This window comes from Pararhodospirillum photometricum DSM 122 (assembly GCF_000284415.1).
GTDB lineage: Bacteria > Pseudomonadota > Alphaproteobacteria > Rhodospirillales > Rhodospirillaceae > Pararhodospirillum > Pararhodospirillum photometricum.
This window is the reverse complement of sequence record NC_017059.1, coordinates 2,251,151-2,701,180: the sequence shown is the minus strand read 5'-3', so window position 1 is coordinate 2,701,180 and position 450,030 is coordinate 2,251,151. Positions and strand designations below refer to the sequence as shown.

408 protein-coding genes, 12 tRNA genes, 2 rRNA genes, 18 pseudogenes, 1 CRISPR repeat array, 1 riboswitch and 2 other annotated features (1 of these 444 running past the window's edge) are annotated in these 450,030 nt (G+C 65.0%); of the genes and pseudogenes, 205 read left to right on the top strand and 235 right to left on the bottom strand.

Going from position 1 to position 450,030, the window contains the following annotated elements:
- The 8 genes from RSPPHO_RS12130 to RSPPHO_RS12100 all read left to right on the top strand — a co-directional run.
- A protein-coding gene (locus tag RSPPHO_RS12130) for a TRAP transporter substrate-binding protein (protein ID WP_014415525.1) crosses the window boundary here: on the top strand, positions 1-984 show its 3' portion. 33 nt of this gene lie to the left of the window's left edge; the window shows 984 of its 1,017 coding nt (coding positions 34-1,017); its start codon lies beyond the left edge, outside the window; the stop codon is at positions 982-984.
- 131 nt (positions 985-1,115) lie between these two features.
- Entirely contained in the window at positions 1,116-1,748 is a 633-nt protein-coding gene (locus RSPPHO_RS12125) for a TRAP transporter small permease (RefSeq protein ID WP_041795334.1), read from the top strand.
- On the top strand, positions 1,745-3,070 hold the full coding sequence (locus RSPPHO_RS12120; protein ID WP_014415523.1) for a TRAP transporter large permease: 1,326 nt from the start codon (positions 1,745-1,747) through the stop codon (positions 3,068-3,070). Before RSPPHO_RS12125 ends, RSPPHO_RS12120 begins: the two co-directional genes overlap by 4 nt.
- A gap of 227 nt (positions 3,071-3,297) precedes the next feature.
- Positions 3,298-4,218, top strand: coding sequence for an ABC transporter substrate-binding protein (locus tag RSPPHO_RS20555; RefSeq protein WP_197535605.1), 921 nt, complete (start codon positions 3,298-3,300; stop codon positions 4,216-4,218).
- Entirely contained in the window at positions 4,136-4,801 is a 666-nt protein-coding gene (locus tag RSPPHO_RS20550) for an ABC transporter substrate-binding protein (protein WP_014415521.1), read from the top strand. Before RSPPHO_RS20555 ends, RSPPHO_RS20550 begins: the two co-directional genes overlap by 83 nt.
- Positions 4,798-5,736, top strand: a complete 939-nt coding sequence (locus RSPPHO_RS12110) for an ABC transporter permease (RefSeq protein ID WP_014415520.1) — start codon at positions 4,798-4,800, stop codon at positions 5,734-5,736. Before RSPPHO_RS20550 ends, RSPPHO_RS12110 begins: the two co-directional genes overlap by 4 nt.
- Positions 5,737-6,399, top strand: coding sequence for an ABC transporter permease (locus RSPPHO_RS12105; protein WP_014415519.1), 663 nt, complete (start codon positions 5,737-5,739; stop codon positions 6,397-6,399).
- 112 nt (positions 6,400-6,511) lie between these two features.
- The gene (locus RSPPHO_RS12100; RefSeq protein WP_041795333.1) at positions 6,512-7,900 is read left to right on the top strand and encodes an ABC transporter ATP-binding protein; all 1,389 of its coding nucleotides are present in this window, start codon (positions 6,512-6,514) and stop codon (positions 7,898-7,900) included.
- Between the two features lie 116 nt (positions 7,901-8,016).
- Here RSPPHO_RS12100 and RSPPHO_RS12095 read toward each other — a convergent pair whose 3' ends face one another.
- Positions 8,017-8,214 carry a DUF1737 domain-containing protein gene (locus RSPPHO_RS12095; RefSeq protein ID WP_041797333.1) on the bottom strand — a complete coding sequence of 66 codons (198 nt, stop codon included), beginning with the start codon at positions 8,212-8,214 and terminating at the stop codon, positions 8,017-8,019.
- Between the two features lie 623 nt (positions 8,215-8,837).
- Here RSPPHO_RS12095 and RSPPHO_RS12090 point away from each other — a divergent pair.
- Positions 8,838-9,494: a protein-L-isoaspartate(D-aspartate) O-methyltransferase gene (locus RSPPHO_RS12090; RefSeq protein ID WP_014415516.1), complete on the top strand. Its 657-nt coding sequence runs from the start codon at positions 8,838-8,840 to the stop codon at positions 9,492-9,494.
- 118 nt (positions 9,495-9,612) lie between these two features.
- Here the strand turns inward: RSPPHO_RS12090 and RSPPHO_RS12085 are convergent, their stop codons facing one another.
- From RSPPHO_RS12085 to rph, 4 genes are read right to left on the bottom strand one after another with little or no spacing between them, the layout of a single operon-like run.
- The gene (locus RSPPHO_RS12085) at positions 9,613-10,377 is read right to left on the bottom strand and encodes an SDR family NAD(P)-dependent oxidoreductase (RefSeq protein WP_014415515.1); all 765 of its coding nucleotides are present in this window, start codon (positions 10,375-10,377) and stop codon (positions 9,613-9,615) included.
- Positions 10,374-11,579, bottom strand: coding sequence for a radical SAM family heme chaperone HemW (gene hemW / locus RSPPHO_RS12080; RefSeq protein ID WP_014415514.1), 1,206 nt, complete (start codon positions 11,577-11,579; stop codon positions 10,374-10,376). Before hemW ends, RSPPHO_RS12085 begins: the two co-directional genes overlap by 4 nt.
- Complete coding sequence (gene rdgB / locus RSPPHO_RS12075; protein WP_014415513.1) at positions 11,576-12,181, bottom strand: RdgB/HAM1 family non-canonical purine NTP pyrophosphatase; 606 nt, start codon at positions 12,179-12,181, stop codon at positions 11,576-11,578. Before rdgB ends, hemW begins: the two co-directional genes overlap by 4 nt.
- Positions 12,181-12,906, bottom strand: coding sequence for a ribonuclease PH (rph, locus tag RSPPHO_RS12070; protein ID WP_014415512.1), 726 nt, complete (start codon positions 12,904-12,906; stop codon positions 12,181-12,183). Before rph ends, rdgB begins: the two co-directional genes overlap by 1 nt.
- A gap of 427 nt (positions 12,907-13,333) precedes the next feature.
- Between rph and RSPPHO_RS12065 the strand changes: the two genes are divergently transcribed.
- Complete coding sequence (locus tag RSPPHO_RS12065; protein WP_014415511.1) at positions 13,334-13,885, top strand: helix-turn-helix domain-containing protein; 552 nt, start codon at positions 13,334-13,336, stop codon at positions 13,883-13,885.
- A 174-nt stretch (positions 13,886-14,059) separates the two neighbouring features.
- On the opposite strand, the gene RSPPHO_RS12060 is transcribed toward RSPPHO_RS12065, so the two are convergent.
- The 3 genes from RSPPHO_RS12060 to RSPPHO_RS12050 all read right to left on the bottom strand — a co-directional run bounded on the left by RSPPHO_RS12060 (position 14,060) and on the right by RSPPHO_RS12050 (position 15,868).
- Positions 14,060-14,311, bottom strand: a complete 252-nt coding sequence (locus RSPPHO_RS12060) for a hypothetical protein (RefSeq protein ID WP_041795331.1) — start codon at positions 14,309-14,311, stop codon at positions 14,060-14,062.
- Entirely contained in the window at positions 14,311-14,931 is a 621-nt protein-coding gene (locus RSPPHO_RS12055) for an acyl-homoserine-lactone synthase (RefSeq protein ID WP_014415509.1), read from the bottom strand. The genes RSPPHO_RS12060 and RSPPHO_RS12055 overlap by 1 nt, the downstream gene beginning before the upstream one ends.
- Positions 14,932-15,118: 187 nt before the next feature.
- Positions 15,119-15,868, bottom strand: a complete 750-nt coding sequence (locus RSPPHO_RS12050) for a helix-turn-helix transcriptional regulator (protein WP_041795329.1) — start codon at positions 15,866-15,868, stop codon at positions 15,119-15,121.
- Positions 15,869-16,043: 175 nt separating this feature from the next.
- Between RSPPHO_RS12050 and RSPPHO_RS20060 the strand changes: the two genes are divergently transcribed.
- Complete coding sequence (locus RSPPHO_RS20060; protein WP_157879211.1) at positions 16,044-16,193, top strand: hypothetical protein; 150 nt, start codon at positions 16,044-16,046, stop codon at positions 16,191-16,193.
- Positions 16,194-16,265: 72 nt separating this feature from the next.
- Here the strand turns inward: RSPPHO_RS20060 and RSPPHO_RS12045 are convergent, their stop codons facing one another.
- Entirely contained in the window at positions 16,266-16,463 is a 198-nt protein-coding gene (locus RSPPHO_RS12045; protein WP_014415507.1) for a hypothetical protein, read from the bottom strand.
- A gap of 7 nt (positions 16,464-16,470) precedes the next feature.
- Between RSPPHO_RS12045 and RSPPHO_RS19045 the strand changes: the two genes are divergently transcribed.
- Both RSPPHO_RS19045 and RSPPHO_RS19040 read left to right on the top strand, forming a co-directional pair.
- The gene (locus RSPPHO_RS19045; RefSeq protein ID WP_014415506.1) at positions 16,471-16,620 is read left to right on the top strand and encodes a ferredoxin--NADP(+) reductase; all 150 of its coding nucleotides are present in this window, start codon (positions 16,471-16,473) and stop codon (positions 16,618-16,620) included.
- 234 nt (positions 16,621-16,854) lie between these two features.
- Positions 16,855-17,160: pseudogene (locus tag RSPPHO_RS19040) on the top strand (3-methyl-2-oxobutanoate hydroxymethyltransferase); the annotation flags it as partial.
- Positions 17,161-17,480: 320 nt separating this feature from the next.
- Here RSPPHO_RS19040 and RSPPHO_RS12035 read toward each other — a convergent pair.
- Both RSPPHO_RS12035 and nth read right to left on the bottom strand, forming a co-directional pair.
- The gene (locus RSPPHO_RS12035) at positions 17,481-18,140 is read right to left on the bottom strand and encodes a class I SAM-dependent methyltransferase (RefSeq protein WP_014415505.1); all 660 of its coding nucleotides are present in this window, start codon (positions 18,138-18,140) and stop codon (positions 17,481-17,483) included.
- A gap of 10 nt (positions 18,141-18,150) precedes the next feature.
- Positions 18,151-18,861, bottom strand: a complete 711-nt coding sequence (gene nth, locus RSPPHO_RS12030; RefSeq protein ID WP_242390675.1) for an endonuclease III — start codon at positions 18,859-18,861, stop codon at positions 18,151-18,153.
- Positions 18,862-18,928: 67 nt separating this feature from the next.
- On the opposite strand from nth, the gene RSPPHO_RS12025 reads away from it, so the two are divergent.
- From RSPPHO_RS12025 to RSPPHO_RS17955, 3 genes are all read left to right on the top strand, one after another.
- A complete protein-coding gene (locus RSPPHO_RS12025; protein ID WP_041795321.1) occupies positions 18,929-19,546 on the top strand; it encodes a methylated-DNA--[protein]-cysteine S-methyltransferase in 618 nt (205 codons plus the stop codon).
- Between the two features lie 108 nt (positions 19,547-19,654).
- Entirely contained in the window at positions 19,655-19,942 is a 288-nt protein-coding gene (locus RSPPHO_RS12020) for a hypothetical protein (RefSeq protein ID WP_014415503.1), read from the top strand.
- Positions 19,939-20,280, top strand: a complete 342-nt coding sequence (locus RSPPHO_RS17955) for a cyclic nucleotide-binding domain-containing protein (protein WP_051013858.1) — start codon at positions 19,939-19,941, stop codon at positions 20,278-20,280. The genes RSPPHO_RS12020 and RSPPHO_RS17955 overlap by 4 nt, the downstream gene beginning before the upstream one ends.
- A gap of 59 nt (positions 20,281-20,339) precedes the next feature.
- Here RSPPHO_RS17955 and RSPPHO_RS12010 read toward each other — a convergent pair whose 3' ends face one another.
- The 3 genes from RSPPHO_RS12010 to RSPPHO_RS21100 form a co-directional block, all read right to left on the bottom strand.
- Positions 20,340-20,948: a TMEM165/GDT1 family protein gene (locus tag RSPPHO_RS12010; RefSeq protein WP_479687240.1), complete on the bottom strand. Its 609-nt coding sequence runs from the start codon at positions 20,946-20,948 to the stop codon at positions 20,340-20,342.
- Positions 20,936-21,108, bottom strand: a riboswitch (yybP-ykoY riboswitch). Its footprint overlaps the gene before it by 13 nt.
- Before the next feature lie 84 nt (positions 21,109-21,192).
- Positions 21,193-21,903 carry an N-acetylmuramoyl-L-alanine amidase gene (locus RSPPHO_RS12005; protein WP_197535604.1) on the bottom strand — a complete coding sequence of 237 codons (711 nt, stop codon included), beginning with the start codon at positions 21,901-21,903 and terminating at the stop codon, positions 21,193-21,195.
- On the bottom strand, positions 21,900-22,373 hold the full coding sequence (locus RSPPHO_RS21100) for a heavy-metal-associated domain-containing protein (RefSeq protein ID WP_242390483.1): 474 nt from the start codon (positions 22,371-22,373) through the stop codon (positions 21,900-21,902). Before RSPPHO_RS21100 ends, RSPPHO_RS12005 begins: the two co-directional genes overlap by 4 nt.
- A 338-nt stretch (positions 22,374-22,711) precedes the next feature.
- Here RSPPHO_RS21100 and RSPPHO_RS11995 point away from each other — a divergent pair, with 338 nt between their 5' ends.
- Positions 22,712-23,695, top strand: coding sequence for an aldo/keto reductase (locus RSPPHO_RS11995; RefSeq protein ID WP_014415499.1), 984 nt, complete (start codon positions 22,712-22,714; stop codon positions 23,693-23,695).
- A gap of 189 nt (positions 23,696-23,884) precedes the next feature.
- Here the strand turns inward: RSPPHO_RS11995 and RSPPHO_RS11990 are convergent, their stop codons facing one another.
- Complete coding sequence (locus RSPPHO_RS11990; protein WP_014415497.1) at positions 23,885-24,331, bottom strand: hypothetical protein; 447 nt, start codon at positions 24,329-24,331, stop codon at positions 23,885-23,887.
- A 9-nt stretch (positions 24,332-24,340) separates the two neighbouring features.
- A complete protein-coding gene (locus tag RSPPHO_RS17950) occupies positions 24,341-24,778 on the bottom strand; it encodes a rhodanese-like domain-containing protein (RefSeq protein WP_014415496.1) in 438 nt (145 codons plus the stop codon).
- A gap of 204 nt (positions 24,779-24,982) precedes the next feature.
- On the opposite strand from RSPPHO_RS17950, the pseudogene RSPPHO_RS21560 reads away from it, so the two are divergent.
- A pseudogene (locus RSPPHO_RS21560) lies at positions 24,983-25,093 on the top strand (FAD-dependent oxidoreductase); the annotation flags it as partial.
- Between the two features lie 5 nt (positions 25,094-25,098).
- Here the strand turns inward: RSPPHO_RS21560 and RSPPHO_RS21750 are convergent.
- The 4 genes and pseudogenes from RSPPHO_RS21750 to RSPPHO_RS20045 form a co-directional block, all read right to left on the bottom strand.
- Complete coding sequence (locus tag RSPPHO_RS21750) at positions 25,099-26,172, bottom strand: asparagine synthetase B family protein (RefSeq protein WP_339325384.1); 1,074 nt, start codon at positions 26,170-26,172, stop codon at positions 25,099-25,101.
- A gap of 259 nt (positions 26,173-26,431) precedes the next feature.
- Positions 26,432-26,839, bottom strand: a pseudogene (locus RSPPHO_RS21745) (asparagine synthase (glutamine-hydrolyzing)); the annotation flags it as partial.
- A 30-nt stretch (positions 26,840-26,869) separates the two neighbouring features.
- Positions 26,870-27,961, bottom strand: coding sequence for a glycosyltransferase (locus RSPPHO_RS11975; RefSeq protein WP_014415494.1), 1,092 nt, complete (start codon positions 27,959-27,961; stop codon positions 26,870-26,872).
- A gap of 498 nt (positions 27,962-28,459) precedes the next feature.
- Positions 28,460-28,822 (bottom strand): hypothetical protein, encoded by a 363-nt coding sequence (locus tag RSPPHO_RS20045; protein ID WP_157879210.1) that lies wholly within the window; start codon positions 28,820-28,822, stop codon positions 28,460-28,462.
- A gap of 491 nt (positions 28,823-29,313) precedes the next feature.
- Here RSPPHO_RS20045 and RSPPHO_RS20040 point away from each other — a divergent pair.
- Positions 29,314-29,492 (top strand): annotated as a pseudogene (locus RSPPHO_RS20040) (IS256 family transposase); the annotation flags it as partial.
- A 216-nt stretch (positions 29,493-29,708) separates the two neighbouring features.
- On the opposite strand, the gene RSPPHO_RS11965 reads toward RSPPHO_RS20040, so the two are convergent.
- The 8 genes from RSPPHO_RS11965 to RSPPHO_RS11935 all read right to left on the bottom strand — a co-directional run bounded on the left by RSPPHO_RS11965 (position 29,709) and on the right by RSPPHO_RS11935 (position 38,423).
- Positions 29,709-30,194: a universal stress protein gene (locus RSPPHO_RS11965; protein WP_014415492.1), complete on the bottom strand. Its 486-nt coding sequence runs from the start codon at positions 30,192-30,194 to the stop codon at positions 29,709-29,711.
- 9 nt (positions 30,195-30,203) lie between these two features.
- On the bottom strand, positions 30,204-30,983 hold the full coding sequence (locus tag RSPPHO_RS11960) for a TIGR02186 family protein (protein ID WP_014415491.1): 780 nt from the start codon (positions 30,981-30,983) through the stop codon (positions 30,204-30,206).
- Between the two features lie 3 nt (positions 30,984-30,986).
- Positions 30,987-31,115 (bottom strand): hypothetical protein, encoded by a 129-nt coding sequence (locus RSPPHO_RS21555; RefSeq protein ID WP_277905213.1) that lies wholly within the window; start codon positions 31,113-31,115, stop codon positions 30,987-30,989.
- Between the two features lie 57 nt (positions 31,116-31,172).
- A complete protein-coding gene (pgsA, locus tag RSPPHO_RS21740) occupies positions 31,173-33,500 on the bottom strand; it encodes a CDP-diacylglycerol--glycerol-3-phosphate 3-phosphatidyltransferase (RefSeq protein ID WP_014415489.1) in 2,328 nt (775 codons plus the stop codon).
- 60 nt (positions 33,501-33,560) lie between these two features.
- Positions 33,561-35,426 carry an excinuclease ABC subunit UvrC gene (uvrC, locus tag RSPPHO_RS11950; protein ID WP_041795314.1) on the bottom strand — a complete coding sequence of 622 codons (1,866 nt, stop codon included), beginning with the start codon at positions 35,424-35,426 and terminating at the stop codon, positions 33,561-33,563.
- 122 nt (positions 35,427-35,548) lie between these two features.
- The gene (gene folB / locus RSPPHO_RS11945) at positions 35,549-35,971 is read right to left on the bottom strand and encodes a dihydroneopterin aldolase (protein WP_014415487.1); all 423 of its coding nucleotides are present in this window, start codon (positions 35,969-35,971) and stop codon (positions 35,549-35,551) included.
- Positions 35,972-35,995: 24 nt separating this feature from the next.
- Complete coding sequence (locus tag RSPPHO_RS11940) at positions 35,996-36,796, bottom strand: SDR family oxidoreductase (RefSeq protein WP_041795312.1); 801 nt, start codon at positions 36,794-36,796, stop codon at positions 35,996-35,998.
- 94 nt (positions 36,797-36,890) lie between these two features.
- The gene (locus RSPPHO_RS11935) at positions 36,891-38,423 is read right to left on the bottom strand and encodes a DEAD/DEAH box helicase (RefSeq protein ID WP_014415485.1); all 1,533 of its coding nucleotides are present in this window, start codon (positions 38,421-38,423) and stop codon (positions 36,891-36,893) included.
- A 467-nt stretch (positions 38,424-38,890) separates the two neighbouring features.
- Here RSPPHO_RS11935 and RSPPHO_RS11930 point away from each other — a divergent pair, with 467 nt between their 5' ends.
- The 4 genes from RSPPHO_RS11930 (at position 38,891) to RSPPHO_RS11915 (ending at position 42,448) form a co-directional block, all read left to right on the top strand.
- The gene (locus tag RSPPHO_RS11930) at positions 38,891-40,078 is read left to right on the top strand and encodes an acyl-CoA dehydrogenase (RefSeq protein WP_041795306.1); all 1,188 of its coding nucleotides are present in this window, start codon (positions 38,891-38,893) and stop codon (positions 40,076-40,078) included.
- A gap of 78 nt (positions 40,079-40,156) precedes the next feature.
- The gene (locus RSPPHO_RS11925; RefSeq protein ID WP_014415483.1) at positions 40,157-40,750 is read left to right on the top strand and encodes a TetR/AcrR family transcriptional regulator; all 594 of its coding nucleotides are present in this window, start codon (positions 40,157-40,159) and stop codon (positions 40,748-40,750) included.
- 139 nt (positions 40,751-40,889) lie between these two features.
- On the top strand, positions 40,890-41,960 hold the full coding sequence (locus RSPPHO_RS11920; protein ID WP_041795305.1) for an alkene reductase: 1,071 nt from the start codon (positions 40,890-40,892) through the stop codon (positions 41,958-41,960).
- 140 nt (positions 41,961-42,100) lie between these two features.
- Positions 42,101-42,448: a hypothetical protein gene (locus RSPPHO_RS11915; RefSeq protein ID WP_242390482.1), complete on the top strand. Its 348-nt coding sequence runs from the start codon at positions 42,101-42,103 to the stop codon at positions 42,446-42,448.
- 49 nt (positions 42,449-42,497) lie between these two features.
- Here RSPPHO_RS11915 and RSPPHO_RS11910 read toward each other — a convergent pair whose 3' ends face one another.
- Positions 42,498-43,304, bottom strand: a complete 807-nt coding sequence (locus RSPPHO_RS11910) for an SDR family NAD(P)-dependent oxidoreductase (protein WP_014415480.1) — start codon at positions 43,302-43,304, stop codon at positions 42,498-42,500.
- Positions 43,305-43,506: 202 nt separating this feature from the next.
- Here RSPPHO_RS11910 and RSPPHO_RS11905 point away from each other — a divergent pair, with 202 nt between their 5' ends.
- From RSPPHO_RS11905 to RSPPHO_RS11890, 4 genes are all read left to right on the top strand, one after another.
- On the top strand, positions 43,507-44,292 hold the full coding sequence (locus RSPPHO_RS11905) for a MetQ/NlpA family ABC transporter substrate-binding protein (protein WP_041795303.1): 786 nt from the start codon (positions 43,507-43,509) through the stop codon (positions 44,290-44,292).
- A gap of 141 nt (positions 44,293-44,433) precedes the next feature.
- A tRNA-Glu gene (locus RSPPHO_RS11900) sits at positions 44,434-44,509 on the top strand.
- A gap of 182 nt (positions 44,510-44,691) precedes the next feature.
- Positions 44,692-45,309: a YitT family protein gene (locus RSPPHO_RS11895; protein WP_041795302.1), complete on the top strand. Its 618-nt coding sequence runs from the start codon at positions 44,692-44,694 to the stop codon at positions 45,307-45,309.
- A gap of 28 nt (positions 45,310-45,337) precedes the next feature.
- Complete coding sequence (locus RSPPHO_RS11890; RefSeq protein ID WP_041795299.1) at positions 45,338-46,534, top strand: amino acid aminotransferase; 1,197 nt, start codon at positions 45,338-45,340, stop codon at positions 46,532-46,534.
- 52 nt (positions 46,535-46,586) lie between these two features.
- Here the strand turns inward: RSPPHO_RS11890 and RSPPHO_RS11885 are convergent, their stop codons facing one another.
- The 3 genes from RSPPHO_RS11885 to RSPPHO_RS21080 form a co-directional block, all read right to left on the bottom strand.
- Complete coding sequence (locus tag RSPPHO_RS11885) at positions 46,587-47,000, bottom strand: heavy-metal-associated domain-containing protein (RefSeq protein ID WP_041795298.1); 414 nt, start codon at positions 46,998-47,000, stop codon at positions 46,587-46,589.
- Positions 47,001-47,203: 203 nt separating this feature from the next.
- Entirely contained in the window at positions 47,204-48,238 is a 1,035-nt protein-coding gene (locus RSPPHO_RS21735) for a hypothetical protein (protein WP_041795296.1), read from the bottom strand.
- Positions 48,156-49,523 (bottom strand): DEAD/DEAH box helicase, encoded by a 1,368-nt coding sequence (locus RSPPHO_RS21080; RefSeq protein WP_339325383.1) that lies wholly within the window; start codon positions 49,521-49,523, stop codon positions 48,156-48,158. Before RSPPHO_RS21080 ends, RSPPHO_RS21735 begins: the two co-directional genes overlap by 83 nt.
- A gap of 250 nt (positions 49,524-49,773) precedes the next feature.
- Between RSPPHO_RS21080 and RSPPHO_RS11870 the strand changes: the two genes are divergently transcribed.
- From RSPPHO_RS11870 to RSPPHO_RS11860, 3 genes are all read left to right on the top strand, one after another.
- Complete coding sequence (locus RSPPHO_RS11870; RefSeq protein WP_041795293.1) at positions 49,774-50,337, top strand: hydrolase; 564 nt, start codon at positions 49,774-49,776, stop codon at positions 50,335-50,337.
- 99 nt (positions 50,338-50,436) lie between these two features.
- Complete coding sequence (locus RSPPHO_RS11865; protein WP_041795291.1) at positions 50,437-51,009, top strand: cyclic nucleotide-binding domain-containing protein; 573 nt, start codon at positions 50,437-50,439, stop codon at positions 51,007-51,009.
- 119 nt (positions 51,010-51,128) lie between these two features.
- A complete protein-coding gene (locus RSPPHO_RS11860; protein ID WP_014415471.1) occupies positions 51,129-51,779 on the top strand; it encodes a TetR/AcrR family transcriptional regulator in 651 nt (216 codons plus the stop codon).
- A gap of 52 nt (positions 51,780-51,831) precedes the next feature.
- Here RSPPHO_RS11860 and RSPPHO_RS11855 read toward each other — a convergent pair whose 3' ends face one another.
- The 3 genes from RSPPHO_RS11855 to RSPPHO_RS17945 are packed head-to-tail and all read right to left on the bottom strand — an operon-like array spanning position 51,832 to position 53,461.
- Entirely contained in the window at positions 51,832-52,617 is a 786-nt protein-coding gene (locus tag RSPPHO_RS11855; RefSeq protein ID WP_014415470.1) for an EAL domain-containing protein, read from the bottom strand.
- Positions 52,614-52,925, bottom strand: a complete 312-nt coding sequence (locus RSPPHO_RS11850) for a hypothetical protein (protein ID WP_014415469.1) — start codon at positions 52,923-52,925, stop codon at positions 52,614-52,616. The genes RSPPHO_RS11855 and RSPPHO_RS11850 overlap by 4 nt, the downstream gene beginning before the upstream one ends.
- A complete protein-coding gene (locus RSPPHO_RS17945) occupies positions 52,922-53,461 on the bottom strand; it encodes a transposase (protein ID WP_051013857.1) in 540 nt (179 codons plus the stop codon). The genes RSPPHO_RS11850 and RSPPHO_RS17945 overlap by 4 nt, the downstream gene beginning before the upstream one ends.
- 356 nt (positions 53,462-53,817) lie before the next feature.
- Between RSPPHO_RS17945 and RSPPHO_RS11840 the strand changes: the two genes are divergently transcribed.
- Positions 53,818-54,171: a heavy-metal-associated domain-containing protein gene (locus RSPPHO_RS11840; protein ID WP_069187549.1), complete on the top strand. Its 354-nt coding sequence runs from the start codon at positions 53,818-53,820 to the stop codon at positions 54,169-54,171.
- 44 nt (positions 54,172-54,215) lie between these two features.
- Complete coding sequence (locus RSPPHO_RS11835) at positions 54,216-54,587, top strand: magnetosome protein MamC family protein (protein WP_051013856.1); 372 nt, start codon at positions 54,216-54,218, stop codon at positions 54,585-54,587.
- Between the two features lie 474 nt (positions 54,588-55,061).
- Here RSPPHO_RS11835 and RSPPHO_RS11830 read toward each other — a convergent pair whose 3' ends face one another.
- The gene (locus tag RSPPHO_RS11830) at positions 55,062-55,283 is read right to left on the bottom strand and encodes an ethanolamine ammonia-lyase light chain EutC (RefSeq protein ID WP_041795286.1); all 222 of its coding nucleotides are present in this window, start codon (positions 55,281-55,283) and stop codon (positions 55,062-55,064) included.
- A gap of 2 nt (positions 55,284-55,285) precedes the next feature.
- Positions 55,286-56,677, bottom strand: coding sequence for an ethanolamine ammonia-lyase subunit EutB (locus RSPPHO_RS11825; protein WP_014415465.1), 1,392 nt, complete (start codon positions 56,675-56,677; stop codon positions 55,286-55,288).
- Between the two features lie 320 nt (positions 56,678-56,997).
- On the opposite strand from RSPPHO_RS11825, the gene RSPPHO_RS11820 reads away from it, so the two are divergent.
- The gene (locus RSPPHO_RS11820; protein WP_014415464.1) at positions 56,998-58,692 is read left to right on the top strand and encodes a methyl-accepting chemotaxis protein; all 1,695 of its coding nucleotides are present in this window, start codon (positions 56,998-57,000) and stop codon (positions 58,690-58,692) included.
- A gap of 596 nt (positions 58,693-59,288) precedes the next feature.
- Here RSPPHO_RS11820 and RSPPHO_RS11815 read toward each other — a convergent pair.
- From RSPPHO_RS11815 to RSPPHO_RS18375, 4 genes are read right to left on the bottom strand one after another with little or no spacing between them, the layout of a single operon-like run.
- Complete coding sequence (locus tag RSPPHO_RS11815) at positions 59,289-60,428, bottom strand: ABC transporter permease (RefSeq protein ID WP_041795284.1); 1,140 nt, start codon at positions 60,426-60,428, stop codon at positions 59,289-59,291.
- The gene (locus RSPPHO_RS11810) at positions 60,425-61,366 is read right to left on the bottom strand and encodes an ABC transporter ATP-binding protein (protein ID WP_041795282.1); all 942 of its coding nucleotides are present in this window, start codon (positions 61,364-61,366) and stop codon (positions 60,425-60,427) included. Before RSPPHO_RS11810 ends, RSPPHO_RS11815 begins: the two co-directional genes overlap by 4 nt.
- Positions 61,363-62,331 carry an HlyD family secretion protein gene (locus RSPPHO_RS11805; RefSeq protein WP_041795280.1) on the bottom strand — a complete coding sequence of 323 codons (969 nt, stop codon included), beginning with the start codon at positions 62,329-62,331 and terminating at the stop codon, positions 61,363-61,365. Before RSPPHO_RS11805 ends, RSPPHO_RS11810 begins: the two co-directional genes overlap by 4 nt.
- Complete coding sequence (locus RSPPHO_RS18375) at positions 62,331-62,972, bottom strand: TetR/AcrR family transcriptional regulator (protein ID WP_041795278.1); 642 nt, start codon at positions 62,970-62,972, stop codon at positions 62,331-62,333. The genes RSPPHO_RS11805 and RSPPHO_RS18375 overlap by 1 nt, the downstream gene beginning before the upstream one ends.
- A 422-nt stretch (positions 62,973-63,394) precedes the next feature.
- Between RSPPHO_RS18375 and RSPPHO_RS11795 the strand changes: the two genes are divergently transcribed.
- A complete protein-coding gene (locus RSPPHO_RS11795) occupies positions 63,395-64,075 on the top strand; it encodes an AzlC family ABC transporter permease (protein WP_014415459.1) in 681 nt (226 codons plus the stop codon).
- The gene (locus RSPPHO_RS17940) at positions 64,072-64,416 is read left to right on the top strand and encodes an AzlD domain-containing protein (protein WP_014415458.1); all 345 of its coding nucleotides are present in this window, start codon (positions 64,072-64,074) and stop codon (positions 64,414-64,416) included. Before RSPPHO_RS11795 ends, RSPPHO_RS17940 begins: the two co-directional genes overlap by 4 nt.
- A gap of 57 nt (positions 64,417-64,473) precedes the next feature.
- Here RSPPHO_RS17940 and RSPPHO_RS11785 read toward each other — a convergent pair whose 3' ends face one another.
- Both RSPPHO_RS11785 and RSPPHO_RS11780 read right to left on the bottom strand, forming a co-directional pair.
- Positions 64,474-65,406 carry a ZIP family metal transporter gene (locus RSPPHO_RS11785; protein ID WP_041795277.1) on the bottom strand — a complete coding sequence of 311 codons (933 nt, stop codon included), beginning with the start codon at positions 65,404-65,406 and terminating at the stop codon, positions 64,474-64,476.
- Between the two features lie 32 nt (positions 65,407-65,438).
- Positions 65,439-66,464, bottom strand: a complete 1,026-nt coding sequence (locus tag RSPPHO_RS11780; RefSeq protein ID WP_069187548.1) for a mitochondrial fission ELM1 family protein — start codon at positions 66,462-66,464, stop codon at positions 65,439-65,441.
- Between the two features lie 155 nt (positions 66,465-66,619).
- Between RSPPHO_RS11780 and RSPPHO_RS11775 the strand changes: the two genes are divergently transcribed.
- The 3 genes from RSPPHO_RS11775 to RSPPHO_RS11765 all read left to right on the top strand — a co-directional run bounded on the left by RSPPHO_RS11775 (position 66,620) and on the right by RSPPHO_RS11765 (position 67,677).
- Positions 66,620-66,709 (top strand) — tRNA-Ser (locus RSPPHO_RS11775).
- A gap of 271 nt (positions 66,710-66,980) precedes the next feature.
- On the top strand, positions 66,981-67,508 hold the full coding sequence (locus tag RSPPHO_RS11770; RefSeq protein WP_041795271.1) for a GNAT family N-acetyltransferase: 528 nt from the start codon (positions 66,981-66,983) through the stop codon (positions 67,506-67,508).
- A gap of 93 nt (positions 67,509-67,601) precedes the next feature.
- Positions 67,602-67,677, top strand: a tRNA-Thr gene (locus RSPPHO_RS11765).
- 538 nt (positions 67,678-68,215) lie between these two features.
- Here the strand turns inward: RSPPHO_RS11765 and RSPPHO_RS11760 are convergent.
- The 6 genes and pseudogenes from RSPPHO_RS11760 to RSPPHO_RS11735 all read right to left on the bottom strand — a co-directional run.
- A pseudogene (locus RSPPHO_RS11760) lies at positions 68,216-68,768 on the bottom strand (transposase); the annotation flags it as partial.
- 166 nt (positions 68,769-68,934) lie between these two features.
- A tRNA-Ala gene (locus tag RSPPHO_RS11755) sits at positions 68,935-69,010 on the bottom strand.
- 57 nt (positions 69,011-69,067) lie between these two features.
- Positions 69,068-69,143: transfer RNA gene (locus RSPPHO_RS11750), tRNA-Ala, on the bottom strand.
- Between the two features lie 69 nt (positions 69,144-69,212).
- A tRNA-Ala gene (locus RSPPHO_RS11745) sits at positions 69,213-69,288 on the bottom strand.
- A 70-nt stretch (positions 69,289-69,358) separates the two neighbouring features.
- Positions 69,359-69,434, bottom strand: a tRNA-Ala gene (locus RSPPHO_RS11740).
- 192 nt (positions 69,435-69,626) lie between these two features.
- Entirely contained in the window at positions 69,627-69,980 is a 354-nt protein-coding gene (locus RSPPHO_RS11735; RefSeq protein WP_014415454.1) for an FYDLN acid domain-containing protein, read from the bottom strand.
- Between the two features lie 424 nt (positions 69,981-70,404).
- Here RSPPHO_RS11735 and aroA point away from each other — a divergent pair, with 424 nt between their 5' ends.
- From aroA to RSPPHO_RS11710, 5 genes are all read left to right on the top strand, one after another.
- Positions 70,405-71,760, top strand: coding sequence for a 3-phosphoshikimate 1-carboxyvinyltransferase (gene aroA, locus RSPPHO_RS11730; RefSeq protein ID WP_014415453.1), 1,356 nt, complete (start codon positions 70,405-70,407; stop codon positions 71,758-71,760).
- On the top strand, positions 71,757-72,377 hold the full coding sequence (cmk, locus tag RSPPHO_RS11725; protein ID WP_014415452.1) for a (d)CMP kinase: 621 nt from the start codon (positions 71,757-71,759) through the stop codon (positions 72,375-72,377). The genes aroA and cmk overlap by 4 nt, the downstream gene beginning before the upstream one ends.
- A 138-nt stretch (positions 72,378-72,515) precedes the next feature.
- Positions 72,516-74,234, top strand: a complete 1,719-nt coding sequence (gene rpsA / locus RSPPHO_RS11720; protein ID WP_014415451.1) for a 30S ribosomal protein S1 — start codon at positions 72,516-72,518, stop codon at positions 74,232-74,234.
- 214 nt (positions 74,235-74,448) lie between these two features.
- The gene (gene ihfB, locus RSPPHO_RS11715; RefSeq protein ID WP_041795268.1) at positions 74,449-74,766 is read left to right on the top strand and encodes an integration host factor subunit beta; all 318 of its coding nucleotides are present in this window, start codon (positions 74,449-74,451) and stop codon (positions 74,764-74,766) included.
- A 34-nt stretch (positions 74,767-74,800) separates the two neighbouring features.
- Entirely contained in the window at positions 74,801-75,136 is a 336-nt protein-coding gene (locus RSPPHO_RS11710; protein ID WP_014415449.1) for a lipopolysaccharide assembly protein LapA domain-containing protein, read from the top strand.
- Between the two features lie 51 nt (positions 75,137-75,187).
- Here the strand turns inward: RSPPHO_RS11710 and RSPPHO_RS11705 are convergent, their stop codons facing one another.
- Positions 75,188-76,003: a universal stress protein gene (locus RSPPHO_RS11705; protein ID WP_041795265.1), complete on the bottom strand. Its 816-nt coding sequence runs from the start codon at positions 76,001-76,003 to the stop codon at positions 75,188-75,190.
- Positions 76,004-76,280: 277 nt separating this feature from the next.
- On the opposite strand from RSPPHO_RS11705, the gene RSPPHO_RS11700 reads away from it, so the two are divergent.
- Both RSPPHO_RS11700 and modD read left to right on the top strand, forming a co-directional pair.
- The gene (locus RSPPHO_RS11700; protein ID WP_014415447.1) at positions 76,281-77,171 is read left to right on the top strand and encodes an ATP-binding protein; all 891 of its coding nucleotides are present in this window, start codon (positions 76,281-76,283) and stop codon (positions 77,169-77,171) included.
- A 76-nt stretch (positions 77,172-77,247) separates the two neighbouring features.
- Entirely contained in the window at positions 77,248-78,099 is an 852-nt protein-coding gene (gene modD, locus RSPPHO_RS11695) for a ModD protein (protein ID WP_041795262.1), read from the top strand.
- Here modD and lipB read toward each other — a convergent pair.
- Positions 78,074-78,724: a lipoyl(octanoyl) transferase LipB gene (gene lipB, locus RSPPHO_RS11690; RefSeq protein WP_041795260.1), complete on the bottom strand. Its 651-nt coding sequence runs from the start codon at positions 78,722-78,724 to the stop codon at positions 78,074-78,076. The two genes, modD and lipB, sit on opposite strands and share 26 nt — an antisense overlap.
- A gap of 205 nt (positions 78,725-78,929) precedes the next feature.
- Here lipB and RSPPHO_RS11685 point away from each other — a divergent pair.
- Both RSPPHO_RS11685 and RSPPHO_RS11680 read left to right on the top strand, forming a co-directional pair.
- Positions 78,930-79,016, top strand: a tRNA-Leu gene (locus tag RSPPHO_RS11685).
- A gap of 106 nt (positions 79,017-79,122) precedes the next feature.
- Complete coding sequence (locus tag RSPPHO_RS11680; protein WP_014415443.1) at positions 79,123-79,746, top strand: helix-turn-helix domain-containing protein; 624 nt, start codon at positions 79,123-79,125, stop codon at positions 79,744-79,746.
- Positions 79,747-79,802: 56 nt separating this feature from the next.
- Here the strand turns inward: RSPPHO_RS11680 and RSPPHO_RS11675 are convergent, their stop codons facing one another.
- From RSPPHO_RS11675 to RSPPHO_RS11655, 5 genes are all read right to left on the bottom strand, one after another.
- Positions 79,803-81,491, bottom strand: a complete 1,689-nt coding sequence (locus RSPPHO_RS11675) for a methyl-accepting chemotaxis protein (protein ID WP_014415442.1) — start codon at positions 81,489-81,491, stop codon at positions 79,803-79,805.
- 246 nt (positions 81,492-81,737) lie between these two features.
- Positions 81,738-83,993, bottom strand: coding sequence for a HAMP domain-containing methyl-accepting chemotaxis protein (locus RSPPHO_RS17935; protein WP_051013854.1), 2,256 nt, complete (start codon positions 83,991-83,993; stop codon positions 81,738-81,740).
- A gap of 576 nt (positions 83,994-84,569) precedes the next feature.
- On the bottom strand, positions 84,570-87,068 hold the full coding sequence (locus RSPPHO_RS11665) for an FAD-dependent oxidoreductase (RefSeq protein WP_014415439.1): 2,499 nt from the start codon (positions 87,066-87,068) through the stop codon (positions 84,570-84,572).
- Between the two features lie 129 nt (positions 87,069-87,197).
- Positions 87,198-89,147 carry a glutamate synthase-related protein gene (locus RSPPHO_RS17930; RefSeq protein ID WP_014415438.1) on the bottom strand — a complete coding sequence of 650 codons (1,950 nt, stop codon included), beginning with the start codon at positions 89,145-89,147 and terminating at the stop codon, positions 87,198-87,200.
- Complete coding sequence (locus RSPPHO_RS11655) at positions 89,129-90,031, bottom strand: class II glutamine amidotransferase (protein WP_014415437.1); 903 nt, start codon at positions 90,029-90,031, stop codon at positions 89,129-89,131. The genes RSPPHO_RS17930 and RSPPHO_RS11655 overlap by 19 nt, the downstream gene beginning before the upstream one ends.
- A gap of 331 nt (positions 90,032-90,362) precedes the next feature.
- Here RSPPHO_RS11655 and glnT point away from each other — a divergent pair, with 331 nt between their 5' ends.
- From glnT to RSPPHO_RS11640, 3 genes are all read left to right on the top strand, one after another.
- A complete protein-coding gene (gene glnT / locus RSPPHO_RS11650) occupies positions 90,363-91,664 on the top strand; it encodes a type III glutamate--ammonia ligase (RefSeq protein ID WP_041795257.1) in 1,302 nt (433 codons plus the stop codon).
- A 168-nt stretch (positions 91,665-91,832) separates the two neighbouring features.
- Positions 91,833-92,699, top strand: a complete 867-nt coding sequence (purU, locus tag RSPPHO_RS11645; RefSeq protein WP_014415435.1) for a formyltetrahydrofolate deformylase — start codon at positions 91,833-91,835, stop codon at positions 92,697-92,699.
- A gap of 105 nt (positions 92,700-92,804) precedes the next feature.
- Entirely contained in the window at positions 92,805-93,509 is a 705-nt protein-coding gene (locus RSPPHO_RS11640) for a GNAT family N-acetyltransferase (RefSeq protein WP_041795253.1), read from the top strand.
- A 322-nt stretch (positions 93,510-93,831) separates the two neighbouring features.
- Here RSPPHO_RS11640 and RSPPHO_RS20015 read toward each other — a convergent pair whose 3' ends face one another.
- Entirely contained in the window at positions 93,832-93,993 is a 162-nt protein-coding gene (locus tag RSPPHO_RS20015) for a hypothetical protein (RefSeq protein WP_014415433.1), read from the bottom strand.
- A gap of 98 nt (positions 93,994-94,091) precedes the next feature.
- Between RSPPHO_RS20015 and RSPPHO_RS11635 the strand changes: the two genes are divergently transcribed.
- Positions 94,092-95,147 carry an IS5 family transposase gene (locus RSPPHO_RS11635; protein ID WP_041795251.1) on the top strand — a complete coding sequence of 352 codons (1,056 nt, stop codon included), beginning with the start codon at positions 94,092-94,094 and terminating at the stop codon, positions 95,145-95,147.
- Positions 95,148-95,320: 173 nt separating this feature from the next.
- Here RSPPHO_RS11635 and RSPPHO_RS22020 read toward each other — a convergent pair.
- The 10 genes and pseudogenes from RSPPHO_RS22020 to RSPPHO_RS22010 form a co-directional block, all read right to left on the bottom strand.
- Positions 95,321-95,476 (bottom strand): annotated as a pseudogene (locus tag RSPPHO_RS22020) (IS66 family transposase); the annotation flags it as partial.
- Positions 95,477-95,566: 90 nt separating this feature from the next.
- Complete coding sequence (locus RSPPHO_RS11625) at positions 95,567-96,697, bottom strand: DNA adenine methylase (protein ID WP_041795248.1); 1,131 nt, start codon at positions 96,695-96,697, stop codon at positions 95,567-95,569.
- A 1-nt stretch (position 96,698) separates the two neighbouring features.
- Positions 96,699-97,529 carry a hypothetical protein gene (locus RSPPHO_RS20010; RefSeq protein WP_157879205.1) on the bottom strand — a complete coding sequence of 277 codons (831 nt, stop codon included), beginning with the start codon at positions 97,527-97,529 and terminating at the stop codon, positions 96,699-96,701.
- A 309-nt stretch (positions 97,530-97,838) separates the two neighbouring features.
- Positions 97,839-98,675, bottom strand: a pseudogene (locus RSPPHO_RS11615) (IS5 family transposase); the annotation flags it as partial.
- 135 nt (positions 98,676-98,810) lie between these two features.
- Positions 98,811-99,050: an aminotransferase class IV gene (locus tag RSPPHO_RS22015; RefSeq protein ID WP_081581743.1), complete on the bottom strand. Its 240-nt coding sequence runs from the start codon at positions 99,048-99,050 to the stop codon at positions 98,811-98,813.
- Positions 98,972-99,316 carry a hypothetical protein gene (locus tag RSPPHO_RS20005; protein WP_157879204.1) on the bottom strand — a complete coding sequence of 115 codons (345 nt, stop codon included), beginning with the start codon at positions 99,314-99,316 and terminating at the stop codon, positions 98,972-98,974. The genes RSPPHO_RS22015 and RSPPHO_RS20005 overlap by 79 nt, the downstream gene beginning before the upstream one ends.
- Positions 99,317-99,746: 430 nt before the next feature.
- Entirely contained in the window at positions 99,747-100,403 is a 657-nt protein-coding gene (locus RSPPHO_RS11605; protein ID WP_014415430.1) for a YfbR-like 5'-deoxynucleotidase, read from the bottom strand.
- Positions 100,400-101,674, bottom strand: coding sequence for an MFS transporter (locus tag RSPPHO_RS11600; protein ID WP_014415429.1), 1,275 nt, complete (start codon positions 101,672-101,674; stop codon positions 100,400-100,402). Before RSPPHO_RS11600 ends, RSPPHO_RS11605 begins: the two co-directional genes overlap by 4 nt.
- Positions 101,675-101,976: 302 nt before the next feature.
- On the bottom strand, positions 101,977-102,528 hold the full coding sequence (locus RSPPHO_RS21550) for a lytic murein transglycosylase (protein WP_277905329.1): 552 nt from the start codon (positions 102,526-102,528) through the stop codon (positions 101,977-101,979).
- Positions 102,529-102,589: 61 nt separating this feature from the next.
- A pseudogene (locus RSPPHO_RS22010) lies at positions 102,590-103,138 on the bottom strand (lytic murein transglycosylase); the annotation flags it as partial.
- A 227-nt stretch (positions 103,139-103,365) separates the two neighbouring features.
- Here RSPPHO_RS22010 and RSPPHO_RS11590 point away from each other — a divergent pair.
- The 12 genes from RSPPHO_RS11590 to RSPPHO_RS11545 all read left to right on the top strand — a co-directional run bounded on the left by RSPPHO_RS11590 (position 103,366) and on the right by RSPPHO_RS11545 (position 118,682).
- Positions 103,366-103,453: transfer RNA gene (locus RSPPHO_RS11590), tRNA-Ser, on the top strand.
- Positions 103,454-104,020: 567 nt separating this feature from the next.
- Positions 104,021-104,446 (top strand): FitA-like ribbon-helix-helix domain-containing protein, encoded by a 426-nt coding sequence (locus tag RSPPHO_RS22005; protein ID WP_422610574.1) that lies wholly within the window; start codon positions 104,021-104,023, stop codon positions 104,444-104,446.
- Positions 104,443-104,673: a PIN domain-containing protein gene (locus tag RSPPHO_RS11585; protein WP_014415427.1), complete on the top strand. Its 231-nt coding sequence runs from the start codon at positions 104,443-104,445 to the stop codon at positions 104,671-104,673. Before RSPPHO_RS22005 ends, RSPPHO_RS11585 begins: the two co-directional genes overlap by 4 nt.
- Positions 104,674-104,927: 254 nt before the next feature.
- Entirely contained in the window at positions 104,928-107,678 is a 2,751-nt protein-coding gene (locus RSPPHO_RS11580; protein WP_014415426.1) for a DEAD/DEAH box helicase family protein, read from the top strand.
- The gene (locus RSPPHO_RS11575; RefSeq protein ID WP_041795235.1) at positions 107,665-110,016 is read left to right on the top strand and encodes a DNA methyltransferase; all 2,352 of its coding nucleotides are present in this window, start codon (positions 107,665-107,667) and stop codon (positions 110,014-110,016) included. The genes RSPPHO_RS11580 and RSPPHO_RS11575 overlap by 14 nt, the downstream gene beginning before the upstream one ends.
- A 5-nt stretch (positions 110,017-110,021) precedes the next feature.
- Positions 110,022-110,960 (top strand): GIY-YIG nuclease family protein, encoded by a 939-nt coding sequence (locus tag RSPPHO_RS11570; protein ID WP_041795229.1) that lies wholly within the window; start codon positions 110,022-110,024, stop codon positions 110,958-110,960.
- Between the two features lie 74 nt (positions 110,961-111,034).
- A complete protein-coding gene (locus RSPPHO_RS20000; protein ID WP_014415423.1) occupies positions 111,035-111,196 on the top strand; it encodes a helix-turn-helix domain-containing protein in 162 nt (53 codons plus the stop codon).
- Between the two features lie 1,018 nt (positions 111,197-112,214).
- Positions 112,215-114,683, top strand: coding sequence for a protein translocase subunit SecD (gene secD / locus RSPPHO_RS11565; RefSeq protein WP_041795226.1), 2,469 nt, complete (start codon positions 112,215-112,217; stop codon positions 114,681-114,683).
- Between the two features lie 67 nt (positions 114,684-114,750).
- Positions 114,751-115,782 (top strand): lysine-2,3-aminomutase-like protein, encoded by a 1,032-nt coding sequence (locus tag RSPPHO_RS11560; protein WP_242390481.1) that lies wholly within the window; start codon positions 114,751-114,753, stop codon positions 115,780-115,782.
- Positions 115,783-116,010: 228 nt separating this feature from the next.
- Entirely contained in the window at positions 116,011-116,583 is a 573-nt protein-coding gene (locus RSPPHO_RS17925; protein ID WP_014415420.1) for a CCDC90 family protein, read from the top strand.
- 65 nt (positions 116,584-116,648) lie between these two features.
- Complete coding sequence (locus RSPPHO_RS11550; protein WP_014415419.1) at positions 116,649-117,134, top strand: MarR family winged helix-turn-helix transcriptional regulator; 486 nt, start codon at positions 116,649-116,651, stop codon at positions 117,132-117,134.
- Positions 117,135-117,146: 12 nt separating this feature from the next.
- A complete protein-coding gene (locus RSPPHO_RS11545) occupies positions 117,147-118,682 on the top strand; it encodes a DHA2 family efflux MFS transporter permease subunit (RefSeq protein WP_014415418.1) in 1,536 nt (511 codons plus the stop codon).
- Between the two features lie 52 nt (positions 118,683-118,734).
- Here RSPPHO_RS11545 and RSPPHO_RS11540 read toward each other — a convergent pair whose 3' ends face one another.
- From RSPPHO_RS11540 to RSPPHO_RS11520, 5 genes are all read right to left on the bottom strand, one after another.
- Complete coding sequence (locus tag RSPPHO_RS11540) at positions 118,735-120,780, bottom strand: putative bifunctional diguanylate cyclase/phosphodiesterase (protein WP_014415417.1); 2,046 nt, start codon at positions 120,778-120,780, stop codon at positions 118,735-118,737.
- Positions 120,781-120,794: 14 nt separating this feature from the next.
- Complete coding sequence (locus RSPPHO_RS11535; RefSeq protein WP_157879203.1) at positions 120,795-121,454, bottom strand: substrate-binding periplasmic protein; 660 nt, start codon at positions 121,452-121,454, stop codon at positions 120,795-120,797.
- A 454-nt stretch (positions 121,455-121,908) separates the two neighbouring features.
- Positions 121,909-122,136, bottom strand: coding sequence for an excalibur calcium-binding domain-containing protein (locus RSPPHO_RS22000; protein WP_081581860.1), 228 nt, complete (start codon positions 122,134-122,136; stop codon positions 121,909-121,911).
- Positions 122,137-122,409: 273 nt separating this feature from the next.
- Positions 122,410-122,703, bottom strand: a complete 294-nt coding sequence (locus RSPPHO_RS11525) for a hypothetical protein (protein WP_014415415.1) — start codon at positions 122,701-122,703, stop codon at positions 122,410-122,412.
- Positions 122,700-124,481: a PHA/PHB synthase family protein gene (locus RSPPHO_RS11520; RefSeq protein WP_014415413.1), complete on the bottom strand. Its 1,782-nt coding sequence runs from the start codon at positions 124,479-124,481 to the stop codon at positions 122,700-122,702. Before RSPPHO_RS11520 ends, RSPPHO_RS11525 begins: the two co-directional genes overlap by 4 nt.
- Positions 124,482-124,803: 322 nt before the next feature.
- Between RSPPHO_RS11520 and RSPPHO_RS17920 the strand changes: the two genes are divergently transcribed.
- Complete coding sequence (locus tag RSPPHO_RS17920; protein WP_157879202.1) at positions 124,804-125,643, top strand: hypothetical protein; 840 nt, start codon at positions 124,804-124,806, stop codon at positions 125,641-125,643.
- Between the two features lie 41 nt (positions 125,644-125,684).
- On the opposite strand, the gene RSPPHO_RS11510 is transcribed toward RSPPHO_RS17920, so the two are convergent.
- The 3 genes from RSPPHO_RS11510 to lpdA (RSPPHO_RS11500) are packed head-to-tail and all read right to left on the bottom strand — an operon-like array spanning position 125,685 to position 128,564.
- The gene (locus RSPPHO_RS11510) at positions 125,685-126,203 is read right to left on the bottom strand and encodes a type II toxin-antitoxin system RatA family toxin (RefSeq protein ID WP_014415412.1); all 519 of its coding nucleotides are present in this window, start codon (positions 126,201-126,203) and stop codon (positions 125,685-125,687) included.
- A 9-nt stretch (positions 126,204-126,212) separates the two neighbouring features.
- Complete coding sequence (lipA, locus tag RSPPHO_RS11505; protein ID WP_014415411.1) at positions 126,213-127,163, bottom strand: lipoyl synthase; 951 nt, start codon at positions 127,161-127,163, stop codon at positions 126,213-126,215.
- Between the two features lie 6 nt (positions 127,164-127,169).
- Positions 127,170-128,564: a dihydrolipoyl dehydrogenase gene (lpdA, locus tag RSPPHO_RS11500; protein WP_041795218.1), complete on the bottom strand. Its 1,395-nt coding sequence runs from the start codon at positions 128,562-128,564 to the stop codon at positions 127,170-127,172.
- A gap of 131 nt (positions 128,565-128,695) precedes the next feature.
- Here lpdA (RSPPHO_RS11500) and RSPPHO_RS11495 point away from each other — a divergent pair, with 131 nt between their 5' ends.
- The 10 genes from RSPPHO_RS11495 (at position 128,696) to argH (ending at position 139,881) form a co-directional block, all read left to right on the top strand.
- A complete protein-coding gene (locus RSPPHO_RS11495) occupies positions 128,696-129,538 on the top strand; it encodes an AraC family transcriptional regulator (RefSeq protein ID WP_041795216.1) in 843 nt (280 codons plus the stop codon).
- Positions 129,539-129,575: 37 nt separating this feature from the next.
- Positions 129,576-130,172, top strand: a complete 597-nt coding sequence (locus RSPPHO_RS11490; protein ID WP_242390668.1) for a LysE family translocator — start codon at positions 129,576-129,578, stop codon at positions 130,170-130,172.
- 125 nt (positions 130,173-130,297) lie between these two features.
- Positions 130,298-131,290, top strand: a complete 993-nt coding sequence (locus RSPPHO_RS17915; protein WP_051013850.1) for a helix-turn-helix transcriptional regulator — start codon at positions 130,298-130,300, stop codon at positions 131,288-131,290.
- A gap of 131 nt (positions 131,291-131,421) precedes the next feature.
- Positions 131,422-133,608: a TonB-dependent receptor gene (locus RSPPHO_RS11480; protein ID WP_014415406.1), complete on the top strand. Its 2,187-nt coding sequence runs from the start codon at positions 131,422-131,424 to the stop codon at positions 133,606-133,608.
- Positions 133,609-133,699: 91 nt separating this feature from the next.
- On the top strand, positions 133,700-134,521 hold the full coding sequence (locus RSPPHO_RS11475; RefSeq protein ID WP_041795212.1) for a class I SAM-dependent methyltransferase: 822 nt from the start codon (positions 133,700-133,702) through the stop codon (positions 134,519-134,521).
- On the top strand, positions 134,514-135,317 hold the full coding sequence (locus tag RSPPHO_RS21075) for an MFS transporter (RefSeq protein ID WP_051013849.1): 804 nt from the start codon (positions 134,514-134,516) through the stop codon (positions 135,315-135,317). Before RSPPHO_RS11475 ends, RSPPHO_RS21075 begins: the two co-directional genes overlap by 8 nt.
- 61 nt (positions 135,318-135,378) lie before the next feature.
- On the top strand, positions 135,379-137,685 hold the full coding sequence (locus RSPPHO_RS21070) for a B12-binding domain-containing radical SAM protein (RefSeq protein WP_339325412.1): 2,307 nt from the start codon (positions 135,379-135,381) through the stop codon (positions 137,683-137,685).
- Positions 137,682-137,972 carry a hypothetical protein gene (locus RSPPHO_RS19995; RefSeq protein ID WP_051013848.1) on the top strand — a complete coding sequence of 97 codons (291 nt, stop codon included), beginning with the start codon at positions 137,682-137,684 and terminating at the stop codon, positions 137,970-137,972. The genes RSPPHO_RS21070 and RSPPHO_RS19995 overlap by 4 nt, the downstream gene beginning before the upstream one ends.
- A 16-nt stretch (positions 137,973-137,988) precedes the next feature.
- Positions 137,989-138,387: a NifB/NifX family molybdenum-iron cluster-binding protein gene (locus tag RSPPHO_RS17905; RefSeq protein ID WP_051013847.1), complete on the top strand. Its 399-nt coding sequence runs from the start codon at positions 137,989-137,991 to the stop codon at positions 138,385-138,387.
- A gap of 150 nt (positions 138,388-138,537) precedes the next feature.
- Positions 138,538-139,881, top strand: coding sequence for an argininosuccinate lyase (gene argH / locus RSPPHO_RS11450; protein ID WP_242390480.1), 1,344 nt, complete (start codon positions 138,538-138,540; stop codon positions 139,879-139,881).
- A gap of 114 nt (positions 139,882-139,995) precedes the next feature.
- On the opposite strand, the gene mutY is transcribed toward argH, so the two are convergent.
- From mutY to RSPPHO_RS11440, 3 genes and pseudogenes are all read right to left on the bottom strand, one after another.
- Positions 139,996-141,087 (bottom strand): A/G-specific adenine glycosylase, encoded by a 1,092-nt coding sequence (gene mutY, locus RSPPHO_RS21995; protein ID WP_014415400.1) that lies wholly within the window; start codon positions 141,085-141,087, stop codon positions 139,996-139,998.
- A gap of 72 nt (positions 141,088-141,159) precedes the next feature.
- Positions 141,160-142,068: pseudogene (locus tag RSPPHO_RS21990) on the bottom strand (TAXI family TRAP transporter solute-binding subunit); the annotation flags it as partial.
- A gap of 187 nt (positions 142,069-142,255) precedes the next feature.
- Entirely contained in the window at positions 142,256-143,122 is an 867-nt protein-coding gene (locus tag RSPPHO_RS11440) for a DMT family transporter (RefSeq protein WP_041795208.1), read from the bottom strand.
- 24 nt (positions 143,123-143,146) lie between these two features.
- On the opposite strand from RSPPHO_RS11440, the gene addB reads away from it, so the two are divergent.
- Positions 143,147-145,228: a double-strand break repair protein AddB gene (gene addB, locus RSPPHO_RS11435; protein ID WP_051013846.1), complete on the top strand. Its 2,082-nt coding sequence runs from the start codon at positions 143,147-143,149 to the stop codon at positions 145,226-145,228.
- 50 nt (positions 145,229-145,278) lie between these two features.
- On the opposite strand, the gene RSPPHO_RS17900 is transcribed toward addB, so the two are convergent.
- Positions 145,279-146,568 (bottom strand): hypothetical protein, encoded by a 1,290-nt coding sequence (locus tag RSPPHO_RS17900; protein ID WP_051013845.1) that lies wholly within the window; start codon positions 146,566-146,568, stop codon positions 145,279-145,281.
- A 173-nt stretch (positions 146,569-146,741) separates the two neighbouring features.
- Here RSPPHO_RS17900 and argC point away from each other — a divergent pair, with 173 nt between their 5' ends.
- Entirely contained in the window at positions 146,742-147,803 is a 1,062-nt protein-coding gene (argC, locus tag RSPPHO_RS11425) for an N-acetyl-gamma-glutamyl-phosphate reductase (RefSeq protein ID WP_041795204.1), read from the top strand.
- Positions 147,804-147,862: 59 nt separating this feature from the next.
- Positions 147,863-148,393 carry a gamma carbonic anhydrase family protein gene (locus RSPPHO_RS11420; RefSeq protein ID WP_014415395.1) on the top strand — a complete coding sequence of 177 codons (531 nt, stop codon included), beginning with the start codon at positions 147,863-147,865 and terminating at the stop codon, positions 148,391-148,393.
- An 84-nt stretch (positions 148,394-148,477) separates the two neighbouring features.
- On the opposite strand, the gene RSPPHO_RS11415 is transcribed toward RSPPHO_RS11420, so the two are convergent.
- The gene (locus RSPPHO_RS11415; RefSeq protein ID WP_041795202.1) at positions 148,478-149,824 is read right to left on the bottom strand and encodes an MFS transporter; all 1,347 of its coding nucleotides are present in this window, start codon (positions 149,822-149,824) and stop codon (positions 148,478-148,480) included.
- Between the two features lie 314 nt (positions 149,825-150,138).
- Between RSPPHO_RS11415 and urtA the strand changes: the two genes are divergently transcribed.
- On the top strand, positions 150,139-151,431 hold the full coding sequence (gene urtA, locus RSPPHO_RS11410) for an urea ABC transporter substrate-binding protein (RefSeq protein ID WP_014415393.1): 1,293 nt from the start codon (positions 150,139-150,141) through the stop codon (positions 151,429-151,431).
- 85 nt (positions 151,432-151,516) lie between these two features.
- A complete protein-coding gene (locus tag RSPPHO_RS17895) occupies positions 151,517-154,189 on the top strand; it encodes a hybrid sensor histidine kinase/response regulator (RefSeq protein ID WP_051013844.1) in 2,673 nt (890 codons plus the stop codon).
- A gap of 55 nt (positions 154,190-154,244) precedes the next feature.
- On the opposite strand, the gene RSPPHO_RS11400 is transcribed toward RSPPHO_RS17895, so the two are convergent.
- Positions 154,245-154,934 (bottom strand): response regulator transcription factor, encoded by a 690-nt coding sequence (locus RSPPHO_RS11400; protein ID WP_041795196.1) that lies wholly within the window; start codon positions 154,932-154,934, stop codon positions 154,245-154,247.
- Positions 154,935-155,362: 428 nt separating this feature from the next.
- Here RSPPHO_RS11400 and modC point away from each other — a divergent pair, with 428 nt between their 5' ends.
- Together modC and modA are read left to right on the top strand one after the other, a co-directional pair.
- The gene (gene modC, locus RSPPHO_RS11395) at positions 155,363-156,331 is read left to right on the top strand and encodes a molybdenum ABC transporter ATP-binding protein (protein ID WP_197535603.1); all 969 of its coding nucleotides are present in this window, start codon (positions 155,363-155,365) and stop codon (positions 156,329-156,331) included.
- A gap of 61 nt (positions 156,332-156,392) precedes the next feature.
- Complete coding sequence (modA, locus tag RSPPHO_RS11390) at positions 156,393-157,145, top strand: molybdate ABC transporter substrate-binding protein (RefSeq protein WP_014415389.1); 753 nt, start codon at positions 156,393-156,395, stop codon at positions 157,143-157,145.
- A 244-nt stretch (positions 157,146-157,389) separates the two neighbouring features.
- Here modA and thiS read toward each other — a convergent pair whose 3' ends face one another.
- Complete coding sequence (thiS, locus tag RSPPHO_RS11385) at positions 157,390-158,373, bottom strand: sulfur carrier protein ThiS (RefSeq protein WP_014415388.1); 984 nt, start codon at positions 158,371-158,373, stop codon at positions 157,390-157,392.
- 290 nt (positions 158,374-158,663) lie between these two features.
- On the opposite strand from thiS, the gene efp reads away from it, so the two are divergent.
- On the top strand, positions 158,664-159,227 hold the full coding sequence (gene efp / locus RSPPHO_RS11380) for an elongation factor P (RefSeq protein WP_041795193.1): 564 nt from the start codon (positions 158,664-158,666) through the stop codon (positions 159,225-159,227).
- 104 nt (positions 159,228-159,331) lie between these two features.
- Complete coding sequence (locus tag RSPPHO_RS11375) at positions 159,332-160,177, top strand: inositol monophosphatase family protein (RefSeq protein ID WP_014415386.1); 846 nt, start codon at positions 159,332-159,334, stop codon at positions 160,175-160,177.
- 47 nt (positions 160,178-160,224) lie between these two features.
- Here the strand turns inward: RSPPHO_RS11375 and rnr are convergent, their stop codons facing one another.
- The 6 genes from rnr to rimO form a co-directional block, all read right to left on the bottom strand.
- Complete coding sequence (gene rnr, locus RSPPHO_RS11370) at positions 160,225-162,459, bottom strand: ribonuclease R (protein ID WP_242390479.1); 2,235 nt, start codon at positions 162,457-162,459, stop codon at positions 160,225-160,227.
- Positions 162,460-162,552: 93 nt separating this feature from the next.
- Positions 162,553-163,776: a glycosyltransferase gene (locus tag RSPPHO_RS11365; RefSeq protein ID WP_014415384.1), complete on the bottom strand. Its 1,224-nt coding sequence runs from the start codon at positions 163,774-163,776 to the stop codon at positions 162,553-162,555.
- A gap of 132 nt (positions 163,777-163,908) precedes the next feature.
- Positions 163,909-165,312, bottom strand: a complete 1,404-nt coding sequence (gene lpdA / locus RSPPHO_RS11360; protein ID WP_014415383.1) for a dihydrolipoyl dehydrogenase — start codon at positions 165,310-165,312, stop codon at positions 163,909-163,911.
- Between the two features lie 127 nt (positions 165,313-165,439).
- Positions 165,440-166,243 (bottom strand): 2-oxoglutarate dehydrogenase complex dihydrolipoyllysine-residue succinyltransferase, encoded by an 804-nt coding sequence (gene odhB / locus RSPPHO_RS21060; RefSeq protein ID WP_014415382.1) that lies wholly within the window; start codon positions 166,241-166,243, stop codon positions 165,440-165,442.
- 74 nt (positions 166,244-166,317) lie between these two features.
- The gene (locus RSPPHO_RS21050) at positions 166,318-166,701 is read right to left on the bottom strand and encodes a biotin/lipoyl-containing protein (RefSeq protein ID WP_014415381.1); all 384 of its coding nucleotides are present in this window, start codon (positions 166,699-166,701) and stop codon (positions 166,318-166,320) included.
- 113 nt (positions 166,702-166,814) lie between these two features.
- Entirely contained in the window at positions 166,815-168,191 is a 1,377-nt protein-coding gene (gene rimO, locus RSPPHO_RS11350) for a 30S ribosomal protein S12 methylthiotransferase RimO (RefSeq protein ID WP_014415380.1), read from the bottom strand.
- A 115-nt stretch (positions 168,192-168,306) separates the two neighbouring features.
- On the opposite strand from rimO, the gene RSPPHO_RS11345 reads away from it, so the two are divergent.
- From RSPPHO_RS11345 to RSPPHO_RS11275, 15 genes and pseudogenes are all read left to right on the top strand, one after another.
- A complete protein-coding gene (locus RSPPHO_RS11345) occupies positions 168,307-168,939 on the top strand; it encodes a hypothetical protein (RefSeq protein WP_041795191.1) in 633 nt (210 codons plus the stop codon).
- Between the two features lie 134 nt (positions 168,940-169,073).
- A complete protein-coding gene (locus RSPPHO_RS11340; RefSeq protein ID WP_014415378.1) occupies positions 169,074-169,403 on the top strand; it encodes a ferredoxin family 2Fe-2S iron-sulfur cluster binding protein in 330 nt (109 codons plus the stop codon).
- A gap of 95 nt (positions 169,404-169,498) precedes the next feature.
- A complete protein-coding gene (locus RSPPHO_RS11335; RefSeq protein WP_041795190.1) occupies positions 169,499-170,167 on the top strand; it encodes a TenA family protein in 669 nt (222 codons plus the stop codon).
- Between the two features lie 61 nt (positions 170,168-170,228).
- Positions 170,229-171,272 (top strand): annotated as a pseudogene (gene mnmA, locus RSPPHO_RS11330) (tRNA 2-thiouridine(34) synthase MnmA); the annotation flags it as partial.
- A gap of 696 nt (positions 171,273-171,968) precedes the next feature.
- A complete protein-coding gene (gene ffh / locus RSPPHO_RS11325; protein ID WP_041795188.1) occupies positions 171,969-173,444 on the top strand; it encodes a signal recognition particle protein in 1,476 nt (491 codons plus the stop codon).
- A gap of 121 nt (positions 173,445-173,565) precedes the next feature.
- A complete protein-coding gene (gene rpsP, locus RSPPHO_RS11320) occupies positions 173,566-173,934 on the top strand; it encodes a 30S ribosomal protein S16 (RefSeq protein ID WP_041795186.1) in 369 nt (122 codons plus the stop codon).
- Positions 173,935-173,958: 24 nt separating this feature from the next.
- Positions 173,959-174,507, top strand: a complete 549-nt coding sequence (rimM, locus tag RSPPHO_RS11315) for a ribosome maturation factor RimM (RefSeq protein WP_014415374.1) — start codon at positions 173,959-173,961, stop codon at positions 174,505-174,507.
- The gene (gene trmD / locus RSPPHO_RS11310) at positions 174,504-175,223 is read left to right on the top strand and encodes a tRNA (guanosine(37)-N1)-methyltransferase TrmD (protein WP_014415373.1); all 720 of its coding nucleotides are present in this window, start codon (positions 174,504-174,506) and stop codon (positions 175,221-175,223) included. The genes rimM and trmD overlap by 4 nt, the downstream gene beginning before the upstream one ends.
- Complete coding sequence (gene rplS, locus RSPPHO_RS11305) at positions 175,220-175,693, top strand: 50S ribosomal protein L19 (protein ID WP_041795184.1); 474 nt, start codon at positions 175,220-175,222, stop codon at positions 175,691-175,693. Before trmD ends, rplS begins: the two co-directional genes overlap by 4 nt.
- Positions 175,694-175,898: 205 nt before the next feature.
- Positions 175,899-177,302: a 3-isopropylmalate dehydratase large subunit gene (leuC, locus tag RSPPHO_RS11300; RefSeq protein ID WP_014415371.1), complete on the top strand. Its 1,404-nt coding sequence runs from the start codon at positions 175,899-175,901 to the stop codon at positions 177,300-177,302.
- A gap of 79 nt (positions 177,303-177,381) precedes the next feature.
- Positions 177,382-178,452, top strand: coding sequence for an AAA family ATPase (locus RSPPHO_RS11295; RefSeq protein WP_014415370.1), 1,071 nt, complete (start codon positions 177,382-177,384; stop codon positions 178,450-178,452).
- 2 nt (positions 178,453-178,454) lie between these two features.
- Complete coding sequence (locus tag RSPPHO_RS11290) at positions 178,455-179,024, top strand: DUF4276 family protein (protein WP_014415369.1); 570 nt, start codon at positions 178,455-178,457, stop codon at positions 179,022-179,024.
- A 4-nt stretch (positions 179,025-179,028) separates the two neighbouring features.
- A complete protein-coding gene (gene leuD, locus RSPPHO_RS11285; protein WP_014415368.1) occupies positions 179,029-179,652 on the top strand; it encodes a 3-isopropylmalate dehydratase small subunit in 624 nt (207 codons plus the stop codon).
- A gap of 173 nt (positions 179,653-179,825) precedes the next feature.
- Positions 179,826-179,926: a sequence feature (23S ribosomal RNA rRNA prediction is too short), on the top strand.
- Positions 179,927-179,946: 20 nt separating this feature from the next.
- Positions 179,947-180,195 (top strand) — a sequence feature (23S ribosomal RNA rRNA prediction is too short).
- 82 nt (positions 180,196-180,277) lie between these two features.
- Positions 180,278-180,392: ribosomal RNA gene (gene rrf / locus RSPPHO_RS11280) — 5S ribosomal RNA — on the top strand.
- A gap of 229 nt (positions 180,393-180,621) precedes the next feature.
- Complete coding sequence (locus RSPPHO_RS11275; RefSeq protein ID WP_041795182.1) at positions 180,622-183,336, top strand: phosphoenolpyruvate carboxylase; 2,715 nt, start codon at positions 180,622-180,624, stop codon at positions 183,334-183,336.
- Between the two features lie 37 nt (positions 183,337-183,373).
- Here RSPPHO_RS11275 and RSPPHO_RS19005 read toward each other — a convergent pair whose 3' ends face one another.
- Complete coding sequence (locus RSPPHO_RS19005) at positions 183,374-184,567, bottom strand: IS481 family transposase (RefSeq protein ID WP_081581738.1); 1,194 nt, start codon at positions 184,565-184,567, stop codon at positions 183,374-183,376.
- A gap of 372 nt (positions 184,568-184,939) precedes the next feature.
- Positions 184,940-185,209: pseudogene (locus RSPPHO_RS19000) on the bottom strand (ISAs1 family transposase); the annotation flags it as partial.
- A gap of 595 nt (positions 185,210-185,804) precedes the next feature.
- On the opposite strand from RSPPHO_RS19000, the gene RSPPHO_RS11265 reads away from it, so the two are divergent.
- The 15 genes and pseudogenes from RSPPHO_RS11265 to RSPPHO_RS21980 all read left to right on the top strand — a co-directional run bounded on the left by RSPPHO_RS11265 (position 185,805) and on the right by RSPPHO_RS21980 (position 209,257).
- Positions 185,805-187,985: a DEAD/DEAH box helicase family protein gene (locus tag RSPPHO_RS11265; protein ID WP_041795178.1), complete on the top strand. Its 2,181-nt coding sequence runs from the start codon at positions 185,805-185,807 to the stop codon at positions 187,983-187,985.
- 1 nt (position 187,986) lies between these two features.
- The gene (locus tag RSPPHO_RS11260; protein WP_014415364.1) at positions 187,987-188,214 is read left to right on the top strand and encodes a hypothetical protein; all 228 of its coding nucleotides are present in this window, start codon (positions 187,987-187,989) and stop codon (positions 188,212-188,214) included.
- Positions 188,215-188,216: 2 nt separating this feature from the next.
- Complete coding sequence (locus RSPPHO_RS11255) at positions 188,217-190,307, top strand: AAA family ATPase (protein ID WP_014415363.1); 2,091 nt, start codon at positions 188,217-188,219, stop codon at positions 190,305-190,307.
- Positions 190,300-190,782 carry a hypothetical protein gene (locus tag RSPPHO_RS11250; protein WP_041795176.1) on the top strand — a complete coding sequence of 161 codons (483 nt, stop codon included), beginning with the start codon at positions 190,300-190,302 and terminating at the stop codon, positions 190,780-190,782. The genes RSPPHO_RS11255 and RSPPHO_RS11250 overlap by 8 nt, the downstream gene beginning before the upstream one ends.
- 217 nt (positions 190,783-190,999) lie before the next feature.
- Positions 191,000-192,142 (top strand): cysteine desulfurase family protein, encoded by a 1,143-nt coding sequence (locus RSPPHO_RS11245; protein WP_041797246.1) that lies wholly within the window; start codon positions 191,000-191,002, stop codon positions 192,140-192,142.
- The gene (locus RSPPHO_RS11240; RefSeq protein WP_014415361.1) at positions 192,139-193,059 is read left to right on the top strand and encodes a DUF4007 family protein; all 921 of its coding nucleotides are present in this window, start codon (positions 192,139-192,141) and stop codon (positions 193,057-193,059) included. Before RSPPHO_RS11245 ends, RSPPHO_RS11240 begins: the two co-directional genes overlap by 4 nt.
- Complete coding sequence (locus tag RSPPHO_RS11235) at positions 193,056-196,265, top strand: hypothetical protein (RefSeq protein WP_014415360.1); 3,210 nt, start codon at positions 193,056-193,058, stop codon at positions 196,263-196,265. The genes RSPPHO_RS11240 and RSPPHO_RS11235 overlap by 4 nt, the downstream gene beginning before the upstream one ends.
- Positions 196,262-197,080 carry a phosphoadenosine phosphosulfate reductase domain-containing protein gene (locus RSPPHO_RS11230; protein WP_014415359.1) on the top strand — a complete coding sequence of 273 codons (819 nt, stop codon included), beginning with the start codon at positions 196,262-196,264 and terminating at the stop codon, positions 197,078-197,080. Before RSPPHO_RS11235 ends, RSPPHO_RS11230 begins: the two co-directional genes overlap by 4 nt.
- Before the next feature lie 86 nt (positions 197,081-197,166).
- Positions 197,167-198,891 (top strand): hypothetical protein, encoded by a 1,725-nt coding sequence (locus tag RSPPHO_RS11225; protein WP_041795174.1) that lies wholly within the window; start codon positions 197,167-197,169, stop codon positions 198,889-198,891.
- 2 nt (positions 198,892-198,893) lie between these two features.
- Positions 198,894-200,438: a methylation-associated defense system protein MAD7 family protein gene (locus RSPPHO_RS11220; RefSeq protein WP_014415357.1), complete on the top strand. Its 1,545-nt coding sequence runs from the start codon at positions 198,894-198,896 to the stop codon at positions 200,436-200,438.
- 10 nt (positions 200,439-200,448) lie between these two features.
- Complete coding sequence (locus RSPPHO_RS11215) at positions 200,449-204,435, top strand: hypothetical protein (protein ID WP_014415356.1); 3,987 nt, start codon at positions 200,449-200,451, stop codon at positions 204,433-204,435.
- Positions 204,428-205,810 carry an FtsK/SpoIIIE domain-containing protein gene (locus RSPPHO_RS11210; protein ID WP_081581737.1) on the top strand — a complete coding sequence of 461 codons (1,383 nt, stop codon included), beginning with the start codon at positions 204,428-204,430 and terminating at the stop codon, positions 205,808-205,810. Before RSPPHO_RS11215 ends, RSPPHO_RS11210 begins: the two co-directional genes overlap by 8 nt.
- Positions 205,811-205,876: 66 nt before the next feature.
- The gene (locus RSPPHO_RS11205; protein WP_041795168.1) at positions 205,877-208,483 is read left to right on the top strand and encodes a DNA phosphorothioation-associated putative methyltransferase; all 2,607 of its coding nucleotides are present in this window, start codon (positions 205,877-205,879) and stop codon (positions 208,481-208,483) included.
- Positions 208,484-208,758: 275 nt separating this feature from the next.
- A pseudogene (locus RSPPHO_RS21985) lies at positions 208,759-208,968 on the top strand (IS630 family transposase); the annotation flags it as partial.
- A complete protein-coding gene (locus RSPPHO_RS21980; protein WP_014415353.1) occupies positions 208,955-209,257 on the top strand; it encodes an IS630 family transposase in 303 nt (100 codons plus the stop codon). The pseudogene RSPPHO_RS21985 and the gene RSPPHO_RS21980, both read left to right, overlap by 14 nt.
- 189 nt (positions 209,258-209,446) lie before the next feature.
- Here RSPPHO_RS21980 and RSPPHO_RS11195 read toward each other — a convergent pair whose 3' ends face one another.
- A complete protein-coding gene (locus RSPPHO_RS11195; protein ID WP_041795166.1) occupies positions 209,447-209,794 on the bottom strand; it encodes a zinc ribbon domain-containing protein YjdM in 348 nt (115 codons plus the stop codon).
- A 306-nt stretch (positions 209,795-210,100) separates the two neighbouring features.
- Here RSPPHO_RS11195 and RSPPHO_RS19990 point away from each other — a divergent pair, with 306 nt between their 5' ends.
- Complete coding sequence (locus tag RSPPHO_RS19990) at positions 210,101-212,182, top strand: methyl-accepting chemotaxis protein (protein WP_014415351.1); 2,082 nt, start codon at positions 210,101-210,103, stop codon at positions 212,180-212,182.
- A gap of 44 nt (positions 212,183-212,226) precedes the next feature.
- Here RSPPHO_RS19990 and RSPPHO_RS11185 read toward each other — a convergent pair whose 3' ends face one another.
- The 3 genes from RSPPHO_RS11185 to RSPPHO_RS11175 are packed head-to-tail and all read right to left on the bottom strand — an operon-like array spanning position 212,227 to position 214,874.
- Positions 212,227-213,648 (bottom strand): ATP-binding protein, encoded by a 1,422-nt coding sequence (locus RSPPHO_RS11185; RefSeq protein WP_014415350.1) that lies wholly within the window; start codon positions 213,646-213,648, stop codon positions 212,227-212,229.
- A gap of 6 nt (positions 213,649-213,654) precedes the next feature.
- The gene (locus RSPPHO_RS11180) at positions 213,655-214,371 is read right to left on the bottom strand and encodes a response regulator (protein WP_014415349.1); all 717 of its coding nucleotides are present in this window, start codon (positions 214,369-214,371) and stop codon (positions 213,655-213,657) included.
- Positions 214,368-214,874 carry a MarR family winged helix-turn-helix transcriptional regulator gene (locus RSPPHO_RS11175; RefSeq protein WP_014415348.1) on the bottom strand — a complete coding sequence of 169 codons (507 nt, stop codon included), beginning with the start codon at positions 214,872-214,874 and terminating at the stop codon, positions 214,368-214,370. The genes RSPPHO_RS11180 and RSPPHO_RS11175 overlap by 4 nt, the downstream gene beginning before the upstream one ends.
- Positions 214,875-215,058: 184 nt before the next feature.
- On the opposite strand from RSPPHO_RS11175, the gene RSPPHO_RS11170 reads away from it, so the two are divergent.
- From RSPPHO_RS11170 to RSPPHO_RS11155, 4 genes are all read left to right on the top strand, one after another.
- Positions 215,059-215,931: a branched-chain amino acid aminotransferase gene (locus tag RSPPHO_RS11170; protein WP_014415347.1), complete on the top strand. Its 873-nt coding sequence runs from the start codon at positions 215,059-215,061 to the stop codon at positions 215,929-215,931.
- A gap of 222 nt (positions 215,932-216,153) precedes the next feature.
- Positions 216,154-217,083, top strand: coding sequence for a sulfate adenylyltransferase subunit CysD (cysD, locus tag RSPPHO_RS11165; protein WP_014415346.1), 930 nt, complete (start codon positions 216,154-216,156; stop codon positions 217,081-217,083).
- Positions 217,083-219,020 carry a sulfate adenylyltransferase subunit CysN gene (gene cysN, locus RSPPHO_RS11160; RefSeq protein WP_014415345.1) on the top strand — a complete coding sequence of 646 codons (1,938 nt, stop codon included), beginning with the start codon at positions 217,083-217,085 and terminating at the stop codon, positions 219,018-219,020. The genes cysD and cysN overlap by 1 nt, the downstream gene beginning before the upstream one ends.
- Positions 219,021-219,141: 121 nt before the next feature.
- Positions 219,142-219,603 carry a YbaK/EbsC family protein gene (locus tag RSPPHO_RS11155; RefSeq protein WP_041795165.1) on the top strand — a complete coding sequence of 154 codons (462 nt, stop codon included), beginning with the start codon at positions 219,142-219,144 and terminating at the stop codon, positions 219,601-219,603.
- A gap of 56 nt (positions 219,604-219,659) precedes the next feature.
- Here RSPPHO_RS11155 and RSPPHO_RS11150 read toward each other — a convergent pair whose 3' ends face one another.
- Genes RSPPHO_RS11150 through RSPPHO_RS11140 form a run of 3 tightly spaced genes read right to left on the bottom strand, consistent with a single transcriptional unit; the run spans position 219,660 to position 222,016 of the window.
- Positions 219,660-220,988 (bottom strand): ATP-binding protein, encoded by a 1,329-nt coding sequence (locus RSPPHO_RS11150; RefSeq protein ID WP_014415343.1) that lies wholly within the window; start codon positions 220,986-220,988, stop codon positions 219,660-219,662.
- Entirely contained in the window at positions 220,985-221,644 is a 660-nt protein-coding gene (locus tag RSPPHO_RS11145) for a response regulator transcription factor (RefSeq protein ID WP_014415342.1), read from the bottom strand. Before RSPPHO_RS11145 ends, RSPPHO_RS11150 begins: the two co-directional genes overlap by 4 nt.
- Positions 221,645-222,016, bottom strand: coding sequence for a PepSY domain-containing protein (locus RSPPHO_RS11140; protein WP_014415341.1), 372 nt, complete (start codon positions 222,014-222,016; stop codon positions 221,645-221,647). It lies immediately after the preceding gene.
- 188 nt (positions 222,017-222,204) lie between these two features.
- Here RSPPHO_RS11140 and RSPPHO_RS19985 point away from each other — a divergent pair, with 188 nt between their 5' ends.
- Both RSPPHO_RS19985 and RSPPHO_RS11135 read left to right on the top strand, forming a co-directional pair.
- On the top strand, positions 222,205-222,369 hold the full coding sequence (locus tag RSPPHO_RS19985) for a hypothetical protein (protein WP_157879199.1): 165 nt from the start codon (positions 222,205-222,207) through the stop codon (positions 222,367-222,369).
- Positions 222,348-224,522 (top strand): DNA translocase FtsK, encoded by a 2,175-nt coding sequence (locus RSPPHO_RS11135; RefSeq protein ID WP_014415340.1) that lies wholly within the window; start codon positions 222,348-222,350, stop codon positions 224,520-224,522. The genes RSPPHO_RS19985 and RSPPHO_RS11135 overlap by 22 nt, the downstream gene beginning before the upstream one ends.
- A gap of 190 nt (positions 224,523-224,712) precedes the next feature.
- On the opposite strand, the pseudogene RSPPHO_RS11130 reads toward RSPPHO_RS11135, so the two are convergent.
- Positions 224,713-225,111, bottom strand: a pseudogene (locus RSPPHO_RS11130) (transposase); the annotation flags it as partial.
- A gap of 28 nt (positions 225,112-225,139) precedes the next feature.
- Here RSPPHO_RS11130 and RSPPHO_RS11125 point away from each other — a divergent pair.
- From RSPPHO_RS11125 to RSPPHO_RS11100, 6 genes are all read left to right on the top strand, one after another.
- Complete coding sequence (locus RSPPHO_RS11125) at positions 225,140-226,567, top strand: putative nucleotidyltransferase substrate binding domain-containing protein (RefSeq protein ID WP_014415339.1); 1,428 nt, start codon at positions 225,140-225,142, stop codon at positions 226,565-226,567.
- Positions 226,567-227,397, top strand: coding sequence for an exonuclease domain-containing protein (locus RSPPHO_RS11120; protein ID WP_051013842.1), 831 nt, complete (start codon positions 226,567-226,569; stop codon positions 227,395-227,397). The genes RSPPHO_RS11125 and RSPPHO_RS11120 overlap by 1 nt, the downstream gene beginning before the upstream one ends.
- A gap of 148 nt (positions 227,398-227,545) precedes the next feature.
- Positions 227,546-228,070, top strand: a complete 525-nt coding sequence (locus RSPPHO_RS11115) for a hypothetical protein (protein ID WP_041795163.1) — start codon at positions 227,546-227,548, stop codon at positions 228,068-228,070.
- Between the two features lie 328 nt (positions 228,071-228,398).
- Entirely contained in the window at positions 228,399-228,644 is a 246-nt protein-coding gene (locus tag RSPPHO_RS21040; RefSeq protein WP_014415336.1) for a response regulator, read from the top strand.
- Positions 228,641-230,302, top strand: a complete 1,662-nt coding sequence (locus RSPPHO_RS11105; RefSeq protein WP_041795161.1) for a diguanylate cyclase — start codon at positions 228,641-228,643, stop codon at positions 230,300-230,302. Before RSPPHO_RS21040 ends, RSPPHO_RS11105 begins: the two co-directional genes overlap by 4 nt.
- A 168-nt stretch (positions 230,303-230,470) precedes the next feature.
- Positions 230,471-231,484 (top strand): TerC/Alx family metal homeostasis membrane protein, encoded by a 1,014-nt coding sequence (locus RSPPHO_RS11100; RefSeq protein WP_041795160.1) that lies wholly within the window; start codon positions 230,471-230,473, stop codon positions 231,482-231,484.
- Positions 231,485-231,527: 43 nt separating this feature from the next.
- On the opposite strand, the gene RSPPHO_RS11095 is transcribed toward RSPPHO_RS11100, so the two are convergent.
- Both RSPPHO_RS11095 and RSPPHO_RS11090 read right to left on the bottom strand, forming a co-directional pair.
- Entirely contained in the window at positions 231,528-233,051 is a 1,524-nt protein-coding gene (locus RSPPHO_RS11095) for a DHA2 family efflux MFS transporter permease subunit (protein ID WP_014415333.1), read from the bottom strand.
- Between the two features lie 4 nt (positions 233,052-233,055).
- Entirely contained in the window at positions 233,056-234,219 is a 1,164-nt protein-coding gene (locus RSPPHO_RS11090; protein WP_051013841.1) for an HlyD family secretion protein, read from the bottom strand.
- Between the two features lie 204 nt (positions 234,220-234,423).
- On the opposite strand from RSPPHO_RS11090, the gene RSPPHO_RS11085 reads away from it, so the two are divergent.
- The 4 genes from RSPPHO_RS11085 to RSPPHO_RS11070 all read left to right on the top strand — a co-directional run bounded on the left by RSPPHO_RS11085 (position 234,424) and on the right by RSPPHO_RS11070 (position 237,974).
- Positions 234,424-235,083, top strand: coding sequence for a TetR/AcrR family transcriptional regulator (locus tag RSPPHO_RS11085; RefSeq protein ID WP_014415331.1), 660 nt, complete (start codon positions 234,424-234,426; stop codon positions 235,081-235,083).
- Between the two features lie 236 nt (positions 235,084-235,319).
- Complete coding sequence (locus RSPPHO_RS11080; RefSeq protein ID WP_041795158.1) at positions 235,320-235,934, top strand: peroxiredoxin; 615 nt, start codon at positions 235,320-235,322, stop codon at positions 235,932-235,934.
- Positions 235,935-236,066: 132 nt separating this feature from the next.
- Positions 236,067-237,008: a thioredoxin-disulfide reductase gene (gene trxB, locus RSPPHO_RS11075; protein ID WP_041797233.1), complete on the top strand. Its 942-nt coding sequence runs from the start codon at positions 236,067-236,069 to the stop codon at positions 237,006-237,008.
- A gap of 69 nt (positions 237,009-237,077) precedes the next feature.
- Entirely contained in the window at positions 237,078-237,974 is an 897-nt protein-coding gene (locus RSPPHO_RS11070) for a LysR family transcriptional regulator (RefSeq protein WP_041795156.1), read from the top strand.
- A 596-nt stretch (positions 237,975-238,570) separates the two neighbouring features.
- Here the strand turns inward: RSPPHO_RS11070 and RSPPHO_RS11065 are convergent.
- From RSPPHO_RS11065 to RSPPHO_RS11015, 11 genes and pseudogenes are all read right to left on the bottom strand, one after another.
- Positions 238,571-239,149, bottom strand: a complete 579-nt coding sequence (locus tag RSPPHO_RS11065) for a nucleoside 2-deoxyribosyltransferase (RefSeq protein ID WP_014415327.1) — start codon at positions 239,147-239,149, stop codon at positions 238,571-238,573.
- 294 nt (positions 239,150-239,443) lie between these two features.
- On the bottom strand, positions 239,444-240,046 hold the full coding sequence (locus tag RSPPHO_RS19980; protein ID WP_041795155.1) for a hypothetical protein: 603 nt from the start codon (positions 240,044-240,046) through the stop codon (positions 239,444-239,446).
- Between the two features lie 34 nt (positions 240,047-240,080).
- Positions 240,081-241,406 (bottom strand): S41 family peptidase, encoded by a 1,326-nt coding sequence (locus tag RSPPHO_RS11055; protein ID WP_014415326.1) that lies wholly within the window; start codon positions 241,404-241,406, stop codon positions 240,081-240,083.
- On the bottom strand, positions 241,403-242,749 hold the full coding sequence (locus RSPPHO_RS11050; RefSeq protein ID WP_014415324.1) for a murein hydrolase activator EnvC family protein: 1,347 nt from the start codon (positions 242,747-242,749) through the stop codon (positions 241,403-241,405). Before RSPPHO_RS11050 ends, RSPPHO_RS11055 begins: the two co-directional genes overlap by 4 nt.
- Positions 242,739-243,665: pseudogene (gene gpmI / locus RSPPHO_RS11045) on the bottom strand (2,3-bisphosphoglycerate-independent phosphoglycerate mutase); the annotation flags it as partial. The gene RSPPHO_RS11050 and the pseudogene gpmI, both read right to left, overlap by 11 nt.
- Entirely contained in the window at positions 243,632-245,050 is a 1,419-nt protein-coding gene (locus tag RSPPHO_RS11040) for a polyketide synthase (RefSeq protein ID WP_051013840.1), read from the bottom strand. The gene RSPPHO_RS11040 and the pseudogene gpmI, both read right to left, overlap by 34 nt.
- A gap of 259 nt (positions 245,051-245,309) precedes the next feature.
- Positions 245,310-245,909, bottom strand: coding sequence for a PqiC family protein (locus RSPPHO_RS17890; RefSeq protein WP_014415322.1), 600 nt, complete (start codon positions 245,907-245,909; stop codon positions 245,310-245,312).
- Complete coding sequence (locus RSPPHO_RS11030) at positions 245,906-246,817, bottom strand: MlaD family protein (RefSeq protein WP_014415321.1); 912 nt, start codon at positions 246,815-246,817, stop codon at positions 245,906-245,908. The genes RSPPHO_RS17890 and RSPPHO_RS11030 overlap by 4 nt, the downstream gene beginning before the upstream one ends.
- A complete protein-coding gene (locus RSPPHO_RS11025) occupies positions 246,807-247,640 on the bottom strand; it encodes an ABC transporter ATP-binding protein (RefSeq protein ID WP_014415320.1) in 834 nt (277 codons plus the stop codon). The genes RSPPHO_RS11030 and RSPPHO_RS11025 overlap by 11 nt, the downstream gene beginning before the upstream one ends.
- 4 nt (positions 247,641-247,644) lie before the next feature.
- Positions 247,645-248,739 (bottom strand): MlaE family ABC transporter permease, encoded by a 1,095-nt coding sequence (locus tag RSPPHO_RS11020; protein WP_242390477.1) that lies wholly within the window; start codon positions 248,737-248,739, stop codon positions 247,645-247,647.
- Positions 248,740-248,974: 235 nt separating this feature from the next.
- Positions 248,975-249,145, bottom strand: coding sequence for a CsbD family protein (locus RSPPHO_RS11015; RefSeq protein WP_014415318.1), 171 nt, complete (start codon positions 249,143-249,145; stop codon positions 248,975-248,977).
- 613 nt (positions 249,146-249,758) lie between these two features.
- Between RSPPHO_RS11015 and RSPPHO_RS11010 the strand changes: the two genes are divergently transcribed.
- The 4 genes from RSPPHO_RS11010 to RSPPHO_RS11000 all read left to right on the top strand — a co-directional run bounded on the left by RSPPHO_RS11010 (position 249,759) and on the right by RSPPHO_RS11000 (position 253,708).
- Positions 249,759-252,353, top strand: a complete 2,595-nt coding sequence (locus RSPPHO_RS11010; protein WP_014415317.1) for a cation-translocating P-type ATPase — start codon at positions 249,759-249,761, stop codon at positions 252,351-252,353.
- Positions 252,354-252,738: 385 nt separating this feature from the next.
- Entirely contained in the window at positions 252,739-253,014 is a 276-nt protein-coding gene (locus tag RSPPHO_RS11005; protein ID WP_051013838.1) for a PepSY domain-containing protein, read from the top strand.
- A 229-nt stretch (positions 253,015-253,243) separates the two neighbouring features.
- Positions 253,244-253,393 (top strand): DUF3096 domain-containing protein, encoded by a 150-nt coding sequence (locus RSPPHO_RS18975; RefSeq protein ID WP_081581731.1) that lies wholly within the window; start codon positions 253,244-253,246, stop codon positions 253,391-253,393.
- A gap of 81 nt (positions 253,394-253,474) precedes the next feature.
- A complete protein-coding gene (locus RSPPHO_RS11000; protein ID WP_014415315.1) occupies positions 253,475-253,708 on the top strand; it encodes a hypothetical protein in 234 nt (77 codons plus the stop codon).
- 52 nt (positions 253,709-253,760) lie between these two features.
- On the opposite strand, the gene RSPPHO_RS17885 is transcribed toward RSPPHO_RS11000, so the two are convergent.
- The gene (locus RSPPHO_RS17885; RefSeq protein ID WP_051013837.1) at positions 253,761-258,824 is read right to left on the bottom strand and encodes a tape measure protein; all 5,064 of its coding nucleotides are present in this window, start codon (positions 258,822-258,824) and stop codon (positions 253,761-253,763) included.
- A 105-nt stretch (positions 258,825-258,929) separates the two neighbouring features.
- Here RSPPHO_RS17885 and RSPPHO_RS19975 point away from each other — a divergent pair, with 105 nt between their 5' ends.
- A complete protein-coding gene (locus RSPPHO_RS19975; RefSeq protein ID WP_157879197.1) occupies positions 258,930-259,229 on the top strand; it encodes a hypothetical protein in 300 nt (99 codons plus the stop codon).
- A 44-nt stretch (positions 259,230-259,273) separates the two neighbouring features.
- Here RSPPHO_RS19975 and RSPPHO_RS10990 read toward each other — a convergent pair whose 3' ends face one another.
- Complete coding sequence (locus tag RSPPHO_RS10990) at positions 259,274-259,672, bottom strand: hypothetical protein (protein ID WP_157879196.1); 399 nt, start codon at positions 259,670-259,672, stop codon at positions 259,274-259,276.
- A 5-nt stretch (positions 259,673-259,677) separates the two neighbouring features.
- Positions 259,678-260,481, bottom strand: a complete 804-nt coding sequence (locus RSPPHO_RS17880) for a Rha family transcriptional regulator (RefSeq protein WP_014415312.1) — start codon at positions 260,479-260,481, stop codon at positions 259,678-259,680.
- 149 nt (positions 260,482-260,630) lie between these two features.
- On the opposite strand from RSPPHO_RS17880, the gene RSPPHO_RS10980 reads away from it, so the two are divergent.
- Positions 260,631-260,876 carry a helix-turn-helix transcriptional regulator gene (locus tag RSPPHO_RS10980; RefSeq protein WP_173391149.1) on the top strand — a complete coding sequence of 82 codons (246 nt, stop codon included), beginning with the start codon at positions 260,631-260,633 and terminating at the stop codon, positions 260,874-260,876.
- Positions 260,877-260,970: 94 nt separating this feature from the next.
- On the opposite strand, the gene RSPPHO_RS19970 is transcribed toward RSPPHO_RS10980, so the two are convergent.
- Positions 260,971-261,591 (bottom strand): hypothetical protein, encoded by a 621-nt coding sequence (locus RSPPHO_RS19970; protein ID WP_157879195.1) that lies wholly within the window; start codon positions 261,589-261,591, stop codon positions 260,971-260,973.
- Positions 261,592-261,885: 294 nt separating this feature from the next.
- On the opposite strand from RSPPHO_RS19970, the gene RSPPHO_RS10975 reads away from it, so the two are divergent.
- Together RSPPHO_RS10975 and RSPPHO_RS10970 are read left to right on the top strand one after the other, a co-directional pair.
- A complete protein-coding gene (locus RSPPHO_RS10975; RefSeq protein WP_014415311.1) occupies positions 261,886-262,164 on the top strand; it encodes a BrnT family toxin in 279 nt (92 codons plus the stop codon).
- Positions 262,121-262,405 (top strand): helix-turn-helix domain-containing protein, encoded by a 285-nt coding sequence (locus RSPPHO_RS10970; protein WP_041795151.1) that lies wholly within the window; start codon positions 262,121-262,123, stop codon positions 262,403-262,405. Before RSPPHO_RS10975 ends, RSPPHO_RS10970 begins: the two co-directional genes overlap by 44 nt.
- A gap of 551 nt (positions 262,406-262,956) precedes the next feature.
- Here RSPPHO_RS10970 and RSPPHO_RS10960 read toward each other — a convergent pair.
- The 6 genes from RSPPHO_RS10960 to RSPPHO_RS10935 all read right to left on the bottom strand — a co-directional run bounded on the left by RSPPHO_RS10960 (position 262,957) and on the right by RSPPHO_RS10935 (position 266,372).
- Positions 262,957-263,268 (bottom strand): hypothetical protein, encoded by a 312-nt coding sequence (locus RSPPHO_RS10960; protein ID WP_014415310.1) that lies wholly within the window; start codon positions 263,266-263,268, stop codon positions 262,957-262,959.
- On the bottom strand, positions 263,265-263,552 hold the full coding sequence (locus tag RSPPHO_RS10955) for a phage tail assembly chaperone (RefSeq protein ID WP_014415309.1): 288 nt from the start codon (positions 263,550-263,552) through the stop codon (positions 263,265-263,267). The genes RSPPHO_RS10960 and RSPPHO_RS10955 overlap by 4 nt, the downstream gene beginning before the upstream one ends.
- A gap of 56 nt (positions 263,553-263,608) precedes the next feature.
- Positions 263,609-264,004 carry a hypothetical protein gene (locus RSPPHO_RS10950; protein WP_041795148.1) on the bottom strand — a complete coding sequence of 132 codons (396 nt, stop codon included), beginning with the start codon at positions 264,002-264,004 and terminating at the stop codon, positions 263,609-263,611.
- Positions 264,005-264,038: 34 nt separating this feature from the next.
- A complete protein-coding gene (locus tag RSPPHO_RS19965; protein WP_041795142.1) occupies positions 264,039-265,208 on the bottom strand; it encodes a phage tail tube protein in 1,170 nt (389 codons plus the stop codon).
- 67 nt (positions 265,209-265,275) lie between these two features.
- Positions 265,276-265,707 (bottom strand): phage tail terminator-like protein, encoded by a 432-nt coding sequence (locus tag RSPPHO_RS10940; RefSeq protein ID WP_041795140.1) that lies wholly within the window; start codon positions 265,705-265,707, stop codon positions 265,276-265,278.
- Positions 265,704-266,372: a hypothetical protein gene (locus tag RSPPHO_RS10935; protein WP_041795137.1), complete on the bottom strand. Its 669-nt coding sequence runs from the start codon at positions 266,370-266,372 to the stop codon at positions 265,704-265,706. Before RSPPHO_RS10935 ends, RSPPHO_RS10940 begins: the two co-directional genes overlap by 4 nt.
- A gap of 97 nt (positions 266,373-266,469) precedes the next feature.
- On the opposite strand from RSPPHO_RS10935, the gene RSPPHO_RS10930 reads away from it, so the two are divergent.
- Both RSPPHO_RS10930 and RSPPHO_RS10925 read left to right on the top strand, forming a co-directional pair.
- Positions 266,470-266,661 carry a hypothetical protein gene (locus RSPPHO_RS10930; protein ID WP_041795135.1) on the top strand — a complete coding sequence of 64 codons (192 nt, stop codon included), beginning with the start codon at positions 266,470-266,472 and terminating at the stop codon, positions 266,659-266,661.
- Positions 266,662-266,720: 59 nt separating this feature from the next.
- On the top strand, positions 266,721-267,146 hold the full coding sequence (locus RSPPHO_RS10925) for a type II toxin-antitoxin system HicB family antitoxin (protein WP_014415305.1): 426 nt from the start codon (positions 266,721-266,723) through the stop codon (positions 267,144-267,146).
- On the opposite strand, the gene RSPPHO_RS10920 is transcribed toward RSPPHO_RS10925, so the two are convergent.
- Together RSPPHO_RS10920 and RSPPHO_RS10915 are read right to left on the bottom strand one after the other, a co-directional pair.
- Complete coding sequence (locus RSPPHO_RS10920; protein ID WP_041795130.1) at positions 267,143-267,991, bottom strand: head-tail joining protein; 849 nt, start codon at positions 267,989-267,991, stop codon at positions 267,143-267,145. The two genes, RSPPHO_RS10925 and RSPPHO_RS10920, sit on opposite strands and share 4 nt — an antisense overlap.
- Before the next feature lie 2 nt (positions 267,992-267,993).
- On the bottom strand, positions 267,994-268,842 hold the full coding sequence (locus RSPPHO_RS10915; RefSeq protein WP_197535602.1) for a major capsid protein: 849 nt from the start codon (positions 268,840-268,842) through the stop codon (positions 267,994-267,996).
- Here RSPPHO_RS10915 and RSPPHO_RS10910 point away from each other — a divergent pair.
- The 3 genes from RSPPHO_RS10910 to RSPPHO_RS10900 all read left to right on the top strand — a co-directional run bounded on the left by RSPPHO_RS10910 (position 268,799) and on the right by RSPPHO_RS10900 (position 272,627).
- The gene (locus RSPPHO_RS10910) at positions 268,799-270,670 is read left to right on the top strand and encodes a cobaltochelatase CobT-related protein (RefSeq protein ID WP_041795127.1); all 1,872 of its coding nucleotides are present in this window, start codon (positions 268,799-268,801) and stop codon (positions 270,668-270,670) included. The two genes, RSPPHO_RS10915 and RSPPHO_RS10910, sit on opposite strands and share 44 nt — an antisense overlap.
- Before the next feature lie 68 nt (positions 270,671-270,738).
- Positions 270,739-271,737 carry a threonine-phosphate decarboxylase CobD gene (cobD, locus tag RSPPHO_RS10905; RefSeq protein ID WP_014415301.1) on the top strand — a complete coding sequence of 333 codons (999 nt, stop codon included), beginning with the start codon at positions 270,739-270,741 and terminating at the stop codon, positions 271,735-271,737.
- Between the two features lie 110 nt (positions 271,738-271,847).
- The gene (locus RSPPHO_RS10900) at positions 271,848-272,627 is read left to right on the top strand and encodes a M48 family metallopeptidase (RefSeq protein WP_041795125.1); all 780 of its coding nucleotides are present in this window, start codon (positions 271,848-271,850) and stop codon (positions 272,625-272,627) included.
- 62 nt (positions 272,628-272,689) lie between these two features.
- Here RSPPHO_RS10900 and nrdR read toward each other — a convergent pair whose 3' ends face one another.
- The 3 genes from nrdR to rpiB form a co-directional block, all read right to left on the bottom strand.
- The gene (gene nrdR / locus RSPPHO_RS10895; RefSeq protein ID WP_041795123.1) at positions 272,690-273,148 is read right to left on the bottom strand and encodes a transcriptional regulator NrdR; all 459 of its coding nucleotides are present in this window, start codon (positions 273,146-273,148) and stop codon (positions 272,690-272,692) included.
- 55 nt (positions 273,149-273,203) lie between these two features.
- A complete protein-coding gene (gene glyA / locus RSPPHO_RS10890; protein ID WP_014415298.1) occupies positions 273,204-274,496 on the bottom strand; it encodes a serine hydroxymethyltransferase in 1,293 nt (430 codons plus the stop codon).
- Positions 274,497-274,610: 114 nt separating this feature from the next.
- Entirely contained in the window at positions 274,611-275,060 is a 450-nt protein-coding gene (rpiB, locus tag RSPPHO_RS10885; protein ID WP_051013835.1) for a ribose 5-phosphate isomerase B, read from the bottom strand.
- Between the two features lie 542 nt (positions 275,061-275,602).
- On the opposite strand from rpiB, the gene RSPPHO_RS10880 reads away from it, so the two are divergent.
- On the top strand, positions 275,603-276,022 hold the full coding sequence (locus RSPPHO_RS10880) for a Ros/MucR family transcriptional regulator (protein ID WP_041795122.1): 420 nt from the start codon (positions 275,603-275,605) through the stop codon (positions 276,020-276,022).
- Between the two features lie 114 nt (positions 276,023-276,136).
- Here the strand turns inward: RSPPHO_RS10880 and RSPPHO_RS10875 are convergent, their stop codons facing one another.
- The 4 genes from RSPPHO_RS10875 to RSPPHO_RS10860 all read right to left on the bottom strand — a co-directional run bounded on the left by RSPPHO_RS10875 (position 276,137) and on the right by RSPPHO_RS10860 (position 279,609).
- Entirely contained in the window at positions 276,137-276,352 is a 216-nt protein-coding gene (locus RSPPHO_RS10875; protein ID WP_041795119.1) for a DUF6898 family protein, read from the bottom strand.
- 118 nt (positions 276,353-276,470) lie between these two features.
- Positions 276,471-277,340 (bottom strand): 3-hydroxyisobutyrate dehydrogenase, encoded by an 870-nt coding sequence (gene mmsB, locus RSPPHO_RS10870; protein ID WP_277905328.1) that lies wholly within the window; start codon positions 277,338-277,340, stop codon positions 276,471-276,473.
- Between the two features lie 79 nt (positions 277,341-277,419).
- Complete coding sequence (locus RSPPHO_RS10865) at positions 277,420-278,436, bottom strand: enoyl-CoA hydratase/isomerase family protein (RefSeq protein WP_014415293.1); 1,017 nt, start codon at positions 278,434-278,436, stop codon at positions 277,420-277,422.
- Positions 278,437-278,469: 33 nt separating this feature from the next.
- Positions 278,470-279,609 carry an acyl-CoA dehydrogenase family protein gene (locus RSPPHO_RS10860; RefSeq protein WP_014415292.1) on the bottom strand — a complete coding sequence of 380 codons (1,140 nt, stop codon included), beginning with the start codon at positions 279,607-279,609 and terminating at the stop codon, positions 278,470-278,472.
- Positions 279,610-279,832: 223 nt separating this feature from the next.
- Here RSPPHO_RS10860 and RSPPHO_RS10855 point away from each other — a divergent pair, with 223 nt between their 5' ends.
- The 3 genes from RSPPHO_RS10855 (at position 279,833) to RSPPHO_RS10845 (ending at position 282,647) form a co-directional block, all read left to right on the top strand.
- Positions 279,833-281,125, top strand: coding sequence for an O-acetylhomoserine aminocarboxypropyltransferase/cysteine synthase family protein (locus RSPPHO_RS10855; protein ID WP_041795118.1), 1,293 nt, complete (start codon positions 279,833-279,835; stop codon positions 281,123-281,125).
- Positions 281,122-282,135 carry a porphobilinogen synthase gene (hemB, locus tag RSPPHO_RS10850; protein ID WP_014415290.1) on the top strand — a complete coding sequence of 338 codons (1,014 nt, stop codon included), beginning with the start codon at positions 281,122-281,124 and terminating at the stop codon, positions 282,133-282,135. The genes RSPPHO_RS10855 and hemB overlap by 4 nt, the downstream gene beginning before the upstream one ends.
- Positions 282,136-282,443: 308 nt before the next feature.
- Positions 282,444-282,647 (top strand): TOBE domain-containing protein, encoded by a 204-nt coding sequence (locus RSPPHO_RS10845; protein WP_041795116.1) that lies wholly within the window; start codon positions 282,444-282,446, stop codon positions 282,645-282,647.
- A gap of 38 nt (positions 282,648-282,685) precedes the next feature.
- On the opposite strand, the gene RSPPHO_RS10840 is transcribed toward RSPPHO_RS10845, so the two are convergent.
- Both RSPPHO_RS10840 and trhA read right to left on the bottom strand, forming a co-directional pair.
- Entirely contained in the window at positions 282,686-283,891 is a 1,206-nt protein-coding gene (locus tag RSPPHO_RS10840) for a Rossmann-like domain-containing protein (RefSeq protein WP_157879193.1), read from the bottom strand.
- 181 nt (positions 283,892-284,072) lie between these two features.
- Positions 284,073-284,708, bottom strand: a complete 636-nt coding sequence (gene trhA, locus RSPPHO_RS10835) for a PAQR family membrane homeostasis protein TrhA (RefSeq protein WP_014415287.1) — start codon at positions 284,706-284,708, stop codon at positions 284,073-284,075.
- 163 nt (positions 284,709-284,871) lie between these two features.
- Here trhA and RSPPHO_RS10830 point away from each other — a divergent pair, with 163 nt between their 5' ends.
- Together RSPPHO_RS10830 and RSPPHO_RS17875 are read left to right on the top strand one after the other, a co-directional pair.
- Positions 284,872-286,122: a hypothetical protein gene (locus RSPPHO_RS10830; protein WP_051013834.1), complete on the top strand. Its 1,251-nt coding sequence runs from the start codon at positions 284,872-284,874 to the stop codon at positions 286,120-286,122.
- 81 nt (positions 286,123-286,203) lie between these two features.
- Positions 286,204-287,322: a lysozyme inhibitor LprI family protein gene (locus RSPPHO_RS17875; protein WP_051013833.1), complete on the top strand. Its 1,119-nt coding sequence runs from the start codon at positions 286,204-286,206 to the stop codon at positions 287,320-287,322.
- Between the two features lie 48 nt (positions 287,323-287,370).
- Here RSPPHO_RS17875 and RSPPHO_RS10820 read toward each other — a convergent pair whose 3' ends face one another.
- The 7 genes from RSPPHO_RS10820 to rpmI form a co-directional block, all read right to left on the bottom strand.
- A complete protein-coding gene (locus tag RSPPHO_RS10820) occupies positions 287,371-287,994 on the bottom strand; it encodes a LysE family translocator (RefSeq protein WP_051014033.1) in 624 nt (207 codons plus the stop codon).
- Between the two features lie 74 nt (positions 287,995-288,068).
- Positions 288,069-289,646, bottom strand: coding sequence for a phosphoglycerate dehydrogenase (gene serA, locus RSPPHO_RS10815; RefSeq protein ID WP_041795114.1), 1,578 nt, complete (start codon positions 289,644-289,646; stop codon positions 288,069-288,071).
- Between the two features lie 74 nt (positions 289,647-289,720).
- Positions 289,721-290,893 carry a phosphoserine transaminase gene (locus tag RSPPHO_RS10810; RefSeq protein ID WP_014415282.1) on the bottom strand — a complete coding sequence of 391 codons (1,173 nt, stop codon included), beginning with the start codon at positions 290,891-290,893 and terminating at the stop codon, positions 289,721-289,723.
- 142 nt (positions 290,894-291,035) lie between these two features.
- Entirely contained in the window at positions 291,036-293,636 is a 2,601-nt protein-coding gene (gene pheT / locus RSPPHO_RS10805) for a phenylalanine--tRNA ligase subunit beta (protein ID WP_081581730.1), read from the bottom strand.
- On the bottom strand, positions 293,633-294,712 hold the full coding sequence (gene pheS, locus RSPPHO_RS10800; RefSeq protein ID WP_041795111.1) for a phenylalanine--tRNA ligase subunit alpha: 1,080 nt from the start codon (positions 294,710-294,712) through the stop codon (positions 293,633-293,635). Before pheS ends, pheT begins: the two co-directional genes overlap by 4 nt.
- A 142-nt stretch (positions 294,713-294,854) precedes the next feature.
- Positions 294,855-295,220: a 50S ribosomal protein L20 gene (gene rplT / locus RSPPHO_RS10795; protein WP_014415279.1), complete on the bottom strand. Its 366-nt coding sequence runs from the start codon at positions 295,218-295,220 to the stop codon at positions 294,855-294,857.
- A 54-nt stretch (positions 295,221-295,274) separates the two neighbouring features.
- Entirely contained in the window at positions 295,275-295,472 is a 198-nt protein-coding gene (rpmI, locus tag RSPPHO_RS10790) for a 50S ribosomal protein L35 (protein WP_041795109.1), read from the bottom strand.
- A gap of 362 nt (positions 295,473-295,834) precedes the next feature.
- Between rpmI and RSPPHO_RS10785 the strand changes: the two genes are divergently transcribed.
- The 3 genes from RSPPHO_RS10785 to RSPPHO_RS10780 are packed head-to-tail and all read left to right on the top strand — an operon-like array spanning position 295,835 to position 297,592.
- Positions 295,835-296,203, top strand: a complete 369-nt coding sequence (locus tag RSPPHO_RS10785; RefSeq protein WP_041797201.1) for a DUF4326 domain-containing protein — start codon at positions 295,835-295,837, stop codon at positions 296,201-296,203.
- Positions 296,196-296,570 carry a helix-turn-helix domain-containing protein gene (locus RSPPHO_RS21975; RefSeq protein WP_081581729.1) on the top strand — a complete coding sequence of 125 codons (375 nt, stop codon included), beginning with the start codon at positions 296,196-296,198 and terminating at the stop codon, positions 296,568-296,570. Before RSPPHO_RS10785 ends, RSPPHO_RS21975 begins: the two co-directional genes overlap by 8 nt.
- Positions 296,456-297,592 carry a site-specific integrase gene (locus RSPPHO_RS10780; RefSeq protein WP_051013831.1) on the top strand — a complete coding sequence of 379 codons (1,137 nt, stop codon included), beginning with the start codon at positions 296,456-296,458 and terminating at the stop codon, positions 297,590-297,592. Before RSPPHO_RS21975 ends, RSPPHO_RS10780 begins: the two co-directional genes overlap by 115 nt.
- Before the next feature lie 196 nt (positions 297,593-297,788).
- Here the strand turns inward: RSPPHO_RS10780 and RSPPHO_RS10775 are convergent, their stop codons facing one another.
- The 3 genes from RSPPHO_RS10775 to RSPPHO_RS20545 form a co-directional block, all read right to left on the bottom strand.
- On the bottom strand, positions 297,789-299,861 hold the full coding sequence (locus tag RSPPHO_RS10775; protein WP_014415277.1) for a methyl-accepting chemotaxis protein: 2,073 nt from the start codon (positions 299,859-299,861) through the stop codon (positions 297,789-297,791).
- 431 nt (positions 299,862-300,292) lie between these two features.
- Complete coding sequence (locus tag RSPPHO_RS18960; RefSeq protein ID WP_197535601.1) at positions 300,293-303,121, bottom strand: beta strand repeat-containing protein; 2,829 nt, start codon at positions 303,119-303,121, stop codon at positions 300,293-300,295.
- Positions 303,119-304,145 (bottom strand): 16S ribosomal RNA (locus RSPPHO_RS20545). Before RSPPHO_RS20545 ends, RSPPHO_RS18960 begins: the two co-directional genes overlap by 3 nt.
- 1,026 nt (positions 304,146-305,171) lie before the next feature.
- Here RSPPHO_RS20545 and RSPPHO_RS10765 point away from each other — a divergent pair.
- The 9 genes from RSPPHO_RS10765 to RSPPHO_RS10725 all read left to right on the top strand — a co-directional run bounded on the left by RSPPHO_RS10765 (position 305,172) and on the right by RSPPHO_RS10725 (position 317,418).
- Positions 305,172-307,886 (top strand): CRISPR-associated helicase/endonuclease Cas3, encoded by a 2,715-nt coding sequence (locus RSPPHO_RS10765; protein WP_051013828.1) that lies wholly within the window; start codon positions 305,172-305,174, stop codon positions 307,884-307,886.
- A gap of 342 nt (positions 307,887-308,228) precedes the next feature.
- Positions 308,229-309,887 carry a type I-E CRISPR-associated protein Cse1/CasA gene (casA, locus tag RSPPHO_RS10760; RefSeq protein ID WP_014415274.1) on the top strand — a complete coding sequence of 553 codons (1,659 nt, stop codon included), beginning with the start codon at positions 308,229-308,231 and terminating at the stop codon, positions 309,885-309,887.
- Positions 309,884-310,420, top strand: coding sequence for a type I-E CRISPR-associated protein Cse2/CasB (gene casB / locus RSPPHO_RS10755; RefSeq protein WP_051013827.1), 537 nt, complete (start codon positions 309,884-309,886; stop codon positions 310,418-310,420). The genes casA and casB overlap by 4 nt, the downstream gene beginning before the upstream one ends.
- Positions 310,417-311,502 carry a type I-E CRISPR-associated protein Cas7/Cse4/CasC gene (cas7e, locus tag RSPPHO_RS10750; protein ID WP_014415273.1) on the top strand — a complete coding sequence of 362 codons (1,086 nt, stop codon included), beginning with the start codon at positions 310,417-310,419 and terminating at the stop codon, positions 311,500-311,502. The genes casB and cas7e overlap by 4 nt, the downstream gene beginning before the upstream one ends.
- A complete protein-coding gene (gene cas5e / locus RSPPHO_RS10745) occupies positions 311,499-312,254 on the top strand; it encodes a type I-E CRISPR-associated protein Cas5/CasD (RefSeq protein ID WP_014415272.1) in 756 nt (251 codons plus the stop codon). Before cas7e ends, cas5e begins: the two co-directional genes overlap by 4 nt.
- Positions 312,251-312,958 (top strand): type I-E CRISPR-associated protein Cas6/Cse3/CasE, encoded by a 708-nt coding sequence (gene cas6e / locus RSPPHO_RS10740; protein WP_014415271.1) that lies wholly within the window; start codon positions 312,251-312,253, stop codon positions 312,956-312,958. Before cas5e ends, cas6e begins: the two co-directional genes overlap by 4 nt.
- Positions 312,959-312,973: 15 nt before the next feature.
- On the top strand, positions 312,974-313,930 hold the full coding sequence (cas1e, locus tag RSPPHO_RS10735) for a type I-E CRISPR-associated endonuclease Cas1e (RefSeq protein WP_014415270.1): 957 nt from the start codon (positions 312,974-312,976) through the stop codon (positions 313,928-313,930).
- On the top strand, positions 313,911-314,222 hold the full coding sequence (gene cas2e, locus RSPPHO_RS10730; RefSeq protein ID WP_014415269.1) for a type I-E CRISPR-associated endoribonuclease Cas2e: 312 nt from the start codon (positions 313,911-313,913) through the stop codon (positions 314,220-314,222). Before cas1e ends, cas2e begins: the two co-directional genes overlap by 20 nt.
- A gap of 67 nt (positions 314,223-314,289) precedes the next feature.
- A CRISPR array of direct repeats spans positions 314,290-315,111; the repeat unit is 29 nt; unit sequence GTGTTCCCCGCCTGCGCGGGGATGAACCG.
- A gap of 216 nt (positions 315,112-315,327) precedes the next feature.
- On the top strand, positions 315,328-317,418 hold the full coding sequence (locus tag RSPPHO_RS10725; RefSeq protein ID WP_041795105.1) for a hypothetical protein: 2,091 nt from the start codon (positions 315,328-315,330) through the stop codon (positions 317,416-317,418).
- Here the strand turns inward: RSPPHO_RS10725 and RSPPHO_RS10720 are convergent.
- The 9 genes from RSPPHO_RS10720 to RSPPHO_RS10680 form a co-directional block, all read right to left on the bottom strand.
- Complete coding sequence (locus tag RSPPHO_RS10720) at positions 317,401-319,998, bottom strand: tetratricopeptide repeat protein (protein ID WP_014415267.1); 2,598 nt, start codon at positions 319,996-319,998, stop codon at positions 317,401-317,403. The two genes, RSPPHO_RS10725 and RSPPHO_RS10720, sit on opposite strands and share 18 nt — an antisense overlap.
- A 192-nt stretch (positions 319,999-320,190) precedes the next feature.
- Positions 320,191-321,333, bottom strand: a complete 1,143-nt coding sequence (locus tag RSPPHO_RS10715; RefSeq protein WP_014415266.1) for a bifunctional 2-methylcitrate synthase/citrate synthase — start codon at positions 321,331-321,333, stop codon at positions 320,191-320,193.
- A 152-nt stretch (positions 321,334-321,485) separates the two neighbouring features.
- Positions 321,486-322,379, bottom strand: coding sequence for a methylisocitrate lyase (gene prpB, locus RSPPHO_RS10710; RefSeq protein ID WP_041795103.1), 894 nt, complete (start codon positions 322,377-322,379; stop codon positions 321,486-321,488).
- On the bottom strand, positions 322,379-323,881 hold the full coding sequence (locus tag RSPPHO_RS10705) for an MmgE/PrpD family protein (RefSeq protein WP_014415264.1): 1,503 nt from the start codon (positions 323,879-323,881) through the stop codon (positions 322,379-322,381). The genes prpB and RSPPHO_RS10705 overlap by 1 nt, the downstream gene beginning before the upstream one ends.
- Before the next feature lie 44 nt (positions 323,882-323,925).
- Positions 323,926-324,291: an acyl-CoA thioesterase gene (locus RSPPHO_RS10700; protein ID WP_014415263.1), complete on the bottom strand. Its 366-nt coding sequence runs from the start codon at positions 324,289-324,291 to the stop codon at positions 323,926-323,928.
- A 218-nt stretch (positions 324,292-324,509) separates the two neighbouring features.
- Positions 324,510-325,307: an ABC transporter ATP-binding protein gene (locus tag RSPPHO_RS10695; RefSeq protein WP_051013826.1), complete on the bottom strand. Its 798-nt coding sequence runs from the start codon at positions 325,305-325,307 to the stop codon at positions 324,510-324,512.
- Between the two features lie 14 nt (positions 325,308-325,321).
- Positions 325,322-326,284 carry an ABC transporter permease gene (locus tag RSPPHO_RS10690; protein ID WP_197535600.1) on the bottom strand — a complete coding sequence of 321 codons (963 nt, stop codon included), beginning with the start codon at positions 326,282-326,284 and terminating at the stop codon, positions 325,322-325,324.
- 2 nt (positions 326,285-326,286) lie between these two features.
- On the bottom strand, positions 326,287-327,435 hold the full coding sequence (locus RSPPHO_RS10685) for an ABC transporter substrate-binding protein (RefSeq protein ID WP_014415260.1): 1,149 nt from the start codon (positions 327,433-327,435) through the stop codon (positions 326,287-326,289).
- A gap of 224 nt (positions 327,436-327,659) precedes the next feature.
- The gene (locus RSPPHO_RS10680) at positions 327,660-328,337 is read right to left on the bottom strand and encodes a DUF1847 domain-containing protein (protein WP_041795100.1); all 678 of its coding nucleotides are present in this window, start codon (positions 328,335-328,337) and stop codon (positions 327,660-327,662) included.
- Positions 328,338-328,483: 146 nt separating this feature from the next.
- Here RSPPHO_RS10680 and RSPPHO_RS10675 point away from each other — a divergent pair, with 146 nt between their 5' ends.
- Genes RSPPHO_RS10675 through RSPPHO_RS10665 form a run of 3 tightly spaced genes read left to right on the top strand, consistent with a single transcriptional unit; the run spans position 328,484 to position 331,293 of the window.
- Positions 328,484-329,461, top strand: a complete 978-nt coding sequence (locus tag RSPPHO_RS10675) for a class I SAM-dependent methyltransferase (RefSeq protein WP_014415258.1) — start codon at positions 328,484-328,486, stop codon at positions 329,459-329,461.
- Positions 329,458-330,081 carry a dimethylsulfonioproprionate lyase family protein gene (locus RSPPHO_RS10670; protein WP_014415257.1) on the top strand — a complete coding sequence of 208 codons (624 nt, stop codon included), beginning with the start codon at positions 329,458-329,460 and terminating at the stop codon, positions 330,079-330,081. Before RSPPHO_RS10675 ends, RSPPHO_RS10670 begins: the two co-directional genes overlap by 4 nt.
- Positions 330,082-330,114: 33 nt before the next feature.
- A complete protein-coding gene (locus RSPPHO_RS10665; RefSeq protein WP_041795094.1) occupies positions 330,115-331,293 on the top strand; it encodes a PLP-dependent transferase in 1,179 nt (392 codons plus the stop codon).
- Positions 331,294-331,344: 51 nt separating this feature from the next.
- On the opposite strand, the gene metC is transcribed toward RSPPHO_RS10665, so the two are convergent.
- From metC to RSPPHO_RS10625, 8 genes are all read right to left on the bottom strand, one after another.
- Positions 331,345-332,484 (bottom strand): cystathionine beta-lyase, encoded by a 1,140-nt coding sequence (gene metC / locus RSPPHO_RS10660; protein ID WP_014415255.1) that lies wholly within the window; start codon positions 332,482-332,484, stop codon positions 331,345-331,347.
- Positions 332,485-332,524: 40 nt separating this feature from the next.
- The gene (locus tag RSPPHO_RS10655; RefSeq protein WP_014415254.1) at positions 332,525-333,361 is read right to left on the bottom strand and encodes an amino acid ABC transporter ATP-binding protein; all 837 of its coding nucleotides are present in this window, start codon (positions 333,359-333,361) and stop codon (positions 332,525-332,527) included.
- Positions 333,348-334,154, bottom strand: a complete 807-nt coding sequence (locus RSPPHO_RS10650) for an amino acid ABC transporter permease (RefSeq protein WP_014415253.1) — start codon at positions 334,152-334,154, stop codon at positions 333,348-333,350. The genes RSPPHO_RS10655 and RSPPHO_RS10650 overlap by 14 nt, the downstream gene beginning before the upstream one ends.
- Positions 334,144-334,884: an amino acid ABC transporter permease gene (locus RSPPHO_RS10645; RefSeq protein WP_014415252.1), complete on the bottom strand. Its 741-nt coding sequence runs from the start codon at positions 334,882-334,884 to the stop codon at positions 334,144-334,146. The genes RSPPHO_RS10650 and RSPPHO_RS10645 overlap by 11 nt, the downstream gene beginning before the upstream one ends.
- Entirely contained in the window at positions 334,881-336,119 is a 1,239-nt protein-coding gene (locus RSPPHO_RS10640; protein WP_014415251.1) for an aminotransferase class I/II-fold pyridoxal phosphate-dependent enzyme, read from the bottom strand. Before RSPPHO_RS10640 ends, RSPPHO_RS10645 begins: the two co-directional genes overlap by 4 nt.
- Positions 336,116-337,528, bottom strand: a complete 1,413-nt coding sequence (locus RSPPHO_RS10635) for an FAD-binding oxidoreductase (RefSeq protein ID WP_041795091.1) — start codon at positions 337,526-337,528, stop codon at positions 336,116-336,118. Before RSPPHO_RS10635 ends, RSPPHO_RS10640 begins: the two co-directional genes overlap by 4 nt.
- A gap of 88 nt (positions 337,529-337,616) precedes the next feature.
- The gene (locus RSPPHO_RS10630) at positions 337,617-338,489 is read right to left on the bottom strand and encodes a transporter substrate-binding domain-containing protein (protein ID WP_081581727.1); all 873 of its coding nucleotides are present in this window, start codon (positions 338,487-338,489) and stop codon (positions 337,617-337,619) included.
- Positions 338,490-338,514: 25 nt separating this feature from the next.
- A complete protein-coding gene (locus RSPPHO_RS10625) occupies positions 338,515-339,378 on the bottom strand; it encodes a transporter substrate-binding domain-containing protein (protein ID WP_041797181.1) in 864 nt (287 codons plus the stop codon).
- A gap of 195 nt (positions 339,379-339,573) precedes the next feature.
- Between RSPPHO_RS10625 and RSPPHO_RS10620 the strand changes: the two genes are divergently transcribed.
- Positions 339,574-341,082 carry a rhodanese-like domain-containing protein gene (locus RSPPHO_RS10620; RefSeq protein WP_051013825.1) on the top strand — a complete coding sequence of 503 codons (1,509 nt, stop codon included), beginning with the start codon at positions 339,574-339,576 and terminating at the stop codon, positions 341,080-341,082.
- Between the two features lie 396 nt (positions 341,083-341,478).
- On the opposite strand, the gene RSPPHO_RS19960 is transcribed toward RSPPHO_RS10620, so the two are convergent.
- Positions 341,479-342,081, bottom strand: a complete 603-nt coding sequence (locus RSPPHO_RS19960; protein WP_157879191.1) for a class I SAM-dependent methyltransferase — start codon at positions 342,079-342,081, stop codon at positions 341,479-341,481.
- A 355-nt stretch (positions 342,082-342,436) separates the two neighbouring features.
- Here RSPPHO_RS19960 and RSPPHO_RS10615 point away from each other — a divergent pair.
- Both RSPPHO_RS10615 and RSPPHO_RS19955 read left to right on the top strand, forming a co-directional pair.
- Positions 342,437-343,371 (top strand): annotated as a pseudogene (locus tag RSPPHO_RS10615) (transposase).
- A gap of 576 nt (positions 343,372-343,947) precedes the next feature.
- The gene (locus RSPPHO_RS19955) at positions 343,948-344,679 is read left to right on the top strand and encodes a tyrosine-type recombinase/integrase (RefSeq protein ID WP_242390474.1); all 732 of its coding nucleotides are present in this window, start codon (positions 343,948-343,950) and stop codon (positions 344,677-344,679) included.
- Here RSPPHO_RS19955 and RSPPHO_RS19950 read toward each other — a convergent pair.
- From RSPPHO_RS19950 to RSPPHO_RS10570, 8 genes are all read right to left on the bottom strand, one after another.
- A complete protein-coding gene (locus RSPPHO_RS19950; protein ID WP_014415243.1) occupies positions 344,630-345,097 on the bottom strand; it encodes a type IV secretion system protein in 468 nt (155 codons plus the stop codon). The two genes, RSPPHO_RS19955 and RSPPHO_RS19950, sit on opposite strands and share 50 nt — an antisense overlap.
- Before the next feature lie 19 nt (positions 345,098-345,116).
- Positions 345,117-345,860 (bottom strand): P-type conjugative transfer protein TrbJ, encoded by a 744-nt coding sequence (trbJ, locus tag RSPPHO_RS10600; RefSeq protein WP_041795087.1) that lies wholly within the window; start codon positions 345,858-345,860, stop codon positions 345,117-345,119.
- 91 nt (positions 345,861-345,951) lie between these two features.
- A complete protein-coding gene (trbE, locus tag RSPPHO_RS10595; RefSeq protein WP_041795085.1) occupies positions 345,952-348,369 on the bottom strand; it encodes a conjugal transfer protein TrbE in 2,418 nt (805 codons plus the stop codon).
- Positions 348,363-348,620 (bottom strand): VirB3 family type IV secretion system protein, encoded by a 258-nt coding sequence (locus RSPPHO_RS10590; protein WP_041795083.1) that lies wholly within the window; start codon positions 348,618-348,620, stop codon positions 348,363-348,365. Before RSPPHO_RS10590 ends, trbE begins: the two co-directional genes overlap by 7 nt.
- Complete coding sequence (locus RSPPHO_RS10585; protein WP_014415239.1) at positions 348,620-348,913, bottom strand: TrbC/VirB2 family type IV secretion system protein; 294 nt, start codon at positions 348,911-348,913, stop codon at positions 348,620-348,622. The genes RSPPHO_RS10590 and RSPPHO_RS10585 overlap by 1 nt, the downstream gene beginning before the upstream one ends.
- Before the next feature lie 15 nt (positions 348,914-348,928).
- A complete protein-coding gene (gene trbB, locus RSPPHO_RS10580) occupies positions 348,929-349,984 on the bottom strand; it encodes a P-type conjugative transfer ATPase TrbB (protein ID WP_014415238.1) in 1,056 nt (351 codons plus the stop codon).
- The gene (locus RSPPHO_RS10575; protein ID WP_014415237.1) at positions 349,981-350,391 is read right to left on the bottom strand and encodes a CopG family transcriptional regulator; all 411 of its coding nucleotides are present in this window, start codon (positions 350,389-350,391) and stop codon (positions 349,981-349,983) included. Before RSPPHO_RS10575 ends, trbB begins: the two co-directional genes overlap by 4 nt.
- A gap of 11 nt (positions 350,392-350,402) precedes the next feature.
- Positions 350,403-352,442: a conjugal transfer protein TraG gene (locus RSPPHO_RS10570; RefSeq protein ID WP_014415236.1), complete on the bottom strand. Its 2,040-nt coding sequence runs from the start codon at positions 352,440-352,442 to the stop codon at positions 350,403-350,405.
- Between the two features lie 402 nt (positions 352,443-352,844).
- On the opposite strand from RSPPHO_RS10570, the gene RSPPHO_RS10565 reads away from it, so the two are divergent.
- Genes RSPPHO_RS10565 through RSPPHO_RS19945 form a run of 3 tightly spaced genes read left to right on the top strand, consistent with a single transcriptional unit; the run spans position 352,845 to position 356,929 of the window.
- A complete protein-coding gene (locus tag RSPPHO_RS10565; RefSeq protein WP_014415235.1) occupies positions 352,845-353,924 on the top strand; it encodes an SIR2 family protein in 1,080 nt (359 codons plus the stop codon).
- The gene (locus tag RSPPHO_RS10560; protein WP_157879190.1) at positions 353,924-355,675 is read left to right on the top strand and encodes an ATP-binding protein; all 1,752 of its coding nucleotides are present in this window, start codon (positions 353,924-353,926) and stop codon (positions 355,673-355,675) included. Before RSPPHO_RS10565 ends, RSPPHO_RS10560 begins: the two co-directional genes overlap by 1 nt.
- A 15-nt stretch (positions 355,676-355,690) precedes the next feature.
- Complete coding sequence (locus tag RSPPHO_RS19945; RefSeq protein ID WP_157879189.1) at positions 355,691-356,929, top strand: ComEC/Rec2 family competence protein; 1,239 nt, start codon at positions 355,691-355,693, stop codon at positions 356,927-356,929.
- 72 nt (positions 356,930-357,001) lie between these two features.
- Here RSPPHO_RS19945 and rlxS read toward each other — a convergent pair whose 3' ends face one another.
- From rlxS to RSPPHO_RS10530, 6 genes are all read right to left on the bottom strand, one after another.
- Positions 357,002-358,981, bottom strand: a complete 1,980-nt coding sequence (gene rlxS, locus RSPPHO_RS10555) for a relaxase/mobilization nuclease RlxS (RefSeq protein ID WP_014415233.1) — start codon at positions 358,979-358,981, stop codon at positions 357,002-357,004.
- Positions 358,982-359,219: 238 nt separating this feature from the next.
- Entirely contained in the window at positions 359,220-359,558 is a 339-nt protein-coding gene (locus RSPPHO_RS10550; RefSeq protein WP_041795081.1) for a hypothetical protein, read from the bottom strand.
- A 221-nt stretch (positions 359,559-359,779) separates the two neighbouring features.
- Entirely contained in the window at positions 359,780-360,346 is a 567-nt protein-coding gene (locus tag RSPPHO_RS10545) for a lytic transglycosylase domain-containing protein (protein WP_157879188.1), read from the bottom strand.
- Positions 360,343-360,894, bottom strand: coding sequence for a conjugative transfer signal peptidase TraF (gene traF / locus RSPPHO_RS10540; protein WP_041795079.1), 552 nt, complete (start codon positions 360,892-360,894; stop codon positions 360,343-360,345). Before traF ends, RSPPHO_RS10545 begins: the two co-directional genes overlap by 4 nt.
- Complete coding sequence (locus tag RSPPHO_RS10535; RefSeq protein ID WP_002729964.1) at positions 360,891-361,139, bottom strand: helix-turn-helix transcriptional regulator; 249 nt, start codon at positions 361,137-361,139, stop codon at positions 360,891-360,893. Before RSPPHO_RS10535 ends, traF begins: the two co-directional genes overlap by 4 nt.
- A 184-nt stretch (positions 361,140-361,323) precedes the next feature.
- Positions 361,324-361,656, bottom strand: coding sequence for a DUF736 domain-containing protein (locus tag RSPPHO_RS10530; protein ID WP_014415229.1), 333 nt, complete (start codon positions 361,654-361,656; stop codon positions 361,324-361,326).
- A gap of 1,021 nt (positions 361,657-362,677) precedes the next feature.
- On the opposite strand from RSPPHO_RS10530, the pseudogene RSPPHO_RS10525 reads away from it, so the two are divergent.
- Both RSPPHO_RS10525 and RSPPHO_RS10520 read left to right on the top strand, forming a co-directional pair.
- A pseudogene (locus tag RSPPHO_RS10525) lies at positions 362,678-363,877 on the top strand (IS256 family transposase).
- 276 nt (positions 363,878-364,153) lie between these two features.
- The gene (locus RSPPHO_RS10520) at positions 364,154-366,919 is read left to right on the top strand and encodes an nSTAND1 domain-containing NTPase (RefSeq protein ID WP_157879187.1); all 2,766 of its coding nucleotides are present in this window, start codon (positions 364,154-364,156) and stop codon (positions 366,917-366,919) included.
- Between the two features lie 214 nt (positions 366,920-367,133).
- On the opposite strand, the gene RSPPHO_RS10515 is transcribed toward RSPPHO_RS10520, so the two are convergent.
- The 8 genes from RSPPHO_RS10515 to RSPPHO_RS10480 all read right to left on the bottom strand — a co-directional run bounded on the left by RSPPHO_RS10515 (position 367,134) and on the right by RSPPHO_RS10480 (position 375,584).
- Positions 367,134-367,577 carry a transposase gene (locus RSPPHO_RS10515; protein ID WP_041795069.1) on the bottom strand — a complete coding sequence of 148 codons (444 nt, stop codon included), beginning with the start codon at positions 367,575-367,577 and terminating at the stop codon, positions 367,134-367,136.
- A gap of 94 nt (positions 367,578-367,671) precedes the next feature.
- Positions 367,672-368,886, bottom strand: a complete 1,215-nt coding sequence (locus tag RSPPHO_RS10510) for an ArsB/NhaD family transporter (protein ID WP_014415224.1) — start codon at positions 368,884-368,886, stop codon at positions 367,672-367,674.
- 90 nt (positions 368,887-368,976) lie between these two features.
- Positions 368,977-369,591, bottom strand: coding sequence for a 30S ribosomal protein S4 (rpsD, locus tag RSPPHO_RS10505; protein ID WP_014415223.1), 615 nt, complete (start codon positions 369,589-369,591; stop codon positions 368,977-368,979).
- Between the two features lie 352 nt (positions 369,592-369,943).
- The gene (locus RSPPHO_RS10500) at positions 369,944-370,909 is read right to left on the bottom strand and encodes an NADPH:quinone oxidoreductase family protein (protein ID WP_014415221.1); all 966 of its coding nucleotides are present in this window, start codon (positions 370,907-370,909) and stop codon (positions 369,944-369,946) included.
- A 115-nt stretch (positions 370,910-371,024) separates the two neighbouring features.
- Positions 371,025-372,467 carry a nitrogen regulation protein NR(I) gene (gene ntrC, locus RSPPHO_RS10495; RefSeq protein WP_041795067.1) on the bottom strand — a complete coding sequence of 481 codons (1,443 nt, stop codon included), beginning with the start codon at positions 372,465-372,467 and terminating at the stop codon, positions 371,025-371,027.
- 90 nt (positions 372,468-372,557) lie between these two features.
- Complete coding sequence (locus RSPPHO_RS10490; protein ID WP_014415219.1) at positions 372,558-373,670, bottom strand: two-component system sensor histidine kinase NtrB; 1,113 nt, start codon at positions 373,668-373,670, stop codon at positions 372,558-372,560.
- Positions 373,658-374,650, bottom strand: a complete 993-nt coding sequence (gene dusB, locus RSPPHO_RS10485) for a tRNA dihydrouridine synthase DusB (protein ID WP_081581725.1) — start codon at positions 374,648-374,650, stop codon at positions 373,658-373,660. Before dusB ends, RSPPHO_RS10490 begins: the two co-directional genes overlap by 13 nt.
- 124 nt (positions 374,651-374,774) lie before the next feature.
- Entirely contained in the window at positions 374,775-375,584 is an 810-nt protein-coding gene (locus RSPPHO_RS10480; protein ID WP_014415217.1) for a cytochrome C assembly family protein, read from the bottom strand.
- 161 nt (positions 375,585-375,745) lie between these two features.
- Here RSPPHO_RS10480 and RSPPHO_RS10475 point away from each other — a divergent pair, with 161 nt between their 5' ends.
- Complete coding sequence (locus RSPPHO_RS10475) at positions 375,746-376,900, top strand: bifunctional 2-C-methyl-D-erythritol 4-phosphate cytidylyltransferase/2-C-methyl-D-erythritol 2,4-cyclodiphosphate synthase (RefSeq protein ID WP_014415216.1); 1,155 nt, start codon at positions 375,746-375,748, stop codon at positions 376,898-376,900.
- 44 nt (positions 376,901-376,944) lie between these two features.
- Here RSPPHO_RS10475 and cutA read toward each other — a convergent pair whose 3' ends face one another.
- The gene (gene cutA / locus RSPPHO_RS10470; protein ID WP_041795064.1) at positions 376,945-377,259 is read right to left on the bottom strand and encodes a divalent-cation tolerance protein CutA; all 315 of its coding nucleotides are present in this window, start codon (positions 377,257-377,259) and stop codon (positions 376,945-376,947) included.
- Positions 377,260-377,327: 68 nt separating this feature from the next.
- Between cutA and RSPPHO_RS10465 the strand changes: the two genes are divergently transcribed.
- Entirely contained in the window at positions 377,328-377,606 is a 279-nt protein-coding gene (locus RSPPHO_RS10465; RefSeq protein ID WP_014415214.1) for a hypothetical protein, read from the top strand.
- Here RSPPHO_RS10465 and RSPPHO_RS10460 read toward each other — a convergent pair.
- From RSPPHO_RS10460 to RSPPHO_RS10445, 4 genes are all read right to left on the bottom strand, one after another.
- Positions 377,594-377,875: a (2Fe-2S) ferredoxin domain-containing protein gene (locus RSPPHO_RS10460; protein WP_157879186.1), complete on the bottom strand. Its 282-nt coding sequence runs from the start codon at positions 377,873-377,875 to the stop codon at positions 377,594-377,596. The genes RSPPHO_RS10465 and RSPPHO_RS10460 overlap by 13 nt on opposite strands.
- Positions 377,876-377,881: 6 nt before the next feature.
- Positions 377,882-378,091 (bottom strand): SH2 domain-containing protein, encoded by a 210-nt coding sequence (locus RSPPHO_RS10455; RefSeq protein ID WP_014415213.1) that lies wholly within the window; start codon positions 378,089-378,091, stop codon positions 377,882-377,884.
- A gap of 115 nt (positions 378,092-378,206) precedes the next feature.
- Positions 378,207-378,401: a hypothetical protein gene (locus tag RSPPHO_RS10450; protein WP_041795061.1), complete on the bottom strand. Its 195-nt coding sequence runs from the start codon at positions 378,399-378,401 to the stop codon at positions 378,207-378,209.
- A 225-nt stretch (positions 378,402-378,626) separates the two neighbouring features.
- Positions 378,627-378,703 (bottom strand) — tRNA-Pro (locus RSPPHO_RS10445).
- Between the two features lie 74 nt (positions 378,704-378,777).
- On the opposite strand from RSPPHO_RS10445, the gene RSPPHO_RS19940 reads away from it, so the two are divergent.
- The 3 genes from RSPPHO_RS19940 (at position 378,778) to hpnH (ending at position 381,781) form a co-directional block, all read left to right on the top strand.
- Positions 378,778-379,560, top strand: coding sequence for a response regulator (locus tag RSPPHO_RS19940; protein ID WP_014415212.1), 783 nt, complete (start codon positions 378,778-378,780; stop codon positions 379,558-379,560).
- Positions 379,561-379,721: 161 nt separating this feature from the next.
- Entirely contained in the window at positions 379,722-380,717 is a 996-nt protein-coding gene (gene ispH, locus RSPPHO_RS10435; protein WP_157879185.1) for a 4-hydroxy-3-methylbut-2-enyl diphosphate reductase, read from the top strand.
- Between the two features lie 5 nt (positions 380,718-380,722).
- Positions 380,723-381,781 carry an adenosyl-hopene transferase HpnH gene (hpnH, locus tag RSPPHO_RS10430; RefSeq protein ID WP_041797168.1) on the top strand — a complete coding sequence of 353 codons (1,059 nt, stop codon included), beginning with the start codon at positions 380,723-380,725 and terminating at the stop codon, positions 381,779-381,781.
- 46 nt (positions 381,782-381,827) lie between these two features.
- On the opposite strand, the gene RSPPHO_RS10425 is transcribed toward hpnH, so the two are convergent.
- On the bottom strand, positions 381,828-382,544 hold the full coding sequence (locus tag RSPPHO_RS10425) for an LrgB family protein (RefSeq protein ID WP_014415209.1): 717 nt from the start codon (positions 382,542-382,544) through the stop codon (positions 381,828-381,830).
- A complete protein-coding gene (locus RSPPHO_RS10420; RefSeq protein WP_014415208.1) occupies positions 382,528-382,908 on the bottom strand; it encodes a CidA/LrgA family protein in 381 nt (126 codons plus the stop codon). The genes RSPPHO_RS10425 and RSPPHO_RS10420 overlap by 17 nt, the downstream gene beginning before the upstream one ends.
- Before the next feature lie 193 nt (positions 382,909-383,101).
- On the opposite strand from RSPPHO_RS10420, the gene RSPPHO_RS21970 reads away from it, so the two are divergent.
- Together RSPPHO_RS21970 and RSPPHO_RS10410 are read left to right on the top strand one after the other, a co-directional pair.
- A complete protein-coding gene (locus RSPPHO_RS21970) occupies positions 383,102-383,386 on the top strand; it encodes a DUF4160 domain-containing protein (protein WP_157879184.1) in 285 nt (94 codons plus the stop codon).
- A 12-nt stretch (positions 383,387-383,398) separates the two neighbouring features.
- Complete coding sequence (locus RSPPHO_RS10410) at positions 383,399-383,641, top strand: hypothetical protein (protein WP_041795057.1); 243 nt, start codon at positions 383,399-383,401, stop codon at positions 383,639-383,641.
- Positions 383,642-383,666: 25 nt separating this feature from the next.
- On the opposite strand, the gene RSPPHO_RS10405 is transcribed toward RSPPHO_RS10410, so the two are convergent.
- A complete protein-coding gene (locus tag RSPPHO_RS10405) occupies positions 383,667-384,083 on the bottom strand; it encodes a phage pre-tape measure protein (RefSeq protein ID WP_041795056.1) in 417 nt (138 codons plus the stop codon).
- Positions 384,080-384,607, bottom strand: a complete 528-nt coding sequence (locus RSPPHO_RS10400) for a phage tail tube protein (RefSeq protein ID WP_041795053.1) — start codon at positions 384,605-384,607, stop codon at positions 384,080-384,082. Before RSPPHO_RS10400 ends, RSPPHO_RS10405 begins: the two co-directional genes overlap by 4 nt.
- A gap of 129 nt (positions 384,608-384,736) precedes the next feature.
- On the opposite strand from RSPPHO_RS10400, the gene RSPPHO_RS10395 reads away from it, so the two are divergent.
- Both RSPPHO_RS10395 and RSPPHO_RS10390 read left to right on the top strand, forming a co-directional pair.
- Complete coding sequence (locus RSPPHO_RS10395; RefSeq protein WP_014415206.1) at positions 384,737-385,006, top strand: BrnT family toxin; 270 nt, start codon at positions 384,737-384,739, stop codon at positions 385,004-385,006.
- Positions 384,966-385,268 carry a BrnA antitoxin family protein gene (locus tag RSPPHO_RS10390; RefSeq protein ID WP_041795051.1) on the top strand — a complete coding sequence of 101 codons (303 nt, stop codon included), beginning with the start codon at positions 384,966-384,968 and terminating at the stop codon, positions 385,266-385,268. The genes RSPPHO_RS10395 and RSPPHO_RS10390 overlap by 41 nt, the downstream gene beginning before the upstream one ends.
- 65 nt (positions 385,269-385,333) lie before the next feature.
- Here the strand turns inward: RSPPHO_RS10390 and RSPPHO_RS10385 are convergent, their stop codons facing one another.
- From RSPPHO_RS10385 to RSPPHO_RS10360, 6 genes are read right to left on the bottom strand one after another with little or no spacing between them, the layout of a single operon-like run.
- Positions 385,334-385,699 (bottom strand): hypothetical protein, encoded by a 366-nt coding sequence (locus RSPPHO_RS10385; RefSeq protein ID WP_014415205.1) that lies wholly within the window; start codon positions 385,697-385,699, stop codon positions 385,334-385,336.
- Positions 385,692-386,018, bottom strand: a complete 327-nt coding sequence (locus tag RSPPHO_RS10380) for a head-tail joining protein (RefSeq protein ID WP_014415204.1) — start codon at positions 386,016-386,018, stop codon at positions 385,692-385,694. Before RSPPHO_RS10380 ends, RSPPHO_RS10385 begins: the two co-directional genes overlap by 8 nt.
- A 3-nt stretch (positions 386,019-386,021) precedes the next feature.
- Positions 386,022-387,047 (bottom strand): major capsid protein, encoded by a 1,026-nt coding sequence (locus RSPPHO_RS10375; RefSeq protein WP_041795050.1) that lies wholly within the window; start codon positions 387,045-387,047, stop codon positions 386,022-386,024.
- A gap of 13 nt (positions 387,048-387,060) precedes the next feature.
- Positions 387,061-387,435 carry a head decoration protein gene (locus tag RSPPHO_RS10370; protein WP_014415202.1) on the bottom strand — a complete coding sequence of 125 codons (375 nt, stop codon included), beginning with the start codon at positions 387,433-387,435 and terminating at the stop codon, positions 387,061-387,063.
- 13 nt (positions 387,436-387,448) lie between these two features.
- Positions 387,449-387,766, bottom strand: a complete 318-nt coding sequence (locus RSPPHO_RS10365; protein WP_041795048.1) for a hypothetical protein — start codon at positions 387,764-387,766, stop codon at positions 387,449-387,451.
- Between the two features lie 58 nt (positions 387,767-387,824).
- The gene (locus tag RSPPHO_RS10360) at positions 387,825-388,598 is read right to left on the bottom strand and encodes an AraC family transcriptional regulator (RefSeq protein ID WP_051013824.1); all 774 of its coding nucleotides are present in this window, start codon (positions 388,596-388,598) and stop codon (positions 387,825-387,827) included.
- Positions 388,599-388,698: 100 nt separating this feature from the next.
- On the opposite strand from RSPPHO_RS10360, the gene leuA reads away from it, so the two are divergent.
- Entirely contained in the window at positions 388,699-390,369 is a 1,671-nt protein-coding gene (gene leuA, locus RSPPHO_RS10355; RefSeq protein ID WP_041795046.1) for a 2-isopropylmalate synthase, read from the top strand.
- A gap of 149 nt (positions 390,370-390,518) precedes the next feature.
- Here leuA and ykgO read toward each other — a convergent pair whose 3' ends face one another.
- Together ykgO and RSPPHO_RS10345 are read right to left on the bottom strand one after the other, a co-directional pair.
- Complete coding sequence (gene ykgO, locus RSPPHO_RS10350; protein WP_014415198.1) at positions 390,519-390,644, bottom strand: type B 50S ribosomal protein L36; 126 nt, start codon at positions 390,642-390,644, stop codon at positions 390,519-390,521.
- 144 nt (positions 390,645-390,788) lie between these two features.
- Positions 390,789-391,424: an acyloxyacyl hydrolase gene (locus tag RSPPHO_RS10345; RefSeq protein ID WP_041795044.1), complete on the bottom strand. Its 636-nt coding sequence runs from the start codon at positions 391,422-391,424 to the stop codon at positions 390,789-390,791.
- A gap of 346 nt (positions 391,425-391,770) precedes the next feature.
- Between RSPPHO_RS10345 and RSPPHO_RS10340 the strand changes: the two genes are divergently transcribed.
- Positions 391,771-393,333 (top strand): ABC transporter substrate-binding protein, encoded by a 1,563-nt coding sequence (locus RSPPHO_RS10340; protein WP_081581854.1) that lies wholly within the window; start codon positions 391,771-391,773, stop codon positions 393,331-393,333.
- A gap of 39 nt (positions 393,334-393,372) precedes the next feature.
- Here RSPPHO_RS10340 and RSPPHO_RS10335 read toward each other — a convergent pair whose 3' ends face one another.
- Positions 393,373-394,734: a TrpB-like pyridoxal phosphate-dependent enzyme gene (locus RSPPHO_RS10335; protein WP_041795042.1), complete on the bottom strand. Its 1,362-nt coding sequence runs from the start codon at positions 394,732-394,734 to the stop codon at positions 393,373-393,375.
- A 276-nt stretch (positions 394,735-395,010) separates the two neighbouring features.
- On the opposite strand from RSPPHO_RS10335, the gene RSPPHO_RS10330 reads away from it, so the two are divergent.
- The 3 genes from RSPPHO_RS10330 (at position 395,011) to RSPPHO_RS10320 (ending at position 397,460) form a co-directional block, all read left to right on the top strand.
- Positions 395,011-396,204 (top strand): Coenzyme F420 hydrogenase/dehydrogenase, beta subunit C-terminal domain, encoded by a 1,194-nt coding sequence (locus RSPPHO_RS10330; protein ID WP_014415195.1) that lies wholly within the window; start codon positions 395,011-395,013, stop codon positions 396,202-396,204.
- 74 nt (positions 396,205-396,278) lie between these two features.
- Positions 396,279-396,926 (top strand): leucyl/phenylalanyl-tRNA--protein transferase, encoded by a 648-nt coding sequence (gene aat / locus RSPPHO_RS10325; protein WP_014415193.1) that lies wholly within the window; start codon positions 396,279-396,281, stop codon positions 396,924-396,926.
- Between the two features lie 15 nt (positions 396,927-396,941).
- Positions 396,942-397,460 (top strand): disulfide bond formation protein B, encoded by a 519-nt coding sequence (locus RSPPHO_RS10320; RefSeq protein ID WP_041795040.1) that lies wholly within the window; start codon positions 396,942-396,944, stop codon positions 397,458-397,460.
- A gap of 46 nt (positions 397,461-397,506) precedes the next feature.
- Here the strand turns inward: RSPPHO_RS10320 and RSPPHO_RS17865 are convergent, their stop codons facing one another.
- Positions 397,507-398,202, bottom strand: coding sequence for a TVP38/TMEM64 family protein (locus RSPPHO_RS17865; protein ID WP_051013822.1), 696 nt, complete (start codon positions 398,200-398,202; stop codon positions 397,507-397,509).
- The gene (locus RSPPHO_RS10310) at positions 398,199-398,987 is read right to left on the bottom strand and encodes a glycosyltransferase family 2 protein (RefSeq protein WP_014415190.1); all 789 of its coding nucleotides are present in this window, start codon (positions 398,985-398,987) and stop codon (positions 398,199-398,201) included. The genes RSPPHO_RS17865 and RSPPHO_RS10310 overlap by 4 nt, the downstream gene beginning before the upstream one ends.
- Here RSPPHO_RS10310 and RSPPHO_RS10305 point away from each other — a divergent pair.
- Positions 398,948-400,678: a DUF2142 domain-containing protein gene (locus RSPPHO_RS10305; RefSeq protein ID WP_014415189.1), complete on the top strand. Its 1,731-nt coding sequence runs from the start codon at positions 398,948-398,950 to the stop codon at positions 400,676-400,678. The genes RSPPHO_RS10310 and RSPPHO_RS10305 overlap by 40 nt on opposite strands.
- Before the next feature lie 87 nt (positions 400,679-400,765).
- On the top strand, positions 400,766-401,335 hold the full coding sequence (locus RSPPHO_RS10300) for a demethoxyubiquinone hydroxylase family protein (protein WP_014415188.1): 570 nt from the start codon (positions 400,766-400,768) through the stop codon (positions 401,333-401,335).
- A 122-nt stretch (positions 401,336-401,457) separates the two neighbouring features.
- On the opposite strand, the gene RSPPHO_RS10295 is transcribed toward RSPPHO_RS10300, so the two are convergent.
- Positions 401,458-402,090, bottom strand: a complete 633-nt coding sequence (locus RSPPHO_RS10295; protein WP_051013821.1) for an indolepyruvate oxidoreductase subunit beta — start codon at positions 402,088-402,090, stop codon at positions 401,458-401,460.
- A 5-nt stretch (positions 402,091-402,095) separates the two neighbouring features.
- Positions 402,096-403,952, bottom strand: coding sequence for a thiamine pyrophosphate-dependent enzyme (locus RSPPHO_RS10290; RefSeq protein ID WP_014415186.1), 1,857 nt, complete (start codon positions 403,950-403,952; stop codon positions 402,096-402,098).
- 135 nt (positions 403,953-404,087) lie between these two features.
- Between RSPPHO_RS10290 and RSPPHO_RS10285 the strand changes: the two genes are divergently transcribed.
- From RSPPHO_RS10285 to RSPPHO_RS10270, 4 genes are all read left to right on the top strand, one after another.
- Complete coding sequence (locus RSPPHO_RS10285) at positions 404,088-404,513, top strand: ABC-type transport auxiliary lipoprotein family protein (protein WP_014415185.1); 426 nt, start codon at positions 404,088-404,090, stop codon at positions 404,511-404,513.
- 91 nt (positions 404,514-404,604) lie between these two features.
- Positions 404,605-405,372, top strand: coding sequence for a PepSY domain-containing protein (locus RSPPHO_RS10280; protein WP_051013820.1), 768 nt, complete (start codon positions 404,605-404,607; stop codon positions 405,370-405,372).
- 67 nt (positions 405,373-405,439) lie between these two features.
- Positions 405,440-406,123 (top strand): winged helix-turn-helix domain-containing protein, encoded by a 684-nt coding sequence (locus RSPPHO_RS10275; protein ID WP_041795036.1) that lies wholly within the window; start codon positions 405,440-405,442, stop codon positions 406,121-406,123.
- Complete coding sequence (locus tag RSPPHO_RS10270; RefSeq protein ID WP_041795031.1) at positions 406,098-407,507, top strand: hypothetical protein; 1,410 nt, start codon at positions 406,098-406,100, stop codon at positions 407,505-407,507. Before RSPPHO_RS10275 ends, RSPPHO_RS10270 begins: the two co-directional genes overlap by 26 nt.
- A 44-nt stretch (positions 407,508-407,551) precedes the next feature.
- Here the strand turns inward: RSPPHO_RS10270 and RSPPHO_RS10265 are convergent, their stop codons facing one another.
- The 10 genes and pseudogenes from RSPPHO_RS10265 to RSPPHO_RS10225 all read right to left on the bottom strand — a co-directional run bounded on the left by RSPPHO_RS10265 (position 407,552) and on the right by RSPPHO_RS10225 (position 416,957).
- Positions 407,552-409,258: a hypothetical protein gene (locus RSPPHO_RS10265; protein WP_014415180.1), complete on the bottom strand. Its 1,707-nt coding sequence runs from the start codon at positions 409,256-409,258 to the stop codon at positions 407,552-407,554.
- Between the two features lie 209 nt (positions 409,259-409,467).
- Positions 409,468-409,977 carry a DNA polymerase III subunit chi gene (locus tag RSPPHO_RS10260; protein ID WP_014415179.1) on the bottom strand — a complete coding sequence of 170 codons (510 nt, stop codon included), beginning with the start codon at positions 409,975-409,977 and terminating at the stop codon, positions 409,468-409,470.
- Positions 409,974-410,717, bottom strand: a complete 744-nt coding sequence (locus tag RSPPHO_RS10255; protein WP_051013819.1) for a Crp/Fnr family transcriptional regulator — start codon at positions 410,715-410,717, stop codon at positions 409,974-409,976. Before RSPPHO_RS10255 ends, RSPPHO_RS10260 begins: the two co-directional genes overlap by 4 nt.
- A gap of 59 nt (positions 410,718-410,776) precedes the next feature.
- Entirely contained in the window at positions 410,777-410,965 is a 189-nt protein-coding gene (gene ccoS, locus RSPPHO_RS10250) for a cbb3-type cytochrome oxidase assembly protein CcoS (protein WP_041795029.1), read from the bottom strand.
- Positions 410,966-410,981: 16 nt separating this feature from the next.
- Complete coding sequence (locus RSPPHO_RS10245) at positions 410,982-413,432, bottom strand: heavy metal translocating P-type ATPase metal-binding domain-containing protein (RefSeq protein WP_162138094.1); 2,451 nt, start codon at positions 413,430-413,432, stop codon at positions 410,982-410,984.
- A gap of 263 nt (positions 413,433-413,695) precedes the next feature.
- Positions 413,696-414,217, bottom strand: coding sequence for a FixH family protein (locus tag RSPPHO_RS10240; protein WP_014415175.1), 522 nt, complete (start codon positions 414,215-414,217; stop codon positions 413,696-413,698).
- Between the two features lie 12 nt (positions 414,218-414,229).
- Positions 414,230-414,751: a FixG Ig-like domain-containing protein gene (locus RSPPHO_RS21035; protein ID WP_242390473.1), complete on the bottom strand. Its 522-nt coding sequence runs from the start codon at positions 414,749-414,751 to the stop codon at positions 414,230-414,232.
- 91 nt (positions 414,752-414,842) lie between these two features.
- Positions 414,843-415,547, bottom strand: a pseudogene (locus RSPPHO_RS21030) (4Fe-4S binding protein); the annotation flags it as partial.
- A gap of 253 nt (positions 415,548-415,800) precedes the next feature.
- Positions 415,801-416,421 carry a UbiX family flavin prenyltransferase gene (locus tag RSPPHO_RS10230; RefSeq protein ID WP_014415173.1) on the bottom strand — a complete coding sequence of 207 codons (621 nt, stop codon included), beginning with the start codon at positions 416,419-416,421 and terminating at the stop codon, positions 415,801-415,803.
- Positions 416,391-416,957: a thioredoxin family protein gene (locus tag RSPPHO_RS10225; protein ID WP_041795028.1), complete on the bottom strand. Its 567-nt coding sequence runs from the start codon at positions 416,955-416,957 to the stop codon at positions 416,391-416,393. The genes RSPPHO_RS10230 and RSPPHO_RS10225 overlap by 31 nt, the downstream gene beginning before the upstream one ends.
- Before the next feature lie 301 nt (positions 416,958-417,258).
- Between RSPPHO_RS10225 and RSPPHO_RS10220 the strand changes: the two genes are divergently transcribed.
- The 4 genes from RSPPHO_RS10220 (at position 417,259) to RSPPHO_RS10215 (ending at position 420,156) form a co-directional block, all read left to right on the top strand.
- Positions 417,259-418,200: a hypothetical protein gene (locus tag RSPPHO_RS10220; RefSeq protein ID WP_014415171.1), complete on the top strand. Its 942-nt coding sequence runs from the start codon at positions 417,259-417,261 to the stop codon at positions 418,198-418,200.
- A 373-nt stretch (positions 418,201-418,573) separates the two neighbouring features.
- Entirely contained in the window at positions 418,574-418,738 is a 165-nt protein-coding gene (locus RSPPHO_RS19930) for a hypothetical protein (RefSeq protein ID WP_157879179.1), read from the top strand.
- A gap of 29 nt (positions 418,739-418,767) precedes the next feature.
- Positions 418,768-418,923 carry a hypothetical protein gene (locus RSPPHO_RS19925; protein WP_157879178.1) on the top strand — a complete coding sequence of 52 codons (156 nt, stop codon included), beginning with the start codon at positions 418,768-418,770 and terminating at the stop codon, positions 418,921-418,923.
- Positions 418,924-419,280: 357 nt separating this feature from the next.
- Positions 419,281-420,156 (top strand): EamA family transporter, encoded by an 876-nt coding sequence (locus tag RSPPHO_RS10215; RefSeq protein WP_041795027.1) that lies wholly within the window; start codon positions 419,281-419,283, stop codon positions 420,154-420,156.
- A 37-nt stretch (positions 420,157-420,193) separates the two neighbouring features.
- Here RSPPHO_RS10215 and RSPPHO_RS10210 read toward each other — a convergent pair whose 3' ends face one another.
- The 3 genes from RSPPHO_RS10210 to RSPPHO_RS10200 form a co-directional block, all read right to left on the bottom strand.
- The gene (locus tag RSPPHO_RS10210) at positions 420,194-421,933 is read right to left on the bottom strand and encodes an ABC transporter ATP-binding protein (RefSeq protein ID WP_014415168.1); all 1,740 of its coding nucleotides are present in this window, start codon (positions 421,931-421,933) and stop codon (positions 420,194-420,196) included.
- Complete coding sequence (locus RSPPHO_RS10205; protein WP_014415167.1) at positions 421,930-423,075, bottom strand: LptF/LptG family permease; 1,146 nt, start codon at positions 423,073-423,075, stop codon at positions 421,930-421,932. The genes RSPPHO_RS10210 and RSPPHO_RS10205 overlap by 4 nt, the downstream gene beginning before the upstream one ends.
- A 99-nt stretch (positions 423,076-423,174) precedes the next feature.
- Positions 423,175-423,930, bottom strand: a complete 756-nt coding sequence (locus RSPPHO_RS10200) for an ArgK/MeaB family GTPase (RefSeq protein WP_014415166.1) — start codon at positions 423,928-423,930, stop codon at positions 423,175-423,177.
- 16 nt (positions 423,931-423,946) lie between these two features.
- On the opposite strand from RSPPHO_RS10200, the gene RSPPHO_RS21725 reads away from it, so the two are divergent.
- Positions 423,947-424,150, top strand: a complete 204-nt coding sequence (locus tag RSPPHO_RS21725) for a hypothetical protein (protein ID WP_339325380.1) — start codon at positions 423,947-423,949, stop codon at positions 424,148-424,150.
- On the opposite strand, the pseudogene ppdK reads toward RSPPHO_RS21725, so the two are convergent.
- From ppdK to RSPPHO_RS10175, 5 genes and pseudogenes are all read right to left on the bottom strand, one after another.
- Positions 424,135-426,805: pseudogene (gene ppdK / locus RSPPHO_RS10195) on the bottom strand (pyruvate, phosphate dikinase). The gene RSPPHO_RS21725 and the pseudogene ppdK overlap by 16 nt on opposite strands.
- Before the next feature lie 2 nt (positions 426,806-426,807).
- Entirely contained in the window at positions 426,808-428,889 is a 2,082-nt protein-coding gene (gene glyS, locus RSPPHO_RS10190) for a glycine--tRNA ligase subunit beta (RefSeq protein WP_041795024.1), read from the bottom strand.
- A gap of 2 nt (positions 428,890-428,891) precedes the next feature.
- A complete protein-coding gene (locus tag RSPPHO_RS10185) occupies positions 428,892-429,782 on the bottom strand; it encodes a glycine--tRNA ligase subunit alpha (protein WP_014415161.1) in 891 nt (296 codons plus the stop codon).
- 236 nt (positions 429,783-430,018) lie between these two features.
- Positions 430,019-430,279, bottom strand: coding sequence for a hypothetical protein (locus RSPPHO_RS10180; protein WP_041797141.1), 261 nt, complete (start codon positions 430,277-430,279; stop codon positions 430,019-430,021).
- A 10-nt stretch (positions 430,280-430,289) separates the two neighbouring features.
- On the bottom strand, positions 430,290-431,093 hold the full coding sequence (locus RSPPHO_RS10175; RefSeq protein WP_041795022.1) for a tRNA1(Val) (adenine(37)-N6)-methyltransferase: 804 nt from the start codon (positions 431,091-431,093) through the stop codon (positions 430,290-430,292).
- 177 nt (positions 431,094-431,270) lie between these two features.
- Here RSPPHO_RS10175 and RSPPHO_RS10170 point away from each other — a divergent pair, with 177 nt between their 5' ends.
- From RSPPHO_RS10170 to RSPPHO_RS10160, 3 genes are all read left to right on the top strand, one after another.
- Complete coding sequence (locus RSPPHO_RS10170) at positions 431,271-432,257, top strand: polyprenyl synthetase family protein (protein WP_051013818.1); 987 nt, start codon at positions 431,271-431,273, stop codon at positions 432,255-432,257.
- A gap of 56 nt (positions 432,258-432,313) precedes the next feature.
- A tRNA-Pro gene (locus RSPPHO_RS10165) sits at positions 432,314-432,390 on the top strand.
- Between the two features lie 165 nt (positions 432,391-432,555).
- Positions 432,556-432,632 (top strand) — tRNA-Pro (locus tag RSPPHO_RS10160).
- Positions 432,633-432,719: 87 nt separating this feature from the next.
- Here the strand turns inward: RSPPHO_RS10160 and rlmH are convergent.
- The 8 genes from rlmH to rplU all read right to left on the bottom strand — a co-directional run bounded on the left by rlmH (position 432,720) and on the right by rplU (position 438,552).
- The gene (rlmH, locus tag RSPPHO_RS10155; protein WP_014415157.1) at positions 432,720-433,178 is read right to left on the bottom strand and encodes a 23S rRNA (pseudouridine(1915)-N(3))-methyltransferase RlmH; all 459 of its coding nucleotides are present in this window, start codon (positions 433,176-433,178) and stop codon (positions 432,720-432,722) included.
- Positions 433,179-433,185: 7 nt separating this feature from the next.
- Complete coding sequence (rsfS, locus tag RSPPHO_RS10150; RefSeq protein WP_422610595.1) at positions 433,186-433,515, bottom strand: ribosome silencing factor; 330 nt, start codon at positions 433,513-433,515, stop codon at positions 433,186-433,188.
- Between the two features lie 135 nt (positions 433,516-433,650).
- The gene (locus RSPPHO_RS10145) at positions 433,651-434,331 is read right to left on the bottom strand and encodes a nicotinate-nucleotide adenylyltransferase (RefSeq protein WP_014415155.1); all 681 of its coding nucleotides are present in this window, start codon (positions 434,329-434,331) and stop codon (positions 433,651-433,653) included.
- Positions 434,319-435,557 carry a glutamate-5-semialdehyde dehydrogenase gene (locus RSPPHO_RS10140; RefSeq protein WP_051014030.1) on the bottom strand — a complete coding sequence of 413 codons (1,239 nt, stop codon included), beginning with the start codon at positions 435,555-435,557 and terminating at the stop codon, positions 434,319-434,321. Before RSPPHO_RS10140 ends, RSPPHO_RS10145 begins: the two co-directional genes overlap by 13 nt.
- Positions 435,558-435,583: 26 nt before the next feature.
- Positions 435,584-436,750 carry a glutamate 5-kinase gene (gene proB / locus RSPPHO_RS10135; protein WP_041795019.1) on the bottom strand — a complete coding sequence of 389 codons (1,167 nt, stop codon included), beginning with the start codon at positions 436,748-436,750 and terminating at the stop codon, positions 435,584-435,586.
- Positions 436,738-437,817, bottom strand: a complete 1,080-nt coding sequence (gene obgE / locus RSPPHO_RS10130; protein ID WP_014415152.1) for a GTPase ObgE — start codon at positions 437,815-437,817, stop codon at positions 436,738-436,740. The genes proB and obgE overlap by 13 nt, the downstream gene beginning before the upstream one ends.
- Positions 437,818-437,929: 112 nt before the next feature.
- Positions 437,930-438,187 (bottom strand): 50S ribosomal protein L27, encoded by a 258-nt coding sequence (gene rpmA, locus RSPPHO_RS10125; protein ID WP_041795017.1) that lies wholly within the window; start codon positions 438,185-438,187, stop codon positions 437,930-437,932.
- Positions 438,188-438,249: 62 nt separating this feature from the next.
- A complete protein-coding gene (rplU, locus tag RSPPHO_RS10120; RefSeq protein ID WP_014415150.1) occupies positions 438,250-438,552 on the bottom strand; it encodes a 50S ribosomal protein L21 in 303 nt (100 codons plus the stop codon).
- A gap of 487 nt (positions 438,553-439,039) precedes the next feature.
- Here rplU and RSPPHO_RS10115 point away from each other — a divergent pair, with 487 nt between their 5' ends.
- The 3 genes from RSPPHO_RS10115 (at position 439,040) to RSPPHO_RS10105 (ending at position 443,385) form a co-directional block, all read left to right on the top strand.
- Positions 439,040-441,994 carry a 2-oxoglutarate dehydrogenase E1 component gene (locus RSPPHO_RS10115; RefSeq protein WP_041795016.1) on the top strand — a complete coding sequence of 985 codons (2,955 nt, stop codon included), beginning with the start codon at positions 439,040-439,042 and terminating at the stop codon, positions 441,992-441,994.
- Between the two features lie 61 nt (positions 441,995-442,055).
- Positions 442,056-442,781: an ABC transporter permease gene (locus RSPPHO_RS10110; RefSeq protein ID WP_157879176.1), complete on the top strand. Its 726-nt coding sequence runs from the start codon at positions 442,056-442,058 to the stop codon at positions 442,779-442,781.
- Positions 442,762-443,385: an ABC transporter ATP-binding protein gene (locus tag RSPPHO_RS10105; RefSeq protein ID WP_014415147.1), complete on the top strand. Its 624-nt coding sequence runs from the start codon at positions 442,762-442,764 to the stop codon at positions 443,383-443,385. The genes RSPPHO_RS10110 and RSPPHO_RS10105 overlap by 20 nt, the downstream gene beginning before the upstream one ends.
- Positions 443,386-443,516: 131 nt before the next feature.
- Here the strand turns inward: RSPPHO_RS10105 and rpsU are convergent, their stop codons facing one another.
- Complete coding sequence (rpsU, locus tag RSPPHO_RS10100) at positions 443,517-443,723, bottom strand: 30S ribosomal protein S21 (RefSeq protein ID WP_041797134.1); 207 nt, start codon at positions 443,721-443,723, stop codon at positions 443,517-443,519.
- Positions 443,724-444,094: 371 nt separating this feature from the next.
- On the opposite strand from rpsU, the gene def reads away from it, so the two are divergent.
- On the top strand, positions 444,095-444,628 hold the full coding sequence (gene def / locus RSPPHO_RS10095) for a peptide deformylase (RefSeq protein WP_051013815.1): 534 nt from the start codon (positions 444,095-444,097) through the stop codon (positions 444,626-444,628).
- A 39-nt stretch (positions 444,629-444,667) separates the two neighbouring features.
- Complete coding sequence (locus tag RSPPHO_RS10090) at positions 444,668-445,327, top strand: COQ9 family protein (protein WP_014415144.1); 660 nt, start codon at positions 444,668-444,670, stop codon at positions 445,325-445,327.
- 45 nt (positions 445,328-445,372) lie between these two features.
- On the opposite strand, the gene RSPPHO_RS10085 is transcribed toward RSPPHO_RS10090, so the two are convergent.
- From RSPPHO_RS10085 to RSPPHO_RS10070, 4 genes are all read right to left on the bottom strand, one after another.
- Positions 445,373-446,197 (bottom strand): ABC transporter permease, encoded by an 825-nt coding sequence (locus tag RSPPHO_RS10085; RefSeq protein ID WP_014415143.1) that lies wholly within the window; start codon positions 446,195-446,197, stop codon positions 445,373-445,375.
- Positions 446,198-446,214: 17 nt separating this feature from the next.
- Positions 446,215-447,429, bottom strand: a complete 1,215-nt coding sequence (locus RSPPHO_RS10080) for an ABC transporter permease (protein ID WP_014415142.1) — start codon at positions 447,427-447,429, stop codon at positions 446,215-446,217.
- A gap of 69 nt (positions 447,430-447,498) precedes the next feature.
- A complete protein-coding gene (locus tag RSPPHO_RS10075; RefSeq protein WP_014415141.1) occupies positions 447,499-448,551 on the bottom strand; it encodes an ABC transporter substrate-binding protein in 1,053 nt (350 codons plus the stop codon).
- Between the two features lie 45 nt (positions 448,552-448,596).
- Positions 448,597-449,685 carry an ABC transporter ATP-binding protein gene (locus RSPPHO_RS10070; protein WP_014415140.1) on the bottom strand — a complete coding sequence of 363 codons (1,089 nt, stop codon included), beginning with the start codon at positions 449,683-449,685 and terminating at the stop codon, positions 448,597-448,599.
- Between the last annotated feature and the right edge of the window lie 345 nt (positions 449,686-450,030).

The following is a 450,030-nucleotide window of genomic DNA, read 5'->3' as shown; positions in this document are numbered from 1 at the left end:
GGCATTGCCACTCTGGCCTTGTCGGCCTCGGTGCTGACCACGATGCCGGCCCTGGCCGAGCCGATTGTGATCAAGTTCAGCCACGTTGTGGCCCCCAATACCCCCAAGGGCAAGGGCGCCGAGAAGTTCAAGGAACTGGCGGAAAGCTACACCGCAGGGGCGGTCAAGGTTGAGATCTACCCCAACTCCCAGCTCTACAAGGACAAGGAGGAGATGGAAGCCCTCCAACTCGGCGCGGTGCAGATGCTGGCGCCCTCGCTGGCCAAGTTTGGGCCGCTCGGTGTTCAGCAGTTCGAGCTGTTTGACTTGCCCTACCTGATGAAAGACTACGACGACCTGCGCAAGATCACCGACGGCGAGGTCGGCAAGGGCCTCCTGGCCCGGCTGGAGCCCAAGGGCATCAAGGGCTTGGCCTACTGGGACAACGGCTTCAAGGTGATGTCCGCCAACTCCCCCCTGCATACCCCCGACGATTTCCTGGGCCTCAAGATGCGCATTCAGTCTTCCAAGATCCTGGAAGCGCAGATGCAGGCCCTGGGCGCGGTGCCCCAGGTGATGGCCTTCTCGGAAGTCTATCAGGCCTTGCAGACCGGCGTGGTGGACGGCACCGAAAACCCGCCCTCCAATATGTTCACCCAAAAGATGCACGAAGTGCAAAAGCACGCCACGGTCTCCAACCACGGCTACCTGGGCTATGCGGTGATCGTCAACAAGGCGTTCTGGGATGGCCTGGATCCGGCGATCCGGGGCAAGCTGGAGCAGGCCATGACCGAAGCCACGGTCTATGCCAACTCCATCGCCAAGGAAGAAAACGAAAGCTCGCTCGCGGCCATGAAGGCGGCCGGCAAGACCGAGTTTTACGAGCTGAACGCCGACGAGCGCGCCCAGTGGGTCAAGGCCCTGCGGCCCGTGCATGACCAGATGGCCGGTCGCATCGGCGCCGACCTGATCAAGGAAGCCTACGCCGCCCTCGGCACCCAGTAAGTCCTTCCCTTCCGCTTCTCATCGACGGTCCTTCGGACCTTGCCCGTTCGCCACGCCCTTCTCCCTTGGATCTTCAGGGGAGGGGGGATCGTGGTTGGACGCGACGAGGTTCGCATCTCGCGAGGTTGGCCATGATCCTGCGCATCCTCGATCGGCTCGAAGAAACTCTGATTTCCGTGCTCATGGCCGCCGCCGTGGTGCTCATCTTCGTGGCCGTTCTCCATCGGTATTCCCTCGGCGTGGCCTCCGATCTGGTGGGTTATGGCCGGTCCCACGATCTGCCCTGGCTGGCCAACGCGGCTCGCGAGGTGTTTCGGTCGATCAATAGCCTCAAACTCACCTGGGCTCAGGAGACCTGCATCTACCTGTTCATCTGGATGGCCAAGTTTGGCGCGGCCTATGGCGTGCGCCAGGGCATCCATGTGGGGGTCGATATTCTCGTTGAGCGCCTGCACGGCGCCGCGCGCCGCCGCCTCACCTTGCTGGCGATGTCGGGGGGCATTCTGTTCACCGCAGTGGTGCTGGTGATCAGCGCCGAGTTTGTCTGGAACGTGCGTCTGGGCGGCCAGCTCTCGCCCGATCTCGAAATGCCGATGTGGCTGATCTACCTCGCGGTACCGCTGGGGTCGGCCTTGATGTGCTTTCGCTTCATCCAGGCGTTCTGGCGTTACTTCACCACCGGCTACATCGCTCACCACGATCACAGCACGGTCGATGGCCTCGATGACGAGGCGAAGGATCTGGCCGAAGGAGGCCACGCGTGACGGTCTTCATCATCTTCGCCCTTCTGGCCCTGCTGCTCGTGACGGGCATGCCGGTTTCCATTGCGCTCGGGCTCACGGTTTTCACTTTCCTCTTCGGCTTCACCAACATTCCGTTGGAGTCGATCTCTCTTAAGTTGTTTACCGGCATTGAGAAGTTCGAGATCATGGCGATCCCGTTCTTCATTCTGGCCGGTAACTTCCTCACCCACGGCGGTGTTGCCCGGCGCATGATCCGCTTTGCCTCGGCGATGGTCGGCCACTGGTACGGCGGCATGGGCTTGGCCGCCGTGCTGGCCTGCGCCTTGTTCGCCGCCATCTCGGGCTCGTCGCCGGCCACCGTCATGGCCGTGGGCTCGATCCTGATCCCGGCCATGGTCCGCCATGGCTATCCCGCCCAGTTTGGCGTGGGCACCGTGGCCACCGCTGGGGGGCTGGGCATCTTGATCCCGCCCTCGATCGTCATGGTGATGTATGCTGTGGCGACTTCGGGCATGGTGGTGACCGGCCCCGAGGGCCAGCCGGTGATGTCGGCCTCCATCGGCACCTTGTTCATGGCCGGCGTCATCCCCGGCTTGATGCTGGCGACCTTGCTGGGCGCCACCACCACATGGCGCGCTTGGCGTCATGGCTACCCCCGACTGCCGCGCGCCTCGTGGCGGGAGCGTTGGAAGGCCTTCAAGGAGAGCGTGTGGGGGCTGCTGCTGATCGTCATCATCATGGGCGGGATTTATGGCGGCATCTTCACCCCGACCGAGGCTGCCGCCGTCAGTGCCGTCTATGCGTTCGTGATCGCCGTGTGGGTCTATAAGGATATCAGCCTGCGCGAGGTGCCCCGGGTCCTGCTGTCCTCGGCCGGTATGTCGGCCATGCTGCTCTACATCATCACCAACGCGGTGATGTTCGCCTTCATCCTGACCTCGGAGCAGATCCCCCAGGCGCTGTCGGACTGGATTGTCCATCTTGGCATGGGCAAGATCGGCTTCTTGTTGATGGTCAACGTCATGCTGTTGATGATCGGCATGGTGATGGAGCCCTCGGCCATCGTCTTGATCATGGCGCCTATTCTTTATCCGGTCGCGGTCAAGCTGGGCGTCGATCCTGTCCACTTCGGCATCATGCTGGTGGTTAACATGGAAATCGGCCTGTGCACCCCCCCGGTCGGCCTCAACCTCTATGTTGCCTCGGCCATCTCCCGCCTGGGCCTAACCAGCGTCACCAAAGCCGCCATGCCCTGGCTGGCCACCGCCTTGGTCTTCCTGGTGCTCATCACCTACATCCCGGAGATTTCCCTGCTCCTGCCCCGCCTGCTCGGCATGATCTGAGGTCGGCGCTTTTTCCCTCAGGATCCGAGGGGGCTGGGGAGGCCTCGCCTCCCCAGCCTTCCTTTTTTCCTCTGGCGGGCTTGCAAAGTTCTGCCAACAAGAACAGCAAACTTTGTGCAACAAAAAATAGACCTACCGCAACTATTGAGGTTGAGAAGGGCCTTCCTCCGCCGTACCGTCCCTCCTTTCCCATCCCCCTTGATGAAAAGATGGACTGGAGGTCGGCGTTGTTCAGGCGATTTTCCCTTTTTACCCTTTTGACGACCCTCGCCACCGGACCGGTTTTGGCCGATCAGGCGGTTTTTGACGTTGTGGGGCCCTTTGAGATCAAGGCCGCCGACCCCGTGCTTTCGGGCGATATTTTCCTGAAAATGGATGTAGCGGAAACGCTGGTCGGCGCCGATTCCTCGGGGCACCTGATCCCGGGGCTCGCCGATCGCTGGAGCGTGAGCGAGGACCGTCTGGTCTGGCGCTTCCACATCCGCCCGGGGGTTCTCTTCCACGACGGCACCCCCTTGAGCGCCGAGGCCGCCGTCAAGGCCCTGTCCCTGGCCCGCAGCAAGGGCGGGCTACTGGCCAAGGCCCCGATCACCGCGATCAAGGCAGAGGCCGAGGATGTTGTTGTCACCCTCTCCGCCCCCTTTTCCTCGCTGCCCGCCTTTCTCGCCGAATACCGCAGCTTGATCTATGCCCCGGCGGCCTATGCCCCGGAGGGGACGGTGAAGGCGGTGATCGGCACCGGGGCGTTCAAGGTCACGACCCTGGAGCCGCCGGGCAAGTTGGAGGCCGCGCGTTTCGACGCCTATTGGGGGGGCGCGGCCAAGCTGGCTCAGGTGCGCTATCAGGCGGCATCCCGGGCCGAGACCCGGGCCTTGATGGCCGAAAGTGGGGATGCGGATCTGGCGGTCGCCCTCGATCCGGCCTCGGTCTCGCGGCTGCGTCAGGTCGAGCGGGTCCGGGTGGAATCGGTCGCCCTGCCGCGCATCCTGATCTTGAAGATGAACGCCGCCTTGCCGTTTTTCGACACCGCCGAGGAGCGCCGCGCCCTGTCGCTGGCCATCGACCGTGCCGGTTTGGCGCAAGGTGTGTTGCGCTATCCGGCGGCGGCCACCCAGATCGTTTCCCCCCGCCCTGGCCGGCTGGCATGATCCAAGCCTCGCGCCCCTGAGCTACGACCCCGAGGCCGCCCGCGCCGCCTTTGCCGCCGCCGGCTGGACCCCGGGGCCCGATGGCATCTTGCAAAACAACGGGCAGCGCTTTGCCGTTGATCTGCTGACCTTCCCCGATCGCCCCGAGCTGCCCCTGGCCGCCGCTGTGCTGGAGCAGTTGTTGCGCGAGGTCGGCATCGACGTGACCATTAACGCGACCAACGCCTCGGAGATCCCGGCCCGGCACGCGGCGGGCACCCTCCAACTCGCCGTGTTTGCCCGCAATTTTGCCCTGGTCCCCGATCCGGTTGGCACCTTGATGCAAGATTACGCCCCGACCGGGGACTGGGGAGCGATGGGCTGGTCGTCCCCTGCGTTGACCGCGCTGGTGGGCAAGATGGCGGCGGAGGGCGGCTCCGATCACGACAAGGCGCAGGTGGCCGCGATCTTCCAAGCCGAGCTGCCGGTGCTGCCGATCGCTTGGTATCAATTGACCCTGGCCGTCTCCCGCTCGGCTACCGGGATCGTTGCCGATCCGTATGAGCGGACCTTTGGCCTTAAGACGGCGGATCTTGTCCGATGAAGAGCGTGCTCCACGCCATCGCCTTTCGCTTGGGGCAAGCGGCGGGCGTCGCCCTGGTGGTCGGGGTGTTGTCGTTTTTGATGATGCAGGCCATGCCCGGCGACGCGGCCTTCCGCATTGCGGCGGCTCGCCATGGGTACGATCTGGTTAGCGTCGAGGCCGCCGATGCCGTGCGCGCCGCCCTGGCCCTCGATGCGGGGCCGGTGATTCAGTTTCTGCGCTGGATCGGCGATCTGGTCCGTCTGGATCTGGGGCGCTCCTTGGTGTCGGGCGAAACGGTCTGGTCCGAGATTGCCCACCAGTTGGGCGCTAGCCTGGAACTGGCCGGGGTGGCCCTGGCCCTGTCCCTGGTCATCGGGCCGCCGCTTGGCCTGTGGGCCGGTCTGCATCCCGGGGGGATTTTTGATCGGGCCTTGCTGGTGGTCGCCGCTGGTTTTAGGGCCCTGCCGCAGTTCTTCCTCGGCCTTGTGCTGATCGTGCTGTTTGCCGTTCATCTCCAGGTGTTGCCGGCCGCCGGGCATGGGGCCCCCGCCCATTACGTGCTGCCGGCCCTGACCCTGGCCTTGGGCTTGGCAGCCGGCTCGGCGCGCCTGACTCGCGATGCCATGGCTCGGGTGGCGCAAAGCCCCTTCTATGCCTTCGCGCGGACCAAGGGTCTGAGCGAGGCCCAGGTGCTCTGGCGCCATGGGCTGCGCAACATCGGCGTGCCTGTGCTGACCTTCGTGGGCATGCAGTTCATTACCTTGGCGGAAGGCGTTGTGGTGGTCGAAACCATTTTCGGCTGGCCGGGCATCGGTCACGCCCTGATCCATGCCGTGTTCCATCGCGATGTGCCCATGGTGCAGGGAACCGCCCTGGTGATGGGGCTGGGGTTTGTTCTGCTCAACACGGGGGTCGATCTGATCGCCCGTCGCCTCGATCCCCGGGAGGTGTAAATGACCCTCTCTTCCTCCCGCCTGGGCTGGGCCCTGCTGCTGCTGCTCCTGGCCTTCGCCCTGGTCGCGCCGCTGGTCGATGCCCTGGGCCCGTTCAAGCAGAGCCTGATGAAGGCCTTGTCCGGTCCCGACGCCGCTGCCCCCTTCGGCTACGATCACCTGGGCCGCTCGTTGTTCGCCCGGCTGGCCCACGCCTTGCGCCTGTCCCTGGGCATCGCCTTGGGCGCCACGGCCAGTGCGGCGGTGCTGGGCATCGCCCTGGGCGTTCTTGCCAGTTGGCGCGGCGGCTGGGTGGACCGGGCCCTCTCCTTGGTGGCCGACAGCGTTCTGGCATTGCCGGCCCTGCTCATGGTCTTGATGATGGGGGTGATTCTACCCGCCACCGCCTTGTCCTTCTGGGCCGGTCTGGCGCTGGTGCAGTGGATTGAGTTCTTCCGCCTCACCCGCTCCGCCACCCGAAGCCTCGTTGCCAGCCCCGCCGTCGAGGCCGCTCGCCTTCAGGGCTTTGGCCTGGGCTGGATCTTCCGGCGCATCCTGTGGCCCGAAATTGGCCCCATGTTGCGAACCACCATGGCCTTCGGGTCGCCAACGCCATTGCCGCCATTGCCGCCCTCGGCTTTGTCAGTGTTGGCATGCGCGCCCCCACGCCGGAATTGGGCCTGATGATGGTCGAGCTTCTGCCCAGTTGGCGCGAGGCCCCGTTTGCCCTGCTGCAACCGGTGCTCGCCTGTTTCACCCTGCTGCTGTCCTTGAACCTCATCGCCGGAGGTCGGTCATGAGCGCGCTCATCGCCCAGGACATCACAGTGCACCACGGTGACCACACCTTGGTCGAGCCGGTATCCTTTACCTTGGCGGCGGGGCAGGCGGTCACGGTGTTGGGGGAGAGTGGGGCGGGCAAGACCCTTCTGACTCGGGCCCTGCTCGGCACCTTGCCCACCGGCCTGCGGGCCTCCGGTCGGCTGCACGTCGGGGCGGAGCCTTTCGATCCCGCCCAGCCCCGGGGCAGTCGCCGGCTGTGGGGGCGGCGCATTGCTGTCTTGCCCCAGGAGCCCTGGCTGGCCCTCAATCCCCTGATGCGCGCCGCACCGCAGGTGGCCGAGGTTCACGCCCTGGTGGCCGGTCGGCCCGACGCCGCCGCGCGGGCGGATGCCGACTTGCACACCATGGGACTCGCCGGGGCCGGGCACAAATGGCCCTGGCAGCTCTCGGGCGGCATGGCCCAGCGGCTCGCCTTCGCCGCCGCCCGGGCCGGCGGCGCCACCATCACCGTGGCCGACGAGCCAACCAAAGGCCTCGATGCCGACCGCTGCGATGATGTGCGGGCGCTCTTGCAGCAAGGCCTCACCAGCGGGGGCAGCCTGTTGACCGTGACCCATGACCTTGCCCTCGCCGAAGGCTTGGGCGGTGAGATCCTGGTCATGCACAAGGGCCAGATTGTCGAGCGTGGCCCCGCCGCAACGGTGCTSGAAACCCCCCAGCACCCCTACACCCAAGCCCTGATCGCCGCCGATCCGGCCCACTGGCCCCGGCGGGCCGCGCCGACCGATCCCGGGGAGCCCTTCCTGCGCGCTACGGGGCTTGGCGTGGCGCGTGGCGGCCGGGCACTGTTCCAACCCGTAGATCTCACTTTGGCGCGCGGCCAGATCATCGGTGTGGCCGGCCCCTCGGGCTGCGGCAAGTCCAGCCTGGGCAATGCCTTGCTGGGGCTTCTGCCGTTTACCGGGACCTTGTGGCGCGATCCGGCCGTGGCCCCCTTGCGCTTTCAAAAGATCTGGCAAGACCCGCCGGCGGCGTTTCCCGCGCGCTTGGTTTTGGGTCGGGGGCTGGCCGATCTCATCGCCCGCCATCGTCTGGATCCGGCCGCCGTGCCGCCGCTGATGGACCGCCTCCGGCTGCGTCCCGATCTGCTGGAGCGCCTGCCGGGGCAAATCTCGGGCGGCGAGCTTCAGCGGGTGGCGCTGCTGCGGGCCTTGTTGCTCGATCCGGTTTTCCTGTTCGCCGATGAGCCCACCTCACGCCTCGACCCGGTGACACAGGCCGAGACCTTGCGCCTGTTGTCGGAGTTGGTGGAGGAGCGGGGGATGGGGGTCTTGATCGTCAGTCACGACAGCGCGGTTCTTGCTGCGGTCTGCGATACGGTTTTGCGCCTTCAGGCGGTTTGAACAAGCCCCAAGGGATCGAGGGGTCTGGGGAGGCCGCGCCTCCCCGGCCTTAATCTTCGGGAAAGGCAAGGCTGGGGAGGCGCGGCCTCCCCAGACCCCTCGGTCTATTTGATGGGTCACGAGGGGTGGGCTTCATCTGGCCACAAGACGGCCTGGGCAACGATAACGTCCTGTCCGTTGAACGTTGCCGCAGGGGATCCGTAAAGGCGGTATCCGAGGGCCAGAGCTTCGGAGACACGACGGCAGAAGGTGGCGTCGTCTTTGCCAGTAAGAAGGCGATAGCGAGGGAGGTCGTTGGGGGGCTGGTCGGGCATGCCGATGCTTTCGTGGGAGGGAAAAGGGAAAGGCAAGACAGGGTGCGGCCTCTTTTTGGGCTTGCATGGTCGGCGTTGGATCTCTATAACCCGCCCTCCCGACGCGCTGGCAACGGCGCCGAGGGGTTTCGGGGGCAGGCTCCTCGGGTGGTGTAGCGGCTTTTTTCCTTTTGGAAACAACAGCTAAACGGATCCGGGAAAAAGGCCTTGACGCTGGAACGGGGCGGGGAGTAGTTTCCTTGCCTTCCGGGTTGACCGCCCGGGTCGCTTCGTTGGCTTCAGCCGGTGTGGCAGTCCTGAAAAAAAGCGGTTGACACGGTGGGGCGGTGCTAGTAAAAACCGCCGCCTTGGTGACGACGAACGAAGCATCGGACGATGTGACGGTAGTCGAAACTAAGTGGTTAGTCAATATTGCCGGTTCGCCGGTCTGCTGTTTGACATTGTAAAAGAAAACGCGATCGAAAGAGATGGGCGGGCGGCTCTCGGGGGACCGGGGCTGTCGGAAGAGAGATCTTCCTCAACCGCTCATCTTGAGTAAGACGAAAAGAATATCGACTCGTTCGATACCTTTGAAGTTCTTATGGCCAAGTATAAGTGATTGAGAAAAGGCTCGGCTTTCGAGGGTGTTCAACACCCATGTGCTCTCGGCTCTTGAGCGTGTCCCCCGCGAATTGTTCGTGCCACAGCCTTTTGCCAACCGCGCCTTTGAAAACGCGGCCCTGCCCATCGGCTGCGGTCAAACCATCAGCCAGCCCTTGGTGGTGGGCTTGATGACTCAGGCCCTGGCCTTGACCGATCGGCACAAGGTTTTGGAGATCGGCACCGGCTCGGGCTATCAGACGGCGGTGTTGGCGCGCCTGTGCCGGCGGGTCTACACGGTGGAGCGCCACGGTCCCTTGCTGGCCGAGGCCCAGGACCGACTCGCCCGCCTTGGTATTCGCAACGTCGTTGCGCGCGAGGGCGACGGGTATCGCGGCTGGCCGGAACAAGCGCCGTTCGAGCGCATCTTGGTCACGGCCGCCGCCCCCGACATCCCCCGCACCCTGGTCGAGCATCTGGCGGTGGGCGGCTTGATGGTGCTGCCCGTTGGCGAAGAAGACGGGCTGCAACACGTTGTGAGGGTGCGGCGCTACGCCACCCACATCCAGACCGAAACCCTCTTCCCTGTGCGCTTCGTGCCTATGGTGGAGGGGTTGCCGCCGCGGGTCGAGGGGGAGGTGGTCCACTACGATCTCGACGACGACGCCTTGGAGGTGCCGGTCCTTTCTTCCTTGTCTTGACGCAGGGCTCCCCAGACGCGTCGTTCTCTTCGCTGTCGGAGGGGGCGAAGCCGCAGGACCGGACCCGGCCTTCTCTTTCTCTTGGCCTTCCCCTTCTCCTGGCCTCCTCTCGCCCCCTTTAACGCCCCGGCTTGCGCGGGGCCTGGGCGGTGAGGCGTCCGGCCCAGGCGTCGGGCAGGGCGGCGATCAGGTGAGTGGCGAGGACCAGCGGTAGGGGGAAGCTGATGCGGCCTTGGTTGCGGGCCAAGCCGCGCACGATGCGTTGCGCGGCGACCTCGGGGGGCATGAGGAAGGGCATGGGGAAGGGGTTGACGTCGGTCATCGGGGTCCGAACGAACCCGGGGCAAATGACCGACACCCGAACGCCATGGGGGGCCATCAGGCCGCGTAAGCCTTCGCCCCACACTCGGACGGCGGCCTTGCTGGCGCAATAGGCTGGGGCGCCGGGAAAGCCGCGAAAGCCGGCGAGGGAGGCCATGAGGGCAATCTGGCCGGCGCGCCGGGCCTGGAAGCGCTCCAGCAGCGGGCACACGGTGTTGAGCACGCCGTCGAGATTGGTGGCGAACAGGGCCCGGGTCAGGTCCTGGGGTTCGCTGCCTGCGGCGGTGCCCCCGGAGATCCCGGCATTGGCAATGACCAGATCGAGGGGCTGGGACTGGTCGGCGGCGACGACCCAGGCGGCGGTGGCGGCTTGGTCGGTGACATCGACGCAGGTGGTTTCCACCTGGGCGCCCTGGGCGCGGCAGGCTTCGGCCACCGCGTCGAGGGGGCGGCGGGCCCCCAGCACCAACTGGCGGCCCGGGGCGGCGTAGGCCAGGGCCAGGGCGTGGCCCAGGCCGCTTGACGCCCCGGTGATGAGGATCCGGGTGGGGGCTGGGGTCATGGCGCCAAGATGGCGGCGGTAACGGGGTTGAGCAGGAGCAAGCCGGCTTCGGAGACGGCGAGGGCGTCGCCCACGGCGAGGATCAGGCCTTCGTCGGCGGCGAGAGCCAAGCCCTCGGGGTCGAGGACATCCTCGAAGCCCAGGCCGGTCAAGCGGCGTAGCCGGGATTCCGAGACGCCCTCGGCGAGCCGCAGGCCGGTCATGACGATTTCGCGGGCCCGCTCCTCGCGGGAGAGCACGGTGGTTTCGCCAAAGCCGCCGGCGCCGGCTTCGACGGCGGTGAGCCAAGTCTCGGGGTCGGCGTGGGCCACGGTGGCCAGGGGCCCTTCCAGGGTGCCAAGGCGGCCATGGGCCCCGGGTCCGATGCCCAGGTAATCGCCGCCGCGCCATGTGACCATGTTGTGGCGGCAGGCTTGGCCGGGGCGGGCGTGGTTTGAGACTTCGTAGGCGGGCAGGCCGGCGTCGGCGAGAACGCTGCGGGTGATGACGAACAGCTCGACGGCGGTATCTTCGTCGGGGAGGACCACGTCGCCTTGCATGATGCGGGTGAACAGCGGCGTGCCGGGTTCAACGGTGAGCTGGTAGAGCGAGACGTGGGTGGGGTCGAGGGCGACGACCTGCTCCAGTTCGTGGGCCCAGTCTTCGGGGGTCTGGCCGGGGCGGGCGTAGATCAGGTCCACGGAGACCCGGTCGAACAGGGCGCGGGCCTGGGCCAGGGCCTCCAGACTTTGCTCGACGCTGTGGCGCCGGCCGAGGGCTTTTAGGGCGTCGGCGTCGAGGGTCTGCACGCCCAGCGACAGGCGGGTGACGCCGGCGTCCTTGAGGGCGGCGAGCCGGGCGGCATCCACCGAGCCGGGATTGGCCTCCAGGGTGACTTCCAGGGGGCCTTCGGTGGGCCACAGGGCGCGGACACGGGCGATGACGGCGGCGACGGTGGCCGGATCCATCAGCGAGGGGGTGCCGCCGCCGAAAAACACGCTCGACAGCAGGCGGTCGCGATGATCCAGGCGGGCGGCCTGGGTTTCCAGGTCATGGAGCAGGGCTGCTTGCCAGCGCTGGTGATCGACCTCGCCCCCCGGGCGGCTGTTGAAGTCGCAATAGGGGCACTTGGCGCGGCAGAACGGCCAGTGAACATAAACCCCAAAGCCCTCATCCCCGGGCACGGAGAACGGGCTGGGCGAGGGAGGGGGGCAGGCGGTCATGGGCGATTCCCCAGACAGGCGTCAACGAACAGGCGGAAGGCGGCGGCGCGATGGCTCAGGGCATGCTTGGTCCCGGGGTCCATTTCGCCAAAGGTCAGTGTTTCGCCCTGGGCCACGAACAGGGGGTCGTAGCCGAAGCCCAGGGTTCCCCGGGGTGGCCACACGAGGGTTCCGTCCACGGTGCCCCTGAAGGTCTCCATATGGCCATCGGGCCATGCCAGGGCAAGGACGCAGACAAAAAAGGCCGAGCGGTCGGCGGCGTCGCCCAACTTGGCGTTGACCTCGGCCATGGCGTGGGCAAAGTCCCGCTCGGGGCCGGCCCAGCGCGCCGAATAAATGCCCGGGTCGCCCCCCAGGGCCGGGACGCACAGGCCCGAGTCGTCGGCCAGGGCGGGCAGACCGGCGCCAAGGGCGGCGGCCCGGGCCTTGAGCTGGGCGTTAGCCTCGAAGGTGTCGCCGGTTTCTTCGGGCTCGGGCAGGCCAAGGTCGCCGGCCGAGCGGACGTCCAGGCCGAAGGGCCGCACCAGATCCATGATCTCGCGGACCTTGCCGGCGTTGTGGCTGGCAACGACCAGCGGGCCCTGGGTCAAGCGCCGCGCCATTAGGAGGCCTCCGGCAGGCCCAGAGCCTGTTTTTGGGCGACGATCAGCTCGGCCACGCCCTGCTGGGCCAAGCCGAGCAGTTCCAGGAACTGGGGGGGGCTGAAGGGGGCCTGCTCGGCCGTGCCCTGGATCTCGACGATGCCGCCGCGGCCGGTGAGCACGAAATTCGCGTCGGCCTGGGCGGTGCTGTCTTCGGCGTAATCAAGATCCAAGACCGCCTGACCCTCCACCAGTCCGCACGACACCGCCGCCACGTGGTCGGGCAAGGCGGCCAGGGCGCGGGTCCGCCCCAGGGTTTTGTCGAGCGCCTGGAACAAGGCGACCCACGAGCCGGTGATGGCGGCGGTGCGGGTGCCGCCATCGGCCTGGATCACGTCGCAGTCCAGACGAATCTGCACCTCGCCCAGGGCCTTGAGGTCCACGACGGCGCGCAGCGAGCGGCCGATCAGGCGCTGGATTTCCTGGGTGCGGCCGCTCTGACGCCCGCGCGCTGCCTCGCGGTCGGTGCGTGAGTGGGTCGAGCGGGGCAGCATGCCGTATTCAGCGGTGATCCAGCCCTTGCCGCTGTTGCGCATCCAAGACGGCACCCGGTCCTCAAGGGAGGCGGTACACAGGACATGGGTATCGCCAAAACAGATGAAACAGGAGCCCTCGGCATGCTTGGCATAGCCGGGGTCGAGGCGAAGGGGGCGCAAGGACGCGGGCGCGCGGCCGGACGGTCTCATGAGGTTTTCCTTGACGGAGGGGGTCTTGACCCTTGCCTTTACCCTTCCCGGCCGCTCGGCTCAAGGTCTTCCGCCTAAAGAGGGGATGCCTCCTCCCCCGAGGGGGCCGGGAAAAGCAAGGCTGGGGGGACGCGCCCTCCCTCGATCGCTGCGGGACTCGGGGGCGTTGCCCTTCGGTCTTCGCGAGATGAGGAAGCGTTATGGTGTCGGGGCACCGGTCGTTTTGGCGCCCGCTCCCATGATTTCTGTCTCTGGTCCCCGTCGCTGCCCTGGATGCTGCACGCAATCGAAAGGAGCCAGGGCGGGAACTCAGCACTTGCTGGTAATACTTCTTGCTGTCCTCTGGACAAAGTGTTGCTCCGGTGTCATATGACCAGCGAGTGAGGCAGAGACCCCACCAAAAAATCAACGACGGGATATAGAGATCATGCGGAAGGGCAAACAGGCCGAGGTTCGGCCGTATACCAGTGACAACCCCGATCCCCTGGACAAGGAGGTCGGTCGCCGCCTGCGACTGCGACGCAAGCTTTTGGGCATGAGCCAGCAGCAGCTTGCCGATGCCGTGGGCATCACCTTTCAGCAGGTGCAGAAGTACGAACGTGGCGTCAACCGGTTGAGCGCGAGCCGGCTTTGGGATTTCGCGTCCATCCTGGGGGTTCCCGTCTCCTTCTTCTTCGAGGATCTTGAAGGGGCTGACGTGGACCGGACCATCCCGCGCGCCCGCAAGGACGCCCTGGAAGCCAGCGATGATCTTCCGGCCGCTCAGGACCCCCTGGTGCGGACCGAAACTCTCGAACTGTGCTACTCCTTCTGGGCGGCCACGCCCCGGGTGCGCAAAACGTATCTCGAGTTTCTCAAGATCTGTGCCACCTTGGAGGCTCCCGCCGCCCAGGCCCTGGCCCAGGCCCTGGAGGAACCGGGCGAGGCAGTTCTGACCCGCCCCCTGCCGGGTGGGGATGACCTCGTTCCGTCACATTAAGAAGAGGACGCTGTTGTAGCGCTTTTCTTCCTGGCGTTCCAAACCGCTCGCGTGCCGGTTCGGTCTCGGGGGCGTTCGACGAGAACAGGGAAGGGGTTGGGGAAGCCCCCCACCCTGTCCGTCTTGGCCAAGACCCGCCTTGCGTGACGAGACAAGCCCTCGTCTTGCCGGCCTTTAGTGCAGGCCCTGGACGCGGCCGGGTTCCGGGGGCGGTGAGCCCCCCCAACGGCGCTCCAGCGCCATGCGGGCACATCCCAGCAAAATGCCGACTTCGGCTCCTCCCACCCGTTGGGCCTCGGTCTCCAGATAGGAGAGCGCCTCCCATAACCCGCGAATACGATCGGGAATGTCGGAGAGTGGGGGGTCCAAGGCAAGGCTTCCTTCGTCCTCGCCGTCGAGGAGGATGGGGTCTTCGAGGCTGTCCATCACGCGGCCCTCCGCAGGGGTTCCCACGCCAGCATGCTGGTGTGAACCTGGGCCCGCGCCTGGGCGGCTGCCAGACGCTCGGGCGAAATTTCGACGGTGAGGGCAACAACGCCGGTGCCATCCATGGAGACTTCGCCGCCCAGGCGCTGGAAACGAAAACCGCCCCGGCGCAAGATGGGCTCCATGCGGACATCGGAGACGGAAACGTAGTGCTTGAGGCCAAGGGCGAGGCCGTATTCCTGCAACGCCACCAGGAGCTGGCCGCACAGGTTGCCGCAGCCTTCGACGCGCTCGGGCCGATGGTCCACCGCAAAGCGCGTCACATCGACGATCAGGTCGTCGCAGGGCAAGGGGCCATCCACAAGACCGGCAAAGGCCTCGTTGAGCAGGCTGCGCCGCGCCGTACTCAACAGCCGGGCGCCGGCCACCACCTGACCTCGGCGGTTGGTGCTGGTCAGGTAAACCGCGTCTTGGTCATCGAACTGGTCAACCTCGCGGCCGACCGGGCAGGCCAGCGGCCATTTCAGGCGATTGATAAAAATCTCGTAGCGCAGTTCGGAAAACGAATGGATCAGCCAAGCATTGGCAATGGCATTATATTGATCGGTAATCGTGAACATTGGCCTTCTCCCCAGATCTTGTGGAGAGAAGGAAAACAGAAAAAGAGCGAGTCGAAATCCTGGGTCGGTTTACAGGGGGTTTTTCCCCCGGGAGAATTCCCAGGGGGAAGAGAGAGGGGGGAGGACGGAGGAAGGGGAGGGAGGGGGGCCGCGCCTCCCCGGCCTTCCCAGACCCCAGGCGATCGCCTTACATGCGCACGAGGCCGAGGGTCAGGGCTTTGACGACGGCGTGGGTTTTGGAGTAGGTGCCCAGCTTTCTCTTGGCGTTCTCCAGGTGAAATTCCACGCTTTTGGCACTCACCCCCAGGATGTCGGCGGTCTCGGACGAGGTTTTGCCGTGGGCCGTCCAGCGCAGAACCTCGTGCTCCCGGGGGGAGAGCAGGGTTTTCTGGCGTGGCGATGACAGCTTGGCGTTGACCAGGGGGCTGCGGGCGTGGCGGTCAAAATAGATGGCCATGACGTGGATCAGGTGCTTTTGCGCCTCGATCAAGGCGTGTCCCTCGGGGCCGGTTGCGTCGGGGATGACCGTGACCGCCGCCAGATCCTGGTGGGGCCCGAGGATCGGGATGGAGTAGCCATCGTGGATGCCCGCGTCGTGGGCCTCATCAAACATGCGCCGCTGGTCGCGGTTCAAAGCCTCGGGGTCCAGCCGACTCGACCAGTGGAAGGGGAGGGTTTGCCCCGGGCTCGCCTTGAGGATTGGGTCGATATCCAGGTAGCCTTCTTTGAAATAATGATCGGCCCAGGCGTCCCCGTAGTTGTGAAGAACATAAGGTAAGCGAACAGTTCCTCCCTCCAGGCGCACCACGTGGTAGCAAGCATGGCGAAAGCCGAGGCGCTCCATGGTCGTGGTGAGGACGTGCGTCAATTCGGACGGTTTCGAGGCGCCATTCAGGGCCTCGCAAAAACTTGCCAACGCGTCGTCATGCTCCGGCATGGGATTGTCCTCTCTTTTTGGCTCCACGCATGGCGTAATGTCGGTATCATGCGCTGGCGAGAGGGCGAGGACTAGAGCCTGGTAATTTTCCCAGGGGCGATTTTTGTTTTCGGAGTGCTAATCTGACTGTCTCTAACAAGGGACACTTGTTCCCGGGATGTGGAGGCACTCCGTTATGGCACCCGATCCCACCCCTTCTGATCGTCTCAGCCTGCGTCTTGCCATCGACTACTTGCGGCGCCAAGCCGAAAGTCTTGGATTCCTCGATGTGGCAGCGCTTCTCGAGCAGGCACGCCGCTGTCTGGATCCCACCCTGCCGCGCTGATCTCCGCCCTGCCAAGCCCCGGGAGAAACCCGTCCCCCGGGTTGGCAGACGTCACCACTACCGAATCGCCCTTTACTCTCCCTCGTCCCGAAGGAGGGGTGTTGTGGTGAGGGATTCCTTTTTACGGGCGCGCCACACCGAGGCCCAGGCCACAACTCCCGTCAGCCCGATCATGTAGCCCAGGCCCCCAAGAATATCGCGCAGCCAGAGACGGTCCTCCAACTCGGCCAGTCGGCCTTCCAGGGGGCGCAACTTCCGTGACAGAAGCACGTCGCCCTTGGCCCCGGAGCGCGACCGGGTGATGCTGTGCGGCAGTCCGGCCATGCTGGCCGACACCACCCGTCTTCTCGAGGGGCGCGGCTTTGTCGAGGGCTCGGGCGGCCAGCCCGGACATTATGTCATCGAAAAAGCGTTCGTCGAACGCTGAGAAAAAACCCAATCGACCGAGGGGCTTGGGGAGGCCGCGCCTCCCCAACCTTGCCTTTTTTATCCCCGAGCCCTCCTCCTCTTCGCCCCCCGAGCGGTGAGCGCCCCTCGCGATACCCTCTTTCCCTGCCGGGCCCAGCACGTTAAAAGGTCGAAGAGGAGCGCGGCATCGTGTGAATGCCCATGGCGCACGGCGCCACGCCCCCTTTCCCTCCTAGAGACCAAGGGCACAGCCATGAGCGTCACTCCCGCGGCCGATCGGCGCCGCACCGTTCGTGATATTTTGGGGCGAAAAGGCGCAGAACCGATTGTCTGCCTGACCGCCTATACCACCCCCATCGCCCGCCTGCTCGATCCCCACGTTGATGTTTTGCTGGTTGGCGACTCCCTGGGCATGGTCCTCTATGGCCTGCCCACGACTTTGGGCGTCACGCTGGACATGATGATCGCGCACGGTCAGGCGGTTGTGCGCGGATCCCAGCGCCACCTGCCCATAGAGGGGGTAGCCGTCGGTGATCGCCTTGAGCTGGACCATCAGGCGGCGGGGCGGCTCGGTGGCCGTCCGCACCATGGTGCGCATCTCGGCGAGGCGCGTGGTCTGGCCGAGGCGCGCCAAGGTGGCTTGCTCGGCCTCGGTGGGCAGGCGATGCAGCAGGCGCACGGCGAGATCACCGCCTAACAAGGCCTGGGCATCGGCCTGGACTCCGGCTCGCACCGCCGAGTTGACCGAGCCGGCGGCGGCAATGGCGGCCACCCCGAGGAGCAGGCAGGCCAGAAACACCTTGACGCCGCTCACCCCCGCTCGCAGATCGCGCACCGCCCAGCGCAGCGACAGGGGCAAGCCCAACGCGTGGCCCGGGCTCATGGTGTGGTCTCCCGGTGGGTTAGCCAACCGTGGACATGCAAGGCCTGCATGACCCGCTGCGGCGGCCCGAAGCCCGTCTCGGCCAGCAGCGCGGCCAACCGGGCCGGCGTTACCGGGGCGATGGCGCGCTGGGCGTAGGCCAGACCGCGCTCGATGGCCTCCTCGCTCAGGTCCCGCTCGCGCTGCCAGTGGACCCAAGCCGTCTCCAGCAGGGCCGGGGCGGGCAGGCCGTCATAGGGGGCGGAAAAGTCGGCCAGGAGCAACGGGGCCTGGGGGCGTAGGCGCCGGGCGGTCTCGCGCAGCAAGGCGGCCTTGCCCTGCGGGGTGTCGGGGAGGAAATGCGTCACCAGCAGGCACAGCGCGGCATCGAAGAGGGGGGCATTCGGATCCAGGGCCGCTACCGAGCCCTCGACCAACTGAACCCGCTCGGCCAGCCCAGGATGGGCGGCAAAGCGCTCGGGGGCGACGGCCAGCATGTCGGCGGCCGGATCAACGCCGACAAAACGCCAGCCCGGGTGAACACCGCCCAGGCGCAGGATATCGGTGCCGGTGCCGGCGCCGACCACCAGCACCCGGGCCTTGGGGCCGAGCAGGCTGCCCAGCACGGTGGCGGCGATGTCATGGACCAGCCCATAGCCGGGCAGGGCGCGGGCCACGGTGTCGTCGTTAGCCCCGGGCGCGGGCTTGGTCGAAGCGGGCCGAACGAGAGTCTAGAACGGTCATGCGGTTTTCCCTGGGCAAGCGGGGAGGGAAAGGGAAGGCGTGGGGAGGGGGCCTCCCCGAGGCCCCTCGGTCACGGCGTGCCTTCGAAATCTTGCACACATAGCGGCCGTGCAAGATCAGCCAGTGATGGGCGTGGCGGCGACGCGCCGGCGGAACCACCGCGTCTAGGCCACGTTCCACCGCCAACGGCGTGCGGCCGGGCGCGAGGCCGGTGCGGTTACATACCCTAAGGACATGGGTATCGACCGCGATGGTCGGCTCGCCAAACGCGATGTTCAACACCACATTGGCGGTCTTGCGCCCGACGCCCGGCAGGGCCTCCAGGGCGGCGCGTTCGCGCGGCACTTCTCCGCCATACTCCTCGACCAGGGTGCGCGCCAAGGCGATGAGATTGCGAGCTTTGGTGTTAAAAAGGCCGATGGAGCGGATATACTCGCGCACGCCGTCCTCCCCCAGGGCCAGCAGGCGCTCCGGGGTGTCGGCCACGGCGAATAAAGGCTGAGTGGCCTTGTTGACGCTTTTGTCGGTCGCCTGGGCCGAGAGGACCACGGCGACCAGCAAGGTAAAAGGCGTCACCCACGTCAGTTCGCCCTGGGGCTCGGGGCGAGCTTCGGCCAACCGATCAAACAAGGCCTCAATGGCCTCGGCGGACAGGTGACTTGGACGCCCCTCGTCGCCCTGGGTGTACCCCCTGTTGTCCCCGCTGATCCTGGAGGTTGCCATGTCGTCTTCTCTCCCCCTGTTACCCGACGTTCCCGAGCGGCCCTTGCACGACGTGAGCGTGGAGCCGTCGCGCGACCTTGATCTCTACCACGGTTGCCACGAGACGCCGTTCGGCTTTGTCGTGGTCTGGCAAAGCGCGGCCGGTCTGCGCGGCCTGAGCTTTGTTCAAGCGGGCGGCCGCTTCCCCGATGAGGCCGCCGCCTTGGAGGACGCCCACCGGCAAAACCCGGGCGCCCGCTTTGTCGCCGCCCCCGAGGCGACCGCCGGCGTGGTCGAGACGTTGTTTGCCCGGCCGCCCGGCGATGGCACGGCGCGTTTTCGCGTCAGTCTGGCCGGCACTCCCTTTCAGCTCAAGGTGTGGCAGGCCCTGCTGTGCCTGCCGCCGGGGCGTTTGGTCTCGTATCAAACCTTGGCGCGGGCCATTGGCCACCCCAAGGCGAGTCGGGCGGTGGGCAGCGCCGTGGGCGCCAACCCGGTGAGCGTGCTGGTGCCTTGTCATCGCGTGGTGCGCGGGTCGGGAACGCTGGGTGGCTACGGCTGGGGCTTGCCCCTCAAGCGGGCCTTGCTGGCTTGGGAAGGGCTGGCCCCGTCGTTGTTCAAGGGGGAAGGCGGGTAAGTGAATGGCGGGGTCTGGGGAGGCCCCGCCTCCCCAGCCTTCCCTTGCCCGTCTTGCCATTCCCCCGGGGGAACGACATCATACTGAATCGGGAGTCTCCCGCTTTTCATGTCAGCCGCACCGGAATCAAGAACTCATGGTCACCCCCGCCCCCCCCTTTCCCCCCTTGAAGAGGTCAACACCCTGTTTGGCCTGCTCGCCAAGGCGTTTTCCCTGGAGGCCGAGGCCCTGGCCCGGGCGCTGGAGGACGGCCGCCTCACCTTGGTGCCCGCCACCGATGCAAAGGGTGAGCGCCACGTGGTCGCCAGTTTGACCGATCCCTCGGGGACCCATACCGTGCGGGTCTACCGCGACGCCCTCTACCACGAAACCCCGCCGGAGGCCGGGGCGGCATGAGCCTTGCGCCCCTCAGCCTGGAAAGCGGCTCGCTCCTGTTTCGTGAAGGGGAGGCAGCCGCCTCGGCCTTCCTGATCCTTGACGGCACGGTTGAGCTAACCCGCACCGGCCCGCACGGCCCCCTTCTGGTGGCCAGCCTCAGCAAGGGCGACATCGCGGGCGAGGCCGGCCTTCTCAAGAACGCCACCCACACCGTGAGCGCGGTCGCCGTCGGCGCGGTCACGGTGCAGGAACTGGACCGCGCCGCCTTGCGCGACCATCTGGCCGAGGATCCCGACACGATCCGCGTGAGTTCGGATTGCAGCTATCCGCCCGGTTTTAAGGGCGGAAGACGGTAAAAGAAAGAAAAGGCTGGGGAGGCGCGGCCTCCCAAACCCCTCGTTCCTTTAAGAGGGTGTTAAAAGGAAAAAAGACGTCTCCCAAGATTAACCAGCATCAAGATCCCCATGACGGCAAAAATGGCGGCGGCGATGCCGTGAACGATCTTGAGGGGGATCTTCTTGGCGGCCACGTCGCCCAACAAGACGGCCGGCACATTGGCCAGCATCATGCCTGCCGTGGTCCCCACCGTGACCCACAGCAGGTCATGGAAGCGGGCCGACAGGGCGATGGTCGCGATCTGGGTTTTATCGCCGATTTCCAGCAGAAAAAACGCAACCAAGGTGGCCAGGAACGGCCCCAGGCGGGATGAGGTGGTGGTGTCGTCGCTGTCCACAGCGTCGGGGATCAGGGTCCAGATCGCCATGGCCAAGAAGGAAAGCCCCAGGATCCAGCGCAAAAGATCGGGACTCAGCCAACTGGCGACCAGAACTCCCAGCGAGGCGGCCAGGGCATGGTTGGCCAAGGTGGCAACAAGAATGCCGAGGATGATGATCAGCGGTTTTCTGAACCGGGCGGCGAGCACCAGGGCCAGCAATTGGGTCTTGTCGCCGATTTCGGCAATGGCGACGACGGCAGACGACACAAGCACGGCTTCCATGAGAACCTTGGGGGGCTGGGCGGTCACGACGAATGACGACGACCCCCCGCCCAAGCCCCCTTGGTGAAGCGATCGACGTCAAAGGTCTGGCCAAGCAATCGCCGGATGCGCCATGGGTCCAGGACCCAAGGATGTTGACGCATCCCCCTTCTCTCTGGAAGGGAGGCTACTCCCCAATGCGTAAGGGGTTTATAGGCGGCCCACCGTCCCGGGGCAATCCCCAAAAAAGACAGGCTGGGGAGGCGCACCTCCCCAGGCCCCTCGCTTCGTTTTATCGGCACACGGTCGCCAAGGCATCAACCACCGCCTGGGCCAAACGCGCCCGGGTCTGCGGTTGCATCAACAGGAGTTCGTCGTCGCGGTTGACGATAATGCCGGCCTCTAGCAAGGCGGCTGGCATCGCGGCGGTGCGCAACACGGCCAGCCCGTCGTAGCGGTAAAGCCCCAGCGCGGGGTCAAGCAGCGGGCGGTTTTCGCCGTCGATGGGTTCAGCGTGGTGCAGGCTGGGGCGAAATCCCTGTTGGCGTAAGGCTTGTCCCAGAGCGCGGGCCCAGCGCTCGCTGGCCTCGGGGGCGCTGTTGCTCTGGGAGATGAAAACGGAAAAGCCGCTGAAGCGTTCGCTATGCTGGGCCACCCGCCCCTGCACCGTCCAGGGCTCCAGGTAATGGGGCTGGACCGAATCATGGTGGATCGACAAGAACACGGTCGCGCCAGCGGCGCGGGCGGCGGCGGGACGCTGAGGCAAGCCACCGATCGTGCCGTCGTCGTTGATCAAAACCACCCCAAACCGGCCGTCCTGACGCAGGGCGGCGGTAATGGTGCGGCCCAGGGCCTGATTGAACAGAAATTCCGGCGCCCCTCGGGCACTGGTCGCGCCGGGCCGGGCGGCGGTGTGGCCGACATCGACCCCCAGCACGCAGGCCTCCGCCGAGGGGGCCCCGGCCAGGGCCAGCATCAAGGCCAGCCCCAGCGCCGTCTTCACGCGGCCACCACGCAGCCGAACCCGGCTCCTTCCACGGCGCGGCAAATGACGGCGGCATCGCCGCCCGGCTCCACCGTGACCCGCCCGGAGTCCAGATCGGCGCGGATCCGTGCCCCCGGGTGAGCGCGCAAGATGGCCCGCTCGACACTGGCGAAGGGGCCGGCCAGCGCTTGGCCCCGGGCGCGCATACCGGCGTGACAGGTCAGAAGCAGGCTCTCCAAGTCGCGCTCGGCCTCGCACCCCACCGGGCAGCCCAGGGCCGCGCCATGGGCCTGGGTCAGCAAAAAAAACGCCGCGCTCAGGTCACCACGCGCCGCCATCCCCTGGGCCACGGCGGCCATGGACGTGAAGACACAGCCGCCCCCCCGGGGCGGACACACGTGCAGGGACAAGCGATCAAGCATGCCATCGGCATTTTCCGGGGTCACCCAGGGCGCCTCCACCATGGCCAGCCATCCTTCTCCGACCAAGCCTCTCCTCCCTCACAGTATGCGCCCAAGAGTTAAAGAACAGCTCTTCTTTTACGCGTCCTGCGCAGGGCTGGGCCGTAGAAAGAGAGGGCGCCATTGTCGGAAATTGTTGGAAATACCGGGGGATGGAAGGCGCAGGACAAGAAAAATAGAGAAGGGGGGAGGAAGAAGGGCATCAAGAGGGACGAGGGCCAAAAAGGAGCAGGCTGGGAGATGCGGCCTCGTTCTGTTCTGGCCGTGCCAAGCGTTCCGTTTTTGGAAAACGGCTTACGGATTTTGGCGGTTTTCTGGATCGTTGGAACCGGCACTCTTGGCCTGCATCGAACAAGGAGGACACCATGCAGCACCGCACCCTTGGTCCTGATCTAAGCGTTTGCGCTCTTGGTCTCGGATGTATGGGCATGAGCGAGTTCTACGGGCCGCACGATGATCAAGAGTCGTTGGCGGTCTTGCGCCGGGCGGTCGATCTGGGCATCGACTTCTTCGACACGGCCGATATGTATGGCCCGCACCACAACGAAGAGCTGATTGGACGGTTTCTTGCCGACAGCGGCGCGCCGATAAAAATCGCCACCAAGGCCGGTATCGTGCGCAAACCCGGGGAATACGCCCGCACCATCGATAACAGTCCCGCCTATTTGCGCCGGGCCTGCGAGGACTCGCTCAAGCGGCTCAGGATCGAGCGGATCGACCTTTATTACATCCATCGCGTCGAGCGTGAGCGGCCAATCGAAGAAACAATGGAGACCCTGGCCGGGCTCAAACGCGAGGGCAAGATCGCCCACATCGGCCTGTGCGAGGTCAGCGCCGAAACGCTGCGCCGCGCTCATGCCGTCCATCCGGTGACCGCCGTCCAGAGCGAATACTCGCTGTGGACCCGGGACGTGGAGGCCGAGATCCTGCCCACCTGCCGCGCGCTTGGCGTTGGCTTTGTTGCCTATTCGCCGCTCGGTCGAGGCTTCCTCACCGGCCGGTTCCAGGCCGGATCCTCGTTCGAAGAGGGTGACTTCCGCGCCAGCCTGCCGCGTTTCGCGCCGGACAATGCCGCGATCAACGAGGCTCTGGTCGAGGAGGTGCGCGCTCTTGCCGCAGCGAAAGGCTGTACCCCAGCCCAACTCGCGCTGGCTTGGCTGCTCGGCCAAGGGGACGACATCGTGCCGATCCCCGGCACCAAGCGTTGTCGCTATCTGGAGGAAAATGTTGCGGCCACATCCCTCACGGTAAGCGCCAGCGAATCCGCCGCCCTTGACCACGCCCTGTCCACCTTGCCGGTGTCGGGAGAGCGCTATACCGCCGAGGGCATGAAAGGTGTCAACGCCTGATGAGGGCCATCGGGTGACGGGGAGCGCACCGAGGACGAGAGAAGAAGAGAAGGCTGGGAAGGCGCGGTCGCCCGTCAGGACGGGGGACCACGTCGCAAGCGCTCCTGGAGAGCCGCGACCTCGTCGGACACGTCCTCCAGCTCCTTCAGGGTTTTTTCGAGATGCGCCCGGGTCCGCTTGATCCGGGCGTCATAGGAGCGGATCTGGCGCCAGCGGCGCTCGCGTACCGCCCGATGCCCCCGCCCCACCAAGCGGGCCAAGCCGCGCTCCATCGCCAAGATCCCCAAGACCAGGAGAAACACCCCAAGCAAAAACCGACGCCACGGAGCCATAGGCCTTGTCAGCCTGATAGACGGCGCCCCAAAAACCGACACTGACCACCGTCGCCACGCCAATCAGCAAACGCCGATGCCGCGCCACCACCCGGCGCGACAGCCGGGCTTCGCTGTCCATCAAGGTGGTGAGGACGGAGGCATAGGCGGCGGCCTTCCAATCGGCGACCCGCATGCCCGAGAGGGTGCGGCTGCGGTGGTCGCGGATCACGCTTTCGAGATCCAAGACCACCAGTTCGGCCTGTTCTTCCGGGGTGGGCGCGCCGTGAGCCCGCCGTCGGGATCCGTCGCCCGCCCCGGTCATGGCGCGGCCTCAGGTTTCGACGGGCAGGCCTTCGCGCTGCCAGCGCTTGAGCCCCCCGGCAATCACCGCCAGCCGCTGGAACCCGGCCTTCTTGAACATCCGCGCCCCGGCGGCGGCGCGGGCATCGCTGGCACAGATCAGGTACACCGGGGTGTTCCTGAGATCATCCAACTCGCCGCTGGCCCGCAGATGCAGCAAGCGGGTTTGCAAATCGACAATGGGCATCGACAAGGCGCCGGGCACATGGCCGCCGGCGTATTCGTCCGGGTTGCGCACATCAATGATGAGCAGATCGTCCCCGCCATTGCGCCAGGACTCGACCAGGGCCGGCTCGACAAAGGGCACGCCCCCCCCCATCATGCGGGGCAGGACCCGAATCACCAACAACGCCACCATGCCGACGGCGACGGGAATCAGCAGTTCCCAGGAAATATTCAGCTTGTCCATTGCAACGCGCTCTCCCTCCCCGAGGCTTCAACGCCGGATAAGTCTCCTACCCCGCTCGCCTTGTCAACCCAGGCCCCTGCGGTGGACAGCCTTTGGCCGGGGCCGTATACAGCGGGCATGAACGTCGGTGAATAAAAATGAGACGGCTGGGGAGGCGAGCCTCCCTAGACCCCTCCCTTCCTGGCCCCTTGACGGAGACAACATGTGTCCCTGACCATCCTTGGCGGCGGTCTCGCCGGGTGCGAGGCCGCTTGGCAAGCCGCCCGCGCTGGCCTCTCGGTCCGGCTCATCGAAATGCGCCCTCAGCGCACCACCCCCGTTCAGGGGGCCAGACAGTGGAACAGGTCGCCTTCGGCCGCGCCCGGTTTCTCTTCGATGAAATGGCGATGCCACACGGCATACGCCAGGAGCACCCAGGCGGCGAGGGCGGTTTCTTTCCCCAGCGTCTCGAACAAGCGCCGCACCCGATCGGGATGGCAGAGCGCCGCGACCCCCGGGGTGGCGGCCACCAACGGCCCCAGCCGGGCGCCGTGTTCGGCCAGCCAGTGCCCGACCGGCACGGTGAAGCCCCGTTTGGGCGCGAAGGCGTGGACGGCGGGCAAGGTGCGCTCCAGCCAGGCGCGCAACAGCCATTTACCGCGCCCGCCCCGGATTTTCAGGTCGTCGGCCAAGGGCAGGCAAAAGCGCGCCACTTCGGGATCGAGGAAGGGCACCCGCCCCTCCAGCCCGTGGGCCATCAGGCAGCGGTCGAGCTTGGTCAGCAGGTCATGGGGCAGCCAGTCGGCGCAATCGATGCGCTGGGCCTGCATCAGCCGGGTCCCGCCCTCGCGCCGGGCCGCCTGCTCGGCGGCGGCGAGGGCTTGGCGCCACGCGGGAGGCTCGGCGCGCAGCAGGCCAAGACCGGCCAGCAAGCTGGCGCGGCGCAAGGGCCGACGCAGGGGCCAGGGGCGGCAGTACTGGCGATAGCGGCCATAACCGGCCAACAGCTCGTCGCCCCCCTCGCCGGCCAGCACCACCTTGACCGAGCGCCGGGCCTCGCGGGCCAGCAGCCACGTGGGCACCACGGCATAGTCGGCCACGGGATCGTCGAGGCAGGCCAGGATGGCCGGCAGATGGGCGAAGAAGTCCTGGGAGGTGACCGGCACCACCACGGCCTCGGCCCCCACGGCGCGGGCGGCATCGCGCGCGGCCGCTGTTTCGTCGGCGCCGGCCTCGGGGAAGCCGGCGGTAAAAGCCAGCACCGGGCGTTCGTTGAGCCGGGCCATCAGGGCCAGAAGGGCCGAGGAATCCAGGCCGCCCGACAGAAACAAGCCGTAGGGCACGTCGGAGCGCTGGTGGACCCGCACGCTGTCCTCCAAGACCCGATCGAGGGCCTGGAGGGGATCGGCCGGCACCACGCCCCGGTCCGGGGTCGGGGGGCAGGGCGGGCAGGGCGTGGCGCTCGACGATCTCGCCGTCTTCGATCACCAGGGTTTCGCCCGGGGCCACCCGCTCGATGCCGGCAAAGGCGGTGGCGCGGCCGCAGGTGAATTGCAGAGCCAGCAACTCGTCGCGCGCCTGGGGCACGAGGGTGGGGCGCACCAACCCGGCGGCGATCAGGGCCTGGGCCTCGCTGGCAAAGGCCACCCCCTCGGGGGTCTGCGTGAGGTAGAGCGGCTTGATACCAAAGGGATCGCGGGTCAACACCAAGCGGCGGCGGGCCGGATCCCACAGGGCCAGGGCATACATGCCGCGCAGGAACGGCGCGAAGAAAGGACCGTGTGCGCCATAGAGCAAAAGTGGCGGCTCGCAGTCCGATCCTGTGCGAAAGCGCGCGGGCCCCAGGTCGGCCCGCAACACCGGATCGTTATAAATCTCGCCGTTGCCCACCAACACCAGCCCGTCCGGGCCGTGGAGCGGCTGATCGCCGGTCACGAGGTCGATGATGGCCAAGCGGGTTTGCACCAGCAAGACCCCGGGGGCTTCATGGGTGCCGCTGCCATCGGGACCGCGATGGGCCAAGGCGCGGGCGAACCGCGCGGCGAGACCGGCGGGCGGCTGCGCCCCCGGCCGGGTGACCATGCCGGCAATACCACACACCGGGGGAACTCCTCAGGGCGCGGGGGACGGGAGTTCGGCGACCGGAAGGGAGGCCGTCGATCGGGGAGGGGAGCGCTCTTCCACCACCCTTTGGAAAAAGGCGCGGTAGTCGCCCACCACTTTTTCCTCGGTATAGCGGGCCTGGAAGCTCTCCCAACCCTGGCGCGCCAAGCCCTCCAGCAGGCCCGGTTCCTCCAGGGCGTGGCGAATGGCCTGGGCCAGGGCCTTGGGGGTGTCGATGGGCACCAGAAGGCCATCGTGGCCCGGGGTGATCAGACGCGACGGGCCATGGGTGGCGGTCGAGATCAAAGGCCGCCCCTGGGCCCAGGCCTCCAGGACGACGTTGCCGAAGGGCTCATGGCGCGAGGGAAACACCACCAGATCGGCCGCCGCGTAAAGCGCCGGGGTATCGTCGCGCCAGCCCAGAAAGCGCACCCGGGGCTTGATCCCCAGCTCGCGCGACAGGGATTCCAGCTCGGTGCGCAAGGGGCCGTCGCCGGCCAGCCACAAGTACGCGTCGGGTACCTGGGCCAAGGCCCGCAGCAAGGTGTCGAAGCCCTTGTTCTCGTGCAGGCGGCCGAGCGCAAAAATCAAGGGCACGTTATCCGGGGTATAGAGCAGCTTACGGGCCAGGGGAGGCTGGTGGTCAATGGGCACAAAGTTGGGCAAATGAACCGTGCGCTCGCGCGCAAACCCCTGGGCGATGATGTGCTCGCAAATATCCTCGGTATTACACACCAAATAATCGCAATGGCGATAATACTTGATATCGTAAAACCCGCCCAGGCGGGCACACAACACATGCTCGCCCCGGGGGGTGAAGGAGGCGGCGCGGTTCATCCAGGCCAGGGCCACGGCGGGCTTGAAGCGCCGGATTTCCTGACGCACGCCCCAGGCCGTGCGCACGTCCAGCCGGCCGCCAAACGGCAACAGTACCGGACGCAGGCCGGCCGCCTGCAAGCGATCGATCCGCCCCCGCGCTGGCCGGGTCAGGATGTGCTGATGGACCCCGGCGTGATGCATGGCGATACACAGGCGCTCMAAAAACAGCTCCGCCCCGCCTTGTTCGGCACCGGCCATGACTTGAAGGATACGCAGGTCCATCGGGCACTCCAGGAAACAACGCCAGCGGCCGCCCCATCATACCGGGGGCATGCGCCGGACGCCAGACAAGGGAACGCAGGAAGATGTCTCTTAATGCATCGTTTACAATTGAGGCGATATTTCCTTCCCAGCGCTTCCCAATTTGTTCACTTAAATTCGCATAATTAGATGATGTTGCGATAAAAATCTCATCGCTACACTCTGATGCATCATAATTAAATCTAGAAATATCTGGAGTTGCCCTGCCTGGGCGAGTCCCAACAAGTAATTTTTGGGATGTCAAAGGCATAACAACGGTAGAAGCTGTCGATGCCATGATATAAGGAAGGAACAGGCCTTGTTCTTCATCGAAGCCAAGCGCGATGCAGTCCGGCATAATTGCGCCATTCTCTGGCGCAGGATGTATATTCCACTTAAATTCTTTCAGATTGTGCTTTCGGGGCGGCGCAAGACCCCCTGTGTGGAGGGCTTCATTATGGCTATCTCTTATAATATAATTCATATTTTCAGTGAGGTGATGAAGCATTTGCCTAAATTGACCGGGCAATAGATCATTATTAAATAGATAGTTTTCTTTAGTAAGCATAAAAAAACCCTATCCACAACACGCGCTGGAATTTTATTTTCTTCTAATATTGAAATAGTTTCATTTATTTTTTCGTTGTTATAAAATTGGCGTGAAGCGTGCTTGTCCCAAGTTTCATTTGGCGCAGCCTCCCCTAAACCAAGTTGTGATAAAAGCGCTTCTTGGTCGGCAAATATCTTGGATACGCCTTGCATGAAGGTCTTGGCGGCGCCACCGAACACACTGCGCACAAAATTTCCGCGACAGATCAAGTGTGAGATAACCTCCGCTGCCATGCTGGCATCTACCTCGGCGCCTATTTCAATAGCCCGTAACTTGCTCAGTAATTGACTTAATCCGTTTTCATAGTCCGTGATGATGTCATCAAGACTCTTTGTTCCATCGACAGATGGTTTGGAATAAAAATCACGTTGCGCAGCGACCCTGTCTATACCTGAAATGTAATTTTTGTTTTTTTGTATACGTGAGTTTTTTTACATCCATCAGAAACAAGGAAGCCCCGCAGGAAGGACTGCGGTATATAGTGCTGCATTCTACCAGACATATCTTTTCCTTTTGTTTTGCGTTTTTATAAAATAATATTGTTTCATGGACTTGCTCGGGATTGGATAAGAGCTATGGCTTCAAGAACATAGGGGAGAACTAAGCTCCAAACGGTATCAGATCGCTTGCACGGAAGGCGATCCAGCAAGTCCACGCCTTGTTGAGGTATATTCTATTTTTAACCATCTGAAAAAGTATTTTTTTAAGCAAACAATATCATTATGTGCTGGCTCATGCCGGCAAGCAGAGCCGCCGCGTCGTTTCCGCCTTCATCGGTACCGCTTTCGCCCGGAAACCGCCACCGCTGCTTATGCCCAATGGCGCCAAGTCGCCGACCAGCTTCGGCCCAGGGCACGCAAACTGGCCGAACCAATGGATGCCGAGATGGATGTCCTGGCCTACGAGGAAATAAAAGAAAGTGGAGGTCTGGAGGCGTCAGCCTCCAGGCGGGGACCGGGCGGCAGCCCCGCGTTTCTGGAACGCCGTCGCTGCGGGGTCAACACCGGCCAGCGAGTCGCGCCGCTTAAGTCAATCCCCTGATTTATCGCCTTTTTTCGAATCGTGGCCCTGTGGATAAGCTTGTTGAAAACCCGGGATTATGCCCCGGACTCAAGCCCTTCAGGCCAAGCGCTCAATGTCACGCTCGCTCATGCCAGCCGGGACAATCGTCACCGGGATGCGCAGGCGGGAGCCCAGGCCGTGGCCGCAGGCGGTGACCAGGGGGCCGGGGCCGTCCTTGCCGGCGCCGGCGGCAAGGACGAGGACGGAGATGCCGGGTTCGTCGCGCACCAGGGCCAGGAGTTCGTCCACCGGCTTGCCCTGGCGGACGTAAAGGGAGGGCAGGTGGCCGGAGCGGCGGTTGACCTCGGCGGCCATGCGCTGGAGGGTCTGCTCGGCGTCCTCGCGGGTTTCTTGCTCGATGATTTTGCCGATGAAGGCAAAGTGCTGGACCTCGGGCGGTTCGATGATGCGCACCAAGGCGACGCGGCCGTTGGTGGCGCGGGCGCGGCGGCAGGCAAAGGTCAGGGCGGCGCGCATTTCCTCGGTGTCGTCCACGACAACAAGGAAAGTCCGGTCGTGCAGGGGAGCGGGAGGAAGGGGCATGGCCTCGCCTTATTTGCGAAAGAGGACCCCGGCCAGCCAGCCGGCAGTCACAGCAACGATCACCCCGACAATGCCGTAGGTCCACGGCCAGTCCATGGCCACCCCGTACATGTCGGCGCCGACCCCGATTTTGCTGATAATCAGCGGGGTGATCTCGGCACTGACCACCTGTCCATCGCGAAACAGGTAGACCTCGACGCTGTAGGGGCCGACAGGCACGTTGGCGGGAAACTTGAGGGTGACGCGAAACAGGCGGTTGCTCAAGGTTTGGATACGCGGCTCCGTGTCCTCGTCGCCGATGTCGTCGCCGCCATAAAGGCCGGCCTCGCGCTTGAGCCGCAAGAAAGCCTCGCGGAATTGGGCCTGCTCCTCGGGGGACAGGGTGTCTTCCTGGGCGATGGGCAAGGTCAGGAACTTGGTGCCGATCTGATGGCGCGACAGCACCTCGGGCTTGGCGAACTGTTCCAGGGGCCGGTTGGCGGCCACGCGGTAAAAGCTGGGCACATCCTCGAAGATCACGCTCTCGCGGTTGGCCCAAACAATGCCCAGCTTGTCCTTTTTGCGCACCACGTGGGTCAGGATGGGGCCGCGCACGACCATCACGATGTCACCGGGGCCATCGGTGGCACCAAACAGCAACACCTCGGTGCCCGAGTAGGCCGTGGTGATGGCCACCAAGTGCTGCGACAGGTCGGCGACCAGCGGCTGGATGGGGGATTGAGCATCGGCCCGCCCCCCCACCGCCAGCCCCAAGGCCAAGGCCACCAGCCACGCCCGTGCCCGTCTCACCGCTTACGGGTCCTGCGGAGCCGGCGGCAACGCCCCCGGCACTTGGTGGACCAGACTACCGTCCTTCTTGAGGCCCTCGTCGCGCAGCCGCTCGCGGGCGGCGGCATCGGCTGGATAGGTCGGCGCATACAACCCCGGCGTCTCGTAAGGGTAACGCAGCGGATACGGCGCCCCGTCCACTGGCTTTTTTTACCCTTCCCCTTTCTTCAGCAACCGCAACGTCGCCCGCCCCGCCTCAAGGCTGAGGCTGCCCTGGTGGGCCGTGAGGATGTGGCGGGCCATGGCAAGTCCCAGGGGCAGATCGCCGGACACGCGGAGATCAGCGGAGGCGAAGGTGATCTCCCAGTCGCTTTCGCCCTCACGAGTGCGTAGCGTCACCCCGGTGAAGGGCGGGCGCAGGAAGGCCTCCAGGACGGCTTGAAAAACCAAAATCAGTTGGGTCTTGCGTCCGACCACCGAGGGCAGGGGCGTTTCGACGCGCAGGCGCTCGTTGACGCGCGGGTGGCGGGTGCACAACAGCGTCAGGCTTTCGGCCAGCACGGTGTCGAGCGCCACCACCGCCTCGGGCTCGTTTTGGCTTTGGGTATAGGCCAGCAGGGTTCCCACGTGGTCTTCCAGGCGCTGGGCGTTCTCCACGGCGAAGTCGATCACTTCCCGGGTTTCCTCGTCCATCACCGGTGCGAGGCGTCGGCGTAGCAGGGCGAGGAAACCCGCGATCATGCGCAAGGGATCGCTCAGGTCCTCCGCGGCTGTGGTCACGAAGCCTTCCAGGGCGGCGTTGGTTTGGGCCAGGGCGGTGGTGGTGGCGTGGTCTTGCTGTGCTTTTTGTTTGTCGCGGGTGATGTCGGTCATCACCCCCGCCCACACCACCGAGCCATCGGGATGGCGGCGGGGGCGGGCCTCGCAGCGCAGCCAGCGCGGGCCATCGTCTCCTGGGAGGGGGAGGTCGCTGGCCCACGGTGTCAGGGTTTGCGCCGAGTGCAGGATGCTGTCGAGCAAGGCGGCCCGGCGGTCACCGGTGGCGATGTTCATCAGCAAAGCGCGGGCGTCGGGCACCACGGGGCCGAGGGCGTGGCCGGTCAGGCGCCGGATGCCTTCGCTCAGGAAGGGGAGGCTCATGGTGCCGTCGCGCGTCAGGCGAAATTCATAGAGGGCCCCGGGGATGTCGGCCACGACGTGGAGGAGGCGTTGCTCGGTGATCTGCCGAGTCTGGTCGGCGGCGCAGAATTCCATGAAGATGGCCGTGAGGTCGGCGAACACCTTGATCTGTTCCAGCTCTTGCGCACTGGGGATATGGGGCTTGCGTCGGTAGAGGGCAAAGGTGCCCAGAATCCGCCCTTCGTGGGTGCGCACCGGCTCCGACCAACACGAGGCGACCCCCACCGCCGACATCAAGCCGCGGAAATTGGCCCAATAGGGATGGGAGTACAGGTTCTCGACAATGACCGTCTCGCCCCGGAAGGCGGCCGTGCCACAACTACCCACGCCCTCACCGATTTCCACCCCGTCCACCGCCTCGTGATAAAAATCGGGGAAGCTGGGGCCGGCGGCGAAAAACAAGCGGTTGTCCGAGAGACGCATGACCGTGCAGAGCACCCCGGGATTCAGGTCCTCGATCAGGTGGACCAGGGTTTCCAAGGTGGTTTGCAGGTCGCGGGTCCGCAGCAGCGAGGTCACGATTCGCTTTTGCCACGTCATGAAGTGGGTCAGGGCCAGGGGGGCACTGTGCAGTAACGACAGCGCCGTTTCTTCTCCTGTCTGGGAGGGAGCCGAGGCCTCTGGTCGTTCCGACATGGTTTCCCCTATTGCGCCGGCCCAAGGGCGTGAGAGCGACAGGGCCAGGATAACAAAAAACTGGGGAGGCGCGGCCTCCCCAGGCCCCTCGTTCACAGGGGGCGCGTCGGGGGCAGGAGGTGTTAGGGGAACGTGGGCACCGCTTTTTTTGGGGGGAGCGGGTTGGTCATGCTCCGGTCCCATGTAGCGCAGGCCAAGGCGCAGGTAATCGTAGCCGGTGATCAGGGTCATGGTGGCCGCGACCCACAACAAGAGTTCGCCCAGGAGGCTCACCGGCAGGCCAAGCCCCGGAAGGGGACCCAGGATCAGCACGGCGAGAGCCACGAGTTGGACGGTTGTCTTCCACTTGGCGAGTCGGGTCACCGGCATGATGACCTGGATTTCCGCCAGAAACTCGCGCAGGCCCGAAACCAGGATCTCGCGCATCAAAATGACCACGGCGGCGGGATAGCTCCACGGGCTGATATGGCCCACGCCCACCAGCATCATCAAGACAGCCGCTACCAGCAGCTTGTCGGCAATGGGATCAAGAAAACGCCCCAAGCGCGAGACCTGATTGCTCCGGCGGGCCAGCCAGCCATCGAAAAAGTCCGTGATGGCGGCGGCGATGAACAAGGTCCCGTTCACCCAGCGCGCGGCCGGGGCGTCGATATAGAACAGGGCCACCATCACCGGAATGACGACGATGCGCGCGAGGGTGAGGACATTGGGCAGGGTCAGCAAGGGTATCGTCCTTTTGCGGCGGTCCGGGGTCCTCGGAGACCGAAGGAGAGAGCCCCTCCTTCATCCTCCCCCATGAAAGTGATCATAGACCTTTTTGGCAAGAGCCGCGCTGATCCCTTCAACGACCTCCAGGTCGGCGAGCCCCGCCTGGGCCACCGCCCGCGCCGATCCAAAGTGGTGCAACAGCGCCTTTTTGCGGCTGGCCCCGATGCCGGGGATGGTATCGAGCGGCGAGCCGCTGAGGGCCCGCGAGCGCTTGGCCCGGTGGCTGCCAATGGCAAAGCGGTGCGCCTCGTCGCGCAGGCGCTGCAAATAGCACAGCACCGGGTCGTTGGGCGCAAAGCTGAGGGGCCCGCCGCCGGTTAGCGGGAAAAAGCGTTCGCGTCCGGCGTCACGATCCGGCCCCTTGGCCACGCCGACCACCACAAGGTCGTGAATCCCCAACTCGGCCAGCACCGCCCCCACCGCGCTGATCTGACCGGGGCCGCCGTCGATCAAGACCAGATCGGGCCACTGGCCCCGGGTGCGCTCCGGGTCTTCCGTGCGGGCCCGGCTAAAGCGGCGGCGCATGACCTCGCGCATCATGGCAAAATCGTCGCCCGGGGTGGTGCTGGGGTCGCGGATGGTGAAGGTCCGGTAGGCCGTCTTCACGAAACCCTCGGGACCCGCCACCACCATGGCGCCCACCGCGTGCGTCCCTTGAATGTGGCTGTTGTCGTAAATCTCGACCCGTTCGGGTGGGCGCTCCAGATGAAACGCTTGGGCCACCCCGGCCAGCAAGGTTCGGTGGGCCGTGGTCTCGGCCAGCCGCCGGCCCAAGGCCTCGCGGGCGTTGAGCGCGGCGTGGTCCACCAACTTGCGCCGGTTGCCGCGCCGGGGCACGACCACAGTGACGCGCGTTCCGGCCCGCAGGGTCAGGGCCTTTTCCACCAGCTCGCGGTTGGGCAGGTCCTCGGACAGCAAGATCAGGCGCGGCGGCGGCATGCGGGCGTAAAACTGTCCGATAAAGCTCTCCAGCACCTCGCCCCGGCTCTGGTCGGCCCCGTGTGTGGGAAAAAACGGTCGGTTGCCGTTGTTGCGGCCGCCCCGGAARAAAAACACCTGCACGCAGGTCTGCCCGCCCTCGGCGTGCAAGGCCACGATGTCGGCCTCGCCCAGAGTCGGCAGGTTGATGTCCTGGTGGCCCTGAACATTGGTCAGGGCCTTGATGCGGTCGCGAAACACCGCCGCCGCCTCGAACGCCAAGGCGGCGGCCGCCTCTTCCATGCGCCGGGCTAGTTCGCGTTGCAAGGCCGTGCTTTTGCCCGATAAAAAGGCCCGCGCCTCTTCTACCAGTGCCCCATACTCGGCCGCGCTGATGCGCTCAACGCAGGGGCCGGAGCAGCGCTTGATTTGATATAACAGACAGGCGCGGCTGCGGTTGGCGAACACGCTATCGGTGCAGGTGCGCAGCATGAACGCCCGTTGCAGCGCATACAGGGTATCGTTGACCGCACGGCCCGAGGCAAAGGGGCCGAAGTGGCTGCCACCTTGCGGTCGGCCGCCGCGCACCTTGACAATGCGCGGGAAGGGGTGGCCCGGTGTGATCTCGATGTAGGGAAAGCTTTTGTCGTCGCGCAGCAAAATATTGTAGCGCGGCTTGAGCTGCTTGATCAGGTTCGATTCCAGCAGCAAGGCTTCCGCCTCGGTGTGGGTGGTGATGATCTCCAGCGCCACCGTTTGCGCCACCATGCGCTGAAGCCGAATCGGCAGGCGATGGGTTTGGGTGTAGGACGTCACCCGGCGACGCAATTCCCGCGCTTTACCCACGTACAGAATATCGCCGCGGGTGTCGATCATGCGATAGACGCCGGGGCTCATGGGCAACAACCGCAACTGGGAGCGGATCAGGTCGGCGCCGATCAGGGGCGGGGAGAGGTCTTCCATGGCTTGAACCAAAAGGGAGGCAGGGCAAGAGAAGGCCGGGGAGGCGGGGCCTCCCCAGACCCCTCCGGTCCTGGGAAGGAGTGGGGGCTGTGCATCATGGTGGGGAAGGGAGCGGCTGTCTTCTAGCGGTCGAGGGGACTGAAGCGCTCGATCTCGACCCCCACGCTGTGGGCGTCCTCGAACACATCAAGCTTCTCCACCCGCACCCGTACCGAGAGCACACGCGGGTCCTGGAGACAGAGGGAGGCGACGCGCTCGGCCAGGGTCTCGACCAAGCAGACATGCCCATCGGCAACCACCGAGCGCACCCGAACGATGATCGCCTCGTAGCACACCACGTTGTCGAGATTGTCTTCCAGTGGCGTTCCCGTCTCGCGCACCCCGAGGTCGAGGTTGATGCGCACGCGCTGGGGGCTTTGGTGCTCGTGGGGATACACGCCGATGCTGGCGCTCAGGGTGAGGTCACGCACAAAGACGTGGCGGACCCCATGCCGGGCATCGGCAATGCGCAGGGGTTCAATCACGGAGGTCTTGCGCTTGGTCACGGCCGGGATCCTTGTGCTCGCAGCTCACTCGTCCAGGGCGCGCAACGTGCCTCCCTGGGCCCAGCCCAGGTGCTGGCCGCCATCAAGCGCGATCATCTGGCCGGTCATGGAAGGCGCTTCCAAGATGAAGCGCAGGGCCCGGGCGATCTCGTCCGGGGAGGTGCCGTGGCCAAGCGGTACCGCCGCCGCCTGGGCCGCAAATTGTTCCACCGTCTGGCGCACGCTGGGCAGGGCGGGACCGGGGCCAATGGCATTCACCCGGATGCGCGGGGCCAAGGCCAGCGCCAGGGTTTGGGTCAAGGTCCACAGGCCGGCCTTGGATAAGGTATAACTCGTGAAATAGGGGGTGAGGTTCCACACCCGCTGATCAATCAAATTAATAATCACCCCGGTGGCCTGGGGAGGCAGGGCTCGGGCCATGGCCTGACTGAGCACGAAGGGGGCTCGCAAATTGGTTTCCAGGTGCAGGTCCCACGAGGCCCGGGTGGCGCTGTCCCACAGGTCCAACTCAAACACCGAGGCGTTGTTGACCAGCACCCCGATCGGCCCCAGGGCGTCGTGCGCCGCGCTGGCCAAAGCCAGGACCTCGTCCTCGCGGGCCAGATCGCCCGTCAGCACCACGGCCCGCCGCCCGAGGGCGCGGATCGAGGCGGCCGTGGCCTCGGCCTCTTGCGGCGAATCACGGTGGTGGACAGCGACATCAAACCCCAGCGCGGCCAACTCCAAAGCACAAGCGCGTCCCAATCGCCGCGCCGCGCCCGTCACCAAAGCCGTGGCCGGCCGGGAGGCGACCGCCGGAGGGTGCGGAATCTCAACCGGCCTCATCCCCGTCACTCCCCCCCAAAATCCAGCACGTTAGTCTCTCTCGTCACAAAAGAGTCTGGGGAGGGCGTGCCTCCCCAGACTTTCTGGTCATTCATCAGGCCGCCGAGAACGAGCGACGCTTGCGGCCCTGCGAGCCCTCCCGGCTCTCACCGGCACTGCGCGGTCCCCGGGCGTCGCGTTGGCCTTCCGGCCGGGTCCGCGGTCCCCGGGCGTCGCGTTGGCCTTCCGGCCGTGTCCGCGGCCCGCGAGCGTCGCGCTGGCCCTCGGCGCGCGGTTCGCGCGGCATGCGAGGCTCCCGGTGTCCCTCGGCATGCGGTTCACGCGGCATGCGGGGGTCGCGGTTGCCCTCGGCGCGCGGCTCCCGCGGCATCCTGGGCTCCCGGTGTCCTTCGGTCCGGGCGTCCCGCGGTCCCCGGTGTCCCTCGGTGCCGTCGTCGGTCACGACCCGAGGGCGCTGCGGCCGGGCCGGTCCCGAGCGCCGCTGGCGCGCCGGCGGCGGCGGATCCGCCTCGCCACTCAGCGACTTGCCGATCAGGCGCTCGATATCGCGCAACAAGGGCCGCTCAGAAGGGTCGCACAGGGAAATGGCTACACCGCTGGCTCCGGCACGCGCGGTGCGACCGATGCGGTGCACGTAGGCTTCCGGGACATTGGGCAGCTCATAGTTGTACACAAACGAAATGCCATCCACATCAATGCCGCGCGCGGCAATGTCGGTGGCGACCAGGATGCGCACCATGGTGCCCTTGAAGGCGGCCAGGGCCCGGTCGCGCTGGACTTGGCTCTTGTTGCCATGGATCGATTCGGCCGGCAGGCCGCTCGCGCGCAGATGATCGGTGACCCGGTCGGCGCCGCGCTTGGTGCGGGTGAAAATGATGGAGCGGCCTTCGGCGTTCTGGCGCAGCAGATCGACCAGAACATCGCGCTTGGCGTGGCCTTCCACCATCATCACCGATTGCTCGATGCGCTCGATGGGCCGGGACTGCGGGGCAATCTGGACCTCGCAGGGGTCGCGCAAGAAGTCGTTGGCCAGGGCGCGGATGGGCGCGGGCATGGTGGCCGAGAGCAAGACGGTCTGCCGCTCGCCATGCAGCCGGGCCATGATCCGGCGAATCGCCGGCAGGAAGCCCAGGTCCAGCATGTGGTCGGCTTCGTCGAGGACCACCACCTCAGTGAAGTCCAGGCGCAAGATGCCGGTCCCCACGTGGTCAAGCAGACGGCCCGGGGTGGCCACCAGGATATCCACGCCGGTGCTCAGAGCCTTGACCTGCGGGCCGGGGCGCACCCCGCCCACGACCACCGCCGAGCTCAGGCGGGCGAAACGGCCATAGGCGCGCACGCATTCATTGATCTGGTAGGCCAACTCGCGGGTTGGCGCCAGGAACAGCGCCCGGCAGGTGCCGCGCGGGGCGCGCTCAGGGCGCCCCATCAAGCGGTGCAAGGTGGGCAGCACAAAGGCCGCCGTCTTGCCGGTGCCGGTTTGGGCGATGCCCAGCAAATCCCGGCCCTGGAGCAGGGCAGGGATGGCCTGAGCTTGAATGGGGGTCGGAGTCGTGTAGCCTTCCGCCGCAACGGCGCGAAGAAGGGGCTCGGCGAGGCCGAGGGTCGCGAAATCGGTCAACGTCACTCTTTCGGTTGGGGCCCGGCAACAACGGGCAGGCGCCGCCTGCGCGTGCGCCGGGGGCCGAGAAAGGAAGCCTGCATGGAAAAGCTGCCTGGAGGTGTGCCCCGCAATGGGGGCCTAGGAACGGGGCACATCCTCGTTCCCTCGGCGCCGCTCAAGCTGTTGTCACGCTGTCCACGCGCGGCTCCGATCCACCCAAACGATGCGCACAGTGCGATGCAAAAGGGAAGGGTTTTCTTTGCGGGGCAACCGGCTGAGCGGGATTTCTGGTCGGGAAAGACAAAAAAAGACAGGCTGGGGAGGCGGGGCCTCTCCAGCCCCCTCCCATCCTGGGATCTCCCTCTCACCTGGACCGTTGACCCCATCCAGGACCTCGGTCAACCATTGAGGGCCGCGCGAGGGGCCCGTGGGGGCCTTGGGTGTGGTCGGTTTTTTCTCCCCCTCGGTTTTTAGCCTCGGAGCGTGTTCAGATGGCCGCAGACAAGCATCCGTTCGTTTGGGAAGACCCGCTGTTGCTCGAAGACAGCCTCGGCGAGGAAGAGCGGATGATCCGCGACACGGCCCATGCCTATTGCCAGGACAAATTGGCGGCGCGCGTGGTCGAAGCCAACCGGAACGAGCACTTCGACCCCGAGATTCTGCGCGAAATGGGCGCTTTGGGCTTTCTCGGCCCCACCTTGCCCGAAGCGTATGGCGGTGCCGGGGTCAATTATGTTGCCTATGGTCTGATCGCCCGCGAGATCGAGCGCATCGATTCCGGCTATCGCTCGGCCATGAGCGTTCAGTCCTCGCTGGTCATGTATCCGATTTACACCTATGGCAGTGAGGCGCAGCGCCAAAAGTACCTGCCTCCCCTGGCCCGGGGCGAATGGATCGGCTGCTTTGGCCTGACCGAGCCAGACTCGGGCTCCGATCCGGGCAGCCTGCGCACCCGGGCCCGCGCCGTGGACGGCGGCTGGCTGGTTTCGGGCACCAAGATGTGGATCACCAACGCCCCCCTCGCCGATGTTTTCGTCGTGTGGGCGAAGACCGAGGACGGGGTGATTCGCGGCTTCATCCTGGAAAAGGGCATGAAGGGCCTCAGTGCCCCGCGCATTGAAGGCAAGTTCTCCCTGCGCGCCTCCACCACCGGCGAAATCGTCATGGAGGACGTCTTCGTTCCCGCTGATAACCTGTTGCCCGGTGTCAGCGGCCTCAAGGGGCCGTTTGGTTGCCTCAACCGCGCCCGTTTCGGCATCGCCTGGGGAGCGCTCGGCGCCGCCGAGTCCTGTTGGCACACAGCGCGTCAGTACACCTTGGAGCGCAAGCAGTTTGGGCGTCCGCTGGCCGCCAACCAGCTCATCCAGTGGAAGTTGGCCAACATGCAAACCGAGATCGCCCTTGGGTTGCAAGGCTGCCTGCGCGTCGGCCGCCTGATGGACGAAGGCCGTGAGGCCCCGGAAATGATTTCCCTCATCAAGCGCAATAGCTGCGGCAAGGCCCTGGAAATCGCCCGCACTGCCCGCGATATGTTGGGGGGGAATGGCATTGCCGATGCCTTCCCGGTCATTCGCCACGTCATGAATCTAGAGGCCGTGAATACTTACGAAGGCACCCACGACGTTCATGCCCTCATTCTCGGTCGGGCCATGACCGGATTGAATGCCTTTAGCGGGTAAGAGCGCCTGCCGGGAAGGCTGGGGAGGCTGGCCTCCCCAGGATCCCTCTTTCCCTCCCCGCCGCACAGGAGAGGACCGATGGCTCGCCCCCGTGCCTTCGATGAAACCGAAGTCTTGCTGCAAGCACTGCGGGTGTTCTGGGCCAAGGGCTTCGAGGCCACCACGCTGGCCGATCTGCTGGATGCCACTGGCCTGAGCAAAAGCAGCCTCTATGCGGCGTTTGGCGGCAAGCGGGAGTTGTTTCTCGCGGCCTTTGCTGCCTACCGCGACGAGCGTCGGCGTCGCCTGCACGCCGCCTTGACCCAAGCTCCCAGTGGCCGGGCCGCCCTGGAGGCTTATTTTGCCAAGGTGGTGGCCCATGCCCAAAGCGGGGAGAAAATCTTTGGGTGCATGACCTGCAACGAGGCCGTCGAGTTTGGCCCGCATGATGAGGCCGTGCAGCACCTGGTTCACGACGATTTCCGCAACATGGAGGCCGCCTTCGCCGAGGCCCTCGCCCGGGGCGTTGCCGATGGCTCCCTCGCCCCCTGTCCCCTGGGCGAACAAACCCGCGCCCGCTTGCTGGTGGTCCACCTTCTCGGCCTGCAAACCCTCGCTCGGGCCAAGGCCGACCCCGCCGTGCTCGATGACGCCGTGGCCCTCCTTTTCGCAACGGTTTTGCCCAGCCAGTGAGCCGCCGCACGGGAATCGAGGGGTTTGGGGAAGCCCCGCCTCGCCAGCCTTCCCGTTTATTTCTGCCTCTTGATTCCAGCACGATCGGCGCCCATGTCGGATTCAGGACCGCTTGGTCCATAACAAAAGGACACGCGCCATGCCCAACACTCCCCCGGCTCTGTTCACGCCCACGACGGTGGGCGATCTTGCCCTTCCCAACCGCGTGGTGATGGCTCCCCTGACACGCAGCCGTGCCGGCGCCGGTGACGTGCCGACGCCCTTGATGGCCGACTACTATCGGCAGCGAGCCACGGCGGGCCTGATCATCACCGAGGCCTCGCAGGTGCTGCCCCAGGGCAAGGGGTATCCCCGCACCCCCGGCATTTACAACGACGCCCAGGTCGCCGGGTGGTCGGCGGTGACCCAGGCCATTCACGACGCCGGCGGGCGGGTGTTCCTCCAGCTTTGGCACGTGGGGAGGTTGTCTCACCCGGTGGTGCAGCCGGATGGCGCGTTACCGGTGGCCCCCTCGGCGATCCGCCCGGATGGCGATATTTTCACCGAGACGGCGGGACTCCAGCCGTTCGTGACCCCCAGGGCGTTGGATATCGAGGAAATCCCCGGGCTGGTCGCGGCCTATCGAGCGGCGGCGGCCAACGCGATCAAGGCCGGCTTTGATGGCGTCGAGGTTCACGGCGCCAACGGCTACCTCATCGACCAGTTTTKGCGCGACGGGACCAACCAGCGCACTGATGCCTACGGCGGCTCGGTGGCGAATCGCCTGCGCTTTTTGCAGGAGGTGGTGGAAGCGGTCAGCGCCGAAGTCGGCCCTCGCCGGGTTGGGGTGCGGTTGTCGCCGGTGTTCGAGGTCTTTTCGATCCACGACAGCGACCCGGCCACGACCTTCGGCGCGGCCGCTGACCTGCTGTCACGCTATGGGCTGGCCTATTTGCATGGGGTGGAACTGGGCGAGCAGCCCTTTGACTTCGCGGGGTTCAAGCGGCGCTTTGGCGGACCTTATATCGCGGCCGGCCGCTACGACGCCGAACGCGCCGGCCAAGCCCTGGCCGGGCACGCCGACCTGATCGCCTTCGGCACCCCCTATATTGCCAATCCCGATCTGGTCGAGCGTCTGCGCCGCGGCGCTCCCCTCAATGCCCCCGACCCGAGCACCTTCTTTCAAGGCGAAGCCAAGGGCTACACGGACTACCCGTTCCTCGCCGCCTGAGCCCCTCCCCGAAACCCAGGAGGCTGGGGAGGCGGCGCCTCCCCAGCCTTCCTTTTTTGCCCTTTCAAAAAAGCATCTTGTCTCACCAAAGGACCCCACCCATCCTTTAGGACGATGCTTTTTTCAGGGGAGTGACACTCATGATGGCACGGACAAACCACTGGACAGCCCTTCTGGTCGGGGCGGCCGCCCTTTTGATCAGCACGGGGGCTGAGGCGGGGAGCTATCGCTTCAACCTTCACAACAGCACCAGTCAGTACGTCATCACGAGCTTTAAGACCAAGGAAAACGGGGTGTGGAGTTCCAACTGGCTGAACTCCTCGATCCAGCCGGGCGAGACCGCCGTGATGGAATGGAATAGCGATGAGGGCGATTGCGTCGTGCCGTTCCGCGTGGGCTGGAAGGGGTATGAAACCGAGCAATTCCAGGCCGACTGGTGCAAGGTCACGAATATCTATATGCAAGATGAAGGCTTCACCTGGGATTAGTCCTCTCAGGGACCGTGGGGTCTGGGGAGGCCGCGCCTCCCCAGCCTTGTCAACGCGGCTCCAGGCGCTGCGCCCCATCCAGGCGAATGATCTCACCATTGAGCATGGGGTTCTCCGCCAGCGCTAGAACCAGCCGGCCAAACTCCTCAGGCCGGCCCAGGCGCGGAGGAAACTGGCATTTGGCAATCAGGGCCTGGCGGACTTCTTCGGGCAGCCCGTCGGAGACCATGGGGGTCTCAAACACCCCGGGCGCGATGGCCATCACGCGAATGCCCAGCCTGACGAACTCGCGGGCCGCCGGCAAGGTCAGGGCCGCGACGCCGCCTTTGGACGCGGCATAAGCCGCCTGCCCGATCTGGCCCTCGAAGGCGGCGATGGAGGCGGTGTTGACGATCAGTCCACGCTCGCCATCGGGCCCCAGGGGGGCAAGTCCCGCCATGTGGTGGGCGGCCCGGCTCATCATGGTGGCGGTGCCGATCAGATTGACCTCGATGGTCCGGCGAAATCCGGCCATGTCAAGCGGCCCCTCGCGCCCCACCAACCGCCCGATAGAAACGATGCCGGCGCAGTTGACCACCAAACGCGCTGGGCCATGGGCCGCCGCCACGGCCGCCAGGGCGGCCTCGACCGAGGCCTCGTCGGTCACGTCGCAGGCCAACCCCAGGGCCTCGTCGGTCACGTCGCAGGCCAACCCCAGGGCCTCGCGGCCCAAGGCGTGGGCCTGGGCCACGACGCGGTCTTCGTCGCGATCGAGCAGGGCGACCCGGGCGCCGGCGGCCGCCAGAACGCCGGCGGTGGCCGCTCCCAAGCCCGAGGCCGCTCCCGTTACCAGAGCGGATACGCCCGTCACCTCCATGGTGTCCTCCCTGTGTTTTTTTTGAGAGGGCCACGCTAAGGATATTTTCCGTTTACGTCAACGTCAAGCTGGAGGGGTAGGGCGAGGGGATGGAAGGGAAGTGCATGAATGGAACTAATTTGACAGACTAACTGTGTTGTGGTGTCCTTGGTCCAGAAGCCCCCGGGGAGTGCTCCGGGGGGTGCCGTCAAGGAGAAGTTTCATGCGCTTTCTGAAGACCCTGGCGTCGGCTTTGGTGGCCGTGTCGGCCCTGGCGACCCCTGTTCTCGCCGAAACCATCAAGGTGGGGGTGACGGCTGGCGAGCATGAGCAGGTGATGGAGCAGGTCAAGGCCGTGGCCAAGACAAAGGGGCTCGACATTCAGATTGTGACCTTCAGCGATTACGTCCTGCCCAACCAGGCGCTCAACGATGGCGACCTCAACGCCAACAGCTTTCAGCACGAGCCCTACCTGCGCAATCAGATCAAGGACCGGGGCTACGACCTGACGGTGGTCGGCAAAAACTTTGTTACGCCGATGGGAATCTACTCTCAGAAGGTCAAGAGCCTGGAGTCTTTGCCAGACGGTGCGCGGTTTGGCCTGCCCAACGATCCCACCAACGGCGGCCGCGCTCTTTTGCTGCTCCAGTCCAAGGGGTTGGTGACGCTCAAGGAGGGGACGGGGCTGACGCCCGGTGTGCTTGATGTGGTGGCCAACCCCAAGAAGCTGAAGTTTGTCGAGATCGACGCGGCCCAACTTCCACGCTCCCTCCCCGATGTGGACGCGGCGGCCATCAACACCAACTATGCCTTGGAAGCCGGCTTGAACCCGACCCGCGATGCCATTGCGATCGAAAGCAAGGAGAGCCCCTACGCCAACATCATTGTCACCCGGACCAAGGACAAGGATGCCCCCTGGGTCAAGCTGCTGGTGGAGAGCTATAACTCGGATCCCATCCGCCAGTATATCCTGGACCAGTTCAAGGGTGCCGTGATTCCCGTCTTCTAAGGAAGGAGGGGGCTGGGGAGGCCCGCCTCCCCAGCGTTCTCTCTTCCCGCCCCCCCTAGTTAAAAAACGCTCCAAGGGAAGAAAAAGCCCTTGCCACCCCGGCAAACCCCGCGTATAAACCCACTCCTCGGCGGCACCGCTGTCCCCATCGTCTAGCGGTCCAGGACGTCAGCCTCTCACGCTGAAAACAGGGGTTCGATTCCCCTTGGGGACGCCACGCTGACTTCAAGAGGCCCGGTTTAGACCGGGCCTTTTTGCTTGGGGTATGGACCCCAGAGCTGAGTGGCGATCCCCTTTGATTTTTGTTCTGTTCGTCGCGACAGTGGGTGTGTGACGAAGGCCTCTCCAGGGGACTGGACGTGGGGCGCTGTCCTTCTGGAAAAAAGGGGAGAAGGGATCATGGATGCAGAGGGCTTGAAGGACACCCGGGTGCCTCATAGTCGCTTGGAAGATGCGGTGGCCCTGGTCGTGGGAACGCTCATGGTGTCCTTTGGGGTCACCTTGCTGCAAAAAGTGGGAGCCCTGACCGGAGGAATGGCCGGTCTCTCCATTCTTCTTCATCATATGACCGGCATACGCTTTGGTGTTTTGTTCTTTTTTCTTAATATGCCTTTTTACTATTTGGCATGGCGTACCTTGGGGAAGGTTTTTGTCCTTAAAACATTTTGTGCCATCGCCCTGGTCTCGGGCTTTGCCGAACTGCACCCCCAGTTTATCCAGATCGCGGGTCTGGAAACGTTTTATGCCACGGTGATCGGCAGCGTGATCATGGGGCTTGGCTTTATCGTCTTGTTTCGGCACCGGGCCAGCCTGGGGGGCTTCAATATGTTGGCCCTTTACCTGCAAGATCGCTACGGTATTCGCGCCGGCTCGGTCCAGCTGGTGCTGGATCTGGCTATTTTGCTGGCGTCCGTGGTCCTGGTGCCCGTGCCCGTTCTGATCGCCTCCGTTGTGGGGGCTGTGATCTTGAACATCATGATCGCCATGAACCATCGGCCCTATCGCTATCTCGCCTGAGGCCCCTCATCCCCACGTGGACGGAACGATGTTCGAGCATGTCGATGCGTATGCGGGAGATCCCATTCTCTCGCTCATGGAACGGTTCAAGGCTGACCCTCGGCCGGAAAAGGTCAATCTGAGCATCGGCCTTTATTATGACGAAGACGGCAAGGTGCCCTTGCTGCGGGCCCTGGCCGAGGCCAAAGCCCGTCTCGACGCCCGGCCACCCGAGGCCAAGTTGTATTTGCCCATGGAAGGCTTGGCCTCCTACCGCGATGCCATCCAGGCCCTTTTGTTCGGCGAAGACAGCGCTGTCCGGGCCGAGCGCCGCGTCGCCACCCTCCAAACGCTGGGCGGCTCCGGCGCCCTCAAGGTGGGCGCCGACTTCTTGCATCGCTATTTCCCCCAGTCCGAAGTGTGGGTCAGTGCGCCAACCTGGGACAATCACGTCGCGATTTTCGAGGGCGCCGGCTTTCGTACCCACACCTATCCCTATTTCGATCCCACGACCCGGGGCGTTGATTTCACAGGCATGTTGGCCTGCCTCGCCACCTTGCCCCCCCAGGCCATCGTGTTGTTGCATCCCTGTTGCCACAACCCGACCGGTTCCGACCTCACCAACGCCCAGTGGGACCAAGTGGTCGAGGTCGTGCGTGAGCGCCGGCTCATTGCCTTCCTCGACATCGCCTATCAAGGCTTTGCCGAAGGCATGGAGGAGGATGCCTACGCCCTGCGTGCCCTGGCGGCGGCCGGCTTGACCTTCCTGGTTTCCAACTCGTTTTCCAAGATCTTCTCCCTCTATGGGGAGCGCGTCGGCGGGCTGTCCGTGGTGTGCGATACGGAGGAAACGGCCCAGCGCGTGCTCGGCCAGCTCAAGGCCGCCGTGCGGCGCAACTATTCCAGCCCGCCGACCCGGGGCGCGACCCTGGTCGAGATCGTCTTGCACGACCCCGACCTCAAGGCCACCTGGATCGCCGAGGTCGCAGCCATGCGCGCGCGCATCGTGGCCATGCGGGAGAGCCTTGTTGTCGCGTTGAAGGAAGCCCTGCCGGCGGTCAATGTCGATCACTTGGTCCAGCAGCGCGGCATGTTCAGCTACACCGGTCTGAGTCCCGAGCAGGTGGATCGCCTGCGCGACGAGTTCGCCATTTATCTGGTGCGCAGTGGCCGGATTTGTGTGGCTGGCCTTAACCTGGGGAATGTTGATCGGGTGGCGCAGGCTTTTGCGCGTGTGGTGGCCTGAATGAAAAGGCTGGGGAGGCACGGCCTCCCCAGATCCCGCGACTTCCTGGGTTTTAGCGGATGGCGGCGCTCACCAAGCCGACCACGCCGCGTTCGATGGTGCTTTTGATCAAGGCGCCGGCGAGAGCCTTGCCCAAGGCGCCGCCAAAAGCCGCCGCCGCCGTACCCACCAGCGGGGATAGGGGGAGCTTGGCCGGCGGGGCCGGCACCGGGGCGGGCAGGTGAAGCAAGGAGGTGCCGGGGCGTAGCCGATGACCCTGGGCCCGGATCGCCGCCAGCAGATCGTCCTCGACCACCCGCGCGGGGTCATAGATCACGACGAGACTGTTGGAGCGCGGGTTAAAGGTGACTTCCTCCACCCCGTCCCAGGTCGCCAGGCTCCGGCACAGCTGCCGGGTCTCTTCCACCGCGCGAAATGAGCGGGTCTTGACGCGCAGGCGACCCGGCACACTGTGAATATAGGCCATTCCCTGTCTCCCGTCTGAGAGGCCGTGACGACTATGGATAATGATAGTCATTCTCGCTTGGAAGGCAAGCGAAACGCCGGCTTCATGGGAGGCTATTAACCCACGGGTGGGGATTGGGACAGGGATGGTTTGATGACACGCCCTGAGGGAGAGCAGGGGAGGCCAGAACGAGGGTCTGGGGAGGCCGCCGCCTCCCCAGTTTTTTACTCCTCGGGATCCTGAGGAGCCTCGACCGGCGCTTCCTCCGCGGCTTTGCGCTTGGTGGTGCGACGGCGCTTGGGTTTGGCCTCTTCCCCAGCCTCGCCTTCCGTTTGCGGGGCTTCGGCCGCAGGCTCCGCCGTCTTGCGCGCGCGTGTGGCCCGCTTCTTCGGCTTGGGCGCCTCTTCTCCCGGGGCGCTGGCCGGCGTGTCCTCGGCCGGCGTGTCCTCGGCGGCTTTGCGCTTAGGGGCGGCGCGGCGCCGCTTGGGCTTGGCCTCGGGCTCAACGGGCGCTTGCGCGACTTCTTCCGCCGCGGCTGGGGCTTCTTGCACGATCAGCGGGGGCAGGGCAGGGGGCTGGGGGGTGTCCAAGACCACGTCGGGCACCGGGGCGAGGGAGGTCTCCTCGGGCTCGGTCGGGGCGACGGGCGCCAGCTCTTCGCCTTGCCGTGGGGCAACCGCGATTTCGTCGGGCAGGGCTTCCCCGGCTTCCTCAGGGGTGTCGGGGAGGTCACCAAAGGGGGAGGCTCCCTTCTCTTCCTCGACGCTTACTTCCCCAACGACCCGCGTCTCTTCGACGGCCCTCTCTTCTTCGACGACCGGGACCTCCTCGACGGCCGGAGCCGCCGAGCGCCAAGCAGGGTCACCCCGTTCGCCCCGGTCCCGACGCCGGCGCGAGCGGGCAGGGGGGGCGTCCTCGATTCGGGGTTCACCGGCTAGATCCAGGGCGGTCTCGTCATCGTCGAGGGGCGTTTCCATCACCTCGGTGATTTCGGCCCGTGCGCTGGGGCCAAGGTCCAGATCAGCGTCGTCGTCCTCGATCGGGATCTCCGGGGGAAGGAGACACGGCGTCAGGATGAAGGCGGGCGGATAGGCGCCAAAGCCAATCACCCCATCCTCGATATCCAACTCCATGACCTCGGACTGGGGATCATCGCGCCAGCGCCCCTTACGCCCGTTACGGGCGTTGCGCTCGGCGCGGGGATCGGGCCGCCGAGTTTCCTCGCGCCGAGGCTCCTCGCGGGGAGGACGTGCTGCCACGGGGGCCGCCTCTTCTGCGGGGGCGACCGGTGCTGGAGCCGCAGGGCGGCTGCGCTCGCGTCCACGCCGCCCCAGCCGCTCGCGCCGTTCGGGCTTTTCGGCCTTCTCGGGCCGCTCGGTGGTCTCTTCGTTGTCGAGATCCAACACGGGCAGGTCCTCCAGAGGCAATCAGGGGCACGGGGCGCCCCAGCAGGCTTTCGATGGCCCGCACATATTTGGCATCGGCAGGGGTGGCAATGGTGTAAGCCTTGCCCAAGCGCCCGGCACGGCCGGTTCGGCCAATGCGATGGATATAATCCTCGGGGTGGGTTGGCACATCAAAGTTATAAACGTGGCTGACATCACTGATGTCGATGCCGCGTGCCGCGACATCGGAGCAGACAAGAAGGCGAGCCTCGCCTTTTTTAAACTGCTCCAGGCGCTCGGTGCGCACATACTGGGGCATGTCGCCATGGAGCGCCACGGCATCGAAGCCATGCTTGCTCAACGACCGGTGCAAGATATCGACATCGCGCTTGCGGTTGCAAAAAATGAAGGCATTGGCCACATCCTCGCGCCGAAGCAGGTGGCGCAGGGATTCCCGCTTGTCGTGATGCGACACCACGACCAATCCCTGTTCCACGGTGTCGGCGGCCTTTTGCGTCTGTTCGACGCGCACTTCCTTCGGGTTCATCAGGAAGGCATCGGCTAGGCGGCGGATTTCCTTGTCCATGGTGGCCGAGAAGAACAAGGTCTGGCGCATCTTGGGCAGGAGGCTGACGATACGCTCGACATCGGGAATGAAGCCCATGTCGAGCATGCGGTCGGCCTCGTCGATCACCAGCACCTTGACATCGCGCAGCAGGATCGACCCGCGCTCGAACAAGTCAATCAGCCGTCCCGGCGTGGCGATGAGGACATCAACCCCCCGGTCCAGGGCCTTTTGCTGCTCGCCCATCGACTCGCCCCCGATGAGCAGCGCCATCGACAGCTTCTGGTACTTGCCATACAGGGTAAAATTATCCGCAACCTGGCTGGCCAGCTCGCGGGTCGGGGCAAGAATCAAGGAGCGGGGCATGCGCGCCTTGGCCCGACCACTCGCCAAAATGTCGATCATGGGCAAGGTGAAAGACGCGGTCTTGCCCGTGCCCGTCTGAGCAATGCCCAGCACGTCGCGACCCTGCTGCACAACGGGAATGGCTTGGGCCTGGATGGGAGTGGGGGTGGTATACCCCACCTCCTCGATGGCCTTCAGGGTTTCGGGGCTGAGGCCGAGATCGGCGAAGCGCATGAACAATCGGTCCACGGGTTGGAGGGGCTCCTCTGCAAACGACGGCACCCTCACCTGGGGCATCCCCCGGGGGTGGTTTCCATAGTCGCGGGGCCTCGTCTCAAGGGAAGCCGGGCATGTGAAGTTCAGCACGACCGGGGCACGGGTTCCGCGTGCGAGCGAGGGCACTATATCCCCGGCACGTTTTCTGTCAACGACATGACTTGCGGGACGCGCGGGTTAAGGACACCATGTCTTTCGTCCCATGCCTTTCGGAGAGCTGCCCATGACCGCCCCCGTACCCTCGCTGATCAAAGCCGACGAGAGTGTGCTGGTGATCATCGACGTTCAGGAGAAACTGTGTCCGGTTATGGCGGACCCGCGCCGCGTTCTGCTGAACGGGTCGCGCCTTTTGCGTGCGGCCAATCGCCTGGGGGTTCCTGTTGTCGTGACCGAGCAGTATCCCAAAGGCCTCGGTCCCACCATGCATGATATCAGGGTTGACATGCCGCAGGGAGCGATGGTGGAAAAGAGATTCTTCTCGGCAGCCCTGGAGCCCGCCGTCCGGGAGCGCCTGGAGTCTCTGGGGCGCCGGCAGGCGGTTCTTTGTGGAATCGAGATGCACGTTTGCGTCACTCAGACCGCCCTGGGTCTCAAGGATCAGGGCTGGTCGGTGTTCGTTGTTGAAGATGCCTGTTCGTCGCGCTCGCCCGAGAGCGTCGCCCAGGCAAAACAGCGTCTCGCCACGCAGGGGATCCCTCTGGTTAACGTTGAGATGGCTCTGTTTGAATGGCTGGCAACCAAGGACCATCCGGCGTTCAAGGAAATTTCGACCACGTTGATTCGCTAGGCAGCGTCCGGGAAAAAGAGGCCTCTCTTTTTTCCCCGCCGTTTTCTTCGAATCGACAAGTGTGTCGTGGTCGTTGCCCCGGTCCAGGGAGCTCAGGCGGTGGAAAAGGTACCTTTCTTGGCAGGGGAGACCCTGTTCGTTCAGGGAGCGCCGGGGGATGCGGCTTATATCGTCGAAAGCGGAGCCATCGACCTGTACCACGTCAACGAGGTCGGCCAGCAAATCCACCTGGGCACCATGACCCGGGGCTGCCTCTTTGGCGAGATGTCGGTCATCGACGGCAGTCCGCGCATGGCGACCGCCATCGTTCGTGACCCCAGCGTGGTCTTGTGTATTCCGGCCGAAATGTTGCGGGCCAAGCTCCAGGGCATTGACCCCTTCGTGCGCGGCGTGATCAAAATTTTGATGGAAAACTTGCGCACCGTCCATCGGGTCTACCTTAAGGTGCCGCGCTCGTTTGACGACCACGCGACCCAGTTTCGCGAAACCTCGGAGTCCTTGGCCCGTTTTTGTCAGGACACCGGGCTGGGTCAGGACAACCCTGAGGTGGCACACGCTCTCGCCGCCGTGACACAGGCCGTCGCTGCCCTGGAGGCCTTGGCTGCCCAGGGGGTGGGCCGCGCCCTGGAGGGTCCTGATCCCCTGGCCGGAAGGCCCGGATTGCAAACCTGATCTTGCATTCAGTTCTTTTCCTTCGTGGCCTTCGGTTCCCTGGAGTCCGACTCTAGACCGCAGGGTGCCTTCTCGACCATTCTCGATCATTTTGTCACAGAAGTCTTAAGGAAAGCCTCATGGCTCGCAGCAATACCCGGCAGATCATCCTTGACGCGGCGCTGGAGTGTTTTTTGGCCCAGGGGTTCGCCGGCACGTCGATCGCGGATATCCGGGCGCGGTCGAAGGCCAGCACCGGGAGCATTTATCACTTCTTTGATGGCAAAGAGAGCCTCGCCCTCGCGTTGTGCGCCGAGGGCTTGAAGTCTTGGGCGGCGGCGGTCTGTGTCGTGCCCGCCAACGGTACCCCGGAACAGATTGTCCGCGCCATGGTCACCGGCATGGTGTGCTGGGCCCTCGACAACGAGCGCCTGCACCGTTTCATGATGCAAAGCGAATTCCTGGCCCCGACTGCGGCCCAGAACTCCGACTTGATCGACGTGATGATGGAGGCCCGTCTCGCCCAGGAACGCATTTTGCGTGGCCTTAATACGTCGGGCGAAACCCGCGTGCTGCCGGCCGACCTCATGCGCGCCTTGATCCTGGGCCCGGCTGAGGCCTATCTGCGCGAACGCGCCCACGGCCGCGCCGCCTCTTTGCCCGAGGAGGCGATTGAGACCCTGGGAGCCGCCGCTTGGCTCGCCGTGCGCCACCCCGATCCGGCGTTGGCCGGCCTTGCCCCGCCCCGCCCCTTGCGCGCGGTGCGCAGCCGGGCGTTTGATCTCGTTTAAAAGAAGACGTGAGGGGCCTGGGGAGGTCGCGCCTCCCCAGCCTTCCCTTCCTTCAGGCGACCGCCACCGAGCGCAGGCAAGAAGGGCCCTGGCTCAAGGCACTGAGCGGGCCCTCGAATCCCAAAAAGCGCTCGCGGAACAAAAATCCTTGAATCAGGTCAAACCCGCTGTCGCAGGCGATTTTTAGCTGTTCTTCGGTTTCCACGCCCTCCAAGACGGTACGCTTGCGGGTGGCCTGGGCATAGGCCAGCAAGCTGTCGAGCAAGGGACGATCCTTCCCCCAGTGCTGAAGCCACTGGCGGTCGAACTTCAAAAAGCCAGCCAGCGACATCTGATACAAGGACAGCAAAGTCCCCGGCGCCCCAATGTCGTCAAGGGCCAGGGGGATGCCCCGGGCATGAAGATCCCGGGTGGTCCGTTCCACGAGATCGACGTGGGCGGTGTGGGTGTTTTCGATCAGTTCCACCACCACGCGCGGCCGCAAGGCCAGCAGATCATCAAGAACCCGCTGGGCCCGGCCGGCCTCCAGACCGGCCAGGGCACAGGGGTCGAAGTTGACGAACAACAGGCCCTCGGCGGGAGCACAGCGGATCTGAAAGCGCTTGAGGGCCACCTCGGCGGCGAACAAAATCCCCGGCCCGGCCCCATGCAAGGCATCGAACACCCGATCCGGCGCGATGGCGCGGCCTTGCGTGTCGCGAAATCGGGCCAGCGCCTCGTGCCCCACCACCACGCCGGTGCGCGGATCGACCAGCGGCTGGTAGACAACGCCGATAGTCTTCACGGCAAAAAGATCGCGCACGGCGTCGATCCACGCCCAGGGCTGGAGCATGGTCATGGAATACTGTCCGGCCGCCGTTGGGCCCCCGGGCCATAGAGCGTGGTGTGCCAGTATGACGTTCCCAGCAAAGCCACCCCAGCCACAATGTGGGCGAGCCGCGTGCTCTTGTCGCGCCGCCCGCCGCCGGTGAGCATGAAGCCGGTCAGAACCAGGGCCCCCAGCGACCCGACCATGGCATTCTTGGCCCAGGTCCGTTCCTGCTTGATGCCGCCGGACTTGGCGGTCTTTGTCGGCTTGGCCACGGCGATGGGAGAGGCGGCCGCTGCGACGGGGGAGGCTACCGCCCGCAAGGGAGTTTGGCTCATGGCGTGCTCTCCAGCAAGGCGGCCTGCGCCAGCAGAACCCGGCGGCGGGGCAGCGCCGGTGATGCGGTCTCGGCGTCGCCGATCAGCAAGGCATCCATGACCAAAGCGCCGCGCTCCGTTTCCCGCCGCAACGCGGTGAAAACCGGATCCTCCGGGTGGTCACCAATGCGGTTGACGATGGCCCAGGCCGTCTTGTGACTGACGCCTGTCGCGCGTTGGATGCGCCCGGCCAGCCCCACCCCCGGCGCACTCAAGGCCAGCCACAGCGCCACGATCCAGCGACCCGTCGCCACATTGGAGCGCTCGAGAACCGTTCCGCGCCGCGCCGAGTACTGTTTGCGGCAGCGCGCGCATTTAAAGCGGATGGCACCGGTGCGTTCGTTGGTCAGGCGATAGCTGTGCCGGAACCCGCAATGGGGGCACAACGCGCGACCACGCGGCCAGCGCAGGGCGTGCAGCAGGCTTTCCGCCGCCTCGGTGTCATCGAACAGGCTCTCACGGGTTATCCGCAGCGGATCCTGGGAGGTTGGCAGCATCGGATCATCTTTCCTCGACCGGGGAACCGGGCCGATAACCGCTCTGGCCATCGACCGCCTGTTCCGCGTTTGGGACTCCAAAGGACCGGGGGAACGTTTCCCGGGGAGGCCCTTGGTTTCCTAGGGTATTGATAGCCGTTGTCATTCGCAACACTCAATGCGAGGACGCTCCTCATTCTCATGTCAATCCAAGGCGGCCGCTAACTAACGGTTTTATCTCTAGGAAATTGGCTCGCGCCCCCTTATTCCGACAGGACAAATGGGTTATTATGGGATCACGTTTCGGCGCCGTAAGGCTTGTCCCGAGACTCCCCCCCCTCTACCCTGGCAACTGCAACAGCACATTGAGGGTCTTGATGCCGTCGTCCGATACCGCCTCCCGACTTGAGGATCTTACATCCCTTATGGTATCCTTGCGGTCCCATGTAACCATTGCCCATCACATTTTGGGCCGGGTTCGCCTGAAAATCGGGCTGGGAGCCCTGGGCGTTGTGGCGGGGCGCGACCAGGGAAAAGCGCGTTTTTCCCTGACGGACCTGTCAACGTTCGTGGGGATCGAGTCGGTTCGCCTTAATTCTGCGGCTCAGTCCGCCATCGTGACCTATGACCCGGCGGTGATTCCCGAGGCCTTTTGGCGGGAATGTCTATCGGTCCCGGAGGACCAACTCGGCCCCTTGATCGCTGCCACCTTGCGCATGCGGGCCCCCTGAGTCGCGGGAGCACGCTACACCCCACCCTGAGAGGGAAGACCTCCATGTCTCATTTCCCGGTTCATGTTCCCGATGCTTATGTCCCGGGAACGTATGCCTTCGCCGAGACCCTGCTGCGCGCCGGGGCCCTGGGCGCCTTGGTCGGCGGCACGGCGGCCTTGGCCGAGCATGCCCGCGGCCTGAAAGACGGCACCTTGACCCGCGATCAGGCGGTGCGCGGCGTGCTCGGCACCGCGGCCAAGACCGGCCTCGCCACAGGTCTCGGCGCCGTGGTGGCCGCCACCTTGCGCGGTGGGCCCTTGCTGACCACGACCGCCGTGATCGCCACGGGGGCCGCTGCCCTTTATGTCATGGACTCTAAAGGAAAACCGGCTGCCAAGGCCGCTCCTGAGTCCGCGCCAACGCCGGCCGCGTAAGCAAGCTTCCGGCCTCCGATACCACGCCCAAAGGAGGGTGATCATGTCCCATTCCTCGGGGACGGCCGATACTTCGGCCCCGGAAAACACCGCGTCCGATCCCAACGCCCCCGCCGCCCCGCCGCAGCCGCCCCATCCGCCGCTCCATGCCTTTGCCCCGCATCCGGGGCCGTTTGGCATTCCGTATATGGCGCCGTGGGCCGGCATCCCGCCGCAGGCGCCCTATGGGGGCATGGCGCCGCAACCGCCACAGGCGCCCTATGGGGGCGCGGCGCCGCAACCGCCGCAGGCACCCTATGGGGGCATGGCACCGCAGCCGCCGCAGGCGCCCTATTGGGGCGCGGCGCCGCAACCGCCGCAGGCACCCTATGGGGGCATGGCACCGCAGCCGCCGCAGGCGCCCTATTGGGGCGCGGCGCCGCAACCGCCGCAGGCTCCTTATGGGGGCATGGCACCGCAGCCGCCGCAGGCGCCCTATTGGGGCGGCCCCTGGGGCAGGGCGGCTTCCAGGGCGTCCCAGTCTACCGCGCCGTGGACGGCGTCGCGGGCCAGGGCGTGGGCCATCTGGAAGTCGAGCAGGGCATCAAGCGGCAGGGCATCGCCGGCCCGGCCCAGGCCAATGCGCGCCCGGGTGGCCGGGCGAAAGCGGGCGAAGGGATCCGGGCGGGCGGCGGGCGGCGAGGGCGGGTGGGTCATCGTCAGGCTCCTTGGGCCAGCAGGCGCCGAACCGGGGCGGCATCGGGGGCCGGGGGAGGCAGGCGGCCCGAGGCATCGAGCAGGCCCATGCGGGCCAGCCAGTCCTCGAACTCGGGGGCGGGGCGCTTATCCAAGAGGTGACGCAGGGTCAAGACATCGTGATAGCTCAAGCTTTGGTAGTTGAGCATGATGTCGTCGGCCCCGGGGATGGCGATCAGGAAGGTGACACCGGCATTGCCGAGCGTCATCATCAGGATATCCATGTCATCCTGGTCGGCTTCGGCGTGGTTGGTGTAACAAACATCCACCCCCATCGGCACGCCCAGCAGCTTGCCGCAGAAATGATCTTCCAGGCCGGCGCGGATGATTTGCTTGGCGTCGAATAAGTATTCCGGCCCAATGAAGCCGACCACCGTGTTGACCAGCAGAGGCGAGAAGGCACGCGCCACGCCGTAGGCTCGGGCCTCCACCGTTTGCTGGTCGAGGCCGTGGTGCGCGTCGGCCGAGAGGGCGGCCCCCTGGCCGGTCTCGAAATACATGACGTTTTGGCCCACCGTGCCGCGCTTGAGCGCTTGGGCCGCCTCGTGGGCCTCGGCCAGTAAGGACAAGCTCACGCCAAAGCTCCGGTTGGCGGCCTCGGTGCCGGCAATGCTCTGAAACACCAGATCGACCGGAGCGCCGCGCTCGATGGCCTCCAGGCTGTTGGTGACGTGGGTCAGCACACAGGTCTGGGTCGGGATGGCGTAGCGCTCGCGCAACTCGTCGAGCATCGCCAACAAGGTGATGCAGGCGCCCACGTTGTCGGTGGCCGGGTTGATGCCGATCACCGCATCGCCGATGCCATAGAGCAGGCCGTCCAAGGTCGAGCCGGCAATGCCGATCGGGTCGTCGGTCGGGTGGTTGGGCTGCAAGCGCGAGCCCAGGCGCCCCGGCAGGCCCAAGGTGGTGCGAAAGGCTGTGACCACCCGCGTCTTGGCGGCCACGCTCACCAGATCGACGTTGCGCATCAGCTTAGAGGCGGCGGCGACCATTTCCGGGGTCAGGCCTGGGGCCAGGGCGCGCAAGGCCTCGGGCGTCGCGGCGTAGGACAGCAGCCAGTCGCGGAACTCGCCCACGGTCATCGAGGCGACCGGGGCGAAAGCGGCGCGGTCGTGGGTGTCGAGGATCAGCCGGGTGACCTCGTCGGTCTCGTAGGGAATCAGCGGCTGGTCGAGGAAAATCCGTAAGGGCAGGTCGGCCAGCACGCGGCGCGCCGCCACTCGCTGCGCATCCGAGGCAGCGGCGATGCCGGCCAGCTCATCGCCCGAGCGCCGGGGCGAGGCCGCCGCCATCACGGTGGTCAGATCGGAAAAAACGTGCCGCTCGCCGCCCGCGATCACCTTAAACCCCGTCATCGGCCCTTTCTCCCTCGGCTGAAGTGCTGGGCATCATGCCGGGGGGTGGGGGGAGGGCGTTTGACATTTCAGCACAAAGATTGGGCTGTCGTGATTTATGCCTAAATGGTAGGCTTTTTACAGGGGGAAGGCTGGGGAAGCGAGCCTCCCCAGACCCCTCCATTCCTGAAGAGAATAGGAAGGGGTATTACAGGAGAGAGTTGGGAAAATAATCCACGGGAAGATAGAGTTGACTTTCCAGGAGAAGGGTTCCACCCTGGCGTTCCTTCAGGAACATTTTTAGCAGCTTATTTCCTTTCTCTTGGTCGGGATTCAGCCCAATGTCGCGGGGTCGCCTCTCCTTTGTCGTGCGTCTGATGGCGGGCGTGCTTTTTTTATCGGTTATTGCTGTCGTTGGTCTGGAAATGGTCGGGCTCGGCGAGTTAAAAGTGCGGGGACCGTTGTATGAGCGCATTGTTTTAGGGAAAGATCTTCTGGCCGATATTTTACCGCCGCCGGCCTATGTCATCGAAACCTACCTTGAGGCGACCTTGGCCTTGCAAGATCCGTCCTCGGTCGAGGGACATGCTCAGGCCATCGCCCGGCTGAAAACAGACTTCGAAGCCCGCCATGCCTTCTGGGAAGGCGCCGCCCTCGAACAAGGGGTAAAGGATGGCATCACCCGTGACGCCTACGCCCCCGCCGCCGCCCTCTTCACCGAGGTGGAGCGGTCCTTCCTGCCCGCCCTGCGCCGGGGCGATCGCCAAGCCGCCGAAGCCGCCTACCAGCGCGTGAGCGCCCTCTACGGGCAGCACCGGCAAGAAGTCGATCGCCTTGTCGTCACCGCCAACGCCTGGAACAGCGCTACCGAAGCCGACGCCGCCCAGCGCGAATCCCTCTTCATGACCCTCATCTGGAGCGTCTCGGCGGCAATGCTGGCCGGCCTCGCCGTCGCCTTGTGGGGTCTCCTCGCTCGCGTCATCCGCCCCGTGGTCGGCATGACCGAAGCCATGACCCGTCTCGCCCGCGGCGACCTCAGTACCCCGGTCCTCGGTCGGGAACGAAACGATGAACTTGGCGACATGGCCCGAGCCCTCCACGTCTTCAAAGTCAATGCCCAAGAGCGCGAAGCCCTGCGCGCCGCCCAAGAAAAACACCGCCAGCAGGCCGAGCGCGAAAAACAAGGCGCCCTCACCGCCATGGCCCGCACCGTCGAAAGCGAAAGCGGCGCCGCCGTCGATCAGGTGGCCCGTCTCGCCGCCACCATGGCCGCCACCACCCACGATGTCGCCTCCTCCGCCGATACCGTCAGCGCCAACAGCCGCTCCGTCGCCCAAGCCGCCGCCAACGCCCTGGAAAGCTCCCACACCGTCGCCGCCGCCTCAGAACAACTCAACGCCTCCATCAACGAAATCGGCTCGCAAATGGTCGCCGCGCGCGAAGCGACCATCATCGCCGTCGGTGCTACCGAACGCGCCCGCGCCACCTTGGCCTCCCTCACCGACGCCGTCGCCCGCATCGACGCCTTCAGCAGTCTCATCCACCAAATCGCTACCCAAACCAACCTCCTCGCCCTCAACGCTACCATCGAAGCCGCACGGGCCGGCGAGGCCGGCAAGGGATTCTCCGTCGTCGCCGGCGAAGTCAAATCCCTCGCCCAGCAAACCGCCCAAGCCACCGAAAATATCGCCACCCAAATCGAAGCCGTCCGCGCCACCACCAACGACGCCGTGCGCGCCGTCCTCGGTATCACCGACGCCATCCAAGCCGTCGAAAACGTCTCCACCACCGTCGCCGCCGCCATCGAAGAACAAAGTGCCGCGACCGGCGAAATCGCCCGCACCGTCGGCGACGCCGCCCGAGCCGCCGAAGACATGGCCCACCGCATCGCCCAGGTCTCGGCCGAAGCCGGCCTCACCGGCGAACGCGCCCAGTCCATGCGCGACCTCATGACCCAGGTCTCCGTCAGCGTCGAAGCCCTGCGTGAGGTTCTGGTCGAAGTGGTGCGGACCTCCACCCAGGAACACGCCGCCTGACGGGTGGGGGGGGTGGAAGGGGAAGGGAAGAGGGAGAGAAGGGATAAAGGCAAGGCTGGGGAGGCGCGGCCTCCCCAGACCCCTCGGGCTCTTTGGTCTTGTGGATATGGGGGGGAGTATAGGAGCAGGGGCGGGTTGGTGGTTTTTTTTGCGTGTTTTTATAGGCTAATTAAGTCTTTGGTTGTTGTTTGGGAGGGGGACCCCGTGGAAAATCGGAAACTTATTGAAATTAAAGAGAAAAACCCCTGTGTTCGGTCGTTTTGCGGATCTCTAGGAAGAGCCATCACCCGGCCTGCGCGTCACCCCGTGGAAAAAGCCCCAAACTTCTCAATCTTGACAGCACGTTAAAAGGGGGTAAGGCTAAAGCCGTTCCGCGATTGGAAGCGGATTGAATTAATTCCTTCTCCTCGGCTGAAATTCACGCACAGCGTGCCGCTGAATCAGCTCTTGAAGAGACTTTTCTTCCTCTTATTCTCAAAGAACCAAACGCAACGAATCTCCCCCCCTTCTTAAAGGAAGGGAGGGGTCTGGGGAGGCCGCGCCTCCCCAGCCTTTCTTTCTTCCCTTACCTTCCCCTTCCTTCCCCTGTCCCCCCCCTAATCCAAAGTCCGGCGGTAGCGTTTGACCGCGAGGGTGGAGACGGCGAGGAGGAAGAGGAGGAGGGGCCAGAGGTCGGGCCAGGCTTCGGCGAGGCCGGTTCCTTTGAGCATGACGCCGCGCACGATGCGCAGGAAGTGGGTGAGGGGGAGGATTTCGCCGAGGGCTTGGGCCCAGATGGGCATGCCGCGAAAGGGGAACATGAAGCCGGACATGAGGATGGAGGGGAGGAAGAAGAAGAAGCTCATTTGCATGGCCTGGAGTTGGGTCCGGGCCAGGGTGGAGAACAGGAAGCCAACGGCGAGGTTGGCGGTAATGAAGATGAGGAGTCCGAGGGCGAGGACGGGGGCGGGGCCGAGCATGGGGACTTGGAATAGTAGGCGGGCGGCGAGAAGGATGACGATGACTTGGAGGGCGCCGACCAGGATGAACGGGGCGAGTTTGCCGAGCATGACTTCCAGGGGGTGAACGGGCATGGCCAGGAGGGTTTCCATGGTGCCGCGTTCTTGTTCGCGGGTGACGGCGAGGGAGGTCATGATGATCATGGTCATGGTGAGGATGGTGCCGACCAACCCGGGCACGACGTTGTAGTGGCTGAGGCCTTCCGGGTTATAGCGGCGCTGGAGGCGGACGTCGGCGGCGCTGGGGGTGGGGGCGAGGGGGGCGAGACTGCCTTGCAGGAGGGGGGCGAGGGCGCTGGTGGTGATACGGTCCATGGCGTTGAGGGCGTTGCCGGTGGCGGCGGGGTCGGTGGCGTCGGCCATCATGAGGAGGGCGGGCCGCTCGCCGCGCAGGAGCTTGCGGGAGAAGTCGGGGGGGATCTCCAGTCCGAATTGGACGGTGCCCTGGGCCAGGAGGCGATCGAGGGTGGCTGGGTCGCTGGGGTGGGCGGTGATGCGGAAATAGCCGCTGGTTTCGAGGCCGCTGACGATGGCCCGGGCGAAGGCGCTGTTATCGCGGACGAGGAGGGCGGTGGGCAGGTGCTTGGGGTCGGTGTTGATGGCGTAGCCGAACAGAAACAATTGCATGACCGGGATGCCGATCATCATGGCGAAGGTCAGGCGGTCGCGCTTCATCTGGATGAATTCTTTGAGCAGCACCGCCCACAGGCGACCGAACGATAGGGGGGCGTGGGTCATGACGGTCCTCCGGGGCCGAAGGGGTCGGGGGCGCCGTCCATGAGGTGGATGAAGGCGTCCTCCAAACTGGGCTGGTCGCGCCGTCCTGTGATGGGTCCCGAGGCCAGAAGGGGGCGGAGCAGGGCTTCGAGGGCGGCGGCATTGGGGCCGCTGACGTGCAAGGTGGCGCCGAACGGGGTAATCCTGGCGACGTTGGGCTGGGTTTCCAGGGTGCGGGCCAGGGCGTTGAGGGGCTCGGGCGGGCCTTCCAGGTGCCAGGTGGCGAGGCCGGCGCTCTTGATGACGGCGGCGACGGAGCCGTTCGCCAGCAGGCGGCCGTAGGCCATGTAGGCGATGCGATGGCAGCGCTCGGCTTCGTCCATGTAGTGGGTGCTGACCAAGACGGTCATGCCCTCGGCGGCGAGCCGGTGGATTTCGTCCCAAAAGGCGCGCCGGGCCTTGGGATCGACGCCGGCGGTGGGCTCGTCGAGCAGCAGCAGCTTGGGGGCGTGGAGGATGCAGGCGGCGAGGGCGAGGCGCTGTTTCCAGCCTCCTGATAGGGTCCCGGCCAGTTGGTTTCGCCGTTCGCCCAGGCCCAGGCGCTCCAGGGCGCTTTCGACCCGCGTGCGTCGGCGATCGAGGCCATACAGGCGGGCGACGAAGTCGAGGTTTTCTTTGATGGTCAGGTCTTCGTAGAGGCTGAAGCGCTGGGTCATGTAGCCGACCCGGCTTTTGATGGCCCAACTGTCGCGCACGATGTCGAAGCCGAGGCAGGAGCCGCGCCCACCATCCGGGCGCAGCAGGCCGCACAGCATGCGCAAGGTGGTGGTCTTGCCGCTGCCGTTGGGGCCGAGGAAGCCGTGGATCTCGCCCTCGGCCACCGTGAGACTGACGCTATCGACCACTGTGCGCCGGCCAAAGCGCTTGGTCAGGCCCTCGACCGCGACCGCCGCGCTCATGACACCGGCGCTCCGGTGGCGGGGGCGACGGTGACTGGCTGGCCGGGGGCGAGGGCTGGGGACTCTATGAAACGGGCCTCGACGCGAAACACCATCTTGGCTCGGGTTTCCTGGCTGTAGATGACGGGGGGCGTGTATTCGGCCTCGGCGGCGATCCGCGCTACCTGGGCCGGCACTGGGGCGGGGCAGCCGTCGCAGCGCACCGCGAGGGGGGTGCCTGGGGTGAAGCGGGCGCGCTCGGCCTCGGGCACGAAAAACACCACCCGCACCGCCTCGGGCGGCAGCAAGGCGATGACCGTGCCGCCGGCCGGCACCCATTCCCCGACCCGGCGCACCGTGTCGTCGATACGCCCGGCCACCGGGCTGGTGATCTGGCGTTGCGCTAAGGCCCAACGCGCCTGGGCGACCGCCGCTTCTGCGGCCCGCAGGGTGGCCTCGGCGGCTTGCAGGGCTTCGGGGCGGGCCGGCAGGCGGGCTTCGGCCAGCCGGGCGGTGAGGGTGGCGACCCGCGCTCGGGCGGCGTCGGCCTCGGCTCGGGCTTGATCAAGCCGGGTGCGCGAGGCGGCGCCGCTGCCCACCAGCCCTTGTTGGCGGGCCAATTCGCGCTGGGCTAGGGTCTGGCCGGCCTCGGCTTCGTCGCGCTGGGCGGCCAGCACCGCCAGGGCCTCGGGCCGCTCGCCGGTGCGCAGGTCGGCGAGGGTGTGGCGGGCCTGATCGGCCCGGGCCTCGGCCTCGGCCAGGGCGGCGCGCTCGCGGGTGGCATCGAGTTGGAACAGCAGGGCGCCCGGGGCCACCGTTTCGCCCTCGGCCACCGCCAACTGCTCCAGCCATCCCCCGGCCGGGGCCGCCAGATGGACCATGTCGCCTTCCACGTAGCCGTGGGCCGAGGATGGTGCGGGAGCGGGGTCGCAGCCGGCCAGCCCGAGCACCGCTAGGACAAACCAGAGTTGGGAGCGAGGGGTCATCACCGGTCTCCTTCCGGGGGGGACACGCACAGGCCGCGTAGGAACAAGTCGGCGTGTAGGGCCAACAGCGTTTCCGGCGGCATGGAGTGCTCTTCCACCGGGCTGAAGGTGATCTGCCAAAGGGCGGTGATCAGGATGGGCGAGACAAACAGCCGCACCGCCGCCTCGGGATCCACCGGCCGGAACTCCCCCGCTGCGATCCCAGCGCGCACGATGCCCGCCAGCAGCCCCAGGCCCCGCCCCACCACCTCGCGCCGATAAAAGCGCGCGATCTCGGGGAACATGCCGCCATCGGCCAGCACCAGCTTGGGCAGCGCGGCGCGCCGGGGGTCCAGGATCACCTGACCCATGATCCCCACCGCTCGGCGTAGCCGCTCGGCGTGAGTGGGGGCGGGGTGGGCCAGGGCAGCTTCGGCTCGGGCAATGTTCTCCACGAGGTATTCGCGCACCACGGCTTCGAACAGCGCCTCCTTCGAGGGGTAGTAGAGGTAGATGGTGCCCTTAGCGATCCCGGCCCGTGCCGCGACATCGTCCATGCGCGTGGCGCTGAACCCCTTGCGGGCGAAGGTCTCGAGGGCCGCTTCCAGGACCTCCGCCGGGCGGGCTTCCTTGCGGCGGCGCCGTGGGCTTGCCTCGGTCATTGTGGGTGTCCTTTTAGTGACTGACTGATCAGTCATTAATGTGCGCTTTCTACGCCCCGGGTGCAAGGGGGATGGTGGGAAGGGAGAAAAGAGAAGGCTGGGGAGGCGCGGCCTCCCCAGACCCCTCGGTTCCTTTGGTGGGTTTAAAAGGGGTCTGGGGAGGCTTTGCCTTCCCAGGCGGGGGGAAGGGGGCGGCAGCCCCCTCTATTTTTCGCAGAAAAATAATTTGTTATAAGGAAATATTTCGAAAAGTTACTATTACAGTGCTCAATCGATACAGAAAGATAACGAATATTTAGATGGTTTTTGTAGATCGTTTCGATTATTTAACGGATAAACTGCCCCAGCAGCTCATCCCAACGCCTTGCCTCACGCCCTGAAAACACCTTATCCTAGAACTTTCCCCTCTCAGGAGCCCTCTCATGGCCGCGTCCCTGGGAGCCGGCCTGCGCGCCGCCCTCCCTATCATGATTGGCTACTTCCCCGTCGCCGTCGCCTTCGGCACCGCCGGCCGCGCTCTCGGCCTCGACCCCTGGCTGGTCACTCTCCTTTCGGTCCTGGTCTATTCCGGTGCCAGCCAGTTCCTCATTCTCAGCACCCTGGGCGGCGGCACCCCGTTGCCCCTGGTCGTCGCCTTGTGCGCGGGCCTCAACCTACGCCACCTTCTCTATGGTCTCATCCTGATGAGCCGCCTGCCGCCGCTGGCCGCGTTGCGGTTCTTGTATGCCTTCACCCTGACCGACGAGGTTTTCGCCTCGACCCTGGCCCGCGCCCAAGATCGCGAGGAGCCCTTCGCCGCGCCATGGCTGCTGGGTCTCGGGCTCGGGGCCTATGGTGCCTGGGTGGCGGGAACGGCCACGGGGGCCTATCTCGGCGACGCGCTGGCCGCTCACGTGCCGCTGGCGGCCGAGGCCAGTCGGTTCGCTCTGCCGGCCCTGTTCCTGGCCATCGCTTGGGCCAACCTGTCGGCGGCGACGCTGCGGCCCATGCTGGCGGCACTGGTCGTGGCCTTGCCGCTCGGCCTGATGGGCCAGAGTGCTTGGGGGATTTTGGGCGGGGCCTTGGCCGGGGTGCTGGTGGCCGCCTGGGGAGGACGGCGATGAACGATGCGGGATCCTTGCTGTTGGCCATCGGGGTGATTGGTCTCACGACGTATGGCACCCGGGTGTTGCCGTTTTTGCTGGGGGCGCGGGGCGATGCCTTGTCGCGTTGGATTGAGGGCTCGCCGGTCCTGAAAGCCCTTGGCCCGTCTCTGATTGCCGCCTTGGCTGCGGTCACCGTGGGGCCAGATGCTGTGAAGGCGATCGAGGCCGGGCGGCTTTTGCCCTACGGGGTGGGGGCTGCGGTCACGGTGGGGGTGTTGATCTGGCGTAAGGATTTGGGCACGGCGGTATTGGCGGGGATTGTGGCGTATGGTGGGGTGTTTGCCGTCGTTGGAGGTTAATAAAGAAGGGAAGGTTGGGGAGGCGGGCCTCCCTAAGCCCCTCCGGTCCTGGAGGGGTTAGCCGAGGACGGTGTCGAGGACCATCATCAGGGCGAAGCCGGCCATCAGGCCCAGGGTGGCCGGGGTTTGGTGGCCGTTGCGGTGGGTTTCTGGGATGACTTCGTGCGAGACGACAAAGATCATGGCTCCGGCCGCCAAGCCAAGGCCAATGGGGTAAGCGAGGGCCAAGCCGCTCGAGAGGCCAATGCCCAGCAGGGCGCCCAGGGGTTCCATCAGTCCGGTAAGCGCCGCCAGAGCCGCCGCCCGGCCCGGGCGGATCCCCGCCGAGCGCAGAGCCATCGCTACCGCTAAGCCTTCCGGGATGTCTTGAAGGGCGATGGCTGTGGTCAGGGGGATGCCAACCTTGAGGTCGCCCCCGGCAAAGCTAACGCCAATCGCCATGCCCTCGGGCAGATTGTGCAGGGCAATTGCCAGCACAAACAGCCACACCCGGTTTAGGCGCTCGCAGTCTGGGCCACAGGGGCCGGTTTCGGGGTGTTCGTGCGGGGTCAGGGTGTCGAGCCCCAGCATGAGCGCCGCGCCCAGGCCCAGGCCCACCACCACCACCAAGGCCCCCAGCCAGCCATTGCCCGTCAGGCTCTCGCCCGCCGCCAGACCGGGCAGCAGCAGGGAAAAGGCGCTGGCCGCCAGCATCATCCCGGCAGCAAAGCCGAGCAGGCTATCCTCGACCCGGGTCGAGAGCCGGCGCAAGGCCATGCCGATCAAGGCCCCCACCGCCGTGGCGGCAAACCCGGCCCCGCCGCCGATCAGCCCCGCGATCGGCGCTGGCCCCGCCCGGCCCATCACGATCTCCCACAGGCTGCTCAGAAGCAAAATACCCACCGCCACCAGGGCCAGCCCCAGCCCGGCGGCGGTCACCGGGTGAGCCACAAGCTGCGGTCCCCACAGGGCCCGCAAGGAAAACGCGGAAGGGGAGGAAGGCGTCGTCATCCAGAATACCCTCGCCGAGACCAAGGAAACTCTCAGCGTAGCGCGTTGCCCGGGGGGAGGATAGGTGCTGGTGGGGGCGGCAGCCCCGCGTTGCCTCCCCCCGGAAACCGCCGGTTCAGTTCCTCGGCGAGGCGGCTCGGTTCATCGAGGGGGGCGGGAGGTGTCCAGAGCTCAAGGGTGCCGGTGAAACGGCGGACGTGGCCGCGCTCGATAAGGGCGTGGTGGAAGCGGGCGAAGCGGGCCGATCCGCCGGGCAGGGGAAGGGCCAGCACCGGTTTGCCCGTGAAGCACGCTTCGGACAGCATCGAGACGCTTTCCTCGGTCACCATGACGGCATCGGCCAGGGCGAGCATGCCGTCGTAGGGGTTGGGGCCGCTGCCGTCCCAAACATAGGCGCCCAGAGGGGCGAGGGCGGCGCGCAGCCGAGCGGCGTTGGCGGCGCCGGTGCGACGTGACAGCGTGACCATCAGGCCCACACCCTCGGCGGCTAAGGCGGCTAACTGGCTGGCCAGCCGGTCGGCGTCCTCGGGGCCAAAGCGGTAGGCGCCGCTGGCCCCGCCGATCAGGACGGCGACGCGCGGCGAGGGCAGGGCGGCAAACCGCTCGGCCCAGACCCGGGCGCCCTCGGCCAGCCGGGCCGGGGTCAGGCGGTGCAAAGCGCCCAAGGTGGTGAGCACATTGGGGCCGCGCAGCCCATCGTGCTCGGGGGCGATGACCAGATCGAAATGGCGGGGCGAGACCTGGGGGTCCAAAAGTTGGATCAGTACCGGCCGGTCTGGCCCAGCCGCCGCGCGCACCGCAAGGGACAAGGTGGCGGCGCGGCGGCCGCAGGCGATGATCATCGCGGGCCACGGTGGGGCCAGGGAATCCGAGCCCGGCCCCAGGACCCGCTTCAGGCCGGCCCGCGCGCCCCACGGCGAGGGCAGCCAGCGCCAGGGCGCCGGAATATGCCCCACCCGGGCAACCCAGGGGCGGCCCAAAGCGGCGGCCAAGCCATGGGCCTGACTGATATTGCCGGCTTCGCCGGTGGTAAGGGCCCAAACGGAGGGAGCGGTCATGGCGGGGCTCGGCAAGAGAACGGCGGGAGAGGGACGGTAGCCCCGGCCCGATCTTGGAGCAACGGCATCGCATGAAAAAAATGAGGTCTTGTGAAAAAAGGGCTTGCGGGCCCCCGGGGAATTCCGTAAATAGGCGCTCCCCGAGCCAAGCCAGCGGAGAGGTGCCGGAGTGGTCGATCGGGGCGGTCTCGAAAACCGTTGTGGCAGCGATGTCACCGTGGGTTCGAATCCCACCCTCTCCGCCACTTCCTTCGGGAGCCCTGGAAACAGGGTCCTCTGAGGAAGGAAGATACGTGGCTCGTGTGTTTGTCTCCTGACCCAAATGGGGATGAAATGGTCCAGATCAGCAACCGACGACGAACTGGCTTCCGCGCTGTGGCGCGGCTGCGCAGCGTCGCCTGAGGATCGGACCTGAGGATCAAGACCGGGATTTTTCATCCCTTTGTCTGTTTCTCCCGAGGGGTGGCGCGCCAGGAAAAAGGTGCCCCACATTGCCCTTTTGCCGGGAGAACGGCCATGATGACCCTTCAAGTCGAAACTGCTGCTGATGCGCTGGTGATTGAGGATCTGCTGGATCGGGCCTTTGGGCCGGATCGGTGGCTGAAAACTTCGTATCGGTATCGGGACGAGATCGCGCCCTTGCCCAGCCTGTGCTTCACGGCGGTCGAGGACGGCCGGGTGCTGGGCACTGTGCGGCACTGGCCCATCGCGCTTGCTGAGGGTGCGGCCCAAGGCATGACGGCGGTTTTGCTGGGGCCCATCGCCGTGGAGCCCAGCTTGAAAGCGACCGGCATTGGTGGGCGGCTGATGCATCTGGCGATCCAGGAGGCGACGCGGCAGGGTGTGGACATCATCGTGCTGGTCGGGGATCCGGTCTATTACCAGCGGTTTGGCTTCCGGCTGGCCGCCGAGTTCGGGATTACCATGCCCAACGAGTCGGCCCCCCGGGTCCAGGCTCTTCCCCTCAGCCCCCGGGCCCAGGCGCTGACCCATGGCGGCGTGGTGGCGCGGGCCTTCCCTTTGGCCTACCCGGTGGCCGCCTGACCCCCCAGGTCGCGCCGCCGCTGCTTTTTGCCTGACAGTCTTCTTGCCAGAGGCCTTCACACCTCGTATGAAGAAGCACCTGTCCCCCAGGGCGCCGGATTAGCTCAGCTGGTAGAGCAGCTGATTTGTAATCAGAAGGTCACGGGTTCGATTCCTGTATCCGGCACCAGATTTTTCAAGGGGTTATGAAGTGATTGGGTCAGCTTTCATGTCCTAATTTTCCAAAGTCCTTTAGAAAATTTTCCAAACCATCGGACGGTTTTACTCCTTTTCGCCTCCCGTCTTGGCTTCCAGCAAGTCCATGGTTCGGTCGTCGGCGCCGGCATCCGCAAGGCGGGTGGCGTAGGCCGTGGAAGATCAGGCCAGGGCCGATCTTTCCTTGTGCTTCCAGGGCGCGAACCAGCCGGAAGAATAAGGTCCGAAACCCATCCCCCGTATAGGGCTTGCCGTCGCGCGGGCCGATGACGATAGTCGGCGCGCGCCGCTCGATCGTGGACAAGATGGCGGCAAGGTCGCTGTGAATCGGGATCCAGACCGGCTCTTGCGTTTTGCCCTGGGTGTGCCGGATCCATCCGTCTTCAAGGGCTGACCACGGCAGGATCGGGACATCCCCCTGGCGCAGGCCGGTATAGCTTCCAGATCGTGTCCCCGGACGTAGTGTAACAGGGCGATCACTGTTTGCTCTCCGGGAGGTTGGGCCGGAGTGATCAGGCCGCCGTGACGGGCGGCAAGCATGAGAGGGGATCATCGCCTAAGGGGGCGACGGATTCCAGGGGCATATAGCGGGCACGCTGGACGGCCCATTCGCCATTTTGCTCCATCAAGATGGCCCCGATCAGACGGGTGATGGCGGCTTCGTTGGGAAAGATCCCCACGACGTCCGTGCGGCGCTTGATCTCCCCGTTGAGGCGTTCGATGGGATTGGTGCTGTGGATTTTGGCCCGATGCTCCTTGGGGAAGGTCATGTACGCCAAGACGTCGCTTGCGGCAAGCTTGGGGACCTTGGGGCGCAGTTGGTCAGCCACCTGACGCCACTGCGCCCGGGCCGAAGCGACATCGTTTTGGGCGAAAGCCGTTCCGATAAAGGCGGCCACGACGCGCCGAGCGTTTTTGCCGGCATAAAAGATGGTCCGCATGAAATGGACTCGACAGCGCTGCCAAGTGGCGCAAAATTTCCTTGGAAACGGCGGATTTGATGCCTTCATCGGCGTCTGAAATGACCAGTTTAACGCCTTTCAGGCCCCTTCGGTTCAGTTTGCGCGATCGTGTCCCGAGGAGTGGTGTCGTCCTCGAGACACCGCGAGAGGGGAAGGATGCAATGAGATGCCGCTGGGGCGATCGCGCGTCCAGGAGCTTCCAGCCGGCGAAAGGAAAAGGGGGACAGGCAAAGAAAAACCCCGGCGTTTCTGCCGGGGCTTTTTTCTTTTGGTGGAGCTGAGGGGAATCGAACCCCTGACCTCTTGAATGCCATTCAAGCGCTCTCCCAACTGAGCTACAGCCCCATCCGGGAATGGCTTGGTCTTACGACCAAACCGTTGGGAACAACGGTCCTAAAGATTTGGTGGAGCTGAGGGGAATCGAACCCCTGACCTCTTGAATGCCATTCAAGCGCTCTCCCAACTGAGCTACAGCCCCATCCGGGAATGGCTTGACCTTGCGGCCAAACCGTTGGGAACTTTACCAACGCACCTCTTCACGAACCCTTGGTGGAGCTGAGGGGAATCGAACCCCTGACCTCTTGAATGCCATTCAAGCGCTCTCCCAACTGAGCTACAGCCCCCATCCGGGAATGGCTTGACCTTGCGGCCAAGCCGTTGGGAACTTTACCAACGCACCTCTTCACGAACCCTTGGTGGAGCTGAGGGGAATCGAACCCCTGACCTCTTGAATGCCATTCAAGCGCTCTCCCAACTGAGCTACAGCCCCCCACCGGGGTAATGCGCCGACCTGCCAGGCCAACATCACGATGCTCTGGCGTGTCCGCCAGAACCTTGGGACCTCGTCGCCGCCTTCCGGGGGGCCGGTCATCAGCGCCGAGGCCCGGGTGTCTACAAGGTCCCGCCGGTCTCGACAAGAGGAAAATGCGAGAAGGCGGAAAAAATCCCAGGACGGGGAGGGTTACTCGGACTCGTCAAGCTCCAGGTGGTCCTTGACCTCGTGGAGGTCGGTATCGTCCTCGCCCAGGTCGGAGGTGTCCTCCATCAGATCAGCCACCTCGTCGTCGTCGTCGGCTTCCAGGGCGTCATCGACGTCCATGCCAGCCCCGAGATCCACATCCTCCTCATCAAGCGGCACCACGGGTACCACCTTGGGGGGCTCTTTCTTGCGCTCGGCGCGGCGCAATTTGACGGGGGAATCGAGTTCCAGGACCGCCTCACACTTGGGGCAGACGGCAGGCGATCGCCGCAGGTCATAAAACCGCGCCCCACAACTTGTGCAGGTCCGCTTGACGCCCCATTCGGGTTTGGACACGCTTCCACCTCCCTAACGAACACCGATGCCGCGGGACTGCCCCGGCCCATCCGGCCCATGACGACTCGGGTCCCCTGGCGTGTAGCGGGGCCCCATCGGAAAGGCCGCTATTGCCACTTTCCTCCGGCCCTTGTCAAAAGCAATCGAACATCCTTTTAACGCCTTTGGACAAGACGGTTTTTGCCGCCCTCTCGCACTCTTTTTCCAGCCGGTCCCTATCTTGGGGTATACCCCCGTTCGAAGGGCCTGAGAGACCAAGGGGTCTGGGGAGGCGGGGTCTCCTCAGCCTTCCCTTATTTCTTTCGCCGGATGTCCAGGCCTTCCTTCACCCGATGGCCCTTGAACGCTACCCTTGGGGCGGAGCCTGTGCTAAACGCCTTGCTCCTTTTGCGCTCCCGTTGACCTCTTTGCCGCCAGGAAGCCCATGGCCGACCGTCCCTTGCCCCTGCGCGCCCGGCGCGCCGACGCCCTTATTGGTTCCCTTCGGGTGCCAGGCGACAAGTCCGTGTCCCATCGCGCCTTGATGCTAGGGGGGCTGGCCGTGGGCCGCACCACCATCACCGGCTTGCTCGAAGGCGAGGACGTGTTGGCCACCGCCCACGCCATGACCGCCATGGGGGCTCGCGTCGAGCGCTTGGCCCCAGGCGAGGCCGGCGCGGTCTGGCAGGTGGACGGGGTGGGGGTTGGCGGTCTGGCCGAGCCGGCCGATGTGCTCGACATGGGCAACGCCGGCACCGGGGCGCGCCTGCTCATGGGGCTGGTCGCCACCCACCCGATCACCGCGATCTTCACCGGCGACGCGTCCTTGCGGCGGCGCCCCATGGCTCGGGTCATTGAGCCTCTGTCGCGCTTTGGCGCCACCTTCCTGGGGCGAGACGGCGGGCGGCTGCCGCTGGCTCTTGGCGGCGCCCGCGCGCCCTTGCCAGTGACCTACCGGGTGCCGGTGCCCAGCGCCCAGGTCAAATCGGCGGTGCTGCTGGCCGGTCTCAACACCCCGGGGACGACCACGGTCATCGAGCCCATTCCCACCCGCGACCACACCGAGCGTATGCTGGGCTATTTCGGGGCGACCCTGACCCGCACCCCGGCCGAGGACGGCGGCGTGGTTTTGGCCCTGACCGGACAGCCCGAGCTGACGGGCGCGGCGGTGCAAGTGCCGGCCGATCCCTCGTCGGCCGCCTTTCCGCTGGTGGCGGCCCTGCTGGTCGAGGGCTCGCGCGTGGTGCTGAACGGGGTGGGCCTCAACCCCTTGCGCACCGGCTTGTTCGACACCTTGCGCGAGATGGGCGCCGACATCCGGGTGCTTAATCCCCGCGAGGAAGCGGGCGAGCCGGTCGGGGACCTGGAGGTCCACGCCAGCCGGTTGCGTGGCGTGACCGTGCCGCCCGAGCGCGCACCGTCCATGATCGACGAGTACCCGATTCTCGCCATTGCCGCCGCCTGCGCCGAGGGCGAAACCCGCATGGAAGGCTTGGCCGAGCTGCGGGTCAAGGAAAGCGACCGTCTGGCGGCCATGGCCCGGGGGCTAGCGGCCTGCGGGGTCCGGGTGGCGGTCGAGGGCGATACCTTGATCGTTCAGGGCAGCGGGCGGCCCCCCCAAGGCGGGGCGCGGGTCACGGTGGATCTCGATCACCGCATTGGCATGTCGTTTCTGGTGCTGGGCCTGGTCAGCGCCGAGCCGGTCGCCATCGACGATGGCCGCGCCATTGATACCAGCTTCCCCGGATTCGTGGCCCTCATGGGCGCGCTCGGGGCCACGATCACGGAGGACGCCCCTTGATCATCGCCATCGACGGGCCGGCCGCCGCCGGCAAGGGAACGCTGTCGCGCCGTCTGGCCGCCGACCTGGGCTATGCCCACCTGGACACCGGCAAGCTCTATCGCGCCGTGGGGATGGCGGTGCTGCGGGCCGGGGGCGATCCCTCCGATCCTCGGCAGGCCGAGGCGGCGGCCCGTGCTCTTGATCTCACCACCTTGGGCGATCCGGTCCTGACCACCGACACCGCCGGACAGGCCGCCTCCAAGGTCGCGGCCCTGGAAGGCGTGCGCGCCGCGCTTCTCGACCTTCAGCGCCGCTTTGCCGCAACGCCGCCCGGCGCCGTGCTTGATGGTCGCGATATCGGCACCGTGGTCTGTCCCGACGCCGACGTGAAAGTCTTTGTCACCGCCAGTCTCGAAGTCCGCGCCCAACGGCGCTTTCTTGAGTTGCGACAAAACGGCCTCGATGTTAAGGAAGACGACGTGGTCAGGGACATGCGCGAGCGTGACGAACGGGATCGCTCCCGCTCGGTTGCGCCCTTGGTGCCCGCCGACGATGCCGTCGTGCTGGATACCTCAACCCTCACCGCCGATCAGGCGTTGGCCGCCGTCCACGCTCTTTTGGCCCTAAAAGGCTGAAAGGGCTGGTTGCCGCGTCCTGAGTTTCCAGGAGTGTGCCGTCCCGGGTGGGGCGGCGCCCGATGCGATGAAAAGACCGCCGGACCCAACCGGCTGGCCGGATAACAGTTTGCGACGAACGAAAGGAAGAACAACCCCATGGTTATGGCTCATGCTGGCCACGATGCTCCTGCCCACGAGGATTTCGAGGCGCTCCTGAACGAGCAGCTCGGCAACGCGGGCGGCCTTGAAGGCTCGGTGCTGACGGGCACCGTGATCGGCCGTTCCGGCGATTTCTACCTCATCAACGTTGGTTTGAAGTCCGAGGGCCGGGTCCCGGTCAAGGAATTCACCCGTCCCGGTGAGGAAGCCCAGGTGGTTCTGGGCGACAAGGTCGATGTCTTTGTCGAGCGCTACGAAGACAAGGACGGCCTGATCGTCCTGTCGCGCGACAAGGCGCGCCGCGAGGAAGCCTGGAACGAGCTGGAGAAGTCCTTCACCGACGGACAGCGCGTGCGCGGCACCATCCACAGCCGGGTCAAGGGCGGCTTCACCGTTGATCTCAACGGCGCCATCGCCTTCTTGCCGGGCAGCCAGGTGGACATCCGTCCCGTGCGCGACATCTCGCCGCTCCTGGGCCAGCCGCAGGTGTTCCAGATCCTCAAGATGGACCGCGCTCGCGGCAACATCGTCGTGTCTCGCCGCGCTGTGCTGGAAGAGACCCGCGCCGAGGAACGCAGCAAGCTGATGGAGACGCTGAAGGAGGGCCAGATCCTCGACGGCGTCGTCAAGAACATCACCGATTACGGCGCCTTCGTCGATCTGGGCGGCGTGGACGGCCTGTTGCACGTCACCGACATCTCCTGGAAGCGCATCAACCACCCGACCGAAGCCCTGGCCATCGGCCAGACCGTCAAGGTCCAGGTCATCCGCTTCAATCCCGAGACCCAGCGCATCAGCCTGGGCATGAAGCAGCTCGAAGCCGATCCTTGGGATGGCGTTGCCGCCAAGTATCCGGTCCAGACCCGCTTCCTGGGCCGCGTGACCAACATCACCGACTACGGCGCCTTCGTCGAGCTAGAGCCGGGCGTTGAGGGTCTGGTGCACGTCTCCGAAATGTCCTGGACTAAGAAGAACGTCCACCCGGGCAAGATCGTCTCCACCAGCCAGGAAGTCGAGGTCATGATCCTCGACGTTGATCCGGACAAGCGCCGCATCAGCCTGGGTCTGAAGCAGACCATGTCCAACCCCTGGGCGTCCTTCCTCGAGACCCATCCGATCGGCACCGAGGTCGAAGGCGAGATCAAGAACATCACCGAGTTCGGTCTGTTCATCGGTCTGACCGGCGACATCGACGGCATGATCCACCTCTCCGACCTCGACTGGAACCGGCCGGGCGACGAAGCCGTCAAGGATTACAAGAAGGGCGACGTGGTGCGCGCCAAGGTTCTCGATGTGGACATCGAGAAGGAGCGCATCAGCCTGGGCGTCAAGCAGTTGGGCGAAGACCCCTACCGCGAGGCGACCGCCGAGCTGCGCAAGAACCAGATTGTTTCGTGCGTTGTCACCCTGGTGCAGGAAAACGGCATCGAGGTGGACGTCAACGGCGCCATCGGTTTCATTCGCAAGTCCGATCTGGCCCGCGAGCGCGGCGACCAGCGTCCCGAGCGTTTCTCGGTGGGTGACACCTTGGACGCCAAGGTCACCAACATCGACAAGTCCAACCGTCGCATGACCTTGTCGATCAAGGCTCGCGAAATGGACGAAGAGAAGCAGGCCATGGCCGAGTACGGCTCTGCCGACTCGGGCGCCTCGCTCGGTGACATTCTGGGCGCTGCTCTCAAGCAGGCGCAGCAGAAGGCCGAATCCGAAGACTAAGCCACGTCTTCGTCGGCGTGACAGGGAAGGGCGTCCCTCCGGGGGCGCCCTTCTTTTTTCTGCCACAGACCGCGACGACGGGCCTTGCGGCGAGGCGGATGGAGAGCGCGAAAAAATGCTTGCAGATGAGCGGGTTGCTTGACGAACGGGACTCCCTCTGGCACGCTTTGCCCACACCCTGGGGAGGGGCGTGCCAGGCAAGGATGGCGGGACGATGACCAAATCGGAACTGATTGCGCGTCTTGCGGAACGCAATCCGCATCTTTATCAACGTGACGTTGAGCGGATTGTCTCGACCATTTTTGATGAAATCGCCGATGCGCTCGCCCGGGGGGACCGGGTTGAATTGCGCGGGTTCGGCGCGTTTTCTGTCAAAAAGCGCGACGCCCGTATCGGACGCAATCCGCGTACCGGCGAGACCGTTGACGTCGATGCCAAGGCTGCCCCTTACTTCAAGGCAGGGAAGCAGCTGCGAGAGCTGCTCAACGGCGGCGTCGATCAGGACGACGACGACGATGATGACGAGGAATAAGCCGACCCTGGTCTGTTGACCGCAGGAGGAACCGTTGAGGAAGCTTTCTTTCTGGCTGATCGGCCTGCCGCTGGCCGCCTTGGTCGCGGTGTTTGCCGTGAACAATCGGGCCGTGGCCGAAGTCAGCCTGTGGCCGACCCCTTTCACCGTGGACCTGCCCGTTTATCTGCTGGTCCTGGGCGCTCTGGCTGTTGGCCTCATCGCCGGCGCCTTCATGATGTGGACCAATGCGGTCGCGCTGCGCGTGCGGCTGCACAACCGCGATTTGGAGATCCGCAGCCTCAAGCGCGATCTCGACCGCACCACCACCAGTTCGCTCAAAAAACTGGAAAAGGCCGGCGCCAAGGCCGCCCTGCCGCCCGCCGCCTGACCGGCCCCYTTGACCGAGGGGTCTGGGGAGGCCGTGCCTCCCCAGCCTTCCCTAATGGCTTAACAAAACGGGCAACGTCATCTGCCGCAAAATATCGCGCGTGACCGAGCCCCGCAGCATGCGCGGTAACCCGAGCTTGCCATAGGCGCCCATCACCAACAGCTCGGCGCTCACATCCGCTGCCTTCGACAACAAGAAATCCGCCACGCCAATCGCGTTGAGGGTGGGGGTCTCGACGGTGGCCCGCACCCCGTGATCCTCCAGCCGGCGCAGCAGTTCGATCCAGCGCCAGTCGCTGGGATCGGCCTTGTCGGGAGCATGGCGCACCACCGACACCCAGGCTTCCGAGCCCCGGATGAAGGGCAGGGCGTCGCCCAGGGCCCGAGCAGACTCGCGGCTGTCGTTGTAGGCGACCAGGACGCGGGAGAAGCCGTACTCGAAGCTCCCGGTGTAGGGGATCAACAAAACGGGCCGCCCGCAGTTGAGTACCACCTGTTCGGCCAGATCAGCGGGCACGCGGTCGGCGGTTCGGGGATCGTTTTGTCCCAAAATCGTCAAATCCGCATACTGGGCGTTGGCCGTCAGTTCGCTGGCGATAAAGTCGGGATTGGCCGAGTGAATGGTGTGCCAGTCGGGGGAAATCCCCTCGATGCCCGACAGCATCTCGAAAAACTTCTGGCGCTGGGGCGCCGCTTCATCGCCGATGGCGGCTTTGTCGCCGTGATAGGCGTAGGCCGGGAGCACAGTGGCCATCTGCCCATACACTCCGAGAATCCGGCCGCCCCCGCGGAGGCTGACAAAGCGCAGCGCTGCTTCGGCGCGGCGCGGCCATGACTCTCCCGCATCGACGTGTACCACCACTTTCATGGTTAAAGTCCTCCTCCCGTTTGGGTGTTGGTGTTTTTGGTCTTGTGCCCAGAGGGTGACCGATGCCGTCGCCTGACGCAAGCGTCAACCATGCGATCTCGGGGAAACAGGGAAGGCAGGGGGACATCCGATCGCGCCGACCGGGCATTGCTCCCGGCCAAGGGGAAGCGTAAAGTTGTTCCAGTGAAGCAGCGTCCCGGTCTCGGGACGGTCCCCGATTCCGGGTGACGGTCCGGGACACGCATTCCCGACGTCCCGGCCCTTCGGAGGACAGGACATGCCCATGACCCCGGTGGATACCGCCTTGCGCGAGGCTGATCGTCATGTCGTCGCCGGCCAAATCCAGCAAGCCCGCGAGGCCCTGCGGCGGGCGCGCATGTTCTGTCGCCAGCAAAACCATTCCAACGAGGAAGCCGCCATCTTGGTCCGCCTGGGCGAACTGGCCTTGGCCGAGGGGCAGCCAACCGAGGCCCAGGGCGACCTGACCGAAGCTCTTGCTCTCTTCGGCGCCGAGGGCGACCCGGGGGAGCGGGCCGTGGCCTTGCATCTCCTGGGGATGGCCGCCGAGGCCCGGGGCGACTTCGCGGCCCGCGACACCGCCTGGAGCGCGGCCGCTGCCTTGTTCCATGGCGAAGGACACGGCGAAGGCGAGGCCCGCGTCTTGCGGGCCCAGGCCCGGGCGGCGCGCGAGGCCGGCGATCTTGAAACCGCGTTTGATTGTTACGCGCGCGCGTTGCGCTTCTATTCCGCTCGGGGGCACACCTATCACCGGGGTATGATCTTGCGCGAACTGGGCCAGCTTCAAGGGCGCAAGGGACGCGCCGACTTGGCCCATGCCGCCTTCGATCAGGCCGCCGAGTTGTTCCACATGAGCGGCGATGTGCTCGACGAAGCGTGGACCGCCCACGACCTCGGCACCTTGCTCGCCGGCCTGGGCGACGTGGAAGGCGCCCGGGCTGCGCTCGCCAAGGCCGCCCGGCTGTTCGCCACCGCCGGCCATCTCGGGGGCGAGGCCGAGGCTCTCCTCGATCTCGCCCGGCTCGACGCTTCGTCCCAGCCGCGCGCCGCCCTCAAACACGCCCGCCAAGCTGCCGAGTTGGCCCAACGCGCCGGTCTGGAGGACCTCAAAACCGCTGCCTTGCGCGAAGCCGACGCCCTGGTGTCCTAAAAAGGAACAGGGGTCTGGGGAGGTTCGCCTCCCCAGCCTTTTTTTGTCCGCCCTCCCGACGCAGGAATTGCTCTTCATGCTGTGCTGCCTCTCCGATGCCCGCTTGGCCGACCTGCTGGCCGAGGATGCCCCCCATGGTGATCTCACCACCGAGTCCCTAGGGATCGGCGACCGTCCGGGGATCATGACCTTTACCGCCCGGATGGATCTCACTGTGTGCGGGATCGAGGAGGCCTGCCGTCTCATGACCCTGGTCGGCGCCACTCCCCAGCCGCTGTTTGCCTCCGGCGCCGTGGTGCCGGCCGAGACCTTGCTGTTGCGGGCCCACGGTACGGCGGGCGCCTTGCATCAGGCCTGGAAAGTCGCCCAGACCCTGATGGAGCAGGCCTCGGGCATCGCCAGTGCCGCCCGCGCCCTCGTGGACGCTGCCACCGCGGCCCAGCCCGGCACCGTGGTGGCCACCACCCGCAAGACCTTTCCGGGCACCCGTGCCCTGGCTGCCAAGGCGGTCAAAGCCGGGGGGGCTAGCTTGCACCGTTTGGGACTCTCGGAAACCCTGCTGGTGTTCGCCGAGCACCGGGCGTTCTTGGAGCCCGCCGAGTTGGAGACGCATTTACGGGCCCTGCGGCGACGCTGCCCGGAAAAGCGCGTGGTGAGCGAAGTCACCACCGAGGCCGAGGCCCGGGCCGCCATTTTGGGCGGGGCCGAGGTCGTCCAACTCGAACGCTTCGCCCCGTCCCAGGTCGCTGCTCTGCGGCGCTTTCTCGACGAGCACGGCCTTGTCGATCAGGTGACCCTGGCCGCCGCCGGGGGGGTGACCTTGGCCAACGCGGCTGACTACGTCCACGCCGGTGCCCGGGTGCTTGTGACCAGCGCGCCCTACCTTGCCCCGCCGCGCGACATCAAGGTTCACCTGCGACCGGCGTAAGCGTTTCGCCGAACACCGCCGTGAACGCGCGGGCCAGCGCCGCGTCCGCGTCGGCCATGGGGATGTCCAGACCGAGCGCGCGCAGCGATGTGACGCCGTGCTCCTGGATGCCGCAGGGCACGATGCCCTGGAAGTGCTCCAGGTCCGGGGCGACGTTGAGGGCGATGCCGTGGAAACTGACCCAGCGGCGCACCCGGATGCCCAGGGCGGCGATCTTGTCCTCGCCGCCGTTCGGGTGGCGTACCCACAAGCCGACCCGATCCGCCCGCGGCTCGGCTGCCACCCCCAACCGGGCCAGGGCCTCCTGGAGCCAGGTTTCCAGGTCGTGGACAAAGCGCCGGACATCGCGTCCGCGCCGCTCCAGGTCCATCATCACATACACCACTCGTTGTCCCGGTCCGTGGTACGTGTATTGTCCGCCGCGGCCGGCCGCATACACCGGGAAGCGCTCGGGCCACAGCAGGTCCTCGGGCCGGGCGCTGGTGCCTTGGGTATAGAGGGGCGGATGCTCCAAAAACCACAGGGCTTGCGCCGCGCCGCTTTCGCGGATGGCCCAGGCGCGCGCTTCCATGCGCGCCAGCGCGTCGGGATAGGGGATCGGGGTCAGGCTCGTCAGCCAGTCCATCATGCCGTCCTGAAAAAAAAGAGGGCTCCCGGGGGGCACAGTGAAAAAACCCCTTGCTCCCCCCGGCCGCGTTTGATATTGCATCCGTCCTCGGCGGCGGCCAAGCAAAACGGAAGCCGACGGGGCCTGAAAGAAAAGACGGCAAGGCAAAAACAAAGCTCTTGACTTCCAATCTTGAATGTTTTACTGTAAAGAAGGTTACGATGCGGTCGTGGCGGAATTGGTAGACGCGCAGCGTTGAGGTCGCTGTGGCCGAAAGGCCGTGGAAGTTCGAGTCTTCTCGACCGCACCATCAAAAAAACCCGTCGGATTTCCGACGGGTTTTTTGTTATGGCGGGCGGGTTGCGGGCTTGGGGTGTGTTTCATATAATTCTTGATCCGTTGCCTCAGAGGAAACGATGAAGGATCAAGCACAGAATCCCCATGCTCTCGACGGGGCGCCGGAAAACAGTCTGGAAGTCGCGATTGGTCGGCAGGTCCGGGAATACCGCATGAAGCTCGGTATGACCGTTGCCGACCTCGGGCGTCAGGCCAAGCTGTCCCATGGCATGCTCTCTAAAATTGAAAACGGTGTGACATCACCGTCGCTGTCCACCCTTCAGGCCTTGTCGCGGGCTCTGAACGTGCCGGTCACGGCCTTTTTCCGCAAATTCGAGGAGCAGCGCGACGCGACGTTCGTGCGATCGGGCGAGGGGCTGCTGATTGAGCGGCGCGGCACTCGGGCCGGTCATCAATACCAGTTGTTGGGGCACACCATCGGCAAGACCTTGGTGGTTGAACCCTACATGGTGACCTTGACCGAGGAGTCCGACGTCTTCCCCCTGTTCCAGCATGCGGGGTTGGAGTTCATCTATCTTCTCGAGGGCGAGGTGGCCTATCGCCATAGCAACAAGCTCTATCTCATGGGGCCGGGGGATTCCCTGTTCTTCGATGCCGACGCGCCCCATGGGCCCGAGGAGTTGCGTAAGCTGCCGATTCGGTTGCTTTCGGTGATTGTTTACTCCCGGTCTGGTGAGGCTTAGGGGGGGGGCGCAAAAAAGGGCAGGGGGGAAGGCGGGCCTTCAGGTCCCTCGGCTCCTTATGCGGTTTGCTCCCAAAGGCGGCGCAGGTCGGCTTCGCCGGGGAGAGCGCCGTCCTCGTCGCGGTAGCTGAGGGAGGCGGTGTGGACTTGGCCCTGCCAGGTTCGTTCCAGGGTCGCCCGCTCGGGGGTTTTCAGGAAGTGGGCTAGGAAAGCGTTGATTTCGTGCAGCAAGGGGTAGGATCCGGCCTCGGCGGCGACCCCGACCGCGTAGTAGTAGGATCGTGGGGTCAAGGATCCTGGCAGGATTTCCAGTCGCGTGGCCCAGGGGCTTTCCGGGGCGGTGCAGGCCCAGTAAAAAATCGGCAAGTCCACGCAAAATGCATCGACTCCCCCGGTGGCCAGGGCGTCGTGAATCCGGGTTTGGTCCGAGAACGCCACCAGATTGGCGAGAGGGATCCGGCCCCCGGGGCGGTGGGCGTTGGCGGCCCAGCGCAGGCCTAGGCCTTCGAGAACCGCCAGGGCCGCCGGGTCGTTGATGACCCCGACCACCTTGCCCGCCAGACTCTCCAGGCCCTGGATCCGGGTGTCGCCCCGGCGCCGGGCCATGACAAAGGGCAGCCACGTGTAGGTTTCCGAATAGGCGACGCCCCCGAAGCTGGCGCTGGGCGGCAGGGCGYTCCACACCACGTCGGCCGGGGGCTCGCCGGGGCGCCGGCCGCAGACCAGGAGTTCGGTCAACTGGTCCCAGGGGTGTTCGACAAAGGTGCAGCGCACGCCCAACCAGCGGGCAAACGCTTCGGCATAGGCCACGTCCAGCCCCTCCAGCGGCGCGCCCAACCGCCGACGAAACGACAGGCCGACAAAGCCGGGCTCCACTGCCACTCGGATCTCGCCCCGCGCCTTGATCGCCGCAAGGCGGTCGGGGCGGGCCTCCAGGGGCAAGTGGTGGCGCTGTGCCAGGGCTTGAAGCTGCCGGGGATCATGCAGGGCATGCCCGACATCGCTTAAGGTGGCCGAAACCCGGTCCATCTTGTCCAGGGCCCGGGTCCGGGTGGCGTTGCCCAGGTCGATCATCTCTCGGATCACGCCATTATGCTCGGTGATCGCCGCCACATTGTTGGTGATGGTGCCCAGCAGGGCTTCCAGATCACCGAGGGAGGTCTCGCTCAGGGCGCGCAAGTCATCAAGAGACTGAGATACCGCCTCGACCGTGGTGGTGAGTAGGGAGAAAATATCTGTAAAATCAAGTGCTTGGCTGGCTTGGGCCACCTGATCTAGGGTGTGGGTGGCCAGGGTTCCCACCTCGCCCGCCACCACGGCAAACCCCCGGCCCTGGTCGCCCGCCCGCGCCGCCTCTATCCGGGCGTTGAAGGCCAGCATGCGCACGCTTTGCCCAATGGCGCCAATGGCCTCCAAGACCTGGCGGGCGTGTTCTCCCTTGGCTTCCAGGCGCCGCGCGCTGTCTTCCAGGCGCTGGCGGATCTCCTGGGCCAAATGGTCGATGCGTTGCTCGGTGGTGGTGCGAACCTGTTTGGCTTGATCGCTTGACGAGGACAAGGTGGCTTCGGTCGCCGTCAGGGCCTGAGTGAGGCATTGCGTGCGCCCGGCGATTTCCTCGAACGCCTGGGCCTGCCCCGTCGCCGCTGTCTGAGCGTGCCGTGCCAGATGGCGGGTCTGGCCGATCAAGGCGGCCAACGCCCCCTTGTCCTCCTCGGGGCGAAGAGAAACAGGGCCGGTCGTGCTCATGTCCAGATCTCCTTCCCGAAGGCAGGAGCCGCGGACGAAAAGGACAGGGGTCCCTCACGCCTCGTGCCTCCGCGTCGGAAAGGAGAATGCAAAAACAATGCCGCCTAAAAAACAAGCCCCCCAACGATCTCTCGATTCTCTCTGCACAAATCACGGGCACTCACAGAGCCGATGCCGCCTCCTCAAGCACCCCTCCAGCCCCGCGGGGTCTGGGGAGGCCGCGCCTCCCCAGCCTTCCTTTCTCCTCTAGTACCGCTCGTACAGCTCATCATCATCCCGGTCCGCCTCATCAAGAGCCAAGCGGATGCCCTTGTTGGCAGGGGCTTCTCCCAGCTTGCCCCGGGTCTTGGCCCGTGTAGCCGGGCGGCGGGGGGGCGTCGGTGCCGCCGTGCCGGTTTGCCCCGTCTTGAAGAACGACATGGTTTCGTCAAGCTGCTGGGCCTGGGCGGCCAGTTCTTCCGACGTCGCCGACATCTCCTCCGAGGCGCTGGCGTTTTGCTGGGTCACTTGGTCAAGCTGGCGAATGGCCGTGTTGATCTGTTCGGCGCCGACGTTTTGCTCGCGGGCTGCTGCGCTGATCTCTTCCACCAGTTCGGCGGTACGGCGGATGTCAGGCACCAGCTTGGTCAGCATGTCGCCGGCCTGGGTCGAGAGCCCCAGGGTTTCCGACGACAAGGTCATGATCTCCGAGGCCGCCGCTTGGCTGCGCTCGGCCAACTTGCGCACCTCCGAGGCCACCACGGCGAAGCCCTTGCCATGTTCGCCAGCCCGGGCTGCCTCGATGGCGGCGTTGAGGGCCAGCAGGTCGGTTTGGCGGGCGATTTCCTGCACGATGTTGATTTTTTCGGCGATGGTGTTCATGGCGTCCACCGCCTTGGTGACTGCCCGTCCGCTGGCCTCGGCGTCCTGAGCCGAGCGTTGGGCGATGCGGGCGGTTTCGGTGGCGTTGTCGGCGCTTTGGCGGATGGTTGAACTCATTTCCTCCATGGACGACGACGCTTCCTCGGCGGCCGAGGCCTGTTCGGTGGCGCCTTGGGCCAGTTGCTCCGACGTTGCCGAGAGTTGCTGGCTGCCCGACGACACCTGTTGAGCTGCCGCCAAGGCGTCGCTGACGACCGAGCGCAGGCGAGCGAGCATGGTCTCAAGGGCGATGCCCAGGGCGTCGTGCTCGGAGCGGCGCTTGGCTTCCACCGTCAGGTTGCCCGCGGCGATTTCGGCCGCCACGGCCGCCGCCGCGCGCAGGTTGGTGATCATTTCTTCCAAGGCGATGCCGAGGACATCCTTGTCCGACAGCCGCTTGACTTCCACCGTCAGATTGCCGCGCGCTACGTCCCCGGCGATTTGCGCCGTGGTGCGCAAGGTGGCGGTCATCTGGTTGAGGGCGGTCACCAGATCGCCGATCTCGTCCTTGCTGCTTTGCTCAATGGTCTGGCTGAGATCGCCCACCGCCACCGCGTTGGCCAAGCCGACCGCCCGCCCCAGGCCGCGCCCAATGCTAATCGCCATGAAGCTGGCAACACCGATGCTGACGAGAATCGTCACCAGCAAGATGCTCAGCAAAGTAGTGCGCATCTGCGTGTATTCTTCAAGGTTGTAGGTGACGTATTCGTTCATCTGGTTGCTGCTAAGCAGCGCAATGCGGTCCAAGGCCGCGGTCAACTCCGAGCGGATCTTGTTGCCTTCGGTTTGCAGCAAGAGGATGGCTTTTTCCTTGGACTGCTGCTGGGCGAGATCCCGAGCCTTGCGCGAAATATCCTCGTATGTGGATAAGCTCGACGCCAAGGTGTTCACGGCCCCTTTGTCCAGTCCCTCCAGGCGCCGGGCGAGAAGCGTGGCGTTTTCCTTGATTCCGAGGACGGCACTATCCGCTTCTTTTTGCAAAGCGGCAATTTCTTCCTGCTCCAGGGTCGTGAGCATCTGGCGGCTGACGAAGCGCAAGTGGTCAAACTGCCGTTGAACGGCGCTAACGGCGACCAACCCTTGGAAGTCGCCAGTGCCTTCAACTGTGTGGCGCATCTGCTCCAGGGTTGCGTAAATTTTTTCCACCTGGGCGTGGCCTTCCTGGTTGAGAAGGTGGAGTGCCTGGGCTGAAGTGTTCTGCAAAGCCAAATCATTGGAACGGTTGCTGTATTCGCGATAGCGCAAAATCAGGGCTTCCGTTGATTGCATCAGGCGCTGGCCTTCCTCAGAGGTGATCAGCGCCCGAATGCTAGCCAGCTTTTGCATCATCAAATCTTGATCTTCCTCGGCCTCCCTCATGTACGATTTTTGCTTTTCTGGATCGTCGTAGAGAATGACGTTGCGCACAAGGCGGGCGGTATCCGAAAAAAGCGCTTTCAGCTCAAGGGCGGCCACCAGCTTTTTATTGGAGTTCGAGGTCAGAAAGACCGTTCTGTCATTCATGGTTGACATGGCATTGAGGCCCATCAGGGCCGATGCCGCCGCAAGAAGGATCACAAGCAGGAAGGAAGCCGCCAGCTTGCTTTTAATGGACAGACGCATCACCCTCTCCTCTTAAGAGCGATTTATATTGCAGGCGCGGTATTTGTGTTGCATCTTTCCCGGCGCGACTTCCTTTTTGAGGGAAGTGGATGAAGGGCACATCCTTCAGACTAGTCGCTTGTGCCCTAAAGGAAACTCACCTTTCGATAGGTTGTCTCCCGGTCTGGAGACATAGGCTCCAGTTAAAAGAGTGTAGCTCTAGGGATACGTTGCGCTGGGGGATAGGGTGATCCTTCCTTGCCGATCCGGCAAGGGCTCGCGGCGGACGGGGATCTTTTTTTCTTTAGTTTTTAGGGAAGTAATTTTCTATATAGCTGATAATAAACAAAAAAATATTTTTCTTTCGCCAGAAGGGCGATCCAGGAGCGAGGATAACCGGCCTGTCTTCCGTGTCTTGGTTGAGGTCGCGCCGGTACGGCAACGAAAATTACCCTGGTGACGCGTATGATTGCCCCGACTCGAGAGAGCAAAGCTCTTTCCAGCGGCTTTATGGATGAAAGCCTCCCCGTTTAGGGGACCCCGTCTTATTTCCGAGGGGTCTGGGGAGGCCGCGCCTCCCCAGCCTTGCTCTTTCGGCTATCCAGCCTTCTTCACCCCCGCCATGACAATCCCCGTCGCGCTCTGGGCGGCCAGGGTCAAGGTGCGCAGGTCTTCGGGCTCCAGGTTGTGGATGTTGGTCTTGCCGGTGCAGCGCGCCATCATCGAGCCCTCCGACACGGCGGCCTGGAGGAACAGGCTCAAGGCCGCCGCCGAGGGCGCCGCCTCGGGGAAGACGAGTCCGGTCCTGTCGAGAACACCCCCCAGAGCAAACCCGGCCGCCGCCGCGACCATGCCGGCCGTGGCGCCAAGCGCGAGGGCCTTGGCCAGATCCGAGCCCGAGCGCAAGCCGCCAAACCACACGATCGGCACTAACTCCTCGGCCTTGCGGGCCCGCAGCAGGCGGATCGCCTCGGGGAGCAGGCCGATATCCGGCGGGCCGGCCAGATCGGCGCCATCGGCCGGCAGGGCCTCCGAGCCGTCCAGGACAAGGCAGGCTGCCCCGCGGTCCACCGCCACGGCGACGGCGGCCCCCAGCGTGGCCCGGGTCGCCAGCAGGCCCCAGGGCTGATCGGGCCGCGCCAGGGCGGGCGGTGCCGGCGGCGTTCCCGGGCGCGGCAGGGCGATCGCCAGGGCGGCCGCCGGGTCGGCGATGCCGTTGGCCCCAACCAGTTGGACCCAGGGGACCCCGGGCAAGGCCGCGCGCCCAACATAGGCCGTGCCGCTGTCGGCCAGCGACTGGGCCAGGGCGGCGCGCACGCCGTCCGGCGCGGTGTCGAAGCCGCCGACCAGCAGCGGATGGGCCAGACTCAACCCGGCCGCCAGGGGCGTGGTGGTCTTACAGGCCTCGCGGTAGGGGTCGATGACCAAGCGGGTCAGGTTGGCCGGCAGGAACACCAGATCGTCGAAGGTCGGGCGCCCCGGACGCGCCGGCGTGGGGCGGGCGTCGAGCCGGGCCAAGGTCAGGGCGCGGCGGGTCTCGGCGGTAGTGTCGGGGCGGGCCAGGGCGAACAGGGTTTCGCGCAGTTTGACCGAGTAGTCGGTCGAGCCGGTCTCGGTATCGCAGCGATAGCAGCGCGCCGCCTGGGCCTTGGCCGTCTCGGTATCGTAGTTGGCTTCCGTCTCGCCCCACGGATCAGCCCCTTGGCCGAGGAAGCGCGGCTCCTCGCGGCCCAGCTTTTCCCAGCGCGGGTCCTGGGCCAGGGGCGCTTGGCGCGTGCGGTACGGCGTGCGATAGGGCTGGGGATGGGTCTCGCCGTTGAGGGCGGCCAGCACATAATAGGCGGCGCGGTGCCCCTGTTCCATGGCCCGCACCAGGGTCGAGGAGCCGCTGGCCGCATCGCCGGCGGCAAACACCCCGGGCAGCGGCGTGGCCAGGGTTTGGGGATCGGCCAGGATCCGGCCTTGGGCCAGCAGGCCGTGGCGCTCCAGTTCCTCGACCGCCGTCTTTTGCCCGACCGCAGCGATCACCAGACCCACGTCGAGGGTAAACTCAGACTCAGGGATCGCCTGGAACCCGCGTCGCCCATCGGGGCCCGGCGCCCCCAAGGCGGTGCGCACGCACGACAGCGCCACCCGGTCGTCGGCGCCGGGGATCGGCTGTACGGCGGTGGGGGCAACCTGGGTCACAATCTCGATGCCCTCGGCCAAGGCGGCATGGCGCTCGTGGAGGCGGGCGGGCATCTCGTCCAGGCTGCGGCGGTAGAGCACCGTCACCTTCTTAACCCCGGGCAGGCGCTGGGCGGCGCGGCAGGCATCCATGGCCACGTCGCCGCCGCCAATCACCACCACGTGGGCCGGCAGGGTCGGGCGCTCGCCGCCGTTGATACGTTTGAGGAAACTGAGGCCGTCCACCACCTGGGGCAAGGTGTCACCCGGCACGCCCAAGGGGCGTCCGACATTGGCGCCCAGGGCCAGCAGCACGGCGGCATGGTCGCGCCGCAGGGCCTCCAGGCTCACGCCGCCGGCGCCCAGCGGGGTGGAGAGGTGCACGGTGATTCCCGAACATCGTTCTAGAACGCGGTTCACATCCTCGGCAACCACGGCCGGCGGCAGGCGGAAGTCGGGGATGCCCCAGGCCGCCGCGCCGCCTGCGCGATCTTGCGCCTCGTAGAGTGCGACCGGGTAGCCGGCCAGGGCCAAATCCTGGGCGGCGGTCAGGCCAGCCGGCCCGGCGCCGACAATGGCGATGGTCTGGCTTTGGGTCGGCTGGACCGGGGGCAGGCGGTAGCCCGGGCCCAGGGCCTCCATTACGCTGCGCTTGAGGGCGCGGATGGTCACGGCGCCATCGGCTTGGCTGCGGCGGCAGGCGCTCTCGCACGGGGCATCGCACACCCGCGAGCACACCCCGGAGAAGGGATTGGTGGCGGTGATGGCTTCCAGGGCGCCGGCCGCGTCGCCGTCCCAGATCAGGCCAACGTAGGAGCCCACATCGGTGCCGATCGGGCAGGCTACCTGACAGGGCGGCGGCTGATAGTGGGGCAGGCCGCTTTGGTCGGCGGCAAGATCCAGGGAAAACGGCTTGCACGCAGTCATCATCTACCTCGTCGTGAAAAAGGAAGGCTGGGGAGGCGGGGCCTCCCCAGACCCCACAGTCATGTAGGGGTCTTCGCGGGCGGCAGGTCCCAGGAAACGTGGGGTCTGGGGAGGCCTCGCCTCCCCAGCCTTTCACGCCGACAAAGCCAAGTCAGGCGGCCGATAAGAGGGGTCATAAGGCAGCCCAGTGATCGCTGCCGCCTCCGGGGTCAGGGCCACCAAGTCGGCCCGCGACACCTGCCGCACATCGCTGTAGCCCAGCGCTTGGGTCAGGGCCGCCATCTGCCAGCGCACCGCCTCCAAGAAGCGATGGATGGCCTGGGCTTGGCGCTCGGTCTGGTAACGCGCCTCGTGCTCGGGGTCTTGCGTGGCGATGCCGACCACGCAGTTGCCGACATGGCACTGCATGCAACTGATGCAGCCGCCGGCGATCAGAGCCGCCGTGCCCATGGCCACGGCGCTGGCGCCGAGAGCTAGGGCCTTGAGGGCGTCCACCCCGTCCTTGATGCCGCCCATGAGGACGATGGGCATGTCGCCCTTGTGCTCGATCTCGGCCAAACCATCCAAGGCCTCCTGCAAGGCGGCCAGGGTGGGGATGCCGACGTTTTCCAGCACCTCGGTCGAGGCGGCCCCGGTCGAGCCTTGGAGGCCGTCGAGCTGAACGAAATCGAAGCCGTCCTTGTAAGCGATCTTGATGTCGTCGCGCACCCGGCCGGCGCCCATCTTGATCGAGATCGGCTTGGTGTAGCCGGTGGCCTCGCGGAATTCCTCGACCTTAATCACCAAATCGTCGGCGCCCATGATATCGGGGTGGCGCGAGGGCGAGCGCAGGTCGATGCCCTCGGGGATCCCGCGAATGGTCGCCAGCTCCTTCGTCACCTTCTTGGCCATCAACTGGCCGCCCAGGCCGGGCTTGGCGCCTTGGCTGATGTAGATCTCCAGGCCATCGGCGCGCAGCATGTCGTGGATGTTCCAGCCCAGCCGGCCCGAGAGGCATTGATAGATCAGTTGGCTGGCCTCGGCTCGCTGCTCGGGCAGCATGCCGCCTTCGCCGGTGTTCTCGACGATGCCCGAGAGGCGCGATGCCCGGGCTAGGGCGATCTTGGTGGACTTGGACAAGGCGCCATAGCTCATGGGGGCGATCAACACCGGCATGGACAGGCGCAGCGGCGTGGCCCCGTGGCGATCGCCCAAGGTGGTGGCCAGCGACACAGCGGCCAGGGGGTCGCCCTGGGTGCCCACTTTGGTCGGATCCACCTTGAAAGCGATGTCCGAGAAGTGGGGCAGGGGCTTGGAGGCGCCGTAGCCCCGGATGCGGTAGCGGCCGATCAGGCTCTTGGCCTGGATATCGCTCACCACCTTGGCGTTCCAATAGCTGTCGGTCTCGGAAAACACCGGGTGAGGCAGGGGCCGCGCGATGGGTTCGCTCACGCCGTAGCGCAGCTTGGTGCCAGCGTTGACGATCTTGGTGAAGGGCCCCTCGAAGGAAAGGTCGTAGCGCGCGAGAAAGGCTCGAAGATCCGCATCCTCCTCCGGGCTCATCTCGGCGATCATGGCATCCGCGCCCAGGGACTGCACCCGGCCGCCGACATACACCGCGCCCGCCGACATGTCCTCGCCGACCCGCTCGCCGGAATCGCCCAGGATGATAATGCGTCCGCCGTACATCATGTAGCCGGCGAGAAAGCTCGCGTTGCCACAGCAGAGCAAGGTGCCGGCCTTCATGACCTGCCCGGCCCGGCTGCCGACATTGCCCTTAACCACCACCTCGCCGCCGCGCAGGGCAACGCCGGCAATGGCGCCCGCGTTGCCGCCGACCACCACCGAGCCCGCATATAAAGAGTCGCCGACCCCCCAGCCGACGTTGGAGTCCACCTCGAACCGGGCGCCATGCGACAAGCCGGCGCAGAAGTACCCGGCCGAGCCTCGCACCCGCACCCGCACGGGATGGATCAGGCCGACGCCGATGTGGTGGCGGGCGTCGGGGTTGAGGATCTCGATATCCTCTCCTCGGGCGGCGGCGGTGCGCAGGGCCTCGTTGGCCGCGCGCATGCCCAGCGTGCTCAGATCGATCGTGACCATGTGCGGAAGGTCCCCGGCGCTGGTTCGGTGGTGGACAGGGGCTGACCCGGAAACAGGCGGTTCAGCGACACTTCTTCCGAGGCGATGGCGATCAGGCTGTCGTCCTCGTACATGACCATCGGCTTGGCCGCGAGGCGGTCCTTGGCGTAGCCGATGCCCTCGCGGGTCGAGACCAGGAACGAGAAAGTGCCGTCCAGGTCATCCACCGACTGGGCCAGCGCCGCCTCCAGGGACTGGCCCTGGGCCATCTTGTCGGCGAGATAGACGGCGACCAGTTCCGAGTCATTGTCGGTGCGAAACTCGAAGCCGCGCGCTTCCAGGCGGCGGCGCATCTTCCAGTAGTTGGTGATCTGGCCGTTGTGGACGATGGCGACATCGGCAAAGCCGGTGGCCCAGAACGGGTGCGCCGCTTCCGGCTTCACCTCGGATTCCGTGGCCAGCCGGACGTGGCCAATGCCGTGGCTGCCGTCCACGTGATCCACGCCGTAAATCCGCTCCAGGTCGCGGGCGGTGCCCACGTCCTTGATGATGTCGAGCGCATGGCCCAGCGACACCAGCTTGGCCGCGTGCTCCATGGCATAGGCAAAGGGGCGGATCTCGCCCCGGTAGGCTACCTCGACCACCACGCTGGCTCCTTCGCGGCGTTCTTCCAGCAAGGTGGCGCTGGCGTCGGCGAGGGCGCTTCTGATCCGCGCTAGGCCCGGATCGTCGTCCACCAGAAAACGCAGGCGCAAGCGCTCGTCGTCGGCGCGCTCGGCATAGAGGGCAAGGCCGGTCGAATCCAGGCCCCGGTGCTGGCACCCGTCCAGCATGTCGGCCAGGGCGCGTCCCAAAACGTGGTTGGCTCCCGGCCGTTTAAACAGAAGTCCAGCGATTCCGCACATGCGCGTCTCTCCCTTGTGCGATGGCCTGAGCGTAGCGGCCGAGGGGGGAGGGGGTCAATGGGGTTGTGAAAAAAGTTTCCTGTCATGAACCGGGTGCGGCCGAGGGAAGAAGGGAAGGCTGGGGAGGCCAGCCTCCCCAGGCCCCTCGATTCCTTAGGAATTTATCCCAAGGAACGGAGGGGTCTGGGGAGGCGAGCCTCCCCAGCCTTCCCTTCTTCCCGGAAAAAAATGTTCTTGCCAGTCGAGGGGGCCGCGCCTACCGTGCCTCTGCCGCATTTGGTGGCATGGGCTAAAAATGCCTAAAGACGAGGCAAAGCGAGAGGGGGCTTTGATGGTTGAGGACCTCACCGAGATCGCCCGGGAGCGGGGGATCCGCTACTTTCTGATCTCATATGTGGATCTCTTTGGGGTTCTGCGCGCCAAGCTGGTGCCAACCTCAGCAATCGCCCACATGCAGAAAAACGGCGCCGGGTTCGCCGGGTTCGCCACCCATCTGGACCAAACCCCCGCCCATCCCGACACCCTGGCGGTGCCCGATCCCGACAGCCTGATTCAACTGCCCTGGAAGCCCGAGGTCGGCTGGCTCGCCTCCGATGTCTGGTGCGACGGCCAGCTCATCGCCGATGCTCCGCGCAACGTTCTCAAGCGCCAGATCGCCCGCGCCCGGGAAAAAGGCTGGCAAATGAAAGTCGGCGTCGAGTGTGAGTTCTTCCTGTTGAACAAGGAAGGCACCCACATCGCCGATACCCTCGACGAGTATCCCAAGCCCTGCTACGACCAACTTGCCTTGATGCGGCAATACGATCTCATCAAGGAACTCTGCGATGCCATGCAGGAACTAGGCTGGGGCCCCTACCAGAACGACCACGAAGACGCCAACGGCCAGTTCGAGATGAACTGGGAATACGACGATGTCCTCAAAACCGCCGACCGCCACGTCTTCTTCAAGTACATGACCAAGACCTTGGCCGAGGCGCGGGGGATGCGCGCCACCTTCATGCCCAAGCCGTTCAACCACCTGACCGGCAGCGGCTGCCACATGCACGTCAGCCTGTGGGACGGCGCGCGCAACCTGTTCGATGACCCCCAGGGCGAGTTGGGGATGAGCCCGCTGTCCTATCAGTTTCTGGGCGGCGTCATGCACTCGGCCGCCGACCTCTGCGCCCTGTTCAATCCCGCCGTTAACAGCTTCAAGCGCATCAACGCCCCGATCACCGCCTCCGGGGCCACGTGGTCGCCCAACTCCATCACCTACACCGGCAACAACCGCACCCACATGGTGCGCATCCCCGAGGCCGGGCGCTTCGAGTTCCGCTTGATGGACGGCGCGACCAACCCCTATCTCGCCCCCGCCGCCTTGTTGATGGCCGGTCTCGACGGCATCGCCAACAACCGCGATCCCGGCGAACGCCTTGATATTAATATGTATACCGACGGGCATACGCTCCAAAACGTGCGCAAGCTGCCGCTGAACCTGTTGGATGCCCTGCGCCTGCTGGAGTCCTCCGAGGTCGCCCGCGCCGGGTTCGGCGATGCCTTTGTCGAGAGCTACATCAAGCTCAAGCTCAAGGAGTGGAACGCATTCATGAGCCATGCGAGTGCGTGGGAGCGCTTGCATACTTTGGATTGTTAAGGGCGCAGGAAAAGGAAGAAGGCTGGGGAGGCGGGGCCTCCCCAGGCCCCACCTTCAATTGGCCCTGCCGCCGAAACGAAGCCTTAGGAAACGAGGGGTCTGGGGAAGCCCCGCCTCCCCAGCCTGTCCTTTCTCCTTCTTCTGTCAATCCTTCCTGGGAAGTGAGCGATGAGCGAAATCGCCAAGCATTTCGTGCTGACCATCAGCTGTCCCGATACCACCGGCATCGTTGCGGCGGTCGCCGGTTTTCTCTCGGGTCAGGATCTGTTCATCACCAAGTCCGAGCATTTCGGCGATAGCATCGGCGGTCGCTTCTTTATGCGCACGGTGTTCGAGGCCCGCCCCGGCATGCCGCCCCTGGCCGATCTCTGCGCCGCCTTCCAGCCCCTGGCCGAGCGCTTTGCCATGGACTGGCGCATCCATGACGGCAGCCGCAAGCCGCGTCTCTTGCTGCTGGTCTCCAAGTTCGATCACTGCTTGAATGATCTGCTCTACCGCTACCGCACCGGGACCTTGCCCGTCGAAATCCCGGCCGTCGTCTCCAACCATCCCGACTTTCAGCGCATCGTCGAGTGGCACGGCATTCCCTATCACTATCTGCCCGTGACCAAGGACAACAAGGCCGAGCAGGAAGCCGCCATTTTGGAAATGGTCGAGCGCCTGCACATCGACCTCGTGGTGCTCGCCCGCTACATGCAGGTTCTCAGCCCCACCTTGTGCGCCGCCCTGTCGTGGAAGTGCATCAACATCCACCATTCCTTCCTGCCCAGCTTCAAAGGCGCCAAGCCCTATCATCAGGCCTATGCCCGGGGCGTCAAAATCATCGGCGCCACCGCCCACTACGTCACCACCGACCTCGACGAGGGGCCGATCATCGAGCAAGCCGTTGAGCGCGTGGACCATGCCCACACCCCCGACGACCTCGTCGCCCTGGGCCGTGATATCGAAAGCGTTGTCCTCGCCCGCGCCGTCCTCGACCACGTCGAACACCGCGTCCTCCCCAATGGCAGCAAAACCGTCGTGTTCCGACGCTAAATCCAAGGGAGGGGTCTGGGGAGGCTCGCTTCCCCAGCCTTCCCCTTGATTTCATCCCCCTCCCCAGAAAACAATACGCCCCTCACCCCGTGGAAAAGGGCCAGAATGACCGAGATCCTGAACGCCTTGGGCCAGCCGGTGGGGGCTCTCGTGCCCGACTGGCAGCCCCGCCCCCGCCCCTCGCGCTCCCCCATGGTCGGGCGCTACGGTCGCCTGGAGCCCCTCGACCCGGCCCGCCACGCCGAAGCCCTCTACGCCGCCCACCAGCACGATCCCGAAGGCCGCAACTGGACCTACCTGTGGACCGAGCCCTTCCGCGATTTCGCGCCGTTTCTGGCATGGCTCGAAAGCATCAAGGCGAGCGAGGATCCCCTCTATCATGTGGTGATCGACGCCACCACCGAGCAGCCCGTCGGCATGGCCGCCTTCATGCGCATCGACCCCACCCACGGCGTCATCGAAGTGGGCCACGTCAGCTACACCCCCTTAATGCAGCGCACCCCGCTCGCCACCGAGGTGATCTATCTGATGGCCCGCCGCGTGTTCGACGAATTGGGCTATCGCCGCTTTGAATGGAAATGCGACAGCCTCAACGCCCGCTCCCGCCGCTCCGCCCTGCGCTTCGGCTTCACCTTCGAGGGCATCTTCCGCCAACACCTCGTCGTCAAAGGCCGCAACCGCGACACCGCCTGGTTCTCCATGCTCGACCACGACTGGGCCGAACGCCGCCACGCTTTCGAAGCATGGCTCGACCCCAGCAATTTTGACGCGGAGGGGCAGCAGAAGACGAAGCTGACGCCCGGGGTGTGAGGGAAAGTCCCTTGAGGAAAAAAGAAAGGCTGGGGAGGCTCGCCTCCCCAGACCCCTCGTTTGTTTGGGGTTTGATTTGGAGGTGAGGCTTAAAGAGAATGCGTTTTGTGATTTTTAATCTAGTTTGTTTTTGTAGATTTTTTGATGTTTTTGACGCACTTTGAAGGCTGGTTTACGGGAGAGAGTCGGTTCCAACCCCAAGTCCTGAACGATCGGGATTTTCCTGAAGTGAACAAATGGCGTGCGGTCGGGGCGGCTTCGGTACTGGAAAAGCAACAGAACCGGGAAAGAGAAGTATAAAAGTCGAGCGCCTCAATAAGCTTTACAGCCGGCAGATCGGACCAGCGGCCAGGAGTAGGGCGTTCAAAATCATCAATGCCGGCCAAGTCCCTTCGCCCGTGGTGTTGGCGTGGATGCCTCCAATCTCCTCGAACAGAGCGACGAATAGGCCGTCCAGTGAGCCCGCTATATGGTAACTGCTCACGGGGTTGGCTGTTTGGCGATCACGTGGACACCTCCGGAAACTGGCGTCCGGGTCTGGTTCGTGATTCCATAGGCGATCGGCTGTTGGGAGGGGCGGCAATGGCGGTTCAGATCGGGTTCTGGGATGTCGAGCGTCGTCTGGCGGAACTTTCGGCGGAGGGCGATCCGCTGGAGACGCTGTCGAAGACGGTGGATTTCGAACTGTTTCGGCCGGTTCTGGAGCGTGCGGTCCGGCGACGGAGTGCGCCCTCGAAGGGCGGTCGGCCCGGCTTTGACGCGGTTTTGAAATTCAAAATGCTGGTGTTGCAGTCGCTGCACGGTCTGGCGCTGGGTCGGACGACGTACCTGGTGCGCGACCGGCTGAGTTGGATGCGGTTCTGCGGCCTGGGGCCGGGCGATGCGGTGCCGGATGCCAACACTCTTTGGGATTTCCGCGAAGCGCTGATCGCGGCCGGTGCGTTTGACGATTTGTTCCAGCGGCTCGACCGGGCGATCAGCGAGGCGGGCTATCTGCCGATGTCGGGGCAGATCGTCGACGCGACGCTGATGTCGGCGCCGCGCCAACGCAATACCGAGGCCGAGAAACAGACGATCAAGGAGGGCAAGGTTCCCGAGGACTGGCGAGACAAGCCGGCCAAGCTGCGGCAGAAGGATCGCGATGCCCGCTGGACGGTGAAGTTTTCCAAGGGAAAGGTCAGAGAGGACGGCACACATCAAGGCGATATCGCCATCCCTCATTTTGGTTACAAGAACCACGTCTCGATCGACCGCAAGCACGGGATCATCCGCCGCGCGCTCGTCACCGACGCGGCCACAGCCGATGGCGCCCGACTGCGCGAGGGGCTGATCGATCCGGCCAATACCGCCTCCGACGTGTGGGCCGACAGCGCTTACCGCTCCGAGGCCAACGAGGCGTTCCTTGCCGAAGCCGGCAAGGTCAGCCGCATCCACCGCAAGAAGCCCAAGGGCAAACCGATGCCTCGGGCGACCGCCAGGGCCAACGCGGTGAAATCCAGGATCCGTTCCCGGGTCGAGCATGTCTTCGCCGAGATGAAGGGTCGGATGGGGCTGGTCATCCGGACCATCGGCCTCGCCCGCGCCAGGGCAGCGATCACGCTCGCCAACATGGCCTACAACATGAAGCGCTGGTCCTAGCTCGACCGTCAGGCCGAACTCGCCTGATCGGCGCCCGACCGGGCGCTCCCCAGGGGGGATGCCGCCGATCCTGGGGGCTCGTCACCCGCTTCATACCACTCGCCCCGGAAAATCAGTGATCGCAGCGCCGATCACAACCCGATCGAGCGGCCAGCGACATGCGCTGCCGTTCAAGGCCGGTTTCCGGAGGTGTCCAGGTGGGAGTTCGACGAGGTCTTCCTAGGCTTGCCGACCAGTGCCTCCAACTCCTCCACCCGCGCCGCCAAGCGCTCAATCAACGCCGCCTGATCGGTAATCAGGGCGTCCTTCTCGGCATCACTCAGGCGGATAACGTGGTGTCTCTCCCATCCCTGGAGTGACTCACATTTCCACCCCGACCGCAACTGTCTCCGACCAGCCCCGTGAGCAGTTACCTACGCTTACCCCTTCCGTAGCAAAAACAGATATTCAAGGTGATCTGTTTCAGCGTCGCGCAGCCAGTCATTCGTCCATTTCATATGAGCCATGACGTTCTTTTTATGTGATATTTTCATTAGATCGATAACATCGCCATTTGCCGCCAGAATGTCGGTCAACTCTTCTGCGGTCGCTCGGCCACCAGAGCTATACGACAAGACGATGTAAGGTGCTTTGGTGTTCTGAATTAGCCGCTCGATCGCTTCGACCACGATAAAGCGGCCGCTGCTGCCCTTTCTAAATTCTTCAAATTCAGATCCGCCAACGCTGTCGGATGAATCCTCTCGACGGCGAGCAGCACCAAACAATGGTGGTCTGTCATTAAGAATGACCGACTTCCAAATATGATAATAGGATTCGTAGCGGACGCGGGACGGCGGCATTTTTTCGTTGTTCGATCCATATGGTGGATCGAAATACGCCAAGTCTGCGTCAATGCTCCCTGTAAGCTCAACGGTATCTGCGTTATGGACCTCGTGCGTTTGTTCGCTCTGAATGATGCGGGGCACTTCAAGTCGAAGCAGCTTGTAGGAACGGGGCGACCATTCGTTCAGATATGAAACGTAGTGGCCTAACGTGCTATCGACGCGCTCAAGTCCCATTATCAGACTGGTGAGGGCGACATTCTTTTCGTCATCCTCCAGCCCTAAGCGATCTATCTCACTGCGGATTGCGTCCAGCTTGTTCGCATTGTGCATCTGGAAAGGCTTTTTAAGCCCGTCCAGCCCCCTCGACGCGCCGCCTTCGCCAACTTCGCCGCCATAATGCTCTGAAAACCAACCATGCTCAGGGGTGACTAAATTTAGGTAATCGATGATCCGCTTATAATGATCTAGGTCGCGCTTTGCGTTCAGATAACACTCTGCAAACGTCTTTGACCAAATAGCCTTGTCGTTAGCTATGACCTGATAGCCTGTTTGTGCGAGTGCCTGTGACACTCTCGTTGTTCCTGCAAAGCCGTCAAAGACCCTTTTCGGCTTCACCGATGAAACAATATCGATAATTGCACCGATTAGCTTTGTTTTAGCACCCGCATACTTTATGCCCTGTGTTTCTGGTTCTCTATCAAGAACATTGCCGAGAAGGTCGAGCATCTTAAAAACCTGCGTTTCTTTTAATTTGTTCAATATCGGCTTTGATCTCTTCCAATGCCTTTGTGTGCCCTCGCTCTGTCGAAACGAGTGCATGAGAAAATAGGGAAACCAAAGTCAGATTATGCGAGTATGAAACCCATCCTCCCGTCAAGGAGTCGAAGTATTTCAGGCCGTTGCGTGTATGCGTCCACAAACCTCGTTGCAGAGCATTAGTCGTTGCGCTTCCATATCGGACTTCGCATATGTAGCCGTCCAGGGCGTCATAAAAGCGGAATACTGGGTGCTTTCTGCCGCTTCCCGCATCTTCAAGAATAACATAGTCGACAGCTTGGCGAGCGCGCTCCGCGTCAAATACGAGGATATTGCATTTATTTTCTTTCTCGTCGTAGATCAGCGGAAGAATGTTAATGTTACCGAACCCTGCAAATTCAGGCATAAGCCAAAGAGATTGAAGCTCACTTCCTGAAATTCTAGTCCCCAGTTTTTGTAATGCTGGAAATAGCATCGAGTTCTTGTCAGTTGATAACTGCAAAGGCCCATCACCATAAGCCTTTAAGCTTACAGGAATCACCTCGTTTGTGATTTCATTGGTGACAGATATATCTTCTTCGTTCGATTTCGCTCGATATAAGTCTTTTCCTACATGTAGCGACTTAAAATCATACATAAATTGATTGATAAATTCTGAAATAGCTATCTCAGCCAAGTCACCATGAGTTTTGTTGCCAATAAGGCGCATAGTGAAAATGTTGCTTAGTGTAGTAACGATCAGGTCAGGATTCTTTGAAAACAGTAGCTTCAGCCTTTTTGTAAATTCTTTATATGCTGACATGGTTGTAATTCCCATCGTTATGTAGATTTATTGCAAAGAGCTTTTTTGCTCCTGCAAAATGCAGCGCTAAGCTTAGCGAAGTTCCGTTCCTGGGACAATGCGCTAATGGCTTATCCCCCTGCCTCCGGGGCCACGATATCTGGACACTTCCGGAAACCGGCCTTGAACGGCACCGCATGTCGCTGGCCGCTCGATCGGGTTGTGATCGGCGCTGCGATCACTGATTTTCCGGGGCGAGTGGTATGAAGCGGGTGACGAGCCCCCAGGATCGGCGGCATCCCCCCTGGGGAGCGCCCGGTCGGGCGCCGATCAGGCGAGTTCGGCCTGACGGTCGAGCCAGGACCAGCGCTTCATGTTGTAGGCCATGTTGGCGAGCGTGATCGCTGCCCTGGCGCGGGCGAGGTCGATGGTCCGGATGACCAGCCCCATCCGACCCTTCATCTCGGCGAAGACATGCTCGACCCGGGAGCAGATCCTGGATTTCACCGCGTTGGCCCTGGCGGTCGCCCGAGGCATCGGTTTGCCCTTGGGCTTCTTGCGGTGGATGCGGCTGACCTTGCCGGCTTCGGCAAGGAACGCCTCGTTGGCCTCGGAGCGGTAAGCGCTGTCGGCCCACACGTCGGAGGCGGTATTGGCCGGATCGATCAGCCCCTCGCGCAGTCGGGTGCCATCGGCTGCGGCCGCATCGGTGACGAGCGCGCGGCGGATGATCCCGTGCTTGCGGTCAATCGAGACGTGGTTCTTGTAACCGAAATGAGGGATGGCGATATCGCCTTGAGGTGTACCGTCCTCTCTGACCTTTCCCTTGGAAAACTTCACCGTCCAGCGGGCATCGCGATCCTTCTGCCGCAGCTTGGCCGGCTTGTCTCGCCAGTCCTCGGGAACCTTACCCTCCTTGATCGTCTGTTTCTCGGCCTCGGTATTGCGTTGGCGCGGCGCCGACACCAGCGTCGCGTCGACGATCTGCCCCGACATCGGCAGATAGCCCGCCTCGCTGATCGCCCGGTCGAGCCGCTGGAACAAATCGTCAAACGCACCGGCCGCGATCAGCGCTTCGCGGAAATCCCAAAGAGTGTTGGCATCCGGCACCGCATCGCCCGGCCCCAGGCCGCAGAACCGCATCCAGCTCAGCTGGTCTTGCACTAGATCTCTCAGCTTCAGGGGTCTGGGGAAGCTTGCTTCCCCAGGCCGGGGTCTGGGGGCGGCAGCCCCCAGAAGGCGAAGCCTTAAGAAGAGAAGCGCGAGAGAACCTCCCAACCGTCCGTCACCAACGCCCGGCCTTCAAACGTGGCAACCGGGCGCAAACCCAAGGTGTTGGCGAGAACCAGGGCGTCGGCTTGGGCGAGGGCGGAAGGGGAGAGGGGGGCGGGGTGGAGGAGGCCGGCGGCGAGGAGGCGGTGGCGGGTGATGCCGGGGGAGGGCGCCGTCGCGGAGGGGGGGAGTCACCCAGGTGCCGTCGAGGCGGGCCAGGAGGGTGGCGACGGTGGTCTCGGCGACGCGGCCTTGGGTGTTGAGCAACACGGCATCGTCGGCACCGCGATCGCTGGCTTCGAGGCGAGCCGGGGCGGGCGGCGTCGGGCTTGGGCGGCCAGGGCCTCGGCCAGGGCGGCGAAGGGATCGCCGTCACCGCTGGCTTGGAGCGTTTGGAAGGGCTCGACGGCGAGATAGGAATAGCGGGCGCGATTGCGGTCGGGGCCGCCGCTGTCGAGCAGCATGGCCCAGGGCTGAGGGGCCCACGGCGCGAAGGCGCGCAGGGGATCGCTATAGGGGATTTCCAGAAAGTTCATGCCCACGCCGGTGCTCGGGTCGAAGAAGAGGGAAGAAGCCTGAGGGGGCGGGTCTGCCCGGGTCCCTCTCTTCTTACGCAAAAAAAAACGGGGCGACCAAGATCTGGTCGCCCCGCCCGATGATCGTCCCGAAAGACCTAGTGCGCCGGACGGCGGCGGGGAAGTGCGGTTTGGAACCGCCGGACACCCCAGGCCCTTGAAACCAGGACGATCAGCGAAAGGGAACCACGGTTTCTTCCGTCGAGGACGGCGGATCGCGCGGCGTTCTGCCTTTCAATAAGCATCGAGCGTGCCAGTTGGGGTCGATGGGGGAAGGGTAGTCTTTTCAAAGGGTTAATGTTTTATGACGCGGGCGCGATAGCCTTGCAGTCTGCAAGGTCTTGCGCCGTGCATTGCAAGGTGACGCAAGAGGCCGGCTGCGCCCGAAGCGTCACGATCGCGCGGCTAGGCGCACGGCCTTTTCCAGGGTGTGGAAGCGCTCCAAAAACAGCCGTCTGGCGTCGGCCACGGGCAGCGGGGTCAGGGAAACGCTGGGGAGGGGAGGCTCGCGAATTTCCAAAACGGTGCGGACCTCGGCCTCCGTAAAGCCGGCCAGTTGCACGGCCTCGGTGGCGGCGGCAAGGCGGTCGGCTTTTTTGATCAGGGCATGGACCTCGGGAGAGGGACGGGCGGGCAAGCCGAAGCGGGTATAAACGGCGCACATCAGCCGATCTTCGAGTTCGCGAAACACATCGCCGACCGCGGCCTTGAGGGGCGTGATCAGGTCGTGGGTCACGTATTCGCTGGCATCGTGCAGCAAGGCGGTCAGCAAAAGCCGAGGATCGACCCGGTCGTGCAGGTCGCGCACAATCTCGGTGACCAGCAGCGAATGCTGGGCTACCGACCAGCCGTGATCCCCGAGGGTTTGCCCGTTCCAGCGGGTGTTGCGCGACAGGCCGAGCGCGATGTCCTCGATCTCGATATCCAGGGGCGAGGGCTCGATGAGGTTCAGGCGTCGGCCCGAGAGCATGCGCTGCCACGTGCGCGGCGCCTGGGCGCGCAGGCGGCGTTGCTGTGTGGGATCCAGGGGGGGCGGCTGCGGGCTCACGGGCGTGGCTCCTCGCGGGCGGGATCCTGACGCGGGTCCAGTTCACCGACCACCGGCGAGGTGCTGGGGGTGACGCGAAACGGCTGACGGTCGGGGCCGAGCGCCGGTTCGCGCGCCATCATGCGCCACAAGGTCGCTAGCCCCAGGCCGCCCCCCACCAGCGACAGGAACACGAAAAGCCCGGCCGGCCCCATGCCCTCCATCAGGCCGGCAGCGATCAGCGGACCAATGGCCGAGCCCACACTGTTGACGAACAGCAGTCCACCGCTCACCCCGACCATATCGGAAGACGTCACCCGGTCGTTGGCCAGCGCCACGCTGATGGGATAAATCAAGGTCAGCAGCGAGCCGAACAAGGCCGAGACCAGCAAGAATAGCGCAAAGGTCAGGCCGCCTGCCAGCGCCGCACCTCCGGCCAAGGTCAACAGGGCCAGCACGGCACAGCACACCGCCACGCCCGTGGTGGCCAGCAGCAAGATGCGTCGGCGGTCGGTGCGGTCCGACAGGCGCCCGAGGGGCCATTGCAAGACGAGGCCGCCGATGATGATGCTGCTCATGAACAGCGCGACCTGATCAATGGTGAAGCCCGCCATGCGCGCAAACAACGGTCCCAGGGCATAGAAGGCGCCAAGACCCAGGCCACTGCCAAAGCTGCCCAAAAAGCCCGAGGGCGAGACCTCGATCAGGCGCCGCGCCCCAAAGGACTTGGTGGCAGGCAGCGACGGCGAGGGCAGGCGGGTCAAGGTGATGGGCACCACGGCCAACGACAAAAGCATGGCGGCCACGGCGAACGGCGCCGTGCTTTTGGGGTCACCGGCCATCAGCAGCAAGGGGCCGAGGCCCTGGGCCAGATAGAGGGTGATCATGTAAATCGAGAGCACCGTGCCCCGGGTTTCGCGGGTGGCGCGCTCGTTGAGCCAGCTCTCCAGGCACATGAACAGGCCGGCCATGGCCACGCCCTCGACAAAGCGCAGGGCCGCCCAGGCCCAGGCGTTAACCATCAGGGCATGGGCCAGAACCGCAGTTGAGAACACGCAGGCCAGCAGGGCAAAGGCCCGGATGTGCCCAACCCGGCCAATCAGGGCTGGCAACCGCAACGAGCCCAGGATCAAGCCGCTGAAGTAGGCCCCCATGACCAGGGAGGACACGGCCGGACCTTGGCCCATGTCGGCGAGGCCCACCCCCAGGAGGGTGCCCAGTAACCCATTGCCCAGCAGGAGAAAAGCGGTCCCCCCCAGGAGGGAGGACAAAGAGGCGATCAAAGCGGTCATCGCTCACCCGAAGGCAGAAGATCAAACACAAGAAGCGGGGTCGTCGCCCTCGACGTCCCGCTATGGCCGGCCAGGGTGACGCCCCACCCCCAGGTCCGTCAATCCGGGGCAACACCGCGGGCCCCGATCCCAAACGATTTTTCCCTCCCCCTCCTCTCTCAGGAGACGAGGGGGCTCGGGAGGCCGCGCTTCCCCAGCCTTTGTTTTTTTCTTACGGCCGTATCGGTGCCCCCGTCTCTGTTGCGCCGATCTCCCTTCATCCCCATCATGGAAGGGCAATCCAGGAGGCCCGCGATGACCATTCATGCCTTTCGCCTTGAAGAGGCCGGGTTCACCCGCTCCCAAGTCGAAGCCCTGGCCGAGTTCATGGAAGGACAGGCGGCGACGAAGGCCGATCTGGAGGGCATGGAACACCGGCTGGAGACCAAGATCACCGGGGTCAGAGGAGATCTGGACGCCGTTGAACATCGTTTAGAGAGCAAGATCAACGGGGTCAGAGGGGATCTGGACGCCGTTGAACATCGTTTGGAAACCAAGATCAACGGGGTCAAAACTGACCTGGAAGCCAAGATCAACGGGGTCAAAACCGATCTGGAAACCAAGATCGCCGAGGCTAAGGCCGAACTGAAAGCCGAGATCGCCCCCTTGAAGACCGAGACCGTGGTGGTGCGCTGGATCCTCGGCGTGGTTTTGACCTTGCAGGTGGCCACCTTTATCAAGCTGATGGTCGCTTGAACGTGACAGCGGGGAGGCTGGCCTCTCCAGCTTTCCTTTCCTTCGGCGCTGCTTTGCCAGGGATCGCGCCGCCCGTCCCCATCCCCATCGACAGCATGGGCGACAAAGGTCGAGGGCATAAACTGGGTCTGCCCCATGGCCCCGGCCCAAGACCCGATCGAGGCGCTCGCGCGGCACATCGCCAGCCTCCAAGATGCGCAGGGCATCAAGTAACTGGGCCTTGAAGAAGGTCCCACGCCGGCCCTCGTAAGCCAAGGTCGCCAAGGTATCGATGACCGGGGTGCTGCCAATGATGGCCCCAAAGCTGGTCTCCAACCCCCACAACGCCACCAACACCGGGCCCGGCACCCCCGTCGCCTGCTCCAACCGCCCGAGCAAGGCGGCATGAACCTGAAGCAACTCTCGCCCTCGTGCCACCCGGCTCTCGGGAGCACTGGCGCGGAAATAATCGCCAAAGGAGCGGTTGAACTCGGGCTGACGCCGGTCCAACTCGATGGTTTTGGCCAAAAACCGGGCGCGCCCCAGGGCTCCCTCGACGGTCGCGGGCCGAAGCCCGGCCGCTAGGGCCTCGGCCTTCATGCCCTCCAGCCAGACGGCGAACCCCGCCCCCTCAGCCGCGACGGCGTCCGGCGCCCCCGCCGCGCCAACACCGACCGCGTCGGCCGTGGGAGCGGAAGACGGGGCCTGGGGACTCTGGGCACAGGCGCCAACCGCCCCGGCGCAGAGCATCACGACAATGGCGGCGAGGACACAGCGATCCATGAAGTCAAAAAATCCGTAAGGGCGTGTTGGAGTTCTCTTGGTGCCACAAACCGGCCCTCATGTCCACGCCGGGCGCACCCTTTTCCCCGAAGCCGAGAGCAAGGAGGGGTCGGGAAAGGCCGCGCCTCCCCTGCCTTCCCTTTCCCCACTGCCCTGTTGACACCCGCCGACAGGAATCGTACCACCACCTCGCGGGAAGAGTGGCCGAGTGGTTTATGGCACCGGTCTTGAAAACCGGCGATGGGCAACCATCCGTGAGTTCGAATCTCACCTCTTCCGCCACCTCCTGTCCAAGGGCGTCCAACCCCGTCCGAGGCAATGAATAAAATCAAGCGATTAGCCTCTCCGACTGTCCACCGAAGTCCACCCTTGACCACCGGAAGCCACCCCATGATGATGGGTAGGTTGGTGGTAGGGGCTCAAGAGAGGAAACGCACCCCCTCATTGGATGGGGAGCGTCGAGGATGCCACCAAGACCATCGCGACTGACGGCTCGTCAGGTTCAAACCGTTACGGCACCCGGCTACTACGGGCATGGGGACGGCTTGTATCTTCAGGTTGTTAAAACCGAAAAAAAACCTGAGTATATCACTTTTCCTTAAAGGGCCGGCACAGGGATATGGGGCTCGGGGGTTTTCCCGACATCACCTGTACCCCAAGCCCCCTCGGTGCTGGCATGGCCGCCCCCGATCATCCCGTCCTGGGCGGCGGTGCCATCTGGGCCAGGGCGCCAGCCGCCGGAGCCCCTGGTGAGGGCGCTCGTGCGCCTCCGGCTGTGCGTCCTTATGGGAATGAGATGGCTTCCAGCAGCAAGAGAATTGTTTGAAAAGCGGTCGTCTTTGAGGAACGATGGGGGCATGGTCGAGTGCGAAGCGACAGCGGTGGGCTGGGCGCCCTCTCTTTCCGTTTCGCGGGATCCCCCTTGGGGAAGGTTTTCGGTCGAGGAGGTGCTGTTTTTATTTATTTTTTGACGGGGCTGTGAGTGGGAAGCCCTGCCTCATCGTCCTGACGAGGGAGGAAAATCCGATGGGTAATTTAACCATTCTCAATATAGACGATTTCCTTCACGTCCGCTTGAAGGATCGGGCGCGTAAAAATGGCCGGTCGGTAGAAGACGAAGCACGGACCATTCTCAGCGCCGCCTTGGAGGCCGATCCAAAGGCACCGGGGGGACTGGGGAACGCGATCCATGCTTTGTTCGAACCTCTGGGGGGCGCAGACCTCGCCCTGCCCCCACGCGAGCCTGTGCGTGATCCACCGCGTTTTGACCCATGATTCTTCTGGATACCAACGTGATTTCAGAGGTCATGAAATCCACGCCCGACCCGTCGGTAATGGCGTGGCTCAACGCCTTTCCCGCAGACGCCCTTTTTGTGTCGAGCCTCACCCAGGCAGACGCCCAAATCGCGTCCGTGGCCCGCTCACATGGCGCCCTCCTTGCCACGCGCAATATCAAGGATTTCCTGGAGTGTGGGCTTGATCTTGTAAACCCGTGGGAGTGATGTCCTTATACCCTGATTCTGCTGAAAAGCCAAAAAAGGGCAATAACGGGTTGCCAAGCGATCAAAGCTCGACTCAAATACGAACCCTGTCAAAAAGAGCTTTTTGAACGCGGAACAGCAAGGGTTTCAAAAGCCGTTGCAGCCCACCCCTGGCAGTGCCATCCTTCAGCAGATCCGCCCTTCAGGATAGAGAAGCCGCATCGACTGTCCCAGAAGGCGCCCCCCCTGACCCGTAAAAAGCAAATCCTTTTCCCATGGCCCTGCACCCGGATTTTCCGCGTTCTCCTTACGAAATCCTTTCCCCTGCCGTGCGCTGGATTCCTGCGCCGGAAGAGGCCCGCACCACCGCCTATGAAAAGCTCCTCCCGCCTCTGGTCGCCCGGATCCGGGAAGAAGTGGCGACATGGCGTGACGACGGATATCCGGGAACCTCGCCGACGTCCCAGGCTCTCCTGTCCTGGTGGTTTAAAACGGATCATCTCCAAGAGCAGGCCGACGGCACCGCCCAGCCGTTTCGGTACTATTTTGCCCAGCGCGAAGCCGTCGAGACGATCATCTGGCTTTATGACGTGCGCGGTGTCCGCGACAAGTTCGACCTTCTGCGGTTTGATTCCTCCGGCGCGATTTCAGCCAACATGTTTGCCGAGGATTGGCCCCGATTTGTGGTCAAAATGGCGACGGGATCGGGCAAGACAAAGGTCTTATCCCTTTTGATGGCATGGAGTTATTTTCACAAACTCTATGAACCCGGCTCCGACCTTGCCAGGAACTTCCTTGTGGTCGCGCCAAACATCATCGTTCTTGATCGCCTGCGTACCGATTTTGACGGCCTGCGCATCTTTTTCAACGATCCGGTTTTGCCCGCCAACGGCCACGCCGGGCAAAACTGGCAGGATGATTTTCAGCTTGCCGTCCATATCCAAGACGAAGTGCGCATCATCCGCCCCACGGGAAACCTTTTCCTGACCAACATCCATCGCGTCTATCTGGGAGAGGTGCCGGAACCCTCGCTGGAGGATGACGACCTGACCGACTATTTCCTGTCGCCGTTTGGAAAACGCCCGGTGGGGAAAACCACCGATAGCAACACCGACCTGGGGCAAATCATTCGCGAGGTCGAGGAGCTGGCGGTTTTCAACGATGAAGCCCACCACGTTCACGACGCTCGACTGGCGTGGTTTAAAAGCATCCAGGACATCCACCACCGCCTTTTGCAGAAGGACCGCCGGCTGGCCCTTCAGGTGGACGTCACCGCCACGCCTCGCCACAATAACGGGGCAATTTTCGTCCAGACCGTCAGCGATTACCCCCTGGTGGAAGCCATCGCCCAGGACGTGGTGAAACACCCCGTTTTGCCCGACGCGGCCAGCCGCGAAAAACTTTCCGAGGCGCAAAGCCCTATTATTACCGAAAAATACGCCGACTATCTCCGCCTCGGGATTGAGGAATGGCGCAAAGCCTATGCCGAGCATGAAAAGCTGGGCAAAAAAGCCGTTCTTTTCGTCATGGTGGACGATACCAAAAACTGCGACGAGGTCGGGGCGTGGCTGGAACGCGCCAGCCCCGACCTGGAAGGCGCCGTTTTGGTGATTCACACCAAGGCCAACGGCGAGGTATCCGAGGCGACGTCGGCGAAAAACAAGGAAGAACTGGATCGCCTGCGGGAACAGTCCAACAAAATCGATACCTGGGAGTCCCCCTACAAGGCCATCGTCTCCGTTCTCATGCTCAAGGAGGGGTGGGACGTCCGCAACGTCACCACCATCGTCGGCCTGCGGGCGTATTCCGCGAAAAGTAATATTCTGCCCGAGCAAACCCTGGGCCGGGGGTTGCGGCGCATGTATTTCGGCTCCGACCAACGGGAAACCGTATCGGTGATGGGCACGCCGGCCTTCATGGCGTTTGTGGAATCCATCCAAAGCGAGGGCGTAACGTTCGAGCAGGTGCCCATGGGCGACCCCGGCACGGATCGCCCGGATTCCCTGATCGTGGAAGTGGACAGCGAAAACCCGGACAAGGACCTGGAAATCCTGGATATCGCCCTGCCCCGCCTGTCGCGCCGCTTCCACCGCGCCTTTACCGACCTGTCCGGCCTGGATCCCGCTACCTTTGGAAACCCGAAACTCCCGGTAAAACCCTTTGCTCCGGCGGAAACCCGGGACATCGTGTTCAAAACCATGTTGGATGGCACGGTGGACCACGTTGTTCACCTGACGGAAGACGATGCCTCGGATTTTCGATCCGCCGTCGCCTTTTTCGCCCGCCAGCTTTTGTCCGACCTGAAACTTGTTGGGGGGTATGATCACCTTTATCCAAAGGTCAAAACCTTCCTGGCCGAACACTTATTCAACCGGCCGGTGGACCTGGAAGATCCCGTGATCTTGCGGAATCTATCGGAACCCGACGTTACGAAAACGGTTTTCGATGTGTTTCGCACCGCCATTAACGCCTTGACCCTGTGCGAAACCGGGGAAACCCGCGTCGAAGGGTGGATCCGCCTGCGCGATACCCGCCCGTTTCGCACCGAGGCACGGGGATTTCTCATGCCCAGGCGGTCGATTTTCAACAAAATCGTCGGCGAGGCCAACGCGGATCGGCTGGAGCTGGACTTTGCCGCTTTCCTAGACGCCGCGCCCGACGTACAGGCGTTCGGCAAAAACTACATGGCCGTGGGATTCAAGGTGGATTATGTCCGGGCCGATGGGGAGCTTTCCACCTACACCCCGGATTTTCTTGTTCGCACCACCAACGGCGCTGTCTGGATCGTAGAAACCAAAGGGCGGGAAGATCTGGACGTGCCGCGAAAAATGGCCCGTTTGCGCCAATGGTGCGCCGATGCCTCGGCGGCGGTCATGACAACGGCGCCCGCCGAAGCCCCGTCCCCCCGCTTTGGGTTTGTGTACGTGGACCAGGACAGTTTCGAAAAGTACCGGCCCACCAACTTCGCCGGGTTGGTGGCCGCGTTCCGTGAATACCAAGAAGAGGACAGCCATGGCCCGGCCTGACAAAAAAACCTACGACCTGACCGAGGCCGAACAGCGCGACCTGATTACCCTGATCCAGCAGGGCCGCCCGTTGCCGGAAAAGTATCGCTTCATCCTGTTCGAGGATAAGCGCGAGGTGGAACTGGTCTGGAACGGAAAGACCCGCGACGTTTGCACCACCGTTTTGCCGTTTCAATCCCTGGAACACGTGGACGAACCGCGCCCCGAAACCCGGGTTCAGGGTGATTTGTTCGACACGCGCGGCCGCCAGTTGCGCGGCTGGACCAACAAGCTGATCTGGGGCGACAACAAGCTAATTCTCTCGTCCCTGAAGGCAGGCCCCTTGCGCCAGCAGATCGAGGACGCCGGCGGCCTGAAACTCATTTACATCGACCCGCCGTTTGATGTGGGGGCTGATTTCAGCCTGGATATCGAAATCGGCGGGGAAACCTTCCACAAGGAACCAAATATCCTCGAACAGATCGCCTACCGAGATACGTGGGGGAGAGGCGCAGATAGTTTTTTGTCTATGATTTATGAACGCCTCATTCTAATGCATGATTTACTACATGAAAACGGAAGCATTTACCTTCACATGGGCACAAACATTTCGTATTCCGTAGAATCTATTATGCGAGAAATATTTTCAAAATCATCTGCAAATGCCACAATAACGTGGAAGCGAGTCACTGCGCATGGAGATAGCCAACGCTGGGGCATAGTCAATGACAACATCATGTGGTTTACAAAGGGAACAAAATTCGTATGGAACAGTCAGTATCTACCATATTCCACAGAATACAGAGAAGAAAAATACAACAACGTAGATGATAACGGACGTCGTTATATGCTCGATAACTTAACGAGCCCGAATCCGCGCCCAAATATGACGTATGAATGGCGGGGTCACGCCCCCCCTGCCGCAGGATGGCGTTACGAACTAAAAACGATGGAACGGCTTTTCAGTGAGGGAAGAATAGAACTTCCCAAAAAAGAAGGTGGTAGACCGAGATTAAAACGATTTCTTGACGAAGGAAAAGGCGTTCCTATCGGCACCGTCTGGACCGATATTCATCCAGTGAATTCTCAGGCGTCAGAAGATACACGTTATGACACTCAGAAACCAGAAACGCTCCTTGAAAGGGTAATCAAAGCCAGCAGCAACGAAGGTGATCTTGTCGCGGACTTTTTCTGTGGCTCCGGCACCACGGCCGCCGTCGCGGAAAAGCTGGGTCGAAAGTGGATCGCGACCGATCTGGGCAAATTCGCCATTCACACCACGCGCAAACGGCTGATCGGTGTCCAGCGGGAATTGAAACAGGCCGAAAAACCCTTCCGCGCGTTCGAGGTCTTGAATCTCGGCCGCTACGAACGCCACGCTTACCTCAACGTCGGGGGGCGGCTGACGGTGGAGCAAAAAGCGGAGGCTTTGGCGCGCAAGGAAGCCGACTTTCACGAGCTGATTTTGAAAGCGTACAAGGCCACGGGGTTTGGCGGCACCGAGGGAGCGCCGGCCCAGGACGGCTTTTTTCATGGCGCCCGCAACGGCCGCCTTGTCGTCATCGGCCCCATCAACCTCCCCGTCGGCCGCCTGTTCGTGGAAGAGGTGATTACAGAATGCCGCAAGCGTGGCGCCACCCGGGCCGATATTCTGGCCTTCGAGTTTGAAATGGGACTTTTCCCCGCCGTTTTGGAAGAGGCGCGCGGCAAGGGGATCGACCTCGCCCCGAAATACATTCCGGCGGAGGTTTTCGATAAAAGGGCCGTCGAGCGCGGGCAGGTGGTGTTTCACGATATCAGCTTCGTGCAGGCCGAACCCCGCTACGACAGTAAGAACAAGAAAACCGTGCGGATCGAACTCACCGACTTTTCGGTTTACTACACCCAAGGCGCGGCCGAGGCGGCCCTGGCCGCTCTGAAGCCCGGCAAAAGCGGTGTGATCTGCGACAAGGGCCAGCTTTACAAAGTGACCAAGGACAAGGACGGTATCACCACGCGGGAGCGCCTGACCCGCCACTGGACCGACTGGGTGGACTACTGGGCCGTCGATTTCGACTACATGAGCCGCAAGGAAATCATCCGCGTCCCCGTGGGCACCGGCCTCGGTGGCGTCGCGACCTTGCCCGGGTTTGACCCCACGCAAGGCGAGGGGACCCTTCCCGTGTTCGAGGAACGCTGGACCGGCGGCTACATCTTCGAAAACGAATGGCAGAGTTTCCGCACCCGCAAAAACCGGGATCTGGAACTCACCACCGCCGTCCACACCTACGATCTACCGGGCCGCTACACCGTCGCCGTGAAGGTGATCGACATTTTCGGTAACGACACCATGACCCTGGTTCCCGTATCGGTCGGGTGAGCCCAATGCCCGACCCGTTCACCATCCGCATTTTCGTTCCCGACGGTGATCCAGAGGGCGTGCGCCTGATTGACCGCATGAACTGGACCGGTCTCGGGGTGGTGTTTCCGCGCGCCAAATGGTCCGACGTGCGCCAACGGGCGGAAATGCTCCGTACCGGGGTTTATATTCTTGTCGGCTACACCGAACAGGACGACGACCTCCCCACCGTGTATGTGGGGCAGACCGACGACCTCCGAAGCCGCATCGACAGCCATTGCGCCAAAAAGGACTTTTGGGATTGGGGCGTGGTGTTTGTGTCCAACAATAGTGGCGGACTGAACCGGGCGCATGTGACGTGGCTGGAATACGCGCTGGTCAAACGCGCCACGGAAGCCGCCCGTTGTCATCTGGATAATAACAACGCCCCCCAGGAACCGGGGCTCAGCGAGGCCGAAAAAGCCGATACCCGGGCCTTCCTGAAAGAAATCGTGCAGATCCTGCCCCTGGTGGGATTGCGCGTGTTCGAAACCCCGAAAGCGGTGGCGGTTCCCCGAGCGGCAGACCCTTCCATCGTGACGCCCCCCAGGACGAAGCGACCGGACACCATCATCGTTCCCGCGCAGAGGGAAGGGTTCGTGCAGGTTTTCCTGGGGCAGAATTGCTGGCACGCTATCCGTATCGCCGGCGGAATGCTGGACAAAATCAAGTACGTCGCCGGATACCAGACGCACCCCACCTCCGCCATCACCCACTATGCGCCCGTGGCAGCCATCGAACCCTATGGGGAAGAGGGAAAATACAAGCTGATCTTTTCGGAAAAGGCCAAGGCGATTGGCCCGATCCCTTATGGGGACGCCCCGCCTGGCGCCATGCAAGGCCCACGATACACCACCTTTGAAAAACTCCGTGGGGCAACCACCCTGAAAGATCTTCTCGTGAGAGATTGCCCCGAACATCATTAAGGAAGGAGAAATTAGGGCTTCTTGAGCGCGGAAGAACGACAAGGGGTCTGGCTCAGGGTTGGCGTCCGTCTGGGGTGCACGGGCCGGCACGGCGTGCCCATCTGATTTTGTTGCTCGACGACGGCCTGTCTGTGCTGGAAGTGGCGCGGCTCATGTATTTGGATGACGACACGGTCTACCAATGGCATCGACGTTGGATCGACGGGAGACCGGCGCGGTTGTCCGAGTTCGGCTGAAAGGGGTCGTCGCCTCGACTGTCCTCGGGACACGATCCCGAACAACAGGGTTGATTTCTGCTATCGCACAATAGCCCTCTCTGGTATAGGCTGGCGCACCGGTATAAAAATGAGAAGGGAGATCGGGCGTTTCGATGATGCCCGGGCTTTCTATGCGTTATAAGTTAGCTCAACCTCACCCCCTCCTTCACTCTGGTGAGGCCCCAGAACGCACCACGATTGGGGTCACAGCGAGGTTTTTGTGATCATCGGTCCGTGTCGCGACGTCCGGAAGCCCCCATTCTGGTCGTTCCCCATCTTGTTTAACCTCGGAGCCCCGCGCCTCTTTCTGCCTGAGAAAAGGCAGGGATCAAGGACTCGGAGGGAGTGAGCGTTGATGGGTATTTTGATGGGTAAAGACGCCTTGAGTTGGTAAAAATTGTTTAAGAACAATGGCGTTCTCCCCCCCCCTCTTCCGCCATATCCGCGAGCACACCGGCTCCCTCGGACCGCTTTACAAACGCACTGGCGCCCCAGGGTATTTCCTCTCCCTCGCCGGCCTCTTCCTCCCTGGCATGGTCATGCGGATGCATCCCTCCTGTCGCGGCGCCGGCCTTGCCCCCCTGCGATGGGCTTTTCTAGCCCTGGTGGCCTGGATCTCCTCGGGACCGGCCGCTGCGCTCGACACCACGGCGGCACGCCTTGCCGGCTGTGCCCTGGGAGGGGGGAGCCGGGCCGGTGCCTTGCTTTGGGGCCTGCTGGACGCCCGCGCCCCCCATCCGGCTCCGCCGCCCCCTGCCCTGCCCTGCGATAATACTCCGACCGGACTGCCCGCGCCGGTCGTGCGGAGCCTTTGGGAGGACTCCCCTGCCGGCCACCCCCGCCCCCCCGGACACCGCCCCCCCCGCCCTCCCCGGGCTTGGCGACGTCCTCCGATCCGCGCGCCCCCGCAAGGCCGTGACCGGGGCTTGCCCCCTGTCCGTCTCTTCCGTTTGGAAGACCTCGTCGGCCTTCGGGCCCGTGTGCAAGGACTTTGTTGATGTTATATTTTTCTCCCCTCAAGCGCTGGGCAATCATCTTGGTTTGCCTCCTTGGGGTTCTGTTTAGTGCCCCCAGCTTCCTGCCCCATGGATTCTTGCCCTCCTGGCTGCCGCAACACCGCGTCACCCTGGGCCTCGACCTTCAGGGCGGCTCCCATCTTATGCTGGCCGTAGACCGGACCACGGTAGCGCGCGAGCGCGTGAGCGTGCTGCAAGAGGACGTGCGCGGCACCCTGCGTGGCGCCAGCCAGCGCTACGCCGACCTCACGACCACCGACCGTGGCGTGACCTTCACCAGCCCGGCACCGACCGAAGCGGAAGCGGCCCTGCGCTCGCTGACCAAAGGCACGGATGCGGCGGCGGTACAACTCAAACGTGACGGCGAGCGCCTGACCCTCACCATCCCCGAGACGGCGCTTAATGCCTTGCTCGACGGGGCGGTCAAGCAGTCCATCGAAATCGTGCGCCGACGCATCGACGAAACCGGCGTCATGGAGCCGATCATTGCCCAGCAAGGGCCGGATCGCATTGTCGTCCAATTGCCCGGCCTGTCCGACCCCGGCCGCATCAAGCGCCTCTTGGGTCAGACCGCCAAGATGACCTTCCATCTGGTCTCGCCCGACTCCCAACCCGGCCCGGGCTCGCAAATGCTGCCCATGGTCGAGGGCGGCCAGATCGTGATCATGAAAAAGGTTGAGGTGGACGGCAGCCATCTGACCGACGCTCGCCCCGGCATGGACCAGCGCACCGGCCAGTGGGTGGTCAACTTCACTTTCGACAGCCAGGGCGGTCGGCGCTTCGCCGAGACCACCACAGCCGCCGTTGGCCGCCCCTTCGCCATCGTGCTCGACGGCAAGGTGATCAGCGCCCCGGTGATTCGCGAGCCGATTACCGGCGGGCGGGGCCAAATCTCGGGCAACTTCACCGCTACTTCAGCCAATGACCTCTCGGTCTTACTGCGAGCCGGCGCCCTGCCCGTGCCGCTCCAGGTGGTGGAAGAGCGCACCGTCGGCCCCGACTTGGGGGCGGACTCCATCCGCGCCGGCATCATGTCCATCCTCATCGGTCTGGTGCTGGTGGTGGGCTACATGGCCCTGACCTACGGGTTGTTTGGCCTGTTTGCCAACGTCGCCCTGATTTTCAATCTGGCGCTGACCATTGGCGCCTTATCCCTGCTCCAGGCCACCTTGACCTTGCCCGGTATCGCCGGCCTTCTGCTCTCGGTCGGCATGGCGGTGGACGCCAACATCCTGATCAACGAGCGCATCCGCGAGGAAATCCGTAAGGGTCAGGCGGTGGGACCGGCCATGGAAGCGGGCTTCCGCCGGGCCTTTACCACCATCACCGATGCCAACGTCACCACCTTGATCAAGATGGCCATCTTGTACGCCATCGGGACCGGGTCGGTACGGGGCTTTGCCGTGACCATTTCGCTCGGCATCCTGGCCAGCATGTTCACGGCCGTCACCGTCACCCGCTTGATGATGGTCACGTGGTATCGCCGGACCCGGCCCAAGACCCTGCCCATGGCCTTGCGCAAGCGCCTGATCCCCGACGAGCCCGCCGTGCCGTTCATGCGCGGGCGGGTGGTTGGCTTGGCGATGTCGGTGCTGCTGTCTACGGCCTCTTTGGTGCTGTTCTTCACGCCGGGCCTCAACTACGGCGTGGATTTCGCCGGCGGCACGGTGATGGAAATCCGCACCGAGCGCCCGGCCGAGTTCGGCCCCTTGCGCGAGTCCTTGGAAGGTCTGGGCATCGGCCCGGTGCAGATCCAGGAATTCGGCTCGCCCCAGGACGTGCTGATCCGCTTCCAGCGCCAACCCGGCTCCGACGCAGCCCAGGCCGAAGCGGTCCAGAAGGTCCAGGCGACCTTGCAGCAGATCCACCCCGACACCGTGGTGCGTAAGGTGGACAGCGTTGGCGCCTCGGTTTCCGACGAGTTGTTCCAAGGCGGCATGATCGCCCTGGGCCTCGCCGCCGTGGCCATGCTGTTTTACATCTGGGTGCGCTTCGAGTGGCAGTTTGGCGTGGGCGCCGTGGTCACCATGCTGCTCGACGTGACCAAGACGGTGGGCTTCTTTGCCATCACCGGCATGCAGTTCAACCTCACCGCCATCGCCGCGATCTTGACCATCATGGGCTATTCCATCAACGACAAGGTGGTGGTCTATGACCGGGTGCGCGAAAACCTGCGGCGCTACCGCAAGATGCCGCTGCGCGACTTGATCGACAAGTCCATCAACGAGACCATGAGCCGGACCATCGGCACCTCGCTCGCCCTGTTCCTGGCCACCGTGCCCTTGGCCCTGTTTGGCGGCGAGGCGCTGCGCGAGTTTGCCTTGGTGCTGCTGTTTGGCGTGGTGCTCGCCACCAGCTCGTCGATCTTCATCGCCGCGCCCATCTTGCTGTTCCTGGGCGAACACCGGCTGCGCGGCCGGCGCTCTGGTGAGGACGAGGACCCGAGCTAAGGAAAGGCTGGGGAGGCTTGCCTCCCCAGCCTTCTTTTTTTCTTCCCTTATGAAACACGAACAGACCATGCGCAGCCTCGACGACCTCGAACAGGCCGGCTTGATCCCGCCGCCCTCCCCCGAGCAACGGGCCGCCGCCGACGCCTTCGGCGTCCTCCTGCCCCCCGCCCTAGCCCGGCTGATCGACCCCAGCGATCCCAGCGACCCCATCGCCGCCCAGGTCATCCCCAGCGCCCACGAACGAACCGTCACCCCCGACGAAATCAGCGACCCGATCGGCGACGCGGCCCATAGCCCCCTGCCCGGCCTCGTCCACCGCTACCCCGACCGCGTGCTCCTCAAACTCACCGGCTTGTGTGCGGTAAACTGCCGCTTTTGCTTTCGCCGTGACCTGCTGACTCAAGACGTGCTGCGCGATGCCGATCTGGAAGCGGCATTGGCCTACATCGGCGCACACCCCGAGGTCTGGGAGGTCATCCTGTCGGGCGGCGACCCCTTGATCCTGTCGGACGCCCGGCTAAACCGCGTCGTACGCCGCCTAGAGGCGATCGAGACCGTAAGCGTGATCCGGGTACACACCCGCCTGCCAGTCGCCAATCCCGAGCGGGTGACGCCGGCTCTGGTCGGGGCCTTGAAAAGCCCCAAGGCCGTGTATGTCATGCTGCACTGCAATCACCCCCGCGAGCTGACCCCGGAGGCTCGCGCCGCCTGCGCCCGCCTGATCGACGCCGGCCTTCCCGTCCTCTCGCAAAGCGTTTTGCTGCGCGGCGTCAATGACCGGCCCGAGGTTCTGGAGGCCCTGATGCGCGCCTTCGTCGCCACGCGCATCACGCCGCATTACCTGCACCATGGGGACATGGCCCGGGGCACCAGCCACTTTCGCGTCCCCCTGGAGACCGCCCAAGCCTTGTTGCGGGGGCTCCGAGGTCGGCTATCGGGCCTGGGTCAGCCGACATACATCCTTGACCTCCCCGAAGGGCACGGGAAAGTCCCGGTGGGGCCGGTTTTTGCCACGCGCGACGGCGCCGGGTGGCGGGTCGAAGATCCGCAAGGAGAGGTCCACGCTTATGGGAATGCCGGGAGCAGGGCAATCGGATGAAGGGAAGTGGCAAGAGGGCGAGAGAAAAAGAGAAGGCTGGGGAGGCGCGGCCTCCCCAGACCCCTCGTTCACGCTAGCCCTTCGCATGGAGGGATTCCACAGGATGTGGCAGAGTCTCTCAGGAGTCCGCACGTCGAGCGAAAAACAGGAAGAGAGACGACCGGATCCCCGAAACCATTGAACCCCTCCCCGAAACATCCGATCATCGGTTGATCCCAGGAGGCGCCCATGTCCGTTCAAGGCATTGACACCCTCAAGCTCGCCCGGCGCCTGCGCGACGGTGCCGGTTTCACGCCAGAACACGCCGAGGCTGCGGCGGAGGCCTTCTCCGATGCCCTCACCGTGACCGACTTGGTCACCAAGGACCATCTGGAGCTGAAGCTTTCCGAGATGGAACACCGCCTTGATGACAAAATCGCCGGCGTCAAGGCCGAACTCAAAGGCGAGATCGGTGAGCTCAGAACCGAAATCGCCGGCGTCAAGGCCGGACTCAAAGGCGAGATCAGTGAGCTCAGAACCGAAATCTCCGGTGTTAAAGCCGAGCTCAAAGGCGAGATCACCGGCCTCAGAACCGAATTCAAGGCCGAGCTCAGAACTGAGATCGCCGGGCTCAAGGCGGATCTGACCGACGAGATTGCTCGTGCCCGGGTGGACATGATGCGCTGGGGAATCGGGACGGTTCTGACGGCGGTGTTGCTCAACGCGGTGGTTGTCGTTGGGTCAATGTGGGCCTTATCAAGCTCATGGGCGCCAACGGGCCGTAGCCTTTTCCCGGGGGTTGCGGGAGACCGAGACCGCTGAGGAGCTTTTGTTGACAGGTGCCTGCCTAGGCTGTTATTGTCTTTGACAGAGAGAAAGAGACCCCCATGACCAAGCCGCTCCCTTCGTTCACGTCACCGGAAAATGTTGGGCGGTATTTGAGCGATGCCTCAGGCCGCCTCACCGAGGCCCTGGACCGTCGCGCCCGTCCCCTGGGGATCACGGCGGCGCAGTGGCGGGTCTTGATCCGTATTTGCCTGAACCTGGAAACGACCGCCGCCGACCTGTGCCGCAGCCTGAGCTACGACAGCGGCTCGATGACCCGGATGATCGACCGGCTGGAAGGCCAAGGCCTGATCCGACGCGAACGCAGCGAGGAAGATCGACGGGTGGTGCGCTTGGCCTTGACCGAAGCGGGCGAGGCCCTGCGGCCCCGCTTGCAGGAGATCGGTCGGGAAATCTTGGAGCATTTCCTGCGGGACTTCACCCCGGACGACGTCATGCTCCTGATGGGTCTGTTGCAACGCCTTGCCAACGCCCCGCCCCTGCCTGACGAGCGCCACGGGGCAGGAGACTCCCCCCCCCATCCGTGAAAGAGCTCCCCTATGGCACCGCCCCCGCTGCATCCCCCGCTGTCTGGCCTGCCGCTGGTCCTGGCGACGGTCGGGTTGTCGCTGGCCACCTTCATGAACGTCTTGGACACGACCATTGCCAACGTGTCGCTGACGCCGATTGCCGGTGACCTGGGGGTAAGCCCCAGCCAGGGGACGTGGGTTATCACGTCGTTTGCCGTGTCGAATGCCGTTTCGGTCCCGCTCACGGGGTGGTTGGCGCAACGGCTGGGGGCGCTTCGGCTTTTCTTGGTGTCCACGAGCTTGTTTACCGGGGCCTCGATCCTGTGCGGCCTCTCAAGCACGCTGGAAGCGTTGTTGCTGTTCCGGGTCATGCAAGGGCTGGTCTCGGGGCCGATGATCCCGCTGTGCCAAACCCTGCTCTTGCAGGCCTATCCTAAGGAAAAGTCGGGGATGGCGCTGGCGTTTTGGGCCATGACCACCACCATCGCCCCGGTCTTGGGACCGATCCTCGGGGGCTGGCTGACCGACAACTGGTCTTGGCCGTGGATTTTTTACATCAACTTGCCGGTGGGATTGGCCTCGGTGTGGTTGAGCGCCGTGGTGCTTCGGGGGCGTGAAACGCCGACCCGGCGCCTCTCCATTGATTCCGTTGGCCTCGTCTTGTTGATTGTCTGGGTGGGGGCCACGCAAATTTTGTTGGATCGGGGCAAGGAGTTGGATTGGTTCAACTCCCAGGAAATTGTCGTTTTGGGGGTGATCGCGGCGCTTGGGTTTGTCGTCTTTTTGATTTGGGAACTGACCGAGACCCATCCTGTGGTCGATCTTTCCTTGTTTTTGCGGCGAAATTTCACCCTGGGCAGCTTGGTCTTGAGCCTTGGGTACGGCACCTTCTTCGGAATTCTGGTCCTGACACCGTTGTGGCTCCAGCGCTTCATGGGCTACACCGCCACCTGGGCCGGGCTGGTGACCGCCCCCATCGGGATCTTGGCCCTGGCTCTTTCCCCGATGGTCGGGCGCCTGCTGGGCAAGGTTGATCCCCGGTGGTTGACCACGGTCTCCTTTGCGGTATTCGCGCTGTGCATGCTCTGGCGCTCCACCTTCACGCCCGATGTGGAGGCCGGCACGATCGCCCTGTCCCACTTGCTGCAAGGGGTGGCCATGGCGACCTTCTTTATTCCTCTGACCGCCATCATCCTCTCGGGCCTGGAGCCGGCGCGCATCCCGGCGGCGTCGGGCTTGTTCAACTTTTTGCGTCTGATGGCCGGGGCCTTCGCCACCTCGCTGTGGACGACCCAGTGGGAAAACACGGCCACGCGCCACCATGCCGCGCTGGTGGATCTCACGGCCTCGGTGCCCGGCGTGGCAGCCGCCGGTGAGGAGGCCGTGGCCCGGCTGCAAGACCAGGGACTAAGCGCGATCCAGGCCTGGAGCCAGATCGAGCAGATGATCACGGCTCAGGCCACCCTTCTCTCCTTCCTCGATATGGTGAGAATGGCCGGCGTGGTGTTCCTGGGCTTGATTGCGTTGGTTTGGCTGACCCGGCCGGAACAGGGGCCCTCGCGTTAAGAAAGGGAGGGGTCTGGGAGGGAAGCCGCCTGTCGTCTTTCTGTCGCCCGATTTATTCGGCAGCGCTCGCGAAATGCCGGCCGTCCCAGGTGCGACAGAACGTGAGAAAAGCCTCTTCCTCCAGAGGAGGGCTGACCCAATGCCCCTGGATCTGATGACAGCCATTATCGCGCAGCCACGTGAACTGGGCCGGCGTCTCGATGCCCTCGGCCACGGTGCGCAGGCCCAGATGACCGGACAAGCCAATAATCATGCGAGGGATGGAGGTCTCTCCCGGGAGATCATTGACAAAACTTCGGTCTATCTTCAAAACATCCAGGGGTAAATTCTTGAGATACGCCAAGGAAGAATAGCCTGTTCCGAAGTCATCAACGGCGAGGCGCACGCCGCGTCCTTTAAGGTTAGCCAAGAGTTGGGCGGAAACCTCGAACTGGCTCATGATGTCGCTTTCGGTAATCTCCAGTTCGAGATGCTCAAGATCAATCCCGGTGGTGGCGACCACCCCAAGAAACGCCTCCAAAAAAGCCGGCTCGCGTAACTGGCGGGCCGAGACGTTGACCGCCATGGACAAGGCCCCAACGGTCTCGGCCCAGCGGACCTGACAGTGGCAGGCCTCGCGCAACACCCACAAGCCAATGTCGCAGATCAGGCCGGTTTCCTCCGCGATGGGAATGAAGCGGCCGGGGGCCACGAGATCACCGTTCAAACGCCAGCGGACCAAAGCCTCGCAGCCCGAGACGCGGCCGGTAGCCAGATCGACCTTGGGCTGGAAATGAAGCAGGAAATCGCCGTTTTCCACGGCCTTGCGTAAAGAAGACTCGGTGTGCAGCCGAGTGAGGGCGTTTTCGGTCATGGAGCGGTCGAAAAAGGCCCACTGACCAGGGCCGGCGGCCTTGGCGGCGTACAAGGCGGTGTCGGCGTTACGCAGCAGGGTTTCAGCATCGGGGCCATCGGCGGGATGGCAGGCAATGCCAATCGAGGTACTCGGGTGAATGAGGGTTCCGGCAAGGTCCACAGGGGCCTTGACCGCTTCGATGACCCGTCGCGCCACGCGGGCGAGGTCTTCAATCCGTTCGCAGGATTTGAGGACCAAAACAAACTCGTCGCCCCCCAACCGCCCGACCGCTCCTTGAAGCTCCATGGCCAGGGAAAGACGCCGGCCCACTTCCTTGAGCACCTCGTCGCCGGCTTCATGCCCCAGGCTATCGTTGATGTGCTTGAACAAGTCTAGGTCCAGCAGCATGACCGCGGCAAAGGCCCCCGGCCGCACCGGGTCGGTGATGGCCTGATCGAGAATCTCCAAGATCAGGCTGCGGTTGGGCAGGTCGGTGAGAGCATCGCGGGTGGCCAGCCGGCGCAAGGCCTGCTGGACCTCGGCCAACCGCAGCAACAAGGTATTGAAGCGGCGGGCCATCCGACCGAACTCGTTGCGCTGGTGAACTCGAGGCACGCGCAAGGGCCGAGCAGCGGGATCATCGGGAGCCACCTGCTCGACGGCGCGGACCACCGCCACAATGTGACGCACCAGGAAAACATGCATGACCAAACTGGTGGCGGCCGCCACGGTCAGGATAATAAACAGCAAGCTCAGGGTTTGATCGGCGAGCGGCCCGGAAATACTCCTCACGAACAAAGAGGTATCATAGCGCAGCAGCGCTTGGCCAATGAGCGGCGTTTCAACGCCAGGATCAGCCTTTGAGCGGGGCTGGCGCAAGGGCAAGGAGTGCTCGCTCACGGACCGCAGGCCGCCATCAAGCAGTCGCTCCCACCACGTCAGGTCTGGTTCCGGCTCGGATCGCATGCGGCTGACGAAAACGCGTCCCGTGGTATCCACGACCACGATGGAGCGCAGGGGCTTGGCGTGAAAGGCGTCCTCAACGATGGCCCCGCCCATGGCATCGTCAAGATTCCACAAGGCGGTGGACAGGCCAAGACGCATGGAAGACGCCGTGGCGTCGCGAAGGGAGGCGAAGGATCGCTCGGCGTCATGCTGGAGCCACCAGAACTGCCCCAATAGAAAAATAACGGCCGCCAGGACGCTCACGGTCACGACCCGGACCATTTGTTGCACCGCCAGAGAAGAGCCTCGACCCAGCACCCGCCGTTCTCCTTTTATCGGCTCAGAGGGGGGGCGTAGGGCTCGGCCTTGAGCGCCTGAGCCTCGAWTTTTTTAAGCCCGGCATTAAACAAACCCCGGGCTTGTTCGCCCGCATCGTTCTTTTGGAAGCAAACATAAAGCGGCTTGTTTTCCAAAAGGCGGGGATTTATCTGGAGATAGTCCTGAAGATCCGGGGTGTTCTTGAGCCAAAGGGCAAAAACATTGACATCAATCTCGGCCAAGGGCAGCCGGCCAGCGGCGACTTTGCGCAAATTGGTTAAATCATCGGGTGCGGGCTCCAAGGTCAAAAGCCCCTGGGCCGCCCGCTCGCTCACGCCGGCGGCATTCACGTAGCCGGCAACGGTCCCGATAGTTTTGCCCGTGAGATCGTCGAGCGTGGACCAGACCACAGGAGCGGCAACCGGCTCGGCCAACCCCAACGGGCTGCTCCCGGCCGGGTCGGAAAAAGCACACGGCCCCTCGGCGCGTTCCTGAGACCAATATCCCGGGAAAAAACCGACAAAGCCGGGCCCCAAACCGGTTTGCATCGCCCGACGCCAGGGGAAAAAAGACACCTCGAGAGACTGGCCCATGGCTGCAAAAGCAAGGCGCACCAACCGCACCATCGATCCTTGCTCCGGCAGGGTGGGACCGGCATAAGGCGGCCATTCCAAACTGCTCAATCTCCATGACTCAGCCAAAGCGTTCTCGCTCCCGCATGCCAGGAGAAGTGCCGTGCAAAACGTGAATCCCCTCCTCGTGATCATGCCCCAGCGCCCCCTGCCCCCCCGGCTCGCTTCTTCATCCCGTGATGAGTGAGTAAGTCTCCTCGGTCCAGGGATATTTTTATGTAAAAATACGCAATACGGTGATTTTTCTTGAAATCAGCCACTTTGTTTTGAAGAAGAAACAACTTCCCCCACGTGCCGGAGACAAACGTACCAGCATCTCCTGGCTTGACCCAGGACACAGGATGCAACGCGGGTTGCTATCCCTTGTTTTGCGACTTTTAAGCTAGCTTTCAGAAAATACGGACCGGCCCCTCGGGTCAAGCCCGCACGACGATTTCCCACAGGTGAGGGCGCTCTTTTTTTTAGGGGGAACGGCGGTCCCTTGCCTCCTGCCGGATCAGCGCAGGCCCTCGCAAGCAATACCGTCTTGATCCCGGTCCAGGCTTCGTGGACGACCATGACTGTCAAACCACGCCTGCGCCTCGCTCTGGGAGGTGAACGAGGGACAGCGAATCCGCTCCTTTCTTGTCTGGTCGGAGGGGGGCGCCTGTTGCCGCGAAACGGGAGGTTTTTTGTTGTCTTCCCTCTCCTGGGCGTTGGCCGGCAAGGCCCCCGCCACCAGCATCGCCATACTGATCCCCAAAACGCCTGGACTTTTCCGAAACATCCCCGGTTCCTCTAACGCACTGTCGGCTGTTTCTTGCCCAAGAAAGCTGGCTTGCCACTCTAATTTTAGAGAACGCATCAACTTCAAAACATCACTGAATAAAAAATAAAGGGGGTTTGGGGCATCGCCCCAAAAAAATCGGGCGCCAGCCCGATACCGGGAAAAGGCCCCCGGGCATCACCCAAGGGGCCTCTCTCTTCTCCTGCCCTGACGCCCGCTGGGGCAAGGGCCTTACGGCTTGTCTTCCGACCAAACGGTGGGATCGGGCCGGGCCAAGGGAGAGCCCGCGGCACCGGGCTGGATCTTGCCGGCCTCGGCCTGGATTTCGCGGGCAAGGGCGTCGCAGGTGTCGCCCCGAGTTTGGGCGGCGACCTTGCTTTCGCGGGCGGCCTGTTGATAGGCCTCCTGGGAACAAAGGCCGCGGTAGCGCTCCATCAGGGCCTCGGCGCCTTCCCCGGCGTGGACGACTGGGGACGCGAGAAGTGCAAGGCCGAGAGCGAGCCAAGCCGGAGCCCGGGGACTCATACCCGCACCGTCACGTAGGTGCCGGGGGCATCCACCTCGCCTTGGGGGACACGCGGGGCCACGGGATCGCCGGCATAGGCCTGGACCCAGGCGTTCCAGTCGGTCCACCAGGAGCCGTCATGACGCTCGGCGGCCTCCAGCCATGCCTCGGGCTTGGGCGGCAGGGCAGTGTTGGTCCAGAAGCCGTATTTGTTGGCGACGGGGGGATTGACGACCCCGGCGATGTGGCCCGAGGCGGCGAGCACGAAACGCACGGGGCCCTGGTAGAGGTGGGTACCGAAATAGGTGGTGCGCCAAGGCGCGATATGGTCTTCGCGGCAGCTCACGAAGTAGGCCGGGGTCTGAACCAAGCGCAGGTCGATGGGCTCGCCGGCCAGGGTGATCCCGCCGGGCTCGCGCAGGATGTTTTCCAGGTACATCTTGCGTAAATAGAAACTGTGCATGGCGGCGGGCATGCGGGTGTTATCGGCGTTCCAATAGAGAAGATCGAAGGGGAAGGGATCCTTGCCCAGCAGATAGTTATTGATGACAAACGACCAGATCAGATCGTTAGAGCGCAGCAAATTAAAGGTGCCGGCCATCTCGCTACCATCGAGATACCCGTTTTTATTCATCTGGCCTTCCAGGTACTGCAAGGTAGGCTCGTCGATGAACACGCCCAGTTCCCCCGGCTCGGTGAAGTCGAGCATGGTGGTGAAATGGGTGGCACTGGCCAGCCGGTGGGCCTCGCCGCGACGGGTGAGCCACGCCAGCAGGCATCCGGTGAGGGTCCCGCCCAGGCAGTAGCCAATGATGTTGGCATCGGGCTCGCCGGTGATCTCGCGAATGGCATCGAGGGCGGCCAGCGGGCCCTCCAGCATATAATCTTCGAATCCCTTATCGCGCAGGGACGCGTCAGGATTGACCCAAGAGATCATGAACACGGTGTGTCCCTGATCGACCGCCCACTTGACGAAGCTGTTCTTGGGCCGCAGGTCGAGGATATAATACTTGTTGATCCAGGGCGGCACGATGAGCAGGGGGCGCCGGTGCACGGTCTCGGTGGTCGGGGTATACTGGATCAGTTCCAAGAGCGCGTTCTTGAAGACGACCTTGCCCGGGGTGCCCGCCACGTTCTCGCCCACGGTGAAGGCCGACTCGTCGGTCATGGAGATGCGCAACTGACCTTTGCCGCGCTCCAGATCGTGGAGCAAATTTTCCATGCCGCGCACCAAGTTCTCGCCGCCGGACTCCAGGGTCTCGCGCAGGGCCTCGGGATTGGTCAGCAGGAAGTTGGAGGGCGCCAGGGCGTCGATCATCTGGCGGGTAAAGAAATCGACTTTTTCGGCGGTGTGGGGGTCGAGACCATCGACGTTGTGGACAACGGTTTGCATCCAGCGGGCCGAGAGCAAGTAGGCCTGCTTGATGAAGTCGAACACCGTATGCTCGGTCCAGGCTTCGTCCTTGAAGCGGCGGTCGCCCTTTTCCGGCTCGACCAGTGGCTTGACTTCGGCTCCCAGGACCTGAAGCGTGGCATTTTGCCACAACGACATGGTGTTTTGCCACAGATCGAGGTTGGCGCGGGCCAGACCCAGGGGATCGGCAGCCAAGCGGGCCGACATTTCGTAAAAGGCGCTGCCCAAACCGAGGGGATCGGTCATGGAGGCACCGGGATGGGCCGCCTGATTGGCCAGAAGCGCCCCCACCACCGCTTGGCCTCGGTCGGCAAGTTCCGTCATGGTGCGTCCCAGCACGGTGGGATCGAGGAGCTTGAGGTCACTACCTTGTTGGTCGGCCATGATGCCTGTATCCTTGGACCTGTTCCAGTCAACGCTTGCGCTCGAAACAAACCCCGTCTCCAGAAGGAGACCCTCTCAGAGGAGATGGGGGCGGCGCGACACGACGCAAGGCACGCAGCCCGACCCCGGGGAGGCCCGGGCCGGCCTGGGAGAAAGACGGTGGCGTCCCTCGCGTGCCCAAGGTTCTATCGTATGGCGGGGGGGCGTGTTAAGGGTCTAGGCGATGACAAAGGTTGTCCGGGCAAGGTTTTTTGTTCATACCCAAAACTGGACGGCCTACACTGCCGCGCCACGACGTCAATGGAAGGGACCTGCGTGAATCATGGCTGAGGGAATGCGGCACACGCGCAAGCGGGTCGGCTTGGTGGCCGCCGGGGTGGTTCTTGGAACGGCTCTGCTGGTGGGCTGCGCCGACAAGGATCCGGCCACGCTCAGGGCTGACAAGGCGCCGGGAGATTTTCCCGATGTCAACAAGGTCCCGAGCGACGGCCCCAAGCCCCCCAGCGTGGCCGAACTGGCAAGCGTCACCCAGGGACTCGTGGCCGACCGCGAGACCGCCCACCACGTGAGTGAGGGCGTCCGCCGCACGCCACAGGAGATCCACGACCCCGACAGCCCGCCCCCCGAGCCGCCGCCCCTGCCCCCGTCTGCCCTGGTGGCGCCGCCGCCGGTCCAACCGACGCGCCCCCAGCCCGTGCGACAGGCGCCGCCCCCCCGTCAGGCCGCCCCGGTCCAGGCGGCGCCCCTCATGGCCCCCATGCGGGTTCCCACGCCCGCCCCGGTGGTCGAGCCCGAGCGCGAGGCCCCCGACACGCGCCTGAGTGCCGGACGGTTGAGCCCGGCGCCGGCTCCCATTGCCCCCATTGTGGCTACGAATCCGGCCCCCCCGGCCGCCCCCCAGGCCCAGCCCCTGCGCCTGTCCGCCGGAATGGATCGCCCTGCGTCGGCCCCGCCCCCGGCCTTGACCACCCGTCTCAGCTCGGGCGCCGAGCGTCGGGGCCTGGAGGAGGCGCCGCCCGCCACCGCCACGCCCGCGCCCGCACCGGCCGCGACACCCTCGGAAGTCCCCGCCAAGGCAGAGGCCCCAGCCCCGGTTCAGGCTCCCGCCCCGGTTCAGGCCCCGGTCCAGGCGGCTGCGCTGAAGGCGAGAAACTCTCCTTAAATTATTTTAATTCTAAAACAACCCGCACAACAAGCCCCTCCCTAAAACGAACGGAGGRGGTCTGGGGAGGCGAGCCTCCCCGGCCTTCCTTTTTCTTGTCGTCCTACCCTCTCCCCCGCCGCACCGGCACCCCCATACAAGGCCTGAGCCCGACGCTCGAAGGAGGAGACCATGACGCGGACGGCTTCGCTGAACAGGGCGCCCATGATTTTTTGCAGGAGGGGGGAGCGGAATTCAAAATCGACAAAAAAATCAATGATGGTGGTGCCGTCGGCGGCGGGGACGAAGACCCAGTGGTTGGTGAGGTATTTGAAGGGTCCTTCGGAGTAGGCGACATCGACGCGCTGGCACGGGGTGAGCGTCACCTTGGAGGTGAAGCGTTCGCGGATCATTTTGAAGCCGACTGACATATCGGCGGTGACCACATTGCCCTCGCGCTTGCGGATGCGCGTGCCCAGACACCAGGGTAGAAACTGCGGATACTTTTCGATATCGGCCACGAGGGCATAGAGCTGCTCGGGGCTGTAGGGCAAGGCGCGCTTCTCGGCATGTGTCGGCATGGAAGGATCCTACTGTGCGGCCGTCGCCGCCTGCCGGGCCTTGCGCAGGGCGTCGAAGTCGCGATCCGCGTGATGGGACGATCGGGTTAGGGGGCTGGCCGCCACGAAGGCGAACCCCTTGGCCCGGGCGAGGGACGCAAAGGCCTCGAACTCCTCGGGAGGGACAAAGCGCTCCACGGCGGCATGCTTCAAGGTGGGTTGCAGGTACTGGCCGAGGGTCAGAAAGTCAACCCCGGCGCTCCGCAGGTCGTCCATCACTTGGGACAATTCGGCCGGGGTCTCGCCGAGGCCGACCATCATGCCTGATTTTGTGACCACATCGGGATCGAGACGGCGGGCGGTATCGAGCAAGCGCAGCGAATGATAATAGCGCGCCCCGGGACGGATGGTGGGGTACAGCCGGGGCACGGTTTCCAGGTTGTGGTTGAAAACATCGGGCTTGGCAGCCATGACCACCTCAAGCGCGCCCTGTTTGTCGCGAAAATCGGGGGTCAGAACTTCGATGGAACAGGAGGGGGCGACGGCGCGCACGGCGGCAATACAGCGGGCGAAGTGGGCGGCCCCCCCATCGGGGAGGTCGTCGCGATCGACCGAGGTGATGACCACATGGCGCAGGCCGAGCGAGGCGACCGACTCGGCCAGCCGATCGGGCTCGCCGTCATCGACGGGGCCGGGCTTGCCGGTGCGCACATTGCAAAAGGCACAAGCGCGGGTGCAGGTGTCGCCCAGGATCATGAAGCTGGCATGGCGGCGGGCCCAGCACTCGCCCATGTTGGGGCAGGCGGCCTCCTCGCACACCGTATGCAACCCGCCGTCGCGCACCAGGGAACGAACCTCGGCGGCGGCCGGACTGAGCGGGGCGCGCACGCGGATCCACGCGGGCTTACGCGGCGACGGGTTATCGGGACGCCGGGCCTTTTCAGGGTGGCGCGGGGGCGGGGGCGCGATTGGATCGGTCATGATCCCTCAGAAATGAAGAACCCGGCCGTAGGCGTCAAGGACGGACTCGGCCATGGCCTCCGACAAGGTGGGATGGGGGAAGATGGTGTGCATCAACTCGGCCTCGGTGGTCTCCAGGGTGCGGGCGACGACAAAGCCCTGGATCAGCTCGGTCACTTCGGGGCCGATGAGATGGGCACCAAGCAAGGCGCCGGTCTCGGCATCGAACACGGTCTTGACCAAGCCCTCGGGCTCGCCCAGGGCGATGGCCTTGCCGTTGGCCCGGAACGGGAAGCGCCCGACCCGGACCTTGTGCCCGCGCGCCTTGGCCGCTGTTTCGGTGAGGCCGACGCTGGCCACCTGGGGATGGCCGTAGGTGCAGGCCGGGACCTCCAGGGGATCGAGGGGCTTGGGCTGGTGGCCGGCGATGGCCTCGACGGCGATCAGGCCTTCGTGACTGGCCTTGTGGGCCAGCCAGGGCGGGCCGGTGAGATCGCCGATGGCATAAATGCCGGGCTCGTCGGTGCGGCACTGGGCATCGGTGCGCACCCGGCCGCGCTCGACTTTGACCCGGGTGGTCTCCAGCCCCAGGCCCTCGACATTGCCGACCGTGCCGACGCTGACCAAAACCCGGTCTACCGTGACCTCGCGGGCCCGACCGGCGACGTCCAAGGTCGCGGTCACGGTGTCGGCGTCGTGGCGCAGGCCGGTGACGCTGGCGCCCAGCATCACGCCGATGCCCTGTTTCTCGAAGGCGGCGCGGGCCAGGGCGCTGATTTCCTCGTCCTCCAGCGGCAAGATGCGGTCTTGCACCTCGACGACCGTCACCCGGCTGCCGCACGCCGCGTAGAAGCTGGCGAACTCGATGCCGATGGCGCCGGAGCCGACGATCAGCAAGCGCCCGGGCAGGCTGGGCGGCACCATGGCATCGCGGGCCGTCCATACCCGGTGCCCATCGGGCTCCAGGCCGGGCAACACGCGCGGCCGGGCGCCGGTGGCCAGGATGATGTTCTTGGCGCTGACCCGCTCGACGCCGGTTGCGGTTTGCACAACCAGCCGCCCCGGGCCCTCCAGGCGGCCCTCGCCCATGACCACGGTGATCTTGCTCTTCTTGAGCAGATGGGCGACGCCACCGTTGAGGGTGGCGGCCACGCTGCGCGAGCGCCGCACCGCCGCCTCAAGGTCCAGGGCTACTGGCCCAGTGCTCACCCCAAAACTGCCGGCCTCGCGGGCGAGGCGCAACACCTCGGCGCTGCGCAACAAGGCCTTGGTCGGGATGCAGCCCCAGTTGAGACACACGCCGCCCAGGTGCTCGCGCTCGATCACCACCACCGACAGCCCCAGTTGTGCCGCGCGCAACGCCGCCACATAGCCACCGGGCCCCGCCCCCAGCCCCCTCCTTTTGAAAAGCACGCTTTTCAAAAGGAGGGGGGCGGGAGGGCCAATTAATAAAAAGAAAGCGGAGGTCTGGAGGCGTCAGCCTCCAGGCGGGGCCGGGGCGGCAGCCCCGCGTTACTTATCCCAAAAGCCCCCTTTGATTGGGAGACATCCCCATGCCTCACGGTTCTGTTCTACGTCTTCCCACCTGGACCCCGGGGATTGTGGCGGTGAGCGCGGCGACGGCGCAGGTTTTTGCGCGGCATACGCATGACCAGCATGGCTTGGGGGCGGTTGTGCGAGGCGGGCACGGCTCGGCCAGTGGGCGGGGGCCGGTTGAGGCGGGGCCGGGGGAGATGATCACCGTCAATCCCGGCGAGGTCCATGATGGGCGGCCGCTGGGCGAGGGCGGGCGCGCCTGGAAGATGCTTTACCTTGATCCAACGGTGGTGACGGCGGCGCTGCTCGACCTGAGCGAGGGCCGATTTGCCACGGCCGAGTTTGCCCAGCCGGTGATTGCCCGCCCGGGCCTGGCCGCGGGCCTGCTGCGGGTGTTCGAGGCCCTGACCACCCCGGTTGAGGCCGTGGGGCGGTTGCGGGGCGAAGCGATGCTGCTGGCGCTGTTGGCCGGGGTGCTTCATCCCGGGGAGGGCCGGGGGGTGCCGGCGGCGCTGCGGCTGGCGGTGCAGCGGCTCGACGAGGCGCCGGAGGAGCCGGTGAGCCTGGACGATCTGGCCCGCCTGACCGGGCTGGGCCGCTTTCAGGTGGTGCGGGGCTTTGTGCGAGCGACCGGCTTGCCGCCCCATGCCTATTTGATGCAGCGCCGGCTCCAGCGGGCGCGTCGGCTGCTGCTGGCGGGTCTGCCGGTGGCCGAGGTGGCGCTGGCTTGTGGCTTTGCCGACCAAAGCCACCTGACCCGGCTATTCAAGCGAGGCTTTGGGCTGCCGCCGGGGGCGTATGCGACGGCGGGTCGGCTGCAAGAACCTTCAAGACGCTCCGGGCTGGGTCGGAAAGACTGAGGCCTCGTGTTTCTGACCGGGAGCCTTGATCGTGAGCATGGAATTTTGGCTGACTTCGTTGGTTGTCGTGGCGTCGCCGGGGCCGGGGGCGGTGTATACCGTGGCGGCTGGCCTGGGGGGCGGGCGGCGGGCCGCTTTGGTGGCGGCGCTGGGCTGCACGCTGGGCATTGTGCCCCACTTATTGGCGGCCCTCACCGGCTTGGCGGCGGTCTTCCAGACTTCGCCCCTGGCGTTTGCGGCGCTACGCATGGCGGGGGTTGTGGTGTTGCTGCTCATGGCGTGGCAAAGCCTGCGCAACGACACCTTGCTGGGCGGGGCGTCGGCACGTCGCTCGCCGGGGGCGGTGTTGCGGGAGGCGGTGGTGCTCAACTTGCCCAATCCCAAGCTCTCCTTGTTCTTTCTGGCCTTTCTCCCGTTGTTCGTGCCGGCGGGCACCGAGGCGCCGACCCGGCTGATGCTGGGCTTGGGGGGGATCTTTATGCTGCTAACCTTGGCGGTCTTTGCTGCTTACGGTCTGCTGGCCGCCGGTTTGCGCGACACCTTGGCCTCGACGCGGGCGCGGGCGTGGATCCGGCGCGGCTTTGCTCTGGCCTTCGTCGGGCTTGCCCTCAAACTGGCCCTCACCACGCCTTAATGTGGGGTCTGGGGAGGCCCGCCTCCCCAGCCTTCCTTATCTTATCTTTCTGCCCACAACCTTGCGACTGCGTCTCACTTCTGCCAAAACAGGAGGCGTTTTCCCTGGGCCGGAAAGGACCATCCATGACTGTCGCGCGCGCCGAACCGTCTGCGTCGGGTCAGGCGGGCCTGTTCCACGAGGTGCTGCGTCACTACGAGGCGGTGTGGCGAGGAGGCGAGGGGATTGCGCCGATGCGCGACGTGAGCGTGGATCTGGCGGCGCCGGTGGCCGAGGGACGGGTCCAGATGCGGACCTTGGGCAATGGCCTGACCGTGACGGTTTCCGACTACGCCCTGCACGCCGACTTGGAGGAAACCTATGCCCTGCACGGGCCGCCGTTTGGCTTTAGCATCCTGATTGACGGGTGTTTTGATGTGTCCGTGCCGGCGCTGGGCCTGGAGCGGCGGGTGGCGGCGGGGGAGATCTGGATGCGGGCGGGGGACCTGGGGGTCTTGCACGCCCGCTCGTCGCGGGGCCAGCACATGCGCGGGGTGTCGGTGGACGTGCCGGCGCCGTATTTGGCGCAATGGCGCGAGGAAGGACCGGGGGCGATCCACCCGGCGCTGGGCGCGGTGCTGGCGGGCGAGGGGCCGGCCTGTCGCCCGTGCCCGTGCCAGGATCCCAGGGTACTGATGGTGGCGCGGCGTCTGGCCGCCAGCGACACGAGCAGCGCATGCGGACGGCTGCACGCCGAGGCCTTGACCTTGGACCTGCTGGCCCTGCTGTTGGCCCCGCCCGGGGAGTGCGCCAAGCCGACCAAGCGCCGCGACAGCGCCCTTGACGCCGCTTACGAGATCCTGCGGGCCGAGTACTTGGCGCCGCCCACCATTGTTGAGCTGGCGCGGCGGGTGGGGCTCAACGAATGCTATCTCAAGGCCGGTTTTCGCGAGCGTTTCGGCACCTCGATCGCAACTTGGGTGCGCACCGTGCGCATGCAGGAAGCCCGGCGCCTGATTGAAACCCAGGGCTACGGCGTGCAGCAGGCGGCTTTGGCGGTGGGCTTGTCCAACCCTGGCCACTTTTCGGCGGCGTTTCGCAAGGTCCATGGCTGTCCGCCCTCCCGCCTGCTGCCCTGAGGCGGGGTGGGGCCTTCTTGCGGTTGGCTTTCTCCCGATGGGAGCATCTTTCTTCCCGATCCGAGTAGCAGGGGGGTGGATAAGATATTAAGACTCGCTCTCAATATCTCCTTGAGAACGAGGATCTTTCCATGTCCTTCCCCCGTTCCGGGCATCGTCTGCCCTGGCCGGTTCTGGCCTCCGGTGTCCTGGCGCTGGGCCCCTTGCCCGTCGCGTCGGCCTTGGCCGCCGACGAGAGCGCCGCCGCCGCTCCCATGGTTCTGGAAGAGGTGACGGTGACGGCGCGGCGGGCCGAGGAAAAGCTGCGCGATATCCCCTTCAGCCTCTCGGTGATCAGCGCCGACGAGATTACCGCCAAGGGGGGCGGGTCGCTGGAATCCTTGTTGAGCGGTACCCCGGGGTTGGGCATCAGCTCGTATGGCGACAGCGAAAMCGCCAACGTCAAGATCCGTGGCGTCGGCTCGCTCAACCGGATCGGCGGCGATGACAGCTCGGTGGTGCTCTACCAAGACGGCATGCCGGGCAGTGTGTCGGAAATGTCGTCGCGCACCTACGACATGGAACGGATCGAGGTGATGAAGGGGCCGCAGGGCACCTTGTACGGCCGAAACTCCGAGGCCGGGGCCATCAACATGACCTCGCGCCGTCCCGGCGACACCCTGGAGGGGTATCTTCGCGCCGAGGGTGGCACCGACTTTTATCGCATGACGGAAGGCGCGGTCGGCGGTCCCCTGGTGGACACCCTGAAAGGACGGCTGGCCTTTCGCTACAGCGGCCAGGACCATTGGGTGGACAATGCCCAAACCGGCGAGCCCCTGACCAAGCCGGCCGATTTTGGTGTGCGCGGGACCGTGGTCTGGGAGCCCGGCCCCGACACCCGCCTCACCGTGATGGGCCAGCGCGACAGCCTGTCGGGCCACGTGGGCCTGATGGCCGTGCGGCCCTATGGCGGCGATCCCACGGTGGATTTTGCCGATGGCAGCGTGGAGGAAAAGAAGGATTCCACCCGCTTTTCCGCCGAGTTGAGCCACACCTTTCCTTGGATGGTAGCCACCTTGTTCAGTGGCTACACCCGGACCGACTATATGACCGAGGGGTCGTGGTACGAAGGGACGCTGTACAAAAAGCTGATTGGCTTTGTGCCTGATTCCAACCGCCGCTATTTGCTGTCGCGCGATGCCTTTAATCAGGAGCTGCGCTTGTCGTCGCGGCCCGAGGACAAGGTGTTCTGGGTGGCGGGGGCCAACTACTATAAATCAAACCGGGGCGTGGATACCCGTCGGGCCTATGACTCGATGAACCCGACCAATCCGTTCAATGCCACCATCGACCGCTCGGTGGTGGTGGACAGCGGCGCCCTGTTCGGAGAGGTCACCTATCCCCTGACCGACGCCCTGAAAGTGACCGGCGGCGTGCGCCAGACCTGGGAGCACAAGACCTATGACAGCGTCTGGCAGGCCAACGACAGCAACCCCAATCCGCTGCGCCGCTACACCGACAAGCAATCCCTCTCCGATGCCTACACCACGGGTCGAGTGGCGCTGGGCTACGACCTGACGCGCGAGGTCACGCTCTATGGCGTTTATGCCCGGGGCTACAAGTCGGGGGACTGGGGGGATTTCGGCTCCAACGCGGCGATGGGGCTGCCTGATGATTCCTACAAGGCGGCCAAGGTCAACAGCTACGAGGTGGGGGTGAAGTCGTCGTTCCTGGACGGGCGGGCCACCTTGAACGTCGCGGCCTTCCTCAACAAAACCAAGGACGACCACCTCGTCTTGTTCGACACCGTGACGTACGCCACCCAGGCCAAGAACTTCGACACCGAGAGCAAGGGCGTCGAGATGGAGGGATCCTGGCGGGTGGGCCATGGCTTCACCCTGGGCGGCAGTCTGGCCTACACCCACGCCACCATCACCAAGGTCCCAAGCGCGACCACCAGCGTGGCCAAGGGCAACCGGGTGCCGGAGACCCCGGCCTGGGGCTGGACCCTGTCCCTGACCCACGAGCAGCCCTTGCCCGACTTCTGGATGTTCAAAAACCCAGCGCTGGTGACCAGCCTCCAGAACAAGCATGTAGGCCAACGCGAGGCCGATCCCGAGAACAACTTCGATCTCCACGCCTATAACAAGCTTGATATGCGGGTTGGGGTCAACAGTGACGCCGCCGAGTTCTATGTCCGGGCGGAGAATTTGCTCGATGAGCGCTATGATATGTATGGGTATTATTATCCAGCCATGATGGCGGGCGGGAGCGATGCCCAGATTGGGTGGCCGGCGCCGGGGCGGAGCTTCATTGTTGGGGCGGCCTATCATTTCTGAGGGAAGGCCGGGGAGGCAGCCCTCCCCAGACCCCTCGTTTCCGGGGGGCCATCGGCCGACCGGTCGAAAAGATCACACACGGGAGATCCCCATGACCACCACGAGCAGCCTCCTGAGCGGGGTTCCTGAAACCATGCTGTGGACCCTGCACAACCGGGCCACCGAAGCCGGGCGTCCCGATGGCATCTTGAGAGACGAGATGGCCCGGCAGATCTACCGCAGCCTCGATTACGACTTCGAGCGCTCGTTTGGCAAGGCCGAGCCGTCGCACGGGGTGCGCTCGGTGGTGTTCGATGCCGAGGTGCGGGCCTTCCTCGCCCATCATCCCGACGGCGTGATCGTCAACTTGGGCGAGGGCCTCGAGACCCAGCGCTTCCGGGTGGCCGGGGAGCGCGCTTTGTGGCTGTCGGTGGACGTGCCCGAGGCCATCGCCATTCGTGAGCGCTTCATCACCCCGGACGAGCAGCACCACCACGTCGCCCTCAGCGTCATGGACCGCCAATGGTTCGATGCGGTGCCCTCGGGGCGTGCCGTGTTCATCACCGCCCAGGGATTGCTGATGTACTTCACCCCCGAGGACGTGGCGGCGCTGCTGCGCGACATGGCGGCGCGCTTCCCCGGGGCGTGGTTCATGTTCGACCACATCCCGCGCTGGTTCTCCGAGCGCACCTTGCGCGGCTACCAGAAAACCCCTCACTACACCGCCCCGCCCATGCCCTGGGGCATTAACCGCGACGAGGTGACGCCGACCTTGCGCGCCTGGCTGCCTGATCTGGCCGACCTTGTCACCGTGCCCTTTCGCTGGCCCCGGGGGGGGATGCGCTGGTTTTTGGGCACCATGGAAGCGATCCCCCTGCTGCGACGCTACGGCGCCGGCATGACCAAGATCCGCTTTGGAGGGGGGGATGCCTGAGGCCCCCCTGTTTGCGCCGGCTGGTGCGTCGTGTGCCGAGGCGCGGCGCACGCCCTGGGCCTTGCTGGCCAGCCTGTACATGACCCAGGCCTTGAGCCTGGGCTTTTTCTTTGTGGCGCTGGCGGCGATCTTGCGGGCCGGGGGGSCCTCGTTGTCCCACCTGGGTCTGGTCAGTGCCTTGGGGCTGGTCTGGGCGCTTAAGGGGGGGTGGGCCCCTGTGGTGGACCGGCTCGCGCTCGGCCGGTTGGGTCATGAGCGCGGCTGGCTGATTGTCATGCAAGCCGCCATGGTCCTGACCTTGCTGGTTCTCATGCGCTTTGACCCCTTAAGCGAGTTCGGCTGGGTTTATGCCCTGAGTGTGCTGTTGTCGCTGCTGGCCGCCACCCAGGACGTGGCCGCCGACGCCTTGGCCTGTCGCCTGCTCGCCCCGGCCCAGCGCGGTCTGGGCAACGCGGTTCAGGTTGCGGGCGGGCTGGCCGGTCACATGCTGGGCGGCGGGGTGGTCTTGATGCTCTATCCCCGACCGAGGGGTCTGGGGAGGCCCCGCCTCCCCAGCCTTTCCTTCTCTCCTCTGCCCTGCGAGTCTCGCGCGCATGACCGCCTCCGCTCTCGACGACACCCTCGCGCGCATTGCCCGCCTCTGGCAGGCCGGCGCCCGGGCCAAGGCCGAGGATGCAGCCTGGGATCTCGTGCGCGGTCGCAATCCGGGCCTGGGCAAAAAACCGCGCACCGGCATCGAGCGGGCCGGCCGGGCCGCCTTCCTTGGCCATGCCCTGTGGCGGGCCCGGGCCTATGACGCGGCCATCTTGGTGTTGACCCAGGGCCGGGCCGAAGACCCCACCTCGGTCGATGTCGGCATGCTGCTCGCCGCCTCCTTGCGCGAGAACGACCAGTGGGAAGAGGCCGTCGAGATCGCGCGTGCGACCTTGGCCCTGCGGCCCACCCTGGCCGTCACCTTTTCCCTGCTGCTGCGCTGCCTGCTCGACCTTGGCCGCCCGCGCGAGGCCCTGGCCGAGGCCCGCGCCGCCCTAACCCGCTTTCCCCTCGACGCCCCCATGGGGCGGGCCGCCGCCCGCGCCCTGACCCGGCAAGGCCACGTGGACGAGGCGGTGCAAGCTCTCCAGCCCCTGGGCGCCCTGGCCGATCACGGAGCGGCGGCCTTGGCCCAAGCAGCTCACGCCCTGACCACGGCGGGCCGCCTGAGCGAGGCCCTGCCGCTCTATCGCAGCGCCACGGCGCGCGCGCCCACGCTGGCCGAGGCCCACGACGGCGTGATCGCCTGCCTGCACGGCCTGGGCCGCCTTGACGAAGCCCTGGACGCCCGCGAGCGGGCCGACCGCCTGATCCCGGGCTTTTCCAACCAACGCCTCGACTTCCCCGTGCCCTTGCGCTTTGTCCCCCTGGAGGACGCGGGCGAGGGCCCCTTGGATCCCAGCCGGGCCTTGCTGGTCAATGGCATTGGCGTGTTGCCGGCCCGGCCGCTGGGCGTGGCCCAGATCAAGGGCGCGGTTGAGGCCGGGGGCGCCTTCCGTTGCACCGTCGTGGACCTCAATGCCCAGGTCTACCATCAGATGATCCGCGCCGTGCGCCGGGGCGAGACGGCGCTCGACTTCGATGAGCGGGCGGCGCTGGACGATGCCTTTGCCCGCATGGAAGGGCTTGATCCCTTGTTCGTCGATCCCGAGGGCTACAAAACCCTGGCGCCCTCCTTGCTCCTGGGCCTGTCGCTGGCCGGGCGGACCTTGCAAGGCCAGTTCAGCCGCGCCGATGCGGGCGAGGGGCCGGTGTCGTGGATCGTCGAGGCTTGCGCCCGCCATCTGTTGAGCGTGCCGGCGGCGGTGATCGGCTTTTCGATCACCTTCACCGACCAGCTTGCCTTCACCCTCCAGTTGGCCCGGATCCTCAAGGCGCGTCGCCCCGAGGTCACGCTGGTGTTTGGCGGGGGCTTCTTCAAAGACAGCGACCTGGACGGCTTCGTGACCGAGCCCTGCGTCGATGCCGTGGTGCTGGGCGAGGGCGAGCGGGCCTTTCTGGCGGTGCTGGAGGCTCGGCGCGACGGCCGCCCCCTGGCCGAGGTGCCTGGGGTGGTCTGTTACGACCCCACGACCGACACCCTCTCGCGCCGGCCCAACACCTTGGCCGTGCGCCCGGCCGAGGCCCCCTTTGCCGATTTCAGCGACCTGCCGGCCGAGACCTACCTGACCCCGGCGCCGGTCGTGCCGATCCTGGGCTCGCGCGGCTGCTACTGGCGCCGCTGCACGTTTTGCAACCATCACGCTTCTTACGCCGCCTCCTACAAGGCCACGCCGATCGCCCGGCTGGTCGATGAACTAGCCCACCATATCGGCCAGGGCGTGCGGCACTTCACCTTTGTGGACGAAATGGTCCCGGCGGTGCGCTTGGCCAAACTCTCCCAGGCCATCCTCGAACGCGGCTTGGACTTGCGTTATTATGTGCTGGCCAAACCCACGGCCGACTTCACCCCGGACTGTCTCGAGCTGATGCACCGGGCCGGGTGTGTGTGCGTCTATTGGGGGCTGGAATCGGGATCGGACCGGGTGCTCGCGCGCATGGACAAGGGCAACGACAGCGCCACCGCCGCCGCCACCCTGGCCGCCGCCGCCCGGGCCGGGATCCGCAACCACGTGTTCTTGATGGTCGGCTTTCCCGGCGAGACCCGGACCGATCTCAAGGCCACCCTTGATTTTGTCCACGCCCAGCGCGACCACATCCACGCCGCCGTCGCCGGGCCCTTTGTCTTGGAGCGTGGCACCCCGGTCCACAACGAGCCGGCCCGCTTCGACATTCGCCACGTTTACCCCTCGCGCGCCCTGTGCGACAGCACGCTGGCCGACTACGAAATAGACGAGCGGATCAAGGGCATCATCACCCAGGCCCAGGCCCAGCGGTATGCCGAGGTGATCCGTGCTGGCTTCCTCGATCACCTTTCGGCCTATGGTCCTTGTCTTGGGACGCCGCGCGACCATGTGGTGGTGCTCTACGATCACGCGCCCTCGGCCGTGCCCGCGCCCCCCCTGCCCGACCCGGAGGCCCTGTGGGCCCGGATTGACACCGGCCAGCCCGTGCCGAAGGCCACCATGGATTTCACCCTGACGCCTCGCTGGCGCCGCGAGCGCGCCCCCGAGGTCGGAGGTTCGACATGACGCACGAGACGCACGAGCACGAACACAAGCATAGCCACGACCACCCCCATACCCATGTGCATCGCCACGAGCACGCCCACGCCGATGGTACGGTCCACAGCCACGAGCATGGCCATACCCACAGCCACGAACACGGCCACCAGCACAGCCATCCCCACGATCACGGCCCGGAAGGTCACGCGGCCGGCCACGACCACGACCACCTCCATCACGACCGCAAACCGCACGACCACCACCACGCGGCGGACGATCTGGACGGCCACGACCATCCCCATCCGCCGACTTGATCTTGGGAGACGCCTGATGCGCTTTGGCCTCAGCACCGGCAATTTCCGCACCCTTTGCGCCCACGCCGGCCGGGCGCGCCGCTATCTGGTCTATGAGGTGGACGAGGCCGGTACCCTGAGCGCGCTGGCGCCGTTGCAACTGGCCCCGGGCATGACGGTGCACGATTTCCATGGTCGGGGGCCTCATCCCCTCGACGATCTCGACGTGGTTCTGACCAACGGCTGCGGCCGGGGCTACATCGCCCGGATGCGCGCGCGCGGGGTGCGGGTGCTGCTTACTCCCGAGCGCGACCCGGAGGCGGCCATCCGCGCCGTGTTGGAGGGGCGTTTGACCGAGGAGACCATGGGCGAGCAGGGGATCATGTCGTGCCATGGCGAGGCGCAGCACGCCGGGGGCGGGGTGGGAAGCCCATAAAAAAGGAAGGCTGGGGAGGCGGGCCTCCCCAGACCCCTCGGTCCTTTTAGGATGTGAACTTAGGAAAGGCATCTTCATGCAGTCCGACGACGCGACCCAGCCCCGCAGCGACATTTGGGGGGGCGGTTTGCCAGTGGCCCAGCCGCCGTTATGGAAGCGATCAACGCGTCCATCGGTTTTGACAAGCGCCTCTACCGTCAGGACATCGCCGGGTCGCGCGCGCACGCGGCCATGTTGGTGGCGGTGGGCATCCTGAGCGAGGCCGATGGGAAGGCGATCGACGAGGGGCTGGTCCGCATCCAGGAGGAAATCGAGGCCGGCACTTTCGTCTTCAGCACCCGCCTTGAAGATATCCACATGAACGTGGAGACCCGCCTCAAGGAGCTGATCGGCGACGCCGCCGGCCGTCTGCACACCGCGCGCTCGCGCAACGATCAGGTGGCCACCGACTTCCGCCTGTGGATCCGCGACGCCATCGACCACCTCGACAGCCTGCTGTTGGACCTCCAGCGCACCTTGATCACCCAGGCCGAGGCCCACGCCGCGACCATCATGCCCGGCTTCACCCACCTGCAAGCGGCGCAGCCGGTCACGCTTGGTCATCACCTGCTGGCCTATGTCGAGATGCTGGKGCGCGACCGCGGCCGCTTTGCCGATGCTCGCCGCCGCCTCAACGAATCCCCCCTGGGCTCGGCCGCCCTGGCCGGCACCCCCTACCCCATCGACCGCGCGATGACCGCCCGGGCGCTGGGCTTCGACCGCCCGTGTGCCAACTCGCTCGACGGCGTGTCGGACCGCGACTTCGCCCTGGAGTATCTGGCGGCCGGCAGTGTGCTCGCCGTTCATCTCTCGCGCTTGGCCGAGGAACTGGTGATCTGGACCAGCGCCCAGTTCGCCTTCGTCCGCCTGCCCGATGCCTATTCCACCGGCAGTTCGATCATGCCGCAAAAGCGCAACCCCGACGCCGCCGAGCTGGTGCGGGCCAAGGCTGGGCGGGTGATCGGCGCCCTCAACAGCTTGCTCATCGTCATGAAGGGCCTGCCGCTGGCCTATTCCAAGGACATGCAAGACGACAAGGAGCCGGTGTTCGAGGCCACCGACACCTTGGAACTCTGCGTCACCGCCATGACCGGCATGATCGCCCACATGACCCCGAACGTCGAGCGCCTGCGCGCCGCCGCCGGTCAGGGCTTCACCACCGCCACCGACTTGGCCGACTGGCTGGTGCGCGAGTTGGGGACGCCCTTCCGTCAGGCCCATGGGGTGGCCGGCGCTCTGGTGCGCCTTGCCGAGACCAAGGGAGTGGGCCTGGAGGATCTGAGCTTGGCCGAGATGCAGACTGTTGAGCCGCGTCTGACTCCCGAGGCCGCCCAGGTTCTGACGGTGGAGGCCTCGGTTCAGGCGCGCGCCAGCTTTGGCGGCACCGCCCCGCAGCGGGTTCGCGAGGCCTGCGCCGCGGCTCGTCAGCGGTTTTTGGTGGGAGAAGGGGGGTGATCGGCTGCGCCGTTCTCCAGGGGCAAAAGGGAAGGCTGGGGAGGGGCCGCGCCTCCCCAGCCTTTCCTTGTTTTTTTTAAGGCTGGGGAGGCGCGGCCTCCCCAGACCCCTCGGCTACTCGCGCTCCTTGCGCGTCAGGGCGAGGTGGATAATCCGCTTCATTACGGTGGGCAGGGCGTGGTCCTTGAGGGCGCTGGGGGCGACCCAAACCCCGGCGACGTGGGCGTTGGCGCTCACCCGCGCGGCCATGACATCGAGTTCCAGGTGGAAATGGGTGAAGGTATGGCGTACCCGGCCGGGGATCAGGCGCCAGTCAGCCGCCAGCGGGGCATGCGGGATGGCGTCGGCCGGGGTCCAGGGCTCGGGCCGCCACTCGGTGGACGGGACTTCCATCATGCCGCCCAGCAGGCCCTGGGCCGGACGGCGGCGCAGCAGCAAGCTGCCGTCCGGCCGCTCGGCCCAAAAGGCGACGCCTCGGCGGGTGGGCTTTTCCGGCTTGGCGGCCTTGGCCGGCACGCTCTCCTCGATCCCCTGGCGGCGCCCAGCGCAGGGGTCGCGCCACGGGCACAGGCCGCAGGCCGGCGAGCGCGGGGTGCACAAGGTGGCCCCCAGATCCATGACCGCCTGGGCATAATCCCCGGCCAGCGCCGGGTCGGCCGGGGTCAGGTGGGCGGCCAGAGTGTCGAGGCAGGGCCGCGCCCCCGGCAAGGGCTCGGTGATGGCGAACAGGCGGGCCATGACCCGCTCCACATTGCCATCGACCACCACGGCCCGCTGGCCAAAGGCGATGGCCGCCACCGCCGCCGCCGTGTAGGCCCCAATGCCGGGCAGGCGGCGAAGCTCGGCCTCGGTTCCCGGGAAGGCGCCGCGCTCGGCCACCTTTTGCGCGCAGGCATGCAGGTTGCGGGCTCGGGCGTAGTAGCCCAGGCCGGCCCACTGGGTGAGAACGTCGTCGAGCGGGGCGGCGGCCAGGGCGGCGACCGTGGGCCAGCGCGCGAGAAAGGCCTCGTAATAGGGTTTGACCGTGGCCACCGTGGTTTGTTGCAGCATGACCTCCGACAGCCAGACCCGGTAAGGGTCCGCCTGCCCGCCTTTGACCCGCCATGGCAGGTCGCGGCCGTCGCGGGCATACCACGCGAGCAGGCGAGTCGTCAGAGTGTCCGGCGGCACGCCCAAATCGGGAACAAAACAAGTCTTTTTGGCCATTACCCCCTCATTTGACCAGAATATCGCTCTGCCGCGTTGGTAGAGGCTACGAATGCGCGGATGCCACAAGGCGGTGGTGATCGCCTCGACCAGATCGGCGGGCATGTCGGTGGTGGTCACCAGCACCGCCCCCACCTGAAGGGTCGGCACCGGGTCGGGATTGTCGTAGATGCCAGGGGCGATCTCGCCCAGCGTCAGGTAGGGCACCCGGGCCACCAGTTTGGCCAGCCCCGGGGCGGCGACGGGGACCACCTCCAAGGCGCAGCGCTCGCGCAGCGACGACACCAAGGTAACGGGCTCGCCACCAAAAAAGAAAAAGGCATCCAGCGCGCCCTCGGCCAGCCGGTCAGCGGCGGGGGTGGGAGGATCGTAGGAGGCCTGGAGATCGGTTTCCGCCAGCCCGGCCGCTTTCAAGACCAGACGCACGCTTACCAAGGTGCCCGAGCCAGGGTCGCCCAGCGACACCTTGCGCTTGCGCAGGTCGCTCAAGCCCTTGATGCCCGACCCGGCCCGCACCACCAAATGCAGGCTCTCGGTGTACAAGGTGCCGATGGCCCGCAGCCCCGGCAGCGACGGCACACCCTCGGCAACGCGGGTGCCGCGATAGGCATCGTAGGCGACATCGGCCTGGGAAATGGCAAGGTCGAGGAGGTGGGTGGCCAAGCCCGATAGGTTGTCCACCGAGCCCCCGGTCGATTGCGCCACGGCGATCAGCCCGGGCACCCCGCACGAGCCGCCGCGCTCGCACGGGCGCGACCCCGGGGGATTGGAAATGGCGCTGGCGATCTGGCCGCCCACGGGAAAATAGGCCCCGCCGGTGCGCCCGGTGCCAATGCGCACGAACCGGACATCGTCGGTCCGGTTGGGGCCGGTGGGAAACAGGCCGGCCGGCGCGGGGGTCTGGGCTTGGGCCGCCCGGGCCAACGGCAGCGCCGCAAGCAAAGGCAAGCAGGCCAGCAAGGCGCGGCGTGTCAATGGCATGCGGTCCTTCCCCCTCGGTCGCGTGTCCGGGCCACAGAACCCCACAACCATGGCGCTGGCATGGCAGGGTGGCGATAGGGCCCGGATCCTCTCTGGAGATCGGCCTGCCCTGGTGGTGGTGCAAGGTTTTTCCGGAAAGGGAAAAAGGAAGGTTGGGGAGGCGGGCCTCCCCAAGCCCCTCCATTCCTTAGCGGCGGGCGGCGAGGGCGACGCCGGTGCCGGCCACTGCCATGCCGGCCAGGGCCAGCGGGCCCAGGGGTTCGTCGTACAAGGCCCAGGCCATCAAGGCGGTGACGGGGGGCACCAGATAAAACAAGCTGGCGACCTGAGAGGCGCCGCCGCGCTTGATGAGCAGCAGCAGCAAGAACACGGCGCCCACCGACAAGCCCAGCACCAGCCACACCAGACCGGCAATGAACTCGCCCGTCCAGGCGATGGTCCGGGTTTCCAGCAAGAAGGCGAGGGGCAGCAGGGCCATCGTTGACACGGTGAACTGGAGGAAGGAGGCCATCCCTAGGTCCACGCCCTGACAAAAGCGCTTTTGATACAGCGTGCCCACGGTCAGGCCGACCAAAGCCAGCAGGCCGCCCCCCAGCGCCGGCAGGCCGAAGCCGCTAAATAGGGTGTCGCCCTGGGGGGCCAGCTTTTCCCCCAGCACCATGATCACGCCGATCAGGCCCAGCCCCAGCCCACCCCACTGGCGCCGGCTGGGACGCTCCCCCAGCAGCGGCAAGGCCAAAGCGGCGGTCAACAGGGGCTGCAAGCCGGCGATCAGGGCGATAAGCCCGGCCGGCATGCCGCGATCCACGGCAAAGAACACCCCGCCCAGGTACCACGCATGGACCATGAGCCCGGCGACCACCACGTGGAAAAAGCTGCCCCCGTGCGGGACCGGCGCCCGGCGCGCCAGCACCACCGGAAGCAACACCAAGGCCGTCAAGCCAAAGCGCAGCGCCAAAAAGGTAAACGGCTCGCTGTACGGCAAAACCGCCCGCGCCCCAACAAACCCACTACTCCACAACACCACAAACAACGCCGGCAACACACGAGACATTCCCCCCCCCCTCCTTCGTTTCACGTGAAACGCACCCCCCTCAGGGCCGGAGGGGTCTGGGGAGGCCCGCCTCCCCAGCCTTCCCTCTCGCTCGACGGCCTGACCTTGCTCAACGCCCCGGGCCAGCGCGAGGAGGCCATGGCCATCGCCGTGATGCTGCGCGAGGCCCTGGAAACCGAGGGGCGCACGGCCGCCCTGGTCACGCCAGACCGCACCTTGGCGCGCCGGGTGGCCGCCGCCCTTGACCGCTGGGAGATCGCAGTGGACGACAGCGCCGGGCGCCCGCTGTCCAACACCCCGGTGGGCGCCTTCTTGCGGCTGGCCGCCCATGCCTGTGCCGAACAGTTGGCGCCGGTGGCCCTGCTGGCCTTGCTGCAACATCCCCTGGCGGCGGCGGGCGAGGCGCCGGCGGTGTTTCGCGCCCGGGTGCGCCGCCTGGACCGCGAGGTCCTGCGCGGCCCCCGGCCGGCCCCGGGCTTTGCCGGCCTTTATGCCCTGCTGGCCGACCAGCCGCCCCGCATTGCCCTCTCGCTGCGCCGGGGCCTGGAGCGCCTGGAACAGTTGGCCCATCCCTTTCTCGACCAACTGGCGCGGGACGAAAGCACCTTAGCCGAACTGCTGGACGCCCATCTGCGCTTTGCCGAGGGCTTGGCGGCGGCGCGCATCGACGGCGTTGTGATGCCGGGACCGACGCGGCTGTGGGCCGGCGAGGCCGGCGAGGCGGCAGCCCTGGCGCTGGCCGACCTGATGGACGCCGCGCCCTCCCTGGGATCCCTGGCGCCCCGGCATTACCCGGCCCTGTTCGAGACCTTGCTCGCCCAAACGCCGGTGCGTCCGCGCTTTGACCGCCATCCCCGGCTGGCCATCTGGGGCCCGCTGGAAGCGCGCCTGCAACGCCCCGATCTGCTGATCCTGGCCGGCCTCAACGAAGGCACGTGGCCGGCTCAAAGCGACACCGGCCCGTGGATGAGCCGGCCCATGCTCCAGGCCCTGGGCCTGCCCCAGCCCGAGCGCGCCATTGGCTTGGCCGCCCACGACCTCTCCCAGGCCCTGCACGCGCCCGCGTTGGTGCTCTCGCGCGCGGCCCGGGTCGAGGGCTCGCCCACCGTTCCCTCGCGCTGGCTGACCCGCCTCGCCGCCGTGGCCCAAGCCGCCGGCTTGGGCGGAGCCTGGGCCGAGGCTGAAGCCCGAGGCGCCGAGCGCTTGGCCTGGGCCCGCCATCTGGAGCAACCGCCGGGCCCCCCGGCTCGCACCCGCCAGCCCGCGCCCTGCCCGCAGGTCAAGGACCGACCCCGTCGCTTGTCGGTGACGCGGGTGGAAACCTGGATGCGCGACCCTTATGCCCTGTATGCCGAGTTCGTCTTGCGGCTGCGCGAACTGGATCCCCTGGACGCCGACCCCAGCCGAGCCGATTACGGCACCTTGATCCATGGCGTCTTGGAGGACTTCGTGCGGGCGTGGCCGCGCGCCTTACCCCCCGATCCCGAAGCCGAACTGCTGCGCCTGGGCCGGGCGCGCTTTGGCGCCTTGATGACCCGGCCCGGGGTCAGGACCTTCTGGTGGCCGCGGTTTCAGCGGATCGCCGCCTGGGTGGCCCGGCGCGAACGCGAGCGCCGCCCCGCGTTGGCCGAGACCCTGGCCGAGGTCCAGGCCAGCTTGACCCTGGAGGGACCAGAGGGCCCCTTTGTCCTCACGGCCAAGGCCGACCGCCTGGAGCGCCGGCGCGACGGATCCTTGGACATCATCGACTACAAGACCGGCGCGCTGCCCACCCTGGCCGAGGTGGACGCCGGTCTCTCGCCCCAATTACCCCTGGAGGCGGCCTTGGCGCAAAGCGGCGCCTTCGCCGGCGTGGGGGCGGCGCCGGTGGCCGGGCTGAGTTTCTGGCGCCTGAGCGGCGATGCCCAGGGCGGCACGGCGCGACCGGCCAGCAAGGACCCGCAGGCAGCGGCCCAAACCGCCCTGGCGGGGCTCCAGGCCTTGATCCGCCTGTTTGACGACCCCGCCACGCCCTACATGGCCCGGCCCCACCCCGACCACGCGCCGCGCTTTAACCCCTACCAGCATCTGGCGCGGGTGCGGGAATGGGCGGGCGGCGAAGACTAGACCAAGGGGCCGGAGAGGCCCGCCCCGCTGGACCGGTCTTGCCTGCCGGCTCAACTGGCCATGGAATAGTCGTCTTCCAGATCGGCCTTGGGGACAGGGGCCTTGCCCTTGGGGCGGGGGGAGGCCTCCTCGTCTTTCTCGTCTTCGTCGTAATAGGCCACATAGGGATCATCCGGTTTGGCGGCGCGATGCACCTTGATCCGATGCAGCAAAATCGCAATCCCCAGGCCGACCCCCGCCACCGCCATCAGCCCCCCCAGCACGGTGGCCAAGCCCACCAGAAGACCGGTGAAAGAAAATTCCCCGCTGTCGTCTGCGGCGTCTCCCCCCTCGGCCTTGGCGCGCTCCGCTTGGCGGCGCTGGCGTTCTAGCTCGCGCTCCTTTTCGCGGGCCGCCTTGGCCTGGGCGATGGCTTCTTGCGCCCCTTCCGGCATCAAGGTGATGGTGCGGGCGGTCCGGGCCTCCTGTTCCGCCTTGTCGGCCGATACCCCTGGCGGCGGCAAGACGGCGGCGGCCGGAGAATTGGGGGCCGGGAGGCTGGTCGCCGGGGGCGGCACCGGCACGGGATCATCCGCCGGGGGCCAAGGGGCGCTGGCGGTCTGCGGGGGCGCCGACGACGCGGGACCATTGGGGCTCGGAGTGCCGGGGTCTGGGAATGCCTCCGCAACGGGCGCCGCGCCGCCCCCTTCCTGGGGCAGAGCCTCGGGCTCGATCAGATCAACCGGAGGGGGCTGGGTGTAATCAAGCGAGGTGTCCTGGGGCGGGGCCTTGGGAACGCGGTAGGCTTGAGCGGCCCCGTCCTTCATCAGACCTAAACGGGCGGCTATCACGCACACAGGCAAAGTGCGATAAGCCGGATGGGCGCCCACGCATTCCTGGGGGCGCTCGGGCGGCGGTTCTGAAGGGCGGTTGATCCACACCGCGGTCGCCCCCTTATCAACCGCCGCCGCTGGCTTGTCCTGGCTCGTTCCCTGGCCCGTGCCTTTTCCCTGGCTCGTGCCCTTTGAGGGAGCCGCCTCCTTGGCCGCCCCGGTTTCCTTGGGCATCGCACCGGCGCTGGCGGCAGGGGTCAAGGGCTGGGGCGTGGAATCGCTGGCGCAGCGATAGACGGTCTTGCCGGTTTTCAGATCAAGGGTCAGCTCGCCCACGGCATCGCCGGTGGCGCCTTCCTTGCCGATGCAGCGCCCGATGGCGTTTTCCAGGGCATCGGTGGGCAGGCCCTGGGCCAGGACACTCGGGGCGAGAGCCGGCCCGAACAGCAGCCCTCCGGCCACGATCCCGACCCACGACGCGCCCCATTCCCGACGCCCCTGAACCCGGCAAAAAGGAAAAGCGGTCATGACGGGTATCCCTCGCGCGCTCGGGCCATAATGCCTTCTTTTACAATAGGCGCCCGGCCGGAGATTGAAAAGGTTTGCCCGAAACAAAGGCACGGGCTATCCCAACCTAGGGGGAGAGGGTGCAAAGCAGGTCCCCCCACGTCATAAGCTTTCAGCATGAGGACACAGGACCAATGGTCGAGCGGGTGAGAGTCGCCATTTTGGGCGCCAGCGGATACACGGGGGCTGAACTGGTCCGCCTGTTGTCGCGCCATCCGCGCGTGACGCTGGCGGCGCTGACCGCCAATCGCAAAGCGGGGCAGGCCTTGGCCCAGGTCTTTCCCCACCTGGGGGGCCTGGACCTGCCCGTCCTGAGCTCGGTCGAGGCGGTGGACTGGGCCGGCATTGATTTCGTCTTCTGCGCCCTGCCCCACGGCACCACCCAAGCCCTGCTGCGCGACCTGCTGGACGGTCCCCACGGCGGGCGGCTGCGCATTGCCGATCTGTCGGCCGATTTCCGGCTGCGTGACCCCGAGGTGTATGCCCAGTGGTACGGCCATGCCCATCAGGCAGTGGACCTGCAAAAGGAAGCCGTCTACGGCTTGACCGAACGCAACCGTACCGCCCTCAAGACGGCGCGGTTGGTGGCCGTACCCGGCTGCTACCCCACCAGCGCCCAGTTACCGCTGTCTCCCTTGCTGGCGGCGGGCCTGATCGAGACCGATCCCCTGATCATTGATGCCAAGTCGGGGGCGTCGGGCGCCGGGCGCGAGGCCCGGGAGGGCTCGTTGCATTGCGAGGTCTCGGAAGGCGTGCACGCCTACGGCATCGGCGGCACCCACCGCCACACCCCCGAGATCGAGCAGGAACTGTCGCTGGCGGCGGGACGGCCGGTGCGGGTGACCTTCACCCCCCACCTGATGCCCATGAATCGGGGGATCCTCAGCACCATCTACGTCCGCCTGACCGAGGGCACCACGGTGGACGCCCTGCGCGACCATCTGGCCGCCACCTATGCCGGCGAGCCCTTCGTCCGGGTGGTGTCGGCCAGCGAGGCGGTCCACACCCGGCATGTGCGCGGCTCCAATCACGTGCTGATCGGCGTGCATGCCGATCGCTCCCCGGGCCGCGCCATCTTGGTGTGTGCCGAGGACAATCTGGTCAAGGGCGCCTCGGGACAGGCTATCCAGGACATGAATGTCATGCTGGGCTTCGAGGAAACCCTGGGCCTGGGGCAAGCCCCCCTGTTTCCCTGATCCTGCCCGTTCCCCGATCCTGCCCATTTCCCGATCCTGACTGAGCACGGAGAGAGACGATGAGCCCGCTGCCGCCTCCCCTGATCTTGCCCTTCAAGGGCGTCTGGCCGCGCGTCGCCGACGACGTGTTCCTGGCCCCCGGTGCCGTGATCGTCGGCGATGTCGAGATCGGCGCCGGCTCCAGCGTGTGGTTTGGCTGTGTGCTGCGCGGGGATGTCAACGCCATCCGGGTGGGGGAGCGGGTCAATCTCCAAGACGGCACCATCGTCCATGTCACCAGCGGCGGCTGGCCCACTACCATCGGCAACGACGTCACCGTGGGCCATCGCGCCATTTTGCACGCCTGCACCTTGGAGTCCGACAGCTTCGTCGGCATGGGGGCAACGGTGATGGACGAGGTGGTTGTGGAGTCCTGGGCCATGGTCGCCGCCGGGGCCCTGGTCACGCCGGGCAAGCGGGTCGGCGGCGGGACCTTGTGGGCCGGCAGCCCGGCCAAGGAGCGCCGCCTTCTTTCCCAGGAGGAGAAGGATGGGTTTCGCACCTCGGCGGCCCGGTATGCCGAGTTGGCGCAGGGGTATCGCGCCGGGTAGGGCTGGCGGAGGAACAAGGCTGGGGAGGCGGGGCTTCCCCAGGCCCCTCCTTTCCCTGGAAAAACAGAACATCGTTCTGGAATTTTATTTGGTGGCGCGGCGGGAGAGGCTGAGGAGGGCGGCCAGGGTGGCTAAGGCGGCGGCCAGTCCCAGGCAGGTTGGCGCGGCGCTGGACCCGCCGCGGGCCAACAGCACGGCCACCAAGGCCGACCCCAGGCACCAGCCGCTCACCCGGGCCACGGCCAGCATGCTTCCGGCAGCGGCGGCGCGCCGGGTGGGGCCAGCGGTCATGAGAGTGGCGTTGTTGGGGGTTTGGAAAAAGCCAAACCCCAGACCGCACAAGGCCATCCGCCAGACCACATCAAGGTCGGACGGCGCAGGTGGCAATAGGGCGAGCAGTGCTAGGCCGAGTGCCAGGATGCTCAAGCCCAGACTGCTGAGGATCCAGGCGGGCAACCGGGCACTAAGGCGGCCAGCCAAGGGCGCGGCCAGGATGACCATCACCGGCCACGGCGTGACCAAGGCACCGGTGGCCAGCGCCGAGCGCCCCAGTTCGCTCTGGAACAAGAAGGGCAGCGCCACATAGGCCAGGATCTGGGCCGCGTAGGTGGCGATCGAGGTCAGGACCGACAACGAAAACAGCGGCAGGGCCAGAAGATCGAGAGGCAGCAAGGGGTCGGGGCGGTGGCGTTGCTGCCAGACCAGGGCAACACCGGCTGCAAGCGCCAGTCCCAACAGCCCGAGAGAGAGCAGCAGCCCTTCGCGGCCCAGGGCATCGACTCCGGTGACGAGTCCGCCCAGGGCGAGAGCCGCCAGCCCGGCGCCAACCGCATCGAACGGCCGTTGACCGGCTTGGCTCGGCGGCGCCAGCCGCCAAAACACCAGGAAGGCGAGGCTGGCGATGGGCAGGTTGACCAAAAACAGCCAGGGCCAGTCGGCCACCGACAAGATCAACGCCCCCAGCGACGGCCCGGCCGCGCCACTGACCGCCACGACCATAGCGACCAGAGCCAGCCCCTGGGCGATGCGCTCGCGCGGGAAGAACGAGCGGATGAGGGCCGGGCCCAAGGTGGCGAGGCAAGCCGCGCCCATTCCCTGAACGGTGCGGGCCGCCACCAGAGCCGGCAGGCTGGGCGCCAGGGCACAGGCCAGCGAGGCCACGGTAAAAATCAGCAAGCCCAGGAGATACAGGCGCTTGGCGCCGATGCGCTCGGCCAGCCCGGCGGCGGGCAGCAGGCAAGCGGCGGTTCCCAGTTGATAGGCGTTGATCACCCACACCGTGGCCCCCTCGCTCACCGCGAAGTCGTGGCTTAAGGTGGGCAAGGCCAAGGTGGCAATGGCGCCGTCAAGGCTGATTAAGGTCGCACCGCCCAAAACGCAGGCGGTTAGCCAGCGGCGTGGACCGGGGGAGGAGGCGGAAGGTGTGGTCATGGAGGGGATCCAGTAAGAAAGCCAGGGCAAAAAAGGGAAGGCTGGGGAGGCTCGCCTCCCCAGGCCCCACATTCATGGTGACCCGCCGCAGTGAGGGACCCCCAGGATTGGAGGGGTCTGGGGAGGCGAGCCTCCCCAGCCTTCCCTTTTTGCACGTCAGGAAGAGCGGTCAGTCTAGACGCCAAGCGCCTGTCCTGCTTTCGTCGGTGAGGCCATGAGTTTGGCGACTGGGACAAAATGCGCAACGCCCCGTTTCGGCCTTTTCGACCAGCACGCCTTTATGCAGCCCTCCCCTCCCCTTCTGGAGACGAAGCGTGCCGGATCCGAGCGAACGCAGGCGCAATTTTGTGGGCGCGGTGGTGCTGGTGCTGGTGAGTTGGATCACCATCCTCGGGGCTCTCCCCTCCTGGCTGCCTCCCCAGCCCCGCCATCGCCCGATCAAGGTCGGAATCTTGCATTCGCTGACCGGCACCATGGCGGTTTCGGAGCGCTTGGTTGCCGATGCCACCTTATACGCCATCGAGGATCTCAACCAGCGCGGCGGCGTGCTCGGGCGCAAGGTGGAGGCGGTGGTGGTCGATGGCCGGTCGGACTGGGGCGTCTTTGCCACCAGCGCCGAGCGCCTGATCACTCAAGAAAAGGTCTCGGCGGTGTTCGGCTGCTGGACGTCAGCCTGTCGCAAGACGGTCAAGCCGATTTTTGAGCGGCGCGACGCGGTGTTGTTCTATCCGGTGCAGTACGAGGGCCTGGAGCAGTCGCCGAACATTATCTATACGGGAGCGGCTCCCAACCAGCAGATCATCCCGGCCGTCAAATGGACCCTTGACCACCTGGGCCGCCGCCTGTTCTTGGTGGGCTCGGACTATGTGTTTCCCCGCACCGCCAACAAGATCATCGCTGCCCAAACCGCCGCACTCCAAGGTGAGGTGGTGGGCGAGGCCTATGCGCCGCTAGGCAGCCAGGACTTTACGGCGATTGTCGCGGCCATCCAGGCGGCCCAGCCCGACGTGATCTTCAACACCATCAACGGGGATTCCAACCTAGGCTTCTTTCGCGCCTTGCGGGCCGCCGGCCTGACGCCCGAGCGCCTGCCGGTGATGAGCTTCTCCCTGGCCGAGTCCGAAGTCCGGGCCCTTGGTCCGGCCATGATGGCCGGCGACTATGCGGCGCGGAACTACTTTCAAAGCGTGGATACCCCGGAGAACCGCGCCTTCATCGCCGGGATTCAGCGACGCTTCGGCCCTGATACCGCGACCAGCGCGCCCATGGAGGCGGCCTATTTCGGGGTGATGCTGTGGGCGCGTGCCGTCGAGGAGGCGGGCTCGGCCGAGTTTCGCGACTTTCGCGCCACCATCAAGGGCCAGAGCATGGCCGCCCCGGGCGGCACGGTCACCATCGACCCCCAGACGCAACACACCTGGAAAACGGTGCGCATCGGCAAGATCCGCCCTGATGGCAATTTTGAGATTCTGTGGGATTCCCAGCGGCCGGTTCGGCCGGTGCCTTTTCCTTCCCTGCTGCCACGCCGCGAGGGGCTCGCCTTTCTGGAAGCGCTGTATCTGGGGTGGCGGGGCAACTGGCAAGCACCGCCGCCGCCCGGGCCTTAGGCGGTCACGATGAAGAAGAAGGCTGGGGAGGCGCGGCCTCCCCAGACCCCTCGGTTTGTCCTGTCCCTCCTGCGGAGCCTTTGTGATGCCCTCCAGACCCCGCCGCACCCGGCTTGCCACGGAAATCGCCGCCGGCTACCTGCTGCTGGGCGTTTTGCCGCTGGTCATGGTCGTCTGGGCCTATTTCAGTGCGTCCGAACAAGCCCTTGAGGAGGAAATCCGCCACAACGTCGCCGCGTTGGCCGACCAGAAGACGGCCCGCATCGAGGCCCTGGCCTTGGAGCATCTGCGCCGGGTGTCTTTGATGGCCCATCATCCGGCGGTTCAGGCGGCTCTGGGCGAAACCGGGCCGAGCTTGGCCCCCGAGGCCCTGGCCCACGCCGCCGAGACCTTTGGCGCCCATGACCTCCTGATCCTCGATCCCCGGGGCCGCTTGGTCTTTTCCCAGGCCCCGCCGCGTCACGAAGCCTTATTGCGCAGCGTGTTCGAGCGGGCACGCACCTTGCTGGAAAGCGACATCTCCGACTTCGCGCCCGGTCCCGAGGGGGCGCCCCCCTCGGCCTATGTCGCCGCCCCGGTCTTGAGCGCCGGCAGCTTGGTGGGCGTGGTGGCGATGGAGATCGACGCCTCGGCGGTGTTCGATGTGCTGGCCGATACCTTGAGCCTGGGCCGCACCGGCGAAACCCTGGCTGGAGGCCGGATCACCGAGGGAAGCATCGCCCTGTTTGGCCCCGTGCGCCACGAACGCGCCGCCCCGGTGCGCCTGGGCGAGGGGGATGCCCTGGCCCCCTTGTTCGAGCGGGCCTTGCGTGGCGAGCGCGGCGTGGGTGCGGCGGTGGACGACCGGGGCGAGCCGGTGCTCGCGGCGTGGCGCTACTTGCCCAGCTTTCGCTGGGGGCTGGTGGTCAAGATGGATGGGACCGAGGCCCTGGCCAGCGTCGAACGGCTGCGCGTCGTGGGTCTGTGGATCTCTGGCATGGCCGCCGTGTGCAGCCTGATCGCCGCGACCTTCCTGTCCCGGGCCATCACGGGACCGCTTAAGGAACTAGGCGAGGCGACCCGGGCCTTGTCACGCGGCCAGTTCGACACCCCGGTGACCCCGGCCGGCAGCCAGGAAATCGCCGACCTAGCCCACGCCTTCAACGACATGGCCCTGGAGCTGCACACCTACCACCGGGGTCTGGAGCGCAAGGTGGCCGAACGCACCCGCGACCTGCGCGACGCCAAGGACCGGGCGGAGGCCGCAACCCGGGCCAAGACCGAGTTCCTGGCCATGATGAGCCACGAACTGCGCACCCCGATGAATGGCATCCTCGGCATGGCCGAACTGGTGCGCGGCCGGGTCCTGGCCGATCCCCAGGCCCTGGCCTGGCTCAACACCATTCGCCAGTCGGGCGAGACCCTGACCGTGCTGTTGAGCGACCTGCTTGATATGTCGCGCGTCGATGTCGGCGAGGTGGCCTTTGACCAGCGCCCGTTCGCCCCCCGGGAGATGGCCGAGGCCCTGGTGGCGCTGATGCAGGTTCCAGCGGCGCAAAAAGGCCTCGCTCTGCGCCTCGACCTCCCCGCCTCCTTGCCCGAGGCCCTCTTGGGCGACCCCGCCCGCGTGCGCCAGATCTTGTTCAACCTGCTGGGCAACGCCATCAAGTTTACCGAAACCGGGGAGATCTGCCTTAGCGTCCACCAACATCCCGCCGCCCCGGGTCAGGTTGCCCTCGCCTTTGCCGTGAGCGATACCGGCCCCGGCATCGCCCCCGAAGCCCGGGCTACCTTGTTTCAGCCCTTCACCCAGGGCGACGCCTCAATCGCGCGGCGCCACGGCGGGGCCGGCCTGGGCCTCGCCATCGCCAAGCGGCTGGTCGATGGCATGGGCGGTCGCCTGGAGGTGGCCAGCCGCCCGGGCGAAGGCAGCACCTTCACCTTGGTCCTGAGCTTCGCCCAGACCGACGCCCGCGCCGGCCAGCCGGCCGATCCCGACACCGAGGTCCCGGACACCCCGCCCCTACGGGTGCTGATGGTCGAGGACGAGGAAGTCAATCGTCAGGTGTTGGCCGGCCTTCTAACCCGGGCCGGCCACACGGTGGTGGTGGCTCGTCACGGTCCCGAGGCCCTGACCCTGGCCGACGGCCTTCCCCTCGACGTAGCCCTGGTGGACATCCGCCTGCCCGGCATGGATGGCTTCGAGGTAGCCCGCCGCCTCAAGGAGTTGATGGCCCAGCATGGCCAGACCTATCCCCTGATCGCCGTCACCGCCAACCTGCTGCGCGAGGACCGCGAGGCCTATGCCGCGGCCGGCTTCCAAGGCGTGGTCGGCAAGCCCATCGACCCCCATCGGCTGTCCCAGGCCCTGTCCCGGGCGATCCAGGGCCAGCCCTTGCCCGAAACCCCGCTGCCCCCCGAAACCGAAGCCCTGCTCAATGAGCCCCTGCTGCGCGAACTGGAGGAAGCCCTGGGACTGGCCGAACTAGAGCGCTTGGCCCTGCTGGCCGAAGCCGCGCTGGATGCCGCGCGCCAACGCTTGGCCCGCGCCCTGGCCGAGCGCGATGCCGTGGCCGTGGCCGATGCCGCCCATCGCCTAGCCGGCAGTGCCGGCTCCAACGGCATGCGCGCCACCCGCGCCCTGGCCAAATCCCTGGAAAACACCGCCCGGGAAAACGACTGGTCCCGCCTGCGCCCCCTGGCCACCGCCTTGGACACCGCCTGCCCCGAGGGCTTGGCCGCCCTAAAGGCCTGGATCCTCACCCGCCAGCCAAAATGAGGGGTCTAGGGAGGCCCGCCTCCCCAGCCTTCCTTCTCTTTCTCCCACCGCTCGTTCACCCCCGAGTGACCGCCGCCGTGAACCGATACCCCTGCCCCCGACAGGTCTCGATCATCTCGGGAGCGTTGAGCTTTTTGCGCAAACGGCTGATGAGGATGTCGATGCTGCGCGGTCCGGCGTCGGTGTCGGCTGCGCCCAGGGCGTCTTGCAACTGGTCGCGGCTTTGCAAGCGACCGGCGCGGGTGACCAAAACGTTGAGCAGATCGAATTCAGCCGGAGTCAGGTCGAGGACCCGGCCCAAGGCATCGCTCACCCGGCGCTCGCGGGGATCAAGGCGCCAGGGGCCGAAAACGAGCAGGCTGCCGGTCCGTAAGGGGGCGCGGCGCTCCAGCACGTTGCGCACGCGGGCCAGGAGTTCACGCGGATAGACCGGCTTGGGCAGGTAGTCGTCGGCGCCGATTTCGAGGCCGAGAGCCCGGTCGTCGGGGGTGCCGCGCTCTGTCACCATGATGATGCCGATGCCGCCCCGCGCCCGCACCTCCCGGGCCAGAGCCATGCCGTCGCCGTCGGGGAGTTTCACATCAAGCACCACCAGATCGAGCCCACCCTGGGCCAGCCAGGCCTTAAGGCCGGCGGCATCCTCGGCTTCGTCCACCCGGTAGCCGGCGCGGCTCAAGCAGGCCGTGAGCACGGCGCGCACGACCGGATCGTCGTCCACGACCAGGACATGGGCTGTCGTCGTCATCAGGGGCACTCCCGCCGCAGGGGGGTGAAGCTGGGCAAGATGGGCCTGCGGTGCGCGACCGGGTCAACCTTTTTTTGGCGCGTTTCCTCGGGGCAGGAAGAAAGAAGGCTGGGGAGGCGGGCCTCCCCAGACCCCTCCGTCCCTTGTGGACGGAACGCCCGGGAAACGAGGGGTCTGGGGAGGCCCGCCTCCCCAGCCTTCTCTTCATCGGGAAAAACTCGAGAAACAGACGCCCTTTATCCTTGGAAGAATTATCCCCAAGGCATTTCTGGAGAGCCTCGGAAGTATTCCGCTTGCTCAATCCTTCCTATTCATGTATCCAGAAACAGTCTGGAAACACAAATTCTCGGTGCTGCCTAAAAAACACCAAGAGAGAGGCAACTTTAAGTTATTGTCTTCTTTAATTTTTAATGATAGGGAGGCTGCATTTGTTTAACCCAATGATTGTTTGGTGTAATTTTGCAGTGCGCACTCCCCACCTGAACATGGAAGTCATCGGCTACGTGTTCCAGGAAGCCAGCCTGTTTCCCCACCTCTCGGTTCAGGACAACCTGCGCTATGGCCTGAAGCGGGCGCCACGCCTGCGCACGAGCGGTCCCACCATCGCCTTCGACGACGTGGTGGAGCTGCTGGGCATCGGTCGCCTGTTCGACCGGCCGCCGTCGCTGCTCTCGGGGGGCGAGCGTCAACGGGTCGCCATCGGCCGCGCCTTGCTCTCGCAACCCCGGTTGCTGCTGATGGACGAGCCGCTCTCGGCCCTCGATCGCGCCAGCAAGGACGACATCCTCCCCTATCTGGAGCGACTGCACGATGCCCTGGCCTTGCCGGTGCTCTACGTCAGCCACGATCTGGCCGAGGTCGAGCGGCTGGCCGACACCTTGGTTCTGATGGCCGAGGGCCAAGTCCAGACCGTGGGGCCGCTGGCCACCGTGCTCGCCGATCCCCGCTTGCCCCTGGCCGGCCAGCCCCAAGCCGCCGTGGTGCTGGAGGGGAACATAGAGGCCTACGACAGCACCTACGACCTCTCCAGCGTGGCGGTGGATGACATCACGCTGTTGGTCCCGGGCGCCCTGGGAGCACCAGGCGAAAAACGGCGGGTGCGGGTGTTGGCGACCGACGTCAGTCTGGCTCACGAACCGCCCAGCCGCACCTCGATCCTCAATTCGTTTCCCGCCCGGGTGATCTCCCACGAGCCGGGCCAAGACCATGGTGTGACCGTGCTGCTGGGCCTGGGGGAAGACGGAACGGGAGCGCGGATCCTGGCCCGGATCTCCCGCAAATCCTGGGACCTGCTGGCCCTCGCCCCGGGGGATCGGGTGGTGGCCAGCTTGAAGAGCGTCGCCTTGACCCATGGGCGGGCTGGTCTGACGCTGACCCGCTCGCCGTCGCCGGCTTAAGAAACAAGGCTGGGGAGGCGGGCCTCCCCAGACCCCTCCTTTCCCTGATAAGGAAATCAGCATGTCAAAACTTCTTGCTTGCTTTGTGGCCCTCGGGGTGGTGCTCGGGGGGGCGGCGGCCCGAGCCGAGAGCCTGTTTGTCTATGCTGGGGCCGGTTTGCGACCCGCGCTGCAAAAATTAGCCGATCAGTTCCAGCAAGACACCGGGGTCGAGGTGCTAATCGAATATGGCGGCATGGGTCAGCTTCTGCCTCGGCTCGAAGCCAGCAAGCGTGGCGATGTCATGGTCTCGGGTGCCCGCTTCTACACCGACGATCTGGAAAAGAAGGGCCTGATCCGCGACGTGCGGTCCCTGGTCTACCACACCGCCGTGGTCGGCGTGGCCAAGGCCAAGGCCGGGGAGATCACCCGCTTCGAGGATCTGGCCCGTCCGGGGGTGCGTTTGGCGCTGGGCGATCCGCAAGCCATGGCGCTGGGCCGCTCGGCCGAAGAGATCTTGAAGGCTTCGGGTCTGGAAGAGGCCTTGCGCGCCAACGTCGTGACCCGCGCCACCACCGTTCAGCAGTTGGGCCTCTATGTCACCAAGGGCGACGTGGACGCCGCCATCCTGAGCCGACCGGTCGTCGTCCAGAGCAACGGCGACATCGTGCCCGTGGAGATTCCGCTGGCTTGGTACACCCCGGAGGAAGTGACCATCGGTGTGTTGACCACCACGGAAAACCCGACCCGTGCGCAAGCCTTTGTTGATTTCGTCACCTCAGTGCCCGGGTTGGCGGCGTTCACGGCGGCGGGGTTTGCGCCGGTGGGGCAGTAAACGCGGGGCGGCAGCCCCGGACCCGCCTGGAGGCTGACGCCTCCAGGCCAGACCCCCTTTTTTCTTCTGTTCATGGCCTCCCTTCCCCCTCCTTTTTTGAAAAGCGCGCTTTTTCAAAAAAGGAGGGGGAAGGGAGGCCAATAAATAAAAAGAGAGCGGAGGTCTGGAGGCGTCAGCCTCCAGGCGGGGTTCGGGGCGGCAGCCCCGAGTTCCCCGTCCCGTCCCTCCCCCTGGCGTTACCGGATCACCCCACCAACCCGATGAGGGGCGAGGACGGGTCGGCGACGGCGCGTCGCGGCATACGGCCGGCGAGGTAGGCTTGGCGGCCGGCTTCGACGGCGAGGCGCATGGCGCCGGCCATGCGGACGGGGTAGCGGGCCTGGGCGATGGCGGTATTCATCAAGACGCCATCGCAGCCCAGTTCCATGGCGACAGCGGCATCGGAGGCGGTACCGACGCCAGCATCGACCAGGACGGGGACGCGGACGTTTTCCTTGATGAGACGGATGGTGTGGGGGTTGACGATGCCAAGGCCCGAGCCGATCAGCGAGCCGAGCGGCATGATGGCGACGCAGCCCATGTCCTCAAGACGCCGGGCAGCGATGGGGTCGTCGGAGCAGTAAACCATGACCTCGAAACCGTCGCGGATTAGGGCCTCGGCGGCGACGAAAGTTTCGGCCATGTTGGGATAGAGGCTTTTCTGATCGCCCAGGACTTCGAGCTTGACCAGGGACCAGCCGCCGGCCTCGCGGGCCAAGCGCAAGGTGCGCACGGCTTCGTCGGCGGTGTAGCAACCGGCGGTGTTGGGCAGGTAGGTATAGCGCTTGGGATCGACGTAATCGACCAGCATGGGCTTGCTGGGGTCGCTGACGTTGACGCGGCGCACGGCCACGGTGACGATTTCGGCGCCGCTGGCCTCGATGGCGCGGGCGGTTTCCTCGAAGTCCTTATACTTGCCGGTACCGACCAGCAAGCGCGAGGTGAAGGTCCGCCCGGCGATGACGAAGGGGGTATCGTGAGGGCCGTCGTCGCCGCCGCCGATGAAGTGGACGACCTCCAAGCGGTCGCCATCGGCCACGGCGACGTCGTCCAGGCGCGAGCGGGGCACGATTTCGCGGTTATGTTCCACAGCCACTTTGCGGGAGTCGATGCCCAGGCTGTCCAGCAGCGCGGCGATGGACACAGAGGTGGCAAGGTCGCGGGCCTCGCCGTTGATGGTCACCTGCATGGATGGGAAATCCCTCGAAGAGCCGCCGGCTCGCCCCCGGGAGCCGCGCGCCCGGGCCTTCCGGCATCGGTTTGGTGTCGATACTATGGGGAACGGAAGGCGCGTTGAGAGTGGGAGGGGTCTGGGGGAGGCCCCGCCTCCCCAGCCTGCCTTTTTATTGTCTTTGCTGGCCAGAAGCTCCAGCCCCCCGATTGCTGAGACACAGTGCGCACGGCGGTTGCCTCGTCGCGGGAACCCTGATAGGGTCCCGCCCTCCCCGAAGGCAAGACCATTCCGGAAGAACCCCCACAATGAAAATGCAAGCCAACCAGATCCGCCCCGGCCACGTGCTGGAGCACCAGGGCAAACGCTGGACAGTGCTCAAGATCCAGCTCATTCAGCCCGGAAAGGGCGGCGCCTTCATCCAGGTGGAGATGCGCGACGTTGACGGCGGCAACAAGACCAATGAGCGCTGGCGCACCGCCGATACCGTTGAACGTCTGGAGGTTCGCGAGCGCGACTGCCAGTTCCTGTTCAAGGACGATGTCGGGTTCACCTTCATGGACACCGAGACCTTCGAGCAGTTCGTGATGAACCCGGGTCTGATCGGCGATCAGGCCGCGTTCTTGCAAGAGAGCATGCAGGTCACCGTGGACCTGATCGAAGGCCAGCCGGTGTCGGTCAACCTGCCGTCCCAGGTGGTGTTGACGGTGGTCGAGGCCGATGCGGTGGTCAAAGGCCAGACCGCGTCGTCGTCCTACAAGCCGGGCCTGCTGGAAAACGGCCTCAAGGTCATGATCCCGCCCTTCGTCGAGGCCGGGACCAAGATCGTCGTCAACACCACGGACTGCACCTACGTCGAACGCGCGAAGTAAGCCAACCGGCTTTTTTCGTGGTAATCTTTATTGGTCACCGTGGCGCCAGGGCCGCCTTGGGCGGTTCCTGGGCTTTTTTGCTTCCCCCTTGAAGGACCCGTCGCATGGCCCTGCGCTCCGCGATTCTCAATGTCATGGTCAATGCCGCCAAAAAAGCGGCCAAGGGCCTGGTCCGGGACTTCGGCGAGCTGGAACAGCTTCAGGTCTCGCGCAAGGGCCCGAGCGACTTCGTCTCTGCTGCCGATATGCGCGCCGAGGCCATTTTGCGCCAGGAACTCAAACGCGCTCGCCCCACCTTCTCCTTCCTGATGGAAGAAAGCGGGATCGAGGAAGGCAGCGACAAGTCCCGGCGCTGGATTGTCGATCCGCTGGATGGCACCACCAACTTCTTGCACGGCATCCCTAATTTCGCCATCTCCATCGCCTTGGAAGACGCGGGCGAAATCACGGCGGCCCTCGTCTATGCCCCGGTGCTTGATGAGATGTACACCGCCGAAAAGGGCGGTGGCGCCTTCCTCAACGACCGGCGTCTGCGTGTCTCGGGCCGCACCGACATCGGCGAGAGCTTGTTTGCCACCGGCATCCCCTTCCAGGGTCGGCCCGGGCATGTGCGGTTCCTCCATCGCTTGCAGCGGGTGATGGCCCGCAGCTCGGGGGTTCGTCGCTTTGGCGCGGCGTCTCTTGATCTGGCTGCCGTGGCGGCGGGGCGGTTCGATGGTTTTTGGGAAGAAGGCTTGCAGCCCTGGGATTGCGCCGCCGGTCTGCTGCTGGTCAAGGAAGCGGGCGGCTATATCAGCACGGTCGAGGGCGGCGGGAATCCGGTGTATGCCGGCTCTTTGCTGGCCGCGAATCCGGCTTTGCATCCCCAACTTCTGGCCTTGGTGACCTTGGAGCCGAAGGCTGAGGTCAAGGCCGAGGCGGGGGAGGTGGACGAGGCGTCCTCGTCCTAAAAAAAGGCAGGCTGGGGAGGCGCGGCCTCCCCAGACCCCTCGTTTTATTATCGGCGCACGCGTTGGACGAGGCGGGCCGAGCGCCGCAGTTTGGCGGCGCCGCGCGGTTTTTCTTTGCTGCCGCCTTCTAGCAGTTCGAACACGAGGCCGCCGCTCACCGGGTTGGCTTCGCGCAGGCGGACGGTAACCGGGTTTCCCAGGGCGAAGGTCAGGCCGCTGCGCTCGCCGCGCAGGCAGTGGGCGGTTTCGTCGTGGCGGTAGTAGTCGCCGGGCAGGGTGCTGATAGGCACCAAGCCATCGGCGCCGGTCTCCGCCAGGGTGACGAACAGGCCGGCCCGGCTCACGCCATTGACGCGTCCGGCAAAGGTGGCGCCCACCGACTCCATGAGGAATGAGGCGGTATAGCGCGATACGGCGTCGCGCTCGGCCTGGGCGGCGCGCCGTTCGGTGGCGGTGATGTGGCGGCCGATCTCGGCCAAGCCTTCGCCGGCGCCGTCGGGCAAGCCATCCTCGCCAAGACCCAGGGCGCGGATCAAGGAGCGGTGCACCACCAGATCGGCATAGCGCCGGATTGGCGAGGTGAAATGGGCATAGCGGCGCAGCGACAGGCCGAAATGCCCAATGTTGTCGGGGCTGTATTCGGCCTGGGCTTGTGAGCGCAGCACCACATCATTGACCATAGCCTCGTGGGCGGTGCCACGCACCCGCTCCAAAATGCCGTTGAACTGCCCGGCGCGCTGGACCGTGCCCTTGTGGAAGGGCAGGGACAAGGTGGCCAGGAAGTCGGCCAGGGCGATCAGCTTTTCCGGGGTGGGCTGGTCGTGGACCCGGTACAGGCACGGGCGGCCCTTGGCCTCCAGGGTTTCGGCGGCGGCCACGTTGGCGGCAATCATGAAATCCTCGATCAGGCGATGGCTGTCGAGGCGGGCCCGGGGCGCCACGGCGATTACCGTGCCGCTGTCGTCGAGGATCACCCGGCGTTCGGGCAGATCCAGCTCCAAACACCCCCGCTTGTGCCGGGCCCGGCTGAGGGCGGCGTGGGCCTCGTAGAGCGGCGTGATCACCGTCGCCAGCAAGGGCTCGGTCGTGGCGTCGGCTTGGCCATCGCGGGCGGCTTGCATCTGGGTGTAGGTCAGCCGCGCCGCCGAGCGCATCAGGCCGCGGGTGAAGCGGTGGCGCAGGAGGGTTCCCTCGGCATCGAAGGTCATGAACGCCGCCAGACAGCCCCGCTCTTCTTCCGGTCGCAGGGAGCACCAGCCGTTCGAGAGGGCCTCGGGCAGCATGGGCACCACCCGGTCGGGAAAGTAGACCGAGTTGCCGCGCTCGAAGGCCGTGCGGTCCAGGGCGCTGCCCGGTCGGACGTAGTGGGCCACATCGGCGATGGCCACCACCACCTGCCAGCCTCCGGGATTGGTCGGGTCGGGGTCGGCCTGGGCAAACACCGCGTCGTCGAAATCGCGGGCATCCTCACCGTCAATGGTGACCAACGGCAGGTCGCGCAGGTCGGTGCGCCCGGCCAGCCCCACCGCCTGGGCCGCCTCGGCCTCGGCCAGCGCTTCCTCGGGGAAGTCCACCGGGAGGTCGTGGGTGTGGATGGCGATCAGGCTGATGGAGCGCGGGCCGTCGCGCTCGCCCAGCCGGTCCACCACGCGGGCCCGGCGCAGGCCGAGGCTGCGCTGGGACAACAGCTCGACCTCGACCAGATCGCCCGGGCCGGCCCCGCCCGCGTCGCCCGGCTCCACGCGAAACTCGTCGCGCTCCTTGCGGTTGGTCGGGCGCAGGCGCAGACCGTCGCGCGCCTCAACCAGCACGCCCAACAGGCGTTGGGGCGCCTGGGCAAGGCAGCGGATGACGCGGGCCTCGTAGCGGGTCTCACTGGTGCGAGTCAGGCGAGCCAGCACGCGATCGCCCACTCCGGCCTCACGTTCGCCGGCCGGGTGATGACCCCGGCGCTTTTGCGCTTCCACAACGATGGTCGGCGGCGGCTCGTCCCCAGGCCAGATGAACGGACGGGCGTACAGGTCGCCCTCGGGCCCGCAGTGGGTCAGCACCACGACCGTGACCTCAGGCAAGGTCCCAGGCGGGCTCAAGCGCCGCCCCCGCCCCCGCTGAAGCTGGCCGTCCTTTTCCAACTCCTTGAGCAAAGCCCGCAGATCCGCCCGCTGAGCCCCACTGATCTGGAAGGCCCGGGCAATCTCGCGCCGTCCTACCGTCCCTTCGGCCTCGCGAATAAACGTGAGAACCTGCTCCCGCGTCGGGAAGGGGACATGCTTGCCACTCACCAAAGAAACCCTTTCATCACAAACATCGATGGTCCCGAGGGGTCTGGGGAGGCCCGCCTCCCCAGCCTTCTTTTTTCCGTTGGCCCCAGGCCCCTACGCCCCCATCACCCGGTCAATCAGCGCATGCCAGCGGGGCAAACAGTGGGCCTCCAGATCGTAGCGCCGCAAGACCGTCTCGCGGGCCGCTCGGCCCAACCGCCGACGTAAGGGCGCGTCGCCCAGACTCTCCAAGATCCGATCGGCCAGCGCCTGGGTGTCGCAAAACTCTACCAGCCGCCCGTTCAAGCCATCCTCGATCACCTCGGCCACCGGTGGCGTATTGGAGCCGATCACGCAGCACCCGCTGGCCATGGCCTCCAGCATGGACCACGAGAGCACAAAGGGATAGGTGAGATAAACGTGGGCGCTGCTGATTTGCAACAACCTGAGATAATCTTTGCGTTGAGCCCACGTCACGAAATGCAAACGCGAGAGGTCCAGGCGCTCGCCGACCTCCTCCATGTACCGCCGCCGATGGGACTGATCCTTGGGAACGTTCCAGTACCCCCMATCCTCGCGCCCGACCACCACGACAATGGCCCGGGGATTCTCGGCCATGACCCGGGGCAGGGCGCGCAAGAAGCTGTGAATGCCGCGCAGGGGCTCCAGGTAGCGGGTGGTAAACGTCACCACCGGATCGGCCCGCGTCAGGCGGCGCTGGCCCACCTGGACCCAGGCATCCTCGGCCGGTTTGACTTCCTGGGTGTCGATGCCGTCGTGGATGACCTCGATCTTGGCGCGCAAGGGATCGGGATAGCGCGAGGCCTGCCAAAAGGTCGGGGCCACGGCGGCGTCGGCCAGCCGCACGCCCACATCAAGGACCGCGTTCTTGAGAGTGCGGCGCAAGGCCGTCTCGCGCCAGTTGAGGGTAAACTCGGGATCGAAGTCGTGGTCGCTGCCATGATCTTGGAAATAAAACTCGGCGTAGCTGATGACCTTGGCCTCGGGAAACACCGTGGGCAGGCGCAGCATCTCGCCCCAGCCGGGATGGCCGATGATCAGATCGGGAATAAAGCCGCCGTCGCGTAATACCTGACAGGCCCGGGTACAGGCATCGCCACGCAAGATCTTGCTCTCGATCTCTTGCACGCCCGGATGCTGCGACGCCGTGCCGGGCGGCGGGGGGGGGACCTGATAGTGATTGACCCGTACCCCTTCCGGGGCTGGGCGCTTTTGAATCGCCAGGGCTCGCACATCATACCCTGGCCGTGCCGCCAAGGAGCGGGCGAGGCGACCGAATTGTCCGGGGAAATTCTGGTGGAGAAAGAGAATTCTCATGATTTTCCCAAGGGCAGGACAAAAAAAGAAGGCTGGGGAGGCGCGGCCTCCCCAGACCCCTCGTTTCCCGGGTCCTCGTCACAAAGGGAAGGAGGGGTCTGGGGAGGCGAGCCTCCCCAGCCTTCTCTTTATTTAGGAGTGCACCGCGCGCTTATGCACCGCCAAAGCGGCCTCCTTGATCGCCTCGCCCAACTGGGGATGGGCATGGCAGGTGCGGGCAATGTCCTCGGCCGAGGCGCCAAACACCATGGCCGCCACCACTTCCATGATCAGGTCGCCCGCCTGGGGGCCGACGATGTGGCAGCCCAGGACCCGGTCGGTGGTGGCGTCGGCAAGGATTTTGACAAAGCCGTCGGTGTCGCCGTTGGCCTTGGCCCGGCCGTTGGCCATGAAGGGGAACTTGCCGACCTTGTAGGCGATACCGCGTGCCTTCAAGCCTTCCTCGGTCTTGCCCACACTGGCCGCTTCGGGGCTGGTGTAGACGACTGCCGGGATGGTGTTGTGGTCGATGTCGCTGCTTTCACCGGCCAGCATCTCGGCCAGCGCCACGCCTTCTTCCTCGGCCTTGTGGGCGAGCATCATGCCGCCGATCACGTCGCCGATGGCAAACACGCCCTCGATATTGGTCTGGAAGTGCTCGTCCACCGCCACGAAGCCGCGCGGGGTCAGGGCCACCCCGGCCTCCTCCAGCCCCAGGCCCTGGGTGAACGGACGCCGGCCCACGGCAACCAGGACGGCCTCGGCCTCCAAGATCTCGGGCTCGCCGCCACCCGCCGGGGTCAGGGTCAGGCGCACGCCGCTCTCGGTGCGCTCGGCCGCCGTGACCGCTTGGCCCAGCCGGAAGGTGAGGCCCTGGCCGGTCAGCAGCTTTTGCATGGTCTGGCGGACTTCGCCATCCAGGGGCGGCAGGATGTGGTCCAGGTACTCGACCACCGTGACCTCGGCCCCCAGGCGGCGCCACACCGAGCCCAGTTCCAGGCCAATCACGCCCGCCCCGATCACCACCAAGGACTGGGGCACGCGCTTCAGGGCGAGGGCCCCGGTCGAGGAGAGGATGCGCTCCTCGTCCACCGTTACGCCCGGCAGCTCGGTCGGCTCCGAGCCGGTGGCCAGCACGAGGGAGGTCGCACTCAACGTCTGTTCGCCGGTCTCGGTGGTCACAACCACGTGGCCCGGCTGCGCCGTCAGACGCGCGGTGCCGACCACCCGCTTGATCTTGTGCTTGCGAAACAGGAAGTCGATGCCCTTGGTGTTGGAGGCGATGACCTCGTCCTTGCGCGCCATCATCTGCGCCAGATCCAAGGTCAGGCCACTGACCCCAATGCCGTGGCTGGCAAAGTGCAGGCGCGCTTCCTCGTAGAGGTGGGAGGAGTGGAGCAGGGCCTTGGAGGGAATGCAGCCCTCGTTCAGGCAGGTGCCGCCCAGCGTCGCGCGCTTTTCGACGCAGGCGACCTTCAAGCCCAACTGCGCCGCCCGGATGGCGCACACATAGCCGCCCGGTCCGCCGCCGATGACGATGACATCAAAGTCCGCCATGAAACACCCTTTTCAGTGGTTGCGAGGGGCGAAGCGCGTTGCTTGTCGGGCGGCCTTCGACCCTCTTATTTTTTTAGGAAGGCCGGGGAGGCTGGGCCTCCCCAGACCCGTCCTTCCCGGTTTTGTTTCAGACGTCCAGCAGCAGGCGGGCCGGATCCTCGATGGCTTCCTTGACCCGGACCAGGAAGGTCACGGCTTCCTTGCCGTCGATGATGCGGTGATCGTAGCTCAAGGCGAGGTACATCATCGGTCGGGCCTGGATGGAGCCATCGGGCATGACCATGGGCCGCATCTGGGTCTTGTGCATGCCGAGAATGCCGGACTGCGGCGGGTTCAAGATGGGGGTGGACATCAAGGAGCCGTAGACGCCGCCGTTCGAGATGGTGAACGTGCCGCCGCTCATTTCGTCCAGGGTCAGCGAGCCGTCGCGCGCCTTGCGGCCGTAGCCGGCAATGGCACCTTCGACCTCGGCAAACGACAGGGCGTCGCAGTCGCGCACCACCGGGACCACCAAGCCCTGCGGCCCGCCCACGGCCACGCCAATATCGTAGTAGTTCTTGTAAAGGATGGCATCGCCCGAAATCTCGGCGTTGACCGCCGGAATTTCCTTGAGTGCCGCCACGCAGGCCTTCACGAAAAACGACATGAAGCCCAGTTTAATGCCGTGCTTCTTTTCAAAGGTGTCCTTGTAGCGGTTGCGCAGGTCCATCAGGGCCGTCATGTCCACCTCGTTGAAGGTGGTCAGGATCGCCGCCGTGTTCTGGGCATCCTTCAAACGCTCGGCCACGCGGCGGCGCAGGCGGGTCATTTTTGACCTTTTCCTCGCGCGGGCCAGCCTCGCGGGCCGGGGCCGGGGCCGGGGTCGGGGCGGCGGCGGGGCTCTGCGGGGCTGCGGCGGGGGCTGCGCCGGCCTGGAGATAGCGCACCACATCGTCGCGGGTCAGGCGGCCGTCCTTGCCGCTGGCCGGAATGCGCGCCGGATCCAGGGCATTGTCGGCCACCAGCTTACGCACCGCCGGGGCCAGCGGATGAGCCGGATTGGCCGCGACCGGAGCAGGGGCGGCGGCCGGTGCTGGTGCGGCAACGGGCGTCGGGGCCGCGACGGGGGGCTGGCGCCGCGACGGGAGCCGGGGCCGAAGCCACCACCTCATCGGCGGCGCCCAGACGGCCAAGCAAGCCACCCACGGCCAACTCGGCTCCGACCGGGGCCAGGATTTCGGCCAGAACGCCGGCGGCGGGGGAGGGGACCTCGACGGTGACCTTGTCCGTTTCCAGCTCGACCAGGGGTTCGTCGGCGGCAACCACGTCACCCGGCGCCTTCAGCCACTTAGCAACGGTCGCCTCGGTCACGGACTCGCCCAACTGGGGAACGGTAATATCGGTGGCCATGGGGATCTCCCAAAAATGTTAGGGCTCGGTGGTCAACATCACTATTTTGGGGCGATAATGCGTCTTTTCTATCGGGCCGGGGAGGTGCTCGCCCCCCGGACCCTTCGGGTCTGTTAGCGTCGGCGTCCTTGGCGGGTTTGGAGGCGCTCGCGCACCGACGGACGGGCGGGCGGGGCGTCCAGGGTCGCGATCAGGTCGTAATCACGGGCATCCAGGACCTTGCAGCGCACCACGTCGCCCACCGTCAGCCCGGACACATCGGGCAAGAACACTTGCCCATCCACCTCCGGCGCATCGGCCGCCGAGCGGCCCACCGCCCCGGTCTCGTCCACCGCATCGATTAAGACGTCGATCTTGCGGCCAATCCGGGCCTTCATCTTGCGGCCGCTGATGGTTTTTTGCGCCGCCATGAAGCGGTGCCAACGCTCCTGGGCAACTTCGGCGGGCACGGCATCGGCAAAGGTGCTGGCCGGCACTCCCGCCACCGCCTCGAAGCGGAAGCAGCCCACCCGGTCCAGCTCGGCCGCCGCCAGCCAGTCGAGCAAGGCCTGGAAGTCGGCCTCGGTCTCGCCGGGGAAGCCGACAATGAAGGTGGAGCGCACCGTCAAGTCGGGGCACACGCTGCGCCAGCGGGCTAGGCGCTCCAAGGTCCGGTCCTGGGCGGCGGGGCGACGCATGGCCTTCAGCACCGACGGGCTGGCGTGCTGAAAGGGAATGTCGAGATACGGCAAAATCTTGCCCTCGGCCATCAAGGGCAGCACCTCGTCCACCGAGGGGTAGGGGTACACGTACATCAAGCGCACCCACACCCCAAGCTCGCCCAGGCCCTGGGCCAACTCGGTGAGGCGGGCCGGCACGCTGCGCTCGTGCCACAGGCTGGGGGCGTGCTGGAGGTCGCGGCCATAGGCGCTGGTGTCCTGGCTGATGACGATCAGCTCCTTGACCCCGGCCTGGGCCAGACGCTCGGCCTCGCGCAGAACCTCGGCCGCCGGCCGGCTCACCAGATCGCCGCGCAACTGCGGAATCAGGCAAAACGAACAGCGGTTGTCGCAGCCCTCGGAAATCTTGAGATAGGCATAGTGGCGCGGCGTCAGGTGCAGGCCCTGGGGCGGTACCAAGGAGGTATAGGGGTCGTGCGGCGGCGCCACCGCCGCGTGGACCGCCTGCACCACCTGCTCGTACTGGTGCGGCCCGGTGATGGCCAGCACCTTGGGGTGGGTGGCGCGGATCGCCTCGGGGTCGGCCCCCAGGCAGCCGGTCACGATCACCCGGCCGTTTTCGGCCAGCGCCTCGCCGATGGCCTCCAGGCTCTCGGCCCGGGCCGAATCGAGAAAGCCGCAGGTGTTGACGATCACCACCCCCGCCCCCTCATAGGTGGGCGAGACGGTGTAGCCCTCGGCAACCAAGCGTGTCAAAATGCGTTCGGAATCGACCAATGCCTTGGGACAGCCCAGGCTAACCAGGCCAACGGTAGGGGCGGAAGCGTTCATGAAGCCTCGTGGCGGGGATCATCAGGGGAGGGAGAGCCTGCTATACCGCGCCCGAGGGGGATCCGCCAAGAACCCACCCTGCCATCTTGTGAAGACGTTACGGGGAGAGGGTCGCATGAAAGGTATCGTGCGTCAGGGAAGGGGACTGGTCCTGGCCCTTGCTCTTGTGGGCTGTGCCAGCTCGGGCGTGCCCACCGTGCCGGTCAGCGTGACCAGCTACGTGCGGCCCGACGCCCCGGCCTCCTTGAAAGACCGCGCCGTCGTCGTCGAGGCCACGGCCGAGCAAAAAACCAGTTTGGAGCACGCCCACCTGCGCGACACCTTGGCCCAGGAAGCCCGGGCCCTGGGCGCGCGCGTGGTCGAGCGCCGCCAAGACGCCGCCTTCGTGCTCTCGCTTTATTATGACATGGACGAGGGCCGCACCACGGTATCCCAAGCCATGACCCCGGTCTCCCGTTCCTTCGGTTCCCCCTGGTCTCCCTTCCCCACGACCCGGTGGCGCACCGAGACGGTGAGCGAAACCCTGTTCACCGCCGCCCTCACCGTGGTGGTGCACGACGCCCGGGCTCTGGGCGACAAGGCCTTGGAGGCCCAGGCCCCGGCGGCCGAGTACCATGCCGTGCGGCGGGGCGATCGTCTGGCCTTACCCCGCATCATGCCGGCCCTGATCCGCGCCGTCTTGCAGGTGTGGCCTGGGCGCGATGGCGCGACTCGGACCCTTTCCGTTGTTTTGCCGTCGGGGGGGTAAGGAGGGCCGCGCCTCCCCAGCCTTCCCTTTGCCTTTGACCGCCGTCCTCTTGCCCCCGGGAAGCGGGGGGGGGTATAGCGTCCGGGAGTCATGTTCCCCCCGACGTCCCTCAAGCCCCCAGGAAAGGACCCGCCATGCCCAAGGTTATCTTCATCAGCCCCGATGGAACCCGCACCGAAACCGAGGTCGCGGTGGGCCTGACGGTCCTGGAAGCGGCGCATGGCAACGGCGTCCCCCTAGAGGGCGCCTGCGAGGGCTCGCTTGCCTGCTCGACCTGCCATGTGGTCGTCGATCCGGCGTGGTACGATCTGCTGCCCGACGCCCGCGAGGAAGAAGAGGACATGCTCGACCTCGCCTTCGGCCTGACCCGCACCTCGCGCTTGGGCTGCCAGTTGGTCATGACCGAGGAACTGGACGGCATCGTTTTGCGCCTGCCCGCCGAAACCCGGGACAGCCGGGGGTAGCAGGACCCAAGAGCAGGGGGGCCTCACACCAAGAGAAGGCTGGGGAGGCGGACCTCCCCAGATCCCTCATTCCTTGGCTTGGAAGGGTGTTCCCCATGACAGTGCCCCCTGGATCGTTGTTTGAGCGTCTGCGCACGGCCTGTACTGCCGATTGGCAGGCCTATGTTGATCACGCCTTTGTCCGCGCCATGGGGGCGGGCACGCTGCCCGAGGCCAGCTTTCGTCACTACCTCGGGCAGGACGCCCTGTTTTTGATTCATTTCGCCCGGGCCTACGCCCTGGCCGCCTTCAAGGCCGACACGCTCGACGATATCCGCGCGGCCGGGCGCGGCATGACCGCCATCCTCGACGAAATGGGCCTGCACGTGGCATTCTGTCGCCGCTGGGGCCTGAGCGAAAGCGCGTTGCAAGCCTTGCCCGAAGCCCGCGCCACGCTCGCCTATACCCGCTATGTTCTGGAGCGCGGTCTGGCCGGCGATGTCCTTGACCTGTTTGTGGCCCTGGCGCCGTGTGTGGTGGGCTATGCCGAGATCGGCCGCGCGCTGGCGCCCCTTAGCCATCCCGGGCACCCCTATGCCGAGTGGATCGACCAGTACGCCGGCGAGGCCTACCAGGGCGTGGCCGCCGATGCCATGGCGACCCTTGATGGCCTGTTTGCCCGGCGTGGGGGCGAAGGCCGGATGCCCGAGCTGATCCGCACCTTCCGCGATGCCACCCGGCTGGAGGCGGATTTCTGGGAGATGGGGTGGACCCTGGCGTCTTAAAAAAAGCTGGGGAGGCGCACCCTGTCCAGCCCCCTCGTTTCGTTGCTCAGGAGGCTCTGTCATGACCCCAGGCCAGACCGTCGCCGTTGCCCTTTCCGGGGGCGTGGACAGCGCCGTGACCGCCGCTTTGCTCAAAGCCGAGGGCCACACCGTCTTCGGCCTGACCATGCGCCTGGGGCCGACCAGCGCCCAGGCCGTCCGCGACGCGCGGCGCGTGGCCGACCATTTGGCTATCGCCCACCATGTGCTGGATCTGGAAGACGCCTTCCAGAGCGCTGTGGTGCAGCCCTTTGCCGACGCCTACGCCAGCGGCGAAACCCCGCTGCCCTGCGCCGTGTGCAACCGCACCATCAAGTTCGGCGCCCTCCTGGACCACGCTCGGGCCCTGGGCGCCAGCCTCCTCGCGACCGGTCATTACGTGCGCTGCCTGCCCGGCCCCCGGGGGCCGGAGGTCCATCGCGCCGTCGATCTCAGCCGCGACCAGAGCTATTTCCTGTTTGCCCTGCCTCGCGATGTTCTGGGAATCGTCCGTTTTCCCCTGGGCACCATGCCCAGCAAAACCGAGACCCGGGCTCGGGCCCGCGCCCTGGGCATTCCCGTGGACGAAAAACCCGATAGCCAGGATTTGTGCTTTGCCCCGGGCGGCGGTCACACCGACATCGTGCGCCGCTTGCGCCCCGAGGCCGATCAGTCCGGGCCTATCGTCGATCTCGAGGGCCGGGTGCTTGGCCAGCATCGGGGGCTGATCCACCACACCGTGGGCCAGCGCCGGGGGCTGGGGGTCGGCGGCACCGAGGAACCCTTGTACGTCGTGCGCCTGGAGGCCGAGGGCCAGCGCGTGGTTGTCGGCCCTCGCGCTGCCCTGGCGGTCACGACCTTCCCCGTGGACGGCCTCAACTGGCTGGGCGATGACCCGACGCTGCCCGCCGAGGGCCTGCCCGTGCGCGTCAAGATCCGCAACGCCGCCCCCCGGTCGGCGGCCCGTGTCACCCCCGGGCCGTCCCCCGCCACCGCTTGGGGGGGGAGGGTCACGCCCAGGGCGGGGGCGGCGTTTGGAAGGCGGGGGGAGGGGCTGGGCAACAGGGCACGCGAGGCCGGGGGCGGACCGTTTTGGGGGAGAAAGGTGCGCGAGACCGGGCTGCTCGGGCTGGCCGCCGGGGCGATGTCCTCAGCGCGGCGGGAGAGGGCCTCAAGGGCGGCGGGATTGACGGTGACCCCCGGCGTATTGCCCAGACCCACGAGGGCAGGGTCGGGACGCGCGGAGGGGCCGGCATAGGTATAGCTCTGGGCCAGGGCGCCCGAACTGCCCAGGGCGGCCAAGATCGCCGTGGTTCCCAGCAGGCGCGCGAGACGGGTGGTGATAAACGTCAAGGGTTCCCCTCCCCGGTGCCTTTATGATAGCGACGCGAGCGGCGCGGCCTGACCTTAGCGCATCGCCGGGCGGCGCGGCAACCCGTCACCCGGCGAAAGGATAAAGAGAGGGTCGGGAAGGCAGAGCCCTCCCTGCGCCCCCTCCCTGCCCCCTCCCGTCCTGGGGCTTGCCTCCCGTGCAGGTCCTTTTCCCTTGACTCTCGCTGGCCGGTGGATAACTCTCCCGCCTCCGGCTGTCCGCCCAGCGGCGCCGGAGGATCGTGTCGTCCCGTTGTCGGATGACCCTTCAAGCCTCCGAGGAGGTCCGCCAGTCCGCGAGGATCGCGCACTGGCGTTGGTGTCGTTTGTCTTGACGCCAAGGGTCTTGGCGGCAAGCACGAGCACGATCCAGTTTCCCACGGGTGAGTTAAAGCGGGATGGGCACGAGAGCATGTTTGAAGGACTGTCAGGCCGCCTGAGCGGCGTATTCGACAAGCTGACCCGTCGTTCCTCCCTGACGGAGGCCGATGTTGACGAGGCCATGCGCGAGGTGCGCGTGGCTTTGCTGGATGCCGACGTTGCCCTGCCCGTGGTCAAGCGCTTTATCGCCCAGGTCAAGGAAGAGGCCATCGGGCAGCAGGTGATCCGCTCGGTGACGCCGGGCCAGATGGTCGTTAAGATCGTTCACGACGCCTTGGTGGCGATGCTGGCCGGCGACGGCGATGCCGAGCCCGATCCGATGATGCTGGGCATCGACATTGCCCACACGCCCCCGGTGCCGATCTTGATGGTCGGTCTTCAGGGCTCGGGTAAGACCACCTCGTCGGCCAAGATTGGCCTGCGCATCAAGACCCGCGAGCGCAAGAAGGTCCTGCTGGCCTCGCTCGACGTCTACCGCCCGGCGGCGCAGCAGCAGTTGGCGATTTTGGGCGAGCAGACCGGGATCGATACCCTGCCCATCGTGGTCGGCCAGATGCCGGTGGCGATCGCCGAGCGCGCCATGAAGGAAGCGCGGGCCGGTGGCTACGACGTGGTGATCCTCGACACCGCCGGCCGCTTGCACATCGACGAAGTCCTGATGGCCGAGGTCGCCGCCGTGCGCGAGTTGGTGCGCCCGCACGAGACCTTGCTCGTGACCGACGCCATGACCGGCCAGGACGCGGTGACCATCGCCTCCGAATTCAATGAAAAGGTCGGCATCACCGGCATCGTCCTGACCCGTGTTGATGGCGACTCGCGCGGCGGCGCGGCCTTGTCCATGCGTGCCGTCACCGGCGTGCCCGTCAAGCTGATGGGCATCGGCGAGAAGATGGAGGACCTGGACGCCTTCCATCCGCAGCGCGTGGCCGGGCGTATCCTCGACATGGGCGACATCGTGTCGCTGGTCGAGAAGGCCGCCCAGACCATCGAGCTGGAAGACGCCGAGCGCATGGCCAAGCGCATGGCGGAAGGCAAGTTCGACCTGGAGGACCTGCTGGCCCAGTTGCGCCAGATCAAGCGCATGGGCGACGTCAAGGGCCTGCTCGGCATGATGCCCGGCATCAGCAAGATGCAGCGCCAGATGGCCGAGACCCAGATCGACGACAAGATGATCCCGCGCCAAGAAGCGATCATCTTGTCCATGACCCTCAAGGAACGGCGCACCCCGGAGATCATCAAGGCCAGCCGCAAGAAGCGCATCGCCGCTGGCTCGGGCACCACGATCCCCGAGGTCAACCGCCTGCTCAAGCAGCATGAGCAAATGGCCACCGTCATGAAGCGGCTGAAAAAGCTGGGCGGGCGTAAGGGCCTCATGAACATGCTGAAGGAAATGGAGACCGGCGACGCCCCCGACATGGGCGCGCTGGCCCGGGCGCTGGGCGCGCCGGGCGGTCCGGGCGGTCTGCCGCCGGGGCTGGCCATGCGTCCCGGCAAGCGCAAGCGCTAGCCTTTTTCCTGTTGTTCCCGTTGCCCTGCCCGCCCTCGGGATCCGGGGCGGCGGGGCCTCTTTTTCCGTTTTGACCGTTTGTTCGTACCAGACGACCACGACCCAAGGAGCACCGAAAACCATGTCCCTTCGCATCCGGCTCGCCCGTGGCGGCGCCAAGAAGCGCCCGTTCTACCGTATTGTGGTGGCGGACTCCCGCAGCCCGCGCGACGGCCGCTTCATCGAGAAGCTGGGGTCGTTCGATCCGATGCTGCCGCGCGATCACGAGCGCCGCGTCATTCTGAAGGAAGAGCGCCTGAAGTACTGGCTGGGCGTCGGCGCCCAGCCCTCCGACCGCGTGGCCCGCTTCTTGGGTCTGGCCGGTCTGGCCGAACCGCGCGCCGTGCCCGAGCAGACCCGCAAGAGCCAGCCCCGCGCCAAGGCGCAGGAGCGTCTGCGCGTTGCCGCCGAGAAGGCCAAGGCCGCCGCCGAAGCGGCCGCCGAAGGCTGAGCCTCTGGCATTTGACGGGTCATCATGTCAGATCGCCTGCTCGTGGGAGTGATCGTCGGCGCCCATGGCGTCCGGGGTCTTGTTCGGGTGAAAGCCTTCACCGAGGACGAGCACACCCTGGCCGCCCATGGGCCCCTGACCGACGAAAACGGCCAGCGGACCTTTACCCTTACCCCGCGCAACCGGGTGAAGGGCGCGGTTCTGTGCGCCGTCGCGGGCGTTGCTGACCGCACGGCCGCCGAAGGCCTGAAGGGAACCCGCCTCTACCTGGAGCGCGCCGCCTTGCCGCGCGACACCTTGGACGAGGACGAGTTCTTTCTGGCCGACCTCGTGGGCCTGCGCGTCGAGCGAACCGGGGGCGAGATCCTGGGCGTGGTGCGGGCCGTCGAAAACTTTGGAGCGGGCGACGTTCTCGACGTCCTACTCCCCGACCAGCGCCGGTCGGTCATGCTGCCGTTTACCCGTGCCGTTGTTCCCGTGGTCGATGTGGCCGGCGGCCGGCTGGTGGTCGATCCGCCGCTCGGCCTGCTCGACGACGAAACCGACGACGCCACCGGGGAGACGTCGTCATGAGCCTCAGGGCCGTGGTGCTTACCCTCTTTCCCGAGATGTTCCCGGGCCCGTTGGGCGCCTCGCTGACCGGCAAGGCCTTGACCAACGGTCTGTGGAGCCTCGACGCCGTGGACATCAGGAGCTTCGCCACCGACCGCCACCGCACCGTGGATGACAGTCCGTTTGGCGGCGGGGCCGGCATGGTGATGCGTCCCGACGTGGTCGATGCCGCCATCGAGGCGTCTTGGCCCGGCGACGGGCCGTTGATCTACCTGTCCCCGCGTGGGCGGCCGCTCGATCAGGCCCTGGCCCACACGCTGGCCCAGGTGCCCTCGCTCACCGTGTTGTGCGGGCGCTACGAGGGCGTGGACCAGCGCGTGCTAGAGGCCCGGGCCGTGCAGGAGGTCAGCATCGGCGACTATGTCCTTTCGGGGGGGGAGCTGGCGGCTTTTGTCCTGCTCGACGCCGTGGTGCGTCTCCTGCCCGGCGTGCTGGGCGGGGCCCAGTCGCTGGACGAGGAAAGTTTCGAAGGGGGATTGCTGGAATATCCCCACTACACCCGCCCCGCCGTCTGGCAGGAGCGGGCGGTCCCGGAGGTTTTGATTTCCGGGCACCATCAAAACGTTGCCGCCTGGCGCCGAGCCCAGGCGGAAGACCTAACACGGCAGCGGCGCCCCGACCTCTGGGCCCGCTACACCGCCCGGCGGGCGTCCCTGAACGGAGATTGCGGACCATGAACATCATTGAGCAACTGGAGCGGGAGCAGATTTCCAAGCTCCTGGAAAAGCGGGGCGTTCCCGAGTTCAGCCCCGGCGACACCCTGAAGATTCACGTGAAGGTGGTTGAAGGCAACCGCGAGCGCGTGCAGGCCTACGAAGGCGTGTGCATCGCCCGGCGCAACGCGGGGCTTAACAGCTCCTTCACCGTGCGCAAGATTTCCTTCGGCGAAGGCGTGGAGCGCGTGTTCCCGCTCTATGCCCCGACCATCGACCGCATCGAGGTCGTGCGTCGTGGTAAGGTCCGTCGCGCGAAGCTCTACTACCTGCGTGACCTGCGCGGCCGCGCCGCTCGTATCGTCGAGGACACCAACGCCACCCAGCGTGCCCTCGCCGCCGAGCGCGACATCACCCAGGTGCGCAAGCAGACCGCCAAGACCGACGCCCCCAAGGAGGCCCCCAAGAAGGACGCCCCCAAGAAGAAGAAGTAAGGCGTCCGGCTCGCCTCCGGGGTGGTCCGCGGCCCGGCCCGCTTCCGGTTTTCCTCTCAGGAAACCGGGCGCGGCGCGCGGGCCCCTGGGCGTGCCCGCGGGGCGGGGCCTCACGTGACCGCCTACCCCAGGCAGGGGGGACACCAGCCCGGTCCTCCCCCCGCCCGGAACCCGTCCCGTCATCGTTCGTTCAGGAGCGCCGCGCATGGGCAAGCCCACGACCCTGTTCAATAAGATCTGGCAATCCCACCTGGTCGCCACCCAGGAAGATGGCACCTGCCTGATCTACATCGACCGGCACATGGTCCACGAGGTCACCAGCCCGCAGGCGTTTGAAGGCCTTCGGATGGCCGGTCGTCCGGTGCGCCATCCCGAAGCCACCCTGGCCGTCGCCGACCACAACGTCCCCACCACCGACCGCAGCCTGGGCATCACCAACCCGGAAAGCCGCCTCCAGGTCGAAACCCTCGAGGCCAACGCCAAGGATTTTGGCGTCCCCTATTTCCCCATGGATGACATCCGCCAGGGCGTGGTCCACATCGTTGGGCCCGAGCAAGGCTTCACCCTGCCCGGCGCCACCATCGTGTGCGGCGACAGCCACACCTCGACCCACGGCGCCTTCGGTGCGCTGGCCTTTGGCATTGGCACCAGCGAGGTCGAGCACGTGCTCGCCACCCAAACCCTGGTCCAGCAGCCGGCCAAGGACATGTTGGTGCGCGTCAACGGCACCCTGCCCGCCGGCGTCACCGCCAAGGATATCGTGCTGGCCATCATCGGCACCATCGGCACCGCCGGCGGCACCGGCTATGTCATCGAGTTTGCCGGCGAGGCCATCCGAAGCCTGTCGATGGAAGGCCGCATGACGGTCTGTAACATGACCATCGAAGCGGGCGCCCGCGCCGGCCTCATCGCCCCCGACGAAGTGACCTTCGAGTACCTCAAGGGCCGACCCCTCGTTCCCAAGGGCGCCTTGTGGGAAGCGGCCGTGTCCTGGTGGCGCACCCTCAAGACCGACGACGGTGCGCACTTCGACCGCATCGTCGAGCTGGATGCCACCACCATCGTGCCGCAAGTCACCTGGGGGACCAGCCCGGAGAACGTCGTGCCGATCACCGGCACCGTCCCCGACCCCGCCGCCGAGGCTGATCCCGCCCGCCGCGCCGCCCTCCAGCGCTCCTTGGACTACATGGGCCTCACCGCCGGCATGCCCCTGACCGAGGTCAAGATCGACCGCGTGTTCATCGGCTCGTGCACCAACGGCCGTATCGAGGACCTGCGCGCGGCGGCCGCCGTCGCCCAGGGGCGTCGGGTTGCCGAGGGCGTCCAGGCCATGGTCGTGCCGGGCTCTGGTCTCGTGAAGGAACAGGCCGAGGCCGAAGGGCTTGATGCGATCTTCGTCGAGGCCGGCTTCGAGTGGCGCGAACCGGGCTGCTCCATGTGCTTGGCCATGAACGAGGACAAGCTGGCCCCGGGCGAGCGCTGCGCCTCGACCTCGAACCGCAACTTCGAGGGCCGTCAGGGCCGGGGCGGTCGCACCCACCTTGTGAGCCCTGCTATGGCTGCCGCCGCCGCTGTCACCGGCTTCCTCACCGACGTTCGGTCGCTGTAAGATCGTCGTCTGTCGCGGGGGCTGCCGCCCCCGCACCCCTACCCGGGGCCGGACCCCGGCGGTCCTTTAAGGGGGGTTCATGCGGCTGTCTCGTCTCCAGATCCAGAATTTCAAGAGCCTTCGGGACGTGGTTCTGGAGGATATTCCCGCGTTCAATGTGTTGATCGGGCCGAACGGCAGCGGGAAGTCTTCCGTTTTGGAGGCTTTGGCGTTCGTGCGGGCCATGGTGACGGGGCGGGGGCAGGATCTTGGGGACGCCGCAGCGTATTTTTCCCGAGGCGGGTCGGATCGGACGATTTCGGTTGATCTTGAGGTCGCCGAGGAAGGGGACGCGGCACAGCGGTGTGGCTATGCCTTCGAGGCGATGGAGGGGGCGCGAACGGGGTTTGTTTTTGCCTCAGACAAGGTCAAGCAGGGCGAGGGGAGGCCGTTGGCCGCTCATCTCAGCCCGACTGGGGATCTGTCCAGCTTGTTTTTGCTGAAGCACATCGCCAAGCATTCGTTTTTCTCCGCTGTTTACGACTTTATCGAAGGGTTTCGCTCCTTTGACCTTCGCCTTCGCCCCGGGAACTCCTTAGAGGGAACGGGCGCCGTCACCCACCGGATGACCGAGCGCGGGACCAACGCCCATGCGGTGGTGCGCTATCTGTCGGAAAAACACCCAGAGGTGTTCCGGCTGGTCGAGCGGCGGATGGCCCAGCGCATCCCGGGCGTCCAGGGGATCGAGCCGCTCAAGATGGAAGATGGCCGAATTGCCCTGCGCTTTCGCGATGGCGCCATCCCGACGCCGTTCCTGGAACGGGAGATGTCGGAGGGGACCCTGAACATGTTGGCCTGGTTGCTGATCCTCAACGATCCCGATCCTCCGACCCTCCTGTGCGCCGAGGAGCCGGAAGGGCGGATCAACCCGCATCATCTGGGCGAGCTGGCCGAGGATTTCGCGCTGTTCTCCGAACAAAAGGGCCAGGTGTTCGTCACCACCCATTCCCCCGATTTTCTCAACGCCGTGCCTCTTGAGAGCCTTTGGGTCCTGAGCAAGGAAAACGGCGAGACCCGGATCCACCGTGCGGCCGACAAGCCGAACGCGCGGGCCATGGCCGAGGCGGGAGATCTGCCCGGCCAGATCTGGATGAGCGGAGGTCTCGCCTGACCATGCCGCCCCTCGTCATCCTGGTCGAGGAAGAGTCCATGCAGATTTTTTTGCAGGAATTTCTTCTTCCCAAAGTGTTTGGCGAGGCCGCGCTGGGGATGACGGTGCTGCGTCATCGCGGTAAAACAGACCTTCGTCACCAAATTCCGTCGCGGCTCAAGGGGTGGCCGCCGGAAACCCGCTTTGTGATCGTCCACGACAAAGATCAGGCGGATTGCCGGGCGTTGAAAGCCAGCCTGCTTGACCTCTGCCGGGCGGCGGACCGACCGAACGTTTTGGTCCGCATCGTGTGTCATGAACTGGAGTCTTGGTATCTGGGAGATCTGGACGCCGTGGAACAGGCCACACAACGCAAAGGGCTGGCCGAGGCCTTGCGGCGACGGGAAAAATATCGGGACCCTGACGCACGGGCCAACGCCAAGCAAGAGTTGCAAGAGCTGATGCCCGGGTATAAAGCCCGCAGCGGGGCGCGCGATATCGGGCCGTACATGGATCCCCAGCGGAACCGATCGCATAGTTTTCAGGTTTTTTTACGCGGCGTCCAAGCGCTCGCGGCCGAGAGGAGAGTGTAAGTCGATGGAGAAATTCACCGTTCTGACCGGCGTCGCGGCGCCGCTGCCGATGATCAATGTGGATACCGACATGATCATCCCCAAGCAGTTCCTGAAGACGATCAAGCGCACCGGTCTGGGCAAGAACCTGTTCGATGAAATGCGCTACACGCCCGAGGGCGCCGAGAACCCGGACTTTGTCCTGAACAAGGCCGCGTGGCGTTCGGCAACTATTTTGGTGTCCGGCGCTAACTTCGGCTGCGGCTCCTCGCGCGAGCATGCGCCCTGGGCCCTGCTCGACTTCGGCATCCGCTGCATCATTGCCCCCAGCTTTGCCGACATCTTTTTCAATAACTGCTTCAAGAACGGCATCCTGCCCATCGTCCTGCCCCAGGCCGATGTGGACAAGCTGATGGACGACGCCGAGCGCGGCGCCAACGCCACCGTCACCGTGGACTTGGAAAACCAAGTCATCCGCGGCCCCGACGGTGGCGCCATCACCTTCGAGGTCGATGCCTTCCGCAAGCACTGCCTGCTCAACGGTCTCGATGACATCGGCCTGACCCTGCAAAAACAGGACAAGATCGATACCTTCGAACAAACCCGTACCCAGCAAATGCCCTGGATGGTCCTGTCGCCTGCGGCTTGAGGGCGTGGGGCTTGCTTCGGTGACGCGGGGCTGCCGCCCCGGGCCCCGCCTGGAGGCTGACGCCTCCAGACCTCCCCTTTCTTTTATTCATTGGCCCTCCCTTCCTCCCCCCTTTTTGAAAAGCGCGCTTTTCAAAAACGGGGGGAGGAAGGGAGGGCCATAGACAGAAGAAAAAGGGGGTCTGGGGCATGGGGCTGGAGCAGGTCCCAAGGGTTCGGCTGTTCGCCGATTAAAGTGGTACGTGAGCTGGGTTTAGAACGTCGTGAGACAGTTCGGTCCCTATCTACCGTGGGTGTAGGAAACTTGAGAGGAGCTGTCCCTAGTACGAGAGGACCGGGATGGACATCCCTCTGGTGTACCAGTTGTCACGCCCGTGGCATCGCTGGGTAGCTAAGGATGGACAGGATAACCGCTGAAAGCATCTAAGCGGGAAGCCTCCCTCGAAACCAGGTTTCCCTATCAGGACCGTGGTAGACCACCACGTTGATAGGCCGGGTGTGGAAGCGCAGTAATGCGTGAAGCTAACCGGTACTAATCGTCCGATCGGCTTGATAAACGCGCAGAGGCCAGGCCGGCCCCAGCGCTTGTAAATTCCCATAACGACATCATCAGACGGCTTCGATGGCTTGGTGGTCATGGCGAACAGGAAACACCCGATCCCATCCCGAACTCGGCCGTGAAACTGTTCAGCGCCAATGGTACTGCGTCTTAAGGCGTGGGAGAGTCGGTCGCCGCCAGGCCTTCAAAGCCGTCTGTCAAAGAAACCCTCTTTTAGAAAAGCCCGCTCCGGTGATTCCGGGGCGGGTTTTTCGCTTGCGCAAAGGGAAGGCCGGGGAGGCGAGCCTCCCCAGACCCCTCCAATCCATTGATCGTGGGGTCTGGGGAGGCCGTGCCTCCCCGGCCTTCCCTTACCCGGCAACTCTGCTACCCTTCTCCCTCACCACACGACCCGGAAGGGGAGGGAGAGTCATGGATCCTGGTGCCGTTGGGGAAAACGCCCTGGAAAAGGTCGAAGCCGATTTCGCCTTTCTCATCGAGTGTTTCGCCGAGGTTCTTGAAGAAAGCGGGGAGGGGGCCATCGCCCGGGCCGTGCGCCATCCTCCCTCTTCCCCCGATCCCGAGGGAGATCCCGAGCGTCTGATTCAAGCCCAGGGTATCGCCTTCCAGCTCCTGCGGCTCGCCGAGGAAAACGCCACAGCCCAAGCCCGGCGTCAGGCGCGACGGGACGGGCAGGGGCATCAGGAGTCCGGCTCCTGGGAACAGCACCTCCGCTCCCTGCTTGCCGACAAGAAAACGCCGGAAGCTGTGGCCCACTTTCTGGCATCGGTTCAGGTGGAATCCGTCCTGACCGCCCATCCCACCGAGGCCAAGCGTCAGACCGTTTTGGAGCATCATCGCGCCTTGTACCTGCTGCTGGTCGAGCGCGAAAACACGATGTTTACCGTCGAGGAGCAAGCCGACATTCGGGCCCGGCTCAAAACCAGCCTGGATGTCCTCTGGCGCACCGGCGAAATCTTCTTGGAGAAGCCTGACCTCGCCTCCGAGCGACGTCATGTTTTGTACTTTTTCCGCCATGTCTTTCCCGATGTCCTGCCTTTTGTCCGGGCTCGCTTACAGCAGGCGTGGCGGGCCGAGGGGTTGGATCCGGCGATTCTGGAGGCGGCGGGGGGCGGGCCCCGCGTGTCGTTTGGCTCATGGGTGGGGGGCGACCGGGACGGCCATCCCCTGGTCACCGCCGCGTTGACCGCCGACACCCTGGCCGAGTTGCGGGCCGCCGCTCTCGACCTGCACCGTCACCGCCTGCGGGCTGCGGCCGTGCGGCTCAGTGTCGCCGATCGTCTGGCGCCGCCGCCGCCCGCTCTGGCAGCGCATGTGGCGGACACCGCGCATCGGCTGGGAGCCGAGGGGGCGGCGGCGCTGGCGCGCAATCCGGGCGAGACGGTACGGCAGTTCCTTAACCTCATGATGGCCCGCCTGCCCGACATTCCCTCGCCCGCGCCCTATGAAGGGCCGCATGCCTTGGATGTCGACTTGGCCCGTCTTGAAGAGGCCCTGATTATCTTGGACGCCGGGCGGTTGGCGCGTGAGGTGGTGGCGCCCCTGCGCGATGGGGTGCGCACCTTTGGCTTCCACCTCGCCCGCCTCGATATTCGCCAGAACAGCCGGGTGCACGACGAGGCCTTGGCCGATCTGATGACCCGGGCCCACCTGGAGGGCGCCGCCTTTTTAGCCGCCGATGCCGCCGAGCGCCTGCCCCTTCTTGAGCGGGAACTGGCGTCGGCGCGCCCGTTTCTGCATGAGGCCGGGCGCGATGCCTTGGGGCCGGCGGCGCACGGCGTGCTGTCTTGCCTTCAGGTCGTCGCCCGCGCGGTGCGTACTCATGGTCCCGACGGCCTCGGCGCCCTCATCATCAGCATGACCCGGTCGGTGGGCGATATCTTTACCCTCTATCTGCTGGCCCGCGAGGCCGGGCTCTGGCACGAGGACGAGGGCGAAGCCGTGTGCCCGCTGCCGGTTGTCCCCTTGTTCGAGACCATTGAAGATCTGGAGAACGCCCCGCAAATCCTTGACGCTCTCTTACGCCATCCCCTGGTCCTGCGCTCGCTGAAGGTTCAGGCGCACCGGGCCGGTTTGGCGCAGCCGGTGCAGCAGGTGATGATCGGCTATAGCGATTCCAATAAGGATGGGGGCCTCTGGGCCAGCCGCTGGGGTCTCCATCGCGCCCAGGAGGCCTTGCAGCGCGTCGGCGAGGCCCACGGGGTGCGGGTGCGGTTCTTCCACGGACGCGGCGGGTCCATCAGTCGTGGCGCGGGTCCCACCCATCGCTTTTTGCGTGCCTTGCCCGCCGCCGCGCTGGCCGGGGATCTGCGTTTGACCGAGCAGGGCGAGGTGATCGCCCAAAAGTATGCCAACCGCGTGACCGCCGTTCATCACCTGGAACTCCTCATGGCCGGCACCGCCGCCGCCAGCCTTGCCGCCGCTGCGGCCCCGCCCTTGGCGCCCGTCATGGACCACGTGGCGGCCCGCAGTCGCGCGGCCTACCAAGCCCTGGTGCAGGAGCCCAACTTTTTGGCGTTTTTCCAGGGGGCCACGCCCCTGGATGCCATTGAACGCGCCCGCATCGGGTCGCGGCCGGTGCGGCGCAGCGGACAGCGCACCCTTGCCGACCTGCGGGCCATCCCCTGGGTGTTCGCCTGGAGCCAAGCCCGCTTCTTCCTGTCGGGCTGGTATGGCGTCGGCACCGCCCTCGACACCCTGTGCCACGACGATCCCGAGGCCCACACCCGCCTCGTTGCCGCCGTTTTCGACTGGGCGCCCCTGCACCATGTGATTTCCTCGGTAGCGACCAGCGTCGCCATGGCCGACCCTGGCCTCATGCGCCGCTACGCCGCCCTCGTCCCCGACGCGGCCATCCGGGGCCCGCTGCTGGAGCGGATCGAGGCCGAATATCAGCGCACCCAAGCCGCCCTCAAAGCGATCTATCAAGGCCCGCTCGCCCAGACCCGGCCCCGCGTGCAACGCGCCCTGTCCCTGCGCCAACCCGGCTTGGCCGCCTTGCACCACCGCCAAATCGACCTGCTCGCCCGCTGGCGCGAGGGCGAGGACCGTGACAAGGAAAGTCTGGAAGCCCAACTCCTGTTGACCATCAACGCCATCGCCGCCGGCCTCGGCGCCACGGGATAACCCCCCCTTCATCGACCGAGGGGTCTGGGGAGGCTGTTTAGACCGGAGACATGTCTGACACCTGTTCGGAGACATGTCTGACAGATTGAACGATGGGATCGCTGTCGCGGAGATCGGCATACGCGACAGCGATCCCGGCGAAATAGACATCCCACACACCTTCTGTTTGTGTCGGGCGGAAGGCAACGTTGTATCCAGCAAACGCCTGGGATATTTTCAATATATTCCCCTTAAAACAAATACATCCATCCTTTTTTACCCGACGGACGACATCGCTTTCATAGTACTCAGGCAGAGGAATAGCTTCAGGAAAGGATTTCAGGCTTGCTCTGTATCGCGAGCTTGGGGTTGAAAGCCCCAGAGCTTCATGAGGGCGCTCATCATTATAGACGTGAAGCCACCCATCGAATGCCTTCTGGCACTCCTGTATACTATCAAAACGACGGGATTGTAAAAGTTCTATTTTGAGAGTGCGGTGGAAACGTTCATCTTTCCCCTGCGTCTGGGGGTGGAGTGGACGCCCGTGGATCAATCGCACACCCAGGAGCATCAACCAGACTTCCAGGCTGGTATAGGTCTCCAATGGATTTCCGCAGCACCCCCAGGGCGACCCGTTGTCTGCTAAAATTCGTGCTGGCAGACCATAGCGCTGGAATATGCTAACAAGTTGATCCTGAACAGTTTCTTTCTTCTCATTCTCGCAGGCTCGAAGGCCCAAAGCATACCGGCTATGATCGTCGAGAACCGTTAGCGGATGGCATCGGCCCGCTGCCATAGGGAAATGCCCCTTGAAATCCATCTGCCAAAGATCGTTTGGATTCTCATATTGAAAGCGGATGAATTTCTGATGCTTCCTAGCTTCGACTGGATTAATCCGGCCATTCCGACGAAGAATTTCATTGATCGTTGAAGGAGATGGAACGTCCGTTAGCCCCATATCTGTTAGGCGTCGTGCAATCTTACGACCACCCCACGCCGGATGTCTATCGCGCACCTCAAGAACTTTTTCCTCTATAAGAGGATCTGTGCGCCGTGGACTTGTCGATGGCCGGCGGGACCGGTCCTCTAAACCGGCCTCACCGCTCTCTTCATACCTCTTGAGCAATCGGTGTCCTGTGTCTCGGCTAATTCCAAACCGGCGACACAACTCCTGAATGCTTATTCCCCCCTGACGAGCAAGGCGGACAAACTCTTTGCGCTGGTCCAGCACGGCTTGACACTTCCACAGCATCGCAATGCTCCCGCATCGGTTTGCCGAAAGTGTCAGACATGTCTCCGTACACCTGTCAGATATGTGTCCGGTCTATACAGGAGGCCGCACCTCCCCAGCCTTTCCTGACCGCATTACAAACCCTTTGCCGTCAGCCCGTTCGGCCCTTGTCCTGGAAAAAGTAAGGCTGGGGAGGCGCGGCCTCCCCAGATCCCTCGGTCACTTCGGCCCGTTGCGGTGGGCCGTTCCCTGCATCCCTCGCAGCCTTAACAGAGCAACGTGTCCAGGTTAACGCGGATCGAAATTGGGGCTGAGGATACGGGCGAGGGCGTCGGAATCTTATCCTGCGAGCTTCCTGGTTGACTTGATTGAGAGTTTGCCTTTGCCGAAGCGGACGGCGTCGATGGTGACGATGCCTCCATCGACGTTCACCCGATCGAGGATGTCCGGGATCACCGCGCACTCGTTGTCCTTCGCGTTCACCGCCTTCTGCGCCAGAACGAGACGTTCGCTCGTTGCTCAGGCGGATACCAGATGCAGGGCTCTGCGGCTAGCGGCCCGATCGTGGGTCCGCCGCGACGTCTGGCCATTGATAGCGATCAGCTTGGGAGCATCCGGCCGCAGCGACAGCGCCCAATCGGTAAAACATGCCTGAAAATGATCCAAAAGGCCGCGCAAACGCGACGGCCGGAATGCCTCTTCCATTTCATTCGACATCGGAAGTCTCGTCTCTTTGCATCCGAGATCCACCGAATCATACTCCGACGAACACGGGAAGCCCGACCGTCAATCGTTAAACCTGAAATCGTTGCCTTGACTATCATGTCAATCGGACTGCGCCAATGGGCTCATGGATGCTAATTAATGAGATTTATTATAGCCTATACTAGAAGCCCGATGCGACGCATCCGTGACAGTTTCCAGAGGTGTCCAGATTGCATGCTCCCGATATCATTGATGGATAAAGCCAATGGATGTAAAAAGAGGTTTGAGAACACTCCGTAGGGGGGCGTCTGCCGTCCGGAGCCACGCTAGCCTGGAGCGCCTGTATTTCTGCGGAAATCCGCCCGGTACACCTAGCTAGGCGGCAAGAAAAATATGTGTAATCTTACTTGCAGACATTCCGCCGAAACGGCACACTTGCCAACCAAAGGATGTTGTGGCTATTGATCATTCGCCTATTGACAGGGACGGACAAGGAACAGTGTTAACGCCAATTTTGATGTGACAGCAAATATTTCGGGTGGGCCGTGCGGGGATGTTGTCTGAGCAGGAACAGAAGAATGCCAATGACGGCATCAGCAAGCTTCGCCAGGCAATCAGTGGCTGCGAGCCGATATTGATCCTGCCGAAGGATGATGCAGCGAACAACGTAATCTCGCCAGCACTCGCGTCTTGCGGGAAGGTCGATATCATGATCGGCTTCTTCTCGAGCCAGGCGCTGTCCGAAATTGCCCCAGGCTTGGCCGCCTTTCTCCACAACAGCACCGACCCGATGAGGTTGGTGGTCAGCCCATATCTGACCAATGAGGACAGAGAAGCGTTGTCTGCCGGGACAATGTATGCCGACGCGCTAGTCGAGGGAATGTGGACCAAGAGGCTCCCCACGGCGGATGACTTGGCGCGGCACACCTTGTCTTGCCTTGGCTGGCTGACGTCGCAAGGGCGCCTGAGAATCCAGGTCGCCCTGATGCGGAACGCTTTGTTCCATCCGAAGGTCTGGCTGTTCCGCGATGCTGATGACGTCGCCGCCCTCCATGGCTCAGCGAACATGACTGGTGCCGGATTGGGCAAAAACAGGGAACAGCTCAGTCTAGCCCGCACCTGGATGGGAGAGGACGCCGCGAGAACCTGCCAAAAGCTCTCAGACGAATTTGAAAGCCTGTGGGGCGGTGGCGACGACGATTGCCTTGTGGTCGATATGCCGCAGGCGATCCAGGAAAAGCTGGTTCAGGAATACAGATCGGACCGCATGCCCGATGAAGAAGACTTCCAACGCCTGTGGCGGAAGGCTCAGGCGCTGTCGAAAACGACGGTCGTTGGCACGATAGATGTGTCAGCCTCATCCGAGCTGGAATTCTCGATTCCCGCTTGGCTCGATTACCGTTCGGGAGACTATGCCCATCAAGGGGAGGCGGTCGACAACTGGCGCAATGCCGGTTGGCATGGCGTCCTGGAGATGTGCACAGGCTCGGGCAAGACGCTGACGGCAATGGTTGGCGCCTATCACCTGTACCAGGAAGTCGGCTCCCTCCTGATCGTCATTGCGGCCCCCTATCGGGTCCTTGTTCAGCAATGGGCGAACGAAGTCGCGCTCTTCGGCATTCAGCCGGTCGACCTCACCGCAGAAAGCGGCCCCAAGAGACGCGAGCGCGCTATCGGCAGCGCTAGGCGGCGGCTGAGGCTGAAGATCAGCCCGACCGAGGCGATCCTGGTCACCAACGCCACCCTCTGCACCCAGGAGTTCATTGAACAGGTGGCCAAGCACAACGGCCCCAAGCTGCTCATCGCCGACGAGTGCCATAATCTCGGCGCCGAAGGCTTCATGAACGATCCGCCGGAGATTTTCGACTACCGCCTCGGCTTGTCCGCCACGCCCGTGCGTCAGTATGACGCCGAGGGCACCCAGCGGCTCTTCGACTACTTCGGTGAGCCCTGCTTCAGCTTCCTCCTCGAGCACGCCATCGGGCGTTGCCTTACCCCTTATGACTACTTCGCTCACTTCGTCCACCTCACCGAGGAGGAGATGGAGGAGTGGAGGCTGATAACCGAAAAAATATCGAAGCTGGCTTGGAAAATTGATGCCGGAATCAAAGACGAGCAGCTCGAAGGGCTGTTGCTGAAGCGCAGGCGGGTTCTTGAGGCTGCCCAGGAGAAGGTCAGGCTGCTGGCGGCCTTGCTGGACACCGAGGATGAGGCGGCCCTCAGATACACGCTGATTTATGCTACCGATAAGGACCCGCGTCAGCTTGACGCCGTGAATGCCATCCTCAACGAGCAGCATCTCCTGTTTCACCAATTGACCTCGGAAGAGACCGTCAGTCGCGATCTGACGAAACAAATCGTGTCTGGGTTCCAATCTGGAAGACTGCAGATCCTGACGGCGAAGCGGGTATTGGACGAAGGCGTCAATATTCCGGAGATCATGCAGGCTTTCATTCTGGCCAGCACGACCGTGCGGCGCCAATGGGTGCAGCGCCGCGGCCGGTTACTTCGAACCTGCAAGGCCATCGGGAAGACCCACGCAGTCATTCATGACTTCGTCGCTCTCCCGCCCATGGCCCGTGAGGCAGGCGAACTAGATCGCGACGCCAAGAGAATTGTGAACGCCGAACTTGACAGGGTGTGGGAATTCGCGCGCCTGAGCAGGAACGGAGCAACTCCCGAGGGGCCATTCACCAAGGTCGAAGAGCTTCGAGTGATGTTGAAGGGGGGATGAGATGGCATACAAGGACGAAAAGGTTGTCGGTATCATCATGGAAAATGTCCGCCACCTAGAGGAGCGCTGCCCCGGCTATCGCGAAGAAATTGGCAATGTTGTCGCCGAAATAATTCAGGCGGAGCGGCAGCATCAGTTCGCGAGAACCAACATTTCCCAGAAGTTCAGCGACCTGATCGGCAGGGTCGGCACCTTACTGCAGCTGGCTGAACAGAGCGGAGACGCCTAACCATGAAGCTCATCCGCGCGAAGTTTGACGGCTTTCGCCTGCTGAACGGCGTTGAACTGGTGTTCTCGACCGACCGAGAACGGAACATCACCGTGATCCGCGCCGCCAATGAGAGCGGCAAGACCACCATGCTGCATGCCCTCCAATGGTGTCTGTTTGGCGACGACGCCCTTCCCTCAAGCTACAACCTGTTTTCGATGGATCTGTCGTTGGGGGAGACTTCAAAGACCTGCGTCGAGATCGACTACGAAATCGAGGGGAAAAGAGGGATGCAGCGCTACAAGATAATACGTAGCCTGATCGAAAACGTCGGCACTCAGATGCACGGAAAGTCCGACGCGCAGCTTTACGAGATAACTCTGAATGGCACCAAGGAAATACCTAACGTCGAAGCCTATTTGGCCGCTCATATGCCGAGCGAGCTGCGCGAGGTCTTCTTTACGGACGGGGACAGGGCACTCAGCTTCATTGAGGGCAAGAAGACCGAACAGCAGAAGCGGGTGAAAAAAGCCATCGAGCAATTGATGGGCCTGCCGATGCTCGAGAAGGCCGTCAGCCACATCAAGGCGTCGGAAAGCGATTTGCGCAGCAAAGCCGACGAGGCGTCGGGGAACCAGGAGCTTCATGCCATCCGCGTCGAACTGGAGAAGCTCGACACCGAGATTCCGGCGATCAGCCAGCAGCTCGAGACGCTAAAGGACCAAATCACTCATCTAAACGAGCTCCATGCCAAGGCGAACAGCGATCTTGAGGAGGCCCTGAAGCGGGGCAATCGAGAGGAGATTGCCCGCGAGCTCGCCCGCGTCAGGAAGCACAAGGCCGCTGCGGAGGGACGGATCAAGACCGCGGAATCGTCTCAGGCAGGCCTATTGAGCAACAAGACCTTCGCCCGCGAGTTGCTGCGCGACAAGATGAAGGCTGCCGGTCAGATCCTTGATGTTTTGCGACAGAAAGGGCAGATTCCGAACAAGACTATCCCTATCCTCGAAGATAGACTGCGTCATAGCGATTGTATCTGCGGAGAGAGTCTGGATAAGAATACGCAGGACGGCATGCGCCGCCGAAAATACATCGAGAAATTGATCGAAGATAGCAAAGATGCCGACGCCTTGCGCTCTAAGGTATCCGATTTATACTTTGAAGGGCGGGATCTTTTCCAAGAAAATCCCGCTCAATGGCTGAAGGCCTACGCCGAAGCCTTTAAGACAAGGAACCTGGAGCAGAGAGTCTACGGCGATCTGTGCAGCGAGGAGGCTAACTTGGAGGTCCGCCTTGCGAAGGTCCAGGACGACGACGTTCAGCGCGCCCGCGAGATGCGAGACACCTATCAGAAGCAACTCCAGGAATGTATTTCAGAGGTATCCAAGTATGATGTGTCCCTGAAAGGCAAAATAGCACGCAAGGTTGAAAAGAGCAAGTTATTCGACGTTCTTTCCAAAAAGGAAAAAAAAGGCAGGAAGTACGCTCTCGAACTTCAGGTGGCTCGTGACATCAAGTCAGTGTTTGAGGGAACACTTGATCTTATGAAGACCCGTGAAGTTCAATCAGTATCTTCCCTTATGAACGAATATTTCTTGCAGATGATTGGTGCAGACCCGGAAAACGCTCTTATCCAGAAAGCGGCTATAGATTCAGATTTTCGCATTGTTGTTCACGGCCGCAATAACAGGGTCATGGACCCTTCCCTGGACCTGAATGGCGCCTCTCGTCGTGCACTGACCATCGCCTTCGTGCTCGCGCTTACCGAGGTGAGCGGCGTCGAAGCCCCGAACGTCATCGATACCCCCCTCGGAATGATGAGCGGCTTCGTCAAGACAGCTGTAGTTAAAGTTGCGTCAGAGGCCAGTGATCAACTTATACTTTTCCTCACGCACGATGAGATTAAGGGGTGCGAAGACATCCTTGATGAGAAGGCAGGTCGGGTGATGACCGTGACCAACCCGGTTCACTACCCGAAGATCCTGAAAAATGATCCAGGGACAAGCGAGGCCAAAGCCCTTCTGTGTCAATGCGACCACAGAAACTTCTGCAAACTTTGTGAACGCCGCGAGAGTGCTCGCCAGCCTGTTGTTGCGGAGGTCGGTAATGTCTAACCCGTTTGCTACCCACGACATCATGATTCCCGAGGAGTACCGGGAACATTTTGATAGATACGTGCAGAAGAAAGATGGAAAAGCCGCCCAGCCTATTCATCAGCCCTTCGCACGCAACATAGACATGTGGTTCTTCGCCCTCTGCCTTGCCGTAAAGAAGAAGCTTAAGCCTGTCGACCACACGGGTAAAAAGTACAAGGCGGCCGAGGGTGTGGTGCTCAGCTCTGACTCCTGGCATCCCACGGCCATTGTTTTATTAGCCCTTGCAGAAACCAAAGACATTAAAGTCGTCGAAGACCCAGGGAAAATGCTCGGTATCGCCTCGCGATACGCCTTGGCTGGGATGCCTGAGTTGTTGACGCTTTTGGGTGACCTCCAGGGGGAAACGCCCCTAGATACTCTTTGCGAGGAGATCGAAGGACTTCTAGCCAACGCAGATATGGCCGCGGTCCATGACAACGATTTTCGCTCGTAGGATTTTTGCGGTTTCATGGCTTTCGATCAACTATTGATCTGTCAGCCATATCAGTGAATGCAGCCTCGCCAACACAACCGTGTCCAAAACGGTCCCATCAATCAGGGGGCGGCCTTTCCGGAAAGCAGGCAAGGATGATAGCATCGCTGCTGTTGAAGTCCAGTGTTGAGCGACATGATGGGTACTAGGTGGATAGAGGGGCTCTTTGCATAAATTGATGTACCTTGACAACAATTCTACGACACGGCCCCTTCAGGTGGTCACGGACGCAGTCCTGCGGACGATGAAGGCAACATCGTGGAACCCTTCTAGTGCCCATTCATTGGGGGTCGAGGCACGGACGCTGCTAGAAGCAGCCCGGGACGGTGTGTGCGCCTTGCTTCCCGGCATTTTTCCTGAGGGTGTGATCTTCACATCGGGCGGCACCGAGGGAAACAACCTTGTCATCGGTCATCATGCTGAGGACGCCGGACAGTGGACCCTGATCACCACCAAGGTCGAGCACCCGTCCATCCTTCGGCCCGCTGAAGCACTTGCTCGCCGGGGAGCCCGGATCATCTTGCTTGACGTGTCGGCGTCAGGAACCGTGAACCCGGCAGACGCCGCCCGGGCGGCCAGGGAAACTATCGGCCCAGTTAAGGTCAGCATTCAGTGGGCTAACAGCGAAACCGGCGTGGTTCAGCCCGTTGCGAACGTAGGAAGAGCCGTTAAGGCCATACGTCCAGACGCCCTGGTTCATTCGGACATTGCTCAGGCAGTCGGCCGCGTACCAGTGGATCTGGTAGCCGCAGGGGTGGACGTGGCCACCTTCTCCGGCCACAAGCTGCACGGGCCTCAAGGGTCCGGCGTCCTGGTGCTGACCGACCCCGATGACCGGCGGGTCAGCCCCCTGATCCTTGGTGGCGGCCAGGAACAGGGAATGCGCTCAGGCACCCAGAATGTCGCAGCCGCGGTCGGGCTTGGGCGGGCGGCCGAGGTCCGGGCGGCGCACCTAGAGGTCATGATTGCCAAGATGGCCGCAATCCGCGACTGCTTTGAACGGGCGATATTGAAGCTCGTCCCAGAGGCGGTCGTGAACGGAAGCCGGGCCAGCCGGGTCCCCAACACTTCCAACATCCGCTTCCCGGGCATCGAGGGCATGGCACTTCTAGCCAAGCTGGACGAAAAGGGCGTGGCCGCCTCCCTGGGGTCGGCCTGCTCAAGCGGCAAGCCGTCGCCGTCCCATGTTTTAACCGCCATGCAGTTGTCTGAAGACGAGGCTTACGCCAGCCTCCGCTTCTCTTTTTCGATTTTCAACACACAGAAAGAGGTTCGTTTGGCTGCGCAAATCGTGGCCGACTGCCTTAGAGATTTGCAATGAGCAACGCTGCCGTGAAACAGGCCAAGTTTGAGTTTGGGCGTCATGAGACTTTTGCTGTCCGCCACGGCTGGCTTGGAAAAGGTATGGCCCGTATTGAATCCTCTGAGGGATTCAAGGCCGACCTTGCGACGGCTGATGCACTTGGCATCGGCAGCCGCATGGTCAAGTCCCTGCAGTTCTGGCTGGATGCCAGCGGCTTGGCCCAGTTCGAGAGGGATCTCGAAAACGGCCCGCGTTCGCGTCGGCTCGTCCTGTCGCCCCTAGGGTGGACCGTGATGAAACGCGATCCCTATCTGGAGTTCCCGGCCACTTGGTGGTTCATCCATCTTAGCTTGGCCAGCCGGGAAGGAAGCGTTTGGAGCTGGTTCTTCAACGATTTTCGTGAACGCACCTTTGAGCGCTCCGCATGCGTCGAAGCCTTCATCCGGCACCTCAAGGAGCATTCGTCAAATCAGACCACACCGGACGTGGCCAAACGTGACGTCAGCTGCCTGCTTCTCGCCTACGCCGCTGCCTCGGCGAATGACCGCATGGATCCCGAAGACGCGACCATTTGTCCGCTTCGCGACCTCGCCATGGTGCTGCGCCATTCCGACACAGGCCGCTATGAGAAGACCCGCCCTCTCGACCAAGTGCCGCTCGAGGCCGTCCTCGCTTGCGTATCCAGCCTTGCCATGGAGGTATCCACAGACTCGGTCCCTCTTGGGGAGGTGGTGCGGCGGCGGCGCGGTCCTGCCCGCGTCTTCGGGCTTGGCAGCGACATGATCGACGACATTGCCGCCACGGCGGAGCAGGTCTACGGCCACATTGGCGTTAAGGTGACTCTGCTTGGCGCCGAACGCCACCTCAGCGTTCCCGCCCTGCGCCCGGATGAGTGGCTTGAACGGCACTTCCAGCGGATCGGAGACCAAGCATGATCCGCCAGCCCTTCTTCCGCTCGGTCAACCTTCGCGACGACCTGTCCGTGCCTGAACGGTTGAGCCACTATCAGCCCACCCGGAAATCATCTCCGCTCATCCGAGCGGTGTTTGAGCCGGGTGCCACAATGGCTATTGCCACCTATGGCAGCGGTAAGTCCATAGCCGCAGGTGTGGGCGGCTTGCTGGTTGCCAACAGCGCCGCCGCCAAGGCAGCGCTCCGGCCGGTGCTTGAGCGCCTTGCCACAGTAACACCCGACCTGCACCAGATGGCCAGGGACCGGCTCAAGAGCGACGCTACGGGACGGATTGTCACGCTCAGCGGCTTTGTCCGCAACGTTCCTGACGCTTTGGCCAAGTTGCTCAACCTCCATGGCTGTTCCGACATCGAAGAGGTCCTCAAGGCCATTGAGAAGTTGAACGGGACGGACCGGGTGGCGATCATCTGGGACGAGTTCGGCCGACATCTCGAGGGCCTCATCAACGAAGGGCGCGCCCGCGACCTCGACGTCATCCAGCGGCTCGCTGAGTGGGCCGCCCGACCCAAGAAGCCCTCGATAAGCCTGACCCTGCTGTTGCACCAGAGCCTGCTGGCTTATGCGGGAGCGCTGAACCAAACCTCGCGCAACGAGTGGCGGAAAATCGAGGGCCGCTTCGAGCAGATCCGCTTTGTCGAGGACAGCCGCGAGCTCTACGAGATGATCGCCGCGATCATCCGTGACCGGCGACCTCGGAATATCGTTCTGCCTGCGGGCGAATGGGTGCGCGATATCGCCACCGGAGCTGTGGCCGCCCGCTGGTTTGACGGCTGCGAGGAAACCGAGCGCGTCGAAAGCCTGATCGCCTCGGCGTACCCTCTGTCTTCTGCGGCCTTGCAGGTTCTCCCCCGGCTTGTCGCACGGGTGGGGCAAAACGAGCGCAGCCTCTTTGCGTTCATCGAAACCCTGGATCTGTCCTCGGTCGTCGGCGTCGATGAGGTCTACACCGCCTTCTCGGATGCAATGCGGTCAGACGTTGGCATCGGCGGCTCGCACCGACGGTGGGTCGAAGCAGAAAGTGCCCGAAGCCGTGCCGTTGGAACGGTCGAACGGGAGGCCCTGGCCGCCGCCTGCATTCTGCAGTTGGGGGCGGATGGCGAGCGCCGCCATTTGCCCCGGTCGACGCTGGAAATGGCGATCCGCAGCCGTGGCCTCTCCGCTAAGGCTGCTTCAGAGGCTCTCGACGACCTAACCGGTCGCAAGTTGCTACTGCACCGGAGGCTAAACGACGATGTCTCCATCTGGCATGGAGCCGACTTCGATCTGGCTACCCGCATACGGGACGAGCGGGCCCGCCTGATTGATGGCTTTGAACTCGCCCAGTTCCTCGACAATCAACATCCGGCTCCGTTCATCCGTCCGACGCGCCACAACCTAGCTCGTGGGACAGCCCGCTACCTGAGCGGTCAATATTCCACCGCTGCCGCGCTGAAAACGCCAGAAACCCTCATCGGACTGGAGCCGCCCGCAACAGAATGGGGCCGGGTTGTCTACGTGCTGGCCGACACGGCCGAAGATATCGCCACGGCCCGGGCGGCCATTGGGAACGCGCTAGCCGGGCTAAAGCGGGTGCTGTTCGTGCTGCCTGCAGAACCGCTGCCGGTGTTCGAGGCGGCGCTGGAAGTGGATGCCCTGAGCGGGCTCAAGCGTGACCATGACCTTCTCAGCCAAGACCCCTTGGTCGGCGAGGAGCTGGACGAACTGCTGGCTGTTGCCCGTCGCCAGCTAGCTGTCGTGCTGCACCGTCTGACGACGGACCGGCCGACTGCAGCGACGTGGTTCTATCAAGGTGAAGCCTTGAAGGTCACGCCGGAGCGCCCGGCGGGCGTCATCGCGTCGGAATTGATGGACGGATGGTACGAGCGGACACCAACCATCGTTAATGACCAGATCATGCGCCGCTCGCTTTCCAGGCAGATGCAGACGGCCAGTATCCGCCTGCTGACGCGCCTGATGGAGCACTCCCAGAAACCGCATTCTGGCTATCAGGAAGACGACTCCTCGGCGGAAGCTTCGGTTTTCAGAACTGTCCTGGAGCGCACGGGTCTTCATCGCACCGAAGGCGATCGGGGCCGATTTGCCCAGCCTAACGAAATCAAAGACCCCGGGATGCAATACGTCTGGGCCGTCATCAAGGAGTTCTTCCACAAGCCAGCCACCCGGCCCATTGCAGATCTCGTCACCGAGCTTTCTCAGCCTCCAATTGGGATGCCTATGGGGGCTGTCCCTCTGATTGTTATGGCCGGGTTTCGTGCTTTCGCCCGCATGGCCAGTCTGCGCCGAGACGGGATCTACATGCCGGATTTGCTGGGCTTCGAGAGCACCCGCATTTTCCTGGAGCCCGAGCGCTATTGCGTGGAAGTCCACGCAGCCGATGACGACACCAAAAACTACCTGGCTGAGTTCGCCTATATCTTTAACAACCGCCGCCCCACGGATAGCGACGAGCACGTCCAATTCGCCGTCGATGCCTTGAACACCTGGAAATCGGCTCTGGCGGACGGTGCGCGGCGATCCAAGCGCCTGACCGACGACGCCCGCCGGTTCCTGAAGCTGATTTTCGACGACATTGATCCGCCCAAGCTTGTCCTGGTCGACTTGCCTGCAGCTTTTGGTCATGGCCAGAGCGGGCTGCGAACCAGAAACCTCAGCAAAACGATCAAGACACTTGAGAATGTCCGGAACGCCATCGACCGGCTGGTGGAAGGTTATTTGCGCGACGCTGTTGAGGTTGTGGGTTCAATCCTGGCCGTTGAGACGGGTGAAAAGCCCCCCGACCAAGTGATGGCTGGCATTCAAGCCTGGGTGCGGTGCTTCGACCCCTCTCTGCAGAAGCGGGAGGACGTCAAGCTGACCGACCGGACCGTTCTGCGCTTGGTCGGCGAGACATTGAACGGCCGCTCCTCACCGGAAACGCTGGCACGATCCCTCAGCTCCGTCCTTCTCCAGCGCGGTATCGAGCAGTGGCAGGACGGCACCGCCGATAACATGCGCATGCTGTTGCGTGAATGCCGTCAGCGGATCGAGGACGCGGCCCTGACGGTGGATAATCCGCCCCAGGAAATGGCCCCCATCATTGAAGCGCGTATCAGGAATCTGCAGGATCAGCTTGAGCGCATCAGGGCCGGAACAGCCAAGCAAGCCGTTGCAGCAGGAGGAAATCGATGACTGTCTGCAAATTGGACGACGCGCTCCAAGACCTGAGCGCACGCCATATCGTGCCCTTATCCGGGGGCAAGGACAGCACCGCGTTGGCGATTTACCTCTCCCAGAACTATGGCCATCTACCCCTGGAGTACGTGTTCTCGGACACCGGGGCGGAGCTGCCAGAGACCTATCAATATTTCGAACGCTTGGAGCATGTGCTGGGTACCAAGGTGACCCGCATCACCGCCTTGGAGATGCTCGACGTCCGCGAGATCGAGGGCAAGGATACCCGCACTCCCTTCGACGTCATCCTCTACCAGCACTTCTCCGGCTTCCTCCCGAGTCCGCGGTCGCGCTGGTGCACCCGCATGATGAAGATCCATCCCTTCGAGCGGTACGTCGGGGCGGACAAGGCATACTCGTACATTGCCATTCGTTCCGATGAAAWTCGCTCCGGCTACATGAATAGCGGCAAGCCTGTACTCCTCTCTGAGAAGCCTAACATCCTTCCAGTCTATCCATTCAAGGACGAGGGCATGAAGCTCATCGATATCCAACGGATATTGGAGGATAGTGGTCTTGGGTTGCCGGGATATTACGAGTGGCGCTCAAGGTCTGGGTGCTATTTCTGCTTCTACCAGCAAATCGCTGAATGGCAGGGACTCAAGGAGCGCCATCCCGACTTGTTCGAGAAGGCCAAAATCTACGAGACCGGCAAGAACGGCCGGAAATACACCTGGGTGGACGGCCGGTCGTTGTCTGATTTGGAAAAGATGCCACGACGAGTGCTGAAGGCGAAGTCTGACGAAGAAGGATGCGCGATATGCCACCTGTAAGTTCGGCAGCAAAACGCAATCATTTAGTGTGTTTTCTCCAAACCTATGGACCTAGCGCCGCGTCTCACTCGATCTGGGACGAGCATGTGGTCAAGGCCGCCGTCGAAAATCACGTCAAACCGCTGGAAGTCGAGAGCGACCTAGTGGGGCGGCTGGTCGACAATTTCCAGTCACCCCATGCCCTGAACGTCATCCTGACCGGCACAGCTGGTGACGGTAAGACCTGGCACTGCCGCCAAATATTCCAGAAACTCGGGGGCAGCCTCGCCGAGTGGGACCGCAGTGGCCCGCTCATCGAAACTACCGTCGGCGGTCGTAAGTTCATCATCGTCAAGGACCTCAGCGAGTTCTACGAGCACCCGCGTCAAAAGGAGATTTTGGACGGCCTGCTGAACGCCACCATGGGCCGGTCGCCCGACACTCTTTACTTGGTCGCCGCCAACGACGGTCAGCTCCTGCGATTCTGGCGCGGCTATGGTGCTGCCAATCCCGAAGCCAAGGACATCGAGCGGCGCACCAGCGTGTTGCTCAAGGAAGACCGGGACCGGGACGAGGAGCTTTCGTTGTGGCTCCTCAATCTGAGCCGCCAGCCTCACGATGCGCTGTTCAACCAGGTGGTCAAGGCGGTCATCGAACATCCCGACTGGGCCCAATGCGAAGGCTGTATTCTGCAGGAGAAGGGCAACTGCGCCATCCTGCGGAACCGGGCCTTGTTGGAGACCGGCGGGGATAATGGCATGCGGGCTAGGTTGCGAGAGCTGATCACCATCGCCTCGCACAACGACATGCACCTGCCGATGCGGCATGTCATCTTGCTCACCGTCAACGTCATCCTCGGCGTCTCCGGCAAAAAAGCGAGGATGATGAACTGCGATACCGCGCATGCCCTTCACGCCAATGATGAAGGCGCGTTGGCCAATCCTTTTGACAATGCCCTTGGTCTGAACCTTCCCGCAGGCGAGAACCGCCAGTATCGGGCGTTCACGGTGTTCGAAAATATCGGGCTGGGCCGCGAGACCAATAATGCCATCGACGGCGTTCTGGTGGAGGCGCAGCCGGAAGATGAGTACGACCGGCTGGTCAAGGCCGATCCGCTTTACGGCGACGGCCAGTTCTCTCATCTACGCTACCGTTATCAGCGCGGCACCCTTGAAGACTTCTCCTTGTTCCGGACTGCCGTCGAGGCCCAGCGCCGCCGCCTGTTCTTCTCGATGAAGCGGAACGGCAGCGACAGCGAGATGGACCCATGGAAGCTCACTGTCTTCACCTTCGGTGGCGATTACCTGGATTTCATCAAAGCGTTGAGCACCGGTGGGAATTACCAAAAGACCCGCAACCGATTGGTCAACGGCCTAAACCGCAGCTACACGGGCACCATGTGCGATGACGGCCAGCAGGTCTGGTTCGCCGCCCCTGCGGCGAACACCCAAAGCCGTGTGGGCCGGGTGCTAGACATCAATCTCGATGTAGGCCCTTCGAAGAAGCACCTTATGTACTTTGACTTCGATGCCAAAGGCCCGCATGGGCGGCCGCGGATGGTGGTGCATCAAAACCCTGGCGATGTTGAAATTGAAGAGAATTGCCTGTCGCCGCTGCTCTTCGAGTACCTGATGCGGGTACAGAACGGCAGCTTGCCGGGAAGCTTTTCTAGGCAATGCTTCGAGGAACTTCGGCATTTCCGGCTGCGTGTCATTGCCGCGTTGACGCGCGAAGGCATCATCGATCCGGACGCTGACCACTTGCAGCTCATTCGGCTTGGGAATGACGGGGTGCTTCGAGCTGAAGCCATCGAAGTCATCGGGGGGAACTGAACATGCACAAGACCCTAGTCGATGCGTTAGACATCCCTGACGAAGTCGATGCAAAGGTCGACATCTGGCTTGAACAGCAGATTTGGGGACACCGCTTCTACAATGACCAGACGCCGTGGCTCCTGTTGCTAGAAGCGCTTGGGGTTATGTCGTCGCGTCACCGTGACAAGAACTGGGACCGAATTTTCCCAGGTCCTAGCGACAAACATGAGACCATGTCGTACAGCATGCTTTCGCGTCGGCTGCTGCGGCAGATCCTGTTTTGTGACCGGCACATCGACGAGATCGCAGATCGGCAAGCGGCATCAGACGCTGCCATGTGGAACACCTGGTTTGAGCGCTTGGGTCCCGATAAGGACCGTTTCGTTCATCTCCGCGACCGTTTCACCAAGTTCGGCTCTTTCCGCAATGCCGTGGCCCTGCTGCGGAGCTGCGAAATCGAGCCGGAACGACACCGGCGGCCAACCTCCCGTCATCTCGCGCCGCGCGGCCAAGCCATGCTGTCTGCCGATTATGGCGAAGGCTCGTCGGGCGAAAGCATCAACAAGGATCGGCGCTTCTTTAGCCGCGGCGGCGAACTCCTCTACCTCATGCTGAACCGTAGCGGCCTGACCGATGAACTCGAGGGGCTCGTCGATGCCCGCCTGCTCTCAAGCGGCAGCCGCTGGAACAAGTTGGCTCAAGTGCTAGAGCCGGTGAACGATGCTGCGAAGGGCGTGACGTTCGAAAACATCGGTTATCTGCCGCCGCCTAGTCATCCATGCTACCGGACGTTGGCCGAAGATTGGGTCCATCTGCTCTCGCTGAAAGCGTTGCCAGACGACAACCTGCCTGAGCCCCTGATGCGGTTATCCGGCTTGGCCGTCGTGCGCTTCATCATCGACCGTGCAGCGGAGACCCTCGGTATCGACCGGCCGGCCATCCCCGTGGACATGGTGAACAGCGAAACCGTCGGTGTTCAGAAGCTATCGAAGGATGCTTTCGCTCGGCATCGCGACATGACCCGCAAGGCTATCGAGAAAGTGGTCGACGACTTGGTCGCCTCCGACGATTGGCAGGGTGCCGCTCGCGAGCAGAACCCGACCGCGGCCGCCATCAAGCTGTCTAGGCACCGGTTCGGCTTCCCATCGGACAGGGATTCCGGCGGTTTGATATTCCAAACCCTGCCGCAGGCGATCAAGAAAGAGGCCCTGGACAATCACGAAATGCACCTGGGCCGGGTGATTGGCTTCTACGCAGAGCAGATCGGCCTGGCGGTGTCCAGAAAGGGCTCCGGCCGGTGGTATGCCACCAGCGACGGCCTGCTTGAGGCCCTGGTGTTGGCGAATGTCACCACCCCGATGGAATTCGAGACCTTCCTTGAAACGCTCTTCGGGCGTTACGGGATGATCATCGGTTCCGAGGTGGGGCAGCGGGCCTACAAGAGCGTCAACTATGAGCACCTCAAGGCTAACCAAAAATGCCTGGAGGAGCGCCTGCGGGTGCTGGGTCTGCTGAAGCGGCTGTCCGACGACTGCGCTTTCGTGGTCAACCCGTTCTGGATTTGAGGGCTATCCGATGACTTCCCTGACGAACGCATTAGCTCCGGCAGCCATGATTGCGGTGACGATGACCCCGGAACTGGCCCTGGTTGCCGAAGTATCGGCTCAGAGGGTTGCTCGGGAAGTCGAGATTAACTCAAATAAGAAGTCGTTGTTCCAAATTTTTGGATTTGACGACAAGGAACTGATTTGCGCGCTCGCTAAGCAGATTGCGTTTCGTGTTCCGAATGCTCAGGTTTTTGTCCATGAAAGCATTTCCGATGGGACGATGCCATCGCACATGCTGACCACAGAAAACGTCGCCCACTTTCGCAATCAACAGCGTGAAGATGGCGGCGGGGCAATTGTCTGCGCAGTGCCAAATCATCAGCAGAACAACCTTTCGCCTACAGGCGGAGAAATTCCCCAGATTTCTGAGAAGAAGCTGCTGGACCTTCCGCACCTTTGGATTGATTGCTGCAAGGAGCTATCCAACGGTCTGGAGAACCGCGATAAGCAGAACCTAGCCAACGTGTTTCTGGGCATCGCCCAGACCGGCATTCTGGTTGGCGGCTTGAAGATGTTCGCGAAATTCGTGCATCTGCTTGACACCCACTTCAAGTCCATGCCGTTGCACCGAGCGCTGGACGAAGCGATCCCGGCTCTGCGCATTCCGAAAGGCGCAGGCCGGTTCAAGGAGTTCGGGGCCAAAGGGCGTCTGCGTTCTCCGGAGAAGTGGGCCGAAGTTTTCCGAGACCTCCACGCCAAGGCCGATGACGCGCTGCATCTTCGTAATAACCGGGGGACGGCGCTCGACCGCGTGAAGCTTCAGGCCCGCATCGTCGACATGAAGGACGACGCGATCATCGACGAGACCGAGGCCGACATCCTCGATAATCTGGTCCAGGACCTGGAGATCGAACCAGGCAACTGGACGAAAGCCCAGGAAGCGGCCATCGGCCTTAAATGGGACGTTGTCGAGAAGTTGCTAAAAGCATCCAAGAGCGAGAAGTTGCCGCCACTCGGAGAAGCCACGATTAGTTTCTTCGACAACAACATGCCAAAGGAACTAAACGCCAGCGATAGGAAGATTCTGGAGGCTGTGGTCGATGAGGGTGACGATGCCGACGATGAGGAGCGTGACTTCTTCTTCCGTCAGCGCGACAACCTGAAGGAAGACAAGCGCCTTCTGAAACGGTGGGAACGCTGCGTATTCCGGAAGACCGAGGAACAAGCTGACTTAGCCCTGGGCCTGTTCGTGGCAATCGCGGACTTGGTGGACGCCTCCAATAGCCTGCCGGCTTCCCCCAAAGTGGTCGTGCGCCTGCAGGGGGCCGACAAGAAGGCATTCTGGACGAAAGAGCATAACGCCGAACTGTGCCGGTTCCTGCGGGACCGATACCGTGGCCTGCCCAAGATCTTGGAGGCAAGCGGCGTCCTTTGCGATTTCGGAATGTGCTGGTCGGTCCAGTGGGATGGCGAGGATAACAACACCAAGAACTCGCTGACGGCGCGCCAGTTCAAGTTTGACATTACGATCATCGGCGAAGCCAACATTGTCGATGGTGTTCCCTCCGAGGAGGCGTTGCGTAAGGCGTCTCATTCGACCCAGATGATTTGGTCGATGCCGGGGAATTCGCTTGCGTCGGCGTACTCTGCGAACATGCAGGTCGTGGCCAATTTCGACGCTCCGAAAGCTCTCCTGGCTTCCGGTCGGTTTTCGCGGGCCCAAGGGTCCGACCGTTTTACCGACGGGCGTATTGACCTGAGCGAGCGCAGCTCCATTCAGGATGCTTTCGGCCGCCCCGATGGCGCGCTTGTCGATCCCAACGACAAGGCAATTGATGTCGGGCATGAATTCAAGAGCGCGCTAGTGGCCCAAACGGGATCGGTCCTTAAGGATTTCTGCGCCGAGAGCTTGCATGCCAATTTTGAAGTGTTCTGGGATAGCTATTCGACTGCGGTGCGAGCCATGGTCGACAAGACGGGCAAGGGCTTAGCTGACCCCGCCCTTTTCAAGCAGGCCAAAGCCTACGGCGAGCTGCTGAGGGAGCTGCGCGAAGTGGCGCGCAAGGATGATTGCCGCGTAACCCTGTGGCGCAGTCTGCTCTCCCTGGGCGTGGCACACGCCATCGACCGGCCCGCCGTCGCCATCTGCACGCCCTGGCACCCGTTCAAGCTGGTTGAAGCCGCCGCCAAGGTCATGCGCTTGGCCGATGCGCTTGGCCAGATTCTTGCGCAGGGAGCCGTCGAGAAAGACATCCGGACGTTCTCGAGGACCATTGCCCGCTCTGTTTCCAATGGCTGGCTGCCCGGCGTGGTGCTCTTTCCCGACCAGCCCAAGCCCCGCTTGCTCGTGGAAACCGAGACTTTCGCCGATTTCGGTCTGATGGAACCGCCAACCGTTGACCAAGGTGCCGAGAACGCCTTTGATGGATACTCCAAGCCCGCAACCCAGGAGCTGATCGGCGTTGTTGACGAGTTTCTGGAGTTGCAGCCCCATGAACGCGCCAACTTCTCCGTGGTCCTGTACAACGCCGATAACCGCGACCTGCCGTCCCAACTCGCCGACAAGCTGGCCCGCAAGATCGAGAACGAGAAGGATCTGCGCTGCGACCTGATCCTGACCCACACCGACCAGAACCGGCTCCGGAACATCTACACCGAACAGAACATGGCCATCAGCCGCGAACTAGACGGTGCTCTGTCCAATGAGGCTACTCAGGGCTTCTTGTCGAGGCTGCGGGTCGGGTTCTTGGACGTTGGCGACCTGGGCACCGGCGAAAGCGGCGTCCATGCATCAGACATCGTCTTCCTGCATGATGTCATCGCCCGGAGCGCGGGAACCGGATGGCGCCGGGTCGAAGCGCCGGAGTGCGGCTGGCCGACCATGGGGACCTATCTGCCCGGCGCCGAAACGCGGCGGCGGTACTTCGAGAAAGGCACCCGCAAAACCGAGGTGCTGCTGGTCTCCGCTGCGCGGCCGGAAGAGGTCCAGGACTACCTGAATCTCATTCGGGATTACCACCAGGATGCACCCGATGCGCCGGAAGGTCACTTCGTGCCAGTGCGCGAAATCAATTTCGATCAAGACGTCGTCGGCAGGGCCATCGACCACGCTCATTCCGTGGGCCGCTGGGTGGTTACCTACGATGCCATCGCCGACCTTCAGCTGTTCAAGAACAACAACGTCAGCATTATCCGGTTCCTGACGAAGCCCGGCGGTGAGCACAACCTGATTGTCTCGACCCGGCATCACGGCATGATGCTTCTGACCAAGCTAGCGGAAGAGATCGGCACCGTCTTGGGCATCGGCGACAAGACCACGGAGGCCACCGAACTGGCGAAGGTCTGCATCGACGAGGCCGCTAGGATTTCCGGCCGCGTCGTTCTCCGGGCCGCGCGCCTGGAAAATAACGCCCTTGAACTTCTCGGGCTGGTCCTTAGTAAGCAAGTGCTGGTTGATTCTCTTCCAGAGAGAATTGTTCCGGTGGCATGGCTCCTGTTGGACGATTACGCCGATTGGCTCGGCCACCGCGGCCAAAAAGCCGACATCCTCGTGATCTGCCTCAGTGAGGAGGATGGGGTTCCCACGCTAGATCTCGTCGTCATCGAGAGCAAATTCATCGGGATGAGCGCAGAGGCCGCGTCAATGGCGGAGTCCATGGCGCAGATGCGGGCATCGACCAACGACCTCCGTGACCGCATCGTCCAAGATAAGGATTTGCTCAACCGCCTCACTTGGCTCGGACGATTGGCGGACCTCCTCCTCGAACATGGTGTCTTCCCTGACGCCGTTTCTGGACGGCAGCCACCACAGTGGGCGCGCATCATCCGGTCGAATGAAGCCGTGCTGCGAATCCGTGGCCTCTCGCTGGTGTTCGTCCACGACCGTTTGGACCAAGTGCCCGCCCCCCTTGAGCCACATTCATCCGAGCAGCGGCAATTCGTCTTTAACCGCGCGGACGTCGCCATGGGTCTGAAGCGCGTCCAATCCCTGAGTGGGAGCCCGTCCCATGCTTAAGATCGACCTTCCTGCCCCGGCCACTGCAGCAAGCGCCGTGTCCCTTGAGGCTGCCGAGGTGCCGAGCCAGTCCGGGACGCAGAACGTTGCCGTTCCCGTTGTGGAGCTGGTTCCCGTCCCGGCGGCAGTGCTGCCGGTGGAACCGGAGCCTGCTCCTGTCACGGCTTCGGCAACCCCAGGTCTTTCCTTAGCCGTTAGTGATTTCCTCCAGGCGCACAGCTTGAAACAGGCCGACGACGGCACGATCTCGTGGCTTGAGCAGACCAAGACCAAGCTGCGTATCGCCCTGCGCCGCTACTCTCTGGATGCGGACATCGTCGGAGACCGTCTGACCCCCAATTCCGCCTTGGTTCGGTTCCGGGGAACCGATAAGATGACCGTTGCCGAGGTGGAGAAGCGCAAGGGCATCTTGCTCACCTCTCACGGCCTCGACGTCATCAGCGTCCGGCCTGAGAAGGGCGAAGTCGTGGTGATGGTGGCCCGTGAGAAACGCGCCATTCTGGACTTGCGCCAAGCATGGCTTAAACGCGAGCTGCCCCAAACGGCCCCACGCTCGAATACCAGCTTCCTGCTAGGCGAGCGCGAGAATGACGGTCGCCTCCTGTACCTCAATCTGAACGGCTCCTTCGCCGGACAGCCACAGCACGGCCCGCATACCCTGATTGCCGGTGAGACTGGTGGCGGCAAGGGCATCCTGACGCGCAACATCATCCTAGATATCTGCGCCACCAACAGTCCGCGGGAGGCCCGCATCCGAATGGTCGATCCCAAGAATGGCGGTGACTATCCCTGGATTGAGCAGATGCCGCACCTCGACTGCGGCCTGATCACTACGCAGTCAGGGGCCATCGACACTCTCAAGGAACTGGTGGAGACGATGGAGACCCGCTACACGGAAATCACTCCCGTCGCCGCCAACATCGATAAGTACAATGCCAAGGTGCTACCCGAGCAGCGCTTGCCACGGATCTACTTCTTCCACGACGAGCTTGGCGACTGGATGGCCGATAGGGATAACGCCGACTACCGCGATGCGGTAGAAAGCTATGTCGTCCGGCTCGCTTCCAAGGCCCGGGCGTCAGGCATACATTTGTTCCTGATAACCCAGCGGCCCGATAAGGACGCCTTGCCCGGCCAGATCAAGGCCAACATGAACAATAAAATCTGCCTGCGGGTCTCGTCTCAAACGAACTCCCGGATCGTCCTTGATGAGGGCGGGGCAGAAAATCTTCTTGGTCACGGGCATTTTGCTGCCAAGCTGGCCAACGAACGTCCCTCCAACCAGACGAGCCTTGTTTTCGCTCAAAGCCCTTACTTGGATGATGATGACGCAGATGAGTTGGCTCGCGCCATCAAGCAGCAATGGCGTAGTTGAATGCTTCGGTGAGGCTGATGGCTCCTTCGGGGGCCTAACCTCCCGGTCGCGCGGCGAGCGGTGGCCATGAGTGCGGGCAAGAACCAAATCGGCAAGACCGTCGGCCACCACCACTACATCCATGTCCTGGGCGTGGAGCAATCCGATCCTGCCGTTGGCCGCCTCGCCGAAGTAGCCGCCCGTCTTGCCCGGACCTCCTGCGCTGATTTTAATGTCATCCGTCTTGATCAGCACGGTGGCCGCATCGCACTCCTGGATTACCCGAACTTCTTTGACGTCGCGTTCCCTGCTCTTGCTCGGAGCTGGAATGTTGATCCGGCCACCGGCAAGGTCTCGTTCCGGGATTTCCGCGAATCGCCCAATCCACCCATCCTGCACCGCAAGGAACTGTTGCTGCCCCGGGACCACCCTGACGCCGCTACGTTTGTCAAACTGACGCGCGACCTGGAAGCGCTGGGGATGTTTGACGACCCCATCCGCGTCGGCTTCCGCATCCAATGGGAGGAACTACTGCGGGCTCGCGGCTACCGGGTGTCGGGACACGATCTGATCCCCATCGGGAATCAGGAAGACTTCGATGATACGGACGACGGCCTGTCGGGGACCAATGACGCCGCGCAGGTCTTCCGCCATCTGACGGCTCTGTCCCGACAGTCGCTCTCAGCACCGGTTGCCACTCTGACCAGGCTGGGGGTACTCCAGCAGACGACCACGTTCTTCGACTACGGGTGCGGGCGTGGCGACGATGTGGCGACCCTCCAGGCGGCCGGTATCAACGCCGCGGGCTGGGACCCGCATTATGCCTCCGATAAGCCTGTCCAACCTGCCCAAATTGTCAACCTGGGCTATGTTATCAACGTCATTGAGGACCCGGCCGAGCGTCGGGAGGTGCTGCGCCGGGCCTTTGCCCTGGCGGAGACGGCGCTCTGCGTATCGGCTATGCTGGCGTCCGAAGACGCTGTCAAAGGTAAGCCCTTCGCAGACGGTGTGATCACGAACCGGAAGACCTTCCAGAAATACTTCACCCAGGCAGAGCTGAGGGATTACATCGAATCTTCCCTGCAGGCGAACACCATCGCCCTCGCTCCCGGGACGTTCCTTGTGTTCAAGGACCAGGACGCAGAACAACGCTTCCAGATGTCCCGTTCCCGAAGCCGGTTCTTGTCCCCCCTCTCCATCCCCAGGCTTCCCAAGTCGCCAAAACTTCCTAAACCGGCTAAGCCCATCAAGCCACTCAAGGAACTACGGTCGCCTCTGCCGCCGAAAACCCCTCCATGGGAACTCTGTGCCGAGGCGTTCGAGGGGCTGTGCCGCCGATGGATGGAACTCGGCCGGAAACCGGCCCTTGATGAAATCGAGCAGACATCCGAGTTGGAAGCTGCTTTCGGAAGCCTGGGCAAGGCGTACCGCGCCGCGGCCGGTCGGCTGGATCAGACCGCCTTCGAGCTATCGCGGGCCCAACGAATCGACGACATGTTGGTCTATCTGGCCCTGCAGACCTTCCGACGCCGCAAGCCGTACCATCATCTGGAGATAGGGCTGCAGCGGGACGTCAAAGCCTTTTTCCAAGACTATGGCTCGGCAACCGATCAAGCCGGGCAATTGCTGAGGAAAGCCGCCAGCCCGGAATCATTGTCAGCTGCTTGTCAGACGGCGGCCGAGAAGATTGGAGGGTGGTTAATCGGTAGCAAATACTACAAGATACACAGCTCGCTGATTGGTCGCCTCCCTGCGGTATTGCGTGTCTATATCGGCTGTGCTGGGGTGCTTTATGGTGACATGTCGCTTGCTGATGTCATCAAGATCCACATTCACTCGGGCAAGGTGACGGTCATTCGGTGCGACGATTTCTCGTTACCGCTTCCCCGGGTCGTCGAGCGGGTTAAGGTCAATCTTCGTCACCAGGAAGTTCGCGTTTTCAGTTACGGCCAGGAGTCGGGGTACGAACCGCCGGTAATGTTCCTGAAGGCCCGGGTGATGAACGAAGAGATGCCCGGATATGCCGAACAGTTGGAGTTCGATGAGCGACTTGGCGAGATTATGCCTGTCGATGAGAACGGGCACGGGCCAAGCATGGAAGAGGTGTCGAGCAAGATCCGGCTGGGCGGACTGAAGGTGGATGGGAACATGTTGGTCGAGGACGACCAGCCCCCGGCGCTTGAGGACCCCTGCGGCGCGAACCTGAAGTACCGAGACCTCATTATTTGCGGCGAAACGGCGCTGCGAACCGGACTGCCGAACTTGCCGCAGCAGCTCGCCAGCTACCGGGCACTGCGAGACCTAGCTGAAAACATTCTGGACCCCGTCATAGACTGGTACGGCTCCATCCGGCTCACCTACGGGTTCTCTGGGCCGGAACTGGCCAAGCACATTCCCGGCCGCATCTCTCCGCCGTTGGATCAACATGCTGCCCATGAGGTCAACCGGGCCGGAAAGCACATCTGTCCGCGGCTGGGCGCCGCCTGCGATTTTATCGTTGCCGACGAGGACATGCTTGAAGTCGCCACGTGGGTTGCGGCCAACACCCCCTTCGACCGCCTTTATTTTTACGGTAGCGACCGGCCCATCCACGTCAGCTATGGCCCCGAGAACAAGCGCGAGGTCATCGAGATGGTTCTCAAAGATGATGGGCGCCGGATCCCCAGGAAGCTCCGGCTAAACGGAGCGAATTAGAGTGTCGCACTTGAATTCGGGATCAGGAAATTCCCTTTAACGGAGAAATGTGAGTCGTTCTCATTGTGGCTGTCTCGTGGGCAAGACGTATTCACGGGATCTTCGGGAACGGGTTGATGCGCGGATAAGGGCGGGTCATTCTCGCCGTGAGATCGTGTCCCGGATAGTGTCCCGAGGAGTGGTATTATACCATATCCTGCTAAAGGCGACTCACGAAGGGGCTTCCCAAGAGAGCGCTGATCTGATTGACCATGTCAAACGGAGGGAGGTTTGCCATGGCGGCTGCGGTTCGGCTTCGGGAAGACTTCACGGCGCAGGACCTGCGCGCCTTGGCCCGCACATCCCGTTGTGCGGACCAGACCCGTCGTCTTTTGGCCCTGGCGGAAGTCTACGATGGACGGTCCCGGACAGAAGCGGCTCGGGTCGCAGGCGTGGGAGTGCAGACCTTGCGGGACTGGGTTTTGGCCTTCAATGACCAAGGCCCCTTGCAATCCCTCCATCCTCAACGAAGCCCAACGCCAAGCCTTGGCCGAGAGGGTGGAGACTGGTCCAATCCCGGCCATCCATGCCGTCGTCCTTCTTGATCAGGCTGACTGGCCTCTCTCCGGCGATTTGCCAGTCCCCGCCAATATCACCTTGCTGTCGCTTCCACCCAAGTGCTCAGAGCTGACCCCCGTCGAAAACATCTTGCAGTTTATGCGGGAAAACTGGCTATCCAACCGCGTCTTCACCTCACACGAGGATATCATCAGCCACTGGCGGCCGAGGTTCTGATCTTTTGGGGGATCCTGTTCGGCCTTCTGCCCGTGCTCGGCCTCAACCTCTTGCACGTGGCGTCGTGGGTTGCCGATGCGGTGCCGGCGCTGTTTTCTCCCTGAGTCTCCCGCCTGGGGACGCGTGCGCTCCCAGGCAGCAGGGGGAGGGCGGCAGCCCTGGCAAGGGGGCCGCCTTTCCCGCGACGGGTTACGCCTTGCGCACAAACTCGGACTTGAGGCCCATGGCGCCGATGCCGTCGATCTTGCACGAGATGTTGTGACCATCGGTCGCCTCGACGAGGCGGATGTTCTTGACCTTGGTCCCGCCTTTGACGACCTGGGACGATCCCTTGATTTTCAGATCCTTGATGACCGTGACGGTATCGCCGTCGGCGAGCGGGGTGCCGTTGGCGTCGCGGATGACGTCGGTGGTGTCATCGGCGGCGGCGGCGGCGCCGGGGGTCCACTCGTGGCCGCAGTCGGGGCAGGTCCAGAGGCTGCCGTCGTGGTAGGCGTTGGCGGAATGGCACTGGGGGCACGGGGGATCGCTATCCATGACTGACCTCTGTTGTGGGAAGGAGGGTGCTATAGGGCACGGGGCGGGAAAAGACAAATGCTGGAGGGGCGGGGCAGGGGATTCTTTCCCTAGGGGAAGTTTGGTCGGAGTTGGTGGGGGAGGGAATGTTCATAAAGTTTACATCGATTTTTTGATGTAAGAACCCGGAGTAGAAGAAGGGGTAAAAATCAGCGAAAAGGAAGGGGGAAGACTCTCTTTTTCCGGCCTGGGAATGTTCATTGCCCTGGGGAGTGCCTATAGTAATCACGAGCCAGGGGGGATGAGCGTTTTATAGGAGTTGTTGCCATGAGTATCCGCCGCACTTTGATGTTGTTTATCCTGGTGATGGGGCTTGTCCCGTGCGTGATCGGGGGTTTTCTGGTGGCCCATGCCGTGTCGGACGTGGTGCGGATGAGCGAGGCCTTGAACCGACTGGCCTTGATCCGGGGGGCGGCGAGCTTGCATCAGGGGCTGTCGGTGATGCGCAGCGCGGCGGTCGCGGCGGTGTCGAGCGTGGCGCCGGGGCAGGCGGATGCATTGAACCTGGGCGCCAAGCGTCAGGCGGTGGCCGAGGCCATGACCGCACTCACCGGAGCGGTGGAGGGGGCAACGGCGGGCTTGGCCGATGGGGCCGAGTTGAAGACGGCGGTGGCCAAGCTGGCAACCCAGGTGGGCGGTCTTCAAGCCTTTCTTGACGCCCAGTTGCGTCTGGACCTGGGGCGGCGCGATCCGGGGGCGGTGGCACGGATTGTCGAGGCGGTGGGCGGTGCAAGTGGTGGGGCGGTGGATGTGATTCGCGCCCAGTCGTTTCAGGTGGCGCAGGTGGATGGGGTGGCCAGTCTGGCCGTGGATACGGCCTCGTCGTTGCTGGAGGCCCGCTTTGTGGGCGGGCGAGCGGTGCAGGCCCTGCAAATCCTGGTGATGGCCAAGGCGCCGGTGCCGTTGGACAAGCGCATCGAGATCGAGCGCCTGTATGGCAACGTGCTCGGCTTGTCCGCCTTGTTGAGCGAAACAGAAAAATCGGCGCAAACGCCCGAGACGCTGCGCCGGGCTCTGGCTGCGATGCGCACGGGATGGCTGGAGCCCACCTTGAAGGACATCGACGACCAGCGGGCGTTTTTTGACAGTGGAGCCTTTTCCCTGGAGGGCAGCGAGCTGATCAACCGCTTTGTGACGCGCCTTTCCTATTTTGTCGCGGCGCGCGATGCCGCGTATGAGGACGCCCGGATCCATCTGGAAGACCTGAAAATCGAGGGTCAACTCAGTCTGGCGTGGTCGCTGGCGGCGATCGCCCTGGCCTTGGGGGTGGCGGCATGGGTGCTGCGGGTGGTGCAGGGCCGGGTGAGCGCCCCCCTGGCGGCCTTGGCTGCGACGGTGGGGCGGATCGCCGAGGGAGCGCGGGGGCAGGCCATTCCCTATGCCGAGCGCAGCGACGAGATTGGGGTGTTGGCCCAGTCCTTGCGGGTGCTGCAAGACAAGTCAGCCGAGGCGGATCGCCTGGGGCGGGAGAAGGCGGTGCATCAGGGGCGCCAGGAGCAGCGCGCCCAGGCCCTGGACAAACTCACCGAGGGCTTTGAGACCACCGTGTCCGGGGTGCTGCGCCAAGTCTCGGTGGCGGCCGAGGCCCTGACCGGCACGGCCGGCAGCCTTCAAGTGTCGGTGGAGCAGACCAACCGGCAGGCCGGGCAGGTGAGCGAGGCGGCGGGCTCGGCCTCGGTGACGGTGGAGACGGTGGCCGAAGCGGCGGGAGAACTGGCAGCGTCGATCAGCGAGATCGGCCGGCAGGTGACGCAAGCCAGCGCCGTGTCGCGCACCGCGGCCGAGGAGGCGGGGCGGACCGATGAGATCGTGCGCAGTCTGGCCGAGGGCTCGACCCGCATTGGCGACGTGATCCGCCTGATCAACGACATCGCCTCGCAAACCAACCTGCTGGCGCTCAACGCCACCATTGAGGCGGCGCGGGCCGGCGAGGCGGGCAAGGGTTTTGCCGTGGTGGCCGGCGAGGTCAAGACCCTGGCCAACCAGACGGCGCGGGCCACCGACGAGATCACGGCCCAGATCAGCGCCCTGCAAGGCGCGACCACCGAGGCGACCGCCGCCATTGCCGGCATTGCCAGCCGGATCAACGAGATCCACCACATTGCCTCGGGGATCGCGGCGGCGGTGGAGGAACAGTCGGCGGCGACCGCCGCCATTGCCCACAGTGTCCAACAGACCTCGGCAGGCACGCGGGCCATCACAGCGAGTATTGGTGGGGTGACAGCCGCCTCGGCCCAGACCGGCCAAGCCTCGGGCCAAGTGCTGCGTGCCGCCCGCACGCTGGAAGACGAAGCCCGGCACCTCAAGGAAATCGTCGATCACTTCCTGATCGGCGTGCGCGCCGCCTAAAGATCGGAGGGGTCTGGGGAGGCCCGCCTCCCCAGCCTTCGCAGTCAGCGCGGCAACCGCACGCGCGCCCGCAGACCGCCGATCGGGCTGCTTTCCAAGGTGATATCACCCCCCATCGTCCGCACCAGATCGCGCGCGATCGTCAAGCCAAGCCCGGTGCCGCCGGTGCGAGCGTTGCGCGAGGTCTCCAGCCGGAAGAAAGCGCGGAACACGTCCTCGCGGCGGTCGGGCGGGATGCCGGGGCCGTCGTCATCCACCAGGACCTCCACCGTGCCCTCGCGCATGCCAACCCGCACCGCGATATGCTCGGCAAAGCGTTGGGCATTGCCGATCAGGTTGGTCAGGCAGCGCTCGGTGGCGTTCGGCTTCAGGGGGATGAGCAAGGGTTGCTCAATGTGAAGGTCGATCAAGGCCCCGTTGCGGCGCATGCGTTGCACCACGGCCTCGACCAGATCGGTGACGATCACCGGCCGGGTTTCCTCGCCGCTCTCGCCGCGCACGAAGGCGAGGTAGCCCTCGACGAGGCGCTCCATCTCGGCCACGTCCTCCTCCAGATCGGCAACCCCGTCTTGCCCGACCATCAGGGCCAGTTGCAGGCGCATGCGGGTGAGGGGGGTGCGCAGGTCGTGACTGACCCCGGCCAGCATCTCCGTGCGTTGGGCAATATGGCGGCGGATGCGCTCGCGCATGCGGATGAACGCCAACCCGGCTTGCCGTACCTCGGTCGCCCCCCGGTTATGGAACTCGGCGACATCGCGGCCCTTGCCCAGGGCATCGGCCGCTTCGGCCAGCCGGCGGATCGGCTTCACCTGATTGCGCATGAACAACACCGCCACGGCAAACAAGATCAGCGATGAGGCAATCATCCAGCCGATAAAGATATAGGTGGTGACACTGAACAGCCGTTTGCGCGGGACGTTGACCTCCAAAACCCCATCGCTGGTTTGCAGGCGCACGCTTAAGGTTCGCTCATCGACCACGTCCACATGGTTGGGCCGGCCGGTGTGGGTGATCAGGGTTTCGTGGAGCAGGCGCGCGACAAAATCCTCGTCCTGGGCCGGGGGGGGCGTGGCGGGCAAGGTGGCGCCGGGATGAAAGCGCATGCGGAGCTGCTGGCGCACGTGCACCAGGGCATACAGCCACTCGCGGCTTGAGGGGTCGGGGTGTTGCCCCATGAAATCGACCACCACCCCGACTTCGGAGGCCACCGCATCGTGCATGCGCCGGCTCATGGTGTCCCAGTGGCGGTCAAAAAAGATCGTGGCGGTGATGACCTGAAGGCCGATCAAGGGGGTGACGATGATCAGCAGCGATCGGCCCATCAGGCTCTTGGGCAACACCGCGCGCAAGCCCCGGGCCAGGGGGCGTAAGCCCGCGACATCAAGCCGCAGCAGGCGGTAGGGCCAGGACAGGCGGGGGCGACGCGGGCGGGGCTGTTCGTGAGGGGCGTAGGGCAGAGGATCCAAAACAGCTTATCCGGGGGTCAGTTGGTAGCCCTTGCCGCGCACGGTGCGCAGATACCGGGGGGCTCGGGGGTCGTCGTCGATCTTTTTGCGAAGCCGCGTCACTTGAACGTCAATCGCACGCGGGTTGCCCTCGGCCCCGGTCAGGGCAGCCAGATCCTCGCGGCTCAGGGCCTCGCCCCGCCGTTCGGCCAACACCCGCAGGAGCGCAAGCTCCCCCGTGGTCAGGTGCACCGGCGCCTCGCCCCGGCGCAGCTCCTGGCGCTCTAGGTCGAACACATAGGCGCCCAGCGGCAAGCCACCGGTCGGGGCCGCCGACGCCGGGGGCTCCGGGGTTTCCCGCATCCGGCGCAGCAACCCCCGCACCCGGAGCAACAGTTCGCGCGGGTCGAAGGGTTTGGCTAGGTAGTCGTCGGCCCCGGATTCCAGACCCAACACCCGGTCGTCGGTCTGGCCCCGGGCGGTGAGCATCAAGATGGGCACCGACGAGGTGGTCCGTACCGCGCGGGTCAGGGACAAACCGTCCTCGCCCGGCATCATGACGTCGATGATGAGGAGGTCAAAGCACATCAAGCCCAGGTGCTGGCGGGCCGCCTCGGCGTCGGCGGCCGTGCTTACCACAAAGCCGTTGCCGCTCAAAAAGCGGCCGAGCAAGCTGGCCAGCCGAGGGTCGTCATCCACCACAAGAACGTGAGGAGACGGCGCAACCGCGTCTGAAGCGGTCACGAGCGCTCTCCGGGGCCGGGCGGCGGTGGCGCGAAACGCTCGCGAGCCGGACCGTCGATCATGCCCATCATGACCTTGCGAAAGCCCTCCACCGCTTCGGCGCCGGCTTCGCGATAGGCGCGGGCAAAGCGTCGGCGCTGGGCTTCGGTGAGTTGGCGTTCCAGCTCCACGCCTTTTTCCGTCAGTTCGAGCAGGCGTTGGCGGCCGTCCCGCAACCCTCGATGTTGAACGATAAGTTCTTCCTCGATAAGCTGAGAAAGCACCCGCGACAGGCTCTGCTTGGTGATCCCGAGAATCCCCAGCAGATCGGTGACGCTGATGCGGGGGTGGCGCCCGACAAAGTAGATAGCCCGATGATGGGCTCTGCCAAACTTGTGCTTGACCAGCATGGCATCGGCCTCACTGGTAAAGTCCCGGTAGGCGAAAAACAGCATCTCGATCCCTTGGCGCAGTTCTTCCTCGCGCAAAAACAAGGGGTTGGGTCCACTTTTCACTTCACTCATCGGCGCGATCCTCGCCGGACCGGCGTTCTTGGCAACCCTGCCATATTGGTCAGCCTTGTTGACATAGTTCGGGGAAGGATGTTACGTTTCGTGGTGTCAGCAAGAAATAAAACCCCATTCCCCGGCCCTCCCGTGTGCGGACCGCCGGCAAATCTCCTCCTTACTGTAGGAAAGGTCGGTTCCCATGTCTCTGATCCCGTTCGACGACCGCGACGGTTTCATCTGGTTTAACGGCACCTTGATCCCGTGGCGCGAGGCGAAGGTGCATGTGCTGACCCACGCCCTGCACTACGCCAGCAGTGTCTTCGAAGGCGAGCGGGTTTACAATGGCAAGGTCTTTAAGCTGACCGAGCACAGCGAGCGGCTGCGCGAGTCCGGGGCCATCCTGGGCTTCGAGGTGCCGTATTCGACGCAAGAACTGAACGACGCCACCATGAAGGTGCTTGAAGCCAACACCATTGTCGATGGCTATGTGCGCCCCGTCGCGTGGCGTGGCTCCGAGATGATGGGCGTGGCGGCCCAGCAGACGCGGATCAACGTCGCCATTGCCTGTTGGGTGTGGCCCTCCTACTTCTCGCCAGAAGCACGCATGAAGGGCATCCGCCTCACCACGTCGCGTTGGCGCCGCCCGGCCCCCGATACCGCGCCGTCCCGCTCCAAGGCCGCCGGTCTCTACATGATCTGCACCTTGTCCAAGCATCAGGCGGAAAACGACGGTTTCCACGACGCCTTGATGCTTGACTATCGCGGCCGCATCGCCGAGGCGACCGGCGCCAACATCTTCCTGGTCATGAAGGGCGCCCTCCATACCCCCGTCCCCGATTGCTTCTTGGACGGCATCACCCGGCGCACCGTCATCGATCTCGCCCGTCGGCGCGGCCTGGAAGTCATCGAACGCCCGATCATGCCGAGCGAGTTGGCCAACGCCGATGAAGTCTTCCTCACCGGAACGGCGGCCGAGATCACTCCGGTCGGGTCCATCGATCAGTACACCTTTACCCCGGGCGACGTCACCAAAGCCCTGATCGCCGATTACGACGCTGAAGTTCGTGCCTAATCGGAGGGAGCATTAGACGCAGCCACGCGGGGCTGCCGCCCCGGGCCCCGCCTGGGGCGATGCCCCAGACCCCCTTTTTCTTCTGTTCATGGCCCTCCCTTCCCCCTCCCTTTTGAAAAGCGCGCTTTTAAGGGGGTTTGGGGCATCGCCCCAAAAAATCGGGCGTCAGCCCGACCTCTCCCCCGCCGCTCAGACAAGAAGAGACCGTCCGGAGGGACAAAAATGACCGTGGTTCCCTTTGTCACCAAATCGACCTCCCGCTCGCATCTCCAGCGCCTGGAAGCAGAGAGCATTTACATCCTGCGCGAAGTCGCCGCTCAGGCCCGCAAGCCCGTCATGCTCTATTCCATCGGCAAGGACAGCAGCGTCATGCTGCATCTGGCCATGAAGGCGTTTTACCCGGCGCGGCCGCCGTTTCCGCTGCTGCACGTGGACACGACCTGGAAGTTCCGCGAGATGATCGCCTTTCGCGATCAGCGGGCCAGCGACCTGGGTCTTAACCTGCTGGTCCACGTCAATCCCGAGGGCGCCGCCAAGGGCATCAATCCCTTCGTGCATGGTTCCGGCGTGCACACCGACATCATGAAAACCCAGGCCCTCAAGCAAGCCCTCGACCTTCACGGCTTCGATGCGGCCTTTGGCGGAGCGCGCCGCGATGAGGAAAAGTCGCGGGCCAAGGAACGTGTCTTCTCCTTCCGCTCGGCCAGCCACCGCTGGGATCCGCGCGCCCAGCGCCCCGAACTCTGGTCGCTCTACAATGGCCGGGTGGCGCCGGGAGAAAGCGTGCGCGTGTTCCCCTTGAGCAACTGGACCGAGTTTGACATCTGGCAATACATCTACCAGGAAAATATCCCCATCCCCGAACTGTATTTGGCCCGCCCCCGCCCGGTGGTCGAGCGCAACGGGACCTTGCTGATGGTGGACGATGACCGCTTCCCCCTTCAGGCCGGCGAAGTCCCCGAGGAGCGCTGGGTCCGCTTCCGCACCTTGGGCTGCTACCCCTTGACTGGCGCTGTAGAAAGCCGGGCCGATACGCTGGCCGGGGTCATTTCCGAGATGATGCGCACCACCACCAGCGAACGCCAGGGGCGATTGATTGATCGCGATAACGGCGCTTCGATGGAGATGAAAAAGCAGGAGGGGTACTTCTGATGCTCGACGCGAGCCTAAGCCCTTCGCAGCCGGAGACCGACAGCATGGCCGCCGATTTCGTCGCCGACGTGGAAGCCCGCCTGCGGGCCCGCGAGACGAAAACCCTTTTGCGCTTTCTGACCTGCGGCTCGGTCGATGACGGCAAGTCGAGCCTGATCGGCCGCTTGCTCTACGACAGCAAGGCCTTGTTCGACGATCAGATGTCGTCCCTGGCCGAGGAGTCGGCCCGTTTCGGCACGACGGGCACGGGCCATCTGGACCTCGCCTTGCTGGTCGATGGCTTGACCGCCGAACGCGAGCAGGGCATCACCATCGACGTGGCCTATCGCTACTTCGCGACCGAAAAGCGCAGCTTCATCGTCGCCGACACCCCGGGGCACGAACAGTATACGCGCAACATGGCCACCGGCGCCTCGACCGCCGAGGTGGCGGTGTTGCTGGCCGACGCCCGCAAGGGGGTTTTGACCCAAACCCGGCGCCACGCCACCATCGTGTCCCTGCTGGGCATCCGCCACGTGGTCCTGGCGGTCAACAAAATGGATCTGGTGGGCTGGGACGAAGCCACGTTCACGGCCATTGCCCGCGACTTCAAGGCCTTCGCCGCCCAACTGGGCATCTCCCATGTCACGTGCATTCCGGTCTCGGCCCTGCTGGGCGACAACGTGACCCGGCCCTCGCCCGCCCTGCCCTGGTACAGCGGCCCCACCTTGCTGGGCCACCTGGAAACGGTGGACGTGAGCGGCGACGAAACCAACCACCCCTGGCGCTTGCCGGTGCAATGGGTCAACCGCCCTGATGCCTCGTTTCGCGGTTTTTCCGGCACCTTGGTCAGCGGTGTGGTTCGCCCCGGCGACAAGGTGGTGGTCCTCCCCTCGGGCCGCACCACCAAGGTCGCCCGCCTCGTCACCCAAGACGGCGACTTGGAGCGCGCCCAGGCCGGCGACGCCGTGACCTTGGTGTTGGCCGACGAGATCGATGTGGCGCGCGGCGACGTGCTGGCCGCCGCCGAGGCCCGGCCGGTGGTGGCCGAGGACGTGGTCGCCCATGTGGTCTGGCTGGCCGAGCCCTCCCTGGCTCCGGGGCAGTCGTTCTTGTTACGTCTGGGCACGGCCACGGTAGGCGCCACGGTGAGCGTCTTGCATCACCGGGTGAACATCAACACCTTGGAGCACACCCCGGCCCGCCATCTGGAACTCAACGACGTGGCCGTGTGCACCTTGCACCTCGACCGGCCCCTGCCTTTCGAGCCCTATGCCGACAACCGGGCCTTGGGCGGGTTCATCTTGATCGATCGCCACAGCAACGCCACCTTGGCCTGCGGCATGATCGACTTTGCCCAGGCGCGCGCGACCGACTTGCACCGCCATCCGATGAAGGTGGACAAAACCGCGCGCGCCCGCGCCAATGGCCAGCAGCCCGTGGTGATCTGGTTCACCGGCCTGTCCGGGGCCGGCAAGTCCACGGTGGCCGATCTGGTCGAGCAACGCCTGCATGCCCTGGGGCGGCGGACCATGAGCCTGGACGGCGACGCGGTGCGCCACGGCCTCAACCGCGACCTGGGCTTCGATGATGCCGACCGCACCGAGAACATTCGTCGGGTGGCCGAGGTCGCCAAGCTGATGACTGAGGCGGGGTTGATTACCTTGGTCAGTTTCATCTCGCCGTTTCGCGAGGACCGGCGCTTGGCGCGGGGCCTGATGGGGCCGGGCGAGTTCATCGAGGTGTTTGTTGATGCCCCGCTGGCGGTGTGCGAGGCGCGCGATCCCAAGGGGCTCTATGCCAAGGCGCGGGCCGGCAAGCTGCCGGGCTTCACCGGGATCGACAGCACCTACGAGCCACCGGAGGCGCCCGAGTTGCACTTGGATGCCGGCTTGGAAGACGCGGCGGCGCTGGCCGAGCGGGTTATTGTGTATCTTCAGGAGCGTGGGATCGCTTGACGCAGAAGCAAGGCTGGGGAGGCGGCAGCCTCCCCAGACCCCTCCCTCCCTGCGGCTGGACCTGGGGCAAGGCGGGGGGTACAACAGCCCTTGCGGGAATTCACACGCAAGGAAACATGTCATGAGTCTGGAGTCGGTTCGCGCGTTCCTGGCAGAACACGCCCCTGACATCGCTATCTTGGAAATGGACACAAGCACGGCAACGGTGGCCCTGGCGGCGGCGGCCCATGGGGTGGAGCCCGGCCAGATCGCCAAAACCCTGTCGTTTCGCCAGGGCGAGACGGCTTTCTTGCTGGTGGCCCGGGGCGATGCCCGGATCGACAACAAAAAAGCCAAGGCCCAGTTTGGCGGCAAGATCCGCATGCTATCGCCGGAAGAAGCCCTTGACCTGACCGGGCATCCGGTCGGCGGCGTCTGTCCCTTCGGCCTAGCGACCCCCCTGCCGATCTACTGCGATATCAGCCTGAAGGATTTCACCGAGGTGGTCCCGGCCGCCGGCGACCTCCATGCCGCCCTGCGCATTTCCCCTGATCGCCTCGCCCAGATCACCACCGCCACCTGGGTCGATGTCTGCACCCTCTAACTCTGGAACAGAGGGGTCTGGGGAGGCCCCGCCTCTCCGGCCTTCCTTATTTTCCCTTAAAACCGCACCAAAACCGCCAGCCCCCCCAACTCCGAGCGCGCCAGGGTCAAGTGCCCGCCATAAAGCGCCACAAGATCGCTCACAATATCCAACCCCAAGCCATGCCCCGGCTTGGTGTCATCCAAGCGAGCCCCACGCCGCAACACCCCCTCATGCTCGGTTTCGGGCAGCCCGGGCCCATCGTCCTCGACCACAATCTCCAGCCCGGAGGCCGTCACCCGCCCCTGGACCCGCACGTGTGCCCGCGCCCACTTGCAGGCGTTGTCCAGCAGATTGCCGAGAATCTCTAAAAGGTCATCGGGGTCGCCGACAAAGCGCGCCGCCTCGTCCCCTTCGACCTCGACCTGAAGGTCGCGGCGATGCAGCGCCAACACGGTGGCCTTGAGACGGCGCGCGCTCTCCAGCACCGAAACCTGCAAGCCGCGCGCGCTTCCCGACCCGGTGACAGCGCGGGCACGGGTCAGATGACGCTCGACAAGGCGGTGCATGGTGGCAATTTCGCTCCGCACAACCTCGGCCGGCACGCTCTCGCCTTCCTCGGTCGCAGCCCGCAACACGGCAAGCGGGGTTTTCAGACCGTGGGCGAGGTTGCCGACGTGGGCGCGGGCGCGGGCGATCAGATCGGCGTCGTGGTCGAGAACGCTGTTGAGAGCCCGCACCAAGGGCGCCAGTTCGCCCGGTTGCTCTGAATCCAGGCGGGCGTCGGGCGCTTGACGCAAGCGTTCCAGATCCCGCCCGACCTTGCGCACAGGGGACAGGCCGAAGCGGACCTGAACCACGGTCCCCACGAGTACGCCGCCGGCCAACACCACCAGACAGCCGCCGAGCAAGACGCGCAGGCGCCGCACTTCGGCCTCCAGACTATCGCGCTCGGCAGCGATGAGGACATGAACCGGCCCCGGCAGATCGGGCAGGAAAATATCGCGCTCGACCACCTGGATGCGCTGGCCCTCGGGCCCGGCCTCGGTGTGGGTATGCAAGGCGCCGCTCTCGGGCGGCAGTTGGGTGGGCAGGACTGTATCCCACAACGAGCGGGAGCGCTGCACGGCTTCGCCGTGGGAAATCTGCCAGTACCAGCCGGAATAGGGGCGGGCGAACAAGGGATTGGGCGGCTCACGCGTCAAACGGATCTGCCCGGCGGTGGTCACCTCAGTGGCGGCAATCAGGCTTTCGAGATCAAGGGCCAGACGCCCCTGGAAGGTCCGCTCCAAGGTATCGGCAATCGCCCAATCAAGCAGGGCATAGGCGCCGGCCACGGCGGTGAGCAGCCACGCGGCGCCCGAGGTCAGCAGACGCCGGCGCAGCGAGGGAGGAGGCCGGCTCATCGGGCCTCCAGACAGTAGCCCAGACCGCGCACGGTGTGGATCAGGGGCGCCCCGAGCTTGCGGCGCAGGCGCCCGATCAGGACGTCGATCACGTTGGAATCACTATCGAAATCCCGATCGTAAACGTGTTCGATGATCTCGGTGCGGCTCACCGGCCGACCGGCGTGGTGCAATAGGTAAGAAAGGATGCGCCCCTCCTGGGCCGTCAGATCCAAGGGCACCCCGTCCACCCAGGCCTTGCCCGACAAGGTGTCGTAGCGCAGCGGACCCACGGTCAAGGTGGTGGCGCCATGGCCGCTGGCCCGCCGAATCAGGGCCTTCAGGCGATAGATCACCTCCTCCATCTCGAAGGGCTTGGCCAGAAAATCATCGGCGCCGGCCTCGAACCCCGCCACTTTCTCCGCCCAGCCGCCACGCGCCGTAAGGATCAGGACAGGCATGCTCCGCCCGTCGGCCCGCCAGCGCCGCAGCACGCCGACCCCGTCGAGGCGGGGCAGGCCAAGGTCGAGAACCACGGCGTCATAGGGCTCGGTATCGCCGAGAAAGTGCCCCTCTTCCCCATCGGGCGCGACATCGACCACAAAGCCGGCGCGTTCCAGCACCCGGGCCAGGGAAGCGGCCAGGGTCGGTTCATCCTCGACGACCAAAACCCGCATTCAGTCCCTCCCGTGCCGGCGCAGCAAGGCGCCTGTCGCGGCATCGTAGCGCAATTCGGTCACTTGGCCGCGAGGATCGAGCATTTTAAGCTCGTAGATCAAGCGGCCGTGGTGGTCTTCCAGGTCGGCTTCCAGCAGGCGGCCCAAGCCCTGGGCTTCGGCGTCGCGCAAAATCCGTGACAATGGCAAGGCGTTGCCGCGCATCACCGCGTCGCGGGCCCGTTCATGGTCCTCGCGATCGTCGTTGTCGTGATCGTCGTCGTCCTTCCTGCCATGGTCCCACGTCCCGGGGGTGCGATAGCCGGTATCTCCGGCCAAGGCTGGCGGTGGGGTCAGAAGGCTCAGGGCGGCGAGGAGAAGGAGGAGTTTCATGGGGGGACCTGAGAGCAGGGAGGCTGGGGAGGCGGGCCTCCCAGGCCCTCCGTCCTTAAGGAAAAAGGGGGGGGCCGCTTGAGAGGGAGACTAGGGCTCGGTCCATGAACCGAGAATGAACGGGGGGCTCACGACGGGTTCACGGGGAGGATGGCAGGATCCCTGACATCAAGAGACACCCCGGAGAGATGATGATGCTCACCAAGATCTTCCTGCAAGGCGTTGGAGCCACCGCCGTGATTGGCGCCGCCGCGCTGGCGTGGTCCAGCCTCGTGACCCCGGCCAACGCCCAGACGCCCAGCGCCCCCGCTCCTGTGGCCGCCCCCGCGCGGTGGCAGCGCCGGTTCTGGTGATCACCTTGTGGGGAATGCGCTTACTGACCGGTCGCACCGTGCCAGCCGTGTGGGGACGGCTTTTGGTGTTGATCGCCGCAACCTTGACCCTCACCCTGGCCCTGGCCGCCGCGCCGCCGCCCCGCGAGTGGCCGATTTTGGCCGGTCTTGGGGGCTTCGCTGGGCTGCTGCTGGGCGAGCGGATCGCGATTGGCTTGGCGCTGGCCGGAGTGCCCGACAATCTGGAGACCTGGGTCTCCCTGTGTGGTCTGATCCTGGGAGGCTTCGGCCTGTTGGGTCTGCAATGGGCGGCAGTGATCACGTGGCATGATTACGCGGCAACGGCCCGCTCCTTCGGTCGCATTGGCACCACCATGACCGAGGCCCTGCATGCCCTGGCCAACCGCCTCCACGGCCGCCCCCGGCCCCCGGCCTCGGACAAAACGCCCCCCCGCCCGGTCCCGGCACCCCGGCGCTGGCCCCGGCGCGAAACCGACCTGATGCCCGATGCGCCCTTGCAGCCAGGGGCCGACACCTTGCCCGGCACCGATCGCGAGGGGCCGGCGATCATTGCCCCACGCCCTCCAGCGCCCCCCCGACCGCCCCAACCACGGATCACACCCGAAGCCATTGTGCCGCGCGAGGAGACGGATACCCCGGTCACGCCACCGCCCCTGGATCTGCTGGCGCCCTCGGAGCCTTCGACCCTGCTGCCCTTGGACGAGGAAGCCCTGACACAAAACGCCCGCGTTTTGGAGAGCGTGTTGAGCGACTTTGGCGTGCGCGGGGGCATCGTCAAGGTCCGCCCCGGCCCGGTGGTGACCCTCTACGAACTGGCGCCGGCCCCGGGCACCAAGACAGCCCGCGTGGTCGGTCTGGCCGACGACATCGCCCGCTCGATGAGCGCCCTGTCGGCCCGCATCGCCGTGGTGCCCGGCCGCAACGTCATTGGCATCGAGCTGCCCAACAGCGAGCGCGACATGGTGCGCCTGCGCGGCGTGCTGGAAAGCCCCGAGTTCACCGCCCATCCGGGCTCGCTGCCCCTGGCGCTCGGCCGGGACATTAGCGGCGACGCTGTGGTGGTGGATCTGGCACGCATGCCCCACCTGCTCATCGCCGGCACCACCGGATCGGGCAAGTCGGTCGCGGTCAACACCATGATCTTGTCGCTCCTGTTCCGGCTGTCGCCGCAACGGGTGCGTTTGATCATGATCGACCCCAAGATGCTGGAGCTCTCCATCTACGACGGCATTCCCCACCTGCTGACCCCAGTGGTCACCGACCCCCACAAGGCCGTGGTCGCCCTCAAGTGGGCGGCACGCGAGATGGAAAACCGCTATCGCATCATGAGCACCCTCGGGGTGCGCAACATCGACGGCTATAATCGCAAGATCTTGGAGGCCCAGGCCAAGGGGGCCTCGCTGACCCGCACGGTCCAGGTCGGCTTCGATCCCGAAACCGGCAAGCCGCTCTACGAGGAACAGCCCATCGATCCCAACCCCCTGCCCTATATCGTCATCCTCGTGGACGAAATGGCCGACCTTATGCTGGTGGCGGGCAAGGAAGTGGAAGGCATCATCCAGCGCTTGGCCCAGATGGCCCGCGCCGGCGGCATCCACCTGATCATGGCCACCCAGCGCCCGAGCGTGGATGTAATCACCGGCACCATCAAGGCCAACTTCCCCACCCGCGTCTCGTTCCAGGTGACCAGCAAAATCGACAGCCGGACCATCCTCGGGGAATCCGGGGCGGAACAACTCCTGGGCCAGGGCGACATGCTCTATATGGCGGCCGGCGGACGCATCACCCGCGTGCACGGCCCCTTCGTCTGCGACCAGGAAGTCGAAAGCGTGTGCGCCCACCTGCGCGCCCAAGCCGAACCCGCCTACCTCGACGCCGTCTTGGAAGAAGACGAAGGCGACCCCGTCACCCTGGGCTCCGGGATCTCGGGAGAAGACGCCAGCCTCTACGATCAAGCCGTCGCCCTCGTCCTGCGCACCCGCCGCCCCTCCACCAGCGCCGTCCAACGCCACCTCAAAATCGGCTACAACCGCGCCGCCACCCTCATCGAACGCATGGAAACCGAAGGCGTCATCTCCAAACCCAACCACGCCGGCAAACGCGACGTCCTCGTCCCCGCGGGTGAGGACGACGTGGGCGGAGCGCTCGGGTAGAAAACGCGGCGCTTGGTGCTGGCTTCGGCAACGCGGGGCTGCCGCCCCGGGCCCCGCCTGGAGGCTGACGCCTCCAGACCTCCGCTTTCTTTTATTAATTGGCTCTCCCTTCCCCCTCCTTTTGAAAAGCATGCTTTTCAAAAGGAGGGGGAAGGGAGAGCCAATTAATAAAAGAAAGCGGAGGTCTGGAGTCCTTCAGCTTGGCGTCGAACACCGCGAACAGCTTCTCGATCGCGTTGGCCTCGGTCAGCGTCTCGCGGAACAGCCAGATCGTCTTGGCGTCCGGCGCCTTGTCCGCCAGCCCTAGGCCGAGAAAGCGTTTGAACGTCAGGCGGTCGTTGATCATGAACTCCGCCTGATCGTCGGACAGGTTGTACAGCGCCTGAAGCACCAGGATCTTAAACATCAAAACCGCGTCATGGGGCGGACGGCCGCCCCGGGCTCGGTCGCTGCGGTTCAACGCCTTGTCCAGCCGGTAGCGGAACGCCTCGAAGCTCACCACCCTCAGCAGCTTCTCCAGCGGGTCGCCCGCCTTCGACAACTCCGCATACCGCTCTTCAAGATCGAAGAACCCAGGCTGCCGACCCATCGTTCCCTCCAACACGGCCTGGGGCTTATTGAATCAGCAGACACCGCTCAGAGCCAGGGTTTTTCGAGGTGTCCGACCGCCTGTAACCTTGCCCCCCGACGCCAGCGTGCGCGAGGCGGCCCGGGTGATGCGTGACGAACGGGTGTCGTGTATCCTGGTGACGGCTGCCGGGACGTTGACGGGGATCTTTACCGACCGCGACCTGCGCAACCGGGTTGTTGCTGCCGATCTCGACGGCACGACCCCAATCGCCCAGGTGATGAGTCCGGGGCCGGTGTCCCTGGAGGCCCGGGCCAGTGCCTTTGACGCCATGCTCCTGATGTCGCGGCATAATATCAGGCATTTGCCGGTAACGCGCGATGGCGTTTTGGAAGGGTGTATCACAACCACCAATCTGGTGCGCTTACAGGCTCCCTCGGCCGTGTACTTGGTGGGGGACCTGCACAAACAAGAGACCGCCGAGGGCATGGCAGCGGTGCTGCGGCCCTTGCCGGAGTTGGTGTGGCGCTTGGCGGACGCGGGGTTGTCGGCCAGCAACATCGGCCATGTGGTCTCGGCGCTCACCGACGCGGCGACGGTGCGCTTGGTGCGTCTTGCGGAAAAAGCCCTGGGGCCGGCACCGGTGCCCTATGCCTGGGCGGCGGCGGGATCGCAGGGCCGGCAGGAGCAGACGGCCTTTTCCGACCAGGACAACTGCCTGATTTTGGACGATACCTATGACGAGGCCGTCCATGGGGCTTATTTCACGGCCTTCACCCGGTTTGTGTGTGATGGCTTGAATGTCTGCGGGTATGTCCATTGCCCCGGGGGCACCATGGCGATGACGCCGACGTGGCGTTTGCCGGTGCGGGAATGGAAAGCGTTGTTCCGCCGCTGGGTCGAGGAACCCGATCCCAAGGCCCTGATGCTGTCCTCGATTTTTTTTGATTTGCGGTTGGTTCGCGGCCCCAAGGCCTTGTTCGAGGCGGTCCAAGGCCCGGCGCTGGAGCGGGCTCGGCAAAATCGCGCCTTTTTGGCCCATTTGGCCCGCCACGCCCTGGGGCATCAGCCCCCCTTGGGGTTCTTTCGCCATCTGGTGCTGGAGCGGGGCGGGGAGAACGCCAACAAGCTCGACCTCAAGCACAAGGGGCTGATCCCCATCATCGACCTTGCCCGGGTGCATGCCTTGGCGGCCGGCGTGGCGGCGGTTAACACGCAGGAGCGCTTGGACTTGGTGCGCGAACGCGGCGGCCTTAGCCCCGAGGGAGCGGCCAACTTGCGTGATGCTTTGGAGTTCATCGCCCTGACCCGGGTTCGCCATCAGGCCCGGCGCTCGCGCGAGGGGCAGGCGCTTGATAATTTTCTGGCGCCCGCCGACCTGTCGCCGCTGGAGCGCTCCTACCTGAAGGACGCCTTTGGCGTGGTCAAAACCATGCAAAGCGCCTTGGCTCATGTGTTCCAGGTCGGGCGCTTGTGATGGCTGGGGGGCCGGAGCCTTGGGACGCCGAGCGCGAGGCGTGGGAACTGGCCCGAACCGAGGCGGCACTGGAGGCCTTGCGCTTAGGCGAGGGGGAACGGCGGCCCGGGCTGTTCGATGGTTTGGCGCACCGCACCGAACCCTGGTGGCGTCATGTCTTTGGCTTGTCCTTGCGCCGGTCGTGGCTGGGGTGGCGCAGTCCACCGGGGCCTTTGCGCACCTATTATCGGACGCCGATCGGAGATGGTGATCTGCCGTGGACGGCGGTGGAGTATCTGGCCCTGGATATCGAGGCGACCGGGCTGGACGCGGATACCGACGAGATTTTGTCCATCGGCTACGTCCCGATCGTCGAGGGCCGGATCCGGTTGGCCGGAGCCGGCTACCACTTGGTGCGCCCCCGTCGGCCGGTGCCCGAGGAGACCGCCGTGCTCCATGGGATCCTTGATGGCCACCTGGAGACGGCCCCCCGCTTGGGGAGCGTAATGCCCTTGGTGCTGCGGGCGCTGGCTGGTCGCGTGGTGGTGGCGCATCATGCGCGGCTGGAGCGCTTTTTTCTCAGTCGGGCCTGCCGTCGCCTGTACGGTCAACCCCTGGAGCTGTCGTTTGTGGACACCTTGGAGTTGGAGTATCAAGCCTTGATACGGGCCGGACACCCGGTGGAACGGGGGGCCTTGCGCTTGGCGGCGGCGCGGGCCCGTCGCGGCTTGCCCCGCTACAAGGCGCACAATGCCTTGACCGACGCCGTGGCCGCCGCCGAGTTGCTGTTAGCCCAGGCGGAGGGGCTGTCGGACGACGCTCCGGTGAGGGTGCGGGCCTTGCTGGGGTAGGGGGCTTTTGCGGGAGCGTCGCGGCAGAGGGGCAGGCTGGGGAAGCGGGACCTTCCCGGCCCCCTCGATCCAAAAAGAGCGTTTCCCCCGCCCAGACTCTTGCACTAGGCTACGCCCGGTCGGGATCAAGCGGGGCGCGCGAGGAGACATGCTTTTTTTTGATTTGCTCTCCATGGCGGTGTTTGGCGGGATGACCGCCGTCGTCATGATGGTGGCGTTTCGCTTGGCCGGGCGCCGGGTTCTGTGGGCTGTGGTGGGCGGCGGGGTGCTGATTGCCGTGATCGCCTTTGGCATCTGGAACCGCTACACCTGGGTAAACCGAGCCGTTGCCGCGCTACCCCGGGGCATGGTGGTGATTGAACGCGAGCGGGTTTCGTCGTTTTTGGAGCCCTGGACCTTGCTGGTGCCCCGCACCGAGTCCTTGATGGCCTTTGATCGTCATGCGGTCCGCCAGGACCCGGAGCAACCGGCGCATCGCTGGGTTTCAGTGTTGTGGCTGGGCCGCGAGGGGGCCGCCTTGCGCGAGCGGGTGGTGGAGTGTGAGGCGGCACGCTGGGCCGAGCTTGATGCGGCCAGCGGAACGCCGATGGAGCCTTGGACCAGCGGCGAGAGGGCGTCGGGGTTCGTCCGGGCTGTTTGCGGCGCCGTGGCCCGGGAGAGGTCGGACTTTTAAGAAGGAACAAGGCCGGGGAAGTGTGCCTCTCCCCCTATCTTTACCCTACCGTCCCGCAAGCTTGTATCCCTGGTGTCGCCTGACGGACGGGAATAAGCTATCCTTTCCTCTCTTGCTGCGGAGACCTAAGACCGTATGACGCGGAGCGTCACAAACGGTGGCCCGGGCTGGTTGAGGAAAGGAAGGCAAAGGGCATGGCGGCAGACGGGGATCTTGGCCATATCCTGGTCGTGGACGACGACCCGGCCATGCGCGCATTGGCGTGTGTGGCCCTGGGCGATGTGGGGGGCTTATCGGTGGGGGGGCCGGCGGCGAGCGTGAGGCGCGCTTGGCCATCGCCGAGCGTCAGCCGGACTTGGTGGTCATGGATCTTTTGCTCGACGACGGCCTTGATGGCCGTGATGTCTGGCGGGCTCTGGCGCTCTCGGTCCCGGTGGTGTTTCTGACAGCGGCCCACGGACCGGAGCGGTCGAGCTTGGCGGCGGTGCCTGGGTGTCTTGGGGTGTTGACCAAGCCCTTTGATCCGCTGTCGTTGGCCGATCAGGTGCGGGCGTTGTGGCGGGGGCGGCCATGAAATCCACCGACGTTTATTCCGATCCCGCCCGCGAGCGTCTTGACGCCACCGTGCGATCTTTTATTGAGACCGCCCAGGGCCAGGGCGAGGAACTGGTCAGCTTGGCGGCGGCCTTTGTGGACGGCGCAAGAGAAGAGGTCGAGGGGCGGCAGCGCTTGCGCTTTCTTGCCCACCGGTTGGCCGGATCGGCCGGGAGCCTTGGGTATTGCGCGTTGGGCCGTACCGCCGCCGCCTTGGAGCGCCTGATCTTGGTCTTGCCCGAAACTCAGGTGGACCGGGATACCCTTGATCAGCTTGAGTATTTGGCATACTTGGTGAACGAAGAGATCCGGGCGCTGGATCCTGAGGCCTCGCTTTTGCATGCCCCGCTGCTGCGGCGCAGTTTTCTCGCGCCGGGCAAATCAGGACCGGCCCCGGTGGTTTTAACCCTGGGGGTCGAGCGGGCCTTGTCTCTGGCCCTGGAAGAGGCCGGGTTTGAAGCCTTGGTGTGGGACGAGGAAAGGTCGCTCCAGGCCTTACCGTTGACCCCGCTTGCTGGGGGGGTTGTCGAGTTGGGCACGGCTCCTGATCGCGAGTTGGAACAGGCGCTGGGGGGGCTGCGCGCGGCGGGGATTCCCGTGGTGGCGATCGGTGGGGCCGGGACCTTTCTGTGGCGGGTCCGGGCTTATCGGCTGGGGGCCAACGCCTATTTGCCGCACGCCGAGGCCGGGGAATGCGTCGAGGCCCTGCTGCGTCTCATGGCCGAGGCCAGCCTGGAGCCCTGGCGGGTTCTCGTGATTGCCGACACTCCCTTGGTGGCGGGGTTTGTGGGGGGGGTACTCGACGAAGCCGGTATCCAGTGCGAGATCTTGGGCCACCCGGAGGAAGTGCTGGGCCGTCTTGTCGCCTTCGAACCCGATGTCCTGGTGGTGGATGTGGGGATGCGGTCCTACTCGGCGGCTGAGGTCGCGGCGGTGGTGCGCGACGCGGCACCGCAGGCTGTGCCGATCGTGGCGGTCTCCCACCGACGGGACGCATCGGCGCAGCAGGCGGCTCTGGCGGCGGGGGTGGACCTGTTGCTGTCCTGGCCCCTGCATCCCGAGGTGGTTGTGGCCGCCATTGAAGCGCAGGGGCGTCGGGGGCGGTTGGCCCGTGAGAACCAGCGCCACGAACCGCCCACCGGCCTTCTGACCAATGACGCCTTGCAAGAGCACCTTCAGCGCGAGGTGGCGCGGGCGCGGCGGGCTGGCACGCCGTTGTCGATGGCGGTGTTCGATCCCGACCGCTTGCGCTCGCTGTTGACCCAGCACGGGCACCAGGTGGGTGATCAGTTGGTCCGCTTTCTCGCTCAAACCCTGCGCCGACGCCTGCGCGGCAGCGATGCGGCGGGACGGTGTTGCGGCACGGCGGTCGCGGCCATCCTGCCCGGCGCAACGGTGGGCCAAGCGGCCAGTGTCATTGGCTCCTTGCTGGAGGAAATTCATGGCAAGAGCCTGTCCACCCCGGAGGGCCCGGTGAGCATCACGGTTTCGGCCGGGGTGGCCGAGCTTGCTGATCCGCGCGAGGGCGTGGTGGACCCGGCGGTGGCGATGCGGGATTTGCTGGAGCGGGTCGAGCAGGCCTTGGCCCAGGCCCGGGCCGAAGGGGGGGGGCGGATGATCGTCGCGCCGCCTCTTTAAGGGGAAGGCAGGGGAGGCTTGCCTCCCCAGACCCCTCGGTCGCTTTGGTCCTTCGGACGAGGACGACTTTGCAGTCGCGTCTTGAGGGCCAGGGCGCATCACCCTACCTCAAGGACGGGTACGGGTCGCGCGCGGCGTGATCCTGGCCCCTGGGATCAAGGAGTGACCATGACGTCGTTCGGCTTCCCGTTGGAAACCATCGTGCTGTTTTTTGCCGTCATCGTCTTTTCCGTGTTCATGGACCTGTTCGCCCACCGCCACCAAAAAGAGATCAGCCTGCGCGACGCCGGGATGTGGTCGATCTTCTGGGTGGCGGTGGCGCTGGCGTTTTACGGCTACCTGTGGGGCCGGTTCGACAAGACCTGGGCCGACCTCTATCTGGCCGGCTACGCCCTGGAGAAGGCGCTGGCCATCGATAATCTGATGGTCTTTATGGCGATCTTTGCCTCGTTCGGGATCAAGGGGGCCTTGCAGCACCGGATCTTGTATTGGGGCATTATCGGCGCCTTGGTGTTTCGTGCTGCCTTTGTGGCAATCGGCACCGGCTTGCTGGCGGTGGCGCCGTGGTTTGGCTTTTTGTTCGCGGCCATCGTGGCGTGGACCGGCTGGAAGATGTTGAGCGCCCGCGATAGCCAGGAGGACCTGCATGACTACTCCGACCATTGGTCGGTGCGTTTGGCCAGCAAGGTGATGCCGGTCTTTCCTCGTCTGCACGCCGAGCGTTTTTTCATCACCCGCGCCGTGGCTCGCGATCTGGAACGCGCCGAGCCCGGCTTGCGTCTGGAGGGCAACGCCGCCCTGTTCGCGACCCCGGCCTTTTTGTGCCTGATCGCCATTGAAACCTCGGACGTGATGTTTGCCTTCGACTCGGTGCCGGCGGTCATCGCCGTGACCCAGGAGCCTCTCCTGGTCTACGCCGCGATGATCTTTGCCGTTTTGGGCCTGCGCTCGCTGTATTTTGTGTTGGCGGCCCTGACGCGCTATCTGGTCCATCTGGAAAAGGCGGTCATCGCCTTGCTGTTCTTCATCGCCTTCAAGCTGACGATCCAGGCGGGTGAGCATGCCTTCGGCTGGGACTTCCTGCACATCAGCCCGATGGTGAGCCTGGGCATCGTGCTGGGCACCTTGGCCCTGGGCATTGGCGCCTCGTTCGTCTGGCCCACCAAGAAGCAAGACACCTAACGGACCGAGGGGTCTGGGGAGGCCGTGCCTCCCCAGCCTTTCCTTAGAGCTTCGGGCGCGGTGCCAGCCAAACCAAGCTTGCCCCCAGGGCGAAGAGCCCCGCCGTGACGGCAAAGACCTGGATCACCGCCTGGGTCGAGGCTTGCTTCTCCACCATATCGGCGAGGTATACGCTGGCCTGTCCTGCCGACAGCCCCACACTTTGCAACAACGACAACGACCGCTCGGAGTCGCTCAAGGCCCCCACCAGGGCCTCGCGGTTGGACTGAGTCTGGTCGGCCCAGGCGGTGATGGCCACCGAGGCGCCGATGGCCCCGGCCAGGGTGCGCATGAAGGCCATCACGCCGGCTGCCGACGCCGTTTCCTCGGGCCGCACCGCGCGCACCGACAACACGGTCAGCGGCACAAAGAAAAACGGCATGCCCACGCCTTGCAGAAACTGGGGCAAAAAGAACGTGAAAAAGCCGGCATCACTGGTCCATTGGGTGCGCAACAGCGCCATCACCCCCAGCCAGCCCACGCCCAGCGACACCAACAACCGGGGGTCCACCTTGGTGGCGAGGCGGGCGGCCAGGGGCGAGCACACCACAGCGAGCACACCATGGGCCGCCAAGACATAGCCGGCCCAGGTGGCGGGGTAGCTTTGCACGGTCTGCAACCACTGGGGAATAACCACCACGGTGGCAAAAAAAGCGCCAAAGGCAATCGACAAGGTCGCACTGCTCGCCGAAAACCCGCGATAGCGAAACACCCGCAGGTTCACGATGGGCTCGGTCTCGGTGATCTCCCAGATGAGAAAAGCCAGAAACCCCACCACGGCGACGCAGGCCAAGGTGATGATCATCGGTGATTCAAACCAGTTATGCTCCCGCCCGGTGTCGAGCATGATCTGTAAGGCCGCCACCCAGATCAGCATCAACAGCAAGCCGACCCGGTCGATGCGCTGCTTACGCAAGGGGGTCTCGCTTGAACGTAGCAGTTCCCAGGCGCCCAGCACGCACCCGATGACCACCGGCACGTTGATGAAAAAGATCCACGGCCAGGACATGTTGTCGCTGATGGCGCCGCCCAGGATCGGCCCAGCCACCGGGGCGGTCACCGTGGTCATGGCCCACAGGCCCATGGCCGAGGCGTGCTTTTCCTTGGGAAAGACGCGCAGCATCAGGGTTTGCGACAAGGGCATAATGGGCCCGCCGCACAGACCCTGGCCGATGCGAAACACGACCAAGCCCGTCAGCGAGTCCGACAGGCCACACAGCACGGAAAAAACCCCAAATCCCACCATGGCGCCGACAAAAATGCGCACCGCGCCAAAGCGCTGGGCGAGCCAGCCCGTGAGCGGCACGATAATCGCTTCGGCCACGGCATAGGAGGTGATCACCCAGGTGCCCTGGGTCATGGAAATGCCGAGGCTGCCTGCGATATGGGGTACCGAGACGTTGGCGATGGTCATGTCGAGCACGACCATGAAGTTGGCCAGCGAGAGCACCACTCCGGCGAGAACCAGCCGGTTGCCGTGAAGGAGCCCGCCGCTAACGGTGGGGGCGGTGAGGACAGCATCGGCCATGGCCTCACTCCCGGGCGCTGGTGTCGATTTCGGCGGTCATGGACAGCCCGACCCGTAAGGGATGAGCCTTCAACTCCTGGGGATCGAGTTGAACCCGGACCGGCAGGCGCTGCACGACCTTGATCCAGTTGCCTGTGGCGTTCTGGGCCGGGATGACCGCCATGGACGACCCCGTTCCGGCCGAGAACCCGGCGACCCGGCCGTGGAAGGTCACGTCCTTGCCGTAGAGGTCGGAGGTGAGCACAACCTTTTGCCCCTCGCGCACGTGGGTCAACTGGCCTTCCTTGAAATTGGCGTTGACGTAAACCGCCTGGAGCGGCACCACCCGCATGAGCGATTGGCCGGCTTGGACCTGCTGGCCCACCTCGACCTGCCGGCGCACCACCACCCCGTCTACCGGCGCGGGCATGACGGTGCGGGCCAGATCCAGGCGGGCCTTGTCGCGGTGCATGCGCGCGGCGCGCACGTCGGGGGCGGTCTCCACGGTGGTGCCCTCGATCAGCGCCAAGGTGGAGGCCAGATCGGCCTCAGCGGCGGCGCGGTTGGCCTGGGCCTGGGCAATGGCGGCTTCGGCTTCCGCCACGGCGGCGGCGGCTTCGTCGCGGGCGGTCTGGGCGGCGGTCAGGGCTTCAATGGAAATGGTCTGCGGCGCGCGCAAGGCTTGGCGCCGCTCGGCTTCGGCCGCTGTGCGCCGCAGCACCGCCCGTGCTGAGGTCAGCCGGGCCTGGGCCGAGGTGATGTCGGCGCCGCGCGCGGTAATCTGGGCGCGCAGGGCTTGCACCTTGGCTTCGGTCTGACGGAACGTCCGCTCGGCTAGGGCCAGGGCGGCCTCGCTGCGCTCGACTTCCAAGCGGGCGTCGGTGTCGTCGAGGGTGACGAGCACGTCGCCCTCCCTCACGCTCTGGGTGTCCACCACGTGGACCGAGCGCACCGGGCCGGCGACCAGTGGGGTCACGTCGGCCATGTCCGCCGCCACATAGGCGTTGTCGGTTTCGACGCGATGGGATCCGATCAGCTCTTCCCAGCCCCATACCCCCCCGCCGGCCGCCAAGACCCCTAGGGCCAGCCCCAGCAACAGGCGTCGCCGCACGGACGAACGCGGGGCAGGCGAAGGCGCGACGGCAGGCGCAACCGGGGCGTTGCCCGGCGAAGAGGGGGGCTGTGACACGGATGGACTCCTCACGGCCAGAGCGATGGAGCGAAAAGAGAAGGGATGGAGGGGACCGCTCCCCCCGCGCCGGAGGTCTCAGCCGGGGGGCGGCGTGCGGCACGACCCGCGCCGCGGCGGCGAAGTGTACCAAGCCGTACTGTGATATCCGCTTGTCCCGACCGCTTGTCAAGGCGCCATCGTACTGTATAGTACACTTCCACCATGACCCAGGACGACACCCCCCCGGATTGCCCCCCGACGGCACCGGCCTCTCCCGTTGGGAGCTGCCGAAAGGCCTCGCGCCGCGCCGCCATCCTTGAAACGGCTCGCGCCCTGTTTTTTGAACGCGGTTATGCCGATACCCCCATGTCCCTGGTCGCCTGTCAGGTGGGAGGATCCAAGAGCACGCTGTGGAACTACTTCCCCAGCAAACGCGACTTGTTCGCCGCGGTGCTTGATGAGGTTACCACCCGGCTTCAAGCCGAATCTTTTCAGGCGCTTAACCCGGATTTGGAAATGGCCGAGGCCTTGTATCGCTTTTGTCTCGGCTTTGTGTCCATGATTCTGAGCGAGGAAGCGATCTGCCTGCACCGCATGGTGACGGCCGAGGCGCGGCGGTTTCCCGAGTTGGGCACCATGTTTTACGAGCGCGGCCCCAAGATCACCCATCGCCGGCTGGCCGAGTACCTGAACCGCGCCATGGACGCCGGCCAATTGCGCGCCGGCGACCCCCTGTTGGCGGCACGGCATCTCACCTCGTTGTGCCAGGGTTGGACCTTGGCTTACCGCCTGTGGAACGTGGGCGCCCCGCCTTCGTCGCACGTCATCGCCGACGAGGTGCGCCAGGGTTTGGCGGTTTTCCTGCGGGCGTATGCTCCCTGACCGCCCCGGGGGCCCTTGGATGAAACGAGGGGCCTGGGACGGCTGCGTTTCTCCAGCCTTCCTTGTTTCTTTCCCCCGGACATCAGCCCCTGCACCCAATGGCCCCGGGGGCGAGGCGGGCGGTGCCGACTTCATGCAATTTACGCATATCCCCCTTGTTATTGGGGCGGCTCTCCCCGACATCTCATCCGTCCCCTCACGGATCAGGAGGGGACCGGATCAAGGAGAACAAGGTCATGAGTGATGCCGTGGGGAGTTTGATCGGCCGGCCTGCCCCGGATTTCACCGCTTCGGCGGTGCTGGCGGATGACCGGATCGACGACGGGTTTTCCCTGCATGCCCATCTGGCGGGCGGCTATGGGCTGGTCTTCTTTTACCCTCTGGATTTCACGTTCGTTTGTCCTTCGGAAATCCTGGCCCACGACAACCGGATGCCAGCCTTCGAGGAGCGCGGGTGCAAGGTGGTCGCGGTGTCGGTCGATTCTCAGTACACCCATCTGGCCTGGAAGCGGACCCCCGTGGAAGAAGGCGGTCTGGGGCCGGTGCGCTTCCCCTTGGTCGCCGACTTGACCAAAAATATCGCCCGGTCCTACGGGGTTCTCACCGGGGACGCGGTGGCGCTGCGCGGCAGTTTTCTCATCGACCGGGCGGGCGTTGTGCGCCAGCAGGTGATCAACGATCTGCCGCTGGGGCGCGATGTGGACGAAACCCTGCGCATGCTCGATGCCCTGATTTTCCACGATACCCACGGCGAGGTGTGCCCGGCGGGCTGGCGCAAGGGCAAGGCGGGAATGACCCCAACACCAGAGGGCGTGGCCGCCTTCCTGGCCGAAAACGCGAAGAGCTTGTAAACCCCCGTAAAAAGGCGCACGGATCCCGGGTGCTTTCTCTTTGCCCCGGGGACCGGGCCCTTCTATCCTCCTTTCCTGCCGTGCCGCGTGCGGAACGGGACTCACCTTGACCAGAGGGGAATGCGCCAGCTCATGGCCCACCATTCGTCACGTGTCTTGATTTTAGGCTCCGGTGCCGCCGGATGTACCGCCGCCATTTATGCCGCGCGTGCCGGCCTGTCGCCCTTGCTGGTCGCAGGGCTGCAACCGGGCGGACAGCTCACCATCACCACCGATGTCGAGAACTTTCCCGGGTTCGACGAAGTCATCCAGGGCCCCTGGCTGATGGAGCGCATGCAGCGTCAGGCCGAAGGCGTCGGCACGCGCTTCATGCACGACACCATTGTGAGCGTCGATCTGAGCCGCCGGCCCTTTGTGGCCGTGGGCGATAGTGGTGATGTCTATAGCGGCGACACCTTGATCGTTGCCACCGGGGCCTCGGCCCGCTGGCTCGGCCTGGAGAGCGAAACGCTCTATTCCGGGCGCGGAGTGTCGGCCTGCGCCACCTGCGACGGCTTCTTCTTTCGCGGCAAGCCGGTTGTCGTGGTCGGGGGCGGCAACACCGCCGTCGAGGAAGCTCTGTATCTCACCAACCACGCCAGCCATGTGACCTTGGTCCATCGCCGCGATGCCCTGCGGGCCGAGCGGGTGTTGCAAGAGCGGCTCTTGCGCCACCCCAAGGTCACCGTGCGGTGGAATGCGGTTGTTGATGAAATCTTGGGGGGAGGGGATCCTCCAGGCGTGTGTGGGGTTCGCCTTAAGGATAGCGTGAGCGGAGCCCTGGAAACCGTGGACTGCGAGGGCGTATTTATCGCCATCGGCCACACCCCCAACACCGGCTTGTTCCCTACCTTGGACAAAGACGACGCCGGATATTTGGTCACTGCGGCCAAGAGCACGGCGACCAACGTGCCTGGCGTGTTCGCGGCGGGGGATGTGCAAGATCCTGTGTTTCGTCAGGCCGTGACAGCGGCCGGCTCAGGATGTATGGCGGCGCTGGAGGCCGAGCGTTTCCTCGCCGCCCACGAAGACTAAAACGAGAAGGGGGGGGAGGACCCGGGTCTTTCCCCCCCGTTGTTGGCGATCTCGAACCGAGCGGAGACCATGGACTGGGACAAACTGCGGGTTTTTCATGCGGTGGCCGAAGCCGGCAGTTTTACGCATGCGGGCGACATCCTCAATTTGAGCCAATCAGCGGTGAGCCGCCAGATCAGCGCCCTCGAGGAGAGCCTGAAAGCCGCGTTGTTCCATCGTCACGCCCGCGGTCTGATTCTGACAGAGCAGGGCGAACTGCTGTACGAGACGGTGCATGAGGTCTTCGGCAAGCTCGCCTCGGTGGAAGCTCGCCTGGGCGAAAGCCGCGAGCGGCCCGAGGGGCCCTTGACCGTCACCACCACCTTAGCTTTCGGCTCCATTTGGCTGACGCCGCGCATTAAGCGCTTCATGGACCGCTATCCCGACATCGACGTGACCTTGGCGTTGAATGACACCGAACTGGATCTGGCCATGCGTCAGGCGGATGTCGCGGTGCGCTTCATGCCGCCGCGCCAGCCCGATCTGATTCAGCGCCAGTTGGTCAGTATGCCGTATTACGTGTTTGCTGCCCCGGAGTATCTGGAGACCCATGGCCTGCCCGAGCGGGCCGAGGATCTCGATCACCATCGGTTGATTATTTATGCCGACGAATTCAAGCCGCCGGTCGGCAATATTAATTGGTTGCTCACGGCAGGGCGTGACGACAATCGGCCTCGCAAACCTGTTTTGCGCTTGAATAATCTTTATGGGATGTTTCGGGCCGTCGAAAGCGGGTTGGGGATTGCTGCCTTGCCTGAATACTTTTCCTCCGAGTCCTCAAACTTGGTGCGAATTTTGCCCGATCGTCAGGGGCCCATGATCAGTATTTATTTTGTTTATGCCGAGGAGATGCGCCACAGCAAGCGCGTCGCGGTATTCAGGGACTTCCTGATCAATGAGTTGAATAATTCAGGGTTTAGTTGTTAGGCGGATCTGTCGCCCCGGGACCTCGCGTGGGGCGACACCCCAGATTTTTATCAGAAAAGGAAAAGGCGCAGCTCTGCTAAGAAACACGACGGTTTCTTGGCAGAGCTGCGACCATTGTCTTGCCTTCGGGGGAGCCGCCCTGCGGTTCGTCCTCTGCGACGTTTGTCAAGGAAAGGGTGAAGTGGTCATGAAATACCATTTTTTATCTGCCCTTGTGACAATCATGCGACAGGTGCATGGCTCAAATGTAGAAAAGAACGTGGTGAAGATCCGTCGCAGGCGCTACATACAGACATCGCATGTTGCTTTGCACATGCACCGAATTTGGCGGCCCTCCTCCCTTGTGCCGCCATTTGGCCGGGGTGACCCGGCTTCGGGGCGCCGCTTCGGTGGTGTCCTACGTCTCCCAGACGTGAAACCTCCCTGTTCCGACTTGGCCCCGCAAGCTTCGTGCTTTGCGGGGCTTTTTTTGTGCCCGCGGTGAGAAAGAGGGCAAAAAAATACCGGCCGATCGCGAGGGGGTATCCGCGATCGGCCGGGAGGCCTGGCACTCAGTCAGCTCGGAGGTAATATCTCGGGGCCCCCGGGCACAGGGGTCAGCCGACGCACGCCAGGGAATGGCCAAAGACACCCCGCATAGCGAGCAGGGCTTGGTCAAAATCTCGTGTAATCGCTAGGGCAGCGCCACACATCATAAGGTTGTCCACCTGGGAAAAGTCCTCAATGGTCAAGCCATCGGGATCGCGCCAAGCGCAGCCCTCTCGGGTGACGTGACCACGATAGAACGTTACCACACGGTCTACGTATTCGCCCAGATCGTCGGTGTAGCCGATGACGGGTTTGCCAAGGGCGGCGGCAAAGCCCATCTCAAACGCGGTGCCCACATCCATGGAGGGGCCGCGGAACGGAGTCATGTTGGCGATAACACCATCGCATCCGCGAATAAGATCGATATTCGCGTTGAAAATCGCCTGTGCCTGACCGGCAGCGGTGAGATCATTCAACGCAAGGCCGGCATCCAGGGGGAATACACCTTCCAGCCCGTGGGCGGCGCAGCGTTCCTTGAGCGCCCGTGCCACCCTGTCCGGATCGGGAAGGAACACCTCGGGGCCTGCAAGGTAGACCCTCTTCCGGCTCGTTCCCTGACCCGCATCGGTTTTGACCGAGAGTCGCATCGGACCAGCCTTTCTTTCGAGAGGAAGACCCTGTGTCCTCCCCCCCCCTTTTCACCCTCTTATCATACCGCAGGGGTTTGGGGGGCTTCAGCAAAAAAATACACAAGCACGTCGTAATACGGGCGCCGGCCGGCGCCACGGCAACCATTGCCCCTTATTGCAGCGCGGGGGAGCGGAGGAATGTCCTGGTCATCCGTAAGGGGATGCGCGTGGTCTTTGCACGGGACGGCGGCGCTTTGTCTCAAGGGTTGGAGGGGGGAGCACGACTCGAGATCAGGCTGTGTTGCCCTCTGGTCATTGGGCCGCCAGGCGGGCAGGATGGGGCTCCCGTGGTGTGATGTCGGATCGAGGCCCCCCATGAGCCTGTCGGTGAGTGTGCTCCCTGTGACGCCCTTTCAGCAGAATTGCACCCTTTTGGTGTGTCAACGCACGGGTCGCGCCGCGCTGGTCGATCCCGGCGGTGAGCCCGAGGTGCTTTTGGCCGCGGTCAGGGGGGAGACATAAGGTCAGCGCCGGCCCGGGCCAAGCCCCCCCCCCATAGGGGGCAGGGCCTGGGTCAAGCCGGTCATCCCGGTGGGGGGGGCGTTCGGGATCCGGGGCCGCCGAGGGATCTGCGGCAACCATGAACCACGCGCCCACCAAACCGGCCGCCATGGTGCCCGCCAATCCCGCCAGCACCAGATTGGAGGAGACGCCGGCCCGGCCGGGAGCAAAATCGTCGTCGTCATCGTCGAAAGCGGCCCGACGGCCCCGACCGGCGCGCGGTGGGGCGACCAGATCTTCATCCAGATCGCCACCGCGCCCGGAGGGCGTCGCCAGATCGAAGGCGAGGTCGTCGTCGTCATCCAGGGCAGCCGGGGCCGCCCCTCTCTTGGGTCGGGAGGGACTTTTTACCACGGCTTTGCTCCCCGCACGATGACCTCCCCTTTCCTTACTTCGGGGTGGCCGGATTGCCGGCGTCGCCGCCGCGCAGCAGTTCCAGGGCCCGGTTGAGCTGAACGTCGGTTGCCGGCGCGCCGTCCTTGCCCGCGGGCTGTTCCGGGGCGTTCTCCTGAGGGGCCTGGGGGTCACTGCTCTTGGGCTTGCTGGTCGGCGGCAGGCGGTCGAGGGTGTCGTTGTCGAGGGCGTGCGGCAAGGAGGCCTCGCCGCGCGCCGGCGCGCTGACCCCGGGCTGTTCCACCTGGAGGTCGGGCTGAATGCCCACCGCCTGGATCGAGCGTCCCGAGGGAGTGTAGTAGCGCGCCGTGGTCAGGCGCATGGCCCCGTGGCCGGGCAGCGGCATGATGGTCTGGACCGAGCCCTTGCCAAAGGACTGGGTGCCCAGCACTCGGGCGCGATGATGATCCTGGAGGGCGCCGGCGACGATTTCGCTCGCCGAGGCCGAGCCGCCGTTGATCAGCACGATCATGGGCAGGCCATCGGCCAGATCGCCGGAGCGGGCATTGAAGCGCTGGGTGTCCTTGGGGTCGCGCGAGCGGGTCGAGACGATCTCGCCAGCATCGAGGAAGGTGTCCGCCACCGCGATCGCCTGTTCGAGCAAGCCGCCCGGGTTGTTGCGCAGGTCAAGGACATAGCCCTTGAGGGAGCCCTTGGCTTCCTTCTTCAGGCTCTTCATGGCGTCGATCAGGCCGTCGTCGGTCTTTTCGCTGAACGTGGTGATGCGGATATAGCCGATATCCCCCTCCAGGCGGGAGCGCACCGACTTGATGGTGACGACAGCGCGGGTCAGGGTGACATCGAAGGGCTTCTGGTTGCCGCGACGGATCGACAGGCGGATGTCGGTGCCCACGCGGCCGCGCATCTTCTCCACGGCCTCGGGCAGGGCCATGCCCATGACGCTGGTGCCGTCGAGATGGGTGATCAGATCGCCGGGCTGGAGGCCGGCCCGGGCGGCCGGGGTTTCGTCGATCGGCGAGACGACCTTGACGAGCCCCTCTTCCATGGTCACTTCAATCCCAAGGCCGCCGAACTCGCCCTTGGTCTGGACCTGCATGTCCTCGAAGGATTGCGCGTTGAGGTAGCCCGAGTGAGGATCAAGGGAGGTCAGCATGCCGTTAAGGGCCGCCTCGATCAGTGGCTCGTCGGCCACTTCCTCGACGTAGTCGCGCTTGACTCGTTCAAAGACGTCAGCGAACAAGTCGAGGAGTTCATAAGTGCGTCCGCCACGCGCTTCGGCCCAGCTCCCCCCGGACATGAAACCCGCCGTGAACGCCGAGCCGGCGATGGTCCCGGCCATGATCCATTTCTTAAAGGTCATCCGCTTGCGTTACCTTTGCTTGCCGTAAGCCAGGGGAGAGGATTGATCGGCTGACCCTTGCGGCGCATCTCCACATACAGGGCCGGCGTGTCCCCGCTGCCGTCCGCGGCCGGCATGACCCCAACCGGCTCGCCTGCGGTCAGGCGTTGCCCCACCACTCCGTCGATCCGGCCAAGCCCCGCCAGCAGCGTATGATATCCTCCGCCGTGATCGATGATCAAGAGATTGCCATAGCCCTTAAAAGGCCCGGCGAAGGCGACGACGCCCTCATAGGGGGCCACCACCTGCGCGCCGGAGCGCGTGGCGATCCGAAGGCCCTTGGCAATGCCACCAAGCTCGGTGCGCTCCCCGTAGGCGCCCACCAAACGCCCCCGCGCCGGAAAGGGCATGCGGCCCCGGGCCCGCTCGAACCCGGTATCGGGCACTTCCTCGATGGTGGGGGCGGGCTCCAGGCGGGGAGCCGCCACGATCGGTGAGGGCGGCTTCTGGTGCTGGGCTATCAGGGCCCGGCGCTCGGCCTCCTCGCGCTCACGGCGCTGACGCTCCTCTTCTTCGCGCTTTCGTTGCAGGCGCGCTTCTTCCTCGCGGGCTTTTTTCTCGGCTTCCAGACGGGCCAGCAGGTCGCGCAGGTCCTGGGCATCCCGTGCCAGTCTCCCCATGCGCTCCTCGGCGGCCTGCCCCTTGGCTCGCAGGTCTTGGGCCAGGGTCCGCTTGGTTTCGCTCAACGTCAGGAGGGCGGCATGCTCGGCCCGCAAGGCGTCGCCCGTGGCGCGGATCTGGGCCCGCTGGGCGCGAATGGCCGTATCGATGTTGTGCAGCGCCACCAACTCTCCGGCCAGGGTGCGGGCGTTGTCCCGGATTCGGGGGATCGCCTGGCGCAGCATGATCGCGACCCGCACCGTGTCGGCCGGGGGGGCCGGTTGCACCAGGAGAGCCTCGGTTGGCCGCCATGCGAGACGCTGCACCGCCGTGAGCACCCGCACGACCTGATCGTCGCGGCGCGACAAGGCGGTGCTCAGGGCTTTTTCCTCGCGGCCCAGGGCGGCCAGCCGGCTTTCCAGGGCCGAGAGGGTTTCCTCCTGGTCCTGAATGCGCCGCGCCGCCGCCACCATACGCTCGGCCAGAGCCTTGGCCTCGCGCTCGGTGGCCTGGGCCTCGCGGTCGAGCCGGGCACGCTCCGCTTCCTCGCGTTTCAGCTCCTGCTCGACCGCCTGCAAATCGGTGGGCGACGGCTCCGCCGCCCGCGCGCCATTCCCGGCCGCTCCCGCCAGCGCAAGGCCGGCCAGCAAGGCCGGGGTCCGCCACCAGGATCCAGGCCGGGAAAAGGCGCGCTCACCCCCCAACAGGATGTCCTCCCAACAAGGACCGGCCCGTCATCTCGGCCGGCTGAGGCAGACCCAGAAGAGCCAGCAGGGTGGGGGCAATGTCGGCCAGCCGGCCCTCGGCCAAAGTGGCCCCGGCCGGACCGTTGACCAGCAGCAGGTCCACCTTGCCGACCGTGTGAGCGGTGTGGGGCTCGCCGGTCACTGGGTCGCGCATCATCTCGGCGTTGCCGTGGTCGGCGGTGACCAGCATGGTGCCGCCGGCCGCCTTCACCGCCTCGACCACCCGCCCCAGCCCGGCGTCCACCGTGCTCACCGCGCGCATGGCTGCCTCCAAGATGCCGGTGTGCCCCACCATGTCGCCGTTGGCGTAGTTGACGATGATCACGTCGAAGCGTCCGCTCTCGATGGCCGTCACCAGTTGGGTCGTCACCTCGGGCGCCGACATCTCGGGCTGGAGATCATAGGTCGCCACCCGGGGGCTGGGCACCAAGATCCGTTCCTCGCCCGGGAAGGCCCGCTCCTCGCCGCCGTTAAAGAAAAACGTGACGTGGGCATATTTCTCGGTCTCGGCCAGACGCAACTGGGTCAGCCCGGCCCGCGAGAGAACCTCGCCCAGGATGTTGGTCAGCGCCTCGGGCGGAAACATCACGTCCATGAAGGCGTTGTGCTCGCGGGAGTACTCGGTCAGGGCCAGACCCCGCACCAAGGCCGGGCTCTGCCGGGGAAAGGCGTCAAAGCCCGGCTCCAGCAAGGCCCGGGTCAACTCGCGGGCCCGGTCGGCGCGGAAGTTGGCAAACAGCACCCCGTCGCCGTCCTTCATGCCGGCGTAGTCGGCAATCACCGTGGGCAGCACGAACTCATCGCCCTTGTCGTGCGTGGCATAAAACCCGGTGATGGCCGCTACCGGATCGGCGGCGTGCTCGCCCTCGCCAGCCGCTCGCACCCCTCGGCCAAGGCTGGCGCGGAAGGCGCCCCCAGCGGCACCAGGACCTCCCCCGCCAGAACCTCTCCCAAGGGAGCCGCGCCGAGCGCCGTGCCGCTGTCCGGCGGCCCCGGCCCCAAGATCACATGGACCAGACTCCCGCCATAACCAAAGGCATTGACCGCCACCCGGCTCGCCCCCAGGGGCTCCCCGGCCCGGGCCAGCCGCAGGCCCAGGGCGGCAAAGGGAATGGCCGGGCTGGGCGCCCCTTCCAGCCGGTGAGGCGGCAGGCACCGGGCCTGAAGGATCCCCAGGGCCTTGATCACCCCGGCCACCCCCGCCGCCGCCTCCAGATGCCCAATGTTGGCTTTCACGGACCCTATGGGCAGGGCAGAAGCGCGCCCTCGGCCATAGACGGCGCCAATCGCCGCCGCCTCGACCGCATCACCGCGCTCGGTGCCGGTCCCATGGGCCTCGACATAGCCGATGTCGCTGGGATCCAGGCCGGTGGCGGCCAGAACCCGGGCCATGACCTCTTGCTGCGCCGCTCCGTGCGGCAAGGCAATCCCCGCCGTGCGCCCGCCGTGGCCCTGCCCCACCCCTTCGATCACCGCCCACACCCGATCCCCGTCGGCGCTTGCCTGGGCCACCGGCTTGAGCACCAGCACCGCCGCGCCCTCCCCCCGGCCATAGCCATCGGCGCGAACGGAAAACGGCTTGCAGCGACCGTCGCGGGCCAGCAGACCGGCAGCGGCCATCGCCAGAGGATACTCGGGGCGCAGCATCACCGAGGCCCCACCGACCAGCGCCAGGGAACACGCCCCGGCCTCCAGGTCACGCACCGCCAGGGCCAGGGCGCTCAAGCTAGAGGCACAGGCGGTATCGACGGTCAGGCTGGGGCCGCGCAGGTCAAACACATGGGACAGCCGGTTGGCCAGCATGGTCAGGGTCGAGCCCACGGCCGAAAACCGCCCCAGCCCCCCCCGGGCCGGGGCAGCGAACTGATTGAGCAAGTGATCGGTGGTGAACCCCCCGACATAAACCCCGACCGGCCGACCAGCCAGGGCGGCGGGATCCAGGGCGGCACGTTCCAGCGCCTCCCAGGCCACCTCCAGGAGAAGGCGCTGCTGCGGGTCAAGACAGGCGGTTTCCTCGGGGGCCAGCCCGAACACGTCTGGATCGAACCCCTGGACGTCGGGATCCAGGAAAGAGCCGCCCTCGACCACCATCTTGCCGGCCGCCTTCTCGGTCGCCTGAAAGCGCGCCGCCGACCAGCGCTCCGGGGGCACCGGCCCCGCCCAACACGCCCCGGCCATCAACTGTTGGAAAAAGGCCTCCGGCTCCGGCGCTCCGCCTGGGAACCTGCCTTGAGCCCCAATGATGGCAACACGAGACATCTTTTGCGGCGCCTATTTGTTTTTTTCTCCTTCCACGAGGGTGATCCCCGCTTGACAGGAAGGCAACCCTTCTTTTCGCACTCCTCAAGCTCTCTTGGGGAATCAAGGGGATCCAAGAAGGGGGGCCCTTCGGTCGTGTGAAACCGCTTGGCGGACCTCTCGCCCCCAAGGGAGGGGAACCCGCCGCTGGACGATCGCTGAACACCGTGCCCGAAGTTTCTGGGCTGCCTCTGTTAACCCACTGCCCCCAGGGGACACGTTATGGATCGCGGATGTCCGGGCTTTCAGTCTCGACCATCGACCGGGCGAGGCGTTCGATGATCAGACCCAAGGCGGCGGCCACGGCGGAATCATCACTCTGGGCTCCGGTGGACTCGACGAACACGCCGCGTCCCCGCCGGGTCGTCTCGCGTGACCCCAAGCGACGATCTTCCCACTGCGCGATCACCCAGCAACTGTCGCGCCCGATCTCCAGCGTTTCGATCACAAGGCTCAAGCGCCGGGCGGCCTGGGGGGCGGGCTGGGTGGTCAGAACCTGCCCCGGCAGGTGGGGCAACAGGGCCGAGGCCAGGGCGTCGGTCAGACCCGAGGACAAGCGTTCACCCCATCGACCGTCAGGGCTCGGGGTCAGTTCGTTGGGACCGGTACGGCGCAGAATATCGGTGGAATCCAGGTAATCGGGCACCCTCACAGGCATCAAAGAGACGAGCGGCGCTCCGTTTTGCGCCGAAATCACGCTGGCGGGGCCGAGGGTCGCCGGAGCGAGAATAAAAAGACGCGGGGCGGGCTGGCGCGTGCATCCACAAAGACTGGCCAGCGCCAGCGCCAGCACCAAGGCCCGTCCCCTCCCCCGCCTCATGGCCGCCCCCCGATCAACGCGCTGGGATCGCGTTCCAGCGTATGAGCAAAGCCGCGCAGGGCACTCGCGCTGGCGGCCAGATCGCGGACCGTGGCCTCTAACCCGGCCCGCATCGACGACTCGGCGTTGGTCATGGCGTTGATCGATCCCACCAGGGCACCAGCCTGGGTGAGCGTGCGCTCTGAGGTCTCCAGAACACGTCCGAGATGATCACCAACCCCCGCGAGCTGATGCTCGCTGGTGACCGCCAGATGGTCGATGGCGGCGAGAGTAACCCGGGCCGCATCGGAGGTTTGCTTGATGCTGTCGGCCAGGGGGCCGATCTCACGAGGCAAGATCTCGGCGATGCGCTGGAGAGCGATCAGGGTCTGGCGGGTGTTTTCCACCATTTCCTTCAAGGGCAGGTCGGTGATGGCACTTTCGATGGTCTGAAGCGTGGAAGGGATCGAGGGAATTTCCGGGCGGTCCTGCGCCTCGCCCAGCACGGTTCCCGTGACCCCGGGCTTGATGTCGAGATCGATACGCAGCCGTCCCGTGATCAGGCTTTGCATATTAAGCTGGGCATGCAACCCTGCCTTGAGCAGTTCGTCGAACCGGGCCTCGTCGGGCGCGCTCCCCTTGCGATCCAGGACGATCAACGAGGGATCGAGATCAAGAAACACCGGGATGCGTGCGACCAGGGTGTCGGTATTCAAGGTAATGCTGATGGCGGTGACCGTGCCCACCTGAACCCCGCGAAACGTAACCGGCGCCCCAACCCCCAGGTTGGCCACCGAGCCCTGGAAATGAACCACCGCGTGGACCACCGGGGTGAACCAGGTTGTGCCGCCGAACAGCACCAAGGCGCCGGCCCCCAGGCCCAGGGCGCCCAGGATAAAAACACCAACAACGGTGGGGTTAGACGCCACGGCGGGACTCCCCCGGTCCCGCCCCTGGCCCCCCAGGGGCGCCAGACGGTCGGGATCGGGTCATGAAGGCATGGACCGTTGGATGCGCGCAGGTATCGCGCAAGAGCGTCGGCGCTCCGTGAGCTAGGACCGTCTTGGTGTCGGCATCCAAAAACACGCCGTTGTCGCAAATGCCGAACAGACTGGGCAACTCATGGCTGACCAGCACAATGGTTGTGCCGAACCCGTCGCGCACCTCCAAAATCAGATCGTCCAAACGCCGCGCGGTGATCGGATCCAGTCCGGCCGAGGGTTCGTCGAAAAACAAAACCTCGGGATCAAGGGCCAGGGCGCGGGCCAGACCAGCCCGCTTGCGCATGCCGCCACTCAGGGCCGCGGGCAGAACATCGGCGGCGCCGGCCAACCCAACCAAGGAGAGTTTGACGTGAACCAGGGCGTTGATCGAGGCCGGATCCAGCGAGGTCAGTAAACTGAGAGGCAAGGCAACGTTCTGGGCCACGGTCATCGAGCTCCAAAGGGCGCCACTTTGGAACAAAACGCCAAAGCGACGCCCCAAAACGGCGCGGCGCGGAGCATCGGCGGCCCAATAATCTTCGTCGCCCACATGGATGGTGCCGGCCTGAGGGCGCAATAGCCCGATCATCGCCTTCAAGAGGGTGCTTTTGCCGCAGCCACTTCCCCCCATGATCGCAAAAATGGCCCCGGTCGGGACCTCGAACGACACATCGTGCTGAATGACCGTGGCCCCGAAGCCGATCGCGAGGTCCCTCACCGTAATTTTAGCGGCGGCGGGCACGGTGGGCGCGACGAACGAGGACATCATGACGCTAGATCCCTATCGCATTGGCACAAAGGGCAAAAACGGCATCCAGCGCGATCACACCAACGATGCCCGCAACAACGGCGGTGGTGGCGGCGCGGCCGACGTCGCTGGCGCTGCGCCCGGCGTGCAAGCCAACATGACAGCCAGCCAGAGCAATCAGGGMCCCAAAGCTCAGGCTTTTGCTCAGACCAAGGGCAAACTGAAGACCCGAGACCGCGAGGCGGGTTTCTTGCAGATAGGCGATCGCTGACACATTCAGGGTTGCCACCGCAACGAAAAACCCTCCCAAAATGCCCGTGGCGCATCCATACAGGTATAACAGCGGCATCATCACGGTGAGGGCGAGGACCCGCGGCACCACAAGAAAGTCCACCACCGGAATGCCCACGGCGGTCAGAGCGTCGATTTCCTCGTTGCCCTGCATGGTCGCCAACGTGGCGGCAAAGGCGCCGCCGGTGCGTCCGGCCAGAAGGATGGCCGTCATCAACGCCGCCATTTCGCGCACCACGGCAATCCCGACCATTCCCGCCACATACACATCGGCCCCGAAGCCGCGCAACTGAACCGCTCCGACAAACGCCAAAATGCCGCCAACCAAGGCGTTGACCGCCGCAACCAGCGGCAAGGCGGCGCCTCCCGCTTGGCGCATGGCGTCGAGTACGTCGGTTGCCCGCACAACGGAAGGACCGCGCAGCGCCGCACCGCTCTGAAGGGCCACCCGGCCCACCAAGCCGATGCCGGCCAGCGCCTCGGTTGCAACGCCCAGTCCCGCCCCTCCAACGCGTGCTAAAAACGATGGGGGCACACCCGCGCTTGGACCGAGCTCTCCCGATACGACGGTGAGGGCGAGCAAACGGCGCGCCGGCCCGGGCAATCCGCTATCCTCCACCCTCAAGCCCTGCGCGAGGGCGCCGTCGCGCAAAAGCCCCAGAAAAGCCAGCAAACCACTGTCCCAGCGCCCCAACGCCTCGGCCTGAAACACCAAAACAGAGGGCTTTTCGGCGAGAATCCGGGCCACCGCGCCGATGTCCACGCCCCTGTCGCCGCCGATCCAGTCGCCCGATACCGTCAAGACAGTGCGCTTGCTGTCGATCTCCACCGTCCACCCTCGTCCCCCCGCCCCGGGCCCCCTGGGAGGAATGGGTACCGAAACGGGGGAGGAGAGATCTGGGGCAACAACAACAGGAGTCACTGTCGGGTTCCTTATCGCACGCCAGCCCCCAGGCGGGTGCCCACCGGTCAGCCTTTTATAAGAGCGTCACGAACCCAGAAGAGGACGGGGCAAAGGAGGGGCCGGGGAGGAGGCCTCCCCCGCCTTCCCGCGCCGACGGGCCTCATTCCTTATCGGAATCCTTGAGCCCGCCGGCGATGTTCTGGGCCTTTCCCTCGGCCTGATCGGCGCGACCGTCCTCTTCCAACTTGGCGTCGCCCAAGACCTTGCCCAAGGCCTCCTCGATCGAGCCCTTGATCTGCTTGGCGGATCCGACGATGCGATCCTTGTCCATGGTGTCATGCCTTTATTTTAGGGGAGCGCCGGTTGGGCGCGGGGACCATCGATCCCACGGGGGATCCGACGTCGTCGCGAAAGAACCGTCCTGGCTGGCCCTTGTGGTCCGGGAGGAGAGCCCCCCGCGCCCTCTCAAGCCCTTGAGACGCTCTTTCCTTTGACGAAGATACGATCAAATCCTGTCGCGCCGGCAGTCTCGGAAAATACGCACATCAGAACATCCCCACAAAGATTTCAAAACCATAGAGACCTACTCCACAAGACCACTCGCATCTCTTAAACCATGATCTCATTTATGTTTTTTTACTAAAGACCCCTCCCCCTGGCCGGAACCCATATTTTTCTCCTCCCTGTGCGTAATTTCCGACCCTCTCCCCGCAGCCCCGGCCTGGATTATTTTCATGAAATCCTGCGGCCCCTCACAGCGGCTCCCCCCCTCGTTTCTTGGAACGCCGGTGGCGGGGACCTCGACGCCCAACGAGGGGGCTGGGGAGGCTCCGGCCTTTCTTGATTCCCTTCTTGCCTCTCAGCGCCCCCTTCATCGCCCAACCGCAATGCCCCGTTCCCCAAGGCCTTGAGCCGGGGAGCCTCTGCCAACAAAGGAGCAGGACATGCCCAGCGGCCAGGACGATCGCGCCATTCGACAGGGGCTTGAAACGTCGGAGGCCGACAGGCGGCACAGGGAAGAGGGGGACAACGTGCTTCCCAGACCTGGCCGTCGCCCTTTGCTGCGAATCTGGGGAGAGGTCCTCCAAGAACCGATGTTGGCCCTGTTGCTGGGAGGAGGCGCCGTCTACCTAGCCCTGGGAAACACGCGCGACGCTGTGATCTTGCTGACCTTCGCCAGCGTGTCCGTTCTTATTACCGTCGTCCAGGAAGCCCGCACCGAGCGGGTCTTGGAGGCGCTACGGGATTTGACAAGTCCCCGAGCCCTGGTAATCCGGGGGGGGAAGCGTCTTCGTGTTGCCGGGCGAGAGGTGGTGCGCGGTGACTCCGTGGTCCTGGCGGAGGGAGACCGCGTGCCCGCCGATGCGGTGCTGGTGGTCAGTGACGATCTCCAAGCCGACGAATCCCTGCTGACGGGCGAGTCCATGCCCGTGCGCAAACGAGCGCGGATCGACGGTGAAGCCTGTGACGCCCTGCGCCCCGGGGGAGATGATACGCCGGGGGTGTTTTCAGGGTCCCTGGTGGTGCGCGGAACAGGCATCGCGGTGGTCAGCGCCATCGGCCCCCGGAGCGAAATCGGCAAGATTGGCCAATCCCTCAATACCGTGGCCAGGGAACCGCCCCGGCTGCGTCGCCAGACCCGCCGGTTGGTCTTGCTGTTTGCCCTGGGCGGTGGTGCGGTGAGCCTCCTGGTGGTTGTTTTGTATGGCCTGTTGCGAGGAAGTTGGCTCGACGCGGTTCTCGCGGGGATCGCCATTGGCATGTCGATGCTTCCCGAAGAGTTTCCCGTGGTGCTCACGGTGTTCATGGCCATGGGGGCATGGCGGATCTCCCAGGCCCGCGTTCTGACCCGCCGGGCCGCCGCGATCGAAACCCTGGGCTCGGCCACTGTGCTGTGCACGGACAAGACGGGAACCTTGACCCAAAACCACATGTCGATCGTCGAGATGCGCCGAGGAGACGCCACGTTGCGCCCCTTCGCCGTGCCCTCCTCTCTTGAACACGCCCCGGCCCAGCCGATACCCGAAGCGTTTTGGGAGTTGGTCACGGTCGGCTGCCTGGCCAGCGCCCCGATTCCTGTCGATCCGATGGACAGGGCCTTTCACGATCTGGCCCGGGAACTCCTCCCTCCGACCGGCCTCCCTCCTGGCGCCGGCGAGGTGCTGGTCCGGCAATACGGTCTGCGCCCTTCGCTTCTGGCGGTGACCCATGTTTGGCAAGGTGCCGATCCCTCGGTTCCGGCCCGGATCGCGTCCAAGGGAGCCCCGGAGGCCATGGCCCTCTTGTGCCGCCTGGATCCGACCGCTCGCGCCGCTTTGGCCGAGGCTGCCGCCGCCCTGGCTCTGGGCGGGCGGCGGGTTTTGGGGGTGGCTCGCGCGACCATCGCCGGCCCTCCCTGGCCGGACTCGCCCCAAGACCTGACCTTCCAGTTTCTGGGATTGGTCGGACTGGCCGATCCGCTACGCCCCAGTGTGCCGAAGGCCCTCCAGGACTGCCGCTCGGCGGGCATTCGGGTTGTGATGATCACCGGAGATTCCCTCGCGACCGCCCGGGAAATCGCCCGCCAAGCGGGCATCAAGGCCGACGACGGCCTGACCGGCGACGACATTGCCGGGATGACCGAGGAGGCTCTCGCCGTTCGGGTGCGCACCGCCAGCGTGTTCGCACGCATCATGCCCGAACAAAAACTCCGCTTGGTGCTGGCGCTGAAAGCCGACGGCGAGATTGTCGCCATGACCGGGGATGGAGTGAATGACGCGCCGTCTCTCAAAGCGGCGCATATCGGGATTGCCATGGGCGGACGCGGCACCGATGTGGCGCGCGAGGCTTCCTCGATTGTTCTTTTGGATGATGACTTTGGGTCTATTGTAAAATCAATCCGACTAGGCCGGAGAATTTACGATAATATTCGAAAAGCAACAGGATTTATTTTTGCCGTTCACGTTCCGATTGCCGGAATGGCCCTGCTTCCTCTGGTGTTTGGCCTGCCCATCGTGTTCACCCCGATGCACATCGCGTTTCTGGAAATGGTGATCGATCCGGTTTGTTCTTTGGTCTTCGAGGCCGAAACCGAGGAAAACGACGTTATGAACCGCCCCCCTCGACCGCCCACAGAAGCTTTGTTTCCAGCGGCAATGATCTGGTGGAGCATCTTCCAGGGTGCTCTGGCCTTTGCCGTGGTGGCCGGGCTGTTTGTGATGGGCCTGCGCAGCGGAATGCCGGAAGCCGAGGGACGGACCCTCGCCTTTTTCTCGCTGGTCCTGTGCATTCTCGTCTTGATTCTTGTCAACCGGTCGTCGAGTGCATCGATCGTATCCGCGTTGCGGCGCCCCAATCCGATGTTGCTGGGGGTCATCGGAGTCGTTGTCGTCATGCTGGCTTTGACGGTCCTCTCGCCGTTTGTTCGCGAGGTGTTTCGCTTCCACCCCTTGAGCGGCGTGGATCTGCTGATTGTCCTGGGCGCGGGTGTCGGCCTTCTGGCCACCTTGGATCTCGCCAAGGTGGTGCGCCTCAGGATGACGAGGCGGTCAGTTCCATGACGATAAAGCTGCCCCCCATCAAAAACCCACGATGTCCTGGGGGCTTTTTCGGGCAACCCCACCCCCACTGATAAACACGCCTTATGATCAAAGCCAATAAAAACGGCAAAGCGTAGGTATATCCCGACCCTATCTTCATCAACACCAACGATCTATGGTGCAAAAGTTCTCTAGGGCTTTCTACTGGTCGATATCTGACGCGACTCATCCGGGTTTCTACTCAAAGAGAAGCCTAGGGTTCTGCCCCGTCCCAAGGGATTAAAGAAACAAGGGCTTCGGAGAATTTTCCCCCGGCCTTCTCGTCTCTGCCTTGGAGCAAAGCGGTCGTTCAGACGCCGACCGGCATGGAGAGTCTGACGTCGAAACAGACAAGGAGAGTGACCTCATGATCCGCTTTATGACAACAGCCGTGGTGACCCTTTCGGCGCTTGCTTTTGCCAGCCCGGGCTTTGCCGCTGATCTGTGCAAAAAGACAGACGGCCCGACGAAGTCTGAGGCCGAGATCCGCACCCTCCTGGAAGGCAAGGGCTACAAGGTGACCGAGATCGGAACGGAAGACGGGTGCGTCGAGGCCAAAGGCACCAACAAGGGGGGCAAGAAGGTCGAGGTCTACGTCGATCCGGTGTCGGGGGAGGTCGTCAAGGTCAAGGAGGTTAATTAACAGGGCAATCAGGGGAATGAGGGGGGGGGCCCCCGACAAAAGCAAGGCTGGGAAGGCGCGGCCTCCCCAGCCTCCTTCTGCCCGGCGCCTCACCGGAAGAGACCGAGGACAGACGCTGATTTTGGGTAGTTTCCGAGGCTTCCTCAGAGCCTCAAAAAACATCAWTTTTTTAAWTTTGAGGACATCCGACCAAGCCCCAGTCATTTTCCAAAAAAGAAAGGCGTCCCTCATGACGATTAATCCGGTCTCAATCCAGCCCATTGTCGCCTTGATCGCAGGAATACTTATTCTCATTCGTCCAGGACTTCTCAACTACGTCGTCGCCATTTACCTGATCATCGTTGGAGTGACCGGTCTGGTCCCTCTTTTTGCGACATAACCCTCTTCAGGCGACCGCATTCCCGACGGACAGGATGATCCTCCGCCGGGGCATCCCTCCCTTTGTGCGACGGAGCCCCCCATGACCACGCCACAAGCCCTGATCCTGTCAGGAACCCTCCTTTCCCTTTTGGGCATTGCCGGTTTGGCTGTCCCGGTGTTCACGACCGACCGCACCGAGAACATTGCTCAGGTCGGGGATCTAAAAATCCAAGCCGAAAAGCGCACGGCCTACGAGATCCCGTCGTTTGTTGCCGGAGGGGTCTTGGCCTTGGGGGTGATCTTGATCGGCGGAAGCTTGTTTCTCCGGCGGTGAGCCGCGTGCCGCCCGCCGTTGTGGCAAGCCCCCCCCTCAGCCTGGCGCGTCTTCATGATGACCCGCTTCCTCGTCCCGGGGTCTCGGCTGTCTTTGCCCTTGGGGATTTTGGTAGCCGGGTGTTCGCTCGCCCCCGCGCCCGAGCGGCCTGCGCTGCCAGTTCCCGCCCAGTGGGTTCGGTCGTCGTCGCGGTGGCTTGGTATTGCGTTTGGAGAGCGCGCAGGGCGTCGAGCCCTAAGCTGTCCACTTCATTACGGACCTGGTCGGCGATATTGCGAGTAGCCAACGCTCCATCGCCCCCAGCATCGACAATTTCGGCAATAGACCGATCTGCTGTTGCCGCGATGCTTTCGATTTCGTTCAGGTATCCTTTGTTATTAAGTTCACGAGACGTGGCTGTCAGCGTTTTGTTGACGTTTTCAGCAATTTTTGCTGTCGCAATCGCGACCTTATCTGCCGCCTGGGCGGCGCTCAGCCCAAAATCGGCGGCATTCTCGGCTAGTAAGGCAAAGGCGGCGCGCGCGTCTTTCACGGTCTTCGCAAGGTCCGACAACTCCGGCTCCGCATCAGTAATCCCGAGCAATACATCCACCTGCTTGGTCATCGCGGCCTGCGCGTCTCCCAGGGCAATGCCGTAGTCCGCCAAGAGCGGCCCGACATTTTCCATGGTGGCGACCAGTTTTTGCATTTGCTGGGTAACTTCTCCCGCAACTGGAGTTACGGCGCGAATTCCAACGAGCTGCTCAACGTAAGCCCGACTTGCCTCTGTTGCGGCGGCTGTGTCAAACCCAAGGCGCGCGGCCGTGGTGTTAAATTCGCCCAGGTATTGGCGCGCCTCTGACAAGCTTGTCTTGACCGTAGACGTGATTGTGCTTGCCACATCTGTGGTCCCGTTTCTCAGGGCGTAGAGTGTGTCCGTAAAGTTCATGGCATATTTGACGTCTTCGACGATGGTGCCGACACTTGCTTTTGTAGCGGCACTCAAGACTTTAGTGACGAGCGGGTCAACGTCTTGGAGGTTTTTCCCAAGATCTCGCATATAAAGCGCGACGGCGGTTTCGATATCCGCAACATTTTGACCGTTGTACCAGCCAGTGCCGACATTCTTTTTCCGACCATAGCCAATAGACGAAGCAAATTCAGTCAGCGTGCCTCCAGACATTTTGACAATAGAATCCGCCGCCGACACAATAGGGTCAAGCACACTTTTGTATTCGTCTTCTTTAAGGTGCTTCGCCCCATAGGCGTTAGTCGTGGCGCCTGCCTCTGATGTCGTGAAAAGGACCGAGGCGTTGGGGTTTGGCGTCTTGCTTTTGAACAGCCCAGAGAGGGCGGACCCCAAGAAGGCCCCGGCCACCGCCCCGATCGGGCCGGCCACCGCCCCTAAAGTCGAGCCCGCCGTGGCGCCGAGTGCGGTGCCGACAGCGGTGCCCGCCATGCCGCCGCCGACCGAGCCCAGGACCCCCAGCCCGGTGTCGATCAGCATATTCCCCGAGCCCTTGAACCCCAGGAGGGAGGCGCCAAGACCGCCCACGATGCCCCAGGGACTAGCGTTGATGCCGCCAGCCAGGGCGGAGCCGAGGCCTGTCACGCTCACCGCCGGCGTTCCGGCGGCGAGCCCGGGGCCGATCAAGTTGGTTGGGCCGCTAGCCCCACCAATTGCCGCACCAACAGGTGTGACACTGGACAAGCCTAAGGTCTGTCCAACCGAGCCCGTCACAAACTGCGTGCCCAAGCTGGTGGACATACCAGACGACAGCGACGACCCGACCCCGAGCATGTCGCCGATCCCAAAGCCGCCCGACGATGCCCCAGCAACAGACGCAGCCCCGGCCGCTGTGGTGGCTGCCGCGCCGGTGCCGGTTAGGGCAGTAACCATTCGCACCGCGATCGGGCGCAGCGCGGCCTCGGCGGCGGCGCGGACCAAGAAGGCGCCAAAGTCCCGCTGCATCCCCTTAAGCATGTCAGCCCAAGACTGACGAGTGTCACTAAACAAGCCGTCAACAAGACGATCAGCGCCATACTCGGTGACGTTATCAACCATGTCCTCGAACTGCTTTTGCTGCCGTTCGATGGCATTTTGCTGTTCCTTAAGCGCCGCTTGCTGGTTGTACGCCGCAAGCCACTGTTTATATTTGTCGCTGTTTTTGTCGATGGCGGTGCCCAACTTGTCGCGCAACGCCGCTTCAGCCTCCAAAAGGCCCGCTTCGCGAGTGCGGCCCTGGACTTCGAGGGCCAGGACTTCGTTCTGAAATTCAAGCGCCTTGGTGGTGTCGCCGATAGTGTCGGTTGCGGCGCCCCCCGCTTGCTCGACCCGACCCCATGCGTCCATGAGGTCCTGGCCATAGCGGCGGATCAGGTTATCGGCCATCTCGGAGTTCTTGAGGCCAGCCTTGGTGAGGACGGCGAGGTCTTCCTCGTACTTGCGGGTCGCGGCGCCGACAGGATCAAGCTCGTCTTTGAGGGCCTTTAGGTCGTTCGCATAGTCCTTAGCTGCTTTGCTCGCCGCAGAAGCTGCCTTTTTGCCGCTCCCAAACGCCGCATCGCCCTTCACCGCCCACTTGTCGATGCTGTCGGCCACAGCTTGGAACTGGGCTGCGTCCATCTCGTTGGCCTCGAAAGCCTTGATTGTCTTGACGCGCAGGCCCATTGCGGCAACGTCACGCATGGCGTCGGCAAGGGCGCGCAAGGGAGCGGCGGCGCCCTCGGCGGCGGCGGCTTTTTCGATGAAGGACCCCAAAGACATGCCCGCGTCGCCAAACAAAGTGGCGGCCCCCGACATCGCTTGCCCAGCCTCTTCGCCTGCTTTCCCGAACCACTTTGCCGCATATGCGGCTTCCGTCATGCGGCCAGACAAAAGGGCAATGGTGTCAACTTTTCGCTCAATAGACTTCTGGAGCGTTTCAACTTCTTTCGCGGTGTCCACGGTGGCAGTCACGAAAGACTTGAGGTTTTCACCGAGCCGCCCGCCGAGCCCTTCGGCGTAGTCCTGAAGGGTTGCCGTGTACGTCGCGGCAGATATGTTCCCGCTCTTGAGAATATTCGTGTAAGCAGAAACGACCTTTTCAAGCTCTTTAGCCTGATCGTAATTAGCACCAAGGCTAAATCCAGAAGTTAAAGAGTTGATATCAGAGTTTGTGATTTTTTTCGCTAGTTCCTCTCGGTCTATGAGAATATTTTTTTCAAGCGAAATAGATTCACTTTTTCTCTGCGCATCATTGAGAGCAGCATATTTTTTTATCAGTTCATCGACAGAAGAAGCCTGCCCCATCAGCGTTTTTGACAAGGCCTCTTGCGACTGGCGGTGTAGGTCGGCCGCCTGCTCTGCCTGGGTTTGCCGGGTGGCGAGCAAGAGGGTCGCTCCAGCCGCCACAGTGAGCGCCACACCCAGAGGCCCGCCAAAAAAGGCGGACGTTTTAGCCCAGGTCGCTTGGGCCGCAGCCGCAAGGCGGGATTTGACAACATTCACCATAAGAGCGTCGTTATGAGCCGCAGTTGCGGCCGTGACACGACCCTGGGCAACGGTGTTGGCATCCATCGCCGCGCTCAGGGTCCTAGTGTGTGCGGACAACGTCTGAAGCTGAACCGCCTCAATCCGCCGCAGGTCCATAATCTCTTTTTGACGGGCCAGCCGGCCGATGTTGTTGATCTGCGCCGCTTTTCTTACCTGCTCTGCCGCGATTTCAGCGCGGGTAACAGCCAATTGCGACTGCGTGAACGAAACGTTGGCGTTGATCCGCTCCAAGGTCGCAGCGGTGGCGACCTGATCGGCCTGAGCCTGGGCAAGCGCGGCGGCGGCTTGGCTTTTAGAGGCGATAACGTTGCTGATGGCAGCTTTGGCATACCCAGGCAGTGCGGCAGCAGCGGCCGCCGTGGACGCGCCCAACTTTCCGAGCGCCACCGCCACCAGACCAAGCCCGGCGACCTGGGCGGCCGAAAACCCATCGAAATTCGCTCCGAGGGCGTCCACCGTACGGTTCAGGATGGACATTTCATCCACCATTTGCCCGGTAAGCCCCTTAAAGGTCGATTTGATCGCTTCTGACAATCCAAGAATACGGTCGAGCTTCGGGCCAAAACCATCCCACGCCACCCCGGCAATGCTGGCGCTGAGGCGGGCGGTCATCCCCATTTTTTCAAACGCTGCGCGAGCGTCGTCCGTGGCGCCCAAAACAGCGTCGAACACAACCCTTGCCGTCAACTTACCTTGAGCGCCGAGGTCTCGCAGCATCCCCAGGGGCACCCCAAGTTGCTTCGCCAAGGCCTCGCCCAACGCAGTCATGTTTTCAAGAACAGACTTCAGCTCTTCGCCCTGGAACCGATCAGAACCCAGACCTTGTCCAAGCTGGATGGCAGCATTGTTTGCCTCTTGCACGGAAATTCCAGAAGCAATGCCTATTTTCTGCACTGTTTCGACAAATTGGACAACCTGTCCCCTCGTCGCGCCAATTGCGCGAGCCGCGATCGAGAACCGATTGAACTGGCCGGCGCTATCAGCCACGGCTTGACCTGTCTGGAGGCCAAGTTTGTAGAGGTCTTGATAGACAGCCCTAGCCCCCGCAAGGGACCCCGTGGCCACGGACAGCTTGCCCAAAGAACTGGTCATGTCATCGGCGGTGCGGACAATGCTACCCAAGCCAAGGCCGGTCGCCGCAACGGCCGCTATGGCCCCCATAGCCCCCTGTACGCGCCCAAAGGCTCCCACCACCTGCCCCAGCGGGCCGAGCATGCCGCTATGCGCCGCACTCAAGGAGCGCACGGACTCGGCTGTGCTGATATACCGCCCCCGCAACTGGGCAAGCATACGGTTTGCCTCGGCCTGCGAGACCAACCCTTGCTGAAATGCCCGGGTCAAGTCCTGCTGCGCGTTCCGTAGGCGCTGGTTGATAGCGTAAGTCTGGTCTGCCTCACGGCGCCAGCGCTCCAAAGAGGCCGCTGCCGACAGCGAAGTGCGAGAATTGGCCTCGATCACCCGATCGAACTGAGAGAGCGCCCCGGATCCACGCTGGGCCGCAGCGTTCAGGCGGTCGAAAGCGCTCTCAACCCGGCGCCCGCCGGCCACGGCACCGGCGTCGTCGATCACAATTTCGTGGACCAGACGGTTAATATCGACCATTGGGCGATCTCCAACAAAAAGCCGCCACGGTCTCCCGTGACGGCTTGTTTTCGGCTCTGCGTTGATTCAGGGTTGCCGCTCTAACCTTGAGCGGAGGATTTTGCCGTGAAGCTATTCGTTGCCGCTGCCATTATGGCCCTCATCCCCACATCAGCCTTTGCTGATGAGTGGAGTGACCTTGTGAGCAGCTCCGATGATTATGCCGTGTACTCTGGAGTATTTTCAGACGCGGCCCGCCACATGGTAACATCAGGAATATGTAGCAAATCAGACTTCAAAGAGTTTGGCGGATTTGTAAAGAGCATGAACATGAATAGCGCCCCTGTTTATTTTGTATACTGCGGCGGAATGACGATCAACAACCGCATTTACGTTGATGTTTCCACGGGACGAGTTTTTAAGTGACATCAGAATGGGAGGGCCGGTCTCCTCACCCGGCCCCCTCTCAATCAAGCCGTTGCGCCCATGCCCCGGACGGTCTGGATCACGCCCCAAAACAGCTTGGTGCGGTCGTCGCTGTCGCGTTGCGCCCCATAGCGGTGTTCGACACCGCTATTCGCATGCCAGCACCACACCAAACGCAACTGCACGGCCACGCCTTCCAAGGTCTTGGGCTCCAGGACGGAAATCCGGTCCTCGATCTCGTAAAAGCGCTCCCACATCTCTTCGGGCATGCCGTCTTCGCCGGGGTGGTCGTAGCTGGTGGCGAGCAGTGACTCATACTCGGCCCCCAGGGCGAGGAGTTCGGCGTCCGGGCTCTGGCTGTGGGCCAGGATGGGGATGCCGACCAGGGCGGCGGTTGTGGCAACAGCAGCCGTGGACGCGAGGAAACCCCGTCTGGTTTGCATGGCCATCACTCCGCCGCGTCCAGGTTCAAGCCGCCGTTCGTCGGCGCCTTGGCCCCTGGAACCGCCCGGGCCAACTTGGCGAGACCCTTTCCGGTCACGCGAACCGATTCCGCCACTTTCTCCGTCCCATCAGGCCGCGAAACCGTCGCGACCTTATGCTCCAGCAACCCGGCCTGGATCTTGTCCTGGTAGGCCAGCCACCCCGCCTTGCCCGGGCGGCGATACGTCCACCCATGCCCGCTCATCCAATCGAAGAGCGCCTTGGGCCGGATCTGAAGCGTCTTCGCTGCATCGGTGACGCACATGGAGTTGTCGGCCCCGGCGATCCGATCGAAGGCCGCAACGGTGGCTGAGGCCGCCTCAACCTTCCGCTCGGCCACGTCGGCCCGGCGCTCGGCCTCGATGCGCTTGGAGCACTGCTCCAGGATAAGGGTTTGCAGAACAACCGGGTCGGACAGGTCGGGGAGCGCAGGCTTGCGAAGGGACTCCTCCATGTCGTTGAACTGCTGGATATAGCGGACCTTGAACTCCATCGCCTTCGGGCCGGTGTAGCCCATGACCAACAGCGTGAAGCCGTCGCGGGTCATGTCGAAGGACCGGATTTCGCGGTTCGCACCTTCGTCAAAGGCCACGATCTGCCGAAACCACGGGGCCCCCAGATTTGGGGAGCTAATGTTTTCAATAACTTGGTCAACGTCCCGGAGGACGTGGTCGTGCCGCTTTCCGAAGAAGTCCGCAACGTCGCGGCTGTTGGCGAAAACGATTCCGTCCTTCACGTGGACGGTCGGTGCTGGTAGAATCTGCGTCATAACTGCCTCTCGTGTAGGCGGTTGTGGTGAAAGGCCCCGGCTCGCAACCGGGGCCGCTTTTTTGGTGGCGGGGATAGTTTCCTAGGCCAGCCCCGCCACCATCCGCTTGCGATGTTAGCAAAGATAGTGCAATATCGACACTAAGATATATGCACAAAAAGGGCAATAGGGGTCTTTACGTGACGATTAGCGCCGCGCAATGCAGGGCCGCCAGGGCAATGGTCGAGTGGTCACGTGACCAGCTTGCGGAAGCGGCTGCGGTGTCAAAGCGCACCATTGTCGATTTCGAGCGCGGAGCACGCGCCCCCCAGCGATCCACCCTCGCCGCCATCCAGCGCGCCCTTGAAGACGCGGGCGTGCGGTTCACCGAGGCTGGGGTGGAATTGACTGAATAAAAAAAGGCCCGTTTTGGCGGGCCTTTTAAAGGAAGAAAAAACAACATAGCCGTCAACCTAAATCGCCAAATTTGCTGGGAAGCAAAGGCGAAAACTACCTGTTTAAAGAAATTTCTCCGCCCATCGTCTTTGATCCCGATCTCCAAGAGCACTTGGCTACGTATTCCATCTCCACACCAAAAGAATTTTTTGCACTAAAGCCCATTTGCATGGTCAACTCTTCACCTATTTGTGAGCTTTTATAACCTTTATAGCTAACGCTATTTGGTATGCTCGCATTTAATCTAATGAAATTCATGCAATCTCCCATTCTATCGGTTTCTCTACCAAAATCCTTCTCAAACATCTCTTTCTTTTTTCGCGCCAACCATTCATCAAGATCCGCCTCCGTCATCGGCGTTATAGCTCGGGTCTCCACCCATCCTACCACTTTTTGTGAGTAGCCCTCCCCCAGAAGGGACCAGCCGTTTTTTACGCATAGCCTGTCGTAGACGTTAAAGGTCTCAATTTTTTCTAGAGTTGCAGCCCCTTCCTTAGCCGGATTCGTCCAAACCTCTAAGTCTTTCTGGGCTAAAGCGTGGTCATCGAACTGCCTGCCAGTCCCTTCGCAAAACGGCGCAAAGGTAAATGCTTGCCCAACCGTGTACATATTGAACCCGAGATATGCCGCGCTCAGCGAGCCAGCTACCCCCCAAAAAACCTTCCAGTTCCCCACGCCCCCCTCCTCCAAAATGTGGCAAAAGGATGCCACGATCTTAGATGGGTGTCCACATCTCTAGCTTTGCAGTGGATATACGCTCCCCAACGACGGGATTGAGCGGGCTGACTCGTTATGAAGCACCGCCTACCTCCTTCGTCACACAGCCTATTCAAAAAAACGGCCATCCCAGAAGGACGGCCGCCACAGTTTGGTTTTCTGATTTGCTGAAGATACTCTTAGCGCAGCCCAAAGCCGGAAGGACGTCTCGCGCCCTCTTGATCGACCTACGGCAATGCCGTATATTTTTCCATGCACATCGACTTCGACCCGGCCAAGGACGCCACCAATAAGGAAAAGCATGGGGTTTCCTTGGCTTTCGGGGCTGAGGTCCTATCCGATCCGTACCGCCTCGACATCCTCGATGTTCGCTTCGATTACGCCGAAGAGCGCTTCATTTCCTATGGCTCCGTCGATGGCCGGGTTTGGGTCTGCGTCTTTACCCTGCGGGGCGAGGCGCATCGAATGATCAGCGTGAGGAAGGCCAATGACCGAGAAACAAGCCGCTACCGCACCGTTCGATCCTCCTGACGACGACGCACCGCTCTCCGACGACGAGTTTGAACGCGGCCTAGGAGCGATGCTGGCCCGAAAGGCCCGAAATGCCACCGGCCTGACCCAGGCAGCCTTTGCCGAACGCTACGGGATCCCTGTTGCCTCTTTGCGGGACTGGGAGCAAGGCCGACGGGCTCCCGATGGCGCTGCGTCAAGTTATCTCCTGGTCATCTCTCGCATGCCCGATGCCGTGGCCCAGGCGTTGCGGGCGGCATGACCAATTTCACCCAATAAAAAGGCCGCCCCGAAGGGCGGCCACTTCTAGCAGGACCTCTTAGTCTTGTTTTGTAGTCTGAGGTGGCACAACGGCCGCCTGGGGTTGGTTTGGCTGGTCCTGCGCTGGCGCCTGCCCAGGCTCCACCAGAGGGACAACCATTTGACTCGGGTATTGGTAAGCGGCGCCACTCGACATATCAACAGCGGCCCCGATGATGCCGCCCACCAAAATGTTGCCAAAAGCGGCACCCGCCGTTGTTGAAGCGATGGAGGCGGTGCCGACCATGCCATCCTGCGTTTTACACGTTGCCGTCAAGTCAGACGCTGACTTGGAGACCGTGATCGACCCTGGCGTACTCGGCAGAGCCCACGCTCCCTTCTCGTTTCTAGCCTCACAAGAAGCCCCGGATTTCGGGGTCGTTGATATCGAAACAGACTGACTCGTTCCCGTCGTCATGGACGCACACGCAGAAATCGGCAGTACCGCAGCGATCGCGATCAAAGCCTTTGCTTTTGCCATATCCAACCTCCCTTAAAGATAGAAGCTGGATTTTAGTCAATTCCAACGTTAATTTGAAACGCGAAATGCGGTGGGCGCGCGGGCGGATATTGCCACCTGATCACCACCAACCCCACAAGGCCCGGCAATGTCGCTTCGACGGTATCATGAGCCATGTCTTCAAGGGCCAGCGCCTCGGTGATGTTGTTGGTGGGTGGGGTGGCGCAGATGATTGGCGTGGGATAATCCCAAAAATCCCAGTCGATGCCCGTTACGGGGATGCCCAGGGCCTTGAGGGCACGCAGGTAGGCCTTGAGTGATGCGCGCTCCTTGTAAGCGAGGAGGCGACGGAGCCAGATTTTCATCGCTTCTCCCGCTCCTTTTCCGCACTGGCCCGCCGCGCCCTGAGAAACTCGTCGTCGATCGCGCGCACCATCCGCAGGTACAGCAGCAACTCGCGCCGCCCCGCCACCCCGTCGATTTCGCGGGCGAAGGCGAGGATGGCGCTCGTCGGGATGGCGCCAACGTCCATCCCAACGGGTCGATCGGAAGAGAGGTAGTGGAAAGCCTCGACGTAACGGGTTAAGGCCGGGCTAAGCGGCGGGGCGATGCACACCTCGGGCGGCTCTTCGCCGTCTTCAATGTGCATCTTGGCGACACTCTCGGCGTCAGCCCCCCACCCGAACCGCCACTCGGCCCATTCCCTTAGTTTTTTTCCGCGCCAGCCTCGGCAGCGGCGCGGAAATTGTCCTCGCTGCTCGCGGCCAACAACAGCTTGGTGCGCAGAGGCTTGAACTTGGGGTGCTGGAGGGCCTGCGACACCGCCTTGGGATCGGAGGTGTCCAGCGGGGCGCCACCGATCGTCCAGGGGCCGATCCACTCGACCGCCAAGCCCTGGGCGATCCAGTCGCACGTCAGGCGCGCCTGGATGTCGTCGGGGATCTCGCGGAACGAGGCGTAGGGCTTATAGAGGCGCTCGCGCACCGCCTGGGCCTTATCGGAGCCAGCCGAGCGCAGGCGCACGCCGCTGTCGGCCGAGAGCATGAGCACGAAACCGCCCTCGAACAGGTCTTCGTTGACGGCGAAATCGTTCAAGTCCATCTGATTGTCCTCTTGAAAGAAAAGAAAGGCCGCGTCAAGCGGCCGGGAAGCGGTTGATGCCCATGGTCCAGCCAAGGGTCGGGTGGGGGTCGGCCATCCACTCGAAAGTGGCCATGACCGGTTGGTTGGGGCCACCACGCTCGCGCGTGACCTTGCCCAAGACGATCTCAGGCAGTTCCACAATGTAGCTGTTGCCTGCCTTGTCCGTGACTTGGTAGCTAGTGCGGATGGCCGCCTCAGACTTGTAAAGGTCGTAGGCCGAATAATCGGAAAAGTAGAGCTTGATTTGCCCGGAGACCGTAAAGGTTCCCAGGGTCACCCCAATAGCGCCCGGGTCCCCAAGGGCGAAGTTTGCCGCCGCGCCTTCACGGGCGATGGTCGTGGTCAGACTGTCCACCTTGGCGCCGGTGAGGCTGCCCAGCGCGATGGCGCGCATGTTGCCCACCGTGTTGAACACGCGGTTGGTCGGCGCGGCCCCCATGGTGCCGACCGCAGAAGCGGCCTTTTCCTCAGACTTGGCGATCAGGTCAATGGTGCCGGAAAAGAACTGCCCTCGGGCCGCGTTGATTTGACCTCCAGAAGCAATGCACCCCGAGTAAATAAAGCCGTGCGTGGTACTGTAGCGCTCCTGGATCGACAGCGTGTTGACCACGGTGCTGTTGACCAGCAGAGAGCCGGAGACCGTGACCGCCTCGCCCCCGGCATCGGTGGCGGGAGCCGGGTCTACGGTGATGGACGCGCCGTCCGAGGCCTTGGCCGTGACGCGGAAGTAGCCGTTGGCACCGGCCGCGCTGAACCCCGAAACCTTGACCCACTGCCCCAGGGCCACCGCGCTAAACGTGCCCGCCGCCCCGGAGAACGTCTTGGCCGTGGCATCGGCCGCAATGTCGGTGTCGCTGATCGCCAGATCGTTGGTCCAGTCGCCGGTAAACAGTGTCGGCCAGACCAAGTCTTGATTGCCGTAGCTGATCGCAAATTGAAGACCACCGGACGACTGGACATCCTGAGTCACGGCGGCGCTCGCCTGCATGTCGGGGCGAATTTCGTTCGGGCGGGTGCGGTTGGTGTTCTCCCCCAACCCGAACGACTGGACGCGCATGCCCTCGTAAGTGCCGGTCGGGGGCGTGCCCCAGGTCGTTTCTCGCGCAAGGCCAATGGTTAGGTTGTTCGTGTCTTGTGCGGCAAAATAGCCCGTGGTCGCCATGGGCTTTTCTCCTTCAAAAGAAAAAGCCCGCACGGTGGCGGGCCTTTGGGTGGGCTATGGGTCAGGGTCAGTCGATAGGGTCGAAAAACTGGTACACGTAAGACAGGCCAAAACTCACACCCCACCATCGCCCTTTAAGCTCGGGGTCGCCCTCGATGTCGCGAGGGCCGGCCTGACCCTGCATGCGCTCGGTGATAGTCACGCCCGCCGGAGGCGCCCACCGCAGGAAGTGCCGGGCCAGGGAATCGGCCAACGCGGAGGCAACTCGGTCCCCTGTTCCTGGGGGAACGAAGACGTGGATCATGACGGCCCCAACCTCTTCCCAGAGCGGCTCATCCGCCCCCATGTCGGCGCGCGCCACCTGGGCGCCGGGAAAGTCCACGTCAACCCAAGGCGCGCGCGGCGGCTGGAAGTCGGTATTTCGACCTGGGCGCACAACGGCGCCACTCCATGCGGCAAGGCGCTGCCGGACAATGTCCTGAAAGGCAGCGGTGCTCATGAGACCTTTCCAATGCGCGTGCCCTTAGGCGCGATGATCAGCGCCGGGTAGCGGATGCTCGGGGCATTCGCTTCCTTCCCCCGCACGATTTCGCCATCAAACAGGGCGATGTATTGGAAGGCCACAGTGACCACAGCCCCCCACCGCCGGCGAACGACAGCATAGGCAGCCTCCGAAGAGCCGGAAGGCGTCTTTCCGAAGTAAACCCCGTTGGGCGCCTTTTTTTTCGACAAACCCCACTCAATGCGACGTGTATAAGGTTCTGAATTAACAAAAATAACAATATCGTCAACGCCGACCTGGGAAGAGGGATCAACAGATTCTCCATTAACGAGCATCTGGTGCTCGCTTTTGTAATTTCCTGTTTCCACAGGAGATAATTTTTTTAAGGTCTCGTAGGCAAAGTCCACGGCCGCTTGGTGGACGGCAAACTGATGAAGAACCACCCCGCCAGAGCGAACGCTTTCAATAGGCGCCTGCACCCCGTTAACAAGCGTGCGCGCGGCAATGTCGTGCCCGATAGCGGTTCTATTGATCTTGTGCCCCTCGGTCAGAGCCCAGCGGCACAAAGCGACCAGTTCTTGCTGGCGGCCCGGGCCGAGGGTTAGCCGCTTGGCGGCATCAATTTGGGTGCTGAACGAGTGCAGACGTTGGGCGGCGCTCATGACACCTCCATAATTTGGCACAAGTGCCTCATTTTTCGCTTGACCATTTGGCACAAGTGCCGCATATTACCTTCATGAACAACGAAGGGTGGAGGTGATGAACACAGACCAGTTCGAGCGTTGGCTTAAAAACCAAGGGGTCTTGGTGGACACCAAGAAAGGAACCGGACACAAAGACCTCTTAAACCCCGCCAACGGAAAACGATCCATCCTCCCAACGCACGGCGGCAGAAAGCAACTGGGCACGGGGTTAGTGGAGCGGATCAAAAAGGACCTGGGGCTCAAGTAGCCCCAGTTTCCCTCGTCTCGAACCGTCACCTTCACCCCCTGCCTAGTAGGGATAAGGCCATGTACGCATACCCTGTCGAATTCACACCCGACGACAACGGCACCGTCCTCGCGTCTGTTCCAGACCTTCCAGGGTGCCACACCTTCGGCGACGACGAAGCCGACGCTCTGGGGCATGCCGTCGATGCTGTCCGGACCATGCTTGCCGCCTTGGTCCGGGATCGTGAAGACATCCCGTTGCCGTCGCCCACCGATGGGCGGCCCGTAGCGCGCCTGCCGGTCCTGGACAGCCTGAAAGTGCGCCTGTACCTGGAAATGAGGGCGCAGGGTGTTTCCCAGAGCGACTTGGCCCGCCGTCTCGGGAAGGGCCCGAAGGACGTCTGGCGCTTGTTGGATCTGACCCACGCCAGCAAGATGGACCAGATCGAGGCCGCCTTTGCCGCCCTCGGCCTGGTCGTCGAGGCCAGCGTGCGAGACGCGGCCTAACCCGCCACCGTCACGACCCATGCGGCCACATCGGCGCCCGTGTGGATCGTCCTTACCGACGTGACCGCCCGCCCGCGCGTCTCTCCAGGAAGGACAACCTCGTCGGATGTGGTCGGCGCTGCAAGCCCGGGCGCGGCGCGGATCACCAACCGCTGGTCGCTGGTGGCGATGCCGCCGGCGACTTCTTCCGCCGTCCACTCGGCCGGCGCCGCGAAGACCTGGCGCGCCCCGTCCGGCGCTGCCGGGGTGATCGTCACCACCTCACCCCCGGCCAAGGGGTCGGAAAGGGGCGGGTCGATCGCTACGCCCTCGAAGGCATAGCCACCACCGACAAACACAAGGGTGGTACCGGCCGTCACCTCGTATTCCTCCCCGCCCACGGCCAGGGTGTCGCCGGCTTGCAAGCCTCCCGCCGTCCAACCGCCGACTTGAATGGTCAGGCTGGTGGCGCCCGCGGGGGCCGGGGCGGCGGTGTAGGCCAGAGACCGGTCAAGCCCCGCCCCGTCCGCGCCGCCAGCCGCGCGGATCGTGACCAGCAGGCCCCAGGTCAGACGCAGCGCCCAGCGGGTAGCCTGTGGGTCGTCGGCCAAGGGCTCGACCGCACCCACCGTCCACGTCCCTGCGCCCAAGGCCAGCGTGTCGCCAGCGGCCGGAGTGGGCAAGTCGGCGCGCAGGACATGGGCCGTCAGGTCCTCGGCCACCAGCCGCACACTACCCACCGCCACCTCGCGACCGCCCCCGATGCGCTTGGCATAGAGCGTGACTGGGGCGCCAGTGGCCGGGGTGTAGGTGGCGGGCTCGCCAAGCTGGCGCATGAGGGTGGACCAGGGGAAGGGCGAGGGCATGGTTAGGTTCGCTTCGCCCGATGCAAAGCCTGCGGCATGGTGCAGACCGGCAAGGGGTAGGAATACATTTCCACGTCCGCCCAGGCGTTGCGGTCGCGATCGGGGATAACGGCAGAATAAAGCTCCTGACCAAGCTGGTTCACAAAGTCGAAGCTCTCTCCAGGCGAAAGCGCCCACTGAAAAATGCCCGCGCCAACCGGGAAGAACCGAGCCTTGTCGGTATTGATAACGACAGTCGAGCCATCATCAGTGCCGCGATAGTTCACGAATGTGATGCCACCGTAGCTGAAGGTCTCATAGGCGTTGCCCTGACGCAGATCGGCGGCCATCTGGGTGTTCAGGTAGGTCTCGCGAACTTCCTTGTGCGCGGTGAGGTCGTCCCAAAAAGCATCACCGCAGAGGGCAACAACCCGAACACTGGCGCCGCCAAGGCCTCGCAGGCCCTGAAGGATCGACCGGACCACGGCGTTGCACTTCTTGCGCACCGCCCCCGAAGCTGGGGTCGCATTGTCCAAGTCGAAGTCGATTTCGGCCGGGATCGTCTGGCCGAACTCCGTCGCCCAGTCGTACAAAGTCGAGCCATCGGCATCGACGGCTAAACCCTGGACCATTCCCAAGAACATGTTCTCGAAGGTCAATTCGAAGTCCCGGCGCATCAGCACTTGCCGGCGCGCCACTTCGACCTGGACCTGGGCCAACTCACTCTCGGAACCGAACGCGCGGATGTTCTGGAGTTCGCTGGCGTGGATGCGCGACGCCTGGGCCAGTCGAACCGTCTTGAAGCCGCGCACCTTGCGCTTCTCGCCAATGGCCCCCCCCGACGCCGCGACCGAGACGCTCAAAACCGCCACCTCGGCCACCTTACGCGCCATCGCCGGACGGCCAGGCCTGGGGGTCAGCTATGCCCCCGGCACGGCGGCCCTGGTGGGAGGACAGGCCCGCTTGCCCCTGCCGCCGCGCGCCGTCGATGCCGCGGCCCTGGTGCGCCTGCGCGGCACCGCCGACAGTCTGGCCCTCAAGCTGCGCCATCACGACACCGTGGTGCAGGCCCGTCTGGAGCCGCAAACCCTAGCGGCGCGCGAGGTGTTTGCCGGGCTGGAACAGGCCCGCTACGAAACCCTGGGGGCGCGGCGCATGGCCGGCGTCGCCCTCAACCTCGCCGGCACCATTGAGGGCCGCCTCTCGACCGAAGGCTTCGCCGACGCCACCGACGCCACCCAGGTTCCCATGGGCGACGCCGTGCGGCTGATGGCGCTCGCCCATTTCGGAGCCGTGACCCCGGGCCCGGTCATGGACCATGTGGTCGCCCTGGCCCGCGCCGCGCTGCCGCCGTCGCTGGTCCAGGCCTTGGACGTCATGGGCCGCCGGCTCGACGATCAGGAGCAGTTCGCCCGCGCCGCCCGCGGGCTGCTCGCCGACATGGGCCTGGAGGACTTCCAAGACGAGGCCGACGATACCCGCGAGCCCGCCTCCGACGAGGGCGACACCAGCGAAGACACCGAGGCTGACGAACCGGCCAGCCCCCAAGGCGTGACCAGCCCCGGCCCCCAAAGCGAACCGCAGGTGATGCCGGGCGAAGGCGAGGGGGCCGAGGGCGAGGACGAAACCGCCGCCGAGGCCGAGGGCATGATGCCCGGCGCCGATGGCGAGGATCCGGCCGGTTCCGGCGATCCCTCGCGCCGGCGCAACAGCCCCCTGCCCGAGGAGCCGCCCGAGCGCTACAAGGCCTACACCAAGGCCTTCGACGAGGTGGTGGACGCCTTGGATCTGTGCGACGCCGAGGAACTGACCCGGCTGCGGGCCCAGTTAGACCGCCAGCTCGTGCCCTTGCAAGGCGTGGTCTCGCGCATTGCCAACCGCCTCCAGCGCCGCTTGATGGCCCAGCAGACCCGGGCCTGGGAGTTCGATCTGGAGGAAGGGACCCTGGACGTCGGCCGCTTGGCCCGAGTCGTGGCCAACCCGTCGCACGCCCTGTCCTTCATGCGCGAGAAGGAAACGGCGTTCCGCGACACCGTGGTCACCTTGCTGATCGACAATTCAGGCTCGATGCGCGGCCGCCCCATTGCCGTGGCCGCCCTAAGCGCCGACATCCTGGCCCGCACCTTGGAGCGCTGCGGGGTCAAGGTCGAGGTGCTGGGCTTTACCACCACGGCCTGGAAGGGCGGGCGGGCCCGCGAGGCCTGGAAGGAGGCCGGGCAACCCGTGCATCCCGGCCGCCTCAATGACTTGCGCCATATCATCTACAAGCCCGCCGACCAGCCCTGGCGCCGCTCGCGCCGCGCCTTGGGTCTCATGCTCAAGGAAGGGATCCTCAAGGAAAACATCGACGGCGAGGCCTTGCTGTGGGCGCATGCCCGCTTGCTCGGACGGCCCGAGGCCCGGCGCATCCTCATGGTCATTTCCGATGGGGCGCCCGTCGATGACAGCACTTTGTCGGCCAACACCGGCAATTTCCTGGAGGCGCATTTGCGCGAGGTGATTGCTCAGATTGAGACAACCTCGCCGGTGCAACTGGTCGCCATTGGGATTGGCCACGATGTCACCCGATACTACCGCCGCGCCGTGACCTTGAACGACCCCGAGGATTTGGGGGGAACCATGATGCGGGCGTTGTTGTCCTTGTTTGCGGAAGAGGGGGAGGGCCGGCACGAGCGCCGACGCGGGCCGTTTGTGATGTGAAGGGAAGGAAAGGGAAGGCTGGGGAGGCGGGCCTCCCCAGACCCCTCGTTCTCTAGCGTGAGGGCCGGATGAGCTGTTCTTCTCTATTTTGGCATGGGGGCGCCGTGGATGTGGCGGCCCAGTTGTTTGGCCGGGAGGCGGACTGGCTGGATCTGTCCACCGGTATCGCGCCCGTTCCCTATCCCGTGCCGCCCCTGGCCCCCGAGGTGTGGACCCGGCTGCCGCTGGCCCGCTGGGGCGAGGCCTTTGTCGCGGTGGTGCGCGCGACCCATGGGGTGGATCCTCAGGCTGGCATCGTGCCGGTGGCCGGGGAACAGGCGGCCTTGCAAACGCTTCCCTTTTGTCAGGCGCCGCCCGGGCCGGTCGTGGTCCCGGCGCCGGGCTATGGTGGGCATGCCGAGGCCTGGGCCGGGGCCGGGCGCACCATTGAGGCCGTGGCCGATCCGGTGAGCCGGGCGGGGCAAGGCGGCGTGGTGGTGGTCATTAACCCCAACAACCCCACCGGCCAGACCTGGGATCCGGCGCGGATTTTGGCGGCGGCCGAGCGGCAGGCCAGGGCCGGCGGCTGGCTGGTGGTGGATGAGGCCTTTGCCGAGGTGACGCCCGAGGTCTCGGTGGTGTCGCACGCCGGCCGGCCCGGCCTGGTCGTCTTGCGCTCGTTTGGCAAGTTTTTCGGCCTGCCCGGGGCGCGGCTGGGCTGGGTGGCGGCCGATCCGGCGATCAGTGCCGCCTTGGGCCAGCGCCTGGGGCCCTGGGCCGTCTCGGGGCCGGCCCTGGCCGTGGGCACCCGGGCCGAGGCCGACCAACGCTGGCGTCAGCGTCAGCGGCTGCGGTTGCAGCGGCGGGCAGCGCGGCTCGACGCGATTTTGGCCGACGCGGGATTGACGGTGATCGGCGGGACCAGCCTATTTCGCACCGTGCGCCACCCCGACGCCGGGCAGGTGTTCGAGCGCCTGGGACGGGCCGGGATTTTGGTGCGGGCCTTTCGCGACCCGGCGGATCTCCTGCGCTTTGGCCTGCCGCCGACGCCGGCCGATGAGAAGCGCTTGCGTCGGGCCTTGTCTTGATCTCGACGCGTCCCCACCCTTGGGATGCGATATGATCCTATATAAGAGAAGGCTGGGGAGGCTTGCCTCCCCAGACCCCTCATACTTTTGATGCTGGGAGGCTTTTCGTCATGGCGTTGATCTCTCGCTGTTCCTTGGGGGTCAAGGGGGCGCTGGCGGCTCTGGTCCTGGGGGCTTGTGCTCAAAACCCGGTCACGGGACGCGACCAACTGATTTTGATCAGCCCGCAGCAAGGGGTACAGATGGGGGCGCAGGCCTATCAGCAGGCCAAGCAGGAAAAGCGGGTGCTGCCCGCCTCCGATCCCTACACCCAGCGGGTGCGGGCCATCACCGAGCGGCTGATCCGCGCCAACGATCTCCCCAAATATCAGTGGGAGGTGAACGCCTTCGACGACAAGACCGCCAACGCCTTCGCCCTGCCCGGCGGCAAGGTGGGGATCAATACCGGGTTGGCCACGGTGGCCCGCACCGATGCGCAGATTGCCGCCGTGGTCGGCCACGAAATCGCCCATGCGGTCTCCCGCCATGGCGAGGAGCGGATCTCGCAACAGCTTTTGGTACAAACCGGCGTGCAACTGACTGGGGCGGCGCTGGGCGTCGGGCAGCAGGGCGCCTCCCTCCTGGAACAGGCGGCCACCCTGGGCGTGATCTTGCCCTATAGCCGCACCCATGAATCCGAGGCCGACGAGATGGGCCTCTACTACATGGCCCGGGCCGGGTATGACCCGCGCGAAGCGGTCAAGCTGTGGGAAAACATGGCGGCACAAGGATCGGCGGGCGTGCCCGAATTCCTCTCGACCCACCCCAGCGAGGGCAACCGGATCCAGAAGCTGCAAAGCGTCATGCCCAAAGCCCTGGACCTCTACAATAAGTCTTCCTACAAATCTTAAGGAATGGGGGGCCGTCCCCACGACCCCTCCCGTTCGGGTCGAGGAGGGCGCGTCGGACGCGATCAGACCGACAGGGAACTCAGGGTCTCGACAAACTCCTCGAAGTCCTTGGCCTCGCGGAAATTCCGATACACCGACGCAAAGCGGACATAGGCCACGGGATCAAGGCCGGCCAGATGCTCCATGACCGCCTCGCCGATGGCCTTGGACTCAACCTCGGCGTCGCCCAGACTTTCCAGGTGGCGCTGAATGCCCGAGACGATACGCTCGATGCGCTCGTCATCCACGGGCCGCTTGCGACACGCGATGCGAATCGAGCGTGCAAGCTTTTCCCGGTCGAAGGGAGAGCGCTGGCCGTTGCGCTTGAGCACCACGAGATCGCGCAAGTGGACCCGCTCGAAGGTCGTGAAGCGCGACCCGCAAGCCTGACAGAACCGGCGCCGACGGATGGCACTGCTGTCTTCCGTCGGACGCGAGTCCTTCACCTGAGTATCGCCATGGCCGCAGAACGGACACCGCATGACCAAGTAACTCCCTGGCCCACGGCCTGCCGTCAGGCCATGGGGTCAAAGAGTTTTATAACCCACCATATATGGGAAAGCGATCGCAAAGCGCGCGCACGCGGGCCCGCACGGCGGTCTCGACGGCGCTATTGTCCTCGGGCGAGCGGGCCAGACCGTCCAGCACTTCCAAAATCATGGCGCCGATCTCGCGGAACTCCGCCTGACCGAAGCCGCGCGAGGTGGCGGCCGGCGATCCCAGACGAATGCCCGAGGTCACGGTGGCCTTTTCCGGGTCGAAGGGAATGCCGTTCTTGTTACAGGTCATGCCGGCGCGCTCCAGGCTCTTCTCGGCGACGGCGCCGGTCAGGTGCTTGGGTCGCAGATCGACCAAGATCAGGTGGGTATCGGTGCCGCCCGAGACGATGTCAAGGCCGCCGGCGATCAGGGTCTCACCCAACACGCGGGCATTGTCCTTGACGGCCTGGGCATAGGCCTTGAACTCGGGGCGCAGGGCCTCGCCCAAGGCCACCGCCTTGGCGGCCACGATGTGCATGAGCGGGCCGCCCTGAAGCCCCGGGAACACGGCCGAGGCCAGGGCCTTGGCGATATCGGGGTTGTTGGACAAAATCAGGCCGCCGCGCGGACCGCGCAGGGTCTTGTGGGTGGTGGTGGTGACCACATCGGCAAGGGGCACCGGGCTCGGGTGCAAGCCTGCGGCAACCAGTCCGGCGAAGTGGGCCATGTCCACCATCAACAGCGCGCCGACGGCGTCGGCAATGGCGCGGAAGCGGACAAAGTCGATCTCGCGGGGGTAGGCCGACCCGCCGGCGATGATCAAGCGGGGCTTGTGCTCGCGGGCCAGGGCCTCGACCTCGTCATAGTCGATGCGGGCGTCCTCGCGGCGCACACCGTACTGCACGGCATTGAACCACTTGCCCGACATCGCCGCCTTGGCGCCATGGGTCAGGTGGCCGCCCGCAGCAAGGCTCATGCCCAAAATGGTCTCGCCCGGCTTGACCAGAGCCAGCATGACCGCGCCGTTGGCCTGGGCGCCGGAGTGGGGCTGGACGTTGACGTAAGAGCAGCCAAACAACGCTTTGGCGCGCTCAATCGCCAAATCCTCGGCCACGTCCACTTCCTCGCAGCCGCCGTAATAGCGCTTACCGGGATAGCCTTCGGCATACTTGTTGGTCAGGACGCTGCCCGCCGTTTCCAAAACCGCGCGCGACACGATGTTTTCCGAGGCAATCAGCTCGATCTGCTCTTGCTGACGGCACAACTCGGCGCGCAGGACCTGATGGATCGCGGGGTCCGCCTCGGCCACGGGGGCAGAGAAAAAGCCGGACCAGGGAGTATAGTCGTTCATCCGTGCGATATTCCGTTGGTTGCGGAACCCTGGCCCCCTGGCGGGGCAGGAGACAAGAGCTCCGGGAGGGGCCGGGAACCGGCCGGAGGAGGCCGCAAAACGGCCGGGAAATCCTCAAGAGGGGAGCAAGCCCCCCAGTTTGGCGACGCGCCGGGCATGACGCCCTCCTTCGAACGGGGTCGCCAGAAAAATGTCAACGCATTCCTTGGCCACCTCGGACCCCGTGGTGCGCCCCCCCAGAACCAGGATGTTGGCGTCATTATGCTGGCGGCACAGCCGCGCGCCATAGGCATCGTGGACCAGGGCCCCGCGCATGTCGGGGTGACGGTTGATGGCGATGGAAATGCCGATCCCCGTGCCGCACAGCAAAATGCCCCGGCTGGCCCGGCCGGCGCGCAAGGTTTCGGCCAGCAGGTCGGCCATGTCGGGATAGTCCACGGCGTCGGGTCCGGGCGTGCCGAGATCCAGAACGTCCACCCCCCGCGCCCGTAAATGAGCCGCCAGCATGGCCCGCATCTCGAGTGCGCCATGGTCGGAGGCCAGGGCCACCACTTCCGCCTTCATGATCTGTTTTCCCCTACACACTGCGGCCTGCCCTCTCCTGCCCCGACTGCCCCCGCCGTGCCGCCTTTAGAAGACTCGCGCGAGACTCCGGGCCCCTTCATTCCCCGGGGCACGCCTCAAAGCGAGGATGCGAGAGGAGAGGGCTGAGAACTGTAGCACAACGATGGAGCGCCGCAAAGCCACGAGCCCTCCACCACCCGCCGGGCGTGCTCATCCCTAGGAGCCAGCACCAAAGAATCGCATCCCTGCCAACACCACACGCATCCCACCGCTCCTGGATAAAAAACACTCAGTAAGCCTCCCGACTTTACCAAAAGATTACACCTTTTGTCTGGATATGAGGGGGAGACGCCATAATACCCTCCCACTCCTTGTGGCCCACCCGCCTATAATCAGACGGAAAACGCCCCTGTTGATTGACAAGCCACAAAGACTGAGGCAAACAGAGAGAGACCGGTAAAAAAATAAGCGCCATTGAGCAAAGAGGCGCAAGCCGGGCACGCTGTCTTCAACACATGATACAGCCGAAAGTAAGAGGAAAGATGGACGAAAAACCGGAGGCCCTGAGCAAGGATGACCTGCTGAAGATGGCGGTAAACGTTGTTTCCGCTTACGTCAGCAAGAACCCAACGCCGGCAACCCAGATCCCCGACCTGATCCAGACCACCTTCCAGGCCCTGACCGGCCTGGATGCGCCGCCGCAAGAGGTCCGGTCCGAGGCCGCCAAGCCCGCTGTTCCTATTAAAAAGTCAATCCAGAACGATCATCTGGTGTGCCTCGAGGACGGCAAGAAACTCAAGATGCTCAAGCGGCATCTGCGCACCAACTACAACATGACGCCGGAAGAATATCGGGCGAAGTGGGGGTTACCGCCGGACTACCCCATGGTGGCGCCCAACTATGCGCAGCAGCGCTCCGAGTTCGCCAAAAAGATCGGGCTTGGCCGCAAAGCCGCCGATTAAGCGACCCGGACCAAACAACCGGCGAAGCGGAATAGTTTTGGAAACACACGAGGCCCCGGGCGCTTCGCCCAGGGCTATCGTTGGGTTTTTTGCCCAGGCGTTGGCGGGGAAGGCTTACCGCCCGGGCGTCTCGTTCCGCGAGAGAATAAAGGCGAGCTTGCGCGCCGCATTGTGCTGAAGGGTGGTCAGGCTGGCCGAGGCCGGCCCCACCATCACCGCCTCTATACCGGTTTCGGCGTCGATCGCTGCCACGCGCATGTAGGCGCCGGACTGGCGGATTTCATAGAGAACCTCCCGAGGGCGGGAGGGCATGGAGGACTTAGCGGTCATCGGGCGATTCCCCTGGTGTGTTCCCAATCAGGCGCCCCGCCCCTCTCCTTTTCCCTTAAAGGAATGAGGGGTCTGGGGAGGCCCGCCTCCCCAGCCTTGCCTCTTGCCAGCGACGCCCTCAAGCACCCTCCATCATGCGAATAATGGCCGAGAAATCCAGCCCACTGTTGCCTTGCGCACAAAACAGGCTGTAGAGCGCCTCGGCCGCCGCCCCCAAGGGTATGGGCGCATCGGCTGCCGCGGCCGCCTCGCGCGCCAGCCGCAAGTCCTTGAGCATCATGGCCGCGGCAAAGCCCGGGGCATAGTCGCGGTTGGCCGGGGACGTCGGCACCGGTCCGGGCACCGGACAATAGCTGGTCATCGACCAACACTGCCCCGACGCCTTGGAACTGATGTCGAAGAGCTTCTGGGCATCGAGCCCCAGGCGCTTGGCCAAAGCAAAGGCCTCGCAGGTGCCAATCATCGAAATGGCCAGGAGCATGTTATTGCAAATCTTGGCCGCCTGCCCGGTGCCGGCGTCCCCGGCATGGACAATGGTCTTGCCCATGAGCGCCAGAAGGGGCCGGGCCCGCTCGACCGCCGCCTCGGGGCCGCCAACCATGAAGGTCAAGGTGGCGTTGGTTGCCCCGGCGACCCCGCCCGACACCGGCGCATCGACCATGGCGACCCCCGCCGCCTCGGCCTGGGCGGCGAGCAGGCGGGCGGTGTCCACGTCGATGGTGGAACAGTCGATGAGCAGGGATCCGGGCCGGGCAGCACGGATCACCCCGCCCTCGCCTTCCAGAACCGCCCGCACGTGCTTGCCGGCCGGCAGCATGGTGACCACCACGTCGGCCTGGGCGGCGGCGGCGGCCGGGCTGGCGGCGACGTGGGCACCGGCGGCCTGGGCGGCCTGGACGGCCTCGGCACTGAGGTCAAAGACATGCACCGGAGCCCCGGCCTTCAGCAGATTGCGCGCCATCGGCCCGCCCATGTTGCCAAGGCCGATAAAGGCGAGTGGGGGTCATGGTCGTCCTCCCTGTTTTTTTGTGGTGGCTTGAAGAGCAGTCCTGCGCCTCTTCCGGGCGTCAGGGGGCGAAAACAGCCTCGACCGTCTGGGACGCCACGGCCTCCAAGGAGGCGGGCGACCAGCGCGGGGTATTATCCTTGTCAATCAACACAGCGCGCACGCCTTCGTAAAAGTCGGGCAACCGGGTGATGCGCGTGGCGATGCGGTATTCCAGGTCCATGGCCGCATCGAAGGTCAAGGTGGCGCCCAGGCGCATCTGGTGCAGCGTGATCTTGGAGGCGGTGGGCGATTTGGCGAGGATCGTCTCGCAAGCGTCCTGGGCCCAGGGGTCGTTTTGGGCCTCCAGAACCGCAACGATGGCCTCGACACTGTCGGAGGCGAAACAGCGGTCGATCAACACGCGCTGCTCGTTGGTCAGGACGCCCGGGCCGGGATCGACGTGGTAATGGTTCAGCACCTGGGCGGGATGGGGGCTGCTCATGAGCGCCTGCTTGAGTTCGTCCAAGCGCTCGGCGGGGATGTGGTGGGTGGCAAGGCCCAGCGCCAGCAGGTCGGGGGCCTTGAGCCGGGCCCCGGTCAGAGCGAGCCACGTCCCGACCCGGCCCGGCAGGCGGGGCAAAAAGAAGGTTCCGCCCACGTCGGGGAACATGCCAATGCCGGTCTCGGGCATGGCGAAAACGGTGCGCTCGGTCACCACCCGGAAGCGGCCGTGCACCGAGATGCCAACGCCGCCCCCCATGGTGATGCCGTCCATCAGGGCGATGAACGGCTTCTCGTAGGTCTTGATCAGGCGGTTGAGGCGGTATTCCTCGGCAAAAAAGGCCTCGTTGTCGGCGAAGCGCCCATCGTGGACCGCCTCGGCCATGGCGCGCACGTCGCCCCCGGCGCAGAACGCCCGCTCCCCCGTGCCCTCGATGACCACAAGGCGCACATCGGGATCATCGGCCCACACGCGCAAGGCCGGATCGAGATGGCGGATCTTGGACAGCGTCAGGGCATTGTGCGCCTTCGGCCGGTTGAGGGTGACGCGGGCAACACCCTTTTCAACCGTAAACAGGATTTCATCGTAGGTCATCGAGGAGCGATCCGTGCGGCAAGGAGGGGAGGGTCAGTCGGCCAACAAGCGCCGGGCAATGATAACCCGCATGATCTCGTTGGTGCCTTCCAGGATGCGATGCACCCGCAAATCGCGCAAGAGCCGCTCGGCGGGATAGTCCTTGGTGTAACCGTAGCCCCCGAAGAGTTGCAGGGCCTCGTCGGCGACCTTAAAGCCCACGTCGGTCGCAAAGCGCTTGGCCATGGCACACCAGCGGGTGGCCTCGGGATGCTTGGCATCAAGATACCCGGCCGCCTTGTGCAACAGGGCCCGGGCCGCCTCCAGTTCGGTGGCCATGTCGGCCAGACGAAACTGGGTAGCCTGAAAGTCGGTGATCGCCCGGCCAAACTGCTTGCGCTCGCGGGCATAGGCCAGGGCCGCCTCCATGGCGCCGCGCGCGCCGCCCAGCGAGCAGGCCCCAATGTTCAAGCGCCCGCCGTCAAGGCCCATCATGGCAAAGCGGAAGCCCTCGCCCTCCTCGCCCAGCCGGTTGGCGACCGGAACCCGCACGCCATCGAACATCACCGCCGCCGTGGGCTGGCTGTTCCAGCCCATTTTGGCTTCCGACTTGCCAAAGGACAGGCCGGGCGTGCCCTTTTCCACCACCAAGGCGCTGATGCCGTGGGCGCCCTCGCCGCCGGTGCGGGCCATGACCACATAGACATCCGAGTGGCCGCCCCCCGAGATGAAGGCCTTCTGCCCGTCAAGCACATACACGTCGCCCTCGCGCCGGGCCCGGGTGCGCAAGGAGGCGGCATCCGAGCCAGCGCCGGGCTCGGTCAGACAGTAGGAGCCGAAGGTCTCCATACTCAAAAGGGAGGGCAGCAAGCGCTGGCGCAGGGCCTCGGGGGCAAAGGAATCGATGAGCCACGCCACCATGTTATGGATGGTCAGGTAAGCGGCTGTGGAAGGACAGGCGGTGGCCAATTCCTCGAAGATCAGGGCGGCGTCCAAGCGGGTGAGCCCGGATCCGCCCAGGTCCTCGCGGCAGTAGATGCCGGCAAAGCCAAGTGCCGCCGCCTGACGCAGGGTCTCGACGGGAAAGATCTTCTCCGCGTCCCAGGTGGCAGCATGGGGGCGCAATTCGGTCTCGGCGAAGGCCCGCGCCACGTCTTGGAACTGGCGCTGGTCCTCGTTGAGGTGAAGGGTCATGGGCTTCCTCCCGGGGCCTTGATTTTTGGCCCGGACTATAATCGGCCCTCGAAGGCAGGAAAAGCCGAAACTAACGCTTACGTAAACACCGCCACATCACCCTATTCATGCCATCGAAAAAGTTCACATTTTCACCGGATGAGGCTTGATTTCCGCAAGGCAGGCTCGCACAGTCGGGACCTCGCAGGCCGCGTTGGCCCGGAACAACAAAGGAAAATGGCGCATGTCGATCTCCAGCACTCACCCCGAAACCCTTGTCCTGCATGCCGGATATCGCGCCGACCCGACCACGGGAGCCGTGGCGGTTCCCCTCTACCAGACCACCTCCTACCAGTTCCGCGACACCGAGCACGCGGCCAATTTGTTTGGCCTCAAGGAACTGGGCAACATCTACACCCGCATCATGAACCCGACCACCGACGTCTTGGAGCAGCGGGTCGCGGCCCTGGAAGGGGGGGTGGCGGCGCTGGCGGTGGCGTCGGGGCAGGCGGCTAGCACCTTTTCCCTTCTCAACCTGTGCCGGGCCGGGGACAATTTCGTGACCTCGACCGACCTCTACGGCGGAACCTGGAACCTGTTTGCCAACACCTTTGCCCAGATGGGCATCGAAGCGCGATTCGTTGATCCCGCCGACCCCGAGGCCTTCCGCACCGCCACCGACGAGCGCACCCGAGCCTATTATGCCGAGACCTTGCCCAACCCCAAACTGCGGGTGTTCCCGATCCAGGAAGTGGCGGCGATCGGTCGTGAGCTGGGCGTGCCCCTGATCGTCGATAACACGGCAGCCCCCATCATCGCCCGGCCGCTGGCCCTGGGCGCCGCCGTGGTCGTGTACTCGGCGACCAAGTACCTGGGCGGCCACGGCACCAGCATCGGTGGCTTGATCGTCGATGGCGGCAATTTTGATTGGGAGGCCCACGCCCAGCGCTTCCCGACCCTGACCCAGCCCGACCCCAGCTATCACGGCGCGGTGTGGACCGAGGCGGTCAAGCCGCTGGGTCCCATTGCCTATATCCTGCGCGCGCGCGTCATCTTGCTGCGCGACATCGGCGCGGCGCTTAGCCCCTTCAACGCCTTCCAGATCCTCCAGGGCCTGGAGACGCTGCCCTTGCGCCTGCGCGCCCACAACGAAAACGCCGACAAGGTAGCCGCCTTCCTGGCCCAACACCCCAAGGTGACCAAGGTCATTCACCCCAGCTTGCAAACCGGCGAAGAGGCCCGTCGGCGCGATGCCGTGCTCAAGGGCGGCAACGGCGCCTTGCTGGGATTTGAGTTGACCGGAGGCCTGGAGGCCGGGCGCCGGTTCATTGACGCCCTGAAGTTGTTTTATCACGTGGCCAACATTGGCGATGCCCGCAGCCTCGCCATCCACCCGGCCTCAACCACCCACAGCCAACTCTCGCCTGAGGACCAGCTTGCATCGGGCGTTTCCGAGGGGTATGTCCGGCTGTCGATCGGCTTTGAGCATATCGACGACATTCTCGGTGACCTGAAGCAAGCGCTGGAGTCCCTGTGAACACACCGCATCCAAGCTCCGTGGGGAGCTTTCCCCGCACCCGCCTGCGCCGTTCGCGCCGGGACGACTGGTCCCGGCGTCTGGTGGCCGAAAACGTCCTGACGGTGAACGACCTGATCTGGCCGGTTTTCGTCGTCGAGGGCGAAGGCGTCCGCGAGCCCGTGACCAGCATGCCGGGCGTGGATCGGCTCTCCATCGACCTTCTGGTTGAGGCCGCGCGCGAGGCGCGCGACCTTGGCATTCCGGCCCTGGCTCTGTTCCCGTGCATCGACGCGGCGCTCAAGACGTCCGATGGACGCGAATCGGCCAACCCGGACAACTTGGTATGCCGGGCGGTGCGCGCCCTCAAGGCGGCGGTGCCCGACATCGGCCTTTGGTGTGATGTGGCCCTCGATCCGTTCAACTCCGATGGCCATGACGGGATCGTGCACGACGGGCAGATCCTCAACGATGAAACGGTCGAGGCCCTGTGCCGCCAGTCGGTGGTCCAGGCCCAGGCCGGCTGCGATGTCATTGCTCCCTCGGACATGATGGACGGCCGCATCGGCGCCATTCGCGAAGCGCTCGATGCCGCAGGCTTGCAGCATGTGCAGATTTGTTCCTATGCCGCCAAGTATGCCAGCGCCTTCTACGGCCCCTTCCGCGATGCGCTGGGGACCAAGGGAGCGCTCAAGGGCGACAAGAAGACCTACCAGATGAACCCGGCCAATACCGATGAGTCCCTGCGCGAAGTGGGCATGGACCTCCAGGAAGGCGCCGACATGGTCATGGTCAAGCCGGGCCTGCCGTATCTGGACATCATCCAGCGGGTCAAAACCACCTTTGCCGTGCCCACCTTTGCCTATCAGGTGAGCGGCGAGTACGCGATGCTGAAGGCCGCCATCAACAATGGTTGGCTCGACAACGACAAGGCGGTGCTCGAAACCCTGATGTGCTTCAAGCGCGCCGGGGCCGATGGCATCCTCACCTACTGCGCGGTCGAGGCGGCTCGTCTGCTGCGTCGCGGGTAAAAAACAAGGCTGGGGAGGCGGGGCCTCCCCAGACCCCTACGTTCCTTAGGGGGCGGCTGGGCAGGGGCGACCGCTTTTCCTGTGGGGGAAGGGCGGTTTTTTTTATGGGGTTCGGCAAGAGGGCCTCCGAACGATAGAAGAAGTGCACAGCGAAAAACGCCAAATAATACCGCTCGAAACCTTGGGGTAATAACGGTTTTTTCTTTAATAAACTAGCACGACGATTGACACACGAAGAGATTGAGGCAATACTCCTCGCCACGGACCCCAAGATAGTCCGGCAAGATAGTTCATCCTGGAGACCTACCATGAAGATCAGTGCTCGCAACGCCCTCAAGGGAAAAGTCGTGGAAATCGCCAAGGGGCAGATTGTCGCCAAGGTGAAGATCGACATCGGGGGCCAGAGCGTCACCTCCGTCGTCTCCGTGGAAGCCATTGACGATCTGGGCTTGACCGTCGGCGACGAAGTCTCGGCCATCATCAAGTCCACCGAAGTCATGCTGGCCAAGTAAGACTGGTAGGGGAGGCTCGTCCTCCCCCGCCCCCTCGGTTACACGGCCCGAAAGCGGTAACTTCGTTCCTCGGCCGGCGGCTCGGCCTGGAGATGGCGATAGTCGCCAAAGCGCACGAACTCCCGGGGCAGCGCCCCCGCCCGCAAGGCCGCCGCCAAGCCATCGGCATCACGCACGATCAGCCCCCCCATCCGCTCCACCCCATAGGCATGCAGGCGCGGCGACAGCGGCGTTCCCGGCCCAATCAAGGCAACACGGGCGCCTTGGGCCAAGCGCAGGACGCGCGGCAGCGTGCGATTGAGAAGACTCGACGAGGCCACCACCGCCCGCGCACAGCCGGGCAAGAGGGACTCCATGGCTGAGGGGGGAAATTCGCCGGGCCGGGGATTGGCCTCAATCACTTGAGGATGGGGCACGGTATCGGCCAAGCCCGGGAAAGCCCCCACCACGACCACCCGCCCCGCCTCGCCGCGCAAGCTTTCAGTCCCGTTGCCGGGCAAGGTCTCCAGGTCAACGCGATTGACATGGGCGTTGAGAGCCGCCACCGCGACGGCCATGTCCAGCGGGTCCCAGGAGCGGTACAACTCGGCCAACTGACGCAAGGAACGCCGGCGCAACTCGTCGAGCCGCCCTTGCAGGTCGCGCGACGCTCCCGAAAGATGGGCCAAGCCCACCCCGGCCGGCCCCTCGATCATCAACCAGCGCGGCCCGCACACAATGCGCCGCACCTCGTCCTGGGCCACCCCCAAAGAAAGATCATCATACAGCCGCTCGGGCCCCCACCACTGCCACAAGGCGCGCGGCGTGGGCAGTAAAAGGGTCCCGCGTGAGCCGGCCACCTCCAACCAGCGCTGCACGTCACCCCCCGACAGGGTGGTCAGCACCGGCATCCCCTGCTGCCCCGCTCCCTCCTCCAAGGTAGCCATCATCTCGCGCACTGCGCTTTCAAAGGCATTGAAGGGACTAAGGACCACCAGATCCACGTCGTCGCGCAGGGCGCGGCGCAGACTGCCCCCGGCGAGGCGCAGGGCGTGGGAGGGTGTTTCGGCGACGGACACGGTCCCGCTGGCCAGATCGGCAACCTGGATCACCCCGTCGCGCTCACGCTGAACGGCGCCGGCCACCTTGAAGCCGCGCTCGCGCAACGCACCGACAAACGCCTCCAGAACGTCCTCAACGGGCATGCCCGGTTCATGGAGGAGCACCCCGGCCCGAATCCAGGGAGCCTTGATCGGCTCGAACATGGCAGCCCCTCCCTCACAGCCCTGCCCTCTCCTGGGCAGGCTGGGACACTCTGCCCCAACAAAAGGCAATCATGACGGCAGAGCGGCGGCGAATCAAGGACGCGCCTCCCCGGTCTTCTATCCCGGCAAGAAAAGGCCGGGGAGGCACGGCCTCCCCAGACCCTTCGATCCCATCCAGACTCTAAGGGAGGATCGACTCCAAGACAGCGGCATAGTGGCAAACCGCCGCTGTCAGAACAAACCCATGCCAAATGGCTTTATGAAAGCTAAGGCGAGTCCAGAGATGAAAAATCACCCCGGTGGTGTACATCAGGCCGCCAATCAACAGCAAGACCAGGGCCGCCACGGGCAACGCGGCAATAATGGATCCGGCAGCGGCCAGTCCAAGCCAGCCCAAGGCCAGATAAAGGACCAAGGACAACCGCTCGAAGCGATCAGGCCACGACAGTTTCAGCACCAAACCGATCAGGGCGATGGTCCACACCACGCTTAACAGGGCGTAGCCCACCACCCCTCCCACACTGATCATGGCAAGGGGCGTGTAGGTCCCGGCGATCATGAGATAAATCGCGGCGTGATCGAAGCGCCTCAGCAGGTCCTTCCACCGTGGCGACATGCTTATGTTATATGCGGCCGAGAATCCAAAGGTGGCCATCAGTCCCAAGGCATAAATACTAGCCGCGACAACTAAAAGGGAATTTCCTGTAGGAATCACCAGCGAGAGCAAAACCACAATCGCGACAAGAGCTAGAGAAACACCGACCACATGGACAATCCCGTCCATCCAGCGCTCGGCCGTTGTATACTGCGTTTCCATGACAGACCTCCTTTCGAGGACGTCGTTCAGATGATCCCGGCCTTACCCGTCCCTTTGAAGAACCGCGACCACGCCCGGGATCCCTTTTCCCAGTAATATAGTTTACCATAGACTCGATCCCAAACCATGGGGGAAAGGACCGCAAAAAAAAGTGAGGAAAACCATGCGCCTGCGACACGCCCTCGGGGGACTCTTCTTGGTGTCCGCCGGCCTTCTTGCCCAGGCGCCGGTTGCCGCCGCGGCCACGCCCGACCCCGTCCCCCTCCTGAAATCCCGGGGCTGCGACACCCTCACCGGCCGCGTCGCCGCTCTCGAGGGCCCGGCCGTGTTGCTGCCCAGCTACGATCCCCCTCCGGCCGACCCCGCCCTGGCCGGCGCGGCCTTCACCTACGATAACGCCCTGGCCGTCCTGGCCCTGCTCGCCTGCGATGCGGTGCCCGAGGCGCGCCGGGTGGGCGAAGCCTTGCGCCGGGCCACCGTAAGCGACCGCGTCGCCCCGCCCTTGGGACGCCTGCGCAATGCCTACCGCGCCGGCCCCCAGCCCGAGACCCCGCCACCGCATGGCTGGTGGGATGCCACCCGTCAGGCGTGGCTGGAGGACGACACCCAAGTGGGCACGGCCACCGGCAACGTTGCCTGGGCCGGCCTCGCCCTGGTCGCCCTGGGCGAGGCCACCCACGACCCCGGCTTCACCGCCGCCGCCGCCCAACTCGGCCAGTGGATCATGACCCACACCCAAGACACCAAAGGTCCCGGCGGCTTCACCGGCGGTGTGCACGGCAACGACCAGGGGGCCCAACGCCTCACCTGGAAATCGACCGAACACGCCATCGACGCCGAAGCCCTGTTCCGCCGCCTGCTGGCCGTCGGCGCGCCCGGCCCCTGGGCCAAGGGCCGCGATCACGCCCGGGCTTTCGTGCAAGCCCTGTGGGACGAGCCCTCGGGCCACTTCCTCACCGGCACCACCCCGGATGGCGTCACCCCCAACACCGGCAGTTCGGGCCTTGATGCCCAACTCTGGGCCCAACTCCTGCCCGAGGCCCCACCCGCCTGGGCGCGGGCTCTCGACTACGCCCGCACCGCCCACGGTGTCCCCGGCGGCTACGCCTTCAACAACGACCGTGCCGGCTTGTGGACCGAGGGTACCGCCCAGGCCGCCCTCGCCCTCGCCGTCCGCGGCCGGCCGGCGAACGCCGAGATGGCGAGCGTTGCCGCGCAGATCAGTCCCACCGGGTATCTGTGGGCCACCCCGGAGGAGCGCCTTTCCACCGGTCTGGCCTTGGGGCCGGCGAGCACGACGGCTGATTTTTTTTATTATAAGATTCCTCATCTGGGCGCGACGGCCTGGGCGGTTCTGGCCGCCACCCGCTGGAACCCGTTCACCGGGCAGGCTCTTACTGTGGGGAGCCGATGACCTGGGAAGGGAAGGCCGGGGAGGCGCGGCCTCCCCAGACCCCTCGGGTCCTTGGGGTTCGCTTCTCTTGTGAGGATAACCATGCGCAAAGCTCTCTTGGCCCTGGCTCTGGGCCTTCCCCTGGTCAGCCTGCCGGCCCTGGCGGCCACGCCCGGTTTTGACTGCCTGGAGGCCAAGACTCCCGCCGAAATGCTGGTCTGCGCCGATGGCGGCTTGGCGTCGCGCGATACGGCCCTGACCGAGGCCTACAAGGCCAAGCGCGCCACCGCCGCCCCGGAGCAGGCCAAGGCGCTCCAGGCGGAGCAACGGGCTTGGTTGAAAGCTCGCGATACGGCTTGCCCTCTTCCCAAGGCCGCGTCGCCCGCCGACATCCCTCTTGCCCAGCTCTGGCAGGCCGCGCCTTGCCTCGCCCGGGTTTACGACGCCCGCCTCGCCGCCCTGGGGGCCGAGGTTCCCCCCACGGCGGCCCCGCCCCATCCCTTGCATCCGCTGTGCGTGGCCGCCGCCCTGCCCGGTTTTGGCGATGGCAGCTCCGCCCCCCTTCCCCTCAAGGCCTGCGCCCAGGGGAATGTCCAGAACCCGGTGTTTGAGGAGAGCGATGTCGTCAGCAGCGAAGGCACGCCCTGGGGACCCACCTGGGCTTGGTTCAGCTACCTGCCCTTGGGCCGGCTGGCCGATGGCCGCGATCTGATCTTGGCCCAGTATGACGGCGGCGGCACCGGGTCCTTCAGCAGCGTGGCCGCCCTGCGGCAAACCCCAGGGGCCCAGGGCGAGGTGATGCTCCAAGCCGAAATCCTGCGCGGCGGCGGCGATCGCTGCAACGGCGGCATCGACACCGCCACCCGCGAGGGCGACAGCGTGCGCCTTGAGCTGGCCCTGACGCCGCTCTCCCTGCTCTCCTTGATGGGCGTGCGGGCCGCCCAGGACGATAACGCTGCTGCCCTTGAGTTGCCTGACTGTGCGGCGTGCTGCGCAGCGACCGCCACCGTGCGCCATCCCCTGAACGGCGGGGGTGAAACCTTGATCAGCGTGGAGATCGGCGAGGACGCCGCTAGCTTTATCACCCTGCCGGGGGCCACTCAGGCGGAGCGGTGTTATCTGAAGGTCATTGCCCAACCAGGGGCCAAGACGTTCCAGACCCTGGATCCGGGGCAGGCCCTGGCCACGGCGGCGGCGTTTGATGCGTGTTTGGGGAAGTAAAAGAAACAAGGCCGGGGAGGCGCGGCCTCCCCAGACCCCTCGGCTTTTTTAGGCGTCGGCGAGGAGTTTGAGGCCGAGGGCGCCGAGGAAAAGGCCGGTAACGCGGTCCACAGTAGTCTTGGCCTTGAGATAGAGGGTGCGCACCGGGCCCGAGCCGCAGCCCAGGGCGACCAGGGAGTACCACCAGAGTTCGTTGAAAGAAACGATGGCGACCAGGGCGACGCTCATCCACAGGGGCGGCGCGGCGGGCAGCAGGGCGATAAAGATCGAGCCGAAGAACACCGCGACCTTTGGGTTAGCGATCTGGGTGAGAAAGCCCTTCACGAAGGGATTCTCGACACCGCGCTCGGTCGAGGGCTCCAGATCCAGGGGCTGGGCGGCATGACGGAAGGTCTGGAAGGCGATCCACAGCAAGAACAAGGCGCCCAGCACCTTCATGATCGTAAACGCCACCGGCACGGCATGAAACAACGAGGTCAGCCCCACCAACGCTCCAGTGGACCACACCACGGTCCCCGCCGCCAACCCCACGGCAATCTTCGCTCCCTCAGTACGCGACCGCGCGACCGCCGTGCGCGCCACAATAAGAAAGCTCGGCCCCGGCGAAATCACCGCCAACAACTGCACCACCCCAATGGACCCCAAAGTCCAAACGGCCTCCATCACACTCATAATCGCCCCCGCCCCCTTCATGGAGGGGTCGTGGGGAGGCAAGCCTCCCCAGCCTTCCTCTTTGCTATAAAGGCTTAGAAGCTCAAAGCCTTGACCATCACAACATGCGGCAACGCCGAAACCGCCTCAAGAACGGCCGCCGGCACCGGCCCATCGACCTGCACCAAGCAAATGGCCCGCCCGCCAACCGTCTCCCGCCCCAAATGGAACGAGGCAATGTTGATGCCCGCGTCGCCCAGCACCGAGCCCAGACGACCAATAAAGCCGGGCTGATCCTCGTTGACGACGTAAAGCATGTTCGGCGCCAACTCGGCCTCGACCGGGATGTCGTTGATGCGCACCAGACGCGGCAGGGCGCCGCCGAACAGCGAGCCTTCGACGCTGCGCACCTGACGCTCGGTCGTGACCTGAACCCGGATCAAGCTATGATAGTTGTTGCAGCTTTCGCTCTTGGTCTCCTTGACCTCGATGTTACGCTCGCGCGCGATCACCGGGGCGTTGACCATGTTGACCGAGTCCAGCAAAGGCGACAGCACGCCCTGAAGCACCACGGCGGTCAGCGGCTTGGTGTTCAGGTCGGCCACATCGCCCAGGTACTCGATCTGTACCGACTTGAGGCTGCTCTCGGTAATCTGGCCGGTAAACCCGCCCAGGTGTTCGCACAACTTCATGTAGGGGCGCAGGCGCGGGGCTTCCTCGGCCGTGACGGCAGCCATGTTAAGGGCGTTGGTCACGGCGCCGGTCAGCAGGTAGTCGCTGATCTGCTCGGCCACCTGGAGGGCGACGTTTTCCTGGGCCTCGTTGGTGGAGGCGCCGAGGTGAGGGGTACACACGACATTGTCGAGGCCAAACAGCGGGTTTTCCTTGGCCGGCTCCTGGGTGAACACGTCCAGAGCCGCCCCGGCGACCTGACCGCTTTCCAGGGCCTCCTTGAGGGCCGCCTCATCGACCAGACCGCCGCGCGCACAGTTGATGATGCGCACGCCGCGCTTCATGCGGGCGATGGCATCGGCATTGAGGATGCCGCGGGTCTTGTCGGTCAGAGGGGTGTGCAGGGTAATAATGTCGGCGCGCGCGATCAGATCGTCGAGTTCGACCTTTTCCACGCCCAGGGCCAAGGCGCGCTCGGGCGACAGGTAGGGGTCGAAGGCGATGACGCGCATGCGCAGAGCCACGGCGCGCTCGGCAACGATGGAGCCGATGTTGCCGCAGCCGATCAGGCCCAGAACCTTGTTGAACAGCTCCACGCCCATGAAGCGGCTCTTTYCCCACTTGCCGGCGTGGGTGGAGGCATTGGCCTGGGGAATCTGGCGGGCGAGCGCAAACATCATGGCGATGGTGTGCTCGGCGGTGGTGATGGCGTTGCCGTAGGGCGTGTTCATCACCACGACGCCGCGCTGGGTGGCGGCGGGGATATCCACGTTGTCCACGCCGATGCCGGCGCGACCGACCACCTTCAAGTTGGTCGCGGCTTCGAGGACCTGGGCCGTGACCTTGGTCTCGGAGCGGATGGCGAGGCCATCGTAATTGCCAATAATCGAAATCAGTTCGTCGGGCTTCAGGCCAATCTTGACGTCAACGTCGATGCCGCGATCGGTAAAAATCCCCACCGCGGTCGGGCTCAGCTTGTCGCTGACCAGAACCTTGGGCATGCGCCCCTCCTCCTCGTGACGATTAGGCAAGCGAGGATCCGGCCGGGAAGTCCCGCCGGATCCCCCGGATGGCCTTAAGCCTTGGCGAACTCGGCGCGAACGGTGGCCTCGGCCCAGTCGAGCCAGGGCAGCAAGGCCGCCATGTCGCTGGTCTCAACGGTGGCGCCGCCCCACAGACGCAGACCGGCCGGCGCGTCGCGGTAAGCGCCGATGTCGTAGGCCACGCCCTCGGCATCAAGCAAGGAGACGATGCGCTTGGCCGCCTTGGCCTGATCGTCGGCCGACAACTGGGTGAACCAGTCGGCAACCACCGTCAGGCAGATGGAGGTGGAGGAGCGGAAGGCCGCGTCCTTGGCCAGGAAGTCCACCCACGGCGTGCGCGCCACCCACTCGGACACCACGGCCAAGTTGGCCTGGGTGCGTTCGATCAAGCCCTTGAGCCCGCCAACCTGCTCGGCCCACTTAAGGCCGTCGAGGGCGTCCTCAACCACCAGCATGGACGGCGTGTTGATGGTCTCGCCCTGGAAGATTCCTTCCACCAGCTTGCCGCCCTTGGTCATGCGGAACAGCTTGGGCATGGGCCACGCCGGGGTGTAGCTCTCCAGGCGCTCGACGGCGCGCGGCGACAGAATCAAAATGCCGTGCTGCGCCTCGCCGCCCAGGACCTTCTGCCAGGAGTAGGTCACCACGTCGAGCTTGTCCCAGGGCAGGTCCATGGCGAACGCGGCCGAGGTGGCGTCACAAATCGTGAGGCCGGCGCGATCGCTCTTGATCCAGTCGCCATTGGGCACGCACACGCCCGAGGTCGTGCCGTTCCAGGTAAAGACCACGTCGCGGTCGCAATCGACCTGGGAGAGGTCGGGCAACGCACCGTAGGGAGCCTCGAACTTGCGCACGTCCGGCAGCTTGAGTTGCTTGACCACATCGGTCACCCAGCCGGAGCCGAAGCTTTCCCAGGCCAGCATGTCCACGCCGCGCGGACCCAGCAGGGACCACAGGGCCATTTCGACCGCACCCGTATCGGAGGCGGCGACGATAGCGATGCGATAGTCAGCCGGCAGCCCCAGCAGGGTGCGGCTCAGGGTCAGCACCTCGGCCAGCCGGGCTTTGCCGGGCTTGGCGCGGTGCGAGCGGCCCACCAGGGCGTTGGCCAGCGCCGCCGGCGTCCAGCCGGGACGCTTGGCGCACGGGCCCGAGGAAAAGTTCGGATTGGCCGGCCGCTGGGCCGGCTTCTGCACGTCGGACATGGATAAGGACTCCCTTCCTCACAGAAGGGTCGCGACCCGTTGGGGGATCGTGGCCCGTCGCAGTGATAGGGCCGTCCTCTGGATCAGGTCAAGAAAAGAGACGTGAGGGGTCTGGGGAGGCCGCGCCTCCCCGGCCTTCGCTTCAAAAAAGCAAGACTGGGGAGGCGCGGCCTCCCCAGACCCCTCGTTCCTTTGGGAGTCTCAAAAAGCTGCCCAGCATGGCTACTTTTTGGCCGCGCAGGTAGGGCATGGGATCGACGGGCTTGCCATTTTTGCGCACTTCGAAATGCAACTGGGGTCGGGCCACTCCCCCCGTTGCCCCAACGCGGGCGATTTCCTGGCCCCGGCGCACGGCCTGCCCTCGGGTGACAAGCAAATTAGAGTTGTGAATCTTGGTCGAAACGGCCTCAATCTCGGCATCCGACAAGGTATGGTCCGTGGGCTGCAACGTCACAGCCAGAGCCAAGGACTTCTTGCCGGCTTCCAGACGGTCGCCCTGATACACGTCGAACAGGCGGGCATCGACGATCAGGGCCTTGTCGGCAGCGCGGGCGGCGCGGACAACGGCGTCGGCGGGGACGGTGGCGTCCACGACGAAGGCGAAGTCGCGGCCCAGGGGCTGGAACGGGGACAGAGTCAGGGCCGGGCGGGTCCGGGTGGGCCGGGCCTTGGGCAGGGGCAGGGCGTCTAGGTCGATTTCGGCGCCGACCACTGGGCCTTTGACATCCAAGATCTCAAGAACCTTGGGGTGGACCTCGCCGAAGGTGGCCAGAACCTTGGGGCCCAGGCGCAGTTGGCCGGAGCGGCCCGGGTGGAACCACACCGGGGCGTCGGTCGTGACCTGGAGGTTGCCCACCGGCACGCCGGCCGCGTCGAGGGCGGCCAGGACGTCGGCCTTGGCGTCGAAGGCGTCCACGGGACGGGCTGGGCCGCTCCAGTGGCGCCCGACGCGGTTGCCGCCGCGCACGACAGCCGCGACCAGGGTCTGCTCGCCCGGTTCCCCGCCATGGAAGCGCGGGCCGATCTCGAACAGGCCGAGGTCGGGGGTGCCGCGTGCGGCGTTGCGGCCGATGGCGGCGATCAGGTTGGGCAGGCCCGAGGGGCGCATGACATCAAGGTCGGCGCTGATCGGGTTGGCGAGGCGCAGGGCCTCTTGGCCGCCGCCAAAGGCCTCGGCCCAGGCGGCGGGCAGGAAGGACCACGTGACGGCTTCGTAGAGCCCCCGGGTGGCGAGGCGGCGCTTGACCGCCAGGGTGCGGCGCTGGGCGGCGGTGAGGACCGGGCGCGGCTGGACCGGGCGGGGCAACGGAACGGCCGGCACGGCGTCGAAGCCATGCAGGCGGATCACTTCTTCCACCAGATCGTGTTCGCCGTGGAGGTCGATGCGCCAGGACGGCGGCGACACGGCCAGTACCGGGGTGCCCTGGTCTTCGACGGTGCAGCCCAGGGCTTCGAGCATACGAACCATGGCCGAGCGGGCAATCTCGACGCCGCCCAGGCGGCCGACGCGTTCGGGACGCAGGGCGATGGTGCGGGTCCAGGCCGGGGGAGCGCCGGCGATGACGAGGTCGGAGGGCTCGCCGCCGCACAGATCGAGGATCAGGCGGGTGGCCAGCTCGGCGCCCATCACGGCGCTTTCGGGATCCACACCGCGCTCGAAGCGGTAGCGCGCATCCGAGTCCAGGCCCAGGGCGCGGCCGGTGGCGGCGATGCGCTCGGGGGCGAAATAGGCCGACTCGACGAAGACGTTGACGGTTTCGGCGGTGCAGCCGCTGCCTTCGCCGCCCATGACGCCGGCGATGCCGAGCGCGTGGGCGTCATCGGCGATGACCACCATGGAGGGCGACAGGCGGTAGGTCTCACCATCCAGAGCCAGAACCTCCTCGCCCTCGCGACCAAAGCGGGCGGTGATGCCGCCGTGGAGGCGGTCGGCGTCGAAGACGTGCAGCGGGCGGGCGCGGTCGAGCGAGATCAGGTTGGTGATGTCCACCAAGGCGCTGATCGGGCGCAGGCCAACGGCGGTGAGCCGGGCCTTGAGCCAGTCCGGGCTTTCGCCATTACGCACGCCGCGAATCAGGCGGCCAACGAACATCGAGCAGCCGCCGCTTTCTTGGGTGTCCGCGGCGATGGTGACGCCGATCGGGCAAGGAAAGCGCCCGGGGATCGGCTGGACCGGGTCGGGCTTGAGCCGGCCAAGGCCGCTGGCCGCCAGATCGCGGGCGATGCCGCGCACGCCCAGGGCATCGGCGCGGTTGGGGGTAACGGCGATCTCGATGACGGGATCGACGGCCAGCACCGAGAGCAACGGCGCGCCGGTGGGGGCGTCCAGGGGCAGTTCCAAAATGCCGCCGTGTTCGTCGCCAAGACCCAGCTCCCGGGTCGAGCACATCATGCCCTGGCTTTCGATGCCCCGGATCTTGCCGGTCTTGAGCTTGTCGCCGGTGGCCGGGATGACGGTGCCGGGCAAAGCGAGGGCGACCTTGAGGCCGGTGCGGGCGTTGGGGGCGCCGCAGACGATTTGCAGGAGCCCCGTGCCCGAGTCCACTTTGCAGAGCTTGAGGCGGTCGGCGTCGGGATGGGGGCCGGCCTCAAGAATATGGCCAACCACAAAGGGGGCGAGGGGCGCGGCGGGATCCTCGACGCCTTCCACCTCCAGGCCCAGGGCGGTCAGGCGCTCGGCCACCGCCTGGACCGGGGCGTCGGTCTCCAGGTGCTCGCGCAGCCAGCCAAGGGTGAACTTCATCGGGACAGCCCTCCTTGCACGGTGGGAACATCAAGCGAGGCGAAGCCGTAGTGGCGCAGCCAGCGCAGGTCGGACTCGAAGAAGGTGCGCAGGTCGGGGATGCCGTATTTCAGCATGGCGATGCGCTCCAGGCCCATGCCGAAGGCAAAGCCCTGGTATTCCTCGGGATCCAGGCCGCAGGCCCGCAGGACGTTGGGGTGGACCATGCCGCAGCCCAGGATTTCCAGCCAATCGTCGCCGGCACCGATGCGCAGCTCGCCGCCCTTGCGCGAGCAGCCGATGTCCACCTCGGCCGAGGGTTCGGTGAAGGGGAAGAAGCTGGGGCGAAAGCGCATGGGCACCGCCTCGACCTCGAAGTAGGCCTCGACGAACTCGGACAGGCAGCCCTTGAGGTGGCCGAAGTGGGTGGCCTTGTCGATCACCAGTCCTTCGAACTGGTGGAACATCGGCGTGTGCGTCATATCGGAGTCGCAGCGATAGGTGCGCCCCGGGGCCAGAATGCGGATCGGCGGCTTCTGGCCCAGCATGGTGCGGATCTGCACCGGCGAGGTATGGGTGCGCAGCAGATGCCGGGTGCCGTCGGCCCGCCGGGGCAGGAAGAAGGTATCGTGCATATCGCGCGCCGGGTGGCCGGGCGGGAAGTTGAGGGCGGTGAAGTTATGGAAATCGTCTTCGATCTCCGGGCCCTCGGCCACCGCGAAGCCCATCTGGGCGAAGATGGCCACCACTTCTTCCCAGGTCTGGCTGATGGGGTGCAAGGCGCCGTCGGGCTCGTCGCGCGGCGCCAAGGTCACATCGACGCGCTCGCGGGCGAGGCGTTCAGAGAGGGCGGCATCGGCCAAGGTGGCCTTGCGGGCGTCGAGGGCGGCGGCGATCTCGTCTTTCAAGGCGTTGAGGGCCTGACCGGCGGTCTTGCGGGTCTCGGGGTCCATGCCGCCCAGGGTCTTCATCAAGGAAGTGACCTGCCCCTTCTTGCCCAGGGCAGAGACGCGCAGCGCCTCCAGGGCCTCCAGGGAGTCGGCGGCCGCGATGGCCGCGAGCAGGGAAGCGCGCAGGTCGGTGTCGGGGGTGTCCATGTGTCTCGTCCCGGAGTGGTCGCGCGAAGAGGAAAACAAAAAAAATGCGGGGTCCCGCCCGGCCGGCGGCCCCCGCATTTTCACCTGTCGATATGCCGTCAGGGCCCGGATCCCCGACCGCTGGGTCGGGCGGGCCCGGGCATCAGGCCGCGTCCTGGAGCGCCGCTTGGGCTTGGCTGACCAGGGCGGCAAACGCCTCGGGCTCGCGCACGGCGAGATCGGCCAGGATCTTGCGGTCCAGCTCGATGCCGGCCTTGTTGAGGCCGTCCATGAAACGGCTGTAGGTCAGGCCGTGCAGGCGGGCGCCGGCGTTGATACGCTGGATCCACAGGGCGCGGAACTCGCGCTTCTTGTTGCGGCGGTCGCGGTAGGCGTATTGCAGACCCTTCTCGACCTTTTCAATCGCAATGCGGTAGTTGGTCGAGTTACGGCCACGATAGCCCTTGGCCAGATCAAGAATTTTCTTGTGGCGGGCGTGATTGGTTTTGGCGTTTGTCGCGCGGGACATGCGAGAACTTCCTTCTGTCGCGGGGTCGTCAGATCATCACAGCAAGCCAGCGGCTCAACCGTAAGGCATGTACTTCTTGATGATCTTTTCGTCGGCGTCGCACAGAATGAAGGTGCCGCGCGCCTGGCGCTTCATCTTCGTGCCCTTGTTGGACAGCAGGTGGCTCTTGTAGCCGACCTTGACGCGGACCTTGCCGGTACCGGTGAGGCTGAAGCGCTTCTTCACCGCGCTCTTGGTCTTCATTTTGGGCATTTCAGGTTCCTTCTCTGGAGCCGATCCTGTTGGGACCGCCGATCGACGGGCCGCGCAGGGTCTGGAGGGACGGCTAGGCATGCCCGGGGCTTTGGCAACCCAAAAGCCCACCGCCGTGCCGCCCGGATTTCCTTGGGGACGAGGGGTTATACAGGTCCGGCCCTTTCGGTGCAAGGCCTGTCCAGAACGCGTGGAACARAKCGTCGATATCGTCTTGCCCCATAGCGGCCCGTCTGGCGGCAAGAGCGGTTCATGGCGCCAGCAGAAAGCTCGTGAATGACGTGATCGAAGCCGTCTTGCGTATCTTTAAGAGCGATGAGGGGGGTTTTCAATGGTGGGAGCGCCATTGCCGAGGGCGAAAAATGACTGACCGCCCCGCCAGGATCCAGCGCCTCCGCGCCAAGGGCTGGCGCATGCCGCCGGACACGGTCTACGTTGGGCGACCGACGATATGGGGGAACCATTTTGTGGTCGATCCCAGCCGAGCGGTTGATCACCCAGATTGGCGCCGTAACGTTGATTTCTGGAGCGTGTGGCCCGTCTCAGATGCCGCCACCGCCGTCCAGGCCTACCGCGAAATGGTGCTTGCTCAATGGTGGTTCCAAGAGCTCATTCCCGGGCTTCGCGGCAGAAATCTTGCCTGTTGGTGCCCACTGGACCAACCGTGTCATGCCGACGTTCTGTTGGAGATCGCTAATTCTCCGATCGGGAAGGACGTGACGAATGACTGAGTCATGCGGTGAAAACGAGAGCGACACCCCCCGCACCGTGGCGGGGGAGCGTCTTTACTCCGTCGAGCAAATCGCCTCGATGTACCGAATAGATCGGAGCACGGTGACGCACCACATGGACAAGGGCGATCTGCCGTATATGCTTTTTGGGCGACGGACCCGCCGATGCTCAGAGGCCGACCTTCGGGCCTTCGAGCAGGCGCTTCGCGTGCTGGCGGAGCGAGAGCGTGAGCAGAAAAATGGAGGCGGCACATGTCGCTCTACAAGCCACAGGGCTCGAAATTCTGGCACTTCGACTTCGTCCTCAGGGGCCGTCGTTTTCACGGATCTACTAAGACAGAGAGCAAAACGGCCGCCAGGGAGGTAGAAGCGCGGGAAAGGGAGATCGCAAGACGATCTCTCCTGCTAGGCGAGAGACCGAAAATCACTATTGATCAGTGTTTTGCTCGTTATTACCAAGAAGTTTCAGAGCACAAGCCTGTCGCTGGTGACGATTTTAGGGATATGGCCCGACTAATAAAGCTGCTCGGCCCATCAACATTCATGTCTGACATTGACGATGCCAAGGTGGCCAGCCTTGTTGCTCAACGCCGGGGCGCCCTTAAAAGGGGGAGGGGCACCGAAACGGTCTCAGCCCGCCGAGTGAACGCCGATGTGGAATTGCTCCGGCGCATTTGGCGTCGAGCCGCGCGCGTCTGGAAGGCCGACGTCGGCGCGATGCCGGATTGGGCGAGCCATCTCCTCCCTGTTTCCGACGAAAGAGTGCGGGAGCTGTCGGAAGACGAAGAAAAGCGCCTATTCGCAGCACTCAGGAGCGACTACCACCCACTGGTCTACACAGCCATGCGGCTCGGCATTCGCTGCGCCGGCCTGCGGGGGCTAACATGGGCCGACGTTGACCTGCCGAATGCTCGCAWTTTTTTCGTCAATAAAGGATCGGCGGGCCGACCAGGGCGCAGGGTCGCAAAGCCGATCCCGACCGACGTTCTCGCGGTTATCGCGGGAGAACTGGGAAAGCACTCAACTTACGTCTTCACTTACGAGGCTAAAAAGCAGCGGGGAGACCGGTGCCGAGGGGACCGCGTGCCGTTTACTCGCGACGGGTGGCGCAAGGCCTGGGCAGCGGCGCTTGAGGCTGCGGGAATTGACGATTTCCGATTCCACGATTTAAGGCACACCGCCGCAAGCCGGATTGTGCGGGCGACGGGGAACCTTAAGCTCGCTCAAGAACTCTTGGATCACACCACAATCACAATGACCGCTCGCTATGCCCACATCACGGATGATGAGCTGCGCCGGGGGCTAGAGGCTGCCTTGTCCCGAAAAACTCCCGAAGCCATTCCCGGGCCAACAAACAACGCGTTGATTGATAAGAAGAAACTGGCTTAGGCAGCAAAGTCCCAAAGCTGGCGCTCTACCTGGCTGAGCTACGCCCCGGCGACGACGGCACCGGCGGACCGTAAGATGTTTCGAGGCAAAAGGCAAGGGCGAGACATCGAACGAACACCCCTGGAAAGGAGGGGGCTGGGGAGGCCCGCCTCCCCAGCCTGACCTTCTCTGGCCGGCGCCAATCGGCACGCCCGGTTCAAGCGGCGCGCAGCACCCCGAGAAAGTCGTCCACCCTCTTGTTGAGCCCCTCGGCCTCGCGCAACAAGGATTGAGCGGCGGCCAGAACCTCTTGCGAATCCTGGCCGGTCCGGCTGACCGACGTCCTGACCAGGGCGATGCCCTGGGTCAGGGTTTCGGTGCCGCAGGCGGCTTGCTGCACGCTGCGCGAAATCTCCTGGGTCGCGGCGCTTTGCTGCTGGACGGCCCCAGCGATCTGGGCGGCAATCTCGCGAATCACGCAGATCGTTTCGGTAATCGCGCCAATAGCGGCCACGGCCTCGCGGGTGGCCTCCTGGACACCCCCGACCTGCTGGGCGATTTCGCTGGTGGCGCGGGCGGTCTGGCCGGCCAGGGCCTTGACCTCGCCGGCGACGACGGCAAACCCCTTGCCCGCCTCACCGGCCCGGGCTGCCTCGATGGTGGCATTCAGGGCAAGCAGGTTGGTTTGGCCCGCGATCTGTTCAATCAGGCGCACCACCTCGTCGATCCGGGCCGTAGCGCCATCCAGGCGGCCCATGAGGGTCTGGTTGGCTTCGGCCTGGGCGGCGGCTTCCTCGGCGATACCGCGCGCCCGCTCGACCTGCCCGGCGATCTCGCCGATGGACGCGGTGAGTTGCTCGGTAGCCGAGGCCACGGTCTGGACATTGGCCGAGGTTTCCTGAGCCGAGTCCAGCACCTGCTCCGAGTCATCACTGACCGAGGAGGCGGTTTGAGCCAGTCCGCGGGCCACCCGATCCATGGCGCCGGCCGCCTCGCCCAGCGTTCGAATCAACCCGCCCACCCCTGTTTCAAAGGACTGGGCCATCTCCAAGGTCAGGTGGCGCTTTTCAGCATCGGCGCGCGCTTTGATCTCTTGCTCCCGGGCCCGCAGGGCGTCCATGGCAAGAGCGTTTTCCTTGAAGACCTGAACGGCCTGTCCCATCGCCCCCAGTTCGTCCCGACGCCCGACCAAGGGGATCTCCACCGTGGTATCGCCTTGGGCCAGCCGAGACATGGCGGTGGTCAGGGCGCGGATCGGACGCGACAAAGCCTGTCCGATCCCTAGGGCCAGGACACACACGACCAAAGTCAGCCCCGATGCGACTCCCAAAAGGGTGGTGCGGGTTGCGATGGCCTGGGCCAGAATGGTCTCCTGCGGCACACTGATGATGAACCCCCAGGTCTCGGGCGCCCGGCCGAAGCGTACCGGCACCATGACCGCTTGGCGGGCCTGCCCGGTGGCGGGATCGACATAAGCCGCTTCCCCCCCCTGCCCTGCCGCCAACCCCTGAAGCAAGGTCTGGACCCAGGGCTCGTCCACCGGCTTGCCCAAGCGCTGGGGGTCGGGATGGGCCACCCATTGGCCATCGGCCGACACCAAGCTGGCAAAGCCGGTCCCCAGAGGATGCAAGGCGGCCAGGGTGGCCTGAACTTCCCGAAGGTCAAGATCGCAGGTGGCCACCCCCACGGGACGGTCCTTCGCCACCACGGGCACCACCACGGTGGTCATGAGTTTGCTCACCCCCTCCACCTCGAAGAGATAGGGGGGGGTAATGGCCTCGCGGTTTTCGTGGATCGGCCGGTAATACCAAGCCTGCTCGGCGGGATCGCCGGTCAGCGGTGTGGTTTCCAACCCGATGCTGCTGCCGTTCCGAAAGGCATACAGCAGCAACCGGCCTTGCGCATCGCCCAAAGGGGTTCCGGCATAGCGCTCGTCCTGGCCATCGGCATTGGGTTCCAGGCCATAATAAACGCCGGTGATGCCTGGATTGGCCGCAAGAACGCTGCGCATGGCCTGGCCCAGGGCAGCGCGGTCAAGGGAACCCGCGGACAAGAAAGAGGCCATCCAGCGGGCATTGGTGCGCGCCGTGGTCACGGCTTGATCAATCTCGCGCGCCACGTTTTGCGCCTGGCCCTGCGCCTCACCGCGCATCAGGGCGAGAGCATGGCTTTCCTCGCTGTTAAACTGAACGTGACTGACCAGAGCGACCAGTCCGCCAAGACCCAGCAGCGTTACAGCGAGGAGAGGCAGGGCGATACGGGCGCGAATGGATATAAAGAGTCCAGTCACTTTCCTAGCCTCCTGTCTGTGGCGTATCTTTGGCTTTTTTCTGAGGCCAAGCCCACATCGGCAGGGTAACAGCCTCTCAAGTGGTCCGAAAAGCTAAATACTGATTAAATTTGATTAGCAGAACCCAACAAAAACTAACAAATTACCGCACCCCCTGATCGGAAAGACTCTAAAAACTCTGGAGTGCGCGATGCCAACCTGCGTCTTCAAACGCGCGCTTCTTTTCACTTTTTGGGGTTTTTTGACCCGCCGTCAACCAAGTTTTGCCGCTTGAAACCAAGCCCGCCGCCTCCCGGTGAGAGTGTGAGGGCGGCAGCGCTCCAGAGGCGGCTCCCTCAAAAAAAAGCGGCACCCCCGACGAGAGGTGCCGCTTTTTTGGCCTCAGCCCCCCGAGGGAAGAGCGTCTGCGCCCCTTCCCCCGAGGCTCCCCCTCAACTCAGCGCAGACAACCAAGCATTGAGCTGCGCCGTGGTCAACGCCGCCACTTGGCCCGACGTCAGGGCGTTGGCCTGCGCGGTGCTCAGGGCGGCCAGATGGGCCGTGGAAAGACCCGCGAGCTGGGCGGTGGCAAGGGCCGTGACCTGGGCGGTGGTCAGCTCACGGATATCGTTGGTGGACAGGCTGCTCAACTGATCGGTGCTCAGGGCCTGGATTTGGGCAGAGCCGAACGCCGCGACTTGGGTGCTGGAGAGCGCCGACAGGGCCCGGGTGGCCAGACCGGCGATTTGGGTCGTGGTCAAGGCTCCAACCTGGGTCTTGGACAACTCCGCCACGTCGGCCGTGGTCAGGCCGGCGAGTTGGGTGGTCGTCAAGGCCTGCACCTGGGCGGTGGACAGGGCCCCCACCTGGGCGCTGGAGAAGGCCGACAAAACGGTGGTCCCCAGCCCCGCCACCTGACTGGTGCTCAAGGCCGCAACCTGGGTTGCCGTCAGCGCCGCCACGGTGCTGGTGGCCAGAGCCCCCATCTGAGCCGTGGTCAACCCGCGGATCTGAAGCGTAGACAGGGCGCTGATCTGAGCGGTGCCCAAGCCCTGGACCTGATCCGTGCCCAACGCGCCAAGCTGGGCGGCGCTGAGGCCGGCAACCTGAGTCTTGGTCAAGGACGCAAGCGCCGCTGAGGTCAAACCGCTCACCTGGGCCGTGCTCAGGGCGCCCACCTGGGTCGCGCTCCATTCCCGAAGGTCGGTGCTTGACAGCGCCGACAGTTGGGCCGTGGTCAGGGCTCCCACCTGCCCGGTCGCGAGGCCCGCCATCTGGCTACTGGACAGCGCCGCAAGGTTGGTTGTGGACAAGCTCGAGAGCTGATCGGTGCTCAGGGCAGCAACCTGGGTCTTGGTCAGCTCGGCAATGTCCGCCGTGCTCAAGGCGTTGATCTGGTCGGACGCCAGGGCCCGGATCTGGGCCGTGGTCAGGCCGGCGCTCTGGGCCGAGGTCAGGGCCGAAAGGTTGGCCGTGGACAGGGCCGAGAGCTGGGCCGTGGTCAGAGCCGCAATCTGGGTCACGCTCAGTTCGCGAATATCTGCCGTGCTCAGGCTGTTGAGCTGGTCGGTGGTCAGACCCGCCATTTGCGCCGACCCCAGGCCGGCCACCTGGGCCGAAGTCAGGGCCGAGAGGGCGGCCGTCCCCAGGCTCCCCATCTGGGTGGCGGCCAGCGCGCCGACCTGGGTCTTGGACAACCCGGCCACCCCGACCGTGCCCAGGGCCGCCACTTGTGCGGTGGTCAAGGCCTTCACCTGGGTCTCGCTAAGGGCGGACATCTGCGCCGTCCCCAGGGACTGGATCTGGTCCGACCCCAAAGCCGCGATCTGAACCGTGCTCAAGCCTGCGACCTGGGTCTTGGTCAAGCCCGAGAGCGCGGTGGAACTCAACGCCGCTACCTGGGCCGTGGTCAGGCGTCCCAGTTGGGTGGCGCTCAGGTCGCGGATTTCCGCCGTCGTCAGGGCACTCACCTGCGCGGTGGACAGAGCCTGGATCTGGCCCGAGGTCAGCCCCCCCATCTGGGCGCTGGAGAGCGCCGAAAGGGTGGCCGTGCTCAGACCCGCCACCTGAGTGGTGCTCAGGGCGGCCACTTGGGTGGCCGTCAGAGCCGCGAGGGCACTGGTGGCCAAGGCGCCCAACTGGTCGGTGGACAAGGCCTGAACCTGGGTGGCTCCCAGGGCCGCAACCTGCGCCGAGCCGAGCCCCGCAACCTGCGCGGTGCCCAACGCGGCGATCTGCGCCGTGGTCAGGCCCCCCACCTGGGTCTTGGTCAGGCCGCCCAGTGCGGCCGAACTCAGGCTGGCTACCTGGGCCGTGCCCAGCGCCGCCATCTGGCTGGAGCCGAACTCCCTGGCATCAGCGGCCGACAGCGAGGCCAGTTGGGTGGTGGTCAGGGCGCCCAGTTGGGCCGTCCCCAGGCCAGAGACTTGGGAGCTGGTCAGGGCCGCCAGGGTCGCGGTGCCCAGCCCGGCGATCTGGGCCGTAGACAGGGCGCCGACCTGGGTCTTGCTCAACTCGGCCAGATCGGCCGTGCCGAGAGCGTTGATCTGATCGGTGGTCAGCGCCTGAACCTGGGCCGTGGTCAGGGCCGCCACCTGGGCACTGGACAGCGCCACCACGTTGGCCGTGGACAAAGCCGCCAGTTGGGCAGTGCCCAAGGCCGCCACCTGGGTGTTGGTCAGCTCGCGCACATCAAGGGTGGACAGGGCGTTCAACTGGTCGGTGGTCAGGGCCGCCACCTGGGTGGCGCCAAGGGCGGCGCTCTGGAGGCTCGTCAGCGCCCCCAGGTTGGTCGAGGACAAGGCGGTGATCTGGGCCGTGCTCAGGGCCTTAACCTGGGTTTCGGTCAGCTCGCGCATGTCCGTTGTGCTCAGGCTGTTCAACTGATCGGTGGTCAGGGCCGCCACCTGGGCGGAGCCCAAGCCGGCCACTTGAGCCGAGGACAAGGCGACCAGGGCGGTGGTCCCCAGGCTCGCGACTTGCGCCGTGGTCAGAGCCCCCACCAGGGTCTTGGACAGCCCGGCCACGGCAGTGGTGGTCAAGACGCCCATCTGAGCGGTGGTCAGCGCCGCCACCTGGGCGGTAGACAAGGCGCTGGTCTGGGTGGTGCCCAGCGCCTGGATCTGCGCGGTCCCCAAGGCCGCCACCTGGGCCGTGGTCAGGCCACTGATGTGGGTACTGGTCAAGCCGGCCAGCGCGGCGGTGCCCAGAGCGGCACTTTGGGCGGTGGTCAGGGCGCCCAGTTGGGTCCCGGTCAGTTCACGGGCATCGGCCGCCGACAACGAGGCGATCTGATCGGTAGCCAGGGCCTGGAGTTGGCTCGTGGTCAAGGCCCCCATCTGCTTGCTGGTGAGTGCCGCCAAGGCGTCGGTCTTGAGACCGGCCACTTGGCTGGTGGTCAGCGCCGCCACCTGCGACACCGACAGCTTGTGCGGGCCCCCGTCAATTCCTTTGAGTTTTAACCTTGCGGCCGTACTCCCCAGGCGGAGTGCTTCATGCGTTAGCTGCGACACCGAGGTACATGTACCCCGACATCTAGCACTCATCGTTTACGGCGTGGACTACCAGGGTATCTAATCCTGTTTGCTCCCCACGCTTTCGCGCCTCAGCGTCAATACCGCGCCAGGTGGCCGCCTTCGCCACTGGTGTTCCTCCCAATATCTACGAATTTCACCTCTACACTGGGAATTCCACCACCCTCTCACGGATTCAAGCTAGACAGTATCAAAGGCATTTCCAGGGTTGAGCCCTGGGCTTTCACCTCTGACTGATCTAACCGCCTACGCGCTCTTTACGCCCAGTGATTCCGAACAACGCTTGCCCCCTTCGTATTACCGCGGCTGCTGGCACGAAGTTAGCCGGGGCTTCTTCTGGTGTTACCGTCATCATCTTCACACCCGAAAGAGCTTTACAACCCGAAGGCCTTCTTCACTCACGCGGCATGGCTGCGTCAGGGTTTCCCCCATTGCGCAATATTCCCCACTGCTGCCTCCCGTAGGAGTCTGGGCCGTGTCTCAGTCCCAGTGTGGCTGATCATCCTCTCAGACCAGCTACCGATCGTCGCCTTGGTGGGCCATTACCCCGCCAACTAGCTAATCGGACGCGGGCCGATCTTGGAGCGAAATTCTTTCCCCCGAAGGGCGTATACGGTATTAGTCCTCGTTTCCAAGGATTATTCCGTACTCCAAGGTACGTTCCCACGTGTTACTCACCCGTGCGCCACTCATCCCGAAGGATGCGTTCGACTTGCATGTGTTAGGCCTGCCGCCAGCGTTCGTCCTGAGCCAGGATCAAACTCTCAAGTTAACCTCGAAAGCCGAGCCTTTTCTCAATCACTTATACTTGGCCATAAGAACTTCAAAGGTATCGAACGAGTCGATATTCTTTTCGTCTTACTCAAGATGAGCGGTTGAGGAAGATCTCTCTTCCGACAGCCCCGGTTCCCCGAGAGCCGCCCGCCCATCTCTTTCGATCGCGTTTTCTTTTACAATGTCAAACAGCAGACCGGCGAACCGGCAATATTGACTAAGCACTTAGTTTCGACTACCGTCACATCGTCCGATGCTTCGTTCGTCGTCACCAAGGCGGCGGTTTTTACTAGCACCGCCCCACCGTGTCAACCGCTTTTTTTAGGGCCGCCACACCGACCAAAACCAGCAAGGCGCCCCGGGCGGTCAACCCGGAAGGCAAGGAAACTACTCCCCGCCCCGTTCCAGCGTCAAGCCCTTTTCCCGGATCCGCTTGGCCGTTGTTCCCAAAGGGAAAAAAGCCGCTACAAAACCCGAGGAGCCTGCCCCCGAAACCCCTCGGCGCCGTTGTCGGTGCGTCGGGAGGGCGGGTTATACGGGGGTGACGCCGCCCACGCAAGCGAAAAACACCGATAAAATGAGGCTTATTCGGCTGCCGATGCTCCCCTGCTGGCGTCGGGCGCGTGGCACGCCACCCGACGCCATGCCCGCCTAGTTCGCCTACTCGCGACCTGGAAGTGGGTCGCCGTCACCAAGAACGCTGTTTAGTTTACCACCACGCGGCGGTTCGACAAGGTGCGAGCATCTTCGTGACGACCGAGGCTAGCGCAGCTCCTCGCCCAGACCAAACGAGGCGAGGCCTGTTCTTGACCTTCCTGCTCACTCATTATAGTGGCGGATCGACGGCACGACGCTACGGTTGCGACGGGTCACATCCTTCAGGGTGACAGGGGTGAACATAGCGGATATCTCGGCGCCCTTTCCTCACTTTGGCAGCCGCACGGGCGGATTACCGGAAAACGTACGATACTCAACGTCTTTAAGAGATACCTTTTCTTATTTTTTCTTCTGTTGGGGGTGGGGGATGGAGGATTGGAAAAAGTTTTGGGGGAAGGCCCGGCCCAAGGGAAAGATCGGGGCTCACCCGGCGCTTTATCATGCCCTAGATGTCGCCGCATGCGTCGAGGCCCTCCTGAAAGCCGACCCAGGCCGGGAAGCGCTGTGGGCCGCCACCCTGGGGGTGGAGCGCGAGACAGCAAGAGCCGTGGCGGTTTGTTGCGCGGCGGTTCATGATCTCGGCAAGCTCTCGGCCCCTTTTCAAATCAAGGTGCCGGCGCTGTGGCCGTCGTGCCTGGGGCAGCCTGCCAGTCCCCCGTCCCCGTCTCACGACACGGCCGGGTGGCTGTGGTGGCAGGCCAAGGCCCCGAGCGAGGCCACGTCCCTTGCCCCCTTGATGCGAGCGGCGTTCGGACACCATGGGGAGCCGCCGCACAAAAGCGATGATCTCAGCCCCTTACGCCTTGCCATGGCTTTCCCTCCGGCAGCCTCAGAGGTGGCGGCGGAGTTTGTCCGGTGGGTGTTCCAAACCCTGCCGCAAAGGCCGATCCCGGTGCTGCGTGAGGATCGAGCCACGGCGGCCTCGTTTCTGCTAGCCGGCTTGGTCACGCTGGGCGATTGGCTTGGATCCTCGCAAACGTGGTTTGAGTACACGGCCCCCGATCTGACATGGGGGGCCTATTGGGCCAAGGCGCAAGCTCAGGCCCAAAAGGCGGTGGCCGCCGCTGGGCTTCAGCCCGCCCTTTCGGCGGCGCGGCTGGGCTATACCGACCTGGGGATCGACAAACCGCCAACGCCGTTACAGGCTTGGGCCCAGGACGTCGCCCTCCCCGAGGGACCGCTCCTGGTGGTCTTGGAAGATCTGACGGGGAGCGGCAAAACCGAGGCCGCCTTGATGCTGGCCCATCGGTTGATCGCCAGCGGACGTGCCCAGGGGCTGTACTTCGCCCTGCCGACTCAGGCCACCGCCAATGCGTTGTTTGATCGCTTGGCCCGGGTGATACGCGCCTTCTTTGCCCCCGACACCACACCGTCGTTGGCCCTAACGCACGGCGATAGAGCTATGCACCCGGGCTTTCGCGCGGCTCTCAACCGGGGAGCGGCGCTTGGCTTTGAAGCAAGCCAGAAGAGGCAGGAAAAGCCAGAGGGAGACACGGTGGCGGACATCTCGGCGGAAGCCCAGTGTGCGGCTTGGGTCGGGGAAGACCGGCGCCTCAGCTTTCTTGCCGATATCGGCGCCGGCACCTTAGACCAAGCCTTGCTCGCCATTTTGCCGGCGCGCCACGCGGCCGTGCGGCGTTGGGGGCTGCTGGGCAAGGTGCTAATCCTTGATGAAATCCACGCCTACGACGCCTACATGGGCGAGGAAATCATCGCCCTGATTGAAGCGCACGCCGCCGAGGGCGGACACACCTTGCTGCTTTCCGCCACCCTCCCCCAGAACAGGCGCCGAGCCTTGGAGGAGGCGTTCCACCGGGGGACCAGCACACCACGTCCGGCCTCACGCGGCTTCGGCGCCGCAGGACAGGCGCTGGCCGCCAAGTTCGCCCACCCTCCCAAGCCCCCTCCCCCGCCCCCGGAAGGCTTCCCCCGGGCCGGCGTGGTCAGCGCAGACCACCAAACGGCGGATTTTCCGCCCCCTTGGCCGGCGCGGATACGACGGTTGCCCGTGAAGCGCGTGGACAGCATCGACCAAGCCCTCGCCCAGGTCGCCGCCGCCGCCCGGGCGGGCCAAGCCGTTTTACTGCTGCGCAACACCGTGGACGAGGCCCTGTCCAGCCATGCCGCCCTGCGCGCCCTTGGGCTTGAGCCCTGGCTCTTTCACGCCCGCTTTGCCTTGGGCGATCGCCAGAACATTGAGCGCCGGGTGATGGAGACCTTTGGCCGCGAGAGCACGCCCGAGCAACGCCGGGGACAGATCCTGGTCGCAACCCAAGTGGTTGAGCAATCGCTTGATCTTGATTTCGACGCCCTTTTCACCGACCTCGCCCCGATCGACCTGCTGATCCAGCGGGCCGGCCGCTTGTGGCGCCACCTCCGCGCCCTGCGGCACGGCGCGCCCGTGCTGCACGTCATCGCGCCCGAGCGGAGCGATCCCGCCGCCTGGGTCCGCCACCTGCCCCCGGGAACGGCAGCGGTCTACCAAGACCTGGGCGTCCTGTGGCGCACGGCGGAAACCCTCGAGGCCGAGGGAGCCTTGGACCTCCCCGAGCGCGCCCGGACCCTGATCGACGCTGTTTATGACGCAACCCGAGCCGCCCCCCTCCCCGATGCCGTGGCCCGGGCGGCCGAAGAAGCCCAAGGCAAGGCCTATGCCCATCAAAGTCTGGCACGGACCCAGGTTCTACCGCGCCACGAGGGCTACCGCCGGGTCTCGGCCTGGGAGGACGACCGGCGGGTGATGACCCGCTGGGGCGAGCCAACGGTTTCGGTCGTTCTGGCACGCCTGGAGGATGGCCATCCGGTCCCCTGGTGTCCCGCCCCTGCGGAGGCGCCGCAGGATATGGGCTGGCGCCTGTCGCGGGTTACCCTGCGGGCTCACCAGATTGCCGCCGATCCCGATCCGCTGCCGGCTCTGGCGGCCCTGCGGGCGTCGTGGCCGGCTTGGGAGCGGGACATGCCGATCGTGCTCCTGCACCCGGACGGCAACGACGTGTGGTCCGCCTCGGCGCGTGATGACCGGGGGCGGCCGGTGAGGCTTCGGTATAGTCGGGAAAGGGGAGCGTCTTTTGGGGAAGAGTGAAGGGGAAAAGGAAGGCTGGGGAGGCGCGGCCTCCCCAGCCTTCCTTTTTATTTCTTGCCAACGCTCCCTTCTCCCCTACCCTTTCCTCAAGCCCCTTTGTTCCCTGGACCGCCTCACGTTGCCCCCAGGGATGAACCGGTTTTAAGGGTTGGGAACAACCTTCCGAAAGGGGAGTTCCCTGCCGTTTGCAGGGATGAACACTAAAAATAAGATCGTCGAGAGTTGGGGAGGGGCGACGCCCCAGCTTTCGTTGATCGAGCTTCTTCAACAAAAACACCATTGACGATTACCTCCTCCTCCCCCATCCTTATGCCATAAGGTTTTAAGGGTAGGAGAAACCCGATGCCTTTTAGCCTGCTGGACAACCCGTGGATCCCCGTGCGTCGGGCGAGTGGGAAACATGAACTGATCCGCCCGGACCAGATCACCGAAGGCATCGAGAGCGACCCCGTGGTGGATGTGGCAGCGCCCCGGCCCGATGTGTCGGCGGCGCTGCGAGAGATGCTGGTCGGGCTGTTCACGACGACCCGTGCCCCCGAGACCGAGGCGGACTGGGAAGAGACGTACCGTCATCCGCCGTCGCCCGAGATGGTGCGCGAGGCCCTGGCGCCGTTGGCGCCGGTGATGCAGCTCGATGGGGAGGGGCCGCGCTTCTTCCAAGATCAGGAGGCCTTGGCGGGAGAAGCCCTGGGGGTGGAGGCGTTATTCATCGACGCCCCAGGGGAGGAAACCATCAAAAACAACAAAGATTTGTTCGTCAAGCGCGGCAAGATCACCGTGCTCTCGCGTCCAGCGGCGGCCTGGGCGCTGGTCACCTTGCAGACCTACGCCCCCTCGGGGGGGGCTGGACATATGACATCCCTGCGGGGCGGCGGGCCTCTGACCACAATGCTGCTGCCGCCCGCCACCCCAACCACCGACACCCTATGGCATCGCGTATGGCTTTCTGTCGAAAGCGCCGCGCAGCTTGAGGCCCGCCGGGTGGGACAGCCCGACGGAGGAATCGAGACCATCTTTCCCTGGGCCGGACCAACCCGGGTCTCGGGCAAGGGCGGGGGACGTACCACCCAGGCCCAGGTGGATCCCCTGCACGTTTATTGGGGAATGCCGCGCCGCCTGAGGCTCTTATTCCGCCCAGCGGTCCCCGGGGAGGTGTGTGACCTAACCGGGCTGGCCGATCCGGTGATGGTCGAGGGCTTTATCATGCGGCCCTACGGCTTTCAGTACGGCGAAGGGGGCTTTCAGCATCCACTCAGCCCCTATTACCGGCTAAAGCCCGGCGCCCCGTGGCTGCCGGTGCATGGCGGTCCCTCAGGGGTCGGCTATCGCGACTGGTTAGCCCTGGTGACGGGTGACACGGCCCTAGCGGAGAGGTCTTTGCGTCGTCCGGCTCAGGCTGTGAGCACCGCGCGCGACCGCCTGCGCCGCCTCGGTGTTCGCACAGGGGCTCGACTCTCGGCGGCAGGCTTCGACATGGACAACATGAAAGCGCGCGGCTGGGTGGACGCCCAAATGCCGCTGTTGGTGGGTGAAACCGAAGAGGCCCAGCAAAACCAGGACACCCAGGCCCGCCTTCTGGTGGCCGGGGCCGGGGTGGTCGCGGGAGCGGTCGGGTATGCGGTCAAAATGGCCTTGTTTGATGCACCCAAAGACGCCCGGGGTGACTTTTCGGCGCTTCAAGACCGCCTGTGGGCCGACACCGAGCCCGCCTTTTTGCAGGCGTTGGAAGTGATCAACCGCCCCTCCCCCAGCCCCGAGGTGGCACGCCAAGCGTTTTTACGGGTCCTGGAACGCGCAGCGCTGGCCATTTTTGATGCGAATGCGCCGGTGGAAGGGGTGGAGCACGGGGCCTTTCGGCGTGTTGTGCAGGCCCGAGGCTGGCTGACCGGCCATTTTGTCCCGGCGACCAAGACCGGCAAGACCCTGTATGCCGCCCTGGGGCTGGCGCTGCCACAAGCAGCGACCTCCAAGGGCAAAAGCAAAAGGAAACCCGCCGCATGACAAAAGTTTCTTTTGATCCCGGAGCCCTGGCTCTGGAGTGGTGGACAACGGCGCAAAGGGATCGCGGTGCCTTGGCGCGTCTGCGCCGTTGCACCAGCGTGACCGAAGCCTTGCTGGAGAGCCCCACCGTGCTCTTGTGGCGCTGCTTTGGCGCTCAAGACAAATCCTGGGCTCTGCTTCGGGCCGGAGTCATGGCCGCTGTTCTGGCCCATGTGCGCGACGACGCCCCCCTCCCGGTGGCCCGCGTCCTGGGCGAGGACAAGGGCGGGAGCCCCTTGCTCTCGGAGGGACGCCTGCGCCGCTTGCTGTTGGTGCCGGACATTGACAGCGCTCCCGATGAGGTATTGCAGGCCCACAGTCGGCTCGTGCGTTTTTTACGCGGAAAAGTCAATGTCTCTGATTTAGCGGCATCACTTTACTGGTGGAACGACCGAACACGTCAGAGATGGGCCTTCCAATACTACCACGTTGATCCCCCTAGGTCTGATGCTCCCGATCTTTCTCTTTTTCCCGCTGGTGGAGAAGCCCCATGACGACCTTTGTCCAAATTCACGCCCTGACCGCCTACCCGGCTGCCAACCTCAACCGCGATGACAGCGGGCGGCCCAAGACGGTCACTATGGGCGGCGTGCCCCGCTTGCGTGTGTCGAGCCAATCGTTGAAGCGGGCGTGGCGGACCTCGGACGCATTTCAGCAAGCCCTTGACGGTCACTTGGGCCAGCGCACCAAACGCTTGGGCGACGAGGTCGTCTTGCCGCACCTCCTCGACCGGGGCATGACGCGCGAACGGGCCGAGGCGGTGGCCAAGGCGATCGCCGATGTGTTCGGTAAGCTGGAGGGCGACGACAAAAATCCCCTGCATCTGCGGCAACTGGCCTTTATTAGTCCCGAGGAACGCGCCGCCGCCCTAGCCCTGGCCGATCGAGCCTTGGCCGGGGAGGCGGTCGAGAAGGAAAAAATCCCCGCAGACGCCGTGTTGCGCCGCGCCGACACCGCCGCCGACATTGCCATGTTTGGCCGGATGCTGGCCGACGATCCTCGCTACAACCGCGAAGCGGCCGTGCAGGTGGCCCATGCCATCACCACCCACCGCGTGGTGGTGGAAGACGATTACTTCACCGCCGTGGACGACCTGAAGGCCGAGGGCGATGCCGACGACACCGGGGCCGGCCATGTCGGGGTGCAGGAGTTCGGCTCGGGCCTGTTTTATCTGTATGCCTGCATTAACCGCGACCTACTACGCGCCAACCTGAAAGGAGACACGGGCCTGGCCGACACCGCCGAGCAAGCACTGGTGCGGGCCATGGCCACGGTGGTGCCCAAGGGCAAGATCAACGCCTTTGCCCACCACACCCGGGCCAGCCTTGTTCTGGTGGAACACGGTCACTTCCAGCCCCGCGGCTTGTCGACAGCGTTCCTCAAGCCGGTGCGGGGCGAGACTATCATGTCCGAGTCCATCCAAGCCCTAAAAGCGCAGCGTCACGCCTTTGATACGGCGTATGGCGAAACCCCGGCCCATGCCGTGCTTGATACCACCGGGGTGTGGGACGAGCGCTCGGCCACGGTGACGTCGCTGGAGGCCCTGCTGGCGTTTGTCAAGGAGGGGCGGAGATGACGCTGTTCTTGACCCTCACCTTGTATGCGCCCCTGGCGGCCTTTGGTGCAATCGCGGTGGGCGAAACCCGCCCAAGCTGGCCGCGACCGGGGCGCTCGGCGGTGCTGGGAGTGGTGGCGGCCGCCCTGGGCCTCGCGCGTGACGAGGAGGAGGCCCTGGCAAGCCTGGGGCGCGACCTAGGCCTTGCGGTGCGCGACGACGCCCCGGGTCAGCCCCTCAGCGACTACCACACGACCCAGGTTCCTGCGCAAAAACGCGGCCGGGTCCATCGCACGCGCCAGGAGGAACTGGCGGCACCGGACCTCAACACCATCTTGTCGCAGCGCGAGTATCGGACAGACGCTCTGCACAGCGTCGCCTTGTGGCGCCGGCCCACGGCCGATCCGGCGGGACCGTCGCTGGAGGCCGTGGCCCAAGCTCTACGGCGGCCGGGGTTTGCGCCTTATCTGGGACGGCGGAGTTGTCCCTTCGGCCTGCCCCTCGACCCCCAACTGATTGAAGCAGCAACGGCGGCCGAGGCCCTAGCGGCCCGGGTCGTGAAAGCACCGGAGCAAGCCCTGCGCACCCGGCTCAAGGCCACGGGGCAGCGTCTCGCCGTCGATCTTGATGCCCCCGATCGCGCCTTACGTCACCAACCGTCCGAGCGGATCGAAACCCGGCGCGACGAGCCCCTCTGCTGGGGCCGGCGACAGTTTCGCGAGCGCGCGGTGGCGGTCTTCACACCCAAAACGACAGAGGAGGCCCGGTCATGATCCCCTGGACCCTCAGCCGGGTGTCGATCCGCAAAACGGTCGCCACGCGAGCGCTGGTTGGGCTGCTTTTACCCGAGGGACCAGACAAGCCGGTCGCCCCGGCCACCGGACATCGCCTCATCTGGTCGTTGTTCGCCGATGCGCCGGACCGATCGCGCGATTTCCTGTGGCGGGCCCTGGACCCCGGCCGCTTCCTGGTCTTGTCGCATCGGCCGCCTTGCGATCCGCATGGCCTGTTCGACATCGACACCAAGCCCTTTGACGTGCGCTTTCGGGCGGGACAACGGCTGGATTTCTCGCTGCGGGCCAACCCGACCGTGGCCCGACGGCGCGAGGGGCGTCGCTCACAACGCTGCGATGTGGTTATGAACGCCCTGCACGCCCTCCCCCCCGACGAAGACCGCCGCACCGCCCGCCCCCGCCTGGAGCGCGAGCAGGGGGTGGCGTGGCTGGAGGCGCGGGCGGCCGCGTGCGGCTTTGCCCTCGCCCGTCACGACGACACCCCCCTGGTGCGTGTCACCGGCTATCGGCCGCATCGCCTCGCCCGCTCGGGGGCAGAGCCCCTCCGGTTCTCCAGCCTGGATCTTGATGGCACCCTGACCGTCATTGATCCCGAGCGGCTTTATGCCAGCATCCAGCGCGGGATCGGCAGCGGCAAAGCCTTCGGCTGCGGCCTGCTCCTGGTGCGCCCGGCGCTGTCGTGAGGGAGGCCCCCCAGAATGACCAACGGCCTGCCAGGATTGACACCCCCGCGTCCCCTGCCCCTCAAGGATCGGGCGGGCTTGGTGTTCATCGAAAAAGGTCAGCTTGATGTGATCGACGGTACCTTTGTGATCGTCGATGCCACGGGGGTGAGGACGGTCATCCCCGTGGGCGGCGTGACCTGCCTTATGCTGGAGCCGGGCACGCGGGTCAGCCATGCTGCCGTGGCTCTGGCGGCACGAGCAGGAACCTTGATGATTTGGGTGGGCGAGGCCGGGGTGCGCTTGTATGCCGCTGGTCAGCCCGGGGGAGCGCGCTCCGATCGCCTGCTCTATCAGGCCCGCTTGGCCCTGGAGGACGGGCCGCGTCTTGCCGTGGTGCGGCGGATGTATGAGATCCGCTTTGGCGAGCCGGCCCCGGAACGCCGCTCGATCGACCAACTCCGGGGGATCGAGGGAGCCCGGGTGCGCGCCCTCTACAAAGGACTGGCGCAGCAATACAACGCGACCTGGGATGGCCGCCTCTACGACCCCGACGACTTCGAAAGCGGCGACCTTGCCAATCGCTGCCTCTCCGCCGCCACAGCCTGCTTGCACGCGCTGGCCGAGGCGGCGATCTTGGCCGCAGGCTACGCTCCCGCCATCGGCTTTCTTCACACCGGTAAACCCCGCTCGTTTGCCTATGATATCGCAGATCTCTTCAAGTTCGACACCGTGGTCCCCGTCGCCTTCCGTGTGACGGGCGCGGTTCAGACCCATCGCCCCATCGAGGGACGGCCCGTTGGCGACCCGGTGCGCGCGGTGCGCCTTTTGTGCCGTGATGCGTTTCGTCGAACCCGCCTCTTGGAAAAAATCATTCCAACCATTGAGGACGTGCTGGCCGCCGGAGGGTTGACGGTCCCCGACCCTGCCCCGGAGGCCCAGCCGGTGGCGATCCAGGAAAGGCCTTCAGGAGATGTTGGTCATCGTGGTTGAAAATGCGCCGCCTCGTTTGCGAGGACGGCTTGCCGTATGGCTGCTCGAAGTTCGCGCTGGGGTCTATGTCGGGGACTACGGCGCCCGAATACGCGACATGATCTGGCGGCAGGTCCAGGAAAACATCGGCGACGGCAACGGCGTGATCGTGTGGAGTGCCCCCACCGATGCCGGATACGACCTGGACACCTGCGGAGCCCATCGCCGAATTCCCGTCGATTTCGATGGTCTACGTCTGGTTTCCTTCCTCCCTCCCCCCACCCAGGGAACACCGGACAAGCAAGAACAATAAGGGTACAAAATTCGGTGCGCTGATTGACATCAGAAAGAGCCTATGATTACAATCCTTTCCAGGAAGAGTGTTCCCCGCCTGCGCGGGGATGAACCGCCTTCTGGGATGTCGAGCTAACCCCCCGGCAAGTGTTCCCCGCCTGCGCGGGGATGAACCGCTCTGCCCTTGTCCTGGGACGCGGTTTCGGCCGTGTTCCCCGCCTGCGCGGGGATGAACCGGCGGTTGGCCTCGACCGCGTCCTTGTTGGGGGGTGTTCCCCGCCTGCGCGGGGATGAACCGGCCGGGCGCTCGAAAAAGTCCTCGCGGTACAGTGTTCCCCGCCTGCGCGGGGATGAACCGCCCCCCTCGTGCCCCAAAATGCTCTCCAAGAGGTGTTCCCCGCCTGCGCGGGGATGAACCGGAGGATATCTATAACGATCCTACGATTACCCAGTGTTCCCCGCCTGCGCGGGGATGAACCGGCATCAGCGTATTTTTCGACCCGATCTTGTCGGTGTTCCCCGCCTGCGCGGGGATGAACCGGTAGGCGTCGGCAAGCGCCTGGAGGTCGGACGGTGTTCCCCGCCTGCGCGGGGATGAACCGCGCATCCGGCGTCACTAGCAGGGATTTTTGCCGTGTTCCCCGCCTGCGCGGGGATGAACCGAATATCACTCTCGCCCGCTCGCTTTTTGGGCCAGTGTTCCCCGCCTGCGCGGGGATGAACCGGCGATGGACGGGCACTTTACTCGGCCGGAAGAGTGTTCCCCGCCTGCGCGGGGATGAACCGGCGCGGGAACCGAGTTTTAAGCGGCTCCAGATGTGTTCCCCGCCTGCGCGGGGATGAACCGTCTTGCAACATATACTGGGCACCGCCGCCCAGGTGTTCCCCGCCTGCGCGGGGATGAACCACCCCATAGGCGCCCCGGACCCCGCCTAGAGGCGATGCCTCTAGACCTCCCTTTTTCTTGTTGATTGATAAAAGAAAAAGAGGGTTTGGGGGGGCATCGCCCCAAAAAAAAATCGGGCGCCAGCCCGATATCCGCCAAGCGCATCGCCCAAAACCCCTTGATAGCGTCTCCACCAAGCAATACTCTCTCAGGGAGAACCCTTCCCCGGAGCCCCGTCATGCTGCCACCGGTCCTGGAACTCTATGCCCTCTGGCACCCCCGAGACGACCGGCAGGCGCGGCCGCTGGCCGAAGCCTTGGTGGACCACTACCATGGCGACCTGTTCTCCGGGCTGATCGGCGGCGCGATTGAGGTTTGCTTTCGCTCGGAAGGCTGGGGAAACGAGGCCGACAGCGCACCGCGTCCCCTGGTCCTGCCCGGCGACGCGGGACCGCTCCCCCCGGCGGCGTATGGGGCAGTGTTGTGCTTCCTGGGGCCGGGCCTGGCTCGGGCCGTCGCCCAGCCGGGGCCGTGGCGCGATGTTCTCCAAGCCCTCATAACCCGGGCGCACCACGACCCCAATCGGGTCATTCTGCGGGCCGTGGCGCTGGAAGGCGATCCGCTGGCGCGGGAGCCCTTGCGCGGCTGGTTTGGCGCCACCCAACTTCTCGCCAGCCCCGATCCACTGGCGCCGAAAGAGGACAGGGCCGATACCCTGTGCCGCGACCTATCCCAATCCTTGGCGCAGGCCCTGACCTGGAACGCGCAAGCGCCAGGGCGCATCCAGATTTTTCTTAGCCACACCAAACACGCGGCCCCGGGGGAACGTGAGAGCTTGGCGGCGTTTGTCGCTGGGGTGCGGCGGATCATCGGCAATACCCGCCTGGGGCTGTTCTTCGATGCCAACGTGTTGCAGCCGGGCGACGACTGGGCGCAGGTGTTGGAGAGGCACGCGGCGACCAGCGCCCTCCTGGTGTTGCGCACCGACCATTATGCCGAACGCCTGTGGTGCCAGCAGGAGGTGGCGACGGCAAAAACCCTGGGCATGCCGGTGGTAGTGCTCGATGCCTTGGAGCGGAGCGAAAGCCGGGGCTCGTTTTTGCTCGACCACGCCCCGCGCCTGCGGGCCACCAAAACGGGTCCCCGTTGGGACGAAGCCCCGGTGCGCCGCGCCCTCGGCGTCCTGGTGGACGAGTGCCTCAAGCGGGCCCTGTGGCACCACCAAGCGGCGTTGGCCGGACCCGAGGCTGGAGTGGACTGGTGGGCTCCCCACGCTCCCGAACCTTTGACCCTCACCCACTGGCTGAACAAGCATCCCTCGTCCCGAGGCCAGAGGGTGATCTTGCACCCCGATCCGCCGTTGACCCAACGCGAGACCGAGGCGCTGGAAGCGGTGGCGGGCCTGGCCAAGCCCCCTCTTACCCTCACCATCCTGACCCCACGCACCCTGGCCGCCCGCCCCTCCTCCCTGGACCGCCTGCCCCTGGAGGGCAAGCGCCTGGGCCTGTCCGCCTCGGATCAGGTGCCGGACCTGGGCCGGCGGGGCCTGGATCGGCGACACCTCCGGCTCGCCCTGGCCGAGATGGCCCGCTTGGTGCTTCTCGACGGCGGCACATTGGCCTGGGGGGGCCACCTGGAGCCCGAAGGCTTAACCCCACTGCTGTTGGAGGAAGTGCGCCGCTATGGGCACAGCGGCAGCGGCCAAAACACCCCGGCGTCCGACCTCCCCTTGCTGGTGGTGCTGGCATGGTCGGTACACCGCGCCACCCCCTTGAGCGTCTTGGAAGCGACCGACGCCCAGTTGGGCAGCTTTGGCCGGCTGATCTGCCTCAACCGAACCGGCGAGGAGATCCCGTTTTGGAGCGAGCGCGACGAGGCGCCCCAGCCCGTCTCCGATCCCCAGAGTATCGCCGAAAGCCTGTCGGCACTGCGCACCACCTTGACCACCCTGACCTGTGCCCGCTTGATGATCGGCGGGCGCTGCCAGGGCTTTACCGGCCGAGCTCCTGGCTTAGTGGAAGAGGCGATTCTCAGCCTGAAGGCCGGCCAGCCCCTCTATCTGGCGGCAGGCTTCGGCGGCGCTACCGCCGAAATCGCCCGCACTCTGGGCCTCCCGGTGGACGCCCTCCCCCAGACGGCCCCACGCAACCCCAGGCTGGACGCAAGCTTGGCCGCCCTCGCAGACCAAGCCCGCCTCACCCCCCCACGTCCCCAACGGCCTGTCCCCCGACGATCAAGCCCTCCTGGCCCGCACCCCCGCCCCAGCCACCTCGCCACCCTGGTCAGCCAAGGTTTGGGCCGCTGGGCTTCCTCATTGAAGACGCGCTAGAACCGCCTCGGCGGCTTGAGTCTTAGGATGCTGAGGGCCAAGAACTTTGCGCAACCCCGAAACCGCTTCGGCCAGCATAGCGCGGGCAAGGTCAAGCTCTTTCATCTGGGCCACGATGAGCGCCAGAATACCCTGGCTATTCAAGGTGTCCGGATGCTCAGGACCAAGAACGCGACGACGAACAGAAAGAACCTCCTCCTGCAACGCCCGCGCCCCGGCATGGTCGCCCTGGGCTTTCAGGGTTGACGCCAGATTGTTCTGGCTGGTCAAGGTGTCCGGATGCTCAGGACCAAGAACGCGACGACGAACAGAAAGAACCTCCTCCTGCAACGCCCGCGCCCCGGCATGGTCGCCCTGCGCCCAAAGGGTTGACGCCAGATTGTTCTGGCTTCTCAAGGTGTCCGGATGCTCAGGACCAAGAACGCGACGAMGAACAGAAAGAACCTCCTCCTGCAACRCCCGCGCCCCGGCATGGTCGCCCTGGGCAGAAAGGGTTRACGCCAGATTGTTCTGGCTGCTCAAGGTGTCCGGATGCTCAGGACCAAGAACGCGACGACGAACAGAAAGAACCTCCTCCTCCAACGCCCGCGCCCCGGCAGGATCGCCCTGGGCTTTCAGGGTTCCCGCCAGATTGTTCTGGCTGGTCAAGGTGGCCGGATGCTCAGGACCAAGAACGCGACGACGAACAGAAAGAACCTCCTCCTGCAACGCCCGCGCCCCGGCAAGGTCGCCCTGGGCGCGCAGGGTTTCCGCCAGATTGTTCTGGCTGCTCAAGGTGGCCGGATGCTCAGGACCCAAAAGCCGGCGGTGCGTTTCGACCACGGTATGGTATGCGTCCCGAGCCGGACCGGCGAGGCCGGCCTCCGAGTAAAACCAGCCAACCCACCCCAACACACCAGCCTCCGCTTCTGTCTTTGGGGCAGCGGTCAGGGCTTGAGCGTGGGGAATGAGGGGGGCGAGGTCGCTGTGGGATCGGATATCTGCCACGGCGGGTAGAATCTTCTGGAGTGCCGTGACCATGGCCTCTCGCAGTTGGCTTTGCCGGGCATCGGTATAGGCGTGCAGGACGGTGCGGCAGACCAGAGGGTGGACCTGATACATCCCGTCGGCGACCTCACACAGGGAGTGAGAGGCGGCGCCGTCTGCTGCGACAAAGGCATCGTCCTCGTTGGGTTTGTGCCCGTCCGTCTGCGCGATCACCTTTGCCAAAAAATCAAGCGGCAGGGGAAGAGAGGGGGCGCCGCAGGCGGCGAGGCGCAAGGCATCCCGTTCCTCATCCGATAAAAGGGTCAGGCTGGACAGTAAGGTGTTGGCAATGCTGACATCATGACCGTTGGGCAGTTCCAGGCGCAGCCGCTCCGCCAAGTGGAGGGCCGCGACATCCCGCTTTTGTATCCCCTCCCAGACCGTCCGATAGCCCCGTTTCTCGACCAAATGCCGCGCCACATCGACCGCCAGGGCATGCCCGGCCAACTCTTTGACAATCGACCGCGCCCAGGCCTCTTCCTGATCGTTTTTCGGCGGGGCATTGAGGGTCAGCAGGGTATAGGCTTCGGTGTCGGACAAGGCGCCGAGGTCGATTGGGGTGGCAATTTCGCCGAGGCCGCGATCGCGGGTGGTCATCAAGGTGCGTCCCGCCCTTGTCGGGGCGAACCATGCCTTGGCTTGATCGGCCGTCAGGCCATAGGGCAGATCATCCACCACCCAGAGATAGGGCTGTGCTTGGTGGTCGAGCGCCGAAACGACTGCCTGATGCAGGGCATCGGGATCGCCTTTGGGAACCGCAAGCCTGAGGGCCGTGGCCACGGTGCGGTAGGCGTCGTCCAGCCGGGCCTCTCCCGCGCCATGTTGGGAATCTTCAGCGCGACCGCCGCCGGCTCGCAGCCAAAACACACCGCCCGGCCACGCGGCGGCGAAGCGCCGGGCGTATTCTTCGGCCAACAAGGACTTGCCGATGCCGCCCATTCCCTGAACCACGGCCTCGCCGTTGCGCGGGGCCAAACCATGGGTGGTGGGAGCCAGCAGCACCGAGCCTTCGGCCAACCCGTCGTGCACCGCCCAAATCTCGCGATGCCGCCCGATAAAATGCTGAGGCCCACCGTTGCAGGGTAAGCCAACCCACCGTTTAGGGGGCGCCGCCCCCCTGCCCAACGGCGCCTCGATTGCGCAAACCGAGTCCTTGATCTTCTGGACCAAAACGCCGAGCGCATCGGGATCGTCCGATAAAGGCGACCACCGTGCACCAGTCAACCGACGCGGCACCAAATGGTCGGCCGAGGCCTCGGGATTAAGGATCAGCACCCGCTGCTGCCACTCGCGACCCGCCGCAATCAAAGCGGCGGCTAACTCCCAATCGCAGGCACGGCGGGTGCCATAGGTCTTGGAATAAAGGGCGACCAAGACCTTGCTGTAAGCGAGCCCCGTCTTGATCCGATCCGGGATGTCCGCAAAGGTGGGGATACTGCCATCATCGAACCACACCCGCAGCCCTTCGCCGCGCAGAGCCGCCACCACCACTTCCGCCCTCGCCCGGTCGGCGCTCGCGTAGCTGAAAAACACTTCATACCTTGCCTCAGCCATAGCCCCTCCGTGCCCTTACCCCTGCGAAGGGTATCGACATCGCAAAAGGAGGGCAACGGACTTCTCTCCCCCATACGGGGCAAAAAGCAAGGCTGGGGAGGCTCGCCTCCCCAGACCCCTCGTCCCCTCGGGGCCCCAGGATTGGAGGGGTCTGGGGAGGCGAGCCTCCCCAGCCTTCCCTCTTCCCCTTCCCTACCCCGCCAACCGCAAAGCCGGCGCCGGAACCGCCCGCTGCGCGGCGCCGGAATAGGCGCTCAAGGGCCGGATCAAGGCGTTGGCCTCGGCCTGCTCGATGATGTGGGCCGTCCACCCGGTGATGCGGCTCATGACGAAAATGGGCGTGAACAGGGGAATATCGAAGCCCATCAGGTAGTAGGCGGGGCCGGTGGGGAAATCGAGGTTGGGGTGGATGCCCTTTTCCTCCAGCATAGCGCGCTCTAGGGCCTCGCTGATTTCCACCCACTTCTGGCCGTGGCGGCGCTCGGCCATGGCGAGGAAGGCCTGCTTCATGGTCGGAACACGGGAATCGCCGTGCTTGTAGACCCGATGACCGAAGCCCATGATCTTGCGCTTTTCGGCCAGGGCTTGGCGCAGCCAGCCGTCGGCGCGGCCGGGGTCGCCGACTTCGAGCATCATGTGCATGACCGCCTCGTTGGCCCCGCCGTGGAGCGAGCCCTTGAGGGCGCCGATGGCGGCGGTAACGGCGCTGTACATATCCGACAAGGTGGAGGTGACAACCCGGGCGGTGAAGGTCGAGGCGTTGAAGCTGTGCTCGGCGTAGAGGATCAGCGAGATCTCAAAGCACCGCAGCACCTCGGGCTCGGGGACCACGCCGAAGCACATATGAAAGAAGTTGGCGGCGAAGCCGAGACGGGGGTTGGGGGGGATGGGATCTTCGCCCCGACGCCGGCGCAGATCGAGCGCGACCACCGTGGGCAGCTTGGCGAGGAGGTCGAGGGCCTTGGTGTGGGCCAGGGTTGGGTCGGGGTTTTCGGCCTCGGGGTCCTCGGCGCCGAGCAGGCTGACCGCCGTGCGCAGGGTGTCCATGGGGTGGCAGGTGTCGGGCAGGCGCGACAGCAGGGCGATTTGGCTGCGGCTGAGGCTGCGGCGGGCCCGCTCGCGCTCCATAAAGCGCCGCAGTTCATCGGCATTGGGCAGTTCGCCGTGCCAGATGAGGAAGGCGACTTCCTCGAACGAGCAACTGGCGGCCAGATCCTGAACCGGGTAGCCCCGGTAGGTCAGGGAATTGGTCTCCTCCATCACTTTCGAGATCGCGGTGGTGTCCACCACCACGCCGGCCAGTCCTTTTCGGATCTCGGGAAGGTGTGCCGTCATTGTATTCTCCCTGTTTTTTTACTGGGAAGAGGAAGGCTGGGGAGGCTCGCCTCCCCAGACCCCTCCTTTCCTTTGGGGTCATGGAACCAACGAAACGAGGGGTCTGGGGAGGCCGCGCCTCCCCAGCCTTGCCTTATCCAAAAAACGGCTCTCTACACCTTGAAATTGAAAACATTCTCGTCAAAGACGCCATATTCCTCGTAGGCCAGGAGCCGGTAGAGGTCCTTGCGGTGCTGCATGGCGTCGAGCAAGCTCTCTTGGGTTCCCGCCGCCTTCACGGTGGCGAGACCAGCGGTGACGGCGCCCATGGCGAGGCGCAAAGTGGTGACCGGGTAGATCACCACATTGACCCCGAGGTTGCGCAGGGTGTCGGCCGGCAGCAGCCGGGACTTGCCGAACTCGGTCATGTTGATGAGCAACGGCGCCGACACGGCACGACGGAACGCCTCGATCTCGCGTTCGTCGGCGAGAGCCTCGGCAAAAATCAGGTCGGCGCCGGCATCCACGTAGGCCTGGGCGCGGGCGATGGCGCCGTCTAGCCCCTCCAGCGCGCGGGCATCGGTGCGGGCGCACAGCACGAAGTCGGGATCGCGCCGGGCCGAGACGGCGGCCTTGAGGCGGCGCACCATCTCGCTGGTCGGGACCACGGCCTTGTTATCAAGATGGCCGCAGCGCTTGGGGTTGACCTGATCTTCCAGGTGGCAGCCGGCCAGCCCCAGGTCCTCTAGCACCTGAACGCAGCGCGCCGCGTTCATCGGCTCGCCGAAGCCGGTGTCGGCGTCGATCAGGGCCGGGAGGTTGGTCACCCGGGCGATCTGGTGGCCGCGCTGGGCGACTTCGGTCAAGGTGGTGAGGCCGATGTCGGGGAGACCAAGGTCAGCGGCCAACACCGCCCCCGAGATGTACACTCCCTCGAACCCCTGGGCCTCGATCTCTCGGGCCACCAGGGGCGAGAAGGCCCCGGGCAGGCGCAGCAGGTTTCCGGAGGCAAGGCCGGCCCGCAGACGCCGGCGCCGGTCTTGAACAGACGTGCGCGCGTGCAGCATCAGAACAGCCCCCGCCCCGGCGCCGCGCCCAACTGGGCGGGATCGACGCATACGGTGAGGCCGCCGAGGTCGCCGGGCTCCAGCGCGGTGATCTGCTGCGCCGCCGCCAGGAAGCGCTCTTGCTCGGAAGGCGCCACAATGCCCTCGGCCAGGGTGCGGAACTTGGCGATGTACTGCGCACGGGCAAAGGGACGAGCGCCCAGGGGATGGGCATCGGCCACCGCGATTTCGTCTTCCAGCACCCGGCCATCGGCCAACGTCACCACGACCCGCCCGCCGAAGGCCTTTTCCGCCGGATCGGTGGCGTGGTAGCGCCGGGTCCACGCGGGATCCTCGAGGGTGGTGATCTTGTGCCACAGGCGCACGGTGTCGGGCCGGGCGGCGCGCTCGGGGGCATAGGAGCGCTCGTGATGCCAGCCGCCGTCCTGCAAAGCCACGGCAAAGATGTACATGATCGAGTGGTCCAGGGTCTCGCGGCTGGCCCGAGGGTCCAGCTTTTGCGGGTCGTTGGCTCCGGTGCCGATCACGTAATGGGTGTGGTGACTGGTGTGGATGACGATGGACTGGACCTGCTCGAAATCGCCGACCCGGGGCCCCAGGCGCCGCGCCAGATCAATCAGGGCTTGGCTCTGGTACTCGGCCGAGTGCTCCTTGGTGTAGGTTTCCAAGATAGCGCGCTTGGGCTCGCCCGGCGCCGGCAGCGGCACGGTGTAGACAGCGCCGGGGCCATCAAGCATCCAGGCCAGCACGCCGTCTTCGCCTTCGTAAATCGGGTTGGGGGAGCCTTCGCCACGCAGGGCCCGGTCCACGGCCTCGATGGCCATTTTGCCGGCAAACGCCGGGGCATAGGCCTTCCAGCTTGAGATCTCGCCCTTGCGCGACTGGCGCGTGGTGGTGGTCACGTGCAGGGCCTGACCGATGGCCTGGAAGGTCACAGCCGGATCCAGCCCCAGCAGGCTGCCAATCCCCGCCGCCGCCGAGGGGCCAAGGTGGGCGATGTGGTCGATCTTGTGCTTATGCAGGCAAATGCCCTTCACCAGATTGACCTGGATCTCGTAGGCCGTGGCCAACCCGCGCACGAGGTCGTTGCCCGAGCGGCCGCAATGCTGGGCCACCGCGAGCACCGGCGGGATGTTATCACCGGGGTGGGAGTAGTCGGCGGCCAAAAAGGTATCGTGGTAGTCCAGTTCACGCACCGCCACCCCATTGGCCCAGGCGGCCCAGGCCGGCGTCACCCGGGTGGACGAAGGCAAACCGAAGACCGTAGCCCCCGGCGCGGTACGATGCGCAACCGCCTGCGCCCGGGCGTTGATCACCGGGCGGCGGGCCAGCGACGCCACGGCGACGGCGGCATTGTCGATCACCCGATTGATGATCATTTCCACCACCTCGGGCTCCACCGGGGTGGGATCGGCGGCGACCTCGGCCATCTTCCAAGCCAGTTGCTGGTCGCGCGGCAGGCCTTCCTCCGAGCGAACGGGGCGAACAGTGTGCAAAATCATGAGGCTTCCCTGAAGCGAGGGGACAAAAAGGGAGACGGGGCGGCTCAGGCCACCGGGACCGGATGGCCCTCGGCATCCACCGCGACCATGATGAAGCGCCCCTGGATGGCCAGGATCCGCTCGCCGGTTGTCAGGGTTTCCGCCAGCATCTCGACCGAGACGGTCAGGGAACTGCGGCCGATCCGCTCGACCCGGGCCACCAGTTCAATGAGCTGGCCCACCTTGACCGGAACGCGGAAATCCACCCGCTCCGAAGCGGCCATAACCACCGGTTGGCGCGCCACCCGGGTGGCGGCGATAAAGGCCGCTCGCCCCATGAGGTTGAGGGCGGTTCCGCCAAACAAGGTTCCGTAATGATTGGCCTGTTCGGGGAAGACCATTTCCACAAAGCGGCTTTCCGATGCGCTCATCGCCTGTCCTTCCTGTTGTGTAAGGACACGATACGCTTTCGGCGAACTGCTAAAAGGACTGAAAAGGCAAAGGGATGGTTGTGAATTAAGGGGAATTTGCGAAGGATGCGAAGGGACAAACCAAAAAATAAGGCTGGGGAGGCGAGCCTCCCCAGACCGCTGGGCTATTTTAGCCGCCGGCTATCCAAATCTTCCACCGGTGCCAAGCCCCAAAGGGGTCAGGCGGCCCGGTCCGCGTCGAGCGGCAAGCCCTGGTGCAGAAGATCGACCAACGCTTGACGCTGGGTCTGGAAGGTCACGGTGGGATACAAGGACCGGCGCACGCGCGGACGCGGCAAGTCGATGGCGAACACCCCCTTGATGGTCCCCGGGCGGGTCCCCATCACCACCACCGTGGTCGCCAGCAGCAAGGCTTCCTCAACATCGTGGGTCACGAAGAACACCGTCTTGCGCTGGGGCTCTTCCTGGCCTTCGCCTTGCCACAGCTCCAGCAACTGATCTTGCAACACGGTGCGGGTCACCGCGTCCAGGGCGCCGAAGGGCTCGTCCATCAGCAGGACCGGGGCATCTTGCGCCAGGGCGCGGGCGATGGCGGCCCGTTGGCGCATGCCGCCCGACAACTGGGCCGGCATTTTGTCGAACGCGTCCTCCAAATGAACCCGCGCCAGATGGGCGCGGGCCGTTTCGTGGTGGAAGGCGCGCGAGCGGTCGGGAAAGGCCTGACGCACGGCCATCAAGACGTTCTCCCCGGCACTCAGCCAAGGGAACAGCGAATAGTCCTGAAAGACCACCGCCCGATCGAGGCCCGGCCCCTTGATCGGACGACCATCGACCAAGATACGGCCGCGATCCGGGCGCTCCAGACCGGCCAGCAAGCGCAACAAGGTGCTTTTGCCGCAGCCCGAGGGGCCGAGCAGACACACGAACTCGCCCGGACGCGCCGCGAGATGAATGTCGCGCAGCACCGTTTGGGCCCCGTGGGCAAAGCTGACCCCCTCAACGCGCACACTGAGCATGACCGCCTCCTCTCTCACCGGTGCCAGCGCAGCAAGCGACGTTCCAGGCGCTCGGTGCCCCAGGTCACGACACTCACCACCAGGGCAATGAACAAGATGCCAACGATCACCCGGTGATAGTCGGCGAAATCCGCAAAGTTGTTGACGTACCAGCCAATCCCTGAACTGCCGCCAATCACCTCGGCCGCCGTCAGCATCAGGAACGAAAAGCACAAGGCCAAGGTGGCGCCGGTGCAGATCGACGGTAAGGTGGCCGGGAGGATGACCCGCAGCAGCAAGGGAACCGGCCGCAAGGTCAATACACGCGCGGCATCAATCACCGGGCCGGGAATATGAGCAACACCGCGTAGGGTATTGATAAACAGCGGCCAGAACGCGCCAACGAATACCACCAAAATAGCCGCCAGCTTGAACGATGGCAGGAAATGGATGGCGTAGGGGATGTACACCACCGGGGGAATGGTCCCCAGGACCTTGGTGAAAGGGTGCACAGCGCGAAACAAGCGGCGGTTCCAGCCGACGATCAGGCCCAAGGGGATGGCGGTGACCAGGGCGAGGCCAACCCCCAGGCCCAGGCGGGCCAAGGATCCCCATAAGCCGGCCGTCATGTCGGGCAGTTCGGCGACGAAGAGGGCCAAGATGACCTCGGGCGCCGGGATGAGCAGCGGATCGACCAGCCCGGCCCACGCCGTGACGCCGTGCCAAGCCAGCAGCAGCACGAATAACACCACCCCAACATCGCCGGCCGCCACCCGGATCTCGGGACGCCGCGCCGTCAGCCCGGCCGCCAGCACACCCGCGTCGATAAGGGTGATGAGGGTCAAAACCCGCCAAGGCGGCGCCTCCGCCGTGGGCCACATCAACGCGGCCACTCCGGCCAGGAACACCGCATGCGGAAAGGTCGGGAGGGTTTTCCCCTCCCGCACCACCCAGCGCCAGCCGCGCCAAGTCAGACCTTGCTCCAAGACTCCGCTCATCGCTATCCCCGTTCCGTGTTGTTGGCGCTGAAGTAGGCCTGCATCTCGGCCCACACGGGGTCTTGCGGCGCTGTGGCGGTAACGGCATCCAAGGCGGTCTTGTAGACGCTGGTATTGATGTGGTCGCCGACCGGATAACCCTTGTTGGCCACGAAATCAGCATCGACCATGGCCTGCCAGAACTCCAGCGTGCCCTTGCGCAAGGGGTCGGGGTTGGAATCGAAGACTTTGCGCGTGTAGGTGTCCTTGCGAATCACGTCTTCGTCAATTTTAAGGGCGTCGGTGAAGATGCGCACCGTCTCGTCCGGGTTGGTGCGATAGAAGCGGTAGGCCTGGATCAGGGCGGTGAGGAAACGGCCGTACTCGTCCGGGCGCTGCTGGAAATCGGCGGTGTTAGCGGTCAGGCGGCAGCAGGTGTAATTCGGGTGGAAGTCGGCAATGAAGTGGGCTACCGCCAGCCCCCGCTTTTCGGCCAGCGAGAAGTGGGGGGAGAACACGATGCCCGCGTCCACCTCCCCTTTCAAAACCGCCTCGACCACCGTGCCGGGCGAGGGAAACTCCAGGCGGGTGAAGTCCTGGCGGGGGTCGAGGCCGGCCTTTTTCAGGGCGAGGCGGAACACCACGTCGCCCGTGGACAAGCGCACCAGCGCCACCTTTTTCCCCCGGTAGTTCTCCAGGGATTTCAGTTCTTCCAGCCGCTCGGGGCGGGTGATGATGGCTTGGCCGCCGATCATCATGCCGCCGAAGATGGTGAAGGGCACCCCTTGCGAGATGTAAAGGAGCGGCGCGGCCGAGCCAAAGGTGCCGATGTCGAGTTGCCCGGCCTTGAGGGCGATCACCCCCTCGCCCGCCGACTTGAACTGGGAAAGCTCGACGTCCAGCCCTTGGTCGCGAAAGTAGCCCTTCTCCTTGGCCAGGAAGTGCAGGCCGTGCGCCGGCTCGGCAATGAAGCCGACGCGAAAGCGGCCAGACTCCGCCGCCCGGGCCGGGGTGGCCAGGGCGCTGGGCAAGGAGGCGGCGAGCAGGCCGGCGGCAACTCCCTTGAGCAGGCTGCGCCGGTCCAAGCTGAGATCGCAGCCGATGCCCCGCAGGCCTTTCGCCCGGGTTTCTTCAAGATGGTGAAGGGCAAAGTCAACGCCGCAATCGCACATGACACACCTCTTGCGCTGGGAAGCTACCGGGGCCGAATTAAATTAATCAGTCCATGGATTTTGTGGATATTACGCTTTAAGCCCGAGGTCAAGGGCGTGGTGCCTTAGAAAAATTAATGCGTGGGCAGAGGGTGGCTTAAACGAGGAGCGGGGGGTAAGGGGACAAAAAAAGAAGGCTGGGGAGGCAGGCCTCCCCAGGCCCCTCATCGCAAGAAGGGAGGGGGTTAAAGGGTGCGCAGGCGGGATTCATCAAGCAGGCGGGCGCTGTAGGTGCCCACGGTGTAAAGACAAGCCACGGGATTGTGGCCCAGCACCCGGTCCTTGACGACCAAGGTGGTGGTGGGCGCCTCGGCGTGGCGGCAAAACAGGGCATCATGGCCGACGCACAGGCCCATGATGATGTTTAGCCCCGTGTTTTCCCGATTGAGCAGGCGTGCTTGCAAGACCGGATTGCAACAGGCCTCGAAGCCCCCCTGCTTGATCTTAAGCGTCTCGGGGATCCCGATCTCGGTCTTGTCAACCGAGCCCACCTTGCACAGGGCGGCCACAGTTTCAAAGCCCGCCAACTTGATGATACGCACCAAAACCCGGGTTTCCTCGATCAACCCCAAGCAACTGGCGATGCCGATGCGCGTCACGCCCAAGCGCCGGGCAAAGGCCACGGTTTCTTCGACCCGGGTGAGCTTACCATAATACGCCCCTTCCACTTCCGCCGCCGCGCGGGCCAGCCGTCCATCGGGTCCATCACTACTGTACAGATCCACCAAGTCTTCACGCTCGTGTGGATCCAAGCTCTCGGTCGGACAAAAGCCGGGATAGCGTTTGTCGTGGCGATGGCAGTGCAATTGGCGGCAATCGGCGCAACTGAGCCCCTGACCCGCCCCCTCATCGTCATACGTCATCGTGTTCTCCTTGTCGTCGGTGGTCCATGCCCCAGGGACCAAGCGCATGCTTGGCACAGCCGCCCCGCTCGTTCCATTAAAAATTTTTAGCCCATAGCTTTTATAGGATGATATAACGGCCAAGACACTTCCGAGACGAGGACACCATGAACTCTTCCCCCTTCCCCCTCCTCACGGTGGAGAGCCGGAACACCTTCGGTGACACGACCCCGGTCCGTGTGCGAGCCCCCCTCCACCTGGAACTGGCCGCACGCGCCTTCCTGCCGGCCCTCGACGACCCCCGGCGCGATTGGGTGGCCAGCATCGCGGTCCCGGCGTTTCGCCTGCTGCGCGCGCGCCGGGGTGCGGAGCACTGCCGCTCTTTCTGCGCGCTGGGCACCGGCGCGGGTCTCGATGCCTTGGCGGCGATCGAGATCCTGGGGGCCGAAACGCTTGGCCTCACCGATCTGTTCGACGATGTGGTCCGCGCCGCCGTCGGCAACGTTGAGCGCAACACCCGGCCCGAGCATCCGCTGCGGGTGGTGGCGGGGGCGGGGGATCTCCTGGCGCCGCTGCGCGACCGGCCGGAGCGCTACGACATTATTTTTGAAAACCTCCCCAACCTTCCCCTGGTCGAGGGGATGCGCCTGGAGGACGGCCGCAACAGCGCCGCCTTCGTGCCGCCCCGCCCCGAACCGGTCCCGGGGTTTGTGCAAAACGCCCTGCTCGTCTTGCACTTTCTCGCCCTGATCCAGGCGGGCCCGCTGCTCAGTCCCTCGGGCGCGTTTGTCGCCACCTTGGGGGCCCGCATGCCCTTGTCCACCGTTTTGGCGATGGCGGAGGCGGCCGGGTACACGGCGGATTTCCTGACTTACGGCTGGAAGCTCCAAACCGACCCCGAGGATCTGGTCGGTGCCTACGCCGCGTGGGAGCGCCAGGGCCTGGGCCCCTTCCACTTCTACCCAGCCCGGGTTTTGGAGACGATCTTTGACGGCGTGGATCCGGCCGATGCCGGAACCAACGCCTTGGCCTTCGAACGCAAGCTTCAGCCCCACCGCCTCAGCGCGGCGGCAGCCCGTGACCTCGTGCGCCACGGCGAGCCCCTCGGCCACACCGTGGCGGTCCTGCACGCGAGGCGGCCATGACCCCGCGCGACGCCGTCTTGCTGCGCCAGCTTCTGGCCCTGCTGTGGCGCCATCTGCGGGCCGGCCGGGGGCGGGGCGACGCGGTGGCGGCGGAGATCCAGCGGATCGAGGCCGGACTGGACCATGTCGGGAACTCTCCCCGGCCGTGGCCCCAGTCCCCCTCCCCTCTCGGTCCGATCCTGGATGCCGCCTTGGCCGACGTCGGCGATCCCGATCTGGCGGGGGTGCTTCGGATTATCGGCCCGCACCTGCCCTGGCGCTACGGCTATGCCCCGCGTTCCGATGCGCCGGGCCTGGAAAACCGCATGGGCTGGGCCGAACTGGTCGGCCCCGAGGCCCCGTTCCTCAGTTCGTCCATCTGCCTGGGCCTGACCGTGATCGGGCCCAACACCCACTACCTGCCCCATCGTCACCCGGCGGTCGAGGTGTACCTGGTGCTGGCTGGGCACGCGCTCTGGTGGGGGGAGGGCCTCACCACCGAGCCCCCACCAGGCGCCTTTATCCTTCATCCGTCCCAGGCGGTGCACGCCATGCGCACAGGGACCGAGCCCTTGCTGGCTCTGTACACCTGGAGCGGGGACATCCAATCCCCCTCGGTTTGGGCCGAGTCCCCGGCCTGATCCCCTTTGGTCCTCTCTGGCCTGGAGCGTGCCATGTCCCGCCCTCACCTTGAAACCCTGGCCCTGCACGGCGGCGTCTTTCGTGCTGACCCGGCCACCCTGGCGGTCACGCCGCCGGTCTACCAGACCACCTCCTACCAGTTTCGCGACACCGACCACGCCACCCGGCTGTTTGCCCTCAAGGAGGTGGGCTATACCTACACCCGCACCATCAATCCCACCCGAGAGTTCCTGGAACGGCGGGTAAGCGCCGTCGAGGGCGCTAAGGCGGCCCTGGCTGTCGCCACCGGGGCGGCCGCCCTCCTCAACGCCGTCCTCACCCTGGCCGGTCGAGGGGACTCGGTGGTGGTGTCGCGCGATCTCGGCACCGGACCTCATGCCTGCCTGCCCGGCACCTTAGAGCGCTTCGGCCTGCATGTGCGCTGGGCGGACCCAAGTGATCCCGCCAGTTTCGCCCGCCTAAGCGACGCCTCCACCCGGGCCTGGGTGGCCGAAAGCCTGAGCCTGCCCCGGCTTGAGCTCTTTCCCGTGCGCGCTGTGGCCGCCCAGGCCGAGGGCATCCCGGTGATCATCGACAACACCTTTCTGCCGCTCACCGTCAGGCCGGGTGACGACGGGGCCGCCGTGGTGGTCTATTCGGCCGCTGAGGTCCTGAGCGGCTCGGACACCACAGCCGGAGGGCTGTTACTCGACACCGGCGCCCTCGCCTGGGAAGCCCGGCCCGAGCGCGTGCCGGCGCTCAACACCCCCGACCCGTCCTACCACGGCGCGGTGTGGACCGATGTGGTGCGCCCCTGGCAGGCCTCGCCCTACACCGCCCGGGCGCGGGGCAATCCCTTGCGCGATCTTGGGGCGGCGATCAGCCCCCTGGCCGCCTTCCAGCTTTTGCAAGGGGTGGAAACCCTACCGCTACGGGTTCCGGCCCAGGCAGCGACCGCCGCATACCTCGCCGAGGCCCTGGAGGGCCACCCGGCCTTGACCGGAGTTCGACGCACTCCGGGCGCTTTGGTGGGCCTGGATTTTGCCACGAAAACGCAGGCTCAGGCTTTTCTCGCAGCGCTGACCCTGATCCAGGCTCGCCCCACCCTAGGCGGCGCCCGCAGCGCGGCATGTCTCTTTGCCCTGCCGGCGCCGCGGGTGGTGGTTCTGGTCGGCCTGGAGCATGCCGACGACGTGGCCGGCGATCTTCTTCAGGCGTTGAAGACCGTGTGATCAAGGCTGGGGAGGCGCGGCCTCCCCAGGCCCCTCGGTCCTTCTTGGTGGTCAAAGGCGGCGCAATGCCTGTTCCACGTCGGCGATTAGATCTTGAGGATGTTCCAGGCCGACATGCAGGCGGATCACGGCGCCCGGGGCCCGGTCCCAACAGCCATGCTCCGCCAGCCGTTCGGGCGCGGCTTCCAAGGCAAGGCTTTCATAGCCGCCCCACGAGGCCCCCAGCCCAAACAACGCCAAGGCATCAATCACCCGCGCCCCGGCCGAGGGATCGGGGGAACGCAGCGCAAAAGACACCAACCCGGACGCTCCCGTGAAATCACGGCGCCACACGGCATGGCCCGGGTCGGACGGCAAGGCCGGATAATAAACCCGGGCGACCGCCGGATGACCGGCCAGGGCCTCGGCGACCTGGAGGGCATTGGCGAAATGGCGGGTTAGGCGCACCTCCAAGGTCCGCACCCCCCGCAGCACCAAATAGGCATCGTCGGCGCCGACCGACAGCCCCAGGGCATCATAGGCCGCCTGGATCCGCTGCCCCAACGCCGGGGAGTCTACGGTGACCACCCCTTGCATGACATCCGAGTGTCCGGCCAAGTATTTGGTCGCGGCCTGCACGCTCAGATGGGCACCCAGGGACAAGGGACGATAAAACAGTCCCCCGCTCCAGGTATTGTCCACAGCCACGATCAGGCCAAGGGCCCGGGCTTCCTGGGCCAGGGCCGGCAGATCAATCACCTCAAACAACAAGGAACTCGGGGATTCCAGATAAACCAGCCGCGTGTTGGGCCGCACAAGCTGGGCCAGGGGCTCACGGCCCGGGCGAAAGTAGTCCACCGTGATGCCAAAGCGCTGCAACAGGGCCTTGTCCGTGCGCCGAACCGGAGCATAGACGTTATCGGCGACCAGCGCGTGGTCTCCCGCCGACAAGAGCCCGAGAAACACCATGACGATCGCCGAAAGGCCGGACGGCGCGAGAAAGCTCTCGTGCCCCCCTTCCAGCGCGCAGACTGCCGCCTCCAGGGCGCGGTGGGTCTCGGTGCCATGACGGCCGTAGGTGGCGACCCGCTCTCCGGCCGCCCGGCGATGATGCTGGGCGGCATAGGTCTCGGTATCGGGAAAGCGTACCGTGCTGGTGCGCACGACCGGAACATTGACCGGACCGACAGCCGGGGCACCAGTATGGATCAAGGTGGTCTGAAGATGGGGGAGTCAAAACGCGAAGAGTCCGTCATGCCAAGCGCTCCCCCTCCCCGGTGGGGGCAAAGACAAGCGGCGGCCGGGGCGCCGCCTGCCCCACCCCCCGGCGTAAAAAGACCCGGGTTCGTTCGCACCGAGGATCGGTGAACAACCGCTCCGGAGGACCAGATTCCACGATGCGGCCGCCCTCGGTGAAATAGACCTGATCGCTGACTTCGCGGGCAAACGCCATTTCATGGGTGACGAGGACACAGGTCATGCCGTCCTCCACCAGTTCCCGGATCACCCCCAGGACCTCGCCCACCGTCTCGGGATCCAGGGCCGAGGTCACCTCGTCGAACAAGATCAGGTCCGGGCGCATGGCCAAGGCGCGGGCAATAGCGACGCGTTGTTGCTGGCCGCCGGACAACTGGCCGGGATAGGCATTTTCCTTGTCTTCCAGATGCACCTTGGCCAGCAGAGCGCGCGCCCGGGCCCGCGCCTCCTGCCGGCTGATCCCCACCGCATGGACAGGGGCCAAAATCAGGTTCTCCAAAACACTGAGGTGGGGAAACAGGTTGTACTGCTGAAACACGAACCCAACCCGCTTGCGCAGGGCGATCAGGTCGGCCTCGGCCTTCAGGGACTGGACGTCAAAACCGTCAACCAGGATCTCGCCGCGTTGGGGCCGCAACAGCCCCGTGATGCAGCGCAAGATTGATGACTTACCCGATCCCGACGGACCAATCACCGACACCGCCTGTCCACGAAAGACCTCCATCGTGATGCCGCGCAGCACCTCGGTGTCGCCAAAGGACAAATGGACATTGTGCAAGGAAACCAGGGGGGTTTCAGGAGACAGCGCCTCCACCGGCTCAGGCATGCTCATGGCGGCGCTCCAGGTATCGTGTCACTCGTGAGAGGGGGTAGCAGTAGACAAAAAAGATCAGCAGCAAGACGACGTAAGACATGATGATGCAATCGACGCGCTGCACCGTGTGGCTAGCCTGGGTTGCGACCTGGACCACATCGTGCACCCCCACCAGCGACGCCAGAGACGTGCCCATGGTGATGCTGGCATAGAGGTTCATCCACGAGGGCAGCATGCGTCCCACGCACTGCGGCAAGATGACCAGACGGAACACCTGGGCACGACTGAGGGCCAGGGAACGAGCCGCCTCGCCCTGCGCGCTGGGAATGGACTGGATGGCGCCGCGAAAGATCTCGGCAACGTTGGCACTGGCCGGCAAGGCCAAGCCCAAGGCTGCCTTGACCCAGTCGGGAAAGGGAAAGCGCCAAGCCCCCAGCACGATCTCGAACGGGAACACATAGGTGGTAAAAAAGATCAGCACCAACAAAGGCGCGTTGCGAAAGCTCAACACATACCACCGGGCAAGCAGGCGGACACCACGCCCCGGAGAAAGGGACAAGACCCCGATCACCAACCCCAAAACGGTGCCCAGGGCCATGGCGACCACACTGATTTGAATGTTGGTCCCCATGCCCAGGGCCAGGGCCGGAGCCCATTTCCAAACAAAGGCCACCGCCACCGGGGTGGTGTCGGTCACCCACCACCCCAGGGACAGCAGTCCCAGGCCCAGGAACAGGGCCAGCCAGGGATCGCGTAGCGACACCGGCGGCCCCCCGGAGCGCCAGCCCCGGATCGCCAGATCAATGGCCATAACCGTGCATCCTCAAACGGGTTTCCAACCAGCGGCCCGCCATGCTGACCATCCAGGTCAGGAGGCCGAAATAGAGAAGAAGAAGGATCATCAACTCCAAAACCGTGTCGCGGTGGGACCAGATCATGATGGCCTCATAGGTCACGTCCCCCACCGCAATGGCCGAGGCCAGCGCGGTCATCTTGACGAGATCGACGGTGTTGTTGACCAAGGCCGGCAAGGCAAAGCGCAGCGCCAGGGGAAAGCGCACACGGGTCAGAACCTGAAACCGGGAAAGCCCCAGGGAGCGCGCCGCCTCCAGGGTAACGGTGGGCACGGCCTGCAAGCCGGCCCGCAGGGCCTCGGCGTGAAAGACCCCCTTGTGCAGAGAGATCACGATCACCACCCACGAAAACGGTCCAATCAGATGGCTGAACGCCGGGGCCGTCTCGCGGATCAGCATGTTGACCACAAAAAAAGCGATGTAGATCTGCACCAAGGTGGGCGTATTGCGGGTGAGTTCGACCAACGCCCGCGCCGCCCCCGCCAGCGCCGGGTGGCCACTGACAAGAAAGGCGGCCAAGATCCCTCCCACCCCCAAACTGAGCGGCAAGGAGGCAAGGCAGAGCTGCACGGTGACCCCCAGGCCGCGCACGAAAGCGGCCCGGTCGTTGACATCAAGCACAAAGGCGTAATTGAGGCCCACGGTCTTGAGCAGGGCCACGAGATCGCTCAACACAGCGTCGCTCATGCAAGATCCTCCTCGGGCAATAGGGACGCCACGGCTGCGGCGATCCGCGCCAGGGCCTCGTCCAAGGTGGCGTCGTCGGTGGCAAACGACAGACGCAACGCCGGAGACTGGCCATGGGCGGCGCCCGCCACCACCGCCACCCCGTGGCCTTCCAGCAGCCAGTCGGCGACGTCCTGGTCGGTGTCCAGCCTCCGGCCTTCAGGGGTACGCCGGCCCAACAGCCCCGTCACATCGACCCACGAGAAAAAGCCGCCCTGCGGAGCGACGGCCACGAGGCCGGCCTGCCCCGCCAGCCCTGCGGCCACCCGAGCGGCGCGGCGGGCATAGACGGCCCGGGCCTCGTCCACGAAGACGTCGGCGGCCGGATCAAGGGCGGCCAGCGCCGCCGCCTGGCCCACGGCGCTGGGACCGGACGACACCTGGGATTGGACGGCTTCCATCGCGGCGATCAAGGGGGCTGGCCCCACGCCCCAGCCAATGCGCCACCCGGTCATGGCATGGCTTTTCGAGACGCCGTCGATGATCAAGGTGCGGGGCCGGAGATCCGGGGCTTGGCGCAGCCAGGGACAGGACGGGCCCGGCTGGAAGCGGATCCGGCCATAGATCTGATCCCAAAGCACCAAAACCCCGGGATGGGCGCGCAGCACCCGGGCCAGGGCGTCGATCTCCTCGTCGTCGTAGAGCGCCCCGGTCGGATTGCCTGGGGAATTGAGCACCAGCCATTTCGTGCGGGGCGAGAGGGCCGCCGCCAGGAGGTCCGGGGTCAGCTTGAAGCCCGTGGCCCGAGTGGTTTCAACGATCACCGGCGTGGCACCGTTGATCCGGGCGCTGGCCGGAAAGGTCGGCCAGTACGGCGCCGGGATCACCACCGCGTCCCCCTCGTCCACGGTCGCAGCAAACGCGGTGTAGATCGCCTGCTTGGCGCCGTTGGAGATCAGGACCTCGTCGTGACCGACGGCAAGACCGGTATCCTCTGCCACTCTCGCCGCCACCGCGTGGCGGAGGGCCAGGGTGCCGGCTGTTGGGGTATATTTGGTCGCCCCGGCGGCCAGGGCGCGCCGCGCCGCCTCCTTGATCGGCTCGGGCGTATCAAAATCGGGCTCGCCGGTGGTCAGGCTCAGGATGCGGCGGCCGCTCTGGGCCAAGTGCGCGGCCTTTTGGCTGGCCTGGGCAATGGGCGACAAGGTCGCACCGCGCGCGCGTCGCGCCAGCCGCTCGGGAAACAAGGCGGTCATGGCAGGACCTTTCCGGGATTCATGAGGGACAGAGGGTCGAGCGCCTGCTTGAGGCGGCTCATGAGGCTCAGTTCCAGCGCGCTCTTGTAGCGGGGCAACTGATCACGCTTGCGCTGGCCGATGCCATGCTCGGCGCTGATCGAGCCTTGGTGGGCGTGAACCATGTCGTGGATCAGCTGATGGATCGCCTCGGCCTGCGCCACCAACCGGTCGATCGACTGGGCTGGATCGTGGGCGACGTTGTAGTGCAGGTTGCCGTCCCCGAGATGACCAAACACCAAGGGCCGTACCGCCCCGAACTGGGCACGCAACGCTGCGGCGCTCGCGCTCATGAACGCCGGGATCCGCGACAGCGGCAGGGAAACGTCGTGCTTGAGGGTGCGCCCCTGACGCGCCATGGCCGCTCCCAGCCCGTGCTCGCGCAGACGCCACAAGGCCTGTTCCTGGGCCAGATCCTGGGCCACGACCGCGTCCACCACCAAGCCGGCGTCGAGAGCCGCCGCTGTCACCTCCTCCAGCACCGCCCGCGCCCCCTCTTTGGGGGTGGTGCTGGAAACCTCCAACAGAGCGAACCAGGGAACGCCACCCCCCAGGGGCGGCAGGCGCTCCTCGGGGGCGTGGCGGCTCACCAGATCAAGCAGCGGGCGGCTGATGATCTCAAAGGCGCTGGGCCCCCCGTCCACATGAAGACGGGCCTGAGCAAGAAAGGCGACGGCCGCTTCCAAGGAGGGCAGGCTGACAAAGGCCAGGGCACGCGACGCCGGACGCGGAAACAGCTTCAAGGTCGCGGCGGTAATCACACCCAAGGTGCCCTCGCTGCCGATGTAAAGATCGCGCAGGCGATAGCCGGTATTGTCCTTGCGCAACCCCCGCAAGCCATCCCAGATCTCGCCTTCGGCCGTCACCACCTCCAGGCCCAAGGCAAGATCGCGCGCCGTGCCATAACGCAGGACCTGGAGTCCTCCGGCGTTGGTGGCCAAGGTCCCGCCGATGGTGCAACTCCCCTCCGACCCCAAGCTGAGGGGAAAGAGGCGTCCGGCCGCCTCGGCCGCCGCCTGAACCTGGGCGACAACGCAGCCGGCCTCGACGGTCAGGGTATCGTTGTCGGGATCAATGGCCCGGATCCGGTTGAGTCTCCCCAACGACAGCACCACCGCCCGACCGCTCGCATCGGGAGTGGCGGCGCCCACCAACCCGGTGTTACCGCCCTGGGGCACGATGGGAACACGAGCGTCTCGGCACAGCCTGACCACGGCCGCGACCTCCCCGGAATCGGCCGGCCGCACCACCGCCAGGGCGCGTCCCTGAAACAGACCCAACGGATCAATCAACGCGGGCGCCGCCTCGGCTCCGGTCAGAACGTGCGACGGCCCCAGCGTTTCTTGCAGAGCCTCTAACAACTCGGTCATCTCAAAACCTCCCAGGACCTCTCCCCCAAGGAACGGCGGGGCCTGGGGAGGGCTCCCGCCTCCCCAGACTTCCCCCTGCTCCCGTCCCCTAGCTGGCCCCCGGCTCGGCCGGCGCCTGATCAAAGGCCCCGGCGCGGGCGGCACGCGTGGCGCTCGGGATGTAGTCCCCTGGAATGCGGGCCTCTTGGGCCAACCGCTCCAGCACGCCGCTTTGCAACCACTCCCGCACGGCGGCATCGGCAAACGCCCTGGTGTCGGTTTGTCCTTTCCGGGTCCAAACCACACTGAAGGCCGACAGAAGCTGCTCTTGGGTGGGCAAGTGGAAGGCCGTCCACTCTCCGGTAGGATCGTTGGCCACGGTGTCATAAAGGGTGGGGAAGTTGTGCACCGAGGCATCGCAACTCCCGCCTTTTAGGGCCAACAGGGAGTCCGGCACGGTGCGCAGGCCCTTGACGACGGCGCCGTAGGTCTCGGCCAAGGGCTTGGCGAAGTTGCTGCCCTGGGAGATGCAGGCCACCTTGCCCTTGAGATCAGCCCAGGTGGTAATGCCGTTGCCCTTGGCCGTCAGCAGCCCGCCGCCCACCTTGTCGTAGGGCGTGGGCGCGTAGCTCAGGGCTTCGCTACGCTCCTGGGTCCACTGCATGTTGGCGATCAGCAGGTCCACCTTGCCGCTTTGCAAGAACTGCACGCGKGTTGGCGCGATGACCTGAACGATTTCGAGATCAACGCCCAGGCGGTTGGCGAGATCCTGGGCCAGGGCCACTTGGAACCCACCGATGGCCCCGGTCTTCGGATCGAGAGAGCCGTAAGGCGGCTTGGCCTCGTCCACGCCGATCGCGATCTTGCCCCGTTCCTTGATCTTGTCCAACGTTGCGTCCGCCCGAGCGGGCGCGACGGCCATAGCCATCCCACCCACGGCCACCATCGCGGCCGCGACCCTGGCAAGCCTGCTTCTCTTCATGGGAATTTCCTTGCTGGGGGGCGCATTACTTGCCGTCGGCGGGTTCGGCCGGGGCCTGATCAAAGGTGCCGGCGCGAGCCTGGGCCGAGGCCTTGCGGATATAGTCGGCCGGAACCTGGGCAGTCTCGGCGAGGCGCTCCAGCACCCCGGTTTGTAGCCAGTCGCGGATCGCCCCATCGACGAACGCCCGGGTGTCGCTCTGCCCTTTGCGCGTCCAGATCACCGTCGGCGAGGGGATCAATTGCTCCTGGGTGGCGAGATGGTAGTCTCTCCACTCCCCGGTAGTGTCATTGGTTACGGTGTCGTAAAGGGCGGGGAAGATATGGACGGAGGCATCGCAGTTCCCGCCCTTGAGAGCCAGCAGGGACTCCGGCACGTTGCGCAGGCCCTTGACGATGGCCCCATGGGTTTCGGCAAGCGGCTTGGCGAAGTTGCTGCCCTGGGAGACGCAGGCGACCTTGCCCTTGAGATCGGCCCAGGTGGTGATGCCATTGCCCTTGGCCGTCAGCAGCCCCCCGCCGACTTCATTGTAAGGGGTCGGAGCGTAGCTCAGGCTTTCGCTGCGCTCCTGGGTCCACTGCATGTTGGCGATCAGCAGATCCACCTTGCCGCTTTGCAAAAACTGCACGCGGGTCGGGGCGATCACCTGGACGATCTCCAGGCCGACCCCTAGGCGCTTGGCCAGATCCCGGGCCAGCTCGACTTGAAACCCACCGACCTCTCCGGTTTTGGGATCCAAAAACCCGAAGGGCGGCTTGGCCTCGTCCACGCCCACCGCCAGTTTGCCCCGCTCTTTGATCTTGTCCAAAGTCGCGTCCGCCTGAGCGCTCGACGCGCCGAGGGCGCCGGCCAGCAGGGCCAGGACGCCCGTCACTAAAATTTTTCTCATGTCATCCCCACAAAACAGAACCTTTTTTCGGCTCTTGGCGTGCATCACGCATCTGATCTCTTGGGGGACAGTAGGGGGAACGGCCGGAGAAGGAAAGAAACCATTGCTAAACTATGGATTAAGTTATTTTTGAGAGAAACCAAGCCCTCCCTTGGCTATCCTCCCCCCCACCCCCTTCCACCAGAGAGAAGCATCATGACAGTGAGCGTCGCGGGCTTGCGATCCTGGCTCGCCGCAGACGAGGAACTGGCCTTGTTCGATGTTCGCGAGGCCGGACAAATTGGCGAGGGACATCTGCTGTGGTCGGTGCCCCTGCCCTACAGCCGGCTGGAAGCTCGCCTCCCCCTAGTGGCGCCGCGCCGGTCCGTGCGCGTCGTCTTGGTGGACGACGGCGACGGTCTTGCCGAGCGGGCCGCCCGCCGGGCCCGGGCCTTGGGATATGACGCGGTTTCCGTCTTGGACGGCGGGGTCACAGCGTGGCAGGCAGCGGGCGAGCCCCTGGTCAAAGGGGTCCACGTGGCCAGCAAGGCGTTTGGGGAACTGGTCGAGCGTACCTTGCACACCCCCTCGATCACGGCCGAAGCCCTGGCCCGCCGCCAGGCGCGAGGGGAGCCCCTGGTGATCCTGGATGGTCGGCCCGAGGACGAATATCGCCAAGGCACCCTTCCCGGAAGCGTGTGCTGCCCCAACGGGGAACTGGCGCTGCGTCTTCCCGCCTTGGCCCCGGATCCCAACACCTTGGTGGTCATCCACTGTGCCGGGCGAACCCGTAGCCTGTTGGGGACCGAGCTGCTGCGCACTGCCGGCGTCAAAAATCCCGTGGTCGCCTTGGAGAACGGCACAATGGGCTGGCAATTGGCCGGATTTCAGGTGGAACGCGACGCCAAGCGGTTTTTTCCGCCGGATATCGAGGTTCCCTCAGGCCTGCGGGATCGGGCCGCCGCCTTTGCCCAGCGTCAAGGGGTGCATCGCCTGGATGCGACCACGGCCCGACACTGGCTCGCCGACTCCACCCGAACCACCTTTGTGCTCGATGTGCGCACGACCCAGGAGGTCAGGGCCGACCCGGCTCCCGGCGCTGTTCACGTCCCGGGAGGCCAGCTTCTTCAGGCCACCGACCAGTGGGTGGGCGTGCGGCGGTCTCGCCTCCTCCTGCTGGATCACGACGGGGAACGGGCTCCCCTCATCGCCGGGTGGCTGGCCTTGGCCGGATGGACCTGTGGCGTGCTGGCCGAAGGACGGGCGGCCTGGGCTGCCCTCACGCCACGCCTGCCCGCTCCTGATCCGTTGCCTGTTTTACGCCTCGTGCCCCCGGACGACCCTCTCCTTCGCCAAGCCGAAACCTTGATGCTGGACCTACGGCCCAGCGCCATCCATCAGGCCGGCCATCCGCCGGGGGCGCGCTGGGCGATTCGGCCCCGCTTGGCCGCGGCCTTAGCATCCCACCCCCGGGGGGCTCCCGTGGTCCTGCTGACCCCCTGCCAGGATACGGCCCGAGCGGCCGCCCTCGACATCCTGGAAGCCGGCCATGTCCTGCCGGTCCTCCTGGAAACACCGGGCCTCCACAACAACGTCGCCCCCCCCAAGACCCCCCGGATCACGAGCGGATCGACACCTTGTTTTTTCTGCATGACCGCCACCAGGGCAACCTCGACGCGGCACGGCGCTACCTTGCCTGGGAAACCTCTCTGTTGGATCATCTGAGCCCCCCTGATCAGGCGATTTTCGCCCGCCTCGAAGCCAGGCTGATCCGGGAACGCGATGACAGTCACCCCCACACGCACAGGGACTTAAGGACAAACAGCCCGCCAAACCCCAAGAGGTTGTGAGGTACAAAACCTCAAAAAGCGCTTGCGACTGACGTACCGATCCTTGCTCCCCTAGAAATCTTTGTAAAATGCCAAGAACTTGGCCTGTTGACAACAAAGCCCAAGCCCCATGAAAGTTCTTGACTCAACTCTCCATTCCAGTCTCTTCGTTACAAAGAGGATGTCCGCTGCATACGCAGGGATGAACCCGAATGACACACAGTAGGAGGCCGCCACAGGGTATGTCCCCTGACTCATTCCCTCGGGCTGGTCTGGGGCTAATCTGGTTGCGTTATTGGCGAGGCCCCTGGCTCAAGGGAAAGGCGGTGTTTCTTTGTTCTGTCTCGGCAAAATAGGATCGCCGGTAATAAACAGAATGGGGTGCGTCACTTCTATCAACGCGCAAAAAAACACCCATCTCTTTTATAACATCACGGAAGTAGCTGATCGCAAAATCCATACTCACCTTAGCAACTTCCATATCTTTAATCACTTGCGGTTCGATGCCATAGCGAATTTCTTCAAGGATCCATCGACCATTCAGGAAATTTCTCCAAAGATCTCGACTGGGCCCGCCAAAATGGGAATAAATTTCTTCGCTTAAGCATGTTATGTGACCAATCAAGACGGCGTCACGATGAGACATGTGAGGATGCCATATTTCAATAACGGCGCCATCTGCGGCAACGCGACCAATTTCCGAAAAGACATGACCAAGACGATCCCGCGGTATATGCTCAAGACAATGTGAGCAATAAATATAAGATACACTAAAATCATCAAAAGGGAGGCGCTCTACTGATATATCGCACACGATATCAGGCGCACCACCCACGTCCAAGCCAATAAAATCTTTCTTCTTATTCGCGCCACAACCAATGTCAATTCTGAGCATGCCTATCACCCTCACTGAGACCACAGCAAATTGACGTGAACACATGCGACTACAGGCACAATCTGATGGACATGATAGTCCAGGACTGATCGGCCAGCCTATATCGAGTGTAGCAGCTCTGATCGACGCCGTCCCTTAGAAGGTGAAAAAGTAATTGAACCGCTGCGAGAACCGATGGTGAAAGCTGGTTCCTAGGGTCAAAAATCGGCTCCTCGACGTTTCAAGTGGATTTGATGATGCCGCCGAGGGGTGCGGCGATGAGGTAGATCATGGTGATGAAGGTGGACACCTCCGGAAACTGGCATCCGGGTCCGGTTCGTGATTCTATGGGCCATCGGCGGTTGGAGAGCTGGTGATGGCGGTTCAGATCGGGTTCTGGGATGTCGAGCGTCGTCTGGCCGAGCTTTCGGCGGAGGGCGATCCGCTGGAGAGGTTGTCGAAGACGGTGGATTTCGAGGTGTTCCGGCCGATCCTGGAGCGTGCATTGCGGCGGCGGAGCGCCCCTCAAAGGGCGTTCGACCCGGTTTCGACGTGGTTTTGAAATTCAAAATGCTGGTGTTGCAGTCGCTGCACGGTCTGGCGCTGGGTCGGACGGCATACTTGGTGCGCGACCGGCTGAGCTGGATGCGGTTTTGCGGCCTGGGGCCGGGCGATGCGGTGCCGGACGCCAACACTCTGTGGGATTTCCGTGAGGCGCTGATCAAAGAGGGCAAAGTTCCCGAGGAGTGGCGGGACAAGCCTGCCAAACTGAGGCAGAAGGACCGCGATGCCCGCTGGACAGTGGAGTTTTCCAAGGGAAAGGTCAGGGAGGGCGGCACGCCCCAAGGCGACATCACCATTCCCCATTTCGGCTACAAAAACCACGTCTCGATCGACCGCAAGCACGGGATCATCCGCCGCGCGCTCGTCACCGACGCGGCCGCCGCCGATGGCGCCCGGCTGCGCGAGGGGCTGATCGATCCGGCCAATACCGCCTCCGACGTGTGGGCCGACAGCGCTTACCGCTCCAAGGCCAACGAGGCGTTCCTTGCCGAAGCCGGCAAGGTCAGCCGCATCCACCGCAAGAAGCCCAAGGGCAAACCGATGCCTCGGGCGACCGCCAGGGCCAACGCGGTGAAATCCAGGATCCGTTCCCGGGTCGAGCATGTCTTCGCCGAGATGAAGGGTCGGATGGGGCTGGTCATCCGGACCATCGGCCTCGCCCGCGCCAGGGCAGCGATCACGCTCGCCAACATGGCCTACRACATGAAGCGCTGGTCCTGGCTCGACCGTCAGGCCGAACTCGCCTGATCGGCGCCCGACCGGATATCCCTCCCAGGGGGGGATGCCGCCGATCCTGGGGGCTCGTCACCCGTTTCATACCACCCAACCCGGAAAATCAGTGATCGCCGCGCCGATCACAACCCGATCGAGCGGCCAGCGATATGCGGTGCCGTTCAAGGCCGGTTTCCGGAGGTGTCCACTTCAAAGAGCATTCCGCATTTTTCCGGACCGGTCAAATCCTCCGGCGGAGGAAACGGGGGGAGCTTTCCGATGAGGTCGGGACGACCATGACCAGATCGTGTGGCAGACAATATAAAAAAGGCGTCCGCTTTTCAGCGAACGCCTTTTTTTTTGAAACTTGGTTGCAGGGGCCAGATTTGAACTGACGACCTTCAGGTTATGAGTTTGATAAAACCTCACCGAGCGACCTTCGCTCTCCTACGCAGACATGCGACAATATACTGTTATAAAACATTATTATTCCATACATTCTACGACCATGATACCCTTCCCCGTCATCAATTCAGCTCTCTACTGTTACCTATGCGTTACCTGCACCCGACCTTCAGGTTGAGGATGGGCGACGCCGGAGGGAGGGGTTCAATGGCGAAATTGACCAAACGGGTGGTGGACCAGATCGCTCCCGGCAGCACCGAATCGGTGCACTGGGACGATGAGCTCAAAGGGTTCGGCCTACGGGTCTGGCCCAGCGGGCGCAAAGTCTACATGGTGATGAGCCGAGTGAAAGGGCGTCTACGCCGGATCACCATCGGCCCCCACGGCGCCATCACGCCAGAGCAGGCCCGGATCCGGGCGCACGAGATTCTCGCCGAGGCTAAGACTGGCCGCGATCCCGCCCAGGAACTCGATCAGGCGCGGAAGGCTCCGACCGTCAAGGGATTGGGTGAGCGCTTCCTCAAAGAGCATGTCGCAGTGCGCTGCAAACCGAGCACCCAGGCCGAATACAAGCGGTCGGTCGAGCTGTTCATCAATCCGAAGCTCGGGACCCGCAAGGTCACCGACATTGAGCGGCGCGACATCGCGGAACTGCACCAATCGCTCAGCCACATCCCTTACCAGGCCAACCGGACCCTCGGCGTCCTGTCGAAAATGTTCAATCTGGCCGAGGTGTGGGGATTACGACCGGACGGCAGCAATCCCTGCCTGCACGTCAAGAAATACGTCGAGCGCAAGCGTGAGCGTTTTCTCAGCCCCGCCGAATTCGCCGCTCTCGGCACGGCGTTGTGCGAGGCCGAGGCGGATGGATCGGAAACCCGATCGGCGATCACCGCGATCCAGCTGCTGATGCTGACCGGCTGCCGTCTAAGATGGTGAGGAAATTGTCGAAGAAGCTGGTGAAGCCCATCAGGGCGCTGACCTGCTTCAACAGCGGCCACGCCGCCTGATAGCCGATCCCGGCCAGCTTGCCCGGTTTCAGCAGATCGTCGGCGGTCAGCGCGTTGGCGCTGGCATGCAGACCCAGTTCGGCGAAGGAGCGATAGACGATGTCGGCAAGACTGCTGAAATTGTTGAGGAAGAAGGCAAACAGCCCGACATAGAGGATCTTGCGGATCAGCCGCGACAGAATGTTGGCCTCGCCGTCCATCGACCAGAACAGCCCGGCCAGGGCGATATCGATGCCGATCAGGATCGTGGTCAACGAGGCGACATCGCCCGACAGCAAGCCGAAGCCGCTGTCGATCGCGTGGCTGAACGCCGCCATGAAGCTGTCGATGACCGAAAGGTCGTCCATCGCCCTGCCCTCCGCCGCCTCAGCGGCCCGAATAGGCGGTCCCCGAGCCCAGAAACCGCGCCGTCGCCGCCTGCCCGGACGCTTCCGACTGGGCCTTGCGGGCCTGCTCGAGCGCCTCGGCGCGGTACTGCGCCGCCATCAGGGTCTGGATCTGCATCTGCTGCTTGGCGGTCAGCGCGATCAGCTGATTGGCGGCCTGCTGGGCCTGCAGGCTGCCGGCCGCGCCCTGGCTGGCATTGACCAGATCGGCCAGGGTATTGGTGTCGACCTGGACGTTCTGATTAACCTGGGACTGGATCAGCATGGTCTGGCGATAGGCACTCATCGCGCTCTGCCAACGAGTCCTCGCCGCCGCCAGCGACTGATCGCTGGTCAGCGCCGCACCGTATTGCGACGGGAATTGCTGCTGGAACGCGGTATCGGTGGCGTCGAGAGTGAAGGTGATCCCGTCGGCCTGATTCATCAGCCCGTTGATCCGCGCCAGGGCCGTCGTCATCTGCCCCAGCGACGAGTTGTCGAGCGATCGCAGGTTGCGGTTCATCGTCTCGAGCATCGCCGCCTCGTTCTGCAGCGAGCGGATCTGGTTGTTGATCTGCTCCATCGCCCGCGCCGCCTGCAGCACGTTCTCGGCAAAGTTGGAGGCGTCGAACACCGCCCATTGCGCTTGCGCCGGTGGAACAGAAAGACCGATCAGCAAAATAGAAATGAGGAGAAGCTTCGCTGCGGGCTGCCGCCCGCGCCCGCCTGGGAGCGCCGCTCCCAGACCCGCAGTGATTTTATTGGAGGGTGGGTCCGGGAAGCCCGGCTTCCCGGTCGGGGCGGTGGGGCGGAAGCCCCACCATATATAATGAGTCTCATGGTGTGTTCTCCCGGATCAGATCGACCGCCCAAGGCAGCCCCTTGGCGACGAGCCAGTATTCGAGGAACGAGTCCGGCGCGGCCGAGAGACGGTCGATCAATTTCTGGTCGTCGGGGGACGAGGCGCCGCACAGCGCCAGCGCGACCGGGCCGAGGGCGAGGTCGAACAGCCGGTTGCCGCGCCGGGATTGCAGGTAATAGTGCCGCTTGGGCGTGGCCTGAGCGATCAACTCGATCTGGCGGTCGTTGAGGCCGAAGCGGGCATAGGCGGCGCGGCTCTGCGGTTCGATCGCCCGGTCGTTGGGCAGGAACAGCCGCTGCGGGCAGGATTCGATGATCGCCGGGGCGATCGTGCTGTCGGCGATGTCGGCCAGCGACTGGGTGGCGAAGATCACCGCGACGTTCTTCTTGCGCAACACCTTCAGCCATTCGCGGATCCGCGCCGCGAACAGCGGGTGGTCGAGGAACACCCAGGCTTCGTCGAGGATCAGCAGACTGGGCTTTCCGTCGAACCGTTCCTCGAGCCGGTGGAACAGATAGGTCAGCACCGGCAGCACCAGCCCGGGCTGGTGCATCATCTCCTCGGTCTCGAAGCACTGCACCTCGGCCAATTCCAGCCGATCGTCAGCGGCGTCGAGCAGACGGCCAAACGGGCCGTCGAGGGTGTAAGGCAGCAGCGCCGCCTTCAGCGCGTTCGACTGCACCAGCATCGAGAAGCCGGTGAGGGTCCGTTCCTCGGGCGGAGCCGAGGCAAGGCTGCCGAGCGCCGACCACAGCGTCTCCTTGATCTCGGGGGTGACCGTCACCCGCTCATGGGCCAGCAGGCCGGTGACCCATTCGACCGCCCATGACCGCTCCGCCTCGAGGTCGATCCGCCGCAACGGCTGGAACGCCAGCCCGCCACCGGCGCCGAGGGCGTGATGGGCCCCGCCCATGGCGAGGGTCGCGGCGCGGGCCGAATTGCCCTTGTCGAACAGGGTCACCCGCGCCCCCGGATAGCGGCGGAACTGCAGCGCCAGCAGGGCCAGCAGCACCGACTTGCCCGCCCCGGTCGGGCCGACGATCAGCAGATGGCCGACATCGCCGACATGGGTGGACAGGCGGAACGGAGTGGCCCCCGAGGTCTCGGCGATCAGCAGCGGCGGGCCGTCGAGATGGGCGTTGCGCGCCGGCCCGGCCCACACCGAGGACAGCGGAATAAGATGGGCGAGGTTGAGGGTATGGACCAGCGGCTGGCGGACATTGGCGTAGACGTGGCCGGGCAGCGAGCCGAGCCAAGCCTCGACCGCGTTGACGCTCTCGCGGATCACGCTGAAGCCGAGTCCGGTGACGATCCGTTCGATGGCGCGGACCTTGTCGTCAGCACGCTGGCGGTCGGGGTCCATCACCGTCAGGGTGGTGGTAAGATGGCCGAAGGCGACATGGTCGCCGCCCAGCGCCTGCAGCGCCAGATCGGCGTCGGCGACCTTGTTGTCGGCGTCGGAATCGAGCAACTGGGCTGGCTCGTTATAGAGCACCTCGCGCAACAGCGCGGCGATCGACTTGCGCTTGGCGAACCAGTGGCGCCGCAGCCGGGTCAGATCCTTGGTCGCCCGCGTTTTGTCCAAGGCGATGAAACGGGTGACCCAGCGATAGGGGAAATCGAGATGGTTGAGGGCGTCGAGCAGCCCCGGCCGGGTCATATTGGGGAAGCCCAGGATGGTGAGCGTGCGCAAATGGGCCTCGCCCAGCATCGGCTCCAGCCCGCCGGTCAGGGGCGTATCGACCAGAATCCCGTCGAGATAGAGCGGGGTTTCCGGCACCCGGACCGGATGGCGCCGGGTCGAAATGGTGGCGTGCAGGTAGGTCAGGGTCTCGCCATCGTCGAGCCCGCGCGCCTCCGGCATGAACCCGGCCAGCAGATCGAGCACCCGATCGGTCTCGGCCCGGAACGCCGCCAGTTCCTGGCGCCAGTCGCGACCGCCGCCTCCTTTCCCTTCCCGGCCCTGATCCAGCAGGGCGGATTCGGCCTGGGCGACCGAATCCGGCGGCGGGAGATAGAGCAGGGTCAAATGGTAGACGCTTTCGAAATGGCTGCCGATGCGCCCCAGGAAGGCGGCGCGGCGTTCCTGCTCGACCAGCCAGGAGGCGGGATCGGGGAAAACGGATTCGGGATAATCCTGGGCCGGGATCCGCTCCGCCTCGAAGAACAGCGCCCAGCCTGAGCCGAACCGGCGCAACACATTGTTGGCGCGGGCGCAGGTGGCGACCAGTTCAGCCTCGGTGGCGCTATCGAGATCGGGACCGCGGAAGCGGAGGGTGCGCTGAAAGCTGCCGTCCTTGTTGAGCACGATGCCGGGGGCGACCAGCGCCGCCCAGGGCAGATGGTCGGCCAGCCGGTCGGCGTGGCGGCGGTATTCGGCGAGGTTCAGCATGACAGCTCCCCCTTCTGCCGCAGATGCCGGGCCAGCACCGAGGCAAAGTCTGGATCGCGCTTGGCGGCGAACACCGCGACGGAATGGCCGACCAGCCACAGCACGATCCCGGCGCTCCACATCTGCAGGCCGAGACCGAGAGCGGCGGCGACGGTGCCGTTGACGATCGCCAGGGTGCGCGGCGCGCCGCCGAGCAGGATCGGCTCGGTCAGCGCCCGGTGCAGCGGCACCTCGAAGCCGTCGATGCTCATCACACCAGCGCTCCGCCGCCGAAGCTGAAGAAGGACAGGAAGAAGCTCGAGGCGGCGAAAGCGATCGACAGGCCGAACACGATCTGGATCAGCCGGCGGAACCCGCCCGAGGTCTCACCGAAGGCCAGGGTCAGGCCGGTGGTGATAATGATGATCACCGCGATGATCTTGGCGACCGGCCCCTGGACGGATTCGAGCACCTGCTGCAGCGGCTGCTCCCACGGCATCCCCGCCCCGGCGGCAAAGGCCGAGGTGGAAACCAGCAGGGTGGTGGCGAAGGCGAGATAGCGCATGATGGTTCTCCTCGGTTAGACCGTCGATGGGCGGGTGTCCGCCCCAGACCCGGTTTCGGAAAAAGGAAGGGGTTCGGGGAACACTTCCCCGAGCGGGACCGGGCGGCAGCCCGGCCTCTCCCTGACCGCGTAATCGCCGTTGCCGTCGAGCCCGGTGACCTCGGCGATGGTCTCGATCCGGCGCCCGGTGCCGCGCCCGGCGATGAACACCAGCAGATCGACCGCCTCGGCGATCAGCCGGCGCGGCACGGTGACGACGCCTTCCTGAACCAGTTGTTCGAGGCGGTAGAGGGCGGCGCGGGCGGAATTGGCGTGGATCGTGGCGATGCCGCCGGGATGGCCAGTGTTCCAGGCCTTGAGCAGGTCGAGCGCCTCGGCGCCGCGCACCTCGCCGACGATGATCCGGTCGGGCCGCAGCCGCAGCGTCGAGCGGACCAGATCGGCCAGGGTCACCACCCCGGCCCGGGTGCGCAGCGCGACGCAATCGGGCGCGGCGCATTGCAGTTCGCGGGTGTCCTCGATCAGGATCACCCGCTCGTCGAGTCCGGCTATCTCGGCCAGCAGGGCGTTGGCCAGGGTGGTCTTGCCCGACGAGGTGCCGCCGACCACCAGGATATTGCGCCGCTCGCGCACGGCGCGGCGCAGCGTCTCGGCCTGAAGCGGCAGCATGATCCGATCCGTGACATAGTCGCTCAGGGTGTGGATCCGCACTGCCGGCTTGCGGATCGCGAAGCACGGCCCGAGCGACACCGGCGGCAGCAGGCCTTCAAAGCGTTCGCCGCTGATCCCGTCATCGCGGGCGGGCAGTTCGGCGCTGACCACCGGATTGCCGGGATGGATTTCGGCCCGGACATGGCTGGCGACGAGGCGGATGATCCGCTCCACCTCGGCCGGGGCAAGGCGCACGCCGGTATCGACCCGCCCCTCGCCCAGCCGGTCGAGGCGCAGCGCGCCGTCGGGATTGACCATCACCTCGATCACCAGCGGGTCGGCCAGGGCGGCGGCAATCGCCGGTCCCATCGCGGTGCGCAGCATGGCGCGGCGGCGGTCGCGGGATTCCGGATTGGTCATGACGGGTCTCCCTCCTGATCGCCGGACAGGGTGCGGCGGCGGGCGGCGATCTGCCGGCCGACCTGATCGATGAATTTCTGGAAGCGTTCCTGGCCGACGGCGCGGGCCGCCTTGTCCGGCTCGGGCAGCGGGGCGGTGACGGTCAGTTGGTAGCGGACGAACAGCGCCAGGCTCTCCAGCAGCACCTGACCGTCACGCTCGATGCGGTCGAGTTGATCGCTGATCCGGTGGAGACGCAGGCCGAAGCGCTCGTCGAGTTCCTGGCTGCCGCGGCGATTGAGCCAGGCGGTCACCGCATCGGCGAGAATGGTCGATTTCGACACCCCCGGTTTGGCGGCGAGCGCTTCCAACCGGGCGCTGAGGTCCGGATCGAGAAACAATTGATGGCGGATCTTGGTGCGGTTCATCCTCGCCTCCCTCAGAAGCTCGGCAGCAGATCGTCGCCCGGCCCGGCGCCATCGCGGCCTTCGTTGATGGCGTGGGCGCGAACCACCGTGCCGAGACCGCGCAGCCGGTCCATCGCCCGCTGATCGGCCAGCAGATCGGACTCGTCGTCGATGGGATCGGGCTCGGGATCAGACCGCGCAGCCACCACCAAGCCCTCCTCGGGCAGACCGGGATGGCGCTGCCGCTGGACGCCGCCTTCATCCTCGAAACCGAGCGTGGACTCCTCGGCGGTGGCGAGGCGGACATGCGGGCCGCGCACCAATCCGCTCCAATCGTCGGGACGGGCCGCCGGGCGGTCGGGATAGCCGTGCTCGGCCAACTCCGGCGCGGGCAGCACCCGCGCCGAGAAATTGCGATCCTGGTAATAGCGCAGCTTCCTGGCCCGGATCGGAGCAAGGCCGGAGACCAGCACCAGTTCGTCGGCAGGCGGCAATTGCATCACCTCGCCCGGGGTCAGCAGCGGCCGCGCCGTCTCCTGGCGGCTGACCATGACGTGACTGAGCCACGGCGCCAACCGATGGCCGGCGTAATTGCGCTGGGCGCGCAGTTCGGTGGCGGTGCCGAGCGCGTCGGAAATCCGCTTGGCGGTGCGCTCGTCATTGCTGGAGAAGGCGATCCGGACATGGCAATTGTCGAGGATCGCGTTGTTCTCGCCGTAGGCCTTGGAGATCTGGTTGAGGCTCTGGGCGATCAGATAGGCGCGGATGCCGTAGCCGGCCATGAAAGCCAGCGCGGTCTCGAAGAAATCGAGCCGCCCCAGCGCCGGGAACTCGTCGAGCATCATCAGCAGGGCGTGCTTGCGCCGCTTGGCCGGATCGCCCTCCAGCCGCTCGGTGAGGCGGCGGCCGATCTGATTGAGCACGAGGCGGACCAGCGGCTTGGTCCGCGAGATGTCCGAGGGCGGGATCACCAGATAGAGCGACACCGGGCGTTCAGCATCGACCAGATCGGCGATCCGCCAGTCGCAGGCGACGGTGGTCGCGGCAACCACCGGATCGCGGTAGAGGCCGAGGAACGACATCGCGGTCGACAGCACGCCGGAGCGCTCGTTCTCGGATTTGTTCAAGACTTCCCGCGCCGCCGAAGCGACCACCGGGTGGACCTGGGGCGCGTCGGGGGTGCCGAGATGGTTGGTCGCCATCATCCGGCTCAGGGTCTGAACGAAGCTGCGGCGGGGATCGGACAGGAAGGTGGCGACCCGGGCCAGGGTCTTCTCCTCCTCGGCATACAGCACATGGAGGATCGCGCCGACCAGCAGGGAATGGCTGGTCTTTTCCCAGTGGCTGCGCCGCTCGAGCGCGCCTTCGGGATCAACCAGGATGTCGGCGATGTTCTGGACGTCGCGGACCTCGTCGGGACCCTTGCGGACTTCCAGCAACGGGTTGTAACGGGCCGAGCGCGGATCGGTCGGGTTGAACAGCAAGCAATGCGAGAACCGCCCCCGCCAGCCAGCGGTAAGCTGCCAGTTCTCGCCCTTGATGTCGTGGATCACCGCCGAGCCGGTCCAGGACAGCAGGGTCGGCACCACCAGCCCGACGCCCTTGCCCGACCGGGTCGGCGCGAAGGCCATCACATGCTCGGGGCCATCATGGCGCAGATAGCGATTGCCCAGCCGGCCAAGAAACACCCCGGCCGAGCGGAACAGCCCGGCCCGCTCCACTTCCCGGGCGGTCGCCCAGCGCGACGAGCCGTAGGTGGTGACCAACCGGCTCTGCCGCGCCCGCCACAGCGAACCGACGATCGCGGCGGCGCAGCCCATGAAGCCGCTGGCCCCGGCCAACATCCCCGCCTTGTCGAAGATGTGCGGCGCATAGGCCTCATAGGCATACCACCAGGGGAACAACTGCCAGGGGCGATAGACCGGAACATCGAACAGCACCAGCCAGGGCGGACCGAGCTGGGGCTGATAGCCGAGCATCGCCGCCGCCCATTGGGTCGCCGACCACACCCCGAACAGGGTGATGGCGAAAACGACCAGGATCTGGCCGATCAGCAGCTTGGTGGGGGTCATGGCGGCCTGTCCCGAACCGGCCCGGCACTGTTGCCGGGCGCTTGGGACAAGGGTCAGACAGAACCCCGGAATCGAAAATCGCCTTTAGCTACGATGATTTACGCCCAAGCCCCTAGGGCGAAGGAGGGGCAGATTGAGCGAGAATGAGGGATGGCAGATCGCTGGATAGGTCAATTACGTCGAGGTCCTGCTATGGCAAAACGGGGCCAGGAACGGACTGTCGGGTTTCGTTGAACGGCCACGAAAAAGCGACTTTCTCGTTATTTCGTGCGGCTCCATTCTTGACATCTTTACCCTGACTTAACGTAATCGATCGCGTGTGGTGACTAATGGCACAACACTTAGTTTCCTGTTTCTACTGGTGTGTTATCCTGACGATATATTCACAAAGGTGGCGGATCTATGTCAGATGATATCCAGAACAAAGTGCGCGACGACGCCGAGCAGCAAGTTCGCGAATGCCTTGCCGCCAATCCCGTCGTGATCCTGGGCAGTGGTGCTTCCGTTGGATTGGGGTTGCCGACCATGGGGCAGTTGGCTGAACGCATCGTCGATGATGTTGGCAAGCTCGGCCTGGACACGGAAAAGTGGGGAATTCTATTCGACGCTTGGCAAGCGGGTGAAGGTCTCGAAGCGGCGCTGAACAAGGCGCAATTGAATGATGCCTCTCCTCTCTATACAGCCATTGTAGATTCTGTTTGGAAGAAGGTCGCTTGGCACGACGTTCTGGCCTTCGAACAAGTGCGGGCAAGTCATCCCCTTCCTCACACCAAGCTCTTCGACTATCTTTTCGGCGGATCCGCGCGCAACATTACCGTCATAACCACCAATTACGACCGCCTAGCAGAATATGGCGCCGATCAAGGCGGTTTCTGCCATAGGAGCGGCTTTGTAGGTAGCTACCTCCGTACTTGGCAGGGTCCAGTCCATGCCCCCCGATATCTGCGAGGGGATGTCCGGCAAGAGAATAGGACTGTCGATCTGCTGAAGGTCCATGGATCGCTGGACTGGTTCCGGGAAGAGGGGGATCGGGACCCGGTCGGCCTGCCGGTTCATGCTCCCGCGGAGGATGATCTCAAGCAGCCCACGGGTATGCGGCCTGTCATCGTTCCCCCAGCCAGCTCCAAATACGCTCAGACCCATTTCGAGCCCTACCGGTCGCTGCTGGCGGAAGCCGATCGGGTGATAAAGGGAGCCGAGGCGTTTCTCACCATTGGCTTCGGCTTCAACGATGATCATGTGCAGGTCAACCTGACGCGGGCGATGCGTGATCGGCCAAAGCCGTTCGTGATGGTCACGAAATCCTTGACCGACAAGGCCAAGCAGGCGCTGGAGCAGGCGTCGAAGTCTTTACGATATTGCGTTCTGACGGAGGGGCAGCCGGGCACCACCGTGGTCTACACCGACGAGCACCGTGATGGCGTGGAGATCGAGGGGATCGACGCTTGGTCATTCGACGGCTTTGCCAACGAGTATCTGTGATGTCGACGGTGAGCCTGTTCCATCTGCGCGACGGCGATGCTTTTGGCAGTGTCCTGACCGTCGATACCGGGTCGGTGGTCGTCCAGGTCTTCGATAACGAGACCCTGCGCCGGCTGCATGTGCATCGTCCGGTCCTGCTGCAAGGGCGCCCCGGCCGCAGTCTGATCGGCATCATCACCCGCATCACCCGCAAGATTCAGACGACGGAGACGGAAGACGGAACGGAGGCGGTCCCCGAGGTCGTCTCCGTCGATGCGGTCGAGGTCGGCCTGATCGGAACCCTTCACAATATGGGCGGAGAGCGTCCACCGCGATTCCGGCGCGCCATCGAAACCGTGCCCGAGATCGATGCGCTGTGCTTTTCGCTTGAAGGGGATCGCCTGTCCACCTTCATGCGGGCGGTGTCCGAGGTCAGCGAGAAGGATGGCCATCCACTGCTGCTTGGCCGTTATGCCCTCGACACCTCGGCCGATGCCTTCCTCAACGGCGACCGCCTGTTCCAGCGCCACGCCGCCATCGTGGGCAGCACCGGCTCTGGCAAGTCCTGGACCACCGCCCGCCTGCTGGAACAGGTCGCCGAACTCCCCAACGCCAACGGCATCGTCTTCGACATCCACGGCGAATACAGCCCCCTGAAAGGCGATGGCTTCCGCCATCTGCGGATCGCCGGCCCCGGCGACCTGGATGCCCCCGGTGACGACGTCCTGTTCCTGCCCTATTGGCTGCTGGGGTACGACGCGCTGAGGTCGCTGCTCGTGGACCGTAGCGATCAGAACGCGCCGAATCAGGCGATGCTGCTGGGACGTTGCGTTCGAGATGCCAAAGAAGGGTTCCTGAACGCGGCTGGGAGAGCCGATCTTTTGGCCGCTTTCACCGTAGACAGCCCCATTCCGTTCGCCATTGGTGATGTGCTGACCAAGCTGGATAATTTGAACAAGGAGATGGTGCCCGGCGCGGCTGGCAAGGAAAAGCAAGGTGACTTCCACGCCAAACTTAGCCGCATGATTGCCCGGTTGGAGGCGAAGGTGGAGGACCGCCGCCTGGGCTTCCTGTTCCGGGGCGGTGACGAGACCAAGAAACTCGCCTATCTCGACACCCTTGTCACTCGCCTGCTGGCCGGGCGCAAGGATCAGGATGACGGCAAGGGCGGGGTGAAGATCATCGACTTCTCCGAGGTCCCGTCCGACATACTGCCGCTGATCGTCAGCATGGTCGCCGGGCTGGCCTTCTCCGTGCAGCAATGGACGCCATCGGCGCGCCGCCACCCGGTCGCCCTGTTCTGCGACGAGGCCCACAACTACATCCCCGACCAAGCGAACGAGGACTCCGAGGGCCGCGTGGCGGTGCGCCTGTTCGAGCGCATCGCCAAGGAAGGCCGCAAATACGGCATCGGCTTGGCGGTGATCAGCCAGCGTCCGGCCGAGGTCAGCCGCACCGTCATCAGCCAGTGCAACAATGTCATCGCCATGCGCCTGACCAATCCCGAGGATCAGGCACGGGTCAAGGCCCTACTACCCGACACCCTGACGGGCTTCACCGATATGCTGCCGGTCCTGGATACCGGTGAGGCCGTGGTGGTCGGCGACGCCAGTCTGCTGCCAAGTCGGATTCGTATTGCCGAGCCTGGCAGCAAGCCCGACAGCCGTACCATCGATTTCTGGAAGCGCTGGTCGGAGGACATGCCTGTCGGCGGCCTGGATGACGCTGTCGAGGCGTGGCGGCGACAGAGTTTCGGGAAGGCTGAAGAATAAATAAAGGGGGTGGAGATGTTTTTCAATCCGAAGGACGGCGAAAGGGGCGAGCGGCCCCGCAAGGTTTATGTCCGGGCTGATACCGTGCAGTACGAGGACGGACGTGTGTGGCTTGAGGCTGCTGACGGCCGATGGCTTGATCGTGAGCGACGTTCCCAATTTGGCGGCGTTGAAGAATGGGCTCTATCCATTGTCGAGGCTCGCCTCTCGCCGCAGGAATGGAATGCGATGCGCGAGAATGCGCGCTGGCTGGCCTTGGAACTGGGGGACACGCCGAGCCCAACAACGAGAATGGTCAAACACTACGACAATCTGTTCGGCGATGGGGGCGTGCGTTACCTTGAGACCGTCCAGCGGGTTTACGGACCCACGGCCGACGAACTCGACAGGGTGGTCGATACCAGCGGCATCCCGGACGGTGATCCTTCTTTGATCGAGAGTCTTATTTCAATTAAAGCGGGTGCAGTTGCCGTGTACGACGTGGGTCAAGGCAATTGCAACTCTGTATTGATGGAGGACATTCCTCATATTTATTTTGATTTTGGCGGCGGCGTACTTGATCACGCATCGACGTTTCCGGCCGTTCTCCAAAGATTTTGCTTTACGGACCGCCCAGCCATCGTCCTTTCCCACTGGGACTGGGACCACTGGTCTTCCGCTTATCGTGACCCAAGAGCGTTCGACCACTATTGGATAGCGCCCCGGCAGGAATTTGGTGTGATCCACGCGGCCTGCGCATCTAGGGTCGGCGCGAACCTTCTGTTTTGGCCGAGCACCGCGACCGCCCTCGGCGTTGGGAGCATTCGGATTGAAAAWTGCACATCCAGGGGCAAGAACCGGAACCATACAGGACTGGCATTGATCGTTTCTGACGGTAGCCATACGATCCTGTTGCCCGGTGATGCCCGCTATACCGCATTTCCAAGCGGTAGGCCTGGTGCGGGGGCGGTTCTTTCCGTGGTGGCGCCCCATCATGGTGCGAACATGCACAGTGCCCATGTACCGACGACAACCGGACATGCGGAAAGCCGGGTCGCTTATTCCTGCGGCGATCCTAACCGTTATGATCATCCGCGTTGGAGGGCAATGGAACTCCACGCAAATGCAGGATGGAACCGAATGCTCCGAACCGATAATCGTCGTTCCGGCAGACCCGCACACATAAGGCTGGAATTCCCGGGTCAATCGCTCGGCGCACCGCGCCAAGTCCCCTGCGGTGGGAGTATGTGCCAACTGTCCATCGAGCAGGTTTGACGTGCCGCTTGATGGCTGCAGAACTGCCGTCCTTCCCAGACCCAGTCGAGGTCGGCTTTTCAAAATTTGCCATTACGACACGCTTGGCCCGCCGCGCTGGCGGCCGATGGTCCAGGAAATGTCGTCGCCGCGCAGGATGCCGGAGACCTGCTTGCCGATATGGTGGTCGAGCACCGGGCGCCACGGCACTAGGGTGAACTCGCGGCTGTTCTCAATCAGCGCCGCCTTGCCGCCAACGAGATCGACGGCGCGACGATAGACGCCCTCGACTGGCTGGCCGGGCTTGGTCTCGACGAAGGCGAGGCCGAGTTCGTCGGAAAGCTGGCCGGCGACGCGGAGCAATTCGCGCCGGCGCAGCACGTCGAGCAGGTCGGCGCGGAACAGGACACGGTTCGGCTCCTGGCGGGCCAGTCCCTGCTCGATCAACCATTGCCGCCGCTGGACCAGGGCGGCGCGAACGTCGCGGCCGAAGCCGGCATCGCGCAACGGCTCGGGAGTCGCGGCGACCAGTTCGCGGTCGAGCCAAGTTGCCCCATCGGCGGCAATCTGACGGTCCAACGGCAGCGCCGATAGGGTTCGCACCACCACCGGAGCATCCTGGGCTTGTCTTCGCTCGAATGCTGTTGCGCGCTCGAGATGATCGGGAGCGATGATCCAGGCGCCGTCGGCCTCGCGTTCGACAGCCCCGGTCAACCGCCGCATCGCCTCCAGCCGCCGGACATGGGTCTCGACAAACGCCTCGCTGGCGGTTGGGTCATGACGCAGATGGATATCGACGCCGTACCGCCCACCATGCGCCGCCGCGATCTCGGCGATGGTGTGATCGACGGCACGGGGCTCGACCGATCTGGGATCGAGCCGCAGGATTGCACCGTCGGGAATGGGAGCGATGGCATCGCCCTTGCCGATTTCGACGTAATGGGTGCGACCATCGACCGCATCGACGATCAGGTAATGGCGGTCCTTGATCTCGTCGGACAGACCGCGCGCGACGAGGCGGCCGACAATCGGTCGCGTCGGTGGTGCCGCCGGATCGTGCAGGACGAGATCGGCACCGGAGCGAACCAGCCCCTTGGCCGTCATCTCGCGGCTCATCGTCTTGAGAATATCGCCACGCTCGCCCATCCGGCGCAGGGTGTTCTCGATATCATCGGCCAGCCGCCATCGCCCCGGCGCGACCTCGTCGGCCAGACCGAGCCGCTTCAACTTTTGCAGACGACCGGCGCGCAGACTCTGCTGGAAGACATCCTTGTCTGTGGACCAGACCAGCCGGTCGGGATCGACATCGCGCAGCAGTCGGTGATCGATGGAGGTCAGGCGCTCCTGCTCGATGTCGTGCCGCAGCCGGTTCTCGATCTCCAGATCGGTACGGGGACCAAGGTCGAGGGTCACCAGGTCGGTGGCCCGCTCGCGCAGGCCGGTGGTGATATACTCCCGGGCGATCACCAGATCCTGGTCCCGGTCGTCGCGCCCCCGGACGATGATATGGCTGTGCGGATGGCCGGTGTTGTAATGGTCGACCGCGACCCAATCGAGCCGGGTACCGAGATCCTGCTCCATCTGCGCCATCAACCGACGGGTCAGCGGCTTCAGATCGTCGTACTGGTCGCCGTCCTCGGGAGCGACAATGAAACGGAACTGGTGGCGGTCGCCCTCGGCGCGGTCGAGGAAGGGCTTGCCGTCAACCCGGTCCTGCTCGGCGCTATAGAGCTGCCCCGGGGAGCCATCGCGGGTCACGCAGTCCCGCTGGATATAGCGCAGATGGGCCTTCGCCCCGGCGACGCCCTTCCCCGCCAGTTTGACGATGCGGGATTTGACGACGACGCGGCGGCTGCGAAAAGCGGCATGGCGATCGCGCGACGACAGCATCCGGCCGATGCCGGCACCGCGTCCAATCTGGCCGCCGTGGAATTTTGACGGCCGAGCGCCCGGACTCTGCCCACCGGCACGGTTGGCCGCCACCAGGACCTGATGCAGAAATTTGCGGCCGCGCGGTCCGCCCCCAGCCCGGATCTTGCCGAGCTTCGGCTTGAAGTCGTCATCCTGATTCATGGTCGGCTCTCCTGCGACTATATAAGAATCAAGGCGTTGGCGGGGTGCCGTCTCGTGACCGTCCGGATCTATCTCGCGAAATAACGATGTGCAGACAATGACTTGGCGTCTCGACGAGACAGCCCTTTAATCTTGCTTTCCATCAAACCCTGGTTCCCCCTGTCCCATCTGCGCTGTCCTACGCTGTCTTCTCCGGGCCGAGACTCGGACAAAGGGCCGAATACCGGCCCGGCGAGGGTCACCCCCCGCCGTCCAGGAACGCCTGTTCGGCATCCTCGAAGCTGTCGAAATGACGCTGAGTCAGCATCGCCCGGACGCGCCGGTTGGCATCGACGAGGCAGGTCGCGACGATGTAACGGCTGCGGAAATAGCCGATGATGCGGACGATATCTGCGTCGAAATCCTCGTCCTCGAAGCCGTCCCAGGCCCCGAGATTGCGTTCGGCGAAGCGACTGTCCCAGGCGAAATCGGCGACTTCCGCGGCGATGATGTCCGCGATGACATCGGCGCCGAATTCCTCGGCCAGCGCCGGAAAACGATCGAATTCGGCGTGCGGATGAACGAAGGTCTGCGACATGGCACCCTCCTGAAATGATGTCCTCCTGAGCGAGGACACCTCCCGGGAGCAGCCGGGGACGCGTCGGTCAGGGACGCCGCAGGCGCCGCGCAGCGGGGCGTGGGGGAGCCAAAATGCGCCCGCATTTTGGGGGGACCGCGCATCCTTGACCGGTGCGTCGCCCTGGCTGGTAGAATCAAAAGGCCGAGACGAGGCCCCGCCTCCGCAGGAGGCTCCGCTGGTCACTTCCCGCCCCCGGCCGCCTGACCGAGCGGCACGAACAGATCGCCCGGCGACGGCCACAGCGTCCCCGATGACCGCGTCAGCCGGATCGATGGCGCGGGCTGGGACGAGGCGGACACGGACATCCCGGTCAGGTAATGCCGGGTCTCGGCCGGCAAGGGTCGACCGCGCAGACTCTGCTCGTAGCGCCCCGGCCCGGCATTGTAGGCGGCGAACACCCCGGTTGGACCGAAGCGGTCGAGCATCGCCCGCAGATAGGCGGTCCCGGCCAGGATGTTGTCGCGCGGATCGGCCGGATCGGAGCCCAAACCGTGGGCCTCGCGCATCTCGCGATAGGTGTCGGGCATCAGTTGCATCAGCCCGATCGCCCCGGCCGGCGAGGTGATCGGACGTCCAGCGCGCTCGGCATGACCGCCGCTTTCTGCCCGGATCACCGAGCGAATCCACCCTTCCGGGATGGCGAAGCGGCGCGACGCCTCAGCGATGTCAGCGTTCCAGCGATCCAGATCGGACGCGGTCGAAACTGTCGGCACCAGCACCAGGGTGACGAGAAGAGCGAGGGTCATTCGGTCCATAGCGGCACCAGGAGTCCGAGAACGTTGGAACGCGGAATCGGCCCGAAATAGCGACCGTCGAAGGATGTGGCGACATCGCCGGTCAGCAGGAAAACCTTGTCCGCATCGAGACGACGGCACCCGGTCCAGGTGGGCATAGGACGATCCCAGCGATCCTGGCGCAGACGAAGGACGACCGGTTGGCCGTTGATGAGAATGGTGTCACCCTCGGCGCAGATCAGGTCGCCACTGACCCCGCCGACCGTCTTCACCAGCGGCACGGTTTCCGGCAGATAGCCTCGTTCCGCCGCCAGTCGGCGCATCGGATCGGGCAGGCGGGCCAGCACCCTGTCGCCACGATGAATCGGCGCGGACGGCATCAGCCGATACAAGCCGATCGGGGCACTGGCGGTATTGTTCCACACCAGCCCGGGCGCCGCTCGGCCGAGCTCGGCGAGGCCGAGGTAGACGAGCCCGGCCAGGGCCAGGGCGAGGATGCGTTGCGGGCGGGACCGCCCGCGCCGGCGCCCCCCGATCCGAAACAGCCGGGGGCCGATCATCGCCGTGTCCCCCGGATTCCGGCGTCGGAGGTCGAGGCCTTGCCATGGCCGCGCGACCAATCGTCAAGGTCGTCGATGTGGTAACGGACATAGCGACCATGCTTGCGAAAGCGCGGTCCGTCCCCGGTGGTGCGCATCTTTTCCAGCGTCCGCCGCGACAGGCCGATGTAATGGGCGGCTTGGTCGGTGTTGAGAAACGGGCTGCCTTTGCGGGCGTTGGCGGCTCGAAGAATCTCGTCATCCATCGCGTTTCCTCCTTGAATCTGGGTCCCGGCGGCGACGGCGCAGGTCGCCTGATCCGGGGCAAGGATGGACGTGATGGGACGGCGGGCGGGACGCTCGAAAACCGGCCCCCCTGGTTTTCGATCCCCCGCAGCACCACAGGAAAAGCCTCGCCACGGCGATCCGCAGCGGGGCTGTTTGGGGGGATTACCGGTCGCGCGGCTCCCACAGGGCAATGTGGGTGATGCCCTCGTCGGTGGGGCGTTCGAGCTTGACCAGCCGGGCCCGGACCCAGTTCGGACCGAATTCCGGCGCACCGATCTTGAGGTTCAGAGTGGTCTCGCCGCTGGACTTGGCGACCTGGCTCCAGGCGGCGCCGACCTCGGTGCGCTGGCCGGCATAGACCCGGTGGTCGGGGGCGTGCTCGGAGACTTTTTCGGTCGGAACGATGGTCAGCGCGGCGGTGATGTTGAGGGTCTTGAGGGTGCCGGTGAAGCTGCCGTCGTCGAGCTTGGTGAAGGTGCCCAGCGTGATCTCCATGATCGTTCTCCTTGCCGGTGTGTCGCAGGACCGTCCTTGCGATGGCTCGCGCCAGGAGCCCGCCAGCCGCCCCCGCCCACCGCGCCATGGCGCGGCCAGACCGCAGGGGAGGACCGGGGAGACGGGAGAATTTGCAGCGCAGCGGCCGCGAGGAGGCCGGCGTGCCGGCCGGGGAAATTCTTCCGGCGGACCGCTTGGACGGGGGCGGCGCGGGATCCAGCGCTGGGAGAGACATGCAAGGGACGGCCTCGCGCAGACCGGAGCCGAGGAGACAATGGCCCGTCACCACCGCCTTCATCCCAGGCTTGATGGAGGGAAACCGGCATCCGGGACCCGGGGCAACCGCCCGTCTCCCCTTTCCGGCCGAGGGTCACAGCGACCGCCCGAGCCCCCCTGTCGTCATGGGCAGTGCGGGGACAAAGACGCAGGGACAGGATGATCATGAACCTGGCGAGCCGTCTGATCCGTGCGGTTGGCGCGCCGAGAATCGAACCGTGGGGACGGTCTGGGCATCAGAAACAAACGCCAGATGAGGGAGGAAATCCTTGGCCGCTGGGAGCGAAACCCGCGCCGATAGGCCCCCCCATCATCCCCTGGAAATCGGCATGGCGGACCGGTCTGGACTCGATATGCGCGATCGAAATCACGGCCGGGTTCGGAGCCGGAAATACCGTCCAGCTTGGCCGCCAGCGGGCTGTTATTGCGTCAGGGATTGAAGCCCGAAGGGCCGAGACGCCGCAGGGCGGCTCGGTTTACGAAAGCCCGGCGCGGGGGTTTTTCCACGCGGACGCCATCATTAATATGGACGCATCTCCATGATTTTCCCCCATGGAGACCCTTCTTCTACAGCCGGATTGGGTCACGTCCCGTTGAGTGGTGTAGCAGCGTTTGCCTTGGGATGATGGTGCAGGGGGCGGAGCGCCCGGAGGCATCATTCCCAGGCGGCCCCGAAACCGGGGTGGTCATCGTCGATCTTCGGTAGGGTTTGCTTGCGACGTCAACCGAACCAAGGACCAGAACGATGATCAACGAGATGATGAGCCTTCGTGGCCTGCTGGAAAAGAGCGCCGATGCCGATCTTCTGCGCGAGATGATCGGCTTTGCCGCCGAGCGGCTGATGGAACTGGAGGTGGCCGCGCTGACCGGCGCCGGGCATGGCGAGCGCAATCCCGCCGACCGCCTAACCCACCGCAACGGCTACCGTGATCGCGACTGGGAGACCCGGGCGGGAACGGTGGAACTGCGCATCCCCAGGCTGCGCAAGGGCAGCTACCTGCCGTGCTTCCTGGAGCCGCGCCGCATGGCGGAAAAGGCGCTGACCGCCGTCATTCAGGAAGCCTATGTCCAGGGCATCTCGACGCGGGCGGTGGATGACCTAGTCAAGGCCATGGGCATAACCGGCATCTCCAAGAGCCAAGTCTCGCGCCTGTGCGCCGAGATCGACGGCAAGGTCGCCACCTTCCTGGAGCGGCCCATCGAGGGCGATTGGCCCTATGTCTGGCTCGACGCCACCTATGTGAAGGTGCGCCAGGATGGCCGCATCGTCAGCGTGGCGGTGACCATCGCGGTGGGTGCCAACACCGCCGGACGGCGCGAAGTGCTGGGCATGGCCGTCGGCCCGTCGGAAGCCGAAACTTTCTGGATCGACTTCCTGCGCAAGCTGGCCCGCCGTGGCCTGCGCGGCGTCAAGCTGGTGGTGTCCGATGCCCACGAGGGCCTGAAGGCGGCCATCGCCAAAGTGCTGAACGCCACCTGGCAGCGCTGCCGCGTCCACTTCATGCGCAACGTGCTGGCCCATGCCGGAAAGCAGGGGCGCCGCGTCGTCTCCGCCTTCATCGGCACCGCCTTCGCCCAGTAAACCGCCACGGCAGCTCACGCCCAATGGCGCCAGGTTGCCGATCAGTTGCGCCCCAGGGCGCACAAACTGGCTGATCTGATGGACCGGGCCGAGATGGACGTCCTGGCATACATGGACTTCCCGCAGGCTCATCGCGCCAAGCTGCACTCGACCAATCCCATCGAGCGCCTTAACGGCGAGATCAAACGCCGCACCGAGGTGGTCGGCATCTTCCCCAACGAAGCCGCCATAACCCGCCTGATCGGCGCCATCCTGCTGGAGCAGAACGACGAATGGGCGAGAGCCCGATACATGACCCTGGAAACCATCGCAACCATGGGTGATGATCCTCTCACCAGCCTGCCGCCCGTCGCGGCAGCCTGATCAATCCGGCCAACCCTGCCGGAGATCAAACGGCGACACCGCTGTTACACCAATCCCAGGGACGCGATCCCGGATTGCGCCTCATGGTGGTCGTTCCGCCACCCGAACACGGCGCTCGAAAGCGGCCATTTGGAGCGAAAAGCGAATTAAGTGGACTGACACAGCCCCCCATAGCAGCCCCTCAATTTTCGCTTAAAACGAAGCCTAGACTGGCCTTGCCCCAAAGTCTGAGTTATCACGTTAGGCGTTCTTCAAGGCTGATTCACGGTGATAGGCATGGGGCGATTGATCGTTCTTGGAAGCGGAGACACCTCTTCAGCGAGAGCAAATCAGCGTGGCCATTTGTTCGAGCGCCTTGTGGATGCGATCATCGAGCAACAAGGCTACCGAGTGCTCCAGCGGAATGCCAATCACGGCGGCATGGAGATCGATATCGAAGGCGAGCACAAGCTCACCAAACGAGCGCTTTACGCTGAGTGCAAGTTCTGTAGCACCCCACTTGATTCACCAAAAATTCAGTCGTTTACTGGGAAGTACTTCGCTTTTTCAAGGAAAAATAGTGATTGCAATGGCCTGTTTGTGGCTGTTCCGGAGCTAAATGGATCCGCTTATACCTTCTACAAAGATAATTTTGGAGATGGCAACGAGATAGGATATATGAATGAGGGCGATGTCATTAATATGCTCTCAGAGAGCAAATTGATGATCGACCCGCAGCAGCTGTCTACGTCTGTGCGCATTGATAATTTCTCTTGTGGCGAGTACAGGGTGATTTACTCGAATGAGGGCGCATTTACTGTATTCTTTCTTATACAGCATGGTAGCACCACCCCAAGCCATTACATACTGTATGATAACAGGGGCAACGTCGTTACGGATCAGGCGTTTCACGCAAAAATCCGTGAGTTGAGCGACGAACTTGCCAGCTTTTCCGCTCACATCCCGCAGGGCCAGATTGCCCCAGCACTTCATGGTGTGTCCGAAGAAATCGTGGAGGTAAGGGGGAGTTCGTCATATTTTGAGTACCAGTTTCCCGCCTCCCCACAGTTTTTTGTTGGCAGAGAAGAGGAGCTTGGCCGAGTTGTCGATTTCGTTAAAAGCGTCGCGGAAAACAAGGCCTCTTCCAGGGGTATTCTTTTCGAGGCCGACTCCGGTTGGGGAAAAAGTTCGTTGGTGCTTCGGTGCGTAGACGCATTAAAGAAAGAAGGGCATCTCTGCTTTGCAATCGACACCCGAACAGCTTCAAGTTCTCAGTTCGTCCTGAAGGCCGCTGATCACGTCCTCCACTCTCTCGTGGCAGAAGGTGCTATCTCCGGCACCCATACAATCAGCGGGTTCGAGACCGTCAAGTCCTGCCTCGCAGCAGCTGGAGAACAACTGAAGGCCCGCGAAAAATCCCTGATAATATTCTTCGATCAGTTTGAAAACCTATTTTATGCTCCGCCAGCACTGAAGCCCATCCATGATTTGTTGCTTGGCCTCTCTGACGCAGGAGCTAACGTCATCCTCGGCTTTTCGTGGAAGACGGATATGTATGGGGCGCATTCCACGTTCCCCTACCATCTCCGCGACACGATTGCAAACCTCTCGCAGCGTTTGCAGCTGAAAAAGTTTGGCGAGCGAGAAATACAGCTCACGTTAGATGAACTCAGTCGAGAGATTAAAGCGCCTCTGCGGAAAGACCTTGCCTTCCTTCTGACAGAGTTTTCTCAGGGATATCCTTGGCTTCTGAAGAAACTTTGCGCCCATGTGAAGATGCAGCGAGATGCTGGCGTTACTCAGGTGCGCATTGCGTCAAGCCTCCTGAACATCGAGGAGTTGTTTCGAACGGATCTCCAGTCGCTTGCCCCTGAGCAGGAAGCGGCTCTCCGGCGCATCGCTCGAGTGGCCCCCGTGGACAGTGAGGACCTCCAAGATTCTTTCTCTCGCGAACTAATCCAGAGCCTGATCCACAAGCGCCTGATTGTGCGCGTAGGCCACAAATACGACATATACTGGGACATATTCAGAGATTACCTAAATACAGGCTTGCTGCCAGCTCAGGAGAACTATGTTCTCAGGATGCAGGTCGGATCGGTTAGCAATGCACTCAATGTCATAGCGGCGAAGCAGGGGCCTATTTCTGCCTCTGAGTTCATTGCCGATAGCGACATTACAGGAAAAACATTTTACAATGTATTGCGAGACATGCGCCTTCTTGGCCTTGTTGACTTCACTAACGAAGTGATCACCCCGCGCATCGCCCTCCCGGTCGATGCCGTTAGACGCGATATAGCGGTGGCTGCGCACGTCAAGCAGAAACTTAGTCAAAACCGCGTGACCAACCTTATCAAAGAGATCGTTGACGCCGAGGGCGAGGTTGGCACTGTGCGTCTGATTGAGGTCATGAGGGAAGCGTGCCCATATATTCAAGCGAACGACAAGACGTGGAACACATATGTCGTCTGCTTTCTCGGATGGATGGATTTCGCTGACTTGGTCAGCTTTGACGCCAGACGCAATGTTGCAAAGCTCGCTAAGGACGACGGGACAGCGCCCGAAAGGCCTCGTCGTTCGGCAGGACGTCGCCTTTCTGGCACACTTCCCACCGTCCAAGTGGCACCAATCGAGGAGGTGCTGTCGCGCTTCATCGTTGCGGCCAAGAGCAGACAAAAGCCGAGTTTCGAGGGCATGGCATCTTCAACTACAGCCAAAGCAATAAACATGGCATTCGCCTTGTCGTTCCTCTCCGGCCCAACAAAGGATGCAAAGCTCACAGCGGCTGGCGAGGAGTTCATGAGGGAGGAGACGCGGCGGCCTGAGCTGTTCCGAGCAGCTGCATCAAAACTGTCCAGCTTCTCCGAGTTCGTGGCGATGCTCTCAGAGTTGCCTAAGGACCAACGCTATTCACACAACGACCTCGGGGCTGCGTTGAACGAGAGGCTCGCGGCTAATTGGACTGAAGGAACGGCAAAGCTTGTAGCCAAAATCCTTGTTGACTGGGCGAAGAAGGCTGGAGTTGAGATGGCTCACGTCCGCAGCCGCACGCTGAAGGCGGCCTAGGTTCCTGGTTCCGGCGGGTTCCCGTGCCACTGCACTTAATTCGAAGGTTGCGTTATCGCTCCCCACCTCCAAACCCGACCGGACACCTCGAAGAACCGAGTTTTTGGACGGTTTGGATAGGAAAACGGGGCGCCCGAGCTGAGACTGGGGGCTATTTCGGTCTGAATTCCGTGGTATTTGGGCCGTTACGGCCCCCTCTTCGGCCTTTCGGCCGTCATGCGGGCGCAGTTCTCCCGTCCCACCAGACTAGGCGGCGCATGTTGTAGACGAGATTGGCCATGCCGATCTTGGTTTTGGCCCTGGCGATGCCGATGGTGCGGACGAAGAGGGCCATCGGCCCTTTCTGGCACGCGAAGACATGCTCGACGGCCGAGCGCACCTTGGAGCGGGCGGCGTTGGCCTTAGCTTGGGCCTGTGACAGTGGCTTGCCCGGTGCCCGGCGGAAATGGACCTTCGAGCGCAGGCCCCGTTTCGCCATGAACTCCTCGTTCTTGCGCGAGCGATAGGCGGTATCTGCCCAGACGTCGGCACCAGTGTTGCCGCTGTCGAGCACCTCGCGGAAGCGGCGGCTGTCGTGCTCGGCGGCCGAGGACACCGCCCAGCGCCGGATGAAGCCGTGGCGCCGGTCGGTCGAGATGTGGTTCTTGTAACCGAATATCGGGATGGCGATCTCGACGCCCTTGGCGCCTTCCGCCTTCTTGGAAGAAAGAGAGAAGGCGGGGAGGCTCGCCTCCCCAGGCCCCTCCCTTCCCTTACCTCAAGGCAAACCACAGCCACGCCAACACCAAGGAGCCCAAGGTCATGGGAATGCCGCAACGCGCATGCTCCCAAAACCCCAGCCGCACCCCGACCCGAGCCGCCTGATCAGCCACAATCAAATTGGCAAGGCTGCCGATCAACAGAAGGTTTCCGGCCAACGTCGCATAAACTGAAAGCTGGTGCAAAACCTCGGGCGTCCGCTCGGGCACCACGGCCAGCCACAACGTGATAAGCGGCACGTTGCCAATGGTGTTGGACCCCAGCACGGTCAGGCCCAGCACGGCAGCCGGCGCTTGAGGATCAAGGCCGTGCGCCACGCCCCAGGCCAGGGCCTGAGCCGGCAAGCCGGTCGCGGCCAGGGCATCGACCACAACGAACAAGCCGGTGAACAGCACCAGCAAGGGCCAGTCCACGTGCCCCAGGACCTCGCGGGTATGCAAAGAGCGGCTGGTCAGCACCAAGCCGGCCGCCACCAAGGCCGCCGTGGCGCGGTCCAGCGGGGTCAGGAACAGGGCCAGCATCACCGCGATGGCCAACAGTCCCTTGGTCAGGCCCCAGGGGTGCACCAAGGGCGCGGCCACGGCCGGCGGCGGGGTGTCGCTGGGGCGCAGCGACCGGCGCCAGACCACGGCCACCACGGCCCACACGACGACCAGGGCCATCAGGGCCGGAGGGGCGCAGGCTGCCAGGAAAGGGCCGAGGGCCAGGGCGCCTTTTTGGGCGATGAGAATGTTCTGCGGGTTGCCGATCACCGTGGCGGCCGAGCCGGCATTGGCGGCCCCGGCCAGGGCCAGGAGATAGGGGCGAGGATCCAAGCCGCGTTCGCGCAGGCCCTGGGCCAGAATGGGGGTCAGGGCGAGCACGATCACGTCGTTGGTCAACAGGGCCGACAGCCCGCCGGTCACGCCAACGATGAGGGCCAGCAAGGCGAGCGGCCGCAGGCGGGCATGGGCCAAGCGGTAAGCGCACCAGTCATGAAACCCCGAGCCGGAGAACTGGAGCGACACCACCATGAGGCCGAACAGGATGCCCAGGGTCTCGAAGTCGATGGCGGCGACCAGGGCCGAGGCCGGCCGGGGCGCCACGACCTCAAGGGCGATGGCGGCGAGAAGGGCGATGCCGACCCGGTCCACGCCCAAGCCCGGGATCCGGCCCAGAGCCATGCCGAGATAGGTGACGATGAAGACCCCGACGACGAAGACGCTCATGCCTTGCTCCCCCTTCCCCCCAAAACAAAACCGCCGCTTCCCCCCGGAAGACCCGGAGCGAAGCGGCGGTGAAGGCGGCGGCGCGCTCGATTAACGCGAGTAGAATTCGACCACCAGGTTCGGTTCCATCTGGACCGGGTAGGGCACGTCTTCCAGCTTGGGCAGACGCAAGAAGGTGCCCTTCATGCCCGAGTGATCGACCTCGAAGTAGCTGGCCACGTCACGCTCGGGCGACTGGATGGCTTCGATGATCAGGGGCATCTGGCGGGACTTTTCCTTGACCTCGATCACGTCCCCTTCGCGCACGCGGAAGGACGGAATGGTCACGCGCCGGCCGTTGACCAGAACGTGGCCATGGTTCACCACCTGACGGGCGGCGAACACGGTGGGCACGAACTTCAAGCGGTAGACCACGGCGTCCAGGCGGGTTTCCAGGATCGCAATGAGGTTTTCCGAGGTGTCGCCACGACGACGCACGGCTTCCTCGTAGTACTTGCGGAAGGCCTTCTCGCTGATGTTGCCGTAGTAGCCCTTGAGCTTCTGCTTGGCCATCAGCTGGGTGCCGAAATCGGAGGGCTTGCGGCGGCGCTGGCCATGCTGCCCCGGGCCGTACTCGCGGCGGTTCAGCGGGCTCTTGGGGCGGCCCCACAGGTTAACGCCAAGACGGCGGTCAATCTTATGCTTCGAGTTAAGGCGCTTGCCCATGGCTGGGTCATCCTCGTTGGGATTGTTGTTTTTTGGCCCGGTAGTCCCTGTCGGCGTTCAGCCACAGGGCGGGGTCCCGTGGACCCGCGTTCCCGGAAGTCAAGGGGCGGGAGTATGGCCCGTTCTTTCCGGCTGTCAACAAGGATCTCTCGGCCCCAGGACCCGAGGGGTCTGGGGAGGCCGCGCCTCCCCCAGCCTTGCTCTTGCTGCCAAGCCCCTGTTTAGCCGTGGAAGGGCACCGCCTGAAAGATCGGCAACGCCTCGGCGCGCTCGGCCAGGGTCGGGAAGCTAACGGCAACGCGCCGGACAAACGGCGCGTCGAACAGTCCGATGAGTTTCATGCGTCCTCGCCTCAAACAGTCAGGATCAGTTTCCCCGTGTGGGTCCGGGCCTTGAGAGCCGCGAGCGCCTCCATGGCGTCGCCCAGCGGAAAGGTCGCGCCGACATGAACCTCAAGGCGCCCCCCGGCCCACGCGTCCAGCGCCTGGGTCAAGGAGGCCATGACGCGATCGGGAAAACGCCGACGGTACCCGCCCCAGTCATAGCCGATGACCGATAAATTTTTGACCAGCAGCAAATTGGCCGGCGGGGCCGGCACCGTGCCGCTGGCAAAGCCCACCACCAGGAGGCGGCCATCGGGGGCGGTGCAGCGCAGCGAGGTTTCGAACAAGGCGCCGCCCACCGGGTCATAGACCACATCGACCCCTTCGCCGCCGGTCAGGGCCTTAACCTGCTCGCGCAGATCCGAGGCCCCGGCGTCGATCAGGGCATCGGCCCCGGCGGCGGCGGCAATGGCCAAGCGGTCGGGACCGTTGGCGGTGGCGATGACCCGGGCGCCCAGGGCCTTGGCGCAGGCCACGGCGGCCAGCCCGGCCCCGCCCGCCGCGCCATGGACCAGCACGACCTCCCCTGGGGCCAAACGGGCGCGATCCACCAGCCCGAAATGGGCGGTGCCAAAGGTGACGGGGAAGCCGGCCGCGGCGACGGGGTCGAGCGTTGGGGGGAGGGGGACGACATAGCGGGCGGGCAGGACCAGGTCCTCGGCCCAGGCGCCGCGATCGGGCACGGCCAGGACTCGGGTACCAAGGGCCAGGGGAACGTCGGTTCCGGCCTCGACCACCTCGCCCACGCCTTCGAGGCCCGGGGTGAACGGGGGCGCGGCCTTGAATTGGTAGCGCCCTTCCAGCATCAGGCCGTCGGCGAAGTTGACGCCAGCGGCGATCAGGCGCAGGCGGACGTCGTTCGGGCCGAGGGGGGGGCTTTCGACCTCCCGAAGGCGCAGGTCTTCCCCCAGGGCTTCGCAGACCATTGCACGCATCTGATGCCTCCTCGCTGGATCGGGGGGGGCAAGGGTAAAAAGGAAGGTTGGGGCCTCCCCAGCCTTCCCTTTTTGTCTTTCCTCGCCAGAACCTCAGCCCCAGGGTCTCCCCCCGTCAGACCTTGACCCCCCGGATCACCTGGATGTCCAGATCCCGAATCTTTTTACGCAAGGTATTGCGATTCAAACCCAACAAGTGAGCAGCGCGGATCTGGTTGCCGCGCGTCGCCTCCAAGCACAAGGTAATCATAGGGCGCTCCACCTCGCGGCTGATGCGCTCATGCAAGCCAGGGGGCGGCAAGGCATCGCCGTGGGCCGCGAAGTAGTGGCGCAAATGGCGATCGACCATGGCCGAGAGGCTCTCGGTCCCCCCCTCCCCTTCGGGCGTGGGCAGCGGCGCCGCTTGCGACAACTCGGCCTCGATCACATCGACGCCAATCACTTCCTGGGAGTACAAGGCGGCCAAGCGCCGGGCCAGATTCTCCAACTCGCGGACGTTGCCCGGCCAGCGATGACGCTTCAAACGCTCCAGGGCGGCCGGCTCCAAGGACTTGAGCGGCAGGCCATCGGTCTCGGCTGCCTGGGTAAAGAAATGGCGGATCAGCTCCGGGATATCCTCGCTCCGCTCGCGCAAGGGCGGCAACCGCAAGGGCACCACGTTCAGCCGATAATACAGGTCCTCGCGGAACAGGCCCTGGTGCACCAACTGACGCAGATCCCGATGGGTGGCCGCCACGATACGCAGATTGACCCGGATCGCCCGTTGGCCGCCCACCGCCGTGTATTCGCTTTCCTGGAGCACCCGCAACAGCCGGGTCTGGGCTTCCAGGGGCATGTCGCCGATTTCGTCGAGGAACAAGGTGCCGCCGTTGGCCTGCTCGAACCGCCCGGCCACCCGGGTGTGGGCTCCGGTAAAGGCGCCGCGTTCGTGCCCGAACAGCTCGCTTTCAATCAGGTCGCGGGGGATGGCCGCCATGTTGACCGCCACAAACGGCCCGTTGCGGCGCTTGCCGTAGTCGTGCAGGGCCCGGGCCACCAGTTCCTTGCCCGTGCCCGACTCGCCGTTGATCATCACCGTCAAGTCGGTGTTCATCAGGCGGGCCAAGGTCCGGTAGGTGTCTTGCATGGCCGGCGAGCGGCCAATCAGGGGCAGGCGCTCGCCCTCCTCGGGATCGGGCGCCTCCGGCAGCGGGCCGCGCGGCAAGGATAGGGCCCGGCGCACCACGTTGACCACTTCGTTGAGGTCAAAGGGCTTGGGCAAATACTCAAACGCCCCGCGCTCGGTCGCCTTGACCGCCGTCAGCAAGGTATTTTGGGCGCTCATGACCACGATGCGCAGGTCGGGGCGAATTTTCTTGATGCGGGGAATCAGGTCGAGCCCGTTTTCGTCGGGCATGATCACATCGGTAATCACCAGATCGCCCTGGCCGTCCGCGACCCACGTCCACAGCGTCGAGGCCGTCCCCGTGCTGCGTACTTCGTGGCCCGCGCGGGTTAGGGCCTGACTTAAAACCGTGCGGATCCCGCGATCATCATCGGCAACGAGGATAACAGACATGCTACTGTTCATCCCAACAGCAGGGGGGGGAAATAAAAGGATGGAGATAAGAAGGAGCGAGGGGGCTGACCAGCCTTCCCTCTTTGCCTTCTAGCGGGCCATGGGCAAGATCACGGTAAACACCGTGCGCCCGGGCAGGCTGTCAAACTCGATGATCCCGCCGTGATCGTTGACGATCTTCGCGACCAAGGGCAGGCCAAGCCCGCTTCCTTTGGGCTTGGTGGTCACAAAAGGATCGAACAGATTGTTGCGCAAGTCATCGGGAATGCCTTCAGTCCCGTTATCGCGCACACTGATCACCAGGGGCAAATCGGTGACTTCGCCCCCCGGCACCCTCAGGCGCAAACCGTGCTGATAGGCGGTGGAAAGCACGATCTCGCCGCCCACCGCCGGCACCGCCTCGGCCGCGTTCTTCACCAAATTCAAAAACACCTGAATCAACTGATCGCGGTTGCCAAGGACCGCCGGCAAAGAGGGGTCATAGGCCTCGACAAAGCGCACATGCCGGGCGAAGCCGTTCTCCGCCACCATGCGGACATGTTCCAACACCCGGTGGATGTTGACAGCCTCGCGGTCCAGGGGGTGGCCCTCGGAGAACACCTCCATGCGGTCCACCAGGGCGACGATGCGGTCGGTCTCATCCAAGATCAGGCGCAGCAAGGGACCGTCTTCGGGCGGCAGGCTGCTTTCCAGCAACTGGGCCGCGCCCCGGATGCCCGAGAGCGGGTTTTTGACCTCATGGGCCAGCAAGGCGGCCATGGCCGTGACCGAGCGCGCCGCGTTGCGGTGGCTCATCTGCTGGCCAATCTTGAGGGCCATGGACAGTTCGTTAAGCGAGATCGTCACCCAGTTTTCATGCTCGACCAGGGGGGACACCTGGACCGTCAGGGTCCGGGGGCCGGTGCGCGGGGTGTCCAGGGGGACCCCGTACTCGGAAAAGGTCGAGTGATTGCGCCGCACCTTATCGATGAGGCCAAACAAGGGGTTGTCGCCGGGAATGAGATCAACGAGCGCACTGCCCAGCAAATGGGGAGCGGTCGCCTCGAACATCTGCTCGCCGGCGGCGTTGATGTGAACCACCGTGTCCGTCTCATCAATGACGATGATGACGGCGGCAACGGCGTTCAGGACCAAGGCCGGATCCAAGGGAGCCGGCCGGGAGGCAAGGCGGCGGCGCAACAGGGTGGTCTTCACGGCAAGCACCTTCCGGGACCCGAAGAAACGAAGGAGGCCAGGGTGCGGATCAGCCGCCTGGCCTCGTCGGGGGTGTCGGCGGCCATGTACCGCCGGCTCCAGGCCGCCCCCTCGGGCAGACCGGCGCCATACCAGACCATGTGCTTGCGCGAAACCCGCAGCCCTCGATGGGGGCCATGGGCATCAAGCAAGCCCTCCAGATGCTCCTCCATGATCATGCACCGCTCATCCAGGGTCGGTTCGGCCGGGGAAGCGTCAGGCTGGGCGAGAGCGCGGGCGATGTTCCCCGCCACCCAGGGCGCGCCCAAGCTGGCCCGACCGATCATCACGCCATCGGCGCCCGAGCGGGCCAAGGCTTCCTGGGCATCCGCCGTCGTTTTGATATCGCCGTTGGCGATGACAGGCACACGCACCGCCGCCTTGACCGCCTCAATTGCCGCCCAATCGGCCCGCCCCTCGTACTGCTGCGCCCGGGTGCGGCCATGCACGGTGATCAGACGCACCCCGGCCGCCTCGGCCAAACGGGCCAGGGCGGGCGCATTGCGGGTGGTGTCATCCCAGCCCAGGCGCATTTTGACCGAGACCGGCACCGAGACCGCGCTCACCACCCGCTCCATGAGGCGCTGGGCCAGGGATTCGTCACGCATCAAGGCGGCGCCGCCCAAGCCGCCCACCACCTTGCGCACGGGGCAGCCCATGTTGAGATCAATCAAAGCCGCCCCCCGGTCCTGGGCCAGACGGGCCGCGTCGGCCAGCACCTCGGGATCGCGCCCCGCGAGTTGCACCGCGAGGATACCGTCTTCCTCTGGGGCATCGAACACGCCCCGGCCCCGACCGCGCAGCAGCTCGGCGCTGGCCACCATTTCGGTCCAGGTCACGGGACAGCCAAACCGTCGGGCCAAGCGCCGGAAGGGGCGATCGGTCACACCGGCCATGGGAGCCAGCATCACCGGAAAACACGAAGAGAGGACGTCGAGCTGGGGGAGCATGCGCACGCGAATCCTCGAATCACACCTGATCATTCGTTAGGCAATTGCACAAAAGAAGGCGCGCGTCCAGGCCCGCCGATGGCGAAGGCGTCTTCCCCCGCCTCGCCGGCGCCACGACGCCCTTTTACAGTAGGAAATCGGTGATGAATTTGATGCCGGGAAAGGCCAGGGTCAAAAGCAGATAGGCCAGCATCAACAGCCGAGCCGCCAGCCGCCCGCGCACCCCCCAGCGATAGCGGGCATACAACAGACCACCAATCACCAAAAAGGCGAGAAGAGACAGGGTTGTCTTGTGATCCAGAACCAGAAAGGTCCCGGATTCCACATACTGCAAGCCCATGCCCGAAATCAGGCCTAACGCCAGAACCCCTTCGCTACCAAACAGCAACAAGGTGGTCAGGTCATCGGCCTCGGCGGCAGCGGGCAACCGGCGGGTGAGATCGGTGGGCCGCTTGGCCTTGAGGGCCCGCTCCTGGATCAGCCCGGCGACGGCGGCCATGGCCGCATTGGTCAGCAAGCCATAGGTCAGAAGGGCGATGGCGATGTGCAGCATAGTCCAAAACGGGGGGGTTCCCGAAGCCACCAGAACCCGCGTGGTCTCGAACCCGGCCCAGACATTGGCCATGAGCCCCAGGCCCATGAGGTAAGGCAGCAAGATGGGCACCAAGCGCCACGCCGCCGGCTTGACCACACACATCACGCCATAAAGGCACAGCGCCGTGGCAATACTCGCCCACAACGCATTGGAAAAACTTGTGTTCCACCCGCCTTCCAGGGTGGCTGGCACCAAGGCCACGGCCATGGCCCCCATCGCCGCCAACATCAGGGAAAGCCAAAAAACCCCATCGCGCCGAGGCGGGTGGCGCAGGGGCATCAAGGCGGCGGGCAACAGGCTGGCGAGACCAACCACGTGCAAGGCGAGAAATCCGATCATGGCTCCAGTATATAGATGGGCCTAAGGCAGGGCAATCGGGTGAAGCATGCCCCAGGAAGGGAGGGGGCTGCCTTCCCAGCCTGTCTTTTTTTTGCCTTCGCCGACCGGAAGGCTGCTAGGCTCCCGTCCCCCAAGGACGCTTTGAGAAGGAAAGGGATCCCATGGTCAAGGTTGCGGCGCTGATCGTGGCCGCCGGGCGTGGCAAGCGCTTTGGCGGTGAACTGCCCAAACAGTATCTGCCCCTTGGCGGGCGGCCGGTTTTGCGCCATTCCCTCGCCCGCTTTGCTGCCCATCCCGACGTGGCCCTGGTGCGCGCGGTCATTCATCCCGACGATCGGGATCTGTATGACGCGGCCGCCCATGGCCTGACCACCTTGCTGGAGCCGGTCCCGGGCGGTGCCGAACGGCAAGATTCCGTGCGCCTGGGCCTGGAAAGCCTGGTTGAGGCCGCCCCGGACGTGGTTCTGATCCACGACGGCGCCCGCCCGCTGATTGACGGCGCCCTGATCGATCGGGTGATCGCTGCCCTGGGTGAGCAGCCCGGCGCCATTCCCGCCCTCCCCGTCGCCGACACCCTCAAGCGCGGCAACGGCCGCCTGATCGGCGAGACCGTGGAGCGGGCCAACCTCTGGCGCGCCCAGACCCCCCAGGGTTTCCGCTTCCCCGACCTGCTGGCCGCCCACCGCGCCGCCGCCGGCCGTACCCTGACCGACGACGCCGCCGTTTTGGAAGCCGCCGGCGCCAGCGTGGCTTTGGTCGAAGGGGCGGAGGACAACGTCAAGATCACCACGCCCATCGACCTTGCCCGCGCCGAGTCCTTGTTCCGGGGGCCGGGGGAGCCGCGCATTGGGTCGGGCTTCGATGTGCATCGCCTGGGCCCGGGGTCCTCGGTGACGCTGTGCGGGATCGAGCTGCCCCACGACCAGGGCCTGATCGGTCACTCGGACGCCGACGTGCCCATGCACGCCCTCACCGACGCACTCCTCGGCACCATCAATGCCGGCGACATCGGCCGCCATTTCCCGCCCTCGGACATGCGCTGGAAGGGGGCGCCCTCGTCGATCTTCCTGGCCCACGCCGGGGCTCTGATCGATGCCCTCGGCGGACGCATCCTCAATGTGGATATCACCATGATGTGCGAGCGCCCCAAGATTGGCCCGCACCGCGCCCGCATGGCCAACAAGCTCGCGGAGATCCTGCGCATCCCCGCCAGCCGGATTTCCATCAAGGCGACCACCACGGAGACCTTGGGGTTCACCGGGCGGGAAGAAGGGATTGCGGCTCAGGCCACGGCGCTGGTTGCGCTGCCCTTCTAAAAGGCAAGGCTGGGGAGGCGGGCCTCCCCAGACCCCTCGCTTTTTTAAACGCTGGCCGCGACCCAATCGAGGAAGGCGGGCGCGCCATCCACAATCGGCAGCACCACGACACACGGGCAGTCATACGAATGCAGCTCAAGGATCCGGGCCTGCAAGGCCGGGACCTTCGCCTCGGTCGTTTTGGCGAGAAAGGCCACCTCGGGCTCGTCACGCACCACACCGTCCCAGGTATAAATGGAGCGCATGGGGCCCAGCACGTTGACGCAGGCGGCCAGCCGTTCGCCGACCAGCACGGCCCCCAGCCGCCGGGCTTCTTCCTCGCTGGCGGCGGTCATGTACACAAGCCGGCATTGGGTCATGGACACATCTCCCTGTGCTTCGTACCATCGGCGTCCAGTGTCGGCGAACCCGGGGCAAAGGAGCAACCATGGGCGAGGCAAGGGAACCGGCGGCGTCGGAGGCGACGTGCTCCGTCCGCCCAACACCATCCCAACGGCGCTGGTTGCGGCGGGGGCTCGATCAACCGGGCGGCAAGCTCCCCCTCTTCGATGAAAACGGCCGCAAGGTCGATGGCCGGGTTGTGCGCGCCTGCCTCGACCGGGGCTGGGCCGAGCCCTGGTTTACCAATAGCCTGAAGCCGGACTGGCTGGTGTGCAAGCTGACCGCCGCCGGTCGCTCCGTGGCCCAGGATCCTCAAGACGTCTGATCGTTGACCACCGCGTCCAGATACGCGTCTACGTCGGCGGCATGCAGCGGCGCTTGAAACGCTCCTGCGCGCACCCGCACCACCGGTCCCGTCATGCACCGGCCAAAGCACGTCACCGTGCCTACCCGAACCTGCCCCGCCAGCACACGGGGGTGACGGGTTAAGGCGTCCAGGGTCTGCCGGGCCCCGCGCCCCACACAAGACGATCCTCCCTCGCCGCGATCGCGCACACACACGAGAATTTCGGGAAGCGTCCTGTCGTCGGTCATGGGGGGTCAAACCCGGGGCAGGAACACGCCGTCGTGATCGCCGCGTAACAGCGCCTCCGCCTGACGCCGACTCAGATCGGGGCGCAGGGCGCGCATCACGCTCACCTCCCGTTCGTGCCGGGCGGTGGTCCCTTCAGGGGCCCGCTCGGCACCATGCCCCAACAGGGCCAAAGCACGTCGAATCACGGCGGCGGAGTCGACTCTGTCAAAGACCATGGGTCGGTTCCTCCTGACCAGTCGATGGTGGAGACCCATCCTGGGGGAAGAAGGGTGAACAAACCCTGAAGCACCTCCAAATTCCTTAGTTTTCACAGCGGGAGCAACGATGACGTCAAGAAGAGAGGCCCTGCCCGCGCTCCATCGCAATTCGGCGCGATACATCCCGCCAGAGACGGGCCGCCCCTTGGTCTCCTTGGCGATCCATACTGTCGGCAACCTGCGATGCTTGGTCGGGCGCTTCTTCCCCGTACAGATCAACAAAAAGGGCCGCCAACCGGCCCATCGTTCCTTCGGTGGGCTCTGCCATGGCCTGATCTCCCCGCCAGTGAGTCTCCCCGCTTTTTTTCGGTCCACGGTCACGTGTCCATTTTGGAGGGAGTCTTGCCTAAAAACTTAGAACGCACCCTAGAATTAATCAATATCAAGAGCAGCTAAGTTACAATGCCCGAGGTTCCCTCAAGAATCCTTAAAAAAATTGGAAGATTCCATGAAAAAAGGCAGGCCCCCAGAGGGATCTGCCTTTTCATAAAAATGGTCGGAGCGACTGGATTCGAACCAGCGACCCCTTGACCCCCAGTCAAGTGCGCTACCAGGCTGCGCCACGCTCCGATCAAAACTCTCTCGGACAAACCGAAAGAGGGGGATGCCTTCCGAGACATCGGCTTATACAAAAAAAGCCACAGGTGATCGAGACTCGGCCTTTGCGAATTCTGCTGGCCGAAGACAACGTGACAAACCAACAAGTTGCCGCCGGACGCCTGCGCAAAATGGGCCACCGCGTGGATATTGTCGCCAACGGCGCCGAAGCCGTGGCGGCGGTCCAAGCTTTCCCGTACGATCTGGTGTTCATGGATATCCAGATGCCGGAGATGGACGGCTACGAGGCCACCGCCTTGATCCGTGCCTTGCCGGGACCACAAGGGCGCCTGCCGATCGTTGCCATGACTGCAAACGCCCAAGCCTCGGATCGAGAACGCTGCTTGGCGACAGGGATGAACGACTACATCGCCAAGCCCTTCCAGCAACATACCTTGCAGACCATGCTGGATCTGTGGGGCCTCCCCCCGGAGGCCGCCGAACCAGCCCTTCCCGCGCCCCCTCCCGATCCCTCTCCCCCGGAGACTGGCTTGATTGACCCCGACATCGTAGCCGACTTGCTTGATGTGCTGGGCGACGAAGAAATCCAGCGCTTGGCCGCCTTGTTCTTCGAGCGGGAGATGCCCATCTCGGCGAGCTTGCAGCCCCCGACCACAGAGGAAGAGGCGGCCGTGACCAGCCGCGTGGCCCATCGCTTGAAGGGGGCGTCGGGCAACCTCGGCTTTTGCGCCATCGCCGCCGCCGCCACCCAGATTGAACTCGCCTGCCGCGAGGGACGCTTGGGCGATTGCCCCCCCTTGATCGCCGACTTGCGCCGGGTGTTCGAGGCGAGCCGCGTCGCCTGGACTGAAAACGCGTGGCGTCGTTGACCGAGCCACGGCAGGCAGCGGCCGGCCATATCCCCGAAGAGGCGAGGGACTTGGGACCATTGCACGCGCCCGCCGAAACCCCGTATGGTGCGGCCCCAGATCATGCCCCGGCCCCGCGCCGCGCGGGCATCCCCACGCCCCCCGACAAGGAACGTCCCGCCGTGAGCGATGAAAGGACTCTTCGCGTCATCCTGGCCAACCCACGCGGCTTTTGCGCCGGTGTCACCCGGGCCATCGAGATTGTGGAAAAGTGCCTCGACCTTTACGAGCACCCCGTCTATGTCCGCCATGAAATCGTGCACAACAAGCACGTCGTGGAGAGCTTGCGCAGCAAGGGCGCCCTGTTTGTCGATGAACTCGACGAAATCCCCGATGGCGCCTTGACCGTGTTTAGCGCCCACGGTGTGCCCAAGGCCGTGGTGGACGAAGCCGCCCGGCGCACCCTCCCCGTGGTGGATGCCACCTGCCCCCTGGTCTCGCGCGTCCACAAGGAAGGCCAAAACCATGTGGCCAAGGGCCGCGAGGTCGTCCTCATCGGCCACGAAGGCCACCCCGAGGTCGAGGGCACCCAGGGCCAGATCCCGGGCGGCGTCCATCTGGTCAGCCGCCCCGAGGACGTGGAACGGCTGTCCATCAGCGATCCCAATGAGATCGCCTACGTGACCCAGACCACCCTCTCGGTAGATGACACCCGCGAGGTCATTGAGGCGCTCAAGCGTCGCTTCCCCAACATCCAGGGGCCCGACGTCAAGGACATCTGCTACGCGACCCAAAACCGGCAATCGGCGGTGCGCGAGATCGCCCGCGAGGCCGACTTGCTGCTGGTGGTGGGGGCGCGCAACTCGTCGAACTCCAACCGCCTGCGGGAAATCGGCACCCAGATGGGTAAGCCGTCCTACCTGATCGATGACGCCTCGGGCCTTGACCCGGCGTGGCTCGACGGCGTGGCCACCGTCGCCGTCACCGCCGGCGCCTCCGCTCCCGAAGGCTTGGTGCGCGACCTTGTCAATCGCCTGCGCGACTTTGGCCGCGTCGAGGTGGTCGAGCAAAAGGGAGTGGACGAGCACATGCAGTTCAAGCTGCCCCGCCTGCCCCAGATTGGCGATCGCCAGCGCCCCGCCGATCCGGCACACCGCGAAGAAACCCTGAAGGATTAAGTGCCGTGGGAGTTCCCCTGATTCAGCAGGTCCGCCTTGGGGCCTATCTCGTCAAGCAACGCCTGCTCGGCCGGACCCGCTACCCCTTGGTTCTCATGCTGGAACCCTTGTTCCGCTGCAATCTCGCCTGCGCCGGCTGCGGCAAGATCGCCTACCCCGCCGAGATCCTCAACCGCCGTCTCTCGGTCGAGGAGTGCCTGAACGCCGCGCGCGAGTGCGATGCCCCCATCGTCTCGATCGCCGGCGGCGAACCGCTGATCCATCACGACATCGTGCCCATCGTCGAGGGCCTGATGGCGCAAAAGCGCTTTGTCTACCTGTGCACCAACGCCTTGTTGCTGGAAAAGCGCCTCAACGACTTCACGCCCTCGCCCTACCTAACCTTCTCCATCCACCTCGATGGCGATCGCGAGCACCACGACGCCGCCGTGTGCCAAGAAGGCGTGTTTGATAAGGCGGTGGCGGCCATTCGCGCCGCCCGGGCCCGGGGCTTTCGTGTCACCTGCAACACCACCTTGTTCGACGGCGCGCCGCCCGAGCGCGTGGCCCAGTTCATTGCCTTTGCCTGCGACGACCTGGGCGTCGAGGGCGTGACCGTGGCCCCGGGCTTTGCCTACGAGCATGCTCCGCTGCAAGATGTCTTCTTGGGGCGCGAGCGCACCAAGGAGCTGTTCCGGTCGTTGTTCCGGTTGCGTCAGCCCTCGTGGCGGTTCAACCAGTCGAGTTTGTATCTCGATTTCCTGGCCGGTAATCAGACCTACGCCTGTACGCCCTGGGGCAACCCAACACGCAACGTCTTTGGCTGGCAGCGGCCTTGCTACCTGCTCAACGAAGGCACGGTCGGCTCGTTCAAGGAATTGATGGAGACCACGGACTGGGACGCCTACGGCACCGGCCGCTACGAAAAGTGCGCCAACTGCATGATGCACTGCGGCTATGAAGCCACCGCCGTTGCCGACACCATCGCCCATCCGCTGAAGGCCTGGAAGGTGACCCGCGAGGGCATTCGCACCGAGGGGCCGTTGGCGCCCGAAGTGTCTTTCGATAACCAGCGACCGGCTTGATTTTTAAGGCTGGGGAGGCGCGGCCTCCCCAGACCCCTCGGCTTTTTTAAAGAAAGCGGGCCAGGAGGGGGAGGACGAGTGCGGTCAGGAGGCCATTGAGGCCGATGCCCAGCGCGCCAAAGGCGGCGGCCAGTTCGTGGCGCGAAGCGACCTGGGCGGCGCCGAGGCCACTGCCCGCCACTCCGGCCGCCAAGCCCTGGGCCCGCCAGTCGCGGATCTTGAGGCGGTGCAGCATCTGCGGCCCGGTGATCGCCGCGACCACGCCCCCCAAAATGGCCAAGGACGCGCTGAGGGCGGGGACGCCGCCAATCTCCTGGGCCACCGCCATGGCGATCGGCGTTGTCGCCGCCTTGGGCGCCATCGACAAGGCCACGTCACGCGAGCCGCCCAGCAGGATCACGATGGCCACCCCACTGGCAATCGACGCCAGGGACCCCGCCAGCAGCGCCAGAAAAATCCCGCGAAAGTTCTTTCGGATCGCCTCGACATGCCGCGCCAGAGGGATGGCCAGGGCAATGGTGGTCGGACCCAACAAGAACGTGATGAACTGCGCCCCAGAGGCGTAGGTATCATAAGAGGTCCCGGTCAGGACCAACACCAAGGCCACCGCCGCCATGGCCAGCGGGGCCGGTGTGGCCAGCGGATGGTTGCCGGCCCAGGTTTGAACCCGGCGCCCCAAAACAAAGGCCGCCAGCGTCACCACCAGCCAGACCAGGGGAGTCGCCGCCAAGGGCGCCCACAGGCTCTCAAGAACGGCTTGCATCGGCGTCCTCCTCGACAGCCGGCAAGGTCCAGTGCATGACCGCCCCGGTCACCACCACCCCAATCACCGTCGATCCCACCACCCCGGCCACCAGCGGCAACCACTCCCGCGCCAGCAACGGTCCTTGAGCCACCAAGCCCACGCCGGCCGGCACGAACATTAAGCCCATCTGCCCAATCAAGGTTTCCGAGGTGTGGGACAGGGAGGCCGACACGGTCTTGCTCGTGAGGGTTTGCCGGGCAATCAAGAACAATGCGAGCCCGAACATCCCCAGCACCGGCCCCGGAATCGGCACCCCCAATACTTCGCGGGCCACCTCCCCCACCAGTTGAACCGCCAACAACAAGAAAAAGGAAGACACCATCGCCTTAACCCGTCCCTAAAACGTCTTAGATCCCTCAAGGGTAAGAAGCCCCGCCCAGATCGGGAAGAGCGAAGCCGGGAAAGGTCTGTTGCCAAAAAGGGACGGGCAGATTTTTTGGGGCTTTGAGGATAAGGCCGGGGAGGCACGGCCTCCCCAGACCCCTCGGTCTCTTTTTGCCCACCGTTCCCTTGTCGTGCGGGCATTTTGTCCGCATAGCCCTGTCATCAAGAGCGGAGAAGGCGGATGGTCAAACTGGGGATCGTCGGCGGCGTGGCCTTCAAGGTCTTCTCCGGGGATCATCCCCCCTCCCCATATTCATGTCATCGCCGCTGGGGAAAAAGCCCTGGTTTGCCTTGAGACAGGGGCCATTCTGGCGGGAGATCTGTCGCCGGCCACCCGTCGCGTGGTTGCCGACTGGCTCACCGATCAGGGGGCCGCCGCCCTCGATACCTTCAACGCCCTCACCCCCAAGCGATAGGAGGCGCACGCTATGACCATTGCCACGGTCTTCAATGCCCTTCCTGGTCCCGGCCCGACCAATCCCGAAGACTGGCATCCCACCGTTACGGCAGCGCGAGGCCTGCCCGGGGCAGTCCTGGAAATCACTACGCTAGGAGGCGAGATCTTGCGCGCCGACCTATCCGGCTTACTGGCCGAAACCCCGGCGGCCCGCTCCCGGGCTTCGCGCCGCTCCAGCAGCGCGGCAAAGGCCACCACTTGGCGCGGGGTGTAGCCCAGGGCGGGGTGGCCCGCCGCGATCAGGCGTTCGACGGCAACGGCGAGGAGGGCACCTGCGCCATCACCGGGCCGGCCTTTTTGAGCAGGCCGGCGAGGTGCTCGACCACGCCGGCCGGGTCTTCCCCCGGAAACGTCATCTCCACCACCGCCGCCAGAAGCTCGACTTCGTGCCCGGCCGGCAAGCGGGCGCCGATCGCTTCGGCCTGGGGGTTGCCCGGGGTGCCGGTGGCGCAGGCCAGTACGGCCCCCACCACCGCCGGCCCCTGGGCCAGCAGGGCCTCGGCATCTATCTCCCCACCGTCGAAGGCCGAGGCCAGGCCGTGAAAAGGCCGGACCAAGCCGGCAATGTCGGTGACGGTCAGCCCGCCCACGGTGAGGGAGGTGTCGCCCACGGCCACCGACCGAGTGGCGGGCGCGATGTCCAGAAGCGTGGTCATCCCGCACCTCCTTCGGTCGGCAGACCGTCGGTGATATCGGTGATCTTGCCCCAGGGAAACGCGCCGTCTGCGCGCTGAACCTCGCCTTCGATCTCGATTTCCGCCCATTCGTCCGTGATAAACCCCACCGACGACCCCGCCTTGAGCTTGACGCTGGGCACGTCCAGTTGCAGACGCCGTCCCACGTCGTTGGTTCCCACCACCTTCAGCGCCCCTTCGACCCCATCGGTTCCCAGGATGGTCAGCACCTTCTTGCTCGCATCCAAGATCCCGCCCAGACCCAGCGCCAAGTTTTCCAAGGTGAACTCGTCCAGCGTGAAGGCGACGGTGGCCCCGACCTGCGACGCCACGGACTTGTCCTTGGCCTTGACCCCGCTCCGGCTGCTGTAGTGGTCCAGGTATTCGACGCTCGGCTGGTAGGTCAGTGCGGTGCAGTTGCCCAGGTCGCGGGCGGTGGCCCCGGTTCCGGCCGGGGTGAAGGACACGATGCCCTTCAGGATCGAGTAATTGTCAGTCCCTGCCACGGCATGCTCTCCATAAAAGTGAGGCCTTCCCCCCAAGCGTGGGAAAGGCCGTGAGCTTGGTTATCCCCCGCTCCTTCAGTCTGGCGAAGGCCTTGACTCCCCCTTGTTTTTGTATCTACAAAAACCCATATGATCAGCTGGGACGAAGCCAAGCGCGCCAAGACGCTTGAAGAACGCGGCCTTGATTTCGCCGATGCGGCTCAGGTGTTCGCCGGGCCGAACGACACGCGGCTTGACGATCGCTTTGCCTATGGTGAGACACGCTTCATCACGGCGGGATGGCTGCGCGGTCGTTTTGTGATTGTCGTCTGGACAGAGCGCGACGGCGGGCAACGCATCATTTCCATGAGGTACGGCCATGACAAAGAACGGAAGCGATTCGAAGGCCGCCTGGATTGACCCCGACGATGCTCCCGAATTGACCGAGGCGTGGTTTGCCGACGCCGTCCGGTTCAAGGGCGGCGAAAGCGTGGAAGAAATCGTCGCTCGGGTGCAGGGCACGGCCAGCAAGGGAGGACGGCCGCGATCCCCGACCCCCAAGAAAACCGTGAACTTGCGCCTGGACCCCGACGTCCTCGACCATTTCCGCGCCCAGGGACCGGGATGGCAGACGCGCATCAATCTCATTTTGCGTGACGCAGCAGGATTGGGGCCTCGGTAGGAAGCATCCCCCTCCCGTCCCGCCTGGAGCGAAAAGAGTGAATCAGGGATCGGTACGGGTCTCGCTCACATCTCCATCAGGGTATCGGGAAAGGTCAGGGCGAAGCGGAACTCGGCAGCGGCCTCGACCCGCTCGCCCCGTACCGCCGACACCACAAGCCGGCGCCAATGAGCGACCCGATCCGACACCGCCGCTTGCGTGGCAGCCACGTACAGCCAGACGGACGGCCGCGCGGTGATCACCACCACCCGGCCCCCCGGCCGCCCCTCGTCGGCGTCTTCGGCTCCGTCCATCAGCACCAGGGCAACGCGGGTGCCCTCGGGGATCGGGGTAGCCCGATTGCGGTCGGTCAGGTCCACGCCCGGCAGGCGGTTGAGCACCGCGAACAGGGCATCCAGCACCGCCTCGCGGCGGTCGAGTTGGTCAGTCATCCAGACGCTCCAGGATCAGGCGGCGCTGTCCCCCGGCCCGCCCCGAGCGGGTCAACACAGCACCATGGGAGGCGATACGGTAGGCCACCCCGCCCACCACCAGAGTGCCCCCGGTGGGCGAGCCGTCGAGGTCGGTGGCGCGCGCGTGGACGGTGGGCCGCACGACAAACGCGCCCACCCCGTCGTCCACGCTCTCGCCCTGGGAATGATCCATGACCCGCAAGGCGCGAGACGAGCTTCCCTCCCCCGGCGGGGTATAAGCGGCATCCACCCCCAGGAGGGTGTAAACCGGGTCAAACAACAAGGCGTCCCGGATCATGGATCATCCCGCCTTGGCCCGCTGAAGCACCTCGGGTTTCAGGCACATGAACAAGGGATAGGAGCGCAAATCCAACGACAGCTTCTCGTCGTCTTCGTCGCGCTTGACCACGGGGTACAGGGGCACGGCCTGCTGCCCCAGGTGGGCGAACTTCTCGCCCGGGGCAAACACCACCTTGAAGACCTCCACCGCCCCCATGGGGAAGAAGTGCGCCTTCTCCGACGCCACGGCCACCGACGTGGCATCGTCCGAGCCCCGGTAGTTGTGGAAAGTGATGCCGGCATAGGAAAAGCTCTCGAACGCCGCGCCGCCCCGCAGGTCGGCCGCCGCGCTCCATCCCTCGTAGGTGCGGCGCACCTGGGGGTGATTGATCAAGGCATCATAGAAGCCATCGCCGGCCAGGGCGTGAACCGTGGTGTTGGCGACAAAAGCCCCCTTGGCGGCGCGGATCATGGCCCGGCGAACATCGCTGCACTTCTTGCGCACGTCCGTGGCCTCGGTCCCCAGGGCGAAGTTAATCTCGGCCGGCTTGGCGATCGCCCATTCCTGGTACCAGTCGCGGATCACGCTGGCGTCCTTGTCCAGCACCACGCCTTGGAGCGCCCCCAGCCGCATGTTCTCCCAGGTGTATTCGATGTTGCGCCGGCGACGCAGCAAGCGGGTCTGCACCTCGGCTTCCAGGGTCTGGCTTCCCGCCGCCACGCCCATGGCGCGCATGCGGAACAATTCCGCCGCCGTGACCTCGTCGGTTTCGTGCAGCCGGGGACAACTGAACGAGCGGATGTCCCGCCGGGATGACGGCGCGTCGGCGCGCTGGACCGGCGCCCCGCGTTCCGAGGTCTGAACCAGGGACAACACCGAGTCCTGACGCTCGATCACCGCCTGATCGGTGCCGACCAGATAGACCGCCTCGAACAAGCCCATGTCGCCCAGGGTGGTGGGCAGGTAAGGCACCTTCTCCAGGCCCAGGATCAACTGGGAGAGGGAAAAGGCGTCCTCGTTGAAGATATCCAAAACCAGCTCAGGCATGGCCTTCTCCTGTTTAAAGAACCCGAAGGCCCAGCGTGGCGAGCGAGGCCAGGACGGCCGCCCGCTGCCCATTGGTTTCGGGGGGAAAGATCAGGTCGGCGCCGTCCACCAGGGCGGGACCGCGCGCAATCAGCACACCCGGACGCGCTCCGTCGGAGGCATCCACCGCCGTGACCACGATCCCGGCCACGGGCGTGACCAGGGCGCCTTGCTCGTCCAACACGCCATCGGCCGCGATCACGGTGTCGCCCGCCGCCTTCTGGACGATCTCCCCGGCGGCCAGGGTTTGTCCGGCAGCGACGGTCACGGTCTCGCGGCAGAAATCGGGGTGAACCTCCCAAACGAGAAAAGCCCCCGCGCGGGGGGCTTCGGTCAGAACTCGGGACATGAGGGGGACCCTTTCAGAAGCGCTCCCGCCGGGGAAGCGCGGTGGCCACGGGGGAAGACAGGGAAGCCGCCAGAGGCGGCGAGGACGCGGTGGCCCGGGCGGTGATCAGGGCATGGCGGACCTGCTCCACGCTCTGATCCGAGGCAATCAGGGCCGCCGCCTCGGCCGCGCTTTGGCCGGCCAGGGCGCACAGCTCGGTGATCTCCCGCGCCCGATCGGTCGGCGAAGACGAGGCGCTGGCGTCGTCGGCCGCTGGCGCCTTGGGGGGCGCCTTTTCGGGCGAGGGCGCGGGGGGCGGGTTGGCGTAAAGGGACCAGCCGGGGAAGGCCACGGGTTCGACGGGCGCCGGGGGGGATCCGGGGGGGCCGCGCCTCCCCAGCCTTCCTTTTTTACGGCACAAAATACTCTCGCGGCGCGACGCCTAGAACACGACGAAACATAGCGCTAAAAGCACTGGGGCTCTGGTAGCCGAGATCAAGCGCCACCCCCAACACCGACTCGCCCGCCGCCAAGCGCGACAGGCTGGCCAGGACCAAGGCCTGCTGGCGCCATTGACCAAAACTGAGACCGGTCTCGCCCTGAAACTGGCGCAAGAACGTCCGGCGCGACAGGCCAACCCGGGCGGCGGCGGTGTCGATGTCCAAGGACAGCGTGGGGGTTTCCAAAAAACTCTCGGCCAAGCGCAACAGGCGCGGGCTCACGGGCATGCCCAGGCACAACGGAGGGATCGCGGGCAACACCCGAAACTCCTCGAACAACAGCCCCAGCACGCGCACCGCGAAGCCCTCGGTCGGGGCCGTGGTGGCAAAGCTCACGCAGCGCAGGATCAAGGCGCGCATCAGCTCGGAGACCTCGACCACCGCGCAGGCTTCCGGCAGCAGGGGCGGCAGGCTATGGGGCGGGAAGTAGAGGGTGCGAAAGCGCACGGCGGCCCGGCTGCTGGTGTGGTGCTCGACCCCGGGCGGCACCCAGACGGCGCGCTGCGGGGGGACCACATAGGTGCCGGCCGCCACCGAGACCCGCACCACGCCCTGGCAGGCATACACCAACTGAGCCTCGGCGTGCTGATGCGGCACGCCCCGAAAGGCCTGGGGCACGTCGAGGGCCACCGGGATCACCGGCAGCCAGGGACAGCCCGGGGGGCGGGCGGGAAGCTCCAGCATGATGGCATGATCTCGATTGTCTTTGTCATAACGTCGGGAGAAGACGACTCGCCCGGAGCGTACCTTGGGTGTCTTCCCCACTGACATCCTGAGATGTGCCATGCTGAAGACCCCCGCCGTCAAGTATCCTCCCTTCCTCCCCCCGACCTATCCCGACCGCACGTGGCCCGACCGCCGCCTGGAACGGGCGCCGCGCTGGTGCAGCACCGACCTGCGCGACGGCAACCAGGCCCTGGTCGAGCCCATGGACCTCGCGCGCAAGAATCGCCTCTACGACCTCCTGGTCCGGCTGGGCTTCAAGGAGATCGAGGTGGCGTTTCCAGCCGCGTCGGCGGTCGAACAGGCTTTTGTCCGGTCCTTGATCGACGACAACCGGATTCCGGCCGACGTCACCCTCCAAGTGATGACCCCGGCCCGGCCGCCGCTGATCGCCACGACCATCGCCGCTCTGGCCGGAGCGCCCCGGGCCATTGTGCATCTGTATAACGCGACGGCGCCTTTGTTCCGCCGCGTGGTCTTTGGCCTTGATCAGACGCAGACGGTAGCGCTGGCGGTGGAGGGCACGCGCCTGATCCGGGAGTTGACCGAGGCGCGGCCAGAGACCCGCTGGACCTATCAGTATTCGCCGGAGACCTTCTGCTTTACCGAGTGGGAGTTTGCCCTGGAGATCTGCGAGCGGGTCCGGGAAACCTGGGGCCCCACGGCGGAGCGGCCCTTGATCCTTAACCTGCCCACCACGGTCGAGGTGGCAATGCCCAACGCCTTTGCCGACCAGATCGAGTGGTTTCACCGCCACCTGTCCTCGCGCGAGCACGTCACCCTCTCGGTCCACCCCCACAACGACCGGGGCACGGCGGTCGCCACGGCGGAGCAGGCCTTGCTGGCCGGGGCCGAGCGGATCGAGGGCTGTTTGTTTGGCAATGGCGAGCGCACCGGCAACGTCGATCTGCTGACCCTGGCCCTCAACCTTTATACCCAGGGGATTGACCCGGGCCTTGATTTCTCGGCGCTCGACGAGGTCAAGGAGGTGCTGGAGTGGTGTACCGGCCTGCCGGTGCCGGCCCGCCATCCTTACGCCGGCGCGCTGGTCTACACGGCCTTTTCCGGCTCGCACCAAGACGCCATTCGCAAGGGCTTTGCGGCACGCGAGGCGCGGGGCGAGGCGCGATGGGAGATCCCCTACCTCCCCCTTGATCCCGCTGACGTCGGGCGCTCCTACGAAGCGGTGATCCGGGTCAACAGCCAGTCGGGCAAGGGGGGCGCCGCCTGGGTGGTCGAGCGCGCCTTGGGGGTCAGCTTGCCCAAGGGGCTGCAAGCCGACTTTGGCCGGCGGGTGCAGGCCTTGGCCGACGCCCAGGGCGGCGAGTTGGACGCCGAGGCGGTCTGTGCCTTGTTTGCCCGCGCTTATTTCGTCGAGGACAGCCCGGCTTTGCGCCTGATCGACCACCACCTGAGCCGGGATGGGGAGACCTGTGTGTTTCGCGGGACGGTGAGCCGCGGTCAGGAGCCGCCGTACGCGGTGGAGGGTCGGGGCAATGGCTCGCTGTCCAGTGCGCTGGCGGCCTTGGCGTCGGTGGGTGTGTGCCTGTCGGTGCGGGCGTTTAGTGAGCAGAGTCTGGAGCGTGGGGCCGAGGCGCGGGCGATCGCCTTTTTAGAGGCCGAGGCGGCCGGGGGCCGGAGCGTGTTTGGCGTGGGCCTCGATACCGACACCACGCTTGCCGCCTTGCGGGCGGTGGTCAGTGCCGCGAATGCGGTGTTGGGCGACGCGTAAAAAAAGGAAGGCTGGGGAGGCGCGGCCTGCCCAGACCCCTCGGTCGCGAAAACACACGGCCCCCAACCGGAGTCAACCGGTCGGGGGCCGTGTGAGCTTGGCAAGTCAAAAGCCGCCGGGACCCAAACAAAGTCCCGACGGAAACGGCCTTAGCCCTGGCGGGTCTTCAGCCGGGGGTTCTTCTTGTTGATCACAAGAACGCGGCCTTTACGGCGCACGATGCGGCAGTTCTTGTCGCGCACCTTGGCCGACTTCAAGGAATTCCGAACACGCATAGGTCAGCCCTTTAACGGATCTGGCCGAGGCGCGCGACGGAACCCGAAAGCCCCGACCGGCACGCCGGCCCTTTTTCAGGAAAGGAAGGCCGGGACCTTATGAGCCCCCTGGCCGAGAGTCAAAGCCTTTTTGCCCTAATTCGGTCAACGTCCGACGAAATACTGGATCGGCAGGGAAACATTGAGAGTCGCTTCCTCGACGCCGGGGTTGGACTCCCCAAGATCGGCATTGGACAGATGGTGAAAGGCCGCGCCGACGCGCAAGCCGTCGTCAAAGCGCCACGCGGCTTCAAGACCGGTGCGAAACTCCAAGGGAGAGCCCATCTCGCGGTCGTCGCCCTGGTTATACCAGCCCACGGCAGCACTCGGCGACACGATGAAGTGTTTGCCAAAGCGCACATCGGCCATGAAGCCGCCATAGAGATAGGTGGCGCCCTTCGACGTTACCTCAATGCCGGCGATGGGATGGGTAATCCACAGATAGTAGCTGGGGCGGTACTCGAAGCGCGCCAGGGCGGAACGCAGCTTGCCGTCGTCCTCGTTGTCCGACCAGACATTGTGCATGCCGGCGCCAAAGGTCAGCAGGTCCACCTCGCGCGGCATGGTGTTGGACGAGATGTCGTTGCCGCGCACCAGATCGCCGACTGCACCGGCCGCCAGCAGGGCCGCGCTCGACATCCAGATCAGATTGAAGGCCTGATCGGCATGGGCGGGTCGGGCCACCGGGGCCGCCGCCAGGGCCGCCGCCAGACTGACCCCTATCAGAGCACGAAAACGCATGGTCTCTCCCTCGCTTGCCGCATCCGCCGCCGGTTGGTTTGGTGTACTGGCGTTCGTGGGCACGATAGCGACAGCCCGAGGGCTTTTCCAGGGTCCCGCGACAAAACTCCAGACCAAGGGAGGAAAGGGCTTGAGCGGGCTTAAAGAAAGGCTGGGGAGGCTGGCCTCCCCAGACCCCTCGTTCCTGAGGGCGTGCCGCCTGCGAAGGGGCCTGCATGGCTGTGGGGTCTGGGGAGGCCAGCCTCCCCAGCCTTATCTTTCCGGCTCCCCCGCATCCCAAGGATTGAGCCCCAGGAAAAAGATGCGCTATTCTTGTCAAGGGCTGGGCAAACCGGGAGAGAGCATCATGGCTCGCGCCATCCGTCGTCCCATCAGCGTTTTTCTTGCCGCTAGCCTGGGCCTCGCCGCGCTTCTGGGCGCTGGTCCGGCCTTTGCCGCCGAACTGCGCTGGACAGCGCCCACCGGCCTGCCCACCCTCGCCCCCCACGCCCTGCCCGGCCAAGACCAGCAAGGGCTCTTGGCCACCGTGTACGAGGGCCTGACCCGACGCACCCCCGCCCTGACCCTGGAACCCGGACTGGCGACCAGTTGGCGCTCCCTGACGGACACCCGCTGGCGCTTCAGCGTGCGCCGAGGGGTGCGTTTTCATAACGGGGCGCCGTTCGAGGTCGAGGACGTGGTGGCCTCCCTCGATCACGCCCGGGGCCCCGGCTCGGCCCTGGCCGACCTGCTGGCCGGGGTGCGCCGGGTCAAACCCGTTGACAGCCAAACCGTAGACCTGTTCACCACCCATCCGATCCCCGACCTGCCCGAGCGCTTGGCCCTGGTCCCCATCGCCCCGCGCGACCAGATGGGGCCCGACGCCAAGCCCGAGAGCACCAAGGCCAATGGCACCGGGCCCTTCGTGGTGACGTCTTTCACCCCCAACGGCCCCATTACCTTTGATGTCAATCCCCTGTGGTGGGATCGCCTTGACCCGGCCCTGACCTCGGCGGCGTTTTATCCCGCCGCCAGCCCTGCCGAGCGCCTGCGCTTCTTGATGGAAGACCGGGTGGACATCGCCCTTGACCTTGATCCCGAGGCCCTCCCGGCCTTGCGCAACGCCGCCGGGGTCGAGCCTCTCACCAGCGGCGGCGCCCGAACCTTGATCCTGGGCATGGATGTGGTATCGGCGGGCTCGCCGTTTCGCGACCAAAAAATACGGGAAGCGGTGTTGCGGGCGGTCGATGTCGAGGCCCTGAACCGACGCTTCTACAATGGCATGGCCACCCCGGCGGCGATCATCGCCAGCCCGGCCATCGCCGGCTTCCCCCGGGCGGTGGGAATGCGCCCGGCCCCGGATCCGGCCCGGGCCCGCAGCCTCGCCGGGCCGGCGGGCCGTCCCTCTCCCCTGACCCTTGACTGCCCCAGCGGCCACTATGCCCACGATGCCAGCCTGTGCGGCGCGGTCGCTGATATGCTGACCCAGGCCGGCTTGCCCATCCGTGTGGCGACCCAGCCGGCCGAGGGGTATTTTGACAAGATCTTGCGACGGGAAAGCCGGTTTTATCTGCTGGGCTGGCAGCCGGCCACCTTGGAGATCGGGGCCAGTTTGTCGTCGCTTGCCGCCTGTCCCCAGGCGACCCGTCCGGGGGAGGCCGCCGAGCCGGGACCGGGCGCGCTCAATCTTGGCGGCTATTGCAACGAAGAAGCGGACCGCCTGATCCGCCGTCTCAACGTGACCACCGACCCGGTGCAGCGCCAAGCCTTCGCCGCGCGGGCCATGCTGATGGTGCGCGACGACCTTGCCTATGTTCCCTTGCTCAATCCCCCGGTGGTCTGGGGCAAGCGCGACCGGATCCGGCTGCCGATCCGGGCCGATGGTGTGCTCGATGTGCGGGCCGTTACCTATGTGCGGGCGGGAACATAAAAGGAAGGCTGGGGAGGCGGGCCTCCCCAGACCCCTCGTTTAGTCGGGGATTTGCGGCAGGTAGGCCAGGGCCTCTTCCAGCAGGCTTTCCTCGAACTGCGGGTCGATCAGGCGACCGCCGAAATAGTCGGTGTAGGCCTGCATGTCGAAGTGACCGTGACCCGAGAGGTTGAACAAAATCGTCTCGGCCCGGCCTTCGGCCTTGCAGCGCAGGGCTTCCTCGATGGCGCCCTTGACGGCGTGCGAGGATTCCGGGGCGGGAACAATGCCCTCGGCCCGGGCGAACTGCACGGCGGCGGCGAAGCATTCGGTCTGGTGGAAGGAGCGCGCCTCCATCAGGCCCAGTTCCTTCACATGACTGACCATCGGCGCCATGCCGTGGTAGCGCAGGCCGCCGGCGTGGGAGCCGGGGGGCATGAAGGTCGCGCCCAGGGTGTGCATCTTGACGAGCGGCGTCAGTTTGCCGGTGTCGCCGAAGTCATAGGCATAGCGGCCCCGGGTGAGAGTCGGACACGAGGCCGGCTCGACGCCCAGGATTCGCACCTTGCTGCCCTTCAGCTTCTCGCGCACATAAGGGAAAGCCAGACCAGCGAAGTTGGAGCCGCCGCCGGTGCAGGCGATGACCACATCGGGCTCGGCATCGGCCATGGCGAGCTGGAGCATCGCCTCTTCGCCGATGATGGTCTGATGCAAGCACACGTGGTTGAGCACGCTGCCCAGGGCATACTTGGTGTCATCGCGGCTGGCCGCGACCTCGACCGCCTCGGAAATGGCGATGCCGAGCGAGCCGTTGGAGTCGGGGTCCTGGGCCAAGATGGCGCGCCCGGCGTTGGTCAGCGGCGAGGGGCTGGGCACACAGCTCGCGCCATAGGTTTCCATCAAGGCGCGGCGGTAGGGCTTCTGGTGATAGGAGACCTTCACCATGTACACCGACACTTCCAGCCCGAACAGCGAGCCGGCAAACGCCAGCGAGCTGCCCCACTGACCGGCGCCGGTCTCGGTCGAGAGGTGCTTGACGCCTTCTTGCTTGTTGTAGAAGGCCTGGGGCACCGCCGTGTTCGGCTTGTGGCTGCCCGCCGGGCTCACCCCTTCATACTTGAAGAAGATCTTGGCGGGGGTATCGAGGGCCTTCTCCAGGCGCCGGGCCCGGATCAGGGGCGAGGGACGCCACAAACGGTAGATTTCACGCACAGGCTCCGGGATGTCGATCCAGCGCTCCAGACTCATCTCCTGCTCGATCACCGCGTTGGGGAAGATCGGAGCGAGATCGTCGGGCGTCACCGGCTTCATCGTGCCGGGGTGAAGAGGCGGCGGCACCGGCTGGGGGAAGTCCGCAGCGAGGTTGTACCAAGCCTTGGGCATCTGCTCTTCCGGCAGAAGGTATTTGGTGCTGTCACTCATCAACGAAAGCCCTCGCTTTCTGGGGGGAAAACACCGCCCTTCTACGCCTTTGCCGTGGCCTCTGCCAACCCTCCTGCCACAGGATTGCCATGAAGTGGCGCAACCCGTCGGAAAAAGGGAAGGGAAGGCTGGGCAGGCGGGCCTCCCCAGACCCCTCCACTCCTGGGGAGGCCCGCCTGCCCAGCCTTCCCTTTCTTCCCCCCCCCGAGGGGACTGGCGTCCCAGCCAGTCATGCCCTAAGGTCGCGCCGCTGGCTCCACCCCAGGGACCCTTTCCATGACGGCAGAAACGACCGCCCCCGCCCGCGCCTTGTGCACCGACTGCGGCGTCTCGCGCAGCAGCGATCCCCGCCGCTGTGGCCGGGCGTGCCAGTTCATCCACCCCGATTACGCCCGCCTGGAAGCGCGGATCCACGGCCGCGCCCGCGACCCCGAGCGCGCCGACGAGCTGTTTTTCGGCCCCTATACGGCCATGGTTCAAGCCGCTCTCAAGGAGCCGCGCGAGGGTGCCCAGTGGACCGGCATCACCACCCGTCTGGCCGAGCGCCTTCTGGAGAGCGGACAGGTGGAGGCCGTGCTGGCCATGGCCGCCGACCCCGCCGACCGCTGGCGGCCGGTGCCCACCTTGGTGACTGATCCCGCCGACATGAAGCGCTGTCGCGGCATGCGCATGGGCTATGCCCCCTTGCTGGCCGAACTGGAACCCGCCCGGGCCCGGGGGATCCGTCGGCTGGCGGTCATCGGCGTGCCCTGCCAGATCTACCCCTTGCGGGAACTGGAAGAGAGCCTGGGCTTCGACGAGATCACGGTGATCGGCATTCCGTGCTCGGACAACACCACCACCGAGAATTTCCACCGCTTCCTGGGCGTCCTGACCCCGGCCCCCGAGACGGTGACGTATCTGGAGTTCCTGGCCAACTACCACGTGGAAATGCGCTTCACCGATGGTCGGGTCCGCCACATCCCCTTCCTCAAGCTGCCGTTGTCCACCCTGCCCGCCGACTTCTTCCCCCTGACCTGCCGGGCCTGCGTGGACTACACCAATGCCTTGGCCGACCTGACGGTGGGCTATATGGGCGGCCGGGGCGAACAGTGGGTCTTGGTGCGCAACGCCCGGGGCCAAGCGGTGCTCGACCTGTTGGGCGACGAGGTCCGGCTGTCCGCCCCCACCTCGGCGGGCAAGCGCTTTAGCGCGGTCAAGGGCTTCCTGGCCAACGTCGAGCGCGCGGCCGGCGGCCTGCCGCTGCGTTCCATGCCCGATTGGGCCCGGCCCATTGTCGCGTGGTTGATGCCGCGCACCGGCCCACGCGGTCTGGAATTCGCCCGCACCCGCGTCGAGATGAAGGCCCTGGAGGCGATTGTCCACCTGCGCCAGCATTACCCCAAGCGCCTCAAAGCCATGATCCCTCCCCACCTGTGGACGCTGGTTGCGCCCTATGGCCTGACCCCGGGACCGGATGAACGGGCCTGAACCCCGGCGTCGCCGTCTTTTTTCTCTCTCCTCCCCGAGGACCACCGCCCCGTCACCCAGCAAGGACCTCCGCCATGTTCACCCTGACTCCCGAGGTTGTTGTGCGGGCCTACGCCAGTGGCGTTTTCCCCATGGCCCGGGCCCATGACGATCCCCGCTTGTATTGGGTTGACCCCGAAAAACGCGGCATCTTGCCCCTCGACGGGCTCAAGGTGTCGCGCTCGTTGCGCAAGGTCCTGCGCAAGGGCGCCTTTAGCGTCACCGTCGATAGCGCCTTTTCCGCCGTGCTCAAGGGCTGCGCCTCCCTCACTCCGGTACGGCGCGAAACCTGGATCAATGACCGCATTACCCGGGTTTTCAGCGACCTTCACCGCTTAGGGATGGCCCACAGCGTCGAGTGCTGGTCGTCGGGCTCGCTGGTTGGCGGCCTCTATGGCTTGGCCCTGGGCGGGGCCTTTTTTGGCGAGAGCATGTTCTCGCGCATGGCCGATGCGTCCAAGGTAGCCCTGTGCCATCTGGTGGCCCGCCTCAAGCGCGGCGGCTTCCACCTTCTGGATACCCAGTTCACCACCGACCACCTGTGCTCGCTGGGGGCTGTCGAGATCCCCCGTCAGGACTACCACCAGCGCCTGGAGGCCGCCTTGGCCCAGCGCGGCGAATTCCACGTTCCGGTGCCGGACGAGGAGGTCCTGGGGATCTTGGAACGGCCCTGCGGCTTTTAACCGGAGCATGTATTGATGACCTCCCGCGTCTCCTTGGCCCCGTTCGATCGGGTCCGTGCCCTGGCTCTTGCGCTGCTTCTGGTCGCGGGCGGCGTGCTGCTCGGGGTCGTGTATGCCCAGGTCGGTCTGGGGATTGAGCCGTGCATCCTTTGTTTGGTTCAGCGGGGCCCCTGGGTTGCCGTGGCCGTTTTGGCCGCCCTCGCCTTCCAGCCCACGCTTTCGGACCTCTGGCGGCGGCGCCTGCTGGGCGCGATCGCCGTGGTTCTGGGCGTGAACATGGTGGTGGCGGGCTACCATGTCGGGGTCGAGGCGCATTGGTGGGCTGGCACGGCCGCCTGTGGGGCGGGCCCCAAACCGCCGGCGGCGACCTCGCTATCCGATCTTCGGGCGGCCTTGGCGCAGGCCAAGCCGGAAACGCCGCGCTGCGACGAGCCCGGGTGGACGCTGGGGGGGATCAGTTTTGCTGGGTATAATTTTGGGCTGTGTTTGATTCTGGCGGCGGTGAGCGCGGGGGTCGCTCGGCGCACGGCCTAAAAAAGGACGGCTGGGGAGGCGCGGCCTCCCCAGACCCCTCGGTCTCTTAAGAGGCTTCGGCCCCGCGCAGGGCCCGCGCCAGAAGGTGGCCGCCATAGGCGACAAGGCCCACGGTGGCCACGGCGCCAACCCCGGCACTGAGCCATCCCAAGGTTTCCTGCTGGTCCTGCCAAGCGCCCAGGCCCTCGGTCAACAAGGTGCCAGCCGCCACATAGCCGGCCATGGCGGGCAGGCAAGCCAGCGTGCCCAGGGCATACTCGCGAAACCGCACGGAAGAAAGCCCCAACGACAAACTGGTCAGGGCAAAGGGCATGACCGGGGAGAGGCGGGCCAAACACACGAGGCGCCAGCCGCCAGCGGCGAAGGCGGTATCAACCCGACGAAAGCGGCGCAGACGTTCCAGACGGGCAACCAGAGCAGGCCGCAAAAAGGAGCGCGTCAGGGCAAAGCTCAGGAATGCCCCCAAGAAGGTGCCCACGGACGACAGACCAAACCCGGCCCAAAACCCAAAGAGGGTGCCGGACAACAAGCACAGAAGCGAGGCCGGAAGAATCCCGGCGGCGGCGATCAGAACCTGGGCGAGCAGGAGCAGCACCCAGGCATGGCCGCTGGTTTGTGCGAGGGATTGGGCCCACACGGCGAGAGCCGTGGGATCGAGCCCCCCCCCGGCTTGGTAGAGCGCACCGCCGAGGGCGAGCAGAAGGACCGTCGCCGCGAGGGCGATCCGCAAGGCCTGCATCATGGGGTGACCGGAGCCTTTGAGGCGCTGGGGAGCCGACCCTCGTCGCCGGGGGCGAAGAGGGGGTCCTGGCGCAGGGAGAGGCGGTGCGCCCACAGCCGCAGCGAGGTCGCGACCACGCCCAGACCATAGACCACACTGCGGCGGAAGTTGATGGACGAAGCCTCGGCAAAATAGCGGGTCGGACAGGAAATTTCGCCGATTCTGTAGTCTCGCAAGATCGCCTGAGCCAACATCTCGTTGTCGAAGACAAAATCGTCTGAACAACGAAGAAGAGGCAACTCTTCCAGAACGTTGCGACTAAAAGCTCGATAGCCCGTGTGGTATTCTGAAAGCTTTTGCTTAACCATAATATTTTGAAAGAAAGTCAATGCGCGGTTAGCAATATATTTGTAAAGGGGCATCCCCCCTTTGAGGGCCCCCGTTCCGAGAATCCGGCTCCCCAACACCACATCGTAATGCCCGGACGCGATCATGGCGACCATCGCCGGGATCAGACGTGGGGAGTACTGGTAATCAGGGTGGAGCATGACGACAACATCGGCTCCCGCCGCAAGGGCCGCCTGATAACAGGTCTTTTGATTGCCGCCATAGCCCCGGTTTTGGTCATGGCGCACGGTGGTGATTCCCAGCGCCTTGGCAACGGCGAGGGTATCATCCGTACTGGCGTCGTCGGTCAGGATGATGTCATCGACGAGGTCGCGGGGAATTTCCTGAACGGTTTGCGCCAGGGTTCGCGCCGCGTTGTATGCCGGGAGAACGACGGCAACGCGCTTGCCTTCGACCATGCGGAGTTTTATCCTTCCTCGTTCATTTTCAAGAGGTTCGTCCTGCCGGGCTTATCATGGCCAGGGCGCCGTCTTTGATAGCATTGACAAAACACGAAATCAAGCAAATCCAGACTTCAGACAAAGACCTGGAGATGCTTGCTTTATGTCTGCGTGATGATCCGAAAAAGAGGAACTGTGAGATGCCCGGAAGGGAGAGCGCTTCGGGAGCGAAGGGCGTTGCTTTGTTAAAAAATATTTTTACTCGACTGATCAGCCTCTCTGACCGCTTCGAGAGGCGTCGAGGCCCTTTTCTCGCCATCCTTTTTCTAGGAGTTGCCGTCCCGGCCTGCCTTTTCTACACCTACATCGTCCCCCCGGGCCAAGTGGCTGACGAAACGGCGCATGCCCTGCGGGTCCACGCGCTCTCGCACGGCGTTGTCTTTGGCCACCGGGCCTCAACCGTTCACATCAGCGGACAAGAATTCATCGGATCGGGCATCAAGGGTGATCCTGCGCTCTATCACATGGGATTTATCATCCTGCGAGGAGAGGTCATCAGCCGAAATCAGCTCCTCTCCTTGCCGCTCACGCCCTGGACAGGGGAAAAAAAGTTTTACGAAATCGGCCCGATTGCCACCTATCTCCCTCATTTTTACCTGCCCTCGGCGGCTCTGGTGGCGCTGGCCCGGCCAGTTGTTGATTCCCCTTATGGCGTGTTCATCATCGGACGCTTGGGCTCCTTGCTGGCGTTTGTGACCCTCGGCGCGGCGGCTCTAACCGTGGCCCGGCGGGGGCATCTTGTGCTGCTTTGCACACTGTGCGTCCCCATGACCTTGTCGCTGGCCGGATCCTTGAACCAAGACGGGGTGATCATCGCCACCAGTGTTCTCGGAGCCGCTCTCCTCACCCGCCAAGACCCCAGCCGCCCAGCCCTGCACCAGGGGGCCTGGTGGGGGGCGGGAGCGGCATTTTTGGCCGTGGCCTTGGCCAAGCCCCCCTACTTTCCCCTCCTCGCTCTCCTGCTGCTGCCGTGGCCGGGCCTCGTGCGCCAGGAACTGACGCGCCGCCTTCTGGTCATCGCCGGCGGGTGCGCCTTGGCCATCGGGTGGGCCATCCTCGCCCAGGGAACGATGGGAGGACAGATTATCCACCCGCCGGCGGTGCTGCCCAATCCGGCCGGAGGCCCCGATCTCGTCTATCCAGGCCCCAACCCCAAGGAACAGGCCCGCTACCTCCTGGCCCACCCCGCGTTGATCCTCACCCTTCCCTGGAAAACCTTGCTGGCAGATGCCACCATCCCCTTGACCATGATCGGGGTGCTGGGATGGCTCCAGGTCCTCATGCCCACGTGGTATTACGGGTTTTGCTATGGCGCCCTGGCCGTGGCCATGGTGGGGGATAGCTGCCGTGAGGCGGTAAAGCGCATCGCGTGGGCCGAGGCTGCCCTGGCTTTGCTCGTGCTGTTTGCCTGTATTGAGGGAATCTATCTCTCTCAGTATCTTGTGTGGACCCACCTTCACTATCCCAGTGTTCAGGGGCCACAGGGCCGATACCTTCTCCCTCTGCTTCCCCTGACCCTGTTTCTCCTGCCCGCGCTGCGCGAGGGGCGTCGGGGGTGGCCTTTCCTCGCCCTGGCACCGGTCGCGGCCGCGGTTTTGGGATTGGTCGCAGCGCCCCTTGCCGTGGTCACGGCCTTTTACGCCCGTTAGCGCCTCTTCCCTTGATCCGGTCCTGGTGGGGCGCTGTGTGGCGCCCCATATCGGGCAGAGCGTTGGACCGTCAAGGAGCCTCCCCCCATGCCTTCCGTCTCGCGTTCCCACCCCCGCCGGCGCCGCCCCGGCGACCCCTCCCAAGCCCAGCACATCGACCGCGTGCTGCGAGTCGATCACGCCGGGGAATACGGAGCCGTTCGGATCTACCAAGGCCAGCAGGCTGTCTTGGCGTGGCGCGGCTCGCCCCATGCCCGCGTCGTTGCCGAAATGCAGGCCGCCGAGGAACACCACCTCGCCACCTTCACCACCCTCATGGTCGAACGCCGGGCCCGCCCCACGCTCTTAGCCCCCTTGTGGCATGTCGCCGGCTTTGCCCTGGGCGCCGGCACCGCCCTTCTCGGCGATCGCGCCGCCATGGCCTGCACCGCCGCCGTCGAGGAAGTCATCGACGGCCACTATCTGGACCAAGTTCACAGCCTGGACGACGACGAGGCCCCGCTGCGCGATACCTTGGAAACCTTCCGCGCCGAGGAAGCTCACCACCGCGCCACAGCCCTCGCCCACGGCGCCGAACAAGCCCCCGCCTATCCCCTCCTGCGCGGCGCCATCAAATCCGGCACCCGCCTCGCGATCTGGCTCTCTGAGCGGGTGTAGCGCTTCGGGAGCGTCGGGCTGCCGCCCGAACCCGCCTGGAGGCTGACGCCTCCAGACCTCCGCTTTCTTTCATTAATTTTTCCTTCTTCCCCTTCCCTTCCCCTTCCCCTCTGCCCTTCCCCTTACCCCCGCTCCGCCGCCGCACGCCCTTCGTCGAAGGCTTGGCCGTTGAGGTCGGCGAGGGCGGGTTTGCGTTTGCGGAAGTTGTCCACGACCTGGGCGCGCAGGACGGTGGCGGGGACGGGGAGGAGGTCGCCGATGGCGCCGAGCATGACGGTGTTCATCAGGCGGAGGCTGCCCAGGCGCTCGGCGATATCGCGGGCCGGGATGGCGCGGACGGTCCAGCCCTGGGCGCGCAGGGCGCTGATGGGGTCGTCGGGGTAGGCGAACAGGCCTTGGTGGACGACTGGGGGTTTGACCTGGAGGTCACTGACGACGATGACGGCGCCGGGGCGCAGGTGGGCGGCGCCGCGCAGGGCCTCGGCGGCCTCGAAGCCGATCAGGATATCGGCTTCGCCGGGGGCGATGGCGGGGGCGAGGACGCGCGGGCCCATGCGGACATGGGAGGTGACGACGCCGCCGCGCTGGGCCATGCCGGCGACTTCGGTTTTTTTGACATCGAAGCCTTCGCGGACGGCGGCGGCGGCCAGAACTTCGGCGGCGGTGAGGACGCCTTGGCCGCCGATGCCGCAGAGCATGACGTTGGTGACGGTGTCGGCCAGGGTCGCTGGGGGAACGCTTACACAGGTGTTCATGCTTCTTAGGCCTCCGCCGTCACGGGAACGATGCACTTGGCGCCGCAGGGGCCGAGGCAGGCGCCGCAGCCGGTACAGAACGCGCTGTCGATACGCACGAAGGCGAGATCCTTGACCGCGCCGCTGGCGGTGGTGCGCTGGTCGCGGCGAACCACTTGGATGGCTGGGCAGCCGACGTGCAGGCAGTTGCCGCAGCCGGTGCACTGGTCTTCTTCGACTTTGAGGGCGGGGCGGGCCTTGTGGCGATGGGTGAGGACGCAGGGTTGGTTGGTGAGGATGACCGAGACGTCGTCCACCTGGATTTCGCTGCGGATCAGCTTGAACAGCTCGGGGAGCTGGTAGGGATCCACGGTGTGCAGGCGCTCTTCTTTGACGCCGAGGGCTTTGACCAGGGCGGCGAAGTCTACGCGGGGCGCGTCTTTGCCGTAGAGGTCGAGGCCGGTGCCGGGGTGCTCTTGGCCGCCGGTCATGCCGACGGCGCGGTTATCGAGGAGGAGCACGGTGACGTTGGCGCGGTTGTAGACGAGGTTGAGCAGGCCTTGCATGCCCATGTGCAAGAAGGTGGAATCGCCGATGACGGCGACCACGGCTTTGTTGGCATCGGGGCCGCTTTTGCCGACGGCGAGACCGTTGGCCAGGGTCAGCGAGGCGCCCATGCAGGTGCAGGTATCCATGGCGTCCCAGGGCTGGCCGGCGCCCAGGGTGTAGCAGCCGATATCGCCGCTGATGAGGATGGAGTTGCGCAGGCGCGATAGGCAGTAGAACGGCGAGAGGTGGGGGCAGCCGGGGCACATGGTGGGTGGGCGGGGGAAGACCTGGGCGGCGGCGGCGACGGCGGTTTGGGTCTCGGCCGGGGGCGTTGGGGCGGGTTCGCCGCGCAAGGTCCGCACGCCGGCGCGCAGCACGGTGACCGAGAGTTCGCCGAAGCGGGGCAGCACGTCTTTGCCGTGGACGCTGAGGCCGGCGGCGCGCAGTTCCTGCTCGATGAGGGGCTCGGTTTCCTCGATGACCAGCACCTTTTCGACCCCGGCGGCGAAGGCTCGGATGCGCTCCAGGGGCAGGGGGTAGCCGAGGCCCAGCTTGAGGAGCGGCACGTCGGGGAGGGCCTCGCGGGCCGAGAGGGCGGCGGGGCCGCTGGTGATCACGCCCAGGGAGGTATCGCTCCCTTCCCAGACCTGGGTCAGGTCGGTGGTTTCGGCGAACTCGGCGAGGGCGGCTTCGCGCTTGAACTGGGCGGGGATCATGGCCCGGGCGTTGCCGGGCAGCATGACCCAGCGCCGGGACTCCCGGATGAAGTGCCGCTCAGGCGCGGGACGGCGCGGGCCGACGGTGACCAGGGTCTTGACGTGGCAGACCCGGGTGGTCAGGCGCAGCAGCACCGGGCAGGAGTATTCTTCGGAGAGGACGAAGGCGGCCAGGGTAAAGGCGTGGGCTTCCTGGGCGTCGGCGGGCTCCAGCACCGGCAGGTGGGCGAAGCGGCCCCAGTAGCGGCTGTCTTGCTCGTTTTGGCTCGACGACAGGCCGACGTCGTCGGCGACGGCGATGACCAGACCGCCGTTGACGCCGGCTAGGGTCTGGCTCATCAGGGCGTCGGCTGCGACATTGAGGCCCACGTGCTTCATGGCGCAGAACGACCGCGCCCCGGCCAGCGAGGCGCCGATGGCCACTTCGAGGGCGACTTTTTCGTTGACGCCCCACTGGGCTTCCAGGTCGGGGTAGCCGCCCAGGACTTCCAGGATTTCCGTGGACGGCGTGCCGGGATAGGCGCTGGCCAAGGCCGCTCCTGCTTCCCATACCGCATGCGCCACGGCTTCGTTGCCGGACAGGAGGCGCTTGGCCCCGGTCTCGGTCACTGCGTTCATTGGCTGCTCTCCCCTGGTCCTTGGGTCCCTTGGCCCCCCAAAGCTTCATGACCGTTTTGGGGCGGCAGGATCCCTTAGCTCAATCGCCTTGGGGCCGCAATCCTTCTGCGGCGGGGAGGGGGAGCCGAAGGCGCCTTGACCGGTACCGCCTTGCTCTCCTCCCCCGGCGGCGAAAGCGTGTGGTCCACGCCCTACGCTTTTTGGGACGAACCCCTGGCGCCGCGTCTGACCCGCGATCTCGTGGGCTTCCTGCGCGCTGTCGGGCCGTTTGCCGGGGTTTTGGTCGGCGAGGCCGCCAGCGCACCGGCCGAGACCCTGGTGCTGACCCCGAGGCTGCTGCGCTTCCAGCATTACGTCTCGCCCAGTGCCCCCGGGATCACCGTGAGCCTCGAACTTTCGTTGTACGAGCCGGCCACCGACACCGTGCGCGTGCGTGCCACCTACACCGAGACCGTGCCTTTGGCCGATCCGGGACTGGAGGCCGCCGTCGAGGCCCAGGGCGAGGCCGTGCGGCGCATTTTCCTGCGCTTCATCCGCGATGTCGGGGCGCCAGCGGCATGACAAAGGTTTAAGGAAACGGCCACCGCCCGGTCAGGGGCCGGGCGTCATGATCCTTCTTGTCAGCGATCTTGCGGACAAGAGGAGACCCGCCATGAAACGCAACGCTTTTCTCATCTCGGCCCTGACCGCTTCGGCCGTTTCGTTTCCCGCGCTTGCCTTTGCTTTTGGCGGCCCCGGCAATTGCCCCGGCCCCATGGGCGGCCCCGGCGGCCTTGGTGGGCCCGGTGGCGATCCTGGCCTGATGCGCGAGGCCGTGGCCGCGACCAAGATTGATCTTGTGCGTGCCTTGGCCGCGGCTCGCGAGGTCGCCCCCGGCCCCGTCATCGCCGCCCACCTCGTGCCGTTCGCCGTGCCGGCCGCCCCGCGTGGCAACAGCTTCGCCCAGCCGCCGCTGGCTCCCACCTTTATGGTCACCATTCTCGACAAAGGCGTGCGGAGCGTGGTGAGCGTCGATGGGGCCACCGGCAAGGCCAGCGTGGCCGGCACCGCCACCGGAATTCTGGCCCAGCCCGGCCATCCGGGGATGGGCATGGGGATGGGCATGCCGGGCGGGCGTCAGGGCCGCGGGCCGTTCGGGCCGCCCGTCGATCTGACCGGCACCAAGATTGATGCGCTTCAGGCCGTCGAGGCCGCTACCAAGGCCGTCAAGGGAGGCAAGGTGGCGATGGTCAAGGGGGTCGAGCGCGACGGCGACAAGGCGTGGCTGGTGGGCATCGCCACGCAGGCCGACACGGCTCCGGCCGAGGGGGCGGGCCCGGGGGCAGCGTTTACCCTGGTCTTTGTTGACCCCGAGAGTGGCGCGATCTTGAATACCCAGGAACGTCAGCCCGGCATGGGGCCGGGGCGCGGCTGGAACTGAGCCCCAGAAGGGAAGGCTGGGGAGGCTTGCCTCCCCAGACCCCTCCTTTCTTTAAGGAAGCATGGCGATGCGTATTCTGGTGATCGAGGACGACCCCGAGGTTTCGGCCCACCTTCTCAAAGGTCTGCGCGAGGCCGGGCATGTGGTCGATGGCGTGACCCAGGGGCGCGACGGCTTGTTTCAGGCGGCCACCGAGGCTTATGACCTGCTCATCGTCGATCGCATGCTGCCGGGGGTGGATGGTCTCACCATCATTCGCACGTTGCGGGCCTCCGACAACACGGTGCCGGTTCTCATCCTCTCGGCTTTGGGCGAGGTGGATGATCGGGTCAAGGGTTTGCGGGCCGGGGGCGACGACTATCTGGTCAAGCCCTTTGCCTTTTCCGAATTGCTGGCCCGCCTCGATGCCCTGGCGCGCCGCGCCCAAAACACCGAGGGCGAGCCCACCCGTTTGCGGGCCGGCGAGTTGGAGATGGACCTGTTGTCGCGGCGCGTCACCCGGGCGGCTAAGGTCATCGACCTGCAACCCCGCGAATTCCGCTTGCTGGAATACCTGATGCGCCACGCCGGGCAGGTGGTGACGCGTACCATGTTGCTGGAAAACGTGTGGGATTATCACTTCGATCCCCAGACCAACGTGGTGGATGTGCATATCAGTCGGCTACGGCGCAAAATTGATGAGGGCTTCGACAAGCCCTTCTTGGAAACCGTGCGGGGTGCCGGCTATGTCCTCCTTACCGGCGAAGCCTGACCGTTGGCGCTGGCGCCTGATGCCGCGCAGCACCACGCTGCGCATTGCCCTGAGCTTCATCTTGCTGTTCGGCGGCGGCTCGGCCTTGCTGCTGGGCGGCGTGTTTTTTGCCACCTCGCGGTTTTTGCTGGCCCAGGTCGATCAGGCCATCGAGGAAGACGTGGCGCTCCTGCTCAATGCCGCACGCGAGCGGGGGCCGCGGGCGGTGGCCGGGCTGGTGGTGCGCCGCGCCCGGCTGGCCGGCGAGGCCCGCTCGGTGTTCTTGCTGGCTGACGCCGCCGAGACCGAGACCCTTTCCCCTTCGTTCTCCGGGGCCGGAGACAAACCTGTGACCGCATTCCCGGTGGGCACCCGTCTGACCGTGCGCTTGCTCCAGGTGGGGGAGGCTCCCGCTGCCGCTCCCCTGTCGTCCGCCCTGCCGCTCGTGTCCGGTGCGGGGCCGGCCCTGGCCTCGGCTTCCCTTGCGCCTGGGGGGACGGCTGATTTGGGAGGGGACAGCGGGGTCGAGGAAGCGCCGGCGCTGACTGGGGCGGTGCGCGCGACCGGGGGCGGCGCTTTGCCGCTGGTGGAGACACCCCTTGGCGTCCTCGCCTTGCGCGGGACCCTGAGTGCGGCGCCCGGGACGCCGGTTGTGCTTCAGGTTGTGGCGGTCCAGCCTCCGGTGGTTTCCGCGCCTCCCCCCCCGGCCGGCGCGACCGGGCCGTTTCAAACGCCCTCCGCCGGCTGGCCAGCCTTGCAGGAAAGTTTGGCGCTGTTGGAGGGCGAGGCCTCGGTCCTGCTCGACAAGGTGCCGCGCCTGGGGCCAGCCTTGACCGCCGCCGTGACCAGCTTTGTGGCAGCCCAGCGTCCGGGCGCCGAGGGGGGGCGCTGGCCGGGGGAGGAGGCCGTGCGGGCGTTGGAGCGTACCGGCCGGCGCGGCGCCGACCTCGCTCGGGCGCTGGTCCGGGAGGCCGAAGACCTGGGGCCGCAGCCTTTGGAGCGCGACGGGGCATCCTGGGTTGTCCACACCGTGCCGCTTTGGCACGCGGGCGAGATCACGCCCATTCGCCTGATCACCCGGCGCGGCGGTGCCGAGGCCGACGAGGAGGGGACAGGCGGTGCGGGGCGAGAGGGGGAGCGCTTTTGGGTCGAGGTGAGCTTGTCGCGCCTGGGGCCCTTGCAAATTGATGGGCTTTATCGGCGGACGGGCCGTCAGCTTGACTTGGTGATCCGCACGGCCCGGCCGTTTCCCACCGCCGACCGTCAGCGGCTCACGGCCTTGACGCATGAGGCGGTGACAGCCTTGGGACTAAGCGGCAGTCTGCGCTTTGAGACCACCCGGCCCCCGGCCCCGCCGGTTCCTGTCGCTCCCTTGGGGGGAGAGGGGCGCGGGCTGATTGCTTGAAAGGCTGGGCAGGCCGCGGCGCCGCCTTCCCAGCCTCCTTGGCCTCAGGTGCTAAAGCCGGCTTCGGCGAGCAGGCGATAGAAGTCGCGCACGGCCGCGTCGCGGTCGGGCTCGGCAATATCCAGGGTAAAGTTTTCGACAAAGCTGGGCTGGCGCAAGTGGTGCAGCACGCGCATGCGCGCGATGGACAGGGCCTTGCCCTCCATGAGCACGCCCGAGCCGCAGAACTTGACCAGCCGCAGGGCGCGCATGCGCAAGGGATCGCCCGGGGCATCGAGGCGCTCGACGACTTCGTTGTCGATAAGGTAGCGGGCCAGCAGGTCGTCGAGACGACCAATCACGCGGGTGCGCAGGACCTCGGGCAGGCACGAGGCGTCGAGGGCGCGCTGGATGCTGGTGACGATGCGCAGTTTTTCCGTGGTGGAGAGGCGGGCGTCCACGAAGTGGTGGATATCGGCGGCCAGTTTGACGACCTGCACGATTTCCTCGGACACCGCCGTCATGTGCTGATCCCCGTCGCCGGCCTGGGCCACCGCGATCAGGTAGTGCATGCGCCGGGCATTGTCGCGCAGCAGGTTGGAAACGCCCTCAATGGACATGCGCCAGCCGACCTGACCACCTTGCTCAAGGCGCAGGGCATAGCGTCGGGTCAGGGCGCCGGCCACCGCCGCGCCGCCCACCACGCCCTCGCGGCCCACCAGACGCAGCACCAGGGCGCAGAACGCCTCGTGTTCCTTGGTTGGGTCGTTGCGGGACAGGGGTTGGCGGCCGCCCAACTCGCGGGTGACGCGGTCGAGCAAGACGGTGAGGCCGGCGGGCAGACGGCCTTCTTGGAACAACCGGCGCAGGACCTTGATGGTGTCGGGCTCGGCTTGGACCCCGGTGCTGTCTGGTTTGCCGTCGATCAGGTCGAGCAGGCCGATCAGGGCCGAGGAGAGGTTGGGGCGCGAGCCCAGGAGTTCCTGCACGACTTGGCTCACCGCCAGCACGTCGGCGATGAAGCCGTCGAGGATCAGCAGCACGTCGCGCGACAAGTCGTCCGTCAGGCAGTTGAGGAGGATCTCAAGCTTGCCCAGGAAGTTGCGTTCCTTGTAGCACTCGCGGGCGATGACATGGCGTAGCAGCGCTTCTTGTTCGTCGTGGACAAAGGCGCACTTACCAACCGCGGCGAGCACCTTGCGAAACTCGGAGAGTTCCAGGCGCCACAGGAGTTTTTCGCCCTCGTTGCGGCGCGAGCGACGGCCGATTTCGTCGATCCAGCGATAGATGTCGTCACGGCGCTGCTTGGGGTCGAGGTCGGGGGTCATGCGGCAATGCAAGGTGACCACCCGGTCCACGGCGGCGGGCAGGAGCATGGCGTCCATGTCCTGGAACCGCGACAATGGCGAATAGCAATACAACAGTTCGGAGGGGATCACGAACTGTTGCTCCAGGTATTTCTTGATCAGGCGCCCCATCGCCATCCGGCTTTCGAGGCGATAAAGATCCTCGGCGGCCTGACACAAGGGAACATCGTCAATGGGCGTGATGCGCAAGGGCTGCTGCGAGACTTCGCGAACCATTTCCTCAAACACAACCTTTTCACGATGCAGGCCATCGGGACCCACACGATCATTCACAACGCGAGCGCCGTCAACCTGTCCGCTCTTGGCATGGCGGCGGGCGGCGGTGGTCGCGCCGGATTCATCGTCGTAGATTTCCTCGGTGATCCAGCGTTTGTCTTTGTAGATCTGGACTTCGTATTTAGACACCGCTTTGTCCCCCGCGTTGGCCTCAATGCCTTCTGCCCGGTCCAGCCCCTGCCCAGGGCTGCTCCGTTTGCTGCCTCGTGCCGTGCTCGACCTAAGGATAAACGGAGGTGGGCAAAAGAGACAATCGTCCCGATGACTTCTCGGTCAGGCTTTGAATGGTCCCGGCGTGTTTAACCGGAGTTTACGCGCTGTTCGTGCACAAGAATCGGTCAAGACCCCTCCGGGGTGAAGTCTTTGGGGGGACTCGCCTGTTTTCCTGGGGAATGAGCCTTCTCTTCCCAGCCTCCCGTTGGGGTCTGTTGCCAATAGTGCAAGGCCAGCCCCAGGTCGCGGGCCTCACGCCATTGGCTGCGGGCCCGGGCCACGGCGTCGTCATCCCGGCCATCAAACAACACCAAAGAGCGCTCAAAGCCCTCAAAGGTGCGGGGCCACACTCCGTCGAGCAAAAACAAAAAACAAGCACCGTTGGGGACGTCCTCATCGCAGGTGAGCCAAATCGGCTGGCGCGCGGCCTGACCATCGCGTGCTGCACCATGGGGCAGCCACGACGCCGGGTCAAACGTCCACAGCAGGCCATCCAGGGCTTCCACGCGCTCCAGCGATCCGGCCCGCACCACCGCCCGGCGTCCCCCTTGTGTTGCCTTCAGAAGAAGACGTGGCAGCGCTTCTTCCAGCGGCAAGGTTCGCAGGTGATAAAAATCCATCCGGCAACCGGTCATCGTGGGATCTCGGCACCCTCGGCCAAGCGCCGCAGGCGGGCCGCGTCAAGCACCACCACCGTGCCCGAGCGGGGCAGCCCAATCAGGCCGTCCTGGCGAAACCGGGTCAAGGTCCGGCTGACGGTTTCGATGGTCAGGCCCAGGTAGTCGGCCACGTCGGCCCGGCCCATGGGGACCAGCACCGGGCTTGCCGGTTCCCCGCGCTCCTGGGCCCGCTCCGCAAGGCTCACCAAAAACGACGCCAGCTTTTCCGGGGCGCTCTTGCGTCCCAGCAACAGGACTTGGTCCTCATAGCGCGCCAGACGCGCAAGCGCCCGGCGCAACACGAGGCGCTCCAAGGTGGGCGCCTGCGGCAACAGGGCTTCCAGGCGGGCCAAGGGAAACCGGCACAACTCCACCGGCGTCACCGCTTCCGCCGTTGCGCCGTGTACGCTCCCCGCCGCAAAGCCGAACAGGTCGCCGCGAAAGAAAAAGCCCGTAATCTGACGCCGGCCGTCTTGCATCATTTTGTAGAGTTTTATGGCGCCGGCCACCGGGGTGTACAGGTAAAGGGCCCGGTCGCCTTCGGTGAACAAGGTTTCATGGGCATCCAGGCGCACGGTGGTTTGCAGGGCGATCAAGGCAAGGCGTTCGCGCTCGGGCAGGTCGCGACATAGGGCCAAGCCTCCCAGGCCGCAGGGCTGGCAGGGATCAAAGGGGGCGTTGTCCGGCGGGCCGGCGGGGGGAGGCGCTGACGCCATGGCCGCTCCTCCTGGGTCTGGGGGGGGAGAGAGGGGGATCATGATCCGGTTGATCCAGGTCAATTTGGCGCGCCCGGGTCCGGGGTGCAAGGGGGTTTGGGCGGCGGCGGCGGATCGTCGAACAAGATGCGCTCGGCGGCCCCGTCCAGATCGTCGAACTGACCGTTGCCCAGGGCCCACAAAAAGGCCAAAAGTCCCAGGGCGCCCATGCCCAGGGCCAAGGGAATCAAAAACAGCAAGACATCCATGCGGGGCCTCCCCGGCTCATGCCAAGCGTCGCCCCACCCGCAGGGCGTTGAGGGTGACGACAAGACTCGACCCACTCATCAACGCGGCCGCGATCAACGGCGTGACCTCGCCTAGCATCGCAAGCGGGACCAGGGCGAGGTTATAAACCAGAGAGAACGCGAGGTTCTGTCGGATCACCGCTTCGCTCTGGCGTGCCACCTGCCACGCCTCCATCACCGAGATCAACCGTTCGCCCTGGAAAACGATGTCGGCCACGGTGCGGGCCAGATCAAGGGCCGTGGTCGGCGACATCGACACCGAGGCCCCCGCCAGGGCCGGCGCATCGTTAAGCCCATCGCCCACCATCAGCACCCGGTGTCCATCGGCGGCCAGATCGGCCAGCCGGGCCGCCTTGTCGGCCGGCGAGCGCCCCGCCCACCACACCCCCAAGCCCACTTGCTGGGCGATGGTGGCCACCACCGCCGGGCGATCGCCCGAGAGCACCTCAACGCCCATACCCTGGCGGCGCAAGGCACGGATGGTTTCGCGGGCATCGGCGCGCGGCCGGTCCTCGAACACAAAGCGCACCAAGGGGCGGCCCGGTCGGGCGAACCACAGTTCGGGTCCAGGCGGTCCGGCCTCCTCGGGATCGAGAAGATCCTGGGCCGGCAACACCACGCTGTCCCCGGCCTCCAGGCAAAAGGCCCGGGCCCCCAGGTGGGTTTGGCCCAGCGGCCCGGCCCAGGACAGCCCCTCCCCCGGATGCTCGCGCACCCCGGCCAGGGGGGCCACCGGACCCGCGGCGCGCACCAGGGCGCGGGCCAGGGGATGGCGGCTGTTGGCGGCCACCGCCGCCGCCGCCAGCAGGTCGGCCGCGTCCCAGCCCAGGGGCAAGGAGGGGGTCGCCGGATGCAGGTCTGGGGTGCCGGTGGTCAAGGTGCCCGTCTTGTCGAACACCACATGGTCAATGCGCGCCAGACGCTCTAGCGCGGTCGGGGATTTCACCAAGATGCCCCGGCGCAGCAGGCGGCCACAGGCCACCACCCCCACGGCGGGCGCCGCCAGGGCCAGGGCGCAGGGGCAGGTGACAATCAAAACCGCGGTGGCGATCATCACCGCCTCGGAGAGCGCCGCCCCCGCTCCTTGCCACCAGCCAAAAAAGGTGGCCAGCGCCAGCAGGTGCACCCCCGGGCCATACAGGCGGGCCACCCGGTCGGCCAGCGCCACATAACGCGCCTTGCCCTGGGTCGCGGTTTCCATCAGGCGAACGATATCGGCCAGCACCGTGTCGGGCCCCAAGGCCTCGGTCCGCAGGCGCAAGGGGCCCTCGCGGTTAACGGTGCCGGCGAACACCGGGCTTCCTGGTCCCACCGGCTGGGGCAGGCTTTCGCCGGTCAGCATGCTGGCATCAATCGAGGACAGGCCCTCCAGCACCGTGCCATCCACCCCGATGCGCTCGCCCGTGGCCACCAGCACGATATCGCCGCGCCGGACCTTCCCCGGTGGGCGCTGCACCGGACGACCCTCGGCATCCAGCACGGTCAGGGCCGCCGCCTCCAGGCCCAGCCACTGCCCCGCCATGCGCCGCGCCCGGCTGCGCGCCCGGTTTTCCAGCACCCGTCCCACCAGCAAGAAGAACAACAGCATGGTGGCGGCATCAAAGTAGGCGTGTTCGCCGCCCTGGGCCGTTTCGGCCAGACTGACCGCCGTGGCCAGCACCACGGCCAGGGTGATGGGCACGTCCATGGTCACGTGGCCAGCCCGCAAGGCCTGGAGGGCGGGTCGGGCAAAGGGTCCCACGGCATATAGCACCGCCGGCACCGCGATCAGGGCCGAGAGCCAGTGCATCAGGTCGCGGGTCAGCGGCCCCATGCCGGCCCCCGACCACACCCCGGCCGAAAGCATCATGATGTTGCCCGCCGCAAACCCGGCCACGGCCAGGGCTCGCATCAGGCGCCGCGACTGGGTGATCTCGGCCCGGTCGAGGCGTTCGGGGTCAAAAGGGATCAGGCGATAGCCGATGCGCCACACCGGCTCTAAAATCCGTCCCACCCCCAGGTCGGCGCCGGCCTCCAAGGCGGCGGTCGCGGTCAGGGGATCACTGGGGGTGGGGATGAAGCGCAAGGTCAGGCGGCGCGTCGTCATGTTAAGCCGGGCCCACAGCACCTCGGGCTGGCGCGCTAGGAGATGCTCGATCAACCAGACGCAGGCGGCGCACTGGAGGCCCTCGATCATCAGGGCCAGCGACGCCTCGGCGGTGCCATCAGGGCGGGGCTCCAGGCGCAGGTGACCCTCAAAGCCCGGGATCTCCAGGGGATCGGGGGTGAGGGGGCGCGCCGTGGGGTCCAGGCAGCGGCGCTCGTAATACCCCCCAAGGCCGCTCCCCTCAATCAGGGCACGCGCGGCTTGGCAGCCGGCACAGCAGTAGTCGGGGCCGCCCGCCGACCCCGGGGGGACCGGCTGACCGCAATGAAGACAGGCGCGCAAGAGCGTTGCTCCCAGGGTGCAGGGGACTGCCGTCAATAGCGCTATCCGAGGGGCTTGCTCAAGGCCCCCTTGGGGTCACGGTAGGACATCAGGTGTAAGAAAAAGGGAAGGCTGGGGAGGCGGGCCTCCCCAGACCCCTCGTTCATGGTCGCCCTTCACGGTGAGGGATGCCCCAGGAATGGAGGGGTCTGGGGAGGCCCGCCTCCCCAGCCTTCCTTTTTTGTCGTTTCTGGTCAGCCCCCTCCTCACCCGATGGCCCAAGGTCACGGGGCCGGCACCACGACCCGCTGGCGCAGGCGGGCCACGCTGCCGTCGTCGCGTCCCGCCGCGAAGCGGATCTCCCACAGTCCCGGCGCCGGCAGGTTGACCGTGCCTTGCCAGCGTCCCGGCGTGGTCTCGGCCAGCAGCAAGGCGCGGTCTAAGCGGGCGTCGGCCGGGCGGCGCAGATCCGCCGTCGCCTGTAAGCCGGTGATGGGCGTGCCGTGCGGGTCATCAACCTCTGCCGTGACGTGGACCGGCCAACCGCCGTTTGTCGGCTGGCCCGGAACGACGCGCACCTGTGGTGTCCACCCCAGGCGCTCCTGGGCCTCGGCGCGGGCGATTTCGCGGTTATAGGTCAGGCCCTCGGTGTAGGCCGAGGTCGTGCTGAAGCCGCCGAAGGTGGCGTTGGCCAGGAAGAGCAAGGTGGCGTTGACCGCCAACACCACCGCGAAGCCGCCCCCCAGGACCCAAGGAATCCAGCGCCCCCGGGCCAGGGGGGAGACCGAGGAAGAAGATGCGCTCATCAGAACCTCCCATCACGGGCGCGCAAACAAACTAGGCGCTTCCAGGCGTTGGCCGGTCGCGGTGTCGGTCAAGATCAAGGTCACCTCCGTGTCCCCCGTGCCCCGGGGTAGGGAGACGAACACACGAAACTGGCCGACCCGTGCCGGGCCCACCGCGATCTCAAGAGGTCCCTGGGCCGGCTGGGGGTGGTCGGGGGTTTCGAGCCGCGCTCCCAGCGGGCCGTCCACTTCCAGACGAAAGCGTGCGTCCTGGCGGGCCATGTTCAGGATCTTGAGGGTGTAGGCGTTGCGGATCGAGCCATCGGCCAGGGTCACGAACAACGGGCTGCGTTCGTGCAATACCGTGAGATCCAAGCGGGCGCGCGTCGCCAAGCTCCAGGCGAGCGCCGTCGCCAGGGCCCCGAGAACCAAGGCATAGATCAGGAGTCGCGGCCGCCGCCAGCCCCGGGGCTCGGGCCGCCCGGCCGCGCGGGCCGCGATCCGCGCCTGGGAGTCGTAGGCGATCAGGCCCTCGGGCAGGTCGTAGCGGCGCATGATCTGGGCACAGGCATCCACGCACAAGGCACAGCCGAATGCAGGCGAGTTGCTGACCCGCCCGGATATCCACGCCGGTCGGGCAGACCTGCACGCACAAACCGCAGTCCACGCAGTGGCCGCGTTGGCTGAAATCGGCGTTTTTGCGATACGGCGCGCGCGGTTCCCCCCGGGCCGCCAGATACGTGACCACCCGCGAGTGTTCGTCGGTCATCGCCCCTTGAAAGCGGCCATAGGGACACATGTAAATGCACACCTGCTCGCGGGCGTAGCCGGCCAGCAAGAAGCAAAAGCCGCCGACCACGGCAATGCTGGTATAGGGGAGCAGCCCGGCCTGTCCGCTTAGGACCGAGATCCAGGCGGCCGCCGGGTCGGGCAGGAAATAGAGGGTGAACCCAACGCCCACCCCGGCCGAGATCAGCGCCCACACAAAGGTTTTGAGCCCCTTGCGCCCCAGTTTTTTCAAGGTCCACGGCGCCTTGTCGAGGGCGATGCGCGCCGGCCGCTCGCCTTCGATCTTCCGTTCCAGCATCACGAACAAATCGGTGAACACCGTCTGGAAGCAGGCAAAGCCGCACCACACCCGACCCGCCAGGGCCGTGGCGAAAAACAGCAGCAAGGCGGCGAACACCAAAAGAGCCGTCAGGTAGTAAACCTCCTGAGGCCACAACTCAAGATTAAAAAGATAGGCCCGGCGCCCCGGCAGATCCAAAAAGATCGCCTGATCTGGCACCCCGGGGCCGCGATCCCAGCGCAACCACGGTCCCCCCCAAAAAATCCCCAACAACACAACCATTGCCAGGGTTTTCAGGCGGCGAAAGGGACCGGTGATGGAGCGGGGATAAATCTTGCGGTGCGCCGCATAAACCCCGGCGTCGTCGGGGGTGGAGGGCTGGAGATCCTGTGTCACCCTGGCATCCCTCCGTTTCAATCTCCTTTAGGAGGTATACGGCAGCGACGCTGGGGTCACAAGATCAATTTTAATCATTACAATTGAAGCCCCAACAGAATGAGGGGTCTGGGGAGGCCGCGCCTCCCCAGCCTGCCTTTTACTCCCTTGGGGCAGGGGGACACGGGGAGGTGCCCGTCCACCGCTGAACCAAACCGCTGTCGATATCGAGCAGGTCGAGCGCCCGGCCCACGGTCTGATCCACCATCTCCAAAAGCGTGGTCGGGCGCTGGTAGAAAGCCGGGACCGGCGGCATCACAATGGCGCCGGCGGCAGTGGCCCGGGTCATGAGGTCGAGGTGGCCCAGGTGAAGGGGCGTTTCACGAACCAGCAGAACCAGCCGGCGGCGCTCCTTGAGGCAGACATCGGCGGCGCGCACCGTGAGGTTGTCGCTATAGCAGTTCACAATGCCCGACAAGGTCTTGATCGAGCACGGCGCCACGATCATCCCCAAGGTCTTGAACGATCCACTGGCCAGCGATGCCCCAATGTCGCGGTGGTCATGCACCACGTCAGCCAAGGCGCGGAGGGCAACGGGCGAGACATCGGTTTCGGCGGCCAGGGTACGCAAGGCCGCCTGCGACAAGATCAAGTGCCGCTCCACGTCAGGGACTCGGCTCAGGGCCAGCAAGAGCCGAACCCCGTAAATCGCTCCCGACGCGCCGGACAGGGCCACGATCACTCGGCGGGTCACGCCTCCCCCCGCCACTTGAGGGAACATCCCAGGGAGGGCACCTGGGGGGTTGGCACGTGGGTGGGATCGGCCGCTACCGTCCGCATGGCCTGAAGCAACTCGCGCGGGGCGTCGGGCGGCGGTGGGTCCTTGCGGCCCTCGTCCAGCCGGCCCCGGTACTTAAGGCGCAGTCCCCGGTCATAGCCAAAGAAATCGGGGGTGCACACCGCGCCAAAGGCTCGGGCCACTGCCTGCGTCTCGTCATAGAGGTAGGGGAAGGAAAAATCGTGGTCCCGGGCAAAGACTTTCATCAGATCCGGCGCGTCCTCGGGATAAGCCTCAATGTCATTGGGCATGATCGCCACCACCCCCACGCCCTCGGCCTGCAACAGCCGGGCATCGGCGACAAAGCGCCCGATCATGCCTTTCACATAGGGGCAGTGGTTGCACAAAAAGGCGACCAGCAGGCCCCGGGGGCCGCGGACGTCGTCTTGCGACCACAAGCGCCCGGTGAGGGGTTCGGGCAGGCTGAAGGGGGGACAGGGGCGGTCAATCTCGACATCGGGGGTCTCGGTGCGGGCCATCGGCGGGATCCTTGGCGCGAAGGTCTGGGCTTCATAGAAGGGGAGGGGGGCGGCTTGGGTCAAGTTCTGGAGCACAGGCCGGGAACGCGGGCAAAAGGGAAGGCTGGGGAGGCTCGCCTCCCCAGACCCCTCCGATCCTGAGGCCTTCCCTCAACGCGAAGGGCCAGCGGGACCGAGGGGTCTGGGGAGGCAAGCCTCCCCAGCCTTCCTTTGTCCCAGTCACTCCCGAAGCAACGGAATGTTCATCTTCCCGGCGTGTTATGACCCTTCCTGAGTTTGGCCCTGGGAGGACACGGCGGCCATGCCCGACGACGGCGTGATTTCCTGGATTAATCCGTTGGCCGGCCCCGGCGATGCCTCGGACGCGGTGGCCGCCGCCTTTCTGGCTGCGGTCAACGGCCTGCGGCCCAGCGATCTCGTGATCAACCGCCTTTATGGCGCCAGCCAGCGGGTGGTGGCTTGTCTTCAGGCCCGGGGGTTGCTGTCCCCCCACGCCGGGCGATGGGGATCAGCCGTGGGTGGGGGGGCGGTGGGACGCTGTACGGCGATCCAGATCGAGGCCCTGCCGCCGACCGCCGACTTGTTTTTGCCCCTGGTCTCGGACGCCGACAGCGAAACCCCGGCCGCTGCCCTGGCCTGCCTGGCGCGGGCCGTGGTGGAAACCGGGCTGGGCCGTGCCGTGCCGCGCCCGGACGGTCGGGCAATCGTCTTGCGCCTGGAGGACCTGCCCATCGCCTTGCTGCCGGTGTGCCGCCAGGGGGCACGCCTGCTGGTTCCCGGCCGCGATCCCGAGGGGCTGCCCCAGTGGGTGGAGCATGACCCGGGGGCCGAGGTCGCCTGCTTGCGTCGTTTGGATCACCTGGAGGGCCCGCGCCCTCGGCGCTTGTTGTGCTTGCTGAAGGCGTGGCGGGTGCGTAACCGGGTGCCGGTTTCGGGCTATGCCCTGGAGATCCTGGTCGGCGCCTACTTCCAGAGCACACGAACCCCCGCCGGCCTGCCTTTGCTGTTCGAGATGTTCATGGCCTGGGCGCGCGACGCTTTGCCCGGTGCCTTTGCCTTGCCCGGCGCGTCTCGCCGCTTGTTTCTGGGCAAGGGCCTCCAGGGCGCCACCGTTTCCGCCTACTGGCGTTGCGTCCGCGCCCGGCATCTAGCGGCCAGCGGCGAGGTTGGGCCAGCCAGCGCGGTGTGGCGTGATCTCCTGGGCCCAGTCTTTCCCCGCCTGCCCGAGACGCTCCCCGCCTGACGCCCTTGGCGAGGGGGCTGGGGAGGCCGCGCCTCCCCAGCCTTCTTCTTTCTTCACCCCAGATTTCACAACCCCCTGCCTTGCCCCGCCCCTTGGTTGGGCGTGGAGCCCAGAGGCTTGTTTGGACTGATTCTTTTCGGCGTCAGCGTCAGAATTATGACAACCCGATGACATCCAACGGTTAAGCGCTTGAGGCCCCAGGATTTAATTTTTGCCTCGCCCCTTGCGGCCGCGCACATTGTGCGCTATATCCCCTTTATGACAACGACACGGGTCGAAACTGATCCCGGGAAGGAAAGGCAAACACACCGGTCGTTCTTCGCTGCCGGCCAAGGGCCGGACGACAAAAACAAAACAACTGGAGGACCGCGTCATGATGAGCCGGTTTTTTCTGGTTGCCCAGGCCATGGGGCTCTCGCGCCCCGCGACTTACGGTCGTCACTGGGATGAGCATACGGCCTCGGAGGAGGGCGCTTTTACCCGGGCGTTGACGAGCAAACGTCACCCCTTTGCGCCAGTGCCCTGGACGTGGTTGTGAGCCAGTTCTTGTCCTGAAGGATGGATACGATGAACCGCTTTTTCCTGGCCGCCGAGGCCCTGGGCCTGTGCCGCCCCTTCGCTTTCTCCCGCCACTGGGCCGAGCACGCCCCCTCGGAAGAGGCCGCCTTTGATCGCGCCCTCGCCTGCGAGCGACGCCCCCTCATGCCTCGCCTGTCGTCCTAGGCGAGGGGCCGGACCGGGGAACACGGGGCTGCCGCCCCGGGCCCCGCCTGGGGCGATGCCCCAGACCCCCTTTTTCTTCTGTTCATGGCCCTCCCTTCCCCCTCCCTTTTGAAAAGCGTGCTTTTCAAAAGGGAGGGGGAAGGGGGCCAATAAATAAAAGAAAGCGGAGGTCTGGAGGCGTCAGCCTCCAGGTGGGGTCCGGGGCGACAGCCCCGGTTGCCCCGAAGCGAAGCCCCCTCCAAAATTCTCAAGGGGAGGGAGGAAAGGGATAAAGTTTATCGCTTCGGCGCTAATATCAACCGTTCTTATCGTGGGGGACCGATAGGATTGCCGGATCCCTGCGTTTGAGGATTGAAGATGACTGTCCGTAGCCTTGCCCTGCCGTCGTCCTCGGTGGCGACGCTGGCCCCCCTTGGCGCCGCTGTTTTGGCCATGGTGTCGATCACCCTGGGGGCGTCGTTTGCCAAGGGGCTGTTCCCCGCGATTGGTGCCGCTGGAACCACGACCTTGCGTCTGGCCCTGGCCGCCGTGATTTTATCGTTGGTTCTGGGACTCTGGCGGGTGCGCCTGACCCGCCGCACTGTGGTCGCCGCGCTGCCCTATGGCTTGGTCATGGGCGCGATGAACCTACTGTTTTATCTCTCCATTCAGCGCCTGCCGCTGGGGATCGCCCTGGCCATCGAGTTTACCGGCCCCTTGGCGCTGGCCCTGTTTTATTCCCGCCAGCGGACCGACTTTGTGTGGATCGCCTTGGCGGTGGCCGGTCTGTTGCTGCTGCTGCCCTTGGAGGCCAGCGACGCGGCCTTGGATCCGCTGGGCGTTGCCCTGGCCCTAGCGGCCGGGGTGTTCTGGGCCGCCTACATTGTCACCGGCCAGCGGGCCGGCGCTGTGCTGGGCGCCCAGGCACCGATGCTGGGGATGATTGTCGCCGCCCTGGCCGTGGCGCCGTTTGGGGTGTGGGAAGCGGGAACGGCCCTGCTCCAGCCCGCCATCTTGATGAGTGGTCTGGCCGTGGCCGTGCTGTCGAGCGCCATTCCCTACTCGCTGGAGATGATTGCCCTGCGCCGCCTGCCGGCCCGCAGCTTTGGCATCCTGACCAGCGGCGAGCCGGCGGTGGGCGCGGTGATGGGCATGCTGCTTCTGGGCGAAATGCTGCCGCTGTCGCACTGGCTGGGCATTGTCGCCGTGGTCGGGGCCTCCATCGGCACCGCCATGATGAGTCGGCGCGGGTAAACGCTGGTCTGGGGAGGGAGGGACCTCCCCAGATCCTTCAGGCCTCCAAGGTACCGGAGGCGCACAGCCGGGCATAAAGCGGGCACGACGTGAGCAAGGTGTCGTGCCGCCCCGAGGCGATGATCCGGCCCTGATCCAGCACGTGGATGACATCGGCGTTGCGCACGGTGGCCAAACGGTGGGCGATCACCAGACAGGTGCGGCCGGTGCGCACCCGGTCGAAGGCCTGACGCACGCCGCGTTCGCTCTCGGGGTCGAGGGCGCTGGTGGCTTCGTCCAGGATCAGGATCGGGGCGTCCTTGAGGAAGGCGCGGGCCAGCATCAGACGTTGGCGCTGGCCGCCCGACAAGGTGGCGCCCTCTTCCCCGATCACGGTGTCGTAGCCCTGGGGCAGGGCGCTGATGAACGTATGGGCGCCCGCCGCCTCGGCGGCCTCAATCACGGCCTCGCGCGGGGCGCCGGGACGGCCATAGGCGATGTTGGCCAGCACCGTGTCGTCGAACAACACCACGTCCTGGGTCACCACGGCCAGCGACGCCCACAAGGAGCGCAGCGACACGGTTTTGATGTCCTGCCCGTCGAGGCGGATCTGCCCCTGGTCGGGATCGCGAAAGCGGGCCAGCAGGGCCAGGGCCGAGGATTTGCCAGCCCCCGACGGGCCGACCAGGGCTGCCGTCTGACCAGGGGCGAGGCGCACGCTCAGGTCCTCAAGGGCCGGGTGGTCCTCGCCGGGATAGGTCAGGCGAACCCGGTCAAAGACGATCTCGCCCCCGGTTACGCGCAGGTCCGGGGCGTTGGGGGGATCTTGCAAGGTGGGGCGGGCGTCGAGGATGGCGTAGGTGCGCTCCAGAGCCGAGATGCCCTCCTGGGTCACCACGTTGATCTTGCCCAGCCGCTTCATCGGCTGGTAGAGCAGGAACACCGAGGTGACGAACGCAAAGAAGGTGCCGGGCAACAAGCTGCCCTCGGACACCCGCAGTCCGCCGTACACCACCACCCCGGCGAACACCACGCCCGAGAGGATTTCCAGGCCCATGGACAAGGAGGCGGCGAGGCGTTCGGTGCGCATCATGTGGCGGTGGATCAGATCCAAGGTGGCACCGACCCGGGCTTCCTCAAACGCCTGTCCCCCGAACAGGCGCACGACCCGCAAGCCACCCAGGGCCTGGATCACCACGCCATCGAGCCGGCCCGACTCCGACTGCATGCCGCGCACCGCGTTGCGCGCCGCCCGCCCCATCAGGAAAATCGGCACCCCGGCCACCGGGAACAACGCCAGCGCCAGGGCGGCCAAGGTAGGATCCAGGGCCACCAAGGTGCCGACCAGCCCGAGCAAGGTGGCGATGTCACGGCCCAGGGCCATGGTGGCCGAGGTGATGGTGTTCTTGAGCATGGTCAGATCGACGGTGAAGCGGGTCACCAGATCGGCGGTGCGCTGCGTCCCGAGGAAGGCGATGTCCATGCCGAGCAAGTGGTCGTAAAGGGCGCGGCGATAGCGCGCGACGATCTCTAGGCCGACCCGGTTCATGAAGGTGCGCTGGCCGTAATTGGCAAGGCCCTTGGTCACGAACACCACGGGAAAGGCGAGGCCCAGCCACACCAAGGTATCGCGATTGCCGCCCACGAACACCTGATTGAAGGCCGGCTCCATCAGCCACGCAATGGCGGCGGTGGCCCCGGCCACGCCCAACATGCACGCCACCCCCAAGGCCATCCACAGAGCCTGTGAGGGCAGGTGCTCGCGGGCCAGACGCAGCAACAGTCCCCAGCCCGTCACGCGCCGGCCCTCCCTCTCCAGCGATCCTTGAGCCAGCCAAAGCCGCCCGCCAGCCAGAACAGGCCAAGCACGATGGGGGCCACGGCCAGGGCATCTAGGGCGTAGAGGGCTTCGTAGCTCTTCTTGGCCATGCTGGCGGCGGCCAAGCTGCCGGCTTGGAACAAAACGACCAGGGTCACGGCCAAAACCGCCGGGGTTGAGTTGCCGCGGCGGTTAAATTCCCCCGACAGCACCGCGCCCAGACCCAGCAGCAAAAAGCCCACATGGGCCAGGGGGCGCAAGACGCGCAGGTGCAGTTCCATGCGCAGGCGCATGATGTGGCGGTTTTCGTAAACGTAAGGAAAGTCGGGGTCCATGCGGTCGCCCACCTGAAGGCTCATGAGATCGACGGTCGTGCGCTGACGCTCGTCTCGGTAGCGGAACTTTTCGGCGACACGTTCATCGGAAAGGTTGAGGACGTAGGAATCGAAATACAGGAAGGTCACGCGAAAATCCCCGGCTTCGCGCTCCTGGCGGTTGCCGTTGACCATCACGAGCTTGGCGTCGCCCCCGGTTCGCACCAAGGCGCCGGTTTCGGCGATCACGGTCGATTCGCGATCCCGGCTGCCGGCGTCGTGGATCATGATGTCGTGCAAGGTGCCATCGGGCGAGCGGCGGCCGACGTACACCACCAGGGTCTTGTCGATCTGGTTGAACTGGCCCTCGCGCAGGACCAGACCGGAAATGTCGTCGCGGACCTGGACCTTGATGTCATCGAAGCGCCGTTCCAGCTCCGGCACCACGGCAAAGGTCAGGACATAGCCGAACACGGTCATCACCGCGCACAACAGCAAGGCAGGCCGGGCCAAGCGCCAGGGGCTCATGCCCGCCGCCCGCATGACAATGAGTTCGCGGTCGTCGGAAAGCTTGCTGTACACAAACAAGGCAATGCCGAACAAGCCCAGCGGCAGGAATACCGTGAGAAAACCCGGCATCAACAGTAAGGTGACCTGAAGAAAGGTCCCAAGCGAGAGGCCCTTGTTGACAAACCAGTCGAGGAACTTGAGCGAGTTGATCAGCCAGATCAGCGCGACGAGGCCAACCGAGCCAACGGCCAGCCCGGAGACCAGCGAACGCAGGATATAGCGGTCCAGGGTGCTCACAATGACGGTCCTCGAAATGCCAAAGAGACGGCCAGGTCGTGTCCCAAGGAAAGAGGGATCTGGGAGGCCCGCCTCCCCAGCCTTCCCTGTGCCCCCCCGTTACGTCCAATCGCGCGCTAGGGCGGCAAGACGAGCAAACGGCGTCTCCCCCGGGGCCAAGGCCAGAGCCCCCCCAGCCCGGCGCACGCCCTCCCGGCCAAAACGCTCGCGCAGAGCGTCCACCAACCACGCCTCGGCCTGCTGCTGACGCTGCCGCGCCAACCGGCCATCTTGGGCCAGATGCGCCGCATGAGCTTCCAGCGCCTCCCGCAAGGGCGCCAGACCCTCCTGATTGCGGGCCGAGACGCGCAGCACGCGGGGATGCCACTCCTCGTCCTCACTACCGCCCAACGCCAGGGCCCCCTCGACGTCGGCCTGGGCGCGCTGGGCCTCACGCGTCATGTCGGCCTTGGTGACCACCACCACATGGGGGATTTCGGCGATCCCGGCCTTCATGTACTGCAAGCTATCGCCCGAGCCGGGCTGAACGCAGAACACCACGGTGTCAGCCACCCGCACCACCTCGGTCTCGGACTGGCCGACGCCAACGGTCTCGATCAGCACGACATCGAACAAGGCGCGCAGCAAGACCATGCCGGCCACGGTCAGCGCGGCCAGCCCGCCCAGATGGTCGCGCGCCGCCATGGAACGCACGAACACCCCGGTGTCCTCGGGATCGAGCACCATGCGGGCCCGGTCGCCGAGCAAGGCGCCACCGCTGCGCCGCGAGCTGGGATCGACGGCCAGCACGCCCACCGTGCGCCCCTGGGCCCGCCAGCCGGCAATCAGGGCATTGACCAGGGAGGATTTGCCCACCCCGGGCGGCCCGGTGATGCCGATGACATGGGCCTGGGGGGGCCTCGGCGGCGGCGGCCAGGAGATCGAGGGTGGCCGCCGCTTCCGGCCGGGTTTCCAACTGCACCAGCGCTTGCGCCAGGGCCCGCTTGCCGCCGGCCCGCACCAAGGCGAGCCGGGCGGGGCCGGAGAGGTTGCCCTCTCCTCCCCCTTCCCGTGGCTCGCTCACGAACGGGCCTGACGCAAGGCCGCCTGGGCCGCCGCCAGACGGGCGATCGGCACCCGGTAGGGCGAGCAGGACACGTAGGAGAGGCCGACGCTCTGGCAAAACGCGATGGAGTCGGGATCGCCGCCGTGCTCGCCGCAGATGCCCAGCTTGATCTCGGGCCGGGTGGCCCGGCCGCGTTCGCAGGCGATCCGCACCAGTTCACCCACGCCGTCCACGTCCAAGGTGGCGAAGGGGTCGCGCTCGAAGATGCCGCGCGCCCGGTAGGATTCGAGGAACGCGGCGGCGTCGTCGCGCGACAGACCCAAGGTGGTCTGGGTCAGGTCGTTGGTGCCAAAGCTGAAGAAGCGGGCCGTCTCGGCGATCGAGCCGGCCATCAAAGCGGCGCGGGGCAGTTCGATCATGGTGCCGACAATGTAGGACAAGGTCAGGCCGGCCTCGGTGAACACCGCCTGGGCCACGCCGTCCACCACCGCCTTCATGAGGTCAAACTCGCGTCGGGTGGCCACCAAGCGGGATCATGATCTCGGGCTCCGGGGCCTCGCCGGTGTCCCGGGCCACCGCCACCGCCGCCTCGAAGATGGCGCGGGCCTGCATCTCGTAGATCTCGGGATAGGTCACGCCCAGGCGGCAACCGCGATGGCCCAGCATGGGGTTGGTCTCGGCCAGTTTGGCGGCGCGGTCGCGCACGGTCTGGGCATCCACCCCGGCCACGTGCGCCACCTCGCTGATCTCGTTGTCGGTATGGGGCAGGAACTCGTGCAGCGGCGGGTCGAGCAGGCGGATGGTCACCGGCAGCCCGGCCATGAGGGTGAACAGGTCGATGAAGTCCTTGCGCTGGTAGGGCAGCAAGTCGGCCAGCGCCGCGCGGCGCCCGGCCTCGTTATCGGCCAAGATCATGCGGCGCATGGCGATGATGCGCCGGGGATCGAAGAACATATGCTCGGTGCGGCACAGGCCGATGCCCTCGCAGCCGAAGCCGCGCGCGGTGGCCGCGTCTTCCGGGGTCTCGGCGTTGGTGCGCACGGCCATGGTCCGGCGCTCGTCGGCCCAGGCCATCAGGGTGGCGAAGTCGCCGGTCAGTTCGGGCTGCACGGTGGGCACGGCGCCCAGCATGACCTCGCCGGTGGCGCCGTCCAGAGTGATCAGGTCGCCCTGGCGCACCACCGTGCCGCGCACGGTGAAGGTCTTCTCGGCCTCGCTGACGCGGATCTCGCCGGCGCCGGCCACGCACGGCGTGCCCATGCCGCGCGCCACCACGGCGGCGTGGCTGGTCATGCCGCCCCGGGTGGTCAAGATGCCCTGGGAGACGTGCATGCCGCCGATGTCCTCGGGGCTGGTCTCGGTGCGCACCAGCACGACCTTTTCGCCGTTTTGCACCCAGTCCTCGGCGGTGGCGGCCGAGAACACCACCCGGCCCGAGGCGGCGCCCGGCGAGGCCGGCAGGCCGCGGGTCAGGACAATGCGCTCGGCCTTGGGGTCCAAGGTCGGGTGCAGAAGCTGGTTGAGGGCCTCGGGCTCGATGCGCAACACCGCCTCATCGGGGGTGATGATGCCCTCTTGCGCCATCTCCACGGCAATGCGTAAGGCAGCGGCCGCCGTGCGCTTGCCAATGCGGGTCTGGAGCATCCACAGGCGAGCGCCCTGGATGGTGAACTCCATGTCCTGCATGTCGCGGTAATGGGATTCCAGGCGCTGGCGGATTTCCAGCAGTTCCTGGTACAGGGTCGGCATCACCTCTTCCATGGCCGGGAGGGTGCTGTCGTTCTTCTTCTTGCCGGCGATCGAGATCTGTTGCGGCGTGCGAATGCCAGCGACCACGTCCTCGCCCTGGGCATTGACCAGATACTCGCCGTAGAACACGTTTTCGCCGGTCGAGGGGTCGCGCGAGAAACACACGCCGGTGGCACAATCGTTGCCCATGTTGCCAAACACCATGGCCTGAACGGTCACGGCGGTGCCCCAGGCCTCGGGGATGTGATGCAGTCGGCGATAGGTGATGGCGCGCTGGTTCATCCACGAGCGGAACACGGCGCCCACCGCCCCCCACAACTGCTCCTCGGGCTTCTCCGGGAAGGGACGGCCGGTCTGATCCAACACGCACTGCTTGAAGCGCTCGACCAGCAACAGCCAGTCCTCGGCGTTCAACTCGGTATCCAGGGTCAGGCCCCGGTCTTCCTTATGCAGTTCCAGCAGGTGGTCGAAGTGAGCGTGCTCGACGCCCAGCACCACGTCGGAATACATCTGGATGAAGCGGCGATAGGAATCATAGGCAAAGCGGCGATCGCCCGAGCGCTTGATCAAGCCCTGCACGGTCTCGTCGTTGAGGCCCAGGTTCAAGACCGTGTCCATCATGCCGGGCATGGATGCCCGGGCGCCCGAGCGCACCGAGACCAGCAGCGGGTTTTCCGGGTCGCCAAAGCGCGCGCCCATGATCGCCTCGACGGCGCCCAGGGCTTCCGTGACCTGGGCCGCCAGTTCCCCGGGATAGTTCTGGCCATTGGCGTAGTAGTGCGTGCAGACCTCGGTGGTGATCGTGAAACCGGCCGGCACGTTGATGCCGATGTTGCTCATCTCGGCCAGGTTGGCGCCCTTGCCGCCCAGCAGGTTCTTCATGTCGGCGCGGCCTTCGGCCCGCCCGTTGCCGAAGCTGTAGACCCACTTGGTCATGGTCATCCCTCGATCTTGGAGAAATCCGCCACCCGGTTCATGGCGGCGCCGATGCGCGCCAGAAGGCGCAGACGGTTGCGACGCAAGGAGGGGTCATCGGCATTGACGGTGACCCGGTCGAAGAAGGCATCGACACTCGCACGCCAGCCAGCCAACACGGCCATGGCGTCGGTAAAGGCCTCGGCGGCCAGTACGGGGGCCAGGGCGGCCTCGCCCTCGTCCAGGGCCTGGAACAAAGCGCATTCCTCGTCCTGGGCGAACAAGGCGGGATCCACCGCGCCGGCCACCGGGGCGCCGTCGCGCTTTTCCTCGATACGCACGATGTTCATGGCCCGGCGCTGCGCGGCCAGCAAGTTAGCGCCCTCGGCCGAGCCGACAAAGCCGGCCAAGGCCTCGACCCGGGCCAGAAGGCGCACCAGATCGTCCTCGCCGCCCAGGGCGAGAACGGCGGCGATCAGGTCATGGCGCACGCCCTTGTCGCGCTGCTGCACCTTGAGCCGCTCGGCCAGGAAGTCGAGCAGATCCCCGGCAATGTCGGCGCTGAGGGCCGGGCGCGCCGCCCGGTGTCCCTCGGCGGCCCGGTCCAGCACCGGCAGCAAGGGCAGGCGCAGGCGGTTTTCCAAGATCAGGCGCAGCACGCCGAGCGCAGCGCGGCGCAGGGCAAAGGGATCCTTGGAGCCCGTGGGCTTCTCGTCGATCAGCCAGAAGCCGGCCAGGGTGTCAAGCTTGTCGGCCAGGGCCACGCACACCGCCACCGGGTCGGTGGGGCAGGCGTCACCAGGGCCAACGGGGGCGTAGTGATCGCGGATCGCCCCGGCCACGGCGGCCGGCTCGCCGTCGTGGCGGGCGTAGTAGGCGCCCATCAGGCCCTGAAGCTCGGGGAACTCGCCGACCATGCCGGTCACAAGGTCGGCCTTGGCCAGCAAGGCGGCGCGATCGACCAGGGCCGGATCGGCGCCGGGCACGAAGGCGGCCAGGGCGCCGGCCAGGGCGCGCAGACGCTCGACCCGCTCCCGGTCGGTGCCCAGCTTGGCGTGGAAAATGCGCGCCCCCAGGGACTCGACCCGCGAGGCCAGGGGCACGTGGCGGTCCTGGTCCCAGAAGAAGCGGGCATCCGACAAGCGCGCGCGCAGCACCCTTTCGTTGCCGGCGACAATGCGGGCGCTGCCCTCAGCGCGCGGCCCGTTGGCCACCACCACGAAGCGCGGCGACAAGCGGCCGTCCACGGTCTCCAGGCAGAAATACTTCTGGTGCTCGCGCAAGGAGGTGACCAGCACCTCGGGCGGTAGGTCCATGAAGGCGGTGTCGATGTGGCCCATCAGAGGGGTCGGGGCCTCGACCAGCCCAGCCACCTCGTCGAGCAAGCCCGGATCCTGGCGCACCACCAGCCCCTCGCCGGCGGCCAGCGCTTCCAGCCCCTGGGCGATCAGGGCGCGGCGCTCGCCGACTTCCAGCACCACGTGGGCCGCCGCCAGCTTGGCCGCATAGTCGGCGAAGTCGCGCACGGCAAAGGGCTCGGGCGCCAAGAAGCGATGGCCCCGGGTCGTCTCGCCAAACGGCAAAATGCGATCGCCCAGGTCCAGGCCCCCGGCCAGCACCTGTCCGTCGAACAGGCCAATCAGCGAGTGCAAGGGACGCACCCAGGCCAGCCGACCCCGGCCCCAGCGCATGGCCTTGGGCCAGGGCAGGGCGAGCAGGGCCTTGGTGATGAGGCCGGGGAGAACGGCGGCGGTCGGCTGTCCGGCCCGCTCGATCACCGCGAACAGGAAGGTCCCCTTGGGGGTCTCGCGGCGCTCGATCTGATCAAGGCTCAGGCCGACCGAGGCTAAAAAGCCCTCGATGGCCTTGGCCGGGGCATCGGCGCGCGGCCCGCGCTTTTCCTCGCGCACATCGGGCTGGGCCACGGGCAGGCCGCGGACCACGGCGCCCAGGCGGCGCGGCGTGACGAAGGTCTTGATGCCCTCGTGGGTCAGCCCGGCCTCCTGAAGACCGGCGGCCAGCAGACGGCCCAGATCCTCGGCGGCGCGGGCTTGCATACGGGCGGGGAGTTCCTCGCCCAGGAGTTCCAAAAGCAGTTCGGCCATGATCAGGCCTCCGAGTCGGCGACGACGGGGGCGAGGTGGCCGCGCGCGCGCAACCAGCCCTCGCAACAGGCCTTGGCCAGCGCGCGCACGCGGCCGATATAGGCGGCGCGCTCGGTCACGCTGATGACCCCCCGGGCATCGAGAAGATTGAAACGGTGGCTGGCCTTGATGCACTGGTCATAGGCCGGCAGGGGCAGCCCCCGGGCCAATAGGGCTTGGCACTCGGCCTCGGCGTCGTTGAAGTGGCGCAGCAGGGCCTCGGTGTTGGCGAACTCGAAGTTATGGGCCGAGTATTCGCGTTCGGCCTGCAAGAACACGTCGCCGTAGGTTACGCCCTGGCCATTGAAATCGAGATCGTAAACGTTCTCGACGCCTTGGATGTACATGGCGAGGCGTTCCAGGCCATAGGTCAGTTCAACCGGTACCGGGTCGCAATCAAAACCGCCGACCTGCTGGAAGTAAGTGAACTGCGAGACTTCCATGCCATCGCACCACACTTCCCAGCCCAGGCCCCAGGCGCCCAGGGTCGGGCTTTCCCAGTCGTCCTCGACAAAGCGGATGTCGTGGGCCAGGGGATCAATGCCAAGCGCCCGCAACGAGTCCAGGTACAGCGCCTGGGGATCGGCCGGCGAGGGCTTCATGATCACCTGGAACTGGTAGTAGTGCTGGAGGCGATTGGGGTTCTCGCCATAGCGGCCATCGGCGGGGCGCCGGGAGGGCTGGACATAGGCAGCGCTCCAGGGCTCGGGACCGAGCGCGCGTAAGGTGGTGGCGGGATGAAACGTCCCGGCCCCCACCTCCATGTCATAGGGCTGGAGCAGCACGCAGCCTTGCGCCGCCCAATACTGCTGAAGCCTTAGGATCAGCGCCTGAAAACTGGGGAGATCGGCCATGGGAAACCCTGGATGACAGACATTCGGAAAGCGGCGGAAAAACGTCCCTCACGCCGGCGTGGACTGGGGTCTTAGGACGGGAAGCGGGCACAAACAAGGCCGATAAAGGGAAGGCTGGGGAGGCGGGGCCTCCCCAGACCCCTCCGCTCATGGGGAGTGCCTCGCGCGAAGGATCCCCGGGGAACGAGGGGTCTGGGGAGGCCCCCGCCTCCCCAGCCTTCCTCCCGTCCCAGCCCTCAGGGGTGGTCGCGGCCACACGGGCAGGCCTGACCGCGCGGCCCATAGCTGCCACACGCCGGACACCGCACCAGATCCAGCTCCGGCGTTCGGGCGGGGTCGGTCCAGCGGCCTTCCACGGAATCGCGCGCAGCTTGGGCGCCCCGCTCGGCGGGCGTGACCCGAGGCTGGCCCGAGGCCCAGCGGCGCACGAGGCGGAACACGGTCCAGACGCCGATCACGGCGGCCAGCGTGAACAGGATTTTGGCGAGACTGATCATAAAAGGGAGTTTATCGGCGGCCGCGGGGGTCAAGGTCAAGGGCCGCCGCATCCCTTAGCACCGCTTCGGCGTCCGGGGTGTAGCGGCTGCTGTCGTTTTCGTGCAGGCACAAGCCGGCCAGCAGGCGCAAGGGGCCTCGCCCGCCCTTGCGTGCCGCCACGATCACCCGGTGCGCCGGTTGGCCGGCGCGCGGCCACACCGGAAAAATCGTGAGGTCCCCGGCCGGTCCCTGGAGCGCGCTCACGATCGCATCGAGCCGGTCGGCCCGCTGGATCAGCAGCAAGCGACCGCGCGGCTTGAGCAAGGCTAGGCAACACGCGATCCAGCGGGCCAGCGGCATGTCCGGGGTTTCATGGTGGGCCCGGCGACGCTGGGCGTGCGGGGCCTCGGTGCCGGTGCCTGCCGCGCGGTAGGGCGGATTGGTGATCACCATGTCAAAGGCCGGCCCCAGTTCCGGCGGCGGGTGTCCCAGATCGCCGGCCCAAATCCGCCCCCGCCCCCCCGTGTGCGCCAGGGCCATCGCGGCCAGCGCCGCCGGCAGGGCCTGAAGCTCCAGGCCCGTGACGTCGAGGTCGGGCCGGCGCGCCGCCAAGCACAAAAGCGCCGCCCCGGTCCCCGTGCCGGCATCAAGCACCCGGGCGCCGGGCGCCGGATCGGCCGCCGCCGCCAGCAATACGGGATCAATGGCGGCGCGGTAGCCCGCCAGGGGCTGAAGCAGGCGCACCCGTCCCCCCAACAAGGCATCCTCACGCCACGCGGGCGGGCCGTCGGGGCGGCCGAAAGGTGACAAAAAACCGGGCGATGGGTCAGACATGAGCACCAAGGACGCTTTTTCCAGGGAAAGGGCGATCGCTTGCTTGACCGCCCGGGATGGGGACTCCTATTCTCCGACGACGTTTTTTTCACGGGCGCACCGGCGCCTTCCAGCAGAAAGTCAGGGTGGACCTTGTCCAACGCCGTCAACGCACAAGAGGGTGCTCGGGGAGCGGGCATGGATGCCGCCCTCGACGCCCTGATGAGGGTCGTCGGAGACGATCTGACCCGCGTCAACCAATCCATCGTCGCCCGCATGGACAGCCCGGTCGGGCTGATCCCTCAGCTTGGGGGCTACATCATTGCCGCCGGCGGAAAGCGCCTGCGACCCCTTCTCACCCTCGCTGCGGCGCGCCTGTGCGGCTTTGAGGGCGAGCGCCACGCCCATCTCGCCGCCTGCGTGGAGTTCATCCACACCGCCACCTTGCTCCACGACGACGTGGTCGATGAGAGCATGTTGCGCCGGGGCCGCGATTCGGCCAACGCTGTGTGGGGCAATAAGGCCAGCGTTCTGGTCGGCGACTTCCTCTTCGCCCGCTCCTTCCAGCTCATGGTCGAGGACGGCTCGCTCAAGGTGCTGGCCATCTTGTCCCATGCGACCTCGGTGCTGGCCGAGGGCGAGGTGTTGCAGCTTGTCACCGCCAACGATACCTCGACCACCGAGGACGCCTATATGGCGGTGATCCGCGCCAAGACCGCCCAGTTGTTCGCGGCGGCTTGTCAGGTTGGGGCCGTCGTGGCCGAGCGCCCCGAGGTCGAGGAACAGGCGCTGCACGACTACGGCATGAACCTGGGCATCGCCTTCCAGTTGGTGGATGACTACCTCGACTACTCCGCCAAACAGCAGGACCTGGGCAAGACAGTCGGCGACGACTTTATGGATGGCAAGATCACCCTGCCGGTCATCCTGGCCTATGCCCGGGGCACGGAGGAGGAAAGAGCCTTCCTGCGCCGCTGCCTGGAAGACCAGGAGATGCCCGAGTTCCAGGCCGACCTTGCCCGCGCCATGGAGATGATGACCCGCTACGACACCTTGTCGGAGACCATCACCCGGGCCCGTGCCTATGGCGAAAAGGCTCGCCAAGCGCTGTCCGTGTTCCCGGACAGCGAGGCGAAGAGCGCCTTGGTGGGCATTGTCGATTTCTGCATTGATCGGGCCTACTGATCTTTTTTGCTTGCCAACCCCGAGGAAGGCCGGTATAAACCGCTTCCTCGACGGCACGGAGTGTAGCTCAGCCTGGTAGAGCACTGTCTTCGGGAGGCAGGGGCCGGAGGTTCGAATCCTCTCACTCCGACCAGCATAAGAAAAGGGTCGCTCGTTCTTCGGAACGGCGACCCTTTTTCTTTAAGGAATCGAGGGGTCTGGGGAGGCCCCGCCTCCCCAGCCTTTCTTTTTTTGTAAGCCTCACTTTTCATCTTGCCAGACGACCAGCCGCCGCGTATAAACCGCCTCCTCGACGGCACGGAGTGTAGCTCAGCCTGGTAGAGCACTGTCTTCGGGAGGCAGGGGCCGGAGGTTCGAATCCTCTCACTCCGACCAGCGTAAGATGAAAGGGTCGCCATTCTTCGGAACGGCGACCCTTTTTCTTGAGCGGGCCGGGGGCCCATCTGCCCCTGCGAACAGACGCTACTCACGATGATAGGGATGCCCGCCCAGGATACACTGGGCGCGATAGACTTGCTCGGCGATCAAGGCTCGCACCAGCATATGGGGCCACGTGAGGGCGCCTAAGGACACGACCACATCGGCTCGGGCCAGCAACGCTGTTCCATGGCCATCCGCGCCCCCGATGGCAAAGGCCAGAGCCGGCCGGCTGTCGTCTTGCCATTTTTCCAGGGCGCGGGCCAGGGCCAGGGAACTCCACGCCTTGCCGTGCTCGTCGAGGGCGACCAGGACGGCGCCGGGGGGGACCTGGGCCAGCAGCAACTCGGCTTCACGCTCCTTGCGGGCCGGAACCGGCAAGGGGCGCTTTTCCTCCACCTCGACCACCGCGAGCCCGCCGCGCAGCCGGCTCGCGTAATGATCGAACAAGGTCTTCTCCGGGCCCGGACGGGCCCGGCCGACCGCCAGGATGAGGGTCTTCAAGGCTGCCTCAGTGAGCCCAGGCGCCGGGACCGTCGGTGCCGGTGAGGGCGACCACGGGGGCTCCCCACATTTTTTCCAGGTTGTAGTAGGCGCGGACCTCGGGGCGGAACAGGTGGACGATCAGGTCCCCGGCATCAAGCAGGACCCAGTCGCATTGGGGCATGCCCTCGGTGGCGACCGGCAGGCCCTCGGCCTTCAGGCGCTCGGCGAGATGGTCGGCCAGGGCGCCGATGTGACGGGCCGAACGGCCCGTGGCGACGATCATGTGATCGGCGATGCTCGATTTGCCCGCCAGATCAATCACCGTGATATTCTCGGCTTTTTCCGCATCCAGCAGTGCTTCGACAAGAGCGGCCAGGGAACCCGGGCCTTGCGGGGGGGGGATGTGCTTATGGTCTTCTCCATTGGCAAGGGGAGGAGGGGCTTGAGAACAAAAAAGAGAAGGCTGGGGAGGCGGGCCTCCCCAGACCCCTCATTCCTTGAGGGACAGAGAATGAGGGGGGCAGGAGCCCGGGGGGTGGTCACGTGACCCCGCGGTCCATCCGGGAACACGCGCCCGGATTGCTGTCGCCGAGGCGCCATGGCGGCGGATCGGCAGGAATACCCACGCCGGCGCCCGGCTCAGGCGGGTCGCCGCGCGCGCTGGCCGTCGCCACGGCGCCAACCGATGCGCCGCCCGCCCGGCCAGGGCCCGGGAAGAATACGGCGCGCGGTCGAAAACCGCAATGGGCACGCGGCGCACGATGTCGAGCCAGCGATGCCAGCGGGGAAACTGGGCCAGATTGTCGGCGCCCATTAACCAGATAAAGGTTACCCGGGGAAAGCGCTGCCCGAGGCGGACCAAGGTGTCGTAGGTGCGCACCACGCCCCAGCGTTGCTCGACGCCGAGGGGCACCAAACGAGGATCGCGGCCGACGCAGGCCTGAGCCGAGGCCAGCCGGGCGGCAAACGGCGCCAGGGACCCCCGCGGCTTCAGAGGATTATGGGGACTGACCAGCCACCACACCGCATCAAGCCGCAACCGGGCCAGGGCTTCCTCGCTGATGTGGCGGTGGCCGGCGTGAGCCGGATTGAAGGAGCCCCCCAGGAGACCGACGCGCAGGCGGCGCCGGTCGCCCCAGGGCGACGGGGTCCGCGACGTTACGGCCGGCATTGCCCGGTTCCACGGACCTTGTACTTGAAGATGGTCAACTGCTCGACCCCGACCGGACCGCGCGCGTGCAGGCGTCCGGTGCTGATGCCGATCTCGGCGCCCATGCCAAACTCGCCGCCATCGGCAAACTGAGTCGAGACGTTGTGCATGACGATCGCGCTGTCCACCCGGGTCAGGAAGGCCTCGGCCACCTCGGCGTTTTCGGTCAGGATGCTCTCGGTGTGGCTGCTGGAATGGCGGGCAATATGGGCCAGGGCCTCGTCCAGGCCATCCACAATCCGCACCGACACGATGGCATCGAGGTACTCGGTGTCCCAATCGGCGTCGGTGGCTGGCACCACGCCGGGCACGGCGGCTTGGGTGCGTTCGCAGCCGCGCACCTCGCAGCCTGCCTGCTGCAAGTCGGCGATGATCAGCGGCAGCAGGGTGCCGGTCAGCGCTGTATCGACCAGGATCGTCTCGGTGGAACCGCAAATACCGGTGCGACGCATCTTGGCGTTCAGGCACACGGCGCGGGCCGTGTCGGGATCAGCGTCGGCATGGACATAGGTATGGCAGATGCCGTCCAGGTGCTTGAACAGCGGAATGCGGCTTTCCCGGGTCACCCGCTCGACCAGCCCCCGGCCGCCGCGCGGCACGATCACGTCGATAGAGTCGGAGAGGGTGAGCATCACGCCGACGGCGGCGCGATCGCTGGTCGGCACCATCTGGATGGCGTCGGCGGGCAGGCCGGCTTGGTCCAGGCCCTCAACCAGACGGGCATGGATGGCGCGGGCGCTGTGCAGGCTCTCGGAGCCGCCGCGCAGGATCACGGCGTTGCCGGCCTTGAGGCACAGGGCCCCGGCGTCGGCGGTCACGTTGGGCCGGCTCTCGTAGATGACGCCCACGACGCCCAAGGGGGTGCGCACCCGCTCCAGACGCAGGCCGTTGGGCCGGGTCCAGGCGGCCATGACCTCGCCCACCGGATCGGGCAGGGCCGCGATATCCTCCAACCCGCGGGCCATCGCTTCGACGCGGGCCGGGGTGAGGGCAAGGCGATCGAGGAGCGCCGGGGTCAGGCCCTTTTCGCGCCCGGCCGCCATGTCTTTGGCATTCTCAGCCAGGATCGGCTCGAGATCCCGGCGCAAGGCGGCGGCGGCGGCCGTGAGGGCGGCATCCTTGGCGGCACGCGGCTGGGTGGCCATCTGGGCGGCGGCGGCCCGGGCGCGGCGGCCCAGGTCGGTCATGAGAGCCGTCAGTTGATCCGCGTCGGTCACGAGGCAGTCCTTTCTTCGGTCGTGTCCACCACCATGTCATCGCGGTGGATCAGTTCGTCGCGACCACGGTAGCCGAGGAGGGCCTCGATTTCACCGCTCTTGTGGCCCATCAGCAGGCGGGCTTCCTCGGCCGGGTAGGAGACCAGCCCCTTGGCCAGACGGCGGCCATCGGGCCCCACTACCCGCACGGCGGCGCCGCGCTGGAAGTCGCCCTCAATGGCCCGCACCCCGGCCGGCAGCAAACTGCCCCCCTGGGCCAGGGCCCGCGCCGCCCCCTCATCAACCGTCACCACGCCCTCGGCCCGCAAGGAGCCGGAGATCCACGACTTGCGCGCCGCGTGGGGCTCGTGGCTGGGCAAAAACCACGTGCAGCGCCCGCCCTCGCGCAGCCGCTTGACCGGGTTGGTCCCTTTGCCCGGCGCGATGGCCATGGCACAGCCCGCTTCCATGCAGATGGCGGCGGCGGCCAGCTTGGTGACCATGCCGCCGGTGCCGTGCGCGGTGACGGCGCCGCCGCCCATGGCCAGGATCTCGGGCGTCAGGGCCTCGACGGTCGGGATGAAGCGCGCCCCCGGATCCTTGTTGGGATCGGCGGTGTAGAGACCGTCAATGTCCGAGAACAAGATGAGCGCGTCGGCGCTGGTCATCTGGGCAACCCGGGCCGCCAGACGATCGTTGTCGCCAAAGCGGATCTCCTGGGTCGCCACCGTGTCGTTCTCGTTGATCACCGGCACCGCGCCCAGGCGCAGCAAGGTATCAATGGTGTTGCGGGCGTTGAGGTAGCGCCGACGGTTTTCCGAATCGTCGAGGGTTAGCAGCACCTGGGCGGCGGTAATGCCGTGGCGGCCCAACACCTCCTGATACGCGTGGGCCAGACGCACCTGCCCAACGGCCGCCGCCGCCTGCTTTTCTTGCAAGCGCGGCCGGCCGGTGAGATCGAGGGGCAACGAGCGCCGCCCCACCGCCACCGCGCCCGACGACACGATCAGCACCTCGCGCCCGCCCCGGCGCAGATCAACGATGTCATCCACCAAGGCCTCAAGCCACGGCCGCCGGGGCATGCCGCTGCTGGCCTCCACCAGGAGGGCCGAGCCAATCTTGAGAACCACCCGCCGGGCGCGCTCCAAGATGTCGGAGGCGCAGACGGAAGTCAGGGTGTCCATGTGGGGTCCTCGGCACCAGCGTCGTCGTGGTCGTCGAACTCCTGCGCCAAGGCAGCCTGGGCGCGCTGGCGCTCGGCGCGGGCCTCGTCCACGTGACGGCCCAGGGCGCGCAGCACCTCGGCCAGCCCCTGCCCCGACACCGAGGAGAAGGCCAGCACCGGACGCCGGCACGCCGCATTGAGCTCCATGATCTTGTCTTCAATCGCCTCGGGCGTCAGGGAATCGGTCTTGGTCAAGGCGACGATTTCGGCCTTTTCCTCAAGCCCCTCGCCATGGCAGGCCAGTTCGTGGCGCACCGTGTGCCACGCCTGGGCCACGTCGTCTTGGGTGGCATCCACTAGATGCAGCAGCACGGCGCAGCGTTCCACGTGGCCCAAGAAGCGCGTGCCGAGACCAGCCCCCTCGTGCGCGCCTTCAATCAAGCCGGGAATGTCCGCGATAATAAACTCGCGGCCGTCTTGATGGACCACACCCAGATTGGGATGCAAGGTCGTGAACGGATAGTCGGCGATCTTGGGCCGGGCCCGGGTCACAGCGGCCAGCAAGGTTGATTTGCCGGCGTTGGGCAGGCCGACCAGTCCGGCGTCGGCAATCAGCTTGAGGCGCAGCCACACCCACATTTCCTCGCCCGGCCAGCCGGGGTCAGCCCGCCGGGGCGCCTGATTGGTCGAGGTCTTGTAGTGGGCATTGCCAAAGCCGCCATCGCCGCCGGTAGCCAAGGTGAGGCGCTGCCCCACCCGCGTCAGGTCGGCCAGCACCGTTTCCTTGTCCTCGGCCAAGATGACCGTGCCGACCGGCACCTTGATCTCCAACGTCTCGCCCGACTTGCCGGTGCGGTTGTCGCCCGAGCCGTCGCGCCCGCGCGGCGCTTTGAAGTGCTGCTGGTAGCGAAAATCGATCAGCGTGTTGAGGTTGGCCACGGCCTCGACGATCACATCGCCGCCGCGTCCGCCGTTGCCCCCATCGGGGCCGCCGAATTCGATGTTTTTTTCGCGTCGGAAGGCGACGCAGCCATTGCCGCCGTCACCGCTTTGGAGGAAGACCTTGGCTTCGTCCAGAAATTTCATGGTCGGGGTCCCGAAAAAGAGGAGCGCCCACGACTAAAGGGGGGAATGCGAACATTCCCCCCCGACAACGGTCTCGTCGCCGGGTCGGGCGCGAGAAGGATGTCGGGCGGCCTTACGCCGCCGGCACCACCGAAACAAACATCCGACCCCGGAAGCCCTTATGGAACTTCACGGCGCCATCGGTCACGGCGAAGATCGTGTGATCCTTGCCCAAACCCACGTTGGCGCCCGGGTGGTACTTGGTGCCGCGCTGACGCAGAATAATGTTCCCCGAAACGACGGCTTCGCCGCCGAACTTCTTAACGCCAAGGCGACGGCCCTCGGAATCGCGTCCGTTACGGGAACTGCCACCGGCCTTTTTATGTGCCATTGGGAGATCTCCTCCAGTAAACCACCTCCGGCTGAAAGCCGAAGGAAACACTCAAACGACGCTTAGGCGCCGGCGATACCCGTGATGCGCACCCGGGTCAGGTGCTGGCGATGACCGCCCTTGCGGCGGTAATTCTGCCGACGGCGCTTCTTGAAGATGATAACCTTCTCGGCGCGAAACTGAGAGACGACTTCGGCAGACACAGAGGCACCCTCCACGAGGGGCGCGCCGACGCGGTCGCCAACGGCGAGAACGGCGTCGAACGCCACCGTGGCGCCCTCTTCGGCATCGAGCTTCTCGACGTCGATGACGTCGTTCTCGGCGACCTTGTACTGCTTGCCGCCCGTCTTGATGACCGCGAACATGACTGAGTCCTTCGGATGAAACGGAAACGGAAATGCACACGCCTATGGCTCCGCTCGGAAGCCACGGCGAGGGGCGCACTATACCCTTCTACGTCTCGGAGTCAACAAAGGGCGTGAGACGTGAGCGGAGAAAAAAGGAAGGCTGGGGAGGCACGGCCTCCCCACGACCCCTCTTCCCGACCGGGAGAGGGGGTTTTTGTTGGAGGAGTCGGGAAGGGAAGGCTGGGGAGGCGCGGCCTCCCCAGACCCCTCGTTCGCGTTGGTCCGCCCCAAGAAGCGAGGGGTCTGGGGAGGCCGCGCCTCCCCAGCCTTCTTTTTGTCTCTCGGGTCTGGAAACCGAGCGACGACCATGGTTAATTGGATAGGCAAGTCTATAAAAACTCGATGCCGGCGCGGCGTCGGGGCGGGTGTGCGCTCTCCCCTTTCCCCCAGGGAAAGCGTGCCCCTTGTCCGAACCGCCGCGCCCCGCGCGGACAGGGGTGCTGACGTGGAACCGTCTTTTCTGAATGGCGCCAACGCGGTCTACATTGCGGAAGTTTACAGCCGCTATCTTGAGGATCCGGCCTCGGTAGACCCGAGTTGGACCGCTTTTTTCCAGGACCTGACCAGCGGCGGGCAGGATCTGACCGACCTGATCGGGGATTTACGGGGGCCGTCGTGGCGCACACGGGGCAACAAGGTCATTGGCGCCGCCGATCCCGACGCCTCCCCGGCCAAACCCGCCAAGGCGCCGGCCAAGGAAGCGCCGCGCGAGGCCCGCGCCGCCACGCCCACCGTCCCGCTAGAGGAAACGCGCCAGCACATCTTGGATTCCATTCGCGCCCTGATGATGATCCGCACCTATCGAGTCCGCGGTCATCTGATGGCCAAGCTCGATCCCTTGAACCTGTGTCCGCCCGAGGAACATCCCGAGCTGGACTATCGCACCTATGGGTTCACGGAAAAAGATCTATCGCGCGAAATCTTCATCGACAACGTCCTGGGGCTGGAAAAGGCATCGCTCGCCAAGATCATTGAGGTGATCCGCGAGACCTACTGCGGCACCATCGGCGTCGAGTTCATGCACATCCAGTCGCCCGAGCAAAAAAGCTGGATCCAGCGCCGGATCGAGGGCGAGCGCAATCACACCAAATTCACCCCCGAGGGCAAGCGCGCCATCTTGGAGCGCCTGACCGAGGCCGAGGGCTTCGAGCGCTTCTTGCAGGTCAAGTACACGGGCACCAAGCGCTTCGGCCTGGAGGGCGGCGAGACCCTGATCCCCGCCCTGAAGCAGGTCCTCAAGCGCGGCAGCCAACTCGGCATGACCGAGATCAACGTCGGCATGGCCCATCGCGGCCGCCTGAACGTGCTGACCGCCATCATGCACAAGCCCTATCGGGCGATCTTCAGCGAGTTCCAGGGCAACAGCGCCAACCCCGAGGACGTGCAGGGCTCGGGCGACGTGAAGTACCACCTGGGGACCTCGGCCAGCCGCGAGTTCGACGGCGTGACCGTGCACATGTCCTTGCAGGCCAACCCGTCGCACCTCGAAGCCGCCGACCCGGTGGTGCTGGGCAAGGTCCGCGCCAAGCAAGCCCAGATCGGCGACACCGACCGCACCAAGGCCGTGGCCGTTTTGATCCATGGCGATGCCGCCTTCTCCGGCCAGGGCATCGTGGCCGAGTGCTTCGGCCTGTCGCGGCTCAAGGGCTACCGCACGGGCGGCACCATCCACTTTGTCATCAACAACCAGATTGGCTTCACCACCAGCCCGCAGTACAGCCGTTCCGGCCAGTACTGCACCGACATCGCCAAGATGGTTCAGGCCCCTATTTTGCACGTTAATGGCGACGACCCCGAGGCGGTGGTCCACGCCGCGCGCATCGCCACCGAATTCCGTCAAGAGTTTGGCGTGGACGTGGTCGTGGACATGGTGTGCTACCGGCGGCAGGGCCACAACGAAGCCGACGAGCCGGCCTTCACCCAGCCCCTGATGTACAAGTCCATCGCCCGCCATGAAACCACCCGCACCCTCTATGCCCGGGTGCTGGTCGCCGAAGGTGTGCTGACCCAGGCCGACGCCGACCAGATGGTCACCAACTTCACGGCCCGCCTGGAGGAGGAGTACAAGGCCGCCGACACCTACCGCCCCAACCGCGCCGACTGGCTGGCCGGCAAGTGGGAAGGGCTGGAGGCCATGAACGGCGAGGAGGAGTTCCGCCAAGACCCCACGTCGGTCACGCCCGAAACCCTGCGCGCCGTCGGCAAGGTTCTCAGCACGCCGCCCGAGGGCTTCGAGACCAACCCCAAAATCTTGCGCCAGCTCAAGGCCAAGGCCGAAATGGTGCGCACCGGCCGAGGCTTCGACTGGGGCACGGCCGAAGCGCTGGCCTTTGGCACCTTGCTGCAAGAAGGGGTGCCGGTGCGCCTCTCGGGCCAGGACTCGGGGCGCGGCACCTTCTCCCATCGCCATGCTGTGCTGCACGATCAGGCCACCGAGGCTCGCTTCATCCCCTTGGAGCACTTGGGCCCCGATCAGGCGCGCTTCGAGGTCATCGACAGCCCGCTATCCGAATTCTCGGTGCTGGGCTTCGAGTACGGCTATTCCCTGGCCGAGCCCAAGGGGCTGGTGATGTGGGAGGCCCAGTTCGGCGACTTCGCCAACGGTGCCCAGGTCATTTTCGACCAGTTCATCAGTTCGGGCGAATCCAAGTGGCTGCGCATGTCCGGCTTGGTCGTGCTGCTGCCCCATGGCTATGAGGGCCAGGGTCCCGAGCACTCGTCGGCCCGGCCAGAGCGCTATTTGCAGTTGTGCGCCGAGGACAACATGCAGGTGGCCAACGTCTCCACCCCGGCCAACTACTTCCATGTGCTGCGCCGTCAGGTTCGGCGCAACTTTCGCAAGCCCTTGATCTTGTTCACACCCAAGTCCCTGCTGCGGCACAAGCGCTGTGTGAGCGACATTGAGGCCTTTACCCAGGCTGGCTTCCAGCGCGTCATCGGCGAGGTCGATTCCACCATCGTCCCCGAGAAGGTGCGCCGCGTGGTCCTGTGCACCGGCAAGGTCTATTACGATCTGGTGCAGGCGCGCGAGGATCGGGAAATCGACGACGTGGCTATCGTGCGCGTCGAGCAGCTCTATCCCTGGCCCAAGGACACCTTGATGCGCTGCCTCAAGGCCTATCCCGGCGCCGAAGTGCTGTGGTGCCAGGAAGAGCCGGCCAACATGGGGGCTTGGAGCTTCGTGGACCGGCGCTTGGAATACATCTTGGAAGAACTGGGCAGCACGGTGCAGCGCCGGGCCATCTATGCTGGCCGGCCGTCTTCGGCCTCGCCGGCCACCGGCTTGTATCGCAAGCACAACGCCGAGCAGGCGGTCTTGGTTGAGCAGGCCCTCAAGTGGCCGCGCGATACCTTGCCCCAGCCCTTCCGCCGGGTCACGCGCATGAGCGCCATCGCCTAAGGCAAGGGGGCCTTCTGTCCCGGCCCTTCCGGGGCTGCCGCCCCGGGCCCCGCCTGGGGCGATGCCCCAGACCCCCTTGTGGGCCGCCGTGCAAGAGCGCGAAACCCTGTTCGCGGCCGGTCTCTCGCTCAAAACATCACTGACCGCCCTGGGCCTCGCGCTGCTGTTCGGCGTGCCGGCCGCCTATGTCCTGGCCCGGCACGCGTTTCCCGGCAAGGCCCTGATCGAGGGCCTGCTCGACCTGCCGATGGTCACGCCGCCCCTGATCGCCGGCATGGGCCTGTTGTTCCTGCTCGGCCGCGACGCCCCGGTGGGCGGGCTGCTGGCCGACGCCGGCCTTGCGGTGCTGTTCTCACCGGCCGGCATCATCGTCGCCCAGGCCTATGTGGCGCTGTCGGTCTTGGTGCGTGGCGCCCGCGCCGCTTTCGAGGCGGTGGATCCCGAAGTTGCCGGCGTGGCCGCCACCTTGGGCCTCAGCCCCGGCTGGGTGTTTCTCCTGATCGAAGTTCCGATGGCCGGACGCGGTCTGGTGAGCGCCGCCGTGCTCGGCTGGGCCCGCGCCCTGGGAGAATTTGGCGCCACCTTGATGGTAGCCGGCGCCACCCGCCTTCACACGGAAACCCTGCCCATGGCTATTTATCTCAACATCGCCAGCGGCGAGCCCGGCATCGCCATCGCCTGCGCCCTGGTGCTGATGACCCTGGCCCTGACCTTGCTCTTGCTGCTGCGCGCCCTCTCCAGTCACCCCGCCCGCGGACCCTCGGCCCATGCCCGCCCTGCGGCTTGAGGGCGTGGCCAACGCCATCTTGGGGCCGCTGTCCTTCAGCGTCGCCGAGGGAGAGTCCGTGGCGCTGCTCGGTCCCTCGGGATCGGGCAAAAGCACCTTGTTGAAGATCATCGCCGGCCTGCTCCCCCACCAGGGCCGGGTCTACTTCGACGAGCGCGACATGAGCCGAGTCCCGGCCCATCGCCGAGGCTTAGGGTACATGAGCCAGGACCCCCTGCTCTTCCCCCATCTGCGGATCGACACCAGCTTGCGCCTTGTCCTGCTCTTCGACCGAGCCAGCGCCGGACAGCGCGGCGCCCGCACGGCGGAAACCCTGCACCTGTGTGCCATCGACCACCGAGCCGATCGCCGGCCGGCCACCCTCTCGGGCGGTGAACGCCAGCGGGCCGCCCTGGCGCGGGCCCTGGTGCGCCGCCCGCGCCTTTTGCTGCTCGACGAGCCCTTTGCCGCCCTCGACCCGCCCACCCGTCGGCGCCTGTGGGACGAGGTGGATGCCCTGCGCCGCCGCCTGGGCATGACCCTGGTCCTGGTCACCCACAGCCCCGAAGAGGCGGCCCGCCTCGCCGACCGGACCATGCACTTGGTCAACGGCCACTTGGTCTAGAAGCCCCAAGGGGTCTGGGGAGGCCCGCCTCCCCAGCCTTTTTTTCTGCCCAAACGCCAATACCGCCCAGACCGCACAAGGCGGGGGGCGGTGATCGGCGGTGCCCTGACCCCAAAGCGGGGAGACGGCCCTTAGAAGCCCTCGCGCTCCAGGCGCTTGCGCTCCAGCTTGCGGGCGCGACGGACGGCTTCGGCCTTTTCGCGGGCCTTCTTTTCCGACGGCTTCTCGAAATTACGGCGCAGCTTCATCTCGCGGAAAACACCCTCGCGCTGCATCTTCTTCTTCAGCGCCTTCAACGCCTGATCGACGTTGTTGTCGCGCACCAGAACCTGAACCAGGGCTCCATCTCCTTGCCTGAGGGGCGCCGGGCTTTGAAGGCCCACGCCCGGTTACACTCACCAGTGACCCGAGGACAAAAAAAACATGGCCCGGATATCGCACCGGCCCGAGAAGCGATGTCCTACCACACGCCGACGCCTAGGAAAAGAGATTCCATAAGCGCCACACAGAGCAATCGGGGCCTCCGGGTGGTTAAAGAAGGCTGGGGAGGCGAGGCCTCCCCAGACCCCTCGATTCCTGGGGCATCGCCGACGAATGAGGGGTCTGGGGAGGCCTCGCCTCCCCAGCCTTCTCCTTCTCTCAAGCACTGAAAAATCGTGCTAAGATGGCTCAGACCGTAAAGGAGCACCCAGACCGGGAGGAGTTTTTCATGGCCCTGCTCAAGATCGCCCGCATGGGAAGCCCGGTGTTGGTCAATGTCGCCCGCCTGGTGGACGACCCCATGGCCCCGGAGATCGCCCATCTGATGGCCGACATGGCCGAAACCCTGGCCGACTCCGGGGGCGTTGGCTTGGCCGCGCCGCAGGTTCACGTTCCTTTGCGGGTGATCTTGTTCCATGTCCCGGCCGAGCGCTCGGGCGGCGAGGCTGTGCCGCTCACGACCCTGATCAACCCCTCCCTCACCGTCTTGGACGACACCGAAGCCGCCGAGTGGGAAGGCTGCCTATCGCTGCCCGGCCTCACAGGGCGCGTGGCCCGGCCGCGCGCCATCCGCTATCAGGGCTACGACCTGATGGGCCGCATGGTGGTGCGCGACGCCGAGGGCTTCCATGCGCGCGTCGTCCAACACGAACTCGATCATCTCAACGGGGTCTTGTACCCCATGCGCCTGAACGACCTCGCTGATTTTGGTTTTGTTGAAGAAATCCGTCGGGCTCTGGCACCGTCCCCCGAGGATCCCTAAGTCTAGAGCAGGTGCACTTTCGTTCCCAGGAGGTCCCCCATGGATATGACCGAACTCAAGGACCGGATCTTACTCGCCGCCCTCCCCGGGGTCCCTCTCGACGGGTGGTCGGCCCACAGCTTACGCGAGGGGGCGGTGGCCGCCGGGCTGGAGCCCAGTGCGGCCGAGCGGGCCTTCCCTGGGGGAGCGCTGGACGCGGTCATCCATTTCATCGACCTTGCCGACCGCCTGATGGCCGCCGACATGGCCGCCGCCGACACCTCGGTGCTCCGCCTGCATGAACGGGTTCGCTTGGCCATCCATTTGCGCCTGGAGCGCTGGAGTTTGCACCGCGAGGCCGTGCGCCGGGCCGCCGCCTTGCTGGCCCTGCCGCCCAACGCCGCCGCCTCGGTGCGTTCGCTCTATCGCACCGTCGATGCCCTGTGGCACACGGCCGGCGACCGCAGCATGGACATCAACTTCTACACCAAGCGGGCCGAACTGGCCGGTATCTATGCCTCGACCCTGTTGGTGTGGCTCGACGATGCCTCGGAGGACTCGGTCCAGACCTGGGCCTTCCTCGACCGCCGCCTGAACGAAGCCGTGCGCCTGCGCAAAGCCCGCGACCGCGTGCGCCGCAGCCTCCAGCGCCTCTCAACCCCCCTGTCGCGCCTCGCCCACAAGCCGGCCGGCCTGCGTCGCTCGGTGCAAATCCACTAATCGCAATAGGGGTCTGGGGAGGCCGCGCCTCCCCAGCCTTCCTTTTTAAGAGCGCACCCCGCGCATTTTCTCGTTGCGCCGACGCAAGATCTCCAACGTCACCAGCAAGGCCGTCGAAAACACGATCAGCAAGGTGGCGACGGCCATGATGGTCGGGCTGATGTTCTCGCGAATGCCGCTAAACATCTCGCGCGGCAAGGTCCGCTGCCCCGGCCCCGCCACCAGCAACACGACCACCACCTCATCAAACGACGTGGCAAAGGCAAACAAGGCGCCAGAGGCCACCCCAGGCGCGATCAGGGGCAAAGTGATCTTGCGAAAGGTCAGCAAAGGCCCCGCCCCCAGGCTGGAGGCGGCGCGGGCCAACGACGTGTCGAAACCCTGCAAGGTCGCGTTGACGGTGATCACCACAAACGGCGCCGCCAACGCGGTGTGGGCCAAGATCAGGCCGCCATAGGAGGCGGTGAGGCCGAGCGGCGCAAAAAACAGGTAAAAGCCCACGCCAACGATAACCACCGGCACAATCATCGGCGACAGCAACACCGCCATAATCAGCCCCCGGCCGCGAAACCGCGCCCGCTGCAAGCCCACCGCCGCCAAGGTACCCAACACGGTGGCCAGGAGGGTGGAGGTCACGCCAACGATCAGGCTGTTCTTCAAGGAACGAGCCCAGGCCGGATCGGTAAACACGATCTCGTACCACTTCAGGGAAAAGCCCTGCATGGGATAGGTGAGGAACGGGCCGCCGTTGAAGGACAGAGGTACAATGGCGAGCAGTGGCGCGATGAGGAACACGAACGTCAGAACGGCGGCCGTCCACAAAGCCGTCTTCCAGGCGCGTTCCTCAAGGGTGAGGGAATGACCTTGCATGGCGCGTCTCCCGAGGATCAGCCGTTTTTCATCTGCGTGCCGCCGACGAGGCGCGTATACACGCTATAGAGGATCAAGGTGGCGACCAGCAGCACCGACCCCAGCGCGGCGGCCATGCCCCAGTTGACCGTGTCGGAGGTGTAGAAGGCAATAAAATGACTGATCATCTGGTCCGAGGCCCCGCCGACCAGGGCCGGGGTGATGTAGTAGCCCAGCGCCAGAATGAAGGTCAGCAAGGTGCCCGCCGCCACCCCGGGCAGGGTCTGGGGGATATACACCTTGAGGAAGGCCACGGTGGGCCGGGCCCCCAGCGACAAGGCGGCCCGCATGTAGACCGGCTTGATCCCCTTCATGACCGAGTACAGCGGCAAGATCAGGAAGGGCAGCAGCACATGGGTCATGGCGATGACGACACCCACCCGGTTGAAGATCAGCCGCAAAGGCTCGTCGATCACCCCCAGGGTCAGCAGGGCCTCGTTGACCAACCCCTTGTCTTGCAACAAAACCACCCAGGCAGCGGTGCGCACCAGGAGCGAGGTCCAAAAAGGCAGCATGACCAGGATCATCAGGGGATAGGCGTGGCGATCGGGCAAAACGGCCAGCAGGTAGGCCACGGGAAAGCCCAGCAGAAGGCACATCACGGTGACGCTGAACGCCACGCTAAACGTCCGGCCCAACACATTGAGATAAATGGATTCGTTAGCCGGCGCCGCGCGCAAGGCGCCCTGGGGATCGCGTTCCAGATCAAGGGCCTGGAGCAAGAAAAAGCTGGTCAGCGGGCCGCTTGCCCGGTCGATGGCCGCCCAGACCTCGGGATCTTGCCAGCGCGGGTCGGCCTTGACGATGACCTCGGTCCAGGCGGTGGCGCTGGCGGGCAGCGCGCGGGCGGTGGAGAACACCAAGGAGCGCGCGCCATTGTAATCGTAGTTGAGGCGCCGCGCGGCGGTGGCCAGGGTCTTCGCCTTCTGGCTGTCGCGCAGATCGGCGGCCAGGGCGGCAAACACCAGTTCCTCAGGCGCGCGGGAGCGATCCGACCACGTGACCATGGCCGACGTGACGCGGGGCCACACCGCCGACAATTCGGTATCGTGGACGGCGCGACGCATCATGTCGGCGATGGGCACCACGAACGTGATCGCCAAAAACAGCAAAAGCGGGGCGATCAGGCCGAAGGCCCCCAGTTGGCGCCGCCGTTCGGCGCGACGCAGACGGGTTTTGAGACTGGTGGTCATGCGGGCGCTCCGAGGGTCAGGGAGGGCCGGTGTCCGGGGGAGAGAGTCCCCCCCCCCGGGGCCGGAACATTACTGGACGGAGGCCCACTTGTTGAAGCGCTCGGTCAGGCGGTCGATGTTCTCCAGCCAGAAGGCCGAGGAAATTTCAACGGCGTTGGCCATGTTGGCTTCGGCGGTGGGCAGATCGGCAACGCGGGCCGGCGGGATCAGGGCGTTGGCGCCCTTGTTGGTCACACCATAGGCAATCGCCTGGGGCAGCCCGGCCTGCACGGGGGCGCGGCCGACGTACTCCAGGAACTTGTAGGCCTGTTCGGCGTTGGGCGAGCCCTTGAGGATGACCCAGCTGTCCAGGGTGAACAAAGACCCATCCCAGACGATGCCGAAGTTGCGCCCGCTCTCGCGGTTGGCGGCATCAACGCGGCCGTTATAAATCGAGGTCATGACCACGTCGCCCGAGGCCAGCAACTGGGGCGGCTGGGCGCCCGACTTCCAGAACACCAAAGAGCTTTTGATGGTGTCGAGTTTGCGGAAGGCGCGGTCCACACCCTCGTCGGTGGCCAGCAGCTTGTACACATCCTTGGGGGCCACGCCGTCGGCGATGAGGGCGATTTCCAAGGTGGTTTTGGGGCCGCCACGCAACGCGCGTTTGCCCGGGTACTTGGTGGTATCAAAGAAGTCGGCCCAGCCCTTGGGGGCGTCCTTGAGCACGTTCTTGTCGTAACCCAGCACGAAGTTGTACACGATGGAGCCGACGCCACAGGTCGAGACGGCTTCCTTCATGTATTGGTCGGCGCCGCCCAGGCGGGCGAAATCAAGGGTCTCGAACAGGCCTTCGTCGCAGCCCAGGGCGAGTTCCTCGCTTTCGACCTGGACGACATCCCAGGTGGCCTGCCCGCCTTCCACCTTGGCGCGCAGCACACCGATGCCGCCGTCCCACGACTCGTCGAGAGTGGGCGTGTTGGTTTCCTTGGCAAACGGCTGGAAATAAACTTTCTTCTGGGCTTCCTGGTACGCTCCGCCCCAGGACACGACCGTCAGATCGCGGGCCTGGGCCGGCAGCGCCAGGGCCGCGACGGCCAGGAGGACAGCGGAACCGGCAAGCGTTTGGGCAATCGGTCGCATGAACAGGTCTCCTTGGTCACCTTGGATACCGCGCGAGCGCGGCGTTCAGCCCACCGGATCCAGCGCGAGACAATCCTCCGGCGCGACGGCGGCCACCACGGCCGCGCCCGTCTCGGGGAGGATGCGCGACGCCCGGTAGCGCAATTTGATGGTAAAGTCCGGGTTGCCCGCGATACGGGCCCGCACCCGAACATGGTCGCCGTGATAAATGGTTTCCTCGATCAGACCGGGAAGCTGGTTGGCCTCGGGACCGATATCGTCGAGGTGAATCCGCTCGGGGCGAATGGACACGCTGGTCCGGCTGCCCGGCCCCGCCCCCACGACGGCCCGCGCCGTGATGCGCTGGCCGTCGTCGAGACGCACCTGGACAAAGCCCTCGGTCACACTCTCAACAGTACCGTGCAAGACGTTGTTTTCGCCGATGAAGTGGGCCACAAAGCTGTTGCGCGGCAGCTCATAAAGACCCCGCGGGGAATCGAGTTGCTGGATCACCCCATCGTTGAACACCGCAATGCGGTCCGACATGGTCAGCGCCTCGGTCTGGTCGTGGGTGACGTAAACCACCGTCACCCCGAGTTGGGCGTGCAAATGCTTGATTTCTATTTGCATATGCTCGCGCAACTGCTTGTCGAGGGCGCCCAGCGGCTCGTCCATCAACACCAACTGCGGCCGGAACACCAAGGCCCGGGCCAGGGCAACGCGCTGCTGCTGGCCCCCGGACAATTGGGCCGGGCGGCGGCTTTCCAGGGCATCCAGCCGAACCATGGCCAAGGCGTCCCGCGCGCGCTGGCGGGCGTCATCGCTGGCAACGCGCCGGACTTTCAGGGGGAACATGACGTTTTCCAGGATCGTCATGTGGGGAAACAAGGCGTAGTTCTGAAAGACCATGCCAATATCGCGCCGGTGCGGCGGGGTCGCCCGCAAGGATTTCCCGGCCAGCATGATGTCCCCGTGGGTCGGAACCTCAAATCCAGCGAGCATCATCAAGGACGTGGTCTTGCCCGATCCCGATGGTCCGAGCAGGGTGAGAAACTCCCCGCGCCTGATGTCCAGGTTCAGATCCTTCACGACCAGGGAGTCACCGTCGTAGGTCTTCTGTACGCCTCGGAACGCGACGAGGATATCCTCTCCCATCGACAGGCCTCTCTAAAATTGCCCTCGCAGGCGGATACAATGCGCAAGTCCGCAGCGCTCGGCAAGCCCGTGCATCACCCCCGGGCAATAGGACCCAATTTTTCCCTTAAAAATAGAATAACCCCGCTTACCACCGCGCCGTAAGGCGACGATCGGCCGGGGTAACGCGGGGCTGCCGCCCCGGGCCCCGCTTGGGGCGATGCCCCAAACCCCCTTTTTATTTTGTTCATGCCCCCGCCTTCTCCCCCTTTTGAAAAGCACGCTTTTCAAAAGGGGGAGAAGGCGGGGGCAATCAATAAAAGAAAGGGAGGTCTGGAGGCATCGCCTCCAGGCGGGGTCCGGGGC

Excerpts from the sequence above, each read along its gene's own strand:
- cutA (WP_041795064.1), bottom strand. The coding sequence starts at position 377,259 with ATGACCCAATGCCGGCTTGTGTACATGACCGCCGCCAGCGAGGAAGAA.
- RSPPHO_RS10280 (WP_051013820.1), top strand. The coding sequence starts at position 404,605 with ATGAAACGCAACGCTTTTCTCATCTCGGCCCTGACCGCTTCGGCCGTT.
- RSPPHO_RS10920 (WP_041795130.1), bottom strand. The coding sequence starts at position 267,991 with ATGCCCTCGCCCTTCCCCTGGTCCACCCTCATGCGCCAGCTTGGCGAG.
- RSPPHO_RS19960 (WP_157879191.1), bottom strand. The coding sequence starts at position 342,081 with ATGCTCAGAATTGACATTGGTTGTGGCGCGAATAAGAAGAAAGATTTT.
- RSPPHO_RS11040 (WP_051013840.1), bottom strand. The coding sequence starts at position 245,050 with ATGTCTCGTGTTGCCATCATTGGGGCTCAAGGCAGGTTCCCAGGCGGA.
- RSPPHO_RS10480 (WP_014415217.1), bottom strand. The coding sequence starts at position 375,584 with ATGATCGGATTTCTCGCCTTGCACGTGGTTGGTCTCGCCAGCCTGTTG.
- RSPPHO_RS11785 (WP_041795277.1), bottom strand. The coding sequence starts at position 65,406 with ATGACGACGCCTTCCTCCCCTTCCGCGTTTTCCTTGCGGGCCCTGTGG.
- RSPPHO_RS11245 (WP_041797246.1), top strand. The coding sequence starts at position 191,000 with ATGTACCTTGACAACAATTCTACGACACGGCCCCTTCAGGTGGTCACG.
- RSPPHO_RS10385 (WP_014415205.1), bottom strand. The coding sequence starts at position 385,699 with ATGACTGACCAACTCGACCGCCGCGAGGCGGTGCTGGATGCCCTGTTC.
- RSPPHO_RS10425 (WP_014415209.1), bottom strand. The coding sequence starts at position 382,544 with ATGCAAGCCGTTCTTGAGAGCCTGTGGGCGCCCTTGGCGGCGACTCCC.
- RSPPHO_RS17885 (WP_051013837.1), bottom strand. The coding sequence starts at position 258,824 with ATGGTCGATATTAACCGTCTGGTCCACGAAATTGTGATCGACGACGCC.
- RSPPHO_RS10475 (WP_014415216.1), top strand. The coding sequence starts at position 375,746 with ATGGTCAAGGTTGCGGCGCTGATCGTGGCCGCCGGGCGTGGCAAGCGC.
- RSPPHO_RS11815 (WP_041795284.1), bottom strand. The coding sequence starts at position 60,428 with ATGACCCACGCCCCCCTATCGTTCGGTCGCCTGTGGGCGGTGCTGCTC.
- RSPPHO_RS11400 (WP_041795196.1), bottom strand. The coding sequence starts at position 154,934 with ATGACGACGACAGCCCATGTCCTGGTCGTGGACGACGATCCGGTCGTG.
- RSPPHO_RS10925 (WP_014415305.1), top strand. The coding sequence starts at position 266,721 with ATGTACGCATACCCTGTCGAATTCACACCCGACGACAACGGCACCGTC.
- cysN (WP_014415345.1), top strand. The coding sequence starts at position 217,083 with ATGCTCGACGCGAGCCTAAGCCCTTCGCAGCCGGAGACCGACAGCATG.
- rplS (WP_041795184.1), top strand. The coding sequence starts at position 175,220 with ATGAACATCATTGAGCAACTGGAGCGGGAGCAGATTTCCAAGCTCCTG.
- RSPPHO_RS10950 (WP_041795148.1), bottom strand. The coding sequence starts at position 264,004 with ATGGACTTGAACGATTTCGCCGTCAACGAAGACCTGTTCGAGGGCGGT.
- RSPPHO_RS10640 (WP_014415251.1), bottom strand. The coding sequence starts at position 336,119 with ATGACCGCCTTGTTTCCCGAGCGGCTGGCGCGACGCGCGCGCGGTGCG.
- rpsD (WP_014415223.1), bottom strand. The coding sequence starts at position 369,591 with ATGGGCAAGCGCCTTAACTCGAAGCATAAGATTGACCGCCGTCTTGGC.
- RSPPHO_RS10935 (WP_041795137.1), bottom strand. The coding sequence starts at position 266,372 with ATGAGCGCCGCCCAACGTCTGCACTCGTTCAGCACCCAAATTGATGCC.
- RSPPHO_RS21550 (WP_277905329.1), bottom strand. The coding sequence starts at position 102,528 with ATGCCCTCGACCTTTGTCGCCCATGCTGTCGATGGGGATGGGGACGGG.
- glyS (WP_041795024.1), bottom strand. The coding sequence starts at position 428,889 with ATGGCCGAACTGCTTTTGGAACTCCTGGGCGAGGAACTCCCCGCCCGT.
- RSPPHO_RS11115 (WP_041795163.1), top strand. The coding sequence starts at position 227,546 with ATGCTTTTTTTTGATTTGCTCTCCATGGCGGTGTTTGGCGGGATGACC.
- RSPPHO_RS11375 (WP_014415386.1), top strand. The coding sequence starts at position 159,332 with ATGGCCCTGCGCTCCGCGATTCTCAATGTCATGGTCAATGCCGCCAAA.
- RSPPHO_RS10255 (WP_051013819.1), bottom strand. The coding sequence starts at position 410,717 with ATGGCGTCAGCGCCTCCCCCCGCCGGCCCGCCGGACAACGCCCCCTTT.
- RSPPHO_RS11810 (WP_041795282.1), bottom strand. The coding sequence starts at position 61,366 with ATGAGCGCGGCGGTCGCGGTCGAGGGCCTGACCAAGCGCTTTGGCCGG.
- RSPPHO_RS10310 (WP_014415190.1), bottom strand. The coding sequence starts at position 398,987 with ATGGTCGAAGGCAAGCGCGTTGCCGTCGTTCTCCCGGCATACAACGCG.
- RSPPHO_RS11850 (WP_014415469.1), bottom strand. The coding sequence starts at position 52,925 with ATGAGCCAAACTCCCTTGCGGGCGGTAGCCTCCCCCGTCGCAGCGGCC.
- rlxS (WP_014415233.1), bottom strand. The coding sequence starts at position 358,981 with ATGAATCAGGATGACGACTTCAAGCCGAAGCTCGGCAAGATCCGGGCT.
- RSPPHO_RS11290 (WP_014415369.1), top strand. The coding sequence starts at position 178,455 with ATGCCGCCCCTCGTCATCCTGGTCGAGGAAGAGTCCATGCAGATTTTT.
- RSPPHO_RS10960 (WP_014415310.1), bottom strand. The coding sequence starts at position 263,268 with ATGAAAATCTGGCTCCGTCGCCTCCTCGCTTACAAGGAGCGCGCATCA.
- RSPPHO_RS17875 (WP_051013833.1), top strand. The coding sequence starts at position 286,204 with ATGCGCAAAGCTCTCTTGGCCCTGGCTCTGGGCCTTCCCCTGGTCAGC.
- RSPPHO_RS11095 (WP_014415333.1), bottom strand. The coding sequence starts at position 233,051 with ATGGCCGATGCTGTCCTCACCGCCCCCACCGTTAGCGGCGGGCTCCTT.
- RSPPHO_RS11640 (WP_041795253.1), top strand. The coding sequence starts at position 92,805 with ATGACCGAGATCCTGAACGCCTTGGGCCAGCCGGTGGGGGCTCTCGTG.
- RSPPHO_RS10075 (WP_014415141.1), bottom strand. The coding sequence starts at position 448,551 with ATGCGACCGATTGCCCAAACGCTTGCCGGTTCCGCTGTCCTCCTGGCC.
- RSPPHO_RS10270 (WP_041795031.1), top strand. The coding sequence starts at position 406,098 with ATGTCCTCCTTACCGGCGAAGCCTGACCGTTGGCGCTGGCGCCTGATG.
- traF (WP_041795079.1), bottom strand. The coding sequence starts at position 360,894 with ATGATCGGCCCCCGGCTGTTTCGGATCGGGGGGCGCCGGCGCGGGCGG.
- RSPPHO_RS11260 (WP_014415364.1), top strand. The coding sequence starts at position 187,987 with ATGGCATACAAGGACGAAAAGGTTGTCGGTATCATCATGGAAAATGTC.
- RSPPHO_RS12085 (WP_014415515.1), bottom strand. The coding sequence starts at position 10,377 with ATGACCCCAGCCCCCACCCGGATCCTCATCACCGGGGCGTCAAGCGGC.
- RSPPHO_RS11990 (WP_014415497.1), bottom strand. The coding sequence starts at position 24,331 with ATGACCGGGGCGGGCGACGGATCCCGACGGCGGGCTCACGGCGCGCCC.
- ffh (WP_041795188.1), top strand. The coding sequence starts at position 171,969 with ATGTTTGAAGGACTGTCAGGCCGCCTGAGCGGCGTATTCGACAAGCTG.
- RSPPHO_RS10510 (WP_014415224.1), bottom strand. The coding sequence starts at position 368,886 with ATGAGCGTCTTCGTCGTCGGGGTCTTCATCGTCACCTATCTCGGCATG.
- RSPPHO_RS21725 (WP_339325380.1), top strand. The coding sequence starts at position 423,947 with ATGCCGATGACATGGGCCTGGGGGGGCCTCGGCGGCGGCGGCCAGGAG.
- RSPPHO_RS10145 (WP_014415155.1), bottom strand. The coding sequence starts at position 434,331 with ATGCCGGCCGTAACGTCGCGGACCCCGTCGCCCTGGGGCGACCGGCGC.
- RSPPHO_RS10345 (WP_041795044.1), bottom strand. The coding sequence starts at position 391,424 with ATGCGTTTTCGTGCTCTGATAGGGGTCAGTCTGGCGGCGGCCCTGGCG.
- cas7e (WP_014415273.1), top strand. The coding sequence starts at position 310,417 with ATGACGACCTTTGTCCAAATTCACGCCCTGACCGCCTACCCGGCTGCC.
- RSPPHO_RS11175 (WP_014415348.1), bottom strand. The coding sequence starts at position 214,874 with ATGAGTGAAGTGAAAAGTGGACCCAACCCCTTGTTTTTGCGCGAGGAA.
- RSPPHO_RS11940 (WP_041795312.1), bottom strand. The coding sequence starts at position 36,796 with ATGAGGCCGGTTGAGATTCCGCACCCTCCGGCGGTCGCCTCCCGGCCG.
- trbE (WP_041795085.1), bottom strand. The coding sequence starts at position 348,369 with ATGCTGAACCTCGCCGAATACCGCCGCCACGCCGACCGGCTGGCCGAC.
- RSPPHO_RS10980 (WP_173391149.1), top strand. The coding sequence starts at position 260,631 with ATGCACAAAAAGGGCAATAGGGGTCTTTACGTGACGATTAGCGCCGCG.
- trxB (WP_041797233.1), top strand. The coding sequence starts at position 236,067 with ATGGCCCACCATTCGTCACGTGTCTTGATTTTAGGCTCCGGTGCCGCC.
- RSPPHO_RS11835 (WP_051013856.1), top strand. The coding sequence starts at position 54,216 with ATGTCTCATTTCCCGGTTCATGTTCCCGATGCTTATGTCCCGGGAACG.
- RSPPHO_RS11925 (WP_014415483.1), top strand. The coding sequence starts at position 40,157 with ATGGCTCGCCCCCGTGCCTTCGATGAAACCGAAGTCTTGCTGCAAGCA.
- RSPPHO_RS19990 (WP_014415351.1), top strand. The coding sequence starts at position 210,101 with ATGAGTATCCGCCGCACTTTGATGTTGTTTATCCTGGTGATGGGGCTT.
- RSPPHO_RS12105 (WP_014415519.1), top strand. The coding sequence starts at position 5,737 with ATGACCCTCTCTTCCTCCCGCCTGGGCTGGGCCCTGCTGCTGCTGCTC.
- RSPPHO_RS10290 (WP_014415186.1), bottom strand. The coding sequence starts at position 403,952 with ATGAACGCAGTGACCGAGACCGGGGCCAAGCGCCTCCTGTCCGGCAAC.
- RSPPHO_RS11580 (WP_014415426.1), top strand. The coding sequence starts at position 104,928 with ATGGCCCTGCACCCGGATTTTCCGCGTTCTCCTTACGAAATCCTTTCC.
- RSPPHO_RS11795 (WP_014415459.1), top strand. The coding sequence starts at position 63,395 with ATGGCCGCGTCCCTGGGAGCCGGCCTGCGCGCCGCCCTCCCTATCATG.
- RSPPHO_RS12055 (WP_014415509.1), bottom strand. The coding sequence starts at position 14,931 with ATGTTCACGATTACCGATCAATATAATGCCATTGCCAATGCTTGGCTG.
- rpsP (WP_041795186.1), top strand. The coding sequence starts at position 173,566 with ATGTCCCTTCGCATCCGGCTCGCCCGTGGCGGCGCCAAGAAGCGCCCG.
- ihfB (WP_041795268.1), top strand. The coding sequence starts at position 74,449 with ATGACCAAATCGGAACTGATTGCGCGTCTTGCGGAACGCAATCCGCAT.
- RSPPHO_RS10970 (WP_041795151.1), top strand. The coding sequence starts at position 262,121 with ATGACCGAGAAACAAGCCGCTACCGCACCGTTCGATCCTCCTGACGAC.
- RSPPHO_RS11340 (WP_014415378.1), top strand. The coding sequence starts at position 169,074 with ATGCCCAAGGTTATCTTCATCAGCCCCGATGGAACCCGCACCGAAACC.
- RSPPHO_RS11890 (WP_041795299.1), top strand. The coding sequence starts at position 45,338 with ATGTTCGAGCATGTCGATGCGTATGCGGGAGATCCCATTCTCTCGCTC.
- RSPPHO_RS20010 (WP_157879205.1), bottom strand. The coding sequence starts at position 97,529 with ATGTCAGCATATAAAGAATTTACAAAAAGGCTGAAGCTACTGTTTTCA.
- RSPPHO_RS22005 (WP_422610574.1), top strand. The coding sequence starts at position 104,021 with ATGGGGGCATGGTCGAGTGCGAAGCGACAGCGGTGGGCTGGGCGCCCT.
- RSPPHO_RS21975 (WP_081581729.1), top strand. The coding sequence starts at position 296,196 with ATGACTGAGTCATGCGGTGAAAACGAGAGCGACACCCCCCGCACCGTG.
- RSPPHO_RS10545 (WP_157879188.1), bottom strand. The coding sequence starts at position 360,346 with ATGACCCTCGCTCTTCTCGTCACCCTGGTGCTGGTGCCGACAGTTTCG.
- RSPPHO_RS11830 (WP_041795286.1), bottom strand. The coding sequence starts at position 55,283 with ATGACCCACCCGCCCTCGCCGCCCGCCGCCCGCCCGGATCCCTTCGCC.
- RSPPHO_RS21070 (WP_339325412.1), top strand. The coding sequence starts at position 135,379 with ATGCTGCTCGCCGCCTCCTTGCGCGAGAACGACCAGTGGGAAGAGGCC.
- RSPPHO_RS10185 (WP_014415161.1), bottom strand. The coding sequence starts at position 429,782 with ATGGCCGATCTCCCCAGTTTTCAGGCGCTGATCCTAAGGCTTCAGCAG.
- RSPPHO_RS11250 (WP_041795176.1), top strand. The coding sequence starts at position 190,300 with ATGTCTAACCCGTTTGCTACCCACGACATCATGATTCCCGAGGAGTAC.
- RSPPHO_RS10455 (WP_014415213.1), bottom strand. The coding sequence starts at position 378,091 with ATGGTCTTTGACAGAGTCGACTCCGCCGCCGTGATTCGACGTGCTTTG.
- RSPPHO_RS11930 (WP_041795306.1), top strand. The coding sequence starts at position 38,891 with ATGGCCGCAGACAAGCATCCGTTCGTTTGGGAAGACCCGCTGTTGCTC.
- rplU (WP_014415150.1), bottom strand. The coding sequence starts at position 438,552 with ATGTTCGCGGTCATCAAGACGGGCGGCAAGCAGTACAAGGTCGCCGAG.
- ntrC (WP_041795067.1), bottom strand. The coding sequence starts at position 372,467 with ATGTCTGTTATCCTCGTTGCCGATGATGATCGCGGGATCCGCACGGTT.
- RSPPHO_RS10520 (WP_157879187.1), top strand. The coding sequence starts at position 364,154 with ATGGGGCGATTGATCGTTCTTGGAAGCGGAGACACCTCTTCAGCGAGA.
- RSPPHO_RS10465 (WP_014415214.1), top strand. The coding sequence starts at position 377,328 with ATGGGCGAGGCAAGGGAACCGGCGGCGTCGGAGGCGACGTGCTCCGTC.
- def (WP_051013815.1), top strand. The coding sequence starts at position 444,095 with ATGGCCCTGCTCAAGATCGCCCGCATGGGAAGCCCGGTGTTGGTCAAT.
- RSPPHO_RS20005 (WP_157879204.1), bottom strand. The coding sequence starts at position 99,316 with ATGAACTTTCTGGAAATCCCCTATAGCGATCCCCTGCGCGCCTTCGCG.
- RSPPHO_RS10585 (WP_014415239.1), bottom strand. The coding sequence starts at position 348,913 with ATGCGCTATCTCGCCTTCGCCACCACCCTGCTGGTTTCCACCTCGGCC.
- RSPPHO_RS11255 (WP_014415363.1), top strand. The coding sequence starts at position 188,217 with ATGAAGCTCATCCGCGCGAAGTTTGACGGCTTTCGCCTGCTGAACGGC.
- RSPPHO_RS22000 (WP_081581860.1), bottom strand. The coding sequence starts at position 122,136 with ATGCTGGTGGCGGGGGCCTTGCCGGCCAACGCCCAGGAGAGGGAAGAC.
- RSPPHO_RS11145 (WP_014415342.1), bottom strand. The coding sequence starts at position 221,644 with ATGCGGGTTTTGGTCGTCGAGGATGAACCGACCCTGGCCGCTTCCCTG.
- RSPPHO_RS20045 (WP_157879210.1), bottom strand. The coding sequence starts at position 28,822 with ATGGCAGCGGAGGTTATCTCACACTTGATCTGTCGCGGAAATTTTGTG.
- trbB (WP_014415238.1), bottom strand. The coding sequence starts at position 349,984 with ATGACCAATCCGGAATCCCGCGACCGCCGCCGCGCCATGCTGCGCACC.
- RSPPHO_RS10300 (WP_014415188.1), top strand. The coding sequence starts at position 400,766 with ATGCCTTCCGTCTCGCGTTCCCACCCCCGCCGGCGCCGCCCCGGCGAC.
- RSPPHO_RS11780 (WP_069187548.1), bottom strand. The coding sequence starts at position 66,464 with ATGACCGCTCCCTCCGTTTGGGCCCTTACCACCGGCGAAGCCGGCAAT.
- RSPPHO_RS10530 (WP_014415229.1), bottom strand. The coding sequence starts at position 361,656 with ATGGAGATCACGCTGGGCACCTTCACCAAGCTCGACGACGGCAGCTTC.
- RSPPHO_RS11170 (WP_014415347.1), top strand. The coding sequence starts at position 215,059 with ATGTCTCTGATCCCGTTCGACGACCGCGACGGTTTCATCTGGTTTAAC.
- RSPPHO_RS11655 (WP_014415437.1), bottom strand. The coding sequence starts at position 90,031 with ATGTGCGGAATCGCTGGACTTCTGTTTAAACGGCCGGGAGCCAACCAC.
- RSPPHO_RS11705 (WP_041795265.1), bottom strand. The coding sequence starts at position 76,003 with ATGAAAGTGGTGGTACACGTCGATGCGGGAGAGTCATGGCCGCGCCGC.
- RSPPHO_RS10180 (WP_041797141.1), bottom strand. The coding sequence starts at position 430,279 with ATGATCAGTCTCGCCAAAATCCTGTTCACGCTGGCCGCCGTGATCGGC.
- RSPPHO_RS11415 (WP_041795202.1), bottom strand. The coding sequence starts at position 149,824 with ATGACCACACCTTCCGCCTCCTCCCCCGGTCCACGCCGCTGGCTAACC.
- rpmA (WP_041795017.1), bottom strand. The coding sequence starts at position 438,187 with ATGGCACATAAAAAGGCCGGTGGCAGTTCCCGTAACGGACGCGATTCC.
- trmD (WP_014415373.1), top strand. The coding sequence starts at position 174,504 with ATGAGCCTCAGGGCCGTGGTGCTTACCCTCTTTCCCGAGATGTTCCCG.
- RSPPHO_RS10845 (WP_041795116.1), top strand. The coding sequence starts at position 282,444 with ATGAAGATCAGTGCTCGCAACGCCCTCAAGGGAAAAGTCGTGGAAATC.
- proB (WP_041795019.1), bottom strand. The coding sequence starts at position 436,750 with ATGGACACCCTGACTTCCGTCTGCGCCTCCGACATCTTGGAGCGCGCC.
- RSPPHO_RS10420 (WP_014415208.1), bottom strand. The coding sequence starts at position 382,908 with ATGGTGTCTTCCTTTTTCTTGTTGTTGGCGGTTCAACTGGTGGGGGAG.
- RSPPHO_RS10675 (WP_014415258.1), top strand. The coding sequence starts at position 328,484 with ATGAACTCTTCCCCCTTCCCCCTCCTCACGGTGGAGAGCCGGAACACC.
- RSPPHO_RS11120 (WP_051013842.1), top strand. The coding sequence starts at position 226,567 with ATGGCTGGGGGGCCGGAGCCTTGGGACGCCGAGCGCGAGGCGTGGGAA.
- RSPPHO_RS11885 (WP_041795298.1), bottom strand. The coding sequence starts at position 47,000 with ATGGCCTATATTCACAGTGTGCCGGGTCGCCTGCGCGTCAAGACCCGC.
- RSPPHO_RS10695 (WP_051013826.1), bottom strand. The coding sequence starts at position 325,307 with ATGCTCAGTGTGCGCGTTGAGGGGGTCAGCTTTGCCCACGGGGCCCAA.
- ykgO (WP_014415198.1), bottom strand. The coding sequence starts at position 390,644 with ATGCGTGTTCGGAATTCCTTGAAGTCGGCCAAGGTGCGCGACAAGAAC.
- RSPPHO_RS10275 (WP_041795036.1), top strand. The coding sequence starts at position 405,440 with ATGCGTATTCTGGTGATCGAGGACGACCCCGAGGTTTCGGCCCACCTT.
- rdgB (WP_014415513.1), bottom strand. The coding sequence starts at position 12,181 with ATGGCGCGGCGCTTGACCCAGGGCCCGCTGGTCGTTGCCAGCCACAAC.
- RSPPHO_RS19950 (WP_014415243.1), bottom strand. The coding sequence starts at position 345,097 with ATGGACGACCTTTCGGTCATCGACAGCTTCATGGCGGCGTTCAGCCAC.
- RSPPHO_RS10170 (WP_051013818.1), top strand. The coding sequence starts at position 431,271 with ATGGATGCCGCCCTCGACGCCCTGATGAGGGTCGTCGGAGACGATCTG.
- RSPPHO_RS11550 (WP_014415419.1), top strand. The coding sequence starts at position 116,649 with ATGACCAAGCCGCTCCCTTCGTTCACGTCACCGGAAAATGTTGGGCGG.
- RSPPHO_RS10785 (WP_041797201.1), top strand. The coding sequence starts at position 295,835 with ATGACTGACCGCCCCGCCAGGATCCAGCGCCTCCGCGCCAAGGGCTGG.
- aat (WP_014415193.1), top strand. The coding sequence starts at position 396,279 with ATGTTCACCCTGACTCCCGAGGTTGTTGTGCGGGCCTACGCCAGTGGC.
- RSPPHO_RS11025 (WP_014415320.1), bottom strand. The coding sequence starts at position 247,640 with ATGATGTCCTCGTTCGTCGCGCCCACCGTGCCCGCCGCCGCTAAAATT.
- leuC (WP_014415371.1), top strand. The coding sequence starts at position 175,899 with ATGGGCAAGCCCACGACCCTGTTCAATAAGATCTGGCAATCCCACCTG.
- RSPPHO_RS11275 (WP_041795182.1), top strand. The coding sequence starts at position 180,622 with ATGGATCCTGGTGCCGTTGGGGAAAACGCCCTGGAAAAGGTCGAAGCC.
- RSPPHO_RS11560 (WP_242390481.1), top strand. The coding sequence starts at position 114,751 with ATGCGCAGCCTCGACGACCTCGAACAGGCCGGCTTGATCCCGCCGCCC.
- RSPPHO_RS12060 (WP_041795331.1), bottom strand. The coding sequence starts at position 14,311 with ATGGACAGCCTCGAAGACCCCATCCTCCTCGACGGCGAGGACGAAGGA.
- RSPPHO_RS10550 (WP_041795081.1), bottom strand. The coding sequence starts at position 359,558 with ATGTCGCAGACCTTCGTTCATCCGCACGCCGAATTCGATCGTTTTCCG.
- RSPPHO_RS10110 (WP_157879176.1), top strand. The coding sequence starts at position 442,056 with ATGCCCCAGACCCCCTTGTGGGCCGCCGTGCAAGAGCGCGAAACCCTG.
- RSPPHO_RS10705 (WP_014415264.1), bottom strand. The coding sequence starts at position 323,881 with ATGATTTTGCACACTGTTCGCCCCGTTCGCTCGGAGGAAGGCCTGCCG.
- RSPPHO_RS11575 (WP_041795235.1), top strand. The coding sequence starts at position 107,665 with ATGGCCCGGCCTGACAAAAAAACCTACGACCTGACCGAGGCCGAACAG.
- modD (WP_041795262.1), top strand. The coding sequence starts at position 77,248 with ATGCTGTGCTGCCTCTCCGATGCCCGCTTGGCCGACCTGCTGGCCGAG.
- lpdA (WP_014415383.1), bottom strand. The coding sequence starts at position 165,312 with ATGGCGGACTTTGATGTCATCGTCATCGGCGGCGGACCGGGCGGCTAT.
- RSPPHO_RS19995 (WP_051013848.1), top strand. The coding sequence starts at position 137,682 with ATGACGCACGAGACGCACGAGCACGAACACAAGCATAGCCACGACCAC.
- RSPPHO_RS20060 (WP_157879211.1), top strand. The coding sequence starts at position 16,044 with ATGGCACCCGATCCCACCCCTTCTGATCGTCTCAGCCTGCGTCTTGCC.
- RSPPHO_RS11915 (WP_242390482.1), top strand. The coding sequence starts at position 42,101 with ATGATGGCACGGACAAACCACTGGACAGCCCTTCTGGTCGGGGCGGCC.
- RSPPHO_RS10295 (WP_051013821.1), bottom strand. The coding sequence starts at position 402,090 with ATGAACACCTGTGTAAGCGTTCCCCCAGCGACCCTGGCCGACACCGTC.
- RSPPHO_RS11635 (WP_041795251.1), top strand. The coding sequence starts at position 94,092 with ATGGCGGTTCAGATCGGGTTCTGGGATGTCGAGCGTCGTCTGGCGGAA.
- cas2e (WP_014415269.1), top strand. The coding sequence starts at position 313,911 with ATGTTGGTCATCGTGGTTGAAAATGCGCCGCCTCGTTTGCGAGGACGG.
- RSPPHO_RS12020 (WP_014415503.1), top strand. The coding sequence starts at position 19,655 with ATGTCAGCCGCACCGGAATCAAGAACTCATGGTCACCCCCGCCCCCCC.
- RSPPHO_RS11240 (WP_014415361.1), top strand. The coding sequence starts at position 192,139 with ATGAGCAACGCTGCCGTGAAACAGGCCAAGTTTGAGTTTGGGCGTCAT.
- RSPPHO_RS11680 (WP_014415443.1), top strand. The coding sequence starts at position 79,123 with ATGAAGGATCAAGCACAGAATCCCCATGCTCTCGACGGGGCGCCGGAA.
- RSPPHO_RS11625 (WP_041795248.1), bottom strand. The coding sequence starts at position 96,697 with ATGCTCGACCTTCTCGGCAATGTTCTTGATAGAGAACCAGAAACACAG.
- RSPPHO_RS11475 (WP_041795212.1), top strand. The coding sequence starts at position 133,700 with ATGACCACCACGAGCAGCCTCCTGAGCGGGGTTCCTGAAACCATGCTG.
- RSPPHO_RS19955 (WP_242390474.1), top strand. The coding sequence starts at position 343,948 with ATGGCGAAATTGACCAAACGGGTGGTGGACCAGATCGCTCCCGGCAGC.
- RSPPHO_RS12125 (WP_041795334.1), top strand. The coding sequence starts at position 1,116 with ATGATCCTGCGCATCCTCGATCGGCTCGAAGAAACTCTGATTTCCGTG.
- RSPPHO_RS10570 (WP_014415236.1), bottom strand. The coding sequence starts at position 352,442 with ATGACCCCCACCAAGCTGCTGATCGGCCAGATCCTGGTCGTTTTCGCC.
- pheT (WP_081581730.1), bottom strand. The coding sequence starts at position 293,636 with ATGAAGTTCACCCTTGGCTGGCTGCGCGAGCACCTGGAGACCGACGCC.
- RSPPHO_RS17950 (WP_014415496.1), bottom strand. The coding sequence starts at position 24,778 with ATGGACAAGCTGAATATTTCCTGGGAACTGCTGATTCCCGTCGCCGTC.
- RSPPHO_RS11490 (WP_242390668.1), top strand. The coding sequence starts at position 129,576 with ATGGAATTTTGGCTGACTTCGTTGGTTGTCGTGGCGTCGCCGGGGCCG.
- RSPPHO_RS19005 (WP_081581738.1), bottom strand. The coding sequence starts at position 184,567 with ATGCTGTGGAAGTGTCAAGCCGTGCTGGACCAGCGCAAAGAGTTTGTC.
- rpmI (WP_041795109.1), bottom strand. The coding sequence starts at position 295,472 with ATGCCCAAAATGAAGACCAAGAGCGCGGTGAAGAAGCGCTTCAGCCTC.
- RSPPHO_RS10090 (WP_014415144.1), top strand. The coding sequence starts at position 444,668 with ATGGATATGACCGAACTCAAGGACCGGATCTTACTCGCCGCCCTCCCC.
- RSPPHO_RS10665 (WP_041795094.1), top strand. The coding sequence starts at position 330,115 with ATGTCCCGCCCTCACCTTGAAACCCTGGCCCTGCACGGCGGCGTCTTT.
- RSPPHO_RS11805 (WP_041795280.1), bottom strand. The coding sequence starts at position 62,331 with ATGACCCCTCGCTCCCAACTCTGGTTTGTCCTAGCGGTGCTCGGGCTG.
- RSPPHO_RS11005 (WP_051013838.1), top strand. The coding sequence starts at position 252,739 with ATGATCCGCTTTATGACAACAGCCGTGGTGACCCTTTCGGCGCTTGCT.
- RSPPHO_RS12095 (WP_041797333.1), bottom strand. The coding sequence starts at position 8,214 with ATGCCCGACCAGCCCCCCAACGACCTCCCTCGCTATCGCCTTCTTACT.
- RSPPHO_RS17940 (WP_014415458.1), top strand. The coding sequence starts at position 64,072 with ATGAACGATGCGGGATCCTTGCTGTTGGCCATCGGGGTGATTGGTCTC.
- RSPPHO_RS10700 (WP_014415263.1), bottom strand. The coding sequence starts at position 324,291 with ATGAGCGCATCGGAAAGCCGCTTTGTGGAAATGGTCTTCCCCGAACAG.
- RSPPHO_RS10335 (WP_041795042.1), bottom strand. The coding sequence starts at position 394,734 with ATGAGTGACAGCACCAAATACCTTCTGCCGGAAGAGCAGATGCCCAAG.
- RSPPHO_RS12065 (WP_014415511.1), top strand. The coding sequence starts at position 13,334 with ATGCGGAAGGGCAAACAGGCCGAGGTTCGGCCGTATACCAGTGACAAC.
- RSPPHO_RS18975 (WP_081581731.1), top strand. The coding sequence starts at position 253,244 with ATGACGATTAATCCGGTCTCAATCCAGCCCATTGTCGCCTTGATCGCA.
- RSPPHO_RS17925 (WP_014415420.1), top strand. The coding sequence starts at position 116,011 with ATGTCCGTTCAAGGCATTGACACCCTCAAGCTCGCCCGGCGCCTGCGC.
- RSPPHO_RS11150 (WP_014415343.1), bottom strand. The coding sequence starts at position 220,988 with ATGAGCCGGCCTCCTCCCTCGCTGCGCCGGCGTCTGCTGACCTCGGGC.
- RSPPHO_RS17900 (WP_051013845.1), bottom strand. The coding sequence starts at position 146,568 with ATGACCGCTTTTCCTTTTTGCCGGGTTCAGGGGCGTCGGGAATGGGGC.
- RSPPHO_RS11205 (WP_041795168.1), top strand. The coding sequence starts at position 205,877 with ATGAGTGCGGGCAAGAACCAAATCGGCAAGACCGTCGGCCACCACCAC.
- RSPPHO_RS12025 (WP_041795321.1), top strand. The coding sequence starts at position 18,929 with ATGTCGTCTTCTCTCCCCCTGTTACCCGACGTTCCCGAGCGGCCCTTG.
- RSPPHO_RS21050 (WP_014415381.1), bottom strand. The coding sequence starts at position 166,701 with ATGGCCACCGATATTACCGTTCCCCAGTTGGGCGAGTCCGTGACCGAG.
- RSPPHO_RS10220 (WP_014415171.1), top strand. The coding sequence starts at position 417,259 with ATGCCCGACGACGGCGTGATTTCCTGGATTAATCCGTTGGCCGGCCCC.
- RSPPHO_RS12110 (WP_014415520.1), top strand. The coding sequence starts at position 4,798 with ATGAAGAGCGTGCTCCACGCCATCGCCTTTCGCTTGGGGCAAGCGGCG.
- RSPPHO_RS11210 (WP_081581737.1), top strand. The coding sequence starts at position 204,428 with ATGCTTAAGATCGACCTTCCTGCCCCGGCCACTGCAGCAAGCGCCGTG.
- RSPPHO_RS10085 (WP_014415143.1), bottom strand. The coding sequence starts at position 446,197 with ATGCAAGGTCATTCCCTCACCCTTGAGGAACGCGCCTGGAAGACGGCT.
- RSPPHO_RS17955 (WP_051013858.1), top strand. The coding sequence starts at position 19,939 with ATGAGCCTTGCGCCCCTCAGCCTGGAAAGCGGCTCGCTCCTGTTTCGT.
- RSPPHO_RS11870 (WP_041795293.1), top strand. The coding sequence starts at position 49,774 with ATGACCGCCCCCGTACCCTCGCTGATCAAAGCCGACGAGAGTGTGCTG.
- cysD (WP_014415346.1), top strand. The coding sequence starts at position 216,154 with ATGACCGTGGTTCCCTTTGTCACCAAATCGACCTCCCGCTCGCATCTC.
- RSPPHO_RS11070 (WP_041795156.1), top strand. The coding sequence starts at position 237,078 with ATGGACTGGGACAAACTGCGGGTTTTTCATGCGGTGGCCGAAGCCGGC.
- RSPPHO_RS10930 (WP_041795135.1), top strand. The coding sequence starts at position 266,470 with ATGAACACAGACCAGTTCGAGCGTTGGCTTAAAAACCAAGGGGTCTTG.
- RSPPHO_RS10320 (WP_041795040.1), top strand. The coding sequence starts at position 396,942 with ATGACCTCCCGCGTCTCCTTGGCCCCGTTCGATCGGGTCCGTGCCCTG.
- rph (WP_014415512.1), bottom strand. The coding sequence starts at position 12,906 with ATGAGACCGTCCGGCCGCGCGCCCGCGTCCTTGCGCCCCCTTCGCCTC.
- RSPPHO_RS10635 (WP_041795091.1), bottom strand. The coding sequence starts at position 337,528 with ATGACCGAGTTGTTAGAGGCTCTGCAAGAAACGCTGGGGCCGTCGCAC.
- RSPPHO_RS11895 (WP_041795302.1), top strand. The coding sequence starts at position 44,692 with ATGGATGCAGAGGGCTTGAAGGACACCCGGGTGCCTCATAGTCGCTTG.
- RSPPHO_RS19965 (WP_041795142.1), bottom strand. The coding sequence starts at position 265,208 with ATGGCGACCACGGGCTATTTTGCCGCACAAGACACGAACAACCTAACC.
- RSPPHO_RS10685 (WP_014415260.1), bottom strand. The coding sequence starts at position 327,435 with ATGTGCGATTGCGGCGTTGACTTTGCCCTTCACCATCTTGAAGAAACC.
- RSPPHO_RS11910 (WP_014415480.1), bottom strand. The coding sequence starts at position 43,304 with ATGGAGGTGACGGGCGTATCCGCTCTGGTAACGGGAGCGGCCTCGGGC.
- cas1e (WP_014415270.1), top strand. The coding sequence starts at position 312,974 with ATGACCAACGGCCTGCCAGGATTGACACCCCCGCGTCCCCTGCCCCTC.
- RSPPHO_RS10380 (WP_014415204.1), bottom strand. The coding sequence starts at position 386,018 with ATGATCCGGGACGCCTTGTTGTTTGACCCGGTTTACACCCTCCTGGGG.
- RSPPHO_RS10645 (WP_014415252.1), bottom strand. The coding sequence starts at position 334,884 with ATGAGCGACGCTGTGTTGAGCGATCTCGTGGCCCTGCTCAAGACCGTG.
- ccoS (WP_041795029.1), bottom strand. The coding sequence starts at position 410,965 with ATGGATGTCTTGCTGTTTTTGATTCCCTTGGCCCTGGGCATGGGCGCC.
- RSPPHO_RS10650 (WP_014415253.1), bottom strand. The coding sequence starts at position 334,154 with ATGGCCATTGATCTGGCGATCCGGGGCTGGCGCTCCGGGGGGCCGCCG.
- purU (WP_014415435.1), top strand. The coding sequence starts at position 91,833 with ATGAGCGAAATCGCCAAGCATTTCGTGCTGACCATCAGCTGTCCCGAT.
- RSPPHO_RS10910 (WP_041795127.1), top strand. The coding sequence starts at position 268,799 with ATGGCCCCCCCCGACGCCGCGACCGAGACGCTCAAAACCGCCACCTCG.
- RSPPHO_RS10340 (WP_081581854.1), top strand. The coding sequence starts at position 391,771 with ATGGCTCGCGCCATCCGTCGTCCCATCAGCGTTTTTCTTGCCGCTAGC.
- RSPPHO_RS10590 (WP_041795083.1), bottom strand. The coding sequence starts at position 348,620 with ATGAGCATCGACGGCTTCGAGGTGCCGCTGCACCGGGCGCTGACCGAG.
- RSPPHO_RS19925 (WP_157879178.1), top strand. The coding sequence starts at position 418,768 with ATGAACCGCTTTTTCCTGGCCGCCGAGGCCCTGGGCCTGTGCCGCCCC.
- RSPPHO_RS11295 (WP_014415370.1), top strand. The coding sequence starts at position 177,382 with ATGCGGCTGTCTCGTCTCCAGATCCAGAATTTCAAGAGCCTTCGGGAC.
- RSPPHO_RS11100 (WP_041795160.1), top strand. The coding sequence starts at position 230,471 with ATGACGTCGTTCGGCTTCCCGTTGGAAACCATCGTGCTGTTTTTTGCC.
- RSPPHO_RS11570 (WP_041795229.1), top strand. The coding sequence starts at position 110,022 with ATGCCCGACCCGTTCACCATCCGCATTTTCGTTCCCGACGGTGATCCA.
- RSPPHO_RS11440 (WP_041795208.1), bottom strand. The coding sequence starts at position 143,122 with ATGTCTCGTGTGTTGCCGGCGTTGTTTGTGGTGTTGTGGAGTAGTGGG.
- RSPPHO_RS10140 (WP_051014030.1), bottom strand. The coding sequence starts at position 435,557 with ATGACCGACCTGGGCCGCCGCGCCCGGGCCGCCGCCGCCCAGATGGCC.
- RSPPHO_RS10620 (WP_051013825.1), top strand. The coding sequence starts at position 339,574 with ATGACAGTGAGCGTCGCGGGCTTGCGATCCTGGCTCGCCGCAGACGAG.
- RSPPHO_RS10360 (WP_051013824.1), bottom strand. The coding sequence starts at position 388,598 with ATGCTGGAGCTTCCCGCCCGCCCCCCGGGCTGTCCCTGGCTGCCGGTG.
- RSPPHO_RS10955 (WP_014415309.1), bottom strand. The coding sequence starts at position 263,552 with ATGCACATTGAAGACGGCGAAGAGCCGCCCGAGGTGTGCATCGCCCCG.
- RSPPHO_RS10215 (WP_041795027.1), top strand. The coding sequence starts at position 419,281 with ATGACTGTCCGTAGCCTTGCCCTGCCGTCGTCCTCGGTGGCGACGCTG.
- RSPPHO_RS10070 (WP_014415140.1), bottom strand. The coding sequence starts at position 449,685 with ATGGGAGAGGATATCCTCGTCGCGTTCCGAGGCGTACAGAAGACCTAC.
- RSPPHO_RS10810 (WP_014415282.1), bottom strand. The coding sequence starts at position 290,893 with ATGTCCGACGTGCAGAAGCCGGCCCAGCGGCCGGCCAATCCGAACTTT.
- RSPPHO_RS10330 (WP_014415195.1), top strand. The coding sequence starts at position 395,011 with ATGACGGCAGAAACGACCGCCCCCGCCCGCGCCTTGTGCACCGACTGC.
- RSPPHO_RS10175 (WP_041795022.1), bottom strand. The coding sequence starts at position 431,093 with ATGTCTGACCCATCGCCCGGTTTTTTGTCACCTTTCGGCCGCCCCGAC.
- RSPPHO_RS10975 (WP_014415311.1), top strand. The coding sequence starts at position 261,886 with ATGCACATCGACTTCGACCCGGCCAAGGACGCCACCAATAAGGAAAAG.
- RSPPHO_RS11335 (WP_041795190.1), top strand. The coding sequence starts at position 169,499 with ATGACAGTGCCCCCTGGATCGTTGTTTGAGCGTCTGCGCACGGCCTGT.
- RSPPHO_RS10225 (WP_041795028.1), bottom strand. The coding sequence starts at position 416,957 with ATGGCCCGCACCGAGACCCCCGATGTCGAGATTGACCGCCCCTGTCCC.
- RSPPHO_RS10230 (WP_014415173.1), bottom strand. The coding sequence starts at position 416,421 with ATGTTCCCTCAAGTGGCGGGGGGAGGCGTGACCCGCCGAGTGATCGTG.
- RSPPHO_RS11525 (WP_014415415.1), bottom strand. The coding sequence starts at position 122,703 with ATGAGTCCCCGGGCTCCGGCTTGGCTCGCTCTCGGCCTTGCACTTCTC.
- argC (WP_041795204.1), top strand. The coding sequence starts at position 146,742 with ATGGTCGAGCGGGTGAGAGTCGCCATTTTGGGCGCCAGCGGATACACG.
- RSPPHO_RS17895 (WP_051013844.1), top strand. The coding sequence starts at position 151,517 with ATGCCCTCCAGACCCCGCCGCACCCGGCTTGCCACGGAAATCGCCGCC.
- lipA (WP_014415411.1), bottom strand. The coding sequence starts at position 127,163 with ATGACCGATCCAATCGCGCCCCCGCCCCCGCGCCACCCTGAAAAGGCC.
- RSPPHO_RS11235 (WP_014415360.1), top strand. The coding sequence starts at position 193,056 with ATGATCCGCCAGCCCTTCTTCCGCTCGGTCAACCTTCGCGACGACCTG.
- RSPPHO_RS10855 (WP_041795118.1), top strand. The coding sequence starts at position 279,833 with ATGTCGATCTCCAGCACTCACCCCGAAACCCTTGTCCTGCATGCCGGA.
- RSPPHO_RS10715 (WP_014415266.1), bottom strand. The coding sequence starts at position 321,333 with ATGACGGCACACCTTCCCGAGATCCGAAAAGGACTGGCCGGCGTGGTG.
- obgE (WP_014415152.1), bottom strand. The coding sequence starts at position 437,817 with ATGAAATTTCTGGACGAAGCCAAGGTCTTCCTCCAAAGCGGTGACGGC.
- cas5e (WP_014415272.1), top strand. The coding sequence starts at position 311,499 with ATGACGCTGTTCTTGACCCTCACCTTGTATGCGCCCCTGGCGGCCTTT.
- RSPPHO_RS10080 (WP_014415142.1), bottom strand. The coding sequence starts at position 447,429 with ATGACCACCAGTCTCAAAACCCGTCTGCGTCGCGCCGAACGGCGGCGC.
- rplT (WP_014415279.1), bottom strand. The coding sequence starts at position 295,220 with ATGTCCCGCGCGACAAACGCCAAAACCAATCACGCCCGCCACAAGAAA.
- RSPPHO_RS11420 (WP_014415395.1), top strand. The coding sequence starts at position 147,863 with ATGAGCCCGCTGCCGCCTCCCCTGATCTTGCCCTTCAAGGGCGTCTGG.
- RSPPHO_RS10670 (WP_014415257.1), top strand. The coding sequence starts at position 329,458 with ATGACCCCGCGCGACGCCGTCTTGCTGCGCCAGCTTCTGGCCCTGCTG.
- mutY (WP_014415400.1), bottom strand. The coding sequence starts at position 141,087 with ATGGCCAAAAAGACTTGTTTTGTTCCCGATTTGGGCGTGCCGCCGGAC.
- RSPPHO_RS17930 (WP_014415438.1), bottom strand. The coding sequence starts at position 89,147 with ATGGTCACGATCGATCTGAGCACGCTGGGCATGCGCGCGGCCAACGAG.
- RSPPHO_RS11855 (WP_014415470.1), bottom strand. The coding sequence starts at position 52,617 with ATGACCATGCTCCAGCCCTGGGCGTGGATCGACGCCGTGCGCGATCTT.
- RSPPHO_RS10860 (WP_014415292.1), bottom strand. The coding sequence starts at position 279,609 with ATGACCCTTCACCTCAACGAGGACCAGCGCCAGTTCCAAGACGTGGCG.
- RSPPHO_RS10105 (WP_014415147.1), top strand. The coding sequence starts at position 442,762 with ATGCCCGCCCTGCGGCTTGAGGGCGTGGCCAACGCCATCTTGGGGCCG.
- RSPPHO_RS21980 (WP_014415353.1), top strand. The coding sequence starts at position 208,955 with ATGACCAAGGCCCCTTGCAATCCCTCCATCCTCAACGAAGCCCAACGC.
- RSPPHO_RS21035 (WP_242390473.1), bottom strand. The coding sequence starts at position 414,751 with ATGCGCCGCTACGACCTGCCCGAGGGCCTGATCGCCTACGACTCCCAG.
- casA (WP_014415274.1), top strand. The coding sequence starts at position 308,229 with ATGCCTTTTAGCCTGCTGGACAACCCGTGGATCCCCGTGCGTCGGGCG.
- RSPPHO_RS11770 (WP_041795271.1), top strand. The coding sequence starts at position 66,981 with ATGATGACCCTTCAAGTCGAAACTGCTGCTGATGCGCTGGTGATTGAG.
- hemW (WP_014415514.1), bottom strand. The coding sequence starts at position 11,579 with ATGACCGCCTGCCCCCCTCCCTCGCCCAGCCCGTTCTCCGTGCCCGGG.
- RSPPHO_RS10240 (WP_014415175.1), bottom strand. The coding sequence starts at position 414,217 with ATGAGCGCATCTTCTTCCTCGGTCTCCCCCCTGGCCCGGGGGCGCTGG.
- nrdR (WP_041795123.1), bottom strand. The coding sequence starts at position 273,148 with ATGCGGTGTCCGTTCTGCGGCCATGGCGATACTCAGGTGAAGGACTCG.
- RSPPHO_RS11545 (WP_014415418.1), top strand. The coding sequence starts at position 117,147 with ATGGCACCGCCCCCGCTGCATCCCCCGCTGTCTGGCCTGCCGCTGGTC.
- RSPPHO_RS10655 (WP_014415254.1), bottom strand. The coding sequence starts at position 333,361 with ATGAGCATGCCTGAGCCGGTGGAGGCGCTGTCTCCTGAAACCCCCCTG.
- RSPPHO_RS10820 (WP_051014033.1), bottom strand. The coding sequence starts at position 287,994 with ATGAGTGTGATGGAGGCCGTTTGGACTTTGGGGTCCATTGGGGTGGTG.
- rpsA (WP_014415451.1), top strand. The coding sequence starts at position 72,516 with ATGGTTATGGCTCATGCTGGCCACGATGCTCCTGCCCACGAGGATTTC.
- RSPPHO_RS17890 (WP_014415322.1), bottom strand. The coding sequence starts at position 245,909 with ATGAGGCGGGGGAGGGGACGGGCCTTGGTGCTGGCGCTGGCGCTGGCC.
- RSPPHO_RS11520 (WP_014415413.1), bottom strand. The coding sequence starts at position 124,481 with ATGGCCGACCAACAAGGTAGTGACCTCAAGCTCCTCGATCCCACCGTG.
- secD (WP_041795226.1), top strand. The coding sequence starts at position 112,215 with ATGTTATATTTTTCTCCCCTCAAGCGCTGGGCAATCATCTTGGTTTGC.
- RSPPHO_RS12050 (WP_041795329.1), bottom strand. The coding sequence starts at position 15,868 with ATGCCGGAGCATGACGACGCGTTGGCAAGTTTTTGCGAGGCCCTGAAT.
- cas6e (WP_014415271.1), top strand. The coding sequence starts at position 312,251 with ATGATCCCCTGGACCCTCAGCCGGGTGTCGATCCGCAAAACGGTCGCC.
- RSPPHO_RS19985 (WP_157879199.1), top strand. The coding sequence starts at position 222,205 with ATGATGATGCTCACCAAGATCTTCCTGCAAGGCGTTGGAGCCACCGCC.
- rpiB (WP_051013835.1), bottom strand. The coding sequence starts at position 275,060 with ATGAAGGCGGAAGTGGTGGCCCTGGCCTCCGACCATGGCGCACTCGAG.
- RSPPHO_RS10410 (WP_041795057.1), top strand. The coding sequence starts at position 383,399 with ATGACCATTGCCACGGTCTTCAATGCCCTTCCTGGTCCCGGCCCGACC.
- RSPPHO_RS10865 (WP_014415293.1), bottom strand. The coding sequence starts at position 278,436 with ATGACCTACGATGAAATCCTGTTTACGGTTGAAAAGGGTGTTGCCCGC.
- RSPPHO_RS17935 (WP_051013854.1), bottom strand. The coding sequence starts at position 83,993 with ATGCGTCTGTCCATTAAAAGCAAGCTGGCGGCTTCCTTCCTGCTTGTG.
- RSPPHO_RS11105 (WP_041795161.1), top strand. The coding sequence starts at position 228,641 with ATGAAATCCACCGACGTTTATTCCGATCCCGCCCGCGAGCGTCTTGAC.
- RSPPHO_RS10625 (WP_041797181.1), bottom strand. The coding sequence starts at position 339,378 with ATGAGAAAAATTTTAGTGACGGGCGTCCTGGCCCTGCTGGCCGGCGCC.
- RSPPHO_RS11585 (WP_014415427.1), top strand. The coding sequence starts at position 104,443 with ATGATTCTTCTGGATACCAACGTGATTTCAGAGGTCATGAAATCCACG.
- leuA (WP_041795046.1), top strand. The coding sequence starts at position 388,699 with ATGCTGAAGACCCCCGCCGTCAAGTATCCTCCCTTCCTCCCCCCGACC.
- RSPPHO_RS11140 (WP_014415341.1), bottom strand. The coding sequence starts at position 222,016 with ATGAAACTCCTCCTTCTCCTCGCCGCCCTGAGCCTTCTGACCCCACCG.
- RSPPHO_RS17945 (WP_051013857.1), bottom strand. The coding sequence starts at position 53,461 with ATGCTGCCAACCTCCCAGGATCCGCTGCGGATAACCCGTGAGAGCCTG.
- RSPPHO_RS11195 (WP_041795166.1), bottom strand. The coding sequence starts at position 209,794 with ATGGATAGCGATCCCCCGTGCCCCCAGTGCCATTCCGCCAACGCCTAC.
- RSPPHO_RS10560 (WP_157879190.1), top strand. The coding sequence starts at position 353,924 with ATGTCGACGGTGAGCCTGTTCCATCTGCGCGACGGCGATGCTTTTGGC.
- pheS (WP_041795111.1), bottom strand. The coding sequence starts at position 294,712 with ATGGACACCCCCGACACCGACCTGCGCGCTTCCCTGCTCGCGGCCATC.
- RSPPHO_RS10535 (WP_002729964.1), bottom strand. The coding sequence starts at position 361,139 with ATGGATGACGAGATTCTTCGAGCCGCCAACGCCCGCAAAGGCAGCCCG.
- RSPPHO_RS10880 (WP_041795122.1), top strand. The coding sequence starts at position 275,603 with ATGGACGAAAAACCGGAGGCCCTGAGCAAGGATGACCTGCTGAAGATG.
- RSPPHO_RS10370 (WP_014415202.1), bottom strand. The coding sequence starts at position 387,435 with ATGTCCCGAGTTCTGACCGAAGCCCCCCGCGCGGGGGCTTTTCTCGTT.
- RSPPHO_RS11665 (WP_014415439.1), bottom strand. The coding sequence starts at position 87,068 with ATGATGACTGCGTGCAAGCCGTTTTCCCTGGATCTTGCCGCCGACCAA.
- RSPPHO_RS10395 (WP_014415206.1), top strand. The coding sequence starts at position 384,737 with ATGATCAGCTGGGACGAAGCCAAGCGCGCCAAGACGCTTGAAGAACGC.
- RSPPHO_RS17915 (WP_051013850.1), top strand. The coding sequence starts at position 130,298 with ATGACTGTCGCGCGCGCCGAACCGTCTGCGTCGGGTCAGGCGGGCCTG.
- RSPPHO_RS11860 (WP_014415471.1), top strand. The coding sequence starts at position 51,129 with ATGGCTCGCAGCAATACCCGGCAGATCATCCTTGACGCGGCGCTGGAG.
- RSPPHO_RS11215 (WP_014415356.1), top strand. The coding sequence starts at position 200,449 with ATGACTTCCCTGACGAACGCATTAGCTCCGGCAGCCATGATTGCGGTG.
- RSPPHO_RS11495 (WP_041795216.1), top strand. The coding sequence starts at position 128,696 with ATGCCTCACGGTTCTGTTCTACGTCTTCCCACCTGGACCCCGGGGATT.
- RSPPHO_RS17905 (WP_051013847.1), top strand. The coding sequence starts at position 137,989 with ATGCGCTTTGGCCTCAGCACCGGCAATTTCCGCACCCTTTGCGCCCAC.
- RSPPHO_RS10875 (WP_041795119.1), bottom strand. The coding sequence starts at position 276,352 with ATGACCGCTAAGTCCTCCATGCCCTCCCGCCCTCGGGAGGTTCTCTAT.
- rimM (WP_014415374.1), top strand. The coding sequence starts at position 173,959 with ATGTCAGATCGCCTGCTCGTGGGAGTGATCGTCGGCGCCCATGGCGTC.
- efp (WP_041795193.1), top strand. The coding sequence starts at position 158,664 with ATGAAAATGCAAGCCAACCAGATCCGCCCCGGCCACGTGCTGGAGCAC.
- RSPPHO_RS11820 (WP_014415464.1), top strand. The coding sequence starts at position 56,998 with ATGTCGCGGGGTCGCCTCTCCTTTGTCGTGCGTCTGATGGCGGGCGTG.
- RSPPHO_RS10840 (WP_157879193.1), bottom strand. The coding sequence starts at position 283,891 with ATGTTCGAGCCGATCAAGGCTCCCTGGATTCGGGCCGGGGTGCTCCTC.
- RSPPHO_RS19930 (WP_157879179.1), top strand. The coding sequence starts at position 418,574 with ATGATGAGCCGGTTTTTTCTGGTTGCCCAGGCCATGGGGCTCTCGCGC.
- RSPPHO_RS10375 (WP_041795050.1), bottom strand. The coding sequence starts at position 387,047 with ATGCCTGAGCTGGTTTTGGATATCTTCAACGAGGACGCCTTTTCCCTC.
- RSPPHO_RS11345 (WP_041795191.1), top strand. The coding sequence starts at position 168,307 with ATGAAAGGTATCGTGCGTCAGGGAAGGGGACTGGTCCTGGCCCTTGCT.
- dusB (WP_081581725.1), bottom strand. The coding sequence starts at position 374,650 with ATGCTCCCCCAGCTCGACGTCCTCTCTTCGTGTTTTCCGGTGATGCTG.
- RSPPHO_RS11265 (WP_041795178.1), top strand. The coding sequence starts at position 185,805 with ATGTTGTCTGAGCAGGAACAGAAGAATGCCAATGACGGCATCAGCAAG.
- glnT (WP_041795257.1), top strand. The coding sequence starts at position 90,363 with ATGGTTGAGGACCTCACCGAGATCGCCCGGGAGCGGGGGATCCGCTAC.
- RSPPHO_RS10390 (WP_041795051.1), top strand. The coding sequence starts at position 384,966 with ATGACAAAGAACGGAAGCGATTCGAAGGCCGCCTGGATTGACCCCGAC.
- trhA (WP_014415287.1), bottom strand. The coding sequence starts at position 284,708 with ATGGAAACGCAGTATACAACGGCCGAGCGCTGGATGGACGGGATTGTC.
- aroA (WP_014415453.1), top strand. The coding sequence starts at position 70,405 with ATGGCCGACCGTCCCTTGCCCCTGCGCGCCCGGCGCGCCGACGCCCTT.
- RSPPHO_RS10450 (WP_041795061.1), bottom strand. The coding sequence starts at position 378,401 with ATGGCAGAGCCCACCGAAGGAACGATGGGCCGGTTGGCGGCCCTTTTT.
- RSPPHO_RS10305 (WP_014415189.1), top strand. The coding sequence starts at position 398,948 with ATGCCGGGAGAACGACGGCAACGCGCTTGCCTTCGACCATGCGGAGTT.
- RSPPHO_RS11840 (WP_069187549.1), top strand. The coding sequence starts at position 53,818 with ATGCCGTCGTCCGATACCGCCTCCCGACTTGAGGATCTTACATCCCTT.
- lipB (WP_041795260.1), bottom strand. The coding sequence starts at position 78,724 with ATGGACTGGCTGACGAGCCTGACCCCGATCCCCTATCCCGACGCGCTG.
- modA (WP_014415389.1), top strand. The coding sequence starts at position 156,393 with ATGTCAAAACTTCTTGCTTGCTTTGTGGCCCTCGGGGTGGTGCTCGGG.
- RSPPHO_RS11155 (WP_041795165.1), top strand. The coding sequence starts at position 219,142 with ATGAGTCTGGAGTCGGTTCGCGCGTTCCTGGCAGAACACGCCCCTGAC.
- RSPPHO_RS10690 (WP_197535600.1), bottom strand. The coding sequence starts at position 326,284 with ATGAGCGGAGTCTTGGAGCAAGGTCTGACTTGGCGCGGCTGGCGCTGG.
- prpB (WP_041795103.1), bottom strand. The coding sequence starts at position 322,379 with ATGCTGCACGCGCGCACGTCTGTTCAAGACCGGCGCCGGCGTCTGCGG.
- RSPPHO_RS10940 (WP_041795140.1), bottom strand. The coding sequence starts at position 265,707 with ATGAGCACCGCTGCCTTTCAGGACATTGTCCGGCAGCGCCTTGCCGCA.
- RSPPHO_RS11015 (WP_014415318.1), bottom strand. The coding sequence starts at position 249,145 with ATGGACAAGGATCGCATCGTCGGATCCGCCAAGCAGATCAAGGGCTCG.
- RSPPHO_RS11965 (WP_014415492.1), bottom strand. The coding sequence starts at position 30,194 with ATGCCCCTTCCTCCCGCTCCCCTGCACGACCGGACTTTCCTTGTTGTC.
- RSPPHO_RS11995 (WP_014415499.1), top strand. The coding sequence starts at position 22,712 with ATGCAGCACCGCACCCTTGGTCCTGATCTAAGCGTTTGCGCTCTTGGT.
- RSPPHO_RS18375 (WP_041795278.1), bottom strand. The coding sequence starts at position 62,972 with ATGACCGAGGCAAGCCCACGGCGCCGCCGCAAGGAAGCCCGCCCGGCG.
- RSPPHO_RS10680 (WP_041795100.1), bottom strand. The coding sequence starts at position 328,337 with ATGACGTATGACGATGAGGGGGCGGGTCAGGGGCTCAGTTGCGCCGAT.
- odhB (WP_014415382.1), bottom strand. The coding sequence starts at position 166,243 with ATGTGGTGCGCTATCTCCAGGCCGGCGCAGCCCCCGCCGCAGCCCCGC.
- RSPPHO_RS11080 (WP_041795158.1), top strand. The coding sequence starts at position 235,320 with ATGAGTGATGCCGTGGGGAGTTTGATCGGCCGGCCTGCCCCGGATTTC.
- RSPPHO_RS10830 (WP_051013834.1), top strand. The coding sequence starts at position 284,872 with ATGCGCCTGCGACACGCCCTCGGGGGACTCTTCTTGGTGTCCGCCGGC.
- RSPPHO_RS10460 (WP_157879186.1), bottom strand. The coding sequence starts at position 377,875 with ATGACCGACGACAGGACGCTTCCCGAAATTCTCGTGTGTGTGCGCGAT.
- RSPPHO_RS10500 (WP_014415221.1), bottom strand. The coding sequence starts at position 370,909 with ATGCGTGCAATGGTCTGCGAAGCCCTGGGGGAAGACCTGCGCCTTCGG.
- RSPPHO_RS10575 (WP_014415237.1), bottom strand. The coding sequence starts at position 350,391 with ATGAACCGCACCAAGATCCGCCATCAATTGTTTCTCGATCCGGACCTC.
- RSPPHO_RS17865 (WP_051013822.1), bottom strand. The coding sequence starts at position 398,202 with ATGATGCAGGCCTTGCGGATCGCCCTCGCGGCGACGGTCCTTCTGCTC.
- leuD (WP_014415368.1), top strand. The coding sequence starts at position 179,029 with ATGGAGAAATTCACCGTTCTGACCGGCGTCGCGGCGCCGCTGCCGATG.
- RSPPHO_RS10565 (WP_014415235.1), top strand. The coding sequence starts at position 352,845 with ATGTCAGATGATATCCAGAACAAAGTGCGCGACGACGCCGAGCAGCAA.
- RSPPHO_RS17880 (WP_014415312.1), bottom strand. The coding sequence starts at position 260,481 with ATGACGCAGATTCTACCAGCACCGACCGTCCACGTGAAGGACGGAATC.
- RSPPHO_RS11825 (WP_014415465.1), bottom strand. The coding sequence starts at position 56,677 with ATGACGGGGTTTAAGGTGATCGCGGGCGGCGAGCGGCACGTTTTTTCC.
- RSPPHO_RS10765 (WP_051013828.1), top strand. The coding sequence starts at position 305,172 with ATGGAGGATTGGAAAAAGTTTTGGGGGAAGGCCCGGCCCAAGGGAAAG.
- RSPPHO_RS10990 (WP_157879196.1), bottom strand. The coding sequence starts at position 259,672 with ATGCAAACCAGACGGGGTTTCCTCGCGTCCACGGCTGCTGTTGCCACA.
- RSPPHO_RS10405 (WP_041795056.1), bottom strand. The coding sequence starts at position 384,083 with ATGACCACGCTTCTGGACATCGCGCCCGCCACTCGGTCGGTGGCCGTG.
- RSPPHO_RS10260 (WP_014415179.1), bottom strand. The coding sequence starts at position 409,977 with ATGACCGGTTGCCGGATGGATTTTTATCACCTGCGAACCTTGCCGCTG.
- RSPPHO_RS17920 (WP_157879202.1), top strand. The coding sequence starts at position 124,804 with ATGGCTGAGGGAATGCGGCACACGCGCAAGCGGGTCGGCTTGGTGGCC.
- thiS (WP_014415388.1), bottom strand. The coding sequence starts at position 158,373 with ATGCAGGTGACCATCAACGGCGAGGCCCGCGACCTTGCCACCTCTGTG.
- RSPPHO_RS11065 (WP_014415327.1), bottom strand. The coding sequence starts at position 239,149 with ATGCGACTCTCGGTCAAAACCGATGCGGGTCAGGGAACGAGCCGGAAG.
- cobD (WP_014415301.1), top strand. The coding sequence starts at position 270,739 with ATGAGCTGTTCTTCTCTATTTTGGCATGGGGGCGCCGTGGATGTGGCG.
- RSPPHO_RS11010 (WP_014415317.1), top strand. The coding sequence starts at position 249,759 with ATGCCCAGCGGCCAGGACGATCGCGCCATTCGACAGGGGCTTGAAACG.
- glyA (WP_014415298.1), bottom strand. The coding sequence starts at position 274,496 with ATGAACGACTATACTCCCTGGTCCGGCTTTTTCTCTGCCCCCGTGGCC.
- RSPPHO_RS11000 (WP_014415315.1), top strand. The coding sequence starts at position 253,475 with ATGACCACGCCACAAGCCCTGATCCTGTCAGGAACCCTCCTTTCCCTT.
- RSPPHO_RS11085 (WP_014415331.1), top strand. The coding sequence starts at position 234,424 with ATGACCCAGGACGACACCCCCCCGGATTGCCCCCCGACGGCACCGGCC.
- RSPPHO_RS10725 (WP_041795105.1), top strand. The coding sequence starts at position 315,328 with ATGCTGCCACCGGTCCTGGAACTCTATGCCCTCTGGCACCCCCGAGAC.
- RSPPHO_RS11700 (WP_014415447.1), top strand. The coding sequence starts at position 76,281 with ATGCCCATGACCCCGGTGGATACCGCCTTGCGCGAGGCTGATCGTCAT.
- RSPPHO_RS11905 (WP_041795303.1), top strand. The coding sequence starts at position 43,507 with ATGCGCTTTCTGAAGACCCTGGCGTCGGCTTTGGTGGCCGTGTCGGCC.
- RSPPHO_RS11600 (WP_014415429.1), bottom strand. The coding sequence starts at position 101,674 with ATGACCGCTTTGATCGCCTCTTTGTCCTCCCTCCTGGGGGGGACCGCT.
- rimO (WP_014415380.1), bottom strand. The coding sequence starts at position 168,191 with ATGAACGCTTCCGCCCCTACCGTTGGCCTGGTTAGCCTGGGCTGTCCC.
- RSPPHO_RS11220 (WP_014415357.1), top strand. The coding sequence starts at position 198,894 with ATGCACAAGACCCTAGTCGATGCGTTAGACATCCCTGACGAAGTCGAT.
- RSPPHO_RS11055 (WP_014415326.1), bottom strand. The coding sequence starts at position 241,406 with ATGACCTTTAAGAAATGGATCATGGCCGGGACCATCGCCGGCTCGGCG.
- RSPPHO_RS10900 (WP_041795125.1), top strand. The coding sequence starts at position 271,848 with ATGGCGTTGATCTCTCGCTGTTCCTTGGGGGTCAAGGGGGCGCTGGCG.
- casB (WP_051013827.1), top strand. The coding sequence starts at position 309,884 with ATGACAAAAGTTTCTTTTGATCCCGGAGCCCTGGCTCTGGAGTGGTGG.